Origin of the sequence: Serratia sp. JSRIV001 (genome assembly GCF_019968745.1) — a bacterium.
Classification (GTDB): domain Bacteria; phylum Pseudomonadota; class Gammaproteobacteria; order Enterobacterales; family Enterobacteriaceae; genus Chania; species Chania fonticola_B.
This window is the reverse complement of record NZ_CP074147.1, coordinates 2,588,288-3,049,660: the sequence shown is the minus strand read 5'-3', so window position 1 is coordinate 3,049,660 and position 461,373 is coordinate 2,588,288. Positions and strand designations below refer to the sequence as shown.

The 461,373-nt window shown below is 53.0% G+C and carries 407 protein-coding genes, 2 tRNA genes, 9 pseudogenes and 1 riboswitch (2 of these 419 only partly in view); of the genes and pseudogenes, 223 read left to right on the top strand and 195 right to left on the bottom strand.

Translation table 11 applies throughout. The features are described from left to right. Nucleotides 1-688, top strand: partial view of a LysR family transcriptional regulator gene (locus KGP17_RS13910; protein WP_021806567.1) — the 3' portion only. It extends 242 nt beyond the left edge of the window; only the last 688 of its 930 coding nucleotides appear in the window; the start codon falls outside the window, past its left edge; it ends in the stop codon at nt 686-688. A gap of 79 nt (nt 689-767) precedes the next feature. On the opposite strand, the gene KGP17_RS13905 is transcribed toward KGP17_RS13910, so the two are convergent. Further along, nucleotides 768-1,028, bottom strand: a complete 261-nt coding sequence (locus KGP17_RS13905) for a YdgH/BhsA/McbA-like domain containing protein (protein ID WP_059200936.1) — start codon at nt 1,026-1,028, stop codon at nt 768-770. Nucleotides 1,029-1,355: 327 nt separating this feature from the next. Between KGP17_RS13905 and pyrF the strand changes: the two genes are divergently transcribed. Together pyrF and yciH are read left to right on the top strand one after the other, a co-directional pair. Continuing rightward, entirely contained in the window at nt 1,356-2,084 is a 729-nt protein-coding gene (pyrF, locus tag KGP17_RS13900) for an orotidine-5'-phosphate decarboxylase (RefSeq protein ID WP_021182086.1), read from the top strand. Between the two features lie 10 nt (nt 2,085-2,094). Beyond that, nucleotides 2,095-2,421, top strand: a complete 327-nt coding sequence (yciH, locus tag KGP17_RS13895; RefSeq protein ID WP_021806564.1) for a stress response translation initiation inhibitor YciH — start codon at nt 2,095-2,097, stop codon at nt 2,419-2,421. A gap of 151 nt (nt 2,422-2,572) precedes the next feature. Here yciH and osmB read toward each other — a convergent pair whose 3' ends face one another. Further along, nucleotides 2,573-2,791: an osmotically-inducible lipoprotein OsmB gene (osmB, locus tag KGP17_RS13890; protein ID WP_037375983.1), complete on the bottom strand. Its 219-nt coding sequence runs from the start codon at nt 2,789-2,791 to the stop codon at nt 2,573-2,575. Nucleotides 2,792-3,167: 376 nt separating this feature from the next. Here osmB and araD (KGP17_RS13885) point away from each other — a divergent pair, with 376 nt between their 5' ends. After that, the gene (gene araD / locus KGP17_RS13885) at nt 3,168-3,863 is read left to right on the top strand and encodes an L-ribulose-5-phosphate 4-epimerase (protein ID WP_059200935.1); all 696 of its coding nucleotides are present in this window, start codon (nt 3,168-3,170) and stop codon (nt 3,861-3,863) included. A gap of 32 nt (nt 3,864-3,895) precedes the next feature. Here the strand turns inward: araD (KGP17_RS13885) and KGP17_RS13880 are convergent, their stop codons facing one another. Genes KGP17_RS13880 through KGP17_RS13870 form a run of 3 tightly spaced genes read right to left on the bottom strand, consistent with a single transcriptional unit; the run spans nt 3,896 to nt 8,030 of the window. Beyond that, a complete protein-coding gene (locus tag KGP17_RS13880) occupies nt 3,896-4,642 on the bottom strand; it encodes a DNA-binding transcriptional regulator YciT (RefSeq protein ID WP_037376111.1) in 747 nt (248 codons plus the stop codon). A gap of 48 nt (nt 4,643-4,690) precedes the next feature. After that, nucleotides 4,691-7,123, bottom strand: coding sequence for a formate C-acetyltransferase/glycerol dehydratase family glycyl radical enzyme (locus KGP17_RS13875; protein ID WP_223497774.1), 2,433 nt, complete (start codon nt 7,121-7,123; stop codon nt 4,691-4,693). A 4-nt stretch (nt 7,124-7,127) separates the two neighbouring features. Then, nucleotides 7,128-8,030: a glycyl-radical enzyme activating protein gene (locus KGP17_RS13870; RefSeq protein ID WP_059200933.1), complete on the bottom strand. Its 903-nt coding sequence runs from the start codon at nt 8,028-8,030 to the stop codon at nt 7,128-7,130. A 147-nt stretch (nt 8,031-8,177) separates the two neighbouring features. Here KGP17_RS13870 and fsa point away from each other — a divergent pair, with 147 nt between their 5' ends. After that, nucleotides 8,178-8,843, top strand: coding sequence for a fructose-6-phosphate aldolase (gene fsa, locus KGP17_RS13865; RefSeq protein WP_021806558.1), 666 nt, complete (start codon nt 8,178-8,180; stop codon nt 8,841-8,843). An 89-nt stretch (nt 8,844-8,932) separates the two neighbouring features. Here the strand turns inward: fsa and KGP17_RS13860 are convergent, their stop codons facing one another. From KGP17_RS13860 to KGP17_RS13850, 3 genes are all read right to left on the bottom strand, one after another. Then, nucleotides 8,933-10,999: a carbon starvation CstA family protein gene (locus KGP17_RS13860; protein ID WP_021806557.1), complete on the bottom strand. Its 2,067-nt coding sequence runs from the start codon at nt 10,997-10,999 to the stop codon at nt 8,933-8,935. Between the two features lie 241 nt (nt 11,000-11,240). Beyond that, nucleotides 11,241-13,175, bottom strand: coding sequence for an exoribonuclease II (locus tag KGP17_RS13855; RefSeq protein ID WP_071683698.1), 1,935 nt, complete (start codon nt 13,173-13,175; stop codon nt 11,241-11,243). A gap of 159 nt (nt 13,176-13,334) precedes the next feature. Then, a complete protein-coding gene (locus tag KGP17_RS13850; protein ID WP_223497773.1) occupies nt 13,335-15,641 on the bottom strand; it encodes an FdhF/YdeP family oxidoreductase in 2,307 nt (768 codons plus the stop codon). Between the two features lie 204 nt (nt 15,642-15,845). Here KGP17_RS13850 and KGP17_RS13845 point away from each other — a divergent pair, with 204 nt between their 5' ends. Then, the gene (locus tag KGP17_RS13845) at nt 15,846-16,742 is read left to right on the top strand and encodes a LysR family transcriptional regulator (protein WP_021806554.1); all 897 of its coding nucleotides are present in this window, start codon (nt 15,846-15,848) and stop codon (nt 16,740-16,742) included. Here KGP17_RS13845 and KGP17_RS13840 read toward each other — a convergent pair. The 7 genes from KGP17_RS13840 to KGP17_RS13810 form a co-directional block, all read right to left on the bottom strand. After that, complete coding sequence (locus KGP17_RS13840; RefSeq protein ID WP_223497772.1) at nt 16,731-17,909, bottom strand: peroxidase; 1,179 nt, start codon at nt 17,907-17,909, stop codon at nt 16,731-16,733. The genes KGP17_RS13845 and KGP17_RS13840 overlap by 12 nt on opposite strands. A 533-nt stretch (nt 17,910-18,442) precedes the next feature. Continuing rightward, the gene (gene sapF / locus KGP17_RS13835; RefSeq protein ID WP_021806552.1) at nt 18,443-19,255 is read right to left on the bottom strand and encodes a putrescine export ABC transporter ATP-binding protein SapF; all 813 of its coding nucleotides are present in this window, start codon (nt 19,253-19,255) and stop codon (nt 18,443-18,445) included. A gap of 1 nt (nt 19,256) precedes the next feature. Then, nucleotides 19,257-20,249: a putrescine export ABC transporter ATP-binding protein SapD gene (gene sapD / locus KGP17_RS13830; protein WP_021806551.1), complete on the bottom strand. Its 993-nt coding sequence runs from the start codon at nt 20,247-20,249 to the stop codon at nt 19,257-19,259. Continuing rightward, the gene (gene sapC, locus KGP17_RS13825; RefSeq protein ID WP_021182070.1) at nt 20,249-21,139 is read right to left on the bottom strand and encodes a putrescine export ABC transporter permease SapC; all 891 of its coding nucleotides are present in this window, start codon (nt 21,137-21,139) and stop codon (nt 20,249-20,251) included. Before sapC ends, sapD begins: the two co-directional genes overlap by 1 nt. Further along, complete coding sequence (gene sapB, locus KGP17_RS13820; protein ID WP_209522871.1) at nt 21,126-22,091, bottom strand: putrescine export ABC transporter permease SapB; 966 nt, start codon at nt 22,089-22,091, stop codon at nt 21,126-21,128. The genes sapC and sapB overlap by 14 nt, the downstream gene beginning before the upstream one ends. Beyond that, on the bottom strand, nt 22,088-23,740 hold the full coding sequence (sapA, locus tag KGP17_RS13815) for an ABC transporter substrate-binding protein SapA (protein WP_223497771.1): 1,653 nt from the start codon (nt 23,738-23,740) through the stop codon (nt 22,088-22,090). Before sapA ends, sapB begins: the two co-directional genes overlap by 4 nt. Before the next feature lie 350 nt (nt 23,741-24,090). Beyond that, nucleotides 24,091-24,867 (bottom strand): NAD(P)H-dependent oxidoreductase, encoded by a 777-nt coding sequence (locus KGP17_RS13810; RefSeq protein ID WP_223499647.1) that lies wholly within the window; start codon nt 24,865-24,867, stop codon nt 24,091-24,093. 88 nt (nt 24,868-24,955) lie between these two features. On the opposite strand from KGP17_RS13810, the gene KGP17_RS13805 reads away from it, so the two are divergent. Continuing rightward, the gene (locus KGP17_RS13805) at nt 24,956-25,849 is read left to right on the top strand and encodes a LysR family transcriptional regulator (RefSeq protein WP_021806547.1); all 894 of its coding nucleotides are present in this window, start codon (nt 24,956-24,958) and stop codon (nt 25,847-25,849) included. Here KGP17_RS13805 and pspF read toward each other — a convergent pair. Then, a complete protein-coding gene (gene pspF / locus KGP17_RS13800; RefSeq protein WP_179247535.1) occupies nt 25,846-26,853 on the bottom strand; it encodes a phage shock protein operon transcriptional activator in 1,008 nt (335 codons plus the stop codon). The genes KGP17_RS13805 and pspF overlap by 4 nt on opposite strands. Nucleotides 26,854-27,037: 184 nt before the next feature. Between pspF and pspA the strand changes: the two genes are divergently transcribed. The 8 genes from pspA to KGP17_RS13760 all read left to right on the top strand — a co-directional run bounded on the left by pspA (nt 27,038) and on the right by KGP17_RS13760 (nt 34,093). After that, nucleotides 27,038-27,703 (top strand): phage shock protein PspA, encoded by a 666-nt coding sequence (pspA, locus tag KGP17_RS13795; RefSeq protein WP_223497770.1) that lies wholly within the window; start codon nt 27,038-27,040, stop codon nt 27,701-27,703. A gap of 57 nt (nt 27,704-27,760) precedes the next feature. After that, on the top strand, nt 27,761-27,988 hold the full coding sequence (gene pspB / locus KGP17_RS13790) for an envelope stress response membrane protein PspB (protein WP_021182064.1): 228 nt from the start codon (nt 27,761-27,763) through the stop codon (nt 27,986-27,988). A gap of 128 nt (nt 27,989-28,116) precedes the next feature. Continuing rightward, nucleotides 28,117-28,425, top strand: coding sequence for an envelope stress response membrane protein PspC (pspC, locus tag KGP17_RS13785; RefSeq protein ID WP_046808503.1), 309 nt, complete (start codon nt 28,117-28,119; stop codon nt 28,423-28,425). Nucleotides 28,426-28,513: 88 nt separating this feature from the next. Beyond that, nucleotides 28,514-28,780 carry a phage shock protein PspD gene (gene pspD, locus KGP17_RS13780; protein ID WP_021182062.1) on the top strand — a complete coding sequence of 89 codons (267 nt, stop codon included), beginning with the start codon at nt 28,514-28,516 and terminating at the stop codon, nt 28,778-28,780. Further along, on the top strand, nt 28,761-30,158 hold the full coding sequence (locus KGP17_RS13775; RefSeq protein WP_021806545.1) for a YcjX family protein: 1,398 nt from the start codon (nt 28,761-28,763) through the stop codon (nt 30,156-30,158). Before pspD ends, KGP17_RS13775 begins: the two co-directional genes overlap by 20 nt. Then, complete coding sequence (locus KGP17_RS13770; RefSeq protein WP_021806544.1) at nt 30,155-31,213, top strand: YcjF family protein; 1,059 nt, start codon at nt 30,155-30,157, stop codon at nt 31,211-31,213. The genes KGP17_RS13775 and KGP17_RS13770 overlap by 4 nt, the downstream gene beginning before the upstream one ends. Before the next feature lie 283 nt (nt 31,214-31,496). Next, nucleotides 31,497-32,684, top strand: coding sequence for a M20 aminoacylase family protein (locus KGP17_RS13765; RefSeq protein WP_223497769.1), 1,188 nt, complete (start codon nt 31,497-31,499; stop codon nt 32,682-32,684). Nucleotides 32,685-32,809: 125 nt separating this feature from the next. Next, the gene (locus KGP17_RS13760) at nt 32,810-34,093 is read left to right on the top strand and encodes an MFS transporter (RefSeq protein WP_223497768.1); all 1,284 of its coding nucleotides are present in this window, start codon (nt 32,810-32,812) and stop codon (nt 34,091-34,093) included. A gap of 122 nt (nt 34,094-34,215) precedes the next feature. Here the strand turns inward: KGP17_RS13760 and KGP17_RS13755 are convergent, their stop codons facing one another. Continuing rightward, nucleotides 34,216-34,581, bottom strand: a complete 366-nt coding sequence (locus KGP17_RS13755; RefSeq protein WP_059200923.1) for a hypothetical protein — start codon at nt 34,579-34,581, stop codon at nt 34,216-34,218. 355 nt (nt 34,582-34,936) lie between these two features. Between KGP17_RS13755 and tyrR the strand changes: the two genes are divergently transcribed. Continuing rightward, nucleotides 34,937-36,508, top strand: coding sequence for a transcriptional regulator TyrR (gene tyrR, locus KGP17_RS13750; protein WP_039996264.1), 1,572 nt, complete (start codon nt 34,937-34,939; stop codon nt 36,506-36,508). A 64-nt stretch (nt 36,509-36,572) separates the two neighbouring features. On the opposite strand, the gene tpx is transcribed toward tyrR, so the two are convergent. After that, on the bottom strand, nt 36,573-37,076 hold the full coding sequence (gene tpx / locus KGP17_RS13745) for a thiol peroxidase (RefSeq protein WP_021806539.1): 504 nt from the start codon (nt 37,074-37,076) through the stop codon (nt 36,573-36,575). Nucleotides 37,077-37,243: 167 nt separating this feature from the next. Between tpx and ycjG the strand changes: the two genes are divergently transcribed. After that, on the top strand, nt 37,244-38,215 hold the full coding sequence (gene ycjG / locus KGP17_RS13740) for an L-Ala-D/L-Glu epimerase (RefSeq protein ID WP_223497767.1): 972 nt from the start codon (nt 37,244-37,246) through the stop codon (nt 38,213-38,215). On the opposite strand, the gene mpaA is transcribed toward ycjG, so the two are convergent. Then, nucleotides 38,212-38,919, bottom strand: a complete 708-nt coding sequence (gene mpaA / locus KGP17_RS13735) for a murein tripeptide amidase MpaA (protein ID WP_059200921.1) — start codon at nt 38,917-38,919, stop codon at nt 38,212-38,214. The two genes, ycjG and mpaA, sit on opposite strands and share 4 nt — an antisense overlap. A 147-nt stretch (nt 38,920-39,066) precedes the next feature. Here mpaA and KGP17_RS13730 point away from each other — a divergent pair, with 147 nt between their 5' ends. From KGP17_RS13730 to zntB, 3 genes are all read left to right on the top strand, one after another. Beyond that, entirely contained in the window at nt 39,067-39,417 is a 351-nt protein-coding gene (locus KGP17_RS13730) for a hypothetical protein (protein ID WP_021182239.1), read from the top strand. A 160-nt stretch (nt 39,418-39,577) separates the two neighbouring features. Continuing rightward, nucleotides 39,578-41,212, top strand: a complete 1,635-nt coding sequence (locus KGP17_RS13725; RefSeq protein WP_223497766.1) for an ABC transporter substrate-binding protein — start codon at nt 39,578-39,580, stop codon at nt 41,210-41,212. Between the two features lie 141 nt (nt 41,213-41,353). Continuing rightward, entirely contained in the window at nt 41,354-42,337 is a 984-nt protein-coding gene (gene zntB / locus KGP17_RS13720) for a zinc transporter ZntB (RefSeq protein WP_115158881.1), read from the top strand. Between the two features lie 328 nt (nt 42,338-42,665). On the opposite strand, the gene KGP17_RS13715 is transcribed toward zntB, so the two are convergent. After that, nucleotides 42,666-43,064: a VOC family protein gene (locus tag KGP17_RS13715; protein ID WP_223497765.1), complete on the bottom strand. Its 399-nt coding sequence runs from the start codon at nt 43,062-43,064 to the stop codon at nt 42,666-42,668. 140 nt (nt 43,065-43,204) lie between these two features. Continuing rightward, complete coding sequence (gene ttcA / locus KGP17_RS13710; RefSeq protein WP_223497764.1) at nt 43,205-44,146, bottom strand: tRNA 2-thiocytidine(32) synthetase TtcA; 942 nt, start codon at nt 44,144-44,146, stop codon at nt 43,205-43,207. A gap of 148 nt (nt 44,147-44,294) precedes the next feature. Here ttcA and KGP17_RS13705 point away from each other — a divergent pair, with 148 nt between their 5' ends. After that, a complete protein-coding gene (locus KGP17_RS13705; RefSeq protein WP_223497763.1) occupies nt 44,295-44,870 on the top strand; it encodes a hypothetical protein in 576 nt (191 codons plus the stop codon). Nucleotides 44,871-44,971: 101 nt separating this feature from the next. On the opposite strand, the gene nifJ is transcribed toward KGP17_RS13705, so the two are convergent. Continuing rightward, nucleotides 44,972-48,505 (bottom strand): pyruvate:ferredoxin (flavodoxin) oxidoreductase, encoded by a 3,534-nt coding sequence (gene nifJ / locus KGP17_RS13700; protein WP_223497762.1) that lies wholly within the window; start codon nt 48,503-48,505, stop codon nt 44,972-44,974. Nucleotides 48,506-48,756: 251 nt separating this feature from the next. Between nifJ and KGP17_RS13695 the strand changes: the two genes are divergently transcribed. Continuing rightward, entirely contained in the window at nt 48,757-49,089 is a 333-nt protein-coding gene (locus KGP17_RS13695; RefSeq protein WP_059200914.1) for an SMR family transporter, read from the top strand. Nucleotides 49,090-49,335: 246 nt separating this feature from the next. After that, nucleotides 49,336-49,593: a DUF333 domain-containing protein gene (locus KGP17_RS13690; protein ID WP_071683445.1), complete on the top strand. Its 258-nt coding sequence runs from the start codon at nt 49,336-49,338 to the stop codon at nt 49,591-49,593. 108 nt (nt 49,594-49,701) lie between these two features. Here the strand turns inward: KGP17_RS13690 and hslJ are convergent, their stop codons facing one another. Together hslJ and KGP17_RS13680 are read right to left on the bottom strand one after the other, a co-directional pair. Then, nucleotides 49,702-50,133: a heat shock protein HslJ gene (gene hslJ / locus KGP17_RS13685; protein ID WP_024486551.1), complete on the bottom strand. Its 432-nt coding sequence runs from the start codon at nt 50,131-50,133 to the stop codon at nt 49,702-49,704. Nucleotides 50,134-50,194: 61 nt separating this feature from the next. After that, on the bottom strand, nt 50,195-51,187 hold the full coding sequence (locus KGP17_RS13680) for a 2-hydroxyacid dehydrogenase (protein WP_024486550.1): 993 nt from the start codon (nt 51,185-51,187) through the stop codon (nt 50,195-50,197). Nucleotides 51,188-51,454: 267 nt separating this feature from the next. On the opposite strand from KGP17_RS13680, the gene KGP17_RS13675 reads away from it, so the two are divergent. From KGP17_RS13675 to KGP17_RS13665, 3 genes are read left to right on the top strand one after another with little or no spacing between them, the layout of a single operon-like run. Then, a complete protein-coding gene (locus KGP17_RS13675; protein ID WP_223497761.1) occupies nt 51,455-54,067 on the top strand; it encodes a YdbH family protein in 2,613 nt (870 codons plus the stop codon). Then, a complete protein-coding gene (locus KGP17_RS13670) occupies nt 54,064-54,261 on the top strand; it encodes a YnbE family lipoprotein (RefSeq protein ID WP_021177849.1) in 198 nt (65 codons plus the stop codon). Before KGP17_RS13675 ends, KGP17_RS13670 begins: the two co-directional genes overlap by 4 nt. Before the next feature lie 8 nt (nt 54,262-54,269). After that, nucleotides 54,270-54,593 (top strand): YdbL family protein, encoded by a 324-nt coding sequence (locus KGP17_RS13665; protein ID WP_223497760.1) that lies wholly within the window; start codon nt 54,270-54,272, stop codon nt 54,591-54,593. A 117-nt stretch (nt 54,594-54,710) separates the two neighbouring features. Here the strand turns inward: KGP17_RS13665 and KGP17_RS13660 are convergent, their stop codons facing one another. Beyond that, entirely contained in the window at nt 54,711-55,316 is a 606-nt protein-coding gene (locus KGP17_RS13660; protein ID WP_037375971.1) for an FMN-dependent NADH-azoreductase, read from the bottom strand. Nucleotides 55,317-55,629: 313 nt separating this feature from the next. Here KGP17_RS13660 and hrpA point away from each other — a divergent pair, with 313 nt between their 5' ends. Continuing rightward, entirely contained in the window at nt 55,630-59,517 is a 3,888-nt protein-coding gene (hrpA, locus tag KGP17_RS13655) for an ATP-dependent RNA helicase HrpA (RefSeq protein WP_223497759.1), read from the top strand. Here hrpA and KGP17_RS13650 read toward each other — a convergent pair. Beyond that, complete coding sequence (locus KGP17_RS13650; RefSeq protein WP_223497758.1) at nt 59,502-60,638, bottom strand: MFS transporter; 1,137 nt, start codon at nt 60,636-60,638, stop codon at nt 59,502-59,504. The genes hrpA and KGP17_RS13650 overlap by 16 nt on opposite strands. 94 nt (nt 60,639-60,732) lie before the next feature. On the opposite strand from KGP17_RS13650, the gene KGP17_RS13645 reads away from it, so the two are divergent. The 7 genes from KGP17_RS13645 to KGP17_RS13615 all read left to right on the top strand — a co-directional run bounded on the left by KGP17_RS13645 (nt 60,733) and on the right by KGP17_RS13615 (nt 67,164). Then, a complete protein-coding gene (locus KGP17_RS13645; protein ID WP_223497757.1) occupies nt 60,733-61,521 on the top strand; it encodes a helix-turn-helix transcriptional regulator in 789 nt (262 codons plus the stop codon). A gap of 286 nt (nt 61,522-61,807) precedes the next feature. Beyond that, complete coding sequence (locus KGP17_RS13640; protein WP_115158893.1) at nt 61,808-62,254, top strand: PTS sugar transporter subunit IIA; 447 nt, start codon at nt 61,808-61,810, stop codon at nt 62,252-62,254. Nucleotides 62,255-62,279: 25 nt separating this feature from the next. Beyond that, nucleotides 62,280-63,674 carry a PTS mannitol transporter subunit IICB gene (locus KGP17_RS13635; RefSeq protein WP_223497756.1) on the top strand — a complete coding sequence of 465 codons (1,395 nt, stop codon included), beginning with the start codon at nt 62,280-62,282 and terminating at the stop codon, nt 63,672-63,674. Next, on the top strand, nt 63,671-64,939 hold the full coding sequence (locus KGP17_RS13630) for a zinc-binding dehydrogenase (RefSeq protein WP_166732632.1): 1,269 nt from the start codon (nt 63,671-63,673) through the stop codon (nt 64,937-64,939). Before KGP17_RS13635 ends, KGP17_RS13630 begins: the two co-directional genes overlap by 4 nt. Before the next feature lie 6 nt (nt 64,940-64,945). Next, a complete protein-coding gene (gene glpX / locus KGP17_RS13625; RefSeq protein ID WP_209522885.1) occupies nt 64,946-65,917 on the top strand; it encodes a class II fructose-bisphosphatase in 972 nt (323 codons plus the stop codon). Next, nucleotides 65,868-66,461, top strand: coding sequence for an MltR family transcriptional regulator (locus KGP17_RS13620; protein ID WP_371822020.1), 594 nt, complete (start codon nt 65,868-65,870; stop codon nt 66,459-66,461). The genes glpX and KGP17_RS13620 overlap by 50 nt, the downstream gene beginning before the upstream one ends. Next, entirely contained in the window at nt 66,439-67,164 is a 726-nt protein-coding gene (locus KGP17_RS13615) for a nucleoside/nucleotide kinase family protein (RefSeq protein WP_223497755.1), read from the top strand. Before KGP17_RS13620 ends, KGP17_RS13615 begins: the two co-directional genes overlap by 23 nt. Here the strand turns inward: KGP17_RS13615 and KGP17_RS13610 are convergent. Together KGP17_RS13610 and asr are read right to left on the bottom strand one after the other, a co-directional pair. Beyond that, nucleotides 67,147-67,968 (bottom strand): serine protease, encoded by an 822-nt coding sequence (locus KGP17_RS13610; RefSeq protein WP_021806511.1) that lies wholly within the window; start codon nt 67,966-67,968, stop codon nt 67,147-67,149. The genes KGP17_RS13615 and KGP17_RS13610 overlap by 18 nt on opposite strands. A gap of 295 nt (nt 67,969-68,263) precedes the next feature. Beyond that, nucleotides 68,264-68,554 carry an acid resistance repetitive basic protein Asr gene (asr, locus tag KGP17_RS13605; RefSeq protein ID WP_021806510.1) on the bottom strand — a complete coding sequence of 97 codons (291 nt, stop codon included), beginning with the start codon at nt 68,552-68,554 and terminating at the stop codon, nt 68,264-68,266. An 800-nt stretch (nt 68,555-69,354) separates the two neighbouring features. Here asr and KGP17_RS13600 point away from each other — a divergent pair. From KGP17_RS13600 to KGP17_RS13570, 7 genes are all read left to right on the top strand, one after another. Next, nucleotides 69,355-69,693, top strand: coding sequence for a hypothetical protein (locus KGP17_RS13600; protein ID WP_223497754.1), 339 nt, complete (start codon nt 69,355-69,357; stop codon nt 69,691-69,693). A 303-nt stretch (nt 69,694-69,996) separates the two neighbouring features. Next, entirely contained in the window at nt 69,997-70,338 is a 342-nt protein-coding gene (locus KGP17_RS13595; RefSeq protein WP_152525724.1) for a hypothetical protein, read from the top strand. 1,010 nt (nt 70,339-71,348) lie between these two features. Beyond that, the gene (locus tag KGP17_RS13590) at nt 71,349-75,338 is read left to right on the top strand and encodes a non-ribosomal peptide synthetase (RefSeq protein WP_021806509.1); all 3,990 of its coding nucleotides are present in this window, start codon (nt 71,349-71,351) and stop codon (nt 75,336-75,338) included. Nucleotides 75,339-75,357: 19 nt separating this feature from the next. Next, nucleotides 75,358-76,887: an MchC protein gene (locus tag KGP17_RS13585; RefSeq protein ID WP_223497753.1), complete on the top strand. Its 1,530-nt coding sequence runs from the start codon at nt 75,358-75,360 to the stop codon at nt 76,885-76,887. 36 nt (nt 76,888-76,923) lie between these two features. After that, entirely contained in the window at nt 76,924-77,355 is a 432-nt protein-coding gene (locus KGP17_RS13580) for a toxin-activating lysine-acyltransferase (protein ID WP_037375965.1), read from the top strand. 133 nt (nt 77,356-77,488) lie between these two features. After that, entirely contained in the window at nt 77,489-78,763 is a 1,275-nt protein-coding gene (locus KGP17_RS13575; RefSeq protein ID WP_223497752.1) for an HlyD family secretion protein, read from the top strand. Further along, on the top strand, nt 78,756-80,852 hold the full coding sequence (locus KGP17_RS13570) for a peptidase domain-containing ABC transporter (protein ID WP_021806506.1): 2,097 nt from the start codon (nt 78,756-78,758) through the stop codon (nt 80,850-80,852). The genes KGP17_RS13575 and KGP17_RS13570 overlap by 8 nt, the downstream gene beginning before the upstream one ends. 258 nt (nt 80,853-81,110) lie before the next feature. On the opposite strand, the gene KGP17_RS13565 is transcribed toward KGP17_RS13570, so the two are convergent. The 5 genes from KGP17_RS13565 to folM all read right to left on the bottom strand — a co-directional run bounded on the left by KGP17_RS13565 (nt 81,111) and on the right by folM (nt 86,349). Beyond that, on the bottom strand, nt 81,111-81,911 hold the full coding sequence (locus tag KGP17_RS13565; RefSeq protein ID WP_223497751.1) for an MBL fold metallo-hydrolase: 801 nt from the start codon (nt 81,909-81,911) through the stop codon (nt 81,111-81,113). A gap of 71 nt (nt 81,912-81,982) precedes the next feature. After that, the gene (locus KGP17_RS13560; protein WP_094981297.1) at nt 81,983-83,479 is read right to left on the bottom strand and encodes a carboxypeptidase M32; all 1,497 of its coding nucleotides are present in this window, start codon (nt 83,477-83,479) and stop codon (nt 81,983-81,985) included. Nucleotides 83,480-83,525: 46 nt separating this feature from the next. After that, entirely contained in the window at nt 83,526-84,830 is a 1,305-nt protein-coding gene (gene rstB / locus KGP17_RS13555) for a two-component system sensor histidine kinase RstB (RefSeq protein WP_021806503.1), read from the bottom strand. Then, nucleotides 84,827-85,555 carry a two-component system response regulator RstA gene (gene rstA / locus KGP17_RS13550; RefSeq protein ID WP_115158901.1) on the bottom strand — a complete coding sequence of 243 codons (729 nt, stop codon included), beginning with the start codon at nt 85,553-85,555 and terminating at the stop codon, nt 84,827-84,829. The genes rstB and rstA overlap by 4 nt, the downstream gene beginning before the upstream one ends. 71 nt (nt 85,556-85,626) lie before the next feature. Continuing rightward, nucleotides 85,627-86,349, bottom strand: coding sequence for a dihydromonapterin reductase (gene folM / locus KGP17_RS13545; RefSeq protein WP_059200903.1), 723 nt, complete (start codon nt 86,347-86,349; stop codon nt 85,627-85,629). Nucleotides 86,350-86,469: 120 nt separating this feature from the next. Between folM and KGP17_RS13540 the strand changes: the two genes are divergently transcribed. Continuing rightward, nucleotides 86,470-86,886, top strand: a complete 417-nt coding sequence (locus tag KGP17_RS13540) for a hypothetical protein (RefSeq protein WP_059200902.1) — start codon at nt 86,470-86,472, stop codon at nt 86,884-86,886. Between the two features lie 31 nt (nt 86,887-86,917). Here the strand turns inward: KGP17_RS13540 and KGP17_RS13535 are convergent, their stop codons facing one another. Together KGP17_RS13535 and ydgH are read right to left on the bottom strand one after the other, a co-directional pair. Further along, nucleotides 86,918-88,309 carry an amino acid permease gene (locus KGP17_RS13535; protein WP_021806499.1) on the bottom strand — a complete coding sequence of 464 codons (1,392 nt, stop codon included), beginning with the start codon at nt 88,307-88,309 and terminating at the stop codon, nt 86,918-86,920. A 229-nt stretch (nt 88,310-88,538) separates the two neighbouring features. Next, nucleotides 88,539-89,489 carry a DUF1471 family protein YdgH gene (gene ydgH, locus KGP17_RS13530; RefSeq protein ID WP_021177865.1) on the bottom strand — a complete coding sequence of 317 codons (951 nt, stop codon included), beginning with the start codon at nt 89,487-89,489 and terminating at the stop codon, nt 88,539-88,541. A gap of 538 nt (nt 89,490-90,027) precedes the next feature. Between ydgH and pntA the strand changes: the two genes are divergently transcribed. From pntA to KGP17_RS13515, 3 genes are all read left to right on the top strand, one after another. Continuing rightward, the gene (gene pntA, locus KGP17_RS13525) at nt 90,028-91,554 is read left to right on the top strand and encodes a Re/Si-specific NAD(P)(+) transhydrogenase subunit alpha (protein ID WP_071683463.1); all 1,527 of its coding nucleotides are present in this window, start codon (nt 90,028-90,030) and stop codon (nt 91,552-91,554) included. Nucleotides 91,555-91,566: 12 nt separating this feature from the next. Then, nucleotides 91,567-92,958 (top strand): Re/Si-specific NAD(P)(+) transhydrogenase subunit beta, encoded by a 1,392-nt coding sequence (gene pntB / locus KGP17_RS13520; RefSeq protein ID WP_021177867.1) that lies wholly within the window; start codon nt 91,567-91,569, stop codon nt 92,956-92,958. Between the two features lie 309 nt (nt 92,959-93,267). Beyond that, on the top strand, nt 93,268-94,227 hold the full coding sequence (locus KGP17_RS13515; protein ID WP_059199085.1) for an IS110 family transposase: 960 nt from the start codon (nt 93,268-93,270) through the stop codon (nt 94,225-94,227). A gap of 360 nt (nt 94,228-94,587) precedes the next feature. On the opposite strand, the gene araD (KGP17_RS13510) is transcribed toward KGP17_RS13515, so the two are convergent. The 12 genes from araD (KGP17_RS13510) to KGP17_RS13455 all read right to left on the bottom strand — a co-directional run bounded on the left by araD (KGP17_RS13510) (nt 94,588) and on the right by KGP17_RS13455 (nt 107,061). Beyond that, nucleotides 94,588-95,289, bottom strand: coding sequence for an L-ribulose-5-phosphate 4-epimerase (gene araD / locus KGP17_RS13510; RefSeq protein ID WP_223497750.1), 702 nt, complete (start codon nt 95,287-95,289; stop codon nt 94,588-94,590). Next, nucleotides 95,283-96,143, bottom strand: a complete 861-nt coding sequence (locus tag KGP17_RS13505; protein WP_021806496.1) for an L-ribulose-5-phosphate 3-epimerase — start codon at nt 96,141-96,143, stop codon at nt 95,283-95,285. Before KGP17_RS13505 ends, araD (KGP17_RS13510) begins: the two co-directional genes overlap by 7 nt. Nucleotide 96,144: 1 nt before the next feature. Continuing rightward, nucleotides 96,145-96,801, bottom strand: coding sequence for a 3-keto-L-gulonate-6-phosphate decarboxylase UlaD (ulaD, locus tag KGP17_RS13500; protein WP_223497749.1), 657 nt, complete (start codon nt 96,799-96,801; stop codon nt 96,145-96,147). Then, nucleotides 96,798-98,291 (bottom strand): FGGY-family carbohydrate kinase, encoded by a 1,494-nt coding sequence (locus tag KGP17_RS13495; RefSeq protein ID WP_223497748.1) that lies wholly within the window; start codon nt 98,289-98,291, stop codon nt 96,798-96,800. The genes ulaD and KGP17_RS13495 overlap by 4 nt, the downstream gene beginning before the upstream one ends. Further along, nucleotides 98,288-99,586, bottom strand: coding sequence for an MFS transporter (locus KGP17_RS13490; protein WP_021806493.1), 1,299 nt, complete (start codon nt 99,584-99,586; stop codon nt 98,288-98,290). The genes KGP17_RS13495 and KGP17_RS13490 overlap by 4 nt, the downstream gene beginning before the upstream one ends. Nucleotides 99,587-99,668: 82 nt before the next feature. Then, the gene (locus KGP17_RS13485; RefSeq protein WP_223497747.1) at nt 99,669-100,661 is read right to left on the bottom strand and encodes a DUF4862 family protein; all 993 of its coding nucleotides are present in this window, start codon (nt 100,659-100,661) and stop codon (nt 99,669-99,671) included. A gap of 61 nt (nt 100,662-100,722) precedes the next feature. Further along, nucleotides 100,723-101,202: a YhcH/YjgK/YiaL family protein gene (locus KGP17_RS13480; protein ID WP_223497746.1), complete on the bottom strand. Its 480-nt coding sequence runs from the start codon at nt 101,200-101,202 to the stop codon at nt 100,723-100,725. 10 nt (nt 101,203-101,212) lie between these two features. After that, on the bottom strand, nt 101,213-102,211 hold the full coding sequence (gene yiaK, locus KGP17_RS13475; RefSeq protein ID WP_223497745.1) for a 3-dehydro-L-gulonate 2-dehydrogenase: 999 nt from the start codon (nt 102,209-102,211) through the stop codon (nt 101,213-101,215). A gap of 256 nt (nt 102,212-102,467) precedes the next feature. Next, complete coding sequence (locus tag KGP17_RS13470) at nt 102,468-103,316, bottom strand: SMP-30/gluconolactonase/LRE family protein (RefSeq protein ID WP_059200895.1); 849 nt, start codon at nt 103,314-103,316, stop codon at nt 102,468-102,470. 13 nt (nt 103,317-103,329) lie between these two features. After that, on the bottom strand, nt 103,330-104,430 hold the full coding sequence (locus KGP17_RS13465) for a substrate-binding domain-containing protein (protein WP_021806488.1): 1,101 nt from the start codon (nt 104,428-104,430) through the stop codon (nt 103,330-103,332). 14 nt (nt 104,431-104,444) lie between these two features. Continuing rightward, nucleotides 104,445-105,530 carry an ABC transporter permease gene (locus tag KGP17_RS13460; RefSeq protein WP_059200894.1) on the bottom strand — a complete coding sequence of 362 codons (1,086 nt, stop codon included), beginning with the start codon at nt 105,528-105,530 and terminating at the stop codon, nt 104,445-104,447. Continuing rightward, nucleotides 105,520-107,061, bottom strand: a complete 1,542-nt coding sequence (locus KGP17_RS13455; RefSeq protein ID WP_223499599.1) for a sugar ABC transporter ATP-binding protein — start codon at nt 107,059-107,061, stop codon at nt 105,520-105,522. Before KGP17_RS13455 ends, KGP17_RS13460 begins: the two co-directional genes overlap by 11 nt. Before the next feature lie 373 nt (nt 107,062-107,434). Between KGP17_RS13455 and KGP17_RS13450 the strand changes: the two genes are divergently transcribed. Both KGP17_RS13450 and fabV read left to right on the top strand, forming a co-directional pair. Further along, a complete protein-coding gene (locus KGP17_RS13450; RefSeq protein ID WP_021806485.1) occupies nt 107,435-108,253 on the top strand; it encodes an IclR family transcriptional regulator in 819 nt (272 codons plus the stop codon). Nucleotides 108,254-108,408: 155 nt separating this feature from the next. Next, nucleotides 108,409-109,602, top strand: a complete 1,194-nt coding sequence (gene fabV / locus KGP17_RS13445) for an enoyl-ACP reductase FabV (protein ID WP_021177880.1) — start codon at nt 108,409-108,411, stop codon at nt 109,600-109,602. A gap of 64 nt (nt 109,603-109,666) precedes the next feature. Here the strand turns inward: fabV and uspE are convergent, their stop codons facing one another. The 5 genes from uspE to dalD all read right to left on the bottom strand — a co-directional run bounded on the left by uspE (nt 109,667) and on the right by dalD (nt 116,138). Next, nucleotides 109,667-110,629 carry a universal stress protein UspE gene (uspE, locus tag KGP17_RS13440; RefSeq protein ID WP_021806484.1) on the bottom strand — a complete coding sequence of 321 codons (963 nt, stop codon included), beginning with the start codon at nt 110,627-110,629 and terminating at the stop codon, nt 109,667-109,669. 126 nt (nt 110,630-110,755) lie between these two features. Continuing rightward, nucleotides 110,756-111,520, bottom strand: a complete 765-nt coding sequence (locus KGP17_RS13435) for an FNR family transcription factor (protein WP_021177882.1) — start codon at nt 111,518-111,520, stop codon at nt 110,756-110,758. 409 nt (nt 111,521-111,929) lie between these two features. After that, nucleotides 111,930-113,219: an MFS transporter gene (locus KGP17_RS13430; RefSeq protein WP_186629223.1), complete on the bottom strand. Its 1,290-nt coding sequence runs from the start codon at nt 113,217-113,219 to the stop codon at nt 111,930-111,932. 57 nt (nt 113,220-113,276) lie between these two features. Further along, nucleotides 113,277-114,740 (bottom strand): xylulokinase, encoded by a 1,464-nt coding sequence (xylB, locus tag KGP17_RS13425; RefSeq protein WP_223499597.1) that lies wholly within the window; start codon nt 114,738-114,740, stop codon nt 113,277-113,279. 12 nt (nt 114,741-114,752) lie between these two features. Further along, nucleotides 114,753-116,138: a D-arabinitol 4-dehydrogenase gene (gene dalD, locus KGP17_RS13420; RefSeq protein WP_179247511.1), complete on the bottom strand. Its 1,386-nt coding sequence runs from the start codon at nt 116,136-116,138 to the stop codon at nt 114,753-114,755. A gap of 188 nt (nt 116,139-116,326) precedes the next feature. Between dalD and KGP17_RS13415 the strand changes: the two genes are divergently transcribed. Further along, nucleotides 116,327-117,274: a sugar-binding transcriptional regulator gene (locus KGP17_RS13415; RefSeq protein WP_021177886.1), complete on the top strand. Its 948-nt coding sequence runs from the start codon at nt 116,327-116,329 to the stop codon at nt 117,272-117,274. Here KGP17_RS13415 and ogt read toward each other — a convergent pair. From ogt to KGP17_RS13355, 12 genes are all read right to left on the bottom strand, one after another. Further along, a complete protein-coding gene (gene ogt, locus KGP17_RS13410; protein WP_223499596.1) occupies nt 117,271-117,795 on the bottom strand; it encodes a methylated-DNA--[protein]-cysteine S-methyltransferase in 525 nt (174 codons plus the stop codon). The genes KGP17_RS13415 and ogt overlap by 4 nt on opposite strands. A 212-nt stretch (nt 117,796-118,007) precedes the next feature. After that, entirely contained in the window at nt 118,008-118,319 is a 312-nt protein-coding gene (locus KGP17_RS13405) for a hypothetical protein (RefSeq protein WP_059200888.1), read from the bottom strand. 341 nt (nt 118,320-118,660) lie between these two features. After that, a complete protein-coding gene (locus KGP17_RS13400) occupies nt 118,661-119,515 on the bottom strand; it encodes a tagatose bisphosphate family class II aldolase (RefSeq protein WP_021177889.1) in 855 nt (284 codons plus the stop codon). Nucleotides 119,516-119,524: 9 nt separating this feature from the next. Then, entirely contained in the window at nt 119,525-120,688 is a 1,164-nt protein-coding gene (locus KGP17_RS13395; protein ID WP_021806479.1) for an SIS domain-containing protein, read from the bottom strand. 58 nt (nt 120,689-120,746) lie between these two features. After that, nucleotides 120,747-121,517 (bottom strand): transcriptional repressor AgaR, encoded by a 771-nt coding sequence (gene agaR / locus KGP17_RS13390; protein WP_094981283.1) that lies wholly within the window; start codon nt 121,515-121,517, stop codon nt 120,747-120,749. A 333-nt stretch (nt 121,518-121,850) separates the two neighbouring features. Beyond that, nucleotides 121,851-122,759, bottom strand: coding sequence for an ROK family protein (locus KGP17_RS13385; protein ID WP_021806476.1), 909 nt, complete (start codon nt 122,757-122,759; stop codon nt 121,851-121,853). A gap of 19 nt (nt 122,760-122,778) precedes the next feature. Then, on the bottom strand, nt 122,779-124,050 hold the full coding sequence (locus tag KGP17_RS13380) for a Gfo/Idh/MocA family protein (protein WP_021806475.1): 1,272 nt from the start codon (nt 124,048-124,050) through the stop codon (nt 122,779-122,781). Nucleotides 124,051-124,067: 17 nt separating this feature from the next. Beyond that, nucleotides 124,068-125,204, bottom strand: a complete 1,137-nt coding sequence (locus KGP17_RS13375; RefSeq protein WP_021806474.1) for an ABC transporter ATP-binding protein — start codon at nt 125,202-125,204, stop codon at nt 124,068-124,070. Between the two features lie 24 nt (nt 125,205-125,228). Beyond that, the gene (locus KGP17_RS13370; protein ID WP_021806473.1) at nt 125,229-126,047 is read right to left on the bottom strand and encodes a carbohydrate ABC transporter permease; all 819 of its coding nucleotides are present in this window, start codon (nt 126,045-126,047) and stop codon (nt 125,229-125,231) included. 10 nt (nt 126,048-126,057) lie between these two features. Beyond that, the gene (locus tag KGP17_RS13365) at nt 126,058-126,999 is read right to left on the bottom strand and encodes a carbohydrate ABC transporter permease (RefSeq protein WP_218519313.1); all 942 of its coding nucleotides are present in this window, start codon (nt 126,997-126,999) and stop codon (nt 126,058-126,060) included. A gap of 78 nt (nt 127,000-127,077) precedes the next feature. Next, a complete protein-coding gene (locus KGP17_RS13360) occupies nt 127,078-128,331 on the bottom strand; it encodes a sugar ABC transporter substrate-binding protein (protein WP_021806472.1) in 1,254 nt (417 codons plus the stop codon). A 52-nt stretch (nt 128,332-128,383) separates the two neighbouring features. Then, complete coding sequence (locus tag KGP17_RS13355) at nt 128,384-128,641, bottom strand: hypothetical protein (RefSeq protein ID WP_141234328.1); 258 nt, start codon at nt 128,639-128,641, stop codon at nt 128,384-128,386. 152 nt (nt 128,642-128,793) lie between these two features. Between KGP17_RS13355 and KGP17_RS13350 the strand changes: the two genes are divergently transcribed. The 4 genes from KGP17_RS13350 to KGP17_RS13335 all read left to right on the top strand — a co-directional run bounded on the left by KGP17_RS13350 (nt 128,794) and on the right by KGP17_RS13335 (nt 134,014). After that, the gene (locus tag KGP17_RS13350; RefSeq protein ID WP_223499594.1) at nt 128,794-130,455 is read left to right on the top strand and encodes a DUF4091 domain-containing protein; all 1,662 of its coding nucleotides are present in this window, start codon (nt 128,794-128,796) and stop codon (nt 130,453-130,455) included. Nucleotides 130,456-130,581: 126 nt separating this feature from the next. Further along, nucleotides 130,582-132,282, top strand: a complete 1,701-nt coding sequence (locus KGP17_RS13345) for a lysophospholipid acyltransferase family protein (protein WP_209527201.1) — start codon at nt 130,582-130,584, stop codon at nt 132,280-132,282. Nucleotides 132,283-132,448: 166 nt separating this feature from the next. Then, on the top strand, nt 132,449-133,231 hold the full coding sequence (locus tag KGP17_RS13340) for an N-formylglutamate amidohydrolase (protein ID WP_223499592.1): 783 nt from the start codon (nt 132,449-132,451) through the stop codon (nt 133,229-133,231). Nucleotides 133,232-133,303: 72 nt separating this feature from the next. Further along, a complete protein-coding gene (locus tag KGP17_RS13335; protein ID WP_223499590.1) occupies nt 133,304-134,014 on the top strand; it encodes a flagellar brake protein in 711 nt (236 codons plus the stop codon). A gap of 37 nt (nt 134,015-134,051) precedes the next feature. On the opposite strand, the gene KGP17_RS13330 is transcribed toward KGP17_RS13335, so the two are convergent. After that, a complete protein-coding gene (locus tag KGP17_RS13330; protein WP_223499588.1) occupies nt 134,052-134,891 on the bottom strand; it encodes a PfkB family carbohydrate kinase in 840 nt (279 codons plus the stop codon). Nucleotides 134,892-135,264: 373 nt separating this feature from the next. Here KGP17_RS13330 and KGP17_RS13325 point away from each other — a divergent pair, with 373 nt between their 5' ends. From KGP17_RS13325 to KGP17_RS13305, 5 genes are all read left to right on the top strand, one after another. Then, nucleotides 135,265-137,133 (top strand): beta-glucoside-specific PTS transporter subunit IIABC, encoded by a 1,869-nt coding sequence (locus KGP17_RS13325; RefSeq protein ID WP_094981275.1) that lies wholly within the window; start codon nt 135,265-135,267, stop codon nt 137,131-137,133. Further along, nucleotides 137,130-138,545: a glycoside hydrolase family 1 protein gene (locus tag KGP17_RS13320; RefSeq protein ID WP_021806465.1), complete on the top strand. Its 1,416-nt coding sequence runs from the start codon at nt 137,130-137,132 to the stop codon at nt 138,543-138,545. Before KGP17_RS13325 ends, KGP17_RS13320 begins: the two co-directional genes overlap by 4 nt. 12 nt (nt 138,546-138,557) lie before the next feature. Then, entirely contained in the window at nt 138,558-139,397 is an 840-nt protein-coding gene (gene licT / locus KGP17_RS13315) for a BglG family transcription antiterminator LicT (protein ID WP_037376086.1), read from the top strand. 113 nt (nt 139,398-139,510) lie between these two features. After that, complete coding sequence (locus KGP17_RS13310) at nt 139,511-140,080, top strand: chromate transporter (protein WP_037375950.1); 570 nt, start codon at nt 139,511-139,513, stop codon at nt 140,078-140,080. Continuing rightward, the gene (locus KGP17_RS13305; RefSeq protein WP_021806463.1) at nt 140,077-140,598 is read left to right on the top strand and encodes a chromate transporter; all 522 of its coding nucleotides are present in this window, start codon (nt 140,077-140,079) and stop codon (nt 140,596-140,598) included. The genes KGP17_RS13310 and KGP17_RS13305 overlap by 4 nt, the downstream gene beginning before the upstream one ends. Nucleotides 140,599-140,681: 83 nt before the next feature. Here KGP17_RS13305 and KGP17_RS13300 read toward each other — a convergent pair. Next, nucleotides 140,682-141,090 (bottom strand): annotated as a pseudogene (locus tag KGP17_RS13300) (cupin domain-containing protein). A 219-nt stretch (nt 141,091-141,309) separates the two neighbouring features. Here KGP17_RS13300 and KGP17_RS13295 point away from each other — a divergent pair. Beyond that, nucleotides 141,310-141,906 (top strand): histidine phosphatase family protein, encoded by a 597-nt coding sequence (locus tag KGP17_RS13295; RefSeq protein WP_037375948.1) that lies wholly within the window; start codon nt 141,310-141,312, stop codon nt 141,904-141,906. Nucleotides 141,907-142,107: 201 nt separating this feature from the next. On the opposite strand, the gene fdhF is transcribed toward KGP17_RS13295, so the two are convergent. Together fdhF and KGP17_RS13285 are read right to left on the bottom strand one after the other, a co-directional pair. Continuing rightward, nucleotides 142,108-144,279: a formate dehydrogenase subunit alpha gene (fdhF, locus tag KGP17_RS13290; RefSeq protein WP_179247503.1), complete on the bottom strand. Its 2,172-nt coding sequence runs from the start codon at nt 144,277-144,279 to the stop codon at nt 142,108-142,110. 1,002 nt (nt 144,280-145,281) lie between these two features. Beyond that, complete coding sequence (locus tag KGP17_RS13285; protein WP_021177908.1) at nt 145,282-146,187, bottom strand: DMT family transporter; 906 nt, start codon at nt 146,185-146,187, stop codon at nt 145,282-145,284. A 178-nt stretch (nt 146,188-146,365) separates the two neighbouring features. Here KGP17_RS13285 and KGP17_RS13280 point away from each other — a divergent pair, with 178 nt between their 5' ends. The 3 genes from KGP17_RS13280 to KGP17_RS13270 are packed head-to-tail and all read left to right on the top strand — an operon-like array spanning nt 146,366 to nt 148,224. Next, a complete protein-coding gene (locus tag KGP17_RS13280; protein WP_094981269.1) occupies nt 146,366-147,235 on the top strand; it encodes a helix-turn-helix domain-containing protein in 870 nt (289 codons plus the stop codon). A gap of 18 nt (nt 147,236-147,253) precedes the next feature. Further along, nucleotides 147,254-147,691: a glyoxalase/bleomycin resistance/dioxygenase family protein gene (locus KGP17_RS13275; protein WP_021806455.1), complete on the top strand. Its 438-nt coding sequence runs from the start codon at nt 147,254-147,256 to the stop codon at nt 147,689-147,691. Between the two features lie 44 nt (nt 147,692-147,735). Further along, nucleotides 147,736-148,224 (top strand): hypothetical protein, encoded by a 489-nt coding sequence (locus tag KGP17_RS13270; protein ID WP_071683492.1) that lies wholly within the window; start codon nt 147,736-147,738, stop codon nt 148,222-148,224. Between the two features lie 86 nt (nt 148,225-148,310). Here KGP17_RS13270 and KGP17_RS13265 read toward each other — a convergent pair whose 3' ends face one another. Then, on the bottom strand, nt 148,311-148,592 hold the full coding sequence (locus tag KGP17_RS13265) for a YjcB family protein (RefSeq protein ID WP_059200858.1): 282 nt from the start codon (nt 148,590-148,592) through the stop codon (nt 148,311-148,313). Nucleotides 148,593-148,885: 293 nt separating this feature from the next. On the opposite strand from KGP17_RS13265, the gene mrdA reads away from it, so the two are divergent. From mrdA to KGP17_RS13250, 3 genes are all read left to right on the top strand, one after another. After that, the gene (gene mrdA, locus KGP17_RS13260; protein ID WP_223499586.1) at nt 148,886-150,811 is read left to right on the top strand and encodes a penicillin-binding protein 2; all 1,926 of its coding nucleotides are present in this window, start codon (nt 148,886-148,888) and stop codon (nt 150,809-150,811) included. 624 nt (nt 150,812-151,435) lie between these two features. Then, on the top strand, nt 151,436-152,665 hold the full coding sequence (locus KGP17_RS13255) for an MFS transporter (protein WP_223499585.1): 1,230 nt from the start codon (nt 151,436-151,438) through the stop codon (nt 152,663-152,665). Nucleotides 152,666-152,915: 250 nt separating this feature from the next. Then, nucleotides 152,916-153,620 (top strand): hypothetical protein, encoded by a 705-nt coding sequence (locus KGP17_RS13250; protein ID WP_223499583.1) that lies wholly within the window; start codon nt 152,916-152,918, stop codon nt 153,618-153,620. A 94-nt stretch (nt 153,621-153,714) separates the two neighbouring features. Here the strand turns inward: KGP17_RS13250 and KGP17_RS13245 are convergent. After that, nucleotides 153,715-153,995 (bottom strand): annotated as a pseudogene (locus KGP17_RS13245) (Presumed portal vertex protein); the annotation flags it as partial. A gap of 171 nt (nt 153,996-154,166) precedes the next feature. Here KGP17_RS13245 and KGP17_RS13240 point away from each other — a divergent pair. Beyond that, nucleotides 154,167-155,885 carry a penicillin-binding transpeptidase domain-containing protein gene (locus KGP17_RS13240; protein WP_021177914.1) on the top strand — a complete coding sequence of 573 codons (1,719 nt, stop codon included), beginning with the start codon at nt 154,167-154,169 and terminating at the stop codon, nt 155,883-155,885. 7 nt (nt 155,886-155,892) lie between these two features. Here the strand turns inward: KGP17_RS13240 and KGP17_RS13235 are convergent, their stop codons facing one another. Then, nucleotides 155,893-157,011 carry an OmpA family protein gene (locus tag KGP17_RS13235; protein WP_223499581.1) on the bottom strand — a complete coding sequence of 373 codons (1,119 nt, stop codon included), beginning with the start codon at nt 157,009-157,011 and terminating at the stop codon, nt 155,893-155,895. An 890-nt stretch (nt 157,012-157,901) separates the two neighbouring features. Between KGP17_RS13235 and acpS the strand changes: the two genes are divergently transcribed. The 18 genes from acpS to KGP17_RS13145 all read left to right on the top strand — a co-directional run bounded on the left by acpS (nt 157,902) and on the right by KGP17_RS13145 (nt 174,822). Further along, nucleotides 157,902-158,258: a holo-ACP synthase gene (gene acpS / locus KGP17_RS13230; RefSeq protein WP_245398325.1), complete on the top strand. Its 357-nt coding sequence runs from the start codon at nt 157,902-157,904 to the stop codon at nt 158,256-158,258. A gap of 21 nt (nt 158,259-158,279) precedes the next feature. Next, nucleotides 158,280-159,035: an SDR family NAD(P)-dependent oxidoreductase gene (locus tag KGP17_RS13225; RefSeq protein WP_021806449.1), complete on the top strand. Its 756-nt coding sequence runs from the start codon at nt 158,280-158,282 to the stop codon at nt 159,033-159,035. A gap of 16 nt (nt 159,036-159,051) precedes the next feature. After that, nucleotides 159,052-159,639 (top strand): 3-hydroxyacyl-ACP dehydratase FabZ family protein, encoded by a 588-nt coding sequence (locus KGP17_RS13220; protein ID WP_021806448.1) that lies wholly within the window; start codon nt 159,052-159,054, stop codon nt 159,637-159,639. 21 nt (nt 159,640-159,660) lie between these two features. Continuing rightward, nucleotides 159,661-159,984: an acyl carrier protein gene (locus KGP17_RS13215; protein WP_021806447.1), complete on the top strand. Its 324-nt coding sequence runs from the start codon at nt 159,661-159,663 to the stop codon at nt 159,982-159,984. Then, a complete protein-coding gene (locus tag KGP17_RS13210; protein ID WP_094981265.1) occupies nt 159,981-161,177 on the top strand; it encodes an aminomethyltransferase family protein in 1,197 nt (398 codons plus the stop codon). The genes KGP17_RS13215 and KGP17_RS13210 overlap by 4 nt, the downstream gene beginning before the upstream one ends. A gap of 92 nt (nt 161,178-161,269) precedes the next feature. Further along, complete coding sequence (locus KGP17_RS13205; RefSeq protein ID WP_209522938.1) at nt 161,270-163,828, top strand: beta-ketoacyl-[acyl-carrier-protein] synthase family protein; 2,559 nt, start codon at nt 161,270-161,272, stop codon at nt 163,826-163,828. Then, nucleotides 163,825-165,060 (top strand): beta-ketoacyl synthase N-terminal-like domain-containing protein, encoded by a 1,236-nt coding sequence (locus KGP17_RS13200; RefSeq protein ID WP_223499579.1) that lies wholly within the window; start codon nt 163,825-163,827, stop codon nt 165,058-165,060. Before KGP17_RS13205 ends, KGP17_RS13200 begins: the two co-directional genes overlap by 4 nt. After that, nucleotides 165,047-166,126, top strand: coding sequence for an ATP-binding protein (locus KGP17_RS13195; protein ID WP_223499577.1), 1,080 nt, complete (start codon nt 165,047-165,049; stop codon nt 166,124-166,126). The genes KGP17_RS13200 and KGP17_RS13195 overlap by 14 nt, the downstream gene beginning before the upstream one ends. Then, a complete protein-coding gene (locus tag KGP17_RS13190; RefSeq protein ID WP_223499575.1) occupies nt 166,123-166,836 on the top strand; it encodes an ABC transporter ATP-binding protein in 714 nt (237 codons plus the stop codon). The genes KGP17_RS13195 and KGP17_RS13190 overlap by 4 nt, the downstream gene beginning before the upstream one ends. Then, a complete protein-coding gene (locus KGP17_RS13185; protein ID WP_223499573.1) occupies nt 166,817-167,479 on the top strand; it encodes a hypothetical protein in 663 nt (220 codons plus the stop codon). Before KGP17_RS13190 ends, KGP17_RS13185 begins: the two co-directional genes overlap by 20 nt. Next, a complete protein-coding gene (locus KGP17_RS13180) occupies nt 167,476-168,801 on the top strand; it encodes an FtsX-like permease family protein (RefSeq protein WP_223499571.1) in 1,326 nt (441 codons plus the stop codon). Before KGP17_RS13185 ends, KGP17_RS13180 begins: the two co-directional genes overlap by 4 nt. Before the next feature lie 21 nt (nt 168,802-168,822). Continuing rightward, nucleotides 168,823-169,575, top strand: a complete 753-nt coding sequence (locus tag KGP17_RS13175) for an SDR family oxidoreductase (RefSeq protein ID WP_115158940.1) — start codon at nt 168,823-168,825, stop codon at nt 169,573-169,575. A 23-nt stretch (nt 169,576-169,598) separates the two neighbouring features. Further along, a complete protein-coding gene (locus KGP17_RS13170) occupies nt 169,599-170,417 on the top strand; it encodes an outer membrane lipoprotein-sorting protein (protein ID WP_021806438.1) in 819 nt (272 codons plus the stop codon). A 20-nt stretch (nt 170,418-170,437) separates the two neighbouring features. Next, nucleotides 170,438-171,823, top strand: coding sequence for a hypothetical protein (locus tag KGP17_RS13165; RefSeq protein WP_223499569.1), 1,386 nt, complete (start codon nt 170,438-170,440; stop codon nt 171,821-171,823). Next, nucleotides 171,798-172,781, top strand: a complete 984-nt coding sequence (locus KGP17_RS13160; protein WP_223499567.1) for an ACP S-malonyltransferase — start codon at nt 171,798-171,800, stop codon at nt 172,779-172,781. The genes KGP17_RS13165 and KGP17_RS13160 overlap by 26 nt, the downstream gene beginning before the upstream one ends. 7 nt (nt 172,782-172,788) lie before the next feature. Then, the gene (locus tag KGP17_RS13155) at nt 172,789-173,835 is read left to right on the top strand and encodes a hypothetical protein (protein WP_223499565.1); all 1,047 of its coding nucleotides are present in this window, start codon (nt 172,789-172,791) and stop codon (nt 173,833-173,835) included. A 235-nt stretch (nt 173,836-174,070) separates the two neighbouring features. Continuing rightward, complete coding sequence (locus KGP17_RS13150; protein ID WP_181817521.1) at nt 174,071-174,517, top strand: STM2901 family protein; 447 nt, start codon at nt 174,071-174,073, stop codon at nt 174,515-174,517. Continuing rightward, nucleotides 174,517-174,822: a DUF1493 family protein gene (locus KGP17_RS13145; protein WP_223499563.1), complete on the top strand. Its 306-nt coding sequence runs from the start codon at nt 174,517-174,519 to the stop codon at nt 174,820-174,822. Before KGP17_RS13150 ends, KGP17_RS13145 begins: the two co-directional genes overlap by 1 nt. A gap of 73 nt (nt 174,823-174,895) precedes the next feature. On the opposite strand, the gene KGP17_RS13140 is transcribed toward KGP17_RS13145, so the two are convergent. Genes KGP17_RS13140 through KGP17_RS13130 form a run of 3 tightly spaced genes read right to left on the bottom strand, consistent with a single transcriptional unit; the run spans nt 174,896 to nt 175,952 of the window. After that, entirely contained in the window at nt 174,896-175,375 is a 480-nt protein-coding gene (locus tag KGP17_RS13140) for an Hcp family type VI secretion system effector (RefSeq protein ID WP_223499561.1), read from the bottom strand. A 32-nt stretch (nt 175,376-175,407) separates the two neighbouring features. Continuing rightward, on the bottom strand, nt 175,408-175,665 hold the full coding sequence (locus tag KGP17_RS13135) for a hypothetical protein (RefSeq protein WP_021806431.1): 258 nt from the start codon (nt 175,663-175,665) through the stop codon (nt 175,408-175,410). Between the two features lie 41 nt (nt 175,666-175,706). Beyond that, the gene (locus KGP17_RS13130) at nt 175,707-175,952 is read right to left on the bottom strand and encodes a hypothetical protein (RefSeq protein ID WP_223499560.1); all 246 of its coding nucleotides are present in this window, start codon (nt 175,950-175,952) and stop codon (nt 175,707-175,709) included. 403 nt (nt 175,953-176,355) lie between these two features. Here KGP17_RS13130 and KGP17_RS13125 point away from each other — a divergent pair, with 403 nt between their 5' ends. Continuing rightward, nucleotides 176,356-176,961 carry a nitroreductase family protein gene (locus tag KGP17_RS13125; protein ID WP_223499557.1) on the top strand — a complete coding sequence of 202 codons (606 nt, stop codon included), beginning with the start codon at nt 176,356-176,358 and terminating at the stop codon, nt 176,959-176,961. A gap of 40 nt (nt 176,962-177,001) precedes the next feature. Here the strand turns inward: KGP17_RS13125 and KGP17_RS13120 are convergent, their stop codons facing one another. The 3 genes from KGP17_RS13120 to KGP17_RS13110 are packed head-to-tail and all read right to left on the bottom strand — an operon-like array spanning nt 177,002 to nt 183,344. After that, nucleotides 177,002-179,224 (bottom strand): virulence factor SrfC family protein, encoded by a 2,223-nt coding sequence (locus KGP17_RS13120; protein ID WP_223499556.1) that lies wholly within the window; start codon nt 179,222-179,224, stop codon nt 177,002-177,004. After that, entirely contained in the window at nt 179,221-182,151 is a 2,931-nt protein-coding gene (locus KGP17_RS13115; protein ID WP_223499554.1) for a virulence factor SrfB, read from the bottom strand. The genes KGP17_RS13120 and KGP17_RS13115 overlap by 4 nt, the downstream gene beginning before the upstream one ends. Next, nucleotides 182,151-183,344: an SrfA family protein gene (locus tag KGP17_RS13110; RefSeq protein ID WP_223499552.1), complete on the bottom strand. Its 1,194-nt coding sequence runs from the start codon at nt 183,342-183,344 to the stop codon at nt 182,151-182,153. Before KGP17_RS13110 ends, KGP17_RS13115 begins: the two co-directional genes overlap by 1 nt. Before the next feature lie 192 nt (nt 183,345-183,536). Here KGP17_RS13110 and KGP17_RS13105 point away from each other — a divergent pair, with 192 nt between their 5' ends. Together KGP17_RS13105 and KGP17_RS13100 are read left to right on the top strand one after the other, a co-directional pair. Further along, entirely contained in the window at nt 183,537-184,508 is a 972-nt protein-coding gene (locus KGP17_RS13105; RefSeq protein WP_059200840.1) for a sensor domain-containing diguanylate cyclase, read from the top strand. A 103-nt stretch (nt 184,509-184,611) separates the two neighbouring features. Then, nucleotides 184,612-185,115 (top strand): N-acetyltransferase, encoded by a 504-nt coding sequence (locus tag KGP17_RS13100; protein ID WP_094981250.1) that lies wholly within the window; start codon nt 184,612-184,614, stop codon nt 185,113-185,115. Between the two features lie 123 nt (nt 185,116-185,238). On the opposite strand, the gene KGP17_RS13095 is transcribed toward KGP17_RS13100, so the two are convergent. Continuing rightward, nucleotides 185,239-186,255 (bottom strand): LacI family DNA-binding transcriptional regulator, encoded by a 1,017-nt coding sequence (locus tag KGP17_RS13095; RefSeq protein ID WP_059200838.1) that lies wholly within the window; start codon nt 186,253-186,255, stop codon nt 185,239-185,241. A gap of 416 nt (nt 186,256-186,671) precedes the next feature. Here KGP17_RS13095 and KGP17_RS13090 point away from each other — a divergent pair, with 416 nt between their 5' ends. Beyond that, nucleotides 186,672-187,418: an SDR family oxidoreductase gene (locus tag KGP17_RS13090; protein WP_166734978.1), complete on the top strand. Its 747-nt coding sequence runs from the start codon at nt 186,672-186,674 to the stop codon at nt 187,416-187,418. 12 nt (nt 187,419-187,430) lie between these two features. Continuing rightward, nucleotides 187,431-189,047 carry an FGGY-family carbohydrate kinase gene (locus KGP17_RS13085; RefSeq protein ID WP_223499646.1) on the top strand — a complete coding sequence of 539 codons (1,617 nt, stop codon included), beginning with the start codon at nt 187,431-187,433 and terminating at the stop codon, nt 189,045-189,047. A gap of 35 nt (nt 189,048-189,082) precedes the next feature. On the opposite strand, the gene KGP17_RS13080 is transcribed toward KGP17_RS13085, so the two are convergent. Beyond that, nucleotides 189,083-189,958 (bottom strand): LysR family transcriptional regulator, encoded by an 876-nt coding sequence (locus KGP17_RS13080; RefSeq protein WP_223499550.1) that lies wholly within the window; start codon nt 189,956-189,958, stop codon nt 189,083-189,085. A 132-nt stretch (nt 189,959-190,090) separates the two neighbouring features. On the opposite strand from KGP17_RS13080, the gene KGP17_RS13075 reads away from it, so the two are divergent. Continuing rightward, a complete protein-coding gene (locus KGP17_RS13075; protein ID WP_209522946.1) occupies nt 190,091-190,978 on the top strand; it encodes a class A beta-lactamase FONA-12 in 888 nt (295 codons plus the stop codon). A gap of 89 nt (nt 190,979-191,067) precedes the next feature. Here the strand turns inward: KGP17_RS13075 and arcA are convergent, their stop codons facing one another. Both arcA and KGP17_RS13065 read right to left on the bottom strand, forming a co-directional pair. Continuing rightward, a complete protein-coding gene (gene arcA / locus KGP17_RS13070; RefSeq protein WP_021177942.1) occupies nt 191,068-192,342 on the bottom strand; it encodes an arginine deiminase in 1,275 nt (424 codons plus the stop codon). Between the two features lie 15 nt (nt 192,343-192,357). Continuing rightward, nucleotides 192,358-193,887, bottom strand: coding sequence for an amino acid permease (locus tag KGP17_RS13065; RefSeq protein WP_059200835.1), 1,530 nt, complete (start codon nt 193,885-193,887; stop codon nt 192,358-192,360). A gap of 566 nt (nt 193,888-194,453) precedes the next feature. Between KGP17_RS13065 and KGP17_RS13060 the strand changes: the two genes are divergently transcribed. Continuing rightward, a complete protein-coding gene (locus tag KGP17_RS13060) occupies nt 194,454-195,422 on the top strand; it encodes an acyltransferase family protein (protein WP_223499548.1) in 969 nt (322 codons plus the stop codon). Here KGP17_RS13060 and KGP17_RS13055 read toward each other — a convergent pair. The 4 genes from KGP17_RS13055 to KGP17_RS13040 all read right to left on the bottom strand — a co-directional run bounded on the left by KGP17_RS13055 (nt 195,384) and on the right by KGP17_RS13040 (nt 201,934). Further along, nucleotides 195,384-196,889 carry a Na+/H+ antiporter NhaC family protein gene (locus KGP17_RS13055; RefSeq protein WP_059200833.1) on the bottom strand — a complete coding sequence of 502 codons (1,506 nt, stop codon included), beginning with the start codon at nt 196,887-196,889 and terminating at the stop codon, nt 195,384-195,386. The two genes, KGP17_RS13060 and KGP17_RS13055, sit on opposite strands and share 39 nt — an antisense overlap. A gap of 111 nt (nt 196,890-197,000) precedes the next feature. Continuing rightward, nucleotides 197,001-197,975 carry an AraC family transcriptional regulator gene (locus tag KGP17_RS13050; protein ID WP_218519343.1) on the bottom strand — a complete coding sequence of 325 codons (975 nt, stop codon included), beginning with the start codon at nt 197,973-197,975 and terminating at the stop codon, nt 197,001-197,003. Between the two features lie 227 nt (nt 197,976-198,202). Beyond that, the gene (locus KGP17_RS13045; protein WP_223499545.1) at nt 198,203-200,557 is read right to left on the bottom strand and encodes a beta-glucosidase; all 2,355 of its coding nucleotides are present in this window, start codon (nt 200,555-200,557) and stop codon (nt 198,203-198,205) included. 15 nt (nt 200,558-200,572) lie between these two features. Continuing rightward, nucleotides 200,573-201,934, bottom strand: a complete 1,362-nt coding sequence (locus tag KGP17_RS13040) for an MFS transporter (RefSeq protein WP_223499543.1) — start codon at nt 201,932-201,934, stop codon at nt 200,573-200,575. Nucleotides 201,935-202,215: 281 nt separating this feature from the next. Between KGP17_RS13040 and KGP17_RS13035 the strand changes: the two genes are divergently transcribed. From KGP17_RS13035 to KGP17_RS12990, 10 genes and pseudogenes are all read left to right on the top strand, one after another. After that, nucleotides 202,216-203,634: an MFS transporter gene (locus KGP17_RS13035; protein ID WP_223499541.1), complete on the top strand. Its 1,419-nt coding sequence runs from the start codon at nt 202,216-202,218 to the stop codon at nt 203,632-203,634. Between the two features lie 100 nt (nt 203,635-203,734). Continuing rightward, entirely contained in the window at nt 203,735-204,313 is a 579-nt protein-coding gene (locus KGP17_RS13030; RefSeq protein WP_115158981.1) for a flavin reductase family protein, read from the top strand. 222 nt (nt 204,314-204,535) lie between these two features. Then, the gene (locus KGP17_RS13025) at nt 204,536-208,411 is read left to right on the top strand and encodes a DUF4132 domain-containing protein (RefSeq protein ID WP_223499539.1); all 3,876 of its coding nucleotides are present in this window, start codon (nt 204,536-204,538) and stop codon (nt 208,409-208,411) included. Nucleotides 208,412-208,470: 59 nt separating this feature from the next. After that, entirely contained in the window at nt 208,471-209,571 is a 1,101-nt protein-coding gene (locus KGP17_RS13020) for an AAA family ATPase (RefSeq protein ID WP_021806411.1), read from the top strand. Nucleotides 209,572-209,583: 12 nt separating this feature from the next. Continuing rightward, entirely contained in the window at nt 209,584-211,968 is a 2,385-nt protein-coding gene (locus KGP17_RS13015; RefSeq protein WP_223499537.1) for a DUF5682 family protein, read from the top strand. Next, nucleotides 211,968-213,092, top strand: coding sequence for a VWA domain-containing protein (locus tag KGP17_RS13010; protein WP_223499535.1), 1,125 nt, complete (start codon nt 211,968-211,970; stop codon nt 213,090-213,092). Before KGP17_RS13015 ends, KGP17_RS13010 begins: the two co-directional genes overlap by 1 nt. After that, entirely contained in the window at nt 213,089-215,143 is a 2,055-nt protein-coding gene (locus KGP17_RS13005; RefSeq protein WP_223499533.1) for an SWIM zinc finger family protein, read from the top strand. The genes KGP17_RS13010 and KGP17_RS13005 overlap by 4 nt, the downstream gene beginning before the upstream one ends. Nucleotides 215,144-215,176: 33 nt before the next feature. Then, nucleotides 215,177-215,273, top strand: a riboswitch (yybP-ykoY riboswitch). Nucleotides 215,274-215,423: 150 nt separating this feature from the next. Beyond that, nucleotides 215,424-216,440 (top strand): sodium:calcium antiporter, encoded by a 1,017-nt coding sequence (locus tag KGP17_RS13000; protein ID WP_021806407.1) that lies wholly within the window; start codon nt 215,424-215,426, stop codon nt 216,438-216,440. 129 nt (nt 216,441-216,569) lie between these two features. After that, nucleotides 216,570-219,125, top strand: coding sequence for a heavy metal translocating P-type ATPase (locus KGP17_RS12995; protein ID WP_223499531.1), 2,556 nt, complete (start codon nt 216,570-216,572; stop codon nt 219,123-219,125). A gap of 236 nt (nt 219,126-219,361) precedes the next feature. Next, nucleotides 219,362-219,484, top strand: a pseudogene (locus KGP17_RS12990) (MerR family DNA-binding transcriptional regulator); the annotation flags it as partial. 59 nt (nt 219,485-219,543) lie between these two features. Here the strand turns inward: KGP17_RS12990 and KGP17_RS12985 are convergent. Together KGP17_RS12985 and KGP17_RS12980 are read right to left on the bottom strand one after the other, a co-directional pair. Then, nucleotides 219,544-220,080, bottom strand: a complete 537-nt coding sequence (locus KGP17_RS12985; RefSeq protein WP_021806405.1) for a dihydrofolate reductase family protein — start codon at nt 220,078-220,080, stop codon at nt 219,544-219,546. 128 nt (nt 220,081-220,208) lie between these two features. After that, complete coding sequence (locus tag KGP17_RS12980) at nt 220,209-221,387, bottom strand: hypothetical protein (RefSeq protein ID WP_223499529.1); 1,179 nt, start codon at nt 221,385-221,387, stop codon at nt 220,209-220,211. Nucleotides 221,388-221,587: 200 nt separating this feature from the next. Here KGP17_RS12980 and KGP17_RS12975 point away from each other — a divergent pair, with 200 nt between their 5' ends. The 3 genes from KGP17_RS12975 (at nt 221,588) to KGP17_RS12965 (ending at nt 223,342) form a co-directional block, all read left to right on the top strand. Next, a complete protein-coding gene (locus KGP17_RS12975) occupies nt 221,588-221,773 on the top strand; it encodes a hypothetical protein (RefSeq protein WP_094981706.1) in 186 nt (61 codons plus the stop codon). After that, entirely contained in the window at nt 221,774-222,286 is a 513-nt protein-coding gene (locus tag KGP17_RS12970) for a hypothetical protein (RefSeq protein WP_037375908.1), read from the top strand. Nucleotides 222,287-222,382: 96 nt separating this feature from the next. Beyond that, nucleotides 222,383-223,342: a hypothetical protein gene (locus KGP17_RS12965; RefSeq protein ID WP_223499527.1), complete on the top strand. Its 960-nt coding sequence runs from the start codon at nt 222,383-222,385 to the stop codon at nt 223,340-223,342. A 208-nt stretch (nt 223,343-223,550) separates the two neighbouring features. Here KGP17_RS12965 and KGP17_RS12960 read toward each other — a convergent pair whose 3' ends face one another. Further along, nucleotides 223,551-224,105, bottom strand: coding sequence for a GNAT family N-acetyltransferase (locus KGP17_RS12960; protein WP_059200821.1), 555 nt, complete (start codon nt 224,103-224,105; stop codon nt 223,551-223,553). Nucleotides 224,106-224,165: 60 nt separating this feature from the next. Further along, complete coding sequence (locus tag KGP17_RS12955; protein ID WP_223499525.1) at nt 224,166-224,570, bottom strand: NUDIX domain-containing protein; 405 nt, start codon at nt 224,568-224,570, stop codon at nt 224,166-224,168. Between the two features lie 147 nt (nt 224,571-224,717). On the opposite strand from KGP17_RS12955, the gene KGP17_RS12950 reads away from it, so the two are divergent. Beyond that, nucleotides 224,718-225,101, top strand: a complete 384-nt coding sequence (locus tag KGP17_RS12950; RefSeq protein WP_223499523.1) for a VOC family protein — start codon at nt 224,718-224,720, stop codon at nt 225,099-225,101. Between the two features lie 121 nt (nt 225,102-225,222). On the opposite strand, the gene KGP17_RS12945 is transcribed toward KGP17_RS12950, so the two are convergent. After that, nucleotides 225,223-226,431, bottom strand: a complete 1,209-nt coding sequence (locus KGP17_RS12945; protein WP_223499522.1) for an MFS transporter — start codon at nt 226,429-226,431, stop codon at nt 225,223-225,225. A 103-nt stretch (nt 226,432-226,534) separates the two neighbouring features. Here KGP17_RS12945 and KGP17_RS12940 point away from each other — a divergent pair, with 103 nt between their 5' ends. Continuing rightward, the gene (locus tag KGP17_RS12940) at nt 226,535-227,452 is read left to right on the top strand and encodes a LysR family transcriptional regulator (RefSeq protein WP_223499520.1); all 918 of its coding nucleotides are present in this window, start codon (nt 226,535-226,537) and stop codon (nt 227,450-227,452) included. 189 nt (nt 227,453-227,641) lie between these two features. On the opposite strand, the gene KGP17_RS12935 is transcribed toward KGP17_RS12940, so the two are convergent. Further along, nucleotides 227,642-228,340, bottom strand: a complete 699-nt coding sequence (locus tag KGP17_RS12935; protein ID WP_209554323.1) for an RluA family pseudouridine synthase — start codon at nt 228,338-228,340, stop codon at nt 227,642-227,644. Nucleotides 228,341-228,435: 95 nt separating this feature from the next. On the opposite strand from KGP17_RS12935, the gene KGP17_RS12930 reads away from it, so the two are divergent. After that, entirely contained in the window at nt 228,436-229,053 is a 618-nt protein-coding gene (locus KGP17_RS12930; protein WP_218519359.1) for a histidine phosphatase family protein, read from the top strand. A gap of 76 nt (nt 229,054-229,129) precedes the next feature. On the opposite strand, the gene KGP17_RS12925 is transcribed toward KGP17_RS12930, so the two are convergent. Next, nucleotides 229,130-230,026, bottom strand: a complete 897-nt coding sequence (locus tag KGP17_RS12925) for a PhzF family phenazine biosynthesis protein (RefSeq protein ID WP_179247457.1) — start codon at nt 230,024-230,026, stop codon at nt 229,130-229,132. 142 nt (nt 230,027-230,168) lie between these two features. Between KGP17_RS12925 and KGP17_RS12920 the strand changes: the two genes are divergently transcribed. The 3 genes from KGP17_RS12920 (at nt 230,169) to KGP17_RS12910 (ending at nt 233,136) form a co-directional block, all read left to right on the top strand. After that, the gene (locus KGP17_RS12920; RefSeq protein ID WP_223499519.1) at nt 230,169-230,924 is read left to right on the top strand and encodes an alpha/beta fold hydrolase; all 756 of its coding nucleotides are present in this window, start codon (nt 230,169-230,171) and stop codon (nt 230,922-230,924) included. A 141-nt stretch (nt 230,925-231,065) separates the two neighbouring features. Continuing rightward, nucleotides 231,066-232,214 (top strand): SFDC family class C beta-lactamase, encoded by a 1,149-nt coding sequence (blaSFDC, locus tag KGP17_RS12915; protein ID WP_223499518.1) that lies wholly within the window; start codon nt 231,066-231,068, stop codon nt 232,212-232,214. A gap of 448 nt (nt 232,215-232,662) precedes the next feature. Continuing rightward, nucleotides 232,663-233,136, top strand: a complete 474-nt coding sequence (locus KGP17_RS12910; RefSeq protein ID WP_223499517.1) for a DUF2846 domain-containing protein — start codon at nt 232,663-232,665, stop codon at nt 233,134-233,136. Nucleotides 233,137-233,267: 131 nt separating this feature from the next. On the opposite strand, the gene KGP17_RS12905 is transcribed toward KGP17_RS12910, so the two are convergent. Then, complete coding sequence (locus KGP17_RS12905; RefSeq protein ID WP_371822197.1) at nt 233,268-234,590, bottom strand: glycoside hydrolase family 10 protein; 1,323 nt, start codon at nt 234,588-234,590, stop codon at nt 233,268-233,270. Nucleotides 234,591-234,826: 236 nt separating this feature from the next. Between KGP17_RS12905 and KGP17_RS27980 the strand changes: the two genes are divergently transcribed. Together KGP17_RS27980 and KGP17_RS12895 are read left to right on the top strand one after the other, a co-directional pair. Beyond that, nucleotides 234,827-234,916, top strand: coding sequence for a hypothetical protein (locus KGP17_RS27980; RefSeq protein WP_235784783.1), 90 nt, complete (start codon nt 234,827-234,829; stop codon nt 234,914-234,916). A 10-nt stretch (nt 234,917-234,926) separates the two neighbouring features. Then, nucleotides 234,927-235,277, top strand: coding sequence for a hypothetical protein (locus tag KGP17_RS12895; protein ID WP_039995080.1), 351 nt, complete (start codon nt 234,927-234,929; stop codon nt 235,275-235,277). Between the two features lie 98 nt (nt 235,278-235,375). On the opposite strand, the gene KGP17_RS12890 is transcribed toward KGP17_RS12895, so the two are convergent. From KGP17_RS12890 to KGP17_RS12875, 4 genes are read right to left on the bottom strand one after another with little or no spacing between them, the layout of a single operon-like run. After that, nucleotides 235,376-236,725, bottom strand: a complete 1,350-nt coding sequence (locus KGP17_RS12890) for an FAD/NAD(P)-binding oxidoreductase (RefSeq protein WP_223499516.1) — start codon at nt 236,723-236,725, stop codon at nt 235,376-235,378. After that, a complete protein-coding gene (locus KGP17_RS12885) occupies nt 236,722-236,970 on the bottom strand; it encodes a (2Fe-2S)-binding protein (protein ID WP_059200811.1) in 249 nt (82 codons plus the stop codon). Before KGP17_RS12885 ends, KGP17_RS12890 begins: the two co-directional genes overlap by 4 nt. Beyond that, nucleotides 236,967-238,082, bottom strand: coding sequence for an FAD-binding oxidoreductase (locus KGP17_RS12880; protein ID WP_223499515.1), 1,116 nt, complete (start codon nt 238,080-238,082; stop codon nt 236,967-236,969). The genes KGP17_RS12885 and KGP17_RS12880 overlap by 4 nt, the downstream gene beginning before the upstream one ends. Next, the gene (locus KGP17_RS12875) at nt 238,082-239,032 is read right to left on the bottom strand and encodes a 4-hydroxyproline epimerase (protein ID WP_223499514.1); all 951 of its coding nucleotides are present in this window, start codon (nt 239,030-239,032) and stop codon (nt 238,082-238,084) included. Before KGP17_RS12875 ends, KGP17_RS12880 begins: the two co-directional genes overlap by 1 nt. Nucleotides 239,033-239,373: 341 nt before the next feature. Here KGP17_RS12875 and KGP17_RS12870 point away from each other — a divergent pair, with 341 nt between their 5' ends. From KGP17_RS12870 to KGP17_RS12845, 6 genes and pseudogenes are all read left to right on the top strand, one after another. Further along, nucleotides 239,374-240,219: an AraC family transcriptional regulator gene (locus KGP17_RS12870; protein WP_059200808.1), complete on the top strand. Its 846-nt coding sequence runs from the start codon at nt 239,374-239,376 to the stop codon at nt 240,217-240,219. 196 nt (nt 240,220-240,415) lie between these two features. Beyond that, nucleotides 240,416-241,336 (top strand): dihydrodipicolinate synthase family protein, encoded by a 921-nt coding sequence (locus KGP17_RS12865; RefSeq protein WP_024487071.1) that lies wholly within the window; start codon nt 240,416-240,418, stop codon nt 241,334-241,336. 60 nt (nt 241,337-241,396) lie between these two features. Then, a complete protein-coding gene (locus KGP17_RS12860; protein ID WP_223499513.1) occupies nt 241,397-243,016 on the top strand; it encodes an aldehyde dehydrogenase (NADP(+)) in 1,620 nt (539 codons plus the stop codon). A 16-nt stretch (nt 243,017-243,032) separates the two neighbouring features. Next, complete coding sequence (locus KGP17_RS12855; RefSeq protein ID WP_223499512.1) at nt 243,033-244,598, top strand: APC family permease; 1,566 nt, start codon at nt 243,033-243,035, stop codon at nt 244,596-244,598. 20 nt (nt 244,599-244,618) lie between these two features. Beyond that, entirely contained in the window at nt 244,619-245,632 is a 1,014-nt protein-coding gene (locus tag KGP17_RS12850; RefSeq protein ID WP_223499511.1) for an Ldh family oxidoreductase, read from the top strand. A 193-nt stretch (nt 245,633-245,825) separates the two neighbouring features. Next, nucleotides 245,826-246,804: pseudogene (locus tag KGP17_RS12845) on the top strand (MFS transporter). A 20-nt stretch (nt 246,805-246,824) separates the two neighbouring features. On the opposite strand, the gene KGP17_RS12840 reads toward KGP17_RS12845, so the two are convergent. Then, on the bottom strand, nt 246,825-247,733 hold the full coding sequence (locus KGP17_RS12840; protein ID WP_021806380.1) for a LysR family transcriptional regulator: 909 nt from the start codon (nt 247,731-247,733) through the stop codon (nt 246,825-246,827). A 119-nt stretch (nt 247,734-247,852) separates the two neighbouring features. On the opposite strand from KGP17_RS12840, the gene KGP17_RS12835 reads away from it, so the two are divergent. Beyond that, nucleotides 247,853-249,046: an MFS transporter gene (locus tag KGP17_RS12835; protein WP_179247448.1), complete on the top strand. Its 1,194-nt coding sequence runs from the start codon at nt 247,853-247,855 to the stop codon at nt 249,044-249,046. Nucleotides 249,047-249,098: 52 nt separating this feature from the next. Here KGP17_RS12835 and metC read toward each other — a convergent pair whose 3' ends face one another. Next, entirely contained in the window at nt 249,099-250,280 is a 1,182-nt protein-coding gene (metC, locus tag KGP17_RS12830; protein ID WP_021806378.1) for a cystathionine beta-lyase, read from the bottom strand. 15 nt (nt 250,281-250,295) lie between these two features. Continuing rightward, nucleotides 250,296-251,582 carry an amino acid permease gene (locus KGP17_RS12825; RefSeq protein WP_037375894.1) on the bottom strand — a complete coding sequence of 429 codons (1,287 nt, stop codon included), beginning with the start codon at nt 251,580-251,582 and terminating at the stop codon, nt 250,296-250,298. A gap of 363 nt (nt 251,583-251,945) precedes the next feature. Here KGP17_RS12825 and KGP17_RS12820 point away from each other — a divergent pair, with 363 nt between their 5' ends. Together KGP17_RS12820 and KGP17_RS12815 are read left to right on the top strand one after the other, a co-directional pair. Continuing rightward, nucleotides 251,946-252,905, top strand: a complete 960-nt coding sequence (locus KGP17_RS12820; RefSeq protein ID WP_037376048.1) for a LysR family transcriptional regulator — start codon at nt 251,946-251,948, stop codon at nt 252,903-252,905. A 125-nt stretch (nt 252,906-253,030) separates the two neighbouring features. Continuing rightward, nucleotides 253,031-253,810: an ATP-grasp domain-containing protein gene (locus KGP17_RS12815; protein WP_223499509.1), complete on the top strand. Its 780-nt coding sequence runs from the start codon at nt 253,031-253,033 to the stop codon at nt 253,808-253,810. A 49-nt stretch (nt 253,811-253,859) separates the two neighbouring features. Here KGP17_RS12815 and lysC read toward each other — a convergent pair whose 3' ends face one another. After that, nucleotides 253,860-255,221: a lysine-sensitive aspartokinase 3 gene (gene lysC, locus KGP17_RS12810; protein WP_094981726.1), complete on the bottom strand. Its 1,362-nt coding sequence runs from the start codon at nt 255,219-255,221 to the stop codon at nt 253,860-253,862. Between the two features lie 602 nt (nt 255,222-255,823). Here lysC and KGP17_RS12805 point away from each other — a divergent pair. The 6 genes from KGP17_RS12805 (at nt 255,824) to KGP17_RS12780 (ending at nt 261,643) form a co-directional block, all read left to right on the top strand. Further along, on the top strand, nt 255,824-257,209 hold the full coding sequence (locus KGP17_RS12805) for a diaminobutyrate--2-oxoglutarate transaminase (protein WP_021806373.1): 1,386 nt from the start codon (nt 255,824-255,826) through the stop codon (nt 257,207-257,209). Nucleotides 257,210-257,224: 15 nt separating this feature from the next. Next, complete coding sequence (locus tag KGP17_RS12800; RefSeq protein ID WP_223499507.1) at nt 257,225-258,688, top strand: aspartate aminotransferase family protein; 1,464 nt, start codon at nt 257,225-257,227, stop codon at nt 258,686-258,688. A gap of 137 nt (nt 258,689-258,825) precedes the next feature. Next, nucleotides 258,826-259,215, top strand: coding sequence for a DUF4440 domain-containing protein (locus tag KGP17_RS12795; RefSeq protein ID WP_223499505.1), 390 nt, complete (start codon nt 258,826-258,828; stop codon nt 259,213-259,215). A 559-nt stretch (nt 259,216-259,774) separates the two neighbouring features. Further along, on the top strand, nt 259,775-260,383 hold the full coding sequence (locus tag KGP17_RS12790) for a hypothetical protein (RefSeq protein WP_223499503.1): 609 nt from the start codon (nt 259,775-259,777) through the stop codon (nt 260,381-260,383). Between the two features lie 157 nt (nt 260,384-260,540). Next, on the top strand, nt 260,541-261,344 hold the full coding sequence (locus KGP17_RS12785; RefSeq protein WP_223499501.1) for a hypothetical protein: 804 nt from the start codon (nt 260,541-260,543) through the stop codon (nt 261,342-261,344). Further along, on the top strand, nt 261,338-261,643 hold the full coding sequence (locus tag KGP17_RS12780) for a hypothetical protein (protein ID WP_037375891.1): 306 nt from the start codon (nt 261,338-261,340) through the stop codon (nt 261,641-261,643). The genes KGP17_RS12785 and KGP17_RS12780 overlap by 7 nt, the downstream gene beginning before the upstream one ends. A gap of 382 nt (nt 261,644-262,025) precedes the next feature. Here the strand turns inward: KGP17_RS12780 and KGP17_RS12775 are convergent, their stop codons facing one another. Further along, nucleotides 262,026-262,289: a hypothetical protein gene (locus KGP17_RS12775; RefSeq protein WP_037375889.1), complete on the bottom strand. Its 264-nt coding sequence runs from the start codon at nt 262,287-262,289 to the stop codon at nt 262,026-262,028. A gap of 61 nt (nt 262,290-262,350) precedes the next feature. On the opposite strand from KGP17_RS12775, the pseudogene KGP17_RS27975 reads away from it, so the two are divergent. Beyond that, nucleotides 262,351-262,449, top strand: a pseudogene (locus tag KGP17_RS27975) (hypothetical protein); the annotation flags it as partial. A gap of 307 nt (nt 262,450-262,756) precedes the next feature. Here KGP17_RS27975 and KGP17_RS12770 read toward each other — a convergent pair. The 3 genes from KGP17_RS12770 to KGP17_RS12760 all read right to left on the bottom strand — a co-directional run bounded on the left by KGP17_RS12770 (nt 262,757) and on the right by KGP17_RS12760 (nt 266,479). Next, nucleotides 262,757-263,794 carry an NADPH:quinone reductase gene (locus KGP17_RS12770; protein WP_223499499.1) on the bottom strand — a complete coding sequence of 346 codons (1,038 nt, stop codon included), beginning with the start codon at nt 263,792-263,794 and terminating at the stop codon, nt 262,757-262,759. 37 nt (nt 263,795-263,831) lie between these two features. Further along, nucleotides 263,832-265,610: a glycosyl hydrolase family 28 protein gene (locus KGP17_RS12765; RefSeq protein WP_223499497.1), complete on the bottom strand. Its 1,779-nt coding sequence runs from the start codon at nt 265,608-265,610 to the stop codon at nt 263,832-263,834. A 446-nt stretch (nt 265,611-266,056) separates the two neighbouring features. Further along, complete coding sequence (locus tag KGP17_RS12760) at nt 266,057-266,479, bottom strand: DoxX family protein (protein ID WP_179251557.1); 423 nt, start codon at nt 266,477-266,479, stop codon at nt 266,057-266,059. 828 nt (nt 266,480-267,307) lie between these two features. Here KGP17_RS12760 and KGP17_RS12755 point away from each other — a divergent pair. The 7 genes from KGP17_RS12755 to KGP17_RS12725 all read left to right on the top strand — a co-directional run bounded on the left by KGP17_RS12755 (nt 267,308) and on the right by KGP17_RS12725 (nt 277,185). Beyond that, a complete protein-coding gene (locus KGP17_RS12755; protein ID WP_021806366.1) occupies nt 267,308-267,766 on the top strand; it encodes a sugar dehydrogenase complex small subunit in 459 nt (152 codons plus the stop codon). After that, nucleotides 267,763-269,598 carry a GMC family oxidoreductase gene (locus KGP17_RS12750; RefSeq protein WP_223499495.1) on the top strand — a complete coding sequence of 612 codons (1,836 nt, stop codon included), beginning with the start codon at nt 267,763-267,765 and terminating at the stop codon, nt 269,596-269,598. Before KGP17_RS12755 ends, KGP17_RS12750 begins: the two co-directional genes overlap by 4 nt. After that, nucleotides 269,585-271,369: a GMC family oxidoreductase gene (locus KGP17_RS12745; protein WP_223499493.1), complete on the top strand. Its 1,785-nt coding sequence runs from the start codon at nt 269,585-269,587 to the stop codon at nt 271,367-271,369. The genes KGP17_RS12750 and KGP17_RS12745 overlap by 14 nt, the downstream gene beginning before the upstream one ends. Nucleotide 271,370: 1 nt before the next feature. Then, a complete protein-coding gene (locus KGP17_RS12740) occupies nt 271,371-273,011 on the top strand; it encodes a ferritin-like protein (RefSeq protein ID WP_223499492.1) in 1,641 nt (546 codons plus the stop codon). Nucleotides 273,012-273,022: 11 nt separating this feature from the next. After that, the gene (locus KGP17_RS12735) at nt 273,023-273,901 is read left to right on the top strand and encodes a hypothetical protein (protein ID WP_059200788.1); all 879 of its coding nucleotides are present in this window, start codon (nt 273,023-273,025) and stop codon (nt 273,899-273,901) included. A 66-nt stretch (nt 273,902-273,967) separates the two neighbouring features. Then, nucleotides 273,968-275,542 (top strand): GMC oxidoreductase, encoded by a 1,575-nt coding sequence (locus KGP17_RS12730; RefSeq protein WP_223499491.1) that lies wholly within the window; start codon nt 273,968-273,970, stop codon nt 275,540-275,542. Then, the gene (locus KGP17_RS12725; RefSeq protein ID WP_021806360.1) at nt 275,539-277,185 is read left to right on the top strand and encodes a UbiD family decarboxylase; all 1,647 of its coding nucleotides are present in this window, start codon (nt 275,539-275,541) and stop codon (nt 277,183-277,185) included. The genes KGP17_RS12730 and KGP17_RS12725 overlap by 4 nt, the downstream gene beginning before the upstream one ends. A 43-nt stretch (nt 277,186-277,228) precedes the next feature. Here the strand turns inward: KGP17_RS12725 and kch are convergent, their stop codons facing one another. The 3 genes and pseudogenes from kch to KGP17_RS12710 all read right to left on the bottom strand — a co-directional run bounded on the left by kch (nt 277,229) and on the right by KGP17_RS12710 (nt 281,513). Beyond that, nucleotides 277,229-278,413, bottom strand: coding sequence for a voltage-gated potassium channel protein (kch, locus tag KGP17_RS12720; protein WP_223499490.1), 1,185 nt, complete (start codon nt 278,411-278,413; stop codon nt 277,229-277,231). Between the two features lie 76 nt (nt 278,414-278,489). Beyond that, a pseudogene (locus KGP17_RS12715) lies at nt 278,490-279,087 on the bottom strand (class I SAM-dependent methyltransferase). Then, nucleotides 279,087-281,513: a DUF3772 domain-containing protein gene (locus KGP17_RS12710; RefSeq protein WP_223499489.1), complete on the bottom strand. Its 2,427-nt coding sequence runs from the start codon at nt 281,511-281,513 to the stop codon at nt 279,087-279,089. Before KGP17_RS12710 ends, KGP17_RS12715 begins: the two are co-directional and overlap by 1 nt. 348 nt (nt 281,514-281,861) lie before the next feature. On the opposite strand from KGP17_RS12710, the gene KGP17_RS12705 reads away from it, so the two are divergent. The 3 genes from KGP17_RS12705 (at nt 281,862) to KGP17_RS12695 (ending at nt 284,777) form a co-directional block, all read left to right on the top strand. Then, nucleotides 281,862-282,422: a DUF2975 domain-containing protein gene (locus KGP17_RS12705; protein WP_021804453.1), complete on the top strand. Its 561-nt coding sequence runs from the start codon at nt 281,862-281,864 to the stop codon at nt 282,420-282,422. Between the two features lie 12 nt (nt 282,423-282,434). Next, nucleotides 282,435-282,665, top strand: a complete 231-nt coding sequence (locus KGP17_RS12700) for a helix-turn-helix transcriptional regulator (RefSeq protein WP_021804454.1) — start codon at nt 282,435-282,437, stop codon at nt 282,663-282,665. A 384-nt stretch (nt 282,666-283,049) separates the two neighbouring features. Further along, nucleotides 283,050-284,777 carry an ABC-F family ATP-binding cassette domain-containing protein gene (locus KGP17_RS12695; RefSeq protein ID WP_223499488.1) on the top strand — a complete coding sequence of 576 codons (1,728 nt, stop codon included), beginning with the start codon at nt 283,050-283,052 and terminating at the stop codon, nt 284,775-284,777. Between the two features lie 959 nt (nt 284,778-285,736). Here the strand turns inward: KGP17_RS12695 and KGP17_RS12690 are convergent. Both KGP17_RS12690 and KGP17_RS12685 read right to left on the bottom strand, forming a co-directional pair. Next, a complete protein-coding gene (locus KGP17_RS12690; protein WP_218519379.1) occupies nt 285,737-287,215 on the bottom strand; it encodes an alpha/beta hydrolase in 1,479 nt (492 codons plus the stop codon). Nucleotides 287,216-287,476: 261 nt separating this feature from the next. Beyond that, nucleotides 287,477-288,022 carry an Ail/Lom family outer membrane beta-barrel protein gene (locus KGP17_RS12685; protein WP_115158493.1) on the bottom strand — a complete coding sequence of 182 codons (546 nt, stop codon included), beginning with the start codon at nt 288,020-288,022 and terminating at the stop codon, nt 287,477-287,479. 465 nt (nt 288,023-288,487) lie between these two features. Between KGP17_RS12685 and fusA the strand changes: the two genes are divergently transcribed. After that, nucleotides 288,488-290,593, top strand: coding sequence for an elongation factor G (gene fusA / locus KGP17_RS12680; RefSeq protein WP_223499487.1), 2,106 nt, complete (start codon nt 288,488-288,490; stop codon nt 290,591-290,593). A 70-nt stretch (nt 290,594-290,663) separates the two neighbouring features. Here the strand turns inward: fusA and KGP17_RS12675 are convergent, their stop codons facing one another. The 5 genes from KGP17_RS12675 to KGP17_RS12655 all read right to left on the bottom strand — a co-directional run bounded on the left by KGP17_RS12675 (nt 290,664) and on the right by KGP17_RS12655 (nt 295,554). Next, nucleotides 290,664-291,629, bottom strand: a complete 966-nt coding sequence (locus tag KGP17_RS12675; protein WP_223499486.1) for a DMT family transporter — start codon at nt 291,627-291,629, stop codon at nt 290,664-290,666. 107 nt (nt 291,630-291,736) lie between these two features. Next, complete coding sequence (locus KGP17_RS12670; protein WP_223499483.1) at nt 291,737-292,561, bottom strand: AraC family transcriptional regulator; 825 nt, start codon at nt 292,559-292,561, stop codon at nt 291,737-291,739. 118 nt (nt 292,562-292,679) lie between these two features. After that, nucleotides 292,680-293,597 (bottom strand): alpha/beta hydrolase, encoded by a 918-nt coding sequence (locus KGP17_RS12665; protein WP_223499481.1) that lies wholly within the window; start codon nt 293,595-293,597, stop codon nt 292,680-292,682. Then, on the bottom strand, nt 293,584-294,483 hold the full coding sequence (locus KGP17_RS12660; RefSeq protein ID WP_115158488.1) for an alpha/beta fold hydrolase: 900 nt from the start codon (nt 294,481-294,483) through the stop codon (nt 293,584-293,586). Before KGP17_RS12660 ends, KGP17_RS12665 begins: the two co-directional genes overlap by 14 nt. Nucleotides 294,484-294,498: 15 nt before the next feature. Continuing rightward, a complete protein-coding gene (locus tag KGP17_RS12655; RefSeq protein ID WP_223499479.1) occupies nt 294,499-295,554 on the bottom strand; it encodes a sugar phosphate isomerase/epimerase in 1,056 nt (351 codons plus the stop codon). A gap of 138 nt (nt 295,555-295,692) precedes the next feature. On the opposite strand from KGP17_RS12655, the gene KGP17_RS12650 reads away from it, so the two are divergent. The 4 genes from KGP17_RS12650 to nudI all read left to right on the top strand — a co-directional run bounded on the left by KGP17_RS12650 (nt 295,693) and on the right by nudI (nt 297,815). After that, a complete protein-coding gene (locus tag KGP17_RS12650; protein ID WP_059200769.1) occupies nt 295,693-296,289 on the top strand; it encodes a TetR/AcrR family transcriptional regulator in 597 nt (198 codons plus the stop codon). An 88-nt stretch (nt 296,290-296,377) separates the two neighbouring features. Then, entirely contained in the window at nt 296,378-296,725 is a 348-nt protein-coding gene (locus KGP17_RS12645) for a helix-turn-helix transcriptional regulator (protein WP_021178010.1), read from the top strand. A gap of 4 nt (nt 296,726-296,729) precedes the next feature. Continuing rightward, a complete protein-coding gene (locus KGP17_RS12640) occupies nt 296,730-297,263 on the top strand; it encodes an SRPBCC family protein (RefSeq protein WP_021178011.1) in 534 nt (177 codons plus the stop codon). Between the two features lie 123 nt (nt 297,264-297,386). Continuing rightward, nucleotides 297,387-297,815 carry a nucleoside triphosphatase NudI gene (gene nudI, locus KGP17_RS12635; RefSeq protein WP_024486752.1) on the top strand — a complete coding sequence of 143 codons (429 nt, stop codon included), beginning with the start codon at nt 297,387-297,389 and terminating at the stop codon, nt 297,813-297,815. A 118-nt stretch (nt 297,816-297,933) separates the two neighbouring features. On the opposite strand, the gene KGP17_RS12630 is transcribed toward nudI, so the two are convergent. From KGP17_RS12630 to KGP17_RS12600, 7 genes and pseudogenes are all read right to left on the bottom strand, one after another. Further along, nucleotides 297,934-299,382: a hypothetical protein gene (locus tag KGP17_RS12630; protein WP_223499477.1), complete on the bottom strand. Its 1,449-nt coding sequence runs from the start codon at nt 299,380-299,382 to the stop codon at nt 297,934-297,936. After that, nucleotides 299,379-300,638 carry a NupC/NupG family nucleoside CNT transporter gene (locus tag KGP17_RS12625; protein ID WP_179251543.1) on the bottom strand — a complete coding sequence of 420 codons (1,260 nt, stop codon included), beginning with the start codon at nt 300,636-300,638 and terminating at the stop codon, nt 299,379-299,381. The genes KGP17_RS12630 and KGP17_RS12625 overlap by 4 nt, the downstream gene beginning before the upstream one ends. Before the next feature lie 115 nt (nt 300,639-300,753). Continuing rightward, nucleotides 300,754-301,692 (bottom strand): pseudouridine-5'-phosphate glycosidase, encoded by a 939-nt coding sequence (locus tag KGP17_RS12620; RefSeq protein WP_021804467.1) that lies wholly within the window; start codon nt 301,690-301,692, stop codon nt 300,754-300,756. Then, nucleotides 301,677-302,780, bottom strand: a complete 1,104-nt coding sequence (locus tag KGP17_RS12615) for a PfkB family carbohydrate kinase (protein WP_115158483.1) — start codon at nt 302,778-302,780, stop codon at nt 301,677-301,679. Before KGP17_RS12615 ends, KGP17_RS12620 begins: the two co-directional genes overlap by 16 nt. 410 nt (nt 302,781-303,190) lie before the next feature. Then, nucleotides 303,191-305,353 (bottom strand): peptidyl-dipeptidase Dcp, encoded by a 2,163-nt coding sequence (gene dcp / locus KGP17_RS12610; RefSeq protein ID WP_223499475.1) that lies wholly within the window; start codon nt 305,351-305,353, stop codon nt 303,191-303,193. Nucleotides 305,354-305,555: 202 nt separating this feature from the next. Then, nucleotides 305,556-306,683 carry a porin OmpC gene (ompC, locus tag KGP17_RS12605; RefSeq protein WP_059200764.1) on the bottom strand — a complete coding sequence of 376 codons (1,128 nt, stop codon included), beginning with the start codon at nt 306,681-306,683 and terminating at the stop codon, nt 305,556-305,558. Nucleotides 306,684-307,098: 415 nt separating this feature from the next. Further along, nucleotides 307,099-307,245, bottom strand: a pseudogene (locus KGP17_RS12600) (GNAT family N-acetyltransferase); the annotation flags it as partial. Between the two features lie 153 nt (nt 307,246-307,398). Between KGP17_RS12600 and KGP17_RS12595 the strand changes: the two are divergent. From KGP17_RS12595 to ydfG, 5 genes are all read left to right on the top strand, one after another. Next, nucleotides 307,399-308,040 (top strand): HAD-IA family hydrolase, encoded by a 642-nt coding sequence (locus KGP17_RS12595; protein WP_059200763.1) that lies wholly within the window; start codon nt 307,399-307,401, stop codon nt 308,038-308,040. 187 nt (nt 308,041-308,227) lie between these two features. Next, nucleotides 308,228-309,670, top strand: coding sequence for an MFS transporter (locus KGP17_RS12590; protein WP_223499474.1), 1,443 nt, complete (start codon nt 308,228-308,230; stop codon nt 309,668-309,670). Nucleotides 309,671-309,673: 3 nt separating this feature from the next. Further along, entirely contained in the window at nt 309,674-310,732 is a 1,059-nt protein-coding gene (locus KGP17_RS12585) for an aldo/keto reductase (RefSeq protein WP_115158478.1), read from the top strand. A 98-nt stretch (nt 310,733-310,830) separates the two neighbouring features. Further along, entirely contained in the window at nt 310,831-311,355 is a 525-nt protein-coding gene (locus tag KGP17_RS12580) for a GNAT family N-acetyltransferase (protein ID WP_059200760.1), read from the top strand. A 65-nt stretch (nt 311,356-311,420) separates the two neighbouring features. After that, the gene (gene ydfG / locus KGP17_RS12575; RefSeq protein WP_021178016.1) at nt 311,421-312,167 is read left to right on the top strand and encodes a bifunctional NADP-dependent 3-hydroxy acid dehydrogenase/3-hydroxypropionate dehydrogenase YdfG; all 747 of its coding nucleotides are present in this window, start codon (nt 311,421-311,423) and stop codon (nt 312,165-312,167) included. A 43-nt stretch (nt 312,168-312,210) separates the two neighbouring features. Here the strand turns inward: ydfG and KGP17_RS12570 are convergent, their stop codons facing one another. Beyond that, nucleotides 312,211-312,537 (bottom strand): YnfA family protein, encoded by a 327-nt coding sequence (locus KGP17_RS12570; protein WP_021804473.1) that lies wholly within the window; start codon nt 312,535-312,537, stop codon nt 312,211-312,213. Nucleotides 312,538-312,670: 133 nt separating this feature from the next. On the opposite strand from KGP17_RS12570, the gene KGP17_RS12565 reads away from it, so the two are divergent. Further along, nucleotides 312,671-313,030, top strand: coding sequence for a DUF1283 family protein (locus KGP17_RS12565; protein WP_021804474.1), 360 nt, complete (start codon nt 312,671-312,673; stop codon nt 313,028-313,030). Nucleotides 313,031-313,107: 77 nt separating this feature from the next. Next, entirely contained in the window at nt 313,108-313,407 is a 300-nt protein-coding gene (locus KGP17_RS12560; RefSeq protein WP_021804475.1) for a DUF1161 domain-containing protein, read from the top strand. A gap of 42 nt (nt 313,408-313,449) precedes the next feature. Here KGP17_RS12560 and KGP17_RS12555 read toward each other — a convergent pair whose 3' ends face one another. Beyond that, nucleotides 313,450-314,943, bottom strand: a complete 1,494-nt coding sequence (locus KGP17_RS12555; RefSeq protein ID WP_223499472.1) for an MDR family MFS transporter — start codon at nt 314,941-314,943, stop codon at nt 313,450-313,452. A 370-nt stretch (nt 314,944-315,313) separates the two neighbouring features. On the opposite strand from KGP17_RS12555, the gene KGP17_RS12550 reads away from it, so the two are divergent. Both KGP17_RS12550 and clcB read left to right on the top strand, forming a co-directional pair. After that, entirely contained in the window at nt 315,314-316,684 is a 1,371-nt protein-coding gene (locus tag KGP17_RS12550) for a cytochrome c peroxidase (RefSeq protein WP_371822196.1), read from the top strand. 106 nt (nt 316,685-316,790) lie between these two features. Next, a complete protein-coding gene (gene clcB, locus KGP17_RS12545; protein WP_094981755.1) occupies nt 316,791-318,071 on the top strand; it encodes a voltage-gated ClC-type chloride channel ClcB in 1,281 nt (426 codons plus the stop codon). Here the strand turns inward: clcB and bioD are convergent. The 4 genes from bioD to KGP17_RS12525 form a co-directional block, all read right to left on the bottom strand. Then, nucleotides 318,059-318,739 carry a dethiobiotin synthase gene (bioD, locus tag KGP17_RS12540; RefSeq protein WP_021804479.1) on the bottom strand — a complete coding sequence of 227 codons (681 nt, stop codon included), beginning with the start codon at nt 318,737-318,739 and terminating at the stop codon, nt 318,059-318,061. The two genes, clcB and bioD, sit on opposite strands and share 13 nt — an antisense overlap. 246 nt (nt 318,740-318,985) lie before the next feature. Next, entirely contained in the window at nt 318,986-319,432 is a 447-nt protein-coding gene (locus KGP17_RS12535; protein WP_223499471.1) for a cyclophilin-like fold protein, read from the bottom strand. Nucleotides 319,433-319,483: 51 nt separating this feature from the next. Next, nucleotides 319,484-320,512 (bottom strand): alpha/beta hydrolase, encoded by a 1,029-nt coding sequence (locus KGP17_RS12530; protein ID WP_223499470.1) that lies wholly within the window; start codon nt 320,510-320,512, stop codon nt 319,484-319,486. 11 nt (nt 320,513-320,523) lie between these two features. After that, on the bottom strand, nt 320,524-321,720 hold the full coding sequence (locus tag KGP17_RS12525) for an MFS transporter (RefSeq protein ID WP_223499468.1): 1,197 nt from the start codon (nt 321,718-321,720) through the stop codon (nt 320,524-320,526). A 227-nt stretch (nt 321,721-321,947) separates the two neighbouring features. On the opposite strand from KGP17_RS12525, the gene KGP17_RS12520 reads away from it, so the two are divergent. Further along, nucleotides 321,948-322,871, top strand: a complete 924-nt coding sequence (locus KGP17_RS12520) for a LysR family transcriptional regulator (RefSeq protein ID WP_021804483.1) — start codon at nt 321,948-321,950, stop codon at nt 322,869-322,871. 42 nt (nt 322,872-322,913) lie between these two features. Here KGP17_RS12520 and KGP17_RS12515 read toward each other — a convergent pair whose 3' ends face one another. Together KGP17_RS12515 and KGP17_RS12510 are read right to left on the bottom strand one after the other, a co-directional pair. After that, the gene (locus KGP17_RS12515) at nt 322,914-324,131 is read right to left on the bottom strand and encodes an ROK family transcriptional regulator (protein WP_021804484.1); all 1,218 of its coding nucleotides are present in this window, start codon (nt 324,129-324,131) and stop codon (nt 322,914-322,916) included. 143 nt (nt 324,132-324,274) lie between these two features. Then, on the bottom strand, nt 324,275-325,177 hold the full coding sequence (locus tag KGP17_RS12510) for a LysR family transcriptional regulator (RefSeq protein ID WP_021804485.1): 903 nt from the start codon (nt 325,175-325,177) through the stop codon (nt 324,275-324,277). A gap of 144 nt (nt 325,178-325,321) precedes the next feature. On the opposite strand from KGP17_RS12510, the gene KGP17_RS12505 reads away from it, so the two are divergent. Both KGP17_RS12505 and tus read left to right on the top strand, forming a co-directional pair. After that, complete coding sequence (locus tag KGP17_RS12505; protein WP_179247611.1) at nt 325,322-326,578, top strand: MFS transporter; 1,257 nt, start codon at nt 325,322-325,324, stop codon at nt 326,576-326,578. A 149-nt stretch (nt 326,579-326,727) separates the two neighbouring features. Next, a complete protein-coding gene (tus, locus tag KGP17_RS12500) occupies nt 326,728-327,663 on the top strand; it encodes a DNA replication terminus site-binding protein (RefSeq protein ID WP_209528099.1) in 936 nt (311 codons plus the stop codon). A gap of 88 nt (nt 327,664-327,751) precedes the next feature. Here the strand turns inward: tus and KGP17_RS12495 are convergent, their stop codons facing one another. The 3 genes from KGP17_RS12495 to KGP17_RS12485 form a co-directional block, all read right to left on the bottom strand. Beyond that, nucleotides 327,752-328,123 (bottom strand): VOC family protein, encoded by a 372-nt coding sequence (locus KGP17_RS12495; RefSeq protein ID WP_059200751.1) that lies wholly within the window; start codon nt 328,121-328,123, stop codon nt 327,752-327,754. An 82-nt stretch (nt 328,124-328,205) separates the two neighbouring features. Beyond that, entirely contained in the window at nt 328,206-328,892 is a 687-nt protein-coding gene (locus KGP17_RS12490) for a YafY family protein (protein WP_021178034.1), read from the bottom strand. Between the two features lie 3 nt (nt 328,893-328,895). Continuing rightward, a complete protein-coding gene (locus KGP17_RS12485; protein WP_059200749.1) occupies nt 328,896-329,783 on the bottom strand; it encodes a LysR family transcriptional regulator in 888 nt (295 codons plus the stop codon). 106 nt (nt 329,784-329,889) lie between these two features. On the opposite strand from KGP17_RS12485, the gene KGP17_RS12480 reads away from it, so the two are divergent. Beyond that, the gene (locus KGP17_RS12480) at nt 329,890-330,546 is read left to right on the top strand and encodes a peroxiredoxin-like family protein (RefSeq protein ID WP_223499466.1); all 657 of its coding nucleotides are present in this window, start codon (nt 329,890-329,892) and stop codon (nt 330,544-330,546) included. Between the two features lie 41 nt (nt 330,547-330,587). Here KGP17_RS12480 and fumC read toward each other — a convergent pair whose 3' ends face one another. Further along, nucleotides 330,588-331,985 (bottom strand): class II fumarate hydratase, encoded by a 1,398-nt coding sequence (gene fumC / locus KGP17_RS12475; RefSeq protein ID WP_209527353.1) that lies wholly within the window; start codon nt 331,983-331,985, stop codon nt 330,588-330,590. A gap of 204 nt (nt 331,986-332,189) precedes the next feature. On the opposite strand from fumC, the gene manA reads away from it, so the two are divergent. From manA to KGP17_RS12460, 3 genes are all read left to right on the top strand, one after another. After that, nucleotides 332,190-333,368, top strand: coding sequence for a mannose-6-phosphate isomerase (gene manA / locus KGP17_RS12470; protein WP_223499465.1), 1,179 nt, complete (start codon nt 332,190-332,192; stop codon nt 333,366-333,368). A 136-nt stretch (nt 333,369-333,504) separates the two neighbouring features. Then, a complete protein-coding gene (locus tag KGP17_RS12465) occupies nt 333,505-335,064 on the top strand; it encodes a YdgA family protein (protein ID WP_223499463.1) in 1,560 nt (519 codons plus the stop codon). 183 nt (nt 335,065-335,247) lie between these two features. Then, nucleotides 335,248-336,714 (top strand): YdgA family protein, encoded by a 1,467-nt coding sequence (locus tag KGP17_RS12460; RefSeq protein WP_223499461.1) that lies wholly within the window; start codon nt 335,248-335,250, stop codon nt 336,712-336,714. 55 nt (nt 336,715-336,769) lie between these two features. Here the strand turns inward: KGP17_RS12460 and KGP17_RS12455 are convergent, their stop codons facing one another. Continuing rightward, nucleotides 336,770-337,909: a serine hydrolase domain-containing protein gene (locus KGP17_RS12455; RefSeq protein ID WP_371822142.1), complete on the bottom strand. Its 1,140-nt coding sequence runs from the start codon at nt 337,907-337,909 to the stop codon at nt 336,770-336,772. Nucleotides 337,910-338,009: 100 nt separating this feature from the next. Between KGP17_RS12455 and KGP17_RS12450 the strand changes: the two genes are divergently transcribed. After that, on the top strand, nt 338,010-338,927 hold the full coding sequence (locus KGP17_RS12450) for a LysR family transcriptional regulator (RefSeq protein WP_223499459.1): 918 nt from the start codon (nt 338,010-338,012) through the stop codon (nt 338,925-338,927). A gap of 70 nt (nt 338,928-338,997) precedes the next feature. Here the strand turns inward: KGP17_RS12450 and KGP17_RS12445 are convergent, their stop codons facing one another. Continuing rightward, nucleotides 338,998-340,011: a S9 family peptidase gene (locus KGP17_RS12445; RefSeq protein ID WP_223499457.1), complete on the bottom strand. Its 1,014-nt coding sequence runs from the start codon at nt 340,009-340,011 to the stop codon at nt 338,998-339,000. Between the two features lie 145 nt (nt 340,012-340,156). After that, entirely contained in the window at nt 340,157-341,188 is a 1,032-nt protein-coding gene (locus KGP17_RS12440) for a Mal regulon transcriptional regulator MalI (protein WP_037374777.1), read from the bottom strand. Between the two features lie 224 nt (nt 341,189-341,412). Between KGP17_RS12440 and malX the strand changes: the two genes are divergently transcribed. From malX to KGP17_RS12410, 6 genes are all read left to right on the top strand, one after another. Continuing rightward, nucleotides 341,413-342,996: a maltose/glucose-specific PTS transporter subunit IIBC gene (gene malX / locus KGP17_RS12435; protein WP_021178042.1), complete on the top strand. Its 1,584-nt coding sequence runs from the start codon at nt 341,413-341,415 to the stop codon at nt 342,994-342,996. 47 nt (nt 342,997-343,043) lie between these two features. Beyond that, complete coding sequence (locus tag KGP17_RS12430) at nt 343,044-344,225, top strand: MalY/PatB family protein (RefSeq protein WP_115158463.1); 1,182 nt, start codon at nt 343,044-343,046, stop codon at nt 344,223-344,225. Nucleotides 344,226-344,470: 245 nt separating this feature from the next. Beyond that, a complete protein-coding gene (locus KGP17_RS12425) occupies nt 344,471-345,250 on the top strand; it encodes an MBL fold metallo-hydrolase (RefSeq protein WP_223499455.1) in 780 nt (259 codons plus the stop codon). Between the two features lie 115 nt (nt 345,251-345,365). After that, complete coding sequence (locus KGP17_RS12420; RefSeq protein ID WP_021804508.1) at nt 345,366-346,340, top strand: GlxA family transcriptional regulator; 975 nt, start codon at nt 345,366-345,368, stop codon at nt 346,338-346,340. Nucleotides 346,341-346,529: 189 nt separating this feature from the next. Further along, nucleotides 346,530-347,528 (top strand): adenosine deaminase, encoded by a 999-nt coding sequence (gene add / locus KGP17_RS12415; RefSeq protein WP_021804509.1) that lies wholly within the window; start codon nt 346,530-346,532, stop codon nt 347,526-347,528. 230 nt (nt 347,529-347,758) lie between these two features. Further along, entirely contained in the window at nt 347,759-348,661 is a 903-nt protein-coding gene (locus KGP17_RS12410; RefSeq protein ID WP_179251518.1) for a LysR family transcriptional regulator, read from the top strand. Nucleotides 348,662-348,675: 14 nt separating this feature from the next. Here KGP17_RS12410 and KGP17_RS12405 read toward each other — a convergent pair whose 3' ends face one another. The 9 genes from KGP17_RS12405 to KGP17_RS12365 all read right to left on the bottom strand — a co-directional run bounded on the left by KGP17_RS12405 (nt 348,676) and on the right by KGP17_RS12365 (nt 358,768). Next, a complete protein-coding gene (locus tag KGP17_RS12405) occupies nt 348,676-349,809 on the bottom strand; it encodes an MFS transporter (RefSeq protein ID WP_245398324.1) in 1,134 nt (377 codons plus the stop codon). Nucleotides 349,810-349,909: 100 nt separating this feature from the next. After that, nucleotides 349,910-351,043 (bottom strand): thioester reductase domain-containing protein, encoded by a 1,134-nt coding sequence (locus tag KGP17_RS12400; RefSeq protein ID WP_223499453.1) that lies wholly within the window; start codon nt 351,041-351,043, stop codon nt 349,910-349,912. 234 nt (nt 351,044-351,277) lie between these two features. After that, nucleotides 351,278-351,583: an NIPSNAP family protein gene (locus tag KGP17_RS12395; protein ID WP_223499452.1), complete on the bottom strand. Its 306-nt coding sequence runs from the start codon at nt 351,581-351,583 to the stop codon at nt 351,278-351,280. A gap of 12 nt (nt 351,584-351,595) precedes the next feature. After that, on the bottom strand, nt 351,596-352,591 hold the full coding sequence (locus KGP17_RS12390; protein ID WP_223499451.1) for a bile acid:sodium symporter family protein: 996 nt from the start codon (nt 352,589-352,591) through the stop codon (nt 351,596-351,598). 74 nt (nt 352,592-352,665) lie between these two features. Next, the gene (locus KGP17_RS12385) at nt 352,666-353,706 is read right to left on the bottom strand and encodes an oxidoreductase (protein WP_209523590.1); all 1,041 of its coding nucleotides are present in this window, start codon (nt 353,704-353,706) and stop codon (nt 352,666-352,668) included. A gap of 247 nt (nt 353,707-353,953) precedes the next feature. Further along, complete coding sequence (araC, locus tag KGP17_RS12380; RefSeq protein WP_059200735.1) at nt 353,954-354,871, bottom strand: arabinose operon transcriptional regulator AraC; 918 nt, start codon at nt 354,869-354,871, stop codon at nt 353,954-353,956. Between the two features lie 329 nt (nt 354,872-355,200). After that, entirely contained in the window at nt 355,201-356,184 is a 984-nt protein-coding gene (araH, locus tag KGP17_RS12375; protein ID WP_021178049.1) for an L-arabinose ABC transporter permease AraH, read from the bottom strand. A 17-nt stretch (nt 356,185-356,201) separates the two neighbouring features. Then, nucleotides 356,202-357,725 (bottom strand): L-arabinose ABC transporter ATP-binding protein AraG, encoded by a 1,524-nt coding sequence (gene araG, locus KGP17_RS12370; protein ID WP_223499450.1) that lies wholly within the window; start codon nt 357,723-357,725, stop codon nt 356,202-356,204. 59 nt (nt 357,726-357,784) lie between these two features. Then, nucleotides 357,785-358,768, bottom strand: coding sequence for an arabinose ABC transporter substrate-binding protein (locus tag KGP17_RS12365; protein WP_037374918.1), 984 nt, complete (start codon nt 358,766-358,768; stop codon nt 357,785-357,787). Between the two features lie 359 nt (nt 358,769-359,127). On the opposite strand from KGP17_RS12365, the gene KGP17_RS12360 reads away from it, so the two are divergent. From KGP17_RS12360 to rsxC, 7 genes are all read left to right on the top strand, one after another. Next, nucleotides 359,128-360,807 carry a ribulokinase gene (locus KGP17_RS12360; protein WP_059200733.1) on the top strand — a complete coding sequence of 560 codons (1,680 nt, stop codon included), beginning with the start codon at nt 359,128-359,130 and terminating at the stop codon, nt 360,805-360,807. Nucleotides 360,808-360,861: 54 nt separating this feature from the next. Further along, the gene (araA, locus tag KGP17_RS12355) at nt 360,862-362,367 is read left to right on the top strand and encodes an L-arabinose isomerase (RefSeq protein WP_223499449.1); all 1,506 of its coding nucleotides are present in this window, start codon (nt 360,862-360,864) and stop codon (nt 362,365-362,367) included. A 101-nt stretch (nt 362,368-362,468) separates the two neighbouring features. After that, nucleotides 362,469-363,881, top strand: a complete 1,413-nt coding sequence (locus KGP17_RS12350) for a glycoside hydrolase family 1 protein (RefSeq protein WP_223499448.1) — start codon at nt 362,469-362,471, stop codon at nt 363,879-363,881. Nucleotides 363,882-364,070: 189 nt separating this feature from the next. Beyond that, complete coding sequence (locus tag KGP17_RS12345; RefSeq protein WP_024487067.1) at nt 364,071-364,511, top strand: DUF2569 domain-containing protein; 441 nt, start codon at nt 364,071-364,073, stop codon at nt 364,509-364,511. Nucleotides 364,512-364,655: 144 nt separating this feature from the next. After that, entirely contained in the window at nt 364,656-365,237 is a 582-nt protein-coding gene (gene rsxA / locus KGP17_RS12340) for an electron transport complex subunit RsxA (RefSeq protein ID WP_021178056.1), read from the top strand. Next, nucleotides 365,237-365,812, top strand: coding sequence for an electron transport complex subunit RsxB (gene rsxB / locus KGP17_RS12335; RefSeq protein ID WP_021804523.1), 576 nt, complete (start codon nt 365,237-365,239; stop codon nt 365,810-365,812). Before rsxA ends, rsxB begins: the two co-directional genes overlap by 1 nt. Next, entirely contained in the window at nt 365,805-367,904 is a 2,100-nt protein-coding gene (gene rsxC, locus KGP17_RS12330) for an electron transport complex subunit RsxC (RefSeq protein ID WP_223499447.1), read from the top strand. The genes rsxB and rsxC overlap by 8 nt, the downstream gene beginning before the upstream one ends. A gap of 34 nt (nt 367,905-367,938) precedes the next feature. Here the strand turns inward: rsxC and KGP17_RS12325 are convergent, their stop codons facing one another. Then, nucleotides 367,939-368,832 (bottom strand): helix-turn-helix domain-containing protein, encoded by an 894-nt coding sequence (locus KGP17_RS12325; RefSeq protein ID WP_021804525.1) that lies wholly within the window; start codon nt 368,830-368,832, stop codon nt 367,939-367,941. Nucleotides 368,833-369,127: 295 nt separating this feature from the next. Here KGP17_RS12325 and rsxD point away from each other — a divergent pair, with 295 nt between their 5' ends. The 6 genes from rsxD to KGP17_RS12295 all read left to right on the top strand — a co-directional run bounded on the left by rsxD (nt 369,128) and on the right by KGP17_RS12295 (nt 374,737). Next, complete coding sequence (gene rsxD / locus KGP17_RS12320) at nt 369,128-370,213, top strand: electron transport complex subunit RsxD (RefSeq protein ID WP_094981778.1); 1,086 nt, start codon at nt 369,128-369,130, stop codon at nt 370,211-370,213. A gap of 9 nt (nt 370,214-370,222) precedes the next feature. After that, nucleotides 370,223-370,852 (top strand): electron transport complex subunit RsxG, encoded by a 630-nt coding sequence (rsxG, locus tag KGP17_RS12315; RefSeq protein WP_021804527.1) that lies wholly within the window; start codon nt 370,223-370,225, stop codon nt 370,850-370,852. Beyond that, nucleotides 370,849-371,550, top strand: a complete 702-nt coding sequence (locus KGP17_RS12310) for an electron transport complex subunit E (RefSeq protein WP_059200728.1) — start codon at nt 370,849-370,851, stop codon at nt 371,548-371,550. The genes rsxG and KGP17_RS12310 overlap by 4 nt, the downstream gene beginning before the upstream one ends. Continuing rightward, nucleotides 371,547-372,188 (top strand): endonuclease III, encoded by a 642-nt coding sequence (nth, locus tag KGP17_RS12305; RefSeq protein WP_021804529.1) that lies wholly within the window; start codon nt 371,547-371,549, stop codon nt 372,186-372,188. The genes KGP17_RS12310 and nth overlap by 4 nt, the downstream gene beginning before the upstream one ends. Before the next feature lie 594 nt (nt 372,189-372,782). Then, a complete protein-coding gene (dtpA, locus tag KGP17_RS12300; protein ID WP_021178064.1) occupies nt 372,783-374,291 on the top strand; it encodes a dipeptide/tripeptide permease DtpA in 1,509 nt (502 codons plus the stop codon). 293 nt (nt 374,292-374,584) lie between these two features. Further along, nucleotides 374,585-374,737, top strand: coding sequence for a Hok/Gef family protein (locus KGP17_RS12295; protein ID WP_059200725.1), 153 nt, complete (start codon nt 374,585-374,587; stop codon nt 374,735-374,737). 93 nt (nt 374,738-374,830) lie between these two features. Here KGP17_RS12295 and KGP17_RS12290 read toward each other — a convergent pair whose 3' ends face one another. Next, nucleotides 374,831-375,394 carry a helix-turn-helix domain-containing protein gene (locus tag KGP17_RS12290; RefSeq protein WP_059200724.1) on the bottom strand — a complete coding sequence of 188 codons (564 nt, stop codon included), beginning with the start codon at nt 375,392-375,394 and terminating at the stop codon, nt 374,831-374,833. Nucleotides 375,395-375,505: 111 nt separating this feature from the next. Here KGP17_RS12290 and KGP17_RS12285 point away from each other — a divergent pair, with 111 nt between their 5' ends. After that, nucleotides 375,506-376,690: a benzoate/H(+) symporter BenE family transporter gene (locus KGP17_RS12285; RefSeq protein ID WP_223499445.1), complete on the top strand. Its 1,185-nt coding sequence runs from the start codon at nt 375,506-375,508 to the stop codon at nt 376,688-376,690. Between the two features lie 6 nt (nt 376,691-376,696). Here KGP17_RS12285 and KGP17_RS12280 read toward each other — a convergent pair whose 3' ends face one another. Beyond that, nucleotides 376,697-377,551 (bottom strand): aminoglycoside phosphotransferase family protein, encoded by an 855-nt coding sequence (locus KGP17_RS12280; RefSeq protein WP_037374919.1) that lies wholly within the window; start codon nt 377,549-377,551, stop codon nt 376,697-376,699. Between the two features lie 123 nt (nt 377,552-377,674). Between KGP17_RS12280 and KGP17_RS12275 the strand changes: the two genes are divergently transcribed. Beyond that, nucleotides 377,675-378,052, top strand: a complete 378-nt coding sequence (locus KGP17_RS12275) for a RidA family protein (protein WP_071683715.1) — start codon at nt 377,675-377,677, stop codon at nt 378,050-378,052. Between the two features lie 11 nt (nt 378,053-378,063). Here KGP17_RS12275 and KGP17_RS12270 read toward each other — a convergent pair whose 3' ends face one another. Then, a complete protein-coding gene (locus KGP17_RS12270; RefSeq protein WP_021804535.1) occupies nt 378,064-378,444 on the bottom strand; it encodes a nuclear transport factor 2 family protein in 381 nt (126 codons plus the stop codon). 31 nt (nt 378,445-378,475) lie between these two features. Then, the gene (locus KGP17_RS12265; protein ID WP_071683635.1) at nt 378,476-378,787 is read right to left on the bottom strand and encodes a hypothetical protein; all 312 of its coding nucleotides are present in this window, start codon (nt 378,785-378,787) and stop codon (nt 378,476-378,478) included. 187 nt (nt 378,788-378,974) lie between these two features. On the opposite strand from KGP17_RS12265, the gene KGP17_RS12260 reads away from it, so the two are divergent. The 5 genes from KGP17_RS12260 (at nt 378,975) to gstA (ending at nt 382,222) form a co-directional block, all read left to right on the top strand. Next, the gene (locus KGP17_RS12260) at nt 378,975-379,244 is read left to right on the top strand and encodes a hypothetical protein (protein ID WP_115158447.1); all 270 of its coding nucleotides are present in this window, start codon (nt 378,975-378,977) and stop codon (nt 379,242-379,244) included. Nucleotides 379,245-379,282: 38 nt separating this feature from the next. Further along, a complete protein-coding gene (locus KGP17_RS12255; RefSeq protein ID WP_115158446.1) occupies nt 379,283-379,948 on the top strand; it encodes an HD domain-containing protein in 666 nt (221 codons plus the stop codon). A gap of 71 nt (nt 379,949-380,019) precedes the next feature. Continuing rightward, on the top strand, nt 380,020-380,283 hold the full coding sequence (locus KGP17_RS12250; RefSeq protein ID WP_021178074.1) for a DUF3811 domain-containing protein: 264 nt from the start codon (nt 380,020-380,022) through the stop codon (nt 380,281-380,283). Between the two features lie 357 nt (nt 380,284-380,640). Continuing rightward, nucleotides 380,641-381,522 (top strand): 4-hydroxy-tetrahydrodipicolinate synthase, encoded by an 882-nt coding sequence (gene dapA, locus KGP17_RS12245; protein ID WP_021804539.1) that lies wholly within the window; start codon nt 380,641-380,643, stop codon nt 381,520-381,522. A gap of 97 nt (nt 381,523-381,619) precedes the next feature. Further along, nucleotides 381,620-382,222 carry a glutathione transferase GstA gene (gene gstA / locus KGP17_RS12240; protein WP_021178076.1) on the top strand — a complete coding sequence of 201 codons (603 nt, stop codon included), beginning with the start codon at nt 381,620-381,622 and terminating at the stop codon, nt 382,220-382,222. Nucleotides 382,223-382,276: 54 nt separating this feature from the next. On the opposite strand, the gene tyrS is transcribed toward gstA, so the two are convergent. From tyrS to anmK, 4 genes are all read right to left on the bottom strand, one after another. Continuing rightward, nucleotides 382,277-383,551 (bottom strand): tyrosine--tRNA ligase, encoded by a 1,275-nt coding sequence (gene tyrS, locus KGP17_RS12235; protein ID WP_024529915.1) that lies wholly within the window; start codon nt 383,549-383,551, stop codon nt 382,277-382,279. Nucleotides 383,552-383,692: 141 nt separating this feature from the next. After that, nucleotides 383,693-384,346 (bottom strand): pyridoxamine 5'-phosphate oxidase, encoded by a 654-nt coding sequence (gene pdxH, locus KGP17_RS12230; RefSeq protein ID WP_021804541.1) that lies wholly within the window; start codon nt 384,344-384,346, stop codon nt 383,693-383,695. Nucleotides 384,347-384,434: 88 nt separating this feature from the next. Beyond that, nucleotides 384,435-384,737: an MliC family protein gene (locus tag KGP17_RS12225; RefSeq protein ID WP_223499443.1), complete on the bottom strand. Its 303-nt coding sequence runs from the start codon at nt 384,735-384,737 to the stop codon at nt 384,435-384,437. A gap of 44 nt (nt 384,738-384,781) precedes the next feature. Continuing rightward, nucleotides 384,782-385,903: an anhydro-N-acetylmuramic acid kinase gene (gene anmK / locus KGP17_RS12220; protein WP_021804542.1), complete on the bottom strand. Its 1,122-nt coding sequence runs from the start codon at nt 385,901-385,903 to the stop codon at nt 384,782-384,784. 368 nt (nt 385,904-386,271) lie between these two features. Here anmK and KGP17_RS12215 point away from each other — a divergent pair, with 368 nt between their 5' ends. Beyond that, on the top strand, nt 386,272-386,736 hold the full coding sequence (locus KGP17_RS12215; RefSeq protein WP_021178081.1) for a glycine zipper 2TM domain-containing protein: 465 nt from the start codon (nt 386,272-386,274) through the stop codon (nt 386,734-386,736). 88 nt (nt 386,737-386,824) lie between these two features. On the opposite strand, the gene slyA is transcribed toward KGP17_RS12215, so the two are convergent. Continuing rightward, nucleotides 386,825-387,259, bottom strand: a complete 435-nt coding sequence (slyA, locus tag KGP17_RS12210) for a transcriptional regulator SlyA (RefSeq protein ID WP_021178082.1) — start codon at nt 387,257-387,259, stop codon at nt 386,825-386,827. Between the two features lie 179 nt (nt 387,260-387,438). On the opposite strand from slyA, the gene KGP17_RS12205 reads away from it, so the two are divergent. Genes KGP17_RS12205 through KGP17_RS12195 form a run of 3 tightly spaced genes read left to right on the top strand, consistent with a single transcriptional unit; the run spans nt 387,439 to nt 390,573 of the window. Then, nucleotides 387,439-387,675 carry a DUF1656 domain-containing protein gene (locus KGP17_RS12205; protein WP_024486868.1) on the top strand — a complete coding sequence of 79 codons (237 nt, stop codon included), beginning with the start codon at nt 387,439-387,441 and terminating at the stop codon, nt 387,673-387,675. 3 nt (nt 387,676-387,678) lie between these two features. Then, entirely contained in the window at nt 387,679-388,542 is an 864-nt protein-coding gene (locus KGP17_RS12200) for an HlyD family secretion protein (RefSeq protein WP_059200720.1), read from the top strand. A gap of 3 nt (nt 388,543-388,545) precedes the next feature. Next, complete coding sequence (locus tag KGP17_RS12195; RefSeq protein WP_223499442.1) at nt 388,546-390,573, top strand: FUSC family protein; 2,028 nt, start codon at nt 388,546-388,548, stop codon at nt 390,571-390,573. Nucleotides 390,574-390,587: 14 nt separating this feature from the next. On the opposite strand, the gene sodC is transcribed toward KGP17_RS12195, so the two are convergent. From sodC to KGP17_RS12175, 4 genes are all read right to left on the bottom strand, one after another. Beyond that, the gene (gene sodC, locus KGP17_RS12190) at nt 390,588-391,112 is read right to left on the bottom strand and encodes a superoxide dismutase family protein (protein ID WP_021804545.1); all 525 of its coding nucleotides are present in this window, start codon (nt 391,110-391,112) and stop codon (nt 390,588-390,590) included. Nucleotides 391,113-391,402: 290 nt separating this feature from the next. Beyond that, a complete protein-coding gene (locus KGP17_RS12185; RefSeq protein WP_021804546.1) occupies nt 391,403-392,299 on the bottom strand; it encodes an aldo/keto reductase family oxidoreductase in 897 nt (298 codons plus the stop codon). A gap of 108 nt (nt 392,300-392,407) precedes the next feature. Beyond that, entirely contained in the window at nt 392,408-392,647 is a 240-nt protein-coding gene (locus KGP17_RS12180; RefSeq protein ID WP_021804547.1) for a DUF1289 domain-containing protein, read from the bottom strand. Nucleotides 392,648-392,668: 21 nt separating this feature from the next. Then, on the bottom strand, nt 392,669-393,598 hold the full coding sequence (locus tag KGP17_RS12175; RefSeq protein WP_037374794.1) for a LysR substrate-binding domain-containing protein: 930 nt from the start codon (nt 393,596-393,598) through the stop codon (nt 392,669-392,671). A gap of 138 nt (nt 393,599-393,736) precedes the next feature. Here KGP17_RS12175 and KGP17_RS12170 point away from each other — a divergent pair, with 138 nt between their 5' ends. From KGP17_RS12170 to rnt, 6 genes are all read left to right on the top strand, one after another. Further along, a complete protein-coding gene (locus KGP17_RS12170) occupies nt 393,737-394,378 on the top strand; it encodes an NAD(P)-dependent oxidoreductase (protein WP_021178089.1) in 642 nt (213 codons plus the stop codon). 122 nt (nt 394,379-394,500) lie between these two features. After that, nucleotides 394,501-396,132 carry a phosphoethanolamine transferase EptA gene (eptA, locus tag KGP17_RS12165; RefSeq protein WP_021804549.1) on the top strand — a complete coding sequence of 544 codons (1,632 nt, stop codon included), beginning with the start codon at nt 394,501-394,503 and terminating at the stop codon, nt 396,130-396,132. A 160-nt stretch (nt 396,133-396,292) separates the two neighbouring features. Beyond that, on the top strand, nt 396,293-396,898 hold the full coding sequence (locus tag KGP17_RS12160; RefSeq protein WP_021804550.1) for a TetR/AcrR family transcriptional regulator: 606 nt from the start codon (nt 396,293-396,295) through the stop codon (nt 396,896-396,898). Nucleotides 396,899-396,980: 82 nt separating this feature from the next. Then, on the top strand, nt 396,981-398,078 hold the full coding sequence (locus tag KGP17_RS12155; RefSeq protein ID WP_021178092.1) for an alkene reductase: 1,098 nt from the start codon (nt 396,981-396,983) through the stop codon (nt 398,076-398,078). Between the two features lie 310 nt (nt 398,079-398,388). Beyond that, complete coding sequence (gene gloA, locus KGP17_RS12150) at nt 398,389-398,796, top strand: lactoylglutathione lyase (protein ID WP_021178093.1); 408 nt, start codon at nt 398,389-398,391, stop codon at nt 398,794-398,796. Between the two features lie 69 nt (nt 398,797-398,865). After that, nucleotides 398,866-399,546 (top strand): ribonuclease T, encoded by a 681-nt coding sequence (gene rnt / locus KGP17_RS12145; protein WP_021178094.1) that lies wholly within the window; start codon nt 398,866-398,868, stop codon nt 399,544-399,546. Nucleotides 399,547-399,630: 84 nt separating this feature from the next. Here rnt and KGP17_RS12140 read toward each other — a convergent pair whose 3' ends face one another. Further along, on the bottom strand, nt 399,631-399,978 hold the full coding sequence (locus KGP17_RS12140; protein WP_172413932.1) for a Grx4 family monothiol glutaredoxin: 348 nt from the start codon (nt 399,976-399,978) through the stop codon (nt 399,631-399,633). A gap of 410 nt (nt 399,979-400,388) precedes the next feature. Between KGP17_RS12140 and KGP17_RS12135 the strand changes: the two genes are divergently transcribed. Continuing rightward, entirely contained in the window at nt 400,389-401,204 is an 816-nt protein-coding gene (locus tag KGP17_RS12135; RefSeq protein WP_021804551.1) for a C40 family peptidase, read from the top strand. A 214-nt stretch (nt 401,205-401,418) separates the two neighbouring features. Next, on the top strand, nt 401,419-401,997 hold the full coding sequence (gene sodB, locus KGP17_RS12130) for a superoxide dismutase [Fe] (protein WP_021178097.1): 579 nt from the start codon (nt 401,419-401,421) through the stop codon (nt 401,995-401,997). 64 nt (nt 401,998-402,061) lie between these two features. Here sodB and KGP17_RS12125 read toward each other — a convergent pair whose 3' ends face one another. Next, on the bottom strand, nt 402,062-402,151 hold the full coding sequence (locus tag KGP17_RS12125; protein WP_158006235.1) for a YnhF family membrane protein: 90 nt from the start codon (nt 402,149-402,151) through the stop codon (nt 402,062-402,064). A 324-nt stretch (nt 402,152-402,475) separates the two neighbouring features. Between KGP17_RS12125 and purR the strand changes: the two genes are divergently transcribed. Continuing rightward, nucleotides 402,476-403,501 (top strand): HTH-type transcriptional repressor PurR, encoded by a 1,026-nt coding sequence (purR, locus tag KGP17_RS12120; protein WP_021804552.1) that lies wholly within the window; start codon nt 402,476-402,478, stop codon nt 403,499-403,501. A 73-nt stretch (nt 403,502-403,574) separates the two neighbouring features. Beyond that, nucleotides 403,575-404,935, top strand: a protein-coding gene (locus tag KGP17_RS12115; RefSeq protein WP_371822183.1) for an IS3 family transposase whose coding sequence is annotated in 2 segments (ribosomal slippage) — nt 403,575-404,090 and nt 404,093-404,935 — 1,359 coding nt in all. Because the reading frame shifts where the segments join, the coding sequence is not laid out codon by codon here. Nucleotides 404,936-404,981: 46 nt separating this feature from the next. On the opposite strand, the gene punR is transcribed toward KGP17_RS12115, so the two are convergent. Then, nucleotides 404,982-405,902, bottom strand: coding sequence for a DNA-binding transcriptional activator PunR (gene punR, locus KGP17_RS12110; protein WP_059200716.1), 921 nt, complete (start codon nt 405,900-405,902; stop codon nt 404,982-404,984). Between the two features lie 125 nt (nt 405,903-406,027). Between punR and punC the strand changes: the two genes are divergently transcribed. Next, nucleotides 406,028-407,233: a purine nucleoside transporter PunC gene (gene punC, locus KGP17_RS12105; protein WP_071683651.1), complete on the top strand. Its 1,206-nt coding sequence runs from the start codon at nt 406,028-406,030 to the stop codon at nt 407,231-407,233. Between the two features lie 340 nt (nt 407,234-407,573). Beyond that, nucleotides 407,574-408,725 carry a cyclopropane fatty acyl phospholipid synthase gene (gene cfa / locus KGP17_RS12100; protein ID WP_071683652.1) on the top strand — a complete coding sequence of 384 codons (1,152 nt, stop codon included), beginning with the start codon at nt 407,574-407,576 and terminating at the stop codon, nt 408,723-408,725. A 40-nt stretch (nt 408,726-408,765) separates the two neighbouring features. Here the strand turns inward: cfa and KGP17_RS12095 are convergent, their stop codons facing one another. Next, nucleotides 408,766-409,059 (bottom strand): I78 family peptidase inhibitor, encoded by a 294-nt coding sequence (locus tag KGP17_RS12095; protein WP_037374799.1) that lies wholly within the window; start codon nt 409,057-409,059, stop codon nt 408,766-408,768. 36 nt (nt 409,060-409,095) lie between these two features. Further along, nucleotides 409,096-409,746: a riboflavin synthase gene (locus tag KGP17_RS12090; protein ID WP_037374801.1), complete on the bottom strand. Its 651-nt coding sequence runs from the start codon at nt 409,744-409,746 to the stop codon at nt 409,096-409,098. Between the two features lie 333 nt (nt 409,747-410,079). On the opposite strand from KGP17_RS12090, the gene KGP17_RS12085 reads away from it, so the two are divergent. The 6 genes from KGP17_RS12085 (at nt 410,080) to KGP17_RS12060 (ending at nt 414,637) form a co-directional block, all read left to right on the top strand. Then, on the top strand, nt 410,080-411,456 hold the full coding sequence (locus KGP17_RS12085; RefSeq protein WP_021804558.1) for an MATE family efflux transporter: 1,377 nt from the start codon (nt 410,080-410,082) through the stop codon (nt 411,454-411,456). A gap of 192 nt (nt 411,457-411,648) precedes the next feature. Next, a tRNA-Val gene (locus KGP17_RS12080) sits at nt 411,649-411,725 on the top strand. Nucleotides 411,726-411,746: 21 nt separating this feature from the next. Continuing rightward, nucleotides 411,747-411,823, top strand: a tRNA-Val gene (locus tag KGP17_RS12075). Between the two features lie 122 nt (nt 411,824-411,945). After that, complete coding sequence (locus KGP17_RS12070; RefSeq protein ID WP_021804559.1) at nt 411,946-412,251, top strand: pectin degradation protein (sugar phosphate isomerase family); 306 nt, start codon at nt 411,946-411,948, stop codon at nt 412,249-412,251. Between the two features lie 429 nt (nt 412,252-412,680). Continuing rightward, entirely contained in the window at nt 412,681-414,093 is a 1,413-nt protein-coding gene (gene pykF / locus KGP17_RS12065; RefSeq protein ID WP_021178107.1) for a pyruvate kinase PykF, read from the top strand. A gap of 307 nt (nt 414,094-414,400) precedes the next feature. Then, entirely contained in the window at nt 414,401-414,637 is a 237-nt protein-coding gene (locus tag KGP17_RS12060; RefSeq protein WP_005165631.1) for a major outer membrane lipoprotein, read from the top strand. A gap of 148 nt (nt 414,638-414,785) precedes the next feature. On the opposite strand, the gene KGP17_RS12055 is transcribed toward KGP17_RS12060, so the two are convergent. The 7 genes from KGP17_RS12055 to sufA all read right to left on the bottom strand — a co-directional run bounded on the left by KGP17_RS12055 (nt 414,786) and on the right by sufA (nt 421,674). Next, entirely contained in the window at nt 414,786-415,805 is a 1,020-nt protein-coding gene (locus KGP17_RS12055; RefSeq protein WP_021804561.1) for a L,D-transpeptidase family protein, read from the bottom strand. Between the two features lie 281 nt (nt 415,806-416,086). Further along, nucleotides 416,087-416,503, bottom strand: coding sequence for a cysteine desulfuration protein SufE (gene sufE / locus KGP17_RS12050; RefSeq protein WP_021804562.1), 417 nt, complete (start codon nt 416,501-416,503; stop codon nt 416,087-416,089). Between the two features lie 17 nt (nt 416,504-416,520). After that, nucleotides 416,521-417,741 carry a cysteine desulfurase SufS gene (sufS, locus tag KGP17_RS12045; protein ID WP_223499440.1) on the bottom strand — a complete coding sequence of 407 codons (1,221 nt, stop codon included), beginning with the start codon at nt 417,739-417,741 and terminating at the stop codon, nt 416,521-416,523. Further along, nucleotides 417,738-419,024, bottom strand: a complete 1,287-nt coding sequence (gene sufD / locus KGP17_RS12040; RefSeq protein WP_223499439.1) for a Fe-S cluster assembly protein SufD — start codon at nt 419,022-419,024, stop codon at nt 417,738-417,740. Before sufD ends, sufS begins: the two co-directional genes overlap by 4 nt. After that, nucleotides 418,999-419,745, bottom strand: a complete 747-nt coding sequence (gene sufC / locus KGP17_RS12035) for a Fe-S cluster assembly ATPase SufC (protein WP_021804565.1) — start codon at nt 419,743-419,745, stop codon at nt 418,999-419,001. Before sufC ends, sufD begins: the two co-directional genes overlap by 26 nt. Before the next feature lie 43 nt (nt 419,746-419,788). Further along, nucleotides 419,789-421,288, bottom strand: coding sequence for a Fe-S cluster assembly protein SufB (gene sufB, locus KGP17_RS12030; RefSeq protein WP_115158432.1), 1,500 nt, complete (start codon nt 421,286-421,288; stop codon nt 419,789-419,791). A gap of 14 nt (nt 421,289-421,302) precedes the next feature. Next, complete coding sequence (sufA, locus tag KGP17_RS12025) at nt 421,303-421,674, bottom strand: Fe-S cluster assembly scaffold SufA (RefSeq protein WP_021178114.1); 372 nt, start codon at nt 421,672-421,674, stop codon at nt 421,303-421,305. 474 nt (nt 421,675-422,148) lie between these two features. Between sufA and KGP17_RS12020 the strand changes: the two genes are divergently transcribed. Then, nucleotides 422,149-422,553, top strand: coding sequence for a hypothetical protein (locus KGP17_RS12020; RefSeq protein WP_024486172.1), 405 nt, complete (start codon nt 422,149-422,151; stop codon nt 422,551-422,553). A 36-nt stretch (nt 422,554-422,589) separates the two neighbouring features. On the opposite strand, the gene menI is transcribed toward KGP17_RS12020, so the two are convergent. Next, nucleotides 422,590-423,006, bottom strand: coding sequence for a 1,4-dihydroxy-2-naphthoyl-CoA hydrolase (menI, locus tag KGP17_RS12015; RefSeq protein WP_021178115.1), 417 nt, complete (start codon nt 423,004-423,006; stop codon nt 422,590-422,592). Continuing rightward, the gene (locus KGP17_RS12010) at nt 423,003-426,059 is read right to left on the bottom strand and encodes an FAD-binding and (Fe-S)-binding domain-containing protein (RefSeq protein ID WP_021804567.1); all 3,057 of its coding nucleotides are present in this window, start codon (nt 426,057-426,059) and stop codon (nt 423,003-423,005) included. The genes menI and KGP17_RS12010 overlap by 4 nt, the downstream gene beginning before the upstream one ends. 184 nt (nt 426,060-426,243) lie before the next feature. Here KGP17_RS12010 and KGP17_RS12005 point away from each other — a divergent pair, with 184 nt between their 5' ends. Next, a complete protein-coding gene (locus KGP17_RS12005) occupies nt 426,244-426,390 on the top strand; it encodes a hypothetical protein (protein WP_155621742.1) in 147 nt (48 codons plus the stop codon). Nucleotides 426,391-426,435: 45 nt separating this feature from the next. Then, nucleotides 426,436-427,536, top strand: coding sequence for an AI-2E family transporter YdiK (ydiK, locus tag KGP17_RS12000; protein WP_021804569.1), 1,101 nt, complete (start codon nt 426,436-426,438; stop codon nt 427,534-427,536). A gap of 418 nt (nt 427,537-427,954) precedes the next feature. Here the strand turns inward: ydiK and ppsA are convergent, their stop codons facing one another. Further along, entirely contained in the window at nt 427,955-430,333 is a 2,379-nt protein-coding gene (ppsA, locus tag KGP17_RS11995; protein WP_021804570.1) for a phosphoenolpyruvate synthase, read from the bottom strand. A gap of 472 nt (nt 430,334-430,805) precedes the next feature. On the opposite strand from ppsA, the gene KGP17_RS11990 reads away from it, so the two are divergent. Next, nucleotides 430,806-431,627 (top strand): pyruvate, water dikinase regulatory protein, encoded by an 822-nt coding sequence (locus tag KGP17_RS11990; protein ID WP_021804571.1) that lies wholly within the window; start codon nt 430,806-430,808, stop codon nt 431,625-431,627. A gap of 170 nt (nt 431,628-431,797) precedes the next feature. Then, nucleotides 431,798-432,844, top strand: a complete 1,047-nt coding sequence (locus tag KGP17_RS11985) for a 3-deoxy-7-phosphoheptulonate synthase (protein WP_021178121.1) — start codon at nt 431,798-431,800, stop codon at nt 432,842-432,844. Between the two features lie 98 nt (nt 432,845-432,942). Here KGP17_RS11985 and KGP17_RS11980 read toward each other — a convergent pair whose 3' ends face one another. The 4 genes from KGP17_RS11980 to KGP17_RS11965 all read right to left on the bottom strand — a co-directional run bounded on the left by KGP17_RS11980 (nt 432,943) and on the right by KGP17_RS11965 (nt 435,357). After that, nucleotides 432,943-433,500, bottom strand: a complete 558-nt coding sequence (locus KGP17_RS11980; protein ID WP_223499437.1) for a C39 family peptidase — start codon at nt 433,498-433,500, stop codon at nt 432,943-432,945. A 62-nt stretch (nt 433,501-433,562) separates the two neighbouring features. Next, nucleotides 433,563-433,874 carry a hypothetical protein gene (locus KGP17_RS11975; protein WP_166734850.1) on the bottom strand — a complete coding sequence of 104 codons (312 nt, stop codon included), beginning with the start codon at nt 433,872-433,874 and terminating at the stop codon, nt 433,563-433,565. 1 nt (nt 433,875) lies between these two features. Next, nucleotides 433,876-434,346, bottom strand: a complete 471-nt coding sequence (locus tag KGP17_RS11970; RefSeq protein ID WP_223499435.1) for a hypothetical protein — start codon at nt 434,344-434,346, stop codon at nt 433,876-433,878. Between the two features lie 90 nt (nt 434,347-434,436). Continuing rightward, nucleotides 434,437-435,357, bottom strand: a complete 921-nt coding sequence (locus tag KGP17_RS11965) for a hypothetical protein (protein ID WP_208295956.1) — start codon at nt 435,355-435,357, stop codon at nt 434,437-434,439. A gap of 319 nt (nt 435,358-435,676) precedes the next feature. Here KGP17_RS11965 and KGP17_RS11960 point away from each other — a divergent pair, with 319 nt between their 5' ends. The 7 genes from KGP17_RS11960 (at nt 435,677) to KGP17_RS11930 (ending at nt 442,391) form a co-directional block, all read left to right on the top strand. After that, a complete protein-coding gene (locus tag KGP17_RS11960; protein ID WP_021804573.1) occupies nt 435,677-436,162 on the top strand; it encodes a glutathione peroxidase in 486 nt (161 codons plus the stop codon). A gap of 155 nt (nt 436,163-436,317) precedes the next feature. After that, nucleotides 436,318-436,512, top strand: coding sequence for a hemin uptake protein HemP (gene hemP / locus KGP17_RS11955; protein ID WP_223499434.1), 195 nt, complete (start codon nt 436,318-436,320; stop codon nt 436,510-436,512). A gap of 95 nt (nt 436,513-436,607) precedes the next feature. Further along, on the top strand, nt 436,608-438,680 hold the full coding sequence (locus KGP17_RS11950; RefSeq protein ID WP_223499432.1) for a TonB-dependent hemoglobin/transferrin/lactoferrin family receptor: 2,073 nt from the start codon (nt 436,608-436,610) through the stop codon (nt 438,678-438,680). Between the two features lie 67 nt (nt 438,681-438,747). Beyond that, nucleotides 438,748-439,782, top strand: coding sequence for a hemin-degrading factor (locus tag KGP17_RS11945; RefSeq protein WP_223499430.1), 1,035 nt, complete (start codon nt 438,748-438,750; stop codon nt 439,780-439,782). Further along, complete coding sequence (locus KGP17_RS11940; protein ID WP_094981798.1) at nt 439,779-440,609, top strand: hemin ABC transporter substrate-binding protein; 831 nt, start codon at nt 439,779-439,781, stop codon at nt 440,607-440,609. Before KGP17_RS11945 ends, KGP17_RS11940 begins: the two co-directional genes overlap by 4 nt. Continuing rightward, on the top strand, nt 440,609-441,613 hold the full coding sequence (locus KGP17_RS11935) for an iron ABC transporter permease (protein WP_179247398.1): 1,005 nt from the start codon (nt 440,609-440,611) through the stop codon (nt 441,611-441,613). Before KGP17_RS11940 ends, KGP17_RS11935 begins: the two co-directional genes overlap by 1 nt. Then, on the top strand, nt 441,606-442,391 hold the full coding sequence (locus tag KGP17_RS11930) for a heme ABC transporter ATP-binding protein (protein ID WP_223499428.1): 786 nt from the start codon (nt 441,606-441,608) through the stop codon (nt 442,389-442,391). Before KGP17_RS11935 ends, KGP17_RS11930 begins: the two co-directional genes overlap by 8 nt. 27 nt (nt 442,392-442,418) lie before the next feature. Here the strand turns inward: KGP17_RS11930 and KGP17_RS11925 are convergent, their stop codons facing one another. From KGP17_RS11925 to KGP17_RS11910, 4 genes and pseudogenes are all read right to left on the bottom strand, one after another. Further along, complete coding sequence (locus KGP17_RS11925; protein WP_223499426.1) at nt 442,419-443,861, bottom strand: protein adenylyltransferase SelO; 1,443 nt, start codon at nt 443,859-443,861, stop codon at nt 442,419-442,421. Between the two features lie 284 nt (nt 443,862-444,145). Next, the gene (locus tag KGP17_RS11920) at nt 444,146-444,883 is read right to left on the bottom strand and encodes an EAL domain-containing protein (RefSeq protein ID WP_021804581.1); all 738 of its coding nucleotides are present in this window, start codon (nt 444,881-444,883) and stop codon (nt 444,146-444,148) included. 301 nt (nt 444,884-445,184) lie between these two features. Then, nucleotides 445,185-446,075, bottom strand: a pseudogene (locus tag KGP17_RS11915) (lipoate--protein ligase); the annotation flags it as partial. Nucleotides 446,076-446,139: 64 nt separating this feature from the next. After that, complete coding sequence (locus KGP17_RS11910; protein WP_223499424.1) at nt 446,140-446,361, bottom strand: DUF2188 domain-containing protein; 222 nt, start codon at nt 446,359-446,361, stop codon at nt 446,140-446,142. Nucleotides 446,362-446,977: 616 nt separating this feature from the next. Between KGP17_RS11910 and KGP17_RS11905 the strand changes: the two genes are divergently transcribed. The 3 genes from KGP17_RS11905 to KGP17_RS11895 are packed head-to-tail and all read left to right on the top strand — an operon-like array spanning nt 446,978 to nt 448,645. Continuing rightward, the gene (locus KGP17_RS11905) at nt 446,978-448,021 is read left to right on the top strand and encodes a hypothetical protein (RefSeq protein ID WP_223499422.1); all 1,044 of its coding nucleotides are present in this window, start codon (nt 446,978-446,980) and stop codon (nt 448,019-448,021) included. Between the two features lie 12 nt (nt 448,022-448,033). Next, entirely contained in the window at nt 448,034-448,270 is a 237-nt protein-coding gene (locus tag KGP17_RS11900) for a hypothetical protein (RefSeq protein ID WP_223499420.1), read from the top strand. An 18-nt stretch (nt 448,271-448,288) separates the two neighbouring features. Beyond that, nucleotides 448,289-448,645: a hypothetical protein gene (locus KGP17_RS11895; protein WP_223499418.1), complete on the top strand. Its 357-nt coding sequence runs from the start codon at nt 448,289-448,291 to the stop codon at nt 448,643-448,645. Nucleotides 448,646-448,777: 132 nt separating this feature from the next. On the opposite strand, the gene KGP17_RS11890 is transcribed toward KGP17_RS11895, so the two are convergent. Beyond that, complete coding sequence (locus KGP17_RS11890; protein ID WP_223499416.1) at nt 448,778-449,404, bottom strand: recombinase family protein; 627 nt, start codon at nt 449,402-449,404, stop codon at nt 448,778-448,780. A 215-nt stretch (nt 449,405-449,619) separates the two neighbouring features. On the opposite strand from KGP17_RS11890, the gene KGP17_RS11885 reads away from it, so the two are divergent. Then, nucleotides 449,620-450,426, top strand: a complete 807-nt coding sequence (locus tag KGP17_RS11885; RefSeq protein ID WP_223499414.1) for a chaperonin — start codon at nt 449,620-449,622, stop codon at nt 450,424-450,426. 153 nt (nt 450,427-450,579) lie between these two features. On the opposite strand, the gene KGP17_RS11880 is transcribed toward KGP17_RS11885, so the two are convergent. From KGP17_RS11880 to arnA, 11 genes and pseudogenes are all read right to left on the bottom strand, one after another. Next, complete coding sequence (locus KGP17_RS11880) at nt 450,580-451,362, bottom strand: nucleotidyltransferase (protein ID WP_223499412.1); 783 nt, start codon at nt 451,360-451,362, stop codon at nt 450,580-450,582. After that, nucleotides 451,359-451,868 (bottom strand): SLATT domain-containing protein, encoded by a 510-nt coding sequence (locus KGP17_RS11875; RefSeq protein ID WP_223499410.1) that lies wholly within the window; start codon nt 451,866-451,868, stop codon nt 451,359-451,361. The genes KGP17_RS11880 and KGP17_RS11875 overlap by 4 nt, the downstream gene beginning before the upstream one ends. Nucleotides 451,869-452,096: 228 nt before the next feature. Next, entirely contained in the window at nt 452,097-452,966 is an 870-nt protein-coding gene (locus tag KGP17_RS11870; RefSeq protein WP_223499408.1) for a hypothetical protein, read from the bottom strand. 1,567 nt (nt 452,967-454,533) lie between these two features. Then, nucleotides 454,534-456,240 (bottom strand): recombinase family protein, encoded by a 1,707-nt coding sequence (locus tag KGP17_RS11865; protein WP_223499406.1) that lies wholly within the window; start codon nt 456,238-456,240, stop codon nt 454,534-454,536. Nucleotides 456,241-456,285: 45 nt separating this feature from the next. Then, nucleotides 456,286-456,420 (bottom strand): annotated as a pseudogene (gene lplA / locus KGP17_RS11860) (lipoate--protein ligase LplA); the annotation flags it as partial. A 57-nt stretch (nt 456,421-456,477) separates the two neighbouring features. After that, entirely contained in the window at nt 456,478-456,936 is a 459-nt protein-coding gene (locus KGP17_RS11855) for an NlpC/P60 family protein (RefSeq protein ID WP_021178133.1), read from the bottom strand. A gap of 168 nt (nt 456,937-457,104) precedes the next feature. After that, complete coding sequence (gene arnF, locus KGP17_RS11850) at nt 457,105-457,494, bottom strand: 4-amino-4-deoxy-L-arabinose-phosphoundecaprenol flippase subunit ArnF (RefSeq protein WP_021804584.1); 390 nt, start codon at nt 457,492-457,494, stop codon at nt 457,105-457,107. Beyond that, the gene (arnE, locus tag KGP17_RS11845) at nt 457,491-457,835 is read right to left on the bottom strand and encodes a 4-amino-4-deoxy-L-arabinose-phosphoundecaprenol flippase subunit ArnE (protein WP_021178136.1); all 345 of its coding nucleotides are present in this window, start codon (nt 457,833-457,835) and stop codon (nt 457,491-457,493) included. Before arnE ends, arnF begins: the two co-directional genes overlap by 4 nt. Further along, nucleotides 457,832-459,496 carry a lipid IV(A) 4-amino-4-deoxy-L-arabinosyltransferase gene (arnT, locus tag KGP17_RS11840; protein WP_021804585.1) on the bottom strand — a complete coding sequence of 555 codons (1,665 nt, stop codon included), beginning with the start codon at nt 459,494-459,496 and terminating at the stop codon, nt 457,832-457,834. Before arnT ends, arnE begins: the two co-directional genes overlap by 4 nt. Continuing rightward, nucleotides 459,493-460,404, bottom strand: a complete 912-nt coding sequence (gene arnD / locus KGP17_RS11835; RefSeq protein ID WP_021804586.1) for a 4-deoxy-4-formamido-L-arabinose-phosphoundecaprenol deformylase — start codon at nt 460,402-460,404, stop codon at nt 459,493-459,495. The genes arnT and arnD overlap by 4 nt, the downstream gene beginning before the upstream one ends. Continuing rightward, nucleotides 460,401-461,373, bottom strand: partial view of a bifunctional UDP-4-amino-4-deoxy-L-arabinose formyltransferase/UDP-glucuronic acid oxidase ArnA gene (gene arnA, locus KGP17_RS11830; protein ID WP_059202021.1) — the 3' portion only. The gene runs 1,010 nt beyond the window's last position; only the last 973 of its 1,983 coding nucleotides appear in the window; the start codon falls outside the window, past its right edge — the gene reads right to left on this strand; it ends in the stop codon at nt 460,401-460,403. The genes arnD and arnA overlap by 4 nt, the downstream gene beginning before the upstream one ends.

Sequence of the window (461,373 nt, the reverse complement as noted above, 5' to 3'; positions counted from 1 at the left end):
GCTGCGCCCATCCGCCACAGAATTGAACCTCGCCACGCTGGAACGCACCTTTAACGTTCGTGCCAATGAGGGGTTTGTGGAGGCATTTGGAGCTTCACTGATTGCGGCAGCCGCCAAGGCTGCGCCTTTGGTGCGCCTGCGTTTTTCGCCCAAGCCAGAGAAAACCTCAAAGCCTCTGCGTGAAGGTCTGGTTGATCTTGAGATTGGTGTTTTGGGGACCATGGGGCCGGAAATACGCGTGCAGGCGCTGTTTAGGGATCGCTTCGTTGGTGTGGTAAGAGCGGGGCATCCGCTGGCGCGGGAACCAGAGGTGAAGGCCAGCCAGTATGCCGCGTTGGGCCATGTTGTCGCTTCCCGGCGTGAGCGTACCTACGGGCCGGTAGACGAAGCATTGGCTGAACTAGGTTTGCGGCGCAACATTGCCGCCGTGGTACCGAGTTTCCCGGCAGCCTTGGCCGTCGCTCAGGAGTCCGATCTGGTGGCGTTGGTGCCTGCCTCATTCCTTATCAATCAACCAGTGACCAATATTGATGGGGGCGTAGCGACACTCTGGGCTTTTGAACTGCCGGTTACGACCAGACTGATTACGATATCGCAGCTGTGGCACCCACGTGCCGAGGCGGATCCGGCTCATCGTTGGTTGCGGCAATTGGTACTGAATGTCTGTCGCAAGTTGGTACCAGAATAAAAACAGGTGGGCTGTGGTGTCGAAGGGGATGGGCGCCTTATGCAGCGCCCGTTCAGATAATCTAGAGGGTGACTCGAACTTATTTATAGATGATCGCGTTGCCATGCAGCATGTTGTTACCACCGGCGGCGACAATGCGATAGCTGCTAGCGCCTTGGGCTTTGGCTTTAGCCGCCAGCTTGGCTTCCAGGCTGCTCAGCGTGGTAACACCACCGGCAGATACTACGCCAACTTCAGTCAGGCTCTGTGCCTGTTGCTGGCTGACTGGCTCAGCGGCAACGCTGGCAAATGAGGTTAGGACCAGAACGGTAGCTGCTGCAAAATATTTGATGCCTTTCATGAGTATCTCCAATTTGGTTTTGAGGGTGAAAGTGTTTCCGCTTTCGATGTGTTGAATGATATAGCATTTATAAACGGATGAAATCGGATAGGCTTGAGCATGTTAATCAAATTATTTGATTAAGAATTTACGCTTCTTTACCGCGTTTTACTCACCCTGGGTTAAGGGCGCAAGGCGTTATTGACAGTCGATGACCAACGCTGTGTTAACATTACGTAACGGCAACGGGTTGCGTGACTGGGATTTCCGCTGTCTGGCATGTAGAATGCGGCGGTCAGTTTTGCTGGCGGCTCACTCATCACGTCCATTTCACACAAGGTAGAAGCTATGAAGTCTGAAAATAACTCAAATAACAATGACTTAAAATCATCGCCCATCATCGTGGCATTGGATTACGCCGACCGTTCCGCCGCATTGGCCTTTGCCGACCGTATCGATCCGCAAGATTGCCGGCTAAAAGTGGGTAAAGAGATGTTCACCCTGTTCGGGCCTGAGATCGTGCGCGATCTGCATCAGCGCGGATTTGAGGTGTTCCTCGATTTGAAATTCCACGATATTCCTAACACCACGGCGCATGCCGTAGCCGCTGCGGCGGAGTTGGGCGTATGGATGGTGAACGTACATGCCAGCGGTGGTGCTCGCATGATGAACGCAGCCAAAGAGGCGCTGCTGCCTTATGGCGCGGATGCACCGCTATTGATTGCCGTCACCGTGCTCACCAGCATGGAGGCGGAAGATCTGCGCGCCATTGGTATCGAACTCAGCCCGGCAGAGCAGGCGGAAAGACTGGCTCGCCTGACGCGCGACTGTGGCCTGGACGGTGTGGTCTGTTCTGCGCAGGAAGCTTCACGCCTGAAAGCTGCTTGTGGCGACCAGTTCCAACTGGTTACTCCTGGTATTCGCCCTGAAGGCAGTGCCGCAGGCGATCAACGCCGCGTGATGACACCGGTGCAGGCTCTGGCCGCCGGAGTTGATTATATGGTGATCGGCCGTCCGATTACGCAATCCGCCGATCCCGCGGCAGCGCTCAGCGCTATTCGAGCCTCACTGGTTTAAGGAACCCAGCATGAATGATGATAACAGCCGCCTGGTGTACTCTACCGACAGCGGGCGTATCAAGCAGGAAGAAGCCAAGCCAGAGCGTGTCAAAGGCGATGGCATCGTGCGTATTCAACGCCAGACCAGCGGCAGAAAAGGCAAGGGGGTTTGCCTGATCACCGGTGTCGATCTGGATGATGCGGCACTGGATAAACTGGCTGCCGAACTGAAAAAGAAATGCGGTTGTGGTGGCTCGGTGAAGGATGGTGTGATCGAAATCCAGGGCGACAAACGTGACCTGCTAAAGCAATTACTGGAAGCCAAGGGCATGAAGGTTAAGCTGGCTGGCGGTTGAGCAGCTAAATGAAATATGCCGCAGTGTGTCACTGCGGCTGCATTCATCGAAATGATAAACGTAAAAATAGACCTGAAAGTTTTTTTCAATTAGACGTCAAAGCGTGAACGCTTTTGTCAGCCTATCGGCAGAGGTATCAGCAAGCCGTGGCTTATTTACTCACCTGGTGACCGATGATGCCACCAACAGCGGCACCGCCGACGGTCCCCAACGCGCTGCCGTTAGTCAGCACCGCACCGCCTACCGCACCTGCACCTGCACCAATCGCCGTGTTGCGGTCACGTTTAGACATATTCGAACAGGCACTCAGCGACAGAGCCAGGGTGATCACCACTGCGGCAGTGGCCAAACGTTGATTAATGATCATAATGAATTCTCCTTAGCATCGGCTATATGGAACTACTTTACTGGCATAGCACAGCTTTAGTATAGGCAGTAATCAGCAAACTGGCCTGAGACTGTCTTCCAGACGACCTTGAAATAAAAAATGGCATTTATTGCACAAAACAGGGCAAATAAAAAATCAGGGCGGTTTTTTCGCCTTGTTTCAGTATAAATCTCTGACGAGGGATAAATAGGGAAATAGTCTTAATTTAGCCTAGGTCGGCAGGCGATTATTCCGAATCAGCCGCCACACATCTTGGTGTATCCAGCAGAAATCTACGTGGTCTTTAGCGATCTATCCCATACCGCCCAGTGGCATGCCTGCTGACAATAGTCGCAGACCAAGCCACAAGGACAAGATCATGCTCAACGAACTAAAACAACAGGTGCTGGAAGCCAACCTTCAACTTCCGCGCCATCATCTGGTGACCTTTACCTGGGGCAATGTCAGCGCCGTAGACCGCCAGCAGGGGCTGATGGTGATCAAACCTTCCGGCGTTGAGTATGATGCCATGACCCGTGAGGATATGGTGGTGGTGGAACTGGAGAGCGGCAAGGTGGTGGAGGGGAGTAAAAAGCCTTCTTCCGATACGGATACCCACCGGGTGCTGTACCTGAACTTTGCTGCAGCGGGTGGGATCGTTCATACCCACTCGCGCCATGCCACCATTTGGGCACAGGCCGGATTAGCCATCCCCGCGTGGGGAACGACACATGCGGACTACTTCTATGGTGATATTCCCTGTACTAGGCTAATGCGCGACGAAGAGATCAACGGCCGTTATGAGTGGGAGACCGGGCAGGTGATCGTCGAAACCTTCAAAGAGCGTGGGTTGGATGCCGCTCAGATACCGGCAGTACTGGTACATTCCCACGGTCCATTTGCCTGGGGCAAAGATGCTGACGGCGCGGTGCATAATGCCGTGGTGTTGGAAGAGTTGGCCTATATGGGGATCTTCTCGCGTCAGTTAGCACCGGGGCTGGGCAATATGCAGCAGAGCCTGTTGGACAAGCACTATCTGCGCAAGCACGGAGCACATGCCTATTATGGGCAGTAATCTCACCACGGGGCCGAACGGCCCCGCAGCCGTTATTCGTTAACCAGATCCAACTTGATACCCTGGCGTTTAAGCAACTGCTGGTAGTCGTTGGCGATACGCGAGTCGGTGATCACCCGCCCAATCTGGCTCATGGGTTCCAATGGATTAGGTTGGATCTGGCCGAATTTTGACGAGTCGGTCAGCACTATGTTCTCTACGCCTTTGGCTAATACCGCATTGACCACGTCGGCACGCATCATATCGCGGCCGGTGAAGCCAGTTTCCGCGTGATAGCCATCCACCCCGATAAACGCCTTGCTGAAGTGCACCTGCTGGATACACATGCGGGTTAACGGGCCGACCACGGTTTCACTTTTCTTCTGGAACATGCCGCCGAGTACGATCACATCGCAGTCGGTCTCTTTCAGCAGATGGGCGATGTAATGGCTGACGGTGATCAGCGTGACGCGCTTGCGCTCGGCCAGATAGCGGGCCAGTAAGGCGTTGGCACTACCGCTCTCAATAAAGATGGTTTCGCCATCGTTGACCAGCGATGCAGCATATTGTGCCAGCTTCTGCTTAAGCGTGAAGTTGGACATCATGCGGGCATCAACGTCGTCGCTTTCCAGCGCAACGGCAGAACCGTGAACGCGTTTCAGATAGCTGCGTTTTTCTAACAGATTGAGATCCTGACGGATCGTCACCTCAGAAACGCCAGAGGCGCGCGCCAGTTCGCCAACGCTGATGCGCCTGCGGTCATTCACCAACTGCAAAATGGTTTGTTGTCTTGAATTCATAGCGGCCTGATAGGCGGCCACCAAAGGGTGACCGCAACGATTCACTGATTAAAGAGTATGTTCGGTACGCGCGATAATGTCATCCTGCGCATCTGGGGATAATGCGGTAAAGAAGGCAGAATATCCAGCTACGCGTACCACTAAATCGCGATATTGGTCAGGATGTTGCTTCGCGGCCAACAGCGTTTCCCGTGACACGATATTATACTGCACGTGCCAGCCATGGTAAGCCTCGAAGAAAGTGCGCAGCATCAGCATCAGTTTTTCGCGATCACGCGGGTTCTCCAGCGTGGACGGGTTCAGCTTCTGGTTCAGCAACACGCCACCCAGAATCGACTCGGTGGGCAGTTTGCTCAGCGAGTTGAACACTGCCGTTGGGCCTAGATGGTCGGTGCCGGAGGCCGGGCTAGCCCCTTCCGCCAATGGCGTATGCGCTTTACGGCCGTCTGGCGTAGCCATGGTGGCAGCACCAAACGGGACGTTGGCCGAAATGGAGGAGGTGCCCGCATAGTAGGTACCACCGATCGGGCCACGGCCAAAGCGGGTGTTGTGATACTGCTTCAGTTCGTCGATATAGGTCTGGTAGGCACGTACCAGCAGTTGATCGACATCATCCACATCGTTGCCGTATTTTGGCGCCGCGTTGATCAAGCGTTGGCGCAGTTGCTCGCCGTCCAGCCCAGCAAAGTCGTTAGCAAGAGCCTGAGCCAGCTGTTGCTGACCAATAATCCCCTGATCGAACACCAGCTTGCGTACCGCTTCCAGGCTGTTACCCAGGTTGGCGATCCCAACCTGCAGGCCGGACACCCAGTCATATTTCGCACCGCCTTGTTTGACGCTCTTTCCGCGCTCGATGCAATCATCCACCAGAGCCGAGCACACAATGTCGTGGGCATTTTCTTCCAGCACGGTATCGACTACACACTCAATCTCAATCGATTTGCGGGTGTAATAGCGGATCTGCGTATCCCAGGCATCCAGCACTTGGTCAAACTGGCTAAAGTTATCCTGAGACAGCCCCAGCTCCTGCGGCAGGAAAATCTTGCCGGAGGTGGCGTCGCGCCCTTGCTCCAGAGCTGCCAACATCACGCGGGCAAAGTTGATAAAGCTCATCCCGGTACAGCGGTAGCCCCATTTGCCGCCAACGGCGGTCTCGATGCAACCGATCGCGGCGTAATCATAGGCGTCCTGTGGTTCGACGCCCAGCTTGATAAACTCGGGGATCACGATCTCATCGTTGTTAAACGCCGGCATGCCGAAGCCGCAGCGGATCACCTGCACGCAGGCGTCGAGGAAATCATTACTGATCCCGGCGTGATAGCGTACGCTGAGGTTAGGCTGCGTTGAACGCAGACGGCCACAGGATTCCAGAATGGTGTAAGAGAGCGGGTTGACCGCGTCACAAGGCTGGTCATTGACCAGTTTCTGGCCGCCGATGGTGACGTTCTGATACAGCGGGCTACCGGCGGAGGCTTTGGAGTGCGAGCCGGAACGGATCTTGTTCACTTCCAGCAGTTTCAACCAGCAGCTGTGCAGCATCTCGATGGCTTTTTCGCGCGGCAGGCTTTGCTCCAACTCCACGTCACGGCGATACCAAGGATACAGATATTGGTCGAGACGGCCAAAGGATACCGAGTGACCGTTGGATTCGATCTGCAGGAACAGCTGAATGAAGTAACACAGTTGCAGCGCCTGCCAGAAGGTCTGTGGCGGTTGATGGGCGATCAGTTCGCAGTTGGCTGCCATGGTCAACAGCTCTTCACGCCGCCAGATGCGTTGCTCTGCCTGGGCCATTTCACGGGCCAACTGGGCAAAGCGCAGGATGTGCTCGCTGAGAGCGTCCAGCGAGATGTCGATGGCCTTGAGGAACTGTTCCTTATGCAGGTCGTCCCAGTCCGTCAGGTGCAGGCGCTCACGGCGCTCAGCCACTTTCTCACGCAGGCCATCCAGACCTTTTTCCAGTAACAGCGGGAAGTTGACCGCCAGGTGCGCATCGCCAGACGTCATGTTGCCTTCCGCCTTGATGATACCGGTAGCCAGCAGGGCTTTTTGCTCATCGGTGAACATGCCGTAGCAGCGATCCTGCACGGTCTGGCCACGCCACCATGGGCACAGGGTGTGCAATACCTTTTTATCCTGTTCGCTGACGGAGAAGCCAGCGCCGGGGCGATCGGCCAACTCGTCAATTTCGCTTTCGATCCAACTGACGGTGTATTCCGGGAAGATAGGCGCGGCACGTAGCTGACTAGCCTGGTTACCGATAATCAGCTCATCATTCTTGATCCAGATGCTCCGTTTGGCCAGATGGTTGGCCAACGCCATGGCACGCCTTACCGGCAGCGGCTTATCCTGATGCTGCTGGTACGTTTCGGTATAGTGCTGTGCGCGTTCGGTACAGACCGGTGGCTTGACGATATGGATCAGCGCGTTCTTGTGCGCTAGCGTGCGTTCGGTCAGGGTAGTCAGATCCAGCGTTGTCATGGTGTTATCCTCGCAAAATGGCGGTCAGACCTTTGGCGCTGGCGTAATCTTCGGCATAGGCCAGCAGTTCGGGGTCGTCAAGTGGGGTACGGGAAGCGTAATAAGGCGCGCCGAGCAGATGGTATTTATTCATCCCCAGCGTGTGGTACGGTAAAAAATGGATCTCTTTGACGCCGATTTCATCGGCGGCAAAGTCGGTAATGGCGCGGATTGAGTCGCGATCGGCGTTAAATTCGGGGATTAACGGCACCCTCACGGTGATCTGAGTGCCAGCGGCGGCCAAACGGAGGAAGTTATCCATCACCCGTTTGGCGGAGCCTTCGGTCCATTGCTTGAAGCGAACTTGGTCGACGTGTTTCAGATCGGCCAGCATCAGGTCTAGCCAGGGCAGAGATGGCTCGATATAGGACCAAGGCGTATGCAGGCAAGATTCTACGGCGGTATGGATACCAGCCTCGCGCCCGCGTTTGAGCAGTTCAGCCGCAACCTCTGGCTGCATAAACGGCTCGCCGCCGGACAGCGTCAGGCCACCGCCGGTGCGCAGATAGTAAGGTTTATCGCGCATCACTTCGGCCATCACCGCATCAAGGTCGAGCGCCGTGCCGCAGACGCTCAGCGCGCCAGTTGGGCAACAGCCGTTTAATGCGTCATAATCGGCGGCAGTCAGTAACGAACGTTGCAGGGTTAGGGTGTTGTCATCAACGCGGGTGATAGCGTGCGGGCAACTCTCACTGCACAGGGTACAGGCCGCCAGACACAGGCGCTCATCAAACAGCAGCTCCTGCTGGCGGGAACGGCTTTCCGGGTTCTGGCACCACCGGCAGCCAAGTGAGCAGCCCTTAAGGAACACCACGCTGCGGATGCCTGGGCCGTCATGTGTTGAGTAGCGCTGTAGATTGAAAAGCATTCGTCACCTGTGAAGTCTAAAATCTTCTTACGTAAATTAAATGGGTTTCGAATGAAAGTTGATTTGATTTTAATCAAATGATGGCGGCTTTTTTCGCTTATTATGTTCAGAGTTTGAATCTGCCCACAAAAGAATCAGGAGAAGGTTATGGAACTGTATCTCGATACTGCCGACGTCAGCGCAGTGAAACGTTTGGCGCGCGTCTTGCCGCTGCACGGCGTGACCACCAACCCAAGCATCGTTGCCAAAGAAGGCAAGCCGATCTGGGAGGTTCTGCCTGCCTTGCGTGATGCGTTAGGCGGTACCGGCAAGCTGTTTGCCCAGGTGATGGCTAACGACGCAGAACGTATGGTTGCCGAAGCCGTTCTGCTGAGTCAACGCGTGCCGGGCCTGGTAGTGAAAATTCCAACTACCGCAGAAGGGCTGGCAGCAATCAAGAAGCTGAAATCCATGTCGATCCCCACCTTGGGTACCGCCGTTTACGGCGCTGGTCAGGGGCTGCTGGCTGCGTTGGCCGGAGCAGAGTATGTGGCACCTTACGTTAACCGTCTGGACGCACAGGGTGGCGACGGCGTTGAAATGGTGCACGAGTTGCAACAGCTGTTATCGCTGCATGCTCCGCACGCCAAGGTGCTGGCGGCCAGCTTTAAAACGCCACGTCAGGCGTTGGAGTGTCTGTTAGCAGGCTGTCAGTCGATCACTCTGCCGGTGGATGTGGCAGAACAGTTTATTTCCACTCCGGCGGTTCAGGCGGCGGTAGAGAAGTTTGAACAGGATTGGCAGGGGGCTTTCGGCACGACGCTGATAAGCTAAAGTGCATTGACAAGGGCGGCACCTGGCCGCCCTTGTAGGCATTCGATGAGACTGTTTCAACTGGCTCATCCCGTAGCCTGGCCGTTCAGTTAGACACGCCCGGTTTCCTCACGCAGTACAATAGTGCTTTCACGTACCGTAGGCGTTTTGGAACCCAACGCGCGGCGCACCACGAAGAAGGCCGAAACCAGCATCGTCACCGCAACCAGCATAAAGAAGGCGCACAACGCGGCGTTAATCTGATTGGCAAACACGATGGTCTGCATATCCGCAATGGATTTGGCCGGGGCGATAACCGTGTTCGATTCAATCCCGGCAGAGAATTTCTTCGCCTGCGCCAGGAAGCCGATGCTTGGTTTTTCATGGAAAATCTTTTGCCAGCCCGCCGTCATTGAGGTGATAAACAGCCAGATGGTCGGCAAAATGGTCACCCAGGCGTAACGCTGTTTCTTCATCTTGAACAGCACTACGGTGCCCAGGATCAGCGCCATTGAAGCCAGCATCTGGTTACCAATGCCGAACAGCGGCCACAGCGTATTGATCCCACCTAACGGATCCACGACGCCCTGATAAACAAAGAAGCCCCAACCGGCCACGGCCACGGTGGTACCGGCCAGGTTGCCGAACCAGGAGCGGTTGTTCGCCAAGCGCGGAATAGCCACGCCAACCAGATCCTGCACCATAAAGCGACAGGCGCGGGTGCCCGCATCCACCGCAGTGAGGATAAACAGGGCTTCAAACAGGATGGCAAAGTGATACCAGAAGGCCATCATCGCCCGGCTGTTAAACACCTCGCTGATGATATGAGCCATGCCAACGGCAAAGGTTGGCGCGCCACCGGCTCTGGACAGCACCGACTTCTCGCCCACATCATGGGCAATCTGCGTCAGCGTTTCCGGGGTGACCATAAAGCCCCAGCTGTTAATTGCCTGTGAAGCACTTTCCACCGTGGTGCCGATCAGCGCCGCCGGTGAGTTCATGGCGAAGTAGACGCCTGGGTCGATCACCGAAGCGCAAATCAGCGCCATGATGGCCACGAAGGACTCCATCAGCATGCCGCCGTAGCCGATAAAGCGGATATGGCTCTCACGCTCAACCAGCTTCGGTGTGGTGCCACTGGAGACGAGGGCGTGGAACCCGGAGATTGCGCCACAGGCAATGGTAATAAACAGGAACGGGAACAGTGAACCGGCAAACACCGGGCCGCTGCCATCGATAAAGCGTGACACCGCCGGCATTCTCATTTCCGGCATCGCGAACACAATGCCCACCGCCAGCCCCACGATCACACCGATTTTCAGGAAGGTAGAAAGATAGTCACGCGGAGCCAGCAACAACCACACCGGCAGCACCGAAGCGACAAAACCATAAATCACCAGTACCCAGGTCAGGGTGGTGCCGTGCAGGGTAAAGAACGGCCCCCAGTATGGATGCATGGCGATGTTGCCACCGTAGATGATCGCCATCATCATCAGCACAAAGCCGATCAGCGAAACCTCGGCAATCTTGCCTGGGCGGATAAAGCGCATGTAAACGCCCATAAACAGCGCAATCGGGATGGTGGCAGCAATGGTGAACAGACCCCAAGGGCTGTCTGCCAGCGCCTTAACGACCACCAACGCCAGCGCCGAGAGGATGATGATCATTACCCCAAGTGCACCCAGCATGGTTACCACACCGGCAAAGGCACCTAACTCCTGCTTGGCCATTTCCCCCAGCGAGCGTCCGTCGCGGCGGGTGGAGATAAACAGGATCAGGAAATCTTGCACCGCCCCAGCCAACATCACCCCAACCAATATCCAGATGGTACCAGGCAGGAAGCCCATCTGCGCTGCCAGGATCGGCCCAACCAGCGGGCCAGCACCCGCAATCGCAGCAAAGTGGTGACCAAACAGCACCCATTTGTTGGTCGGTACATAGTCCAGGCCATCGTTATGGCGTTCCGCCGGCGTTAACCGACGGTCATCGAGTTCAAAGACGTTCTTGGCAATAAACCGGCTATAAAAGCGGTAGGCAATGCTGTAGCAGGCGACGGAAGCCACCACCAGCCAGACAGCGTTGACGTGTTCCCCACGGCTCAAGGCAAGCATGCCGAAAGCGAAGGCACCGACCAGCGCCACCGCGAGCCAGATTATGGCTGACTTGACGTTTTTCATGTTCCGCAACTCCTTGTTGTGCAGAGGTAGAAAGGTGATTTTTTTTAGTTTGTGAGTCCGTCAAAACGTTAACGACTCATTAAACGTAGGAGGTTTAAACGCGGACGGTGGCTGGTCGGATCAGAAATGTGAACTCAGTTGGAGTTTGCTGAAAGAAGCGTGCCATACGGGGACAGAATAGGTTGTTGCAGGCATAAAAAAGGCGATACCGAAGTATCGCCTTGATCGAACACGGATAACGTTAGGCCACCGGTCTGGCAATTACGCTGCGGGTTTCCATACGCACTTCGGCAATGTTCACCTGCAGACTATCGCTCTGGCGATAAACCACTTCGCCCTTCACCTGCACGGTGCCGGTCTCTTGGCTACACACCATCTCGTCGCGAACCGCGTGGATAAACGGGGCAGGGATAAAGGCCATCGCGCCGTTGTCCAACAGGCGTACGCGCAGGCCACCACGGGTTACGTCGATGATCTCGGCGTTGAAACGTTCATCGGTTCCGGCCTTATCCTTGAGGAAACGGGCATACAACCAGTCACCAACGTCGCGCTCTGCCATGCGGTTCAAACGGCGACGCTCGGCCAGTTGCACGGTGACGTCATCCTGCGGTTTTTCCGCTGCCTGCTCGCTAATAATGGCTTTCAGCAGACGATGGTTGACCATATCGCCATACTTACGGATCGGAGAGGTCCAGGTGGCGTACGCCTCCAGCCCCAGACCGAAGTGCGGGCCAGGCGTGGTGCTGATCTCGGCAAAGGTCTGGAAGCGGCGGATGCGGCTGTCCAGGAACTGGGTTGGCTGCGAGTCGAGGTGACGGCGCAGTTCGCAGAATCCTTCCAGGGTCAGCAGCTTCTCGGCATCGGCTTCAACGCCGTTGGCCTGCAATACGGCGACCGCTTGCTCAACCAGGGCCGGATCAAAGCCGTTATGCACGTTATAGATGCCAAAGCCCAGACGATCGCGCAGCACCAGGGCGGCACAGACGTTGGCGGCGATCATGCACTCTTCAACAATACGGTTGGCGGTGCGGCGCTGTTCGGTCACGATGTCCAGCACTTCGCCTTTCTCGCCTAGGACAAAGCGATAGTCCGGGCGATCCTTGAATACCAGCGCATGCTGATGGCGCCAGGCGCTGCGTGCATCGCAAACCTGTTTAAGCAAGGTGATCTGCTGTGCGATGCTCTCGCTCGGTGGTTGCCAGCCTGCGACGCCATCCAGCCAGTCAGAAACCTCGTCATAAACCAGTTTGGCTTTGGACTCGATTTCGGCGGCAAAGAAATGGATATCGTTGCCCAGCGCACCGTCTGCGGCGATAGTCACGCGGCAAGCCAGCACCGAGCGGCGCTCATTCGGGCGCAGCGAGCACAGGTTGTCGGACAGATCGCGCGGCAACATCGGAATATTGAAGCCCGGCAGATAGTTGGTGAACGCGCGCTTGCGGGCGATTTCATCCAGATTGCTGCCTTGCTCGACGTAGGCGGTAGGATCGGCAATGGCGATGGTCAACAGCAGCGAGCCGTCACCGTTGTCTTGCACGTGCAGCGCATCGTCCATATCTTCGGTGCTGGCGCTATCGATGGTGACGAAGTCCAGCGCGGTCAGGTCCTCACGGATCAGAGCGGTCTCTTGTTCGGAGATCGCGACCATGTCTGGCGCTTCTTTTTCAAGATTATGACGAGCCAGCGTGACCCACCACGGCGCGAAGTGATCTTCACCGTCGGTGATGAACTGAGTCAGATCGGCATTGAAAGTGCGATCGCCGTTCAGTGGATGACGGCGCATTTCTGCGACGGCCCAGTCACCGGCCTGGAAGTTATGGGTGACTTCACGCGCCGGACGGCATGGGATCGCGTCTTTCAGCAACGGATGATCGGGGATAATCGACAGGCGATCGTCTTTTTTCTGCACCCGGCCAACAAAGCGCGACAGGAAAGGCTCAACCAGGGTTTCCGGTTCAGCGATTTCGCGCTCTTTTTCGGTATGCAGGGTGGCGACGATACGATCCCCATGCATGACTTTTTTCATGTACGGCGGCGGAATGAAGTAACTTTTCTGCCCGTCGACTTCTAAAAAGCCAAAACCTTTCTCAGTCCCTTTTACTACGCCTTCAACACGCGGGGTTTGAGAGTGAAGTTGCTGTTTAAGCTGCGCCAGCAGCGGGTTATCTTGAAACATATCGTCCAGTGAATGGGTTGTGAGTGGCAAGATTTGCGGCTGACAGTTTTACGCGAATCACTCCTTGCGGGCAAGCCAAACGTCACGCTTTTCCGACGAAGGCTCGCGATTATTAACGCAATACTGCTCCAGGGACGCGACATGCCACGTCCGTTCAAACTAAACGATACGCAACGTAGGGGCTTGAGCGCAGCGGCGGATGGCGACGGGAACCGATTTGGAGGTCGGCGTGCCGGTGCCATCACCAAAACTGGCCAGCGGCACCAGCGGGTTGGTTTCGGGATAGTAGGCTGCCAGATTACCGCGTGGGATATCGTAGCTAACCAGCTTGAAGCCGCTGACCTTTCTGGTTACGCCATCGTTCCACAAGGTTTCGATTTCCACCAATTCCCCATCCTGCAGACCAAGATCGGCTAAATCTTTGGGATGAATAAACAGCACTTCGCGCTGGCCGTAAACACCGCGATAGCGATCGTCCAGTCCATAGATGGTGGTGTTGTACTGATCGTGTGAACGCAGGGTTTGCAGTACGAACGGCGCTTTTTCTGCCCCGATTTGCGGGAACAGCGTATCGGGTAGTGGAGCGGCACTGAACTCAGCTTTGCCGCTCTGAGTTGCAAAGCGCAATTCGGCAGCGGCGTTGCCCAGATAGAACCCTCCTGGTTGCTCACAGCGCTGGTTAAAATCGTCAAAGCCGGGAATGGTGGCCTGAATATGCTGGCGGATCAGTGAATAATCGTCGGCCAGCTCCAGCCAGTCCAGCTGTTGGTTGCCAAGTACCGCGTCGGCAATGCCGCAAACAATCGCGGTTTCAGAACGCTGGGTGTCTGCCAGCGGTTTGCCGATGCCTTCGGAGGCGTGCACCATGCTGAAGGAGTCTTCCACCGTAATGTATTGCGGGCCGCTGGCCTGCATATCCAACTCGGTACGCCCCAGCGTCGGCAGGATCAGCGCATCTTTACCGGTGATCAGATGGCTGCGGTTCAGCTTGGTGCTGATATGCACCGTCAAATCACAACGGCGCAGGGCTTGGGCGGTACGCTCGGTATCCGGTGCCGCTGCTGCAAGGTTACCTCCAAGCGCAATCAGCACCTTGACCTCACCACGCAGCATCGCTTCAATGGCCTCGACCGTATTGTGACCGATCTCGCGGCGGGGGCTAAAGCCAAAATGCTGCTCCAAACTATCCAACAGCGCCTTGGGGGCTTTCTCATCGATGCCCATGGTGCGGTTGCCTTGCACGTTGCTGTGGCCGCGTACCGGACATAGGCCCGCACCTGGCTTGCCCAACTGGCCGAACAGCAATTGCAGGTTGGTGATCTCGCGCACCGTCGGTACGGAGTGCTTATGCTGCGTCACGCCCATCGCCCAGGTGCAGATAACACGCTCTGCGCCTTGGTAAATCGCCGCCGCATGACGTAGCTGGGTTTCGCTCAACCCGGATTGCGTGGTGATCTGTTGCCATGAGGTGGCATCCACCTGAGCCAGATAATCTTCGATGCCCACGCAATGCCGATCGATAAACGGCTGGTCGAACAGCCCTGGTTTATTGGCGGCAATCCGCTGGCGATGGGTTTCCAACAGTGCTTTCACCATGCCGCGCACTGCCGCCATATCGCCACCCAGGTTGGGCTGGAAGTAGGCCGAACTGATGGGGGAGGATATGGGCGTCAGCATCTGGATCGGGTTTTGCGGGTCGGCAAACCTTTCCAGCCCGCGTTCGCGCAGGGTATTGAAACTGACGATGCGTGCCCCCCGGCTGGCTGCGTGTTTCAGGCTGTGCAGCATGCGGGGATGGTTGGTGCCGGGGTTTTGGCCAAAGACAAAAATCGCGTCGGCTTGCTCGAAGTCATCCATACGGATGGTGCCTTTGCCGACGCCAATGCTCTGCTTGAGGCCTACGCCACTGGCTTCGTGGCACATATTGGAACAGTCTGGGAAGTTGCTGGTGCCCAGCATCCGGCCAAACAGCTGATAAAGGTAGGAGGCTTCATTGCTGGCGCGGCCTGAGGTGTACAGCTCAATCTGGTTGGGATTATCCATTGCCTGGATATGGCTGGCGATAAGTTTGAAGGCATCCGGCCAGGTGATGGGCTGATAGCGATCGGTCTTGGCGTCGTAGCGCATTGGGTGCGTCAACCGGCCTTGATACTCCAGGAAGTAGTCGCTTTGCTCGCGCAGGGTGCTGACGCTGTGGGTTGCAAAGAATGCTGGTTCTACCGCATTGCGTGTCGCTTCCCAACTGACCGCCTTGGCCCCGTTCTCGCAGAAGCTGAAGGTGCTGTGGTTGTCATCGCCCCAGGCACAGCCGGGGCAGTCAAAACCGCGCGCTTTGTTAACGCGCATCAGGTTGCGCAGATTTTTCAGCGCCTGTTTGCTGTCGAACACATAGCGGGTGGTGGCTTCCAATGAGCCCCAGCCGCCCGCCGCGCCGCGATAAGGCTTGATTGACGGTTTAAATTTCATGATTTTCTTCGCAGGTGATTAATGTAGCTAAAAGGTAAATGCCTTTTTAAGCATTTTGAGTATTTATGTGGCAAGTCTAGGGGCGTGAGGGCTTGGTGTCTAATCGAATAGAGCAATGATGGGATAGACGACACTTATCGCAACTGCCAGCAAGGCCATAGCAAATGATATACTTCGTGCAGAAACCATTTTCCGAGCCAATACATGGATATTAAGCAACTGATCTACCTGTGTAATCTTGAGCGGGAACGCCACTTCGGCCGCGCCGCAGAGGCCAGCTTTGTCAGCCAGCCGACCTTATCCATGCGGCTGAAAAATCTGGAAAAAGAGCTGGGTGTCTCGTTGATCAACCGTGGCAACAACTTTGAGGGCTTCACCGCCGAAGGTGAGCGGGTCTTGGCTTGGGCGCGGGAAATTGTTTCCGTTTATCAGGGGCTGAAGCTGGAAGTAGAGTCGCTGAAACACGGGTTGAACGGCACGTTGCGCATCGGCACCGTGCCGCAGTGCAGCATTTCGTTAGCGCAAATGTTGAAGGCGGTCAGCGAGCGTTACCCGCAGTTGGACTATCGCGTAGCGGTATTGAGCGCCGATCAACTGCTGGAAGCGCTGACCGCGCATACGGTGGATATCGGCATCGGTTTCTTTGAGCTACCAACGCTCAAGGAACTGCATTTCCAGTCCCAATCTTTGGCCGACAGCGGCATTGACCTGGTGTTTCATCCGCAGCATTTCCCCGAGCTGGTGGGGGAAAGTCCACTAACGCTGGCAACCGTGGCCGAGCTGCCATTATGTCTGGCTGAACCGACGCGTTACTTCCGTCGTTACCTGGATCAGCAGTTTCGTGATGAGGGCTTAACGTTGCATACCCGGATGGAAACCACCTCGATCTTCCAACTGCTACAGGGGATTTTTGTCGGTTTGGGATGCGGGTTATTCCCCAGCGGAAATTTGCAGATGGAAATGGTGCCGCAGCTGCAACGGCGCAGCGTTGCCATTGCGCCGATGTCACGTCATGCCGCCTTGGTGATCGCCGAGCCAGCAAGGGCCACGCCGCTGGCACAGCACTTTTTTGATGCGGCTCAGGCGTGGTTATTGCGCTAGCTCGACTTCTACTGCATCGCCAAGACTGTAACGCAGCCGGTTTTCCCAGGCGTACAGCGCGCCGGTTAAAATTACGTCCAATGCCTGCGACCGATCCAATCCGCTGTTAAGCAACGGCTGCACGTTTTGTGCCGTGAATTTCTCAGGTGTTCGCGTCAGATCGGCTGTCACGCCGATCACGGCAGCGGTCACCGGATCGTCGGCCACCTCAAGCGCGTTATCAATCCCAGCCACTAATGCCAGTGCCAACTCCCGATCGGCAATGTTATGGGCTAGCGTGCCGGCACAGTAATGGCTGCCATTAATGCGTGATGTCACCAGAGCAACCAAAGCCTTCAGGCGTGCAGATAGTCCGTTAACTGGGTGATTAATACTGTTAAATACCGCATTGCGCTCATTTAGGGCAGGCGCGTCGTGAGCCAACAGCAGGTAATAAGACTCGCTGCGGGCGTCCGGGTGGCTTTGGTCCAGAATGTCGAGCTGCCGAGCCTGGGCCTGCTCGACAACGATCTCCGGCAGGCGAGCTTGCCATGACCGTTCCGTACAGGAAAATCCTGCCGGAGCGGCATCTTCGATTTGGGGAAAACCGGGTAACACCACGGCGGGTCTGCCTGCAAGTGCTGCAATACCGGCGACCACCCGTGCTTGATAGCTAATGAAACCGATGATTTGCGAAAAGGTCACAGTATCTTGCGTGCTCAGGCCAACTTCGCCGAGCTGTTGTATAGCCTTGGAGCAAATCAGGGTCGGCTGGCTGGCGAGTTGGCGGGCGTATTGGGTGATTTGTGCCAGGCGGACATTGCTTTCCCGCGTAGCATCCGGGCTGTCCAGAGGGGCGAGGCGAGCGGCGTAATGGCTACAAAGCGATTGTACGCCGGTGACCTGCGCCACCGTCAGGGCCGTCGACAGACGATCGTAAGGTGACAATGTCACTTCTCGCGAAGCGATAACTTGCTCGGGGAACAGCACTGAATAGCAGGCCGAAGACGCAGTAAAAACGTCAATGCGATGGCTGAGGGCGGCGTTCAATCCCTCGTCGGTAAACGTACCCAGGCCTAACAAAAAACGCTCCCGCAAGCTTGCGGCGGCAGGCTCGAGTGGCGAACTGTCGCCTGAACTACGCTGGGTTTCGTGGTACCACTGGAAAGGGGTTAGGCGATGGTCCATCGGATAAAATCCTTCTTCAATACAACAAGCCACCGCTGCGGTTGGCAACGGTGGCAGGGTAAAAAACCACGGAGCAGGCGTCAGTCATGGCTGCATAGACCATGACCATAAATAGCGAAGCCGGCGGCGAAGATGAGCATCAGTTGTGAGAGGCGTTGGTGGCGAGCATTGTTCATCAGCGCGATATCCTGTTGTTTGCATGGCTCAACGTAGCGGATATCCTCACCGATTCGTTTGGCGAGATAAAATAATGTTAAGTGCTAATTAATAACGTAAAGGAATAAAATAGTTAGCGGTCGGATCGATGAGTAGCAAGATGGCATCCCCAAGGCTCCAACTACCGCAGCATACAACATGGCTGGTAATTGAACGTTTACTGAGATGATGTAACCTTGCTCAAGATTTGCACCATGGCACGGCATAACTACGCCGTGCCATGGTTGTAATGGCGCTAGATTAGCGCCAGTTATGGGTAATTATCACGGATTTTGGCAACTAATTGCGGCACAGTAAGATATCGAGTGTTAGCGGAATTAAAACCTGCCGCCGTCACGTCGCCAGGCATCGGCAGTGAGCGCTTCGCCAAAGTGGCTGGCAATCAGCCGCTTGGTGAGGTCGTGCAGCGGTGCGGCCAGCACTTCGGCGGTGCTGCCACGCTCCACGATTTCCCCTTCATGCATCACCATCACCTGGTCGCTGATATGCTTCATCATCCCCAGATGCTGCGTCACATAAATATAGGCGATACCGTGCTTTTCCTGGAGCTCCAGCATCAGGTTGATGATCTGCGAACGCATCGACATATCCAGCGAAGCCAGCGCCTCGTCGGCAACAATCACCTTGGGTTGCAGGATCAACGCCCGCGCCAGCGCCACGCGCTGTTTCTGCCCGGAGGCGAGCATGTGCGGATAATAATAAGCATGGTCCGGCAGCATCCCCACCTGGCGCAGGGTCTGGTTGATCCGCACCTCGCGTTCTGCGGCTTCCAGATCGGTATTCAAACGTAGCGGAGCATCAAGCAACTGACCGATGCGCTGGCGTGGGTTGAGCGAGGTGCTCGGATCCTGGAAAATCATACGAATGCGCTGGCTGCGGTAGCGATAATCGCCATAGGTCAACGCATGGTCGTCGATCAGCACTTCACCCGAAGAGGGTTCCACCATGCCGGAAAGCATCTTCGCCAGAGTTGACTTACCCGAGCCGTTCTCACCGATGATCGCCAGCGTCTGGCCTTCACGCAGGGTAAAACTGACTGACTTGACCGCTTCCACATGCTGGCGGCGGAACAGCCCGGTACGATAGCGGTAGGTTTTGGTCAGGTTGCGCACTTCCAACAGCGTTTCCATGTTATTGCTCCTCCATGTTCAGCGGGAAGTGGCAGGCGAACAGATGATTCTTCACCGGGCGCAGGCGTGGGGTTTCAATACATTGCTTTTGCGCATACGGACAGCGTGGCCCCAGGCGACAGCCGATCGGCAGATGCTCCAATGAGGGGATCGCTCCCGGCAGCGTATTCAGACGGCTCTTATGCGGCAGTGAACGACCAAAGTCCGGCATGGCGCGGATCAGCGCCTGGGTATAAGGATGATGAGGGGCGGCAAGCAGATCTTCACACTGCGCACTCTCCACCGTCTGGCCGCAGTACAGCACGTTGACCCTGTCAGCCCATTTGCTCATCATCTGCAAATCATGGCTGATCAGCAGGATGGTGGTGTTATTGTTTTGGTTCAGGCGCGCCAGCAGGCGGAAGATCTGCGCCTGCGTGGTGGGTTCCATGGCGTTGGTTGGCTCATCGGCAATCAGTAATCTTGGCTGATTGGCCAACGCAATGGCGATCATCACCTTCTGGCATTCCCCTTCTGTGAGTTCGTAAGGGAAGCTGCCCATGATATCGAGGTGATCCTTGATACCGACGCGGTGCAACAGCTCAATCGCCCGCCGCTTGCGCCAGTTAAAGCGCTGCCACCAACGGCCCTTGTAAGTCCAGCCGGGAATGGCCTGGGCCAACTGGCGGCCAATACTTTCGGAAGGATCAAGACAGGATTGCGGCTCCTGGAAGATCATCGAAACGTTGTGGCCCACCAGTTTGCGCCGTTCGCGCGGGCTGAGCTGCAACAGGTCGATGTCGTCAAAGCGGAAGCGGTCGGCGGTAACACGCCAGTTATCTTTGGTCACGCCGCAGATGGCTTTGGCAATCAGGCTTTTTCCTGAGCCGGATTCGCCTACCAGGCCGCGCACTTCACCTTCGGTCAGCGTCATGCTGACGCGATCGACGGCCTTCACCGGCCCTTCGGCGGTCATAAATTCAATCGTCAGATTGCGGATATCGAGTAACGGCATTATTCCACTCCCGCATTGATCGCGCGGCGTATTCCGTCGCCCAACAGGTTAACCAGCAATACGCTGATCAGAATAGCCGCACCGGGCAGCATCACGGTCCAAGGTGCCACATAGACCAACTCCAACGAGTCGCCTAACATGGCTCCCCATTCCGGGGAAGGCAACTGCGCCCCCAGATCGAGGAAGCCCAACGCCGCGATATCGAGAATGGCCATCGACAACGCGCGGGTGAATTCAGTGATCAGTACGGCGGCAATGTTCGGCACCACGGCGTACCACAGGATCTGCATCGTCGAAGCGCCATCCAGACGGGCTGCGACCACGTACTCTTTTTCCAGCTCATCGTGCACTGCGCTGTAGATGGTACGCACCATCCGTGGCAACAGTGCGAGCCAAACGGCAAGCATGGCGTGCTCCAGCTTCGGCCCGAGGAAGGCCACCACGATAATCGCCAGCAGCAGTGAAGGGATGGAGAGCAGGGTATCGAGAATATGGTTGAGCATCGCAGACAGCAGGCCACGGGTGACCCCCGCAAACACGCCCAGGATCACACCACAGACGGCGGCGGCAATGGTCACAATCAGTGCCGAACCATAGGTAGCGGCGGCGCCGGTCAGCAAGCGGCTGAGGATATCGCGGCCCAGATCGTCGGTGCCCAGGAAGAACGACACGTTACCGTAGCGTGACCAGGACGGCGGTAGCAACTGATATCCCAGGAACTGCTGATCGAGGGCATAAGGTGCCAGCAGGCTGCCGAACAGGGAGAGAAACAGCAGGCCTAGCACCCCATAAAAACCAATCATCGCCAAAGTGTCGCCGTAGAAAATCCGCCAGGTATAGAGCAGCGGGCTAGGCATTTTCTTTTCGCGGTATACGTTATCGAAGGGCATACCATTCCTTATGTTTCAGCGGGTTGGTCGCCGCGCCCAGAATGTCGGCCAGCACGTTAATGGTGATCACCAGCGTGCCGATCACCATCACGCCTGCGGAGATGGCCGCGTAGTCCTGTTGGCGGATGGCGTTAATCAGCCAGCGCCCCAGCCCTGGCCAACTGAACACCACCTCGGTGATCATGGCCAGCGTGAGCATGGTCGAAAATTGCAGACCGAGTTTTGGGATGATCGGCGGTAACGCGTTGTGCAATACGTGACGGCGGATAATGGTAAAGCGTGACAGGCCACGGGTTGCGGCAGCCTTGATGTAGTTCTGGCTGAGGACATCGTCGGTGCTGATGCGCATCAAGCGGATCACCTCGGTGATTGGGGCCACCGCCAGAGCGGCAATCGGCAGCACCATATGGCGCAGTGCACTGGCAATCATCTCATTGCGATAAGGCGAGTCAGATAGCCAGGCGTCAACCAGCGCCAGACCGGTGACCTGCTTGACCTGATACAGCAGATCGAAACGACCCGACACTGGCAGCCAGCCAAGATGCAGTGAAAAATAGAGCATCAGCAGCAGTGCCAGCCAGAACACCGGAATGGAAAAGCCCAGCAGGGCAAAGGTACTGATGGCGGTATCCTGCCACTTGCCGCGCATCACACCGGCAATAATACCCAGCGGAATGCCGATAAACAGGGCTAGCGTAAAGGCTAAAATGCACAGTTCCATGGTGGCCGGGAACACTTCGCGCAGCTGTTCGCTGATCGCCTGGCCATTGATGCTGGAAACGCCAAAGTCCCAGTGCAACAGGCTGAAGAAATAGAACTGGTAGGCATCCAGCAAGGCGGCACCGTTTAACGGCGCGCGCGGGGTAAAGTAGCTCAGGCTGAAGCTGACCAGCGTCAGGAAGAACAGCGTGATCAGCAGCAACAGGATGCGGCGTAAGGTAAAGATAATCACTTTTTCGCGGCCTCCGCCGGTTCACGGTATACCCCGGCAAATGATGAGTTGCCGAACGGGCTCAACACCAGTCCTTTAATATCATAACGGTAGGCCTGCAAACGCAAAGAGGAGGCCAGCGGCAATACCGGCAACTGCTGTTCGAGGATCTTCTGCGCCTGCTGATAATGCTCGATACGCTGTGATAACTGCTGTGACAACAAGGCGTCCTGCAACTGTTCATCAAAAGCGGGATCACACCAGTGAGCATAGTTGGTTTGCGAACGGATTGCCGCACAGCTCAGCAGCGGACGGAAGAAGCTGTCCGGATCGTTACTGTCGGTTGACCAGCCGGTGAGCGTCAGATCGTGGTTCATTTCCATCAGCCGGGCTTCCTGGAAGCGGCCTTCTACCGGTACGATGGTGACATTAATGCCGACCTGAGCCAAATCCGCCTGTAGCAGTTCCGCCGTTTTCAACGGGCTGGGGTTATAGGATTGCGATGCGGTAGGCACCCAGAGCTTCAGATCCAATGGCCCCACACCGGCTTCACGCAGCATTTCTCGTGCCTTGGCCGGATCGTATTCGGTGACGTGGGCATCATTATCATAGGCCCAGGAGGCGCGTGGCAGGATCGAGGCGGCGGTCTCTGCCGTGCCGTAATAGATCGATTGCATCAGGCGCTGGTTATTAATGGCCAACGCAATGGCCTGGCGCACCTTCAGGTCATCCAGCGGTGGCTTGCGGGTGTTGAAGGCCAGATAGGCGATATTCATCCCAGGGCGCAGCGTCAGGCGTAAACGCGGATCGTCGCGCAGGATCGAAAGCTGGCTGGCGGCGGGGTAGGCCAGCACATCGCACTCGCCGGTCAGCAATTTAGACAGGCGGCCCGTACCCCCGGCCCCCATGTCGATCACCACCTGCGGCATGCGCGGTTTCCCTTTCCAGTAAACGTCATTACGTGCCAGACGAATATATTGCCCGGAACGGTATTCGTTCAACAAGAATGGGCCGGTGCCGACCGGTTCACGATCGATCATTTCCTGGGTGCCATCCAGCGTCAGGTTGTCGGCATATTCTGCCGATAGCACCGGTGCATAATGGGTCGCCAGATGCCACAGGAAGGACGCATCCGGCGCCTGCAAGCGGAACTCGACGGTGTATGGGTCCAGCTTTTTCACGCTTTGCACGGAGTCGGCAAACTGCAAACTGTCGAAGTATGGGTATTCACCGCCGTTAACATTGTGGAACGGATGCTTCTGATCAAACACCCGCTGAAAACTGAATACCACATCGTCGGCGTTCATTTTGCGCGTGGGCTTGAACCAGGCGGTGGTCTGGAAAGGCACATCCCGGCGCAGGTGGAAGCGGTAGGTAGCGCCGTTGTCCAGCACTTCCCAACTTTCCGCCAGCTCTGGGATCAGGCGGTAAGTGTAAGGGTCGACGTCCAGCAGCCGATCGTAAAGCTGGTCGGCCAGAGTATCGACCGTCAGACCACTGCTGGCCATCTGCGGATTGAAAGTGTTCAGAATGCCGCTGACGCAATAGACAAAGCCGCTCTGGCGGATGTCTGCTGGCGGTGGTGCTGCGCTGGGCACAGCCGGTGTCGCGGCCAGGGCAGACGTTGCCAGGCAGCCGAGCGACATTATCCAAAGAGGTAAACCACGCATAGACGCTTCATGGGTTATTAAGCAATAACGTTAGTGTATCGCACTCTGACCAACAGCCCAATTCCTTGAGCAAAATGGCTGAAATTTCGGCGGTTTGGTTAAGCTTGCCGCTGTTTTCTGGCGTGTCGGCCTCCGTCCGAAATCCGTGCTGGTGGATAATCACCCAAGCTTAGCGTGGTAATGAGAAAAATTCTCAACAAAGTGCTTTACAGATGATACTGAGAACTATTATCATCATTTGGCAGTTCACGGAAGGCCACACCTTGTGGCCCTTTGTGGAAGGCACGACATTGCTCACATTGCTTCCAGTGTTTACTTAGCCAGCTCGGGTGCTGGCTTTTTTTTTGCCTCTATTTCAGGTGAACGGCAAAACCGGCGCGGCCAGGGGCAATGTCTTCTCGCAGCGTTAACTGTGGGATCGCATAATCGCCAAAGTTTTGCTTACGGAATGGCAAAGGCTCGGTGCTTGCCAGCGTATCCAGTCGTTCCCCCAGCGCCGCACAAAGCTCAGGAAATTTCGCCTCGTCGAAGCGATCGGTACGGTACGCCACAAACGGTGGCAGCACGTCAAAGCCGGGGTAATACAGAATGCCATGGTGAATCGGGAACAGAATATCCGCTATCGGGCCGTTGATACCGCGTGGGCTGTAATGAGACTCCCAACCGCCCGCAGTGACCAGCAGCATAGCCCGTTTCCCTGCCAGCGTACCTTCGCCATAACGATCTCCCCAATGCGTATCGGAATGCTCGCCAACGCCATACGCGAAGACATAGGCATACACGCGTTCTACCCAACCCTTGAGGATGGCTGGCATGGAGAACCACCACAGCGGAAACTGGAGGATCACTGTATCCGCCCAGAGTAACTTCTCCTGTTCCAACGCAATATCTGCGCTTTGCGTTCCTTGCTCCAGAGCGATCCGGGAATCCATCGCCGGATTAAACCGGGCAGCGCTATCCCGATCCGTACGGTCTTCACCATCCAAAGAAGCTTTCCATTTCATGGCGTACAGATCGGAAACCTGTACTTGATGCCCAGCGTCCTGCAGATGTTTGACCGCAAAGTTTTTTAGTGAGCCATTAAGCGATTGAGCTTCTGGGTGAGCGTAGACCAGCAGAATATTCATCATTAAGTTCCATTGCTGTAAAGAGAGCAACAGAGTAGGTTAGCGCCAGGTATAGTTAAAATTGATTTAGATGATGACAGGTATTTGCATGAGTAATTTCGGCAGACTGGATCTCAATCTATTGGTGACGTTGGATGTGTTGCTGATGGAATTGAATGTTACGCGCGCGGCGGAGCGGTTGTCGCTGTCGCAACCTTCGGTAAGTGCTCATCTGGCCAAACTGAGAGCGTTTTTCGACGATCCGCTGCTGCTGCCTGGCCCAAGAGGAATGCGGCCAACGGCCAGGGCGGAGGCTTTACGTGAACCTTTGCGGGAGGCGTTGGAAGTGCTCGAACACACCGTTTCACCCATCAGCCCTTTTGAGGCGGCCAGCGCGAATATCACCTGGCGCGTTGCCGCATCCGACTATGGCGAATCTACGGTGCTGTTACCTGCATTGGCACGGCTTCGTCAGGCTGCTCCCAACAGCCGATTGGCGGTGTTGGAACTGGCACCGACCAGGATTGCCCGGCAGGCGGAGATGGGGGAGATCGATCTGGCCTTTCACACTCCGGACAGTGCGCCGGCGGGGATGCGTCAACGCGTGTTATTCAAGGAGAAGTATGTGTTGGTGGGCCGCTTCGGTCATCCTGCGTTGATGGCTCGCCCCACGCTGGCGCAATTTAGCCAACTGGAGCACGTGGTGGTTTCGCCAAACGGCGGGGGATTTAGCGGCATCACCGATCACACGCTGGATCAGGTTGGGCTTTCACGGCGGGTGGTGCTTTCCGTCCCGCATTTTCTGTTTGTGAAATCGGTGATCGCCAAGACGGATCTGGTGGCGATGTTGCCCGAACGCCTGGTACGAGACAGCCCTGAGGTACAGATTGCCGAGCCACCAGTGGAGATCCCAGGCTATGAGCTGGCAATGCTATGGGATGAGCGTTCGCATCGCGATCCCGCCCATCAATGGTTACGCGAATTGATCGCCCAGTCGGTTTAACTTCCCTCAGGGTCGCTACCTTGCAGCAGCGCATGCTTTTTCAACATGCCGCGGAGCTGATGATAGGTCAGCCCCAGTAAATCGGCGGCTTTGCGCTGATTGAAACGGCCCTGTTTCAATGCCATTTCCAGCAGGGTTTTCTCTTGTTGATGCTGCCAGCTTTTAAAATCCAGCGGCAATGCAGGTAACTCACTGGTCGGCGCGGTTGCCTCATCATCAAGCGGCGCTGAACGCTTGGCAAAGGGGTTAATGATGATCTCATCCAGTTCATCCTGGCCTGAACCATGGCGGTAAACGGAGCGCTCAACCACGTTTTTCAGCTCACGCACGTTACCCGGCCAGGAGTAGCCGAGCAGCGTCGCCCGCGCATGTTCACTAAAGCCGGGGAACAACGGCAGTGACAGCTCGCGGCACATCTGAATGGCGAAATGCTCGGCCAACAGCATGATGTCTTGCTGGCGTTGGCGCAGCGGCGGCAGTTGCACCACGTCGAACGCCAGGCGGTCCAGCAGATCGGCACGGAATTTACCGGCGGCGGCCAGCGCGGGCAAATCGTCATTGGTGGCGCACACTAGCCGAACATCCACCCGCAGCGGTTGGCTGCCACCCACGCGTTCCAGATGGCCGTATTCAATCACCCGCAACAGCTTTTCTTGCACCAGCATTGGCGCGGTTGCCAATTCATCCAGAAACAGGGTGCCGCCATCGGCACGTTCAAAGCGGCCAAGATGGCGTTTTTGTGCGCCGGTAAACGCGCCAGCCTCATGGCCAAACAGCTCCGAATCCAGCAGGTTTTCATTCAGCGCCGCACAGTTGAGGGAGATAAACGGTCCTTGCCAACGGTTGGACAGATAGTGCAATCGGTGGGCGATCAGCTCCTTACCGGTGCCGCGCTCACCGATCACCAGCACCGGTTTGTTGAGCTTGGCCAACTGTGAAACTTGCTCCAGCACCTCCACAAAGGCGTTGGCCTCGCCCAACAGGTTCTCTAACGGTTCGCTCATGATGAAATTCGCCAATGTTTGGTGAAAACACTCACTCTACAGCAAGCGTGGCGAGAGTCAAAAACAAATAATCTTTGTATTTCAATGAAATAAAAGTTGGCACGCTTCTTGATTAACTCTTAGGGCAAGTTGTATAACTTAACTCGGCGCTTCAGACGCCTTCAGAACCAAGAGGAAGTAAATTATGGGTATCTTTTCTCGTTTTGCCGACATCGTGAACGCCAACATCAATACTCTGCTCGATAAAGCAGAAGACCCGCAAAAGCTGGTGCGTTTGATGATCCAGGAAATGGAAGACACGCTGGTTGAAGTGCGCTCCACCTCAGCGCGTGCCCTGGCGGAGAAAAAACAGCTGCTGCGCCGCATTGAGCAGGGTGAAAACCAGATCAATGACTGGCAGGACAAAGCCGAACTGGCGCTGCGTAAAGATAAAGAAGATCTGGCCCGTGCGGCGTTGATCGAAAAACAGAAAGTGGCCGATCTGCTTGCTACACTGAGCCAGGAAGTGGCTACCGTAGAAGAGACGCTGGCCCGCCTGAAGAGTGAAATTGGCGAGCTGGAAAACAAGCTGACCGAAACCCGCGCACGCCAGCAGGCATTAACGCTGCGCCATCAGGCGGCTTCTTCTTCACGGGATGTGCGTCGCCAACTGGACAGCGGTAAACTGGATGAGGCGATGGCGCGTTTTGAACAGTTTGAGCGCCGTATCGACCATATGGAAGCCGAAGCGGAAAGCGTCAGCATTGGCAAAAAGAAAAGCCTGCATCAGGAGTTTGCCGAACTGCAGGCGGATGATGCCATCAGTGAGCAACTGGCGGCAATGAAAGCCAAGATGAACCGCCCGGAATAATGCTTAAGCGGCCACCCAGCGTGGCCGCCACACTACGGCCAATAAGAAGGAATTGAGATGAGTGCTCTATTACTTGCCATCCCGTTGACAATCTTTGTGTTGTTTGTCGCACCGATTTGGCTTTGGTTGCATTACAGCAACCGGCAACAGAGCGGCGTTCAACTGAGTCATCAGGAGATGCAACGTCTGACGCAGCTGGCGGAGCAGGCCTCACGCATGCGCGATCGTATTCAGGCGTTGGAAGACATTCTTGATGCGGAACACCCGAATTGGAGGCAGTCGTAATGCGTAGAGACCAGGACAGAGGAAAGTTTGGCGATCGTCACGATCGTTCTTACTACAACGACGACAGCGGTTCATACAAGGGCAACACGTTAGGCAGTAAAAAACTGTACCGTGTGCCTGAAGAAGGCATGCTGAAGGGCGTTTGCGCTGGCCTTGCCCACTATTTTGACGTGCCCGTGCGTTTGATCCGGGTGATTGCCGTGCTGTCGCTGTTCTTCGGGCTGTTCTTCATTACGGTAGTCGCCTATATCGCCTTGGTCTTCGTGCTTGAGGAGGCTCCAGCCAGCCGTTATCAGGATGAACATCAGGCCACACCGCGCCAGTTGCTCGATAAGCTGGAATACGAATTGAGCAGCGGGGAGCAGCAGTTGCGCAAGGTCGAGCGCTACGTCACGTCTGACACCTTTGGCGTGCAGAGCCGTTTTCGCCAACTGTAACCTCTCTTAACGATGCACGGGCCTGCGTATGCCGCAGGTCAGGCATTGCACCGACTTTTTCCCCAACATTTGCCAGAGGGCCGCAACCATGAGCAAAACCTATGCGATTAATGCCCCAAAAACTGCTTCACCAAAATGGGGAGTAGGTGCATTGTTGAAGACCTTGTCGAAAGTCATCATCATAGCGCTAATGAGTTATGGCCCGGCGGGGGCAACCGCGTGGTTGCTGAAAACCGTCAGCCGCAAACCGCTGCGTTACGTGTTGGCCCTGTTGCTGGAACCGCTGGTTCGCAAAGGGCTGAACAAGGCGTTCGGGCGCTATGCCAAGGAGAACAATGAAACGACTGCAAAATGAGTTAACTTCGCTGGTCAATCGCGGGATGGATCGTCATCTGCGGCTGGCAGTCACCGGCTTGAGCCGCAGCGGTAAGACGGCGTTTATCACCGGATTGGTCAATCAATTACTCCATGTTCACAGCGGCGCACGTATGCCGCTGTTTTCCCCTGTGCGGGAAGAAAGGCTGTTGGGGGTGAAACGCATTCCTCAACGCGACCTCGGTATCCAACGTTTCACCTACGACGAAGGCCTGGCGCAGCTGTATGGCAATCCGCCAAGTTGGCCAACGCCAACCCGTGGCGTCAGCGAAATCCGCTTGGCGCTGCGCTATCGCTCCAATGATTCACTACTGCGCCATTTTAAAGAAACCTCCACGCTGTATCTGGAGATCGTCGACTATCCGGGCGAATGGCTGCTGGATTTGCCGATGCTGGAACAGGACTACCTGGCCTGGTCACGTCAGATGGCTGGGTTGTTGCAGGGCGACCGCGCGCGCTGGGCCGAGCCTTGGCTGGCCTTGTGCAAAGATCTCGATCCGTTGGCCCCGGCGGATGAAAACAAGCTGGCGGCAATCGCCCAGGCTTATACCGACTACCTGCTGCGCTGTAAGGCCGAAGGATTGCACTTTATTCAGCCTGGGCGCTTTGTGCTGCCTGGCGATATGGCCGGAGCGCCTGCGCTGCAGTTCTTCCCGTGGCCGAACGTCGATGCGGCAGGGGAATCGCGCCTGGCACAGGCGGACAAACATACCAATGCGGGCATGTTGCGCGCCCGCTTTAACTATTACTGTCAGTCGATCGTCAAGGCGTTTTATAAAGAGCACTTTGTGCGTTTCGATCGCCAGATCGTGCTGGTGGATTGCCTGCAACCGCTCAACAGCGGGCCGCAGGCGTTTAATGATATGCGTTTGGCGCTGACTCAGTTGATGCAAAGTTTCCACTACGGCAAGCGTACGCTGTTCCGCCGCCTGTTTTCGCCGACCATCGACAAACTGATGTTTGCGGCCACCAAGGCGGATCATATCACCGCCGATCAGCACGCCAATCTGGTTTCGCTGTTACAGCAACTGGTGCAGGAGGCCTGGCAGAATGCCGCGTTTGAAGGCATCAGCATGGACTGCGTCGGCCTGGCTTCGGTACAGGCGACTGAAAGCGGCATTGTCGATCATCATGGGCAGCCGATCCCGGCATTGAAAGGCCACCGCCTGGACGATGGTGCACCGCTGACGGTCTTCCCCGGCGAAGTGCCTGCGCGCCTGCCTGGCCCGGCGTTCTGGCAGCAACAAGGGTTCCATTTTGACCAGTTCCGCCCACGTATGATGAGCGTTGACAGCCCGCTGCCGCATATCCGTCTGGACGCGGTGATGGAGTTTTTATTGGGAGATAAATTACGATGAGCGAGCCGTTAAAACCGCGTATCGATTTTGCCGAGCCGTTGCAGCCGCCACAGGAACCGGTGTTGCGCGCAGGCTTGGAATTTGACGAACAGCAAGCCGAGAAATTCTATCCGGCAGCGCCAGAGATGGAGCTGGAAGAGGAGGAAGGGCGCGCGGAAGGCATTGTTAACGCCGCGTTGAAACCCAAGCGCAGCCTGTGGCGCAAAATGGTTAACGCCGGGTTGATGCTGTTTGGCGTCAGCGTGGTGGCTCAAGGTGTCCAGTGGGTGCATACCTCCTGGGTGCAGCAGGATTGGATTGCGCTGGGTGGTGGGATCGCCGGTGGGTTGATCGTCTTCGCCGGTATCGGTTCGGTGGTCGGGGAATGGCGCAGGCTATACCGCCTACGCCAACGGGCAGAAGAGCGTGACGAAGCTCGGGAATTGCTGCATAGCCACGGCCTGGGGAGAGGGCGAGAGTTTTGTGAAAAGCTGGCGCGTCAGGCCGGGTTGGATCAAGGGCACCCCGCTTTGCAACGCTGGCAGGCTTCATTGCATGAAACCCAGAACGACCGCGAAGTGGTTGCGCTGTATGCCAAGCTGGTGCAGCCGGTGTTAGATAATCAGGCGCGGCGCGAAATCAGCCGTTCGGCGGCAGAGTCGACGCTGATGATCGCCGTCAGCCCTTTGGCCTTGGTGGACATGGCCTTTATCGCCTGGCGCAATATCCGCCTGATTAACCGCATTGCGGCCCTGTATGGCATCGAACTGGGCTATTTCAGCCGTATTCGTCTGTTCCGTCTGGTGTTGCTGAATATCGCCTTTGCTGGCGCCTCCGAGCTGGTTCGGGAAGTGGGCATGGACTGGATGTCGCAGGATATTGCGGCGCGGTTGTCTGCGCGGGCAGCGCAGGGGATTGGGGCAGGTCTGTTGACGGCGCGATTGGGCATCAAGGCGATGGAACTCTGCCGCCCGTTACCCTGGTTAGAAGGCGATAAGCCAAAACTGGGTGATTTCCGTGGTCAATTGATTAACCAACTGAAAGACACCATGAAAAAAGGTCAAAGCAAAGTCTGACTCCACCAGGCTGCGTCAATCAGACGCAGCCTGGTGGCCGCACCGTCCAAAACTCCCTTCTTTTTGTACACCGCTGCAATACCCATTAATTGTTAATGATAAGTTAATCAAGTGTTTGTTTTGCGGTCTTGGTCACGAAAAATCCCACGGACCGCGGCAAAGAAGACGGTATATTTGACTAACAATTAATCTGAATATCTGACTACGCCAGCGGGTAATCCCGCCGTATTCACTTGCTGCTTCAGCACCAAGACATCAATCCCAAGGACAGGAGGTAATGAACATGCCGCACCGTGACCCAAATTTAGAGACCTTCCAACCCTATGCCGATGAAAGCCAAACCCTCCGTCGACATATTCATCAATACCCTGAACTGGGATTTGAGGAACGACAAACCGCCGATCTGGTGGCGGGAAAGCTTGAGGCGTGGGGGTATCAGGTGACACGTGGGCTCGGTATCACCGGCCTGGTTGGGACGCTGAAAAGAGGTAACAGCCCCCGCACGTTAGGTATTCGGGCAGATATGGATGCCTTGCCGATCCTGGAAAATACGCAACTCCCTTACAGCAGCCAGCACGAAGGCATCATGCATGCCTGTGGGCATGACGGCCACACCGCGATGTTGCTTGGTGCGGCACATTATCTGGCCGATCACGCCTGTTTCGATGGCACCTTGCATCTCATTTTTCAACCTGCAGAAGAGGGGTTGGCAGGTGCCCAGAAGATGATCGACGATGGCCTGTTTAAATGCTTCCCCTGTGACGCCGTTTTTGCCATGCACAACATGCCGGGCTTCCCGCAGGGGCAGTTTGTCTTTGGTGAGGGGGCGTTTATGGCTTCCAGTGATACGGTCACCATCACCATTCACGGCAAAGGGGGCCATGGAGCGATGCCGAAAGGCACCGTTGATGCCGTGGTCGTCGGAGCTAGCATTGTGATGGCATTGCAGACGATCGTCGCGCGTAATTTGGGGGCGCAAGAGCCGGGCGTGATCACCGTAGGTTCATTCCAGTCAGGCATGGCCAGTAATGTCATCGCCGACTCTGCGGTATTAAAACTCAGTGTACGCGCGTTGGATCCGCAAGTCAGGGAGCTGTTGGAAGAGCGCATCAAGACGTTAGTGGCGGCCCAGGCGGCCTCATATGGTGCCAGGATCGATATTGACTATGATCACACCTATCCCGTGTTGGTCAACCAACCGGAGATGACCCGTTTTGCCAAGCAGGTGGCGCAAAATTTAATGGGTGAAAGCCATCCGCAGCAGGTAATTGATATTCCAGAACCGTTGATGGGCAGCGAAGACTTTGCCTTTATGCTGAACCAGTGCCCTGGCAGTTATTTACTATTAGGTAACGGCAAGGGTGAAAACAGCTGCATGGTACATAACCCCGGCTATGATTTTAATGATGAAATTATACTCAGAGGGATCGCCTATTGGTCTGCGTTGACGCAGGAATTCCTGAAGGAATAAACCTCGGCCTTTAATAACTTGCTAATGCTGCTGAATTTGTCGGGGTCGAACATGTTTGATCCTGGCATAACATCGATTATCTGGACGGACGCCGCATGTGGCGTTCCTACATAAAAGGACAGGCCATGGATAGCGTCAAGGAAAGAAAGTCCCCGGCTAGGGCCATTGTGGCTACCACGTTAGGCAATGGCTTAGAGTTTTTTGATTTGGTGCTTTACGCATTTTTTGCGACCTACATTGCAAAAGCTTATTTCCCCGCGACAGATCCTTTGGTGAGCATGACGATGACCTTCCTGATCTTTGGGATGGGTTATCTTGCCAGGCCGCTGGGGGCGCTGGTCATCGGCCATTATGCCGATAAAAAAGGGCGCAAGCCCGCCATGACGCTGACGTTCCTGCTGATGGGGCTCAGTACCCTGACGATTGGTATCACCCCGTCATATGAAAGCATCGGGACTGCGGCCCCGATCATTATTACCCTGGCCAGGCTGATGCAAGGCTTCTCCGCAGGCGGTGAGTTGGGCGCATCAACCACCCTGCTGGTGGAGTATGCTAAACCCCATAATCGCGGGTTTTACGGGGGATGGCAGGTCGCGAGCCAAGGTGCGGGCAACGTATTTGCCGCCATGACGTTGGTGATCCTGGTCAATTGTATGCCAGAGGCGAGTGTGGAAGCCTGGGGTTGGCGTATTCCGTTTCTGTTTGGCATCGTGATTGTTCCGGTGGGGCTGTATATTCGCTTTAAGCTGGAAGAAACCGCCACTCACACCTTACCAACGGCCAGCGAAAGCGTCAGCAAAATCCCCCTGCTGGAAGTGATAACTACCTACTATAAAGAAACCTTGGCGGGAATTTTGCTGACGATGGAGGGAACCATTCCGCATATGATCATCATGTTTTATATTCCCAACTACGCCATCAGCATATTAAAGCTGGATACCAGCTATAGCATGTTGATTGGTGCCGTCGCCGGTTTGATTACGTTGATTGGTGGCCCGCTGGCCGGGATGTGGTCAGATAAGGTCGGCAGAGTTCGGTTGATTGCGTGGGCGAGAATAGCGATTGTTGTACTGATTTATCCTGCCTTTTATTTACTCAGCACTCACCCCAGTGTTGAAATGCTGTTTGCAGTGATGATTGTGCTGAGCATTATCAATATTATCGGTGCTTCGCCTTCCATCACCATTTTGCCGGAAATATTCCCAAGACGGGTAAGAACCACCGGGTTATCGTTGGTGTATAGCGTTGCCGTGGGGATCTTTGGTGGTTTCTCACTATCGGCGGCTTCCTATCTAATCAAGCTAACCGGCAATACTACGGCTCCGGCGTTTTACGTGATTGCTGGCTGTGTTTTATCGCTGTTTGCCTTCCTGTACATCAAGGAAACCAGCCAGACGCCGCTCAATTAATGACCTCCCCCTGCAACCCTCTCAATGAGCGAGAGGGGTTGCTCTTTTGGGTAAGCAAGGTTACTTGGACACCCACGATCATGCGGCTGAACAGGTCTTCTATCAGGACGCTTAAAGCATCATTACCATTTATAGCCCATGTTCACGCTGTAATCAGGATCCTGATTGGTGGAGTAGGGATCGGACTGGCGCAGGCGATCGGTTTTTTTCACCGGGCCATTAAGCCTAGAATACGATTTGTCGCGTGGGCGGCTGCAGCTGGGATGGTCGCATTCAAGATTGGCACTGAAGCCGGTTTCATCTTTTGATTCTGACCAAACCATTGGTGCCTTGGCAGTTTTTTCTGCGGGCCCTGGTGTCGCCTTGGGGGCGGGGGCGTCTTTAATGCTGGGTTCCGGCGCCTTGTAGGATAGGTCCAGCGCCTGGGTTGGGGCGCTCAACAACAGCGTGGTGCAGCAGAATGCTGCCAGTGTATGCTTTCTAAGCATGGTCAATTTCCCGTTAATAGTTACTCTGCGCAACTATAAAATAGTCAGACGAGAATTACTATCATTTGTAACCAGTGAGGTCGCTTTTTTTAGTTTGTAACCACAGATTGACGAAAGAACATCCGCCTGTAATCGCGTGATAATCCGCTGCCAAAATAATGCAGAATATAATAACTCTCTAGAAATAAGCTAAAATTACGCCGATGGTGTTATTGGCTGGCGTTTAAAACCGCTAATAGCAGTGATAAACTGGAGCTCTGTCAACTTTTGCTGACAGATCGCTTCTTCCTTCCGGGGGGAGAGGTTATCATCATCACCAGACATCCCCGCACCTGCAGAGATAAGGCCAATACTGATGCGTTTGGAAGTATTTTGCGAAGACCGTCTCGGTCTCACTCGAGAATTACTCGATCTTTTGGTATCGCGCAGTATCGACCTGCGCGGCATCGAAATAGATCCTATCGGCCGTATTTACCTCAATTTTTCCCAGCTGGATTTTGATACCTTCCGCGCGCTGATGGCGGAGATCCGGCGCATCAGCGGTGTGACCGATGTGCGCACCGTTAACTTTATGCCTTCTGAACGTGAACACCGTGCGTTACGTGCGTTGCTGGAGTCGATGCCGGAACCGGTGTTTTCCATCGATATGAAAGGCAAGGTGGAGCTGACTAACCCGGCGGCCCAGACGCTGTTCAACTTCAGCGAAGACAAGATCCGCAATCAAACGGCGAGCCAGCTGATTGGCGGCTACAACTTCAGCCGCTGGCTGGAGAGTGAAGATACTAAGCCGCATTCCGAGCGGGTGGTGATCCGCAGCCAGGATTTCCTGATGGATATCACCCCGATCTATCTGGAAGATGAGCAACAGCAAAATTCCCCTGTGGGCGCCGTGGTCATGCTCAAATCCACCGCCCGCATGGGCCGCCAACTGCAGAACCTGTCGGTCAATGATGATACCGAGTTTGACCATATTGTCGCCGTCAGCCCGAAGATGCGCCACGTGCTGGAGCAGGCGCGCAAGTTGGCCATGCTGGATGCCCCATTGCTGATTGTGGGCGATACCGGCACGGGGAAAGATATTTTGGCGCGGGCCTGCCACCTGCGCAGCCCACGTGGTAAACAGCCGTTCCTGGCGCTGAACTGTGCCGCCTTGCCTGATGATGTGGTGGAGAGCGAACTGTTTGGCCATGCGCCGGGCGCTTATCCGAATGCGTTGGAAGGTAAGAAGGGGTTCTTTGAGCAGGCCAACGGTGGCTCAGTGCTGCTCGATGAGATTGGCGAGATGTCGCCACGGATGCAAACCAAACTGTTGCGTTTCCTCAACGACGGTACTTTCCGTCGAGTAGGGGAAGAGCATGAGGTGCATGTGGATGTCCGGGTGATCTGTGCCACGCAGAAAAACCTGACCGAACTGGTGCAGCGCGGTGAATTCCGTGAAGATCTCTATTACCGCTTGAACGTGCTGACCATCACCATCCCACCGCTGCGCGAACGCCCGCAGGATATCATGCCGCTCACCGAGCTGTTTGTGGCGCGTTTTGCCGATGAACAAGGGGTCGCCAGGCCGAAACTGGCCAACGATCTCAGTAGCTTCCTCTGCAAGTACGGCTGGCCGGGCAACGTGCGACAGCTGAAGAACGCTATCTATCGTGCCTTGACCCAAACGGACGGCTACGAGCTGCGCCCGCAAGACATCGTTCTGCCGGATTTTGAGGTGGAGATAGCGCTAGGGGATGAAGTGATGGAAGGCTCGCTGGATGATATCAGCAAGCGTTTTGAACGCTCGGTGCTGACTCGTCTGTATCGCACTTATCCCAGCACCCGCAAACTGGCCAAGCGCTTGGGCGTCTCGCATACGGCAATTGCCAATAAGCTGCGGGAGTACGGGCTGAGCAATCGCAAACTGACCGACGACAGCGAAGAATAGCGCTACTTTATTTCAGGTATAAAAAAGCCCGGTTTATAAGCCGGGCTTTTTGGTATTTACAGGCTTATTTCAGCGCGGCAAGCGCGGCATCATAATCTGGCTCGGTGGTAATTTCGTTTACCAGCTCGCTATACAGCACGTTGTCCTGGCCATCCAGCACCACCACGGCGCGTGCGGTCAGACCGGCCAACGGGCCTTCGGCAATCTCTACACCATACGCCTGCTTGAAATCACCGCCGCGCAGGGTAGACAGAGTAACCACGTTGTTCAGGCCTTCTGCACCGCAGAAGCGTGACTGGGCGAACGGCAGGTCGGAAGAGATACACAGGACCATGGTGTTATCCAGGCCACTCGCCAACTGGTTGAATTTACGCACCGACGCGGCACAGACGCCGGTATCAATGCTTGGGAAGATGTTCAGGACTTTGCGTTTACCCACGAAGCTGCTCAGGGCAACGTCTGACAGGTCTTTGGCAACCAGGGTAAAGCTTTTTGCCTGCTCGCCCTGCTGTGGCAGTTTGCCTGCTACAGTGACAGGGTTGCCTTGAAAATGTACGGTCTGAGTCATTGCTCGGTTCCTTTCAACGATGTTTATACAAAGATGTGAAGCCGATTAACACCGAGTTCACAATCTCGAAGCAGTTTAAGGCAACAATCGCACCTTGGATAGATAAAGTTTATCAACTGCAGGTATAGTGGACTGACTTTATGTGGTTTTTTCGCTCGGGAGCCGTTATGAGAAGCATGCGTTTTTACCCTGAAGCCTGGCCATTGCATACCGCCTTTGTGATCGCACGCGGTAGCCGGACCGAAGCCAAAGTCGTGGTGGTAGAGATTGAACAGCAGGGGATGTGCGGTGTCGGTGAATGCACCCCTTATCCGCGCTATGGCGAGAGCGAAACCTCGGTGATGGAGCAGTTGGCCGAAGTGTCCACGGCCATCGCACAAGGGGTAACCCGGCAGGAGTTGCAGCGCCTGATGCCCGCAGGGGCGGCTCGTAACGCGGTCGATTCGGCATTATGGGATTTGGAATGTCGCCTTGCGGGCAAAGATCTGTGGCAATTGAGCGGAGTTACCGCGCCGGAACGAGCAGTGATGGCGCAAACGCTCAGCATTGGCTCGCCGGAAGCGATGGCGTTTGCCGCTAAAGAGCTGGAACAACAGGGCGCGACGCTGCTGAAAATCAAGCTCGACGATCACCTGATCAGCGAAAGGCTGGTGGCGATCCGCACGGCGGTGCCGCAGATGACGTTGATCGTCGATGCCAATGAATCCTGGCAGGCGGAAGGTTTGGCATCGCGTTGCCAACTGCTGGCGGATTTAGGCGTGGCGATGCTGGAGCAACCCTTACCGGCCAGCGACGACAGCGCCCTGGAAAACTTCATCCATCCATTACCGATTTGCGCCGACGAGAGCTGCCATACCAGCGGCGATCTGCCTCGGTTGGTGGGGCGTTATCAGATGGTCAATATCAAGCTGGATAAAACCGGTGGGCTGACCGAAGGATTACAGCTTGCCGCACAGGCGCGCGCTCAGGGCTTCGAGATCATGCTTGGCTGTATGCTCTGCACCTCAAGAGCCATTACGGCGGCGTTGCCGTTGGTGCCTGGTGCCCGTTTTGTGGATCTCGATGGCCCAACCTGGCTGGCAAAAGACGTAGTGCCCGGTTTGGCCTTTGAGTGCGGTGCTATTGAGCTTTCACGCTAGTCAGCATAGGTCAGCAACTCGACCATGGCGGCAAGGTAGTTTTCACTAGCGGCGTCGGCTGAGATCGGCGGGAACTCGGCGGTGATGCAGGGCAAGGACAAGTCTGCGCACCAACTGCCGAATGAACCCGGGGTTTCATAGCCAACGCTGGTCACCAGCGGCAGGGCAAACTTATGCGCCAGCCAAACGCCCAGCGCGGAGCTTTCCGGATCTTCTATACAGGCCAATGGCTCATGGAAGGACACCACCCAGCGTGGCTTCAGGCGATGGATCAGATGGCATAATCCCTGGGTTTCCGGTTCGGAACCTGGCCTGCCGCCGGTGGAGAGTCGCACGTCACGAGCCTCCGCCGCGCTGTTCCAACGGTAGACCGTATCGCCTGAGCGCCAGTTGGCCGACGGGAAATTACGGTTCAGATCGACGCCGTTGGCATTGGAGCGCAGCCCAAGCTGGCAACCATCCGGATTGACCGCCAGGATCACATGATGGCGCAGTTGGGCGGGGGCGATACTGCGCAATGCGCAGGATAACGTCACCACAGCGGCAGTCTCGTCCCCGTGGGTGCCTGCAATCACCAACCCGGTATCCGGGCCGCTTCTGGCCGCCGGGAAATACAGCAGTGGGGCGCCTAACATCGATTTACCGTAAGTTTCACCTGCAACTGCCAGCTGGCCACGCTCACTGCGCGGTCTGTGTTGGGTCATGGGGTTTCCCTTTAAGCCAAAGTCAGAAAGAAATGCGATGTTATTGAGTGTATTACGCTTTCGCTTATCTTTCCCAGTCTGTTAAGCGAATAAAGTGATGTCTATTGTTATACTATCGGCAAGTGCTAACGATAAAGAGGATTTAACATGCCAGTTGCCAGAATAGTCGCGCGTTACAGCGAAAACGAAAAAGACACCATCACCCTACTGTGCGGCGTGGATGCAGAAAACCAGATCCGCCAGGGTGAATGGTTTGGCGTAGTGAAAAATGACGATGGGCGTGGTGACGAGTCCAACTATCCGTTCACCTTGCACGTGGATCATCAGAAAGGGGAGTTTTTCCTCGATTATGGTTTTGACGACGCCGAATCACGCCAGTTGCAAAAAACCGATATCCATCTCAACCCGTTGGTAGAGAAAGGCTATTTCACCATCTTCGATGAAGAAGAAGGGGAAGAGTTCAGCTATAAGATCGCCAGTATTCATCTTTACGACTGATCCTGCCTAAGCAATCAGCCCGCATTGCCGATAATGGCTGCGGGCTTTTTTTTGGATCAAACATCCACTTTTTACATTCTTGTTACGCCAGGCTATAGGTGGCGGGCATCTTTGTGCTATATGATAAAAAATTCATGGGGTTAACTGGGGCATATCTAACATGACGAGAAGAAAAATTCTGGCGAGTTTTCGTTTAACGCTTTGCGCGGTCACCATCAGCGCGGGTATTAGTGGCGCTATGGCAGCTCAGGTTTCCCCAGGTACCGCTCTGGCGGAGAAACAGGAGATTGTGCGGCACATCAAAGATGAGCCGGCGTCGCTCGATCCGATTAAAGCCGTGGGCCTGCCAGAAGCGCAGGTGGCACGCGATCTGTTTGAAGGGCTGGTGAATCAGGACGCGCATGGCAAAGTGATCCCCGGTGTCGCCACCCGCTGGCAGACCTCGGATAACCAGACCTATATCTTCACGCTGCGCAAAGATGCCCGCTGGTCCAACGGTGACCCTGTCACGGCGAAAGACTTCGTTTATAGCTGGCAACGGCTGGTCGATCCGAAAAGCCTGTCGCCGTTTGCCTGGTTTGCTCAGCTAGCCGGGATCCAGAATGCCGAAGAGATTATCGCCGGTAAGCTGCCCATCGATAAGCTTGGCGTGGTGGCAGTGGATGACCATACGCTAAAAGTGCAGTTGAACAAGCCTGTGCCCTATTTTGTCAGCCTGACGGCGAACTTCAGCCTGTTCCCAGTCCCCAAAGCCGTGGTTGAGCAATACGGCAACGATTGGACCAAAGTGGGTAATCTGGTAGGTAACGGTGCATTCAAACTGCAAGAGCGAGTGGTTAACGAGAAACTGGTACTGGTGCCGAACAACCATTATTGGGATCATAAACACACGGTGTTGACCAAGGTGACCTTTGTACCGATCAACCAGGAATCTAACGCCACCAAGCGTTATCAGGCTGGTGATATCGATATTACCGAATCCTTCCCGAAAAACATGTACCAGAAGCTGTTGAAGGATATCCCAGACCAGGTTTACACGCCGGATCAACTTGGCACTTATTACTACGCGTTCAATACCCAACGTGCGCCAACCAATGACGTACGGGTGCGCAAAGCCTTGTCTTACGCTATCGATCGCAAGATCATTGCCGAAAAAGTGCTGGGCACCGGCGAGAAACCGGCCTACCACTTCACCCCTGATGTCACTGCGGGCTTTAAGCCGGAAACCAGCCTGCTGCAGCAACAGTCCCAGGAAGAGTTGAACGAGCAAGCCAAGGCGCTGATGCAGGCGGCAGGTTATGGCCCGAACCATCCCCTGAAATTGACCCTGCTGTATAACACCTCAGAGAGCCACCAAAAGATTGCCATTGCCGTGGCGTCAATGTGGAAGCAAACCTTGGGTGTTGACGTTAAACTGCAAAATCAGGAGTGGAAAACCTATATCGACAGCCGTAACACCGGCAATTTCGACGTGGTTCGCGCCTCCTGGGTGGGGGATTACAACGAGGCCTCGACCTTCCTGTCACTGCTGACCTCTTCACACAGCGGGAATATCGCCAAATTTAACAGCCCGCAATACGACCGTCTGTTGGCCGATGCCAGTCGCGAGACTAATCCAACGGCGTTAACCGCGGATTATAACAAGGCCGAGCAGATGATTGCGGCCGAGGCCCCGATCGCCCCGATCTATCAATATACCAACGGGCGTCTGATCAAGCCTTGGGTGAAAGGTTACCCAATCACTAACCCAGAAGATGTCGCCTACAGTCAGGAAATGTATATTCTGAAACATTGATGTTCAGAGTCCTGACGCCTGCCCAAGCCCTCGCCAACGCGGGGGCTTTTTACTTTAAGATCCCGTTATGGCGTTGCCACTTTGATCCCTAAGGCAATAACGCTAGACTCTGTATCAACGGCAAAATAATGAGGGTTTTGAATGGATGTCATTGAGGGGCGCGAACTGCAGGTGCCCGACGCGGTCTATGCCTATCAACTCGACGGCAAAGGTGGCACCACGCCAATTGAGGATGACGATAAGATCACCAGCGAGGAGCCGTGCTGGCTGCATCTGGACTATGCCCATCCGGCCAGCGCCGAGTGGCTTGCCAACACGCCGCTGCTGCCGGATCTGGTAAGACAAGCGCTGGCGGGGGAAAGCACCCGGCCACGCGTCACCCGGTTGGGCGACGGGACGCTGATCACGCTGCGTGGCATCAATTTCAATACGGACTCACGGCCCGACCAATTGGTGACGTTTCGCGTCTATATCAACGATAAAATGATTATTTCCACCCGCCATCGCAAGGTCTACTCGATCGATGAGGTGGTTAATGAATTGCACAATGGCCAGGGGCCGATTAATAGCGGTAACTGGCTGGTAGAAATCGCTGATGCGCTCACCGACCACACCAGTGAATTCATCGAAGATCTGCATGACAAGATCATCGATCTGGAAGATGCACTATTAGAGCAGCAAATCCCTGAGCGTGGGCAATTGGCGCTGATCCGCAAACAGTTGATTGTGCTACGCCGCTACATGGCCCCGCAGCGCGATGTTTTCTCGCGTTTAGCGAGTGACCGCCTGCCGTGGATGAATGACGATGAGCGTCGCCGCATGCAGGACATTGCCGATCGCCTGGGGCGCGGATTAGATGATCTGGATGGCAGTATCGCCCGTACGGCGATCCTGTCTGATGAGATCACTACCGTGATGGCCGATGCCATGAACCGCCGTACTTACACCATGTCGCTGATGGCGATGGTCTTCCTGCCAACCACTTTCCTGACTGGGCTGTTCGGAGTCAACCTGGGGGGGATCCCAGGCAGCGGTAGCCCGCTGGCGTTTGCCTCTTTCTGCTTTATGTTAGTGGCATTGGTCGGGGGCGTTGCCTGGTGGCTGAGGCGTAGCCGCTGGTTGTAACGACAAATAGTGGCGAAAACGCGAGTAAAGTTGAGCAGTATCAACATTTGCTTACGCGAACTGCGGCATTCTTACTCCCGCAGGTGAATGCAACGTCAAGCGATGGGCGTTGCGCTCCATAATTGTTTTATTTACTTATTTTTAGAATTATTGCATAGCACATTTAATTCAATACGATGCCGGTTTAATCACCGGCATTTTTTTATGCTTTTTTCCCTTTGGCGAATCCCAAACAACCGGCTCACTCCGTAGGGGCGCTGCATGCTGCGCCCAGTTAGCGACATGCCGTCCAAGATCGCCCAATTAACAACACGCCGCCTCGATTAGGCTAAGCCGCGCTTTCGTCCCAGAAGCTGGCTTCTATCTTGTGGCCATCGAGATCGCGGACGAAACAGCCGTAATAGGCGGCACCGTAATGTGGCCGTGACCCCGGTGCACCGTCTTCTTGTGCCCCAGCGGCGACCGCCTGCTGATAAAACTCATCAACCTGCTGCTTGCTGGTGGCGAAGAAGCCAATATGCACGCCGTTCGCGGTGCCTGCGGGTTTGCCATCTATCGGCAGTTGCAACCAAAATTCAGGATAGTCACGGCCATAGCCGATAGCGCCAGGGTGTTCCAGCACGCGTCGGCAGCCTAACGCCCCGAGAACCCGGTCGTAAAACTGTGCAGCGGCATCGAAATTGTTGGTTCCCAGCGAGACGTGGGAAAGGCAGGGGGTGATATTCATCGTTGGTCTCCTTTGACTGTATAAATAAACAGTATAAGGTAAAAACCGCACTGTCAGGCACTTTATGCGTGAATTGTGAACAGGATCTAACATTAAGCGGAGAAAAAACCTCCGCCTGCGGGCACAGGCGGAGAGAGGGACTATTTGATTTCCAGCACGTTCAGGCGTTCAAACGTGGGCGAGCCGTTGTCATCCGAGTCTTCCGGCTGCCAACCCACCGGCTGCAGCGGAATATCTTCACGGTCAAACGCCAAATCGCCACCATCGACGACTTCGCTGCCGTGGTGAATACCTTTGAAGTCAAACAGTTCGGTATCGCACAGATGCGAGGGCACCACGTTCTGCATGGCGCTGAACATGGTTTCGATGCGGCCTGGGTAGCGTTTGTCCCAATCGCGCAGCATATCGCCAATCACCTGGCGTTGCAGGTTTGGCTGTGAACCACACAGGTTGCACGGGATAATCGGGAATTCTTTCGCTACCGAGAAACGCTCGATGTCTTTCTCGCGGCAATAGGCCAGCGGGCGGATCACCACGTGTTTACCATCGTCGCTCATCAACTTGGGTGGCATACCTTTCAGCTTGCCGCCGTAGAACATGTTGAGGAACAGCGTTTGCAGGATATCGTCACGGTGGTGGCCAAGGGCAATCTTGGTGGCACCCAGCTCGGTGGCGGTACGGTAAAGGATACCGCGGCGCAGGCGTGAACACAGGGAGCAGGTGGTTTTGCCTTCCGGGATCTTATCCTTCACGATGCTGTAGGTGTTTTCTTCAACGATCTTATATTCCACCCCCAGGCTTTCCAGATAGGCTGGCAGGATGTGCTCGGGGAAGCCGGGCTGTTTCTGATCGAGATTCACCGCGACCAATGAGAAATTCACCGGAGCGCTTTTTTGCAGATTACGCAGGATTTCCAGCATGGTATAGCTGTCTTTCCCGCCGGACAGGCAAACCATGATGCGATCGCCTTCCTCAATCATGTTGTAGGCGGCGATGGCTTCACCCACGTTGCGGCGCAGGCGTTTTTGCAGTTTGTTCAGGTTGTACTGAGCTTTTTGGCTAATTGTTTGATTTTCTGACATTTAAATCGTGCTCGTTCTCATTTGGGTGCGCTACGGCGGTATGACACTTTTAGCGGGCAAGTTTAGCATTCTCTGGGAGGATTTGGTCATTATTCGTTTGAGCTGTGGTAATGTCAGGTCAAGGTTCATGGCCATTCAGGGATAGACTGTGGTTGGCAACACAACAGATTTAAAGGATCTCCTCGCAAAGACGAGACCTGATTTTACCATTCAAAACTTACGTGACTTCACTGACTGGGCTGAACAGAGGGTGTTGGCTGGTGATCCTTCTAGCAATTTGCTGATATTGGCTTCGCTAGGGCTGGACAAGGAGTTAGTCAGGGAAGAGGTACAAACTTATTTTGCAGCATACCTCAAAGATATCGGTAAGACCTATCCAGATAGTTTGGAGGCCACTGTCTACTATTTTCGACGATGCTTTAAGATTTTGGCCTGGTCTGAGAATGAAAACGTCGTTTGGGGCACGTTAATCGACACGTTCGATCGCTGGTATGATTTTGATAGCCCAATGTTAAGTCGAGTTGTTAACTATTGGAATGGAGTCCGAAGCGATTTCGTTGATTGCTTTGATGAGGAGTATGGTTATTTACATGTTATGTTCCCAAGACACTTCGACATTCCACGTCAAAAACAGTTTGATTACATAAGGGAAACCGCAAAGCGCTTTTTCTGGCTCTTGGAGTGCGAATATACTTGCTCACTGATATTAAAAAACAGCTCGTAAGTGTTCAGGTGGCCACGCTCGTTTGTATGGGCGTAGCATGCAGCGCTTCTTCATGGCGAACCAGAGCAAAAAAAGGGCGCGAAACCGCGCCCTCAACATACCTACTCCGAACCTGCCTTCTCCGACTTCCCAGCCAGCAGGCTTAGGAAATCATATTTCTCCTTCAGCTCTTTTTCTGCTGCCTCATACAGCGCGGCGGCAACCTCAGGCTGCTGCGTGTTGAGGCGGCGGAAACGCTGTTCCTTGTTCAATGTCGTCGTCAGCTCACTGTTCGGTGGCCGGGAGTCCAGCGCCAACGCGGCTTTGCCTTCCGCAGTACGACGTGGATCGAAGCGATACAGCGGCCAGAAACCGGTCGCGGTTAGCTGCCGCATCTGGTCGTGGCTCAGAGCCAGATCGTAACCGTGTTCCTCACAAGGGCTGTAGGCGATGATCAGGGAAGGGCCAGGATAGGCTTCCGCTTCCTGAATCGCTTTCACCGTCTGGTTAAGTTGCGCCCCCAACGAGATCTGCGCAACATACACATGGCCGTACATCATCATGCTGACGCCAAGATCCTTACGAGCCTTGCGCTTGCCGTGTTCACCAAACTTGGTCACGGCCCCCAGCGGAGTGGCCTTGGATTGTTGGCCGCCGGTATTGGAGTAGCACTGCGTATCCAGCACTAACACGTTGACGTTTTCCGTCAGGCTCAGCACATGATCCAGACCGCCGAAGCCGATATCGTAGGCCCAGCCGTCACCGCCGATCAGCCAGATAGACTTATCTACCAGATAGTCGGCATCGGTAGCTAGCTGACGGGCGTCGTTACCTGCCACGTTAGCCAACAGGCTACGTAATTCGGCGATCTGCTGGCGGCGCGGGCCGGTGGCGATCTCGTCTGCCTGCAATGAGGCCACCAACTGGGCAGGTAATTGCGGAGCCAAGGTATCGAGCAGGCGCAATACGCGGCGGCGGTGCTGATCCACCGTCAGGCGGAAGCCCAGACCAAATTCGGCATTATCCTCAAACAGCGAGTTTGCCCAGGCTGGGCCACGGCCATCGGCGTTGGTGGTGTAAGGCGTGGTGGGCAGGTTACCGCCATAGATAGAAGAACAGCCGGTGGCGTTGGCAATCAGCAACCGGTCGCCATATAGCTGGGTCAGCAGCTTGATATACGGCGTTTCGCCACAGCCGGAACAGGCACCCGAATATTCAAACAGCGGAGAGATCAGCTGTGAGGTGCGGATATCGATGCGTTCCAACTGCGAGGCGTCGATCTCTGGCAGTTGCAGGAAGAAGTCATAATGAGCCTTTTCCTCTGCCAGATGATCGAGGCGGGATGCCATATTGATCGCCTTGATTTCCGGGTTCTGGCGATCTTTCGCCGGGCAAACCTCTACGCACAGGTTACAGCCGGTGCAATCTTCAGGGGCGACCTGCAATACGTATTTCTGGCCGCGCATATCACGGGATTTTACATCCAGCGATTGTAGCGTGGCAGGGGCATACTCCATGGCTTCTGGTGGAACCACTTTGGCGCGAATGGCAGAATGCGGGCAGGCGGCGACGCAGTGGTTACACTGGGTACACAGGTCCGGCTGCCAGATCGGCACTTCTTCGGCGATATTGCGTTTTTCCCACTGCGTGGTGCCCACAGGCCAGGTGCCGTCCGGTGGGAATGCAGAAACCGGCAGGGTATCGCCCAGCCCGGCTAGCATCACGGCGGTAACGGTTTTGACAAAATACGGTGCGGCGTCGGAAACCACCGGTGGGCGTATCGGGCTGTTGCTGTCGAGTGGGCGCAGCGGGATTTCCGTCAGCTCACTCAGCGTGGCGCCCAAGGCCTGCCAGTTACGTTCGACCACCTCTTGGCCCTTGTTGCTGTAGCTGCGGGCAATCGCTCCCTGTAGCTCCTGCAACGCCACTTCACCCGGTAGGATCTTTGTCAGATGGAAGAAGGCCATCTGCATCACGGTATTGATGCGGGCACCCAAATGACATTCGCGCGCCAGCTTGGCCGCGTTGATGATGTAAAGCTTTGCCTGGCGCTGATGCAGGATCGCCTGGACCTCCTGCGGCAGGCGCGACCAGACTTCATCCGCGCTATAAGGGGTATTAAGCAGGAAAATACCGCCAGGTTTTAGCCGCTCCACCATTTGATACTTGTCGATAAACTGCCATTGGTGGCAACCGACAAAGTCGGCGCGGTCGATAAGATACGCCGAATTGATCGGCTTATCGCTAACCCGCAGGTGAGACACGGTCAGGCCGCCGGCCTTTTTCGAGTCGTAGACAAAGTAGCCTTGGGCAAACATCGGCGTGCTGTTGCCGATAATTTTGATATTGTTCTTGGTGGCAGAAACCGAGCCATCGCTGCCCAAACCATAGAACAGCGCCTCCAGCGAGGCCCGCTGAGGGAGCGTTTCTTCGTGGAGCGGTAGTGACAGACCGGTAATATCGTCGAAAATACCCACGGTAAAACGGGGGCGGGGCTTATCCAGCATCAACTCGCGGAAAATGGCCAACGCGCAGTCTGGGCCAAACTCCTTGGAAGATAGCCCATAGCGCCCGCCAATCACCATCGGCATGCTGGCACGTTCACCACGGCTAAAGGCTTCTGCCAGCGCGGTCATCACATCCAGGTATAAAGGCTCGGCCAGAGCACCCGGCTCTTTGGTGCGGTCAAGTACCGCAATTTTTTGTGCGCTTTCCGGCAGTACGGCGAGCAGATGTTTGGCGGAGAAAGGACGGTAAAGCCGGACTTTAAGGACGCCCACTTTTTCACCGCGCGTCAGCAGATGGTCGATCGCTTCTTCACAGGTACCGATGGCGGACCCCATCAGGATCACCACGCGTTCGGCCTGCGGGTGGCCGTAATACTCAAACGGCTGATAGCTGCGGCCGGTGATGGCCGCAAACTTGTCCATCGCCTGCTGCACATGCTGGTAAGTATTGTCGTACCACGGATTGGTCGCTTCCCGCGATTGGAAGTAGGTATCCGGGTTGGCTGACGTGCCGCGTATGACGGGATGATCCGGTGAGAGAGCCCGGCTGCGGTGGGCGTCGATGGCGTCCTGCGGCATCATCTGCTGTAGCGTTTCGTCGCTCAGCGGGGCGATCTTGTTGATTTCGTGCGAGGTGCGGAAACCATCGAAGAAATGGATGAACGGCAGGCGACTGTTTAGCGTGGCCGTCTGGGCGATCAACGCGAAATCCTGCGCTTCTTGCACGTTGCTGGCGCACAGCATGGCGCAACCGGTCTGGCGTACGGCCATCACGTCGGAGTGATCGCCAAAGATGGATAATGCATGAGTGGCGACGGTGCGAGCGGCAACGTGCAGGACAAATGGCGTTAGCTCCCCGGCCAGCTTATACAGCGAAGGGATCATCAACAGCAATCCCTGGGACGAGGTGAAGGAGGTGGAAAGTGCGCCGGTTTGCAACGCACCGTGCACGGTAGCAATGGCTCCGCCTTCGGACTGCATTTCCACCACGTTGGGGACGTCGCCCCAAATGTTTTTCCTGCCGTCACTGGACCAGGCAGCGGTTTGTTCCGCCATGGTCGAACTCGGGGTAATTGGGTAAATGGCAATCACTTCACTGGTGCGATAAGCCACGGAAGCGACAGCGTTATTACCATCTGTAGTAATCATCTGCAGTACCTTTCTGTGCTCACAAAGCTGCAAAAGTCAGCTTCTTATAATCATCAGTAAAGTCTAACAGAGGGGGTTATTTGTGCTTTATCGCATTTGTGTGGCGCACAAAATCTGGATGTAAGGTGATATTTCGTTAAAAAATAATTACTATTTGCAGCGTAATGGTAAAGCGTTGCCGCGATGTAACGCTAATTTAATCTCCGCGTCCTAATATTGATGTGACGCGAAACAGAAAGAAGAAGTTGAAAATGACCGCATTTATCTATTTAGCCATGGCGATTATCGCCGAAGTGATTGCCACCACCTTGCTGAAAGCCTCTGAAGGGTTTACCCGCTTGTGGCCATCGGTGTTTGTCGTGTTGGGTTACGCGGTAGCATTTTGGGGGCTTTCGATGGTGGTAAAAACCATGCCGCTAGGGATTGTCTATGCCCTCTGGTCGGGATTGGGGATCGTGCTGGTGTCGATTGCCGCGGTGTTTATTTACCAGCAAAAGCTGGATTTGCCTGCGGTGGTTGGTATGGGGCTGATTATTGCCGGGGTGTTGGTGATTAATCTGCTGTCCAAGTCGGCAGGGCACTGATCGGGAGTGAAATGCTTTCAGGTCAAAAAAAAGCCAAATTAATGGCTAATCATATTTCTATTATTAAGCTAACAAGCTAGATTACTAAAGTTGTCTTTCCGGTTGCCGCTTGATGATGAGCAGGCGGCAACTTGAAGCTCAACGGGTGGACATCAAAGATAACCAAACGGGCCCATCGTTCCAGTGGCTCGGGTTATCAGCAATGGCAAAATTACACAGCATCGTTTCGGTTCAGGGGTACGAATAATGATCACAGCAAAATGGCTGCTTGCCGGCGCCATACTCTCTTTGGCTGCCTGCAGCAGCAATAACAACCAAGAACCACAGCAGATCGCCACCAGTGCCAATATTGGTGCGATACCTACCAGCGAAAGCTGTGCCAGCGTGGGCGGGGTAACCACCATTGCCCATTCGCTCAACGGCGATACGCTCAGAATGTGTCAGATGCCGAACGGCAAACAGTGCGAAGAGTCGGCGCTGGGCCGTGGAGCCTGTTCCCGGTAAGTCCATTTTATCCCGGACGTAGCGTGCGACAGATTGGCAACCGTTGTTACCTTCATCACCGTGCCAGCTCCCTCTCCCTTTGGGAGAGGGTTGGGGTGAGGGGGAAAATTAATTGACCCAGTCTTTCAGGGTATACACCAGTTGGTGATCGCTGCCGCTCAGGGTCAGCTGTTGGCCGTTGAGAGAGACTTTTGCACCGTTAGCCAGCAGTGTGCCGATGGTTTGATCCCATTGGTTACGTTGCGGATCCGCGCACATCATGCGGGTCGTAGCGAGGTTTTTCACCGTCAGCACGCCGTTTTCTAACTGGCCCTGGCCGAAGAAACGGTTGCACATAGATCCGGAAATATTCATTTTCTCGCCGAACTCAATGCTCGGGCCGCTGCCTTGTTTCGCCTCAACCGCTACACCATCCACGCTTTGCAACACAAAGTTATGATGCAGCAGATCGCTTTCTACTACGGTTTGTTGTTTGGTTTGCGCGGAACCACAGCCAGCCAATAGCGCACAGGCCATTGCTAAAGGGATCAGTTTTTTCATTATTGTGAACCTGTTCAGGTTTGGTCTGAAGGATCAGGGGCGCTAAGCGCGCCCCAAAGTATTAGGCATTAAGCTGATTAGGGCAGGCTTCACCCCGCGCAAGCTGTTCAATATTTTTCAACGTGGTTTGCGAGATACTGGTCAACGCCTCTTCCGTCAGGAACGCCTGGTGCCCGGTAAACAGCACGTTATGGCAGGCGGACAGGCGGCGGAAAACGTCGTCCTGGATCACGTCGTTGGATTTGTCTTCAAAGAACAGGTCGCGTTCGTTCTCGTATACGTCCATCCCCAGCGCACCAATCTTCTGCTGTTTGAGGGCATCGATAGCGGCGGAAGAGTCGATCAAGGCACCGCGGCTGGTGTTAATCACCATCACGCCGTCCTTCATCATGGAGAACGCGTCCGCATTCAGCAGGTGATGGTTTTCCGGCGTCAACGGGCAGTGCAGGGTGATCACGTCCGCCTGGGCATACAGCGTTTTAAGATCGACATATTCGGCACCCAGTTCTAACGCCTGCGCGCTTGGGTAGGGATCGTAGGCCAAGAGCTTCATGCCAAAGCCTTTCAGAATACGCATGGTGGCTACGCCGATCTTACCGGTGCCAATCACGCCTGCGGTGCGGTTATGCATATTGAAGCCGATCAGCCCTTCCAGCGAGAAGTTGGCATCGCGGGTGCGCTGATAAGCACGATGAATGCGGCGGTTCAGGCACATCATCATGCCCACGGCGTGTTCGGCTACGGCTTCAGGTGAATAAGCTGGAACGCGCACCACCTTGATACCCAGCTCTTTCGCCGCATCCAGATCGACGTTATTGAACCCGGCGCAACGCAGGGCGAGGATCTCGACCCCAAGCGCGGCCAGTTCTTCCAGCACTTCCCGGCTACCGTCGTCATTGACGAAGATGCATACGGCCTTACAGCCGATAGCCGTTTTGGCGGTTTTCTTGCTTAGCAGAAAGTCGAAAAACTCCAGCTCATAACCAAACTGCTGATTTACCAATTCAAGATACTTACGGTCATACTGTTTGGTGCTGTAAATCGCCATTTTCATCGTGGTTTCTCCCGCGTGATTATGTGATCAAATTAACATATTTTGCCAAATACGACAATGGTTTAGCGACCTGTGACGGCGCAGGTCTTTTAGGGTTTTATGCTGATAATCAGTGTATTAGCCATTTTCTATATTCACTGGGTAAATATCAAAATTGCGAAACCTGCTCTATAAATGATGAGATGGGTTCACCTTCACCTGCCAGGGGATCCGTGTCATCATTGCACTTGGCTAATCGATGTTTATCAGGAACTAAACCTGCGCTTAATGACCAAGAGATTAAAAGTATTTGTAGCGATCGTAACGGGCATCATCCTGTTGATCATCGCGCTGTGGCAAACCCTGCCTCGTTGGTTGCCGCGTGCGATAGCGCCTTGGTTACCGCAGGGTAGCCAGCTGGTTTTGCAAGGGCCCTTGCGTTGGCAGCAGGGGGCTTTGCATCTTGATGGGCTGAAGTTCAGCGCCCAAGGCTGCGCCATCGCCAATGTCAGTGAACTGCAACTCGCCTACCAAATGGGAAGTTGGCATTTAAAGGGTGAACGAGCGGACGTGGATACCGCCTGCCTGTCAAAATTGCCCGCCTCCGAGGGGGACAGCACGCCATTGGCGCTAGACCGATTGCAAGCGATGCTGCCGCCGTTTGACCTGAATATCAATCTTCTCACGCTCACCCCATGGCAAGCCTACGCCGGTAAATTGCAACTGTCGTCTGCGGCCACTGGCCAACGGTTGCATTATCAAGGTAAGAACGTCACCGCCGAGGCGCAGTTGGATGAACATCAGCAACTGACGTTAAGCAAGCTTAGCATCACGCCACCCAACAGCACGGTTCCTGTTCAACTGACAGGCAAAGTCACCGTACCGCTGGATATGGACAGTTTGCCGATCCAAGGGGCGTTGCAAGGTGAGATACAAACCGCCTATCTGGAAAAACCCTTGCTGCTGGATTTGCACTGGCAACAGCAGCAGGGCGTATTGACCCTGACGGAAAAGGGCAGCGACCAACCGTTGGCGACGCTCCCTTGGGCACTAACGCCAAAACAGATCAGCATCGAAAAAGGCGAATGGCGCTGGCCTTATCTGGAGCAACCGCTCAGCGGTGGTTTGAATGTGGCGTTGCATGACTGGAGCCAGGGGTTTGACGAAACCCAAATTACCGCACGTTTGAACGTGATCACCGCCGGGCACAACGGCAAGGGCAACGCGGTGCTGACGTTGGGGCCGGGTAGCCTGAGTCTGACCAACAGCGATCTGGGATTCCAGCTGACCGGGCAGGCAAACCTGGCCAATCTCTCGCTTACGGCGTCAATCCCCGGCATTATCAGCGGCTCGGTCCTTAACCCAACGCTGGTGCTACAGCCGGGGTCTTTACTGCGCGCCTGGGGCCGCCCGGCACCGGACATAAAACTGGAAGAGGCTCGGCTGCCGCTGGCTGGAGTAAAAGTCACCGCTCTTGGGATCAGTGGCCGTTTGCAGGCGATTATCAGCGCCAGCGAAAGTTACTGGGGCCGTTTCAAGCTGCATTTGGACGGTCAGGCACAAGATTTCTGGCCAGATCATGGTCAGTGGCAATGGCGCGCTTGGGGTAACGGCAAGTTACCCCCGCTACAGGCCGCCTGGGATGTTGCAGGCAGTGGGCGTTGGCAGGACACCAGCATCATCCTGGATCGACTTTCCACCGGTTTTGATCGGTTGAAGTACGGCATGGTCACGGTCGCGACGCCGCGCATGACGCTCAGCCAGCCGATCCAGTGGCAGCGGGATAGCAAAGCACCGAGCCTTACCGGCGGTGTGCAACTGGTGGCTGACAAAACCAGTTTTGGTGCAGGCCGTTATTTGCCGCCTTCGGTACTGGATTTGCAGTTGCAAGGTACGGGGCCAGACAGTTTCCAATGGCAAGGCGCGTTGCAGGCCGAGCAGATTGGTCCAATCAAGTTGCGGGGCCGCTGGGATGGTGAACGCCTGCGGGGTGAAGGCTGGTGGCCAAAACAGTCGTTAACGGTATTCCAACCGCTGATTTCACCCGATCTGAACATCAAACTGCGGGCAGGCGAGTTCTATGCACAGTCGGCATTTTCTGCTGCGCGAGTACAGGGGTTTGAAGCCGGTGGCCACTGGGTGGTGCGCAATGGCGGCATGTGGCTGCAAGATGGCGAATTGAGCGGGCTGGACTTTGTCTTGCCCTATCGGTTTAAGAACCACCTGTGGCAGCTTGGGGCCAAACGGCCGATCATGCTGCGCATCAAATCCATCAAGACGCTGTTTGAGATGCAGAATATTACCGCCGATCTGCAAGGTACCTATCCCTACAGCGAAGCGTATCCGTTGACGTTGAGCAACATCGGTGTGGATATGCTGAACGGTCATATCAGCCTTTCGGCATTACGGATGCCGCAGCATGATGCGGCGGTGCTCAAACTGGAAGAAATCGACCTCAGCGCACTGTTTACCGCGCTCAAACCGAAGCAGTTCGCCATGTCTGGCCGCATCAACGGCGAGTTGCCGCTCTACCTGAACCACCCCAAATGGCTGGTGCAAAATGGCTGGATCGCCAATGCGGGGGTCATGACGCTGCGGCTGGATAAAGATATGGCCGATGCCATTGGCAGCAATAACCTGGCCACCGGTGCCGCCATCGACTGGCTACGCTACATGGAAATCAACCGCTCAAAGGCGCGGGTCGATCTCGATAACCTGGGCGAATTGACGCTAAAGGCGCATATCGATGGCGTAAATCCGCAGAAAAATGCCAAGCGTGAGGTTATCCTTAACTATAGCCATCAGGAAAACGTGTTTCAGCTGTGGCGCAGCCTGCGCTTCGGCGACAATTTACAAGAGTGGCTGGAGCAGACGCTCTCTAAACCCGAGGAACAACAATGAAGAACGCGACAGGGCCATTGCTGGCAGCCGTGTTGGGCGCATCCTTGCTGAGCGGTTGCGTACCGCGCATTGAGGTGGCGACGCCTAAAGATCCCATCACCATCAATATGAACGTCAAAATTGAACATGAGATCCGTATCAAAGTGGATAAGGACGTTGAGAACCTGCTGAAAGACCAAAGCGGTCTGTTCTAGGAGCCAGCATGAAAAAACGTTATCTGTGGTTGATTGCCGCCGGTTGGTTATTCAGTGGGATGGCTCAGGCGTTGACGCTGGATGAAGCCAAGCAGCAAGGGCGGGTTGGTGAAACGCTCAGTGGTTATATCGCTCCGGTGAAGCAGGACGCGGAGACTCAGGCGTTGGTGAAAAAAATCAATGCCGGGCGTGCCGAGAAATACCAACAGGTGGCCGCCAGCAATTATATTGCCATCGATGAAGTTGCGCGGATGGCCGGGCAGAAGCTGGTGACACGAGCGCCAGCAGGGGAATATGTCCGTGGCATTAACGGCCAGTGGTTGCAGAAATAAAAAAGCGCGCCCTAGGGCGCGCAACGGAATTTAAACGACTTATTGTTCTGAGGGTAAAACGGATTTTGCAGGTGTGTGACTTACCAGAGCGCAATCTCTGCGCCCGGGCATCGCTATTTAAGCAGCGATCACTTCGGCCAGTAACGCTTTGGCATCGGCCTGGGCTTTGGTCGCAACGTCTGGACCGTAGGCAATCCCTTCGGCAAAGACGAACTCAACCTCGGTAATACCGATAAAGCCCAGGAACAGACGCAGGTAAGGTTCTACCAGGTCGGTTGGGGTGCCTTTATGGATGCCGCCACGGCTGGTCAGAATGATGGCACGTTTGTTTTTTACCAAGCCTTCCGGGCCGTTCTCGGTGTAACGGAAGGTCACGCCGGCACGGGCAATCAGGTCAAAATAATTCTTCAACTGAGTTGGGATGTTGAAGTTGTACATCGGAGCGGCGATAACGATAGTATCGTTGGCTTGCAGCTCGGCAATCAGTTCGTCTGACAGGGCCAGAGCTTCTTTCTGGCGTGGAGTCAGCGGGGCATCTGAAGGACGCATTGCGCCAACCAGTTCGCCATCCAGCACCGGGATCGGCTGTGCAGCCAGGTCACGCACGGTGATGGTATCGTTGCTGTGAGCATTGGCCCACTGCTCAACGAAGAAATCAGCCAATTGGTTAGACTGAGAATAAGTTGCCAGGATGCTGGATTTTAGAACCAATACGTTGCTCATCGATAATTCCTTTCGTGTTGACTGTGACATCAGGGCTGGTCGCCCGTTGCATGAGGTACACTCTATTCATATTGTTCCAACAGGGATAGCGGAATATTTCGAGATCTACGTTCGATTTTATTGAACAAGAAAACCCAGGTTAAATGGATGGATTATGGGGAGAAATGCCATTGTGGTATCCTGCTGCGCTAAGTCAAAAAATCGATAAACCTAATTTAATAAACGCAGTTATTGGCACCGACACGTCAGCTATAACATCAAACCTAGTCCCTGACGTTAAGCAGTAGTTGCGAAGAAACAAGGAACACCGAACGTGAAATCTACGCTCGCGGCATTGTCATCCCAACTGGGAGACTTGATGCTCCGTGATCAGCAGCGCCTGCAACGCCGGTTGCAAGGTGCGCGCAAAGTCAAAAGCCCCGAAGCTCAACAGGCGGTTGCCGCAGAAATAGCGGGTGATATCGAGCAAGCCATGCTGAAGGTGCGCTCCCGCGCGGCCTCGTGCCCGAAAATCACTTACCCGGAAAGCCTGCCTGTCAGCCAGAAGAAGCAGGACATTCTTGCCGCCATCCGCGATCATCAAGTGGTGATCGTGGCGGGTGAAACCGGCTCAGGGAAGACTACACAGCTACCGAAAATCTGCCTGGAGTTAGGGCGCGGCGTCAAAGGCCTGATTGGCCACACGCAACCGCGCCGCCTGGCTGCACGCACCGTTGCCAACCGCATTGCCGATGAGCTGGAAACCCCGCTGGGTGGCAGCGTCGGTTACAAGGTGCGCTTCAACGATCAGGTGGGTGAAAATACCCTGGTCAAACTGATGACCGACGGGATCTTGCTGGCCGAAATCCAGCAGGATCGCCTGCTGATGCAGTACGATACCCTGATCATCGATGAGGCGCACGAGCGCAGCCTGAACATCGATTTCATCTTGGGTTACCTCCGGGAGCTGTTGCCAAAACGCCCGGATTTGAAGGTGATCATTACCTCGGCCACCATCGATCCGCAGCGCTTTTCTCGCCACTTCAACAATGCGCCGATCATTGAGGTTTCTGGCCGTACCTATCCGGTCGAGGTGCGTTATCGGCCGGTGGTGGACGACGCCGATGATACCGAACGCGATCAGCTTCAGGCTATCTTCGACGCAGTGGACGAATTGGGGCGTGAAGGGCCAGGCGATATCCTGATCTTTATGAGCGGTGAACGTGAAATCCGTGATACCGCCGATGCGCTGACCAAGCTCAACCTGCCGCATACCGAGGTGCTGCCGCTGTATGCCCGCTTGTCCAACAGTGAACAGAACCGGGTGTTCCAGTCGCACCACGGCCGCCGCATCGTGCTGGCGACCAACGTGGCAGAAACCTCGCTGACCGTGCCGGGTATTAAATACGTTATCGACCCAGGTACGGCGCGTATCAGCCGCTACAGCTTCCGTACCAAAGTGCAGCGTTTGCCGATCGAGCCGGTGTCGCAAGCTTCTGCTAACCAGCGTAAGGGCCGCTGTGGGCGTGTTTCGGACGGTATCTGTATCCGCCTGTTCTCGGAACAGGATTTCCTGTCGCGCCCGGCGTTTACCGATCCGGAAATTCTGCGAACTAACCTGGCCTCGGTCATATTGCAGATGACCTCGCTGGGGTTGGGCGATATTGCCGCCTTCCCGTTTGTCGAAGCGCCGGATAATCGCAATATCCAGGACGGCGTGCGTCTGTTAGAAGAGTTGGGGGCCATCAAAACCGCGGAAAACGGCCACTATCAGCTGACACCGCAGGGCCGTCAGTTGGCGCAGTTGCCGATCGACCCACGTTTGGCGCGAATGGTGTTGGAAGCCCAGAAGAGTGGTAGCGTGCGCGAGATGATGATCATCACCTCGGCGTTGTCGATCCAGGATCCGCGCGAGCGGCCGATGGATAAGCAACAGGCCTCCGATGAAAAACACCGCCGCTTCGCCGACAAAGACTCCGATTTTATGGCGTTCGTCAACCTGTGGGATTATCTCAAGGAACAGCAGAAGGAAAACTCTTCCAGCCAGTTCCGCCGCCTGTGCCGCAACGATTTCCTTAACTATCTGCGGGTGCGTGAATGGCAGGATATCTACACCCAATTGCGCCAGGTGGTGAAAGAGTTAGGCTTGCCGGTCAACAGCGTGCCTTCGGACTACCGCAGCGTGCATACCGCGCTGCTGAGCGGCCTGCTTTCGCACATTGGCCAGAAGGATGCGGATAAGCAAGAGTTTACCGGTGCGCGCAACGCCCGTTTCTCCATCTTCCCGGGCTCCGGGCTGTTCAAGAAGCCGCCTAAGTGGACGATGGTGGCAGAACTGGTGGAAACCAGCCGCCTGTGGGGCCGTATTGCCGCGCGTATCGAGCCAGAATGGATTGAGCCGATGGCTCAGCACCTGGTCAAGCATCATTACAGCGAACCGCACTGGTCCAAATCCCAGGGCGCGGTGATGGCCAGTGAAAAGGTCACGCTGTTTGGTCTGCCGATCGTCGCAGCTCGCCCGGTAAATTACAGCACCATCGATCCGCTGCTGTGCCGTGAACTGTTTATCCGCCATGCGCTGGTGGAAGGTGACTGGCAAACGCGGCACCCGTTCTTCGCCGCCAACCTGAAGCTGCGTGCCGAAGTGGAAGAGCTGGAACACAAATCGCGCCGCCGCGACATTCTGGTGGATGACGAAACGCTGTTCAGTTTCTACGATCAGCGCATTCCGAGCGATGTGGTGTCCGGGCGTCATTTTGACCAGTGGTGGAAAACCGCCGGGAAGCAGAACCCTGAGCTGCTCAACTTTGAAAAAGAGATGTTGATCAAGGATGGAGCCAATAAGGTCAGCGCGCTGGATTATCCGAACTACTGGTATCAGGGCAACCTCAAGTTGCGCCTGACCTACCAGTTTGAGCCGGGTACTGACGCCGATGGCGTAACCGTGCACATCCCGTTGCCGATCCTCAATCAGGTGGAAGAGGCCGGTTTTGAGTGGCAAATCCCCGGTATCCGCCGTGAACTGGTGATCGCACTGATCAAATCCTTACCCAAGCCGGTACGGCGCAATTTTGTGCCAGCGCCGAACTACGCTGAAGCTTTCCTTGGCCGGGCAACGCCATTGGAGATGCCGCTGCTGGATTCGTTGGAACGCGAGCTACGCCGTATGACTGGTGTGACAGTGTCACGTGAGGATTGGCAGTGGGATCAGGTGCCCGATCATCTGAAAATGACCTTCCGCGTGGTGGGTGAGAAACACAAAACCCTGCGCGAAGGCAAAGATCTGGCCGCGCTAAGGGTCCAGCTCAAAGACAAGGTACAAGAGACGCTGTCGGCCGTGGCTGATGATGGCCTGGAGCAGAGCAATCTGCATATCTGGAGCTTTGGCAAACTGCCTGAGTTTTATGAGCAGAAGCGTGGTGGTTACTCGGTCAAGGCCTATCCGGCGCTGGTGGACGAAAAAGATAGCGTAGCCATCCGTCTGTTTGATAGCGAACAGGAGCAGCAGCAGGCCATGTGGCAAGGTACGCGCCGTTTGTTGCTGTTGAACATCCCGTCGCCGATCAAATATCTGCATGAGAAGTTGCCGAACAAGGCCAAGCTTGGGCTGTATTTCAACCCGTATGGCAAAGTGCTGGATCTGATCGACGACTGTATCTCCTGCGGCATCGACAAGCTGATTGCCGAACACGGTGGGCCGGTGTGGGCGGAAGAGAACTTTGCCCGGCTGCAAGAGTTGGTGCGGGCCGAGCTGAACGAAACCGTGGTGGGCGTGGCCAAACAGGTGGAACAGATCCTGACGACGGTCTTCAACATCAACAAGCGCCTGAAAGGGCGCGTTGATATCTCGTTGGCGTTGGCACTGTCCGATATCAAGGCCCAGCTTAATGGCCTGGTTTACCGTGGCTTTGTCACCAATAACGGTTGGAACCGCCTGCCGGACACCTTGCGTTATCTGCAAGCGATTGAGCGCCGCCTGGAGAAGCTGGCGATCGATCCGCACCGCGATCGCGCTCAGATGATCCGGGTGGAGCAGGTCCAACAGGCGTGGCAGCAGTGGCTGAACAAGCTGCCGCCAAAACGCCAGCAGGATGAAGAGGTGAAGGCGGTACGCTGGATGATTGAGGAGCTGCGCGTTAGCCTATTCGCTCAGCAGTTGGGGACGCCTTACCCGATTTCTGAGAAGCGTATCTTGCAGACCATCGATCAGCTCTCTGCGTAACCTTTAAGCCTTGCTGAACAGGCGAGGCTTAACAGGCTACATCCCAGCAGCGTTAACGGCAGGTGCTGATCGCTGGCGGCCAGTGCCAGGCCGCCAGCGATCAGCAGATAATAGAGTAATCCCAATACCGCTCCGGCAGCACCCAGCCGGTTGCGGTAATGCTTCAGCGCCTGGCTGAGAATATTGGGAATGGCCAAGCCAAAGGCAACGGTCACCGCCATGCAGGGCAGCAGGATCATCAGACTTGCCTGCCAATACCATGCAGCAACAGCGGCCAATAGGGCTAACAGACTGGCCATTTGGATCTGCCGGTAAGCGCATAATCCTTTTTGCAGAAGATAGCGGTTTGCCGCTGCGCCGCACAGGCTGCCAAAGGCCAAAACAATCCCCGAATAACCAAACTGCTCGCTGGTCAGCCCCAAGGTCTCAAAAATAAACGGGGCCAGGCTGAAGTAGCTGAACGCCATGATGTTAAAACTGGCAACCAGTAACGCCGAACACCAGATTTGCCTATCGCACAGCATCTCCTGCAAACAGGGGAGTAAAGCGATACCGGCGGTTTGCTGACGGGTTTCTGGCAACGCTCGCCAGCACCAGATCAGCAACAACAGCGCCAATCCTGCTTGCGCGGAGAAAATGGCCATGCGACCGCCCCAAAACACCAGCATTCCGCCGCTAAACATCCCCAACACCGGGCTTATCGACAATGCCATACCAATTATCGCAAACATCTTGCCTAACGCCTGCCCCTGATAGACATCGCGCAGCATGGTTTGCGTCACCACAGAACCAACGGCGGCACCAAAGGCGATAATGGCGCGCGAGACGATGAGCAACGTGAAAGAACTGCTCAGCAACGCCAGCAAGGCTCCTGCCGTATACAGCAGCAAACCGGCGAGCATGGCGGCTCTACGGCCATATTTGTCGCTGATCGTACCCCAAAACGCCACGCCGAAAGCGAAGGCGAAAAAATAGATAGATAGCGTGTGGCTGGCCTGCGTGGCATCGATATGGTAATCAAAGCGGATAGCGGTTAACGCCGGGCTATAGAGCGTTTCCAGGATTTGTGGTGCCATGATCATCACGATGATCAGTGGCAGAGGCAGATTTTTGACGGACATAGCATTCTCCCAAATAAGTGACGGCAGTATAGGGAGATGGCGATTGTTCGATTACAATCATCAGGACAAAAAACAATGAAAATGGGACTGCGGCATGGCGCTGATCCTGCAACATCAGGTTTTTGATCCGGATAGTTACTTCGCTCCGGTGGTGGGAATTAGTGCCGAACTGGCGGAACATGATTCTGGCGAACATCAGCATCAACGGGCCCAGATCCTCTATGCTCCACGTGGTTGTATGACGGTGACGTTAGCCGAACGCTGGCTGATCCTGCCGCCAACGCGCATTATCTGGATACCGAGCGGCGTGCGGCATCGCGTGCAACTGCGCGGGCAGGTGGCTTACCGTTCGCTCTATTTTGCGGATGCCGCGATGCTCGCAATGCCACATGGTGCGGTGTTAGCCGCCAATCCGTTACTGGCCGCGGTGATAGAACGCATCGCACATTGGCCGTTTGACTACGCGCAGCAGCATCCCCAGGCGGAAGATCTGTTGCGAGTCTTGCGCAATGAACTGAGGGTGGCGGAGCAGGAAAATACCAGCTTGATACTGCCGAGCGAACCGCGCATAGCGGCCTGGATTGATAGCTTAAACGGCGTCGATCAGCTCCCTGGGCTGATGGTATTAGCCAAGGCGATCAATCTCCATCCTAAAACGTTAACGCGAATCTTCCAGCGGGAAACCGGGCTGAGCTATCAGCAGTGGTGCCAGCAATGGCGTTTGATGCACGCCATTGAGTTACTGGCGCAATTGCCTTCCGTAAGCGCGGTTGCGCAGCGGTTGGCCTTCTCAAGCGACAGCGCATTTATCGCCTTTTTCCGCCAGTATACCGGCACCACGCCAAAGCGGTTTATGGCGGGTGGGATACGAAGTATTGAGTAATTCCTGCTATTTTTCTTGATTGGCAATACTGCAACGGTGATTAATGTCACAATATTTATATTTTTATAAAATTAGTTAAATGCAATAGTGGTCACATTTTAACTATTGACAAATATATAATTTGAAAATTTCAATCAATTTTTTGTGAACCAGATCTTCAATTGCAATGTATTTCACATTAAAAGTGATTTCAATCACGAAATGGCATCGGATTGCGTTTCCCATTATTACTCCATAAGCTGCAAAGCAATTCCCAATCCTCTTGGAATAACGATAGGAAAAACACATGAATGGATTGATAGATTACTTCCCGGAAAATGCATTTACCGTTCACCAGCAAGATTGCGACTGGCAGCAGGCTATTGATTTATCGATGTGCTGTCTGCTGGAAAATAATATCGTTGAGCCACGTTATGTGGCGGCAATAAAGCACAGTACGCAAAATAATGGCGCCTATTATATTCTTACACCGGAAGTGGCTATGCCCCATGCACGTCCGGAAGAAGGGGCTTTGGGCACGGCATTAACCCTAACGGTATTGCCGCAGGGGGTTTATTTCAATGATGACAATCCGCAGGTGAAAGTGTTAATCGGCCTGGCGGCAAAAGATGCCGACAGCCATATCAATGCCATCCAGTTATTGAGTGAAATTTTCTGTGATGACCAGGCAATTGAACAGCTTACTCAGGCAACCAAGGTATCAGAAATAAAAGAAATCATTCTGCGCTTCTGATTTTATACACTCAAGGATCATTATAATGGCCAATAAAACAATGCGAGCCAGAGTGCAAGCTTTTGGCGGGTTCCTGACGGCTATGGTAATCCCTAATATCGGCGCATTTATTGCGTGGGGATTTATCACGGCACTGTTTATTCCCACCGGCTGGGTGCCTAACGCCCACTTTGGGCAACTGGTCGGTCCGATGATCACCTATTTGCTACCGCTGATGATCGGCTCCACCGGTGGCTACCTGATCGCGGAAAAACGTGGCGCGGTGATGGGGGGGATTGGCACCATCGGCGTGATTGTGGGGGCAGATATTCCTATGTTCATCGGCGCGATGGTGATGGGGCCGCTGGGCGGGGTGATCATCAAATATATCGACACCAAGCTGGATAAGCGTATCCCCGCTGGCTTTGAGATGGTGGTCAATAACTTCTCACTGGGGATTGTCGGCATGTTCTTGTGCCTGTTTGCCTACGAGGTGATTGGCCCAGCGGTACAGCAGGCTAACCATTTGGTACGTGCTGGCATTGAATCTCTGGTAGCCACTGGATACCTGCCGCTGTTGTCGATTATCAACGAACCGGCGAAGGTGTTATTCCTGAATAACGCCATCGACCAGGGGGTGTATTACCCGCTGGGTATGCAGGATACGGCGGTGAACGGCCGCTCGGTGTTCTTTATGGTGGCCTCTAACCCTGGGCCAGGGCTTGGTATCCTGCTGGCGTTTTCGCTATTTGGCCAGGGTATGAGCAAAAAGTCGGCACCGGGCGCGATGATTATCCATTTCCTCGGGGGTATTCACGAACTCTACTTCCCGTATGTGCTGATGAAGCCGCTGATGATCATTGCCATGATTGCTGGCGGGATGGCGGGGATCTACGTGTTTGATCTGATGGGTGCTGGTTTGGTTGCCGGGCCAAGCCCGGGTTCAATCTTTGCCTATCTGGCTCTGACGCCGCGTGGTGGCTTTGCTGGTACCTTGGCAGGCGTCGCCGCCGGGACGCTGGTTTCGTTCCTGATTGCCGCACTGATCCTGAAAACCGAGAAAAAGCAGGCGACCGAAGATAGTTTTGATGACTCACAGCGGCAGGTGAAAGCCTTGAAAGCTGCGGGCAAAGGGCAAACACAACCGATCCGTCACATCGCATTTGTTTGTGATGCAGGCATGGGTTCCAGCGCGATGGGGGCAACCACCTTCCGTAAACGTTTGGAGAAAGCCGGGGTGCCGATCAGCGTGAAGCACTACGCCATTGAAAATATACCGCCGGAAGCCGACCTGATCGTGACGCACTCTAGCCTGGAAGGGCGAGCCGAACGGGTGAGCGATAAACCCAAAGTATTGATCAGCAATTATCTCGGTGACAGCAATCTCGATCGTTTGTTGGAACAACTGGTTGCCACACACTCAGAAAAGGAAGCCGTATGAAAACCCAAGCCGCCGCTATTTATGGCCAAAACGACGTTCGCCTGCGTGAGTTTGAATTACCGCCTCTAGGTGATGATGAACTGTTGGTTAAGGTCATTTCCGACAGTGTGTGCCTGTCTACCTGGAAGGCCGCCAAATTGGGGGCTAACCACAAGCGGGTACCTGATGACGTTGCCGAACACCCTGCGATCACTGGCCATGAATGTGCCGGGATCATTGAGCAGGTGGGCAAAAACCTACAGCAACGCTACCGGGCTGGGCAACGTTTTGTGCTGCAACCGGCGATGGGATTGCCGAGTGGTTATTCGGCGGGTTATAGCTACGAGTTTTTCGGCGGCAATGCCACCTATATGATTATTCCACAGCAGGCTGTGGAGCTAGGTTGTGTATTACCGTATGAAGGCAGTTATTTTGCGGCGGCCTCTTTGGCAGAGCCGATGTGCTGCATCATAGGTGCCTACCATGCCAATTACCATACGACGCAATATGTCTATGAGCATCGCATGGGGATCAAACCCGGCGGCAACGTGGCGTTATTGGCCAGTGCCGGGCCGATGGGCATTGGTGCGATCGATTATGCCATCAACGGTAACATCCGCCCTGCGCGGGTAGTGGTCGTGGATATCGACGAGGCGCGTTTGGCGCGGGCCAGATTGCTATTGCCGGAAAGCGTAGCGCGTGAAAAAGGCGTTGAACTGGTGTATTTCAACAGCAGCAAGGTTACCGACCCGGTGGCTGCCTTACGTGACCTGACGCAGGGCCACGGCTTTGACGATGTCTTCGTTTATGCTGCGGTGGCCGATGTGCTGGTGCTAGGGGATGATCTGCTGGCTGAAGACGGTTGCCTGAATTTCTTTGCGGGCCCAACCGACAGTGAATTCAAAGTGCCGTTTAACTTTTACAACGTGCATTATGCATCCACACATGTCGTGGGCACTTCGGGGGGCTCGACGGGAGATATGTTGGAGGCGCTGCAACTGACCGCTGAAGGCCGCATTAATCCTTCGGTGATGATCACCCATATAGGTGGGCTGGATGCCGTGCCGGAAACCATCATCAATCTACCTTCGATCCCCGGCGGGAAAAAGCTGATCTATAACTTTGCCACCATGCCGTTAACCGCAATTGCCGACTTCCCAGAACTCGGGAAAACAGACCCATTCTATGCCCGCTTGGCGGAACTGGTGGCTGAAAGCCACGGCGTTTGGAACGAACAGGCCGAGCGTTTCCTGCTGCAACATTTTGGCGTGGAAACAGGGGTATAACTGCCGATGAAATCGCTGGCTTATGACATTGTACGCACCACTCAACAGGCTGCATTGGCTGCCTGGCCGCTGCTGGGCTGTGGTGATAAAAATCAAATTGATGGGGTGGCCGTCGCGGCCATGCGTCAGCAACTGAGTGGTATGGCCATGCAGGGGCAGATTGTGATCGGTGAAGGCGAAATCGATCAGGCCCCCATGCTGTATATCGGTGAGCGGTTGGGGAGCGGGAATGGCCCGGCCGTGGACATTGCTGTTGATCCTATCGAAGGCACGCGGATGGTGGCCATGGGCCAATATAATGCGCTGGCCGTGATCGCCTTTGCCCCACACAATGCCTTGTTGCATGCCCCAGACATGTATATGCGCAAGATGGTGGTGGGGCCAGGAGCTAAAGGGGCCATCGATTTGCGGTTGCCTCTGGAGCAAAATCTGCGGCAAGTAGCGCAGGCATTGGGTAAGCCATTGCATCAACTGCGCATGATCACGCTGGATAAACCGCGCCATGAACTGATCCGCCAACAGGCGCAGGCGCTGGGGGTGAAGATTTTTGCCATTCCTGACGGTGACGTGGCCGCCAGCCTGATGACCTGCCTACCAGGTGGTGAAGCCGACATCATGTATACCTTGGGTGGCGCGCCGGAAGGGGTCATATCGGCCTGTGCGGTGCGTCTGCTGGGCGGAGATATGCAAGCCGAGCTGATCGATTTCTGCCAGGCGAAAGGCGATACGCCAGAGCACAGATTATTGGCGCAGGAAGAACGGCGGCGCTGCAGCAATATGGGAATTGAGATTAACACCATTTTGCCGCTCAATGCCCTGATCGCCAGTGATGAGGTGATTTTTTCGGCAACCGGGATAACCAAAGGTGACATTATCGGCGGAATAAAACAAAAAGAGGGGTACTTGAGCACAGAAACCCTTATGATTAATGGTACCGACGGGTCGTGTAATAGAATTCATACGTTACACTTGCATTGATGGTATCGCAGGACGAATGAAAACGCTGACAGAAGATGAAATAATTGAACAACTGGACGAGCAGGAACAATTGCTCAATTGGTTACAGAAGGCAAATGAGATTTTATTTTCTGCTGTCAAAACCTATTTGCCACAGGTGTTTGTCAATAACGATCCCGACATACTCGAATATGCGGTAAAGCCATTGCTGGCAAAATCCGGCCCTTTGGACAATATGGATGTCTCCCTGCGCTTATTGTATGCACTGGGGAAAATCAAAAAAACCGTTTATGCCGATATCATCTGTCTTTCACAATTTAGCCAGCATGTGCAGGCGGAAAATAGCTCGCTGAGCTTTCATGATGAAATGACCTTTGATTTTATTGCCAACCTGAATGCCATTACGGAAAACGAACAGCTTTTCAGTGCGATAAGAAAGATGAAGTTTTCCAGCTTTGAGGTTTTTAATAACGAGCGCTACGGCAACATGATTAAAACCGGATTAACGCTGGCGGTGACTTCGCTGTTAAAGGAACTGACCAATGAAAATAGCGCTAACAGTTAATGGGCTGACGATCGATGCCTTTTTTAACGATGAGGAGGTCGAACAGGTGCACTTACCTTTACTGCGCCTGTTGGCCCAAAAGCAGCAGCAAAAGGGGGCGCGCCTGGTGGTTTTCCTGGCGGCACCTCCTGGCAGCGGTAAATCGACGCTGACGGCCTTCTGGCAGCATTTATCGTCACAGCATGATGAATTACTGGCCTTGCAAACTCTGCCGATGGACGGCTTTCACCGTCCTAACTCCTGGCTTGATGCGCAAGGGTTGCGCAGCAAGAAGGGAATGCCAGAAACCTTTGATCGTCAGCAGCTTGAGTTGGCGTTGGCTTCACTCGATCAACCACGTGTATTGTGGCCTACTTACGATCGCGTGTTGCACGATCCGGTACCCAACGCTATCGAGGTGACTGCACCGGTAACGATCGTAGAAGGTAACTGGTTGTTGCTTGATGAGCCAGGTTGGCGCGATCTGGCCCGTCACAGCGACTTAACGCTATTTATTCAGGCACCAGCACAGCAACTGCGGGCACGGCTGATCGAGCGTAAAATGCGTGGTGGTTCATCACTGGAGCAGGCCGGCACCTTTTATCAGCAAACCGATGGGCCAAACGCTGATAGGGTATTGCAGCACAGTTTGCCCGCCACCATTACCCTCCGGTGGGATAACGGTGGCCTGCGCTGTTCGGAGGAGTTACTTACCGGCGGCTAAGAGATCCAAAGCATCGCGAATGCCGGTAACTGACAGTGCGCGGTTATCGGCCCGGTAGCGGTCTTGTGCTGCGGGTGCAGAACTCTGGATAGCGATAAGTCGCCAGCCTTCTGCGGTCTTCAATATCAATGGGGAGCCGCTGTCACCGGGTAAGGTGTCGCACTGGTGTGATAACACGCCTTGTTGTGCCCAACCGGTGACTTTACAATTTTGATGGCTGTACAGATCGTCCAGATGATCTTCTGGATAACCGGCCTGGGTGACCAGGCGCTTTGCCAACTTTAAGGTTTGCGTTAACGCTTTTCCGTCACCTTGCCATAATGGCAACGGTTTAATCGCCAGCGGTTTGTTATCTTTTAGCCTGATCAACGCAAAATCATACGCTGCCGCCGCTGGTGGCACGATCCAGCCGTCGCCATCCGCCTTCAGCTTTTTACCTAATGACTTATCGACCAGCGTTTCGATATTTTCCGTCTGGTATTGCCAGCCTTTGCTACCGGAAATAAAGCGCAGCGCCACGGCCTTATCAAGATTGCCAGGAGGGGCCAGTACGCAGTGGCCTGCGGTTAGCGCCAGATGGGGAGAGATCAGCGTAGCGGTACACAGGTTACCACTGGCGGTTTCTACCTGGCCAATAGCCTGCCACGGCCAACCGCTGGTTTCGGTGACTTTAATACGGTTATCTTTGCCAAAAAACAGACGGGTTTGATCGGCCGCAGACGCCTCGGAAGGGCTATCAGCATGCGCAGAATGGGATAAAGCCAAAGGAAATGAGCACAACAACAGTAAAACAGAGATGCGCATAGGTTTCTTGCCTGACAAATTCGGATCATCCATAGACACACTGAATGCTAACTATAGACTGATTTAGCCGCGGTGTAGATGGTCGGTGATTGATTTTCCGATAATTTCCTGAGAAAAATCGGAGATTACAGATAAAAAAAGCTGGCGATGAGCCCGCAAACGATCAGGGTGCCAAGGATGATTTCGAACCGATAGCGACGCAGCATAGACAACCCCCGATGAAAAAACACCCGGCGAACCGGGTGTTGACAACTCTTATCAAAACAGGTGAGGGGTGCCTCACGCCGGTTGACTATCAGGCTGCCGGAGTTGCTGCTTTGTTGCTGGATTTTTTGTGATGTTTTTTAGCTGCTTGAGCTTTCTGGGCCGGGGCTTTTTTACCGTTGGCATTGTGATGCTTCTTGGCTGCCTGAGCTTTTTGCTCGGTCGTTTTCTTGGCGTGATGTTTTTTCACGTGGGTGGTTTTCGCTGGTGCGGCTTGGGTAGTGGCGGCTGGTGCAGCAGCAGGAGCGGCGGCCTCAGCGGCGAAAGCGATAGATGACAAGCCCATTGCAGCGGCAACAACCAGAGCTAATACTTTTTTCATCGGTAGATCCTCAACTATCTGTTGGTTTGTAACCCCACTGCGGGGCCGTTGAAACAATCTTATGCAAACAGAAGAATACTTTCCGTGAGTGATTGGTTTCGGCGTGTAACCTAATGTACGAGCGATTAGGGGAGGTTATCGCTAGTATATGTGATCGGTCAGGGAGGAGGGGCTAAGCTAGGTGTAAAGTCGAAGTGCGATCGTAGTAGTCATAGCCGTAATTGCTTCTTATAACTTAGCCATTAGTGGGGATGATGTTGAACGCTGATACGCTGTGAATTCGTGCGTCGATGTGCTTAACGGTCGTAGCTACATCATCCTTTCGATAGCAACTGCTGTTATGCGCTTTGGAATAACAGTATAAGTAAGTTGAGCTTAGTGAGTATGGAGCAGTATTAAAGGGAGATAGGTATTCCGAAATGAAAAAGATAATTCCGATTTATGTTGCAGTTTCAGGTTCCCATCCGTTTTTTCCAGGCGAGACATATCGCGTGCCCGCTCATGCTGAGTAGATTAAAACGAGAGTAATTTAAGGTTTAATTTAATAAAAATCAGTAAGTTGAGTGGCATGAAAATATTGTAAAAAAATAATTTACATAATCCCATCAATGTTTTACTGTATAAGAAATGATCAGTAGGTGAGGGCGTCCAGTTTTTGGCCTTGGTCTATTTAATACAAAGCCAGAGGGCTTAATTTTGTGGTGAAAGCTGGTATGTTAATAAGGTGCTGATGGAAAATGCTGAGGCCTGACCTGCAATCGGCGACTGAAAATTGGACACTCTTTATATGAGGAATAATTATGAAGAGGCTACAATTAATAGCCATTAAGAGGACTGCAATGGGGACGGCCTTTTTTTGTACTGGCCCATATGACTATGATCACGGATTCGATCGTCTGATGTCATGCAAGACACTCGAAGATTTGAGAAGTGTTGTGTTTGGTGACATCTTACTGCATACGTTTTTGGAGCAGAGGAAGGTCGATGAAGTCAAACAGTTTGTTCTCAAGGAAGCGATCCAACTAGTTTCAGCCATAGAGCATGTTTCATGGGATGTCGCTGAAACTTTGTTGCTCCAGGTATTAACTGACGTAACGCGTCAAGTCTTGGGAAATGAGCAGGCTCGAGATATTGTGTGATAAATTTTAGGTCCAGTATGGCTAATGTGGTTTCTTTTAATATAAACAAAAAACCTTGATGTAAATTTAACTTTTTTGTTTTATGCGAAAAGGGAGATTTTATGAAGATAAAAAATTTCACTCACCGCTTCATTAATAACTGGATGCGAATCTCAACATATGTATTCCTTATTTTCTCAGGAGGGAACTTTCTAGGTAATAATCTTAATTCAAATAATATTATTAATCTTTTAACTGTACTATTTGGTTGTTTTTTTGTGGGCTTTGTATTCGTTTTTTTTCAAAAAATGGAGGAAGTAGAAGATGAGAGAAATTAGAGATATAGAGTTGTTCGCAGTTTGCGGGGCTGATGGAAAAGATGTAGCCCAATTAGTTGGAGGTGCTGCCGGTACATGGTTATCAGGTGGGAACCCTTACGCGGGTTTGGCCGGAGCATACGCTGGCGGCGAAATATACAATGGCATGCAAAATGGCTATCAAACTGCACCTGGAGTTACTGAAGGACTTGGATCCTTCAATCCTAGCTATAATCCTAACCTTTTAGTTGTTGGTGGCTCCCTTGGGGGCATGGGTGGGGGGGTTGGTGGAAGCTCTGGTGGTGGCTTCGGTGGAGGGGCTACATCAAGTGCCAATAGTGGTAGTTAACCTTCCGGTTGCAGTAAAGATCAGTCTGTAGACGCAATAATAGCCATCCGTTATGGATGGCTATATCTTTGATTACAAAGCTATAGTTAATTCCGGAGGAATTATATACGTTTAAATTATGTGCTTCATCAACCAGCACCGAATCGCTGTAATATTGCTGCTCACTCATACTCTCTCGATAAATACCATTCGGTATTATTAGTATCTGATGGAATTAGTTTCATATGGTAATTAATTGGTTCAATATCAAAAAAAAGCACATTAAATTTTACATATCAATATGTAATTGTCGTGTCATTCAATTTAATATAGTTAATGCGCTCAATATTAATATATGCAAATATTTTCGTGTAGTTACTTTTACAGCAATGCCGGTTAATTAAAGGTATTGTATATTTCTTTTTTTTCAATGTGTTATATTTTAATTATTAATGAGATTCATTAACGTTTGACTTGTTGTGGTTGCTGTGGCAGTTTTTAGAGTAAAGATTCAATAAGAATCGCACTATAGTGGGTACGCAATAGGAGTTACTATGAATTAAGTATATGTAAAAACCGGGGGTGTCCGCTTTTCTTTTTTGATTACATAGTCTTCTGGCAAGCGTAACTACCACTGAATCTTTGTATCTATCTCAATGGTTTTTCAGCATGTTTTTAAATGAATTACCTTGTTCAGGTCAGATTTATGGCTAATTAAGGGAGAGGGCAATAACTGCTTCCACAAAGGGTTCATGATTCCTCTTTAACACTTTTGCTTGCTCTTTTGAGGGGCGATAGATACACCTTGTAGCGATAGAGCGTACTTGAATTTAGCTTCTGCTAGGCTTTTATCTATTGCTTTGCACTTGGGGAACATGCTATCCCCAGCATGTCTTAGTAGTGTCTCCATGTAATGAAAATGCTAATAATGTTTCGCTAAACAGCTATGCCGTCCCGACCAATCTGAGAAAGTATGAAAGTTCTATGTAAAGTTGATAGTCTCCTCAATTAACGATAGGTGTATATATAAAATGGATTTTATTTCTGCCGAAAACAGTCCCCTGACTGATGCACAACAGGGAATATGGTATGCATCTCAAGCCAGTCATTGCTCAACGCTCTATGCGACAGGGCAGGCCCTGCACCTGCGCGGCGAGATTGATCAAACTAAATTGCGACAGGCTATCGAACAGGCCTTGCTGGAATTTGAGGTACTCAACCATAGCTTCATTGATGTGGATGGTAAGCCATCTTTCGGCCCACGAACTTCCAACGTGTGCGTAATATTTCGCGATCTCAGTCTTCAAGATGAACCTGAGGCTATTGCGCAGCATTCAATACAACAAATAATCCGTCAAGAGTCGGGTCCCGATTGCTTGCATCACCATAAACATCACCTGTTTCTACTGGGTAAACACGAGGCAATATGGTTTTCCCGCATACACCATATAGCCTTCGATGCTTACACTTATACTTTACTGCATCGTCGAGCAGGTGAGCATTATCATGCACTGTTACAAGGAACAACTGCTGCACCGAACCACTATGCTGAACTTACTACATTGTGTATGGACGATTTAGCATATAGGGAGAGCGCGCAATTTGAAGATGATCATCAATACTGGACGTACCACTGTGCGCAAATGCCAACACCGACCTTCCTGGGAGCACCAACGCAAGATATGGCGGCAGGTACTCTGGAGTCCGAAGTTGCCATTGATGCCAAACTGTCTTTGGCCCTGAATACTTTTTATCAACAGAGCAGAATAGCACTGTCCGATGTGTTGCTCGGCGTGTTTGCCAGCTATTTTTCATCGTGCCTTGCTGGCGCTCAGAGACTGCTTTTCGGACTGCCTTGCATGGGACGATTGGATGCTTTTGGCGCGAAGGCTGCGATAACACGTAGCAATATCCTGCCGCTACTTCTGGAATTGCCTCAGAACGCCAGCTTTTTGGATGTTTGCAAGGTGGTAGCAAAAAACAGACGTAATTTACTAAAACATCAGCGCTATCGTGGCGAATGGATTGGCAGGGTCATTGGCAGAGTTGGCGATACGTTACCTCTTTATGGAATTGAACTGAATATATTGCCCTGTTCCGACACGCTCGATTTTGCAGACTTGCAGACGACCGTCAAACATATCGCCACTGGTCCGGTACGGGATCTCAATATCCATTTGGAGCTAGGGGGGGATCTGCGACCTTGTCGCCTTCGTTTGATCGCCAACGCTGCGCGATATAGTCAGGCGGAGTTGCAACTGCACGCACAGCGACTTTTGCACTGGATCGCGCGAGTAGTTGAGACTCCCACGATACCAATACAGGAACTACCACTGGCGATGCCAACTGAATTGGCGTCGATCGCACAGTGGAACGACACCACTCATACGTTGCCCAGACACAATATTCTTGCCTTGTTCGACGAGCAGGTTAAAGCCGCACCACAGCAGTTTGCCGTGATCGACGAATCCTGCAAATTAACATACTCCGAACTGGAATTGCGCTCGCGGCGGTTCGCGCACGTTATCAGCCACCAACTGCAAGGCGCGCATGGCAAGGTAATCGGTGTCGCTCTGGAACGCAGCGTAACATTGGAAGTGGTTCTATTGGCGATCCTTCGCGCCGGTGCCGTTATTTTACCGTTGTCTCTGGAGCTTCCCTCACTTCGGTTACAAAAGATGCTTGAACAAGCGGGCGCTTCTTTAACTATATCCCATCTTTCTAACCGAAATAGGCTGCCAGTCGAGCATCCTGTGCTGGATATTGAATCACTGAGTTGCCTCGCGGAACATCAAGGGGAGATTGCATTACCGATATGTACAAAGCAATGTGACACCAAGTTGGCTTATATTCTGTTCACCTCTGGTTCCAGTGGTGAACCAAAAGGGGTAATGGTCGGTCATCTGGCGTTGGCCAATCGCCTTCAGTGGATGCAGGCCGAGTATCGCTTACAGCCGATGGACCGCGTGTTACAGAAAACGCCTGCAACCTTCGATGTATCGGTTTGGGAATTCTTCTGGCCCCTAATCAGTGGCGCAACATTGGTTATGGCGCGACCGGGTGGGCATACCGATCCGGCTTATCTGCTGGACTGTATCAACCGACATGAAATTACTACTTTGCATTTTGTCCCCTCGATGCTGGCGCTCTTTCTTGATGCTGTGGAGCGTTGCCCAGGGCCATTGCCGCTACGTAGGGTATTCGCGAGTGGTGAAGTTTTGTCTCCGGAGTTGGTAAAGCGCTATCGCGGTTTACTAACAGTACCGTTGCATAATCTTTACGGCCCAACTGAAGCCGCCATTGATGTTACTTACCACGCTCTAGATCTGGGTGGAGAAGAGCGTAGCGTGCCGATTGGCCGCCCAATCTGGAATACATGTATCCACGTGCTGAATAAATACGGTAGCGCTACGCCGATCTGCATCGAAGGTGAATTGCACATTGAGGGGATTTGCCTCGCAGACGGTTATGCTGGCCAACCCACCCTGACCTCTGAACGTTTTATCACCATGGCTGATGGCAAGCGCCTCTACCGAACTGGCGATCTTGCTCGCTGGCGTCTGGATGGCGAGATTGATTATCTTGGGCGTATGGATCATCAGATAAAAATACATGGGCAGCGAATCGAGCTGGAGGAAATTGCTGCGGTGCTCGGCAAACATCCGCAAGTTCATCAGGCCTGCGCCAACATGTATGAAGGTTGTATTATCGCCTATATTGTGGCTAATGGTTCTGAACCGGACGAAAACGGATTACTGGCTCTTTGCCGAGAATACCTTCCCGTATATATGCTACCGCAGCGCTGGTTGTTTCTCGCTGAACTCCCCCTAAATCGTAACGGTAAGCTGGATCGGAAAGCATTGCCGGCACCGCCAATTTTCCATCAAGAGGAAGGCAGTGTGCCATCAAGTCTGATCGAGCAGCGGCTCTGTGAATTTTTTGCTGATGCCTTACAGTTACCTGCAGTGGCTCCCGAAGCGAACTTCTTCGAGCTTGGAGGCAACTCATTGAGCGCCGTCGATGCTGCGGCAAGAATAAAAGCCAGCCTAGGTTGGCAGATAACTATAGCCAATATTTTTGCTCATCCCACCGCGCGCTCACTAGCAAGGGATGGGCAGCGCAACGAGTTGAATATGCTCGATACGACTCTGTTGCTGAGACCTGTCCCCTATGCTTTTCGAACTAGGTTACCGACTTTGTTCTGTATCCACCCGGCTGGCGGCATCGCCTGGTGTTATAGCGGTCTGGCGCGTTTTCTGAAGACACCTTGCGAAATCGTCGGCTTGCAAGCGCAAGGCTTGACTCCGAGCAGCGACATCACTCAATCGGCGGATGATATAGCCAACGAATACGCCAACCGAATACGCGCCCATCAGCCTGAGGGACCTTATTGGCTGATCGGTTGGTCGGTTGGCGGCATGATAGCCCACAGTGTGGCCGTTCGACTTGAACAGCAGAACCAGAAAGTTGAGTTGTTGGCGATGATGGACGCTTATCCAAGCGACTTGTGGCGGCGCTTCGCTTTTGAAGAGTTAAATGCTAGAGAAGAAGAAAGTATGGCCTTGGCAGCTTTGCTCTTCATCGCGGGTATTGCGTTACCCTTTGACCGGGAGTTGCCTTCGTTGATTGTGCCGAAAGGTGAGGTGCTGGAACGTTCACAAACGATCGGATTACTGCGAAAAAACGGCAATGCTCTGGCTAGTCTTGACGATAACACACTCGATCGGCTTATCGACGTCATCATCAACAGTCGTCGTCTGATTGGCGGTTCTAGGCATGATAATTATCGCGGAGATGTGCTGTTTTTCACTGCCGCCGCACCACGAGAAGAGGATTGGTTGGATCTGGAGGCATGGCGACCTTATGTACAAGGACAGATACATAACATCAACATTAATTGCGACCATCCTGGTATGGCCAGAGCCGAAGCACTGCGTGAAATCGCCGCGCATCTGGATGCAGTATTTGCGCGATTCGCGCAAAGTTCGTCGGTAAGTCAGCACGATTCAAACCGAAAATAATAGTGGAGCATATAGTCAAATGAGCTATTACCCTACACTTGCGGATCTTACAGAAAACCTGGTGTCGTTCACAGCCCATCAGGTCCCGTCTTCTTTAATCTGGATCACTGCGAATCTTGACGATGGTGAAGTGTTGCGTAGCGCTTGCAGTTATCTGATCGATCCCGTCAGCTCAGCCACCACCAAGGTATTCCAGGCGGAACGCTATGGCGGGAGCGGCATTCAGCGCAATGGTGGGGGGGCTCGATGTGGTTTTGAAGGCCGCTACCAAGTCAAGGGGATCGGTGCTAACCCTTTGGTTGGACAAGGTTCGGACTGGCATCACTCGAATGGCGCTCTCAGCGCCAGCCAGGCAATTTATGAAGCGTTATGGGGCGAAGTGCTGGCACAAGCATCACCTTATGGTGCAGTTCGCACACAGGCCATATTACTCACTGACAAGTACATCGATATTGAATTTGAGCGCTCTAGAGGGCGCGCCCGTCGTGCGCTACTGGTACGTGAACCAGTAGTTCGCCCAGCACATTTCGAACGAGCACCTTATTTCCGACCACAGGCCCAATATGCAGCGCAACTGATACATGATGCTCAACGTGTCAGATCTGTACTTCGCCTGTTACCGGCCTGTTTGCCGATACTAAAGGCAGGTTTCAGTAAGGAGGCCGTACAAGATCCACAACATCACTGCCTCGAAGGATTATGTGAATTAGCTCGGCGCGAAGCGCGTCAAATGGCGTTTTGTCGTACGCGATTCCTGATGTTGACCACATCACCGTCCAACATCGCAATGGATGGCAGGCTATTGGACTTCAACGGGCTCACCTGTTTATTCCCCAGTGATCATCGCGATGATTTCGAATACCGGCTTAAGCTTACTCAGTTGATGAAAGAGCCAGGGATCCTACAACAGGGTTTGTCGGATCTTAGCCTGTATCTCGGCAAATACATGTTTGATTCTGCTTTCGCATTGTTTGCGCAGCAGCAGTTGGAGGATTGTTTCAGGCAAGAATTTAAGGATGCATGCTGCCGCGGTTATCTATCACTATTAGGGATCCCCATTAATCTTTTATCTTTACAAGCCATGCCTAAAACGCTGGAGTTATTGGTCAATAGTTTCATGGCTTTGCTCGGCAGCCGTCACGAACTATTGTACTGCCCGGTCAACGACGAGAAAAGTGAGTCGCCGTTAGAACGGATGGTGGTGACGTTGATCCGTCTCAGCCAGGGTCAATCTGTCGCTGACTCCGATGATCTGGAGCATGACGGTCGCTTTAGGGAAACACTACGAGCCTTAACCGAAGCCAATCATTGGTTGGTTGAAACCTGCCATGCGTTAGGGCTCAATGCATCAGCTATTCTTAAAGATATGGAGTGGCAAGCGCGGCAAAGACTACAACCCAGAAGATGTTTGGGAAAAGTGCGGATGCTCAAGGAGATTGCTGACCTGCTTGAAGATCATAGAGATGACGAGCAACTTCTGCGACAGGCGTTATCCGCAAAGGCAGAGAGGATGCTGGTGTTCGCCAAAGCAGTGTTCGGGAACTGTTAAACCAACCTGTTACGAATCAAAAAGAGACGAAAATGCATGACATTATACATAAGAGAAACCTCCGATGGTCGAGAAGAGTGGTCTGCCTATGAGCAAATTGGTTTTGCCATAAGCTGTATGCTTCAAAACCGTAATTACTGTCTCTATCCAGTTTTGAGTATTCAACTCTGGACAGAGTTCGCCATCCAGCATAAGCAGATCAAATTCCTCTTCGATACACGCGGCCAACCGCTGGCATATGTCACCTGGGCATATTTGGCGTTAGATACTGAAGCACGAATGCTTCATGAAACAAAGTTTCACCTGCACCCTTCCGAATGGAATGAAGGTGACAATATCTGGATCCTTGATTTCTGCTGCAAACCCGGTTTTGGGCGTAAGGCTATTGAGCGTTTCATCCAAGTCAGACCGTGGGGACAAGGGAGGGTACGCTGGTTGAATCGCAGGAAAAAAATCATGACCCTATAGCCCGATACTCGGTGCTTTGGGCGTATCCGCCAAAAGTGGTAATAGCACAGATCTGAACAATTATCGGTGGCTAAAGAGTTAGACAGTGGGTTGTGCGGAGTGGTGGAAGAGTAGCAGATGAAGGGAGTTAATTTTGTTTCGTAAGGATGCTGTAGAAAATAGGAAAAAGAAGTGGCGAGGGCGTGCAATTTTACTCCCGGGCATTCCTCTGTGGCTAAATATACTGAGTTGCACTTTTTTTATCGTGACTTTTTTTGCATTCGTTATTGTAGGCAGTTATACCCGCCGCGTGAACGTCAGTGGGGAGATTTCCACTTGGCCACGGGTGGTTAATATTTATTCTGGGGTGCAGGGGGTTGTGGTTAAACAGTTTGTCCTCGAAGGACAAATAATTAAAAAAGGCGACCCAATTTATCAACTCGACGTCAGTAAAAGCACGCTTAGCGGGGTCGTCAGTGAGAATCAACGTAGGGGTATTGAAAATCAATTGGTTCGCGTGGATAACATCATCTCGCGACTGGTAGATAACAAAAAAACCACATTGAACACCTTAGAGAAACAACGCTCGCACTTCAGCGATGCCTTCAAACGCTCATCGGATATAATAAAACGTGCAGAGGAAGGAGTGAAAATAATGAAAGAAAACATGGATAAATATCGTAGCTATCAGTCAAAAGGACTTATCAATAAAGATCAGTTGACCAATCAGGTAGCATTGTATTACCAACAGCAAAATAATTTACTTAACCTGAGCGGACAAAATGAACAAAATGCCTTGCAGATAACCAGTCTGGAAAGTCAAATTCAAACTCAGGCAGCCGAGTTCGATAACCGTATTTATCAAATGGAGTTGCAAAGGTACGAGTTACAAAAAGAGTTGGTGAATACGGATGTAAGTGGGGAAATTATCGTCCGTGCACTGTCTGACGGAAGGATTGACTCTATGAGTGTCACCATAGGGCAAATGGTGAGTGCTGGCGATAGCCTGCTACAGGTTATCCCCAAAAATATAAAAAATCATTATCTGATTATCTGGGTACCAAATGACGCAGTCCCTTATATTGCTGTAGGTGATAAGGTCAACGTGCGCTATGAGGCTTTTCCTGCCGAAAAGTTTGGTCAATTTTCAGCTGTGGTGACGACCTTATCCAAAACGCCGGCCTCACCGCAGGAAATGATGACTTACCAAGGGGCACCTAAAAATCTGCAAGGCGCATCTATTCCTTATTATAAGGTGATCGTGAAACCAGAGAAACAAGCCATCGTTTATGATGGAAAATCGTTTTCTTTGGAAAATGGTATGAAAGCGCAGAGCACATTATTTCTAGAAAAAAGAAAAATTTATCAATGGATGCTTTCGCCGCTCTACGATATGAAGTACAGCGCCATAGGACCGGTAAATGAATAACGACAGATTTAAATCCCTCGTCAACCAACTCGACATGCGCTTGCGTCAGCGCGTTCCCTTCGTTCACCAGACCGAATCCTCGGAGTGCGGGCTGGCCTGTCTGGCGATGGTCTGCGGGCACTTCGGCAAGAATATTGATCTGATATCACTACGTCAGCAATTCAACCTGTCTTCTCGGGGTACCACATTAGCTGGTATCAAACAGATCGCCACGCAGTTGGGAATGGTTTCACGTGCACTATCGCTGGATTTAGCGCAAATTAGTGTTCTGAAAACCCCTTGTATTCTCCATTGGGACTTCAATCACTTTGTCGTGTTGGTCAAAGTGAAACGTAACCGTTTTGTACTACATGATCCCGCTTGTGGCCGCAGAGTGGTTGGTGTTTCGGAAATATCTCAATTTTTTACTGGGGTAGTACTTGAACTTTGGCCAGGAAGCGAATTTACCGCAACAACGATGAAAAATCGCGTGAGCCTGAGAACGTTGATTGGCAGCATCTATGGGATAAAACGCGCGCTAACCAAAATTTTTTGCATGTCGATCGTTATCGAAACCATCAGTCTGGTGATGCCAATAGGGACTCAACTGGTGATGGATCATGCGATCCCGGCAGGTGATCTCGGACTATTAATTCTCATTTGCGTTGGATTGATGTTTTTTATCCTGCTGCGTGCGACTGTAGGCATGATTCGCGCTTGGTCATCGCTGGTGATGGGAACGCTCATCAATGTGCAATGGCAATCAGGTCTATTTAACCACCTGCTGAAACTGCCGCTCGGTTATTTTGAGCGGCGCAAACTGGGAGATATCCAGTCTCGTTTCAGTTCCTTAGATACGCTACGCGCGACTTTTACCACAAGTATCGTCGGAGCGATCATGGACAGCATCATGGTTGTCGGTGTACTGGTGATGATGGTGATATATGGGGGATATTTGAGCGGCATCGTACTGGTGTTCACTGCAGTGTATGTAATCATCCGTCTGCTCACCTACGGATATTACCGGCAGTTATCGGAGGAAACGTTGATCCGGGGGGCCAGAGCCAGCTCATATTTTATGGAGACGCTGTACGGAATAGCTACGATCAAAATGCAGGGCATGGACGAGCGGCGGAGTATGCACTGGCTTAACCTGAAAATTGACGCCATCAATTCGAGTATCAAGTTAACCAAAATGGACCTGTTATTTGGAGGTATCAATACCTTTGTTACGGCTTGCGATCAGGTGGTAGTTTTATGGTTGGGTACCAGCCTAGTGATCGACAATCAAATGACTTTGGGCATGTTCGTGGCGTTTGGGGCATTTCGAGCACAATTCTCCGATCGGGTCGCCTCACTGACGAATTTTCTACTGCAGTTAAGAATGATGAGCCTGCACAATGAGCGTATTGCTGACATCGCACTAAACGAACGTGAACACCAAAAACCTGATCGCCACATTGTCGCGGCCATGCGTCCGGTGGCTCTGGAAACGCATGATCTCAATTATTGCTACGACAGCCAATCTGCGCCAGTATTCAGCGATCTGACCATCGCCATTGCTCCTGGGGAAAGCGTGGCCATCGTCGGCGCTTCTGGAGCTGGGAAAACGACACTGATGAAAGTATTGTGCGGGTTGTTTGAGCCCAGTTCAGGTCGGGTCATGGTTGATGGCACCGATATTGGCCAATTAGGTATAAACAATTACCACAAGATAATCGCTTGCGTGATGCAGGACGATAGATTGTTCTCTGGTTCAATACGGGAAAATATATGCGGATTTGCCGAAGAGATGGACGAAGCTTGGATGGTGGAGTGCACCAAGGCTAGCTATATCCACGATGTGATAATGAAAATGCCCATGGGTTACGAAACGTTGATAGGTGAGCTCGGTGAGGGGCTTTCCGGCGGGCAGAAACAACGTATATTCATTGCGCGTGCACTATACCGGAAACCGGGGATTTTATTCATGGATGAAGCAACGAGTTCTCTCGATAGCGAAAGCGAACGTTTCGTAAATGTGGCAATAAAGAGGTTGAATATCACCAGAGTGATAATCGCACATAGGGAAACAACGTTACGAACCGTGGACCGAATGATTTATCTATAAGAAAATGTGGATTGAGCCAATTGAAATTGCGCTAAAATTCTATCGCATGACGGCCGTCCTTTCCGTCAATACTGTATAGCGTAATTATGCTTGGTATCATTAGTTACAACATACATAAGTAGTCGTAAAAACCACGAGCCTGCAACACCTGCGCTCGAGGATAGGGTGTGCACTATGTGGCATCATTAAGCCTAACAGGTAAGAATAAGGCGGGACGCTATTACGGCAGGCGTGTCGGGGCGCAATGCCCCGGAAGATTTACAACAACGAAATCCTATCCCCCGTCGCCGGGCTAATCGTATTAGGCAACCACAGCTGCCCCCAAGAGCCAGTGCAATGGCAGCCCATCACTTTCTCAGGTTTGATTTGTTTGAGAAAACGCTGTACCTGCAATAATCGCAGAGGCGAGGCATATCTCAGGTGAAAGCCGCCAATCAGCGCGTGGATCTTATCGATACCGGTGATCTTCTGGCAGTGCCGTACAATATTGATTATTCCCCGGTGGCCGCAGCCAGTGATGATTATCAGGCCTCGATCGGATTTATAAATCAGCACACCTTCATCGGCGATGTAATCAGGGGATTGTTGCGCATTTTCAATAATGCCGTAGGCTTTGGGGGTAGGCACCTCGATTTCACCGGACCAAAGGAACCGCTCACTGATTTGCACTGGGGCTCTGGTCAGCTCCATGGCATGGCGCGAGTAATCCACTTCCGGCGATAACCGTTTGATTTTCTTTATCCGGCCCAGAAGATTAACGGCGGCATAGCGCACGTCTTGCACGCCGGGGTGGCAAATGATTCTGCTGTTATCGGGCAACCAGGGGACACCACCGCTGTGATCGTAATGGCCATGAGAGAGCACGGTAGCGGTCAGGTCGTTGAGGCTAATCCCCATTTGAGCCGCATTTTTTAAAAAACTGCCGTCCGGCCCGGTATCAAAAAGTACGCTGTCCGATTCATCCTGCACTAACAGGCTCAACCCGGCTTTGGCGATTAACGCTTTATCCGCTCCGGCAGCCAGGCGATTTTCAAGTAACACACTGATGGTTAAGGTCATGTGGACTCTATTTTGCAAATCCGTACGTTAAGTTATAACAGCAACACCTTAACGTACGGAGGAGGCGGAGATTACAGGTAACGGCTTTCCAGATGCCGGCGGAAATAGCTTGGGTCTAACGTCTTACCCGTGGCGTTGGTGATCAATGTATCGGTAGGATAACGGCTGGCATGACGCCAGATATTTTGCTGTAACCAATGGAATAGCTCGGTTAAATTACCGGCAGCAATATCTTCGCTCAGCTTGGGCATTGCGCTACGTGCACTGTCGAACAGTTGGGCCGCATACATGGCACCCAAGGTGTAAGTTGGGAAGTAACCAAAGGCACCGTCCGTCCAGTGGATGTCCTGCATACAGCCGTTGCGATAATCGCCCACGGTATCCAGGCCAAGGTAGCTGTGCATCTTCTCATTCCACAGCGCTGGAATGTCCTCTACCTCGATCTCCCCCTCAATCAATGCACGCTCGATTTCATAGCGTAATATCACATGGGCAGGGTAGCTGACCTCGTCGGCATCGACGCGGATTAGACCCGGCTTCACCCGCTGATTAAGGCGAATAAAGTTGCTCTCTTCCAGGGCCGCTTGTTCACCAAACTGATTGACGATCAGCGGCCGCAGGACTTTCAGGAAGTCACTACCGCGAGCCAGCTGCATTTCAAAGAACAGGCTCTGTGATTCGTGGATCGCTGTCGACCGAGCTTGCGCTACTGGCTGGCCCAGCCACTCACGGGGCAGGTTTTGTTCATAACGGGCGTGGCCGGTTTCATGCACGATGCCAAGCAGCGCGGTAAGGAACTCTTTCTCGTTGTAGCGTGTGGTGATACGCACGTCCTCCGGCACGCCGCCGCAGAACGGATGAGCACTAACGTCAACGCGGCCGCCGTCGAAGTCAAAGCCGAGCAGTTTCATCACGCTCAGGCTCAGCTTACGCTGGGTGTCGACATCGAACGGACCTTGCGGGATCAGGCAAGTCTCCTGTTGCTGTTTGGCGACCACCTTTTGCAATAGGTCGGGCAACCAGGTTTTCAGATCGCCAAAGATACGGTCCAGATCGCTGCTGCGCATGCCAGGCTCATACAGATTGAGCAACGCATCATAACGGCTGACGCCCGCTGCCTGTGCTCGGATCTGCGCCTCTTCACGGCTTAGCTTGACCACCTGGCGTAGGTTATCGCTAAAACCTTCCCAGTCGTTGGCCGGGCGTTGTGCTCGCCAGGCATGTTCGCAGCGCGCACCGGCAAGGGATTTGGCTTCGACCAGCGCTTCTGGCACCAGCACGGCATTGTCATACTGGCGGCGCATTTCGAGCAGGTTGGCACGGTCAAATTCATCTAGCGCTTCTTGTTGCGCGCGGTCGAGCAGTTCACCCGTTTTCTGTGCCGTCAGGATTTGATGCTTCAACACGCTCAATTCCGCCAGAGCTTCGGAACGCGCCTTGTTGCCCCCCGGCGGCATCATGGTTTGCATATCCCAGCCGCTGATGGCCGAGAGATGGTCAAAACGCGAAAGGCGGGTGAATAGGGCGCGAAGTTGGCCGTAGGCCGTAGTGGATGATGCAGATGTCATTTGTTCAACTCCATAGTGGATCCGTTGAGCCAACGGGGCCGGATCGTCATGCCGGCTCTGTTTTGGTATCTAAAGGGGGTTTAATCGGCCAGCAGAAGCGGAAACTGGCGCCGCCCAAAGAGCTGGCCTCCACAAAGACCTGGCCTTGATAAGCCACGGCGATGGAATGCACGATCGCCAACCCAAGCCCGCAGCCGCCGGTAGCGCGATCGCGGCTGGGATCGAGGCGGACGAAGGGCTCGAATACCCGTTCGCGCTCTTCTGGCGGAATGCCAGGGCCATCGTCTTCCACCTGCAAGCATGCGGCATCACCGTCAAACCACAGGCCGACGCGTAAACGCCGTTCGCTATAGCGCAGGCCATTGTTGACCAGGTTGTCCAACACGCGCTCCATCAGCCGCAGATCGACACCGCCAAAGTCACCGACATGCGGGATGTTCAGCTCAATGTCGCGCTCTGGGTGGATCAACTGGATATCGGCCACCTTATCCTGTAGCCAGCCGGGTAAATCGATAGGTTCAATATTCAAGGCTACCTGAGGCCGATCCAGACGCGCATAGGTCAATAGCTCGTCGATCAGGGATTCTAGCTGGCCAATATCCCGATTCAACGCCTGCTGCTCGCCGTCGGTCAGGTTATCGCTCATGGCCAACCGATAGCGCAGGCGTACCAGCGGAGTCCGTAGCTCATGGGCAATACCGTCAATCAGCTGTTTTTTACTGACGATCAGCGTGTTGACGTTATCGGCCATCTGATTAAAGGCAACGCCAAGCCGGTAAAGGCTCGAGGTGGGTACAAAGTGTGTACGTTCATCGAGATGCCCGGCTCCCAGACGTTGGGCGGCATTTTCCAGTTTCAGCAAGTCCTGCCAATGCGGGCGCATCCACAGGAACACCGGCAGAGCCAGCGACAAGCCGATAAAAATCAGCAGCACCAAATCCAGAATGCGCATCTGGTGCAGATAAAACAGATAAGGGATGGGGCCAACGACCAGCACGTAGTGGCTACGGGGAATGCGCTGCATAAAGGTGTAGCGATCGTCCAGCGCAATAATCTCTCCCATGTGCAGACGCTTGGTGAGATCTTCATTCAGGTTCTGCTTACCGAGCGGCTCGATATGCAGTTTGAACGACAGGTTTAAATCCAGGGTGGCGATGGTTTTGTTCCAGTCTTTTAGCGGGATCTCCCGCAGTTCGCTGCGCATCAGATACAGCGAACTCTTCATCAGGTCGTCCATCGATTGGCGCCCGGCGCGTTCGGCGGTGACCTTGTAAACCAGGCCAACCAGCATCGCCATTACCAGAAAGCAGACGAACAGCAGTAAAAAGAACTGCACGAACAGTTTTCTCATTGTTGCACCGATGCCCAGGCGTTGGGGGCAAACAGATAGCCCTTGTTGCGCACGGTCTTGATGCGAAACGGCTCCAGGGCATTGTCATACAGTTTGCGGCGCAGGCGTGAAATGGCCACATCGATGCTGCGATCCATACCGTCGTAGCTGACACCGCGCAGGTTTTGCAGCAACGCTTCACGGTCCATGATTTGCCCTGCATGGGTGGCCAACTCCCACAGCAGATCGAAATCTGAGGTAGAAAGAGTGACGATCTCTTCCCCCAGCGTCACCTCGCGGTTGACCGGATCGATGCACAGTAAACCAAAATGCACGGCATTATGTTGGGTGATGTTCTGGGTTTGCTCTTCTTTTGGCTGGTTGCCACCGTGTTGGCGCAGGTGTAAACGCAGGCGTGCCAGCAGCACCGCAGGCGGCGTGGTTTTCAGGATGTAGTCATGCGCACCCATTTCCAATGACAGGATGTGATTCATATCGCTGTCCAGCGAGGTGAGCAACACGATCGGGCCGGGATAAACCGGGCGCAGATCGCGGCACAGCGTCATGCCGTCCTTGCCGGGCAGCATGATATCCAACAGCACCAGGTCTGGTTGTTCCCGCTCAATACAGGCCTGTGCCGTGTCGCCACGGGGTTCGATGATGACGTCGATGTCATGTTTGCCCAGATAGGCGGCAATCAGTTTGCCAACCTCAGGATCGTCTTCTACAAAAACAATTTTAGTCATAATAGGGTAGTTTTATAGGAAAAACGGCATCCAGCATAGCGCGCTGCTCGGTGTTGCGCCATGCCCATTATTCAGCGCAGCGGTCGTCCGCCATCCACACCGTGAGTGCGCCCGGTAACGTAGCGGCTGCCCATCAGATAATCCACCAGATTGACCACTTCGCTTTCCCCTGGGGCGATCTGCATCAGGGATTTGGTCAGTGCCTGCTGACGATAGGTTTCATCATCACCGGTGTTGAACATGATCAGCGCCGGGGCGATCGCATTCACTTTGACTTCGGGGGCCAGCTTGCGGGCAAAGGAACGGGTCATATTATCCAGCGCGGCCTTACTGGCGGCATAGGCAATGTGCTTGTCGCTGCCTTTCTCCACCACATAATCCGTCAGGTGGATGATATCGGCACCGGCTTGCCCTTGGCCAAGCAGGCAGGGTTCCAGCAGTTGGTTTAGCAGGTAGGGCGTGTAAACGTGGATCTGGAGCATCGAAGCCATCACCTGTTCCGGCGGAGTATCGGCCGATTCTGCCAACCAGGCACTGGCGTTATGGATCACGGCACGCAGCTTTGGGGCGACCTGTTTCACCTGATCGGCAAAACGATAGATCCCTTCGTGGGCAGAGAAATCGCCCTGCAGGCAGATCGCACCAAGGTCTTGGAGTTCGGCTAACGCCGGGTATTCACTGCGATAGGCAATAATGACCGGAACGCCCCGTTGTAAGAACGACTTGGCCAGAGCCAGCCCAATTCTGCGGGCACCGCCGGTGATCAGCACAGGGGCCGAGTTGTGAGAGACCATCGAGTAAAGCTCCTGAGCAAACTGGCAAATATTAAGGTAATTATGCCATTATACGTCAGAAAGCGGATAACGCTTGCCATCGATAACATTTCAGCACTGGCCACCAGAAGGGTAACGAAGATGAACAACGATCATCTTGCATTCGTCGCGCGCAGTGAGAGAGTCTGTTTTGACTACACCCATTTTTTATCTGCTTCCTGCAAGAAGCAGTGGCGCTTTATAGATGCAATCTATGGTGTGATGCCCATTTTTGGCATGGTCGTGAAATCGCGCGTGGCAGACTCACGCTCGCGTCAGGATCAGTTGAAAGAGTTGGCGTTACAGGTGGTTTCGACGCAGGTCAGCGATGAGGTCAATATTATTCGCCTGATCGATCTGGCTCGGCAGCAGCGTTTGGTGGTGTTTGATATTCAACTGCCGTATCCGCTGGCGGCGGAGCAGTTGGACGCCATTGAGAAAAAGTGCGGCGAATCAGTGCTAGTGACGCAGGTGGGTGAGAGGATCACCATTAACGCCCAACCGGTGCCTGGCAATTAACCGGGTGAGGTCACCCGGTTAATTGAGTCGATCAATGCAACATAAACCATCCGGCCGGGAGGGTTGCAGCCAACAGCAGCATAACGGTGCCTTTCTCTAGTCGGTTGAGCAATTTCACCTCCTGATGTCCACTGCGGGCATACATAAACACCAGCAAGCCAGGTGCATACAGCAGCACCGACATCAACAGGTGCATCAGACCTGAAGCATAGAGTAGCCACAGCCCATACAGGCAGGCACCGCTGGCGGCGAAAATCAGCCGCTTATCCTGCCGCTGACGGGCCACCTTGAACAGGAAGGCTCCCACCAGGAAATACGGCACCAGGATCATCTCGGAAGCGATGGTCAGCAGCGAATTGTAGTTGCTGCCGGTTAGCCAGATAATTACCAGCGCAATTTGCACCGCACCATTGGTCAACCACAAAGAGGCTGACGGGGCGTGGTTCTGGTTTTGCTTGCGGAAAATTTTGGGGAATGCGCCGTGTTGAGCGGCCAGCAGAGGCACTTCGGCCGCCATGATGGTCCAGCTCAGGTAGGCCCCGCAAACCGAAACGATCAGGCCAGTGGCGATGATCACATCACCCCAAGGGCCGATCAGGTCAACCATCAGCACCGCCATTGACGGGTTGCGCATTTCAGCCAGCTCACTGCGTGGCACCACGCCGAGCGACAGCAGGGTGATCACCAGATACACGGCTAAAGCGGAAATCACGGCCAGCATGGTGGCGCGGCCAACGTCCTTTTTCTGCCTGGCGCGGGCGGAAACCACTACGGCTCCTTCAACACCGATAAACACCCATAAGGTGATGAGCATGGTGTCTTTAACCTGCTGCCAAACTGGCGTACCAAGAGCAACGCCGTGGAAATCCAGCGTGAAGGTATCCATGCGGAACGCGATAGCGGCCAGCACGGCAAACAGGCCGAGCGGCAGCAACTTGGCGAGGGTGGCTACCAGATTGATACTGGCCGCCGTTTGCACGCCGCGCAATACCAAGGCGTGGACGATCCACAGCAACAAGGATTCGGCGATCAACGCCTGCCAGGTGTTGCCATCGCCCAGGATCACCGTGCCGCTGCGGTCTGTAAACAGGCTTAGTGCAGCAAACACGATCACCAGATAAGAAACGTTGGCGATCACCGCACACAGCCAGTAACCCCACGCAGAGCAGAAGCCCACCAGTTCGCCAAAGCCTTCTTTGGCGTAGGTGAAGATGCCACCATCCAGGTCGGGGCGCAGGCGGGTCAGTAACAGCATGGCAAACGCCAGGAACAGAATGCCGACGCCGGTGATGGCCCAACCAATCAGCAAGGCCGCCGGGCTGGCAACCTCGGCCATATTCTGCGGCAGGCTAAAGACGCCTGCGCCCAGCATTGAGCTGAGCACCAAGGCGGTTAACGCGGTAAGACCAAGTTTTCTTTCCAATGATGGATCCCGAGACAGAATAAACAACTATGCGTTCCGTGCAGGCCAGCCATAACGTCATGGCAATTACCGCAAGGGCAGGTAATAGAGCTAAAAATTGGCGCAAATTCTAAGGGGAGATGCTTGCAGATGCAATGATTGGTTATGCGCAATGGATAAAAACTTATTCAGCAGCGGCATAAAAAAAGGCTGCACGGTGGCAGCCCTTCGATCAAGGTGACAGCTGGGATTATTTGAACAGATCGGCGCTGACGGTCAGGTTGCCGCCGCTCTTGTTCTGCCACTGGCGCGTCACATGGTAGTACTTGGCGCCTTTCTCTGCGGCACGTTTCGCCACTTCGGTAGAGACGTCGGTCATGCTGTTGAAGTGGCCGGTAAAGGTCACGGAATCAAACGGCACCATCTGCGCGGCGGTGACGTTATTCACTTCCTGAATTTTTGTGCCGTTCGGCAAGGTTACAGTGTAACGCTGGCCGGTAGAGGTCTGAGTTTCGAAGAAGCGGCCAACGTCGCGGGCTGGTGAGCCGGAAGAGGCGACGCCTGGGATCTCGACCTTGGCGGCTTCTGCACCACCAGCAGCCAACATGGCTTTACCGGCTTCAGAATCGGCAGGTACGGCATCCGGGCTCTGCACCACACGCTTCGGCGCATCGGCTTTATAGATGTAAGCGGTGATGAACTGGTTGCCGCCCTGGTTGGCATCCACCTGACGCACGATAAAGAACGAGGCAGCGCCTTTCTTCTGTGCGGCTTTGGAGATGGCGTCGTTGATGTCTGGCTGGCTGCGGTAGAAGCCGCTGACGGTGACGGTATCGTAAGGCTCAAGCAGGAAGGCTTCGTCTTTCGGCAGTTCTTTCACGCCGTTAATCACGCGGTATTTGGTCTCTTTGCTGACTTCTGGGGCATCTTTATGATAGACGTCTGCGGTGACGCGCCAGTTGCCGCCATTGTTGCTGTTGTTGATGTCCTGGATATAGAAGGCGTCGGCCCCCATTTTATCTGCACGGCGGGATACGGCATCGGCAGCTTCATTGATGGCAATAAAACGGCCGGTAATGGTGATGCGATCAAACGGCTTGATGGCCGCTGCTTTCTCAGGAGTTAACTCTTGCGCGGCATGCACAGACAGCGCAGTAAGTGATAACAAGGCTGATGCGATGATCGTGGTCTTCAGCTTCATAAAAAATCCTTTCGCCAAGCGCAGTAACGTTGATAACGTGCTGAACAGTTTAGGTGTAATTCAGCCGCAGATTATGCCATGTAACCTTAGCAGGTGTCTCAGCATTTTATGTGATGCGATGCGACAAAGCCGAGCCACACTAGATGAGCCACGTTGGGCCAACAGGTTATAAGTTTCAATAATAAAGCGTTTAATCTCATTAATGTTAATTATTCACAATTTTATAACTTTTATGCTCGCTGTCCGCGGCTGACAGGAAATGGCTTAGGGCGGGTTCTGCACAATAGTGCGTTGAAAAGGGCCTTCCGGACAGTTTTTGCATCCAGATTTGAGATTTGTCATAGCCTTAGCTGCATTTTTATGTAAAAACTGACGGGTAAACGTAAGCAATTATGGATCATCGATCACATTTTCAGTAGGTTATAGGTGGCACCTTAATTTGCTGACAGGCAAGGCTGATAAAAAACTTGCCAGCCGGTGCTATCGCTATGGGTAACACGATAATAAACATCATCAGAACAGGTGAGAAGGGAACATTATGCGTATTGGTGTACCAAGAGAACGGTTGGCCAATGAAGCCCGAGTTGCAGCAACGCCGAAAACGGTAGAACAACTGCTGAAACTGGGCTTTACCGTCGCGATCGAAAGCGCGGCGGGAAAACTGGCAAGCTTTGAAGATGCAGCTTATCAAGCCGCAGGGGCGACAATTACCGATACAGCCGATGTGTGGCAATCGGATCTGATCCTGAAGGTTAACGCACCTCTTGAGGAAGAAATTGCGTTAATGCGTGAGGGCAGTACGTTAGTCAGCTTTATCTGGCCAGCACAAAACCCAGAATTGATGGCGAAGCTGGCGGCCCGCAACGTGACCGCTATGGCCATGGATTCCGTGCCACGTATTTCACGTGCACAGTCCATGGATGCTCTGAGCTCAATGGCCAATATCGCCGGTTATCGCGCTATCGTTGAGGCGGCGCACGAATTCGGGCGTTTCTTCACCGGCCAGATCACCGCCGCCGGTAAAGTTCCCCCGGCCAAAGTGATGATCATTGGTGCTGGGGTTGCTGGCTTGGCCGCTATCGGTGCGGCTGGTAGCCTGGGGGCGATCGTTCGCGCCTTCGACACCCGCCCGGAAGTGAAAGAGCAAGTGCAGAGTATGGGCGCAGAATTCCTCGAGCTGGACTTTGAGGAAGAAGCAGGCAGCGGCGATGGCTATGCCAAAGTGATGTCTGAAGCCTTTATCAAAGCGGAAATGGCGCTGTTTGCCGCTCAGGCAGAGGAAGTAGACATTATCGTGACCACGGCGCTGATCCCTGGCCGCCCGGCACCAAAGCTTATTACCAAAGAGATGGTGGCTTCCATGAAGCCGGGCAGCGTGATTGTCGATCTGGCCGCGCAAACCGGTGGCAACTGTGAGCTGACCGTGGCCGATCAGGTGACCGTTACCGAAAACGGCGTGAAGATTATCGGTTATACCGATCTGCCAAGCCGCTTGCCGACGCAGTCCTCACAGCTATACGGCACCAACCTGGTGAACCTGCTGAAGCTGTTGTCGAAAGAGAAAAACGGCGAAATCAATATCGATTTCGAAGACACCGTGATCCGCGGCGTGACCGTAGTTCGCGATGGCGAAGTTACCTGGCCAGCACCGCCGATCCAGGTCTCCGCCCAGCCTAAGCAGGCTGCCGCCGCGCCAATCGAGAAAGTTGAAAAGAAACCAACCTCACCAATAGTGAAATACGGTCTGATCGCACTGGCGATCATCCTGTTCGGTTGGTTTGCCAATTCGGCACCGAAAGAGTTCCTGTCTCACTTTACCGTGTTTGCGCTGGCCTGCGTGGTAGGTTACTACGTGGTCTGGAACGTCAGCCATGCATTGCATACCCCGTTGATGTCGGTCACCAACGCGATCTCAGGGATTATCGTGGTCGGTGCGTTGTTGCAGATTGGTCATGGCGGCTGGGTGAGTTTCCTCTCCTTTGTCGCGGTACTGATCGCCAGCATCAACATTTTTGGTGGATTCACCGTCACTCAGCGCATGCTGAAGATGTTCCGCAAAAACTAAGGGGTAGCAAAAATGTCTGGTGGATTAGTTACAGCTGCATACATTGTTGCCGCTATTCTGTTTATTTTCAGCCTGGCCGGTCTTTCGCGCCATGAAACGTCCAAGCAGGGTAACCTGTTCGGCGTGGCCGGGATGGCGATCGCGTTGATCGCCACCATCCTCGGGCCGGATTCCGGTAACGTGGGCTGGATCATTATCGCGATGATCATCGGTGGTTCCATTGGCGTATATCTGGCCAAGAAGGTCGAAATGACCGAAATGCCAGAGCTGGTGGCGGTGCTGCACAGCTTCGTGGGTCTGGCTGCGGTGCTGGTCGGCTTCAACAGCTACCTGGATCACGGTACGGTGGCCATGGAACCGGTGATGGAAAATATCCATCTTACCGAAGTGTTCCTCGGCATCTTCATCGGTGCGGTGACCTTTACCGGTTCTATCGTGGCCTTTGGCAAACTGCGCGGCATCATCTCTTCCAAGCCGCTGATGCTGCCTAATCGTCACAAGCTGAACCTGGCTGCTCTGGTGGTTTCCTTCCTGCTGATGGTGCTGTTCGTGCGTACCAACAGCGTTGGTTGGGAAGTGTTCGCACTGCTGATCATGACCGTGATTGCTCTTGGCTTCGGCTGGCATCTGGTTGCGTCAATCGGTGGGGCAGACATGCCGGTGGTAGTGTCGATGCTGAACTCCTACTCCGGTTGGGCAGCAGCGGCGGCAGGCTTTATGCTGAGCAACGATCTGCTGATCGTGACCGGTGCGCTGGTCGGTTCTTCCGGTGCGATCCTGTCGTACATCATGTGTAAAGCGATGAACCGCTCGTTTATCAGCGTGATTGCCGGTGGTTTTGGTACCGATGGCTCCTCAACCGGCGACGCAGAAGAAATGGGCGAATACCGCGAAACCACGGCGGAAGAAGTGGCCGAACAGCTGCGTAACTCCACCTCGGTGATCATCACCCCAGGCTACGGCATGGCGGTGGCGCAGGCGCAGTATCCGGTTGCGGAAATCACCGAGAAGCTGCGCGCGCGTGGCATCAAGGTGCGCTTTGGTATTCATCCGGTGGCGGGTCGTTTACCGGGCCACATGAACGTGCTGCTGGCGGAAGCCCGTGTGCCGTACGATGTGGTGCTGGAAATGGACGAGATCAACGATGACTTCCCGGACACTGATACCGTCCTGGTCATTGGTGCCAACGACACGGTGAACCCGGCGGCGTTGGAAGATCCGCGCAGCCCAATTGCTGGTATGCCGGTGCTGGAAGTGTGGAAAGCGCAAAACGTTATCGCGTTCAAACGCTCGATGAATACCGGCTATGCCGGTGTGCAGAACCCGCTGTTCTTTAAAGAGAACACCCAGATGCTGTTTGGCGATGCCAAGGCCAGCGTGGAAGCGATCCTGCGCGCGCTGTAATATCACTGTAGGAAAAACACAATGCCAGCCACTTCTCAGTGGCTGGCATTTTTTTATCGAACTGACCCCTCACCCTAACCCTTATGTCTTGATCTTCTCCGCCTTAGCGGAGAAGATCCCCGACTGATCATCGGGAGATAGCCGGTGAGCTCCCCCTAACCCTAGTGCCTATGAGCCCGTGGGAGAGATTGTGCCCCGGCTGTCTATTTCCCTGTCGCCTTGTAGACCGAACGGTATCCTGTGCCTATGAGCACCTACATATAAGGATGGTCCGGCGATAAATTTCAGACATGGTTATGGAGTGCCATAATGCGTAGAACCCCTGTCGGCGTTGATATCGCTAAACACAAATTTGATGTCGCCGTACTGCTGGACAATCAGAAGTATAAAACCAAAAAGTTTGCCAATACCCCTTCTGGATGCCGCGAGTTCGCAGCCTGGTTGAGCCGCTTTGGCGACTGTCATGTCTGTATGGAAGCCACCGGGAGCTACAGCACGGAACTGGCCACTTATCTGGCAGACAACAACTACCACGTCAGTCTGATGAACCCGGCGTGTATCCATTCCTTCGGCAATACAGAACTGGCCCGGAACAAAACGGACAAAAGCGATGCAGCGATGATAGCCCGCTACTGCGCACTGCATCAGCCTGCCCCGTGGTTCCCAGCCCCGTTGAGCGAGCGCCAGTTGACCGCGTTGGTCAGGCATCTTAAGAACCTGGAAGAGATGCGTCAGATGGAAGAAAATCGCCTGGAGGTGGCCGAAGCAGTCATCGTCCCTTCACTCAATGAGCACATCGCCACGTTGGATGAACTGATACGAGAAACGAAAAAGAAAATCAGTCAGCACATCGATGATAACCCTGACCTGAAACGGGACAGCGAGTTGCTAAAAAGTATCCCTGGAGTGGGAGAGATGCTGAGCTCCAGCCTGCTGGCCTTCGCAGGAAACCTGCGTCGGTTCACCAGCAGCAAGGCCCTGGTAGCGTACGCAGGACTGAATCCACAGCGATGTGAGTCGGGGATGTTTAAAGGGAAAAGCCGGTTATCGAAAGTGGGGCACGGTGAGCTGCGAAGTGCGTTATACATGCCCGCGGTAGTGGCAGGCCAATACAATGTTGTGGTTAAAGACTTAACAGAAAGGCTGAAGTTGCGTGGGAAGTCGGGCAAAGAAAGAGTGTGTGCGGCGATGCGAAAGTTGCTGCAACTGGCCTATGGTGTGGTGAAATCAGGAAAGACATTTAATGCGGAAATACCGCTTGCCGGATAGCCGACAAGACGGTATCTCTCCCACAGGGAGAGGGGACCGATCGAGTTGGGCTGAAAGTGTAGTAACTCACTTTGAATGAGGACCGATCGAGTGTGTTTGAAATGGTAGTAACCCACTTTGAATGAGGACCGATCGAGTGTGTTTGAAATTGTAGTAACTCACTTAGAATGAGGACCGATCGAGTTGGGCTGAAAGTGTAGTAACTCACTTTGAATGAGGACCGTTCGAGAGTGTTTGAAATGGTAGTCATTCACTTTGAAGGAGGAGCGATCGAGTTTGCTGAGATGACCTCTTTACTTCCAAAAGCGCAGGGGCTAACAGCTCCCTCTCCCTGTGGGAGAGGGTTGGGGTGAGGGGATGCTATTGGCCGTAATAGGCGTTCTTGCCATGCTTGCGCAGGTAATGCTTATCCAACAGCACCTGCTGCATGTTGCCAATCCCCGGCGTCAACTGCCGCGAAAGAATCCCCATATAAGCAATTTCTTCCAGTACGACCGCGTTGTGCACTGCGTCATGCGCATCCTTGCCCCAGGCAAACGGCCCATGGGCATTGACCAGCACCGCCGGAATGGCGCTTGGGCTGATGCCGCGCTGGCGGAAGGTTTCAATAATCACCTTGCCGGTATCCAGTTCATAATCGTGCTCGATCTCGTCTGCGGTCATCAACCGGGTGCAAGGGATCGCGCCGTAGAAATAGTCGGCATGAGTGGTCCCCCAGGCAGGGATATCCAACCCGGCCTGTGCCCAGATAGTGGCATGGCGTGAATGGGTATGCACGATGCCGCCGATGTCAGCAAACTCGCGGTACAGCGCCAAATGGGTAGCGGTATCTGAAGAAGGCTTCTTGTTACCCTCAACTCGTTGTCCATCGGCCAGATTGACTACCACCATATCCTCCACCTGCATATGCGCATATTCCACGCCGGAAGGCTTGATCACCACCAATCCGCGTTCACGATCAACGGCGCTGACGTTACCCCAGGTAAAGGTCACCAGCTTGTGGCGCGGGAGGTCGAGGTTGGCCTCCAAAACCTGCTGTTTGAGCTGTGGCAGAGTTAGCATGTCATTCCTCCTTGCTGCATTTGTTGTTCAATCCAACGGCGGGCTTGCACGATCTCGGCAACCGGTTCGTCGGCCTTTTCGGTCCACATCTCAATCAGGAAAGCGCCGCGATAGTTGAGCTGCTTCAACGTGCGGAACAGGGCGACAAAATCCACACAGCCTTCACCGAATGGCACATCGCGGAACTGACCCGGTGACGTCTCAGTGACCGGGAAGGTGTCTTTGAGGTGAATGGCAGCGATGCGGTCAATGCCGAGCTGCAATTCTTGCGCGACGTCGTTACCCCAGGCGCTAAGGTTGCCAACGTCTGGATATACCGTGAACCAAGGGGAAGCCAGTAGGGAGTCCCAGCTTTTCCACTTGCTGATGGAACTCATGAATTCGGTATCCATAATTTCGACCGCCAGCATCACCTGTGCGGCAGCGGCACGTCCCACCGCCCATTGCATACCCTCGGTAAAGCGGGCGAGAGTTCCTTCGTCCTGCTGCTCGTAATAAACGTCATAACCCGCCAACTGAATGGTGCGAATGCCAACGTCTTTGGCCAGTTGGATAGCCTGTTCCATGATCAGATAAGCCTGTTGCCGCGTGGCTTCGTCATGGCTGCCAAACGGGAAACGGCGATGGCCGGAAAGGCACATCGAGGGGATGCTGATGCCGGTTTCCAACATGGCGCTGACCAGCGAAAGACGCTGCTCTTTGCTCCAGCTCAGACGTGCCAGCCGTTCATCACTTTCATCGATCGACATCTCGACAAAATCAAAGCCGCAGGCCTTGGCCAATGCCAGCCGCTCTGGCCAGCTCAGGTGTTTCGGCAGCGCTTTTTCGTAAATTCCCAACGGATGCTGGCGCATATCAAGATCTCCAAATGTCATCAATGGCGGTATGAAACTGACGTGCGGCCACCACCGGATCGGCAGCCTCGGCCAGCGCACGCCCGGCAATAAACGCCGTCACGGCGATGTCTTTAAACAGCGGCAAATCGGCCGGGACGATCCCGCCGGTAACCGAAAGCTCAATCCCCAGATCGGACAGCGCCTTCATGGTGTCCAGATCTTGTTGACCCCAGGTTTGCCCGCTGGCCTGAGCATCGCGGCCACGATGGTAAATCGCCTGTTTGATACCCAGATCGCGCCAGGCTTTGGCATCTTCCAGCGTCCAGCGGCCAAACAGTTCGATCTGGATTTCGCCCCGGTAGCGTTCGGCCACCTCCAGCGCGCTAGCCATGGTGGCTAGGGGAGCTGCACATATCACGGTCATCCAGTTGGCGCCCTGCGAAAAAGCCTGTTCGGCCAGGGTCGCTCCGGCATCGGCCACCTTCAGATCGGCGACCAGCGTATGTTGCGGGCAACGTTCACGCAGGGCGCTCACGGCCCGGATCCCTGAGCTGATGCATAAAATGGTGCCTGCCTCGATGATGTCGACGTACGGATGCAGACGGTCGACCGTTTGCAGAGCGGCATCCAGCCGGGTGTGATCGAGCGCCAGTTGCAGGCGCGGTTTGATGGTCATAAAGCCTCCTTAAAGTCGCCGTGTTGCAGCGTTTGTAGCGTGGCAACCAGCGCCTGATAACGTTGGTATTTGCGGTGGTAAACATCCTGAGCAGCGGGATCTGGCAGAACGGTTTCGATGCGTGGAGCCAATGCCCGCTGCGCGGCGGCAAAGTCGCTAAAAGCACCGGTTCCCACCATGGCGGCCATCGCCGCGCCCAGACAGCCGGTTTCTTCCACCTGCGGCAACTCGACCGGTAAGCCGCTGACGTCGGCAAACATTTGCATCCAGGGGGCCGATTTAGCTGGCCCCCCGGTGACGCGCAGTGCCTTGGTCTGGGGGAAACGTTGCCGCATACGGTTCAGGTGGGTCATATGGCAGAACACCACGCCCTCGAAAATCGCCTGGACCAGATGTTCGCGCTGATGGAAGGCCTGGATGCCGTAGAAGCTGGCACTCAATCCCAGCCCGGCGTTGGAACCATAAAGGAAGGGGGCAAACAGCAACTGGCTGCCAGCCTTGGGCAGGTCTGCCACCCAGCGGTTGAGTTGCGCGTAGTCGTGCAAGCCCCATTGCTGGCAAAACCACTCCAGATTGGCAGCGGAGGTAGGGCTGGCTTCGTGAACGATGTATTTGCCTTGCTCAGCGTGGCGGCCATAAACGAACGGATAGCCGGAGTCGGAAGCGATCGTTGCGGTTATCCCACTGGTGACCGACCAGGTGCCCATCACCGCGTTGAGTCGGGTTTCATCCTGCAGCCCGGCACAGAGTGCGGTGGATACCACGTCAAACAAACCGCCCACCACCGGGGTGCCGATTGGCAAGCCGGTGAGCGCCGCGGCTTCAGCACTAACGCGCCCGGCGACCTCGGCAGAACCGACAATTGGCGGTAGGGCTGTCACGATCTCGTCGATGCCAAGCAACTGTGCCAGTACCGGGTCATAACAGCCGCGCTCCATCTGATACAGGTTGGATTCGGAGATATTGGTTTCTTCACAGGCCAGTTCGCCCGTCAGGCAGTAGCGCAGGTAGTCATGCGCCATCAGCACGCTGCCGATCTGGGCGTAGCGCTCGGGTTGATGCTGCTTGATCCAGCGCAGCAACGAAACCGGATGGCCGGTCCATAGCGTCTGACGAGTTTGCTCGTACAGGGTTTGCGGCATGCACGCTTTTTGCCAGGCCATCACCTGTGCCAGTGCCCGCTGATCGGAAGACAGAATGGCGTTGCCTAGCGGTTTCCCCTGCTTATCCAACAGGAACACGCCTTTGCCCTGGGCCGAAATCCCCAGCCCCTGAACGGCTGCCGCGGCGACACCGTTATGTTCCAACACCTCGCGGATCACGCTGGCGGCGGTTTGCCATAGTGCGGGCATATCCCGTTCCGCCCAGCCAGGCTGTGGGGCGACGATCGCCAAATTACGGCGAGCAATGCCCAGTTCTTTACCTTCGGCATCATACAATCCGGCCTTGATAAAGGTGCCGCCGCAATCGAGCCCGAGCCAGTATTTCATTGCTCGCTCCCGGCGACCTGGTCGCATTTGTTGGGTAACATCAGCGCCAGCATTGCGGCGATCGCCAGTGAGGCTGCCAGGCTATAGACGCCAACGTCCTTGTTGAACAGAGTAATCAGCACGCCAACCATATAAGGGCCGCAGAAACCGCCGAGGTTGCCCAAGGCATTGATCACACCGCGTGCGCCACCGGCCACTTCAGCGTTGAATAATTTGGGGGGAATAGTCCAGAACACGCCTGCGGCCGCCTGAATAAACACGCCGCAACCGACTAACGCGGCATAAGACCACCAGATGTGATCTTTCATCAGTACGGAAAGCGCCATGCAAATAGCAAAGCAGGCCAGCGGCAGGGCAACGAACACTTTGCGTTTACCGGTGCGATCGGACAAGGTGGAAACGATCAGCATGCCGAAAATGGCGCCAATGTAGGGCAGCACGGCAAGCCAGCCCACCTGTTCCATATTGCCGTTGGTCAGGCCCTTCAGAATGGTGGGCAGCCACAGGGTGTAGCCGTAGATCCCGGTTTGGTAGAAGAAGTTAACCAGGATCAGTTGCCACATGATCCGGTCGCCCAGCACGCGCCGCAGCGAAGCATTGCGCACCGTTTTGCCTTTGATCAGCAACTGTTCGTCATGCAGGGTTTTGATCAGGTAGTCTTTTTCAGCCTGTGAGATCCACTTGGCTTCCTGTGGGCGGTTGCTGATGGTGAAACACCATAACGCCATCACCACCAGTGATAGACCACCTTCTACCAGGAACAGCATGCGCCAGTCCCAGGCGGTGATGATCCAGCCGGAGAGCGGGGCGGTGAGGATACCGGCGATCGGCACGAACATGATCACGATGGCATTGGCGCGGCCACGTTCCTTGTCCGGGAACCAGTTGCTGATCATGGTCAGCACTACCGGTAGCATACCGCCTTCTGAAACACCCAGAGCAAAGCGCAGGAACAGCAGTTGGTATTGATTGGTCACCAAACCGGTCAGCACCGAGATCACCGCCCAGGCCAGCAGCGACCAGCCAATAAACTTTTTGCCGTTACCGTTAACCGCCAGCTTGCCGCCGGGCACTTGCAGAAACAGATAACCGATGAAGAAGATGCCGCCTGCCAAGCCGGCCATGGAGGCGGTGATCCCCAATTCGGCGTCCATGCCGCCAGGCATGGCGAAGGCGATATTAACGCGGTCCATATAAGAAATAATGCAGGTGATCAGAATAGGCGGCACAATTCTCAGCCAGCGTAATTTGGGTATGGCCTGACTTTGGCTAACAGCAACAGAAGCAGTATTCATGTTATTGATACCTTCGCATATGTAGGGGGCTCGGAATAAATCCGTATTATTGTTTACCGTTTTATGGGTATTATGTGATGTTCTATCTTATTGGTGTCGTAATTAGGCCGCTGCTTAATGCCAAGGCGTTGATACCATCCTTGATAATAGCGATCCGTTGTTCAATACTTTCTTGTGCCGAGGTGGACAGTAATTTGATACCGGCATAGTTTAATTCTGCCAACGGAGCCTGATTAAATAATTGCCGAGCACTGTCCAGCGTCATTAAGGATTCATGGCAAACATAATGGCTCCCATCGAATGGGGCAAAGGGCGCATGCGTATCCTCCCATTCGCCATAAGCACCGTGGCTGGCGGTGCCGGAGAACATCAGGGCGCTCAATAACCCTGCCTGTTGACACTGTTTCACCTGTTGTAAAGGCAGGAGGTCATTATGCCCCTCAATAGCAGAGCGGCCCCAGTTGATGGCCAGGGTTAGCGTATCGCCAAAGTGGCGGTTAATCGCCTGTGCCGCGATGAGCTCATCTTCCAGCGTCAGGAAACCCTTGCGTGGCTTGGGCCCGGTCAGTGCATCGCAGTGCTCAATCACCAAATCGCATTCCCAGTGCCAACCGGCAATGTCTTCCAATGAGGCAATGAAGGCCTGCCGCGCCGCGGCACTGTCTTTTTCCTGCCGGTTGGGGGCCGATTGAAGCTCCAGGGCTACCACCTGTTGGCGACCGGCGCGATCGTTGGTGCGCTTAACTTTGTCATGTATTGAACGGATATAATCCACCGCTGCCCGGCGCTCCTCCTCATTACGGGCGGCGAGGCCAAAATCCCGCCCGCTGCCGCGTCGTTGCATGGTCCCCATTACTGCTGTAAGCACCAGTTGCCAGTGGCTGGGGATCTGCTTAAGCAAGAAATCGTCACCATAAGGATGCAGTTCGTCCAGGCAAGGCTGCTCCAGCCCACGGATCAGCGGCAGTTCAGCCAGCCGATCCCAGAATTGAACTTCCTTCTCACGTTCGAGCTGATGAAATGAAGGGGCGCAAGGATAAGCACCAATAATAAAGCCCGGCGTTGTGTTTTCCATATTTTTCACCTGATATTATCGCAATCAATGAAACGGCTAAATTCACGTTATGAGACAGTCTTTATTTCCTCGTGCTGGAAAGTAATGTTATCGGTATTTTCACTACCACCTTTCTGATATCGCAGGACGTTTGATTAATACAGGCAGGGCGATGGACATCCTGCGGATAAAATACCGCAAAATTACCGGGCTGCATGGTTAACCAGGATTCGTCTTCTACGTCCTGATAGAAAATAATGTCACGCTGCGCTAATAATTCCTGATGAATAACGTTATTTCCTCTGTCTGCTGCAACGCCTATTAATTCAGTGCCGCTTACCAGGAACTGCACGTCGATATTTTTACGGTGTACTTCAGGGCGCAACTCATCTTTATGTTGCGTGTGAAGATCCAGCACCTGCACTACATAACCGGTTTGCGGATCCTCATAACGCCCGGCAGACAGAATGGTAAAGTCGGTGTTCTGCAAATAGGCCACGGCTTTGGCAATCGCCGGGGGGTAGTGTTCTGCTGCCGTATGGGCAATATGGCCGAAGATCATAAACAGCTCCTTAAAGTGCCTGAATGCGGGCCCAGACGCGATCGTCTACCGGGATGCCTTCGCGTTGATTTTCGGCGCGGACGTGCGGGAAGCGGTGGCCTGGCAAGCGAATGGCGACTTCTGGGTTATCACGCTCGGCGCTGGTAACGTAATCCATTATGCGCTGCAGCTTTTCATCACGGGTTTTGCCGTCGATCAGGCGGTCGATCTCAATGGCGATAAACACCTGCGAAATGCCGTATTCATCACGGTTATCTTCGGTAACATCTGCGACTGATGAACCGCCAGAGAGCAGGGTAGCGATCATATCCAGCACTATCGACAGCGCAGACCCCTTCCAATAGCCCATTGGCAAGATACGCCGATTTTCCTCAATGGTGGCCGGATCGCGCGTCAGGTTGCCGTCGTTATCGAATCCGCCGTCTACCGCCAGTTTTTTGCCCGCCAGGCGATTCATTTCCAGCGCGCCGTAGGAGAACATCGACATCGACATATCTACCATGGTGATCGGGTTACTTGGCACGGCGACGATCAACGGGTTAGTGCCGATACGGCACTCTTTAGCCCCCCAAGGCGGCATGACGGCGATCGAGTTAGTCCAGCAAATGCCGATATAGCCTTGTTCTGCAGCTTGCCAGCCGTAACCTCCGCCACGCATCCAGTGGTTGGCATTACGCAACGCCACCAGGCCAATCCCGTGTTGATCCGCCAACTGCATGGCACGATCCATCATCTTGCGGGCGGTGAGGTTGCCAATGCCTTGATGGGCATCCCACTGTTCGATGGCGCCTAACGACAGTAGCTTGCTCGGTTCGGCGTCAGGCACGATATCACCTGCGTCCAACTGCTGAATGAAGCGTGGGAAGCGGTTGACCCCGTGGGAATAGACGCCGCTTTCGGTGGTATCGGCAAACAGAGTGGCACACTCATCTGCCGTGGTTTCCGCCACTCCCCGTGCCAGCAACACGCGTTTGAATTGCTGTTTTAACTCGGTATAGCTCACTCTCATACTGCTTCTCCCTTATGGTGAACTGGGTGTTTTGTGTTCTTTTAATTTCAATATGCGAAATTGCATTTCAAATAAATGCTATACCCCTGTCGGGATGAAGTCAAAGCCAGAGTGAAGTAAATTTTTATTGAAAAACAGTCAGTTAAATTAACCTGGTGATTATGTGATCGGCAACACAGTTTGAGGGTACTGACGTGCTACAGACGTGACAAAGCAGGGAGAGGCGAACTCCCCCTGCGTGATGACCAGCCCATGATTACCCGTGGGTATTCAGGACAATGCGGTACAGCGATGTGGTGGCGGTAATGTAGAGCTCATTGCCTTCCGGCCCGCCGAAGGTACAGTTGGAAACGCACTCCGGCACCGGGATTTTGCCAATTTGTTCCCCTTGAGGATTAAAGATAATCACGCCATCGGCACAGCTGCAAAACAGATTACCGGCGCTATCCAGGCAGAAGCCGTCCGGGATCCCCGGTGCGACCTGGGCAAAATGCCTGCCAGCCTTCAACTCCCGTCCTTCCACCTGATACACCCGCAGTTCGCGACGTCCAAGAGTAGGGAAGTCAATAATCGACATATCCGCCACGTACAGCAGGCTTTCATCCGGAGAGAAGGCCAGGCCGTTGGGCCGCTGCAGATCGCTGGCGGCAATGTTCAGCGAGCCATCACGGGGATCGAAGCAATACAGATAGCAGCCGATCACCTGGCTTTCCGACTTGTAGCCCTCTTCATCGCCGATGATGCCGTACGGCGGATCGGTAAACCATAATGTGCCGTCGGAGCGCACCACGATGTCATTTGGTGAGTTGAAGCGTTTGCCGTCCACCCGGTCGACCAGCAGTTGTACACTGCCGTCGTGCTCGGTGCGGCTGATACCCCGTCGCCCATGTTCACAGCTGATGACACGCCCCTCGGCATCACGGGCGTTACCGTTGGCATAGTTGGATGCCGCTCGCCATACGCTGAGCTCGCCATTACGGGCCCAGCGGAACATGCGGTTGCCTTTTACATCGCTGAATACCACCGCATCCTGCTGTGGTAGCCATACCGGGCCTTCGGCCCAAACGGCGGGGGAACACAAACGTTCCAGTCGTTGTTCGATCATCTCAGCCTCCTGATTACTTCACGCCCCAAATCGTTTTGTAATGCCCCTGATAGTCATTTTGTGGGTCATACATGTTATTTGGGCCACCGTCATTGGCGATATTCTCGCGGGTGACCAGATGGGCCGGAGTCACGTAACCGGAAGGTGCCTGCTTGGCGAAGGCACGGTTAAACTCATCCAGCAACTGCCAGCCGTGCAGTTTCAGCGGCTCGGGCACGGTGGCCGACTGGCTGTCACCGGAACGAATGCGTTGATAGGCAGAAATGGAGCCGTCACCGGCCGAGATATTAAACGGCGCATTGCTGCCGCCTTTACCGGCAGTTTTCAGCGCCGGAGCCATAAAATCGAAATACAGATCGTTGATCGCCAGCGCGTACTGGAACTTGTCACCGTATTTCTGCAACAGGCTGAAGGTCATGGCTGGCATGCGGCTGGCGGTGTCTGCCAGCGGGGTGTCGATAAACTCCACCAGCTTACAGCCGCTGCATTTGGCCACTTCTTCTTTCATCACGTTGGCCTTGTCCAGAGCGATTTGGTACAGCGAATCGGTAAAGATCAACACGCTGGCCTGCCCACCGGATTTCACGACCGCGTACTGTGCGGCGATGCGTGCTACCTCATTAGAGTCGGAAGTGACGTTATAGAACACATCGTATTTGGCGATGGGGCCAGGCTCTGGCACTGCATGCCAGGCCGTCAGAACGATCCCCTGAGCCACCGCCTTTTTCAGCGGGATTTTAGCCACGTTAGGGTTCCAGCCGCCGATCACGATCCCGTCTGGCTTTTGGGCAATGGCCTGATTCAGCGACGACAGTTGGTCTTTCACCGAACCACCGCCGTCCAGCGTTTCCAACTGCCAGCCCGCCACCTTGGCTGCTTCGCTCAGCCCTTGTTGCACTCCTTGCACGCCGCCGTTTTTCATGTCAGAGGCAATAAAGATGATTTTCTTGTTCGCCTGCAACTGCGGCCCGCTGGTAGGGCCATCCCATTGGGTACTGCTGGCCGTGGCTTTGGCTACCGCCGCCGTGGCCTGATCGAGATAGGCATCTGCCCAGGCCGGTGAGGTGGCCAACAGCAGAGTGGTGATCCCGGGCAAAATCCAACAATGTTTCATGGCTGTGCTCCTGATTAAGGATTGATCGCTTTTTGGTTGTTGTTGTCGGCAGATGCCGCCTGACTGCGTTGTACTGCTTTCTGATTGAGTAACCGACGGCGTTGGGCATAACCGGCCAATGTGATGGACAGCAGCAGCGTTGCGCCGTTGAATAACGGTTCGACCCAGAACTCTCCACCAAACTGTTGGATCCCCGCGATGCCGATCGCCAGAATGGCAATGCCGACCACGGTGCCCCAGACGTTCACTCGGCCTGGACGAATGGTGGTACTGCCGAGAAATGCCCCCACCAGGGCGGGTAACAGGTAATCCATCCCGACGCTGGCCTGGCCTACGCCCTGTTCGGCAGCGATCAGCACGCCGCTAAAACCGGTGAGCACGCTCGAGGCGATAAAGGCGCCAATGGTAAAGCGATTGACCGAAATACCGTTGAGCCGCGCCGCAGCCGGATTGCCGCCTACCGCATACATGCACCGGCCCAGCGGGGTATGTTCGGTGATCAGCCACAGGATGACGGCGACGATCAGCACATAGAAGGCCACAATCGGGATCCCGGCGATTTCGGTGTGATGCAGGGCGATAAAGGCGTCGGGCAGGTCGCCGACAATCTGCCGCCCGCCGGAGTGCCATAGCGCCAGCGCATACAGCACGGTGCCTGAACCCAGGGTGGCCACGAAGCTGTCGATATCCGCCAGCGCTACCAGGATGCCGTTAAGCAGGCCGTACAGCGCGGAAATGACCAACACGGTCAGCACCGCCATCTGCCAGGAGAAGCCATATTCCACCTGTAAGGTGATCGCCAGAATGTGCCACAGTACGATACCGAAACCGACGTTCAGGTCGATCTTGCCGACGATCATCGGAATGGTGGCCGCCAGCGCCAGCAGGGCGATCTTGGCCTTGCTGGAGAGGATCGCCTGTACCGTCAGCATCGAGGCGAACGACGGCGTGGTGAGCGAGAAGACGATCACTAACGCAATACACAGCAGCAGCAGGCCATAACGGGTAATGATTTGCATCAGCCATGGACCAACGCCGTCCTGTCCCAGGCTGACGCGCTGTTCCAGCGCCGTTGATTTGACGGACGTTTTATTCGACATGGTATTCCTCCACAACGGCTTCCCCAGCGCTGGCAGAGGCCAGCTCCAATAAATTGGCGAACGAGACTTGTTGGTTCTTCAATTCGCCCACCACTTTCCCCCGGTTAAACACCAGGGCGCGGTTACAGATATGCGCGATCTCTTCAAAATCGTTGGAGATCACCAATACCGCCACGCCGGCTGCCAGGGATTTATTTAACAGATGATAGATTTCGGCGCGGGCGCCCACGTCAACCCCAGCGGTAGGGTCTTCCAGGATCAGCAACGGTGCCGCAAGATGCATCCAGCGGGCCATCACCACTTTTTGCTGATTGCCGCCGGACAGGGCGCTGATATCGATATTGACGTCCTTTGGCCGCACGTCGAACAGTTGTACCTTCCACCAACTGGCACCGATTTCGGCTCGGCGGCTATAGCGCGAGAACAGCTTATGGCCGCTGGCGCAGGGGTTGATAAACAGATTTTCCCGTACGCTCATCGACATCACCAGGCTTTCGCCGGTGCGATCGCCAGCGACAAGCGACACTCCACAGGCCATAGCCTGCTGCGGCGTTGTGGCTGAGTAAGGTTTATCGCGGAACTGGATTTCTCCGCTGTCCCGTTGGCGCAGGCCAAACAGCAGGCGGCCAATCTCCTCCTGGCCAGCGCCGCGTAGCCCGGCAAGAGCGAGCATTTCCCCCGGCTGCAATTCAAAGCTGACCGGGCCGATATCCCCGACGGTGATGTTATGCAGTTGCAATACCGGCGGCTGGTGCTGCGGCAGCGGTTCACGCTGATCTTCCGCCATCGCTTCACCCACGATCATCTGCACCAGATCGCGCAGGGAATAATCGGCGGTATTGCCCCCGGCAACGTAGCGCCCGTCACGCATCACGCAAACCCGATCGGCAATTTCAATCACCTCATCCAGGCGATGGGTGACGTAAATCATGCCGACCTTTTTGTCACGCAGCCGGTTGATCACCGCAAACAGGTGGCGTACGTCGTTGGCGGGTAGGGAAGCGGTAGGTTCATCCAGCACCAGCAGTTCGGCATTCACCGCCACCGCCCTGGCAATGGCCAGCAATGACTTTTCCGTGCGGGAAAGCTCAAATACACGTGCGTCTGGGTCCAGGGCAATCCCCACATCCTGCAAGGCTTCCAGCGCACGGCGGCGAATGGCTCGCCAGTCGATCAGCCCGAAACGGCGGGGAAACCCCATCACCAGCGCCATGTTCTCCGCTACCGTCATCCATTCAATCAGGCCCAGATCCTGATGGATAAAGGCAATCGGCTGGCGGCTATCACTTTTAATCGCCGCCGCCGAGGCAATGCTGTTACCTTGAAAGTGGATATCGCCGCCATCGCGGGGATACACTCCAGCCAGGACTTTGATCAACGTGGATTTACCCGCGCCGTTTTCCCCTAGCAGCGCCAGCACTTCGCCGGGCATCACCTGTAGGCTGACGTCGTTAACCGCGATGTTGCCGCCAAAACGCTTGACGATATGGCTGAGCGTAAGAATGGGTTGATCCGCATTGCCTTGAGTCATGTGATGCACCCCTGTGTCGGTTCGCGCCATCAGCGCGATGCCAATAAGTGAACTTCTGCTGTTTAAATCAACTTTAAATTTCAACATGCGAAATCAGATTTCAAAAATAATATGCCTAACGTCGAGCTAAAGCAAAGCCGGGACGGTTTTAATTCTCCTTAATAAACAATGGATTATTTTTAATTTTGTCAATTTGTGACGCACAACTCACTTATAAGGTTGCCGGAATGTTGCGGGTTTTAACCTCACTACTGAAAATGATACGGCGTTCCAACTTCACCTGATGCGGCCCTTGGAGTAACATTCTCCCCCAGTAGGTCCGCTTCTTACGCCGTGGCAACGGCTGGCGGCTCAACAATGGAGAGACTTCGCTATGAGCCTGAAAGCTGTTGACGAAAAAGATGACAAAAAAGACAAACCCCTGGGCAGCCAAAGCCTGTTTCGTGGTTTGCAGCTGATTGAAATATTGAGCAATTTCCCTAATGGTTGCCCGCTGGCGCACCTGTCCGAGCTGGCCGAGATGAACAAAAGCACCGTGCACCGCCTGTTACAAGGGCTGCATACCAGTGGCTATGTCACGCAGGCGCCTTCCCCAGGCAGTTACCGCCTGACCACCAAATTTATTTCTATTGGTCAAAAGGCGCTTTCCTCATTGAACATCATCCACGTGGCTGCACCGCATTTGGAGCAGTTGAACCTGGAAGTGGGGGAAACGGTCAATTTCTCCAGCCGGGAAGACGATCATGTGATCCTGATCTACAAGTTGGAACCGACCACTGGCATGATGCGTACCCGTGCCTATATCGGCCAGCATATGCCGCTGTACTGTTCGGCGATGGGTAAAATTTTTATGGCCTATGGCAAGAGCGACTATCCGGATCACTATTGGCAAACCCATCAGCAGGAGATCCAGGTACTGACGCGTAATACCATTACCGAATTGCCGAAGATGTATGAGGAGTTGGCGGATATCCGCAAGCAGGGTGTGGCGATGGATCGCGAAGAAAACGAGCTGGGCGTGTCCTGTATTGCTGCCCCGGTGTTCGATATTCAGCAACGGGTGCCTTATTCCGTTTCGGTTTCGCTGCCTACGGCCAAGCTGCAACAGGTTGGCGTAGAGTCGTTGATGAAACCGCTGCTGGAGACCACGCGGCGCATCTCTCAGGAATTGGGGTTTGTGACGCAGGAGTGATTTTGCTAAACAAGGCAGATCCCTGACGGAATTTGTGCTTAATTTAACAAGATTTGCGCAACATTTGTGCAATCTAACACATCAGATCACAAAAAAGGGACACAATGAGTTATCTTATGTCCCGATTTCATCCCTTTAACGGATCCTAGACCCATATGATTATCAAACCTAAGGTTCGCGGCTTTATCTGCACCACCACTCATCCGGTCGGTTGTGAAGCCAATGTTCGTCGTCAGATTGCCTACACCAAGGCACAGGGCAAGATTGCCAATGGCCCTAAACGTGTGCTGGTGATCGGTGCATCTACCGGTTATGGTCTGGCTTCCCGTATTGCCACCGCTTTTGGCAGCGACGCCGCCACCATTGGCGTATTCTTCGAGAAAGCGGGCAGCGAAAGCAAAACCGCCACCGCTGGCTGGTACAACTCGGCCGCTTTCGATAAAGCCGCTAAAGAAGCTGGCCTGTACGCGAAAAGCGTTAATGGCGATGCCTTCTCCAACGAATGCCGTGCCAAGGTGATTGAGCTGATCAAAGCTGACCTGGGCCAGATCGATTTGGTGGTTTACTCGCTGGCTTCACCAGTGCGTAAAATGCCAGATACCGGCGAAGTAGTGCGTTCCGCACTGAAGCCAATCGGTGAGGTTTATACCACCACCGCTATCGACACCAACAAAGACCAAATCATCACCGCTACGGTTGAACCGGCGAGCGAAGAAGAGATCCAGAACACCATCACCGTGATGGGCGGTCAGGATTGGGAACTGTGGATGTCGGCGTTGGAAGAAGCGGGCGTGCTGGCCGAAGGTGCCAAGTCCGTTGCTTACTCGTATATCGGTACCGACCTGACTTGGCCAATCTACTGGCACGGTACGCTGGGCCGCGCCAAAGAGGATTTGGATCGCGCAGCTACCGCTATTCGTGGCGATCTGGCTGCCAAGGGCGGCACCGCTCACGTTGCCGTGCTGAAGTCCGTGGTCACTCAAGCTTCTTCGGCCATTCCGGTAATGCCGCTGTATATCTCCATGGCCTTCAAGATCATGAAAGAGAAGGGCATTCACGAAGGCTGCATGGAACAGGTTTCCCGTTTGATGCACACCCGTCTGTACGGCGAAGAGATGCCGCTGGACGATCATGCCCGTATCCGTATGGATGACTGGGAACTGCGTGATGATGTGCAGCAGGCCTGCCGCGATCTGTGGCCGTCAATCACTTCGGAAAACCTGAGTGAACTGACCGATTACACCGGCTACAAGCAGGAGTTCCTGCGCCTGTTCGGCTTTGGTCTGGAAGAAGTGGATTATGACGCGGACGTTAATCCTGACGTGCGTTTCGATGTGGTAGAGCTTTAATTTCCTACCCCAGAATGTCAAACAGGGCCCAATTGGGCCCTGTTTGTTTTATAACGCACCGAAATCAATCCTCATCGTCGTGCTCGTCGTCTTCATCCATCACGATCGGGCAGTCGAAGTCATCCGGCTTGAGCACCAGCAGGTCACATTTCAGATGGTCGATCACCTGTTCCGCGGTATTGCCGATAAACGCGGCAGAAATACCGGTGCGGCCCAAGCTACCTAACACCACCACGCCCGCTTGCAAATGCTCGGCCAAATCTGGGATCACTTCCTCCGGCAGGCCTTTCTCCACGTGGGTGAATTCTTCGTTGATGTGGAATTTTTGCCTTAACGCCTTCATGGCGATCAGGTGCTGCCCGCGGATTGCATCGTTATAGATGCTGGGATCAAAATCGGGCAGTTCGATGGCGATATTGATCGGGGTAACCGGGTAGGCACCCACCAGGTGTACTTCGGTTTGATCGACGTTTTGCGCCAGTTCGAGCGTTTCTTGCACCAGCCGGATATTGAGTGGGTCATGATAAGGCTCTTCGCTGGAGAGGTTGACCGCCACCAGCGCTTTACCCCCTTCAGGCCAGGGTTGGTCTTTCACCATCCACACCGGGCAAGGGCATTTGCGCAGCAGATGCCAGTCCGTCGGGGTGAAAATCACGGATTCAAGCCTGTCGTGCTGATGGGCCATTTTCAACAGCAAATCGTGCTTGCCGCTCAGCACTTCCTGAATGATCGCCTCATAGGGACGATTGTGCCACACCACTTTGATTTCAATGGGGACACCGTCTTCAAGATAGAAGCGGCATTGCTCTTTAATCCACGCCGCCCGTTGGCTAATCACCCCTTGCCGCATCGCCGTTCTTTCGTCAGGGGAAAGCAGGGTGGTCATTTCGTAAGAGAAATCATAGATAGGAAGGAAGGCCTTAATCCGCCCGCCGTTCCGCTTGATCAGGTAAACTGCCCGGCGCAGCGCCGGTTGATCGTCCTGATTGGGGTCAATAGCCACCAGTAGATTCTGATACTTCGCCATAGGGCCTCCTTACAGCTGTAGATCAACAGTCTGTTCACATACAGAGTAACCCAACATTGAAAAACAGAACAGCGGCAGAGGGGGGCTGGGCCAACAATTTCAGCGAATTATTGGCCCAGTAGGGGATCAGGCGCTTACGGAGACGTTGATGCGTGCGGCACCCGCCAGTTGTGACAGGGCGTCTGCGTTTTCGATGGTGATGTATTTGCCTTTCACGCTGAGGATTTCGCTTTTCTGGAAACGCCCCAACAGGCGGCTGATGGTTTCCACCGTCAGGCCCAGATAGTTGCCGATATCGCCACGGGTCATGGTCAAACGGAACTCACGCGGTGAGAAGCCACGTTCGGCAAAGCGGTGCGACAGGTTATAGACGAAAGCGGCCAGGCGCTCTTCGGCGTTCTTCTTTGACAGCAGTAGGATCATATCCTGGTCGCCTTTGATCTCACCGCTCATCAAACGCATGATTTGCTGGCGCAGATTAGGCATTTTGCCCGAGAGATCGTCCAGCGTTTCAAACGGGATTTCACAGACCATGGAGGTTTCCAGCGCCTGAGCGAAGCTTGGGTGCTTCAGGCCACCGATGGCGTCAAAGCCCACCAGATCGCCCGCCAGGTGGAAGCCGGTAATTTGTTCGTCACCCTGTTCGGTGATGGTGTAGCTTTTGATGGTCCCGGAGCGGATGGCGTACAGTGATTTCAGTTCGTCACCGGCTTTAAACAGCGTTTGGCCTTTCTGGATCGGCTTTTTCCTCTCGATGATGTTGTCGAGTTGGTCCAGCTCATGCGTATTCAGCGTAAAAGGAATACACAATTGGCTGATGCTACAGTCTTGGCAATGGATCGCACAACCACCAGACTGGATACGACGAATCACGCGTTTTTCCGGGATCATAGATTAAGCTCACGCAATAATTGATATGAGTCAATTTTAACATCTTTTGCGGCAGGTGATAAGTACAGCAAGAACAACAATAGCGACATTTTGTGTGATTTTTAAACAGGGCTATTGCTCATCATTCCGTAGCATACTGATGTTTAGTGATTTATTGACTTCGGAAAAGGCTGGCTGATATTGACTAAAACCATATGAAAAACGAATAAATCTCGCATTATCATCGGCTTTCTGCGATTAGTCTTATCAATTGTAGGGGTATAGATGGGCGGATAGCTTTCATTCGTGATGGTCACGTAGGATAACGAATAAATATTTCTACACAAATCTGTGCGGTGAATGAGCCCGCTAGTTATGACGGTACTGTGCAGGAGCGAACGGGCGCAGCATGCTGCGCCCAGCTTTAAAATCAGGCGCTATTTTTAGCCAAAGCATCATTAGCCGGAACATAGCGCGGGACGTTGTTATGTCCTGGCTGGTCGACTTTGACGATCAGCGTCAACACCGCCGCCACCAGATACAAACCGGTATACACCCACACTACGCCTTCGATATCAAAGAAGGGCAGCACAATAGAGGCGATGGCCGGGGCCGCGAAGTTGCTCAGGCCGGCGGAAAGGTTATAGATCGAGATAGCTGCACCTTTGTGGTTGGGTTCCAGTACCGGGAACACTGCGGTCATAGGGACGAAGGCCGCAACGGTGATCCCAAGCATGACTGCGGGCACCAGCGCGATCCAGAAGTTATGGCCAAAATGCACCGGCAGGTAGTAAAACGCCAGGCTGGAGATGGCGCAACCGATGCAGCCAAACCAGCGCACCTGGCGCAGCCAACCGATTTTCTCCCCCAGAATGCCCCACATAATGTTGGTGAAGATGGTGACAAAGAAGAACACCGCCCAAATTTGTAGCCACTCGGACATGCTAAAGCCCAGCCGGCCTACGTACAGCATCGGCATAATCACCGCAAAGCCAAACAGCGACAGCGTGTTGATGATGCGGATCAGGCACGAGAGGAAGATATTGCGGTTGGTGAACAGGATCGTCACCGCGCGGGAAAGCTCTTTGAGTTTCTCCTGCGGTGACAGATCGGCCTTGGGGCTGGCTTCACCCACGTTGCGCAGCAGGAACATCGCCATCAAGCCACCGGCAGCCACCCAGACAATGGCAAACCACAGGGTGCCGGTTTCGCCCATCAACGGAATGGTAAAGCTGGGCAGATAGCTGCCGACACAGCCGATGCCGATCGAGTACATTGCCCAGAACCAGCCCATCGCGGAAGAGAGCTGCTGTTTAGGGACGTTCTGTACCACCAACATCACAAACGAATAGATAAACAGTGGATAGGCCAGGCCACGAATGCCGTAAAACAGCAACATCAGCGGGTAGTTACGCATCCCCAGGCCAAACAGCATAAACAGCACGTGCATCACCAGCCACAGGATAAAGCCGATGCGCATGGCTTTTTGTGGTGTGATGATTTCGGCCACCACGCCGGAGCTCCAGGCCGCCAGCGCCGCTGCAAGGCCATACACGGTAAACACCAGCGCCGACTGTGCCGGTGTGAACCCCATATCGGTGATGTGTTTAGACAGAAAGGCCATCTCAAAGCCGTCGCCGCTCATGAAAATGGCGATGGCGATGTAGCCCCAGAACAGGTTCATCGGCAGGCCGAACCAGTGTTTATGTGTTTGTGGCATAGCAAACTCCAAGATAGGTGTAAGGGTACAGTCTTATTATTTTTTACCGCGCCGGGATCATGCCCGGCGCAGGGCCAATTGTTGTTGATAGAGCTGACGGTAGGTGGCCAGACGTTCCGCGAGCAGAGGTTGGCGTTCTCCGTCCGGGAGGAAGCGTCGATCGATGGCGGGTTTGTGGCAAACCTGCTCCACCGTTCCACCTGCTGCCAGCCATCCCAACCGCGCCGCGCCCAAAGCGCCGCCGGCTTCACCGCCAAGATGGGTGACCACCGGCAGATCGAGCACGTCGGCCATCAGTTGCGCCCAATGTTCGCTGCGAGCGCCACCGCCAATCAGTGAACATTGTTCCAGCCGGGTTCCGGCTTGCGAAAGAACGTCCAGGCCGTCCGCCATACCGAATGCCACGCCTTCCAGCACCGCATAGCCCATTGATGCACGCTGATGGCTGTGTGTCAGACCGTGGAACGCGCCGGTCGCCAGCGGATCGTTGTGCGGCGTCCGTTCACCGGACAGGTAGGGCAAAAATACCGGGGCCAGGCGCTGTTCCGCCAGGTTCATCTGGGCAATTTCGGCCAACAGCGTGGGTTCATTGCTGCCCACCAGTTGGCAGAACCAGCGCAGGGCACTGGCGGCGGTAAGCATCACGCTCATCTGATGCCAGCGCTCAGGCAAGGCATGGCAAAACGCATGGACGGCGGATTGTGGATTGGGGCGGAAGCGATCGTTCACGGCGAACAGCACGCCGGAGGTCCCCAGCGAGATAAACGCATCGCCTGGATTAACCGCGCCAATGCCCACCGCGCTGGCTGCGTTATCTCCACCGCCACCGGCGATGATAATATTGTCAGCAAGGCCCCAGGAGCGCGCAATATCGCCTTTCAACTGGCCGGAGATTTCGCTGCCTTCTACCAGACGCGGCATCTGATCGCGGTTGAGGCCACAGGCAGCGAGCAAGGGATCTGACCAGTCCCGCTTGCCCACGTCGAGCCACAGCGTGCCGGCCGTGTCCGACATATCGGAAACCTTGTCGCCACTCATCATCCAGCGCAGGAAGTCCTTGGGCAGCAGCACGGTGGATATTTGCGAGAAGATTTCCGGTTCATGCCTGGCAACCCATAACAGCTTGGGCGCGGTGAATCCCGGCATCGCCAGGTTACCGGCAATGTCATGCAACTCCGGTGCGTTCTGCGTCAACTGCTTGCATTGTTCGGCGCTGCGAGTGTCATTCCATAAAATCGCCGGGCGCAAAACCTGATTATCACGGTTGAGCAGCACCGCTCCGTGCATCTGACCGGAAAGCCCCAGCGAGCGGATCTGCGGCCACTGTTGCGGAATTTTGGCGCGCAAACGGCTCACTACCGCCTGCGTTGCTCGCCACCAATCGGCCGGGTCCTGCTCTGCCCAGTGGGGATGCGGACGTTGTACTTCCAGCGGCTCACCGGCGCTGGCGATCAGGGTGCCGTTGTCATCAATCACCACGGCTTTGATTTCTGAGGTGCCTAAATCCAGTCCTAGATACATGGTTCGCTCCCTTTATTGCGCCAGCCAGTGATTAACCCGATCGATGGATTGGCGCAGCAGTTGGCTAAAGGCACGGCTGTGGGCCAAGGTGCTGAACAATTTCTCATCTGAGGCAAATACCGCCACCGGATCGGCCGCTGCGAACATCTGGTGGACAGCGGCGGCGTCCAGAATACCGTCCTGATATTCATAAGGCAGTTGGCCTTGGTGCCAGCGCTGCATAAAGACAAAGAACAGGGCAGGCAGCATGGCCGTGGCTTTCGGCTCCTGGCCGCGCTGATAACACTCTTGCAGCGTTGGGGTAATGAAACCGGGGATTTTGGAAAAACCGTCGGCGGCAACGCGCTGGTTGGTATCGCGAATATAGGGGTTGCTAAAGCGTTCCAGAACCACGTCACGGTAGGCGGCCAAGTCGAGCGGGCTCGGCGTCAGGGAAGGGATCACGTCCTGGGTCACATAATCATAAGCCAACTGGTGGATGGCTGGGGTGCCGGTGCTTTCATGAATAAAGCTTTGGCCAATCAGCGTACCGGCCCAGGCAATGCAGCTATGGCTGGCGTTGAGGATGCGGATCTTGGCTTCTTCATAGGGCAGCACGGATTCAACCATTTCGACGCCGACGTTCTCCAACGCTGGCCGCCCGTTGATGAAATCATCTTCGATCACCCATTGGATAAAGGCTTCCCCCATTACAGGCGCACGATCCTGGAAGCCGGTGGCTTCGGCAACGCGCTCGGCAACCTCCGGCGCTGGCCGTGGTGTGATGCGGTCAACCATGGTGTTGGGGCAGCGGGTGTGGCTATCGATCCAGGCGATCAGCTCTGGTTCTTTACGCAGTTGCAGGAACTGCATCAGGCCGTGACGGAAGCGTTCACCGTTATGGCGCAGGTTATCGCAGTTCAATAACGTGACAGGGTCACCATTAAGCTGCTTTCTGCGTGCCAAGAGCTGTGCCATGGTGCCGTAAATAGTGCGGCAGGCGCCCAGCAGATCGGCCTGAATATCGGCGTTAGCGCGATCCAGATTAAACTGGTTATCCAGATAATAGCCACCTTCGGTAACGGTGAAGGAAATGACTCGGGTTTCTGGTTTGGCCCCTTGCGCTGTCAACGCAGCCAGTTCGTTATCCCAGGGAATGACCTTGCTGATGGAGGTAATGGTTTCGTACTGGCGAACGCCCTGTGGGGTGACGGTTTCCAGCACGTATTGGCCTTGTTGCTCAGCCAGCGTATCCAGTAACGGCGTGGCGTCATCGCGAATGTTGGCAAGCGCAATCGACCAGCGGCTATCGCCCGCTGCAATCAGGCGATGTAGATACCAGGCCTGATGAGCACGATGGAAAGATCCGGCGCCAATATGCAGCCAAATGGCCTGGGAAGAGTTCACTGGTTTGCTCATAACGTTCTCCACTAAAGGTTATTTTAGGGCATCCGCCCTTGCATTGGGCATTTGCTCCATTGATAGCGATAGATTAAATAAACTTTTGCCCTTTAAATGGGCTTTAGCTCACAAATGTGCAAATCGGCCTCTGCGGGCAGGTGGAATGCCGGTAAAATGACGCCATCAGGGGTAGCGGGTGAAACAACATGGTCAAACACGATAAGAAGCTGGATCAGGCGGCGCGCGCCGCCTGGATGTATTACGTGGCCGGACAGACTCAGAATGAAATTGCCGAGGCGTTGGGCGTATCGCGCCAGGTTGCACAGCGGCTGGTGGCATTGGCGATCGACAGCGGTCTGATCAGCGTCAACATTTCCCACCCGGTAGGGCGCTGCATGGAATTATCGGCCCGTCTTAGCGCACGCTATGGCTTAACGCTGTGCCAGGTGGTGCCTAGTCAGGGAATGGAGAGTGCCGGAATAAACCGCGCAGTGGCGGTAGCCGGGGCTGAAGTGATGGCGCAGTTTTTGCGTAGTGAACAGCCATTGAACATTGGGGTGGGTTCAGGCCGCAGCCTGAAGGCGGCGATCGATGAGCTGCCGGAATTGGAGCGGCCACAGCATAGCTGCGTTTCGCTGATCGGGGCGATCGCGGCTGATGGCTCCTGTACCCGCTATGACGTACCGCTGTGGATGGCAGAGAAAACCCAGGGCCGCTACTTTATCCTGCCCGCACCGCTGTTTGCCGATAGCGAACAGGATCGCGCCCTGTGGTGCAACCACCGCATTTACCGCACGGTGAACGACAAGGCCAGCCAGGCCGATGTGACCTTTATTGGCATTGGCACCATCGAATACCACTGCCCACTGCACAAGGATGGGTTTATCACCGCAGAAGATGTCGATCGTCTTTGTGAGTCTAACGCAGTGGCAGAAATGCTCGGCCATTTTATCGATCCGCAGGGCCAGCGGGTGGCTAGCGAACTCGATCGGCGGCTAACCAGCGTTAATCTGCACCAACGGCCGGAAAAACCGGTGATTGCTCTGGCAGGTGGTGCGGAAAAACATCAGGCCATTCGTGCGGCCTTACTAGGCCGCTGGATCAACGGCCTGGTGACGGATGAGGAAAGCGCGTTGGCGCTGCTGGCCGATTAAATCAGATCCTGGGGCAGGAAACCTTCATGTTTCAGCAGCCATTGTTTGCGCTGGACCCCTCCGGCGTAACCGGTCAGCGCTCTCTGAGAGCCGATCACTCGGTGGCAGGGCACTACGATACTGATTGGGTTAGTGCCGTTAGCCATGCCAACTGCGCGTGATGCGGTTGGCCTGCCAATGCGCTTGGCCAATTCCCCGTAGGTGATGATCTCCCCACAGGGAATTTGCCGGAGTTGCTGCCAAACGGTGCGTTGGAACTCGGTGCCCGCAGTCATCACCGGCACAGTGTCGATGACTGCCAACTCGCCAGCAAAATAGCGCTGCATCACTTCCGTCAGGCCGCCGGGGTTGGCTTGCTCCTGTATCACGAAGGGAGAGGCTCGATAATGGCTGTTGAGCAGCTTCATCAGGCGTGCCTCGTGATCGGTCCAGTCCAGCGCGCGCATCCGTCCTTGCTCATCGCCGATCAACACCAGTTCACCGACCGGCGTCGGCATACGATCAATAAAAAAGGTCAGCATGTTGTTCACTCCTTGCGTTTGATAGGGCGATTATTACATGAAAGAGCCGGATGTGATGGCGGATTTCGGACATGCTGATGGGGCGGGGGCTATAGGGAAAAACAGGGTACACCCAAGTAGGTATACCCCGAGAGGTGAAACGCCAAAATGTTAGTAAAACCACAAAGTCATTTTCGATGACTAATTGTATGACATAATTCCGTCGATTAGGATTAATTGTAAATTAACGTAATTCGTTGTAGAGAAGGGTCATTAAACACCGATTCACGAATGGGTTTGCCCATTAATTCCGAACCCATATTATCCAATGGCATTTGGATAAATTCATTGGTGTTGAAGGCGGTTTCACGATAGCAACTGGATATGTATTGACCATCATTGCGCGAAATCTCGCAGGTTGGGGCGCTGATTTTGCCGGAAAACTGGATGCTCCCTGAGATGGCGTTGTGGCTAACCTCTTGTTTTGAATGAGCTGAAAGGGGTAATGCTGCCAGCATGGCCAAAGCCGTAATAATAGATTTCATAAGCTATTCCTATTAGCATAAAGTAAAACCATCCATTAACAAAAAAGTCGATTATTGTCTAAAAAACAAACTTCCATTGTCTGGTGATTTAATTTCCAACGTGACTATAATGTATTGAGTAAATAATAATAACAGCAATCGTTCGTTAATTGAATTTAATAGTAGGGATGGCCAGGCAGTAAAACCATGATTTAGATCATAGTGGGGGGAATTTAGGGGCGATGTGAGTATTATTACTTTTGATGCTGCTTATAATAACGGGTGTGACTTTAAATAGCGATATTAATGTTAAGGCCGCATATTTATCGTTATTCTGCGGCCCTTAATCTAACGCTTTGGAGTTACAGCATCCCTGCGCTGCCACAGATACGGATCTTTTCTGCTACCACTTCTTTCATCGCCAATTTACCCGGAACGATGTATTTGCGCGGATCGTTGGCTTCGGGATGTTGCGAGAAATAGCTCTTCACCGCATCGGCAAAGGCGATTTTAAGTTCGGTAGCCACGTTCACCTTACACACCCCCAGCGAGATGGCTCGCTTGACCATCGCTTCCGGGATACCGGAGGCACCGTGCAGCACCAACGGGATCTCCAGCTGTTCGCGGATCAGCGCCAGACGGTCAAAATCCAGCTTGGGCTCCCCGTGGTACAGCCCATGAGCCGAACCGATGGCGACGGCTAGGGAGTCGATCCCGGTAGCCGCGACAAACTCGCGGGCGGCTTTTGGGTCGGTATAAAAACCGTCTGCGGCATCGACAATCAGATCGTCTTCCTGGCCACCCAGGCGGCCTAGTTCCGCCTCTACGCTAGCCCCATAGCGATGGCATAACGCGACGGCCTGCGCAACCAGCGCGATGTTCTGCTCAAAAGGCAGGTGCGAGCCATCGATCATCACCGAGCGGATCCCGGCTCTGACCTTGGTGGCGATATCTTCGAGTTCTTCGTGATGGTCTAGATGCAGCGCCAGCGGCAGGTCATGGCGCTGGGCTGCCGAGCGGCAAATTCCCACCAGATAGTCGGTACCCGCATAGCTAAAGGTGCCCGGGGTCCCGGCCATGATCACCGGGGATTGCAGTTCAGCGGCGGTTTCTGCCACTACCTGCACCGTTTCAAGATTGTGTACGTTGAACGCTGGCACGGCATAGCCCAGCCTTTGCGCTTTCAACAGCATTTCACGGTTGGATATCAGGTACATAACGGCTCCTCACAGCTCGGTAGCAGAGTAGGGATAAATGGTCACGCCTTTTACCACGCGGTTGACTTCCCCGGTTGGGCAGGGGTTATCCGGCGTCAGGCCGCGCGCCAGCGAGGTTTCAAACGCCAGCATTTGGGCAAACAGCAGATAGGGGAACAACAGCCAGATATCGTCGTCGGCATGATGCAAATCGGACTGGCCCGTTTTCTCCGTTGGCGAATTACCAAGACCAACCATTTGCCTGGCCAAACCGTCACGCTGGAGTTCGTCCCACAGATCCTGCTCATAACGCTCGGTATAGCGGTTGCTGGAGAGCATCAGCAGTACCAACGTCTGTGGATCGACCATAAATTTAGGGCCGTGACGCAGGCCCAGCGGCGAGTCATAGCGGGTGACGATCTGCCCGGCGGTCAGTTCCAACATTTTCAGCGAGGCTTCCTCCGCCAGGCCGGTGAAACAGCTACTGCCGAGCACGATGTAACGGCTAAAGCCGCTGCTGGCCAGGGTTTTTACTTGGGATTGCAGCGATTCACGCAGTTCTCTACAGCGCTCGATCATCTGTGCCAGTGGTTGCTTGGCGGCGTCCAGGGAATAAGGGCCTAACAGCAGCGCGGTGCTCAGCATCATGCAGCTGAAGCTGGAGGTCATGGCAAAGCTCTGGTCGTTTGAACCCTGTGGCATCACCAGGGCACAGACGTTTTTACGGCCGTGGGCATAGTTGGCCAACTGGCTATCCGGGTTGCACACCAGCATCAGGTGATAGCACTGGGGGAGCAGTTGATCTGCCAGCGCTACCGAGGCGACGCTTTCCGGGCTATTGCCGGAACGGGCGAAAGAGACCAGCAGCGTCGGGCGTGATGGGTCGAGAAACTGCTGCGGATTGGCGACGATATCGGTGGTGCCATAGGCCGCAACATCCCGGCCGGTTTTTTCCCTCAGCCATGGGGCCAAGGCCCGGCCGGCAAAGGCTGAACTGCCAGCACCGCACAGCACAATCTGCAGGCGCGGGTTTTGCAGCAGAGGCGTCAGGAAAGCGGAGCATTGCTCCTGTTGGGCGACCAACTGCTGGTGCAAGGCCGCCCAAAGGTCCGGTTGCTGCCAAATCTCACGGGCGGTATGCAGCGCATGATGTTGCTCCAGCCAGTCCGCATCGTAAGAAAAATAACCTGTCATGATGGTAACTCCTTAAAAAAAATCGGTTTATACCTGATAAATGCCTGTTGATGCCTATTTAGTGGTCGGCGATAATCACCTGGATCCCCAGGTTTTGCAGCGCATGCAGGTAATTGGCTGGAATGCGGCTGTCGGTCACCAATCGGTGGATCTGGCCGATCTCGCGGATCATGCAGAAGCTGCTGCGGCCAAACTTACTGGCGTCAACCACCGCAATCACTTCGCGGGCCACTTCGCACATGGCGCGGTTAAGCTGGGCCTCACCAGGATCTGGCGTGGTGATACCGCCCACCAAATCAAAGCCGTCAACGCCGAGGAAAAATTTATCAAAGCGATATTGGCGGATGTGCTGCTCGGCAGCGGGGCCATACAGCGACCAGGACTTGCGCCGCACGCTGCCGCCGACCACCATCAAATCCACCTGTTCGTTGCTGGCCAATTCGAAGGCGATATTCAAGGCGTTGGTCATCACCACCAGGTCTTTCTTGCCGGCCAACTGGGTGGCCATCTGGCTAGTGGTGGAACCCGAGTCGAGAATGATCGCGTCACCGTCGTTCACCAACGCGCTCGCGGCACAGGCAATGGCGAATTTCACATCGCGGTTGATGCGCCCCTTGTCCTGGAGCGGGCGATCGAAGGCGAACTGTTTATTGAGCATCGCGCCGCCGTAGGCCCGTACCGCACAGCCACTTTTTTCCAGATGGCGCAGATCGCTGCGAATGGTGACGGTAGAGACGGCAAATTGGCTGCTCAACTGTTCCACGCGCACCGTGCCCTCACGGCATAGCTGGTCGATAATTAATTCTCGCCGTTTAACGGTATTGATCATGAATAGCTGACTCCTGATTTACCCGTAGCAAACCCCGGCCGTGGCATAGGGGCCACAGCAACCGTTACAGGCGTATTTTCAGTCTTTCGTTGCAAATTACAGCAAACGAAACCGCGCAACGCAATCGAAAAATTTAAATATAATCTTATATTTCAACAAGTTATTGTTGCCATATCTTTCGGTTGGTCATCAACCGAAAGCCGCATGGAAATAAACTGAAAACCGGTAATGCCTTATTTATTCGGCTAATATCCCTTTTGCCGCGCCAATTAATTCCGCCGTGGATGAAAGCTACCCACGATGAATAATGCGGGTGAGCTTTCCTTAAATTTTTTATTGCCAGCTTTGGCGCAACAGTGCCGCACCGCGTACGCCGCTGCTGTCGCCATACACCGGGGGATAAACCATCGCCGGTTCTGTCCCTGGCAGTAGCCAGCGGCACATGGCGGCGGGCAACTGTGCATAGAGTTCACTTACGTTAGAAAGCCCGCCCCCTAACACGAAAGCGTCCACATCCAGCAACAGTTGCAGGCTGGCCAACGCGCTGGCCAGGATATCGATGTAGATCCCCATCAGGTGTTGCGCTAACGGATCGCCCTGACGGTAACTGGCGATCAGGGCCGGGACGTTGGCGGCGCTATGGCCAAAGTGTTGGCTCAGGGCCAGCAGACCGCTGCCGGAGACATAACGCTCAAAGCAGCCGGTCAGGCCGCAGTTGCAGACAAACAGCGGCAGATCGTAACGCTGAGCCAACTGGGCCGAGATGGGTGTATGCCCCCATTCCCCAGCCAGCCCATTGCGGCCCTTGTGGAGCCGTTTGTTCATCACCAGCCCACCGCCAGCGCCGGTACCGATGATGGCACCAAACACCACTTCCAACCGTTCGGTCTGGGGCGTGCTGGCCTCCGAAAGTGCAAAACAGCGGCAATCGTTTTCAATCTCTACCGGTCGCGACAGCTCTTGAGTGAGATCGTCCGCCAGGCAGTGGCCCGTCAGGCAGGGCACGTTTACCGCCAACTGCTTGCGGCTGCGTGGGTCGGTGATCCCCGGCAAGCCAATGCCGATGCTGCCTTGGGTGTGCAGGCTGCGATCGGCCTGGCTGACCAGTTGCGCGATACAGGCGAGAAACTCGCGATAGTCGCCGGTGGGTGTACTGACACGCTGGCACAGCACCTGATTCAACTGGGCATCATAGGCGGCCATTTCGATTTTTGTGCCGCCAATATCAAAACCGTAACGCATAGCATGAGTAGCCACGGCTTTACTCCTCACCCAAGGTGATGACGGCGTTTTCCCGGCGGGCGCGTTCGGCGGCAAAGACCATCAGGTGGCTCTGCAACGTTTCCTGCGGGCCAGACAGCACCTGCGAAGGATCGTTGGCGCGCACGGCAGCGATAAAGTGCTGCATCAGATAATAATCGCCGCCGCCGTGGCCAGACATGGTGTGCAGGTCTTCGGCCTCGTCCACGTCATACAGCGTTTCGCGGTCGTCAAGGAAGGAGGTGATGCGGATGTAGCGGCCATCGCCCTCCAGGCATCCCTGGCTGCCAAAAATGCGCGTTTTGCGATCTTCCATTTTGGTAAAGGCGGTCATGGTAAAGGCGGCGGTGCGGCCACCGCTAAACTGCATATTCACCACCTGATGATCCACCACGTTGTTATCACAGCGGTAGACACAGCGACCATAAGGGCCGTTGCGCAGCGCGGCGACCAGATGTTCCTGATCGACTTCTGGCGTCAGCACCCGCAGGAAGCCCGGCGTTGCCTTGTGGTTTTCGCCAAGGTAGATGCGTTTGGCGGAATAGGGGCATTCGGCCTCAACGCCGCAGTCCAGGCAGTTATCCGCTGCGCCCTGAGGCTGGTTTTCCTGGCGGAAGTGGCGTAATCCACCGAATGAGCTGACCTGCTCGCAAGGCGTATCCATCACGTAACGGATCCAGTCAATATCGTGACAGGATTTTTGCAGCAGCATAAAGGCTGCCTGCTGGTCGTTGCGCCAGTTGCCACGCACGAAAGAGTGGGCCTGATGCCAATAGCCCACCGGCTCCAGATGTTGCAGGCTAACGATGTCGCCAATGACCTTATCGCGCAGCAGTTGCTTGAGTTTCTGGGTATAGCGGGTATAGCGCAGCACGTGCCCGACGGAGAATATGATCCCCTGGCGCTCCACTTCTTCAACGATGGTGCGGCACTCACTGGCATCAGGTGACAGCGGTTTCTCCAGCAGCATGTGATAACCCTGTTTGGCGAAGGCCAGGGCCGGTGCCAGATGCAGGGTATCTTGGGTGCAAATCATCACCGCATCGGCCAGTTTGCCTGCCGCCACGGCCTGCTGCCAGTCGGTAAAGACGTTTTCGGGCGAGATGCCGTGCTGAGCCACAAACTGCTGGCGATAGGTATCGCGCGGTTCAGCGACCGCCACCACCTGCATCAGTTCTGGGTGAGCCAATGCATAGCGAGAGTAAATCTCCCCACGAGCACCGGCACCAATCACCAACACGCGTACCGGACGGCCAGTAAAGTCATTAGACATTGCAAAGTACTCCCAAATTATCCCAGTGACTGGGTAGCGTTATTATTCAGGTTGTCACCGCTGGCCTGATCGAACAGGTGGGCGCGGGCCAAATCAAACGTCAAATGGATCTGTTCGCCGATGCTCGGTTCCCAGTCTGGCTGAGACGCAATCCGCAGCACGAAGCGTAATCCGGCCAGTTCACAGTGCAGCAACTCTTCGTTGCCCATGCGTTCAATGGTGGCGATACGGGCCGGGAAACAGTTTTGGGTACCAGCAGCACACAGGCGCAGCGCTTCAGGGCGAATACCCAGGCAAACTCGCTGGTGCGGATAGTCTTCCAACTGTTTTTCCAGCGCGGGCGGCAGGGTCAGCAGATAGCGATCGTCGATACGCAGCTGTGTTCCCTGAGCATTACGCAGCAAGTCCAGATCGTGCAGGTTCATCGACGGGCTGCCGATAAACTCGGCGACAAAGCGGTTGGCGGGGTGGTGGTACAGGTTGATCGGTTTGTCTACCTGCATGATGGTGCCCCGATTCATCACGCAGATGCGGTCGCCCATGGTCATTGCCTCAACCTGATCGTGCGTCACATACACCATGGTGGCGGCAGCACCTTCCTGTTTCAGTCGGTTATGCAGTTCGATGAGCTGCACGCGCATGGAAACGCGCAGCTTGGCATCCAGGTTGGAGAGCGGCTCGTCGAACAGAAACACCTTGGGTTTACGCACGATGGCACGCCCAACTGCCACGCGCTGGCACTGGCCACCGGAGAGCTGGCCGGGTTTGCGATGCAGCAGATTGGTGATTTCCAGCTTCTCGGCAGCATCCTGTACCCGCCGGTCGATTTCAGCCTTGCTCTCTTTACCAATCAGACCAAAGGCCATGTTCTTGTAGACGGTCATATGCGGGTAGAGCGCATAGTTCTGAAACACCATGGCGATGCCGCGATCTTTGGGCATGGTGTCGTTAACGCAGCGGTCGTGGATCATGATTTGGCCTTCGCTGACGCTTTCCAGCCCGGCGATCATGCGCAGCAGGGTGGATTTGGCACAGCCGGACGGGCCGACAAACACCATAAACTCACCGTCCTTGATATCCAGATCCACGCCATGCAACGCCCGGAAACCGTTGGGATAGACCTTTTTCACACTGTTTAATTGAATACCGGCCATGTCTGTTTACCTTATTGTTCGCGGTTAGCCTTTAACGCCAGCGCTGGCGATGCCCTGGATGAAATAACGTTGGAAAAGAATGAACAGCATCAGCATCGGGATCACCGCCATCAAGGCACCGGCCATCAGCAGCGGGTATTCCACTCCGGCACGGCTGGACAGCGAAGCCAACCCCACCGGCAGCGTCAATTTTTCGGTGGTGGTGTTGACGATCAATGGCCACATCAGGTTATTCCAGCTCCACAAGCCGTTAATGATGATGCAGGCGATGATGCCGGGGCGGATCAGCGGCAGCATGATGCGCCAGAAGATGGCGAAGTAGCTGTAGCCGTCGATCAGCGCCGCTTCCTCCATCTCCTTAGGGACTGCCAGGAAGAACTGCCGCAGCAGGAAGGTGGCGTAAATGCTGAAGATCCCCGGCAGCACCAGGCCGGTAATGCTGTTGACCAGCCCCATCTTCTGCACTACCAGGAACTGCGGGATCAGAAATGCCTGGCCCGGCACCATCAGGATCGAGATGCACACCAGAAACACCGCGTCACGGCCACGAAAGTGCAGGCGAGAGAAGCCATACGCGGCCATGGTGGCGATCACCATTTGCAGCGTCACGGTGGAGAAGGTGGCCAGCAGTGAGTTGATATAAAAATCCGCGAAAGGGATCTCGCGCATGATCTTGCCGTAGGCCTGCAAGCTGGGGTTTTCCGGCAGCAGGGTCAGCGGGATCTGGATGCTTTCGGCCTGGGTTTTCAGCGAAGTCACCAGCATCCAGATAAAGGGCACCACCGAGGCCAGCGCCGCCAGCGTCATAAACAGATAGACCAGGGCTCGTTTGCTTATCGTCATCAATGGCTCCTCAGCTCACTCTCAGGCGTTTGCCGATCGCCATCTGCACCAGTGTGATCACCAGCGTCACGGCGAACAGCACCACGGTAATGGCAGAGGCATAACCTTTCTCTTGCAGATAGAAAGCGTATTTGTAGAACAGATTGGTGATGGTCATCACGTCACCTTCCACCAGGGCGCGGTCGAACATCAGGAACACCACGTCGAAGATTTGCAGGATCTCGATAAAGCTCATTACCGATACAAAGAACAGCGTCGGCACCATCATCGGCAGCGTGATAAAGAAGAAACGGCGCAGGGTGCTGATACCGTCGATATCGGCGGCTTCATACAGCTGACGGGGGATGCTTTGCAAACCGGCCAGCAGGATGATGATTTTCAGCGCCAGCGACGACCAGATAATGATGATGGACACGCTGATGCGTACCACGTCCGGATCGGAGAGCCAGGCGACCGGCGTAATATGCAACAGGTTTAGCCCCTGGTTAATCAGGCCAAAATCCTTGTTGAACAACCACTGCCACACCATTGCCACTGCGGCAGGCATGGTCACCGCCGGTAGAAACAGCAGGGTGCGCAACAACGCTTTGCCACGAATGTTCTGGTTAAGCCCAATCGCCAGCAGCAACGACAGCAGCAGGATCACCGGCACGCACACCACCACATAAAACAGGGTGTTGAAGGCGGCGGTATAGAAGTCATCGTCCTCAAACAGGTTGATGTAGTTGTCAAAGCTGATGGTCGTCCAGCTCATAAACTGGTTGAGGTCGGTAAAGCTGTAAAAAATGTTCTGTAAAAACGGGATGAAGTAAAATACCGTCAGGCCGATCACCAGCGGCAGGATCATCACCCAGCCCCAGAAGCGTTCGGCTCGCTCCAGACGGCTTAATGCGGCACGAGGTCTGCTCTTTGCCTGTTTTATGTTGGCCGTAGCCGTTTCTGCCAGCGACATGTCGCCATTCCTCACCTTTGACTGCTCAGTGTTTCCGCTGCGACCTACCCTCGGGTAGGTAGGTCGCAGCGGGGGGAATTACTGCTCCATGATGCGTTCGATCTTCTTGATCGATTTATCCATTTCCGTACGGGCATCCGCGCCCATAAAGATTTTCTTCAGGCTGCCGATCCACATGTTTTGCCACTTCGGCGTGTTGGTGCCTGCGGTTGGATAGGCCTCGGTCACTTCCAGCGTTTGGATGTACGGGCTGACGTCAACCTTTTTGACTTCCTCCACCCAGGCTTTAGCCGCGACCTTGTTGGCCGGGATCACCACTTTCGCCAAAGTGGCCTGCGAGGCTTCGCTGCTCATAAACTCGATGTACTTCCAGGCTTCTGGCTTGTGGTTACTCTTGGCGGACATGGCATAGGCCAGGCTGTGAGCCACGCCAGACTGGCGCTCGATCTTCGGCATCATCACCACGCCGATATGGTCGTTGATCAGCGGATTGTTGGCGAACGGTGCGGCCAGCCAGGAACCGGCATACACCATGGCGGCGCGGTTGGACTGGAAAATGTTCTCGGTCTTCACTTCGCTCATCTGCTGGGCGGTCGGCATCAGGCCGTCTTTCATCATCCCTTGTAGCTGCTGGTAGACCCAGATGGCGTTGTCGTTGGCGATATCGGTCGGTTGGCCATCTTTTGGCACGATATGATTGCCTTTCTGGAACAGCAGGTTCATATAGCTGTCCTGGCCGTCGATGCTGAGATCCATCACCAGCGGGAAGGCGCTGCCCTTCAGGCCGGTTTGCAATTCGGCGGCCTTCTTCTTCATGTCATCCCAGGTCCAGTCGCTGGTGGGATAGCTGACGCCAGCCTGATCGAACAGTTTTTTGTTGTACCACACGGCGATGGAGTCGACGTCGCGCGGGATGGCCATCTGCTGGCCGTCGTATTGATAAGCCTTAACGGAGCTGGCAACGATATTATCCAGATTGACCGTGCCGTCTTTTAAATAATCGCCCAGCGGTTGCATAATGCCGTTTTTGGCATATTGCACAAAATAGGGCATGTTAATCCAGAATATATCCGGTGCGACACCGCCGGCGGCGGCGGAGTCTAATTTAACAAAGTATTGTGCGGCGGGCGTTAATTCTATTTCCACTTTGACATTCGGGTTGGCCTGCTCAAATCGCTTGGCAATTTCCTGTTCGGCAGGTAATTGGTTTCGATCCCAAACCGCATAACGCAATGTTATCTGGTCGGCGGCATATAACATGGTCGGCAACAATAAAGCGGCTGCAACAGCGGAATGCAACAGAAAACGTCCGGCGTTTTTTCTAGGTGACATTGCTTTACCCTCGGTGTTGGCGAATACATTTTTTGGTGAACGTGATTTCTTTCTATCCCTTAACTTTCAATGTGTCAATGCAGCCCTTTTGCCCAAAAATGGGGCGCGTATCTTTCACTGTTGTTAACAACGAAAGGTCAAAGCCACCAACCGAAAGGCTTTTTTGTTGATGAATTGTTAATGTCGAACGGCGAAAATCCGTTGTCGGGCGGCAGTTATGGCTTGCTGGGGTCATAGGATTAACTGATAACCCTTGCACCATAATGGGGATTAAAAACGTTTTTATTGTGCAGGCCGCGGCATCTTTCATTTTTGTGATGCAAATAAACAAAAAAATTAATTTTTTGCCGGGCGAGAGGGCATTCGCTAGCTTTTTTCGTTGGCCTATATTGCCTGTGGTGAAAAAACGCGCTAGCCTGAAATTAATTCAATCCCACCGTAAAATAATACAGGGCAGCTATTATGCGTCTCACGCTACTATTTACCCATTGCCTGGAGAAGGTATTTCATCGTCAAGCCGCACCGCAGGTAGAACAGCAAAACCAATTCAGCTGCCTGAATAATGAAACCCTCTCATGGCAAGGCGTGTATTGTCTGTACCGCGAGGATAATGAAACCCGCCGGGAATTACGTTATCAACTTGAGGGGCAATTGGCCGATGATATCAGCGTGCGCCATGTGCAGTCGGTGCCCAGCCATTTTCCCTGTTATGCCGAGGCCGATGAGAACTATCTGACGACCGAGCCTGGCCTATTTCCCGACCCGCTGATGCCCATCCAGGATCGGCGTTTTTTTGCCGCCTGCCGTTATTACGCTAGCCTGTGGCTGACCTTTACGCCGCCAGTACAGGGTATTGCCGGTGGCGACTATCCGCTAACGCTGCGGCTGTTTGATCAAGAGACGGGGGAAGAGCTGGCCGCAGCCAGTATGACGCTGCATGTGGTGCCTGCCGCGTTGCCAAAGCAGAGGCTGCTGCATACCGAATGGCTACATACCGACTGTTTGGCGGACTATTACCAGATTGCAGTGTTCAGCCCGCAATACTGGCAGGCGGTGCGTAACTTGGTCCGCAACGCGGTGGCAAATGGCGTGAATATGCTGCTAACGCCGATCTTTACGCCGCCGCTGGATACCGCCATCGGTGGCGAACGCACCACCGTGCAGTTGGTTGGGGTGAAACGCACCGTTGCAGGTTACCAATTTGATTTTGAACGATTGGCGCAGTGGGTAGCGATGGCGCAGGAGGAGGGGATCGAACACTTCGAAATTGCCCACCTGTTTACCCAATGGGGCGCAGCGCATGCGCCAAAAATTATGGTTGAGGTCGCGGGGGAAATGCAGCCGCTGTTTGGTTGGCATACCGATGCCCACGGCAGCGAATATCAGCAGTTTCTGCAGGCATTGATGCCAGCGTTAACCGGCTGGTTCCGGGCACGGGCTCTGCAACGGCAGGTGTGGTTCCACATCTCGGATGAACCTAAACTGGAAAATATCGCCGCCTACCAACGTGCCAGCGATTCGCTGCAGCCGTTGCTAGAGGGGTTCCGTACCTTCGATGCACTCTCCGACTTTGACTTCTATCAGCGTGGGTTGGTAGAAACTCCGGTAGTCGCCACCGATCATATCGAGCCATTCCTCGAGCATCAAATCCCGCAGCTGTGGGCCTATTACTGCTGCGTGCAAAGAACCGAGGTAGCCAACCGCTTCTTTGCCCAGCCTTCGGCCCGCAACCGCATTCTGGGTATCCAGCTTTACCTCTATAACATCAGCGGTTTCCTCCACTGGGGCTACAACTTCTATAACAGCAGCCATTCCCGGGAGAAACTGAATCCCTATGCGGTTACCGACAGCGGCAACGCCTTCCCCTCTGGCGATCCTTTTGTGGTTTACCCTGGGCCGAATTTCATGCCGATAGAGTCGCTGCGTTTGCGGGTATTCCATCAGGGGTTGCAGGATCTGCGGGCCTTGCAGTTGTTGGAGAGCCTGACCGATCGCGTCACGGTGGAGCAGTTGATCGATCAAGAGCTGGGGATGCGCATCACCTTCAAACGTTACCCTCATCAAGCCTCTGTGCTACTGCGGCTGCGGGAACAGGTCAACGCCCGTATAGAGGCCGCTCTGTAAACCAGAGAATAGAGGGGCGAGCATTCTCGCCCCTGACGCCTTATTTCATCTTTCCGTCATCAAACGGTCATGTTCAGGTCATGACGCTGGCTTAAGTTTGCAGCGACTAGGCCAGGAGATGACCCGATGTTTACTTTGGATAGCCTGCTGCAAGATGTCTTCCCACAGCATTCTCCCCCTGCCTGGCAGCGTAGCCTGCTAAGAACCTTACTGCGTGAAAAAGAATTCAGTCAGTTTGCCGCCGACTATCCTCACCTGAAAGGGTTGGATCTGATCGAGCAGGTGGTGGACTACTTTAATTTGAGCTGCGAACTGGTGGATGGGGATCTGGAAAACATCCCCAGCCAAGGCCCGGTGGTGTTGGTTGCCAACCATCCCATTGGTTCGCTGGATGGCTTGGTGCTGTTGCGGACGGTGGCGGCGGTACGGCCAGACGTCAAGGTAGTGGCCAACCAGTTGCTGAGCTGTATCGAACCTTTACGTCATCTGTTTGTACCGGTTGATAACCTGGGCAACCGTACCAACCGCCAGCAAATCTCAGCCATGCAGGCCCAATTGGATAATCAGGGCGTGCTGATCTTGTTTCCAGCGGGGGAAGTGTCCCGTATGAGTCCCAAAGGAATACGCGATGGTCACTGGCATACCGGATTTCTGCGGCTGGCCGCCAAGGCGCGGGCGCCGATCGTACCGATCCATATCAGCGCCAGAAACAGCGGCCTGTTCTATTTGACCTCGCTGATTTATCGCCCGTTATCCACCTTGTTATTGGTGCGAGAGATGTTCAAACAGCAGGGCGGACGGATCAAAATCCGCATCGGCGGGCGCATTCCGTTTGCCCATTGGCATGATGGCCATACTCAAGCACGCGATCACGCCGAGCGTTTCCGTCGCCATGTCTATCGGTTGGGTCAAGGAAAGCCAGGGCTGTTTACCAGCGAATCGGCCATCGCCTTGGCGGAAGATCGCCTCGAGTTGAAAAAAGCGTTGGCGGCCTGCGAGCGACTGGGTGTTACGCCGGATGGCAAAACCATTTTCCTTTATCGCCGTCAGGGGGAGGCCAGAGCACCGATCCTGCGGGAGCTTGGCCGCCTGCGTGAGATCGCTTTCCGTGCCGTGGGGGAAGGCTCGGGGCGGCGGCGCGATTTGGACAGCTATGACGACGACTATTATCACCTGGTGCTATGGGATGAGGAGGAACTGGAGATTGTCGGTGCCTACCGCTTTATCCCCACGGCACCGCAGTTGGCCAGCAAAGGACTGGAAGGCATCTACAGCAACAGCCTGTTCCATTACGATCGCGATATGACACCGATCCTTGAACAGGGGATTGAGTTGGGCCGCAGCTTTATTCAACCCGCCTATTGGGGGAAGCGCGGTCTGGATTACCTGTGGCTCGGTATTGGTGCCTATCTCGCCAAATATCCACAGTATCGCTATCTGTTCGGCCCGGTATCCATTTCAGGAGGCATGCCGGTTGCCGCCCGCGATTTGTTGATTGCCTTCTATCGCCTCTATTTCGCTCCAGACCATGCCATGGCCCAGTCACGGCAGCCTTATCCGGCCTCTTTACCGCAGGTATTGGCCCAGTTTGCCGGTGATGATTATCAGCAAGACTTGCTGCTGCTGAAAAGCCTGTTGAGCAACCTCGGCTGTTCGATCCCGACTTTATACAAGCAATACACCGAGCTGTGTGAGCCCGGTGGCGTGCAGTTTATCGACTTCGGTACCGATCCGGCGTTTAACCACTGTATCGATGGTTTAGTGTTGGTCGATCTGACGCGGCTGAAGCCTGCCCGCTATCAGCGCTATATTGCCGCTCATCTTTAGATCGGCTAACAACGTGAGGGAGGGCGCGCCCATTCATAAAATCAATGGGTCATGACACCGGCTCCGCTTTGACCGAAAGTGCGGCCGCGCCAAATTCTCCCATGGGATATTGGTAGCCGGTGAGAGGATCGCCTAGAATTAGCGCTTTCTCGCGCCGGAGTGCCCTATGTATCACCCCTATACCCCAACCTTGTTGTCTGCCGATGAGCCTGCGGCCGTGAGCGTTGAGCTGCCACAGGCGACTTCTCCTTTCTTACTGCTGTGCGATCACGCGGGGCAGGCCATCCCAAAACGTTTGGGCGATCTTGGTCTGGCCAGCGGCGATATCGATCGGCATATCGGCTGGGATATCGGTGCGCTGGCGGTTTCCCGTCTGCTGGCTCAGCAGTTGGATGCGACACTGATCCATCAGCACTACTCACGTTTGGTGATCGACTGTAACCGTATGCCGGGGATTGCCAGTTCGATCCCACCGTTATCGGAAGTTACGCCAATTCCTGGCAACCAAGGGATCAACGCGGCCGAAGCGGGCGCCCGCGAACAGGAAATTTTTCAGCCTTACCACCAGGCCATCAATCACACGCTGGCCGCTCGCCGCGCCAATAACCAACCCAGCGCGGTGATCGCTATGCACAGCTTTACGCCGGTGTTTAAAGGCGATGCGCGGCCGTGGCAGGTTGGGCTGCTGTTTAACCGCCATCCACAATTTGCCCTGCTGTTGGCGGAGTTGCTGCGTGAAGAAGGGGATTTACAGGTTGGTATCAACGAGCCTTATGCGATGACTGATGCGACCGACTACACGCTGCCGGTACATGCGGAACGCCATGAATTACCCTATGTTGGCATCGAGATCCGCCAAGATCTCATCGGGGATAGTGCAGGCCAGGCAGCATGGGCGGCTCGTTTTGGCCGACTATTGCCATTATTATGGCAACGCTGGGAAATTTGACTTTAGTATTGATGGCGGTGATGATTGCGTAAGGAAAGCGTTAGCGTCGATGGACAATGCTGGGAGTGACGGGTGGAACATATTGATAACGGACGGTTTATCAAGCAGGAGCGTTTTGAAGTTCTGGCAATCTTGCGCGACATCTATAAGCAAAGAACGCCGCTGCGTGTCGTTAATCAACAACACGAATTCATTGGCCAATTATTAAGCGTTGGCGCTGATAACATCGTCTTTGATTGCGATGCTCCAGAGCAGCTCTCCGGTGGGAAATTCAGCATTGTGATTGAAAACCACGATGCAAAAATCGAATTCTCCGTTGACCAGGCGCAACTGACCGAGCATAACGCCATGCCGGTTTACGAGGCGTGCCTGCCGAAACAACTGGTTTATATCCAGCGCCGCCGCCAGTTACGTATCACCACGCCTTATTGGCGTGAATTCTTCTGTAACGGTGAACACAGCGATGGCACCCCTTACCAACTGCGTATCCACGATCTTTCGCCGGGTGGCGTTGGTTTGCGTATTGATGGCGCGGTACCCGACTATATGCAGCCGGGGCTGGTGTTCAATAAGGCTGAGTTGGATTTGGGAGATTACGGCAAGTTCAAGGTGAATATGGAACTGATTGCCGTGAATCAAGATCACGATATTGATGAAGACCAAACGCAGCATTTCATGCGCCTGTCCTGCCGTTTTCTCAAGATGGGAATGCTGACCGAACGCAAAATTCAAAGCGCGGTGTTTGCTTTTGAATTGGATTTCAACAAGAAGAAAAAGCGTTGAGTGGCCATGGCGCAGGGGCTACCTGCGCCGTCTGCCGTTATTTCAACGCCCGCAGGTGGCCGATCTCCTGCCAACCGTGACGCGCCGCATCTTCCAATACCGCACACACCTCATGGATCGCCGTCGGCACTGCCTTGCTGAAAGGTTCCCCCTGCAGCAAATGAGCAATTAACAGCGCGGTGAACATGTCACCCGTGCCCTTTACCGGCGAATCGATTTTGGCATGGGTGAAGCTTTGCGCCTCGTCTGCTGTGACCAGCAACAGGCCAACTTCTTGATCGCCGTTTGCCACGCCAGGTGCACTGGTAACCAGCACCCACTGCGTATTACCTTTGAGTAGCGCCCGCGCAGCCTGTTCGGTTTGCTCACGCGTCCTCAGCGCCATGCCGCACAGCTGCTCCAGTTCGAATCCGTTTGGCGTCAGGCCATGGGCCAGATTGAGGTATGGCGAGCGATAGCTTTCAACCAGACGTTTATCGACGTAAACCCCTTCGCCATAGTCTCCCATCACCGGATCGATATAGATCTTGATACCTGGATTGAGGGCAATCACCCGTGGCAGCCAGTCGGCCAGAATATGGCACTGCGCCACGTCACCCAGGTAACCGATAATGATGGCCCGCGCGCGGCACACGACTTGACGGGCGATCAGATCTTCCAGAAAACCGCTGAACCATTCGCTGGAGATCGCTCCCCCGTGCGGCGCGCCGTAATAGGGCGGGCAACCAAACAACACGCTCGGTACCTGCAACACCTCCAGGTTCTTCTTCAACAACGTGCGGTAGGCAATGCCATTCCCCACGCTACCGTAGACCACCTGCGACTGAATGGTGATCACATCAATGGGTGGTGGCCGCAGTTTAGAGCCTTGTTGCATGTAGACTTCCTTGGTTCATTGTTATTCAAGCGCAACGGTCGGCAGAGGTAACTCGCCGAGGTAGGGAAGTTTAACCTATTGAAGGGCATGGCTACAGTATGTAGCGGGAGAGTTTGATGATTTTTCGTTGGATCGCTTGCGAGTTTTCCTGCGGCTAATCGTGATGCGAATCACAAAGCTTGCCGTTGCCGGTTGCCTGGCGATCGCGTCCGCGGTATTACTTGCGCCGTAGCCTAATAAGCTACTCAATCATTTTTATGATGGCGTGTTACTGCGCAAGCAGGCAAGACCAAAATAGAAATGCACTTCTTCTGCCGAAGGGGAGCATTTTCATTTTGGTCTTTTTTTTTGCTTTTTTTGCCGGGGAAAACCTATGGATTATAACAAGTTGGGCTTGGACATATTGGCACTGGTTGGGGGGAAGGGTAACGTCAGTAAGCTGACGCATTGCGCCACCCGCCTGCGGATGGAGTTTAACGACGACAGTCGGGTAGATGCGAAGGCGATTGAAGCTTTGCCCGGCGTGATCAGCGTAGTCGAGCGCGGTGGCCAGTTCCAGATTGTGGTGGGCAACAACGTGCAGCAGACTTTCCGCGCGTTGCAAAAAGCGATTGGCCAACCGTTGGGCAAACCTGACGGACAGCCGAAAAACAAGGCCAAGGGCGGTGTCTTTACGCAGATTATCAGCGTGATTTCGACCACCTTTACGCCGGTGATCCCGGCTATTACCGGCGCGGGGATGATCAAGGCGCTGCTGGCGATCCTCAAGTTAACTGGGGCGATCAGCGCGGCCAGCCCAACTTACCATCTGCTGGATACCATCGCCGATGCCGCCTTCTTTTTCCTGCCGGTGCTGCTGGCCTACGGCGCCTCAATCAAGTTTGAGTGTAATCCTATTCTGGCCATGACCATCGCGGGAGCCTTGCTGCACCCAAATCTTGCCCAGATGCTGGCCGCCGGGTCGCCAATCGATTTTATTGGTATCCCGGTGCGTTTGGCCGATTATGCCGGTTCGGTGCTGCCGATCATCTTCACGGTGTGGCTGATGTCCTATATTGAGCGCTTTGCCGAAAAAGTCTCGCCGACCATGATTAAATTCTTCACCAAACCGATGATCATCCTGCTGGTGACCACGCCGCTAGCCTTGGTGGCGGTGGGGCCGTTCGGTATTTTCCTCAACGATCTGGTAGCCAGCGGCGCGGCGATCATCGATGGCAAGGCCAGTTGGCTGATCCCGATGTTAATGGGCGGGCTGCAACCGTTCCTGGTGATCACCGGCACGGCGTGGGCAATGACGCCTATTGCTACCGGCCAGTTGAGTAAAAACGGCTTTGAGATGATTAATGGCCCCGGTATGTTGGCTTCCAACATCGCCCAGGGCGCGGCAACCCTGTGCGTAGCGTTCCGCACCAAGAATAAAAATCTGCGTCAGTTGGCCTCATCCGCCGGTTTCACCGCGCTGTTGGGGATCACCGAGCCTTCACTGTACGGCGTCACGCTGAAACTGCGTAAACCGCTGATCGCGGCCATGATTGGCGGTGGCTGTGCCGGTGTCTACGCGGGTGTCAGCGGTTTGGTGCGCTATGCCTTTGTTTCGCCGGGCTTGGCGGCATTGCCGGCCTTTATCGGCGAAAACCCGATGAATATCGTGCACGCCCTCATCACCTGCGTCATCGCTATCGTCGTGACCTTTGCCTTGACCTGGATCCTGGGCTTTGAAGATCCGGTTGATGAAGAAGAGTCAACGGTGACAGACAGCGCACCGTCTGTTGATGACGCGTTGCTACACAGCCCGTTGGCAGGCCAACTGGTGGCATTGGAACAGGTGAATGACGACGTATTCTCACAAGGGTTACTTGGCAAGGGTGTGGCGATTGTGCCTGAACAAGGTGTGTTGCGCGCGCCCGTGGACGGGGAAATCGTGACCTTCCTGCCTTCGAAGCATGCCGTAGGCATTAAGGCCGATAACGGCATGGAAGTGCTGATGCATATCGGCATCGATACCGTCAATCTCAACGGTGAGCATTTCAGCTCTCAACTGCAGGTGGGCGATCGGGTGAAAACCGGTGATGAGCTGGTACGCTTTGATATTGCTGCGATTACCGCGCTGGGTTACGACATCATCACCCCGGTGCTGGTGGTCAACAGTGAGCAGTATCCGCACCTGAGCTGTCGGCAGCCTGGCCCGGTGAACTTTGGTGAGCAAATTGTCGCGCTGAATATTCAGGAGCAAAAAGTATGATTTACCAACAGCTGAACGATTTTCCACCAGGCTTCCTGTGGGGGGCCTCAACCTCGGCTTATCAGGTTGAGGGGGCATGGGACGAGGACGGCAAAAGTCCTTCCATTGTTGATATGCTCGATCATCCCGCCGAGACGGCGGATTTTAAGGTGGCCAGCGACCATTACCACCGTTTTCGTGAGGACGTTAAGCTGTTCGCCGAATTAGGGCTGAAGGCGTACCGTTTCTCCGTAGCCTGGACGCGCATTTTGCCCAACGGCACGGGTGAGGTGAATCAGCCTGGCCTGGCGTTTTATCGTGACCTGATCGATGAACTGCTCAAGCACGGCATTGAACCGGTGGTCACACTCTACCATTTCGATCTGCCCTATGTGCTGGAACAACAGGGCGGTTGGAGCAATCGGCAGACCATCGATGCCTTTGTCGAGTATGCGGACGTGCTGTTCACTGCCTTTGGCGATAAGGTCAAATATTGGCTGACCATCAACGAGCAGAACACCATGATCCTGCACCCAGGAGCCATCGGTGTGCCGAAGGGCGGCGAGTTGCCTTCCAAGGTAGTGCTTTATCAACAGAGCCACCATATGCTGGTGGCGCAGGCGCGGGTCATGGCTTTGTGCCATCAGCGTTGCCCCAAGGGGAAAATCGGCCCGGCGATCAATACCACTTCCATGTATCAGGAAACCTGCCACCCGTTGGATGCCATCGCCGCCCACAACTGGGAAACGCTGCGCTGCTGGAGCTTTCTGGATGTCGCGGTACATGGCCGATACAATGCGTTGGCCTGGCGATATTTGCAGGATCGTGGCCTTGCCCCTGTGATTGAAGACGGAGATGCGGAGCTACTGCTGCAAGGGCGGCCGGATTATGTGGCGATTAACTACTATTCCACTGCCACTATCGCAGCCAGCCGTGGTGATGCCTCGGATATTACGGCTCGCGCGGGGGATCAGCAAATCATGCTGGGTGAACCGGGCGTATATCGGGCAGCGGAAAACCCGTATGTCGACAAAACGCCCTATGGTTGGGTGATCGACCCCGTGGGCTTGCGGCTGACGCTGCGCAAGGTTTATGAACGTTATCATCTGCCGATTTTAATTACTGAAAATGGCATCGGCGCGCCGGACCAGCTATTGTCTGGGGATATCATCAATGATGATTACCGCATCGATTTTATGCGTGCGCATATCGAACAGATGCAATTGGCGATTAACGATGGTGTCGATCTGCTGGGTTACTGCCCGTGGGCGGCGATCGATCTGGTCAGCACGCATCAGGGCTACGCCAAGCGCTACGGTTTTATCTATGTCAACCGTGGTGAACAGGATCTGCGCGATCTGCGGCGTATCAAGAAGCACAGTTTCGCCTGGTATCAGCGCCTGATTGCCTCGAACGGCCAACAACGTGGATAACACAGTTTAATGATGAAAGTCATCAAGGTGCTCAATAACAGCCTGGTGCTGTCCACCGACAGCGATAACCGCGAAGTTATCGTGATGGGCAAGGGCATCGGGTTTAACAGCAAAGTGGGAGATGTGCTGGCTGCGGCCAGCATAGAAAAAGTCTATGTGGTGCAGAATGGTCAAACCGGCCACGACCATCTGCGCCTGATAGAAGCCACGCCGGAGCAGCATATTGAACTGGTGCAGATGATCCTCAGGCTGGCCAACAGCCAGCTTGGCGGCCGGGTCAACGAACAGATCTTTTTCACCCTGGTGGACCATCTCAGTTTTGCGATTGAGCGCTGCCGTAAAGGCATCGTCATACAGAACCGGCTGTTGCATGAGGTAAAACGCTTTTATCCGCAGGAGTTTGCCGTAGCATTACAGGCGCTGGCGCAGATCAACGAGCGCTTGGATATCCTGTTGCCGGAGGCAGAGGCGGGGAATATTGCCTTTCATCTGGTCAATGGCCAGACCGACGTACAGAGCATGGAGCACACGCTGCTGGCGGTGAAGATGCTGAAGGATATCTTCAACATCATCAAATACCATTTCCGCATCGATATCGCCACAGATTCGCTCAATTACTCGCGTTTCCTGCTGCATATGCAGTTTTTCATTCAACGCATGATCGATAACAAACAGGTGAAGTCGAAAGACGATTTCCTGTTCTCGCAGGCGACGAAAGAGTACCCAGATGCCTATCGTTGTGCACTGGTGATCCGTGACTATGTGAAAAATCTGCTGGAAATGGAGATGTCCAACGACGAGCTGCTGTACTTGGTCATCCACCTGACGCGGATTGTCGATCGGGACGATTAAGCTTGTTCTACGGCGCCTACACCGTAGCGATAATGGCTCTGAAATGCATTAGACATCATGGCTTGGCCGCGTGCATTATGCCAGATAACAACTGAGATAATGTGGGAAACGCCATGTCAGATCCTAATGTGCTACAGGGCCAGGAGATCGCCGAGCCGCCGAGCAATACTCAACTGTTTACCGGCTTTCTGATGCTGGGCCTGATCGGCTTTGGCGGGGTGCTGCCGCTGGCGCGCAGTATGTTGGTGGAACAACGCCGCTGGTTAACCGCTGAACAGTTCACCGAACTGCTGGGACTGTGCCAGTTCCTGCCGGGTGGCAACGTCATAAACTTGTCGGTGGCGGTGGGGATGGAGTTTCGCGGATTGCGTGGTGCGCTATCGGCCTTGCTCGGGCTGATCTGCGCCCCAACGGCAATTGTGGTTGGTCTAGGCGTGATTTATGCCCGCTACCAAGACGATGCTCATGTGCAGCACGTGTTTGCCGGTTTAGCCGCAGCTGCGGCGGGCTTACTGCTCTCTACCGCATTGAAAATGCTGCTGCCACTGTGGGGAAAATGGTTGCCGTTAGCGATTGTCGCCATTGCTTTGGTGGCGATTGCCTGGCTACGTTTGCCATTGCTGCCCACCATGCTGGTGCTGGCACCGCTAAGTATTCTGCTGGCGTGGAGGAAACCTTCATGATGGCGGTGTTAATCTCGCTGGCGATCATTTTTACCGAGCTTTCGCTGATGGCGTTTGGCGGCGGCTTTAGCATCCTGCCGGAAATGCAGCGCCAGGTGGTGGAGGTGCATCAATGGATGAGCGCACAGGAATTTAGCGCGCTGTTCGCCATGGCACAGGCGGCACCGGGGCCGAATATGATGATCGTGCCGCTGATTGGTTGGCACGTCGCGGGCTGGGCCGGGCTGCTGGTTTCCTCCGTAGCCAAGTTTGGGCCGTCGTCCATTGTCACCATCCTGGTGATGGGCGCATGGCGGCGTTTTAAAGATAAACCCTGGCGGCGTATCGTGCAGGTTGGGCTGGTGCCGGTCACTGTCGGATTGGTTGCCGCGAGCGGCGTGCTGATTGCCCAGGCTTCAGCGACCAACTGGCGATTGGCGATATTAATTGTGTTAGCGACGCTGCTGAGTATGAATAAACGTATTCATCCATTATGGATCCTGGCGGGCGGTGCGGTTCTGGGATTAGTGATTGGGTGACGCCTTAACTTTCTAAAAGGGGCCGCATGCTGCGTTCTTGCTCATTAATCTCAAGCCACCCGTTTTGGCAGGTGGCTTTTTTATCATGGCAGTTGACGGTAATCCTCGTCGGATACCGGTTCCAACCACTCATTGGAGGAACCCTCGGCCGGGACCGCCACGGCAATATGCGCAAACCAGCTATCCTGGGCTGCACCGTGCCAGTGTTTGGCGCCTGCCGGGATATTGACCACGTCCCCGGTGGTAAGTTGGCGAGCCGGTTCATTCCACTCCTGATACCAGCCGCGCCCCCCCGGTCACCAGTAGGATCTGGCCGCCCTGATGGTGGATATGCCAGTTATTCCGACAGCCTGGTTCAAACACCACATTGCCAATGGCTACCCCTTCAGCGGTCAACATGTTCAGGTAGCTGGTGCCGGTGAAATATTGCGCATAGGCGTCATTTTTTGGCCCTTTGGGGAAAATACCGTTACCGTCAAATTTCTCGCTCATTTCGTCTCCGCCGTCAAATTACGCCTGCTTTCAGGAAGCAACCAGGTGGCCGATGTGCTTATGGCCAACAGGAGGAAGTGTATTACAGGGCCAATTCAATGATAAGGTAGCCAAATATGCATACACCTATGCAAATAATTCATTAGTCACGACAATGGCCTGCAAGCACGTGGCCTTACCTGGCGGCGTTCTTAAGGGCAAATATGGGTGGAAAGAACCATGAAGCAAGCGTTTAAAAACGGCATATTGGCGTTACTGTTATCCAGCGTGGCAGGGGCCGCCTGGAGTGAGCAAACCCTGGTTTTCGTTCGCCACGGTGAGAAGCCAGACAACAACAGTGGTCAGTTGACCTGCAAAGGTTTTAACCGCGCCTTGGCACTGCCGGAGGTCTTGATTTCCCGCTTCGGTAAGCCTGAGGCCATTTATGCCGCTGGCCCCAAGAAAAATAAGCTGGGCAGCTCCATGCGGGCATTGACCACCATCACCCCAACGGCCATTCGGCTCTCACTGCCGGTGAATATCCAGTATCACGCCGATGACATTGCTGATTTGCAGGCGGCTCTGCTGGACGATCGTTTCCGCAATGCCGTGGTGTATGTCTCTTGGGAACATCACAATCTGGTGCAGGTGGTAAAAAATATCATCACCGCCGAGGGAGGTAACCCACAACAGGTTACCAAATGGTCGGGGAATGATTTTGACGGTATCTATGTGCTGACTATTAACCATGACGCGTCCGCCAACAAGATCCGCTTCGAGCGTCAAACCGAAGGGCTTAACAACGTCGCGGATACTTGTCCAACCGGAATGAAGTGACAATATCAGCGCAGAAATTCAGTCACCGGAGTCACTAAGGGCGCGGTACTAAAATCGCTTTCTGGTGCGTGAAATATGGATTGGTCGACCTGATAAGCCATTAATTTGCATGAGTCAACAAGGTCAATGACGGCCAAGTAAATAATGAGGTGGGGTTGTACACCACACCTCAATGATTTCCGCGTTAATCCGATAATTAACCTAAGCTTCTAACGGCAATAACAAGTCATCCACGGCGCTGCGCAGGCGGGCCTTCATGGTGCAGTAACTTTGCTGAGCATAGTTTTCTGCCCATTGCTGATCGGCAATGGCTTCCAGCTTCACCGCACAGTATTTGGTTTCCGGCGTTTTCGAGATCGGATCCAGGTTATCCTGGGTCAGTTCATTACAGGCGCCAATCCACCACTGGTAGGTCATATAAACCGCGCCCAAATTAATCCTCTCGCTATAGTTGGCTCGGGAAATCACCTTGCCGCGGCGGGAGGCCACCCAAACCAGTTGCTGGTCGGCAATGCCCAGCTCAGCGGCGTCTTGCGGATGGATCTGCACAAAACCAGGCTCATCCGCCAGCGTTTGTAGTGCCTTACAGTTGCCGGTCATTGAGCGGCATGAGTAGTGGCCGACCTCGCGCACGGTACACAACACGAGAGGGTAGTTTTCATCAGGGATTTCTGCGGGAGCGCGCCAGGCTGTAGCAAACAATTGACCTTTGCCGGAAGGGGTCGTGAATTGGTTCCCCTGATACAGGTAAGGTGTCCCCTGGCTGTCCAAGGTGGTACAAGGCCACTGCACATGGCCGAGCTCACCCATTTTTTCGTAAGTGGCTCCGTAAAACAGTGGGCACAGCTCGCGCATCTCGTCCCAGATCTGTTGGTTATCTTCGTAGTGCATTGGGTAACCCATTTCACTCGCCAACAGGCTGATAATTTCCCAGTCACGTTTGACGTTATACTGCGGCTCGAGAGCTTTCTCAAAACGTTGGAAACCACGGTCGGCACAGGAGAACACTCCGCCATGCTCCCCCCATGAGGTGGCAGGTAAGATCACATCGGCCTGTTCGGCCGTTTTGGTCATAAAGATATCCTGCACCACAATAAAGTCCAGCGCGTCGAACCCACGACGGACCAGGCTCAGATCGGCCTCGGTCTGTAATGGGTCTTCCCCCATGATGTAGTAGGCTTTGACTTTACCTTCAAGGGCCAGGTGCGGTATTTCGGTGATACGGTAGCCTACTTCGGCGTCCATCTGTGCAGCGTCAATCCCCCAGGCCGCGGCAAATTTGGCTCGTACTGCGGCGTCGGTCACGGCCTGATAACCAGGGAATTCGTTTGGCAGAACCCCCATATCGCAGGCTCCCTGAACGTTATTTTGTCCACGAACCGGCCCAACCCCCACGTTGGCGCGCCCCAAATTACCCGTGAGCAGTGCCAGGCTGGCAATGCCTTTCACCACGTCGACAGCCTGACCAAACTGTGTTACGCCCATGCCCCACATAATGGTGGCGGAAGGGGCACTGGCGTAGATACGCATTGCCTGGCGGATCTGCTGGGCAGTGACCCCTGTTAGGTGCTCCACCGCTTCTGGAGAATAGTCTGCCACTTGCTGGCGATAGGCGTCGAAACCTTCGGTATAGTTGGCAACGTAATCGCGGTCATACAGGTTTTCTTCAATCAAAACGTGAGCGAAGGCATTCACCAGCGCCATATTACAGCCGTTGTTGATTGGTAAATGCAGATCGGCAATACGCGCCGTTTCGATGCGGCGTGGGTCGCATACGATAATCTGTGCACCTTTCTCTTTGGCCTTCAACACTCGGCGAGCCACGATAGGGTGCGAGTCTGCACAGTTGTAGCCGATGATCAGCAGGCACTTGGAGTTTTCGATATCGCCGATAGAGTTACTCATCGCGCCGTTACCCAGAGTCGCTTGCAAACCTGCAACGGAGGGGCCATGGCAAACGCGGGCACAACAGTCGACATTATTATTACCGATCACCGCCCGGGCGAATTTCTGCATGACATAGTTGGTTTCATTACCCGTCCCGCGCGATGAACCGGTATGCATGATGGCACGCGCACCATATTGCTGCTTGATCTCTTTCAGACGCTGTGCCGTGTAGCGAATAGCCTCCTCCCAACTGACAGCCTCAAATTTGCCACCTTTCACACGGCGGATCAGCGGCTGATTAAGGCGCGGAGTCAGCAGTTTGGTATCATTGAGGAAGTCCCAGCCGTAGTAGCCTTTCAGGCAAAGTTCCCCCTGATTGGTTACCCCGTCTGCCGCTTCGGCACGCAGGATTTTGCCATTTTCTACTACCAGTTTCAGTTTGCAGCCTGCGCCACAGTAAGGGCAGACAGTGGTGATTTTTTTCATGGTGAACTCCCGGATTACCCCTGTAACTTTTGAGCGCAGCTAAAAAGCTTTCGGGGATGGCAAGGTTTATGCTCCGCCTATGGCAATACATAAAACATGCCAACCAGGAAATATTTTTTATAACAGTAGGTTGCAAGGTGGTTGATGATGTTTCGACAGTTTTTCGACATAAATGACGATGTGGTGCCGGACTTTCGTCACTCCTTTTATCGTAAAATCGGCTCAGGCATAGGCGGGGGAGGAATCCAACACAATTACGGTTCTTCCGTATTACTTTAGACCATGGCTATCGATTTATTTCCCGCTGCTTACTTTGATTGTTGTTAATAAAATCACCATATCGTTTTAACGGTTTTCATTATAGGAATGATTAATAGGCATATACTGTCGAATAAAAACTACTTGACCTTGATAAATAATTTAGAATGATAGTCATTATCAGTTTCTGGAAGGTTATTCTGTGATGACCTCATTTGAGAAATGAGTAGGTGTTAGCACCTTCAGACATTTTTACAATGCCTGAACAATCTCTCTTATTCTATAATATTCATTGAAATCAATAGTGTGATTTTAAAAATAGGTTCATTACTTACATTTTAGGGGGGTAATGAAAAACATTCTATTTGTCTTTTTTTGTGTTTTTCTTGGGGTTGCCATAGGTTCTATTGCGAGAAGCTTTAACGCATCTCCGTTATTTCAGTCCTTGGCTATTTCTACTGGCATAGCAATCGTGATGTTTATTTATTATCAAGCAACAGGAGTTTTTAAATGAAAGTCTTAAGCTTTGATGAAGTTAATTTGGTTTCAGGTGCAGGAAGCTAATAAGCCATTAATATGTATGAGTAAACAAGGTCAATACGAATCCTACTGCAATGGGCTGTAATCTTTCGTGATAGTGGGGCAATCATTGAGGTGGTTTACCTCACACCTCAATGATTTTTGTGTTAATTCATGGATTATCTTAAGTGGGCAACGGTATCCCTACACTTATATTTAATACGGTCACTGAACTCCACGTTTCCATCGATATAGATTGAACCTCCCCGGCTTGGAAAACATCACCAGGTTGCCCAGCAGGATCAGACACAGGCCGATCACCGCATTCAGATGCCACTGGTAACCCTCATACAGAGTGGAGATCGTCAGCGCCACCAACGGGAACAGCAAGGTGCTATAGGCGGCGGCCCCTGAGCCGATGCGGCCTAACAGGGTGAAATAGGCGGCAAAGGCGATCACCGTGCCAAAAATCGCCAGATAGAACAGCGAACCCAGATAGCGAGTGGTGAATTCGAGCTGCAATGAAGCGCCCTGTGCCAGTGCGATGGCAAACATCAGTAGTGCGCCGTAGCTCATGGCGTAAGTGTTGGTGGAAAGGATATCCAGTCCACGGCGTTGATGGCGTGTGCTGAGCATGTTCCCCAGCGAAAAACCGTAGGTGCCCAGGGCGCTCAAGCCGATACCTTTAAGCAATTCTGGCGCCATCTGGGTCGCCATCAGATCTTGCCAAAACAGCGCCACGATGCCGATCATGCCTAACAGCGCCGCAGGAAGCAGGTTGGGGCTGGGGCGTTGGCGGAAGAAAATCATGCTGTTAACCGCGTTGAACAACACCGCCATCGAGAAAATCACCGATTCCAGCCCGCTGCTGATATAGGCTGCGGCCAGGTAGAAACAGTAAAAGTTAAAGCCAAACACACAGCAGCCCTGCAACATGCAGAACAGGTGGTCCCGCAGGCTAATGGCCCGCAGACGGCGTAGCGCCAGCATGGCCAGCCACATCACGGCGGCAGCCAGCAGGAAGCGGTAACCGATCGAAACGGGGATCGCCACCGTGCCTTGTTGCAGGGTAATCGCAATCCAGGTGGTGCCCCAAATCAGCACCACGGCAAGATACAACAGCGTATTCATAAATTCTCCTGTGAATGATGACGGGAGTATTCATCTTTTTGCGCCGTAACGCTTTCAGCCTTTTGCGGCCAATTGCATATTCTTGCGCTTTTTTTGTTAAAAGCGCCCGGTGACAACTGGTATCCCGCGCCAGCACTCTTTAAACTGAAACGGCTTGGATCACAGGAATAGGGCAGCTATGGCATACCTGGCATTTGAAACACTGCACCAACATAAAGCCCGGTTGCACAATAGCGTGCAACTGGGATCTGGCGTGCAACTTGCGGCCTGGTCCAACTGCAACGACCGTATCACCCAGGAAAGTGCCGATCACCACACCCTCAGCCTGTACGTGGCGGATGGTTATGAGTGCTATCAGAAGGTACCAGGGGGGTGGCAGAACGGCGGCGGCCCGGATCGTTTTTGCATCATGCCGCGTCATTACGAATCCACCTGGGATGTCCGCAGCAATCTCTCTTTTGTGCATCTGTACTGTACCGACCAGCATTTGCGCCATTTGGTGGAGCAGACCTGGGATCGCAGCCCGGCGTCCATCAACGTAGAGCCGCTGTCGTTTGCGGAAGATCCGCAAATCACGCTGCTGTATCGCCAGTTTTTACTTAATCACAATTGGCAAGATAGCGCCAACCAACTGGCACTGAGCAGCGCCTCTACGCTGTTGATGTCGCATATGCTTCAGCGCTACACCCAGTTGCAATGGCGGCTGCCCAGCGTGCGTGGTGGGCTGGCACCGGCCGTGCTGAAGCGGGTGCAGGAGTTTATCTATCACCATCTCGATCAACCCTTGGTGCTGGCAGACTTGGCCGCTCAGGCGGAATTGAGCGAGTTTCATTTTGCCCGCATGTTTAAACACAGCACCGGGCAGGCGCCGCATCAATATGTGATGCAGGTGCGTTTGCAGCAGGCGGAGAAATTACTGCGCAACACGCTGATACCGCTAACCCAGATTGCGCTGGACTGCGGCTTTAGCTCGGCCAGCCATTTCAGCCACCGTTTCAAGGCATTCTATGGCTATACGCCGATACGGCTGCGGCAGCAAAGCCGTTAATCCCTGAGGAGAAAGGATATGGAACAACCATTTTGTGGTGTTGAGGTACTTTTTGTCGCGGGTTTTGGCCCGATCACCCAAAACACCAGCCAGAGTGCCGCGTTTTATCAGCAAGCGCTGGGGTTGCCGCTAAAGCCAATGGAAGGGAATGAGGACTATCTGCTGACCGAGCACGATGCCTTGGCGGGCGTGAAGCACTTTGCGCTGTGGCCACTGGCGCAGGCGGCCCAATCTTGCTTTGGCCAGGATCAATGGCCACAAGATTTGCCGGTGCCACAGGCGTGGATGGAGTTTGACGTGGCAGATATGGCGAAGGCTACCCAAACGCTGCTGGATCAGGGCTATCAACTGCTGGTAGCCAACCGTCTGGAGCCGTGGGGCCAGAGCGTCACCCGTCTGCTAAGCCCGGAAGGCTTGCTGGTCGGCGTAACCTTAACTCCCTGGATGCGCGGTTAAGCAAGTCGGCATTGTTTTGGTCTGTGCGCTAAGGAGAGCGACCATTGAAATTCTGTCACTACATCAGCACTCTATTATCGGTCATGCTTTCCTTCTCCGCACTTGCCGAAGAGTCGCCTATCCGGGGGCATGGGCGAATTGTTCCGTTCAAATATGGGCCAGCCATAACCCCGGACAACCAGGCAACGTTATTGCCTATATACCCGCGAGTGTATCGGGATTTGTTTCACTGTAAGCCGGTTTTTAGATTGACGGGGAAAGTTGATGAGATGGTATGGGTCAACACTGCTGACTTAACACCTCTCGAAATCAAAGAGGGGAACGCCGAAGCCCTGTTTTACAGTGAGACCGATCTGCTGTTAAAAACCACAGGTTACCAGCAAGGGGACTGCCTGGAAGTTGTGATGGAAGTGGACGATGGCGGTGATATTTACGAAGGACAAAAAATTTTGACGGTTTACGCAATGGTAAATGCGCACGGAATTGTCCACTTCAGGCAACCGTTCAAAGAGTACACCCTCAATATAAGATAAGGTTGATGCGTGCTCGCCTTGGTTGACCCATAGCCCGCTTACGACAAGGGGCGCGATAGCTGCGCCCGTCTAGACTGGAAAAACGGTTATGGCAGAGGGAAGGCGGTTGGGTTCTGGCTCATGACATCGATGAAGACGTCCTTAAATGACGCCCAGAATTGCATAATGCCTGCCAGGTTGAAGGACATGCCCATCAGCCCCATCACAAACCAGCAGCTAGTGAACAACCCGAGGCTGCTGAACACAAACGCCATGCCGTTACGGCTGGCCTTGCGGCACAACACATTCAGTTGGCTGGCCAGAAACATCATCACTGCGCTCAGTAATTCCCAGCGCATCATAATAAAGCCAGTGGCTATGGTACTCATCGGAGGTGATCCTTTGCTACAAATGCCGCAGCTGGCTCCAGGTATCAGACCTTGGGGCAGAATGCGCATTGGATAGACGGTGGTTTAGGTTGTTGGTGTGATCTGCGTCACATTGTAGCATTGGAATAATTGGCGTCTCAATAGTCGTTATGGCCTGTCTGACAAATCCTGGCAACATTCCAATATGTTGAAACATTTATGCCAACTCATTAGCAACCTTTTAATGTAGCCCCCGGATTATTAACGCTATGCTTGCTGGCTTTTCGCCCAGTCAAACAGGTAAGACTCTGCGCATGGCCCAATTGCAAGATCCATTCCGTGACCATCCCGCCGAAGAAACGTTGTTCATTCGCCGTGCCTGCGTGGCGATGGTGCTGGTCGTCGCCTGTTTTGGCTTGCTGGTTTTGAACCTGTATCAGTTGCAGATCAAACAGCATGCGTTTTACCAAACGCGCTCCAATCAAAACGACATCAAGATGCTGCCCATTGCCCCCCATCGTGGCCTGATCTTCGATCGCAACGGCATCCCGTTGGTGCGCAATATACAGCTGTATCAGATTGAAGTGACCCCCAGCAAGATTGCCGATATGGCAACGCTGTTGCAAAACCTGACGCCCATTTTAGATTTGACGCCCGATGATATCGCCGCCTTCCGTGACGATATGCATCACAATAGCCGCTATAAGCCAGTTACGCTTAAGACCGGGCTTAGCGAAACCGAGGTGGCTCGTTTTGCGGTAAACCAGTATCGCTTTGACGGAGTGACCATCGAGACCTACCAGCAGCGGCAATATCCTTACGGGGCACAGTTGGCTCATGTGGTGGGGTATGTCTCCCGCATTAACGATAACGACGTTAAAAAGCTGGAGCAGCAGGGCCTGGCGCAAAACTATGCGGCCGACCACAATATTGGCAAGCAGGGACTGGAAGCCTATTACGAGAAAGAGCTACACGGCACCACTGGTTATCAGGAAGTGGAAGTGGATAACCACGGGCGTATCGTTCGCCTGCTGAAGGAACAACCGCCTCAGGCGGGCAAAGATATCTATCTGACGCTGGATCTGCACCTGCAACAGTACATTGAAGGCTTGCTCAAAGGGCAACGGGCGGCGGTGGTGGTTGCCGATCCGCGTGACGGAGGTATTCTGGCGATGGTCTCCAGCCCTAGCTACGATCCCAACCCGTTCGTCAAAGGTATTGGCTATCAGGCTTATAAGTCGCTACTCAGTAACCCGGATTTACCGCTGATTAACCGCGTGACGCAGGGGTTATACCCGCCTGCATCAACGGTAAAACCATATATGGCGGTATCGGCACTGTTTGCCGGTGTCATTACCCCAACCACCACTTTCTTTGGCGCACCCACCTGGACCTTGCCGGGAACGCAGCGCCGCTATCGCGACTGGTTGAAAACCGGGCACGGCCTGCTGAACGTCACCAAGGCGATCGAGGAGTCGGCCGACACCTTCTTCTATCAGGTCGCCTATGAGATGGGGATCGACCGGATCCACCAGTGGCTCAGCCAGTTTGGCTATGGCCAACCGACGGGAATCGATCTGAACGAGGAATATCGCGGCGTGCTGCCGAGCAGGGAATGGAAGCAACGGGTACACAAGAAAGGCTGGTACCAAGGTGATACCGTCTCGGTGGGTATTGGCCAGGGGTATTGGATCGCTACGCCGATCCAGATGGTGAAAGCGCTGACCACGCTGATCAACAGCGGCAGGGTGAAAACGCCGCATCTGTTGTATTCGATGAAACGGGGCCGGGAAGTCGAACGCTACCGGCCACCAGAGCAGGCCGTGCAGATTGGCGAGGCCAAATCGCCGTATTGGGGAATTGTGCGCAACGGTATGTATGGCATGGCGAACCTGCCTAACGGCACCGGGTATAAGCTGTTCCATACCGCGCCCTACCAGATAGCGGCCAAATCGGGGACCTCACAGGTTTTCAGCCTGAAAGAAAACCAGACTTACAATGCCAAAATGATCCCGGTACGCCTGCGTGACCATATTTTCTACACCCTGTTTGCGCCGTATAAAAACCCGCGGGTGGCGATGGCACTCATTCTGGAAAACGGGGGTGGGGATGGTGTCGTTGCAGGGCCAACGGCCAGGGCAATCCTGGACCACATTTTCGACCCGGCCAATGCGCCAGCGCCGAGGGATAGCGACGGTAGCCAGACGTTGCTGGGCGACAGTGACGATGTGCAACATTAAAAGCGATTTTCTCACTACAATAATAAAATCAATAATTTATTTATAACTGGTTGTTAAGGTGGCAAGGGGGGAGGGAATACGGGCTTTGCCTATCTGCATGAAAAGCGACACATGAAGCGGGCAGGCGAGGCGGGGATAGCATTGCGCCCAACGACTACAAATGAGGTTATGTCCATACGTCTAGTATCGAGCATAAGAAACAACTGTTAGTAGTAATTTGTATACAACAAACCTAAAAACGTATAGCCCATTTTGGGGAAAACGCCATTTACATTGACCTGTTTATATAAGATTAATCACTAAAATTAGCGTAAACATTCCTAATGATTAGTTCGCCTTAAAAAAATATCAATAAATATCAGTGTGATAAAAACCACTATCAGACTAAAGTTTTCAAAATCACTAAAAGTAAAAATTAAAATCCATTTATTGTTATCTTTTTGGTTTATTATTCTTTAGTTATTCTTATTTTACTTTTTTTTAGAGGTAAATTTCATTTTCTATTGAGTGTTTAAAAAACTATTGAATTGTTTCGCTAATCATATAATCTCAAATCACAATAATTTTTAACATTTTCTTATCATTAACTAAACATTCACTTCTACATGTAGAACGTCAAAACTAATGAGCCAAACTAATATAAATGTATCTGAAAGCAAGAAAGAAACGGGGCTAATACACCACATAACACTTGTGATAGGTTTAGTGTGTGTAGGTATTGGACAAACTCTACTTTATACGATCCTTGGTCCTGCAAGTAGAGAAATTGGTCTAACAGAGTTTAATGTAGGTTTGATTGTAACGATTGCAGCTTTAGTCATAACTTTGTGCTCTGGTGTGTGGGGGAAGTTGATAGGAGCGTTTGGTAGCAGGAATTCATATTTAGCAGGAATGATTTTTTATACCATTGGAACATTACTTTTAGCGTTCGTGCTGAAATTTAGTTTAAATCATTATCTTAGTGTTGCTGGGGCATTTATTTTCCTGCTAATAATAAGATGCATTACAGGTGCTCTAACTGCGGGGATTCATCCCTCGGCTATGACCTATATTGCAGAAAACACAAATCGGACCAATCGAGGTGCTGGAATGGCACTAATTGCTTCAGCATATGGCATTGGCTCTGTAGTTGGTCCACTATTAGGATCATCATTAGGTACATTTTCATTACTACTGCCAATTTATGTTGCTGCTGCAATTTCTTGTATTGGGACTGTTTTAGGCTTCATTGTCCTTGCGCCAAGTGAGTCTACACCATCGATGATGAAAGAGAACAATACAAGCATTAAATTAACAGATGCAAGAGTACTACCAATTTTCATTGGTGTAGCATGTATATACATTGCATTTTCCGCATTCCAACAAACAATATCATTTTACATACAAGATATATTCTCTTTAGACCCAAAAGAAACTGTCGCTAAAACAGGGGTTACAGTATCCATAATGGCTATTGTTATGGTTGTTGTTCAATTAGGATACATTCAGGTATTTAAACCATCTGTGAAGTCTCTTTTATTGCCAGGGTGTGTTTCATGCGTTTTGGGTTTTAGCGGCATAATGTTTTCTAACAGCTCTATTGTTATAGTTAACATATCTGCCGGAATGCTAGGTATGGGATTTGGAATGATGATTCCATCAATACAGTCAGCAGCATCGTTGGCGGTAAATCATGACGAGCAAAGTGGCGTTGCTGGTTTCCTTTTCGGTGCATCCGCTTTTGGCTATGTTTTAGGTCCATCAGTAGGCACATTAATTTATAGTTTCTCTCATGATTTTCTGTTTGTTTTCGCTATTGTCTCAATTGTTTTGTCAACGTATTTTACTGCGAAAGTTGTTTACCAAAAAAAGTAAATAAAAGTATCAAGTAAATTCAATGCCTTATGTACATCAGGTGTTGTCAGTAGGTGCATTAATGCACTAGTTAATATCAATACTCATCATAAAGGACAGATCAAATGCAAACAAATCGTATTGTGGGTAAAGCAGCAGAAACCAAGCCAGTTCGTATGGTTTCCGAAGCTCGTTTTAATATGGCGTTTGCATAATCTATAAAGCTATCACAAGGCTCTTAAACATCGAGGGCCTTTAATAAGGACTAATTATGTCAAAAAAAAGTGAATTTCTAACTAATGGTGTTACAAAATTGGCTTTTTCATTTGATGCCCTAGAGCCTATAAGAAAACTATATTTAGACATCATGCGAGACTCTTTGGAAGCTAAAGTGGATATTGGCATAAAAGCGCATGAGGATTATAGCGAAGAGTTTAATTCAGTTAGCATGAGATGGTATTTCGCCAAGTCGCCAGAGGCAATTAAAATTTTCCGTGATGTCCTTGATGGTTGTGAGCTAGCACTAAGTCGTGATATCATTGGAAATGATCGCGGCAATATGCGAGTGGTACAGGCTAATATTATTGAAACGGTTGGTAGTTATCCTACAGGAAGATGGCATTCTGATTTTTACCATGAAAAGTTAGGTGTTAATGAGAGCGGGACTCTTTTAACGCCTCTTTTCCCATTCCAACCATACTTTGGCGGTTTAGAAACAACATCAGCCCACCGTGATGACTATGATAATTATGATGAGCTTTCAATAGTACATCAATATAAAGAAGGTGAGGCTATTCTTTTTGATGGAACAGCAACAATACATAGAACTCAATCATATAAAGCATATCCAAACGATAAAAGGATTCTTGTATGTTGGCAATTTGGATGTACATATGAAGAGTTACAACCTATTTTAACAACGATAGGTGAAAATAATGGGGATCCTATGTTCTTTCATGAGCATGAATATGTTTAATTGTCAATTAAGCCCCCGCGAATGCGGGGCTTAGCTATCCCCATGGTTAAGAAATTTTTTCCTCTAATGTTATTTATTCATTTGGCAACTCATCATCCGGTTCAATCAGATGAAACATGCTGCCTGCTGCGAATTGGTGCGCCTCCTTCCTGTCCTGCACAGACCAATAGGTAAATAGGTATCGGGTTCCACTCCCCGGCGGGTGTATTTAGCTGGTGAGCACTGTAGGCATATCGGTTCACCAAGTTGATTTTTACGTAGTTCTAGGAACGCATTGCCGAACACCAAGTAGTTCAGCGCATAGCGGCTGAACTCCTGTTGGTTGAACAGGGGGGGCAGAATAAAGGTAGATGCCAGAATATTGCGCTTCACAAACTATCGCCATTCAGTCAATGATGTTCACTAAGTGACTGTTTTAAATAGCTGTAAAATTAAAGTAACAAAAAAGCGTTTGTTTTTACTTTCTTACAAACTGCAACCTTCTGGCAACCTGACTCAGGTTAGACTTAGCGGATAAATAATCAGTTTAAAAACGTAGGCTTAACAGTGGCTCCTCCAACCAAGAAAAACGGTAAAAACTACTCGACGGCGCGTTTTGGCTGGATTTGTGCGGGCATTTTGGTCTGCTTTTTTCTCTTGATGTTCCGGGTCGGCTATTTACAGCTGTTGGAACACCAACAGTTGGCCGATCAGGCTGATCAGCGTTCCATTCGTACCCAGGTGGTGCCCACCAACCGAGCGATGATCACCGACCGTAACGATGCGGCGCTGGCGGTCAGCGTCTCTTCTAAAGACATCGTGTTGGATCCCAAACATATCCTCGATACCCAAACCGATACCAGCACCGAGCGCTGGCAGAGTTTGGCTAACGTGTTGCAAATGCCGCTTGCTGATGTTCAGCACCTGATCCAGGCCAACGCCCGTAAGCGCTTTGTCTATCTGGCACGCAAGGTGGAGGATGACAATGCGGCCTATATCAGCAAACTGCACCTGACCGGCGTTAGCACCGAGCAGGACTTCAGCCGTTTCTATCCCATGGGGCAAGACGCCGCCGGGCTGATTGGCATTGTGGGGCAGGATAATCAGGGGCTGGAAGGGATTGAGCTGGGTTTCAACCCGTTGTTGCAGGGTAAAAACGGCCTGCGTGTCTATCAGAAAGACGGCAGTGGTGCGGTCATCGGCGTGATCAAAAGCGTAGATCCAGTGCCGCCACCGAACGTGACGTTAAGCATCGACAAATTTATTCAGTACGTGCTGTTTTCCCAGATCCGCGATGGGGTGATCGCCAACCAGGCCGATTCCGGCTGTGCGGTGCTGGTGAAGGTGAATACCGGTGAAATCCTCGGCATGGCCAGCTATCCCTCCTTCAACCCCAACAACTACGCCAATACGCCGGTGAAAGACATACACAATGTCTGCAGCAGCGACAGCTTTGAACCTGGCTCGACGGTTAAACCGGTAGTGGTGATGGTGGGATTGGATCACAAGCTGATCCGGCCAGATACCGTGCTGGATACTACGCCTTATACGGTGAACGGCCATCTGATCAAAGACGTAGGCCATTGGTCGAAATTGACCATTACCGGCGTGCTGCAAAAATCCAGCGATATTGCGGTTTCGCATATTGCGTTGGCTCTGCCTGCCACGGTATTGCCTGCCGTTTATCGCAGTTTTGGCCTTGGGCGGCCAACCGATTTGGGGATTGGTAACGAAAGTAGCGGCTATTTGCCCGCTCACCGCGCGCGCTGGGCTGATATTGAACGAGCGACCTTCTCCTTTGGTTACGGTTTGCGCGTCACTCCGCTGCAGATGGTGCGCGAATATGCCACCATTGGTTCATTCGGTGTTTATCGTCCGCTTTCCATCACTAAAGTCACGCCGCCGGTCATGGGGCAGCAAGTCATGCCTGCAGAGGTGGTAAAAACCGTGGTGCACATGATGGAGAGCGATGCGTTACCTGGGGGCAGCGGCCTCAGTGCCGCAGTGCCTGGCTATCGCTTGGCGATCAAGACGGGTACTGCTGAGAAGATGGGGCCAAACGGCAAGTACGATGGTGGCTATATCAACTACACCGCAGGCGTGGCACCGGCCAGCGATCCGCAGGTGGCCCTGGTGGTCATGGTCAATAACCCCAAGGCAGGCAAACACTTTGGTGGCTCGGTGGCGGGGCCGGTATTTGGCAAGATTATGGCCCAGGTGCTGGAGCATATGAATATCTTGCCGGATGCTCAGCCGTTGAAGGTGGTGGCAGTAGCCAAGGGCTGAGTGGCCATTACTTCTCAACTACCCGCAGATCGATTCTGCGGTTTTTGACACGATTGGCTTCGCTATCGTTAGGCACCAAGGGGTAAGCCGAGCCGTAACCTTCTGCGCTGATACGGCTTTCCCCAATCCCCATTTTGACCAACGCCATGCGTACCGCATCGGCACGATCTTGCGATAAACGCCGGTCCATCTGTTCATTGGCCGACTTATCGGTATAGCCCCCCAGTTGGATCTCCACATCCGGATAAGCACGCAGAATATCGACGATGTTCCTCAGCTGTTCTTGTGATGCAGGGGTTAACTCGGTGCGGTTGGTGTCAAACTGCAGGCGATCCAGCGTAAACCAACGTTTTTCGCTAGTGGGGGCATTGCTCTCAATATAGGTGATCAGCAGGTTCTCGACGCTACGCTGCGACAACAGAAGCTGCTTGCCATCGGCCAACCGGCGGTAGGTCACATCGCTCTGGCCGCTGGCCTGCATGGGTTGTAACACGCTAAAACCGCGCAGTGAGAACAGCAGCGATACCAATAGCAGCGCCAGCATTAGCCACGGCCAGATACGGCGTTTGGGGGGCGCCAGCGACCCGGTGCGGGAAACGGCCGGATCGGCTGGGATAAGCGCAGGCAACTGGTTGAGCACCGCCGTTGGTTGGGCTGCGGCAATCTGCGGCAACTGCCACTCGAGCCAGCCTTTTAACGACGGTGATTGTAGAGAACGTTGGCGAAGATATTCGCCCAACAGGCCAAATACCACCGCGGAGGCCACGGAAAACAGCCGCTCGGCGACCTGTTTTTCCAGCACATAAAAGCTCACAAACAGCTGGGTGAGGCGCTTCACTTTGTGGCCAAGCACCATCGTCAGCAATGCAGGGCTGAATTTACCTAGTGCTTCATCCAGAAAGCGCAATTCGAAGGGGGGAGTGCGCCCGACTAACTGGCGGAAACGGAGGGAGTTGTCATTGCGATGCAGGTAGTCGCGGGTCTTTTGCAGGATCAAGGCACCCATACCGTTAAGGCACAGCGCGATCTTTTCTTTAGCCGTTACCAGCTTTTGTTCCAACACCGTCAGCACCTGGGGCGAGATCGCCGCCATCTGCTGGTTAATGACATTTCCCATCTGGTACATTCGAACCTCCATTTCATCTGCGCGTATTCTGCACCGCAGAGTATGGTCAGTTCAACTTGTTAAACTACGAAACTAACATGGATAAGTCTGATATTTCTGCCTGATTAGGCTGTTTTCATAGTGTGGCCGATTCTGCTGGTGAACCAGGGCCCCATCTCTGTCGGGCAGAGTAACAGACTGGCCTGCTAAGCCGAAGAGATTATTGATTAAAAAATGAGTAGCGAAGCGGAAAGGAAGGTTGCGCCTCCAGAAGCCCTGGCTTGCCAAAGGTGATGTTCGCTTGACAGTGGTTCTTTTTGGGCTGAATTTGAATTTTAGCGGTGCATTATGGTTGTAAACGCTTCCTGTTTAATAATCATGCGTCAACTCAATGCAGGACATGATGAGAAATCCTCCGACATTTATCGATCACCAAGATAAATTAGAGAGGGTGAGCTTTTAATAATGGCCATTTTTTAAATAGGATGAAAAGTAAAATACTTTAATTCAGGTTATTTCTCGAATTAACCTGAATTAAATCTGTTGTTATTTTGAATAATCCTAATCGGTGGGATTGTTCTTGCAAAAATAAATCCCGTTTAATTAATAAAAAAATGATATATATGACCAGCTAGAATGGCGTTATGGGTTTTTATTCTGTATTTATGCTTCAAAATTAGAATAATGCTCTATTTTATTTGTTGATGATATTTTTTACTGAGGCTTTATTGATTATTTTAAACATTTCGCGATAACATTCTCTTTAAGCAATGCAGACAATTCCCTATTGCAATTTTATTGTGTTATAGGTTCTGACATCATTGCCATATTGTATCTGCGTATTATGTCACTTTCACACGAAGCTGCTTCAATGGATTTGACGATGGGAGTCAGAAAGGATGAATCTTGGTGTGGATATTATTGAGATCGCACGGGTAAACACCGCATTAATGCGAAGTGGCAATCGGCTGGCACAGCGTTTGTTAACCCCGGCAGAGCAGCAGGTACTGGGGGATTTGGCCGACAATGTCGAACGACTGGCTGGCTTCTGGGCAGCCAAAGAAGCTGCCGTGAAGGCTCTTGGTACCGGGTTCCGCCTGGGGATCCTGTTCCACAACATCGAAATCAGACACGATGAGTTGGGCTGCCCTTATTATTTCTTTAGCGGTGAATTTGCGAGATTGATGCAGGAAAAAAAATTGACTCATGCCACGCTGAGCATTTCTCACTGTCAGTCACATGCCATTGCCGCAGCGGCATTGGGTTAATTATAAAATAAGGGAATATCTATGTTTCACTATCCCGATATCGGGGGTAAAAATGTGGTTGTCACCGGCGCGAGTGGTGATATTGGCTTGGCTATTTGCGAGAAATATCTTGAGCAACAGGCTAAGGTTTTCGCTATTTACCATCATGACAATAGCGGTCTGGAAAAATTAAAAATCTCTCATCCGCAAGGTGATAATCTGCATATCCTGCAGTGCAATGTTGCCGATGTTAGTGAGGCTTCCAGACTGGCCGATGAGCTCGAGAAACAGGCTCATGAGGTACATGTGCTGATTAATAATGCCGGGATCTACAAAGACAACGTATTTTCCGCGCTGACGTATGAAGAGTTTGATCAGGTTATCAAGGTCAATCTGTACGGCACCTTCACTATGACCAAACGGCTGTTGCCATTATTGCGCCATGCCCGCAATTCAACGGTGGTGAATATATCTTCGATATCCGGTATCACCTCCAGCTTTGGCCAGAGCAATTATAGCGCTGCCAAGGCCGGCATTATTGGCCTTACCCGCACCTTGGCCAGCGAAATGGCCTCGAAGGGGATCCGCGTCAATGCCGTGGCACCGGGGATGATTGAATCCAGAATGGTGAAAAAAGTGCCGCGCCAGATCGTGCGCAACGTCATGTCCGCTATTCCGTTGAAACGTCTTGGTCGTGTCGACGAGATCGCCAACGTGGTGGCTTTCTTAAGTTCAGACGCATCCAGCTATATCGTTGGTCAGACTTTGGTGGCCGATGGCGGCCTGGTGATGCGTTAACCGACAGGAATGTTATATGGCTAATTATAACAAGAGCTTAGTCCAGCCCAATCTGCTGCTGAAAATGGGGTCCTGGCGTGCACCGATATTTATGGTTGACCGCATCGTGGACTTTTCACCGGGAGAAAGGGGCTCGATTACCGTGATCAAGCACGTCACCTTTAATGAATCCTATATTCCGGGACATTTTCCAGACAACCCGGTAATGCCTGGCGTGATGATCGCCGAGATCTTCGGCCAGTCTAGTGAATATCTGAGTTTGCTGAACGATTTCTGCCAGTTGCATGAGCGTGAAACCCAGCAACCGTTGAAGAAATTTGATGAGGTATCACGGGCGTTGCAGACGCCAGAGGGCACGGCACGAGTGATAGCTGAGCGGGCGCGCGTGTTAGGCGTGCTGGCCTCTCAGGACGTCAAGTACAAAAGCATGGTCGCGCCGGGCGACACCATTGAAGTCAACAGCCGCCTGGCGTTCGCCGATATGAACGGGTTCCACCACTACGAAGTGGAGGCGCGGGTTGGCCGGAATGTGGCGTGCGTCGGGCGGATCGTCAATTTTCGTACCGATCGCATTCTGGCTGAAGGCAAAGGTATGTACGTTTAACTAACAGGGAGTAATGCCGCTATGAGCAACATCGCGCTTATTGAAAGGATTGAACAGCGCAAGTCTGTGCTGGAGAAAATCAAAACGGGGCTAATAGAACGCCTGAACCTCTATCAGAGAGTCAATCAGATTGACGATGACACACCGCTGTTTGGTAGCGGGTTGAAGCTGGATTCGGTGGATGCCACCGAGGTCGTCGTGTTGCTGGATGAAATTTTCGGCATCCGTGTGACAGAAGGTGACGATCCTTCCTACATGCGTAGCGTCAACACCCTGACTTCGTTTGTTATCGCCAAGCAGGGGGAAACCACCAACGGATCAGCAACAGGAGCGGACAAGGAATGACCAAACTCACTGACATTCATCAGCAGAATGGGGCGGTAATGGGGGAGCGTAACGGCGTTGCTATTCCCCTGAGTTATTTTGCTGCGGAGGAGGAGCACAAGGCGGTACGTCAACACATTCTGCTGTCCGACTACTCCCATTTTGGCATCGCGGCCATCAACGGTGACAGCGCCTGGTCGTTGCTCAACCAGCTGGTTTCCGGCGATGTTTCATCGATCCGTGATGAGCAAGCCATGTACAGCCTGATCCTCGATGAAGCAGGCAATATCATTACCGACCTGTATATCGCCTGTGATGACGAACGTTTTCTGTTGCTGTCGGAGTGGGTCAGCGGTGAAACGCTGTGCGAGATGCTGCGTGCCAAGCTGGCAGGCAATGAAGACGAGTTTGAGGATATCGACTCGATCGAATCGCTGACGCCAGAGTGGGGCATGTTGCACTTCGAAGGGCCATATGCCTGGGAGCTGTTGGCCGAAGTTTATGGGATGGACGTGATTGGCCTGCCATACCAGGAACACATGCACGTTGAGGACGATCTGATCCTGCTGCGCAGCGGCAAACACGGCGAGTACTCTTACAAACTGATGGGGCCACAGGATCTGCTGGCCGATGTTTGGACCCAGATGCTGGAGGCTGGCGAAAGGTACGACATGCGTACCGGCGGGCTGAACTACCAGCGGAAAGTACGCCTGGAAAACCCTTGCTGGGAACCTGGCATGTTCAATTCATACACTGGCTGCCCGATTGCTTTGCAAATGCAGTGGGCAGTGCGTTACGACAAAGAAGCCTTCACCGGCCTGGCGAGTTTGAGCGAACGCGTAGAGCAGGGCTGCAGCCACCGCATCGTGGGGATGAGCATTGCAGGGAAACCGGACGCCATCCCGCAGCGTGGCGACAAAGTGATGTTTGACGGTAACTGCATCGGTGAAGTGATCGTCTGCGATTACTCGGCAGACCTGCAAGCCTGTGTGGGCCGTTTGTTCCTGACCGATGCCTGGGCTTGGGCAGACATTGATGGCTATCACGTAGTAACGGCTAATGGCCCGGTGGCGGTGACTACGTCGGCGGTGCCTTTCGCGCGTAACTACAGCTTCCTGATTAATCCTTCTGAACACAGTTATGTCGACAGCTCGCGCCCACGCAATCTACTGCAACAGCTTGAATGGCAAAAGCTGAGGGAAGAGAACGAGTAAGCCGAACACCCCCTAAAACATCACGTTATTTTGCGCCATGGCAGCATGGCGCACTCACATTTGATTTCTGGTTTGCTGACACGGAAGACACTATGACAGTCACGCGTAAACGAGTGGTGATCACCGGTATGGGTCACCTCTCTTCCATTGCCACTAACGCTGCCGAGTTCAAACAGGCACTGCTGAATAAAACCTGCGGGATCAAGCCCAGCAAAAAGTACCTGGAATGGTTCGAGGATGCGAACGCCTCCGAGGTATTACAGCCTCTGAGTTGGCCCGATCTCCCTGCTGATACCGTTGCCTCATTGGATAATGCTTCATTGTGGGCCTATAAGGTTGGCCATGAGGCTTTGCAGCAAGGGCAGTTACCACGCGGAGAACTACGGGATAAAACCGGGCTGATCATCGGCGTTTCCTCTGCCGGTACCGAGCCCTTTATGCCATTGATCGAACGCCAGACGGAGCGCTTCTCGTTGAAGAAGGCCATGATCTCCGGCAGTTTTTCTTCCTGTAGCGCCATTGTCTCTTCACTGCTGGGATTGAAAGGGGGCTTTGAACTGGTCGCTACCGCCTGTACGGCCAGTACCAATGCGATGGGGATAGGTTATGACCTGATCCAGAACGGCAAGAATGCCACGGTGCTGGTAGTTGGCACCGAGCCTGTCTATCTGCCGACCTTTGCCGGATTTTACGCGCTCCATGCCATGAAACGTACGCCGTCCAGCCCGTTCTCCGGTGCCCCAGGGATGTCGGTTGGCGAAGGTGCTGGCGCTTTGTTGCTGGAGGAATACGAACATGCCGTCGCTCGTGGCGCGACGATCTATGGTGAGATGGTCTCTTACGCCACCTCTTGCGATGCCTATCACGAGACAGCCCCAGACCCACGGGCCGAAGGGGCGGTACAGGTGATGCGCCATGCGATGCAGAATGCCGAGATCGGGCCGCAGGATATTGATTATATCAACGCCCACGGTACCGGCACGGACGCTAACGATCGCTGCGAAACGCTGGCCATGAAGAAGGTCTTCCCGAATATCATGGCTATTCCGGTGAGTTCAACCAAGGCTTATGTGGGACACAACATCGGCGCCGCCGGGATCATTGAGCTGACCGCCTGCTTCCTTACCTTGCCGGAAAACAAGATCCTGCCAACGCTCAACTTCACTACGCCGCGCGCAAACTGCGATCTCAACTACGTGCCCAACGAGTTCCAGGAAGCCGAAGTCAAGATGTTCATGAAGAACAACTATGCCTTTGGCGGTAACAACTGCTGTGTGATTGCCAGCGTCAAGCCAGAGCAGAGTCCGGTAACGCATTATCAACCCAAACGCGTCGCGATCACCGGCATGGGGGCGGTCAGCTCCGTGGGCCACACCTTGCAAACCATGCTGGAAAAAATGTGGGCGCAGGAGCCACTGTCACAACTTTTCTCACCGGAGCTCGATGACGATACGCGCCATGGATTTCGTGAATTACTCAATGTCATGCTGAAAAACCAGGGTGTGGCTAACTACATGAGTAACCGCTTCGGCGCACAGGATGTGGAATACGAGCTGAACAAACCGGGCGGGGTGCATCAGGTGCAAGGGTTGGATGCCCGTAAGACACTACGCCGCTTTGATCCGCGTAAAGCCAATACCATCAGTACCTTTGCGTTACTGGCTCTTACCCAAGCCATGAACGACGCCGGGCGTAAGATCAAACGGGATGGCCAGACGATTGGCATGATCCTTGGCATGTCCAAAGGGCCGCATTCGACGGTGGATCGTTACCTGCAAAGCCTGTTCCCAGACCCAACCAAAGTGCGGACCTCCGAGTTTCCAGGTGCGCTGATGAATGCCATTTCGACGTTCTGTTCTATTTCCGAAGGGATCAAGGGCTATAACACCTCGCTGGCCACAGGTATCAATGCCGGATTGGGTGCTTTGACTTACGGCTACGAGTTGGTCCGCCAGGATCTGCAAACGCAGATGATTGTAGGGGGGGCGGATGAAAATATGAACACCTTCGTCATCTGCCTGCAGGCACTGAACAGCGATCTGCTGCTGACACGCGACCCGGCTGATTTCCAGATCTACAGCAAGGACGGCACAGGCTATATCCCAGGTGAAGGTGCGGGCATGCTGCTGATTGAAGATTTACAGCATGCACAGGATCGTGGGGCCCACATTCACGCCGAGATTGTCGGCTATGGCAAATCCAGCGATGGCTGTTACTTTGCCAAGGATGATATGCCAGCCCGCATCGAGTCCATGGCGGTGGCCATTCGTCAGGCATTGCACGAAGCCAACATGGCACCGGAAGAGGTGGATCTGATCTGTGGCACCAGTGATGGTACCGCCGCCCGTGATGCCGTTGAGATTGGGGCGATCCGAAGCGCCTTCGGAGAAGCTCGCCGTAACCTGCCGTTTGTTAACTACAACGCCTGGTTTGGTCTGGTGGAGTCCTGCGTCGGTATCCTCAATATCGCGGTGGTCACGGAGATTATGAAGCGGGGTGAAATCCTGCCGATCCCTTACACCGAAAACTTCTGTGCGGAGGATATCGCCTTTGTCACCCAACCGCTGAAGAAAACCGTCCGTAACGCTCTGGTGCTGGGTGCAACGGAAGGCGGTAATCACTATGCCGTGGTGCTGAGGAGTATGGCGTGATCCAGAATGCCGTCCTGAGTGGTTGGGGCGTCACCAGTGCTTATGCGCCGGATTTTCCGGCGCTGATCAACGGGCTGAGCGAAAGCAGGTTGGCCAGCACACAGCCCTGGTTCGCCACCGAAAGCGAATGGCAGGATCTGCGTTTGAGTTGCAACCCGCACCATGTTGCTGACCCTCTGCCGGCCGGTACGATGTTGACCCGCCTGCAGCCGGTTATCAATCAGGCGCTTGCCGGAGCTGGGATGACAACGGATCAATTGCAGGGCAAGCGGGTTCGGGTTTATCTGGTAGGCCATGGTGAACGGCCAGACATTGCTGATTTTATGGGGTATCAGGATCGCAACGACCAGGAAGAACTGCGGTTATTCCCAAAAATCAAACGGCTGCATGCCAAGAGTTACGGTCAGGATCGGCTGGCGTGGCAACTGACGCAGAGCTATCAGCTCAGTTGGCCACCGGTTTCGCTTTATTGCGCCAGCAACTCTTCTTTAGCCGCGGTCCATTTGGCCCACTCGGCCATTGCTGCCAATGAGGTTGATTTGGTGCTGGTCATTGGCTGGTTTGAAACGCTGACGCAGGACATTGTCTTCCTGGGTGGCCAGGACATGCTGGGGGAAGAGGGTTCACAACCGTTTAGCAGCCATAACAGCTGCATTCTACCCACCAACGGTGTCGTGGCGCTGATCGTTGAAAGCGAGCAACACGCTCGTCAACGCAACTTTACTTCGCCTGTCAATTTGCGTAGCTCAGTGTTTTGCCAGAGCAGCGGTGCCAGGGGCAGCAGTTCCTTCACGGCGGATTTCCGCACTATTGCCCAGACGTTTGAGCGGGCACTACTGGAAGCCGGGCTCACCGCGCAAGATATTGCCTGCGTTTTCCCTCATGCCAATGGGGTGATTGCCAGCGACAAGGCAGAAGCTATGGCGTTGCAAAAAGTCTGGGGGAAAGGCGGTGTTCCGGTAGTCAGTTACAAGGGGCAGGTCGGTTACATGGAGAGCTGCTGTGGTTTGCTGGACCTGATGCTGGCGGCGGATGCGCTACAACAACGTCGTCTGCTGGCGTTGACCACGCGTTACCCGATTAACGACAGTCTGCAAATTCATGTTCATGCCGATAGCCCACCGTTGGCACTGAAACGGCAGCACATCCTCAAGTCTGGCATCGGGCTCGATGGTTCGGCCATCGCCATGGTGATCTCCGCGAACAGAGAGGATGCTGATGAACACGGTTAAACAAGTGATACCGGCGGCGGCCATCAATCTGGTGGGGTTTTCCCTGCTGGAACCCTGCACGCCGATGCACCGGTTTTTTCCCAGCTGGTACAACGTATGGGAAGCCTGGTTGCATAAACAAGCCAATGCCAAAGCGGGCAGCGACCAATGGTTGTTCCGTCGTTTCGGCATTGACGGTGAAATGCTGCCTGAAGAGGCGCTGCGTAAAGCCAATTATCGTGGCTGGCTGAACGACATGAGTGCGGCCTGCGCTCAGGCGGTGGCACAGTTGGGGAGCAAGGGGGAGTTTCGCCTGCGCAATGAGCGTAATGCGTTGATTTATTGTGATTCCTGGGGGGAAGCATCGGTATTTGAAGGGGTCAACAGCTGGCGAGACTCGTTGAGCGTCGATATTCTGCCCAAAGGTATCGTGCGGGATTACGGCATCAAGGATTTCACCTGCAAATTGCGCGGTGAGCGTAACGGCTTGCTGAGTGCGTTGCGGATGGCGCAGGACTGCCTGAACAGTAATATGGCCGATAACGTCATCATCTGTGGCCAATTCCGCAGCTTCCCGGTGTTGGTTTTCTCTGAGGCCGAACACTTTCCTTCATCCAGCAAACGGGGGCCGATCCCCGCCAACAGTCAGTTCAGCGTTGAGCGGGTCGGTTGCCTGATCCTCAAGAAGCAACCAGGCCAGGGCGTTGCTCTGCATTTGAGTGATTATCAAGCCTTGTCGGGGTCTACCCAGCGGCGCGCGCTGCAGTTGGCCGACCACTGTAAGCGTTATCTGGCTAGGGATACCCAGGCCGTGTTGGGCGTAACACCACCGGCACTGTCATTTCGCGCCGTGCAACGGCAAGCGTTTGAACAGTTGCCTGCCGATCTGGCTTGCGTCTCGCTCAGTGAACTCTACGGCGACAGCGGCTGCATCAATCCGGCGTTGGCCTGGCAGTACCTACTGCAAAGCAATATCACCGGGCACAGCTTGTTGAGTGTGCTCGACGGTGAGGGAGGAGCCTGGTTGCTGGAGAACTGGATACCACAAGCCTGTCACTTACTGTCAAATCATCGGGGAACATCATGACCACCCTACATAGTGCACAACCTCTGCCTGTGGTGTCGATGCAACAGGCAGGCAAACGCTTTGGTAAAGGGCCGGGTGCCATTGTGGCGCTGGGATCGATTACCACCGAAATCCATGACGGCGAGTTTGTCGCGTTATGTGGGCCGTCCGGCAGTGGTAAAAGCACGTTGCTCAATCTGATGGGCGGTATCGATTATCCCACCAGTGGCCATGTCTATTTGCTGGGTAACGACCTTTCCACGCTCAATGACCAACAAGCCGCTTGCCTGCGTGCTGATGCCATCGGCTTCGTATTCCAGTTCTTTAACCTGCTGCCGGTACTGAGCGTGTTCGATAACGTTTATTACCCACTGATGCTTAACGGCTTCAGCCGCCGCGTGGCGCAGGACCAGGTGATGGACATGATCGAAAAAGTGGGGTTGGCGGCGCACTACAAACGCACGCCCGGCGAGCTTTCCGGCGGGCAGCAGCAGCGCGTGGCGATCGCCCGTGCGCTAGTGAAACGTCCACGCTTGATCGTTGCCGATGAACCCACGGGCAATCTGGATACTCGTACCGGGCAGGAGATCGTCGATCTGCTGCTTACCATGAATCAGGAACTGAAAACCACGTTTGTTATTTCCACCCATTCATTGACGCTGCGCGATCGGGCCAAACGGGTGTTGGAAATCAGGGATGGGGAGTTGGAAAATGATGTTGTTATCATTTAGGCGTTACGCTGTCACTTTATTGGTGTTGGTCAGTGGGCTGTCGCAGGCCACAGGTTTGCAGGAAGCGCAGGACAACCCCAACTTACAGGCGATCCTGGAGGTAAATTCTCAAGCGCCAATGAGCACGTTGACCAGTGCGGCCAGCCGGTTGCAAGCCTTGTATCAACAGCACCCGGATCGCCACATTGCCAAAATGTTTTATGGCTACGCACAACTGTTTATGGCCACGGATTTTCTGGCCAAGAAGAATTATATGCGTGCGGCAGAAACCTCAAAACTGGGTTTTTTCTACATAGATGAAGCGGCGGAAAGCGAAGAGAACGACTGGCAGATGCGCTTTCTGCGTGTGCGGATGGATGCATTTGTTCCAGCCAGCCATGGCCGTTGCGTCGTGGCCTTGAAAGACCTGGATTATTTGCAGCAGAACCCGGCGGTGCCCGCTGATTTGAAACCGATGATCACGCTGATGTCCGCGCATGCGCTGGCCAGTTGCCAGCGTGTGGCCGATGCCAAGGCGGCCTGGGCGGCGTTGGCACAGCAGGGCGCAGAGGGGAAACGGCTGTCCGAGCACCACACGGCACCTGAATGGACGCCTGCTGAACTGAACGCCATCATCCAGCCGCTGACGGAGGTGCCATTATGATGAATATCCTGTTCTGGGTTGCCAACATGATTATCATTTACGCCTTGTTGGTGGTGATCGTGACGGCGATCCGTAAACCTACCGATATCCGTTATACCTTCCTCAACCTGTTTCGCCAGCGCCGTCGTTCCGGGGTGACGCTACTGGCGATCACCCTGGGCGGGGTGGCGGTGTTTATCTTTGGCGGGTTTGTCGATTACTCGTTCTGGGCGCTGCGTGAACAAACCATCCGTACCAACCTGGGGCATATTCAACTTTATCAGCAAGGCTACCTCAGCAGCGGGGCCAACAATTCGCTGCAGTACACCATCGATAATTACGATGAGGTGAAACAGCTCCTACAGGCCGATCCGGTGATTGCCCCGAAGATCGCCACCATTACCGGGCAACTGGCGTTTACCGGCATCATTTCCCAGTATGACAAGGGGGCTTCCACCTTCTTTACCGGTGTGGGGATCGAACCTCTAACCTCGTTGGTATTGGGCTCGCTGGATAAAATCATTTCTGGTAGCGACCTGTCGCGGGTTGAGCAGCAGGACATCACCCTGGGTTCTGGTATCGCTAATGCCTTGTCGGCGGGCTATGGCGACTGGGTCGATATGTTGGTGGTCAACCCGCAAGGTGGGCAAAACGCCATGTCTTCTCAGGTGCGCGGCGTCTTCCAATCCGGCATCAAAGAATACGACGATACGGCGATCAAGATGCCGCTGCAAACGGCCCAGCGTCTGTTGCAGACCCAGGATGTCAGTAAAATCATCATCATGCTGCAGGACACCAACCAAACAGAAGAAGTGTTAGCGCGGATCAACCAGCTCATTGACCAGCATCAGCTCAAGCTGGAAGCGCGTTCCTGGGATGAGTTGGCCATTTTCTATCATCAGGTGGTGAACCTGTTTGAAGGGATCTTCCTGTTTATCAAATCCATCGTCAGCGTCATCGTGGTGTTCATGATCGGCAACACCTTGATGATGAATGTCATTGAGCGTACGCGCGAAATCGCCACGCTGCGCGCACTGGGCCTAAACCAATCCTATATTGGCCGCCTGTTTGTGTTGGAAGGGATCATCATTGGCATTATTGGCTCGGCGCTGAGCGTCAGCTTCGGCATGCTTATCGCTGCACTGATCAATATCAACGGCATACCGATGCCGCCTTCGCCTGGTTATACCCAGGGCTATCTGGCCTTTGTGCTGTGGGATCAGGACTTCAATCTGTTCTGGTTCTCCTGTGCGTTGCCGCTGGTGACCGCATTGATAGCGTCCATTATCCCGGCACGCCGGGCATCGAAACTGGTTATAGCGCAAGCATTCCGCTTTGTTTAAACCCTCAGGGAGAGAAGAGACATGTCAAAGGGACAAACCGTACTCATTACCGGCGCAGGCCGTGGCATTGGTATGGCGATCGCCGAAAAACTGGCGCAAGAGGGCTATGACCTGATCCTCAACTACCGCAAGGATCAGGGGAAAAGTGCGGCCAACCTGCAACGCTTTGTGGCAGCAGAAACCCGCGTGAAGGTGACCTTGGCCAAAGCGGATATCGCCGAACCGCGCGATATCAGTGAAATGGTGAAAAAGCTCAGACAGCAGGGGATCGAGCATATCGATCATCTGGTGCTGAATGCCGCCGCCGCGCCGTTCAAAGCCTTTATGGACATGACGCGCAGCGACTGGAAGCTATTGCTCAATACCAACCTGATCGGCAACACCGCCTGCGTACAGGAAGTGGTACCGATGATGCCTCAGGGCGGTACGATCTGCGTGATTTCCAGTCTAGGCAGCCAGCGCGTATTGGAAAAATACCCGCTCGGCATCGCTAAATCGGCACTGGAAAATCTAGTGAGCTACCTGGAGGTGGAACTGTATGACCGCAATATCCGGGTCAACGGCATCTGCGCCGGGGTGGTGAATACCGATATGTTGCCGTACCTGGACGAACTGTGGTCAGCAATGTTCGAACGTTGGAATAACGCACCGCGCCGCTGGAAGGTGGAGCCGGAAGAGGTGGCCAACATTACTGCGTTTCTGGTCTCTGACCAGTCGAGTGCGATACGTGGCAGCACCCTGATTGCCGATCTTGGCATGATGCTGGATATATAGCCCCATCAACAAGGAGCGTTCCCATGAAATATCAATTAGCTGGATGCCTGATTTTACTGGGTCTGTCGGTTGTGGCTCAGGCGGCAGATCCGTTGGATCGTCATCAACTGAATAGCCTGACCCAGGAGGATCTGCAGGCCCGTGAGATTATCCGTCGTGCCGATAGAGTGAGGGCACCCGACAGGCCTTTCCGCTATACGCTGACATTGCTGGAACATAAGGGAGGGCGTGATGTCACGGAGAACCAGCAGGTGCTGGATATTTCCATGCGCTTCTATAAGCCTTCGGAGCAGGTAGAGAAAGGGGATGCGCGTGCGCTGGTGCGCTTTATCTCCCCGGTACGTGACAAAGGTAAAGCCTTGCTCTCCGATCTGGACAAAATGTGGTATTACGCACCAGACCTGCGGCGGCCGATCCCCATTTCCCGCCAGCAACGCCTGGTGGGGCAGATCTCTAACGGTGACGTGGTTGCCGCAGACTTTGATTACTCCTATATCTCCCGATTGGTGGGTGAAGAGGCCTGTGGCCAGACGATCTGCTACAAACTTTCGTTACAGCGCCGTTGGCCCTATGTCACTTATCCAGCGATCGGTTACTGGGTGGAAAAAGACACTGGTTTCCCTAGCCGGGCCGATTTCCTTTCCGCCGACGGTGTGCCGATCAAGCGTTCGTACTATCGCGATTATCAGCAGGTGTTGGGCCAGATGCGGCCAACTACCATCGTGGTGGAAGACGCGCTGCGCAAGGATAACTACACCACCATGCGTTACAGCGACATCCGGTTGGAATCGTTGCCGGAAAGCAACTTTCAGAAAGAGTATCTGCTGAGGTTGAACGGTTGATGGCGAGCAGGCGATCCCCGATGAGCGGGGTTCTGCTGCTGGTGGGTGCCTATAGTAGCAGCGGTTGGGCGGTTGACTGTCTTATCCAGCGCGGTTACGCGGGCATGGAGGGGATATCGTCCCATTCCTCGGACTCATTATGGCAGTTTGACGCCCCGGCATTTCGTAACAACGCTATAGCCAATCTGTACCTTTCCGGCGTGGCGCGCTGCACGTTGACCGAAACCCTCAGCGTCAAGGCGCAGGCCAGCGGTGAGTACGCTATCCAGGCACGTCAGCCGGGAGTTCTGGAGGATCAACGCCGCCAGGGGCTGGGCATACTCAACGAGGCTACTGCCAGTTGGGCGGTCAGCGACAGTGGGTACATCGATGCCGGTAAGGTACGTAAAACCAGTGGTTATCTGTTCTCGGTTGCGCCGCTCGACCTGCTGCGCAATATCAGCAGCAATATGCGTAGCGTACGAGTGTTTGGCCTGGGGGAGCGCGGGCGCAACTTCTACGATGAAGGGGCGTATGGCATCAGCAGTTCATGGTACCGCAACGAAGGGACCTTCACGTTAGCGGCCTTTCCGCGCCTCAAGCGCAACACCCAGCGTCAGGAAGCCGCTTCGGAATGGGACGCGATCCTGCGTACCAACAGTACCGACAGATACTATGCCAGTTACACCGCGACCGGGCTCAAGGCGTTCAACCCGACTTTTTCGCTACTGGCTGGCGATCGGAAAACCGTGGCGTTAGGTACTAGTGGCAACCTGACGGATATGCTGATCCTCAGCGTTGAGGGGGCGATTTCCCATGGGCAGACCTGGCGTCATCTGGACATGGCTTGCGCACGTGCCATGCGCCAACTTGCCAATGTGCAGGAGCCGTTCAAAATGCGCGCCAATGGTGTGCAAGCGGATATCGGCGTTGGCCTGCGTTACACCACTGGCGACCAAAGCGAATACGGCGCGGAATATTATGGTCAGAGCCAGGGCTACAGCCGCAGTGAGTGGCAGGACAACGTCGACACCATTCGCTTCGTTAATGGGGGTTACGGGCAGTCATTGCCACCGCTACCGCCATCGTTCATGGCGGATATCCGTAACGCCTATCAGCAGTACTCCCGCATGATGGCGGCAGAAACCGATAACGTTGGGCGGGGCGGCGACCTGCTCGGCAAACACTACCTCACCCTCTATACGCGCACCAATAAAGAGCAGGTCGGCAGTATCGACTGGTCGGTCTCCGGCATGGTCAACCTGGTGGATGGCAGCAACGTGCTGAATCTGCACCTGAGCACGCCGCTCAAAAACAACATTGAGGCTTACACCGGCGTTGCCGCCAGCTTCGGCAGTAAAGAGAGTGAGTTTGGCACCTTCGGAGAAAAAGGAAATATCTATGCAGGTATGCGAATCAATTGGTAATACACCGGCCGCAACTCACGTCGCGGACGGTTGGATGATGATTTTCCCAGGACAAGGATCCCCGGCGATCGGCATGGGCAGCGATGTCTGTGATGTTTCACCGGGCACCAGGGCGGTGTGGGATTGTGCCAGCGATGTTTCCGGGCTGGATGTACGCAAACTGTGCCAGAAAGGGCCGATGACACGCCTGACCAAAACCCTTTATCAGCAGTTGGCCGTCACCACCGTTAACGCCGCCATGCTGACGTTGTTACGCGAACGGACTCCCGTGTTGGAAAGCGGTTATGCCGGGCATAGCGCAGGTGAATATACCGCGCTGTATGCCGCCGGGGTGATGGATCTGGAAACGCTGTTCCGCGCGATCACGCTGCGCGCGACCATCATGCAAAACCTGGCCGAACAGCGCAAAGGGGCGATGTATGTGGTCAAACCCTACAGCCATGATGCGTTGCGCGAGCAGATCGACAATCTTGGGTTGGGAACCGAACTCAACGTGTGCTGTGACAACGGGCACCGACAGCAAGTGGTAGGAGGGGAACTGACCGCAGTTAAAATCCTGGTTAATCATCTGGCGCGCCACGGGGTAAATACCATCAAGTTGGGCGTCAATGGCGCCTGGCACACACCGTTGATGCATGATGGGGTGGCACAGATGCGCCAGGCATTGGCCGACCTGCCATTCTCTGCGCCGGTTTGCCCGCTGATCATGAACAGCAGTGGCAAAGCGGAATACGACGTGGCGCAGATCAAGGAAAATTTGGCGTTGCACCTTATCCATACCGTGCGCTGGCGTGAAAGTATGGATCGGTGGGCCCTGATGGGATATCGCCGCTACCTGGAGATCAGCAACAAGAAAATCCTCAGCCACCTGTTGGCGGAGCACTACGGGGCTGACGAGGATTACCATATCCAACACTATTACCATATCGTTGGCAGCAGCGTTAAGCATGCGGGGTAAGGGCGATATGATGCCAACATTGACTACTTTCAGCCAAAGATACATGCGAGGAGCCGTGATCCCCGTGGTATTGGTCTCCGCTATTCTGACCTCGTCATTGATCCGCAACGTCATTGACATTACTCTGCCGGAGATGATTGCCGGATTGGGGGCGATCTGTCTGTCGATTGTCTGGAGCATGATGCGCGATGGTCAAGGTTACTGGGCGTATAGCGTATTGACCTTGAGGGTGTTTAAAAACCCGCAAGCGGTCGCGGGCCAGTATAAAGAGCGTAAAACAGCAGGGATGGCGAAATTGCTGTACCAGCCTGGCTGGGCTTCTTTGGTCATACTGTGCCTGGCGGCGGCACTGAGCGGACTGATATGGCTGTGCGGCCCAGACTGGCATTATCCCTTGATTGTGCTGCTTGGTGTCTTGGTGCTGCCAGCCTTGATGGTGGTTCAGTTAGGCAAATCAGCGCCGTTCAATATCCTGCTGGCCTTGAAGTCCTACAGTGAGCCCGAAAGCTATCGCCCTCGGCAGCGGCGTTTGTCAAGATTGGTGGCCGAAGATTTGCTATTGAATCTGCTAACTAATTTCGCCCTGGTCTTGCCGATTGCCCGTAAGCCCGCATTTAGCCTGGTTCCCGGCTATGCCGATCCTGCTTTTATCGTCGCGTTTATGATCCTGGTGGGGGCGGTGACGCTGTTTATGCTGGCGTTTGCCAGCCGGACACGACGTTATGTGCTGTTTGGGGAGTTACTCAATGGCACGCTGGACGCCCACTCTGTGCCTGCTGCTCCCTGGGCGTTCACCGGCAAGCTGACGCGTTGGCAACGTGGTCTGCTCTGGCTGCTGGCTTCGCAGCTGTGGGCTATTGCGATCTGCCTGGTGTTTGCGGCATTGCAGAACACTGCGCAATTTATCCCGCTATACCTTTGTGCATTGTTGCCGTTGCTGGTCGTTTACTGTGCGGAACGCTATCAGACTTTGTATAACAACTACAATGACGCGCTGGAAATGCACAAACGCCATCAGGTGTATGCCAATAACGATGCCAAAACGATGAAGTAATTCATGGGGGGCTTCTGGCGCCCCCCATGTGACTAGGGAAGTCTGCGGTTATTGGATATTGAAGAAGCCAACGCGCAACAGCACTTCAGCGACCACAATCAACCCGCTGCCTAAGGTAAGCAACCGCTTGTTGATGCGTTGGGAACGCCAGCAGAATGCCAGTGCGCACCAGTTTTAAACTCATTGTTGAAAGTGGTATGATGATAACCATTACTTGATGTGGAGAATGAGTAGAATGGATACTACCGAAGAACTCAATGGCACGTATTACTATCACGGAATAGACAATGTCACCGCTCAAGAATTGTTTTGGATAATTTTTGTAGAAGAGTTTGCCAAGCATGAAGGGCTTACCATAGAAAGCGCGGCGATGATCATCATTGGCTGGCCTCTGATACCAAAACAAAAAGGGTTAGGGAAATCAACCTGGGGGACAAGCATAGCCTCTATAGCCTCTCGAAGGATCTTTAAAGATATGCGTTTTGCTGGACAAGTAGAAACGCCTGTCGGTTTTATGAAAACCCGTATGACCAGCAAGATCGGGACAGCCGTAGGGCGATATGCCCCCTATGTGGGTTACGCACAGGCGATGATCGTTTTTAGCATCATAGCTAAAGAAACACGGAATAAATACAATCTGATTGCACGACCTGAACACCGTATTGAATGGACGCCTTTCTAATGGTCGATGAAAACGAAATCCTAACATACCTCACTGAAAAATATAGTCTGCATAAAAAGCCCGTCCTTAAAGAATGGACTTTTCAAGAGCACTTTAATTTTGTTCAGGAAGAGTTAGAGGAAATGCTCGTTGACCTGTTCACACGTTACAAGATATCGCATGATAACTTTGATTTGGATGAATACTTTGAACCGGAATGGCCTGTATGGTTGTGGTGGAAGAAGCTACAACGAAGAGTATACAAACCACTCACGGTCAATATGTTCATAGAATCCGCAAAAGCGGGAAAATGGCTGTATCAATAAGAGATTCACTGCCCCCTGTCTTATCATACAGCCTATACGATTATGTTATAGACACGGTTTATGCCGTTAACGCTTAAAAGACCCTATCATCCCAAATGCTATAACCAGACGTACCGGCCATCCGGTGATTCCAGGAAATGGATTTATATTTAAGGACGATCTTCTCATGCGGCATCATATCATTATCATTTATGGAATGCGGATAGACACATGTAATATCGACAATGCTGGCTTCCGTCAGTTTAATTTCGTAGTAAAGCTCTAACTGTCCTGTCGTATTTATTCTGTAAAAATAAAATATCGCTTCTATAAGCTCATTGTCAGAAATTGCCATCGCTAACAGGGGCGAGGACTTATCAATAGGTTTAATAAAGTGAATAGGATGATGCTGTACGTTCTGCTCACGCGTGATACTATGATCTAACTCTAATACTTGTGCTTGGTCTTCATGACCTGTCTGGGTTCTGTTACCAATAGAGTCGAATGATGAACATCCGGCGGAAATCAAACCTTGTTTTTTTCCTTTAAGACTCACATAAATCAGGCTAGACATAGTATTTCCTTATATAAGTAGAGATCACTTTATTACAACCCTGTCGGAACTTTAATTTCCAACGTAAATTTGTGGTGAACGCCATTACCATCAGAGAACTTCATCTCAGCGTAATGGCCCTCTGTTTCAGCAAACAGTGTAAATATTGATTCCATCATGACTAATAATGCTTCCTCTGGAGCCATGACGCTATCATTAACGATACGCCTGAGTTGTTGATCTAACTGACTCACAAACTCATCTTTTAACTCGTTATTCACTTTATCTAAAAAGCTCTCAGCAATTTCCATATCACTGACTCCATTAGTAATAAAACCAGTAAAATTCGATATCAATGAAAACGTGAGGATATTTTTTCAAGCGTAAGCTTGAGTGTACGCCCATCTGAGACTTTCATTTCAGCGGAGTCGGTTTTCATTATGCCAAACAACGAAATACATCGTTTCATCATTAGCGCCATTTTTTCTTCAGGCGCTAATGGGCTTTCACTCAAACTATGGCTAATTTGTTCTGACAATTCAGCCATGGCCGGGGATTGATGACCGAAAAAAGTCCGTGTTTCTTTCTCTTTGTCCATCTGAGTCACTCCCTTTATTAGGGCGGAAGCCCAAGCTTGAAAAAGTGTAAACTAAGTATGCTTTTTTAACAATATTGCCAAGATTAGCACAGTGGGACCCACCCTTGTCATCAGTAATACAGATTAACTATAAACAACTGGGGTTGTCTATAAAAATGCATGCGTAGCAGTTTCTGTTATTCAAAATAAAAATATCAGTCCATTGTTTCATTATAAAAACGTATGTTATTGACGCTTTTATCTATGCCTGATGGGGGGAGGTTAAAAATGTGAAAAAAGACGTTGCTATTTTACTTGACGGCGGCAGGGGATGCCCTGAGCTAAACGGAGCACAAATCCCGGTGGACAGAGGCTGCGAAAAAGCGACAATAAGCGGGTTAACTTAATCAAAGGACATGAAGTAATGCATACACTTGACGCTATTGAGCTACGCCGCGCGACCAAACAGTTCGATACCCAGCATGTAATGACGCTGGATGAGAAGAAGGCGCTGCTCAATATTGCCCTGCAAAACACCCCTAGTGCTTTCAACCTGCAGCATTGGCGCCCGTTGTTGATCGAAGATCGTGCCCAGCGTGAGCATATCCGCGAGGTGGCCTGGGGCCAGGCGCAGGTGACCGATGCCTCGATGCTGGTTGTGCTGTGTGGCGATCTGTCCAGTTGGGAATCCCAGGTGAAAAACATCTGGCGTGAAGCGGCAGAACCGGTGCAACAGTTTATGTTGCCTGCTGTCGACCAATATTACCGTGGTAAGGCTCAGGTACAGCGTGATGAAGTGATGCGCAGCAGCGGCCTGTTTGCTCAGACGTTGATGCTGGCAGCCAAGGCTCAGGGTTATGACTCTTGCCCAATGGACGGCTTTGATTTTGACGCCGTGGGCAAAATCATCAATAAGCCAGAGCACTACCAGATTGCGCTGATGGTGGCGATTGGCAAGGGCATCGGCCAACCTTATCCGCGCATTGGTAAGTTGCCGGTTGATGAGATTGTGCAGATCGACCGTTTTTAATTGAATTGCCTCTCTCCCCGAAGGGAGAGAGGTTGCTGAACTAACCCATCCCCTGAAGAATTTTTCCCAAGCGTTCACGCTGTTGTTCACTCAGCGCTTGCCCACCGCTGTGGCCCGCATTCTCAGTGATTAATTGATATAACCCCACCAGCCAATCGTAAATATACAGCGCCGTGTTGTTGATCGGTTCCGCTGGTAATGCGGTCATGCGTAGCTCGGCGCTCTGGCTGGGTTTGGTAAATATCTTATGGCCACGGTTAATGCGGCTTTCTGGCCGTTGCGCCTGCGGACGCAGTTGGAAGCCAAGCCAGGCGACAAAATCTCCCAGTATCGTCAAGGTACAGGCGATTTGCCGCTCGACGTGATTTTCCCTGCTGTGGCCCACGAGTCCCGGTTCGGCCAGGGCATTCCCTAAGCGTTGCCAGATACCCAGCCGGAAACAGGCGGTGATCAACTCATCGGCCAGCGTGGTCAAGGTGGCTGTTTCAACCGCCAGCAGGTCGATTAACGCACGATGATCGGCCAGATTACGCAGTTGGGTGATCCATAGCTGTTGCACCTGTAAAACCACGTTAGCACCAGACTCTAGCGAAGATACCGCTGTAGGTTGCTCGTCAAACAGATCTAGCTCGATCGCCAAAGGATCGTCGTTATGTGGGCGATCTTGCTGCTGCTGGCAAAAGAGAGGCAGTAGGGCGTTGCGGTCTGGCAACAGGTGCTCCAGCAGTTCGCCATGCAGCGTGGTGCGGCCCTGCAACGCTTTTACCGTAGCCTTGGCGAGGGGCGCTTTATCCTCGGTTGCCACGTTGAACCAGCGGCCAAGCAGGTTATGCCGTAACTCTTGCTCATGACGATCGAAATGTTGTTGCAGGCGGTTATGGCGGGCTGCGACATTCACCGACGTGAGCAGGTAGTCGGTCATACGCCGGACTTCATCTTCATTCATCGCCAGTAGCGTTCCCCAAACCTCGCCGGGTTGGCCAACGTACCGTTGGACGGCGTGGTCAAAATGGGCCGACGAACGCCGATCGCACGGGGTAAATGCCCAGATCAAATCGGGATGGCCACGGCTATCGGCTTCCTGATGTTGTTGTACCCAATGATCCAGCGCCTGGCCGACCATTGTGGCTTCTTCACGGCAGGCCGCAGCATGGCAGACGATCAAGGCTTGCATGGCCTGTTGGTCGCTATAACGTTGCAGCAGCGTGAGGCTCTTGGCCTGCTGCAGACTCTCGTCGTCTGCCCTATAGGCAGGTAGATCCAGATAATCGGTTGACGCAAAGCCGCTATGGGCCGGGTGGCTCTGTAAAGGGATCAGCAACTCTGCGGTCAATAACCTCAGGTCTGCCAAGGGCATCGTCATCATGCCGTTATCGAGTTTGAGCTGGACCTTGTCATCGGTCTCTTCCAGGTTTGCTGGCGTCAGGATACCGTAACTGGGCTGCTGATTTTCATCCGTCAGCAGGCTGAGCGGAGCCCGTACGCTTGCTGCGCCCTCCAGTTGATCCAAGCGGTAAGCCAGACGGCGATAACATGCGGTGAATGCCGGTTCTTGCCCCCATAGCGGAGCAAACAGCTGCGCCCGGTCGTCAACGGACAGATAGGGAGCGATAGCCAAGGCGTTTGGCCAGTATTCGCTGTCCCAACGATGTTGTAACTGTGGGTCGTCGCTGCGCAAGCTATCCCAGAGGGTAACGATATCATCGGCACCGATACCTGGCACTGCCTGAGGTTGGCAACGTTTTGTCAAAGAGGCGATGAGCTCTTCGACCTCTGTTTTTTCTATTGTCTGTTGCGTATGGCTGCTACGCGCCAACATCCACACTAACTCTACCGACGTCAGCAGCTGAAGCTGCACCGGATAATCAGGATCTTGTTGAGGTACGGCGTGGCTAAAGCGGATCGCTATCCCTACGGCGGTGTGCCCCGGACGGATATGCGTCAGGTAATCCAGCGTTTTACCGGCGAAGGTAGTCGCCAGGCAGTCTGGCTCGGCCGTAGCTAGCGAGGCGATAAGATGATGTTTTGCCGCTTGCGAACGGCCATAAAAGCCCAGTGCTCCGCGTTGAGTAGCAGCAACCGCCAGCCGTTGAAGCCGGATGCGGCAACGGCGTAGATTAAGCATCAAGGTAGGCGCTTCCAGTGCGAAACGGGGCGTCTGCAGGCGGGTATTATCCGCCCAGGCCAGCGCCTGAGCGATACCTTGATTTAATAACGGCCAGCGCTGGCTAAGCGGGGAGATTGGGGAAATGGCTGACTTCATGCAAAAACGCTCCCGCTGTCGATCCAATAGTGGGTAGCCCCGGTGGCACTGTCGATCAGCGTATTCAATTTGAGTTGCAGATGTTCGGTGGGCACCGGGCTACCGTCTTCCAGTTCGGCGCTAGTGATGCTCCAGCGAGCGGCAGAGTCCGGCTGCGGGGCAATTTTAACCCGTAACAGGTTATCGCCAGCCAGGTTACGCGCCAGCTGCGGATCGATAATCGTCAGGGTAAACAGCGGGGCGGCGGGCCAGTGTTCGTTATCTAACTGGCGGAATCCCAGGCACAACGCACCGTTGAGGGCAAAGCTGACGTTGCTGTCCAAACCGCCATCAGGGGTATCCAGATCGAGGTCGGCATAGAAAACCTGATTGGCAGGCAGGCGGTTGTCCGCGTCCAGGCGCCCCAGATAACGCACCGTTGAATAAGGGCGGAAATCGGCTGCCTTGAAATAAACGCCCGGTAAGCGCAACTCTAACGCTAACAGACACAGCATGGCACCGACCGCCGCAGTGGATTTGGGATTGTCGATCCGTCCTTGCTGGCTGAAAGGATACCAGCCGCTGGTGTGATAACCATCCAGCGAAACGATGCGGTTGATCGGCACCGGCTGTAGCTGCCGGAACAGGGCCTGAATGCCGGGGAAACGGGAAGGGCGGCCAGTGAGCAGCAGCACATCGCAGTTGTGCAGGGCGATCACCTCGGTCAACAACCGCAGATTGCGGGTAAGCGCCATGCGCGGTGCCAGGAATTCACCATGCAAGTGGCTCAGCCGTAGAATGAGCGGCGTCTGCAAAACATCGAAAAGTTCCGCTTCTGCCGGTAAACCGCGTTGTACCGCAGCATTGATATATTTCAATACGTTATCGGTAGGCCTTTGCGTTAACAGTTCGCCCAGCACGGCGTCGATCTCGCTGCGAGTCTGCACCGGGGTGAAGCTTTCATAGCGTTCCAGGATCGCTTGAGCGAGCGGGATGAAAAGTTGCAGTGTCACTTGTTGCTGTAGCACTGGGCTCTCGTCCTGGCCAAACAGTTCGGCCATCAGGGCTGCCGGTTCCGCCACGCCGATGCGTTTGAACTCGGCCTGTAGGGCGGGCAGCAGATACAGGCGGATCACTTCCAGCAGAATGTCATCGCCCGCCACCTTGAACCCTTCGCGGAATAACAGATGCGGGGTCACCTTGACGTTATTGCCAGCCGTCTCTTCCAGACGGTACTGGGTGATCGCCAAATCGGTGGTGCCGCCGCCGATATCCACCGAAGCAATACGCAGCGTTTTCCCCGGTTCAGCGGAGTCCGGACGTGCCATGGCGCTAAAGAACGCCTCAGCCTGACCCGCGAAATTGACCTGGATTTCGTTATACAGATAGACCATCTGGCCGCAGGTGGCCTCATCCCACTCCATCTGCACGGCGGGGACCGGCACCGAACTGGCTATGCCGTTCAAGTCTTCATCTGCCGAATGCCAACTCATGCCTTGCCACACTAGCGCGATCGCCTCATGCATCCGCTGACGGAAGATTTCACGTTCCGGTACCGGCATGGCGGAAGGCAGGGTCAGTATGATATTACGCAAACGGCGAGGTGCTGCGCCGTCACGCAAAGAGAGCCGCTGGGCCACGCTGTTGATCTGCATCAGCGCCTGGGCCAACAGTTCGCTCAACATCAAGGCCATCAGCGAACTGCGGCTGTAGTTTGGGGTGAAAACCGGCAGGCGTTCTTCCGGTGGCAGGCTGGATAACGGCTGGCCTTGGTCATTGATCAACTGAGCCAATGGCGTCGCGATAGCAGGCGGCTCCTGCAGGCAGTGCTCTGCCGTACGGTTGAAGCGCCAGCCAGGGCCGTAACTCTCCTCATCCCACAGATAGCGCCGTGGGCTGGACAGGCCGGTTGATGCCGTATCGCCTTGCCGCTGCTGAGCCAAGCGGCAGGCTTCATGGCCGACTCGGGTAAGAGATGGCCAGAGAAACGCATCGTCGCGGCCACTTTCAAACGAGTAATTCGCCTTGCCAAAGTTGGCGGGAGCGAACTCCGTGCGGCTGGAAAACAGGCCTTGGTGTAGATAATGCGGTTCGCTGAGATCGCGCAGTTGCAGTTCATAGCTGTGTTTCAAGCCGTTGCGTTCCGCCGGGTGATCTTCTACCAGGATGCCGCAGGTATGAGAGTTGCCGACATCGAGGATCAAATCCACATTCACGGCGGGTTGCTGCACATCGCTGCCTAGGGTGATATTAGGTACGCTTAGCTGGCTGGCCAGCAGCTCCAGCAGGTTCAGGTAGTGCGCCTGATATTCAAATTCACGCAGCGAAGCGTTGATGTTGCGTTCCGGGCGTTGCTCCAGGGCGATGGCCTGTTGGATAAATACCTCGCGTAGCCAGCCGTCAACCCAGGTGGCATCCAGGAAATCACCCAGATCCTGGCTATGGTGTGCTAGCGCAAAGCTCAGCCCGGTAGCGATGTCCTGCTGATTGGGAGCCAACTGTTGGTTTTCATGCCCTGCAGGATAGGTTTGCGTGTCAAATGCCAACGTGATGCGCAGCGTATGGCCTTGCCGGTCCGGCTGCTCTAACCGTCTCATTTGCATACGCGCCCAGTTGTCCGGCCCGCTGAGAAAACTGTTTGGCGGGTTGAAGCGCAAGAACGGCAGCGGTAACCAAACGCGATCTAGCAGCCGCAATGATTGTTCCAGAGGAAAGCTGAATTCCGGACGTACCATTTCGGCCGGTTCGCCGGGGGCTACCGGCAGGAAATAGCGATCCTTGGCCTGATGATAGTTCAGCCGCAGCAGTGGGCCGTTGGCAGTCTGACGGACAAATTTGCCCGGTCGCTCGGCGTCCAACACCGGCGTAAGGGAGAAGTCCAGAAATTGGATCCCGCTGTTGGGTATCAGCGTAACGCGCTGCGGATATGCGATGGGGGTCGCCAACATTATTTACTCTCGCGCTTGATCGTCATAGGGAATACCGTTTCGTTGTTGCCATAACGCCCGCTGCATTCTGCGGCGGCGCCAGCTTCACCTTGCTTACACACCAGTTCCGGCATTTGATAACGGGAACCGTCGCTGCAACGGGCCTTGGTACGGCTGTTGATCACCAGATTGCCGGACTGCATCAGGCCGGCGTTGACCTCGACCCGGCAGGTGACTTTGTCACCCTGTACGATCCTGGCGGTGCCCTTGCCACGGCTAAACTGATATAGCAGGCTCGGCGGTTTGCCGGTAAGCGGATCCTTGATCGCCAAGGTGACGCGCCATTTGCCGTTGAGGAAAGCGGTAGAACCGACCTTTACCGCTTCGGCGGGTAACGTCAGCGCCAGTTTATCGACCACTACCGGCGTGAGGACCGGCGGAGGAAGCACCTCCGCATAGCCTAATGGCAACTGTAGAGCAGCCGCAGTAACAACCGGCTTGGGTTGTACCTTGGCTGGCTCAACCGTTTTTATGGCTGGCTGAGGGGTTGGTTTAGGGAGCAACAACCAAATCGCGGCGGCCAGAATGAAAACAGCAGGCAGTAGCAGCAGCCACCAGGCATGGTGAGGCTTGTCATCCGCCGTGGTTGGCAGAGGTGCGGGCGGCTGCGGTTCATCAATGGGCTCAGCAATGGGTTCAATAATTGGCGGGGCGATGGGGGGCGCAGGGCGATCTTTCGGGCGCAGGCAATCCAAAGGCGCGTTGCTGATCTTGCCATCGGCTTTCACGCAGCCCCAGAAGGTGATCACCGGTTTGCCATCCACCAGGAAAACGGCGTTCTGATCCGGGAACTGCATGGCCTTGCTGAGCAGCGTCGCAAACATTTGCAAGTTGGCTTTACCGCTGTGGCGAGCGCGTAGACTGATGGCTTCTGCGGTGGTCTGGAAATGTTCCAGCAGCGGCAAGGCAGCCGCTCGGGCGTCGTCATCAGCCGCCAGCCAAGAGATCGCCCGCCCAGCAATGGGCGCATACCAGTCAATGCGATCGCCTTGCGCGTTGGGGATCGGGATCGCCAGGCAATCCGCTACGGCTGACTGTTGCTGAAGGCGCAACGCCTCACGCAACTGCGACGCCAACGCATAAACAGGTTGTCCATTTTCGCCCAATGTAAGAACGTCATCTAGATTGCCACTGCGTAAAAAGGGTTTTGCCACACCGGATGCCTTGCTTTTAAGCCTAAACGGCTAGTTTAGGTGGCGATAGCCTAATCAAACGTCTGAAAACAGGGGCAAAGTGGCATCTGTTTTGTGCATCGGATTGCCAGCGGTGGCGAACGATATTATCCTGCAACTAGCTGTCTTGCTTTCCCGAGAAAGACCTTGAGTTTAATTGGAGTGGATGTAGCGATGAAAACGCCAGAGATACCTGCGAATGAAGTACAGCGATTGAAGGCTCTGCGTTCCCTGCATCTGTTGGACACTCTGCCAGAAGAGCGCTTCGATCGGGTGACACGCATGGCCCGCCGGCTGTTCGGTGTCCCCATTGCCTTGGTGAGTCTGGTCGACGAAAACCGCCAATGGTTCAAGTCCAACTGTGGGCTGGGAGCGGCTACGGAAACGCCAAGAGATATTTCGTTGTGTGGTCACGCCATTCTGGGTAACGATATTTTGTTCATTCCCGATACGCTGCAGGACGATCGCTTTGCGGATAATCCTCTGGTCAAAGACTCGCCACACATCCGTTTCTACGCCGGTTGTCCACTGAGCTACTCCGGCGATCTGAAGATGGGGACCCTGTGCCTGATCGACGATAAACCCCGGCAGTTTGATGCCGAAGATGCGGTGGCGCTGCGCGATCTGGCCTCGATGGTCGAAGATGAGCTACGTGCCTTTCAGGCATCAACTTCTGACGAACTGACGCAAATATCCAATCGCCGTGGCTTTATCTCCCTGGCAGGTCATATGCTGCAACATTGTCAGATGAAAGGGGTTAAGGCCAGCCTGATATTTATCGACCTCGATAAATTCAAATTGATTAACGACACTTTCGGCCATGGGGAAGGTGACCGGGCGTTAATCTATTTTTCCGAGCTGATGAAACGGGTGTTTGGCTATTTTGACGTGATAGCCCGTTTGGGCGGTGACGAGTTTGTCGCGCTGATGGGCAGCCGTAGCAAAAGCGAAGCCGAACAGGGGATTTTAGCCCTGCAACGCTACGTGGATGAACATAATGCCTCGCAGATCACCCCTTACCAACTGGCGTTCTCCTATGGCATCGTCGAGTTTGATCCCGCCACGCCCCATAGCTTGGAAACCTTGCTGGCAGAAGGGGACTCCACCATGTACCGGATCAAGAAATCCAAGTGTATGCGGAGTTAATCGGCAAGTTATTCGCCGCACCAGACTTATGTTGAATCGATGGCTAATTCGGTAGGGTAGTACTCAGCATGCGTTACGTTACTATTAAGTGTGAGACAGTAGATTGAAAACAAAACAGTCAAAAATTCCCAAATCAATTTATAGGCCCATGCATTGCGACGAGTTTGACCTCTGGGCGGACCTCTCTTTAAATGACTATATTGAAGACCTGATGACAAATCATCGGTACAGCCGTAAAAAAGCCCAGGAAGAAGCGTCGAAATCATTTAAAACAGCCTTGCCGGCGGGTATCAACACTCAAAATAACCATTTTAGAACTTATGAACATGACGCTCAGGCTGTGGGATATCTGTGGTTCAGCTTGGAGGACAACTCAGTTTTTTTATCAGATATAATGCTTATCCCAGAGTTTCAGGGTAAGGGGATGGGCAGGGATTTTATCCGTGCGTTTCTGAATGAGCTGACTGGCCAGGGCGTGTATGAGGTAGAACTAAGAGTGTCCCCGGATAATCAAAGGGCTTTAAAGTTATATAAAGAGGTTGGTTTTCGGATAACGGGTTTTGATATGAGTCTTTTGCTGGAACCCGAGTTATCAGAAATCCGTTAATCATAATGTTTGGGGACAATGGTTTACTTCTGATTGCCTGCTTACATCGCCTGTTATATTCAGAAAAAAAGATTATTAATCCCGACTCCCTTACCGTGCATTTTGCTGTGGACTGCAGTTACCTCAAATCATCTCTGGGAAGATCGGCGGTATTTCAATCAGTTGCTTTTCTTGGGAGTTGGCATCGATCAGCGCAAACGCCGCCTGCAACATCTTGTTGACGTCCTGCTTCACCATCACGATGTCATGGCCTAACAGCAGTACGAAAGGGTCCCAGTCAAAGCAGCCCATCACTGGCTGCTTATCACCGCGATAGCCAGACGCCACCAACCAGCGCATCACGCCTTCGAGCGAGATCGTCGAGTTGACGAATAGCCCGGTTTGCAGATCGCCGCCTTGAGCCATAAAGGTCTTCATCGCCAGTTCGGCCTTGTCTGGGGAATAGCCGCAGGCCAACAGGTTCTCTTCGATGACCTCAACGCCTAACTGCCGGTGGGCATCTCTGAAGCCGCGCAGGCGTTCCGTGGTGTTATGGTCAACCCCGCGCCCGCCAACAAAGATCAGTGGCTTGAGGTAGCCCAGCCGTTTTTCACAGTTGGCCAGAATTCGTAACGTCAGCTCTTTAGCCCCGGCATAGTTATCGGTGATCACCGAAGGGGCGAGGGTGCCTGGCAGATCGAGATTCAGCGTTGAAATACCGGAAGCAGCGCAGATCTCGGTGATATTGTCGGGGGCGGTGGCACCGGTGGAGATGATCCAGTCAACCTGGTAGGAAAGCATGGTGCGCGCCGCTTCGATTTCCAGTTCAGGATCGCGGCTGGTGCAGGTAATCACCGGGAACAGGCCGCGTTCACGGGCCATCGATTCGAATAGCTCGACGATCGAACCGAAATAACGGTTGTCATACTTGGGGACGATCATGCCGATCATGGTTGATTTACGGCGGCGCAGCAGGCTGGCCTGCTGATTGACGGTATAGCCTTGTTCTTCGGCCAGGCGCAGGATTTTATCTGCCAGTTGGGCGCCAATGCGGCGCTTTTTCCAACTGCCATTGAGCACGGCGCTGACCGCACTTGAGGAGGCTCCGGCCAGTTCGGCCAGATCGTAAATCGTCGTTTTTTTTGCTTTGAACCCAGTCACAAATTTCGCTCCCCAATTTTCTATATCTTGACAGTAAAAATAAAAAGTAGCAATGATGCTCAATCGATTGAGCGCTGTAAGCAAAGGGTGTGACAGGGTGCGTAAACGTCCCCTCACCCCAACCCTCTCCCACCAGGGAGAGGGGGCTGGCACGGCGTTAAGGTCAGGTGCGGAAGTGCGTTTCCAACCCTTGCAAAGATAAAGCCGGGTAAGGAAAAGGTACGTTATAGCTCTTGCGAGTTCGGTGCTGAAGTTAGGCTCGATAGCTAATCCGTGGCACGCTCGGTTCCCTCTCCCTTTGGGAGAGGGTTAGGGTGAGGGGCAATATTGACAGCCAAATTTCTTAACTCGATGAACTCACACGCGGTGACTTCGTCGTGAAAATTTGATCTCTTGTTTAATAAAGGAACCCAACCATGACAGATTTCACCCAATTGAATTTCTCCCTCAAAGGTAAGGTCGCGGCGATCACCGGCGCGGCCTCGGGTATCGGCCTGGAGTGTGCGCGTATTTTCCTGCAGGCCGGGGCTAAAGTGGTGCTGATCGACCGTGACCAGGAAAAGCTGCAACGCCTGACCGATGAACTTGGCGAAAACGCGTATCCACTGGTCATCGATTTGCTCAACCCGCAGCAGGTTTCCGGCATGCTGTCCGGTATTTTAGCAGCGGCAGGGCGCCTCGATATTTTTCACGCTAATGCCGGTGCCTATATTGGCGGCCCGGTGGCAGAAGGGGATCCGGACGTTTGGGATCGCGTGCTGAATCTCAATATTAATGCCGCGTTCCGTTCGGTACAGGCGGTGCTGCCGTATCTAATCGAGCAAAAGTCTGGCGATATTCTGTTTACCAGCTCGATCGCCGGGGTCGTCCCGGTGATCTGGGAGCCGATTTATACCGCCTCAAAATTTGCCGTTCAGGCGTTTGTGCATTCCACGCGCCGCCAGGTGGCCCAATATGGCGTGCGGGTTGGCGCCGTGTTGCCAGGGCCGGTGGTTACCGCGCTGCTGGACGATTGGCCAAAAGCCAAGATGGATGAGGCTCTGGCCAACGGCAGCCTGATGCAGCCAAGGGAAGTGGCCGAAGCGGTGTTGTTTATGGTAACGCGCTCGAAGCAAGTCACCGTGCGTGATCTGGTGATCCTGCCAAATAGCGTCGATCTCTGATAGGTGAAAATGATGAACAATCAACAGCAGGTCGTTATTGGTGTCGATGTGGGTTCAGGCAGCGCACGGGCAGGGGTTTTTGATCTCTCGGGTACCATGTTGGCGCATGCCAGCCAAGAGATCACCCTGTTCCGCGGTCCGGAAAATTATGTTGAACAATCCAGCCGTGAGATATGGCAAGCGGTGTGTGCCAGCATCAAGCAGGCGGTTGCCGCATCCGGTATTGCCCCAGACAATGTGGCAGGCATCGGCTTTGATGCCACCTGTTCCCTGGTGGTCCTCGATGCAGACGGCAACCCCCTGGCAGTAGGGCCATCTGAAGATCCCGACCGCAACATTATTGTGTGGATGGACCATCGGGCCACGGAGCAGGCCGAGCGGATCAACGCCACCGGGCATCCGGTACTTAACTACGTTGGCGGGAAAATCTCCCCAGAAATGGAGACACCCAAGCTGCTTTGGCTGAAGGAGAACCGTCGTACGGTCTACGATAGCGCCTGGCAGTTCTTCGATCTGGCCGATTTCCTGACCTGGCGTGCCACTGGGGACTTGGCTCGCTCCGTCTGTACGGTGACCTGCAAATGGACCTATCTGGCCCATGAGAAACGTTGGGATCCGGACTATTTCCGTACCATCGGCCTTGAAGAGTTAGCAGACGAAGCGTTCCTCCGCATTGGGGATCGCATCCAAGAGCCCGGTACGCCTTGTGGCGAAGGCTTGACGACAGATGCCGCCAAAGAAATGGGATTAGTAGCGGGGACGCCCGTCGCCGTGGGCCTGATTGATGCCCATGCTGGCGGGATTGGTACCGTCGGTGTCGGCGGTGGCGTCACCAATAACCTGGCTTACGTGTTTGGCACGTCGTCCTGCACGATGACCACCACGCAAAACCCGGCCTTTGTTCCAGGCGTTTGGGGGCCATATTACTCTGCAATGGTGCCGGGATATTGGTTGAATGAAGGTGGGCAGAGCGCGGCGGGGGCGGCGATCAAGCAGTTGGTTTCGTTCCACCCCGCGGCACCAGAGGCAACGGAGCAGGCTAAGGCATTGGGTATTTCACTGCCAACCTTGCTGGCCGATTTGGCGCTGGCCAAAATGGTTTCTGCGTCGGAAGCGGCAAAACTCGCCAATGGCCTGCATGTGGTTCCCGAGTTCCTTGGCAACCGCGCCCCCTTTGCCGATCCCCATTCCCGTGCCGTGGTTGCCGGGTTGGGTATGGAAAGCAATCTCGATAATCTGGTGGCCCTGTATGTTGCTGGCATTTGCGGGATTGGCTATGGACTCAGGCAAATCCTCGATGCCCAGTCTCAGATGGGCGTCACCGTTGAGCAGATCGTGATCAGCGGCGGGGCTGGCCGTCATCCGTTGGTGCGGCAGTTGCTGGCGGATAGCTGTGGTTGCGCCGTGCTGACGACCAAGGCGGAAGAACCGGTATTGCTGGGGTCGGCTATCCTGGGTGCTGTGGCGGGGAAGGTTGCCGCCTCGGTGGAGCAGGCGATGGCGCAGTTTTCCGAGTTGGATAGCCAATATCAACCGAATGCGGATTTCCACCCGTTGCACGCTAACCGCTATGAGGCCTATAAGCTGTTGCAAAGCGCGGCCAAACGGATCCGTGAGGAGCTGCAATAAGTCTGCAAACTCGAGGGGCGCACCATGCTGCGCCCCTACGTATTATCTTCTGCCGCTTCCTTCAGTAACCATTCGCTAAATATTTCCATTGCCGGGGTCATTGCCTTCGATTTTAAATGGGTTAACCAATAACTGCCCATGTTGATTTCGGTAGCAAAAGGGCGCACCAACTGTGCGGTGGCGAGCTCCCGGGCAAACATTTTCGCTGGGGCTAACGCCACACCACCGGAATGGATGGCGCTCTCGATCATCAGACGGGATGAATCAAAGATGGCGCCATTCACTCTCACCGCCTGCAGACCAGCGGCAGCAAACCAGTTTTCCCACTCTTCAGCACGGTAAGAACGCAGCAAATCCTCCTGCAGCAGATCGGCAGGGTTAACGATCCGCTTAGCCGTAGCGGGGGTACACAACACGGTCAACGGAGCATCAAACAGCATTTCGTTATGGGTTGATGGCCACAAACCGGTACCAAAACGGATGGCGAAATCCAGCCCTTCGGCGGCCAGATTGACGACGTTATTGTTGGTGCGCAGCCGCAGTTCGACAAAAGGATGCTCTTGCCTGAACCGCTCAAGACGCGGCAACAACCAGCCCACGGCAAAGGTGCCGACGGCGGCCACGGTGAGCACCTCCTGGAATTGTCCCCCTTCAAACTGCCGGAAGGCTTTTTCAATATGACCAAAGGCGTCGGTTAACACGGCAAACAGCGCCCGTGATTCCTCCGTCATTTCTAAACCACGGGGTAAGCGTTTAAACAGCACCATGCCCAGGCGTTCTTCAAGCAGCCGCACCTGTTGGCTAACGGCGGCCTGGGTAACATAGAGCTCCAGCGCTGCCCGTGTGAAACTCAAATGTCTGGCAGAGGCCTCAAAAGCACGTAGGGCATTCAGGGGAAGATTAGAGCGCATGGGTATTATCCAAAAGATTTTCTTTATGCTAGAGAAAATTCTTGTCGCTTGTCAATAACGGCCTAACAGAGGATATTTCCCGCCATCTGAAAAGAACTCCGCTGCGTTAATCCATTTTATGTGAGGCAAAACATGGTTAGAAATACATTACGTCAAACCACCCTGATGGTCGCTACGGTTATGCCGTTGCTGTTCGGTAGCGCACCATTATGGGCGCAACCCGCTAATGCCAAGGCCAATATTCAGCAGCAACTGTCTGAACTGGAGAAAAACTCCGGTGGCCGCCTGGGCGTGGCGCTGATCGATACCGCCGATAATTCGCAGATCCTGTATCGTGGGGATGAACGTTTTCCCATGTGCAGCACCAGCAAGGTGATGGCAGTGTCGGCGTTGTTAAAACAGAGCGAGACGGATAAAAATCTTTTGGCTAAGCGGATGGAGATCAAACAATCCGATCTGGTCAACTACAACCCGATCGCCGAAAAACACCTGGATACCGGGATGACCCTGGCCGAGTTCAGCGCCGCCACTATCCAGTACAGTGACAACACGGCGATGAACAAGATCCTTGAGCATCTTGGCGGCCCGGCAAAAGTGACAGAATTTGCGCGTACTATCGGCGATAAAACCTTCCGTCTCGATCGTACCGAACCCACTTTAAATACCGCCATCCCGGGTGATAAGCGTGACACCACCTCGCCGCAGGCGATGGCAAAAAGCCTGCAAAACCTGACCTTGGGCAAAGCGCTTGCTGAACCACAGCGTGCCCAACTGGTTGAATGGATGAAGGGGAATACTACCGGCGGAGCCAGCATTCGCGCAGGTCTGCCAACCACGTGGGTGGTCGGTGATAAAACCGGCAGCGGTGATTACGGTACCACTAACGATATCGCCGTTATTTGGCCAGCTAACCACGCACCGTTGGTGTTGGTGACCTATTTCACGCAGCCACAGCAGAATGCCGAAGCCCGCAAAGACGTGTTGGCTGCGGCTGCTAAAATTGTCACCGCAGGACTTTGAATCGGGGATATTCATCGCGTAGATGCGCAGTGATTTTTTCAGCATAAAAAAGGCCGGAAAATCCGGCCTTTTCCGATCACGCCTGGCGATTAGTAATCAATGGCATCGCGGATAATCGGGCAGGTCATACAGTGGCCGCCGCCACGGCCACGGCCCAGCTCACTACCGACAATCTCAATCACCTCAACCCCTTCTTTACGCAGTTGGGTATTGGTTTTGGTATTACGGTCGTAAGCCAGCACCACCCCAGGAGAGAGCGCCACCATGTTGTTGCCGCTGTCCCACTGTTGGCGTTCGGTGTCGTAGTCGTTGCCTTCGGTTTCCACCACCCGCAGTTTTTTCAGGTTCAGTGCTCCGGCAATGGCTTCAACAAAGGTGCCTTTATCGCGGCTCAGCTTCATGCCGGTTGGGCCAGAATCCGGGCGCAGCGAGAAGGTTTTGATCTGATTGACGATAGCCGGGTAGAGCGTCACTACATCGCGGTCGCAGAAGGTAAAGACCGTATCCAGGTGCATGGCGGCACGCAGTTTCGGCATGGCGGCAATCATCACTCGTTCAACGCCGGAATGTTTGTTGGCAAACAGCGCGGCGGCCAGCTGGGTGATCGCCTGATGCGAAGTACGCTCACTCATCCCAATCAGCACCGTTTTGTTGCCGATCGGCATCACGTCCCCACCTTCGAGCGTGGCGGTACCGTGGTGCACCGTTGGGTCCCCCCACCAGACGTTAACATTGGCTTCGCCAAAGTCTGGGTGGAACTTGTAGATCGCCGTGGTCAGAATGGTTTCTTCGTGACGGGCAGGCCAATACAGCGGGTTCAAGGTCACGCCGCCGTAGATCCAACAGGTGGTATCACGGGTATATAAAGTATTCGGCAGCGGTGGCAGCAGGTATTCGGTAATGCCTACCGCTTCGCGGATCAGTTTCAGCTCTTCGTGGTCGGCATAGCCTTCTTTGGCCAGCTCGGTAGTGGAAAGGCCACCGATCAGCACCTCCGCCAACGCCCGTGGTGCCAGGCCATCAAGGAAGCTGCGGGTTTCATTCAAGATCCCCAGTGACACTTCATTAGGCACAATCTGCTGATCCAGGATCCACTTTCTGGCTTCGGGCAGCGCCAGGGTTTCAGCCAGCAGGTTGTGCATTTCCACCACGTCCACGCCGTGTTCACGCATCTTGGTCATGAAGTCAAAATGGTCACGCTTGGCGCGCTCAACCCACAGCACGTCATCAAACAACAGCTCATCACAATTACTCGGCGTTAGCCGGTTATGCGCCTTGCCAGGGGCGCAGACCATGACTTTATGTAATTTCCCTACTTCTGAATGAACACCAAACTTGGACTGCGTCTTTTTTTTAGTCGACATAATGACTTGCCTCGATCAGATTGTGATAACGCCAGTGGCAATGCTGTAGATTGCAGCAACGGCGGCGACCATAACGATTACAAAGAGCCCCATCTCGGCCGGGGTGAACACTTTGGCGTGCTGTTCACGTTTGGCCATAATGTATAGCAGCGTGCCTGGGCCATAGATGATGGCGGAGAGCAGCAGATACTTCATACCACCGGCGTACAGCATCAGCAGTGCGTAGAAGGTGGCGATCAGCGCGAAGATCAGATCCTTTTTATGATCGCGTTTGTCGGTTTCGTAGGTTTCGCCGGTCATGGCCAGCTTCAGCCCATAGGCACCCACCAACAGGTACGGGATCAGCGTCAGGGAACTGGTCAGTTCGAGCGCCAGTTGGAAGGCGTAATCACTAAACAGCGTCAGGATTAAGAACACTTGAATGGTGATGTTGGTCAGCCAGACGGCAGAAGAGGGCACCGCATTGCTGTTTTCGGTAGCGAACACTTTCGGCATACTCTTGCTTTTCGCGGCGGAAAACAGCACTTCTGCCGCCAGCAAAGACCAGGAGAGATAAGCGCCCAGTACCGAAACAATCAGGCCCACGCTGATGAAGATTGCCCCCCAGCGCCCAACGATAGCTTCCAACACGCCCGCCATTGAAGGTTGGCGTAATGCGGCCAGATCGGGACGGAGCAGCACGCCGTAAGACAGCATAGTGATCAGCACCAACAGGCACAGCACCCCGATGAACCCCAGCACCGTGGCAATCCCCACGTGACTGCGTTCTTTGGCATAGCGGGAATAGACGCTGGCACCTTCAATCCCGAGGAAGACGAATACCGTTACCAACATGGTGCTGCGCACCTGGCTGAACAGGGATTCGGGTTCCGCGGTCGGGACGATGGCGGCGGCGGCATGACCTACATAGCCGTAGTCGTTAAGGTGAGAGAGATCGCCCACGCTTGCCAAAGAGGCTGCAGAGGCTGCGGTCTCTGGTGTTCCCCAGAAGTTGAGTGCAAACACGTCACTTTTGAAGGCAAAGATCAGCACAATGATAAAGATGAGGATCGGCAGGATTTTGGCGATGGTGGCAATGGTGTTGATCGCCGCAGCGCTTTTAACCCCGCGCAGTACCAGAATGTGGAATCCCCAAAGAATGACCGAGGCAAACAACACCGCGGGAATAGTATTGCCGTCGCCAAATATCGGGAAGAAGGCCCCCAGGGTAGATTTGATCAGCACAAAGTAAGAGACGTTACCAATACAGGTCCCGGCCCAGAAGCCAAGTGCAGAGGCAAATCCTAGATAATCACCGAATCCGGCTTTGGCGTAGATAAACACGCCGGAATCGAGTTCGGGTTTACGTTGCGCCAGCGTTTGAAACACAAAGGCCAGCATTAACATCCCGCCGCCCGCAATACACCAGGCTATAATGGCACCAAACCCTCCTGTAGCGCGTCCAAAGGTGGCCGGTAAAGAAAATATACCGGCCCCTATCATGGAGCCCACTACCAGTGCGGTGAGTGACCATAGGGACAGTTTATTCGTTGATGAGCTCGTCATGGTTTTCCTTACTGACACCAAGTCAAATAAAGTATTGCGTAATTAAAGGATAACGTTACCAACCGACTTACGATTAAATCATAGTCATAACCGGCAAATTTTCCTGTCGCAAATAACTTTTTTCTTCAACATCAGCACTGTTGATTCCGATTGCAGGTGAAATGCTGTCGCCTGACGGAATAAAAAACCAATTACGAGAATATTCTTGATTAACAATCCTTTAAAGCTAATGAAATTAATGATAATGCTTTATTTTGGCGGGTTGTAACTTGCAGATATAATTATATTTGTGATTTTTTTAAATAAAATCAATCACATGATAAAAAGTAACGGGTTGTTACTGGCTTGGGGGTTCAATGTGTTTCAAGCATAAAAATGCAGGTTGTATAAAAATAGTTAATATATCAAAACCTGTCTATCGGATTCTAGGAAAACTCCTATGATATGAGTAGTCATTCGGATCATGGTTAAAGATGCGCGTTGTGCAGTGAGTGTTAATGTACTAAGATTATTTTTATAAAAAACAGTAGGGTGTGTCACGTCAACCCGGTGATGGATGGAAAACCATGATCAACAGTGTCAGCCAGCAGGCATTAAAGAGTTTAAGTTGTTTTGCCGCCGTCACCTTCTTCTCGACCAGCCAAATGTGTGCCTTCGAGTGTTTCCTCCATGCGAATACCATGGGCATATTGTACTTTGTATCTATTATCGCCAAGCCGTTGTTTTTTATCATTATCGGTTATATGGATGAGGTGGAGAAACTCACCAGGCAAGAAATCATGGTGAAAATAAAATCCATTATCCTGATCATGATTTTCTGGAACATTGTTTCATCCTTGATCAAAACCCAATACATTCATCAGGGATATATTCTACAAAATGGCATATTACTCAACATGGGGGTCATCTATTTAATTTACCCCATCATCCTTAAGGGTATTAAACATTTGAAAATCACTGCGGCCGTGTTTGCCGGGCTGGTTGCCGTTATTGCCCTGTTGGACATTTTCAGCCCGTTGGATACCCAAGATGACCCGCTGTTTATCTCCAGTTATTCGTTTATTTGGGTCTGGGGCGGCTACTACATTATTGGCCATGTGCTGGGGGAAGCACCGGGTCGCAGGTTCACCAAAAAACCCAGCGTGCAGTGGGCCGCCAGGCTGCTGGTGATCCCCATCGGTATCTCCATGTATTTCTACGAACTTTACCTATCAACCCATACCCAGATCAGCGTCGCCGGCTGGTTTGTATTGGAGCACTTGCACCTGTTGGGCATGAGCCTGGCGCTGTTTATCCTGTTTGATAATATCGCCATCAAGAGCCGATTGCTTACCCGCGTTGTGGAGTTTATCAGCCCGGCGATGGTGGGCGTCTATATCGTTCACTACAGTGTGTTCTATTTCATTACTACGCTGTATGACTTCAATGACGCCACGCTTAAATTCACCTTACTGGTCCTGGTTTTTGTGGCCTCGGTATTGGTTTCACGGTTGTTTTTACTCAACCGCTTTACGGCTCGGATTATCTCCTTCTGACGGGGCAGCCACCGGGATATGGCGAATATTAAAGCCGGTGATGCCTAGTGCCAGAGTGATCAGCGGTGCGGCGATATTAAAGATGGCAAACGGCATGTAGGCCATGGTCGAGACACCCAGTACCGCAGCCATATAAGCGCCGCAGGAGTTCCAGGGGATCAGCGGTGAGGTGACAATCCCGGCATCCGAAACGATGCGCGACAGGTTCTCAGGCGCCAGCCCCCGCTTGGCAAATTCGGCACGGTACAGCCGGGTAGGTAGCAGCAGCGCAATATACTGATCGCCCGCGGCAATATTCAGCCCAATCGCGGTAGCAACCACCGAGGTAAACAGCTTGCCCACGGTTTTGGCCCGCAGCAGCAGCGGCGTAACCAGTTTGTTCAGCAGGCCGAAGTCATCCACCATAATACCAAACGTCACCGCGCCGATAATCAGCCAGATCGTAAACAACATGCTGTCCATACCGCCGCGTGACAGCAGGGCATCAATCTGTTCTATACCTGAGTTCTCCTGGAAGCCGGTCGCCATCGCCAGCCAGGCCGCCTTGATGGCCAACAGCGGGCTGGCAAGACCGGGTTCGACAATAAAGCGTTCGATCACCTGCGGTTGCATAAAGGACGTCATGATCCCCGCCATCAAGGCCGAGCACATGATGGCTAACGGGGCGGGCACCTTGGCTACCGATAATGCCAACAGGAAAACCAGCGGCAACAGGTTCCACGGGGTGATGTGGAATAGTTCGTTAAAACGGGTCAGTTCGTTGTTGGTGATGGTGGCATCAAAGGCACTGTGCTGATTTAGCCCTAACAGAATAAAACCGATCAGGGCAATGACCGCCGCCGGAATGGTGGTCCAAAGCTGGGCGCGAATATGTTTATACAATTCGACGCCGTTGAGTTGAGCGGCCAATACGGTACTTTCAGACAGCGGCGAGATCTTGTCACCCACGTAAGCCCCGGAAATTACGGCACCAGCAGTAATTTCTGGTGATATCCCCAGCATATTGGCCAGCCCAACCAACCCGACTCCCAAGGTGCCCGCCGTGGTCCAGGAGCTGCCAATACTTAAAGAGACGCCAACGCAGACCAAAAAGGCTATCGGGTAGAACCAGTTGGGGGTGATCATGATAATGCCGTAATACACCATGGTAGGAATGGTGCCGGACATGTTCCAGGTGCCAATCAGCGCCCCAACGGAAAACAGGATAAAAATGGCCCCCGAGATGGTGGCAATGCCTTTGCGGCCAGACTCGGAAACCTCCTCCCAGCTATGGCCATTCTTCAGGATGACCATAGCGGTGATCATGGTGCTTAGGATGATGGCCACCTGCAAAGGACCGTTGACGGCTTCAAGTCCAAACAGAGCAACGGAAGATCCGACCAGCAAAATCAACGTCACTATCGGCAGTAGAGCATCCAGATAGCTTGGGGCTTTAACAGGGCGGGGAGTTTTAGCTGATTTGCTCATGGGCACGGCTCCACAGACAGTTAAGACAGGAGAGTTCAGGCAACGGCGATACCTGCGGTAGCTACTGCGGTAAGTATAGCCATGGGCGGCATAGGGCAATGATTATTTTAATTATTGCGGGTCAGCGTTGAAGCTTTGTAAACGTGCAACGATCTGCCGATCCAGTGGCAGGCAGCGGAAATCGGTCATGATCTGCAGCTCTGCCGCCGAATTGATGGCGGTAAGGTAGCTTTTTCGGAACTCGGTTGGCGTCATGCGGCAATATTTGTTAAAGGCAAAAATCAGCTGTTTATGGCCGCTGAAACCGCAGGTGTAGCTGATGTCGGTGATCGGGATATTGGTGTCTTTCAGCAGCAGTTTGGCCTTATTAATTCTGATCATGGTCAGATATTCTTTAAAATTGTAGCCGCTGATCTTTTTGAAGATACGGGAAAAGTGGTGGTAGCTGACGCCAGCGTGCTCGGCAATGGTGGCCAGGTTGAGCTCATCGTCAAAATGCTGGTTGATAAACTCAATACCGTATTTGACCAACTGTTGGTCTTTTTTCCTGACGCCAACCTGCTGTTGATCTGCCTGGTTTGGCGCTGCGGCGGCAAGCGTGCCCAACAGATGATAAACCAGGGCAATGCGGGTAAACGAGGGGGGTGCGGTGACCAGGTTATCGAGCAGGGCGATCACGGCATTGCTAATTTGCCGCTCTGTTGCGCGGTCGCCCTGATTAAATATCAGCGGGGCCGGATGGGTTTCATCAAACAGATGGGGGGAAAACTGGATGGTCAGCAGTTGGCTGTTTGGGGCGCGAGCTTCAAGAGAATGAATTTCATCCGGGTTGATATACAACATGCTGCCCGCACTGGCTACCGAGGTGGCATGGCCTAGGGTCACGGAAAACTCGCCGGACAAGATGCAGATCAGCTCAGGGGCAGAGTGCCAATGGGGTTCGCAGTAGTAAACCTCGGCGGCGAAAACGTTGAGCTTTTCGGCGTCAAACGAGATCAGTTCATAGCCGCTGCCCTCATGGATCGCTGCTTGCGCCTGCGGATGGGATTGCGGCTTGGGTTGCCGGGTGACAGAGAAAGGAAACATCGGCTTATTTATCCCCAGAGGCTGGTGATGAAAATACGGGGGTGGGATCTTTCTCCCTCACCCTAACCCTCTCCCCAAGGAGAGGGGACAGCCCGTGCCACCGTGTGATCCCTGTGTTCAACCTTTGCATCGAACCAACACCTCATACCTATCGCTCTTAACCAAATTACATCACCGTACCAGCTCCCTCTCCCTGTGGGAGAGGGTTGGGGTGAGGGGCTGGCGGCTCAATGGCTCCCAGCAGGCTCCGCTAATACAGCCTCCAACTCCTGCTGAGTAATAGCAATAGCCAGGAACTCCGTCAGGGCGATAAACAGGCCGCAGAACAGATCCGGAGCAATCGCGATGAGCTTTTCGCGCATCAGCGCCTCCGGCATGCCGTTTTTGCTGACCAATAACTTCACCACGCGGTCAAAAGCCGGCGGGGTAGCGATCAGCTGTTGCAACGAATTATCCACCTTTAGCGGTAAATAATAGGGCTTGGCGCACAGCTTGACCACCGTGCTCAGTGCAATATCCCGCGAAGAACGCGCTACGTGAAGCTGGTACTCGCCAGGATCGACCACCCAAGCGGCCATGCCTGGATGGAAACAGGCAAAGTCCGGCCATTCGAGCGTCATAGTCACCATTTTGCTTTCACCCGCCTCAAGGTGCACTTTGGCAAAGGCTTTCAACGCCAGGACTTCACGTGCCAGATCTCCCTGCGGTGCAGTCAGGTAAAGCTGTACGATCTCTTTACCGGCCCGATCGCCACGGTTGGTCACCTCAACGCTGACGGTTAAGGGCTGCCCCTCCTCAAGTTCCGTGACCGAAGTCGCCAGCTTGGCATAGCTAAACTGGCTATAGCTCAGGCCAAAACCGAATGGGAACTGCGGCGTCAGCTTACGTCGGTCGTAGTAGCGATATCCGACATACAGCCCTTCGCTGTAGTGATGGCGCAGGTTTTCACCTGGGTAATCGAGCCAGGCCGGAGTTTCTTCCAGAGTGTTAGGCACCGTAACCGTCAGCTTGCCACAGGGGTTGGCCCGGCCAAATAGAATATCCGCCACCGCACGGCCCATGCCCTGGCCCGCAAAGAAGGTCTCCAGCAGGGCTTTGCAGTCTGATAGCCAAGGCATCACCACCGCATCGCTGTTAGCCAAAACGACCACCACATTAGGCTGCCGTTTGGCTACCGCACGGATCAGCGCTTCATGGCTAGGCAAGATATTCAGATCCCGGCGATCGCCGTTTTCGCCATCTTCGCCAATGGCAGTGCTGACGAACACCACGGCAACGTCCGCCTTGCTGGCTAGCTCAACCGCATGTGCCTGCGCTTGCGGGTCGACGTGATTATCATCGGGTGTGCCGATGGCATAATCGATCTGGAAGTCGTTACCAGCCACCTCGAAAATTTCATCCAGCGGACGATCGAGCATGTAAGGCACGGTGGTAGCACAGCCCGAGCCCTGGATCACCGGCTCCTGCGCCGGTTTACCCAATACGGCGATGGTGGTTTTCTTGCCGGCTTGCAGCGGCAGGATATTCCCTTCGTTTTTCAATAACACCATCGATTCGACAGCCAACTGTTGTGCCAAGCGATGATGTTGCGGGTAATCGGCCTTGGTGCCCGGCTTGCGGTGGCGCTGCACCTTGTCGAGCAGGGTTAACATCCGCAAGCAGGCTGTATCGAGAATCTCTGTAGGGATCTCTCCGCGTTCGATCGCTTGCAACAGCTCCTGTTTATCACGCTGGGTTTCCGGCATGGCCAAATCGTTACCCGCCAGCAAAGAAGCGGGCCGGTCTTTGATGCCGTACCAGTCGGACATCACCAGCCCATCATAACGCCACTCATTGCGCAGCACCTCGGTTAGCAGCCAGTGATGTTGCGAGGTTTGCACGCCATTGAGCCGGTTATAGGACGACATCACCGTCCAGGGGTTGGATTTGTCGATTGCCCGCTTGAATCCCGAGAGGTAAATCTCCCGCAGCGCCCGTTCTTCCACCACCGAATCCATCTCGGTGCGGCGATATTCCGAGTTGTTGGCGGCAAAGTGCTTCAGGCTGGCACCCACGCCACCGTCCTGCAGCCCGTTGATCAGGGCTGCGGCCACGTCACCGCTGACCACCGGATCTTCCGAGTAATATTCATAGCCACGGCCTGCCAAAGGCGTGCGGCGAATATTGATACCCGGGCCAAGCAAAATACCGACGCCCATCTCCTGGCACTCTTTGGCCAACGCCTCGCCCATTTGGTACACCAGGTCCACGTCCCAGCTACAGGCCAGAGTAGAACCATTCGGGAAGCAGGTAGCCGGTTTGGATTTGCTGAACAGCGCCTCAGAGCCACCTTTTTGTTCTTCCTGCTCTACCTCGCCTGCGCTTTGCCCAATCACGGCGAGAAAATCGCTAATATGCCAATTTTCCCCTTGTTCGATCTGGCTGGTGCTGTAACGGACGCCGTAGGTGCCATCCGTCATCACAATGTCGCTAATGCCATGCTGCGGGAAACTGGCTGTGCGCCACAAACCGCTACCGCTGAGCAGCGCCACTTTCTCTTCGGCAGTCATGGCGGCAATGATGGCGTGGAAATCTTTTTTCATAGGGATACCTGCTGGTTACTGCGCGCTAGCTTTGCGCAATTCAATGTCTTTGATGATATTTCGGTAGGTGTGCTCATCCAACTGGTAGAAGAAGATAAACAGCATACCCAGGGCAAACATCAGGCCGGGGAACAGCGTCATCATCATATTGATGCCGTTGAGCGCGTTGGCGCTGATATGCTCGGACGAATAGTCAAAGTAATCGAGCATCAAGCCAGCACAACCGCCGCCAATCGCCATGGCAATTTTGGTGATGAAATTAAAGAAGCCATAAATTGCCCCTTCGGTACGTACGCCGTGTTTCCATTCGGCGTACTCCACGGTATCGGCAATCATCGACCACATCGCGACAAAGCCCATCCCCAGAGTAATGCTGTACAGGCACACGCCGGTCATAATCAGGTAGGCGTTATCTCCTGCCAGGAAGTATTGGAACAGCAAGCCGACAATCCCGATCAGCAGCCCCAACTGGACCATTTTCTTTTTGCCCATCAGGCTGATGATTTTTTCTGAAATCACCGTCCCCACCACATAGGCCGCAGATTGGATGATGAAGAATTTGGCGGTAAAGCTTTCATCCCCCAGGGTGTATTTGATGAAGTAGATCGCAATGGCCATCCATACCGTATAGGCGATATAGAAAAACACCGTGAACAGGGAAAGATGGATTAACGGCAGGTTGCCGGAAACGGCGGTGATCATCTCTTTAAGCGTGGGAGCCTGTTGATCTGGCAGGCTTTTCACCCGCTCTTTGGTCATGCCAAAGCAGGCCAGGAAGAAAAAGGTGGCCAACAGGCTAAAGCAGCTGACGGCAAACACATAGCCCATCTTCTGATCGGTAAACTGTGAAATCAGCATGTCGGCAGTGGTCGAGACAATCAAGTAACCCACGATGGCCAACACAAAGCGGTAAACCGACAGCGAAGCCCGCGAGCCTTCGTGCTGAGTCAGCATATTGGTCATGGCCGAATAGGGCGTGTTGACCGCCGTGTAGGCCAGGCAATAGAGGGTGTAGGTGATCAGCGCGTAATAAAATTTATAGTCACTGTCGAAGGTGCTGAAACACAGGACCGTCAAGATCCCCAAGGGCACCGCGCCGTACAGCAGGTAAGGGCGCAGCTTGCCGTGCCGGGTTTGGGTTTTATCAATAAAGTAACCGACAAAAATATTAAAAATCGCATCCAGTACACGGGCGATCACAAAGATCAGGCTCGCCTGTACCGCGCTGATGCCGTAAATATTGGTATAAAAAAACAGTAAGAACAGGGAGACAAAGCCAAACGACAGGTTAGAGGCCAGATCGCCGAAGCCATAGCCCATCTTTTCCCGTACGCCGACCTTCACATAACTGTCTGAGACGATTTCTGTTGTTTTCATTTTACTTACTCACTCAGGTTGATTCGCCTTGAGTATACCGAGAGCGCCAAGAGTGGCTTGCCAGCGGTTGTTTATACAGTTCCTATTTTTTGCTCGCCCCCGGCTTTGTCACGGAGTTGTGAGAATGCTCACAGGTATTGCTAAATCGAACATGTTCTATCGTAGGACGCACGCTCTTACACATGGCGTTTAGTGCACTTATAAACTGCATACCCTGCGTCTTCCGCCATGTCATGGTTTGCCCTAGGCTGACTGAAAATTTATTCAGGAGCCCAACCACCATGAAAACCGACGCACCAAACGTCCTATCTCTTTCACCCTCAGCCCTGCGTGGCGGGCTAATCAGCCTGGCCTTGCCAACGCTGCTTTCCTCGCTAGGCAGCAGCATCACCAACGTCAGCCTACCCACATTAGCGCAGGTGTTCGGCGCTTCGTTTCAAGATGTGCAGTGGGTGGTGATCGCCTATCTGCTGGCGATCACCACGCTAATTGTGGGCGTCGGGCGGTTGGGGGATATCATCAGCCGTCGCAAGTTGTTACTGGCCGGACTGGGCCTGTTTATGCTCGCCTCGCTGGGTTGTGCTGTCGCTCCGACCATCTGGTGGCTGATTGCGGCCCGCGTTGCGCAAGGGTTAGGGGGAGCAGTGATGATGGCCATCACCCTGGCGCTAGTTGGTGAAACCATCAGCAAGGATAAGGTCGGACGGGCTATGGGGTTGCTTGGCACCTTGTCCGCAGTGGGGACCGCGCTTGGCCCTACGCTGGGTGGCGTTTTGATTGCCGGGTTCGGCTGGCAGTCAATTTTCCTGATCAACCTGCCGCTGGGGGGCGTTGCGCTATTTTGCGTTTATCGCTATCTCCCGCAAACCGATCCGCAGCAGGTAACAAAACAGAGGAGCTTTGATTTCGTTGGAATGGCCTTGCTCGGTTTGACGCTGGCGCTATTTTCGCTGGCCATGACGTTAGGGCACGACCATTTCGGCTCGCTCAATAGCCTGCTGCTGGGAACCGCCGTTGCGGCCAGCACGTTCGTCTGGGTTGAGAGAAAAGTGGCAAGCCCGCTGGTCCAACTGGCCCTGCTGCGTCAGCCAATCCTGAGCAGCGGCCTGCTAACTAATATGCTGGTGAGTGCGGTGATCATGACGTCCTTCGTGGTAGGGCCGTTTTATCTTGCACACGGGCTAGGGTTAGCGCCACAGCAGGTTGGCTTGGTAATGTCCGCCGGGCCGCTGATCGCCGCATTGGCAGGTGTGCCATCGGGATATCTGGTCGACCGCTTCGGGGCACCGCGGATGATTAGCCTGGGATTACTTGGAGTTTGCCTGGGAGCATTAACCTTATCGATGGTGTCACCTACGCAGGGCGTTTTGGGCTATATCTCGCCGATCTGCCTGATCACCGCAGGCTATGCCTTATTCCAGGCGGCCAACAACACGGCGGTGATCAAACAGGTTGGCATCGAGCGGCGTGGGGTCGCTTCTGGTCTGTTAAATCTGGCGCGCAACCTTGGCTTTATCATCGGGGCTTCCGCCATGGGGGGCATATTCGCCTTGGCCTCGGCAACTAGCGATATACGGTTAGGGAGCGCGGTAGGTTTACAACTCACCTATCTGGTGGCCGCCATTTTAGCGGGGCTCGGGTTGTTGATGGCGCTGTGGAGTCAGTTTTATCACAGAGGGCAGCCTGTCACACAAGGGTGACGTTGTCACCGATGCGACTGCCACCGACATCTCTTTCACAATGGTTCGCGGCCGCGCTACGATGATGTATCTGGCCCAGCCTAACTTTAAGAGAGAAATGATGAACCAACCTATTGCCACCGTGGCCTTGGAAAAGGCCTATCGCCTGCTTAATCACGGCCCAACGGTGTTGGTATCCGCAGGCCACGACGGTGTTATTGACGTGATGGCCGCCGCCTGGGCCTGTGCGCTGGACTTCTCGCCGCCGAAGCTGACGGTTGTGCTGGACAAGATGACCAAAACCCGTGAGCTGATCGAGCAAAGTGGGTGCTTTGTGATCCAGATACCCACTGCGGCTCAGCTACAGCTGACCTATGAGGTCGGTAACCGCAGCCTGCATACCGAACCCGACAAACTGGCAAACTGTGGCGTCGAGTTGTTCAGTTTTGACGATCGGCCACTGCCTTTTGTGGCCGGATGCTCCGCCTGGCTGGCGTGTCGGCTGATCCCGGAGCCCCATAATCAGCAGGCCCACGATCTGTTTATTGGCGAAGTGACCGGTGCCTGGTCCGATACGCGGGTATTTAAAGATGGCCACTGGCATTTTGACTCAGCCGAACCTGCGCTGCGCAGTTTGCACTACGTTGCCGGTGGGCAGTTTTACGCCATCGGTGAATCACTGATGGCCAAGGTGAAGTGACCATTGCGTGAGGCATTAACAACGGTTAAGCGGGTGATACAGTTGCACTGTTATCTTTAAGAGGGGCCGTGGGCGCAGCATGTGTGCGCATCGCTTTGTCATCAATCTTACCGCATGGCGTTTTTCCCAAATTCCATGCGGTCCCTCTATTCATAGCCTAAATATCTGATAACTTAATCCCACGCGTTATTTTATGGAAAATTGATCCCCAGGGAGACAGCGGTGCGTCATTTCGAATTCAAAGATGATAAATCAAACAAATTTTGGCAAATCGAGCAGTCGGACAGTGATTTAAACCTGCGCTGGGGCAAGATTGGTACGCAAGGGCAAAGCCAGACCAAGAGTTTTGATAACGAAGCCAAGGCCTCGGCTGCCATGACCAAGCTGGTGAAGGAAAAAACCGGCAAAGGCTACGTTGAAATCGCCGTTGATGAAAACGCCACGATTGGCGCCACAGCGCCAAAACCGAAGGTCGAACCAGCAGAAAAACCCCGCGCTGAGTCCATAAGCGATACCCCAGCAGAAAGTGCGCCTCCGGTCTCTGCTGCCACCATACTCTCGCAATCCGTGACCTCTTCGGACATCGCTAAACCTGCGGGCGAAACACCACCGTGGTTAGCCAATGGTGAACCGATTTCCTTACCGAAGAATTTAAGCGTTCAGGCATTGGCCAACCGCGCCCATCCGGGCGAAAAGCCAGAGCTAAACGATAAGCAGAGCTGGATCAAGCTTCGCAACCACCTCTATAAAAGTGACGATTTTCAGACTGACTTTGACTCCTCGTCTGCGGAGTTGCGCCAGACTTATGTTGCAAGCTGGCAACGGTTGGCCGATCAGCAGATGGACGGCACCATTGAGTCAGATGCGGTGTTGTTTGCCCTGGCATGCAATGCCGGTAGCAACCGTTATTACGGCGATAACAAGACAGATATTACCGACTTTTTAGTGGCCAGAAAGGGATTGCCGTACGCGATTGATGTGCTGTTACTGGCGCAAGGGATCTGTGTTGAATCAAACTGGGATAGTGATGCGCAAAAGCACAGTTACTACCTCAATACAGATATCGTAGATCCGCTAAGCGGTTCGTGGATGTCCCCTTATAGCTGCGCTGAGTTGCATTTCCGTAAGTTCCTGGCTTGTGCCGATGAGGCCGAATGGCAGATTTGCGTGGATAAACTGCTCGCGGGCTTGCCGCAGCTGCATGTTAGCCGCCAGCCGTTGATTGCCTTGTTACTGCCTGAACGCCCAGATATCGCGAACCGGTTAGCCGGTGAGTTGCTCCAACAAGGGGATAGTGACGTCACGCCATGGCTACAATTGGTCGCCACCGACGAGTCTGTCCTGAAGTCTTTAGGCGTAATGAGCCGTTCTACCTATCGTCATGCTGCATTCCTTAACTGTGAATTTAGTATCGCTACGCTGATTGCAGAGCGCGGCGTTAACGCGGTACCGATCCTGGCCTACCAGCCGGAAATTACCCTTACCGGTGATGCTCTGGCCTGTATTGGTACGCCAGCAGCAATTACCGCGCTGGCACAGGTTTCCGGCCAGGGTAAAGCGTTTCTGGCGCGGTTTATCGACGCCGCGCACCGCTGGCCGTTGGCATCGATCCCGGCGCTTGCCGAGCTGTTGGCCTCTAACAATAAAGACAGCGGCATGCTGAGCGCTTGCTTAAGCAATCTGCTGCTGGCCAATCCTGAGCAAGTGGCCCAGTTGCTTCCCTGGATGAGCGGGGCCGCGCAAGCCCAGGTGCAAGATTTGATTGCCCGCGTATCTGGTCCGGTTGAATTAGCCGATGAAGCTGATTTACCCCTGGTGCTGGTCAGCCCGCCTTGGCTACAGAAAAAGAAAAAACGCGAAGCGGCAGTCCTGGTACTTGAGCCACAGGTGCTGGCACCGGTACTCGATTTAACCGATGAAGAGAAAAAACGGTGGTTAGCGCTGAATGGCTGGGAAGAAAAACGCTATCAGGCTGCCGCAAAAAATATGAACACGCTGGCCAATGAGCTGGGTTTCCAGATTTATCAATCAGGTAACAGAAAGAGCCAGAACGAAACGGCAGCCATTGCCATCAGAAACCGCGATACCCAGGGCCTGATCGATGCCTGGAAGGCTCAGCTTGAACAAACCAGTTGGTCAAACTTTAGTATGCGCTTTACCTCTCTGTTGCCCGATGAGATGGCACTGGCGTTATGGAGCAGTTTATCTACTCACCAATGTAGCGGTGAGGAGTATATGGTGGCCAAATTTGGTGAAGCGGCGCTACCTGGCCTGATCAACGCGGTGCGCTCTCGCCCAACAGAACTGACCAATGTCTGGGGTCACGTGGGCGCCAGCGAATTGGCCCCGCTGATTGCCCGTGCCTACCTCAAGCTGAAAACGCTGCGTAGCGAAGCCCAACAGTGGCTGTGTAAATATCCGCACCATAGCGCTATCGGCCTGATCCCTGCGGCATTAGGCAAAAAAGGGGAAGCCAAAGATTGTGCTACCTCGGCGTTACGGATGCTGGCCACGCAGGGGCACGAAGCGTTGATTATGCAGACCGGTGAGGCTTACGGCGATCCAGAGGTAACCGACGCACTGCGCGCTATGTTGGATGAAGATCCGCTCGATCGCTTCCCGAGTAAAATCAGCAAATCTCCTGACTTTTATCAACCCGCTGGCTGGCGTCGTCCGTTACTGAAAACGAGTAAAAAAGCCTTACCGGACAGCGCGCTGGAACACTTGGGAACCATGCTGCGCTTCCCGGTCAGTGAGGGGCTGTATGAAGGGATCAATCAGGTAAAACAGGCTTGCGATCCAGACTCACTGGCGGACTTTGCCTGGGATATGTTCTCGGCATGGTTATTTGCTGCAGCGCCGTCAAAAGAGGGCTGGGCCTTTATGTCTCTCGGCCTGTTTGGTACCGATGACACCGCACGCAAGCTCACGCCGTTTATTCGTGCCTGGCCGGGAGAGGCTCAGCACCAGCGGGCGGTTAACGGCCTGGAAGTGCTGAATCAGATTGGTTCCGACGTGGCGCTGATGCTGCTGAACGGTATCGCGCAGAAGGTCAAATTTAAAGGCTTGCAGGATCGGGCGCGGGAAAAGATTGCGGCCATTGCCGAAGCCCGCGAGTTAACCATTGAGGAATTGGAGGATCGTTTAGCGCCGGATTTAGGGCTGGATGAAAACGGCTCGCTGCGGCTGAACTTTGGCGATCGCCAGTTTACCGTCAGCTTCGATGAAACCCTGAAACCGTTCGTGCGCGATATGGATGGCACCCGCCTGAAAGACCTGCCGAAGCCGAAAAAGACCGACAATCAGGAACTGGCCAATGAAGCGGTGAACATCTTCAAGCTGCTGAAAAAAGATGCCCGCACCGTAGCCGCCCAGCAAGTGGTGCGCCTGGAAATTGCCATGTGCCAGCGTCGCCGCTGGACACCTGAGCTGTTCGAACTGTTCTTGGTGCGCCATCCGCTGGTTCGCCACTTGGTGCAACGCCTGGCTTGGGGCGTCTATCTGGTGGACGATGATTCTACACACGGCGGCAAATTGGTGGACTGTTTCCGCGTTGCCGAAGACGGCAGCCTGACCACCGCAGAGGATGATGAATACACCTTGCCGCAGGGCGATAACGTGCGCATTGGTATTCCGCACGCGTTGGAGTTGCCTGAGCACCAGGCGGCAGGTTTCGGCCAGCTGTTTGCCGACTATGAGCTGTTGCAACCGTTCGTCCAGTTAGGCCGTGATACTTACAGCCTGACCGAACAAGAGCGGGAAAGCCGTGAGCTGCTGCGCTGGAAAGGGGCCGTAGTCCCCACTGGTCGTATTCTTGGGCTGGCTAACAAAGGCTGGCGCCGTGGCGATGCCCAGGACGGCGGCGCGATCATGGACTTTATCAAACCCATCGATCGCCGGTTAGGGTTTAGCCTGTCCTTTGAACCCTGCATTATCGTGGGCATGGTCGATGAATACCCTGAACAGACGCTGGAGACGGTGGTGATCGACGACGGCCAGTATTACTGGCAGCGAACCGAAGAACGCAAACCGTTCACTATTGTGGATGACATCGTCATCAGCGAACTGATCCGCGATATGGAAGCCCTGCGCGCCTAAGCTTGCCTTGATCCCGACGCATGTCGGGATCGTACCGCCTACCAAGAGAATCCATCCCTATGTCTGAACAACAAAAAATGCAGCGGCCACCAGCGGAAGTTCAATACGCAGAACAACTTGCCCTGTTGGCTGAATTGGATAACCAACCGCGCCCGCCGGGCTGGGCACTGAGCCTGAATGCCGCCCGGCGCTTTATTCTGGGTGACGAAAAGTTGGGCATTGAGCGCAAAATTGTCGCCGACGTGGCCTCGATTGAGCGGATGCTGGTGACGCTGGCGACTGGCCGCGGCCTGATGTTGGTTGGTGAGCCGGGCACCGCCAAATCCATGCTGTCTGAACTGCTGGCGACCGCCATTTCTGGCACCTCCAGCCTGACGATCCAGGGCGGGGCATCGATTACCGAAGATCAGATCAAGTATTCATGGAACTACGCCATGCTGATTAACGAAGGGCCCTCGTTGAAAGCGCTGGTTCCGGCACCGCTTTATCAAGGCATGCGCGACGGCAAAATCGTGCGTTTTGAAGAGATCACTCGTGCGCCGTTGGAAGTGCAGGACTGCCTGCTGGGCATGTTGTCCGATCGCGTGATGACCATCCCCGAGCTGAATGATGACCATAACCTGCTGTATGCGCAGGAAGGGTTCAACATTATCGGTACCGCCAACACCCGTGACCGCGGCGTGAACGAAATGAGTGCCGCCCTGAAGCGCCGCTTTGATTTTGAGACCGTATTTCCGATCATGGACTTCCAACAGGAACTGGATTTGGTGGCTACGGCGTCCAACCGGCTGTTGGAAAAGAGCGCCATTCCTCATACCGTCCCCGTTGAGGTGCTGGAACTGCTGGTCACCACCTTCCGCGATCTGCGCGGCGGTGAGAAATCAGCGGGTAAAGGCGGCGACAGCGCCATGGATCGGTTAACCGCCGTGATGTCGACCGCCGAGGCGGTGAACGTAGCCCATGCGGTGGGAGTGCGGGCGTGGTTTCTTGAACAACGCAGCGGTGAGCCTGCCGATCTGGTGGAGTGTATCGCCGGGACGGTGGTCAAAGACAATGCGGACGATCGGGCAAAACTCAGGCGCTATTTTGAGCAAAAGGTGGCGAAAAAGCCCGGCAACCACTGGCGAGCCTATTACCAAGCCAGACACCGTTTGCCTTAAAGGCGCTGCGTAATGAATAAATCACCGGAAATCATCGGTATTCGCCACCATAGCCCGGCCTGTGCCCGGCTGGTAGCGGCGAGAATTAACACGCTAAAACCGCGCTACGTGCTGATAGAAGGGCCGATGGACTTCAACTCCCGGCTTGATGAGCTGTTTTTGCCCCATAAGCTGCCGCTGGCTATCTATAGCTATGGCGTGCCGCAACAGCCTGGGCAGGGCGTGCGCAGAGGTTCCTGGTCACCGTTTGCCGAGCATTCTCCAGAGTGGCAGGCTCTGCAACAAGCGCGGGCGATCAAGGCGGAAATACGCTTTATGGATCTGCCGGCCTGGCATGCTGCGTTTGCCGATATTGCTAACCGCTACGCCGATTTAGCCGATGCTGAACAGCAGCAACGGGCAGAGGATTTTGAACAGGCACTGAGCCAAGAGCTGGGCATTCAGGGGAGCGATGCGCTTTGGGATCGGTTATTTGAAGATCAGTGCGATGTGAGGGAGCTGGAACAACGTCTAAGCCACTATTTCGAACGGCTGCGCGGAGAGGTTCCCGGCTCGCAGGGCAACCAGGATCGTGAAGCAATGATGGCCCGTTGGATCCGCTGGGCCATGGATCAACGGGACGGGGCCGTGTTAGTGGTGTGTGGCGGCTATCACGCACCTGCCTTGATGAAGCTGTGGCAAAACCTCCCCAGTGAAGAACATGAGCCTGAACTGCCCGCTATAAGCCAATGTTTTGACGATTGGCAAGGCGATACTCAATACACCACCGGCTCTTATTTGGTGCCCTACAGCTATAAGCGGCTGGATGCTTTCACCGGCTATGCCTCGGGCATGCCGTCACCGGCGTTTCAGCAGTGGGTGTGGGAATTTGGCTTGGAGCAGGCAGGACTATACGCTTTCCAGCGCATACTAGAGCGGTTGCGCAAGCTTAACCTTCCGGCGTCGACCGCTGATATGGGTGCAGTTTATCTACGGGTTCAGGCACTTGCGCGGCTGCGCGGCCACCAGTTGCCGTTACGCAATGATTGGCTGGATGCCATGGCCGGTTCGCTGGTGAAAGAGGCGATGGATGTCCCGCTGCCGTGGACCTATCGCGGTCCTTTACGGCCAGGAACCGAACCCATCCTGGTACAAATGATGGCGGTATTGGCCGGAGAGTCTCACGGCAAGCTGGCAAACAATACGCCACGCCCACCGTTGTTGATTTCGCTGGAGCTCGAACTTGAACGGTTGGCGATTACGATCCCCTCAGAGGTCAAGCTCGACCTGCTTAAACCTGAAGATCGCCAGCGCAGCAGAGCCCTACATCAGTTATTGCTATTGGCGATCCCGGGCATCCACTGCCTGAAGGGCGTTGGGCAAGCCATGTCGGGTGAAATGAGCGAACACTGGCAGCTTCGAGCACCGCTTGAGCAGGTTGCTGCGCTGATTGAGGCGGCCTCCTACGGCGCTACGCTGTCCGATGCGGCACTGGCCAAGCTGGAAGAAGCCTTGCTGGAGTTGCACGGTAGCCAGGGGATAGTGGTGGCGCTGGTTAAATTACTGAATCAGGCGGCGTTGGCCGGGCTGGCGGATTTCAGCAGCCGAGTAGTAGAACAGCTTACTGCGGCGGTGAGCCAGGAAGGGAGTTTTGAGGACCTGGGCTTGGCGCTGGAAGCTGCCCACACGCTGTATCGCCACGGTGAAAGCGTGGGTATGCAAGGATCAGCGATCTTGTTGACGGTGATCCAGATAACCTTCGACCGCGCGCTGTGGCTATGTGAAAGCTATGGCGGCGTGAACCCCGCCGACAGCCATCGGCACATTGCGGCATTTCAGGCGATCCGTTTGGTGACGCGGGATCTGCTCGCACTGCCTGATACCGACCGCAATACGTTATTTCCCACGCTGGAAGCCGATCGCGCGCTCACCGTTTGGCAAAGAAAAGCCGCGTCTACCGATGCCGATCCACTAAGCCGTGGTGCGGCTTTGGGCGCATTACTCAGCCTGAATGACACCCATCCTGATACCATATCACCGATCGCACAGCCGCTAGCGCTGCTGGCCACCCTGGCAGCCAATAAAATGGGCGATGCGCTCAGCGGATTAATTGCGTTGGCGCGCCACCACTTGACCCAGGATTTAACCTTTGTTCACGGCCTGAACCAGCTGGTTACCGCACTGGATGACGAAGACTTCCTGCTGGCCTTGCCCGCGATGCGCGGTGCATTTGCCTGGCTGCCACCAAGGGAGCGCGGTGAGTTTGCCCGCCAGATACTGGAGCTACATCAGGCGAGTCATCTACCGGTTTCGTCGTTAAATCGCGAAATTACTGCCGCAACGCCTCAGGAGATTGCCGCTATGCAGCAGGCAGAAAAGCGGGCGCTGGAAATCCTTGGCCAATGGGGGCTGGTGTAATGGCAAATCAATTGACTCCAGAGTTACAGCGCTGGCGCTTGCTGTTAGGTGAAGCCGCCGAGGCCTCGCTGGGTGAACTAGACGATCACTATCGCTCAGTTGATAGCGCTCTGGAATGGCTGTATGGCCGGGATCCGGAACGTTTGGCCCGTGGTGAACGCGGAGCCAGCCTGGGTAAATCCAACCTGACCACGCCTGAGTGGATTAATGAGATCCACCAGTTGTTCCCCAAAGAGGTGATCGAACGGCTGGAAGTGGACGCGGTTGAGCGCTACGGCATTGACGATGTGGTCACCAATCTTGACGTGTTGGAACGTATTGAACCCTCGGAAGCGTTACTGAAAGCGGTGTTACATACCAAACACTTGATGAACCCGCAGGTGTTGGCCGCCGCACGCCGGTTGGTGGCGGAAGTGGTACGGCGGATCATGGAACGCCTGGCGCGTGACGTACGTCAGTCATTTTCCGGCAGCCGCGACCGGCGCCGCCCCTCGCAGGCCAAAGTGGCGCGTAACTTTGATTTTAAACGCACCGTTGCCGAAAACCTGCACCGCTGGAGCCCGCAGCACGGCAAGCTGTTTATCGAAACCCCGGCGTTTATGAGCCGGGTTAAACGCCATAGTGAACGTTGGGACATCATCCTGCTGGTAGACCAGAGTGGTTCCATGGTGGATTCGGTGATCCATGCCGCCGTGATGGCGGCCTGCCTGTGGAATTTACCGGGCATGCAAACGCGGTTGGTCGCTTTTGATACTGCCGTGGTGGACTTGACCGCAGACGTCAGCGATCCGGTTGAACTGCTGATGAAGGTGCAACTCGGTGGCGGCACCAATATCGCCAAGGCGGTGGGTTATGCCCAGTCCTGCATCACCAATCCCCAACGCACGATCGTGGTATTGCTGAGCGATTTCTTTGAGGGCAGCAGCGAAAGTGAGCTGGTCCGGCGGGTGCGTACCTGCATTCAGACCGGAGCCAAAGTACTGGGGCTGGCGGCGTTGGATCATCAGGCCAATCCACAATACGATCGTGATATGGCTAACCGGCTGGTCGCGGTCGGCGCACAAATTGGCGCCATGACGCCCGGCGAACTGGCGGCCTGGCTGGCAGAAAAGGTACAAGGATGACTCAACGTTCCGATTTACTCGAACTCACGCCGGAAGCCCTGATGGCGTTAAGCAACGCGGGCTTCGTCAAGCGCGCACAGAAAGAGGTCGCAGAAGGAAAACTGCCTGAACTGACAGAGCGTGATGACGGCTGTATTGAGGCCAGGTTCGGCGACGGCAATCAAGTCACTTTTCCGCCAGGTAAAACCTTGCGGGATGCGACCTGTAGCTGCCCGGCCAGCAGCATGTGCCGCCATCGGGTCACGCTGGTCCTGGCCTATCAGGCGTTACATGCTAGCGGGTTGTCCCCAGAAGCTGACGATGTTCAGCCGCAAGAACCTGTACCAGCTTGGTCACCGGCCAGATTTAGCGAACAGCTTAGTGATGTCCCGCTCTCGGTCATTAGCCGGGCGAAAAAGTTGATCCAAGGCAGCGTCGTAGTGCAGTTGAGCAAAGGTAGCGGGGCGCAAGCCACTCCGTCAGCGCGTTTACCGATGTGTGACGTGCGATTTTTCTCCCGCAGCAGCTTGGCACATGCGCGCTGTGACTGTATTCAGGAGACGATTTGCGAGCATATTGTGATGGCGGTCTGGGGGTTTGAGCAGGCCGAACTCTGCCAGCCGGATTTTGAGCAGTTAACGCTGCAAATCCGCTTGCCTGACGGTGAACAGGCGCAGGCAAACGCCTTATTTGACCAGCCAGAGGCAGTGCTATTACAAACGTCGTTGGATAAATTGCTGCTCAAACTGTGGTCGGACGGCAGTAGCCAGCCAGAGAGGGCCATCAAACCGCTGATGGCGGAAGTGAGTCGCCATGCCCAGCAGCTTCAGTGGCGCTGGGTAAGCGAAAGCCTGGCGGATATTCAGCAAGGGATGGCCGATCAGCATAATCGTTCAAGCCGCTATCATCCGGTTGAATTCTTGCAGCGCATCAGCGGGCTTTCCGCCCGGCTAGTCGCGGCCAGGTGCATGGACCAACAGGCGCAGCAGCAGAGCTTACCACGCCTTCCAGCGGCTGAAATTCTTGGTCTGGGCGTCAAAGGTGAGATCCAACTGGAACATCTGAAACTGGTGTCACTCGGTGCACGTTATTGGGCCGACGAGCAGCAGGAAGGGGTGGATCTGATCTACACCGACCCGGACTCCCAAGCGCTGATGGTGATCGAACGCCAGTGGCTTAAAAATAGCGATCCACAAGGCGTGGCGACGCCGATAGGCAGCCGCAGGATTGCTGGTCACCCGGTAAAAAAACTGGCGGCTTGCCAGGTGATCACCAATGCCGCCAAGCGCCGGGCAAACGGGGCGTTGGACATTGCCAGCGGTAAGCAATATACCAGCGTGTTGCCGCTCTCTGCCCGTGCGTGGGAGCTGTTGGGGGAACCGCTCAGGCAGCCTGATGCCGCAGCGCTGAAACGTCATCTCCAGCAGGCATTGCCAGATTTTGTACGCCCCAGGCAGCCGATCGAACAGCTGCATATCTTACCGATTAGTGAGGTGCTCGACTGGTGCTGGGACCCGGCATTACAGTGCTTGCAGATTGATATCTTAAGCGGAGAGGATCGTGATGATAATTTTGTGACGGTGTCACTAAATTACGATAGTGCCACCCCTCAGGCTACAGAGCTATTGGCCAGGGCAATGCTCACGCCAGCAACTCCGCCACGGTTGATTTCGGGCAGGGTGAAGATCGAGTCAGGAAAGTTGTTTATCGAGCCGTTGGCCGTAGCCAGTGACACCCAGATATTCTCGCTGTGCGCCGATGAGGCTGAGCCTTTTCCAATGGATCGCCAGGCCGATCTGCAACAGCGTTCGGGTATACAGCAAGCGTTGGCAGACACCGAAACGTTACTGGCACAGTGGTTACAGCAGGGGATCCGGCATCTTGGGGGGCGTGGGATTGAGCGGGTGGAAATCCTGGCCGAGGCGCTAAATGGCTATGGCCTGATGCAGCTGTCTGCAGGGTTAAACGAGTTATCCGAGCGTATTCGCTCTAATAACCACACAGAATTAGTCCACCGGTTGATGACGATTTATCAAACGCTGCGCCTGGTGAAAGACCGGCAGAGTAATTGACTTTGACAGCGCCATGACAGTTCGACTAAGCTTGCCCCACTCATTTGGGGAGTAGCCTTCCTTCATCATGAAGGAGGATGTGTCAACATACTCAGCAAGTTGCTGTGGCACATCCGTCGATCAGATTGGCGAGACCATAGGGGTAATATTTCTTTTGGATTGGACGAGGAATATTACGCCATGGTTTACAACGTCCAGTCGGTATTTCCATCATGACCCTTTTTTCTGTTTTATTCTCAAATTACCTCAGCAAAAAACCGGGCAAATTGAGGGCTAAAGGATGACACTGTCATTTTTCCAGCTCGCGATATCCTTAATCATCATCTTGATTGCCTCTGAAATTTTCACCAATGCCCTGGAACACCTTGGCGAAAGGTTGAAGATCTCTGAAGGGGTAACCGGTTCGCTTTTTGCCGCTATTGGCACCGCCTTGCCTGAAACCATGGTACCCATTTTGGCTCTGGTTGCCGGCACGTCGGCGGCTAATGTTAACGAAGAGATTGGCGTGGGGGCGATATTGGGCGCGCCGCTGATGCTGTCTACGCTGTCTGTCTTTTTGATGGCTCTGGCTGTGGTAAGACGGCGGGGTATTAACGGGGCAATCACCCCAGAGCCCACCGGGTTTATACGAGATACGCATTTCTTCCTGCTGGCTTTTGTGTTAGCCGCAATCGCCTTGTTCATTCCTGTAGAGATGAAAGTCGCCAGGATGGGCGTCAGCGTGTTGTTGGTCTTGCTTTATGTCACCTACATGGTAAAAACCTTACACGCGTCGAAAAAATTAGTGGCTGAAGGCAATGGAACCGCAGCAGATAACGTCATGTTCTTATCCCGAGTGGGATTGCCCACCACGCTATTCACCATCATCCTGCAAACTTTAATTGGTTTGGGCGTATTGGTGGCGGGGGCTTTAGGTTTTATAGACGGTGTGGCCGCAGTATCGGAAAAGCTTGGCATCTCTGTGTTGTTACTGTCATTGATTATCATTCCTATAGCTACCGAATTGCCAGAGAAGGTGAACAGCATTCTATGGATTCGCAAAGGGAAGGATACTCTGGCATTAGGCAATATTACCGGCGCAATGGTTTTCCAAGGCACCATATTACCCGCCATCGGGATATTATTGACGCCATGGCAACCCCGGCATGAAGTGCTGATCGGGGTGTTTATTACGCTTTCATCGGCATTTTGGCTGTGGATCAACGCCAGAAACAAAAATCTGAAAGTGTGGATGCTATTTATTAATGGGGCTTTCTATTTTGCTTATATTATCGCCTCAATCTCATTTAGCGGCTAAATAATCAGATGTAGGTCAAAGCGATAACCCTGCTCACTCCCCCACGGAACTGATTGCTAACAGACCTTGACCTTCCCCTGGTGGGAAGGTTTAAGCTTTTTGTTACCGAAACTTCCCAGGAGTAGAACCATGGCTTCCGTTTTCGTCCCATCAGGTTCCAATCAAGCAACTCGTCTGAGCCTGCCGGTCGAAGGAATGACCTGTGCATCGTGCGTTGGCCGTGTCGAACGCGCATTAAAAGCCGTTCCTGGCGTGCAAACAGCTACGGTCAATCTTGCCACCGAGCGGGCAGATGTCACCTTTAGCGGCGTGGCCGATCTACAAGCGACCGTTAGTGCTATCGAGAGTGCCGGTTACGCCGTCCGTGAAGAGACTACCGAACTGGCGATAGAAGAGATGACCTGCGCATCCTGCGTCGGAAGAGTTGAGAAGGCGCTGACACAACTTCCAGGCGTCCTCTCTGCCAGCGTCAACCTGGCGACCGAGCGTGCGCGGGTACGGCACCTCGCCGGGGTTATCTCCACCGCTGACCTTGAAGCGGCGGTTGTGCAGGCGGGTTACAAGGCCCGTCGTTTGTCTGCCGAAACGCCGAATGTAAACGATCAGGATACCGAACGCCGCGAGAATGAAGCGCGCGGCTTACGCCGCTCTTTGCTGATTGCGGGCATTCTCACTTTGCCGGTCTTTATCCTTGAGATGGGCTCGCACCTTATTCCCCCGATGCACCATTGGGTGCAAGGCGTTTTAGGTGAACAGACGAGCTGGTATATACAGTTTGTACTCGCCACCCTGGTGCTGTTCGGCCCGGGCCTGCGCTTTTTCCGCAAGGGTATCCCGGCGTTGTTGCGTGGTGCTCCCGATATGAACTCGCTGGTGTCGGTGGGTACGGCAGCGGCGTACGGCTATTCGGTGGTGGCGACTTTCATTCCCGAGGTGCTGCCTAAGGGAACCGCTAACGTTTACTTCGAAGCCGCCACGGTCATCGTGACCTTGATCCTGCTTGGGCGCACGTTGGAGGCTCGCGCCAAGGGGCGAACGTCTCAGGCCATCAAACGGCTGGTCGGGCTTCAGGCAAAGACCGCGCGCGTTGAACGTAACGGCGATACCGTTGAGATCCCGCTCGATCAGGTGACCACCGGTGACGTGGTGTTCGTTCGTCCAGGGGAGAAGATCCCTGTCGATGGCGAGGTCGTCGAGGGGGCATCTTATGTGGATGAGAGCATGATCACCGGCGAGCCGTTACCCGTATCGAAGGGCGTAGGCGCTGCCGTTGTCGGTGGCACCATCAACAAGACCGGCGCTTTCAGCTTCCGCGTCACCAAGGTTGGGGCCAATACCGTGCTGGCGCAGATCATCCGCCTGGTTGAGGAAGCGCAGGGCTCCAAGCTACCGATCCAGGCGCTGGTCGATAAGGTGACCATGTGGTTTGTACCGGCAGTGATGGCTGCCGCCGCGCTGACGTTCCTGGTCTGGCTGGTCTTCGGCCCGGATCCGGCGCTGACCTTTGCGTTGGTGAATGCGGTGGCGGTGCTGATTATCGCTTGCCCATGCGCCATGGGGCTGGCTACGCCGACGTCAATTATGGTCGGTACCGGGCGCGCCGCTGAACTTGGCGTGTTGTTCCGCAAGGGGGAAGCCTTGCAGGCGCTGCGTGATGTGAGCGTTATTGCTCTCGACAAGACTGGCACCTTGACCAAAGGACGCCCAGAACTCACCGATCTCGTTCCCGCCAAGGGTTTTGAGTACAGCGAAGTGCTGGCTCTGGTGGCGGCGGTCGAAACCCGCTCTGAGCACCCGATCGCCGAAGCGATTGTGCTGGCCGCCAAACAGCAAGGCATCACGCTGGCCCCCGTTGAAGGCTTCGACGCCGTGCCGGGCTTTGGCGTAACGGCCAAGGTTGATGGCAGGGTGGTCTCCGTCGGTGCGGATCGGTTCATGACGCAGCTTGGCCTTGATGTGGCGAGCTTCAAGTCTGCCGCCCAGCGCCTGGGTGAACAGGGTAAGAGCCCGCTCTATGCCGCTATCGACGGTCGCCTGGCGGCGATTATTGCGGTTGCCGATCCGATCAAGGAAACCACGCCAGAGGCTATTAAGGCGCTGCACGCGTTGGGCCTCAAAGTGGCGATGATCACCGGCGACAATGCGGCAACGGCGGCGGCGATCGCCAAACAGCTCGGTATTGATGAAGTTGCGGCAGAGGTATTGCCCGACGGCAAGGTTGCTGCGCTGAAAAAGTTCCGGGCCAACGGGGCGCGAGTGGCCTTTGTGGGGGACGGTATCAACGACGCCCCGGCGTTGGCGGAAGCGGACGTAGGGCTAGCCATCGGCACCGGTACCGATGTAGCTATCGAGGCGGCCGACGTAGTGTTGATGTCTGGCGACCTGCGCGGGGTGCCGAACGCTATCGCACTCAGCCAGGCGACGATCCGCAACATCAAACAAAACCTGTTCTGGGCCTTTGCCTATAACGCGGTGCTGATCCCGGTGGCGGCAGGTGCGCTTTATCCATGGAACGGCACTTTGCTTTCGCCGATCTTCGCGGCGGCGGCGATGGCGCTCTCCAGCGTCTTTGTTCTCGGCAACGCGCTGCGGCTTAAGCGCTTCCAGGCTCCGATGACGGTTGAGGCTTCTAGCGGGACGGCGGAAAGCGGGGCGGAGATTATCCCCGTTACCGCAAGTAAATGACCGATGTCGGGCCATGGTGATGCCCCTCCCCCTAACCCTCTCCCACAGGGAGAGGGGACCGACCGTGCTAAAAATGGATTCAAGTGTTTACCTTAGCTCCGGAGCTTCGAGGCTGTGTAAGTTGATCTCCATACCTGACCGCAGCTACGTATCAGCTCCCTCTCCTTGGGGAGAGGGCTGGGGTGAGGGAGACCAGTGACAATAACGCTAACTGTAGCCCCATGAAGGAGTGAACGATGAATATCGGTCGAGCAGCCAAGTCCTCCGGCGTTTCAGCCAAAATGATCCGCTACTACGAACAGACCGGTTTGCTCCCCTAGGCCATAGGGTCGGATGCGGGCTACCGCCATTACAGCTCTTAGGACGTACATAGCCTGCGTTTTATCCGCCGATCACATTCCACGGCGTCTAATCGGCACTACTTTCTTATAGTTAACACGCTTTCTAACGCACCACTTTGTAAAAACCTGTTGGTCACTGGTGTCACAACCACGTTACGGTTGACTGGTAGGATCTTGATCCCTTCACCCAGAAATACGGGAATGGTTGTGATGTGTAATTGGTCCAATTCACCAGCATCGGCGAAAAATGCAGCGGACTTACCCCCTCCAACGACCCAAACATCCTTACCTTTTGCCGCCAGTTTTGCATGCCTGGCAATATCATTAGCATTGCCACAAACTTTACTTATGCCTGTGCCTTGCGGTATTGCCAGATCCTGACTTGTCAAAATGAACGCTGGAACATCTTGATAAGGCCAGTCGCCATGGGCATTTTCCATTATCCAGCTGTAGGTTTTGCCTCCCATAATCACTGCGCCAATACTCTGGTAGAAATCATCATAAGGTGTAGCATCATCACCTAAAATAAAATTAGTCAGCCAGTCAAGCTCATGATCCTGGGTGGCAATGTAGCCATCCATAGATGCTGCAACATAATAGATTAACTTCGACATTCGATATCCTTGGTTTGCTAAGCGGGCGCAGCATGCAGCGCCCCTACGTTTTTAGCCTGTTGGGTGTTGTCAGCAGTCTTGCGACTTGCGCTTCTTCGGCGAACTTCACCACTTTATCATCAGGCGTATTAGCATGCAGGCAAGACTGGATTCTGGGCTACCTCTTGCCTCAACGGCTCAAATTGGCACTGGCTGAATAAGCGGAGGATCGCTACTGGAGTCAAAGGGTTGAGTGCCAGCGAACGGTTAAACTGAAACAGACTGCTGGCAGTGTCGTACAAATTGGTATCAGAAGCCGGAAATTCAGCATAGCCAAAGGTGCGGAACGGCGGAGTTTTATCGCGTACTTGAGGACACCTAACCGCGAGTTGTTCCACCCAACGAGAAAATATTGGCCAATCTATCATGTCATCTTCCGTCAGTGCTGCCATACCGGCAAAGCACTCCTCGGTAAACACGTAGGGATGCTGCGCCAGCTTTTGCCATACGAGTCGGGCGCCTGTGCTTGGATTTGGATTAAGGAAAAACTGCCGGTTATGAGCCAGCCTGCTCAGGACAAACAGATCCATCGATTGGCTAAGCTGGGTCAATATATGGCTGGAAATGGCGCGTTCCGCCAGCTCACCTCTAACCCAGACATTGGCGTCGTCCAGTAACTCCATCATCAACGCTTCATCTTCATGATAGCGAGAAACCAGCCGGCACCTAACCAAATGAGAAGGATCTTTGGTCAGTGACTGCAACAGGGCTTGAGAGGGATCAACCAGCCGGAAAATCATATTTTCACGTACGGTTTCATCCGGATGATGGATAGCAATATTTGCCCAGCACGCTGGCCATGCCGGGTTGGCAGCCAACTTATCAAGAATGGGACCAACGGGGTCCAGAAAATAGTCTGAGTAAACTTTGTCCGCAGCACGTTCATGGTCTGATCTTGAGGCCATTGGTCGGCCGGCAAGCCCCTCAACCAGTGTTGGATAGTGTGAACCCAACGCCTCCCACGCCAATGCTTCGCTGGCATACTGCCACGGCTGCCAACGCCAGACCAACTCTGGCCATACCATGCAAGGCACGATAAACGGCTGTTTGCTTTGCTGCGCCACCTGAATTTTCACATCCAGCGACAAGGCGGGCAGCACATCTAGCAGAACCTGAGTGGCGGTATCTTGCGCATTAGCGACGGCTTTTAAAAAACGATCTGGGAATGCCGCCCAACCGTGTTCAATCAGCAAGGCCGCAAAATCTGGCGCATTGAGGAGCTTACTGACGGTATTACTGCGGGCTTGGCCTAAGTCTGAGATGTCCATGGATCGCTGCTTTTGATTATTCCTTCAGTGGGGAAATACTATCCGATCGGGGATGTGGTGAATAGATGGGGGGGGATGCATTCTCCGAGCGAGTTCTCTACCGGGTGCTGGGAGGCGAATTTCACCACTTTGTTCATCCTTGTCCGCCATAAAGAATGTACTACTGTTAATAGATGTATCCGTGATGGAAGAAGCTTGGTATGGCAAAACCTTCGTTCCCCCGTTTGATTGCCGTGTGCCTGCTGGTCATTGCAGCCCCTTTGTCTGCTGTAGCGCTACTTGCGCTAACCGTTACTGAGAGAAAAACGTACAGAGTCACTGCACCGTATCTTTCAGGAGAAGAGGGCTCTCAAACAACACCGCTCATATTTAAAGAGGTCATTTAAATGCTTAATAAGTCAGTGGCTATGGTATGTTTGTTAACAGTGGTGCCCGCATGTGTCGCAGGTGAAATAAATTTATACTCTATTAACACCGGCTCCTTTGTGTATCATACGATAAACAATGAGGGGCAATACACGGAGAACTTTGATAACAAATTTTTCTCCGTAGAACGAAAGTTTTCTGAGGATTCAAAATATAGTATTTTGGTTGGCACAATGAAAAACAGTTTCAATGACCGCTGTATCGCACTGGGTCTGCGAAGAGACTGGATGTCTAATGACTCTGGATGGGTTTTTAAGGGTGTTTACGGATATGTTGGTGAGTTCTTTTTTGATGCTTTCAGTCAATGTGGTAATGACGGCTCATATAAAAAGTTCAAGGATACTACCGGCGTGGGGTTCTCTCCCTATATCTATCATGCGGTTCAATACAACTTTACCAGCTACTTTGGGGTGGAAAGTGGTATTATTCTTCCCTCAATCTTTGTCGTTAGCGCACAATGGAGTTTCAGGTAGTTTTCAGCGACAGGCTTTGCATGTATGCACACTCGTGCTCTGTGCCAAGGGCCAGGCATCACACGGCAAACCAAACCATTAAAAAGGGATAACCTCTTGACCATACGCATTAGGCTCACTGTCGCACTAACATTGCTTACTGCGACACTGCCTGTATTAGCTAAAATGCCAGAAAACTTTGTCTATACCAGCTCAGGCGATCTTGAAGCGGCGTCAGTCATTATGGAGCGTAGCGACATTGGCGGTGCGCAGATCGTTTACAATTGGCGCTCACTCGAACCTGAGAAGAACAAGTACAACTTTTCGCAGATTGAGCAGGATCTTGCTCGTCTTAAAGGGGCCAAGAAAAAACTTTTCATCCAGATCCAGGATCGGTTTTTCGAACAGAATGCCCGATACGTTCCTGATTATCTGATGAATGATGCCAGGTACGGTGGTGGGATATCGCCACAATTTGACAATCCTGGCGAAGGAAAGCCGATTGGCTCGGGTTGGGTGGCGCAGCAGTGGGATCCCGCTGTGCGCCAACGTTATCAGGCTCTGTTGGCAGCGCTTGCAGAGCGTTTCGATGGCCGAGTCTATGGTGTGAACTTACCCGAAACAGCCATTGATCTTGATGAGAAAAAGCTACCCAAGGGATTTACCTGCGATAACTATTTCGCAGGCGAAATGGAAAATCTCACCTTTGCGCGCAAGGTGTTCACCAAGTCACATGTGGTGCAATATGTTAATTTCTGGCCGTGCGAATGGAATAACGACCACAATTACATGGGGCGGCTGTTTGAGTTCGCAAGTGCCAATAACATTGGGCTTGGCGGCCCAGATATTGTTCCCAACCGCAAGGCGCAAATGAAGAACTCCTATCCATTCTTCAACAAATACAAAAATAAGCTGGTACTCGTTGCCATGGCGGTGCAAGAGCCGACCTTGACCTATAGGAACCCCAATACGGGCAAGCCATTTAGCAAGGATGAGTTTGTGCAATTCGCAGAAGACTATCTCGGTGCAGATATCATTTTCTGGAGCACGACTTCTCCTTGGTTGGCGAAGAAATAGGAAGCAGTCGCCTAAGAAAAGAAAGCCTCACGGAGTAATCATGGGGGCAGGTCACGGCCCGTTATATTTTCCCCGGGCGGCTGAGCAGTTATTAATAAGCACCAGATGATCGAGTCGTTAAACGGTTAGGTCGATAGCTTTCAGGAAGTTTCCTCATATAAAAGGGCCTACTCCTAGATATCAGCGAATCCGCCGTAACCCCTCGGCATCAGTTTTGTGGCCATTCTTGCTTCAGCAATGCATAAATCAGTTCATCGCCCCATTGACCATCAAAGCGATCGTTCTGTCGTAAATGTGCTTCTTTGCGCATACCCAAGCGTTCGACCACGCCGATAGAGCCGCGATTGGCTGCATCAAGTCGGGCAAAAATGCGGTGGAAACCCACTTCAGTGAAGCCGCGTTCCAGCACCGAACGTACCGCTTCTGCCGCATAGCCTTTACCGGCATAAACCGGATTGAAGATATAACCGATTTCTCCTTGCAGTGCCGCGCTGCTGGCCAGTTTCAGTAACACTTCACCAATGAGTTCGCCGCTATCTTTCAATGTGACGGCACAATAAAAAGTGTCACCGTCTTCACTGAAACGTGAGGCTACGGCCTTTGCCAATCGCTTTTCCATTTGCGCCTGCTCCGGCGGTGGAGCATACAAGTAGCGGTAGACTTCAGGCAGGCGATGGTAAGCCGCATAGGCGTGGAGATCGTCAGGGGTAAAGCGGCGTAGCCGCAGGCGCTCGGTGGAGAATGGCAGGGTAATCGAATGCAAGAAATTATCCTTTTCTAATGTGTTGTTATGGTGAAGGGGATCGATACTACCAATGACCCGTTAACGTTCCAGCATAGAAAGAATATGATTTTTGGTAAGCGGGGCCAGTTGCACCTGCTGGTTGCTAGAAGGTTCAAACCATATCACTTCTTCGATTTCTGCAGCGGGTAGAAAGTGGGTCTCTTCGGTGATGATTCTGAACATGTCAGCAATCAGCATGTGCCCAGGCTCATTTGCTGCGAGATCCGTAAAGCGCCCAAGTGGGATCATCTCATCAGGATTGAAGGAGGCATTCAGTTCCTCTTCCAGTTCACGTGCAAGTGCCACCTCTGGCCGCTCGCCGGATTCAATTTTTCCACCCGGTTGCATAAACCACTCCGTGTTGCGTTTTCTGACCAGAAGGATCCGGCCAGCCCGATCGGTGATGACGGCCGCAGCTATATGAATTTGCTTACTCTCTGACATTCTGAATCCCGTTGTTTGGTAGAAAAGCACCCCGCGTGAAGGCATCAAATGTACCAGAGTGGGGAGGGTGATTCCTAGCCTATCAGGCAAAGCAGATCCTCTAACCTGTGCTACGCTCTGGTCTACAACATCTTGAAGTGGAACTACATGATGACTAAACCTGCTGCCAGCTTTCAGTCCAGTTCTTTTGTGATTGCAGTTCGCGATCTCAAAACAAGCTCTGCGTATTTTAGCGATGTCCTGGGATTTGACTTGGCATGGCCGGAGGGGATGGGGTGGCAACTCGCCACCAGGGGATGCGTGCGTATCATGTTAGGTCATTCGCCGGATGCTATGTCACCCGCGGAAACCGGCGATCACAACTATTTTGCTTATCTGTATGTCGATGATGCCCAGACACTTTATGACGAATTTGTCAGCAAGGGGGCAATCATATTGGCTCCCCCCGTTGATAAACCGCATGGCATGCGTGAATTTACCGTAGAGACTCCCGAGGGGCACAGAATGATGGTTGGTCAGGATCTCGATTAGCGTGTGCTTACCCGCTGTGAATCCTAGGAAGAAACAGGGCGTTTTATACTTAATCTGACACTTTCTGCTTTGGGTTGTATAAGATATGACCGTCTGCTCAGTGCCAATAGCGGACGTTATGCTAATCATTGATGAGATGATTCGGTTGGAGCGTACGCTTAGCCAGTTTCTTTTGCAGAATGATAACCATGATTGGGAACCCTGATGCGGAAATTGCACATACCCCGAGCAACGTGTTCATATTTTGTGGTGCTATGGCGTGCCCAGGTAATAGAAAAGCTGACAGAAAAAATGCGACCGTTGTGTTCATGTACATTATTGATGACTGCAATGAAGAGAATCCCGCTCGTTGCCTGTCATCAGGAAACTGAATGGTCAGCGCCGAGGAGGAAACCAGACGACTGTATGATGCACCGAGAAATACAGTAATAAATAGCCCCGCATGCGGATAGCCCAGGATGGGTATTAGCAAACTCACTATAAAGACGATGGTTGACCCTGTAGCCAGAACCAAAGCAGAGAAACGGGAAGTTAACGCGCCTGTCATTTTTGTTGACAGGTATCCTGCAATGCCCCCGGCGAAAAACAGCCATGGCAGCAGGTCTTGAGAGGCGCCCAGCAGGTGAGTCATTAATGGTACCAGAACAGGAATGATCAGCATCGGGCTAAATTGTACCAGCGCATTACTGGAAGCGAACAGCAAAGTATTAACGTCGAGAGGCAGTGCGTAGGGTGTGTCGAAAGAGAGTGGATCCTGAGGGATGATGGAAACAATCAGTGGCAATGCCAACAAACACAGTGTACTGATAAACCACAAAGCGACATGCCAGCCGTAATGAGCACACAAAAATAGTATCGCGGGCATTCCGACAATGCTTACCATCGAAAATGATGCAATGACCGTCGCCAACATTTTTCCGCGCAAGTTAGCCGGTGCGAGATTTATCAATATACTGATACCCACCCCCATTGTTGTGCCTCCTACCAGTCCTGCGCAGAATCGTAATGCAAGCAGAAGACTAAAACTGGAGGTGAATGTCGTCAAAAATGTCAGTATCCCCAGAAGTGCCATATTGACGAAGAGAAAACGTTTCTTATTGATACGACCAATCCAGTAAAAGGCGATAATTCCCGAGAGGACTGCCCCGGATGTGTACATGCCGGATACGTAGCCTGAGAATGATACGGGAACGACGAAGTCTGCTGCCATAAAAGCAAAAATAGGGTTGAACATCATATATTCCAGTGCATTCGTGAACTGGATAAAAGCCATGACAACCGCTATCCGGATGAGGGCTTTATGATTAAACGTTGTTGTGAACAGTGACATAGCAAGCGACCTGTGGATGAAAGATATCTGAGTTTAACTGCTATCAATGCGGTTCATTAGATGGTAAAAATGACACTTATTGTTATCATTTATGGGATAGTTGATGCGGCCAGCTCTTGATTTTAATACCCTGAAAGTTTTCATTGCGGTGGTTGAAAGAGACAGTTTTGTTGGGGCATCGAAAATCCTTGAAATGCCGACATCAAACGTGAGTCGTTGTATTTCTCAGTTAGAAGACAGACTGAATCTTCAGCTTATTGAGCGCAACACCCGACATATGAAACTCACCCAGGCGGGACACTTGCTCTATACCCGGGCAAAGCCATTACTGGAAGCGCTTGAGCAGACTGAAACAGAATTAACGTTGCGGCAAATGCAGCTCAAGGGGCCACTACGTATCTGTATTCCCAATGAAATAGGTCCTGCACTGCTGGGTTCTGTGGTTGCCGATTTTGCCTGCCAGCACCCGGATCTGGAAATAAGCTGTGTCACAAATTTGTCTGGTTTTGAATCCCTGCGAGACGATCTGGATTTAGCCATCATTGTGAGCCGTGGCCAACTGGATGACAGTGATTACATAGCCCGTCATCTGGTGACAATCCCTTGCACTATCGTTGCAGCCCCCTCCATCATTCAGCGTTATGGCATCCCTTCTCGTATACAGCAATTTGAAGAATTACCCTGCATTACCACGGTAAATGCACTTAAAGGTGCTCCTTGGCAGTTTATGAATAAAAAGGGGGGATTCGAGACGATTAAGGTTAAAGGCCATTACAGGGTAAACAGCGGAGAGATGGCAGGACGCGCGGCGGTAGCGGGTGTTGGTTTCGCCATTCTTTCGAGACAGGCCTGCCAACCCTACATCGACGATGGACGGCTGATCGAGATTAAGTTTGAACAACCGCCAGCCCCACTTCAATTGTTTGCACTTTATACTGACAGGCGTTATTTGCCAGCTAAAACGCGAGCGCTCATTGATTACATACAGCAGAATTTGAGCCATACATCCTTAGCAACCTAAGGCTACATTAAACAGCCACAGAGAGTCCTGGTGTTACAATAGTCTCTAAATGCACAATGTCCGCTTTTCGCTCATAGCCGACACGGTTCCGCCCAGTGGACAGGACAATGCCAGCATTGGACTTTGCAAGCACTACGCCGAGTTAATCAACGGGTGCAGGTCACGACACCACGATAGATACCTTCACTTTCAAAACGGGCAGGCATTACTGGCTTTGATCAACGCTTCGCTAATAGGATGAACAAAATGCAGCTCACTGGCATGCAGCATCAGCCGCGGCGTCCGTTCGGTGCCAGGTATTAGGAGACCGCCATACAGATCGCAGCCCAAAATAGGGTGTCCCAACTGCTGGCAGTGAATACGCAATTGATGGGTGCGCCCGGTCTCCGGGGTTAGCTCTACACGCGTCAAAGGCAGTAACGTCCCGTCTTCCAACTCGTGATTTAAGCGTTCAACGACACGATAGCGGGAGCGGGCGGGCTTGCCGTGGATTGAGCAAATCGACATCAGTGGGAACAGCGCCGGGTCTTTGGCAATCGCAGCATCTATCACCCCGTTGTTGTCGTTCAGGTGTCCGCAGAGCAGTGCGCTGTAAACTTTGGTCACGGTGCGCTGGCTGAATTGCTGGCAGAGGGCTGCGTTGATAGTCTTATTGCGTGCAACCACCATCAGCCCGGAAGTACCGAAATCAAGGCGGTGAATCAGGGTGCAGCCGGGGAATATCTGTACCAACCGATGATGCACCGAATCGAGATTTTGCGGATTCTTCCCCGAGAGGCTGAGCAGCCCGGCGGGCTTATTGATGAGCACAAGGTGATCGTCCTGATAGAGGATCTCTATCTCGTCATGGCACGGTGGGGCAATAAAAGTATCGAAAATCGTAGACATCATGCTGCCGGATAGAGAGTGGATGTGGATAATAACGAATTTTCAGCAGGCTGGCGAATCTGGCCTTTAGCCTGATTGAGCAACGGTAATTTTTGATGAAAGTGATACTTGTACGACATGCGCAAACGGAATGGAATCAGCGCGGCATTATCCAGGGGCATATGGACAGTCCGGTGACTAAACGAGGTGTGCTTGAGACATCAGCTTTACTGGCAGCGTTAACAGACGCCGCTTACCCTACAGACTGTGTCTACGCATCTCCTCTTGGTCGTGCCTGGCATATGGGTCAGGAACTAGCGGACCGTTTTCTCTGCCCGTTGGTTGCGGACCCCGCGCTGAAAGAGCAGGCATTCGGTCATTATGAAGGGATGACACGGGAACAAATACAATATGACCATCCCAATGAAGCAGAGTTGCTATTTGGGCGAGATGCGCAGTTTTGTCCCCCTGGCGGTGAGTCGCTGACGCAGGCCGCTCAGCGAGTTATCAATTTTATGCGCCACCAGCAAGCGGTAGCTCCACACCAGACAATATGCATTGTATCTCATGGCCAAGTCAGCCAGGGCGTTCTGGCCTTGCTCAAAGAGGGAAGAATCGACAATTTCTCCAGTTATGCTCAACCGAACGCGAGTTACTCTGTTTTAGACTTGGTTGGGGATAAATGCGTCTCTCTGCGATGGGGGATCGCGACACATTTACTTAAGCTGTTGTGATTATTCATGAGCAATCATTAAAACCGGGAAAGGGCACCCGGTCACGATGTCGATACTCCGTAAATTATCGCCACAGCTAAATGTGCAACTGACCATTAATCAGCGTGCAGCTCTGCCCACCAATCCAAGGCTCACCGTCAATAAAGCGAACGCTAACCCGGCCATCGCGATGTAGTTGGGTGCCTTGTCGAACCTGATACCCCTGCGCCGTTGAACCACCGTCGGGGAAATTATTCTCCTTCAACAAACGGGCCAGGCATGCATTGGCACTGCCAGTCACTGGGTCCTCTACCAACTTACCCCCTTCAACCAGAAACGCTCGCATTTCATAGTCTGCTGGCTCACCCGATGAATAGGCACCATAAATCACCACACCATCAACCTCATGATCGGTTTGCAGCTTCTTAATCGTGGCATGATCCGGCGTCATCGTCAGGCAGGATTGAGCGCTTGGCAGACGTACCATAAGCCAGCGAATACCCATGTCGGCAATTACCGGCACCGTATCGGCTTCGATAACCGCAGGTTGAAAAGCGGCCATTAGCATTTCCCTTTCTGCTGCAGTCAGCGTTCGAAGCGTTACCGCCGGCGCAGCAAACGCCAGCGTTCCTTCAGGTAAGATATTGACCGCAACCAGACCAACCCCGCATTCTTGCATCACCACCCCCGGCTGTTTGGTCACCAGCCCAGCCTCCAATAATGCATGGGCCGTACCCAAAGTCGGATGCCCGGCAAAGGGTAGCTCTTTTTCGGGGGTAAAAATGCGCACCTGATAATCGGCTAGCGAATTAGTCGGTTTGAAAACAAACGTCGTTTCCGAAAGGTTGGTCCAACGAGCTAACGAAAGCATTTGCATTTCATTCAACCCCTCCGCCTCCAGGATCACCGCCAAGGGATTCCCCTGCAATGGCGAAGTGGTAAATACATCCACCTGTTTGTAGGCGCGAGGTTTCACATCATCTTTTCTGAGCATTTGACGTCATCCGCTAGGTATAAGGCTTGATGATAGCGCTATTAAATGACGCACATCAATTGCTAATACCTTAAAATGGTTGGGTTTTGTGATACGTTGGCACTCATTGAGGCAGCCCCGGAAATTAACAGAGGAATACTACATGCAGAGTTTATTTTCGTTAACCGCTGGCGCCTGTGTGCGTTGGCACGATTTGCCAGGCCAGGGTATCCCGATTGTGTTTGTTCATGGGCTTGGGTGCGCGTCTTCCTATGAGTATCCACGCATTGTGGCAGATCCGGCATTTGCGGGACGACGCGCGATTCTGATTGACCTTCCTGGATATGGCTTTAGCGATAAACCTCGTGATTTTGATTACAGCATTGCTCATCAGGCAGACGTTGTGATCGAAGTGATTACTGCATTGAATCTGTCACATTGCCATCTCTATGGTCACAGCATGGGGGGCAGTATCGCGATTGAAGTAGCAGAACGATTGGGTAAACGGATAGGTAAACTGGTGGTTTCGGAACCTAACTTTTATGCCGGTGGCGGCGTATACAGTCGCCTACTGGTGGAGAGACCGGAAGCTGAATTTATCTCGCATGTGTACGACGAAATGCTGGCAGACCACACATCCCCCTGGAAAGGTTCGGCCCAAAATGCGGCCCCCTGGGCAATGTGGCGGGGAGCCAAAAGCCTGATTGATGGAGCTTCACCGCCATGGATGGAGACTTTCCTCAATCTGTCCTGTTCACGCTCACTGATTTTTGGCGAACAATCCTTACCGGACCGTGACTTTGAGTATGTCAGCCATCAGGGTATATCTGTAGCAACAGTGCCACAAGCAGGGCACTCTATGTCCTGGGAGAATCCGTCGGCATTTGCCGTGGTGTTACACAAGGCATTTAACGATTGATTTAACACCATCGGTTATCATCCAAGCCAATAGAAAAACTTTTAACAGATGCTAAATTTTACCGTTTGCCGCCGATCATCAAGTTCTACAAACTAAGCGCGTCTGATAGAACCTTTAGCCCTCAATGATGGAAAAATAGCAATGTTGAAGAAATCCCTATCCTGTGTGCTGTTACTCGCCACCTCAGGTTCATTGTTTGCAGCACCGCAAACGGAAAAACAGATAGCCGACATTGTTAATCGCACCGTTGCGCCATTGATGCAAGAGCAGGGCATTCCCGGCATGGCCGTGGCGGTGATTTATCAGGGGCAGCCTTACTACTTCACCTGGGGATTGGCAGACGTTGCGGGCAAAAAGCCAGTCACGCAGCAGACCTTATTCGAGCTGGGTTCGGTCAGTAAAACGTTCACAGGAGTGCTGGGCGGTGATGCCATTGCTCGCGGTGAAATCAACCTAAGCGATCCGGCGAGCAAGTACTGGCCAGCACTGTCTGGCAAGCAATGGCAGGGGATCACCTTGCTGCACCTGGCAACCTATACCGCCGGTGGCTTACCGCTGCAGATACCGGAAAATGTTACCGATGAAGCATCGCTGCAGAATTATTATCAAACCTGGCAACCGCGGTGGGCTCCGGGCACCAAGCGCCTATACTCGAACGCCAGTATTGGCCTGTTTGGCGCACTGATGGTCAAACCGTCAGGCATGAGTTTTGAACAGGCGATGACCCAACGCGTGTTCCAACCGTTGAAGCTATCGCAAACCTGGATAAACGTGCCGCAGCAGGAAGATAAGCACTATGCCTGGGGCTATCGCGATGGGAAAGCGGTTCGCGTTTCTCCGGGCATGTTTGATGCCGAAGCCTACGGCGTGAAATCGTCGATACAGGATATGGCAAGCTGGGTTCAGGCTAACATGGCGCCTGCCAAAGTGAAGGATGCCTCGCTGCAGAAGGGGATTACGCTTGCCCAGTCGCGCTACTGGCATGCCGGTGATATGTATCAAGGTCTGGGTTGGGAAATGCTGAACTGGCCGGTTAAAGAGAAAACCGTGGTCGAGGGTAGCGATAATAAAAACGCACTGGCAGCGCTGAGCGTCACAAAAATCACTCCGCCAGCGCCACTATCAAGCGCCTCTTGGGTACATAAAACCGGCTCAACCGGTGGATTTGGCAGCTATGTAGCCTTCATTCCTCAACAGGATCTCGGCATCGTGATGCTGGCTAACAAAAATTATCCTAATCCTGTGCGGGTTGAGGCGGCTTATCGCATTCTTGAGGCGTTGCGGAAGTAATTGAATTAGAAGGGCGCAGCATGTGCAGCGGCCCTACATTTTTAGCCCAGCAGTCTCAGGGGGCATATTGTCCCCTGATCTAACCCAAGTCCAAGTTATTTTCCATCACAAAAACCAGATCAATCGCCTTAATCAAACTGGCAGCCTAGCTAGCTCTGTTCTATACGAAGGGTGATTATGGTTACTTAAAAAGCATTCGCTCACGTAAACCTTGAGCTTTATCATAAGTTTACTGCATACCTGATTGATTATCTTGACCTATCATTAATTTGTGGCAACATTCAGACACACCTTATCTAGGACAAACTTCAGCAAAAATTGGTTTTGATCTTGATTAATCACTAAGGGTAATCAATGACCGTAACTATTCTTATTGAAAGTTTATGCCAGTTGGGGATAGGTTGAATATCATAAAGTATATTATTATTTTTCAAAGGGATGTATTTTCATGAATATAAAAAGTTTATTTTTATCAGCATCTATTTTGGGTGCCTTACTTCTAAGTGGTTGTGCTAGTGTCCCACTTGCAACAGAGCAAGAGTCCGTACAAGCTAAAAGCTTCACAACTCCGGATGAAAATAAAGCTGGTTTGTATATTTATAGGGATAGTTTTGTTGGCAAAGCGCTAAAAAAAGATATCTATGTTGATGGTAAATGCATCGGTGAAACAGCAGATAAAACGTTTTTCTACACACAGGTAACTGGTGGGGAAAAGCACAAGATTTCAACGGAGTCAGAGTTTTCTCCAAATGACCTGTCCATCTTCACTGAGTCTGGAAAGAATTACTTCGTAAGGCAATATATAAAGATGGGTGCTTTTGTTGGTGGTGCTGGCCTCAGTCAGTCGACAGAAGAGGAAGGGAAAAGAGTGATCTCAAAGCCAGGAGTTAAGCTTGCCAAAGAAGGACGTTGCGACAACTGATACGACTCGGTAAAAGTAGCAAGGTGCCGTTGCCTTTAAAAGGTGGCACCTTAATCTCTCTGCTTGGGTATGCAAGTAGGGTGAATGTGGGTGATCTAACTCACAATCAATGACAAAACCCACCAAGTTCCTCAACTACCCCAGCGACTTTTCAGGTAATTGACTGCCTGCTGGGTCTGTGGCTGATTGAGATAGTTCTCTCTGAACAGGATCGTGCCTTTAATTTGCGATACGGACTCGTTCAAATCCAGCTGCTTTTGTAACTCCTGCACGCCACCGTTGACCATCCAATCTGGCTCGTTTTTTGACGGGATCCCAACTTTATACAGTGCAACGCCGATATAAAGACGCGTATTGGTGGAGGCCACCACATTCGCCCACCATTTGGCGAGCACATCATAACGGGCCGCGTCACGCGCGAAGGGCCAATACAGCTGTGGGGCAATGTAATCCAGTAAACCAAGCTGTACCCAACTGCGGGTGTCGGCATAAGATTCATCATAGGCTGCAGCCCCTCGCGTATTGGAACCTGCCGCATCGTGTGAGTGGTTACGCCATACGCCAGAAGGGCTGACACCAAATTCAACGTCGGGCTTCAACTTCTTGATAGTCCGAGAAACTTGCCCAACCAATTGCTTAGTATTGTCTCGCCGCCAGTCCGCTTTGGATCCAAAATGTTGCCCATACTTTTTGAAGGTCTGGCTGTCGTTGAGCACGGATCCAGGGGACTCCGCATAGAAATAATCATCAAATTGCACGCCGTCAATATCATAGTTGGCAACCACCTCCGCCACGATGCTGGTGATCCAGTCCCGCACCTCCGGGATACCTGGATCGAGCACAAATCGGTCGCCTGCGATGCGGATCCAGTCGGGGTGTAGCACATAGACGCTGGCTGGCTGCTGCGACAATGTGCGGTTCAGTTTATCAATGGTTACTGGCTTGGTGTTGACGGATACCCGGTAGGGGTTAAACCAGGCATGGACTTTCATGCCACGCTTGTGTGCCTCATCCAGCATAAACTGCAGCGGATCATAGCCTGGGTTTTCGCCAATATTCCCCGTCAGCACATCTGACCATGGCAAAATTTTTGATGCCCAGAGCGCAGTGCCATCAGGTTTAACCTGAAAAAAAACGGTGTTGATACCCAGCGTCTGCAGTTTATCCAGCTTGCCTTTCAATGCTTCTTGCTGTTGGCGAATGCGGATTGCAGGGCTGTCGACATTGACGGATGTCACTGGCGGCCAGTCTAAGCGGGAAACGGTTGCCAGCCAGATGCCGCGCACGGGTTCCTGGCTTTGCTGTGATTTACCCGGTAGTGGCTGTTTTGCCACCGAAGGCAACGGAGTGACTAAGGATTTCGCAGGTTCGGAGGTGCAACTGGCCAGTGAAAGCACACCGGCAAGAAGTACGATTAGCTGTTTAACTTTGGTAAAGCTATGAGAACAGGCGATGATTCGCTCCGGCTTCTATTGATTACTCATTGGGATAGCCCCAACACAATCTTATCATTCTCTTATTATTCGAATTTTAGTCAATACCGGCAGGGCAGATTGATCGAATACCGGCCTATTGTCGTGGCCTGCTGCATCGTTTCCTCTCGAGGAGTTGGATTCGAGTATGGCCGTTAATCTGCCGTTTAAATCCGTTACACTATGATGTCTTCTATCCCAAGGATTTTACCGTTGTAGTGACTAACTTGTCCGATAAAGATCTCGAACTCAGTAAGTTATGTTTACAAGCGTCCTCTGCTAACAAATTACTCCTTCAATTTAACTAAAGAATCTTTTATGAACAAACGCCTATTTGCTGTTTTTCCCGCCATTATTCTTTCAGGCTGTGCTGCCACATGGGAACCGTTAGGTACGCCAACAATGACCCTGCAAGAGGCGAATAACCTTTGCGAAACTGAGTCATTAGCTCAGTACCCGGTTAAAAATGAGGTCGCTACCAGAAGCGTTGAAAAGCAGGTTTCATTGAAATGCAATAAAGATGACGATGGCTGTAACAGTAGTGGTTATAAATATGAAAATAAATTAGGCGTTGAAAGCTACCCCTTGGACGTGAATATAAATAGCCGGAAAGCCGCATTTACTGCCTGCATGGCAAAAAAAGGTTGGAAAAACACCAGCTGGCTATAAATAACAGGCCGCGTTTCTGAAGTCTGCATTTTTGATGCAAAGAGCTGTGCTCCAGGCTGATACAACGCCCGGAGCTCGCCCTTTGGGAGTGCCACAATTTATTTAGTAAACTCCTCTTCTGTATCAACTCTATCGCAGATCACCTTTACACCAGAAAACGACACTGTACCAGCTCCCTCTCCCTGTGGGAGAGGGTTGGGGTGAGGGGCCAGTAAAGCCAGTGTCTCAAGCCGTGCCGGGGTCAAAGGCACTCTTGGTTGCGGTAGGGGCCAGTCAAACAGATGTCGGGCCGCCGTGGCGCAAATTTTCCCCTGGCAAGCACCCATACCGCAGCGGCTATGCAGCTTGGTCGCTGCCCAGCCCGTTTTGGCATCAATATCCCCCAGCGTTACATCCTCACAGCGGCACAGAAAGGTGTCGGCAGCACCGAGGGTTTTCAGCGTTGGATTTAGTACAAACGTCTGGCTGACTGCAGCGGCAAAACGCCGCCATACGCTACGTTTTGCCAACAATGCCTGAGCACGTACGCTATTACCGCTGGCGGCATACCCGGCAATCGCACCTTCCGCCAAAGCCAGTTCACTTCCCCCCACACCGGTACATTCACCCGCAGCATACAGGTTGGCCACGCTGGTTTGCTGCAATGCATCAACGGCAATGGCCGCATTCTTTATTCTGCACCCCAATAGCATGGCTAATTCGATATTCGCCACCAGCCCGAATCCACAGGCAAGTCGATCGCAGGCGATCGTACGAACCTGCTCCCCTTGTTGGACGCGAACTGCGGTCAGCCGCTGCTCGCCTAGCGCTTCCACTACGTAGCTATTGGGACGATAGCGGCGGTGAATCAAGCGGAATGACTGCCGTACTTTCACTGGCCAATGCCACAACCCGCTGGCGAATCTCGCCAGGCGTTTCATCGGGGCTTGTTCGGCCAGCAGTATGACCTTACCACCCGCTTTGGTGACGCTATCGGCAACCGCGAGTAGCAACGGTCCGCTGCCAGCAATGACGATCCGTTCGCCTTGCAGCGATAAGCCATTTTTGAGCTGCGCCTGTAAGCCGCCAGCCCCTGTTACGCCCGGTAGCGTCCAGCCAGGGAAGGGCAATAACAGCTCGCGCGCACCGCAGCATAAGATTAAGCGCTGATAGTCGATCGTCCCGCAACCCTGGGCATTTTCATACAGGAGTTGCTGTGGTCCGCTTTGCGCCACGACTTTTGTCGCACTGAGCAGGGTGACGTTATCCAACGCCTCAACGGCTTGCCGATAGCGTAGGGCGATCGCGGGTAAGGTGACCGCTGGCCCATCACGCCAGATTTGCCCACCAGGCCGAGGGTTATCATCAAGCATGACTATGCGTTGCCGGCTTTCGCCTACGGCCAGCGCTGCTGCCAATCCGGCAGGGCCAGCACCAATAATCAACACTTCGCATTGCAGGTTGTTCATTTCTCTCCGTTCCTTTCGATACTCATCTCGGGTTGGCACAAGGTTTGGCAGGCCAACTGCTGTACGCCATTGATGATCACTCGGCATTCCTGGCACACGCCCATGCCACAAAAGGGCGCGCGTGGCTGCTGGCTGACGGAGATCCGGCAATGATCTTGTCCACTTAAGCTGAGTGCGGCGGCCACGGTGATACCTTCCTGTACCTGATAAGGTTGCCCGGCAATGGTTAAGGCGATCAGTTTCATTGGTGGGCCTCGTTTGAAGTGAACATTCGCGCGGCTCGATAAGGGGAGTCATCTATTGCTGTGCGCTGCTGTTGGATTTGTGCGACGATCAAGGCGGCGCTGCCCATTGCCGTGGTGACGCCCAGCCCTTCATGGCCCAGAGCCAACCACAGCCATGGATAAGCCGGGTGGGGTCCTAACAGGGGTAAACCATCCGCCGATGCTGCCCGAACCCCCGCCCAGCAACGGATGAGGCTCATGGTTGCCAATGCGGGCAGGAACTCTGCGGCACGCTTGAGCATGGTAGCGAGCAACGGCATGTCGATTGCCGGATCGAGCGAATCAAACTGGCGTGAGGAACCGATCAGCAACTGACCGGTTGGCCGAGCCTGCACGTTAAAGGCCACCGAGGTCCCATCAGAAGCATGCGCACTAGCCCCATAACCCAACTCAACCAATTGGTGCCTAACCCGTTGCGGGTATCGATCGGTGATCGCCAGTTGGCCTTTTTTAGCTCTGAGTAAAGGGGCTGGCAACAGCTTGTCGGCATGTAATCCACAGGCTAACGTTATCACCGGTGCGCTCAGTCGCTCCCCGTTGGCCAGTATCACCGCCTGTTGTTCCAACGCGACCACTTCACCGTAAACCCGCCGTACTGCATCCCCCGCATCTTCAAGCAACCAGCGCGCAGCATTAGGGGCATAAATAATGCCATCCCCCGGCACGCGCAATCCTCCGGCCAAGCCGCTACGCAACATAGGTTCAAGCTGTGCGACTTGTTGTGAGTCCATGAGTTCACTGTTGACCCCAAGTGCTGCCATCCGCTGCTGCTTCACTTCGGCAATCGCCATTTCTTGCGGTTTTTCCGCCAACCACAGCGTACCGTAGCCGCGCCAGGCACAGTTATCCGGCATACGGTCCAGCACGCTGCGCCACAAATGTAGGGAGTAGGCACTCAGCGCCAGCTCTGCGGGGTTATCATCCATGCAAACCAAATGGCCCATGCCCGCAGCGGTGGCGCCAGGGCGGCGATCGTCAATCAGTAACACTCGTAACCCTTGTTGTGCTAACTGCCACGCGCAGGCAGCACCGATAATGCCTGCGCCAATGACAATCACATCGGCGGTTGCCATTAACGTATCCCCCAGGCGAAAGCGTCACGCTCATCCAGCAACAGTTGGCTATCGGCGCAGATAAAAGCCTCCCCGCGAATAAACGGCGTCACGCGGTTGCCTTCACCAGGCTGGTAATATCCGCTGAATTCACTGCCGATCACGCTGGCCTGCCGCCATACTTCACCTGGCTGTAATTTACCGTCTGCCGCCAGGCAGGCGAGTTTGGCGCTGGTCCCGGTGCCGCACGGCGAGCGATCGTAGGCCTTGCCTGGGCACAACACGAAATTGCGGCTATCGGCACGTTGATCGGCGGCAAAAAGCTCAATATGATCGATGATCCCTCCGTCTTCACCGTAGATCCCCGCGTTTTCGAGCGTCTGCCGTACCGCCCAGCTAAAGGCCGTTAGCGCTTCCAGATTGTGGGTGTCGATCGCCAAATGATGATCGCTGATGAGAAAGAACCAGTTGCCCCCCCAGGCGATATCGCCGTTTACCTTGCCATAGCCGTCAACGGTCACGGCTACCTGCTGGCGGTAACGATAGGCGGGGACATTCTCAATGGTTACGCTGCCATCGGCGTGTAGCGTGGCGTTCACCGTCCCAACAGGGGTTTCGATCAGATGTTCGCCAGCGCTAATGCGCCCCAGGTAAGCCAGGGAAGTGATTAATCCAATCGTGCCGTGGCCGCACATGCCCAGATATCCGGCATTATTGAAAAATATCACCCCGGCCGCGGCTTGCGGTGAGCAGGGCGAGCACAGTAACGCTCCCACCAAGACATCGTTGCCCCGGGGTTCCAGAATGATGGCGCTGCGCCAGTCATCATAGCGTTGCGCGAAAAGCGCCTTTCGTTCGGCCATGCTGCCACTGCCCAGGTCGGGAAAACCGTCGATAATCAGCCGGGTGGGTTCACCGCCGGTATGGGAATCGATCGCTCGTAAGGTGATGAAGGGGGATGCAGGTATCATCGGAGCCTCTCAAGGTTAATTAATTGTTACTAACCACCTAAGACTGACCGAAAGCTACCCTTGCGGCTTGACCTGTTTCGGCAAAGGCCATGCCGAAATCAGCACAGTGCTAAATTGCCTGAGCGCCCCCATCATTCAGGGGATAATAAAAAGTATTTATTTATCAGAATATTAATTATTTTTCAGCGCCAGGATTTGATTAGATTGCCTGAAATCTGCCAAAAGTTTGCGGTGATCCGCATATTGGAAACAACGCGCTTGATAAGTTACATAAAAGTTAATACTGATCCAGGTGAGTTAAAAACAGCCAATTACGGCCACTTGCTGAAAAGGGTATTGCTATGCGATTAACCTCTAGCTTTCAGGCTCCTCCGCTCACTCCCTGCATTGCTGAGCAGCAACCACAAGAGTGCTTTGCTGTCGAACACCTCACCCAGTTCTGTGATGGGTTGGTGCAACAGCGTCCCCATTCGTTACATAGCGTATTGAACTCGCTGGCATTGATTGCGCCGCTGCTTAATGCCATTCCCAATGTGGTGTTTTTTATCAAGGATGCCCAGGCCCGCTATCTGCTGGCTAATCTCACCTTGGCCAAACGCTGTGGTTTTAAAACGGTGACGCCGCTATTGGGTAAAACCTCGGCAGACGTTTTCCCAACCCAGTTGGGTTCAGGTTATACCGAGCAAGATCTGCGGGTGTTACACCAAGGGGTGCAGATCCAGGATCAGCTTGAAATGCACCTATACAGCGGCCGTGAAACGGGCTGGTGCCTGACGCAAAAGCTGGCACTGTATGACCAGCAGGGCAAGATTATCGGCATGGCCGGGATCTCACATGATTTGCAGGAAGCAAAGGCTAACCACCCGGCCTATCAGCGATTGGCGGCGCTGGATGTTTATATCCGTCAGCATTACGGCAGGCCGATCGCGATGGAAGAGTTGAGGGCGCTGACCGGCCTTTCCGTGGCGCAAATCGAGCGCTACTGTAAACGTATTTTCCACCTGACACCTCGCCAGATGATCCACAAAGTCCGGTTAGAGAAAGCCACAGAACTGCTGGCCGGCGATATGCCAATTACCGAGATCGCTTTGCAATGCGGTTATACCGATCACAGCGCTTTCAGCCGCCAGTTCAAGGCCATGACCGGTGCTAGCCCCCGCGATTTTCGGGCCACATTAGTTCCCTAATTAGCTGAAATTATGAATTTTATGATGCAACTGCGTCACAGGCTTCGCTGCGCGCAATTCCCCCTCATTATGCCAATTTCGTCCTCGCATTCGGTGAAAACCGTCAAGCCGCTGCCGAGAATACCGGTCAATCTGTTATTGGATTTCACCATAAATTAACCGGCAATTAACATTTCAAGCAAAAGGGACCCATACGATGAGCAATAAAGCGATTAACTGGAGTGGGGTATTTCCGGCAGTCAGTACGCAATTTCGCAGCGATTTTTCTCTGGATCTTGATGCTACCCATGCGGTGATCAAAAACCTGGTCAAAGACGGTGTCTCTGGCCTGGTCGTCTGCGGCACCGTGGGTGAAAACACCTCGCTGACGATGCAGGAGAAACTGGCGGTGATCGAGGTGGCGAAAGACGCCGCACAAGGCAAAATACCGGTGATCGCCGGGATTGCCGAATTCACCACCGCCTTTGCACAGAATATGGCGCGCGAAGCGGAAAAAGCCGGTATCGACGGCGTGATGGTGATGCCTGCGCTGGTTTATTCATCCAAACCGCACGAAACTGCAGCACACTTCCGCAGCGTGGCCACCGCCACCGATCTGCCGATCATGGTCTACAACAACCCGCCGATTTATAAAAACGATGTCACACCTGACATTCTCACCACGTTAGTCGACTGCGACAACATCGTCTGTTTCAAAGACTCTTCTGGCGATACCCGCCGCTTTATCGATTTACGCAATGCGGTTGGCGATCGTTTCGTGTTGTTCGCCGGGTTGGACGACGTGGTCCTGGAAAGCCTCGCCGTAGGAGCAGAAGGGTGGATATCCGGCATGTCCAACGCATTCCCACGCGAAGGGGAAACCTTGTTCCGGCTGGCGAAGCAAAAGCGTTTCGAAGAAGCACTGGCCCTGTATAGCTGGTTTATGCCGTTGCTGCATCTGGATGCCCGTCCAGACCTGGTGCAGTGCATCAAGCTATGTGAAGAACTGGTCGGCCGTGGCAGCGCGGTGACCCGCCCACCGCGTTTGGCACTGCAGGGAGAAACGCTGCAAGAGGTGACGACGATTATCAAAACCGCTCTGGCCAACCGTCCGACGCTGCCAGATGTCGGCCTGTGATCTCTCATGGAGGCCCGGCATTTAGCCGGGCAATAACAGGTAATCGAACAGGGGAAACCAATGCCAACTCACAACACATACGCCCTTAGCGGCAAACAGTTTATTGGCGGGCAGCGGATAGCTAGCGGTAACGCCGAACTCATCAGCCTGCGAGCCGATAATAATCAGCCAACAGGTTATCGCTTCCATCAGGCCAGCATTGCAGAGGTTGATGCCGCAGCGCAGGCCGCTGCCCGAGCCTTTAGCGCCTATAGCCAAACCAGCGCCGAGCAGCGAGCGGATTTTTTCGCCGCCATAGCCGATGAATTGGACGCGTTAGGGGAGGAGTTTTTTGCCTTTGCCACACAAGAGACCGCGCTGCCTATCCCTCGTCTGATTGGTGAGCGCGCTAGAACCAGCGGGCAGATGCGACTGTTTGCCGAACTGCTACGCAGCGGCCGCGTGCACGGGGCGAGAATTGATTGCGCATTACCAGAGCGTACACCGCTGCCAAGGCCTGATTTACGCCAGTATCGCGTCGCCATCGGTCCTGTGGCGGTGTTTGGTGCCAGTAATTTCCCGCTGGCGTTCTCGACCGCCGGGGGTGATACCGCTGCCGCGCTGGCCGCCGGTTGCCCGGTGGTGTTCAAGGCACATAGTGGCCATATGATCACGGCGGAATTGACCGCGCAGGCTATTGAACGTGCGGTGCAAAAACAGCAGATGCCTGCCGGTGTCTTCAATATGGTGTTCGGCAGCAGCATCGGTGCCGATTTGGTGCAACATCCTGCGATCCAGGCGGTAGGGTTCACCGGCTCGTTGCAAGGTGGCCGGGCATTATTTGATTTGGCGATGCAACGTCCACACCCCATCCCGGTGTTTGCCGAAATGTCGAGCATCAACCCGGTGGTGGTCTTGCCACAGGCATTGGCTCAGCGTGGTGAAAAAATTGCGCAAGAGTTGGTTGCCTCTTTCACGCTCGGTTGCGGTCAATTCTGCACCAAGCCGGGGCTGATTATCGGCCAGCGCAGCCCGGCCTTCAGCCAGCTGATCGCCGATTTACAAACTCAGGTTAATGCCAGCCCGCCACAAACCATGCTGAATGCCGGTACGCGGGATCATTATCTGAGTGGCTTGCAGAGATGGGATCAACATCCTCAGCTACGGCATCTGGCCGGAAGCAGGGCAGAACACCCCCATCTGGCGGTAGCCCATCTCTATCAGGCAGACAGTGGCTTGTTACTTAACGCCGATCCGCTGTTGCAGGAGGAGGTCTTTGGCCCCGTGGCGATCGTGGTTGAAGTCGCGGACCGGGCGCAACTGCTTGCCGCACTGGAAAACCTGCAAGGGCAACTCACCGTCACGCTACTGGCTGAACAGGAAGATCTTGGTGAGGCGAGTGAATTGGCGCAATTACTGATCCACAAAGCGGGGCGTGTCCTGTTTAACGGTTATCCGACCGGCGTGGAAGTCTGCGAAGCCATGGTGCACGGCGGCCCGTATCCGGCGACCAGCGATCCCCGTGGCACATCGGTTGGTACGCTGGCTATCGAGCGGTTTTTGCGCCCGGTCTGCCTGCAAAACTACCCGGCAGCGTTATTGCCCCCCGCGCTGCAAGACAGCAATCCTCTGAACCTGTTGCGCCTGGTCAACGGTGAATACACCCGCGCAGCCCTCCATTCACCTGCGGCAATGAAATAATTCGAAAGGTAATGCTATGACCATACAGGGAAAATTTAAAAAGCAGCTGACGTTAACCGATCTGACGTTTATCGGTCTGGGCGCGATTTTTGGTTCCGGCTGGCTGTTCGCCGCCAGCCATGTTGCTGCCATCGCGGGCCCTGCGGGGATCTATTCGTGGCTGATCGGTGGGCTCGCTGTACTGCTGCTGGGCATTGTTTATTGCGAGCTGGGTGCCGCGCTTCCGCGTGCCGGTGGCATCATTCGTTACCCGGTGTTTTCCCACGGGGAGCTGATGGGTTATCTGTTGGGGTTCATCACACTGATTGCTTTCTCCAGCCTGATCTCTATTGAAGTCGTCGCCGCCCGACAATATGCAGCAGCCTGGTTCCCAGCGCTCAGCCAGCCAGGCTCGGGCGATCCCACGTTGATCGGTTGGCTGACGCAATTTATCTTGCTGTGTCTGTTCTTTACGCTGAATTACTACAGCGTGAAGACGTTTGCCAAATCCAACAACCTGATCAGCATACTCAAGTTCATCGTGCCGGTGCTGGTGATCGTGGTACTGTTCACCTTCTTCAAGCCTGAAAACCTGCACAGCCAAGGCTTTGCGTCCTTTGGTTCCGCCGGGGTGGAAGCGGCGATTTCCGCCGGTGGGATCATCTTCGCCTATCTGGGGCTGACGCCAATTATTTCGGTGGCCAGCGAAGTCCAAAAGCCGCAGCGTACCATCCCGATCGCGCTGATCCTGTCGGTGGTGCTTTCCACCATTATCTATGTGCTGCTGCAACTGGCTTTCCTCGGCAGTATTCCAAGCGAAATGCTGAGCGGTGGCTGGCAGGATATCAGCAAGCACTTTTCGCTGCCGTACCGCGATATTGCCGTTACGCTGGGGATGGGGTGGTTGGCTTTTCTGGTGGTGAGTGACGCGATCGTTTCACCGAGCGGCACGGGCAATATCTATATGAATGCCACGCCGCGAGTTGTGTATGGTTGGGCGCGGGCAGGGACTTTCTTCAAAATTTTTACCCGCGTCGATGGTGAGTCGGGGATCCCGCGTCCTGCACTTTGGCTGACTTTCGGGCTGGCTATCTTCTGGACGTTGCCGTTCCCTTCCTGGGAAAAGCTGATCGGAGTGGTCTCCGCCGCACTGGTACTTAGCTATGCCATTGCCCCGGTTACCGCCGCCGGGCTACGCCGCAATGCACCGAATTTGCCGCGGCCGTTCTTTGTCTGGGGATTTAGCGTGTTAGGACCGGTGTCATTCATCATTTCGGCATTGATCGTTTACTGGTCAGGCTGGAACACCGTCTCCTGGCTGCTTGGCCTGCAAATTCTGATGTTCTTTGTCTATATTCTGTTTAAAAACAAAGTGCCGACTCACGCCGTCAGCCTGAAGCAGCAGATTTGGTCCTCGCTGTGGCTGATCGCTTTCTACGCCTTGATCATCGTGGCTTCCTATCTCGGCAGTTTTGGCGGCATCAATGCTATTGGCCACCCATGGGACACCCTGCTGGTAGCGGCCATCGCGCTGCTGATTTATTACTGGGGAGCTTACACCTGTTTACCTCAGGCAAATTTTGTCGGGGACGAGGAAGAGTAATGCTAAAGGAGGAAACAACAATGACCAACTCCGTCAATCTTACGTTGTCAGAGGCCTATCAACTGGCGTATCGAGCCTTGCACAGTAATGGTTTCAGCACCAAGCATGCCGATGCGGTGGCAAAGAACGTCACCGCCGGTGAACGCGATGGCTGCCATTCCCATGGTTTGTATCGTGTACTGGGCTGTGTCCGGTCGCTGCATGCCGGCAAAGTGATGGCTGATGCCGAACCGACGTTCACCGACAGCGCTCCGGCGATTTTACGCGTAGACGCGCAGGGTGCGTTCTCGTTGGTGGCCTATCAAGCGGCGCTGCCTGCCTTTATCACCAAAGTTCGTCACTGTGGTATTGCCGCATTGGCGATCAATCATTGCGTCCACTTCTCTGCGCTGTGGGCGGAGATCGAGCCGCTTACCGAACAGGGATTAGTAGCGTTGGCTTGCACCCCAAGCCATGCTTGGGTAACGCCCGCCGGGGGGAGCCAGCCCTTGTTTGGTACCAACCCGATCGCCTTTGGTTGGCCACGCCAGGGACAAGCCCCGTTTGTGTTTGATATGGCGACCAGCGCAGCTGCACGCGGTGAGATTGAGCTGCATCGCCTAGCGAATAAACCGCTGCCAGAAGGTTGGGGAATCGATAGTCACGGCAAACCGTCCACTGATGCCGCCAGCGTACTGCAAGGCGCAATGTTGACGTTTGGTGGCCATAAGGGCTCAGCATTGGCAGCGATGGTGGAGCTGATTGCCGGGCCGTTGATTGGTGATATGACCAGTAAAGAATCGTTAGCTTACGACCAATCAACAGGCTCTTCACCTTATGGCGGAGAGCTGATCATTGCCATGGATCCTGAGCGTTTTCTGGGGGCGGAGAAGGAAGAGCATTTCGCCAGAGCGGAAGGGCTTTTTAATGATATGGCAGAGCAAGGATCCCGTATTCCTGGGGAGCGGCGTTTTAAGGCGCGTCAGCACAGTGAGCAGTTCGGTGTGACATTACCGCTGACGTTATATAAAGAGATTGTGGCGATGTGTCAGTAACCCCTGGCAGGCTCATCGCTTACCGATGGGCCGATGTGCTCCCATTCCTCTCTTGCCGCTGTAGTGTAGATATACGCACAACAATATGTTAACAATATTGAAACAATCAATTCAGCGGTAAATGGTGGGGACGGTTAACGAGCAAGCGGCGTTACCGGATATTTGGTTGACACATTTCTTCAAGGAGCAGGGCATGAGACAACAACGCTGGTGGGGAGTCATCGCGACATTGCTCCTCATCGTGATCGCCTATGCTGACCGGGTAAATATCTCCGTCATGCTGGTTAACCCCGAGTTTCTCAATCACTTTGGCCTGGTAGACAATCGCGCCTATCAAGGCACATTGATGACCGCCTTTCTGCTAGGTTATGGCCTTTCAGCCATGTTGTTGACGCCGTTTCTGGAAACGCTATTCGGTTATCGTAAAGGCTTGACCCTCAGTGTGGTTCTCTGGGCGCTCTTTACCGCGGCTTCTCCGTTGGTCGGATCGTTCATCATTTTACTGGTCGTGCGGGCCTTCCTCGGTGTCAGTGAAGGGCCACTTTTCTCGCTGAAAACCATGTACATCAGTGACCATTTCGCCGCCAATGAGCGGGGAAAGCCCAATGCGGTCTCTGCATTAGGCGTGTCTTTAGGTTTGGTGATTGGTTTTCCGCTGGTGACTTTCCTGATGAGTCATCTCGGTTGGGCCCTTTCTTTTCACGTTCTGGCGTTAATCAATCTCCTGGTCGGCTTGCTTTTGGTGAGTGTGTTTATTCATCCTAGAACAACCGGAGTGGTGCAGCGCAGCAGTGAATCCATGATGCAACGTGTCTGCCATACCTTCATTCTGGCTTGGAAAACGCCCATGCTCGGCTGGATCATGCTGGTTGAGATAGCTACGCTCAGTTATCTTTGGGGTTCCAGTTCCTGGCTGCCCGCTTACCTGACCAATGAGCGTGGCTTTTCCATCAAGCAAATGAAGCGTTGGTTCTGCCTATGGGCTGATCAACGGCGTGGGGAATGTCTTTTCGGCATTTATTCCCTTGCTGATGGGGCTGGTGATGATGTCGTTTGGCACCGTCTCTTCAGGCTTTTCCGTGCTGGTGGCCTCGCAGATTGTGACTATGTTCGCTGGTGGAATGCTGTTTGTTCGCATGCAAGGAAACCGGCAATTCACCACGGCGTGGTGAACGTAAAGGGCTTGGCATTGCTAGTCGATCCGCAATTCGGCAGCAAGCAGCTCCAGCATGGCATCCACTTTTGGCTGCAGTTGCCGCCCAATAGGCCACACCAGATTGAGCGGCAGACCGTCAGTCGTCAGTTCCGGTAGGATTTGCACCAATTCACCACGTGCAATTTCATCGCAGACCAGCCATGTTGCCAACTGTGCGATACCGCACCCAGCCTTAACGGCGGCAACCTGAGCTTCGCCATTTCCGACGATAATGCGGCCCTCCATTGTGCGCCGCTCAATCATTCCAGCATCATGCGCGATCAACCACGGGCCCGTGGTTCCATCGGCCTTACCATAGAGCACGGCATCATGGCGAGACAGTTCGGCGGGCGATGTCGGTGTCCCGTTGCGGGCCAGGTAATCGGGAGAGGCGCAGAAAATGAGGCGTTCACAGCCCAGGTAGCGATGGCCAACTGAGGTAGGCCAATGATCCGGGCCACCGATACGCACCGCCACGTCAATGGCTTCTTCAAGCAAATCAACGAAGCGATCGGTCAAAGAGACATGCGGGCGTAAGTGCGGGTGCTGCTGTGAGAACTGGAGCAGCAGCGGCCAGACTCGAAGGCGGCCAAATGTCGCCGGAGCATCTAGCCGCAGACGACCCATCGGTTCGCTGTGCTGTGCGGCGAGCACGGCTTCAGCTTCTTCCAAATCGGCCAGCACTCGTACGCAAGTGCGGTAGAACGCTGCCCCTGCATCCGTCAGAGCCAAACGGCGGGTGGTGCGTTCGAAAAGCCGGGTCCCGAGCCGATCTTCAAGGCGCGCCACACTTTTGCTGACGGCAGAGCTGGTCAAGTGCAATTGCTCTGCCGCTGCCGTGAAACTGCCTGCATCGGCCGTCGCCACGAAGGTTTCGATGCCCTTAAGCCGCTCCGATGGGATCATGCTGCCCTCACTTACTAAGGAATTAAATTCAATAATGTCGGTAAAATATATCAATAATGAGAATATATTTCTTAAATATACTAAGGGCAACAGCAAATCCCCATGCAGGAGCCTTTTTGATGTCTTCGATTACCGTACCGGGCACCGCCATTTCGGCGAGCCGTAGCCGTCTTTCCATCGTCATTCTTGCGGTGGCGGCTTTCGTCATCGTCACGACCGAATACCTGATCGTCGGACTATTGCCAGCATTGGCACGCGACTTGGATATTTCAATTTCCGCTGCTGGCCAATTCGTTACCTTGTTCGCTTTCACGGTGATGCTGTTCGGCCCTGTGCTGACTGCGCTGTTGTCACACATTGAACGTAAGCGCCTGTTCATTGCGATTCTGATGATCTTTAGCCTCTCAAACGCTCTGGCCGCAATCGCTCCGAACGTTTGGGTGCTTGCGATTGCCAGGTTCATTCCCGCGCTGGTGCTGCCCGTGTTCTGGGGGACGGCCAGCGAGACGGCCGGACAGATTGCCGGGCCGCATCGTGCCGGTCGCGCAGTATCGCAGGTGTATCTGGGGATCTCAGCCGCCTTACTGTTTGGTATTCCACTGGGAACGCTAGCGTCGGACCTTATCGGCTGGCGCGGCACCTTCTGGATACTGGCCGGGCTGTCGCTGGTTATGACATTGGCCCTGGCGATCTTCATGCCGACCCTGGCACGCCCCGAACGGCTTAGGCTGGCAGAACAGACTCGCATCCTCAAAGACCCGTATTTTGTCGGTAATGTTGTGTTATCGGTCGTTGTGTTCACCGCAATGTTTACGGCTTACACTTATCTAGCCGACATGCTGGAGCGCATCGCCGGTGTGGCTCCGGCGCAAGTCGGTTGGTGGCTCATGGGCTTCGGTGCTATCGGCCTGGTCGGTAACTGGCTGGGCGGGCGCTTTGTAGACCGCAGCCCACTGGGCGCTACCGCCATATTCTCGTTATTGCTGGGCATAGGCATGATGGCCAGCGTACCAGCGGCAGACTCGCTCATTCTGTTATGGTTGGCACTTGCGCTTTGGGGTATTGCCTATACTGCACTGTTTCCAATCTGTCAGGTTCGGGTGATGAAGTCCGCTTCACACGCTCAGGCGCTAGCCGGAACGTTGAACGTCTCTGCTGCCAATGCCGGTACGGGCCTTGGCGCCATTATCGGTGGCCTGGTGATCCCTCAATGGGGATTGGAAAACATCGGTTTCGTTGCCACAGGCATCGCGATAACGGCCATTTTGCTGGCGGCTTGGCTTGTACGCTTTCGGCGGCAAAGCGCGAAATAACTAGGAAAGGGAAGGTGACCGACTATGCGGTCACCTTGGCAAAAATCACGTCTCAACTAAATTGCTTCAATCTTTCAAAGCCTTGCTCCAGATCGGCTTTCAGTTCATCCATATCCTCCAGCCCAATCTGCAAGCGCAGCGCCCGGCCGCCGGGTTGCCACTGCGTCACGGTGCGGTATTCGGCACAGTTAAACGGGATCACCAGGCTTTCAAAACCTCCCCACGAGTAACCCATGGCAAAAATCGACATGTTATCCAACATGTTATCAACACCAGCCTTGGTATATTCCGGCTGCAAAATGATAGAGAACAGGCCCGAAGAACCTGTAAAGTCGCGTTTCCAGAATTCATGCCCTGGGCAATCAGGGAAGGCCGGGTGGAGCACTTTCAATACCTCCGGGCGGGATTTTAGCCAATGAGCCATCTCCAGCCCGCGCTTTTCTGCCTCCTTCAAGCGTAAGTACATGGTCCTCAAACCCCGTAGGGCGAGAAAACAGTCTTCTGCGCCCGGCAACATCGCCATCAGATCATAGGCTTCGCGTAATTTAGGCCACCAGGCATCATTGGCTGAAACAACGCCCATCAGTAAATCGGAATGCCCGCCCAAATACTTGGTACCCGCCTCTACGGAAATATCACAACCATGTTCATGGGCGCGGAAAAATACCGGCGTTGCCCAGGTATTATCAATAATGGTGGCGATCCCTTGCTGTTTTGCCAGCGCCGCCATGGTTGGAATATCCTGGATTTCAAAGCTTTGAGAGCCAGGAGATTCTAAAAACAGGGTGGTAGTGTTAGGGCGGAACAAGGTGCCGATGTCTGCGCCAATCAATGGATCATAGTAGGTGGTTTCGATCCCCATTTTGCCCAACATCCCAGCACAAAACAGGCGAGTAGGTTTGTACACGCTGTCAGGCATTAACAGGTGATCGCCTGCTTTCAACGTAGTGAGCAATGCCAGCGCAATTGCGCCCAGCCCGGAGGGGGAGAGCACTGTCCCTGCCGCTCCAGCCAGTTCGCTCCACGCATTTTCTAGATTAGCGATCGTGGGTGTGCCCATCGTCCCGTAGTTAAACTCGGCTCGGTTATGCTCAATATCGCTGACGGTAGGAAAAATAACCGTTGAACCCCGATAAACCGCTGCGTTGACAAATCCGGCCTGTTTGGCGGGATCTCGGCCGATCTGTGTAATCCGGGTGCCGATGCTGAAATCCGAGCTTGGTGATTTACTCATTGCTAACCTCATCGTTTATTCGAAAAATTTAAAGAAGGGGGACAGGCAAAGCAAAATACCGAAGAAAGTGATAAACCAAACGGCGGGCCCCTTAAACTTATGAAGTGCTTCGACTTTATACACCAGATAGCAAGGGATCAAGCATGATACCAACCCGAACAAAGGGCTCCCCAGTTGCATAAAGAACAGGATAGAGAAGCGGGTTGAAATCCACGCCCATAACCCCAGCACAACGCCAACGCTGATGGCAATGTGAAGCACTTTTTGATTGATTTTTTCTTCCGGAATAAAACGGCAGATAATATTAGTCACAATCCCTTTGATCGCCTCCTGGAACCCTAAATAAATCCCGAGAAACGCCGTTAAGATGGCAAAAATATTCAGCAGGGCGCTCATTACTCTCACAACAGATCCGGGAATAACCTGGGCTGCAATAGCTAACGCAGAGATATTTTGCTCAAAAGCGGAAACGGCCTGCTCATGGCTGATAGCAAAAGTGAACGAGAAGGCAAAGAACAATACCGCAACCGCCAGGATAATATAAGCAACACGGTTGGCGCGGATAGCTCGATAGGTGGCAATACGTTTATCCGATTCAACTTTACGATAAGCAATGTTCATCGGGCTAAGTATCTGAACAAACAGAATGGAGAAAAGGGTAAAGGGTAACGTCAAAAACACGTCGCGCATAAATGGCAGCAGTTCAGGGAAGGCAGTAATATTATTCAAGTTCCAATGTGGAACCATCACGACCCCTAATACAACGATAATCCCAAATTTAACGCACACCATCGGGCCGGAGACCTTGAACAACAACCGTTCCCCTTGAGCGGCAATGCTGACCAAGGCAACCAGCACCACCAACCCATACCAGATGGAGTCTGACAGCAAGCCTTCCGTCAGCCCAAAGGTCTGAATATAGGAGGCGCTGTCAAAAGTAACGGCCAGGGAATAAGAAAACATGCCGTGTAGTAACATCAGGAAATAGGCAATACCTAGCCAAAATCCCCAGTTTTTCCCGAGGTATTGCGTAATGACGTTAGTATAGTCTTGGCAATCTTCACTTTCTGATAATGTTTTAAGGTAAAGACTTTGCAACAAATAAATCGCCGGATAAGAAATGATAACCGAAGTGATAAATACCCAAATGCCTTTAATGCCCACTTGAACCGGCATGAAAACAATGCCGGAACCGATGGCCATACCTATGCAGAGAATAACCCAGCCGAAGTCATATCGGGTAAACGGAATGCTTTTATACGCGTCTTTAGACTTGATATCTGTATTTATTATGCTATTCATCATTGTCTTCCTGTCGCAAGATGATCACAGCCGTGTTCTCACGAAATGAGAAGTTATGTAAAACATCGCGTTTGTCAGAGGTAATCTTATCTGACATAGAAACATAGTACGTACTGGTAAGTAAAACTTAAAGCAGCTAGCGGTGTTATTAAATGAAAATACTTGTGCGTGAAACGCAAAAGTTGATGGCTGTCCTATTTTATGTGCTTTTTATGAAAACTGACTGAAAGGGTTGGTAGCGTCGCTATCTAGTGAGTATAGTCAATTATAATGTATAGGAATTTTACTGACTTAGCGTTTTTTTGCTAGCCTGATATCAGATCCATGCGGCCGTATAAATTCACAAAGGGGTACCGGCAGATGATGTCGTCAACCAGGGGTTCCGTTTCATTCAAGGCAAAAATCGACAACTACGCCATCTTCCGGCAGTTGGAAATCTTTATCAAGGTCGTTGAATGTAACAGTTTTTCTGCCGCAGCGCTGAAGTTGAACCTGACGCCGTCTTCGGTGAGCCGCAGCATTTCCCAACTGGAAGAGTATCTTGGCATCGTTTTGCTGAAAAGGACCACGCGTAACCTGATTTTGACCGAGCCAGGCAAATATCTGCTGTTCCGGGCGCAGCACCTGCTGGCGGATCTGGATGACTCCTTGGTTAATACCTCCAGTTTCCGCAGCCACCCACAGGGCCAGCTCAAAATTACCTGTTCAATTGCCTTCGGCGTTACCCATCTGATGCGTTTGTACAGTGACTATAGAGAAATCAACCCCGACGTCAGATTGTCTGTCGATTTAAATGACCAAAGCGTCAACCTTAACGAAGAGAATATCGATATTGCGCTGCGTATTACCGCACACCCGCCGAGTAATTTTGCTTTGCGCAAAATCTGTAAGATCAACTGGGTTTATTGCGCCAGCCGGCGCTACTTTGAACGCCGTGGCCTGCCGAAAACCCTGGCAGACCTGGAGGATCACGACTGCCTGATCAATCCAAACGTTTCTGATAACTGGCACTTTATTGGCGGCGATGGGCATTCGTTAAAAATCAATAACATCGTCGAGGTGAACAGTACCTTGGGGCTGCTACAGGCTGCGCTCCATCATCAGGGGATCGTCAATCTGCCGACCTACATGCTGGGTGACCATATCGCTGATGGCGAGTTGATCCCCATTTTGCTGGATCACGAAGCTAAAGAGCATGAGTACCATCTTTTCGCACTGTACCATCCAGGGCATTATCAAGATCCCAAGGTGAGAAGCTTTATTGATTTTATTGTGGAAAAAATCTCATCGACGCCTGTCTGGGACGATTGGATGGCAGGGTAGCTGTGTTTGTCATCCAGAATGTGAAGTTGATGGCAGAGTAGGCATTAAGGTTCCGACAACAGATTGACTGGCAGTGGATAAGCCATTACGGTGCCGTAAAATAAATGGAAATAGGGTGAATTTAAATGCAGCTGATTTATCCCAGTGATTACTTTAACCCTGCCAAGGCCGATGAAACCTTTGAGCAGGAGTTTAACTGTGCCAGACAGAATGGATTAACCTGTGTGCTGCTGTCCTCTGAACACGCCTCGATGGGAAAGTACAAGTTCTCTCACAGCTTTGAGCCAGATGTCCCCGTGATATGGCGTGGATGGATGCTGAGCCCGGAAGAGTATCAACAACTGCATAGAGCCGTTTCGCTGAGTGGCGGGCAAATGCTTGAATCATTTGATGATTATATTCGGTGTCATTACATCACCGGCTGGTACGAAATTTGCCAAAAGTATACGCCGGAAACCGTATTGGTCAGTGCAGATGCTGATTTCGATATGCTGACCGATCGGCTTAAGTGGCCGTGTTACTTCGTTAAGGATTATGTTAAATCACTGACAACTTCCAGAGGCTCTGTTGCCGCAAATGCCGATGAGATCCGCGAAGTGTTGAAATCCATTGAGCACTTCCGAGGGAAGATTGAAGGGGGAGTCAGCCTTAGACGTTTTGAAAATTTTGTCCCCGAGAGTGAGCGCAGATATTTTTCATTGAATGGCAAGGTTTTCTCTGCTGACGGAATTATTCCAGAGGTGGTTATTGAAATCGCGCAGCTCGTCGATGCTCCATTTTTCTCCATCGATATGATTGAAAATGATGCAGGTCAGCTCCGGCTTATAGAGATCGGGGATGGGCAGGTATCCGACATCAAGGAATGGCCGGTTGAGCGCTTTGTACGGATATTTATGGCGTCATAGGAGCCCAAATAGGCAGGCGTTTCAGGGGCGTGTAAACGCCCCATTTAACTTACTCAAATAACCTACGGTGTAGCGCTACAACCGCGCTGTCAGCGACTTCGCTTGGTAGCATGAAGCAAAGATTATCATTTGATGCGCCATGGAAAATCATGCGCACGGCATACTCATCCAGATCCACAAATGTATCCCGGCATACGCCCGCGCCACGATGGAGTTGATTGCCAATCAGCGTGACTAAGGCCAGCCCGGTTTCAATCTCAACTCGGCAATGAGAAGAGAGTGCTGTAAGCAACGCGGTGGTAAGGGTGTTATCTTCTCCCGAAGTGGATCCCGTGGAATTCAGGGCTAGCGCTATACAGCTCTCGGAGGTGGTAACCAGGTCCACATCAACCCGATGTTCTGCCAGAATCGCGAACATTTCGGCAAAGAATCTGTATGCAGGTTGCGTATGCAGGTCGTGCAATCTCAACAACGTCTGTTTACGGCGAATGGCAATAGCACGATAAAGTGGCGGATTCTCTGTCTCACGGCGAACCAGCGTTCCACCGGCAGCGGTATTTTTGCTGGAACCTACAAAGACCGGGATATTTTTCCGCATCGCGGGTAACAGGGTCGCCGGGTGGAGCACTTTCGCACCAAAAGCAGCCATGTCGCTGGCTTCGGAAAAGGAGATATGGTCAATACGCCGGGCCTGCGCCACAATGCGCGGATCGGTGGTGTAGATCCCGGCCACATCAGTCCAGATATCGACACGTGCGGCCTGCAATGCTTCCCCAAGCAGGGAGGCGGTGTAGTCGCTACCGCCCCGGCCCAGCGTGGTGGTATGCCCGGCATCATCACTGCCGATAAAACCCTGGGTGATAACAATCGCCTGCTCAATACGCGGCCGGAGATGGGCTTCTGCCTGATCCTCGACCAGGTTGATATTGGGTTCGGCGCAACCGTAGAGGTTGTTGGTTCGAATGACTTTACGGGCATCAAACCATTCCGCTTGCGCTTCACGTTCACGAAGCACTTCAGCAAATAACAGGCTCGACATCAACTCGCCATGGCTGACCAGTTCATCACTCAGCGCCGTGGAAGGCATTGTCAATGCCGTCTCGGCAAGGCGGGCAATATTTTCAAGGAGCTGATCGATTTCTTTGCTGATGACCAGCGGCGCTTTCAGGCGGGAAATAATGTTGTACTGGATAGTGCGAAGGGTATCAATTTTATCCATACGATCACGACTTTCCAGCCCTTCAGAAAGTTCGACCAATAGATTTGTGACCCCTGCGGAGGCAGACAAAACGACCAGGCGGACGTGGTCATCAGCAAGAACAATGCCGGCACTGCGATTCATCGCGTCAAAGTCAGCAACGCTGGTACCGCCAAACTTGGCAACGACGAATTGTGGATAAATGCGTGTCATAACAATCTCATATCAGGGCGCCATAAAAAATGGCAAGAAAATTTTCATTCTCGGCATAAGGGAAGCACGCTTCGCCTTACGAAATGTCCGCCCGCGAACATTTCTGATGACAACCCAGGAAAGCCTCCTGTTGTCGATAACGTGTATTGCCTCTTACGCGTTACCGGTGTGATGCGCATTAATTCTTTATTTACGGAGAGTAAAATAAGCGCGCCATAGTAAGTGATTTATCTTAATGGATCGACATTTTTATTTTATTTCGCAATAAATCAGTAAAAAAGAATGCCTTACAGGCCAACACCTAACATTCTTAACGGTAAAATCGTGTAACAAAAGAATAAAACCATAGCAAAACGATGGTTTTCATGACGTTGTATCTAATCCGGGCATTCGTAACGCTTTGTGCGATATTGGTAACAAAAATTAATGTACGGCGAAAGATAAGTTATTGTTATTATTTGACTTTAAAGGGTTAATTGCATGTTGAAACAAAAGATTGAGTACACCATTAAAATGCTATATATTGGCCGCGTTTTTACAGGCAATCCCCTTAACCTTTTATTCAACCCGGCGTTAATAATACCCGAGGTTGTGGGAGTGATATGATGACGGATAAAGTCCGTATTGATACTTTAAGTGCTAGTTCATTACCACAAAGCAATGATACCTTTTTAGCGAGACAGGCCGAGTTTGAGTCTAACGTCAGAAGCTATCCACGAAAACTGCCATTGGCAATTGCCAAAGCGCAGGGCGTTTGGATTACTGATGTTGAAAATAATCAATATCTTGATTGTCTTGCAGGCGCCGGGACTTTGGCGCTGGGTCATAATCATCCTGACGTGCTTCAAAGCATTCAAAGTGTCATCAGCAGCGGCTTACCGTTACATACGCTGGACCTTACCACACCTCTGAAAGACGAATTTTCCTCCTATTTACTCTCTTTATTACCGGGCCAGGGCAAAGAGTATTGCCTGCAATTCACCGGTCCGTCTGGCGCTGATGCGGTTGAAGCCGCGCTCAAACTGGCTAAAAAAGTAACCGGCCGTTCAAGCATCATCAGTTTCTCCGGCGGCTACCACGGTATGACGCACGGTGCGCTCGCCGTAACAGGCAACCTGTCACCAAAAGAAGCCGTCAGCAACATGATGCCGGAAGTGCAGTTTATGCCTTATCCGAATCAGTATCGCTGTCCGCTGGGTATCGGTGGCGAAGCAGGCGTTAAAGCGCTGACGTACTACTTCGATAACTTGATCAACGATGTGGAAAGCGGCGTACGCAAACCAGCGGCGGTGATCCTCGAAGCGGTGCAGGGCGAGGGTGGTGTGAACCCGGCTCCAGCCGAGTGGCTGCAGCGCATCCGTAAAGTCACGCAAGACAATGGCATTCTGCTGATCATCGACGAAGTCCAGGCTGGTTTCGCACGCACCGGTAAGCTGTTCGCGTTTGAACACGCAGGTATCGAGCCAGACATCATCGTTATGTCTAAAGCTGTCGGTGGCGGTCTGCCGTTGGCCGTACTGGGCATCAAAAAACAGTTTGACGCATGGGCGCCAGGCCACCATACCGGAACATTCCGCGGTAACCAGTTGGCAATGGCCACCGGTCTGACCACGCTTAAGCACCTTAAAGACAACGCCATTGCGGATAAAGTTGCCGCCCAGGGCGAGTGGCTGAAAGGTAAACTGGCCGAACTGCAAAAACGTTACCCGGCTATCGGCCATGTACGCGGCCTGGGCCTGATGATCGGCATTGAAATCGTGAAGCCTAACGAAGCACAGGATCACATGGGATGCTATCCGGCGGATGGCGAGCTTTCGGCATTGCTGCAGAAAAAATGCTTCGAATCCGGTCTGATTCTGGAGCGAGGCGGCCGTCATGGTTGCGTACTGCGCCTGTTGCCATCACTGCTGATCACCGACGCTGAGCTGGAAATTTTCCTCGATAAATTTGAAAACGCCTTGCTGGCCACTGGCATGGAGCCGGTTTAATCGGAGTTAACGATCGTGTCTGATAACAACCCAATTCTCTCCGGTTCGGCGCAAAGTATCGCCGACTATCAGGATGCCATTGAGCAAAGCAGCAAAGCCGTTATCGAATGGTTAAAGCAGCCAGAAATGTATCAGGGGAAAACCGTCGACCAGCTGCGCGAGCGCATTCAGTTGAACTTTACCTCTCAGGGCCTGGGTAACCAGGCCGCCATTGAGCGTGCAGTTGAGTATTTCCTCAAGGACAGCCTCTCTGTACATCACGCACAATGTGTGGCGCATTTGCACTGCCCGAGCCTGGTGATTAGCCAGGCAGCAGAGGTGCTGATCAATGCCACTAATCAGAGCATGGACTCCTGGGATCAAAGCCCGTCAGCCACCATCATTGAGATCAAACTCATCGAGTGGCTGCGTGAGCAGATAGGATACAGCGCCGGTGATGCCGGCGTGTTCACCAGTGGCGGTACCCAGAGTAACCTTATGGGGCTGATGCTGGCGCGTGATGCTTTCTTCGCGCGTCAGGGGCACTCCGTTCAGCAGCAGGGTTTAACGGGCGATCTGAGCAAAATCAAAGTGTTCTGCTCCGAAAGCGCACACTTCTCCGTGCAAAAAAACATGGCGTTGATGGGGCTGGGCTACCAGTCAGTCACTCAGGTGAAAACCGATGCGTTCTCGCGTATGGATATCGCTGACCTGAAAACCAAACTGGCGCAGGCGAAAACCAACGGTGAGCAGGTGCTGGCGATTGTGGCCACCGCCGGTACGACCGATGCGGGTGCGATTGATCCGTTAGAGGAAATCACCGCGCTGGCCGCGCAGGAAAATATCTGGGTTCACGTTGATGCCGCATGGGGCGGAGCGCTGCTGCTTTCTGAGAAGTATCGCCACTACCTGAACGGCTTGGAATCCGCAGATTCCGTGACACTGGATTTCCACAAGCAGTTCTTCCAGACCATCAGCTGTGGTGCATTCCTGCTGAAAGACGCACGCCATTACGAGCTGATGCGTTATCAGGCGGCATACCTGAACTCTGATTTTGACGAAGAACAGGGCGTACCGAACCTGGTGTCAAAATCATTGCAAACCACACGTCGTTTTGATGCCCTGAAACTGTGGATGGGCCTTGAAGCGTTGGGTAAAAAGCAGTACGCCGAAATCATTGATAATGGCGTTACGTTGTCACAGAAAGTGGCTGAGTATGTCTCTGCACAACCGCATCTGGAACTGGTTATGCAGCCACAGTTGGCAAGCGTACTGTTCCGTTTCTGCCCGAAAAGCGACGATCGTGCGTTTATCGCGCTGTTAAACCAGCGTGTCGGCGATGTTCTGTTGGCATCAGGTAGCGCCAACGTAGGGGTAACAGAAGCAGATGGGGTAACCTGTCTGAAGCTAACGCTGCTGAACCCAACGGTTTGTCTGGAAGACGTAAAAATCCTGCTGGCCAGCGTGAAAGAGACGGCTGAAAAGTTGCTTAACGCGTAATCCTTTAGTAGCCGAAACTGCGTCGAGTTGCTAGTCAATTCGGCGCAGCCGAAAGGCTTCCTCTGATGAAATCTGCTGGGTAATGACAGCCATTAGTTCTCAGATTTCACGTAGCGCGATCAAAAAAGGAGGGCGTTTTGCACGATATTGCACAGCTTTTGCCAGTAATCCACTCACTAGAGGTTAAACTCCATCAGTCGGCAACGCGTAACGATGCTAATCTCGTCGGAGAATTGCTGCATGACGATTTTGAAGAGATCGGCTGTTCCGGGCTGCACTATGACAGGCAGCAAACCATTGCGGCGCTAAAGTTGGAAAGCGGCCAGCCACAGATTTTTGCCGAAGAGTTCAAACTGGTGAAGATTGCCGATGGTGCCGTATTGTTGAGGTATAAAAGTTTTCAACGTGATGTGGATGGCAGCATAGTTCGCCGTGCCGAGCGTTCTTCGATCTGGTTGCAATCGTCACAAGAGCGCGGAGGCCATTGGCAGATGCGTTTTCATCAAGGAACACAGATCGAGGATTGAAGCCAACTGTGTATCAACTCGAATAATCGCCACCCATGAACCAACTTCTAGAAAACCAAGCAGACAAAGCGTGAAGGTGAGGTGAGATAAACATAGCGGGATAACCCGGTGCGTAATTGCCAATTCAATTTAACATAATATACATTATGCGCACCTTGGTAACGGTACGTGAAATCTGAGGTTCTGCGGCCATGGTTTGTCCTGATGCAACAACGCTTCTAAAGCAGTCAGTTTTCAGGAGCGGCTCCTATCCCCGACACGCATCCATTCCCCCAGAACGGCAGCTACACAATGCTGACACAGACTGGTGACCATCAGCAAAAACCGATCCATAACCAGCCTTGCGGTCGATGGACAAAAACTCATTAATCTCAATGTCGTTCTCTTCAGAGCGATGACCACAACGGTCACATGATTTTGCAAATACGTGCTGAGTCTGTTGCGGCTTTAAATATTGCATTCTCCCTCCTAACAGATTTCAGGTACAGCTGTGCCGATTGACGCAGCTGAGAAAATGGTTTTCATCGCAGGCGTCTTTTCTACATAACGATGAGCAAGGATGAGCACAGAAACATATAATATTGCATCAATAATTATCTACTCATTCTCGGCAATAATTGCGCTAATCATGTTAGGTGTTGCTATATCACAACTTGGTAATTTAACTGAACAAATCAAAGAGACAGTAAAAGCAAATAAAATCAGTGGGCTAGGAACTTTTCTTGAGGTCGAGAGTCAACTGAATAGTAGCCGTATTGAACTGGCAAAAGCATCGATCAATATTATAGAGTTACAAAAAACAGGTTCTCAGGATGAAATATCATCAGCTTCACTATACTTTAATCAATGCGTTGAGATGTATTTGAACAGCATAGATAGATTGTGCTTTTGTATTATCAAAGAATACTTTGATAATGATGAGATGAAGTTACATGTAATTAAAACGGCCTTAATCATTTCCCTTAGTCTACTTCTAAGCGGCTGTGATGATAAAGAAGAAATCACTTATCGCATTCCTATTCCTGAGTATGTCAGCAACGCAAATACTGCGCTGCAAAACAGATATATTAGTCAGTTTGATGATAAATATAAATGTAGACCTGCGGACGTTGATGGTCTTTGGTTGGTGGCCTGCTCCAGGGAAAAGATAATGAAGGCCATGAATTGATTCAGGGTATCTACAGAATGATTCATAATAAAAATAGTCTTAAGGAATGGAAGAATATAAAAACCTAAAGGATGCTTGTTCGGGCAAGTGCTAAGCGCTAAAATCAGCATTTGGTAAGTAGACGGGTAAACACCGGCATCTAAAAAGGACGTTTGACATGATAAAATTTCCGACCAAAAAGCGCGTGGATTTATACGTTAAAGAAGTAAGCCCTGAGCAGTTACATCAGGATTTGGCTGATGCTCAAGAGTTTATGTTTGATGCCTGGGAAATAGATGATCTTGACGCCGTGCTAAAGCTCATCAGAAAGGCGATCAGGAAGTCCCCGCTTTGTGCTGATGCATATTCATTCTATAGTGAGATATCTAAAGAACAACCTACAGCCAAAATTGGCTATCTCGAAACGGCTTTGTACGCGGCCACCATAGCACTTGGCGAAGATTTCCAGGAATTCGCAGGGCGTTTCTGGGGAGCTGGAGAAACCCGGCCATATATGCGAGCCAAAGCCGCTTTAGCTGATGCAATGTGGGAGGCTGGTAATTTTTACCCGGCCATGACACATTGCCGCGAAATGCTTCACCTTAACCCTAATGATAATCAGGGCATCCGTCATCTCTTAGCGAGTTATTACATCGAGCTTGAAATGGTGGACGAGCTGGCCGTGTTACTTGACGATTACTCAGGAGATATACGGCCTTACCTACAGTACTCACGTGCCCTGCTCGCCTACAGAAATTCATCGCCGGATGCAGATGATATTGCAAAAGTTGCAATTAGCGCCAATAAGCACATTCCAGGATTACTAGCAAAGCGTCGTATGCAACCCAAGTCTACTACGGGATATATAACATTGGGTGCATTAGACGAAGCGATTGATTATATAAATAATAATCTTAAGCCCTGGGTAAGAACTCCGGGGGCAATTCAGTGGTTAAGTAAATTAGCCATGAATGAATGTTAGAACTCATTAAAATGATTATCAAATTATCCATTGTGATAAAAGATCATAACTTTAAAAAGGAAGAATGCAATATGAATGAAAATGTTAGTTTTGAAATTTGGTTGTCGGCAATGGTCGAGTATTACTCAGATCTATGGAGCACAATATTATTTTGGAGTGGGATAATATTAAGCGTAATTTTAGAGGTATCTGGACAATCTACTGACATCGGAGGCTCTTTAATAAAGGTAAGTCTAGGAATTCTGGCAATAAGGCTGATTAACCATAAAATGGTTAGTGGAAAATGGTCAGGATGGTAAAAATAGGTTGTCCTGGTGGCTGCAAGTTGGTGGCATCGGCATAGTGGTGTGCCAGAGACGAAGGTTATCGATTGGCTTAAGCGATCCCATCGGCCCCGAACGGTCAGTTACACAGTGATGCTGATTGGCAGTTCGGGAGATCATTTCTCAACCTCATCGTCAAAGCCCCGTATCTGATAACGTCGCTGCTGCTCGTTCGAGTTAGTACTCGTCACGCATCAAGCCGTAATACCACGACTAAAACAGAGAGCCAGTTCAGCAGAACGTGCCTGTCACGATTGTCCCACCCAGGAATAAGGTGAACACATTTAGCCTTTTTGATCTCAACTTTGATTTTCCACACCCTGAATGTCTTCATGGTAACCTGCCGAATTCTGCGGATTCAGTCAACCATATACCATCCTTCGTAGTATGTCCCCTTGGTGCCGGACTCTTTTAGTTCGCAAGCAAAGGTTTTTCCGTTAGACAGGTTGCCTGTAACGATTTCAGGCTTGTCTCTGATAATGGTGAGAGTGGAACTTGTACTCCTCTCAATCGACGCCAAGCACTCTGCCAAAGTTCTAAACTCCGCTCTCATTACATCATCAGCAATACACCCTGTAGCGATAAGTGCCGGGGTAAATGCCAGTAAGGGTAATAGTTTCATACTCACTTCTCTCCATGTCGTGTAAGCGGCTACATCTGCCCAACAAAAGGGCCAAAAATTGAGCATAAACGATAGCATAACACGTAATCATAGTTGCTGTTCGATGTGGCAATTGCTGAATAAAGTACGCCACTTTATGAATACGGACTCCTGGAACTGATCCACCTGACACATCGGAAAATCAGGATAGTACCAAAATTGGATTTGCATCTAGAACTACACGGAAAGTGACTTTTGTATCTTGCAGGGCTAGGTGACACTTTAAAGCTGCGTTGACAAAGTCTGTAGAGGCTCAATGCTAATGTCTAATTCTGGCTCAATCCAAAGATCATGCGAATTTCTGACCAGTTTGAAGTTGTCATCTAAAGTTTATTCGCCTTCAAGTGGCAATGATGAAGGTAATTTAGGTAAAACGTTAACCTGCTCGATCAGTCTCCTGGATTTCCCCTCAAACTAATTGCTCTCCACTATTCCAAACTGATCAGTATCTTGCCAATAGTACCCCCCAATTCCAGAGTCTCATGAGCGGTGGCGATATCTGCCAAAGGAAGTGTAAGTGCGACCTCAGGTGTGTATGCCCCCATTTTCATACAGGCGGTTATGTCCCTAATAGCTTCATTTCGTGCCTCTTCTGGCATCGTATAGACAAATACGAATCGAAAGACAAAACCTTCAAACATCGTTTTCAGAAAAGGAATTTGGAGTTGAGTCGATGGTTCATCGGTGGCGTAGGCACTGATGACACCTGATTTTCTCAAGCAAGCTACATCTGTATTGAAATTATTGGCTAAATCTACATCGACAATTCGATCAGCGCCTATCCCATCAGTTACTTGTTTAACCCGCTCAGCTATGTCTTCAGTACGTCTGTTAAGTATAATATCAGCGCCAAGCTTACTCACTACGGCCTCTTGCTCTGGACGACTCACCGTAGTTATAACTCGCGCGCCAGCCCACTTGCTCAGAAGGATAGCGGCTGATCCCACTGCCCCGGCACCTCCCTGAATCAGTATCCATTTCCCACGAATATCTCCATCAGCAAACAAGCAACGATGTGCGGTCATTGCTGGAATACCGAGACAAGCACCGATTTCGAAAGAGACATTGCCAGGTAATGCAACGGCATTCAGTGAAGGAATTACTACATATTGCGCTGCGGTGCCAAATGCACGGTCAGATTGAGCCTCGTAAACCCACACTCTCTGTCCTATGCGGTCTGTCGAGATCCCAATACCGACCATATCTATCACACCGGAACCATCCTGGTGAGGAATGATCTGCGGAAACTTTTGTACTGCCCCTGCAAAACCAGCATCCGGAACCAGACTAAACTCTCTACGGCAAACTGTCAAAAATTGACCAACATGAAGAAGCAAAGGGACACCATCATGTTTAACGTCAATATCACGAAATTGACGCCAATGCGTATCATCGGGCTGCCTAACACAGGGGCTTACAGGTGGTTCTATCGGGCTTTTCACTGAGCGATACCAACGGATAACCAAGGCAGGGAATCCCTGCCTTAAAACCTCCTGAAATTCATTACGGTGCTACAGGCTTACCATCGACGGTCACATTTCTGATCGCATTGAAATGCCAAGGTGTATCCCCTCGTAATTGGCTAAAAGTCACGTGGTCAAACTGACTGTCTTCTAAATCGCTGATGGCAGTTGGGGGCACATTATTGAAATGCACATTGTTGAAGCGAATCTGCCGGTGCCAGGCATTCTTGTCGCTATTCCCTTTGATTTCGATTGCTGGCTTATCCCCCAACGTTCCCTGTACCGTGACGTTCTGCACCAGGAAATTATAAAATTGAGCCGGTTTTTTCGCCGCAGGGTAATCAATCTTGGCGTTAGGATCCGAATAATTCAACGTCAGGATCACCGGCTGGCGGAGAATATCCTTCATGGCATTATTGCGGAATGTGATGTTACGAGCACCACCGCCGATATCCGTGGTGCTCTTGGCGCGTAAACCTACATCGGTAAGGTAGATGACATTATTTTCGGCCAGAATATCCTCAATCCAGGCCCCTGTGTGGCTGCCCGTCACCACAGCGCCGTGCCCCCGGCGCAGATAGTTGTTGAATAACCAAGCCCCTTTCATTGAAGGTTGCTCACGCGCTTTTTCCCCGGTTCCTGCCGCGAAGTTAATACAGTCATCACCCGTATCAAAGAAGTTATTCATGACTATCACATTCTGGCTGTTACCAAACTCAATGCCATCACCATTGTTGGCATCAAAGGTTTGATGGATCAGGTTATTGGCCGTCACATTGTGATTCTCCAACAGCATAATGCCGTGGAAAGCCGGATTGCGTGCGGTGAAATCGGCCAGATACACATTCTCCACGCCACGCAATGTCACCAGGCTAGATCGGCGCTGCCCATAAGCGACTTGTAGCGGCACGCCTTCGGCCACCGCTTTGGCGACCTGATGCTTAGCCAAGATGCCATCTTTATGGACTTCACTGTTTCTACTGGAAATATACTGTGGCAGACGGTTTCCCACCTCATCGACAATCTCAGCGGTTTTCTGGCGTAACCAGCCATTGCCGTCAATCACTCCTGGCCCAACAATGCGTATATTGCGGAAAGTTCCCGGCTCTACGTGTTCTGAATCGATGGCATTAAGCAGAGAGGCTGGCCGCATTTCAGTAGAATAGCTATACAACCGGTAAGCTGGCGGGTAATCAGCCGGGTCATCAGAACCCAGCAAGGTAGAACCCGCTTGCAGGTTAAGCGTCATATCACTTTTCAACCACAGCGCCCCGGTTTTATAAACTCCCGCAGGGACATCAAGCCGGCAGCCAGGTTGGCAAGCATCAATCGCCCGTTGAATCGCTTTAGTATTTAACGTGGTGCTATCCCCTTTAGCGCCAAAATCCGTGATGTTGACCACGGTCGGTAACGGGGTAGTTTTTACCGTAACGCTTTGGCTCGCGTCTGATAGCGTACCATCGGCATAGAGCGCTTTAACGGTAAATGAATACTGACTCTCGGGCTTTAAATCCGTTACTTTGAAATTCTGGATCACAATCCGCTGCGAAAAATTATCTTTGTCATTCGCATAAAAATGATTGATGTAAGGCTTGGCAGGTGAAAACCGATCGTTGTTTTCACTGGCTTTACCAAGCAGTTTCCCTGCTGAATAAACCAGATAGTCAGCGATATCTCCGGTATCTTCTGGCGCTTTCCACACCAACATCAGGCTACTGTCGTCAGCAGACAGGGCTGGAACATGCAATTGCTGCGGTGCTTGTTTATTTAGTGGAGCGGCAGATACCTGCGGAGTGGTTGCAATCAAACTGGTTGCCATACACAGAAACATAGTCTTAATCGTTATAGAGGAAGGAGAGAGCTGTATTCTCATGGGGATCCCTTATCACTGGAAGAACAGTCAAGGTTGCTGTACCCAAAGAATCGCAAGTTGCAGGCAAACAACAGCTGAACGGCAAACCGCCCCGCCGGCTCAGTTTAGATAGCGTCTATAGCGACTAGAGCAAGGCGAACGAAAACCCGCAGATTGAAAGGCTAATAGGTATACAGCGCATTGAATATTAACTCTTTTACTGTTAAATCCAAATAAAAGAAACGCCATTTTATTAAAATAGACATTATGGTTTATTGATTTGTGACAGGTGTCAAAAATGGATCACATAGCGCGAGTCCCCTCACCCCAAAAACCTATGTAGAGAAATATTGAAGTGGCATTCAGCACTGGAATGCCACGGAGTGAGCCCTAGCGATAAGGGATAGCCTACCTCAGCGCCAGTTCGGATCCTTCATTACCGAATAGCGACCGCTGCCAAGGAAAGCGATAGCCAGCCCGGCAAAGAAATACACCGCCATATCTTCTGCTCCCCAGGCCCCTACCTTGGTCAGCATCAGCGCCTTGCCGGGATCGATCAGCAGGTAAGCCGCCAGCATGGTAAATGAAAACACCAACGCCGCCGGGCGGGTAAAAATCCCCAAAATAATCAACAGTGGAGCTACTAGCTCACCGACGAAAACGCCGTAACCGATAAATCCTGGCAACCCATGTTGAATCAGCAATCCCTGGATATAATCGATGCCGCCGATCAGTTTATGCCACCCATGGAATATCATCATAATGCTGAACGCCAAGCGCAGTATCAGTTTGCCCAGATCCGGACGATCCATGACACGATTAAACCAATTCACCATGTTGCACCTATTGAGAGTTAATGATAATCGCAATCAATCTAATCCTAAGTTGCATTTTTACAACGAAATTCGTAGTAAACCTTGATCTAACACATTAAATAAACTTTCATAAAAACCGACGCCACCTGCATGCCCGCCTCCTTAGATCGCGGCGTTATAGTAAGCTTGAGAAGAATTATCTTTCTATCTATAGGGATGAAATGTTAATAATTGGCATTTTATGCTGACATTGGTTTTTTGGCAGCTAAACATATCGCCATCGTGGGGATTATATATCATTAAATACTTTATTAATGCTTAAGCTTGCGGAATATGGCCTCTCATACCATATTTATTACACTCTGAAGAATGTGGTGGATTAAGAGAAATAAAAAACTTAACCACGTACTTTAACCCGTAACATTCGGAACGAGCTTTTATTTTAATGAGATACCACGCGCCTGCGCAATGCTGGCCCGCTCTGTGTATTTCATTTTATTTAGCATAGCAATTCACCGCTAATATCATTAGCCCGGGAAGTAAACTTTGTGAGCCTCACGTAACTGTTCGCCACCAGCGGCGATCTTGCTTGCGCTCAGCACACACTATTCATTTAAATTCAAAAGGTTAACATGCATCAAATTACCGTTATTGTTTTTACAATAGCGTTATTTTTAGTGCATCTAAAAAACAAAAATCATGAACATCCACGTTACTGGAGGCTCAGGGATTAATACGCCCTATTAATCCATAGCAATAAACAAAATGACTAATGCAACCTGTTTTATTGATTTTTCCCGGTGGCAGTATTAAGGCCGCCATAATAAAAACCCATACAGGCAGCACCTTATGAGCGATGAACAACTTGCATCCGATGCGGCACTACAGCAATTTATCGATCTTTCCCGTTTATTAACCGGTTTCGACCGCTTTGAGTTACTCGGTACGGGTCAGGCAGCCTTTTATTTTGACTGGGTACAAACGCACGCGGCAGAACGTTTTGCCACGTTGTTGGCAACGTACGGCGATCTCCCGGCAGATGCTGCACAGCACTCTTCCTTTGTAGAAACCCAACTGCTGGGTTCTGAAAAGTTGTCAACGTTGGTGAGTAGCATTATCAAACTGTGGTACCTAGGCCAGTGGTATTCGCCAGACAACCCGAATGATACCCAGATCCCCAGTGCTAACAGCTATCAACAGGGCTTGGTGTGGGATGCGATCCATGCCCATCCACAGGGTGCCAAACAACAAGGCTTTGGTGCCTGGTCTGAACCGCCAGTCACCACCTCCACAGTGGTGAAACTATGAATATCATCACTCCTGAACAAGCAGAGACAACCGAGTACGACGTGGTGATCGTAGGGGGTGGGATCTCCGGCGCCATCGTTGCCAAAACCCTGACGCAAGCGGGAAAACGCTGCCTGATTGTCGAAGCCGGTACCGGATTGGGGACGGACTATCAAGGCTATCTGGACTACCTCAACACCTTTTATACCGCCACCATCAAAATCCCCAATGCGCCCTACCCAAGCAATCCTAATGCCCCGGAACCGCTGGAAACCGAAGTCAGCAAGACGCCAAGCGATAAAGGTTACTTTGTCCAGCGGGGACCGCTGCCATTCAGTTCGACCTACACCCGTTATCTCGGTGGCACCACCCTGCACTGGCTCGGCACCTCGCTGCGCATGCTACCAGAGGATTTTCGCCTGAAGTCGCTGTATGGCGTGGGTATCGATTGGCCGATCGATTATCAAGAGCTGGAGCCGTGGTACCGTAAGGCGGAGCTGGAGCTTGGGGTTTCCGCCAATGTAGAAGAACAGTCTTACCTGGGCGTCACCTTCCCACCTGGCTATGTTTATCCAATGCACGGCCTGCCCGCGAGCTGGAGCGACAAGCAACTGGCCAGCCGTATCGATGGCATGCAGGTGGAAGATGACGGTAAGTCTTACACCCTGAAAGTGCGCGGAACGCCCGCCTCACGCAATAGCGTTCCCAATAGTGATTACGATCAGGGCCGGGGCTATACCCCAAAAGGTGCCGTGGGTAACGACAAAGTGGGCCACCGTTGCATGGGTAACTCCAGTTGCGTGCCTATCTGCCCTATTCAGGCCAAATATAACGCACTGAAAACGCTGAACACCGCCAACCACCAAAAGCTAGATATCGTGTTGCAGAGCGTGGCGTTCCAATTGGATATCGACCCGCACAGCAAGGCGATCAACGGCGTTCAGTTCAAACACTATCGATATCCTGGCGATGACTCCTACAGCCTGCATACGGTGAAGGGCAAACGCTATGTGCTCGCCGCCCACGCTGTCGCCAACGCGGTGCTATTACTGGCCTCCGGTGCCTGTAAAGGCAACGATCTGGTTGGCCGCCATCTGATGGATCACCCAGAGCTGTTGACATGGGGGCTTACCAAGAAAACGCCATTGTGGCCGCTACGTGGCCCATTAGCGACCTCCGGCATCGAGGATCTGCGCGGTGGCAGCTTCCGTAAACACCACGCACCGTATCGGTTCGAAATGGGCAACGACGGTTGGCTGTGGCCAGCTCAGGCGCCGTCGAAAGATGTGATCACTCTGGTAGACGACGAGCAACTGCACGGTAAAGAGTTACGTCAAAGGCTCAAAGACCAGGTTTCACGTCAATTCCGCTTCGGCATCCTGGTGGAACAGCTGCCGGAGTACGATAACCGCGTCACCATCGATCCGAATTATCTAGACATAATGGGTAACTACCGCCCGGTCATTCACTACGATTTATCGCCCTATACCCGAGCCGGTTTCGCCAGCGCCTACGATATGTCGATGAAAATCTTCGATCAGGCCGATATCAAAAACTACTCGTCCTATTCAAAAGAGGATGCTGGAGCCTTCGTCTGCCCTGACGGCAGAACCCTCACCTTTAACGGTGCCGGGCACTTTGCCGGAACCCACTGCATGGGCGGTTCACCAGAAAGCTCAGTGGTGAATAAGGACCAGCGCACCTGGGAGCACCCCAACCTCTATCTGGTGGGCTGCGGCAACATGATCAACATGGGTACCTCAAACCCGACGTTAACCATGTCGGCGCTCACCTGTTGGGCTGCACACAACATCCTGCAGGATCTGAACGGGGGGCATCATGCGGCAGATTGATTGGCAGCAAGCCACCGCCCAACCCTATGATGCGGTGATCGTAGGTTCAGGATTTGCCGGTTGTATCATGGCCAAGCAGTTGACCCGAGCTGGCCGCCGGGTGCTGATCGTCGAAGCCGGGACGGGCAACGACAGCTTTGGCCAGCACCTGGATCATGTGCAAACCTTTATGCAGGCCGTGGCAAAAACGCCTAACGCACCCTATCCCGATTCCCCTAACGCACCACAGCCGGAAGTGACTGACGTTGAACCCATCACGCCCGGTAAGCCTTCGCACAAAGGGTATTTCGTGCAGATGGGGCCCTATCCCTTTGAAAGTAACTATACCCGCCGGCTGGGTGGCACTTCGCTGCACTGGTTTGGCAGCTGTCCACGGATGCTGCCGGAGGATTTTGCCATGGCCACGCTGTTTGGTCGTGGCGTGGACTGGCCGCTGAGCTATGAAGAGTTACTGCCGTATTATCAACGCGCTGAACTCGAAATTGGCGTTTCCGCCGATGTGCAGGATCAGCAATACCACGGCATCCATTTTGCGCAGGGCTATCAGTACCCGATGCAAAAGATCCCCCAGAGCTATCTGGATCGCTGGATGATCGCCGGATTGGCCCAGGCCGAATTACCCGGTACGGCAGACAAAGCCCAGATCCGCTCTATTCCGCAAGGCAGAAACAGCGTGCCCAATGCAGGTTATACCCCGCGTGGTGCGGTGGGAAATCCGGCCGTGGGTCGCCGCTGCATGGGCAACTCCAGCTGTATTCCGATCTGCCCGATCCAGGCTCGTTACAACGCGTTAAAAACCCTGGTGGAAACGGATGCTGATTTGCTGATCCAGGCGGTTGCCTCTCGTCTGCATATCGCGCCAGAGACGGGGAAAATCAGCGCGTTGGACTGCAAGGTGTGGAAGAACGACAGCAGCCATGACTTTGAGCCGATCACCTTACACAGCGAGCTGTTTATTCTGGCCGCCAACGCCATCGAAAATGCCGTGTTATTACAGGCATCACAGGCCTGTCAGTCCAGCGGAGAGCTGGGGCGTAACCTGATGGATCATCCCGCCATCTTGTCTTGGGGGTTAGCGCCGGAAGCGATAGGCGCATTTCGTGGGCCGGGTTTGACGTCAACGCTGGTGAACTACCGGGGTGGCGAATTCCGCCGCGATCGCGCCGCCTTTGTGCTGGAGATCGGCAACTGGGGCTGGAGCTGGCCACGCAACGAACCGGTGGACAGCACGCTGGATATGGTGGATGACGAGCGATTGTATGGCAAGGAGTTACGCCAACAGCTTGGGCAGGTACTGCCCCGGCAAATCCGCCTGGACATGATGACCGAACAGCTGCCGGATGCCGCCAATCGCGTCACCATCGACGATCGCTGGCGTGATCCGCTCGGTAATTACCGGCCAGTGATCCACTACAACGTGGACGACTATAGCCAAGGCGGCATGGCGTTTGGCCGCGAAGTGGCCAGCAGCCTGTTCAGCCAACTGGGCATCAAGGATTTTACCCACTACCAGTCGGACAACCCCGGTTATTTCACCTGGCAAGGTAACGGTTACATCTGGGCGGGCGTTGGCCATATTGCAGGCACCCACCGGATGGGAACGCGGCCAGAGAATTCGGTAGTCAACCGGCACCAGCAAAGCTGGGATCACCCCAACCTTTACGTTATTGGCTGCGGCAGCATGCCAACGCTGGGCACCTCAAATCCCACGCTCACCATGACGGCCCTGACCTTCGCCACTGCCGACCATATACTCGGACGGAAACATTGATATGAACATGACCGCAAAAGCCAAGACCTTCCAGCTTGCTGAAACCTCGTTTGCCCAACTCGGCTATGTGCAGTTTGCCGACGAAAAAAGCCTGGCGCAGGATCTGACCGAACTGCGCAATCTGCTGCAAAACGCCATGCAGTTGGAGCATGCGACCATTCCCCCCTATCTGACGATGCTCTATACCCTGGATGACGACGTTGATTGGCGCATCATCGAAACCCTGCGTTCGGTGGTGGTGGAGGAAATGCTGCACTTCACCCTGACGGCCAACCTGCTCAACGCCATCGGCGGGACACCCGCAGTCGATTCGCCCGATTTCCTGCCCAGCTATCCAACGCGGCTGCCTTACGATATTGATGATATTGAAGTGAATCTGTACGGCTTCTCCAAAAACGGCATCTTCCAGGGCATGGTGATCGAGCATCCGAAAGATGTCCGCCCGCGCGCCATCGCCAATGAAGTCCCCAGCGATATGACCATCGGTGAGTTTTATCTTTACATCGAATCGCGGCTGCGGGCAGCGGTGGAAACCCATGGAGAACGGGCGATTTTCTGCGGCGATCCGCAGCGCCAGATCCCGCCGGATGTTTTCTACTACGGCGGCGGGGGCAACGTACTGAAAGTGAGCGATCTGAAATCCGCGGTAGCCGCCATGAAACTGATCACCGATCAGGGCGAAGGTACAGAAAACGATATCTGGGTCGTGGATGAAGATGAGTTGGCCCACTATTTCCGTTTTAGCCAGATCTACAATGAACGGCTGTATCAAAAAGGCGATACCGTGGCCAGTGGCCCTACCGGCGACCCCTTCCCGGTGCCGTGGAACAAAAGCGTGCTGATCGACAGCAATGCCAAGGTCAGTGATTATCCACCCGGTGAAGTTCGTGACGCCATCATCCGGTTTAACCAGCGTTATTGTCAGTTACTCGGCGATCTGCAAACTGCATTTACTGGTGCCCCAGACAAGTTGATGGCCGCCGTGGTGGCGATGTGTGCGCTGCGGGATGATTTCCGCGCCATAACCGCCAACCCGTTCCCCGGCAAGGAGTTATTTCACTGCGCTCCCACGTTTGAGTACACCGTGGCTAACCACCAGCCGCTGGGTAAACAGGTGTTGATGGCTGCTCCGGCCACCGCAGCCGTAACCTTAACCGACAGTGCAGATGCCAGTGCAGATGCCACTGCCAGCAATGAGGCCACTCTGGATCAACTGCAGCAAGCCTATTCCACCGGTAACCTGCAGTTGGCTCTCTCCTGCATGAGTGACGAGGTGATCTGGGATATCTCCGGCCCCAGCGAATGCCCCTATCTGGGCGTGTTTTACGGCCACGAGGGGTTTACCCGTTTTTGGACGCTGCTTGGTGCAACGGTGAATTTTGGCAGCGCGGGCGTCGAGAAATCCTTCTTCAGCGGCGATCAGGCCATGTCCTACGGAGGCGAACAAGGCACGACCAAATGCGGCCGCGTACCCTATCGCTACGACTGGGCGATCCGTTATCAATTCAATGAACAGCATCAAATCACCCTGATGCGTCAGTACTTCAACCCACTGAACATTCTTTCGGCGCTGAAGGCCGCGCCTTATCCGGTACCGGCGGCTTGCCCACACTCGGCCAAACCTCAATCCCAACAACAGTAGGAACCACGCACATGTCTAATCAGCAAAATGATTTACCCAGCATCCCGTCGCCGTTCACCATGCCGTTCTACTACGCCTCACTGACCAACGTTGGCGTGTATTATCTGGTGCCATTGAGCCGTGTGGAACCTTATTTGCAGGGAACCGGGCTTAGCCCGGCGCGGTTTGGCGACAAGGCGATGGTGAGCTTTAACTTCCAATTGTATGCCGGACAGTTTGCCTCTGGCCTCAATACCCCGCCGGAGCAATGGGGCAGCAGCGGTGCGGCGATCACCCAGGAGCTTGAGCTCAACATTGTCGCCTATCCTGAGCACCGTAAAGACCAATTGGCCCCGATTGGCTATCAGGAGTTTATCCAGGACGGCGATCAAACCAAGCTGTACGGCAATCATCGCGTCTGGGTGCCTTGCGATGCCCCCATCGCCATCGCCGCCGGTGAGCAGCTGTTTGGCGAGCCTAAATTCCAGACCACTTTCAAGGTCAATTTGGCCTCGCAAAATCCGGTGCGGACCAACTCTGCGGTCTATCAACCCGAGTGGGTAGAAACCTGGGGCTTCCGGGTGGACGACCCCAAGGATGCCAACACCGCAATCTTCACCTGCATCGTCAACACCTTGGGCATCAAGTCGATCCCGGGCAACATCTCGCCGATTACCGAATATGGCGTTCACGACAACAAACTGATCGGTTGCCGCTGGAACATCCTGCAGGCGATGGATACCTATTTCCTCAACGGCGGCCACGGTGAGGCAGTAAAGCTGGTGCTGGGTACCAGCAGCCACCCCATGCGTAAAGATCTGGAGCAGTTGATCGGTGGTTGCGCTCCCGTGGCGGTACAAACCCTCAACTCAGCCCCGGCGGCCATTCAAAGCCGAGCCTATTACCCATAGCCGTTTGCCCCGCCGCCGGTTCGGGGCGGGGATGATTTTTCGCATGTCACGTTCCGGGAGCCAACTATGAGTGAAGTCGACAATATCTACTTTTCCCGCTTTGCCCAGATCAAGGGGCAGTCTTTTGACTATATCGTGATTGGTGGCGGTGCCTATGGCACCAGCTTTACCCACCGGGTGCTGCAACATAATCCCCAGGCCCGCATTCTGGTGCTGGAGAAAGGCGATTACCTGATCCCCGACCATATTCAGAACATTCCACCGGCCTACATCAAACTCAACACCAGCGTGGGTATCCGGCCATGGACCTACCATGGCTCTGCCGATATGAAACTCAGCCTCAACTTTATGCCGCAGATCCCTTATGTCGGCGGCCGCGCGCTGTTTTGGAACGCCTGGACACCGCAACCCGATAGCAGCGAAATGCCGGACTGGCCACCGCAGGCGATCGAGCGTCTGGATAATCAGTGGTATCCCACCGGCGAATTTATGGGGAGGCGCTACTCCCTGGACATCCCCGGCAATCGCAACCAGTCACTGAATCGCTTTATGGGTGTACGCCTGTTCTCGCAGTTGGCCAATATCAGCGGGGCTAAGCCGCAGCCAAGCCCGAGCGCTTTGGACTCGGCCATGGCAACTGGCCAGGGAGTGGCACCAGAGGATTGGGCCAAGTTCTCGCCCATTTCGGTACTGGTGAATGATGTGCAGGCTTACGCCTCACTCAAGGTAGTGGTCAATGCCGAAGTGGAAAAACTGATTGCAGAAAGTGACGTTGTCACCGAAATCATCACTAAAGAAGGGTCACTAAGCGTCGGCAACGCCAAAGTGATTTTGGCCTGCAACACGCTGGAAGCCGGGTTTATCCTCACCAAGTCTTTCCCTGACGATAAACTGGTGGGGAAAAACCTGTGTGGTCATATCCGTTCCTGGCTGGCCGCCCGTATCCCCGCCAGCAGCCTGCCGGCATTGACCAACCAGTTGCAAACCGTGGCCTATTACCTGCCCGGCATCGATAAAACCACCAACCGCCTGATGCACACCCACATCAGCGTGGTCCATAACCCGCAACCCGCAGAAAGCTACGACGTGCTGTATCGCATTCTGCCAGATGCTTCTTCACCAGAAGCCGTTGCCACCTATCAGGATCCTGACTACGTGGTGATCATGCTGCATTCGATGGGGGAATTCCTCGGGGAACGCTCGGCAAACTCGTGGAATTACGTCACGACCAACCCGCAGGGCGAGGCCGAGGTGTATATCCAGATGAAGGAAACCGACCGTCAGTTCTGGGATGCGATGGATAAAACCACCTATGACGTGATGTACGCTCTTGCCGGAGATGCCCCTCTGGAGTACCAGCACAATAACCCGGACGGCAGCTTCACCTGGGAACCTTCACCGCCAGACAATATTCGCAATCAGGGGTTGGTGCATGAAGCTGGCACCTTATGGATGGGGGATGATCCGGCCACCTCGGTCACCGCCCTCAACGGTCAGATGCACCGTTACCCGAACGTATATGGGCTGGGCAGCATGTTGTTCCCCCGCCCTGGCTCATGGAACCCAACGCTGACCGGCGTAGCCCAGTCTTTCGCCCTGGCCGATGAACTCAGTGGCCCACATCAGGATCAAAATCAATGAAGCGACGTAAACTGAAAATTGATGTGCAGAAAGTCCCCAAATCCTACCGCGCCTATCTGGAACTGTTGGCCAGCAAGGGCGAAGTGGTAGCGATCCCCGACGAGGTGGATTGGTATCTGGAGATCGGTGCCATTCTGCGCCACGCCTGCGAAACGGAAAGCCCGATGCCGCTGTTTAGCAAGGTGAAGGGCGCACCCGGTTTTCGGGCAGCAGAAATGGGCCCGACGGTCAGCCGCGTGCCGGGTAAACGCTGGCAGCGTCTGGCGCTGATGCTCGGTTTGCCGGACGATGCCCAGTTGCTGGAGATCCAGGATGCCTTTCTGGATGCCATCGGTCAGGAGCCACATCCGCCAGTGATGGTCGATCCGGCTACTGCCCCGTGCAAGCAAAACAAATGGGTGGGCGATCAGGTGGATATGACCAAAATCCCGGCCCCTATCCTGCACGACGGCGACGGTGGCCGCTATTTCCAGACAGCCGGAGCCATCATGGTGCGTACTCCACCGGGTGAACCTGTCCCGGAGGACGCATACACGGTAGATAAGGACGCCTGGACCAATTGGTCCTTCAGCCGGGCGATGATCGCCGGTTCACGGCCGCAGAATAACCCAACGCCAAAACCGCCTCACGCCAGTTCGGTCGGCGTAGCACACGGCAATGGCCCGCATTATTCGAAGAACAATATTGTCGGCCTGTGGCTGCCTTTCCAGCATAACGGCATGATTTACAACATGTGGACGGCCCAGGGGAAAGACTGCCCGTTTGTGATTGCCCTTGGGGTACCCCCGGCAGTCACCATGCTGCTTTCTGCGGCTCCGCCGGCTTGGCATGATGAATACAACTATGCGTCTGCGTTCCTTGGCCACGGCATCGAAATGGTGAAAGCGGAAACCTGCGATGTGCTGGTGCCAGCCGAATGTGAAATCATCATCGAAGGCTATGTCAGCGCGGATAAATCCGTGGCTGAAGGCCCGTTTGGCGAGTTCCCCGGCTACCTTTCCAACCAGTCCAGCCTGAAACCACTGGCGAAAATCACCTGTGTCACCTTCCGCGATGAGGCTATCTTGCCGATCTGCATTCCGGGTGTTCCGATCGACTCTACGCTGATGCTCGGCTGCTTCTGTTTATCCGCCACCGCCAGAGTGTATTTTGAAAAGTCCGGTCTGCCGATCATCGACTGTTTCAGCCCGCTGGAGGCCTCTTCCCACTGGCTGGTGATCCGGGTACGTGACGACTGGCATAAAATTACCGGCATGACGGTCAAAGCCTTTATCGACAAGATTGCCGAAGTATTCTGGACCAACCATATCGGCAAAACCACCGCCAAGCTGATTATCGTGGGCGAAGATATTCCCCCTGATGACAGCAACAAAGTGACCTGGGCATTGGCCACACGCAATAACCCGGTGCAAGGCGTGTTTCACTATCCGCAGTATGACTCCGACGGTACCGGGTTACAGATTTACCTGGATGTGGCCACCAAACTACGCGGGCGTGGCGGCTTGGTGGCCTACAGTTGCCTGCAGATCCAGCAGCAGGTTAACCAGCCGTTGGAGCAGGTATTGAGCTTTGCCACCAATTATCCGCTGCCGCTGCAGGAGAAAATCAAAAGCAAATGGTCTGAATGGGGATTTGATCGCTAAAAAACCGTCCCCGCACCGTTTCGGCGGTGCGGGAACAACCCGATTACCTGCCCTTGTTATCACTCTCACCGTTGCTGAAAAACGCATCAATATTGAGATCGTGATTAACCACCTCACCATTAAGCGATCGCACCAGCAACTCACTACCTAACAGTTGCAGTGAGAGTACGGCATCGGGTTTGACGCGTTTGATCTTGTTCATATTCTGGCTTTCGTTGACCAACGTGATGGTTTTGGTGTCTGCCCCACCCACCTCTTTGGCTGCCAATATGATGAAAGCGTTAACCGCATCGCTCTCGGTCAAGGCAACAATGTATTTCGCCTTTTCTGCCCCGGCTAATGCCAGCGTCGCAACGGCGGAAGGATCGCCTTCAACCACATCCGCATGGTCAGGGTAATGTTGCTTATTGCCTGGCTCGCAAACAATGGTCACGTTACCGCCGCTTTCAATCAATCCCTGATAGACATTTTGTGCCAATGAAGAGGTACCAACAATAATATAGTGATTTTTGCGAACCATGTGAGAGAACCGCCCTTTGATAATACGTTGAAGATTTTGGCTGATTAGCACGCCAGCAACCGAGGCCAGAGAAGCGGCAAAAACCGTAATGCCAAAGATAATCACCGTGAGAGTGAACATTCGCGCAGCAGTGGTATGCGGAATGATATCGCCAAAGCCGACCGTAGACATGCAGACCACGGCAAAATAAAACGCCGTAGGCAGGTCGGTGACCGCGGGGGTGAACTGATCGCCAATGTACAGCGTTCCTAACATGCTGTAGACAATCAATGAGGCTATGCTGGTGACGGCAAAAAAACTGGTACTCGCCAGCTTACGTTGGTCGAAACGGCGCCAGTAGATGATCATTCCCAATAGGGTAACCAGTGAATACCCTGCCAACACTGTGATTTGCTTATAGATAGCGATATCAACGATGACGATGCAGCTGAGCAGCAGTAACGAGAAAAACCAGGCAATACGCGTCCTTAACAGCAACATACCCGCCATAAAGAACAGCACGGTGCCAATCATAAAGCGGGGAATATCCATCGCATCAAGAAAGCCCAGCGCCTGTTGCCAGGAACTGAAATTTTCCACAAAATCTTGAGAATGTTGCAGCCCATGCCACAGGATCGGGCTGAGTACCAAGTACCCATTATGCGCAACCATCAACGCCAGGATAAACGTTGGGGGTACGTATTTTTCTATTACTCTCACGATTTTCATAACTTTCATCATTTCGACACCATGACTTGGCCGATGGCCTATTTATAGTGGACTGTAGCTGAATGTGATGCAGGGATCATTCGCCAAGTTGCGCCAGCCAGACGGTTCGCCCACCACAGTCGGGATCTTCGGCCACCATACTGACCACCTGGAATCCCTGCTCTTGCAATAGCTGCCGATATCCCTCGGGTGCCAGGCTGGAATGCGCCTTCAAATGTCCCTATCGCTTCACCATCGCTGGTACCGCTGGTGAACATCAATGCGGCCTGGCTATTGGCATGTTGCCGGAAAATGTTAAACATCTGGCGCTGATCTTCACGCGTCAGATGGAAAAAACTGTCCCAGGCAATTAGCCCATCAAATTTGTCTGCTAGCGCCAGGGTTCTCATATCGTCCACAGCCCAGCGCTGTTCCGGGAAGCGTTGGAGGCAACGGTCGATCATCGGCTGCGAACTGTCCACCCCCGTCACCTGAAAGCCCTGGCGGATAAAATAGTCGGCGATCGGCATGCCGTTGCCGCAGCCAATATCCAGGATCCGTCCGTTGTTGGGTAACAGGCTCAGGAAGCGCTCCAGCCAGGGTTGCTCAAACAGCGTGGTGGACCGCTTCTGCTCAAACGCCCCGGCATGCCGTTGATAGATGCCGATGATGTTATCGGCCATTGAGTTACTCATCAGGATGAATGTTCTTCTTCATCAACCAGACTTTTTGCCCGTTGCTTCATAAACACCACCTCTTTCGGGCTGGACAGGTTGACGTTATGAGCACGCAGGAGCTTCAAAATATTGAACAGCAGATCGCTCTTGGTAGAGCCGACCATGCGTGGGCTGGCAACGTAACCGGTCACGCTGAGGATAATCCCGTCTGGGCCGAGCTGGCTGAAACGAACGTACGGGGCAGGCGTTTCCAGAATGGATTCGTGTTCATGGTAGGCACTCAACAACACGTTGCGTACCTGCTCGGGATCGATATCGGTGGGGAAAGTCAGCGCGACGGTGACCACCCCTTGAGCATTCCCCATGGTGGCGTTACGCACGTTCTGCGAGATTAGCTGAGAGTTAGGCACTATCATGGTCGAGCGATCGCTCAATTGGATCTCGGTGGCGCGTACATTGATGCGCCTTACATCCCCTTCAACCCCGCCGATACCGATCATATCCCCGACCTTAACCGGGCGCTCAGTTAACAGGATCAGGCCAGAGATAAAGTTCTTCACGATTTCCTGCAGGCCAAAACCGATACCTACCGATAGCGCACTCACGATCCAGGCCAGGTTATTCCACTGGATACCCAACGTCGCCAGCGTGATCAGGATCAGCAGCACATAGCCGACGTTGCTGAACAAGGTAACCAGCGAGGCGCGGATACCGATATCACTGATGGTTTTTGGCAGCAGCTCATGGCTTAACCAACGTTGCGTGACCCGCAGCACATAGATACCGATCGCCAGGCAAACCACTGCATTGAGCAGGTTGCTTGGCACGATATTCAGCCGCTTCAGGCCTTCGCCGCTCAGGATGGCAACAATCTTTTGCAACAAGGAGTTGGGCGTGGTGGTGCCAAAAGAGCCATTGATCAGGGCAACAATCATCAACAATATCAAAGAACATTTGGACAACGCCGTGAAGATGACGGTCAGTTGCTCAAGATGACGATCTTTAAAATGGAGCGATTTTTTCAGTGCCCGCCCGCTGGCAGTTTGGGGGGAAAAGATGGCCGTACAGAAATCGGTAGCAAAGATCACCAGGAAATAGAACGCCATTAGTACCAGTGCCCCCCAAATCAACTGATAGGTCAGGAAGCGAGCGAAAGCCACATAGCCAATCAACAGTGATAACAGGATCACGGTTGCCGATACCACAATAACGATATGGACTATCCCGGCAATCACCGAGCGTTTTTCCAGATGCATCCCCTGCTGCTCTAGCTTATAGCGGATACGGCGTGCCCGAAGCGGTATTGCGAACAAGATTAATGCCATCAATGCGGTAGCCAGACCATTACCTAGCACCGTGCTGCCAAGACTGGCACCAATCACGTTATTAACCAGTTCCACGGTGCCAAAAGCCATGGCCAATCCGGCCAATAACGGCGACAGGAAACGCATGCCGCTCGCAATGGCGTCATCCATCTGCGCCAGACGCCATGATGGGCGGCTCAGCGAAAGATACGCCCTGCCTAATCCCGCGATAAGCGCGCAGAAAATCCCCAACTGCATAAAACCATCAGCGAAATCCTGAACCTGAGACGTTAGCGGCTGAACACGAGCAAACGCAGAAATCAGCAGATTTAGCGCCAGCGTGGTGGCAAACAGCGTGATCAGCACGGTCATTAATGCCATAAAACTGCGGCGCAAGCGGCCGTCGGGTAAATAGCGGATACACACCCAGGCAAAAAACTGCTCCACGAAATAACGCCCGAGAGACCAGCAAGCCGCAGCCAGGATCAGTAAAGCTATCGTCCCGTAGCGCCATTCGTCTTGCCAACTGGCTTCCAGGGTTTGCTCCAGTTGCTGCTTAAAGTCATTAAGACGAGCTAAATCCTCAACCTGTGAAGAAGACTCTGGTAACCAGAATTGCGAACTAAGAATACTGCCGGTATTCAACGCCAACTGGGATTTGAAGGCCACGCGGCGCAGATCGGTAATTTGTTGCCCTAAGTCGAGCGCCCCCGTTCTGATGGCTTGCGAGCGTTTTACGGCATCGTCCAACTGTTTTTTGGCATTATTGAGCGTATTGCGTTGTTGCACCACACTGGCGGTTTCGGTCATTACTCCAGGTTCAGGCTGCGGGCCAAGCACGTCTAACTGTGCCTGTAACTTCACCTGCATGGGTTGCAGGTCGGTGGTCAGCTTTTCTGCGTCCGTGGCCAAGACCTGCGTGGCGTCAAACAGCTTGTTCAACTGACCATCAGAGCCCGCCTTTGAGACCTGCTGTTTAATCGTATCCAGCTGTTTTTGATAACTTTTCAGTGAGGCCGCTATTTCCTGCGGGCTGAGTTCAACCGCAGCCGCATTCTGCTGCGCTGCATTGGCTAACGGGGCCAGCGGTAAGCCGAACAACAAAAAGGTGAACAGGAAAATCTGTAATGACTTGATCATAACGGTGAATGCTCAGCATGGGGTTGGCGATAAACGCAACAGGCGAAATGATGAATATCACTGCGCCTGATCAACAATAAGCGATGAGTATAATAACAAGCTATTCAGTGAAAAAGCGCATTAATCCTAGAAGGTTAGTAGAAATTTTAGCTAACGCCTCACTTGCCCTTATTTACCCCCCTATAGCGCCCTCTCCATAACCGTTTACAGCTCAAAAAGAAACCGCCAGACGGTCGTTTTATGAACATAAAAATCATTACATGATCGCATTTCGATAATTTATTATTGTTTTACGATAATTAATGAATTAAAGTCACTGCGATTTCCATTCAACGACTTGAGGTTTTTATGACATTAGATCGCCTTACCCGCTTCAGCCAACGTATGGCCACCATCACATTGTGCTTGTTACTCGCCATGTTGCTGTTTAATGCTTCCTATTGGTTATTCCCAAGCCTCGCTGCTAATGATGGCTACGGATTTCATGTTTCCATCTCAAACGATTTAATCAGCGCCTTGGGTGTTGATTTATACCTCTTCCCCTGGTGGCAAATTGCCGGTGGCATTATCTTTTCGAGCGTGCCGCTGCTGGCACTGGCACTCGGGTTGTATCATTTACGCAAGCTGTTCCAAACCTATGCTCAACGTGCCTATTTTTCAGGCACAGCGGCGCACCATTTGGGGAAAATGGGTCAATATGTCGCCCTTTGGACGATTTTGGAGTTATTGTGCCAGCCCGTTCTCAGCTATTGGATAACCATGCATGAGCCTGTTGGCCAACGGATGGTGACATTAGGGATCGATACAGGGAATATTGTTGCCCTGTTTCTCGCGGCCTGTATTGCCGTCATTGCACAAATCCTGAAACAGGCCAGCAAGTTGCATTATGAAAATCAACAGTTCGTATGAGGTTAACCCATTATGTCGATCATCGTCCGGCTAGACGTGTTGTTAGCCACACGCAAAGTCAAATCCAAAGACCTGGCCGCCGCAGCCGGCATCACCGAACAAAACCTCTCGCTGTTAAAGCAAGGCAAGGTGAAAGGGATACGTTTTGCTACGCTGGATGCTATCTGCCGCTATCTTGATTGCCAGCCTGGGGACGTGCTGGAACATATTCAGGACCCAGAAATCTACGCAGAAGATGAGTGATCGGCCCAAAACGTAACCCAACCCATTGTTTCACCAAGCGGGCGCAGCATGCAGCGCCCTACCTACTGAGCCGGTGGAGATCTGTTAGTCGTCTCAAACTAACAGGTAGGCCAGTAGCAGAAACCACCAATCCCCTTTATAATCCATTCACCTATCAACCTATAATAATGAAAAGGAGGTCCCCAATGCTGTCTTGTGAATTGTTTATACTTTCACATCACCTTGGTGATCGTCGCTGCTCAAGCATTACCGGTATCGTGCTCCGATAACCTAAGCTTGAGCGAAGTTTACTCACATCAAAGTTCTTCCCTCCGGCTTACCGGGTTATCGTCGGCAATTTTTTGACGATAGGCATCTGCATGCCTGTAACCTTGAGTAAGCACCATGACGACTTTACTTTCTGCACAATCTGTTGGTATTGATACCGCTTTCGGCCCGCTGCTGGCTGAGGTTTCCTTTAGCCTGAAAAAGGGCGACCGCATCGGTTTAATTGGCCATAACGGCTGTGGCAAAAGCACCCTGCTTAAAATTCTCAGTGGCGATCTGCCTGCCAGCGCGGGTACTGTCACCCCATCACACCATTGCCTGATGGCTCGGGTTGAACAACACCTGCCCGAAGCCTTGTATCACTGCACTCTGTTGGAGGCAGTGCTCACAGGCCTGGCTGATGGGCAACACCAGCCTGAACGTTGGCAAGGAGAAGTGTTACTCGCTGAACTGGGATTCGACCGAGCAGCATGGGATCTGACGGCCGGCACCCTGAGCGGTGGCCAGCATACCCGCTTGTTATTAGCCCGGGCGCTGATCCGCCAACCTGATTTGCTGCTACTGGATGAACCCAGCAACCATCTGGATCTGCCGACGCTGCTGTGGCTGGAGCAATTCCTCAATGGCTGGAACGGTAGCTTCGTGCTGGTTTCCCACGACGGCCGGTTACTGGACAGCGTAACCAACTGTACTTGGATCCTGCGTGACAAAACGCTGCAGTATTTCCGTTTGCCTTGTTCGCAGGCGCGCATCGCCCTCCAAGAACAGGACTTGGCTGATGAGCACCGCCATCAGGCTGAACAAAAGGAAATTGATCGCGTAGAGAAAAGTGCCAAACGCCTGGCTGTCTGGGGCCAGGTGTATGACAACGAAGATCTCTCGCGTAAAGCCAAGCAGATGGAAAAACAGGTGGTTCGATTAAAAGACCAGCAAACCACCTTGAGCACAGGCAACCAGTGGCGGCTCCGGCTCAGTGGTGAAGCACTGCCTGCCGATCGACTGCTGGCGTTGGAGCAATTAGCCATTCGCCCTGCTCCCACCGCGCCGGTGCTGTTCAGTCTGGATCATCTCCAGGTAAAAAGTGGCGACCGCATCGCGTTAGTAGGCCGTAATGGCTGTGGTAAGTCTTCATTGCTGCACTTCCTTTGGCAGCAATACCAGCAAGCAAGCTGCCAAGGGTCGATATTTCACCCTCGCGTGCGTATAGGTTATTACGACCAGAGTCTGCAACAGCTTAACGATGAGGACTCGTTAAGCGATGCTCTGTGCCACTTCGCGTCCCTGACCGAAGATCAACGGAAGATGGCGCTGATCGGTGCCGGTTTCCCTTACCTGCGCCATCAACAGAAAGTGTCTACGCTGAGCGGTGGCGAGCGTTCGCGGTTACTGTTTGTTGCGCTTACTCTGGCCAACTACTCACTGTTGCTGCTCGACGAACCGACCAACCATCTGGATATGGAAGGTAAAGAAGAGCTGGCCGCAACGTTGCAACAGTTTGCGGGAGCCGTGCTGCTGGTCACCCACGATCGGACGCTGATGGAGCAAAGCTGTAATCGCTACTGGCTGATAGACGATCGCCAACTGAGAGAATGGCACGATCTTTCATCCATCTATACCACCCTGGGTGGTGTCGGTAATGCTGAGCTGGTGATATCCCCTGAACACGAGCTGGTCGCTGAACCTGCGATATCGACCAATGAAGATCACCTGCTGGCGACTCTGGTTACTCTGGAACACAAACTTGAGGAGGATTTAACGCGTAAACCCAAACATCAAAAGCCGCAGTTGCAGCAGCAATGGCGGCGCGAGATCGCGGAGATTAATGGCAAACTTGGGTTGATTTAACCCAACTATGCGCGCGACTAGCGTATGAACCAAATTGAGTTCGGTCATCTGCTGGTCGCGCCATCCATGAGTCTTTTATCCAGACTCATGGAGTGTTAACAAATCACGATGGGGTTGATCATCAACGACATCTTGATGGAAAAATTCAGATAAATCGTAAGGCCTCCCCTCCACCTGCTTTTAACTAGGAATAAACTCAGAAAGCTCGCTGTTATCCAAGAGTAATCCCACTTAAATATATTAAGATTATTCTTGATTTTGTTGTTGTACATTATTTATTGCAATTAAGCAGGTTGGAAAAATATTTTTTATCGACAAACCCATGTAAATTATTAATCGATTTCAGTATGTAGCCCTCTAGGATCGCGATGTTCGATCACAATGCGAACGCCAACCGATTGATTTTAAATCAATTTTTATTTTATTTATTATGTCATCCTGAGCATGTATTTATTCATAACCTAAGCGTATCTAATTAAAAAAACAGATCGATAAAATATCGTATATAACAGCAAAGTTTAATTCACGTATTTAAAACTTTATGTTACGCTCTATCCTATAACAGTACCAACCTAATAATAGATATCCAGATACCCTTCACCTAGGAAGCCACACTTCATGGAGAACTGTACATTGACCAGTGTCAGAGAGTTTATATATAGAAAGCATGACGGCGATATTAAGACATTCGCACAACTGCACAGAACCAGTGTCTACAAAGTTAATGAGTGGATCCGCCGGGATGCGCACATTATTAACGGAAAAATCTGTATCCCTACCAGACATTCCGCTTGATCCTGCACTTCATTACGGGGCAGAATATTCTTAGTGCAAATCGCAGTCCTGCCCCTGCTGACATAACTTAGTATCCCCCGCCCAGAATCTAGGTTTAGAACGCTACTGAGTCGTGTTTCTGTCAGCCTCGTGGAGGCACATATCATTACCCAAAGAACCCACGCTCAACGGCAGGTTTTATCCCGTCGTGGCTTTTTGGGACTCAACAGATAATCTATTACTGCATCATCCACACAGCTGTCTACGCCCGTCAACGCCAGCGTATGGCCATCCCCTTCGCGGGTAATCAGCGGGCTTTTAAAACTCGAAGCCATTTCACGGGCATTACGATATGGCGTAACCGGGTCATAGCGCTGGGTAACGAACAACAACGGCGGGAGAGCGGTAGAAAGTACTGGAGCATGGGGTTGTTCCAGATGGCCAGGATATGGCCAGAAATCACAGGTCTCGAGTGGATACTCATGCAGCGGTAAGTAATTGGGAAACGAGGCTGCTGTATTGATTTGTTGGCGCTGCCGGCGTAATAGTTGCTGGTCGGCATCAGGCTTCGCCATATCTGCACAGGTGATCACCATTCGCGCATCATCAGCGTCTGGGGTATAGCTTTCGTCGATAAGATCGGTCACTGCATCATCGGCTTTGCCCTCATCAATTTTACGCAAGGCGGTGGCCAGTTCTGGCCAACGTTCCCGCCAGGGCAACAGGTTACGCGTCAGTGTGATCACGTCATCGGCAGAGATTTCATAACCCGACGAAGTAACGAAAGGAGCATCGTGCAATTTGCGCAGCATCCTGTGGTACCGCTGGATCGCCCAGTTAGGTTCGCTGGTTAAAGGACATGAGCCATTTTTCTCACAGTCGTCGGCAAAACGCAGGAAGCTTTGCTGATAACCCCGCTCCTGATTGATGCGTTGGTTAAAGTCATCTTCTTTCAGGTTCACTACGCCATCGAGCACCAACGCGCGGGTTTTCTTGGGGAAGCGCTCGGCATACAACTCCGCGACCTTGGTACCGTAAGAATACGCCACGGCGGTCAACGCGGGTTCACCCAACGCCCGGCGAACGGTATCAAGATCGTTAACAGCTTCGTGGGTGCCCATATGTTGCACCACGTCGGCTCCAGTCTGCTTGATGCAGGCCGCCACCCTATCCCGTGCCTGTTGCTCTGCACCAGGAATATCGTTTTCATCGGGTGACGGTGTTTCCTCACTGGCTGTTGGTTGGCAAGAAATTTTGGGTGTCGATTTCCCCACGCCGCGCGGATCATAGCCAATGATGTCGTAAGATTTTTGCAACCGCCAGGCGGGACCCTGCTCGGCAATTTTTGGATTGAGCCCTGGCGAGCCAGGTCCATCCGCGATGATCACCACACTGCCTTTTCTTGGGCCTACCGCAGGTAACCTCGTGAGAGCCAGCCGAACGGTTTGTGCTGCATTCTGGTCACTCAGTGGCGCGTCGACATAGCCACATTGTAACCCGGCCGGAGGCGGGCCATCGCTGAACCAGTGCTGAAAGGCGATGCTGTTGCAGGGTTGCCATTGAATGGTACCTGGTGCAGTGCCGGTTGGTTTGACCAAAGGCTTGGCATAGGCTGGCAGTTGGAGCACCACGGCCAGCAAAAACAGAACACGAAACGCAGACATGACGAGTCCTTTCAGCAAACGGTTATTCTGGATTTTAACGTCGATACATTAAACCGCCTGCCAACAGATCATGGAAGGGGTATCGAGGGAACCGTATACCAAGCGGCAAGAAAGGGTCATTGAAAAAGAACGCATTTGAAGGAGGATAAAACCGGAACCGACGCGGGTAGCGGCGGCTCCGAGGTTTCGAGAAGGCCAGACCATTTTTACCGACAGTAATGGCGTAGCACTGCCCCCTCAAAACCCTTTAGGGCATTTCTATCAGAAACGATAGCCAGCACCAACGGTCCAGGTACCGACTTTAAAATCACCCAGTTTTGAATACTCGTAATGAGCATCAAGAGCAATATTAGGGGTGACGTTAAACTGTAAGCCAGCACCGTAAGCAACGCTGGTCTTGCTTTCGTCGGTGTTAGAAGAGTAACCCCGCATAGAGATATTGGATGTCGCCTTGCCGTGGCCAAAACCGATTAAGCCGTAGGCGCTGATATAGTCATTAAAGCGATAAGCTGGGCCTGCAGTCAGTGAGTAATATTTTAAATCACCATCGCCCACTTTGTTACTGCCATAATAGAAATCATACGACTGCGTGGTGTAGGTGAATGAAGTGATAAAACCTAAATTGTTATCAATTTCATAGCGATACTTGAGGTTAAAACCCTTTGGGTTCTCATTCAGGTTGTTGCCATCAACCTTCACGTGACTCTGAGCGTAACCTAAAGAAATGGTGCTTTCACCTGCAGCCTGAACGCCGAAAGACAACGCCATTGCGCCAGCCAGAAGTACTGATAAATATGTTTTTTGCATGTTAATCTCTTAATCCATGAGTCAATAAAATTCGCTCTGCAATAAAATAATGTGCTATTTGAGCGAATTCGGAATTTAACCATGAAGTTTGTGGGATGTCTCGATCTACTTCACATAAATATCAATTCCTCTACAGAAAAATTGATAGCAACAAGCAAGTCAGATTGTTTTTTAGGCATCCTGAACGTTATTTATATGGCTTGCTGGAAATTTCTTGTGTGACCGTTCAGTTTGCCCCCTTTCACACCCTGGCAAGTGCCATCCGCAGAACAACCTTGTGACCTGTAGTATTTGATTTTTAAACGACCTATCACAGTCATAGGTTAATAAAGTCAATACCATCAGCTACGATTACTCTGAGGCCGTAGAACATGGTTGATCATGGCCTGGCTGATAACCCATTGAGGGTTATCATTTTACGTAAACAGTTAAAGCCGTACGCCACAAGGCTAAGAAAGGTTGATTATGGCACGCACTACCCCCATCGAACGCTACCGCAATATCGGCATCTCGGCGCACATTGATGCCGGCAAAACCACGACGACCGAGCGGATTCTGTTTTACACCGGGGTCAGTCACAAGCTGGGCGAAGTCCACGACGGCGCCGCTACCATGGACTGGATGGCGCAGGAACAGGAGCGCGGGATCACCATTACTTCCGCCGCCACTACCTGCTTCTGGAACGGCATGGAGCATAATTATCCTCAGCACCGGATCAATATCATCGATACCCCCGGGCACGTCGATTTCACCATTGAGGTGGAACGTTCGATGCGCGTGCTGGACGGTGCCGTGATGGTGTATGACTCGGTCGGCGGCGTGCAACCGCAATCTGAAACCGTGTGGCGTCAGGCTAATAAGTACAAGGTGCCACGGTTGGCCTTCGTCAACAAAATGGACCGCACGGGCGCGGACTTTTTCCGCGTGCGCAATATGATGATCGAGCGCCTGAAGGCCAATCCGGTGCCGGTCGTGATCCCCATCGGTGCAGAAGACCATTTTGCTGGCGTCGTGGATTTGATCCGCATGCAGGCCATCTTTTGGGATGAAGCGACTCAGGGTATGACCTACCGCTTCGAGGCGATCCCAGCAGAGATGCTCGAGCAGGCCCAAGAGTGGCGCGACAAGATGATTGAAGCTGCGGCGGAAGGCTCCGAAGCGCTGATGGACAAATACCTCAATCAGGTCGAATTAACCAATGAGGAAATCGTTCAGGGGTTGCGCGCCCGCACCGTTGCCGGTGAGATCCAGCCAATGCTGTGCGGTTCGGCATTCCGCAACAAGGGGATCCAGCGCATGCTGGACGCGGTGATCGAACTTATGCCCTCTCCGCTGGATGTACCGCCGATGGAAGGCCATGACGAACGCGATAACATTATCACCCGTAAGGCCGATGATAATGAAAAATTCTCGGCGCTGGCATTCAAGCTGATGACCGACCCGTTCGTTGGCCAGTTGACCTTCGTGCGCGTCTATTCCGGCATCGTGGCCAAAGGCGATAGCGTCTATAACCCGGTAAAAGGCAAAAAAGAGCGTATTGGCCGTATCGTGCAAATGCACGCCAACGATCGTAAAGAAGTTGATGAGTTGCACGCTGGGGATATTGCCGCCTGTGTGGGCCTGAAGGATGTGACCACCGGCGATACGCTATGCGACCCCAATGCCATTATCACGTTGGAACGCATGGTGTTTCCAGAGCCGGTTATCGCGCAGGCCATCGAGCCAAAAACCAAGGCCGACCAGGAGAAAATGGGGATTGCACTGCAACGCCTGACTTCGGAAGATCCTTCGCTTCGCGTACGCACCGATGAAGACTCCGGCCAGACCATTATCTATGGCATGGGTGAATTGCACCTTGAGATCATAGTCGACCGGATGCGGCGCGAGTTTGGCGTTGAAACCAACACCGGCAAACCGCAGGTCTCTTACCGCGAAGCCATCCGCCAGAAAGTGACCGACGTAGAAGGCAAATTTGTGCGTCAGTCCGGCGGTAAAGGCCAATATGGCCACGTGGTGTTGACGGTGGAACCCAATGAGCCCGGTAAAGGCTTTGAGTTCTTTGATGAGATCAAAGGCGGCGTGATCCCCGGTGAATATATTCCGGCGGTAAAAAAAGGCCTTCTGGAGGCGCTGAATAATGGCGTGCTGGCGGGTTATCAGATGGTCGATGTCAAAGTACATCTGACCTTTGGTTCCTACCACGATGTGGACTCCTCCGAGCAGGCATTCCGTATGGCGGCTATCTTTGGGTTTAAGGAGGCCTGTCGCCTGGCCAGCCCGGTGATCCTCGAGCCGATCATGGCGGTAGAAGTGGAAACGCCGGAGGATTACGCGGGTAACGTGATGGGCGATCTGTCATCACGACGCGGAATGGTGCAAGGGATGGAGGATATCCCTGGTGGCGGAGGCAAAGAGATCCATGCCAAGGTGCCGCTGTCTGAGATGTTCGGTTATTCCACCACCCTGCGCTCCATGTCGCAAGGCCGCGCCACCTACACCATGGAGTTCAGCCACTACGCAGAAGCTCCACGCAATGTGGCCGAAGAGATTATCCACCACAGCAAACGTTAAATGATAACGGCTACGGGGAAACCCGTAGCCTCATATTTCGACGAGCGCAGCATGCGGCGCCCCTAAGCCTTTAACGTGTCTCCTCTAACGCAACCACCATCGGTTCGAGTTTGATGCGCATGGCGTAAATCACCCCAACCGTCAGGCAGGCAATACCGCATAGCGTCAGCAGTGGTGGCCAGCTATGGCGCAGCATAAAGGTATAGGCCAATCCTGCCAGGATCTCGAACACGATCAGCGGCCCAAGCAGCACCGTCGGTAAACGCTGGCTCGCTTCGTTCCAACACAACGTACCTAACCAAGAACACAAGACGCCAATAGCAATCATCAACGGGATAAACACCTGTGGCCGGGGGCCAAACGGCAGCGCGAACTGCGGCTGTGTCAGCGCCAATTGTCCGCAAACCAGCAAATAGCCCACCAACGCCAAAGGTAAGGTCACAATCCCCTGCGCCGTGGCCCAGGTCGTGGGCCGTTTATCTGGGTTATCACGTAACCAACGCGCGTTACGCAGAGGGAACCAGGTCCAACACGCCACCGCTAACAGTGCTAATCCCAAGCCGCTAGTATAACGCCAGACATCAATAGGCTCGCTATTCCCCTGCAGTTCCGCAACGTTGACCAGCACCAGCCCGAGGGCAATCACCAGCAAGGCCGGAGTCAATCTTCGCCAGGAGAGACGGCCGTCGTGATGGCCATAAAACAGATTGGCAGCGACCGATATCACCACCGGTAGCGTGCCGATAATCATGGTCGATACCGGCGCGCCGGTACGTTGGATCGCACTGGCCAGGCATAGGTAATACAGTAGATTGCCGATTGCGGTCAGTTTTAACGCCTCTAGCCAATCTTTAGCCAGCAACTGACGCAGACGGCGACGATCCAGCCAGGCCAGCGGTAACACAACCAATCCAAAGGCTAAATAGCGTCCGGTGGACTGCAACGCGGCTGGATAGTCCGGCACCAATACCGGGCCAATAAAGATCAGGCCCCACATCAACCCGGCAATAAGAGCAAACATCACACCGACAAACATAGTGACACCATCATCAATAGCAGTTCTCAAGTGGTGTCAGGATAAAGGGACGTGGAGGCAGAATATTGTACCAGGTTGCTGTTTTACGCCCGTTTTCGCGGCAGAAGTTAACGCATCACCTGCTTTTGGTAGCGCGCAGGCGTGACACCGTAACGATTAACCAGCGCTTTGGTAAGATGTGCCTGATCGCTTAACCCCACAGCTACGGCCACCTGGGCCGCCGGCATTCCCCGCCCGAGCATCTGCTTGGCCTTTTCGAGCCGGATCGCCATCAGCATCTGATGTGGGGTGACATGGAATTGCGCTTTGAATTTACGTTGGAAATGATACGGGCTGAGCGAGACCAGCGCCGCCAGATCGCTCAACGTAATAGGTAAAGCAAAGTTATCCCGCAGATACTCCTTAACTATCACCATACGGTGAGCGGCTTCATTCTGCTGCGGCTGAACAATACGAGCATGAGGGCGCAAAATATCAACGACGGACAGCAGTAAACTATCGAGCGCCAACGTGTCCCGGGTTTGCCATAACGCCGCCAGCGTTTGCGAAAGCCGCTTGGCCGCCACTGCATCATGGTGGATCACGTCGTTGAACCAACAGCCCTTCTCACCGGAAATCCGCTCCAGCGCCGCAGGCTCCAGATAGATCATCCGATAGTTCCAACCGCCTGCCGTTTCCGCTTCACCGGTATGCAGCTCGTCCGGATTCATCAGCACCAAGGCACCCGGAGCGGCTAAATGCTGTGCCCCACGGTAGCGAAAGCGCTCCGCTCCGGCTTCCACCGTGCCGATGCCAAACGCATCATGGGCGTGTGGCTCAAACGCATAGCGATCGATATGGGCCTGATAAAGCTCCACGCCCGGCAACTGCGGCAAATGCCGGAACTGGGCGCGATCTTTCTCAAACGGAAACTGTTCTGGCACACCTTGCACTTCCCTGGCTCCTGTTACGTTTTAAGGTTGGCATACGCCGGGCTGATAATGACTCGGCAACACTAGGTTTATCATTTTAATACCACGTTGTCCCGCCTTCCCTGGCGGTCAGCAAGAACTAAGGCAATTTCTCCAGCACAGTAAATAAAACCTGGGCAGCCGGAGTTAAGCCGGTCATATGCATACAAGCGTGCACCATCCCAGGTAAACGCTGGCAATTCACCTTAACGCCGGCTTGTTGCAATCGCTGTGCATAGCGCTCACCTTCATCCCGCAGCGGATCGTATTCACACACCAGGATCGTCGCTGGTGGTAAGCCCGCCAGCGTTGACGCATACCAAGGAGAAGCGTAAGGCTCGCGAGCGTCGGTATCCTGCCCTAGGTAATTGGCCCAGCACCACCCCATGATCTCCCGCGTCAGGTAGAAACCTTCACCATATGCGGCAAAGCTGGGCATGGCCATCTCGCTATCCAATGCAGGGTAAAGCAGGTATTGGTGTTCTACGGCTGGCCCTGAACGATCCCTGGTCATCAGAGCTGCCGCAGCCGCCAGGTTGCCCCCCGCACTATCCCCGCCAAGCGCAATTTGCAGAGGGTCAATGCCGATTTGCGCTGCTTGTTCCGAGGCCCAACATAGCACCTGATAAACGTCATACAACGGCGTCGGGAAAGGAAATTCCGGTGCCAGGCGATAGTCGACAGACAGGATCACTCGCCCAGTGGCATTGGCCAACGCGCGGCAAGGTCCATCGTAAACGTCAAGCGAGCCCAGACACCATCCGCCACCGTGAGCGAACACCATCGCCGGAAGCGGCCTATCCTCTGGCGCATTTAGGGGAATATAACCTCGCACGCTAATAGTTTGCCCGCCGCCAACCGGGAGGTGGAACGCCATTATTTTTTTGACGGGCTGGGGTGCCCCCTGCAAGCGCTGTAACCCAACTGCCGTTTGCGCACGTAGCTCTTCCAGTGAGGATGGTGCGGGCGCATCGGCCTGTTGCTGCAAAAATAGCGCGATCTGCTTATCCAGCGGCATGGACTTTACCCTTCTGTAAAAAAGGCAGGATCAGGGCGATAAATTCCTCGTGGCACTCCTCGGTAATGAAATGCCCACAGCCAGGCACCACTTCCCCTTGGAGTTGACGAGCCTTGCCCTCCAAGGTAAGGAAGGGGGCATCGCGTGTTGCATGTTCTGCGCCAATCGTCATCACCGGCATCGTTAGAGGCGTTTTAGCCCGCTGTTGGTTTTGTCGAATGGTCTCAGGAATGGCCCGATAATAATCAAAACCGGCCCGCAAGCTACCAGGCACCGAGTAAGCCGCGATGTAGGTATCTGCAGCGACTCGATCGCGCCGGTAAGACCAGCGGTTGAAAATGTACCCCAGATACTCAGCCTCTCGGCCAGTAGTCAGGGCTTCGGGCAGGTCGGTTAACTGGTTAAACATAAAATGCCACAGGAAGATGTTGTCCTCGGCAGGAACAAAGATCGGCGGTGCTTCTGCCAAACCGGGGATCACCGCCTCGGTCAGCACCAGCCTGCTAACCGCCTGAGGGTAATCGCTGGCCAACGCATAACCCAACCACATGCCAATATCATGGCCGATCACCGCATAGCGCTGATGCCCCAGCTGCATCATGACCTGATGGAGTTTTTCGGCAACGCTGCCGGTGTCATAGGCTCCAAGAGGTTTGTCCGAGTCTCCTATACCAGGAGGATCTACAGCAATAGCCTGAAAGCCCGCATTAGCTAACGCCTGCATAACGTAACGCCAGGTGTACCAGGTTTGTGGCCAGCCAGGGATCAGCAGCACCGGTTGCCCACTTCCGGCGATGGCGCAGTGAATACGCTGGCCGTTGATTTTAATATAGACGTGTTCGGCCTCGAGCCCATTGGATAATGGCCCGTGAGTCAGCATAGTCATAAGGTGCTCCAGAGGTTAGCGAATGCCCAGCAAGGCGTTGATTTGTTGTTGGTTGACCGGCGCACCGGCAAAATCATCGAACACTTTATTCGTGACCGGAATAATATGATTGCGGATAAACGCGGCGCCTTCTTCGGCCCCGGTTTGTGGATGCTTCAGGCAGCATTCCCATTCGAGCGTGGCCCAGCCGGCATAATCGTACTGCGTCAGTTTGGAGAAGATGCCTTTAAAGTCCACCTGCCCATCCCCTAATGAACGGAATCGCCCCGCACGATCCGCCCAGGACTGATAGCCACCATAAATCCCCTGCCGACCACTTGGATTGAATTCTGCGTCCTTAACGTGAAACATACGGATGTGATCTTTATAGATATCGATAAATTCCAGATAGTTGAGCTGTTGCAGCACGAAATGGCTGGGATCGAACAGCATTTGGCAGCGTGGATGAGCCGCAACGCGCTGATGGAACATTTCAAAGGTAATGCCATCATGCAGATCTTCGCTGGGGTGGATCTCATAACACAGGTTGATGCCCTGCTCATCACAGGCGTCGAGCACGGGTAACCACCGTTTGGCCAGCTCATCGAAGGCCGTTTCAATCAGCCCTGCTGGCCGTTGCGGAAATGGAAACAGGTAGGGCCAAGCCAATGAACCGGAGAAGGTGCCCATTTCAGTCAGGCCTAAGCGGGCCGATGCTTTTGCCGCCAACAACAGGTTTTCTTTGGCCCAAAGCGTTCGCCCTTGCGGATCGCCACGCAGCCCCTCCGGTACAAAGCTATCGCATAGCGCATCATAAGCTGGATGCACTGCCATCAGTTGGCCAAAAATATGCGTGGTCAATTCGCTGATCACCAAGCCGTGCTGCGCCAGCATGCCGGTGATGTCATCGCAATAGCTTTGACTTTCCGCCGCTGTTTTCACATCAAACAAACGGCTATCCCACGCGGGGATCTGCAAAGCTTTAAAGCCGGTCTCTTTTGCCCAGGCGGCAATCGCTGGCAGGCTGTTGAACGGGGGAGCAGCATCACTAAATTGGGCTAGGTGCAGGCTGGGGCCTTTTATCGTTTTCATCGTCTTTCCTATTGTTTGTCGATTGACAAACAATAGACTTAAATCCAATCATCGGCAAGAGGATTTTGAAATTCGTTGGCGTTATCCGCCATTTAAGCGATCCTGTAGTCCGCAGATAAATCACCGGAGAAGATGACGATGGCAGGCAGACCCAGAGAGTTCGATCGTGAACAGGCCCTATTACAAGCACGGAACCTGTTTTGGCGGCAGGGATTTGAAGGCACCTCGATGTCCGACCTGGTGGCCGAACTGGGCATTGCTTCGGCACGGATCTACAAGGCCTTTGGTTCGAAAGAGCTACTGTTTCGTGAAGCGATAGCACACTACGAAGCCCACGAAGGCGGCTTTGCCGAGCGCGCTTTCGAAGAAAAGGCCAGCGTGCGTGAAGCCATCAAACAGATGCTGCTCGACGCCGTTGCCCTCTACAGCCACGGTGAATTTCCCCAAGGATGCATGGTGGTTTCATCTGCGGTCAGCGTCAGTGAAGATAATCAGGGCGTCATGCGCTGGTTGATGGAGCATCGCCAACAACGCACCCAAGGCATTATCGACAGATTACAGGCTGCGATTCAGGCTGGTGAACTGCCCGCCAACACCGATGCAGAAAGCCTTGGCGATTATTTTGCGGCGTTCCTGCATGGCTTGTCCGTTCAGGCTCGGGATGGTGTGAGCCGTGCCCGGCTGGAAAAAGCGGTGAAAGTCGCCCTTACTATGCTCGATCGTCCCCCGGCGTAAAGTCATACCCACACTTTTAATGTGACAAGATTAAAAAATATTCAACGAACCAGTTGAGTATTGACGCTGACGTTCTATATTTAACCATATGGTTAAATTATCTTCCTCACCGCTGGACGCCATTTTCCACGCACTGGCCGACCCGACAAGGCGCGCCATTCTGCGCACATTGGCCGAAGGCGAACACAGCATCGGTGAACTGGCTGCGCCGTTCGAGATGTCGTTTGCCGGAGCTTCCAAGCATATCAAAGCGCTGGAGCTTGCCGGGCTGGTGCAACGCACCGTGCAGGGAAGAAACCATATCTGCCGGCTCGCTCCCGAGCCAATGGTGCAGGCCATGCAGTGGCTGCAAACCTACGAACATTTCTGGAATGAGCGGCTGGACGCGCTAGAACAAGCGCTGCTGCAGGCCGACTCGCATCCTCCGACGGAGTGAACCCATGAACGACTACGGTATGATTATTGAAACCGGTACGCTGCGGATCCAGCGGCTGCTGCCCGGCCCGCTCAAACGCGTCTGGGCCTACCTGATCGAATCCGATAAACGTGCCAGCTGGCTGGCCGCAGGTGAGATGCCCATGCAGGTCGGGGCCAAGATCGAGCTGCTGTTCTGCAATGCCGATTTGGCCGGTGTGGATGAAAAACCGCCGGCAAAATACAAATCCTGTGCTGGTAAAATTGCCCAGATGGGTCATATCACCTGCATTCTGCCACCACGCCTGGTGAGCTTTACCTGGGCAGAAACAGGGGAAGCCCGCCCTTCTGAAGTCACTATTGAACTGACCGAGCAAGAGGATAAGGTGCTGTTGACCCTTACCCATCGCCGCCTGGCCAACCGCGAGACCCTGCTCAGCGTCGCCAGCGGCTGGCATACCCATCTGGATCTGCTGGCCGATCGCCTGCTGGAGCGGACACCAAGCCCGTTCTGGGCCTCAATGAGCCGGTTGGAAGACGAGTACCGGGCCAAACTGTAAGCCAGCGGGATGAGGATCGCGGTTCTCATCCCCGTTAACGCTCATGAGAATTAACAACTCCCACCTGCTGACTGGCGTATAATGCGTTGCACCACTATGATGCCCTTGAAACATGGAGTTACGATGCGTCAACGTATTATTGTTTGCCCGTTAATTGAAAACGATAACGCCTATCTGCTATGCAAAATGGCGGCCCATAAAGGGGTTTTCCCCGGCCAGTGGGCACTATCCGGCGGTGGTACCGAGCCAGGAGAAACCATCGAGCAGGCGTTGCGTCGTGAAGTCAGTGAAGAATTGGGTAGCGATCTGGTGCTGGACCGCATTCAACCCTGGACGTTTCGTGACGACGTGCGGGTGAAAACCTATGAAGACGGCAGCAAAGAGCAGATCTATATGATTTACCTGATTTTTGACTGCCACGCGGCCAACCGCACCATCACGCTTAATGATGAGTTTGAAGAATATGCCTGGGTGCGGAAGGAAGAGCTGGCCAGTTACGATCTGAACGAAGCGACCCGATTCACGCTGCGCCAGCGTGGGCTGCTGGAGTAGTGATGCCCCTCACCCTAACCCTCTCCCAAAGGGAGAGGGAACCGATCGAGTGCGTTGATTGTCTTGAGTAATACCTAAAACGTTAATTGTCTTGTGGTCTAGCAATATCGAATACCGATTAAGGTTTTTTACGCCACAGGCCTTTCTGTTTTTTATTCCCTACTTTCCGAAGCAGCACAACCTCATCAAAAAAGCCGGGCAGCTCCCTCGCCCAAGGGAACCGATCGAGTTCGTTGATTGTCTTGCGTAAAACCTTGCCGTTCTTGTTTTTATTCCCTACTTCCCGAAGCAGCACAACCTCATCAAAAAAGTCGGACAGCTCCCTCGCCCAAGGGAACCGATCGAGTTCGTTGATTGTCTTGCGTAAAACCTTGCCGTTCTTGTTTTTATTCCCTACTTTCCGAAGCAGCACAACCTCATCAAAAAAGCCGGGCAGCTCCCTCGCCCAAGGGAACCGATCGAGTTCGTTGATTGTCTTGCGTAAAACCTTGCCGTTCTTGTTTTTATTCCCTACTTCCCGAAGCAGCACAACCTCATCAAAAAAGTCGGACAGCTCCCTCGCCCAAGGGAACCGATCGAGTTCGTTGATTGTGTTGAGTAAAACCTTGCCGTTCTTGTTTTTATTCCCTACTTTCCAAAGCAGCACAACCTCATCAAAAAAGTCGGACAGCTCCCTCGCCCAAGGGAACCGATCGAGTTCGTTGATTGTGTTGAGTAAAACCTTGCCGTTCTTGTTTTTATTCCCTACTTTCCAAAGCAGCACAACCTCATCAAAAAAGTCGGACAGCTCCCTCGCCCAAGGGAACCGATCGAGTTCGTTGATTGTGTTGAGTAAAACCTTGCCGTTCTTGTTTTTATTCCCTACTTCCCGAAGCAGCACAACCTCATCAAAAAAGTCGGACAGCTCCCTCGCCCAAGGGAACCGATCGAGTTCGTTGATTGTCTTGCGTAAAACCTTGCCGTTCTTGTTTTTATTCCCTACTTTCCGAAGCAGCACAACCTCATCAAAAAAGCCGGGCAGCTCCCTCGCCCAAGGGAACCGATCGAGTTCGTTGATTGTCTTGCGTAAAACCTTGCCGTTCTTGTTTTTATTCCCTACTTCCCGAAGCAGCACAACCTCATCAAAAAAGTCGGACAGCTCCCTCGCCCAAGGGAACCGATCGAGTTCGTTGATTGTGTTGAGTAAAACCTTGCCGTTCTTGTTTTTATTCCCTACTTTCCAAAGCAGCACAACCTCATCAAAAAAGTCGGACAGCTCCCTCGCCCAAGGGAACCGATCGAGTTCGTTGATTGTGTTGAGTAAAACCTTGCCGTTCTTGTTTTTATTCCCTACTTTCCAAAGCAGCACAACCTCATCAAAAAAGTCGGACAGCTCCCTCGCCCAAGGGAACCGATCGAGTTCGTTGATTGTGTTGAGTAAAACCTTGCCGTTCTTGTTTTTATTCCCTACTTTCCGAAGCAGCACAACCTCATCAAAAAAGCCGGGCGGCTCCCTCGCCCTACGGGAGAGGGTTGGGGTGAGGGGCAATCGGGGACGGATTAGCCTGCAATTGCCCCAGTTCTTCAAATCCCCCCTAACCCGATAAACAGCCCGGCAATGGTAGCGCTCATCAGGTTGGACAGCGTCGCCGCCAACAGGGCCCGGAACCCTAACTGGGCAATTTCCGAGGCCCTTTCCGGTACCACCGCACTGAATGCCCCCACTACCACGGCAATCGAACCAAAATTGGCAAAACCGCACAGTGCAAACGAAATCACCGCGATGGTTTTCGGATCGAGCAGCATTGCGCTTTCTTTCAGGTAAGGAGAGAAGCTGAGATAGGCGACAAACTCGTTAATCGCCAGCTTCTGGCCAATCAGCCCCCCAGCCAGATCGGCATGTTCCCAGCTCACGCCCATGATGTAGGCTAACGGAGCAAACAGATAGCCCAGCAGACTTTGCAGGCTGACGCTTTCAACGCCAAACAGGCCGCCCACGCCGCCGATGATGCCGTTGATCAACGCGATCAGCGCAACGAAGGCCATCACGACCGTGGCAACACCCACCGCAATCTTCAGCCCCAACATCGCGCCGTTGGCTGCTGCTTCGATAATGCTGGCTGGCCGTTTATCACTGAATGACATTTCGCTGAACTCAACACGGGAAGGCTCCGTCGCCGGGCTGAGCAAACGGGCAAACAGGATCCCCCCCGGGATAGCCATCAGGGAAGCTGCCAACAGATACTCAATGGGGACGCCCAAACCGGCATAACCGACCAGCATTGAACCGGCAATCGAGGCCATACCGCTACAGATCACCGTGAACAGTTCATTGCGGTTCATGTTTTTAACAAACGGCTTCAATACCGCAGGCAGCTCATTTTGCCCCAGAAAAATGGTGGTAACGGCGGCAAAGGACTCCACCTTGCTGATATTCATAAGGCGCTGAAAGACATAGCCAAGAATATTGATCACCCATCTCATTACTCCAAGGTAATATAAAATAGAAATCAGTGAGGTGATAAAGATGATGGCGGGTAGTACGTGAAAAGCGAACACAAAACCTGCCCCATCGAAAAGCTCATTCATTTTCGGCCCTACCAGGCCGCCAAAAATAAATGCGCTCCCCGCATCGCTGTACGAAATCACGCGATTGACGCCGCTGGCAATGGTGTTAATTAACCATTTACCTGCAGGGACATACAACATAATAGCGCCAAGCAATACCTGAAGTAACAATGCCGCACCGACCGTACGCAAGCTTATTTTTCTTTTATTGACTGAAAACACAAAGCCAATGAATAACAGGATCGACATACCTGCCAGACTGCGCAACAACTCCATAAGGCCCCCTTCTATTTTGTTTACTTCCTTCTTTACTCGGCAAACGGCAATAGCCTGCCGCCTGCCGAGGCAGAAGTGATTTATCAAGGACAAACGTAGAGTGCTAATTTAAGCGTTAAGCGCAATTTAGCTGATAATGACCCGCGATCTTGGCCGCCAGCTCAGCATTATTAAACACCAGCTGAATATTGGCCTGCAGGCTGTCGCCGCCGGTCAATTCAGCGACTCTGGCCAGCAGGAATGGTGTACTCTCCTTGCCGGACACCCCCTGTTCCACCGATTCCTGAACAGCCTGCTCAATGGCCTGGTTGATCTTTTCTTCAGGCATGGCGTACTGCTCTGGGATTGGGTTGGCAATCACCATTCCGCCCTGCAAGCCAGCCGCCCACTTGGCGGCCATTGCCCGGGCGATTTCCTGCGGCGTATCCAGGCGTACGCTAACGGAGTAAGGGCTGGTACGACTGAAAAATGCGGGCAGGCTATCGGTGCCGTATCCCACCAAAGGCACGCCGTGGGTTTCCAGATATTCGGTGGTTAAACCGAGATCCAGGATCGATTTGGCACCGGCGCAAATCACCGCCACGTTGGTTTGTGCCAATTCCTGTAAATCGGCAGAAATATCAAACGTCTGCTGCGCGCCACGGTGCACACCGCCAATCCCGCCGGTGGCAAATACGCTGATCCCGGCCAGTTCGGCAATGATCATGGTAGAAGCCACGGTGGTTGCGCCGTTTTTGCCGCTGGCAATCACAAACGGCAAGTCGCGGCGGCTCACTTTGGCGACCCGGTGCCCTTCGCGGCCCAGCGTTTCTATCTCATCATGGGATAGCCCCGCCTTCATGCGCCCATTGATCACCGCAATGGTCGCTGGCACCGCCCCGTTGGCACGGATCTTTTCCTCTACCTGCAAGGCAGTTTCAACGTTTTGCGGGTAAGGCATGCCGTGGGAAATGATCGTCGATTCCAACGCCACCACCGGCCGATTTTCGGCCAGAGCAAGCGCCACTTCAGGAGCGATATCCAGATATTGATGGGTGATTAGGCTATTTTGCATGATTGTAATTCCAAAAGTTTTTGAACGCTGCCTTGCGACAGGTTCGGGTTATTGGTGAACTCAGAGGCCAGGGTCATTGCCGAACAGCCCTGGGCAAAACGGATACTGTGATCGAGTGGGAAATCCTCCAGCCAGCAACTCACCAGCCCCGCCATCATGGCATCCCCGGCTCCGGTGACGTTGACAACCTGAGTCGGCAGCGGTGCCGACCAACCGTGCTGGCCATCTACTTCGCTGAAATAAACGCCGTGGCTCCCCATACTCAGCGCCAAACGCTGAACTCCTTGCTGGTGGAACCATTGGGCCACCGCCGGTGCGTCGCTAGTCTGGGCTATTTTCATCCCGCTGAGGATTTCCGCCTCAATCCGATTCGGCTTCAACGTATGGATATGCGATAGCCAGTTTTTGATTTTTGGCGCTTTAAAAGCGGAAACCGTATCGACAAATACCGGCACATTACCGGCATTGGTAAATAACCAGGCCAGCGCGTCTTCCGTCAGGTTGCAGTCCAGCACCAATACGCCACAGTGCTGAATTAACTCTTTGGAATGGGATAACAGCGCCGGGGTCAATTTTTCCAGGATGCGCATATCGTTGATAGCGACCAGCATTTCACCACTGCCATCCAGCAACGAAACGTAGGTCGAGGTATTCTCACCATGCAGTCGGTGGCAATTATCCACGTTGACGCCCGCCAGTTTTGCCTGTTCCAATAGCGTCGTGCCGTAGAAATCGTCACCAACCACGGAAACCAGGTGGCATTCGGCCCCTAATAACGCAATGTTCTGTGATATATTTCGCCCAACCCCGCCTGGGGTACATTTTATTTTCCCTGGATTGGAGTCTTCATAAACCAACTGCGTATTGGCATAACCACAAACGTCCATGTTTACCGAGCCAACGGTGACCACATAACGATGTTCGGAGAGAATATAGCCTTTACCTTTAATATAACCTTTATTCATCAAATTCATGATGTGGCCTGCCACACCAGAACGGCTAATACCCAGAATATCGGCGATTTCGTGTTGTTGAATCAACGGGTCCCGCCGAAGGAGTTGCAGTATCTGTTTTTCCCGGTTGGTCATAATTAACACTTGTTTGTTTTTGAACAGGTGTTTGTTTTAAATCGGAACCCGACAACAGTAAAGCGGCAACTATCGGAGTTGAGATTATGATCGTAACTTGTCGCCGCACCGTTTTCAGCGATTAATCTGTGACGTTAATCATATTAACCCAGGCGTTAAACACCTTTCCTTATGGTTTTTATACCAGGGGGGAATTTTATGCTGAAGATAAACTCATTAAAACAATAGGATGGATTTCGCGGTTATTTAAACCAACACGTGTTGGTAACCCTGCTAATTACAAGGATTAATCTCACTACGGTTAATTTCGATTACACAGAAAAACGATCGGCCTCACACAATTCTCTTTCATGGCATCGATTATAGCCATCCGAGAGCAGTCACCTGCCCTCGGAGAGCGTTAAACGTAGTTACTTATCCTTCAGCCCGCGGTTGATCAGCATCGGTTCAATACTCGGCTCCTGCCCACGCCATTTAACGTACAGCTTTTCCAAATCCTGGCTGTTGCCCTGTGACAACACCTGCTCACGGAAACGCTGGCCATTCTCTGCCGTTAATCCGCCGTTATCGCTGAACCATTGGAAGGCGTCATCTGCCAACATCTCCGTCCACAGATAGGCGTAATAACCGGCCGCATAGCCGTTGCCCCAGATATGCTGGAAATAGCTGGAGCGATAGCGTGGTGGCACATAGCTGAGGTCGATCTTGTCCTGGCGCAGCGATGCGGCCTCGAACTTGTCCACGTCCTGCTGCGGCTGATCGGCGCCGAGCATATGCCAATGCATATCCAGCAGCGCGGCGGCCAACAGTTCGGTCATGGCGTAACCCTTGTTGAACTTGTCGGCCTTGTTGATTTTATCGGCCAACGCCTGCGGCATCGCTTCACCCGTTTGGTAGTGCTTGGCAAAGTGGGCAAATACCTGCGGATCGCTGGCCCAGTGCTCGTTAAACTGCGACGGGAACTCGACAAAATCGCGGGCAGTGTTGGTACCGGACAAGCTTGGATATTGCTGATCGGCAAACATGCCGTGCAGCGCATGGCCAAACTCGTGGAACATGGTTATCACGTCATCATAGGACAGCAACGCTGGTTGGCCCGCTGCGGGTTTGGTGAAGTTGGAGACGTTGTAAATCACCGGCTTGGTGCCGTTGAGTTTGGACTGCTCAACGAAGTTGCTCATCCAGGCGCCGCCGCCCTTGTTGTCTCGCTTAAAGAAATCGGTGTAGAACAGCGCCAGAGACTGGCCGTCTTTATCAAATACCTCGTATACCCGCACGTCAGGATGATAAACCGGGATATCTTTACGTTCTTTAAAGCTGATGCCGTACAGCAAATTGGCGGCATAGAATACGCCGTTATGCAGCACGTTGTTCATCTCAAAGTAAGGCTTGATCTGTGATTCATCCAGATCGTACTTCTCTTTACGCACCTGCTCGGCATAGAACTGCCAATCCCAGGCGGCCAGCTGAAAACCGCCGTTTTGCCGATCGATCACTGCCTGAATGTCTTTGGCCTCACGCTCTGCCCGGGCCGTAGCGGCAGGCACGATATTACGCATAAACGCCAACGCCGCATCCGGGGTTTTCGCCATCTGATTTTGCAACTTCCAGGCGGCATAGTTCGGGAAGCCCAGCAGTTTGGCCTGCTCGGCACGCACTTTAGCTAACCGCGCCAGGGTTTGACGGGTATCGTTGGCGTCATTTTTTTCTGCGCGGTTGATCGAAGCTTTGAACAACTTTTGGCGAGTATCGCGATCTTGCAGGTTTTGCAAATCAGGCTGTTGCGTGGTGTTCTGCAATACCAACAGCCATTGCTTATCCAGCTTGCGTTCACTGGCCGCCTGCGCTGCTGCCGCCAACTCGCCCTCTGAAAGCCCGGCCAGCAGGTTTTTATCACCTATCGCCAACGCGCCGTTTTTGCTGGCAGCCAGTAATTTATTGGTGAACTGGGTACTCAGCGTCGCCGCTTCCTGATTCAACGCTTTCAGTTGGGTTTTATCCGCGTCAGAAAGATTGGCCCCGGCCAGCACATAGTTCTTGTAGGTAACCTCTACCAGCCGCAAGGACTCGGGGTCCAAGTTGAGGCTATCACGCCGATCGTAAATCGCCTTGATGCGCGCAAACAGTTTGCTGTTGAGCATGATGGCATCGTCTAACGCCGCCAGCTTCGGTGAGGTTTCTTCATCCAGCTTTTGCAGTGTGTCGCTGGTGTTGGCGGAGGTCATCGCACCGAACACGTTCATGGTGCGCGTCAGCAGTGCGCCACTTTTTTCCAGCGCCACGAAGGTATTGTCAAACGTAGGCTCCGCCGGGTTATTGGCGATCTTTTCGATTTCTGCCAGTTTCTGCTGGATACCGGCGGCAATGGCCGGCGCATAATCGCTTTCGCTGATGACATCAAAACGAGGGGCCTGGAATGACAACTGACTGGCGGCAAAGAACGGGTTTTCTCCCTGCTTATCCTGTTTAACTTCTCCGGCCACTTTCGCCTCCTTTGTCTGGGTATGGTTTTCTGCCAGCGCTGGCATGCTTAACGCAACGCCGATCGCCAGTACCAGGGTTGATAAACGCATCAAATTGAAACTCCTCCATGTCTTAATCTAGGGACGCTGCGTCCACTTGGATAGAAGCTGCAAATTCAGCAACATAGCCTAGCTTAGGCTCAGATGGTCGTTTGAGCAAAAATAACTGGAAATGGCTAAACAGGCTAGCAGGGGAAAGAATAAAGAAAAAACGCGGCCACAAGGCCGCGTTAGCTGACTTATTTCGCTGTCATCAGAACTGATAAACCAGGCCGACAGCAACCACGTCGTCGGTATTGATACCGGCCGATTTGGTGAAGTCGTTTTCATCCAACAGGTTGATTTTATAATCCACATAGGTGGACATGTTTTTGTTGAGGTAATAGGTCGTACCCAAGTCAACAAACTTGACCAGGTTTTCACTGCCGTAGGTATTGCCGTTGGCCGCTTGCCCCAGATTCTTGCCGTTGGTTTGGTTATAACCTACAAATGGGCGCAGGCCAAAATCAAACAGATAGTGTGCATAAGCCTCAAAACTTTGCGCTTTATTGGCGTAGCCATAAGCCTCACTGTTTGAGCTACCGAAGCGCGCTGCATTATAGGACTGGGTAAACATGACGGCTACATAGGTACTGCTGTCGTCATATTTCAGGCCGCCAGAATAACCTTCCGCATGGTCACCACGCCCCATGATGCCGCTATATGCGCCACCGCCATTTTGCTCGCTGGTACGTTTGGAATTAAAGAAGGCACCCGCGGCACTAATGCCATAGCCAATATCATAATTCACCGACATACCATAGCCATCACCATTCTGACCCAGAACGTCGCGACCATTATTAGTTTCTTCCGCACTGCCGTTTTTACCCTGGTATTGCACAGCAAAATGCAGGCCATCAACCAGGCCAAAGAAGTCGTTGTTACGATAGGTTGCCAGACCGTTTGAGCGTTGGAACATGAACTGGTCGGCACCATAGGTGGAACCGTCAAATTCCGGCTGCATGTCGGTATAAGCCGCCACGTCATACAAGACACCATTGTTACGGCCATAGTCGAATGAGCCATAATCAACAGCCTTCAGCCCTGCAAAACCATAACGGGTGAAGGCATTGTTTTCGCTTTCCGGGGTATTTACGTTGACCTGGTATTCCCACGTGCCATAGCCGGTGAGCTGATCGTTAATCTGCGTTTCACCACGCAGCCCCATACGCATGTAGGACTGGTCGCCATCAACGCTATTGTTATCAGAGAAATAGTGCAGGCCATCGACTAAACCGTACAAATCCAGTTTATTACCGTCTTTGTTGTAGATTTCAGCGGCGCCTGCGCTGCCAACCATCAGCAAAGCAGGCACCATCAGAGAGAGTACTCGAAGTTTCATCGTGATTATCCTCTATTATTATGTCGTGCTATAGCCACTGCTGTTACGAGCATGATGAGCTCGTGGGTCTATTACCGTTTTGATGGCGGTAATGATATTAATTTATACCGCCATGCCTTGAATGCAAGGTCGACTGGTTGTTTTTTGACTGTGCATGAGTGTTTAAGACCGGGCTAAACTGGCGTAATGGATAAAGGAGAGTTATGTCAGGATAAAAAACATAATTGATGCAACAGGTTGGAATTTTGACAATTCATTACCGATGCACCAATTAATAAAACGAATAGCTCACGTTGACTTTATATAAGCTTATGCTACTCACTCCATGAGTGTAATAAAACGATTTCAAAACATTGCCAATCATTTCTTTAATAAAGAAATAAAATGAAATACGTGAGTTCCGTCCCTGCTTCAACTACAAAACAAGCGTCATAAATCTGCTGTTTGGATCAGGCTGATACTCTGCGAACGGTTCGCAATCCACAAAACCATGCTTGCGGTAAAGCTGATGACAGGCGGCAAATCCCGGTTGTGTCCCCGTTTCCAGGCTAAGACGCGAAATGCCCCGCGCGCGCGCGATTCGGTAAGGCACAACCTGGGCCGCATTTTTTCACTTTCCGGCGGTGGTTCAGGCTATCACTTGATTTCCGTCAACAAGACCTTAGCGCCACTCTGTTGTTATTGGGAAACCGAGGCTTTAAATCATAAGGGATTTATGAACGCTATCGCTTGCAAGGCAGTACTGTTTGACCTGGACGGCACCCTGGTGGACTCAGGAGCCTGTATTGAGACATTGTGGGCTGAATGGGCAACCCGGCATCATCTGGATGTGGACTATGTCCTGGCCAATATTCACGGGCGCACCATCGAGGAAACGCTGCGGCTCGTCTCCCCTTACTTTGACAACCCACAGTGCGTTGATGAAGTCAAAACGCTCGCCATCGAGGCTCTCAGCCAGGTGCGTGCCATTACCGGTGCCGTTGAGCTGGTGCGCCAGTTGCCGCCGCAATGCTGGGCAATTGTTACCTCCGGCGCCAAGAAAGTGTCGATGCAAAGCATCATCAGCGCAGGCATCCCACACCCGCACATGATGATCACTTCGGAAGATATCGTGTACGGCAAACCCCATCCAGAACCCTATCTGATGGCGGCAGCCGGATTTGGCCTGCCGGTGCAGAAATGCGTGATTTTTGAAGATGCGATTTCTGGCGTGAACTCCGCCATTGCCGCAGGAGGGCAAGTGATCGTCATCGGTGACGGCGTGCCGATTTCCTCCCCGCAAATCAAGGCTACCGTGGCTGACCTGAGTAGTTTTAAAGCCGAGTTTATCGACGGTATCATCCATTTATCCTGGTAATTACCGCACGCTGGCGGATACACGATGCATCTAGATGGGCACACTTGCTGTGCCCGCTAATAATCACCTTATTAACTTCTTTTTAACCTCCCCGTGATGCGTTATGCTCAAAAATCCGACGTGGTGATTTTTGAAACGGGATTTCTGTTATGTCAGCCTATTTACCGTACTCCAGCCGGAGCCGTCCATGAGTTGGTTCTCGCGCGCTAGCGCGCTTCCCCTGCTGGTTGCCGGGGCATTCTTTATGGAAAACCTGGACGGTACGGTGATCGTTACCGCGATGCCGCAAATGGCGGCGGCCTTTGGCGTACAGCCGGTAGATATGAACATCGGGGTTTCGGCCTATATTCTTACCCTGACGGTATTTATCCCCGCCAGCGGCTGGATCGCCAACCGCTTTGGTGCCCGCAATATTTTCACCGCCGCCATCGTTATTTTTACCCTGGCCTCGGTGCTATGCGCCCTCAGTACGAACTTGCCGCAGTTTACCGCGGCTCGTATCCTGCAAGGCTTTGGCGGTGCGCTGATGGTGCCGGTTGGCCGCCTGGTGGTGCTGCGCAATACCGCCAAACCCGATCTGATCAACGCCATTGCCACTATCACCTGGCCGGGGTTAGCCGCCCCGGTCCTGGGGCCACCGGTAGGCGGCTTCATCACCACCTACGCTTCCTGGCACTGGATTTTTATCCTCAACGTGCCGCTTGGCCTGTTGGCCCTGTTCTTCGCCTGGCGTTTGATCCCTCATGAACCCGCGCAGAAAGGCGTTCCCTTTGATGGACTAGGTTTTGCACTCACCGGAGTCGCCTGCTTTGGGCTGATGTTTGGGTTGGATCTGATCAACAGTCCGCAACTTTCCTGGTTGGTGCCTCTGTTATGTCTGGCTGCCAGCCTGGCGCTGGGAAGCCTGGCGATACGCCACGCCAAACGCCACGCCAATCCCTTGATGGATCTCTGGGCGATGCGGATAAAAAGTTACGCTGTCACCATTAAGGGCGGCACTCTGTTTCGCATCGCCATCGGTGCCGTGCCGTTCCTGCTGCCCTTACTGTTCCAAATCGGCTTTGGGTTGAATGCCTTCGATGCGGGGTTGCTGGTACTGGCGGTGTTTGCCGGTAACCTGGTGATGAAGCCGTTCACCTCACCCATCCTCTACCGGTTCCGCTTTCGTACCACGCTGGTAGTCAACGGCTTGCTCAATGCCGCCACCATTTTTGCCTGCGCGTTGCTAACCCCGCAGACCCCCACCTGGCTGATCCTGACGCTGCTGTTTGTCAGTGGTTTGACGCGTTCAATGCAGTTCACCGCGCTGAATACGCTGGCGTTTTCCGAAGTGCCGCAACCGCGCATGAGCGGTGCCAACACGCTGTTCAATATGGCCCAGCAGATGGGCAGCGGATTGGGTATCGCCATCGGCGCGTTGGCGCTGCGGCTGGCGGAGATGCTGATGCCGCAGCAACAGGGCGCAGTGCCGCTGGCCGACTTCCAACTGGCCTTTATCGTGATTGGCGTGATCGCCCTGGTGGCGGTGCTGGATAGTTTTACGCTGGGCGCAGAGGCGGGCAATGAAATCCGCCAGAGGAAAAGCGCCCCTACGTCTGAAAAATCTATGGCAACCAAAGTAAGGAGTTAAACGATGCAATACCGTCAACTTGGCCGGTCCGGCCTGAAAGTTTCGGCTCTAAGTTTAGGCACCATGACCTTTGGAGGACAAGGCAAGTTCGCCAAAACCGGCGCGACAGACGTTAACGAGGCGCGTAATCAAATCGCCATGTGTATTGATGCGGGGATCAACCTGTTCGATACCGCCGACGTCTATTCAGCAGGCCAATCGGAGGAGATCCTCGGCCAGGCATTGGGCAGTAAACGCCACGAAGTGCTGGTCGCCAGCAAGGCCCGTTTCCCCATGGGCAGCGGCCCGAACGATGCCGGGCTGTCACGCCACCACCTGATCCGCGCCTGCGAAGCCAGCCTGAGACGCCTGAATACCGACTATCTCGATCTCTATCAGCTACACGAGTGGGACGGCATCACCCCGGTAGAGGAAACGCTGCGGGCGCTGGAGGATCTGGTGAGCAGCGGCAAGGTGCGCTACACCGGCTTGTCCAACTTCTCCGGTTGGCACCTGATGAAACACCTAGGCAGTGCCGAACGGTTGGGATTGGTGCGCCCGGTCAGCCAACAGATCCACTACAGCCTGCAGGCGCGCGAAGCGGAATATGAACTGCTGCCTGTTGCTCAGGATCAGGGGCTTGGTGTGCTGGTCTGGAGCCCTCTGGCCGGTGGCCTGCTCTCGGGCAAATACCGCCGTAATCAACCCACACCGGAAGGCACGCGCCATCTGGCCAACTGGGGTGAGCCGCCGGTGCGTGATCAAGATGCGCTGTTTGATATTGTCGAAGTGCTGGTGGATATCGCCCACTCCCGTGGTATCTCTGCGGCACAAATCGCGCTGGCCTGGCTGTTGGCCCGCCCAACGATAACCTCGGTGGTCATCGGTGCCCGTAATGCGGAACAGCTCAAAGATAACCTGCACGCCGCCAACCTGATCCTCAACGAAGAAGAGCTGCAGCGCTTGGAAGAAGTGAGCCGCCCGCCGCTGATTTATCCTTACTGGCACCAAGCCTCAACCGCGCCGGATCGTCTCTCTGCGGCCGACCTTTTGCTCCTTGCCCCTCACCTGGTAAAAAAATAAGTCGCATCTGCCGCTAATCAACGTAATATCGATGATCCGCCCCGTTTTAACGGGAGCGGATTTTTGCCGTTTTAGGCCTGAAAAGCGAGGTAATAATAATGATGCACAGTGACCTTACTCAGTGCCGTGTGAACACCGATCGGTTGTTGATTGCCCCCTTTACCGCAGCAGACGCCGACGATGTTTACCAGGCGATCACCCCTACGCTAACGCGTTTTTTAACCTTTGAACCAGAAGAGTCTCCCGAGGCGTTTGCCAACGTCTGGGAAGGCTGGCTGCCGTTGATCCGCGAAGGTGAAGAAGTCATCTTTGTGGCCCGGTTACGTGACAGCAAGCAGTTCGTTGGCATGGGCGGCGTGCATAATCTGCACCAGCAAAAACCAGAACTCGGGATCTGGGTGAAAGAGAGCCTGCACGGTAACGGCTACGGCCGCGAAATCGTCCATGCCATGGCGAAATGGGCCAGCGAACGCTACCACCCGCCGTATTTCATTTATCCGGTCGCCGAGCAGAACACGCCAAGCCGCCGCATTGCCGAATCGCTGGGTGGCACCGTGCAAGGCCGCCGCGAAAATATCAAATACGACTGTGTGGTTTACCACGTACCGGCCATCACCGGTTAAAATTGCAGGGTTAACGCAACCGCGTTAGAGTGGATGCAGGCTAAAAACAGTTAAGGAACAGCAGCATGATTATTTTTGTCACGGGCGCTACCTCCGGTTTTGGTGAAGCTATTGCCCGCAAGTTTATCGGTGAAGGCCATCAGGTGATTGCCACTGGCCGTCGTGTGGAGCGCCTGGAGGCGCTGCAGGCAGAATTAGGTGAGGCACTGCATATCGTGCGTTTGGATGTCCGCAACCGTGCGGCGATCCAGCAAGCCATCGAAGAGTTACCCGCAGCGCTGCGCAACGTCGACGTGCTGGTGAATAACGCCGGTCTGGCGTTAGGCCTGGAACCTGCACACAAAGCCAATGCGGACGATTGGGAAACCATGATCGATACCAACACCAAAGGGTTGGTCAACATGACCCGTGCGCTGCTGCCCGCCATGGTGGAACGCAACGTTGGCCACGTGATCAACATCGGCTCCACCGCCGCCAACTGGCCTTATGCCGGTGGTAACGTTTACGGCGCTACCAAGGCCTTCGTTAAACAGTTCAGCCTGGGTCTGCGCGCCGATCTGCACGGCACCCATATCCGCGTTACCGATATTGAGCCAGGCATGGTTGGCGGCACCGAGTTCTCCAACGTGCGTTTCAAAGGGGATGATGGCAAGGTAGATAAAACCTATCAAGGGGTAGATGCCCTGACGCCGGATGATGTTGCCGAAGCGGTATTCTGGGTAGCAACGCTGCCTGCCCGCGTCAATATCAATACCTTGGAAATGATGCCGGTCAGCCAGTCCTTTGCCGGGCTGAGCATTCATCGCGGTTAATGGTTTTTCTCTGTGGCAGGGCAACCAGCCCTGCCATCTCAACTCACGCAGTTCGCCAGCCAGCAACGATAATCAGCATCCCTAGCAGAGCCACCCCAGCCCCCAGCCAATCCATAGTCGACAACTTCACGCCATCTACCACCCGTAGCCAAAGCAGCGCCGTTGCCACATAAACGCCACCATAGGCGGCATAGACTCGCCCACTGGCCGCAGGATGGAGTGTCAACAACCAGACAAACAGCATCAGGCTAAGGGCCGCAGGCAGCAAGAGCCAGGCGCTGGCGTTTTTCTTTAGCCACAGATACGGCAAGAAACAGCCAATGATTTCGGCCAATGCCGTGGCAAAAAACAGTAAAGTGGTTTTTAGCATTACCGCTATTCTCTCAGTAAATTAAACGAACAAGGCGATGCGCTGGTGCAATATAACAGCACGGTGATATATTTAACCCATGCCATAGCCAGTGTTGCTGGTGGATGCAACACTCATTTATAAGGATGAAACGATGAAATTACTCTCCCTTCCGCGCCTGATGTTACCGGCTGCCATGTTATTGCTGGCCGGTGCCTGGCAAGCTCCTGCCTTGGCAGCCACTTGCACCCAAGGCAGCACCTGCGTCACGGTTGATGGCAGCGGCGGCGCAGCCATGAGCAATGAACAGGCTCGCCAAAGCAAAGAGCAATGGAATGAAACCAAATCGCTGCGCAGCAAGGTGAACACCCGTGTCGAGAAAGAGTTTGACAAGGTTGACCGTGCTATTGATGACGAAGATCGTTGTGATAACAGCTACAACGTCAATGCCTATTGGGAACCGTCAACCCGTAAGTGTCTGGATCGCACCACTGGCCGTCCAGTCACGCAGTAATAGCGAGTAAGGGTAAACTATTCAACCTGATGCTGCTATCCTGACTAAGAACATTCGTCTCAAATAAGGATCCAATGATGAAAAAAGCGCTTGTAGTAGGTGTACTGCTGTTAGCCACCGCGCCGCTGGCCGCTTTTGCCTCATGTGAGAGCATAAAGGCGGATATTGCCCAGAAGATTGTCAATAACGGCGTACCGGAATCCGGCTTCAAGCTGGAGATCGTGCCTAACGATCAGGCGAACCTTGCCGGTGGACAGGTGGTCGGCCATTGTGGCCAAGACACGCAGAAAATCGTCTATACCCGCCTGATTAACGGCGACGACAGCGGCGACGCGGCGCAAACTGGCACCAGCCAGGATACCCAAGCCCCGCAGTAACCGCCTTCAGGGCGCGGTTTGTTACTGCGCCCCTCCTCTTTATTAAGCCTGTTTAACCTCTTCACCTTCGCCCTGCGGCCGATGACGCGCCGGGATCAGCATAGCCGCGCCCAAGGCAAACAGCGATATCAACGCCGAGACCAGGAATACCCAATGCATTGAGGCGGCAACATGCCCAATGAGATCCGCCAGCGCCTCTGGCCGCATGGTGTTGCGAACCTCTGGCTCCATTAACTGCTGCACCGGATCAACCGTTTGTGGCAGACGCAAATGCAGGTTGATATTCAACGTGGCCCCCAGAATGGCGGTGCCGATGGCCGATCCGACCATCCTGGTGAATACCGTGCAGGCAGTTGCGATACCGCGAATACTATAATGTGCCGCATTCTGTACTGAAACCAGGAAGGTGGTATTGCACAACCCCATACCGACCCCGATGATAAACGCCGCAACCCGCCCCCACAGTAACCCACCCGAAGGCTGTAACAGCAGCAGGATAAAGCCACTGGCCGCCAACAGCAGCGCACCAAGCAGAGCTGTAGTGCGATAAGAAGTCAGCAGCATCAAACGCCCGCTCAGCATACTGGCCAGCGGCCAGCCAATCGACATCAAGGCCAACGTGGTTCCGGCTTCCAGCGGGGTTCCGCCCTTCACGCCCTGGATAAAGGTTGGCAAGAAGGCGCTGATGCCCATCATGGCAGCACCGATCACCACGCCGCCAATATTGCCAGCCACAATCACGCGGTTTTGCCACAGGGCCAATGGGAACAACGGTTCAGGAGCACGGCGCTCCTGACGAATTAACCGGTTGAGCGCCACTAACGCCAACGCCAGCAACGGTATGACCCACCATCCCAGCATTTCCGCCTGCAAGAGTGAAAGCAGCAATGCAGCGACAAAGATCGTCAGCCAGGCCGTTCCCGCCAGATCCAGCGCATGTTTGCGCCCCTGTTTGAGGTCTGGCAGGTAGCGCCCCAGGAAATACATCGCCAGCAGGCCAATGGGCAGGTTGACCCAAAATACCAAAGCCCAAGTCGTGTGTTGCACGATAAATGCACCCAGTAACGGGCCAAGAATAGCCGAAACACCCCAGACGCTAGAAAGATACCCCATCACTTTTGGCCGTTCGGTGGCGCTGTAAATATCACCGATCACGGTGGTGGCGATCGGCATGATCGCCCCGGCGCCCAGTCCTTGCAGCAGGCGGAAGGCAATCAGCCAATACATATTCGATGAGAAACCGCACAGGACCGACCCCAACAGGAACAGCGTGGCGCCAAAGAAAAAGATCGGTTTCCGACCGTATAAATCTGCCAGACGCCCGTAGATCGGGATGGTAATGGCCTGTGCCAGCAAATAGACCGAAAACACCCAGCCCAACAACGAAAAACCACCCAGATCGCCAATAATCGTCGGCATCGCGGTGGCAACAATGGTCGCTTCGATGGCAGACATGAACATCGCCAGCATGCAGGCAAGCAGGATCAACGGCCGATGAGCTACTTGGGCAGTGCTCGAAGAAGTGTTAGTGGTCATCAGTTTACCCTGTGTCCCTATGTCTTTTATTTTACCCGCAGTATAACAGCCGGGGGGACGCTGTAGTTTGTCAGGGGATGTTGTGAATAAAAATCCCGCAACGAAGCAGCAATTGAACGTATTGTTACAGTGTCACGCAAAAAATAAGCACCCCATTGAATAATAAGGTATTTCTTAGGAGCGGCCTGTAAGCCAAGCCACACCTGCTCTATCGTTAAAACCTATCTGAACGATAGTGCATACCAATGATAGTGATTGATTTTAATCAAGTTGCTAACCGCCCCGGGCCGTGACAATCTGATTTTACCCTCACCATTACCTCTTAATATGTAGGGCTATTTGGAAATCAACTCATTGGAGCGAGAACATGATTAAAAAAATTATTCTGGGCTGTGCCGTTACCGCCGTCGTCGGCTATTTGGGGACCGTCGGTTATGTCTATCATTACGATCAACAGCGTAACCCCGCCGTTGCTGGCAATCAAATCGATACCCTGCTAACCCGCAATGGCTGCGACTATTGTCACTCCAACTCGGCTCAGCTTCCCTTCTATGCCGAGTTACCGATCGCCAAACAAATTATGGCGCAGGATATCCTTAGTGGAAATCAGCATTTCAACCTCGATGCTACCCGCTCCGCTCTGCAACAAAAAACTGCGGTGCCTGAAGTCGATCTGGCTAAGCTGGAAGCCGTACTGCAAAACCAGGAGATGCCACCGTCAATGTATAAGATGGTCCACTGGGGCGGAAACGTCAGCGACGGCGATCGTAATGAACTACTGAGCTGGGTCCGTCAACAGCGCGAACAGTTCTACACTTTGCCAGAGACGCCAGCCGAACTGCGCGGTGCCGCTTTACAGCCGGTGCCAGCCTCGCTACCTACCGATCCGCAGAAAGTGGCGCTGGGCTTTCGACTGTTCCACGACCCGCGCCTGTCGAAAGATAACAGCATCTCATGTGCCCACTGCCATAAGCTGGGCGAAGGTGGCGTGGATGGGCGCGTCTCATCGTTGGGGGTTGGCGATCAGGTCGGGCCAATCAACGCCCCGACGGTGTTTAATGCGGCCTTCAATATGGCGCAGTTCTGGGATGGCCGAGCGGCAGATTTACAGGCTCAGGCCGGTGGCCCACCGATGAACCCGATCGAGATGGCCTCCGAGTCCTGGGATGAAATCATCGCTAAACTGGATCAGGACGTCTTGCTGAAGGCCGACTTCCAGCGCGTCTATGCTAACGGCTTCACCGGCGATAACATTACCGACGCCATTGCCGAGTTCGAAAAGACGCTGATCACGCCAGATAGCCCGTTTGACCGTTACCTGAAAGGCGATAATGACGCCCTGACGGCGCAGCAAAAACACGGCTATCAACTGTTCCAGCAAAACAAATGTGGCACCTGCCATACCGGGGTCAACCTTGGGGGCCAATCCTATGAGGTCATGGGGCTGAAAGCGGATTACTTTGCCGCTCGCGGCAATCCCACCGAGGCCGATCTTGGGCGTTACAATGTCACTAAAAATGATAACGATCGCCACCGTTTCAAAACCCCAACGTTACGAAACATCGCTCAAACCGCCCCTTACTTCCACGACGGCAGCGTGACTTCGCTGCACCAGGCGGTCAAGGATATGCTGACCTATCAGGTCGGCGTTACCCTACCAGACAGCGATATCAACGATCTGGTCGCGCTGCTGGAAGGCATGAGCGGTAAATATCAGCCTGCCACGCCTCCGGGCGGTTGATACTGTAGCCACAACGCCAGGTTTCTGATAAAGATTCTCTGGTTTTCAGGTGGGTAGACAAGCACAATGCCCACCTGAACCTCTTATTCTTCATCACTGCCGACACATGAATCAATTGGTCCCTCTGCACCACTATCGCGCCCTGCTGCGCCATCTGTTTATTGCCATCCTGCTCGGCATTTGTGCTGCGCTGGCCGTGTGGTTATTTCACCGCGCCATGTACGGGCTTGAATGGTTGTTGCTGGATCACGAGGAAGGCAGTTTGGTGGCCGCTGCCGCTGCACTGCCCGGATGGCGCAGAGCGTTGACGCCAGCATTGGGTGGATTAGCCGCTGGCTTTTTGTTGTGGATCTACCAGCGTTACCAACATCAAAAACCCATCGCGCCAACGGATTATATGGAAGCGATTGAAGCCGGTGACGGACGGCTAGCCGTTAACGCCAGCCTGATAAAATGCCTGGCCTCACTGTTGGTGGTTTCCAGCGGTAGCACCATTGGCCGCGAGGGGGCGATGATCCTGCTGGGGGCGTTGGTGGGGTCGGTATTTGCCCAGCGCTTTACCCCGGCGAAAGAATGGAAATTGTGGGTGGCTTGCGCTGCCGCAGCCGGGATGGCTAGCGCCTATCATGCCCCGTTGGCGGGTAGCCTGTTTATCGCGGAAATCCTGTTTGGCTCGCTGATGCTGGCCTCGCTTGGCCCGGTAGTGATCGCCGCCGTGAGCGCGCTACTGATGACCAATTTGCTGAACGGTGGCCAGGCTCCGCTCTATATCGTGGAGCCGCTTGCTGCTCCCTGGCCGGTGCAGTATCTGTTAATGGCCTTGGTGGGCATACTGGCAGGAGTTTGTGGCCCGTTGTTTCTGTGGGCGATGGCGGCCAGCGGGCGGGCATTTCGCTCGCTCAATCTCATACCGCCATTACAGCTGGCGCTTGGCGGGCTGATCGTCGGGTTGCTTTCCTTGTTGTATCCCGAAGTCTGGGGAAATGGCTATAGCGTGGTGCAATCTTTGCTCTCGGCACCACCGGGGATGCTGCTGGTCAGTGCGATCCTGATTTGCAAACTGTTAGCCCTGTTGGCCAGTAGTGGATCAGGTGCACCTGGTGGCGTGTTCACGCCGACATTATTCGTGGGGGCCGCATTGGGCTCGGTAGTGGGCCAGATGTTTGGCCTATGGCCAGAGTTGGGTACTGCTGTGCCCATTCTGCTGGCACTGACCGGTATGGCGACATTGCTGGCTGCCACCACTCATGCGCCCATTATGGCGGCATTAATGGTGTTTGAGATGACCGGGGAATATACCCTGCTGCCAGGCATTCTGTTGGCTTGCGTTATCGCCACTACCATTGCTCGCGGGCTACGCCCACAGTCGGTTTATCACAACGCGTAACGGTCAACCAGCTGCGAAACGTCCAGATATTGTGCCAGCTCACGTTGTTCTGCGCGCGGCAGATACGGGATCTCACCCAGCAATGGAGCCGGAATACGCTGCTGCATCGCATCGATAGTTTCTGCATAGTGAGCTAAACCAGGGTTGATACGATTAGCCACCCAGCCCAGCAATGGTAAGCCATCGTTAATAATTGCCTGTGCAGTTAATAGCGCATGACTGACACAGCCCAGTTTGATCCCGACCACCAGGATAACCGGCAGTTGTTCCTGTACCACCCACTCGGCATAAGGACGGAGATCGTTCATCAATACCCGCCAGCCGCCGCTGCCCTCCACCACTACCGTATCGGCCTTGGCGGCGAGATGGTGCAAACCACGGCTCATCAGTCCGTAATCAATATCCTGAGTTGCATGGGCATGAAACACCTCATCCAGACAGGTGATCGGATTGATTTCATCATAGGACAGCGGCAGTGAGGAAGAGGCCTGTAAAACTAAAGCGTCTCTATTGCGGATGCCTTCACCGGTTTCATGGCAGCGCGCCGCAATGGGCTTATAACCCGCCACTGAGCGACCTTGCGCGGCGAAAGCCTGCAATAAACCGCGGGAAACCACTGTCTTACCTACGTCGGTATCCGTGCCTGTAACAAATAAACGCTTTAACATGAATAGATTGCCTTGAAATGCCTCGTTAACCTAAAAAACCGCCGTAAATCACGACGAGAGTCGTCCTACGGGAAAAGTCTAGGGGATGCAACTCAACGGGGGCTTGAGGTAGCTCAATCTTTTGGCGGTAAATAATAAGAAACTCTGATAAGGGGTATCAAGGTCAAAGGAACGAAAACGTACCCAGGTTTTTGTGGCGCCGAGTGCCTCGTATCGGCATGATCCAGGGAGCTAACTACCGTGGTTTTAATGGTCGTTGAACCTAACCCCTATTTTCTTTTTGTCCACACTGGTGGGGAGTTTTTCTGGGTGAATAACTTTCCCGATGGGGGTATAGCGGTAGGATGATTCAAATGACTCATAGAACAACACCAACGTTTGCGTACCGTACAACATGAGATCGCCTGCCTGAATAGTCCCAGGCCGTACAGGGCTTGAAGGCAACTTATGGGGAAGTTCGGCAAATATCTCATTACCATTCAACTCTTCCATACCAAGTTGCAATGGTAAAGAATTAACAAATGCTTTAGCCGCTGGATTGTCGTGAAGTTTGACCTCAAATTGTTGGTCATCAATATTCATTTTAACCATCATCGGGCTCTCCTTAAGGGGCGGGTTAATGATCATCTCGGCATGGCCTGCCAAAGTACAAGCCAGCAGCAGACCCGGTATTAAAGTGTTCTGATATTTCATACGATAAACCCAAAAAAATTAGCCACACCCGTCAGGATGCGGCTTTTGACATTATTTGAGGTTAGCCTTAAAGAACGACGTCAGCTTAGCAAATGGGATCATGTCGCTACGGTCATAAAGATCGACATGGCCTGCCCCCGGCACGATGTACAACTCTTTCGGCTGTCCGGCACGTTTGTAAGCATCTTCACTAAATTCTTTCGAATGCGCCCGATCGCCGGTGATGAACAGCATCGCGCGTGGCGAGATCGTTTCAATATCGTTGAACGGATAGAAGTTCATGAACTTCCCAATGCTGCTCAACATCGGTTTGGTTGTCAGCTCTTCTTTCTCACCCTGTGGTGTATAACTTCCTCGCGGTGTGCGATAGAAATCGAAGAATTCTCGTTGAATTGCTGGCGTTGAATCATCAAGCTGGTTAACGGTACCTGGGATATAAGCAATGTCTCCGCCATTAAACTCAACAGCTCGTTGTTCTATTGCAGATTTAATGAATGCTTTACGCTGTTCAGGCGTAACGGAATGATGAAGACCATGGCGGAAAGCCGCCCCCATGTCATACATACTCACCGTGGCCACGGCCTTCATTCTCGGGTCAATTTTGGCAGCACTGATAACGAAGCTCCCGCTACCGCAAATACCCAGCACGCCAATTTTCTCCGGATTAACGTAAGGTTGAGTATTCAGATAATCGACCGCGGCACTGAAATCATCCGCATAAATTTCCGGAGAAATAAGATGGCCGGGTTTTCCTTCACTTTCTCCCCAGAAGGAAAGATCAATTGCCAACGTCACAAACCCTTGCTCGGCCAGTTTCTGGGCATACAGATTTGAGCTTTGTTCTTTTACCGCCCCCATCGGATGGCCAATGACAATCGCCGGGTTTTGTGAATTCTGAACCATCCCTTTCGGTATAAACAGATTGCCGACCACACTCATCTGATACTGGTTTTTGAAGGTCACCTTTTGCTGGGTGACTTTATCGCTTTGGTAAAAATTATCGGCTCCGTTAGACATATCGGCGCCAACTGCCGCAAATGAACTGATTAACAGCCCTAACAGCATGGTAAATTTTCTCATCAGAGAATTCCTCATTGGGTTTGGTGGATATCTTTACGTGACGTCAATAACGCCAGGGCGGCCGCTATCACTAACAAAATGCCGCTGATGGTGAAGGTGCTTTGATAACCGCTGTGGTCAAATGCTAACCCGCCGATTGTGGAGCCTAATGCGATGGACAGTTGCACTATGGCAACCATCAGGCCACCGCCAGCCTCCGCATCTTCCGGCAGTGTTCTAGCGATCCACGTCCACCAACCGGTGGGTGCAGCAGTGGCGATTAAGCCCCATAAACCAAGCAGTGTTGCAACAATCCAAACACTCTGACCAAAAGCGATCAGTGCTCCGGCAATAGCGGCCATTAGCAAAGGGATGGCAATGAGTGTGGGGTAAAAACCTGATGCCAAAAATGCGCTAATCACCAGGGTTCCGATAAAGCCAGCAACTCCTATTGCCAGTAAAATAAGCGACAACGTAGTGATATCTACCTGCGTTACCCTCTCAAGAAACGGACGTAGATAAGTAAACAAAGCAAATTGGCCCATAAAGAATAATCCGCAGGCCGCAAGCCCCATCGCCACAAGCGGGTTAGCCAAAAGACGAAAAACAGTACCGTTACGCTTATCGCTTTTATCAGCCTTCATTGCAGGCAGGCTGAACCACTGCCAGATAAAAACAATCACTCCAACCGGAACAAGGCAAAAGAATGCGCCTCGCCAACCGATAATCGAGCCCAGATAACTGCCAAGTGGTGCGGCTATAACGGTTGCCAAGGCGTTACCCCCGTTAAAGATGGCCAGCGCACTTGGAACCTGGTGTTGCGGAACCAGGCGAAGAGCAGTAGCGGCTGATAAGGACCAGAACCCACCAATAGCAATACCAATCAGGGCACGGCCAACCATGTAAATCAGGTAACTGGGTGCTAACGCGAGAATGGCTCCGGAGAACGCCATCAACGCAGTCATGCTCAACAGTAATGTCTTGCGATTGAGACCTCCGGCCAGTGTAGAAATGGAGAGACTCGTCAGTACCGCAAATACGCCGGAAATAGCGATCCCCTGCCCAACCAGCCCCTCACTGATCCCTAGCTCTCCCGATATGGGCGTCAGCAGGCTGACAGGCATAAACTCCGAAGCAATGAGCGCAAAGACACACAACGTCATGGCAAATACTCCGCTCCAGTATGCGCGTTCTTTATGAGGTGATAGATCGTTCGACAAGATGGGCATAAATTGCTGACTCCGAATAACCCCCGGCAGTTTTCAGGTAAACCGCGGCCGAACGCTATTCGCAGGAATAACGTCAGGAAAGTAAAAATGGAAAGAGCAACAGCGTTTATCCGCCATCGCTTAATAATCTCTTGCTGGAAATTTTACACTCAGGGTGCATCATTACTAGCTAATGAATACTTAATAGGTTTATAACTGTAGCTTATTAATGAGACGGGCCATACCTGATGAAACGCAACCTGAACGACCTGCTCTATTTTGTCACGGTCGCACGTGAAAGCAGCTTTACCCGTGCCGCAGCACAGCTGGGTGTAACGCAGCCTGCACTCAGCCAGGCGATTTCTGCACTTGAAGATCGTATGCAAATTCGCCTGCTGACGCGTACCACCCGTAGCGTATCGCCGACTTCCGCCGGAGAGCGGTTGCTACTGGCTATTGGTAATCGCATCGATGAGATTGAAGCCGAACTGGATATGCTGACCGAGCTGCGCGATAAGCCTGCAGGTACGGTCCGTATCACCTGCGGGCCAAATGTTTTACACAGTACCCTGCTGCCAAAGCTGACCCCGCTGTTGCATGAGTACCCGGATATTAATATCGAGTTCGACGCAAACCATGGTTTTCGCGATATCGTGGCAGATCGGTTTGATGCGGGCGTTCGACTGGGTGACACCATTGATAAAGACATGATAGCGGTACCCATCGGGCCCAAATTACGTATGGCCGCAGTGGCATCTCCGGGCTATTTTTCACGTTATCCTATCCCCAACACCCCCCATGAGTTGACGCAGCACAGGTGCATAAATCAACGTATGGTCAGGTCTGGGGGGTTGTATATCTGGGATTTCGATCAGGATGAGGGGGATCTTAATGTTCGCGTCAGCGGACAGCTCATTTTCAATACCTCTGAACATATTGTTGCTGCGGCGCTTGCAGGACACGGGATTGCTTTTTTGCCAGAAGAAGAGTTTGGATCACATATTAAAGAAGGTAATCTGGTGCGTGTGCTGGAGCAATGGTGCAAGCCCTTCCCCGGCTACTACCTGTATTATCCCAGTCGCAAACAGCCTTCTCCAGCATTCTCGTTGGTCCTTGAAGCACTTAGGATCGGTCGAAAGCGTAGCCCTGCCAACGAGACAGTGGAAGCGTAGTTTTTGGGTTCAATTCCCGGGTAGTTAATGCCACAGGCTAAATCAACCTTGTAGCAACTTCACCAACAAAGAACCGTTATACATGGCTTCTTTCACCAGTGCGGCTCCCGGCATGGTGCCTTGGTTGAAGAACTGGGTGGATTCAACTTGAACATGCTCGCTGTACGCAGGCAAGGATTGCTGACGAATGCAGGAAGCAATCGCCGGATGCAGAATTTCAGCGGCCCGGTTCAACGGTGAACCTACCAGGATTTTTTCCGGATTGAACAGGTTGACCATGATCGCCACAATGCGCCCGACGCTGTGCCCGACGCCAAGAATAATATCTTTGGCTAACTGATCGCCAGCCATTGCCGCATCGCATAGCGATTCCACGGTCAATGGTGCGCCATGCAGCATGGAAGACATCGAGCCTCCCAAACGTTGCTGGGCAATTTCCAGCATGTTTTCAATACTGGCGACCGTTTCCAGGCAACCATGGTTGCCGCAATAGCAGCGTTTACCGTACGGATCGACCTGTGTGTGACCTATCTCCACCACGCTGCTGCTACCCGCATGCAGTACGCGTCCGTTAGTGATCACCCCTGCACCAACGTTATGATCGATGACGACCTGAATGACGTTGTGGCTGCCACGGGATGCGCCATACAGCGCCTCTGCCATCGTCCAGGCGCAGATATCATGCTGAACATAAACCGGCAGGCCCGTCAGTGCCTCTAGCGCTGGCCCCAACGCCATTTCGTTGACGTCATAAAACGGCATGCGGTGAACAATACCCGCGGCGGTATCAATCATGCCGGGCAGTGTGATGGCGATGGCGGTTAAACGTTCCAGTTTGCTTTGGTGGCGGATAAAGAACTGATCGACTTCACTAACGATACGCTGTAATAACGGTTCGGGATGTTCGGCTTTTAACGGCAGCAGTTCTTCAACCACCATCTTGCTACTGAGATCGCGCAGCGCCAGGGTAATGGTGCCACGGCTGATACGTGCAGAGAGGTAATGCCAGGCTTCGGTGTCAAGCACCAGGCCAACGGCCGGTCGGCCACGGCTGCCCACTTCCTGATATTCGGTTTCTTTAACCAGATGCGCTTCGAGCAGCTCACGCACTATCTTGGTGATACTGGCAGGTGCCAGCTGTGCCCGCTTGGATAATTCGATGCGCGAAATCGGCCCCAGCCGATCTATCAGCCGGTAAACTGCCCCTGCATTGGTTTGCTTGATCTGATCAATATGCCCAGGCTGCCCATCCGCAATCACACACCCGCTCCTGCTATTTTTCGCGCTTCTAAATAAAGATTAGGGGCTATGGTGGGGCTTTTGGAATACAGCGTCAACTATTTGATTCGTTATGTGATTAACAGCACAAATTCACCGAGCTTTCCGCCAAAAACGCCTCTTATTTACCCAGCTTTGGGTTCGAGCATCAGCGCCATTAACGCCTTGGCCGCTGCCGTTAACGGCCTGCTGCGATGATGCACCAACCAGACCTCAGTCATCGCCTCCGGCTCGGCTAAGGGGAGATAGGTCACCCCATCGATCTTCACTCTGCCAAATGACATCGGCAAAATGGAAATCCCCAACCCGGCCGCGACCAGACCGATAATAGTCATCGCTTCCCCCACTTCTTGCGTGATGTAAGGGGCGATCCCGGCATTGGCCAGTAAAGCCAGAATTTCGTCATACAGCGCGGTGCCCACTTCGCGGGAAAAGAACACGAAGGGTTCCTGGGCCAAATCGCTGAAACGCAGCGTGCCTGATGCCTTTAGGGTTAACGGGTGGCCATTCGGCACTACGGCAAGCAAGGGCTCGCGTAATAACAACTGATGCTGCAGCGCATCCGGCAAGCGGGTATTGCGCATCACGCCCAGATCAAGGTCACCGTTGAGCAGCGGTTCAAGCTGTTGCTTGGTGTTCACCTCACGCATTTTGATATGCACATCCGGTGATAACTGGCGAAAGGCTCGCAAGCTACGGGAAACCACGCTGATAAACGGAGCCGAAGAGGTAAAACCAATCGTCAGTTCGCCCAGTTCACCACGCTCCAGGCGCGCCGCCTTCTCTGCTGCCCGGTTGACCTGGGCAAGCACCTGATAGGCTTCTTTCAAGAACATCTCACCCGCCTGGGTCAGGCTGACGTTACGGTTATTGCGTGCCAGCAAACGCGCGCCCACCATATCCTCCAGTGCCTGGATCTGTTGGCTAAGGGGCGGCTGGGAAATCCGTAGCCGCTCCGCCGCCCGGCCAAAATGCAGTTCTTCAGCGACGGCCACAAAGTAACGCAAATGTCTGAGCTCGATATTCATACTTTAAACATCTTAATTAGGATGATTAATATATTAGACAAAAAACTGGCCGCTCCCTATGATTTTGTGACTCAAGACGTATTTTTTATCTCCCTAACCCGGTAAGGAACCGCTGTGACAACCGCTTCGCGTTCTGCGGCCAGTATGCCAAAAACGCTGCCTGCGCCTGACAGTGCCCCAACAACCAAACGCACCACGCTGAATAAACTCCCCTACATCGAACGCGGTACACCGCAATTTATGCGTGTGACCTTGGCGCTGTTCTCTGCCGGGCTGGCTACCTTTGCGCTGCTGTACTGTGTGCAACCGATCTTGCCGGTACTTTCGCAAGATTTTGGCATCTCCCCAGCGGAGAGCAGCCTTTCCCTCTCCTTCTCCACTGGGATGTTGGCCATCGGCCTGATGTTTACCGGCCCACTGTCAGATGCGATCGGCCGCAAGTCGGTGATGGTGGTGGCCCTGCTGTTGGCGGCAATCTGTACGCTGATTTGTGCCTTCATGACCAGTTGGCACGGCATCTTGGTGATGCGGGCGCTGATTGGGCTTTCGCTGAGCGGGGTTGCGGCAGTCGGTATGACCTATCTGAGCGAAGAGATCCATCCGAGCTTCGTGGCCTTTTCTATGGGCCTTTATATCAGCGGCAATTCGATCGGTGGGATGAGTGGGCGCCTGGTGACCGGGGTGCTCACCGATTTCTTCTCCTGGCGGATCTCGCTGGCGGTGATTGGGGTGTTCGCCCTGGCGGCGGCTTGCATGTTCTGGCGCATTCTGCCCGCATCCAAGCACTTCCGCGCTAGTTCATTGCGGCCAAGAACGTTGCTGATTAACTTTAAGCTGCATTGGCACGATAAGGGGCTGCCGCTGCTGTTTGCCGAAGGGTTCCTGCTGATGGGTAGCTTTGTGACAATGTTCAACTACATTGGCTACCGCCTGCTGAGCGATCCTTATCATCTTAGCCAGGCAATTGTGGGCCTGTTGTCGGTGGTGTATCTCACCGGTTCTTACAGTTCACCCAAAGCGGGTGCCCTGACCTCCAAATTTGGCCGCGGCCCGGTGCTGCTGGCGTCCATTATCATTATGCTGATCGGGATACTGATCACCGCCCTGGCCCCTGTCACTGTGATCTTTATTGGCATGATGCTGTTCACTGCCGGTTTCTTTGCCGCCCACTCGGTTGCCAGCAGTTGGATTGGCCGCCGCGCACGCCGGGCCAAAGGCCAGGCTTCCTCGCTCTATCTGTTTTGTTATTACGTGGGTTCCAGCGTTGCCGGTACGCTGGGCGGCGTGTTCTGGCATAACTTTGGCTGGGGCGGCGTAGTCGCCTTTATCAGCTTGATGCTGTTGCTGGCCCTGCTGGTTGGCCACTACCTGAAGAAATTGCCGGAAGCCGCGCGTATCTAACCTCCAGACCCTTTCCGCTCAGGGAAGGGTCCACCTTAGCTCCCTGTTCAGCCAAGTTCACTCATTGCTAATGACGATGATGCGGCTGAAGTTGCCACCCTGGTTACACTGCCTTACAATGCATGTTGTAACTAAAATGCGAGGTAATGATGGATAAGTACAGCCTGATCGGCAGAATGAATGCGCGTTTTAGCGAACTGGAACAGGCATTGGCGCAACTCCACCAGCAGATCCAACCGTTGCGATTGCTGGCAGCGCGGGTGTTCAGCCTGCCAGAAATCGAGAAAGGCAAGGAACATACCGCCATCGAACAGATCAGCGTGGAGCAACATGTGGGCCAGGCTGCCCGTGACCTCGCACTGGAACACTACCAACGGCTGTTTATCCACCACAACCGCCAACATATCAGCAGCAAGGCGGCGGTAAGATTGCCCGGTGTCATTTGCCTTGAGACCGAAAGAGCCGAGTATCTGGCACTACAACAGCAGATCGCCCGGATCAACCGCCTGAAGGCGGAGTTAGAACAGATCATTACCGTCGAGTCTGGCCTGGCACCTGAGCAACGTTTTGAGTTTGTGCACACCCACCTGCACGGTTTGATCACCCTTAGCGCCTATCGCTCCATTACCCTACTCACCAACCCGGACTCGGTGCGTTTTGGCTGGGCCAACAAGCACATCATCAAGAAGGTGAAGCGCGACGATATCCTGGCGCAATTAGAGAAAAGCCAGAAAGCCGGGCGCGCCGTTCCGCCCTACAACCGCGAACAGTGGGCCGAGTTGGTGGGCCGCGAAATTGACGACGTCAGCCGCCTGCCGCAGAACGCCACGCTGAAAATCAAACGGCCGGTAAAGGTGCAGCCAATCGCGCGCGTATGGTATCAACCGCAGCAAAAACAGGTACAGCACCCCTGCCCGCTGCCGCTGATTGCCCTGTGCCAACCAGAGATGGGCGCACAGGTGCCGAAGATCGGTGAACTGCTCAATTACGACGTGACGGCGGTAAAACACAAATATAAGCCGGAGGCTAAGCCTCTGCGCCTGCTAGTGAAACGCCTGCATCTCTATACCGATGTTGAGGGATAATTAACGGGCGTAAAATCAGTTTATCGCGGTATTTGGTTGAACGGGCACAGCATGTGTGCCCCGTATGGCGAATCTAGCAGTGGAAGAATTACTCGTCGTTAAGCTGGTAAACACGCAGCCGATGGCCATCAAGATCGGCCGCAACAAAGGTGTAGCCGAAGTCCAGCTCGACCGGAGATTGCACGATAGTTAATCCTTTATCCCGCCACTGTTGATAGAGCGCATCGACCTGTTGCGGTTGTTCACACATAAAGCAGATTTCTGTACCGCCACCGGTCGCCGCTGGCGCAGGTTCAACGGTATGTTTTGACCACATGCCCAGCTTGAATCCGTTATTCAAGATAAACAAGGCAAAGGTGGGAGACTGCTCGACAGGTTCGGTTCCCAACAGCTGGCGATAAAATTCGGCGCTTTTTTCTGGATTATCGACATAAATCATGGTCATGCTTGGTGTAGTCATCACGTTATCCTCTGAGTGGGAACCGGCTGGCTCCTGATAACGTCACTCTAGTGCCCCCTACTGTCAGTTTATGGCAGCAGGATCATTGTGCAATGCCCTCGCTTTCCCGCCACTGCTTCATCAGTGCCCGGCGGCCGCGCGGGTAACGCAGTTCTAGCGGCGTCAAGCGGCCAATACGATCAAGGCGGAAATGGCGTATCGAGCCACGCAATTCACACCAGGCCATCAGGATCTGTACCTGTTCAAAGTAGCCCATGGCAAATGGCCACAAGATACGCTCGCTGCCATTACCGGCATAATCCCGATACTCCACCTTGATTTTACGCTCCAAACGGATGGCTTCACGGATCGTCACCAACGTTTCATCGGCCACATAGGCAGTAGGCACCGGGCCGATTAGCAGCGTATTGGCATCCAGCTCTTCACGCAGTTCCGCAGGCAACACGGCGGCAATTTTTGCCAACGCATTGGTCGCCGCCCCGGCAAGCTGGCTGTCCCCCCGGCGTTCTACCCAGCGCATACCCAGAACCAGCGCTTCGATCTCAGTTTGCGAGAACATCAGCGGCGGCAGCATAAATCCCGGCCGTAATACATAACCGATCCCGACTTCGCCAACAATATCTGCCCCCTGCTGCTGCAAGGTGGCGATATCGCGGTATAAAGTGCGCATGCTGATCCCCAGCTCTTCGGCCAGGGAATGCCCAGCGACCGGGTAACGATGGCGGCGCAGGATCTGCATCAGATCGAGCAGGCGTTGAGTGCGGGACATGGGTTACTCTCGTTGCAGCAGTTGTTGAATAAAGTCGGCAAAGGCACGGGCCTTGGCCGAGATGAAGTGCCCACTGGGAAACACCGCCCACAGCGCCAACGGTGGTAACTGCCATTGCGGCAAGACGGCAACCACCTTGCCCTCACGTAATTCACTACGAAACAGCCCTTCACAGGCTACCGTCGCACCAAAGCCAGCCACCACCATTTCACGTAAGCATTCGGTAGCACTCACGCGTACCCGGCCCTGCAATCGGACCTGTTGCTGCTGTTGTTCATGGGTGAACAGCCACTCCTCAGCGCCACCCGCACGGTGATGGATCACCATATCATGCTGTAGCAACTCCCGTGGCATTTGGGGCATCCCTGCTCTGGCAAAATACGCCGGTGCCCCGATGACTCGTTGCGTTGCTGAGCCCAATTTGCGGGCGGTAAAGCCGGAGTCAGCTAAATCACCAATACGCAAAGCGATATCGATCCCCTCGGCGATCAGCCCCAACTCGCCTTCATCAAGCAGCAGATCCATTGCCAATTCCGGGTTTTCGTGTAGAAACCGGCTCAAGTCCGGCAGTTCAATCATACGGGAAAACACCGCAGACGAAGCGACCCGCAGCCGACCAGTCAACACCTCGGCCACGCCTGACACGGCCGATTCGGTTTCCGCAACCTCCTGCAAGATGTGCTTGGCCCGCAGATAGAGCTGTTGTCCCGCTTCCGTCGGCCGTAAACCGTGAGTAGAGCGAAGGAGCAAGCGCGTATTCAGCTGTTGTTCCAACCGGACAATCGCCTTGGATACCGCCGGTTGACCCACGTTAAGCCGCCGGGCCGCAACGGAAAACGATCCTGCCTCAAACACGCTGATATAGGTGGCGTAGTCGCCTAGCTTATCCATCCTGCCATTCCCCACTGGAATAACCATTAGTGATCACCGCACTCTACCCCCATACAACGACAATAGGCAAACTGGTTGCTGTCCATTCGCTATTTTAAGGAACAACATGAAACTTCAGGATCAGCTCGACGCGTTCAAAGCCGCTTTTGAAGCAGGCCAACTGCCCTTCAAGCTTGCGCCCTCGGACCATGAACTCTTACGTCAGGGTATCGACGAGCTTATCAGTACAGAAATGGCCAACAACGCCTTGTCGGTTGGAGATCGCGCCCCTGAGTTTACTTTGCCGGATACCCAGGGTAACCCAGTCTCTTCCCGGCAATTGCTGGCTCAAGGGCCGCTGGTCGTCAGTTTCTATCGGGGAGGATGGTGCCCATACTGCAATATGGATCTCCAGGCACTGCAAGCAGTTCTGCCTGAGTTGCGTGACGGTGCCAACCTGGTGGCCATCTCGCCACAGTTGCCGGTTAACGGCCAGCAAATGCAGCAAGCGCATGGCTTAACGTTTCCTTTGCTGACGGATAGCGGCAATAGCCTGGCAGCACAGTTTGGTTTACGTTTCGCGTTGGCGAATGATCTTGTCGAGCTTTACACCAACAGCTTGGGTATCGACCTGACCAAGCTTAACGACGAAAGTGGATGGACATTGCCGATGCCTGCCCGCTTCGTTATCGCGCCTGGCGGTGACATCATGTATGCAGAAGTTAACCCGGATTATACCCAGCGTGCGGATCCACGGGCGTTGGTTTCATTGCTGAAGGGGTGAGCCGCGCTGCCAGGCGCTATCACCGCGCCTGGCCTTTGGCCTTATTTCCTCATGCTGCCGACCATCTCCTCTGGCCGTACCCACTCGTCAAACTGCTGTTCGGTCAAATAGCCCAACTTCAGCGCTGAGGCTTTCAGGGTTAATCCTTCCTTGTGGGCCTGTTTGGCGATTTCTGCCGCCTTGTCATAACCAATATGGGTATTCAAGGCGGTAACCAACATCAGCGACTCGTTAAGCAACTGGCCGATGCGTTCGCGGTTCGGTTCAATCCCCACCGCACAGTGCTCATTGAAGCCGCTCATGCCGTCTGCCAGCAAACGAACAGATTGCAGATAGTTGTGAATAACCAGCGGGCGGAATACGTTCAGCTCAAAGTTACCGGACGCGCCGCCAATGTTCACCGCCACGTCGTTGCCCATCACCTGCGCACAGAGCATGGTCATCGCTTCACACTGCGTGGGGTTGACCTTCCCCGGCATGATCGAGCTGCCCGGTTCATTTTCAGGAATGGCGATCTCACCGATGCCACAACGTGGGCCAGAGGCCAGCCAGCGCACATCGTTGGCGATCTTCATCAACGAGGCGGCCAAGCCCTTCAAGGCACCGTGGCCATGCACCAGCGCATCGCAGGTTGCCAAGGCTTCGAACTTGTTCGGCGCGGTGACAAAAGGCTGCCCGGTCAGTTCTGCCAAAGCCTTCGCCACCCGCACAGCGTATTCGGGATGAGTGTTCAGCCCGGTCCCCACAGCCGTACCGCCCAAGGCCAACTCACTAAGATGCGGGATGCTGGCTTCGATATGTTTGAGGTTATATTCCAACATCGCCGCCCAGCCGGAGATTTCCTGACCCAGCGTCAACGGCGTAGCATCTTGTAGATGGGTGCGGCCGATTTTGACGATATCGTGGAAAGCTTCTGCCTTGGCATGCAGCGTGCGGTGCAGCGCCTTCAACTCAGGGATCAGATGCTCGCGCACCGCGATCACTGCCGCTACATGCATTGCAGTAGGGAAAACGTCGTTGGAGCTCTGGCTTTTATTGACGTCGTCGTTGGGATGGACCCGCCGCGCATCACCGCGTTCGCCCCCCAGTAACTCGCTGGCACGGTTGGCCAGCACTTCGTTCATATTCATGTTGGTCTGGGTGCCGGAACCGGTTTGCCAGATCGACAATGGGAATTCATTGGGGTGCTTGTCCGCCAGCACTTCATCGGCAGCCTGGATAATCGCCTTGCCCCGCTCTGCTGGCAGTAACCCCAGATCCATATTGACGCTGGCTGCCGCACGCTTGGTCATCGCCAGCGCATGGATCAGCGCCGGGGGCATTTTTTCTGACGAGATACGGAAATGTTCCAACGAACGCTGAGTCTGCGCGCCCCACAGTTGGTCGGCGGGTACTTCGATGGGGCCCATTGAGTCTTTTTCAATCCGAACGCCTGCCATCACGGTCTCCTTAGCACAATTCCTAAAATGAAGGGGAAATGCCAACGAGTGATAGCCCGTTGGCGAGCCTCCTCAGTATAGCCAGATAATAACTATTCGCATTAACGTCCTGCGTAAACAGCATTTTTAGCCATCTTGGCTTGCATGCGCCTGCGCCACATTGTTTACTTAGCGCAATTTTCTTGAGAAAGCAGGGATACGATCATGCAAAAAATGACTAATGCCATCCAAAACTACGCCTGGGGCAGCGTTGATGCGTTAACCAAGCTATATGGCATTGCCAACCCGACAGGCAAGCCAATGGCCGAACTGTGGATGGGTGCCCACCCTAAAAGCAGCTCACAGGTCACCGATCAGGCAGAAAACCTGCGTTCTTTGCGTGAAGTGATTGATACCGACCAGCCTAAACAGCTGGGTGCCGAAGTGGCACAACGCTTTGGTGAACTGCCGTTCCTGTTTAAGGTGCTGTGTGCCGACCAGCCGCTCTCCATTCAGGTCCATCCAAGCAAGAGTGCCGCAGAGGTAGGTTTTGCCAAAGAAAATGCCGCCGGTATTCCGTTTGACGCCGCAGAACGCAACTATAAAGACCCGAATCACAAGCCGGAACTGGTGTTTGCCCTGACACCGTTCCTGGCGATGAATGGCTTCCGCGAACTGGACGATATCGTTGCGCTGTTACAACCCCTTTCCGGCGCACATCACGATATCGCCGCCTTCCTGCAGCAGCCAGATACCGCCCACCTGGCGACCCTGTTTGCCAGCCTGCTGGGAATGAGCGGTGAGCAAAAAACGCTGGCGCTTGGCGTGCTGAAAGCCGCCTTGAACAACCAGCAGGGTGAGCCTTGGGACACCATCCGCTTTATCGCTCGTTTCTATGCCGACGACAGCGGCCTGTTCTCTCCGCTGCTGTTGAACGTGGTCAAACTGGCACCGGGTGAAGCCATGTTCCTGTATGCCGAGACCCCACATGCCTATCTGAACGGCGTCGCGCTGGAAGTGATGGCAAACTCGGATAACGTGCTGCGCGCGGGTCTGACGCCCAAATTCATCGATATTCCTGAACTGTTGGCCAACCTGCAGTTCCGCCCACAACCGGCATCTGGCCTGCTGACTCAGCCAGAGCAACGTGGCAAAGAACTGTTCTTCCCGATCCCCGTTGAGGACTTTGCCTTCTCGTTACACGATCTCGATGCCACACCGCAGCCACTGGCGCAAAACAGCGCGGCGATCGTGTTCTGCGTAGAAGGTGAAGCAACGCTGGAGAAACAGGGCCAACAGGTCATCTTGCAGCCAGGTGAATCCTGCTTTATTGCCGCCTTTGAATCCCCGGTTAACGTCACCGGGAGTGGCCGTATCGCCCGCGTTTATAATCAGTTGCCCTAATTGACGGTAAAATATAGGTAAATAAGTTGCTAAGATGATTAGTTTACCTACACAATAAAAACGCCTACGGGCGTTTTTTCGCAGGCCCAATTGGTCGCCCTGCCCTCTACCGGCTTTACAAAGGAATAACAGAACTATGAAAAAATCGTTAGTCGCTGTCAGCGTCATTGTGGTGCTCGGCGCAGCATGGACTGGAGCCTCTTGGTACACCGGCAAGCTTATCGAGCAACGGATGGGGGAAATGGTAGACACCGCCAATAGCCAGTTGAAGACCATCCTGCCTAAGGCCGGGGTCAAGATGAGCTATGAAAACTACCAACGCGGGATTTTCAGCAGCCAAGCCCGTTTTGTGCTGCGTGCCGATGGTAGCATCACCACCGACGATGCCCTGCTGAAGTCCGGCGAAGAAGTGGCCTTTATTGAAACCGTCGATCACGGCCCATTCCCGCTGGCCCAGTTGAAAAAATTCAACCTGATCCCAAGCATGGCCTCGGTACATACCAAGCTGGAAAACACGCCAAAAGTCAAAACCCTGTTTGAAATCACCAAAGGCAAGTCGCTGTTCAGCGCCGATTCACGCATTGCCTACAGCGGTGATGTCGCCAGTTCCATCGATGTGATCCCGGTGGAATACCAGAAAGACAAGTCCTCACTGAAATTCAGCGGTGCCAAAATTGACGCGGATATCGGCAAGAACATGCAAACCGCACTCCTGGACGCCAGCAGTGACAGCCTGGTGATCAGTGGCCCGAATCAGTCTGGCCAGAACGAGCAGATGACCATGCAAGGGCTGACGCTCAAAAGCAACACGCATCTGGGCCAATTCGGTCTGAGCCTGGGTGAGCAAGCGCTGGGCATGAAGCAACTGACCGTGGCTGTCGACGGTAAAGACGCCATGACGATGGAAGGCTTCAACCTGGCCAGCCAGTTCGGCGAGAAAGGCAACAGCCTCGCAGGCCAGTTGGATTACACCATGGCGGCGTTGAAAATTCAGGGCACCGATTTTGGCGCAGGTAAACTGCTGCTGAAAATCGATAACCTGGACGCTAAAGGGCTGAAAGAGTTTGCCGATCGTTACAACCAGCAGGCAATGGCCTTGCTGCAACAGGCCGAAACGCTGTCGCCAGAAGCCTACCAGCAGCAAACGGCTGAGATGCTGGTGCAAAACCTGCCGCTGTTGCTGAAAGGCAACCCAACCGTCAGCATCGCACCGCTGAGCTGGAAAAATGCCAAGGGTGAAAGTGCCTTTACCCTTAACCTCGATCTGCTGGATCCCGCACAGGCTGGTGCTGCGGCCGAATCACCGGACCAACAGCTTGCCCGTTCGGTCAAGAAAATCGACGCCCAGTTGACTATTCCGGTCGCTATGGCGCAGGAAACCATGGCTCAAGCGGCACAGCTGCAAGGTGCCAGTGCACAACAAGCACAGCAGCAGGCCGAGCAGCAGGTGAAAAGCCTGGCGGCAATGGGCGAGATGTTCAAGATCACCACGCTGAAAGATAACGTGATTGGCAGCAGCTTCAAATATGCCGATAACCAGATTGAGCTGAACGGCACCAAAATGTCGCTGCCGGAGTTCGTGGGTATGTTCGGGATGCTGGGCGGCGCTTCCGCACCAGAAGAAGACAGTGCGCCAGAACCCGATCAGCAGGATGCCGCTCCGGCACCTGAGCAGCCGATGATTCAGGGTCAGTAACACCACAGGGGCTTGGCGATACCAAGCCCCTATTCTCCTCCCCGCTGCAATAACTCCGCTTTTTCTTAAACCTCGCCGTTCTAGCGCAAATCGATTGCCAAGACAGTCATTCTGCCATCACAATCCTTGCCAATATTGGCCGTATTGCCGGACCTCTCAAGCTGTAGAAAGGGATCATCGAGTATGAAAAAATCATTAGTCGCCGTCAGCATTATTGCCGTCCTTGGCACAGCTTGGAGTGGAGCTTCCTGGTATACCGGCAAACTGATTGAGCAGCGGATGGAAACGTTGGTCGCCAATACCAACCAACAGTTGAAAGAGTACCTGCCCGATGCGGGGGTAAGACTTAGCGTTGAAAATTACCGACGTGGCATCTTTACCAGCCAGGTGCGTTACGTGCTACATAATGAAGATCCCTCCATGCAGATCAACGGGGATAAAGTGGCATCGTTGGTCAAGATCGACCACGGCCCCTTCCCACTGAGCCAGGTGACACGATTGAATTTGCTGCCGGCAATGGCCTCGCTGCACGCCGAACTGGAAAATACGGCGGCCCTCAAAACGCTGTTTGATCTCACCAAAGGCAAATCACCCATCACCTCCGATACGCGTATTACTTTCAACGGGGATATTTCATCGGTTGTCGATGTACTCCCGCTGAATCACGAGCAAAGCGAATACCTGCTGACATTCAGCGGGGCTAAACTGACGGCTGACATCAGCCACGACCTGAAAAATGTCAGGTTGGATTTCAATACTGATAACCTGGAAATCGCGGACAAACACCAAGGAAAAATCGTATTACATGGGGTGACATGTCAAAGTGATACCAAGAAAAACCCCTTGAATTTCAATCTAGGCACCCAGTTTTTACGCGTAAAGCAGCTACAGGTCGTTGGAGATGCCCAAGATGTCCTGGTGGAGGGGTTTACTATGGCCAGCCAGACCGATGATAAAGATGATTACCTGAATGGCCAATTCGATTACGGCGTAAGTGCGCTGAAAATCCACGGCAACGACCTGGGTTCGGGCCAACTGAAGTTAAAAGTTAACAATGTAGACGCCAAGGCAGTGAAAGCCTTTATCGATTTCTACAATCAACAAAGTCTCAATCTGCTACAGCAATATGAAGCCACTCAGCAGCAATTGGCCAAGTTGGTTGAACACAATATGCCACGGTTACTGAAGGGCTACCCAACCCTCAGCATTGCGCCAATGAGTTGGAAAAACAGCCAGGGCGAAGCCACCTTCACCTTTAATCTAGATCTGCAAGAGCTACTCCCGCCGGGCACGGTGGCAGCCCCACTGGATCAGCAACTGACACAGGCGATCAAAAGGCTGGAGGCCCATCTGACAATCCCTGAGTCAATGGCAACAGAATCAGCAGCTCAGCTAGCGCAGTTACAGGGCACCTCTACGCAACAAGCGCAAGCGATGGCACCGCAGCAAGTGCAAGGTCTGGTCGCCATGGCGCAAAAATTTAACCTTGTGACACAGCAAGACGGAGTGATTGGCGGCAACTTCCACTATGCGGATAATCAGGTCGAGCTCAATGGCAACAAAATGTCGCTACAGGCGTTTATTGGCGGCTTTACCGGGAGCGCTCCGGTAATCGAGGCAGCACCAGAACAACCGGCTCAATGCCATTAATCCATGCCAAGGTCGTAGGGGCGCCGCATGCGGGGCCCGCTTGGGTTACATTGCTCTAGCCATAGACCGCATCGCGGATCTGCATGGGATATAAACCACTCATTCCCTCAATCGCGGTGTTGGTCAACGCTACCACGCTCAACTGCGCGACCGGATCGTAAAACCAGCTGTGCCCATATACGCCGCCCCACTGCATAGTGCCATTATTCTGCGGCGTGGCTGCCAATGCGGCATCCACCAGCACCGCGCCACCAAAACCAAAGCCCCAACCCGGCCCCTGAATTTCTGCCTGCGCTGCTACATGGGGTTGACGCATCAAGGCAACGGTTTCTGGCTGTAAAACTCCATTGCTACCATTACGCAGCGTCTCCACCAGGCGCAGCACATCGTCAGCGTCGCCAACCATTCCCGCGCCAGCCGAAGGATAAGCATGGCGGTCAAGCGCTCGCGAAGGCGCAAACTCCACGTCAAAACCAAACTCCTCAGGAAGCCTCAGTAGAAAGCCGTCATATATCGCTGCCGGTTGCGGTTCAGCATTGTAATAGGCAGGAGCCAGCTTATCCGCGCTCAACGTATAAAAACCGGTATTCCCCAGCCCTAGCGGTTGGCCAACCCAGCGCTCGAACAGCTGCGGCAAAGGCATATTCGCTACCTGCTCCAACACCGCACCCAATACGTCAATTGCCAGTGAGTAGCTGAATTCGCTCCCGGGTTCAGCCTGCAACGGAGCCTGCGCCAACCGCCGCAGATTTTGCTCCAGCGTTAACGAGGACCTCTCCATGCCGTCGTGGATCCCTAACCGCTGGTAGATCCCACCCGCTGGTTGCTTGAAGCGGTAATCCAGCCCGGCAGTATGGGTTAACAGGTGACGAATGGTGATCGCTGGCCGCCGTCCATCGGGCAACGCCGGGGTAAACCACGGTAGCCAACGGCTAACGGCATCATCCAGACTCAGTAGTTGCTGTTCTACCATGCGCAGCGCCGCCAGCGTGATGTAAGGTTTTGAGACCGAAGATAGCCGGAATTGGCTGTTTCGCTGCATGGGTTGCCGCTGTTCGCGATCGGCATAGCCGCTGGCACCGGCGTAAATCACCGCCCCATGCTGAGCCACCAGCACCACGCTACCCACGATCCGCCCTTCGGCGATCGCCTGCTGATTGACTGCCTCTATCCGTTGTGTCAATGCCTGAGCCATAACTGTGATCCTCTTTAGGTAATCAGGCCAGTCTACGGTGTTGATCATTAAATAAAACAGGCTAAAATTTAATGAATCATTAAGCTGGGATTATCAATAGATGAGCTCACTGCTGCAATTTCTGCCGTTTTTCGACGCCGTTGCCAAATTGGGCAGCTTTACCCAGGCGGCCAATCATCTGGGCGTCACACCGCCTGCGGTGTCACAAAATATCCGCGCGCTAGAGGCCCAGCTGGGAGTACGCCTGTTCAATCGCACCAGCCGTTCAGTCAGGTTAAGCGATGAAGGGCTGGCATTTTATGAAAGAATCGCCCCCGCTATGGGCCAGATTGAGATCGCGGCAGAGAATGTCAGCAGCCAACGTGGTGAGCCAAGCGGCTTATTACGAATTACCTTGCCGCAGTTGGCCGCGTCGATGCTGGTCATGCCCTATCTGCCGGAGTTCCATGCGCGCTATCCTGAACTTAAGCTGGAGCTGTTTACCGACGATCGTTTTGCCGATCTGGTGCTGGATAATTTTGATGCGGGCATCCGCATGCAGCGGATGTTGCAAAAAGATATGGTGGCCGTCCCTATCGACCACGGCCAACAACATGTGGTCGTGGCTTCTCCAGGTTATTTGGCACAACACGGCCAGCCCAAAACGCCACAGGAGTTGCAGCAGCATGACTGCATGCGCTACCGCTTTCCCGGCAGTGGCAAACTGGAACCCTGGTATTTCAGCAACGGCACTGAGCATTTGACGCTGGAGGTCAACGGGCGGCCGATCTTCAATGAAAACCAGCTGCTTAAAGACGCGGCGATAGCGGGATTAGGGCTCACCCAACGCTTTCGGGCCGCCGTACACAAAGAGTTGCAGAGCGGGCAACTGCGAGAGGTTCTGCGGGATTTTAGCCACGTCGCGCCCGGCTTCTTTATCTACTTTCCGGCAGGCCGGCATATGCCGCTCAAGCTGCGCGTCTTTATCGATTTTATGCGGGAAAAACGCGAGCAGCAGATCAGGCCGATCCGCGCTTGAGCTACTGGGTCATTGAAGACCTGGGAGGGATCTTTCACTTTTTGCTTTCAGCGTGGCATCAGAATGCGGTTCACTCATGACATTGCTGATTAAGTATCCAGGCAGAAATAGCACTTAGGGAACCTGGCGAGTAAGCCTGTTGTCCGGCCAGCAGAAATCCGCCCTGCTTCCACCAAGGCCACTGAGAGGATAGCTGGTAGTCAAACCATTCGCTCCGTAAAAGCCCGTGGGTAGCATCAGCGACCCGTCTGATACAGCGAGGTGTTTTGGCCGGTAGCGCTTCGCTCCAGACAGCGATCGTTTCGTGCGGATCGACATTCCGATCGTCCGCCCCCATCAGGATCATTACCGGCGTTTGCATCGCTGAAATATCTTTCCTTGCATCGGCCTGTGAGTTTCGACGCTCAAAGTCCTGCCGGGTACAACGAGAAATACAGGGAGATGCGGCTGCCTCCTGCGTAAACTGCCTGTCAAAAGCGGCGGCTTCACGTTCTTTCGCCTTCACGATATTTTCAGCTGACAGGCCCTCAGATTGCAGACGTTGCCCGGTATAATAAATCCCCTGAGCTCGCCAATTTATCGCCGCCCCCACCAGAATGACAAAGTCGGTTTTTACCTGTTGGCTGGCCTTTGGCACAACCCAACCCGCCTGAGAAAAGCCAAGAAAACCTATATCGCTGTGGTTAAACTCCGATTCCTGTTTCAGTTTTCTCAGAGCAGATGCTGCTTCTTCTGCACGATCTGACAGGGTTTGTGCCAGCCAGTTACCACTGCTGGCCCCAACGCCGGGTTTATCCCATGAATAAACCGCTACTCCTTGGGCAACCAGGAAATTCACCAACGGAATATAGCCGCCTTCAGACCAGCGGTCTTGAGCGCCATCGCCATGAACCAGCAGGACAAGCGGTGGCGATATCTTCCCAGAAGGGAGGATTAATGTGCCTTCCAGAATGTCCTGATGATGCTCAAAGCTGATAGTTCGTTGGTGACCATCATCGGAAAGTTCAAATTCAGATAACCGAATCAGTGAAAAAACGACCAGGAAGCTCACCATGCAGAAACCAAATATCCCATATTTGTTCATAGCCGCTCCCAAATTAAATCTCATACCGCGTCGGTTATATCAAAAATTTCGCTTTAATTTAATCGGCATCAGAGCAAGCCTATTTAGAAACACCTGAGAATTTACAAGACTGGGACAACGGCAAGATTGGAGATATAGCGGCGGATCAGGCCGATCCGCGCTTGATCAGCTCTGGGGACAGGATCACATTCTGCGGGGCCAATGAATCATCGCCAATACGTTGCAACAGCCGCAGGGCAGCACTGCGTCCAACCTCACGAGCCGAGCTGGAGATAAAGGTCAGCGGGGGTTCGGTCAGTTCGGCCTCCGGCACATCGCCAAAACCGATCAGCGCCACCTGTTGACCATAGAAACTGTCCATCCCTTCCGAACCAATACTACGGCCACTGCGCACGATACCAAAATAGGCACCCAACGCCACCGAGGCCTTATGGCACACCAACGCACTGATATTGGGATACTGACGCAACAGGTTTTCGGCAGCTTCAGCCGCTGCCCGTTGATGACAATCGCATTCGACGATCCACTCTGAGCGGAATGGCAGGCCGTATTGCACCAAGGTGGCACAGAATCCCCCCAGGCGTTCGGCGCGGGTGAGTGAATCGCTTTGTCCACCAAGGTAGGCGATCTGGCTATGACCTCGTTTGATCAGAAATTCGGTGGCCATTTTCGCGGCCTGCATATTATCTGGCCGCACCACGTCTACACCTTCCAGCCCATTGGAACGCGCGGCACACACCAGCGGCACCCCCTGAGCTTCGGCTTTCTCTTTCAGCCCTTTCGCGGTTCGTACCCCACCCGCCAGTACCATACCGTCGACGCCGTGCTCCAGAAGCATATCAAAACAGCGCATCAGCCCTTTGCCTTCGCGCCCGCTTTGGGTCAGAAACAGCACTTTGCCATTGGCTTCCAGAACCTCACTCACCCCGGCGGTCATCTCGGCATAAAACGGCTCACAGATATCACGCAGGATCAGCCCTACCACCCCCGATTCGCCACCCCGCAGCGTCGCGGCCTGACGGTTGCGAACATAGCCAAGCTGCTCGATCGCCTGATTCACACGGCTCATGGTGGTGGGAGAAATACGCCCTTTACCGCTCAGCACCAGGGAAACGGTGGTCACGGATACGCCTGCCAACTGTGCGACGTCAGTGATAGTGATCTTTTTGATGGTTATAACCTCTGCAATGCCCTATCAGGGCGAGTTTCACCCTGATAACAAATGGTATACCGAATCTCTCAATGCAGTAAAACGATTTACCCACATAAGTATTGTCACCGCAAAGGACCGTTCATAATTGTGATTAGGGACGCATTTTTACTAGGTAAAACGTTTTATCTTATTTTTACCTAATCAGGTACACACAACATTGCATGCTTTTTCGCCAGGAGTCGTCGGTTATGCCAGCGTCTAAAAAACAAAAAATTACGCTTTGGGAGTTTTTCCAAAGCCTGGGCAAGACATTTATGCTGCCCGTCGCACTGCTTTCATTCTGCGGCATCATGCTGGGGATCGGTAGCTCACTAAGCAGCCGTGACGTGATCACGTTGCTGCCTTTCATTGGTCATCCGGCTTTCCAACTGCTGTTCACCTGGATGAGCAAGATCGGCTCCTTTGCCTTCAGCTTCCTGCCGGTGATGTTCGCCATTGCCATTCCTTTGGGCATGGCGCGTGAGAACAAAGGCGTGGCCGCCTTCTCTGGTTTTGTCGGCTTTGCCGTGCTGAACCTGGCGACCAACTTCTACCTGACCACGTCAGGCGTGCTGCCTACCGTCGATCCGCTGGTGCTGAAAGCCAATAACATCCAGAACATTCTGGGCATTCAGTCTATCGATACCGGTATCCTAGGTGCGGTGATCGTCGGGATCATCGTTTATCTGCTGCACGAGCGTTTCAACACCATCCGCCTGCCGGATGCGCTGGCGTTCTTCGGGGGTACTCGCTTCGTCCCAATCGTCACCACTGTGGTACTGGGCCTGTGCGGCCTGATTATCCCGCTGATCTGGCCTTGGTTCGCTGCAGGTATTAACGGGTTGGGCCGTATGATTAACGGCGCTGGCATGTTTGGGCCGATGATTTTCGGCTCCGGCGAGCGTCTGCTGCTGCCCTTCGGGCTGCACCATATTCTGGTAGCGCTGATCCGCTTTACCGAAGCGGGCGGTACGCTGGACGTTTGTGGCCGTGAAGTCAGCGGTGCCTTGACCATCTTCCAGGCACAGCTCTCTTGTCCAACCACCCACGGCTTTGCCGAAAGCGCTACCCGCTTCCTGTCCCAGGGTAAAATGCCTGCCTTCCTCGGTGGCCTGCCGGGTGCGGCGTTAGCCATGTACCACTGTGCCAAACCGGAGAACCGTCACAAGATCAAAGGGCTGCTGATTTCCGGTGTAGTGGCTTGTGTGGTCGGTGGTACCACCGAGCCGATCGAGTTCCTGTTCCTGTTTGTGGCTCCGTTCCTGTATCTGATCCACGCTATTCTGACCGGTCTGGGCTTCACCGTGATGGCCTTGCTGGGCGTCACTATCGGTAACACCGACGGCAACATTATCGACTTCGTGGTGTTCGGTATCCTGCACGGCACCGCAACCAAGTGGTATCTGGTGCCGTTGGTGGCCGCCATCTGGTTTGTTGCCTACTATGCGATCTTCCGCTTCGCTATCCAGCGCTGGAACATTAAAACGCCGGGCCGTGAGGCGGAAACCACCGCTACACAGAGCGCCCCTGTCGGTGCCGTGGGTAAATCCGGCTATAACGTGCCTGCTATCCTGGCGGCGTTGGGCGGTAAAGAGAATATCGTTTCGCTGGATAACTGCATTACCCGCCTGCGTATGTCAGTTAACGATATGAGCAAGGTGGATGATGCGGTGCTGAAAGCCAACCGGGCTATCGGCGTGGTGCACCTTAATGACCATAACCTGCAAGTGGTGATTGGCCCGCAGGTGCAATCGGTGAAAGATGAGTTAGAATCACTGATGGCCAACGCATAACCTTCCCCCCCGGGCGCAGCCTGCTGCGCCCTTGTTCGGAGTTTCACATGTTTGATTTTTCTACCCCGGTAGATCGTCACGGTACCTGGTGCACCCAGTGGGACTACATCGCCGACCGTTTTGGCACCGCAGATCTGCTGCCTTTCACCATCTCCGATATGGATTTCGCCACCGCCCCCTGCATTCTTGAAGCTCTGCAACAGCGTCTGCAACACGGCGTGTTGGGCTACAGCCGCTGGCAGCATGAAGACTTTCTTGGCGCGGTGCGGCATTGGTATCAACAACGCTTCAATGCCCCCATAGATACGACCAAGGCGGTCTATGGCCCCTCGGTGATTTACATGGTGGCGCAGCTGGTGCGTATCTGGTCGGCTCCGGGGGAATATGTGGTCACCCATACACCAGCCTATGATGCGTTCTATAAGGTGATCCTGGGTAATCAGCGTCAGGTGTTACCTTGCCCGCTGCACAAAGTGGATAACGATTGGCAATGCGATATGGCCCATCTGGAAGCCCTGCTGGCCCGTCCACAAACCAAGATCCTGCTGCTGTGCAGCCCACAGAACCCCACTGGTAAGGTGTGGACACAGCATGAACTGGAGCAGATGGCAGAGCTGTGCGAACGCCATGACGTGAAGGTGATCAGCGATGAGATCCATATGGATATGGTTTGGGGAGAACATCGTCACACTCCATGGAGCCAGGTGGCCACCACCCCGTGGGCGTTGCTGACTTCCGGCTCTAAAACCTTCAACATTCCGGCGCTCACCGGGGCCTATGGCATTATCAGCGATGATAGTGCGCGGGATAGCTACGTTCAGGCACTAAAAAGCCGCGATGGATTATCCTCCCCTGCGGTGCTGGCAGTTGCAGCCCATATTGCCGCCTACCGCCACGGCGAGCCTTGGCTAGACGCCCTGCGCGACTATCTGCAAGATAACCTGACCTACGTGGCCGAACGGCTCAAGCAGGCGTTACCGCAGCTAAACTGGCAGCCACCGCAGGCCACCTATCTGGCGTGGATTGATATACGCCCGTTAGGCATTGACGACCGCGAATTGCAGCAGGTGCTGATCGAACGAGAGAAAGTCGCCATCATGCCAGGCTTTACCTATGGCGAAGAGGGCCGTGGTTTCCTGCGCCTGAACGTCGGCTGCCCGCGCAGCAAGGTTGAGGCCGGGATGGATAAGCTGATCGCCGCGTTGCAATTTGTCCTGGACACAAAATAGGTCATATCGCCAGGGGCATAGTGCCCCTGGTTTTTCATTGAGCGTCAACTCCCCTCAGCATTGTCATGCTACCCGTTAAAACCCGAACCATTGCGATTGACCTGATTTCATCGACTAATGACCCGAGAGCATGTCACGGCTTATCCCTGCCCCATTTTATAGTAAGCCCACTCGCATCCATCCTGTCGGACAACCGCAAACACGATGGATTAGCCTCAATATCTGATGAATGACTGGAGCAATCGATGAAATTAACGCAAATCCGCAATGCTACGCTCGTGCTGGAATATTCCGGTAAAAAATTTCTTATCGACCCGATGCTGGCAGAAAAGGAAGCCTGGGATGGCTTTGCCGGGAATGCTCGCCCGCACCTGCGTAATCCCATGGTTGCTTTGCCTGTGGCCGTAGAGCATTTACTGGCTGTTGATGCCGTTATCCTGACCCACACCCACACCGATCACTGGGATGAGGCGGCACAGCAGGCTGTACCCAAAGACATGCTTATCTACACGCAGGATGAGAACGACGCGGCGCTGATCCGTTCCCAGGGCTTTCGCAACATTCGCGTGCTGCAAGATGAAAATCATTTCGTTGACGGTCTGACTATTTATAAAACGGACGGCCAGCACGGCAGTAACGAATTGTACGCAGATGCCCAATGGGGTGATTTACTGGGTGATGCATGCGGGCTGGTCTTCACTCATCATGATGAAAAAACACTTTATATCGCGGGTGATACCGTCTGGGTTAAACCTTATGTAAGAAGCCTGCAACGCTTCAAGCCGGAGATTGTGGTGCTAAACACCGGCTATGCTGTCAACGACCTTTACGGCCCGATTATCATGGGCAAAGAGGACACGCTGCGCACGCTACAGATGTTGCCGACTGCCACCATCGTGGCGTCTCATATGGAATCGATTAACCATTGCCTTCTTACGCGCGCGGAGTTAAAAGAGTTCACCCTTGAACACAGCATTGATGATCGAGTGCTTATTCCTGTAGACGGTGAAACAATGGCGTTCTGATCAATCACGCCGTCTGATTGAGGGAAGGATGCCATTACGAATCCTTTGGTCAGTCAAAATCAGCATGTTAGCCGTCGGTGATCCGGCGGTTGTCATTTACGGTAAGGTTAACGTTATGTCTACACTGACGGTCGCCGTGATCGCCACGGCCGGATTTAGCCCGTTTCACTTTTCAGTGCCCTGTATTATTTTCGGACAGTCGATGCCGCAGCCGGATTTATTCAGCGTCGAAATCTGTGCTGAACAACCGGGCATCGTTCTGTCTGATATTGGCCTGTCCATCAATGTGGAGCATGGCCTTGAGCGGCTTGATGTCGCAGACATTGTTATCGTGCCCTACTGGCATCATCCTGAAGAAAGACCCTCGCAGGCGCTGCTGGATAAGCTCATAAGCGCATGGCAGCGCGGCGCAGAAGTGGTGGGCCTTTGTCTCGGCGCTTACGTGCTGGCCTATTCCGGTTTGCTTGATCGGCACCGCGCCGCAACGCACTGGGAGTACGAACAGGACTTTATTGAAAGATTTCCCGCCGTGCATCTGGACAGCAACTCGCTGTATACCAGTGATGAACGTCTTATTACCTCTGCCGGCACCGCCGCCGGCATTGACTGCTGCCTGAATATTATCCGTGACCATTACGGAACTGCGGTTGCCAACCGGGTGGCACGAAGAATGGTTGTTCCTCCCTACCGGGAAGGCGGTCAGGCTCAGTTTATTGAACGCCCCATACCGGTATCGACGCGTGACAGCAAAATGAACGAGTTGATGGACTACCTGCGTCGCAATCTGGACAAGCCGCACGATCTCGACTCACTGGCCGGGTTTGTCAGCATGAGCCGGCGAACGTTGACCCGTCATTTTTTCAAGGCAACCGGAACCACGCTGGGAGAATGGCTTAACGCAGAGCGTCTGCAAAGAAGCCAGGAATTGCTGGAAACCACGGACGACAGCATTGAAAGTGTGTCGGACATGGCGGGGTTTCAGTCGCCGATTTCTTTCCGCCAGAGTTTTAAGGCGAGATTCAGCGTCAGCCCAAGCGAATGGCGCCGGGCATTTCGTGGCCCTGCGCCTGTGGATCTGGAAAAGACCTGAGCGCAAGCCATAAAGAACCGTGGCTAAATATAAAACGCATGGGGGAGTCCATCGTCGCTTTATCCTGAACGGCGATCTTGCGATTTAATGTGACAATTATCACTTTTTTATGCAACTCAATAGCTATTTTCATTCGTTTGTTTTTATACTGTTCTGCACTTCACCTATTCAAAAATAATGAGTGCCGCCATGATTGACTCCCGCTTGCCCCTTACTGATATTCACCGTCATCTGGACGGTAACATCCGCGCGCAAACCATTCTTGAACTCGGCCGCCAGTTCAACCTAGCCCTGCCAGCCAACGAGCTGGCTGCCCTGCTTCCCCATGTGCAAATCACCCATACCGAACCCGACCTGATGAGCTTTTTGCAAAAGCTTGACTGGGGAGTCGCGGTGCTGGGCGATCTGGATGCCTGCCGTCGCGTGGCTTATGAAAACGTGGAAGATGCGGCAAATGCCGGGTTGCACTACGCCGAGCTGCGTTTCTCCCCCTACTACATGGCGATGAAGCACCAGTTACCGGTGGCTGGCGTGGTGGAAGCGGTGATTGACGGCATTCGCTCTGGTTGCCGCGACCGCGATATTGACGTACGCCTGATTGGCATCATGAGCCGTACCTTCGGCGAAGCGGCCTGCCTGCAAGAGCTAGACGCCCTACTGACCCATCGCGACGGCATCACCGCGTTGGATCTAGCTGGCGATGAGCTAGGCTTCCCTGGCAGCCTGTTCCTTAGCCATTTCAACCGTGCACGTGACGCTGGCCTGCGCATTACCGTTCATGCCGGTGAAGCCGCTGGTCCAGAAAGCATCTGGCAGGCGATCCGTGAGTTGGGTGCAGAGCGCATTGGGCACGGGGTTAAAGCGGTGGAGGATCCAGCACTGATGGATTATCTGGCGCAGCATGGGATCGGCATTGAGTCGTGCCTGACTTCAAATATTCAAACCAGCACCGTAGCTTCGTTGGCACAACATCCGCTGGCCACCTTCCTGCGCCATGGCGTGGTAGCTTCCCTCAATACCGACGATCCAGCTGTGCAAGGCATTGAGATTGAACACGAATACCGCGTAGCGGCGCCGCAGGCCGGATTAACGCCGCAAGAAATCCGCACCGCCCAGGAAAACGGCCTGAAGATGGCCTTCCTCAGCGAGCAGGAAAAACAGGCGCTACGCGCGAAAGTGCTTGGCTGATCCCTTGCTGCAGGCTCAGCGGCACTGGCCGTTGGGTCTGCTCTCAGGATCTTGTCTTGGCCGTTCTGGATATTTCCATCTCAAAACGCAAAACTCAGTAATCATGAGTTTTCGCTCCATAAGTATCAGACTATAGCCCCAGAATAAAATGTGCTATGGTTGATTTTTGAACTCGTCATTTATCCTCAACAGTATAGACGTCAGAAACTAAAGTTATAAATGGTGCGCATATGGATTTGTACAGATATACGGAAAACTTATCGCTATTTATTGATATTGCCAGAAATGGTTCATTTTCTTCTGTTGCACGCAGGCACGGGGTGAACCCATCCTCGATCATGCGCAAAATAAACAGGCTTGAAGATGTAATGGGGATAAAGTTATTTATCCGTTCGCCCCGTGGTCTAATGCTTACCGATGCCGGAGAGGCCTTATATCTTCGATCAATAAAAATTCTTGATGCTCTCAGTGATATGTATAGTGAAATTGGCTCAATGAATACAGGGCTGAAAGGAATTTTACGTGTTAGCTGTTTGCCTACCTTCGCCAAACTTCATATATTCCCATGGCTAGCTGAGTTCAAGAAAAATTTCCCTGATATTGATCTTGCGCTGGATTTAACTGAACGGTTGACCAATCCATCGATCGAACGGCTTGATGCCGTCATCAGAATTGGCCCCCTAAAAGACAGCGCTCTGTATGCCACGCATATTGCAGACCAGTATTGGATAGCATGTGCAAGCCCGTTTTATCTGCAAAACCATGGTCATCCAAGCGGGCTTGATGAACTTGAAGGGCATCATCTGCTAGATAAATTTCAGGATCCCTATTCGATATGTTGGCGGAGAGTGATCTATCAGGATCCCGAGAGGAAGCATCATATCTATCTACGCTGCAATGATTTTGATGCACTGCGCAATTCGGCTGTCCATGGATTAGGTATTGCATTCCTTCCTAACTGGGTGGTCGGTACTGATATCAACGCAGGACGACTCGTGAAAGTCTTTGATGATCCTCAGCGGCAGACTCAGGAAATCCACCTCTTACGTGCCGAACCAAAAATTTCCCCTAGGTTGACAGTGTTTCTTCAGGCACTACATAAACACCTGGCCAACGAATTGGGGAAACCTTAGAAATAATCCTCATGTTATGAAGAAGGGGGAGACGGTCGACGGAACAAAGACAACATACCTGTGAAGTTTAAGAACATGACGATCAGGGAAGTGATAACGCCAAGCAACGCAATGCCAAACCATCCAAATCGCAGGCTTAGCTCTGCGCCTATACTTGTGCCAAAGGCTCCGCCGAGAAAATAGCAAAACATAAAAACAGTATTGAGCCGACTGCGGGCAGCTTCTGACAATGCCAGAGCGCGTAACTGATTGCCAACCAGGCCTGCACGTCCCCCAACATCTAGAAAAATGACGCTGATGATGAGTGCGGTCAAATAGTGTCCTGACATTGCCAACAGTAAAAAACCGACTATAGCGCAGAGGCTGCCTAAAAAAACAATCGTCTGTGGCGTGTATCTGTCCGCCAAATTACCGATGATCGGTGTCATCAGGATCCCTGCGATTCCAGCAAAACCGAAAGCTCCAACAATATCACTACCGAAATGATAAGGAGGACGAGACAGAAGCAAAGCCAAAGCCCCCCATAGTGCACTGAAAGAGCCAAACAGTAAGGCTCCAGACAGACAGGCTTTGCGTAACTCGCTCTCTTGCCGGAAATAGGTTAAGAGCGATACGATTAACTGCCGGTAAGGCATCGGATTTTTTGATGGGCAGTTATGAGGCAGAAAGCGATAGATTATCGCGATCATTATCGCATTGATGGCCGCTGCTATGATGTACATAGCACGCCATCCCCAGTGCTCGCCAATAACGCCTGAAAGGATACGAGCAAACAGCACTCCAGCCATCAGTCCACTCATCACTATTCCGACAGCCCGCCCCCGCTGTTCTGGGGGCGCCAACAAAGTCGCCATTGGAATAATTATTTGTGCACCTACTGCGGTCATACCAATGGCGATATGACTTATCAGTAGTTGTGCAATATCTTGAGCCATAGCAGCGAACAGTGAGGCAGCGGCATTAATCCCCAGTAAAATACCCAGCAGTCTCCGCCGCACAACGCGATCGCCCAAGGGGACAAAAAAGACCAATCCTGCAGCGTAAGATAACTGAACAACCATCGCAATTGAGCCTACCGTCTTGGCATCTGCGCTGAATTCCCTGGAAAATAACGCCAGTAACGGTTGGTTATAATAAATATTCGCCACAGACAGAGCACACAAACAGGCTAACGAAAAGTAAACCCTTGTATCTATCATAGTAAATTCACCATTATCATTAACTGCTTCAGTAGAATTAAAATGAGCCCTACCTCCCTGGGGGAACAGGCAAGAATTTTTGTTCCTGTAAGTAACCGAGATAACGATCAAGAAGTTCATACTTCAGTGAAGGCAACACATATCTGGCTGATTCGGTGGCCTCCTTGACTTCTTTGTAGCGGAACCTTTCAATTTCCCGGCCAAATCGTAATATTTTGTCGTGTGCGCCTTCAGAACCATAAAGAGGTAGGAACTTGTACAATGCATTTTCATCATTATCCGCTAGCAGCTTACTCTGCCATTCATAAAAAGGTATGATTTTAATATTGTACCCTCTGGCATTCAGCCAGTTTACAATACCATTCCAATGAATTAGCCCATTGTAATTAAAAAGATTTAACACTTCTCCACCTTGACATCTATATTTTAGCTGGCTCATTAAGGCTGCCGTATAGTCGATTGGGGTAAAATTAATTGTTCGTGCAAGTTCAGGTGCATATCCTAATTGAATACAACTTTTTACAAACAACATAAATTGATTATTAGCAAATAGCGCAGCACCAGTTTTGCTGTGGCCGGAGATGTAACCAAGGCGGAATAGGTTGGCTTTGCCCCCTTCATTCTGGAAGCAAGAAAGTAACTTTTCAGCTTCCCACTTTGACAGTAAATACCCCATATCTGAATGCCAAGGTGTGCGATCAGGAAGTTCCTCAACATAAAAACCCTGTGTGTCTTTTTTAGCTGCAGAACCCAATGTTGATACAAAGTTGACTATCTTTGTTTTTCCTGTCCGCGCCATCGAAATAATATCAGCGAGGCTATCAACATTGGCACTCTTGAGGGCTTCATAAGATCTTATGTGATTGACACGAGCAGCAATATGATAGATAACATCAACTTCTTTGCAGAGTTCTTTATAATGCACTTTGTTGATACCAAGAGATGGTTGCGTGATATCTCCTTCTATCATATGGATGTTTTTGGTATAGACCAGTACATCCAAGCTATCAATTGAGAACTTATGGTATGCATCAATCAGTCTCTGCCTTTCATTATTCGGCTGAATATTTCGACATAATATATATATCTTACCAACGGAAACATCGGCAAGTAAATCATGAAGCAAGTAGGCCCCGACAAATCCAGTTGCCCCTGTGATTAATATATTGGTTTTATTTTTCATTTTATCACCCAAATAGTAAATAACCCGTTTTTATTTTATTTACTGGTGACAATAGTGGAATACCATTAAATCAGATAATGGCTTTGCAGATACCGCAAAGCTCATGCAGAGAAAATAAGAGATTTATCCAAAGTCTGAAATCCGTTTGCCAGTTGGGGACGGTACCGATCCCGATATCCACCAGTGCCAAATCCCCGACCGGACAATTCCGTTAAGCCCACAACCCACGGCATGTCAGGGCTGATACGGCAGTACCACCCGGTGACTCTCCTCAATCAAGGCCACAATCTCCGTACGTGGCCCCTCCAACCAAGCTTGGCTGCGGTAGAAATCCTGCAATACCTGTTCCATTTCCGCCATGCCGTCAAACTGCCGCAGCAGGTAATAGGCATCGGGATCGTGTAGCGAGACACCGTACTCCAGCACAGTGATCCCTGCGGCCTTATGCAGCGGCACGCTGTCATGCTGCATGATGTGGTGAAAACGCTCGCCGCTACCCGCTTGTAAACGGTATTGCAAAATCTCGACTACCTTGCTCATGCTACGTCCTTGTTATTTAGTTATGGCTACTTCACGCTGCTGGGCTGTTTTACGCGCATAGCGCTGTGCCAGCACCGCACATACCATCAACTGTACCTGATGGAAAATCATCAACGGTAATACCATCGCCCCAACGGCGGCAGCAGGAAATAGCACGTTGGCCATCGGAATGCCGTTGGCCAGGCTCTTTTTCGAACCACAAAACACGATAGTGATCTCATCAGCGGTATCAAAGCCCAGCCAACGTGCGGCATAGGTGTTGATAACCAGTACCACCGCCAACAGCACCAGCGACATCACCAGGATCGTCAGCAGCGACCAGCCGTCAATGGTGTGCCAAATCCCCTCAACCACCGCCGCGCTGAACGCGGTATAGACCACCAGCAGGATCGAGGAACGGTCGGTGAGGTTAATCAGTTTGCGATGGCGATCGATCCATTTGCCAATCAGCGGACGCGCCAGATGGCCAATAACAAACGGCACCATCAGTTGCAGAATAATCGAGCCAATGGCATGCAGTACGTCAGTATTGCCTCCTTGCGTATGCATCAATGCCCCCACCAGCAGCGGAGACAGGAATACCCCAAGAATGCTGGATGCCGAAGCGCTGCAGATCGCCGCCGCCACGTTCCCTCCTGCTGCGGAGGTGAAGGCGATTGCCGATTGAACCGTGGCAGGCAAAGCACACAGATAGAGGAAACCCAGATAAACGGTGGGCGTCATCAAGCCCGGCACCAGCAGGTTCATCGACAACCCTAACAAGGGGAAGAGCGCAAAGGTACTGAGAAACACCACCAGGTGCAGCTTCCAGTGGCTCATGCCGGCAACGATCGCCTCACGGGAGAGTTTCGCCCCGTGCATGAAGAACAACAAGGCTATCGCGGCGGTAGTTAAATGTTCGAAGAAAGTCTGCCAAATCCCTTCACAGGGTAGCAATGAGGCCAACAGCACCACCATCAGCAGTACCAGTAAAAACTTGTCGATACGTAGACGTTGTAACCAGGACATCCTGCAAAATTCCTTGCTATTTAATACGTAAAAAGGGTTCAGAAGCGCTCTGAACCCTACTGTTGTTATTGATATTAGCTGACCGGTAGCGCTTTGTGCTGTTTGGCCGACTCAATGCCCAGCTCGATCATTTCCATAACCTGTATCGCCTCGCTGGCCGGAACTGGGTTGGTACCGGCACCGGAAATTGCGTCACGAATGGCGGCGTAATAGGCCGGATAATTGCCCGGAATGGTCAATAGCGGCTGTTCGGCCAACATGCCATCACGTGACAACGTCACTACTCCGTCGCGCATGTCGTAACCCCAGTCGGCCTGCGGCAAACGCTCACCGGCTTTCAGGCGGTCTTCCTGCGGATCCAGACCATATTTGATAAAGCTGCCCTGCGTGCCGTGCACAATGTAACGAGCAGTTTCTGCCGCGGCCAGCACCGTGCCATGCAGCACCACACGCCGATGGCCGTAATTGAGCACCGCATGGAAGTAATCTACCGATTGTGAACCCGGGCGTAGCTCGCCGAGATCGACAAAAAGCGTTTGTGGCTTGCCAAACAGCTGCAACGCCTGGTCGATCAGATGCGGCCCCAGATCGTACCAAATACCGCTGCCAGCCCCACCTTGCTCACGCCAGCGCTGGCGGACTTCCGGGCGGAAACGATCGAAATGGGATTCAAAATAGACCACTTCTCCTAACGCGCCGTCTTTTAGCAAGGCTTTTAAGGTCAGGAAATCGCTGTCCCAGCGGCGGTTATGAAACACTGAAAGCAGTTGTCCACTCTGAGCAGCCTGCTGTTGTAGCTGCTGCGCCTGTGACAGTGTCACGGTAAACGGTTTATCCACCACCACATTTTTGCCCGCCGCCATCGCCTGTTGCGCCAGCGGGAAATGGGTATCGTTCGGGGTTGGAATGACAATCAGGTCAATCGAGGGATCGTTAAACAGCGCCTGCGGGTCGCTGACCACCGTCATCATCGGCCAGTCAGCGTGGACTTTACCGGCGTCGCTGCTGGAAACGGCAGCCAACTCCATGCCAGGGGTTCCTGCGATCAGCGGAGCATGAAAGGTCTTGCTGGCGTAACCATAGCCCACCAGGCCAACGCGGATTGTTTCAGACATCTTGTTTCCTCATACAGGGCGATATACGCATCAATTCCAGGCAGATGAAATGCTACGTCCGTGTAAGTTGGGGCAAGAAAGCTACCCCTGAGTGTTGCCGCTAGAAAAATGAAGTAGGGATTGATGCGATTTGACACCATCATGCGGGCTGGAACAAGAGCTAAATGCAAATCGATAATAAACGGGCAATACAACAAAGCGGGCGCTGCACGTGGCGCCCCCAACAACGATCGTATCCGTTGGCCGATTAACGGGATGCGGCAATCAGTGGCCGATCCCGGGAATGGTTCACCGGGTAGTTGATCTCCAGGCTACGGCGGCGAAAATCGCTGGGGCTGACGCCAACTCGCTTACGAAACACCCGGGAAAAATAGAGTTGATCGTCATAGCCAACCACCCGGCCAATGGTGGCAATCGATTCCTGGGTAGTTTGCAGCAGCAATTTGGCGCGGATCACTCGCTGATCTTCACGCCAGCGCAAGATATTTATCCCGACCTGGTCACGGAACAGATGTGCCAGCCGCGATGGCGAAAGACAAACGTGGCGGGCCACCTCATCGATACGCAGCTCCCCTGCCAGATTGCCGGTAATGAACTGGCAAGCCTCAATCACCCGTGGGTCCATAATCTTCTGTGGGCTGAGGGGATCCTCCTCCATCGCGCGCAGCAACAGCCGTTCCAGCAGGTTCATGCCAATTTCTTCGGCAAAACGGCGGCCGGAGCGTTGGGTCTGCTCAATGTTGGCAAACAGACGGTCAAATTCGGTCAGCAACGGGTTGTTGGGCAACGTCAGACGCCCCACCTGATGCGCCTTGCTGTGCCATTCCAGCCAGTCGGCCCAATAGGCCCGCGGGCGGAAATACACCCAACGGTGATACCAGCAGTCACTATCCGGTGATCGGCCATAGTTATGCGCCGCCTTGGGCGGAAACAGCAGGAGATCGCCGGGGTTACAGTAAAACGTTTCCTCACCGTCAAACACCTTGCCCTGGCCTTTAATGGTCAGATTGAGGATGTAGCCCTTCATGCCGCCGGGGCGGTCGATAAAGAAATCCAGCGGCCCGTCCGCCATAATCGGCGTCAGCCCGGCAACCAGGTAGGCGTTAAAGGTGTAACCCGGCAACAGCGGGTTCGGTTGGGGTTCCTGAACCATGCGATGATACATCTGGCCTCCGAATGTGTCGTTTCTTTATCCCAAAACTTGGCAAGATGAGTGGTCTGCTTCCCTCACCCTAACCCTCTCCCACAGGGAGAGGGAACCGATCGAGTTCGTTGATTTTTCTGTGTAATACCTGCCTTTCCTCTTACTACCTACTTACCGAAGCTGCACGGGCCAACCACGCGCTCCGTGCAGCTCCCTCTCCTTTGGGGAGAGGGTTGGGGTGAGGGGAAAATAGAGATTGCTGAATAAACGACAAAACACTATCCACCTATAGCAAGTTTATCCATTCGGCAAAATGCTGCTCATAGCAATCGCAAAATTGTGATGGGTCTTCACGCCCTGCTCTTCGCTTGTTGCTTGTAGCGGTCAAAAATCACCGCGGCCAGTAGGATCACGCCGCGCACCACATACTGCGAGAACGGCGAGATGTTCAGCAGGTTCATGGCGTTCTCCACCGTACCCAGGATCAGGATCCCGGCGATAACGTAGGAAATTTTGCCGATGCCGCCTTTGAGCGAAACGCCCCCCAGCACGCAGGCGGAGATCACGATCAGCTCATAACCGATGGAGGTCATCGGCTGGCCGCTGGTCATACGCGAAGCCAGAATAATGCCCGCAGCGGCAGATACCAGTCCGGAAAGCACAAAGATGATGATCTTGGTACGCACTACCGGCACCCCGGCCAGACGAGCCGCCTCCTCGTTGCCACCGATAGCCAGGGTATTACGGCCAAAGGTGGTTTTATTGAGCAGGAAACCAAACAGGATAAGACAGCCGATAGTGATCCAAATCGGTGCAGGCAGCCCCCACCAGTTGGCATAGCCGAGCGCAAAGAACCGCTCATCTTCGATCCCCACCGCTTTCCCATCGGAAATGATATAGGCCAAGCCGCGGAAGATTTGCATGGTGGCCAACGTGGTGATCAGCGCGTTAATCTTCAGCCGGGCGATCACAAAACCATTGATCAGCCCAGAGAGCACACCTAACAGCAAACCGGCAGCCACGCCGATCCACAGGCTCTCGGTCATGTTGATCACCACCGCCGCGGTGACACCCGCACAGGCGATAACCGACGCCACCGACAGGTCAAAATCACCTGAGGCCAGACAAAACAGCATGCCACACGCCACCATCCCGGACATGGAGATCGCTAGCCCCAGGCCTTTCATATTGATAAAACTGCCAAAATTCGGCACGAACGCAACGCAGGCGACAAACAGCACGGCGAATACCACCAGCATGCCATAGCTGTCCCAGATACGCGCCAACCCAAGGCCACCGCGGTTTTTCACAGAATTGGTTGTCATGCTCGACATCTCTTGCTCCTTCACAATCAGGCTATCGCCGCAGCAATATCGGGGGTACGTAACATCGCCAGGCTGAGGGCTTTTTCCTCAGTGGCCTCGCTATGGGTCAACTCGCCAGAGATCGCCCCTTCACGCATCACGATGATGCGATCCGCCAGCCCCAGCACTTCGGGCAAATCGCTGGAGGCGAACAGCACCGCAATGCCCTGCTGCGCCAGCTGATAAATCACGTGGTAGATTTCGTGTTTTGCGCCAACGTCGATACCGCGTGTCGGCTCATCCAGCAGGATCACCTTCATCTCTTCCGACAGCCAGCGGCCCAGGATCGCCTTCTGTTGATTGCCACCGGAGAGGTTCATGATCAGCTGTTCGGCAGTGGGGGTTTTGATATTCAGCGCGCGGATGTGGTGATCGGCATTGCTGGTTTCCCAGGCGTTATCAATCAGGCAGCCCGCCTTGATGCTTTTGCGGCGTGCGCTGATGTTGATATTGTCGCGCACCGAGTGCACCGGAATGATGCCGTCGGCCTTACGATCTTCCGGGCACAGCATTACGCCTGCACGGATAGCATCGATCGGTGAACGGACATCAAGCCGCTTGCCATCGAGCATCAATTGGCCCGCAGTGAACCGCGTAGCGCCAAAAATCCCTTTCATCAATTCGCTGCGCCCTGCACCCACCAGACCAAACAGGCCAACAATTTCGCCAGCGCGTACGTTGAGGCTGATAGGCGTTTTCACCCCGACGGCCTGCAGATCGGTAAGCTGCAACCGCACTTCTCCCAACTCGCGTGGCTGGTAGCCATAAACATCGCCAAGATCGCGACCCACCATCGCCTGCACCAGCACTTCATTGTTGACCTGCTGCATATCGTCGAAGGTACGTACATAGCGGCCATCCTTAAACACGGTGATGGCGTCACTCAGCGCAAAGATTTCCTCCATCCGGTGTGAGACATACAGGATCACTCGCCCTTCAGCCCGCAGCTCGCGGATCACCCGGAACAGTTGCTCAATTTCACGTGCCGACAACGAACTGGTCGGCTCATCAAACGCAATCACTTTGGCGTTACGCGCCAGAGCCTTGGCAATCTCCACCATCTGCCATTGACCAATCGACAGGTACTTCAACGGAGTATCCGGATCGATGTCCAAACCGAGGTGTTCCAGCTGTAAGCGGGACTCATAACGCAGCAGTTTACGATCCACCAGGCCATGTTTGGTCGGCAACTGGCCAAGGTAAATGTTCTCTGCCACGGTCATTTCCGGTACCAGATGCAGTTCCTGGTAGATAATCGCCACGCCGGCGTTCAGCGCGTCGGTGGTATTGGCAAACTGTACGGCTTGCCCCTGGAGGTGGATCTCCCCTTTGCTTGGGGCGTAATTGCCGCTGAGGATTTTCAGCAGCGTCGATTTCCCGGCGCCGTTTTCCCCCATCAGGGCGTGGATCTGCCCGGCCTGACAGTTGAAACTGATATCATCCAGCGCTTTGACGCCAGGGAAGCTTTTACCGATGCCTTTAAAAGCCAGATAGGGCGTGACGGCAGTCATAGTGCTTTCCTCAATGAGTGCGATAAATGGCCGCCCGCTTGGTACAGGCGGCACGCTCCTTACATCAGGCCTTTTTTCTGCAGTTCCACCTGGAAGTTGTCGCGGGTGATCAGCACCACGTCGGTCACTTCGGTGAATTTCTCTGGTTCCACGCCTTTCTCTACCCAGTCATGCAGCATCTGAATGCTCTTGTAGCCATGAATATCCGGGCTTGGCAGCAGTGAACCGTAGAAGCCGGTTGCCTGTTTCTTGGAAAGCTCGCTTACCGCGTCAACGCCGTTGATACCAATGCCGATCACGTTAGGCGCTTTAAAGCCCTGACCTTCGGTGGCACGCACGCCGCCCAGTACGGTGTTGTCGTTCATCCCGACGATCAGCCAGTTTTTCACTTCAGGATGCTGCACCAGCATCGAGTTGGCGGCATCAAACGCCCCTGGGATATCGTTGGATTTGGTCGGTACCTTGTAGATTTGCTGTTCTGGGAAACCCGCGGTTTTCAATGCATCCATCGAGCCACCGGTACGGCGGCGTGCCGTGTCCAGTTCATCGGAGGTGATCGCCATTACGCCGGTCTCTGCCACTTTCCAGCCACGCTTGTTCATCTCTTTCCACAGCTCGGCACCTTGGCGCTCACCTATCTTAGTGGCCGCCATCATCACTAGCGGCACACTCTCCATCGGCTTGCCTTTGGCATTAACAAACTGGTCGTCAACCGCGATCACTTTCAGGTCGTAGCTGCGTGCCTTGGCGACAATCGCCGAGCCGAGTTTTGGGTCTGGGGTGCAGATAACAAATCCCTTGGCCCCGCTGGCCGCCAGGCTGTCGATGGCATTGAGGGTTTTCTCGCCGTCCGGCACGGCAATCTTGATCACTTCAAACCCCAGGTCTTTACCCGCCTTGTCGGCAAATTTCCATTCAGTCTGGAACCAGGGCTCTTCTGGCTGTTTAACCAAAAAACCCAGTTTCATGGTCTCTGCGATAGCTGAATGTGACATAACCGCCGTCAGACCGATCACTGCCAACGCCTTAGTGAATTTATGCATGGTACTCTCCGCTGTTTTGCTTTCATCGGCAGAAAAATCGGGCCGCCGTGAAAACGTTATCATTATGAGATCCTGTCACGGCAATGGCCTTGCATCTCGCTTCTTGCCGTCGACTCAGGTAAGACGCAAACAGTTTTAGCCGGTATTTGTTAGTTAAATGTAGAGCGCTATCACATCCCGAGATAACAGCAGATATGTGCATACATTTAGCAAATTTAACCAAGTGATAACTTTTGACCCCCATCACAAAATCACTGTAGCAAGCAGAAAAGTGCATACTTCCAGCCAATGCTTCCTCACCTGCCTCCCCGTCCCGCTCCTATCGTTAATCTCAACCTAACAAGTAAGGAGTCCGCATCATGACGGCAGGTGCTATTGCCCTGGGATTAGACTTCGGCAGCGATTCAGTGCGGGTACTGGCTGTCGACTGTCAAAACGGTAACGAACTGGATACCGAGGTGGTCTACTACCCTCGCTGGCAGCGTGGTGATTTCTGTAATGCCGCGCAGAACCAGTTCCGCCACCATCCACTCGACTATATCGAAGCCATGGAGCAAGCCATCGTCGCCGTAGTGCAGCGCATGAGCCAGGAACAGCGGCAGAGCGTGGTCGGGATTGGGGTTGATTCCACCGGCTCCACTCCCGCCCCGATTGATGAATATGGCGACGTGTTGGCGTTGCGGCCAGAGTTTGCCAGCAATCCCAACGCCATGTTTGTGTTGTGGAAAGACCACACCGCCATCGAGGAGGCGGAGGAAATTAACCAGCTTTGTCGCCGTGGTGATTTCCCCGATTATTCGCGCTATATCGGCGGCGTTTATTCCTCTGAGTGGTTCTGGGCCAAAATCTTGCACGTTTCACGCCAGGACGAGGCGGTACGCCACGCAGCCGCCTCTTGGGTTGAGCTATGCGACTGGGTACCGGCACTGCTTTCTGGCACTACTGCACCGGATCGGTTAAAGCGCGGACGTTGCAGCGTTGGGCATAAAACGCTGTGGCATCCGGATTGGGACGGTTTGCCACCGAAAGCCTTCTTTGCGGCCTTGGATCCGATGCTGGTGGAAGATTTGCCCTATCCACTGTTCAACGGATCCTACACTGCCGATTTGCCGGTAGGGACGCTGAGCAAAGAGTGGGCCACACGGCTTGGGCTATCAGAAAGCGTGGTGCTGTCCGGTGGCGCCTTTGACTGTCATATGGGGGCAGTGGGAGCCGGAGCGCAGCCTTATACGCTGGTGAAGGTGATTGGCACATCGACCTGCGACATTCTGATCGCCGATCGTGAGCGCGTGGGCGATCGCGCCATCAGCGGCATCTGCGGCCAGGTGGACGGCAGCGTGGTGCCGCAAACCATCGGGATGGAGGCCGGACAATCCGCTTTTGGCGATATGTACGCCTGGTTCAGCCGCCTGCTGAGCTGGCCACTGCGTGAAGCCGCCAAGACGCAACCGCAACTCCAGACACAGCTGCAACAAATCGAGCATGACATGCTGGCCGCCCTGACCGCCGCCTGGGCCAAAAACCCGTCTCTTGACCATCTGCCAGTGGTATTGGACTGGTTCAATGGCCGCCGCACCCCCTACGCCAACCAGCGCCTGAAAGGAGTGATCACCGATCTCAATCTCGGCACCGATGCGCCCACGCTGTTTGGTGGCTTTATCGCCGCAACGGCATTTGGCGCCCGCGCCATCATGGAGTGCTTCGAACAGCAGGACATTCCCGTCGATAACGTGCTGGCTTTGGGCGGTATTGCCCGCAAGTCACCGGTGATTATGCAGGTTTGCGCCGATGTGATGGATCGTCCGCTACAGATTGTCGCCTCCGACCAGTGCTGCGCGTTGGGTGCAGCCATCTTCGCCGCCGTAGCCGCCGGGCATTTCAGCGACGTTCCGCAAGCTCAGCAGCATATGGCTTGCAGTATTGAACGTACTTTGCAGCCCGATCCCGCAAACGTCGCGCGTTACCAACAACTTTATGAACGCTATCAACAGTGGTGCCAGGCCGCAGAGCCGCGCTTTGCCGCAATCACCAAAAATTAATACGCCGTGGCAGATCCCTCGGCTCAATAAAACCTCTAGTTCCAGGAGTTTTTGATGAACATCTTTAAGCAACGTGAAGTGTGGTTCGTGATCGGCAGCCAGCATCTTTATGGCCCCAAAACCCTGCAACAGGTGATGGAAAATGCCGAGCAGGTCGTGAACAGCCTGAACCGCGACGCAGGTTTACCGGTGAAGATGGTGCTGAAACCGCTGGTCACCACGCCGGACGAAATCACCACCGTCTGCCGTGATGCCAACTATCACCAGGACTGCATCGGCATCATCACCTGGCTGCACACTTTCTCACCGGCCAAAATGTGGATTGCCGGCCTGTCTATCCTCGATAAACCGCTGCTCCAATTCCATACCCAATTTAATGCTGAGGTTCCGTGGGACAGCATGGATATGGACTTTATGAACCTGAACCAGACCGCCCACGGAGGCCGCGAGTTCGGGTTTATCGGTGCCCGTATGCGCCAGCAGCACAGCGTGATTGCAGGCCACTGGCAAGACAAAAATGCCCAGGAGCGAATCGCTCAATGGATGCGTGTTGCCTGCGCCAAACAGGAAAGCCAACAGCTGAAAGTGGCGCGTTTTGGTGACAACATGCGCCAGGTCGCCGTGACCGATGGCGATAAAGTGGCCGCGCAGATCCAGTTTGGTTATTCCGTGGATGCTTATGGCATCGGCGATTTGGTTAGCGTGATCGATGAAGTGAGCAAGGGCGATATCGATGCTCTGATCGAAGAGTACGAAGCCAGCTATGAGCTGAGCGACGTAGCAAAAGTTAACGGGGCCAAACGGCAGAACCTGATTGATGCAGCCGCCATCGAACTGGGCATGAAACGTTTCCTCGAACAGGGCAAGTTCCACGCCTTCACTACCAACTTTGAAACGCTGCACGGCATGAAGCAGTTGCCAGGTTTAGCGGTACAGCGCCTGATGCAGCAAGGTTACGGCTTTGCCGGTGAGGGCGACTGGAAAACCGCGGCCCTGCTGCGCATTATGAAAGTGATGGGCAGCGGCTTAAATGGCGGCACCTCGTTTATGGAGGATTACACCTACAACTTCCAGCCGGGCAACGATTTGGTGGTGGGGTCCCATATGCTGGAAGTCTGCCCTTCCATTGCCAAAGAACAGAAGCCACTGCTGGATATTCAATATCTTGGCATCGGTGGCAAGGCCGACCCGGCCCGCCTGATCTTCTCTACCCCGGCAGGCCCGGCGGTGAATGCCAGCCTGATCGATATGGGCGATCGTTTCCGCCTGCTGGTCAATCAGGTTGATACTATTGAGCAACCTAAACCATTACCTAAGCTGCCGGTGGCCCGGGCGATCTGGCGCGCTCAGCCTTCCCTGGCTACGGCCGCAGAAGCCTGGATCCTGGCAGGTGGTGCGCACCACACGGTGTTCTCACAGTCACTAAACGCCGACTACCTGCGCCTGTATGCCGAGATGCACAGCATCGAATTCCTGCTGATCGACAACGACACCACCCTACCAGCGTTCAAGAACGAAATCCGCTGGAATGAAACCTACTACCAAATCAACCGTCGCTAAACGCTCCCGCAAAAACTGCAACCGGTTTCAGAAACCGGTTGCAAACTCATTTCAACTCGACCTAAACTAGACTCAATATTTAACGTATAGAGAGAATAGTTATGTCTGCTTTCCCGAAAGCGTTCCTCTGGGGCGCGGCTAGCGCGGCGTATCAGGTTGAAGGCGCACACGATGCCGACGGCAAAGGCCCATCCATCTGGGATACCTTCTCCCACCTGCCGGGTACCACTTACCAAGGCACTAACGGCGACGTTGCCGTCGATCACTATCACCGCTTCCGTGAGGACGTGGCGCTGATGGCCGAAATGGGGATGCAGAGCTACCGGTTCTCAATCTCCTGGCCGCGCCTGCTGCCACAGGGCCGGGGCACCATCAATGAGGCCGGGGTCAAATTCTACAGCGATCTGATTGATGCCCTGTTGGAACACAACATTGAACCGATGATCACCCTGTACCACTGGGATCTGCCGCAGGCATTGCAAGATGAAGGCGGTTGGGAAGCACGCAGCACTGCGGAGGCTTTTGAAGAGTATGCCCGCCTGTGTTACCAACGTTACGGCGATCGCGTCAAACTGTGGTCTACCTTCAATGAAACCGTGTGCTTTATCGGCTTCGGTTACATCACCGGCGGCCACCCACCGGGCGTACAGAACCCGGCACGTGCGATCCAGGCCTGTCACCACGTCTTTGTAGCCCACGCTAAAGCGGTAGCCGCATTCCGTACCAGCGGCATTGCCGGCCAAATCGGCTTCGTCAACGTGTTGCAAACCCATACCCCGCTCAGCCAATCAGCGGAAGATCTGGCGGCCTATCAGTTGGCCGAAGGGATCTTTACCCACTGGCTGTACGATCCTGTGCTGAAAGGGGAATATCCGGCTGAACTGCTAGAACAGACTCAGGCGCTGTGGGGCGTGCCGCAATTCGCCCGTGGTGATGAACAACTGCTGCGCGACAATATCTGTGACTTTATTGGCCTGAACTATTACAAACGTGAAACCATCGCGGCCAATAATCAAGAGTCACATCTGACCATCAACACCACCGGTGAGAAAGGCAGCGGCCACCAGCAGGGTAACGAATTCGGCTTTAAGGGGCTGTTCAAGTTCGTCCGCAACCCGAACGGCGTGTATACCGATTGGGACTGGGAAATTTATCCGCAGGGCCTCACCGAAGGCATCATGAATATCAAGGCGCGTTACGGCGATATCCCTATCTACATCACCGAGAACGGTCTGGGAGCCAAAGATCCGATTATCGACGGTGAAGTGGTGGATGACGATCGCATCGACTATCTGCGCCAGCACATTGGTGCCATTGAAGACGCTATCAAACAGGGGGCTGACGTACGCGGTTATTATCCATGGTCGTTTATCGATCTACTGAGCTGGCTCAACGGTTTCCAGAAACAGTACGGCTTTATCTACGTTGACCACAACAAGGATCTGGCACGCCAGCGTAAGAAAAGCTTCTTCTGGTACCAGAAGCTGATCGCCAGCAACGGTGCGGAACGTTAACAGCCGTTAAGTGGGCGCAGCATGCAGCGCCCCTACAATGAGAACCGGCTGAGGTTTGTAAACCATGTCATGCCAGTCAGTGCAATCTGACTGGCATTTTGCCGTTGGTACCGCCTTCTCCTCGCGCATTGGCTCATATTTGAGTAAGCTATGCCGCTTACTTTGTTGGAATACCACTCAGGATCTCGTATGACCCAAGCTGAATACTCGCGCATTGGCGGTTGGTTGCTAGCCCCGATGGCCTATCTGATCGTTACCCTGCTCAGCGCCAGCCTGATGTTGGCCCTGTACGGTATGGCCATTTTTATGCCGGAATCACGCGAGTATCTGAGCACCAATGCTCACGCCTTCTCCACGCAGTGGTATCTATCGGTGATCACTACGCTGGTGATGTGGTGCTTTACGCTGTACCTGCTGTGGCTGTTCTGCCAGCGTTCACAACGTTTTCCAAAGCTGTTCCTGGTCTGGTTGCTGATCACCGTGCTATTGGCAATCAAGGCGTTCGCCTTTGCCCCCGTGCCCGATGAGCTTGCCGTGCGTAGCCTGCTATGGCCGTTGGTGATGGCCGCCCTGCTGGTGCCCTATTTTAAGCGTTCCCAGCGCGTGAAAGGCACCTTCACCGAGAAGTAACCACGGCAAGGCACAATTTGATCGCCCTGCTGTGTAAATTTTCAACAAAACAGGCAAAAAAGCGCAATACCCTTGCGATTAGTATGTTGTCGTTACGCCGCCGATTACCGATAATAGGCGGCTTTTATTTTTTTAGGCATTGCAATGACCGAATACCTGCTCTTGTTTGTTGGCACCGTACTGGTGAACAACTTTGTCCTGGTGAAATTCCTGGGCCTGTGCCCCTTTATGGGCGTTTCCAAGAAACTGGAAAGTGCCATCGGCATGGGCATGGCGACCACATTCGTGATGACGCTGGCCTCGGTCTGTGCCTGGCTAATCAACAGCTTTATCCTGATCCCGTTGGATCTGGTTTATCTGCGCACGCTGTCCTTTATTCTGGTGATCGCCGTCGTGGTGCAATTCACCGAAATGGTGGTGCGTAAAACCAGCCCGGCTCTATATCGCCTGCTGGGGATTTTCCTGCCGCTGATCACCACCAACTGCGCTGTATTAGGCGTGGCGTTGCTCAACGTCAACCTGGGCTACAACTTCCTGCAGTCTGCGGTTTATGGCTTTAGTGCCGCCGCAGGCTTCTCATTGGTGATGGTGCTGTTTGCCGCCATCCGTGAACGCCTGGCGGTCGCTGATGTGCCCGCGCCGTTTCGCGGTTCCTCTATCGCCTTGATCACCGCTGGCCTGATGTCTCTGGCCTTTATGGGCTTTACCGGGCTGGTGAGATTCTAATGACTGCGTTGTGGATTGCGGTGGCGGCATTAAGCGCCTTGGGATTGCTGTTTGGCCTGGTGCTGGGTTTTGCCGCACGCCGCTTTGAAGTGGAAGAAGATCCGGTTGCCGAACAGATCGACGAAATTCTGCCGCAGAGCCAATGTGGCCAATGCGGTTATCCCGGCTGCCGCCCCTATGCCGAAGCGGTTGCCAATGGCGAGATGATCAACAAATGTGCCCCGGGTGGCGAGCAGGTGATGCTCAAATTGGCCGAATTACTCAACGTCGAGCCACAGCCGCTGGACGGCGGTGCCGCCGTGGCCGAGCCGGTGCGTAAGGTCGCCTTTATTGACGAAGCCAACTGCATCGGCTGCACCAAGTGCATTCAGGCTTGCCCGGTTGACGCCATCGTGGGTGCCACCCGCGCCATGCACACTGTCATTACCGATCTCTGTACCGGCTGTGATCTGTGTGTTGCGCCCTGCCCAACCGATTGTATTGAAATGAAACCGGTCGCCACCACGACCGCCAGCTGGAAATGGGATATGCAAACCATTCCGGTGCAAGTGATCCCCGTGGAGCAACATGTTTAATCTGTTCGCCGCTTTGAAAAAAGATCGGATTTGGGATTTTGACGGTGGCATTCATCCACCCGAAATGAAGACCCAGTCCAGCGGTGTGCCACTGCGCGTGGCTCCCCTGCCCGACATTTTTATCGTCCCCTTGCAACAGCATCTGGGACCAGAAGGTGAGCTGTGCGTCAAAGCCGGTGACCACGTACTGAAAGGCCAACCACTGACCTTTGGCCGTGGCCGCACCTTGCCGGTACATGCACCAACCTCGGGCACCATCCGCGCCATTGAACCTCACGTTACCGCCCATCCTTCAGGGCTGGCGGAACTGTGCGTGATTATCGATCCAGACGGTGAAGATCGTTGGTGCGAACTGACGCCGGTCGCCGATTACCGCCAACTGGATGCGGCAGAGCTGATCCAACGTATTCATCAGGCCGGGATTGCCGGACTGGGGGGGGCGGGTTTCCCAACGGCCAGCAAGCTGCAAGGTGGCCGTGAAGAAGTGGAAACCCTGATCCTCAACGCTGCCGAATGCGAGCCCTATATCACCGCCGACGACCGGCTGATGCAGGAACAGGCCGCTCAAATTATCGAAGGCACCCAGATCCTGCGCCACCTGTTACAACCCAAAGTGACGTTGATCGGCATCGAAGATAACAAGCCGGAAGCCATCGCCGCTCTGAAAGTCGCTTTGCGCGGGCAGGATGGCATCGCCCTGCGGGTGATCCCCACCAAATACCCTTCCGGTGGTGCCAAGCAGTTAACCAAAATTCTGACGGGCAAAGAAGTGCCTCACGGCAAGCGTTCATCCACCATCGGCGTGCTGATGCAGAACGTGGGCACCGCCTTTGCCATCAAGCGGGCGATTGTCGATGGCGAGCCGTTGATTGAACGTGTCGTCACCTTAACCGGTGAGGCCATGAGCCGACCAGGCAACGTCTGGGCGCGCCTCGGCACGCCGGTGCAACACCTGCTGGCCTTTGGCGGCTATCAACCTCAATCCCAACAGATGGTGGTAATGGGCGGCCCGCTGATGGGCTTTACGTTGCCAACGTTAGACGTGCCGATCGTCAAAATCAGCAACTGCTTACTGGCCCCAACGGTTGACGAAATGGCCGTACAAGAACCAGAGCAGTCCTGTATCCGCTGTGGCCTGTGCGTCGATGCCTGCCCTGCCGGGCTGTTGCCGCAGCAGCTTTACTGGTTCAGCCGTGGCGAAGAGCACGAGAAGGCGCGTAAGCACAACCTGTTCGACTGTATCGAATGTGGTGCCTGTGCCTACGTCTGCCCCAGCAATATTCCGCTGGTGCAATATTATCGCCAAGAGAAGGCTGAGATTAACGCGTTGGATCAGGAAGCGGCACGTACCGCCGAAGCCAAGGCACGTTATGAAGCCAAGCTGGCCCGTTTAGAGCGTGAGAAGCTGGCGCGCGAAGAGCGTCATAAAAAGGCCGCGGTGAAACTGACCGACAGCGATCAAGATGCCGTCCAGGCGGCTTTGGCTCGCGTGCGCAGCAAAAACAGTGAGGCTGCTGGCATTGCTATCAGTGGCCAGGAGCCGGATAACAGCGCTGCCATAGCTGCCCGCGAAGCGCGTAAGGCACAGGCCAGAGAGCGCAAGCTCGAACGAGCAAGCGAAATGCCTGCGGCGACAGCGGTGCAAGAGGAAGACCCGCGTAAAGCGGCCGTGGCTGCGGCGTTGGCTCGAGTCAAAGCCAAGAAAGCGGCGCAGGCACAAGACGCAGAGAGCGTGGCGGAAACTGTAGCTTCAGAGGATCCTCGTAAGGCTGCAGTAGCGGCAGCATTAGCCCGCGTGAAGGCGAAAAAGGCGGCGCAGCAAGCCGAGCTTTCACCACCGCAAGTAGACGAGGAACCTATCCCTACGGCTGAGCCGGAGGATCCACGCAAGGCTGCCGTTGCTGCCGCGCTAGCCCGAGTCAAAGCCAAAAAAGCGGCGCAGCAAGCAGAGCGTTCTCAACCACTAGTTGACGAGGAACCTATCCCAACGGCTGAACAGGAAGATCCGCGCAAGGCTGCCGTGGCCGCAGCGCTGGCTCGAGTCAAAGCTAAAAAGGCCGCACAACAGCTAGCTACGGTAGATAAAGAGTAAGCGGTATGGGGTCTTGCCGAACGTAAGGCCCCACTTAATCGATAGAAATCAGGTAGGTGTAATTGACATCGATCTGCCGCAGTTTGGCATCCTGATTCCACGCCTTAGCTTCGATTATCTCCATCTCAACACTTCCGCGTACTTCATTGCGCAGCCCTGGCATCACGTGCGAGATCAGGTAAGAGATAAATTTCACGCACTCTTTGGCCGTCCCCTGATGGGTAATCGCGATGTACTCGCGCGCTGGCAAGCGAATATCTTCAATCTTGTGGCCAGAAAGGATGTCCTTCTTGAATTCCGGCTCCACCGCCATGGTATGCGTGACTGAACACTCGCCTTCGCCACGCTCATTGGCAGAATGGATGCTGTAAACCTTGTGGCACTCCATATTCAGCCCTTTGAAGAAGTCATTAAAGATTTCCCCCTTCATGGCGATACAGGAAGAAATAGCCATCTCTTGGGCAGTATCAAATTCCATCTCACGCGTGAAACCGACCAGGTGCGTATCAGGTAACGTCAGCCGTTGTATCTCCGGATAAAAACCTGCCTCATACACGGCTTCGAAGTCGAAGCGCGGCATCAGGCTCTTCACGTCCCATTTTTCCATGGTACGGTAGCGGTTTGGCGTAATGCCAAAACGTTGCTTAAACATCCGGGTAAAGGTCTGCTGTGAATCAAAGCCCAACTCATCGGAGATATCGATAATCGTACGGTTGCTGATACGCAGCGCGACCGCTGCACGAGTAAGAATGCGTGAGCGAATATAGGTGGCGAGCTGGATACCGGTGATTCGCTTGAACTTGCGCTGCAGGTGCCACTTGGAGTAGCCGGAGATACGCGCAACTTCATCCAGATTTGGCCGAGTCTCCAGATGAATTTCGACCCATTCAATCAGTTCTTCAATAAATAAAATATCTTCATTAGTCATTATTAATTGTTCGCTACTTCAAAAATGCTCAGGATAGTAACCTACGTTAATTATATGAAAGTTGTTATTCCGTGCGCCAAGCAGTCCAAAAATAGCAGCTCGATCATCAGTATGACAACCCATACTGCACGTTTTACACCCAGCCTGGCTTTTTCTCACCGCAAAAGCTGAATATCCTTATGATTAGCACGTATTACCCGGCATATGATTGAGGTAGAATGCAGCGCTGTAATTTCCCCCGGTGCCCGCACCGTGAATGCACTGATTAACATGGCAAAGAAATGGTAGTTATTCTATGAAGTTCAGGCCGGTACAACAGGCAGCCCCCAAGGGCTTACACATCGCCAGCTCTCCGTTTACCCATAACCAGCAAAGCACCAGCCGCATCATGCTTTGGGTGATGCTGGCCTGCATTCCCGGCATGGCAGCACAGCTATGGTTCTTTGGCTATGGCAACCTTGTTCAGACCGCGCTGGCCATGGTGACCGCCCTCGGGTCCGAGGCCGCCATTCTTGCGCTACGTAAACAGCCAGTCAAGGCTCGGCTGGCAGATAATTCCGCCCTGCTCACTGCGCTGTTGCTGGGCATTAGCCTGCCACCTCTAGCTCCCTGGTGGATGATCGTTATCGGCACCTTTTTCGCCATTGTGATCGCCAAACAGCTATACGGCGGACTTGGGCAAAACCCTTTCAATCCGGCCATGGTGGGTTACGTGGTGCTGTTAATCTCCTTCCCGGTACAGATGACCAGTTGGTTACCGCCGGAAGAGCTGCGCGCAACCGCCCTGACCCTGCCAGATACCCTGCTAGCTATTTTCAGCGGCCACACTGCCCAGGGGGCCACTCTGCACGAATTGCAGATGGGCGTCGATGGCATCAGCCAGGCCACGCCATTAGACGGTTTTAAAACCGGCCTACGCAGCGGCCACTCGGTCGAGCAAGTGCTCCAGCAACCGCTGTTCGGTGGCACCCTGGCCGGTATCGGCTGGCAGTGGATTAACCTGGGCTTCCTGCTCGGCGGCCTGTTTATGCTGGGCCGTAAGCTGATCCACTGGCAAATCCCGTTCAGCATGTTGGCCGTCATTGCCTTGTGCTCAGGATTGGCCTGGACGTTGGATCCTGCCCATCAGGCTTCCCCGTTGATCCATCTGTTTTCCGGGGCCACTATGCTCGGGGCTTTCTTTATTGCCACCGACCCGGTCAGTGCCTCTACTACGCCCAAAGGTCGGCTGATATACGGCGGCCTGGTTGGCTTGCTGGTCTGGCTGATCCGCGTGTATGGCGGTTATCCCGACGGGGTAGCCTTTGCCGTACTGCTGGCCAACATTACCGTACCGTTGATCGATCACTACACGCAGCCACGCGTGTATGGCCACCGTTGAGGAGTCATTATGCTTAATTCCATGAGAAAGCATGGCACCACACTGGCCGTGTTTGCCGCGGTCACCACCGGCCTGACCGCCGTGGTGTACCAGTTAACCAAAACCACCATTGCACATCAGGCGGCGTTGCAACAAAAAGCGTTGCTGGACCAGGTCGTCCCGCCGGAACATTATGACAATGATATGCAGAGCGAATGCCTGCTAGTCAGCGATCCGGCTTTAGGCAATGGCGCGCCGCACCATCTGTATCTGGCCCGCAAAAATGGTCAACTGGTGGCAGCCGCGTTGGAAACGACCGCGCCAGACGGTTATTCTGGGGCGATCCAACTGCTGGTCGGGGCCGATTTTAACGGCACGGTATTGGGAACCCGCGTGATAGAACATCACGAAACGCCTGGGCTGGGCGACAAAATCGAATTACGTATCACCGACTGGATCACCTTCTTCAGCGGTAAAAAGATCGACGGCCCGGATGATAAACGTTGGGCAGTGAAGAAAGACGGCGGCATGTTTGATCAGTTCACTGGGGCCACCATCACCCCGCGAGCGGTGGTCAACGCCGTGCGTCGTACAGCGTTGTTTATGGAGACGCTGCCGCCTAAACTGGATACTTTGCCTGCCTGCGGAGCCAGCGAATGAGTGAAGCCAAAGAGTTAATCGTACAGGGGTTGTGGAAAAACAACTCTGCGTTAGTGCAATTATTGGGGCTGTGTCCGCTGCTGGCGGTAACGTCAACTGCCACCAACGCCTTGGGGCTTGGACTGGCTACCACGCTGGTGCTGACCATTACCAACGGTTCCATCTCCGCCCTGCGCCGTTGGATCCCGAGCGAGGTCCGCATTCCGATTTATGTGATGATCATTGCCGCCGCAGTGAGTATCGTGCAGATGCTGATCAACGCCTACGCTTTCGGCCTGTATCAGTCGTTAGGGATTTTTATCCCACTGATCGTCACCAACTGCATCGTGGTGGGCCGGGCTGAAGCAGTAGCGGCGCGAAAACCGGTAGGACTGGCATTGATCGACGGTATGGCTATCGGCCTTGGTGCCACCAGTGCCATGTTTGTGCTGGGCTCGCTACGCGAGCTGATTGGTAACGGTACGCTATTTGATGGCGCTGACCTGCTGCTAGGCAGTTGGGCCAAGGTGTTGCGCATTGAGATTGTCCATTTCGACACCCCTTTCCTGCTGGCCATGCTGCCACCAGGTGCCTTTATCGGTCTGGGCTTGATGCTGGCAACCAAATATCTGATTGATGAAAAAATGAAGGCGCGTAAAGCCAAGGCCTTGGCAGTTGAAGCTAACATGGAACAGGGACACGCAGAGAAAGCGCTATGAATAAAGAGAAACGCCTGGAGATCCTGACCCGCTTGCGGGATAACGACCCGCATCCGACCACCGAGCTGGTGTATACCACACCTTTTGAGCTGTTGATTTCCGTGCTGCTCTCCGCTCAGGCAACCGACGTCAGCGTTAACAAGGCCACGGCCAAGCTCTACCCGGTTGCCAACACGCCAGCGGCCTTGCTGGCGTTAGGGGTAGACGGCGTCAAAGAATACATCAAAACCATCGGCCTGTTTAACAGCAAAGCCGAGAACGTGATCAAAACCTGCCGTATCCTGCTGGAAAAGCATGACGGTGAAGTGCCGGAAGATCGCGCAGCACTCGAAGCCCTGCCCGGCGTGGGGCGCAAAACGGCCAATGTAGTGTTGAACACGGCCTTCGGTTGGCCGACCATTGCCGTTGATACCCATATCTTCCGCGTCTGTAACCGCACCCACTTCGCCCCAGGGAAAAACGTGGAGCAGGTAGAGGAAAAGCTGCTGAAAGTGGTTCCCGCCGAGTTTAAAGTCGACTGCCATCACTGGTTTATCCTGCATGGCCGCTATACCTGTATCGCCCGTAAACCGCGCTGCGGTTCATGCATTATCGAAGACCTGTGCGAGTTTAAAGAGAAGGTCTATCCGCTTGATTGAGAGTACCGGGCACGGCGATCCGTGTCCGCGACTCTTCCCTCCGGTTTTTTATCAAAAATGTGACATCGGGCAGCATTAACCTTGGTGGAATCCGGGATTACCCTACAAACTCGCTGTTTCAGATATTTTCAACCGTAAAATTAGTCAAAAATTGTGGTTAACCTCACGTCTTGACGATCACATCTCATTTACAAACCTCACTACCGATCTGTCCATTTTCAGAAATTTTGCATAACCCAATTTATGCACAACAAACCAAGGCCTAATCAATCATGAGCATTGGTATGGACTGGATATGGCTTAAATAGCAGAAGATATAACTAAATTAATTCAGGATAGCTTTTAATCAAAACAAAAACTCGGCAAATTTAAAAATGGCAAACGTTAATACTGCATAACATTTGCAACATAGTTGCATAGCGTTGTCTATGTTATATGTAACAGAACATGTCAAAAAGCTTGCCACGTTGACAAAGATAGTGAACATTAACCGCCGGCATTCATCCTATAACAATGCAGAAGTGTGCAGCCCTGCATCACATTCTGCTATTTCCCGTCCTGACAATACGGGTAGTGAAAAAACCAGAGGTACCAGTGTCAACTGCAAACAACAATTCTTCGGACAACATTAGCCTTAACGCGTTTAAGCAACCTAAGGCCTTCTACCTGATCTTCTCGATTGAACTCTGGGAACGTTTCGGCTACTACGGTCTGCAAGGCATCATGGCAGTCTATCTGGTCAAGATGCTTGGCCTGAGTGAAGCCGACTCGATTACGCTGTTCTCCTCATTCAGTGCGCTGGTGTACGGTTTCGTGGCCATTGGTGGCTGGCTGGGGGATAAAGTTCTCGGCTCCAAGCGTGTGATCGTCTTGGGGGCCATCGTGCTGGCCGCCGGTTACGCCATGGTGGCCTATTCTGGTCATGATATCTTCTGGGTTTATCTGGGGATGGCCACCATCGCCGTGGGTAGCGGTCTGTTTAAAGCCAACCCTTCTTCCCTGCTGTCTACCTGCTATGAGAAAGACGATCCGCGTTTGGACGGTGCATTTACCATGTACTATATGTCCGTCAACATCGGTTCATTCTTCTCCATGCTGGCAACCCCGTGGCTTGCGGCCAAATATGGCTGGAGCGTCGCCTTCTCACTGAGCGTGGTGGGGATGTTGATCACCCTGGTCAACTTTATGATGTGCCACGGCTGGGTTAAGCAATACGGTTCAAAACCTGACTTTAAGCCCCTGCAGGTCAAAAAACTGCTGATGGTGATCGTTGGTGTGGTAGCACTGATCGCGGTTTCCAGCTGGTTGCTGCACAACCAGATTATCGCGCGCTGGGCACTGGCTATCATCTCTGTGGGTATCGTCATCGTGTTCGCCAAGGAAACCTTCGCCTTGCACGGCGCAGCACGTCGTAAAATGATCGTGGCCTTCCTGCTGATGCTCGAAGCGGTGGTGTTCTTCGTGTTGTACAGCCAGATGCCAACCTCACTGAACTTCTTTGCTATCCACAACGTTGAGCACAATATTCTGGGGATCGCGTTTGAACCGGAGCAGTATCAGGCACTGAACCCGTTCTGGATCATGATGGCCAGCCCTATTCTCGCTGCGCTGTATAACAAGATGGGCGATCGTCTGCCGATGCCGCACAAGTTTGCCTTCGGCATGATCCTGTGCTCCGGGGCGTTCCTGGTGCTGCCGTGGGGCGCAAGCTTCGCCAACGACCAGGGCATCGTGTCCGTTAACTGGCTAATCTTGAGCTATGCGCTGCAGAGTATCGGTGAGCTGATGATCTCTGGTCTGGGCCTGGCTATGGTGGCTCAGTTGGTGCCACAGCGCCTGATGGGCTTTATCATGGGCTCCTGGTTCCTGACCACCGCCGCCGCCGCGCTGATCGCCGGTAAGGTCGCGGGTCTGACCGCCGTCCCAAGCGACATTAACGATGCGCATGCTTCTTTGGCTATCTATAGCCACGTGTTTATGCAGATTGGTATCGCCACGGCGGTGATCGCCGTGCTGATGATGCTGACCGCACCGAAGCTGTACCGCATGACGCTGGATACCGCAGAAGATACGGCAGCCAAAGCGAAAGCTGCAGCTCTCTAATCTCTGCTGTAACCTGACCTCAAAAACGCCGGAGCCTAGCTTCGGCGTTTTTTTATGGTGCACAGAAAAATTGCGAAACGCTTCGCTATCTGAACAATCGAGTGCATTCAACAGCATGGGTATTAAGTAGACTGCAGGTGGGTGCTCTGGATCTTTCCGTCTGGAGCATTTGGTAAAGGATGGAAAGAGAAAAGCCCCGGACCGATTTACATCAATCCGAGGCCGATCTCACTCCTAAGCAAGGTGAGGTTAGCCTCTTAAAATCCCAAAATCAAGGGACAAGGAGGTTAAGAATGCCGCAAAAACTGCTGGTTTTATGCCTGATCGTTATCTGTGTGACGCTGATCGCATTCACCTGGATAACACGTGATTCGCTGTGTGAGTTACGTGTCAGGCAAGGAACAACGGAAATTGCCGCCATTCTGTCTTGCCTGAAACAGCGGTAAGGCGATTCCACGGATGGGGTGCGCCCCGTCCGTAACTTGCTGGGAGACGTTCCGTGAGCACCCTTTTTTGCACGTCAAAATTCACGGCTACGATTAAATCCGTGGGTAATGGATCAAGTCGTGAATGCGTACCGGCTCTACGCTGGCATTATGATACGCATGTGGGCAATCCGCCTGGAAACGCATGGCTTCGCCGCTGGCAAGGCTGTACCACTCGCCATTAATCGCCAGTTCCAGTTGGCCACTAATGACAATGACATGTTCAATCACGCCCGGCTCATGAGCCGAGGATTCACTGAGCGCGCCAGGAGCCAAGTCGATCACAAACATATCAAAACCCAGTTGGCGGTCGAATGGGAACAGCGGCACCACACGCATGTCGGCATTGTCTTGATTGAAGATTGGCAACTCGCCATAACGATGCAGCATAGCCGCCGGTTGCAGCGGCGCCGTTTCCAGAAAGGCAGAGAAAGCCACGTTAAACCCGGTAGCAATTTTCCATAAGGTCGCCACCGTTGGGCTGGACTCACCCCGTTCGATCTGCCCCAGCATAGCCTTGCTGACGCCCGTATTTTCGGCAGCCTGATTAAGGCTCCAACCGCGTTGCGTACGTAATGACTTCAGCGTTTGCGCCAAATGGCTGGCAAGATCCTGCATAGCGGTTCTCCTGATAAACCTGCGGCGATTATAGCCCCTTGTGCGCTATAACGCACGATGCTATGCTCCGTCAATTCGTACGTTATAACGCACACTGACTCGGGAGCGGTTATGCGTCCTGCACTCTCATTACGTGATATCTCCTTTTCTGCCATCGTTGCCGGTTTTGTCGCCGTGCTGGTCGGCTATACCAGTTCTGCAGCGATTATCTTCCAGGCCGCTGCTGCCGCAGGGGCCAGCCCGATACAAATTGGCGGCTGGCTGAGCATGCTTGGTCTAGGTATGGGTATCACTTCATTGGGGCTCTCGCTCTATTACCGTACGCCAATCCTCACCGCCTGGTCGACGCCTGGTGCCGCGTTGCTGGTCACCAGCTTGCCTGGAACCCCGCTCAATGAGGCCATCGGGGTATTTATTTTTGCCAGCGGGCTGATCCTGCTGTGTGGTGTCACCGGCCTGTTTGCCAGGTTGATGAATCATATCCCGCAGGCCATATCGGCAGCGATGCTGGCCGGCATATTGCTCCGCTTCGGGTTAGATGCCTTTGCTTCCTTGCAGATCAATTTTTCACTCAGCGCCGGCATGTGCCTGGTGTATCTGTTCACCCGCCGCTATCTGCCGCGTTACGGGATCGTTCTGACGTTGCTGGCCGGGCTGATCATCGCGGCGTTACAGGGTAACATTCATTTCACCCAACAAACGCTGTCCTTCGCCAAGCCGGAATTTATCGCTCCGCACTTCACGCTGTCGACGTTGCTGGGCATAGGTATTCCTTTCTTTGTCGTGACGATGGCCTCGCAGAACGCGCCAGGCATCGCCACTCTCAAGGCCGGCGGATATGACGTTCCCACTTCCCCCTTAATTAGTTGGACTGCCCTGACGGCTCTGGTGCTGGCCCCCTTTGGCGGCTTCACGGTGTGTATTGCCGCCATCACCGCCGCCATCTGCATGGGGCCGGACGTACATCCCGATCCCAAGCGCCGTTATATGGCTGCCGTGGCCGCCGGCGGCTTTTATCTGTTAGCTGGGGTGTTCGGCGGTACCATTGGCATGCTGTTCAGCGCGCTGCCGGTAACCTTGATCCATACCATCGCCGGGCTGGCGTTATTAGGCACCATTGCCGGTAGTTTGCAACGCGCGCTCCAGGATGATAAACAGCGGGACGCTGCGGTGATCACTTTTCTGATCACCGCTTCCGGGCTGACGTTGTTAAACGTGGGGGCTGCCTACTGGGGACTGATTGGCGGTGTACTGGCTTACGCTATTTTCTCATTACCACGGCGCAAAATGCCTTGAATCCCGCTATTGGCTCTCAACGATTGGCAGGATAAATCCGCTATCACCCTGCGGCAGCGCGATACCCAAGGCACGCGCTGCCAGTTCTGCCACACGAAAATCGATATCCGCTGGCTCACCATCTTCCAAAAACCAGGCCGCGGAAAGCCCCGCCCAGGCCAGGATCCACTGCAGCAGACGGTAACGTTCCAAACCAGCCAAGGAGCAAACCTGGTCAACGCGACGATGGAAGATATCGGGATCGGTGGCGACACCGTAATTGGGGTTGCAGAAGATATTGGCGTAATCAAATCCACGCTCGCCATACAGACGCTTGGGATCGATCACTAGCCAGCCGCGTTCGGCAAAATCCAGCACGTTGTCATGGTGAATATCCCCATGCAACACCCCTTGATCCCTTGGGCTGGTCAACAGTTCTGCCGCAGCGGTAGCACTCAGACGCAACATACCTCCATGAGCCTGCGCTGCGGGCCATAAGGCGTTAAACCACTGATGCAAGGGGATCAGTTCGGGATAAGGCTCATCTCGCGGCGCATGCAATTGGGCAATAACCTGGCACAGAATAGCGGTTGCCCGTTGGTCTTCACCGTTGCGTACCAGTTGTGCCAATGACAAAGGCCCCATAGCCCTTTCCAGCAAAATGCCGTCATCATGCCAGGCCAGCACCCGCGCAGCACCTTCTCCACGCCACCAGCACATCAGCAGGCCGCCAAATTTTTCTTCCTGTTCGCGGGCAATTTTCAGCATTGCGGGCATCATTTGATAGCGTACCGGCATCAACAGGCTGCTGTGAGTTTCAAACGCTGGCCCGTCTGGCTCAAGTTGCCAACGTTGCAGATAAGGAATAAATGCCTGGTTGATCACCCTTATGCACCCTTATTGCGTGAACGACTGCCTGGGATGATAGTATTATCAGGCAGCATCCTGCAAAACTTTCGGCTGCACGCGCTGATGAGTGCGTGCTCTTGGTCATCTCGTGGGGTCATCATGTCATTAAAACGTACCAACTATGCAAAATTACCTAAGCCGGGTGGGCCCTATGTGCACGCGGTACGCCACGCCGATACGCTGTACGTCTCTGGCCTGACCGCCTTTGCCACCGAAGCCCAGGGGCAAGCGGTACAAGACCAGGCTCGCGCCATACTGGAACAACTTGCGGCCGTGGCTGCCAGCGAGGGCACCAATCTTAAATCACTGATCAAGATCACCGTTTTTCTGACCGAAATAGCCGACCTGGCCACCATCCGTGACGTCCTGTTCGACTATCTGGACGGGGCGCTCCCTGCCAGTTCTCTGGTTGCCGTCAGCGCCCTGTTTTCGCCCGATTTGAACGTCGAGATCGAAGCCATTTTGGCACTGTAAATCAGGGGGCGCTATAACGCGCCCTCATCCAGTTCACAAGGCCCAATTTTGAACCAGGCCTTCGCAATCTTCCCTTGCTCAATCTCATAGATGGCAATAACGTCCATCTTCCCGCGTCCCTGCGGAAAATTGCGCGTGACCACCTCTTGGTCTATCACCAAATTCTCCACAACCATACGTTTGATACGCTCACCGTAAAGGCTAGGCTCTTGGAAGCGGGCAAGATGACGCTCACGAATTTCACCTTTACCACGGGCAAGCAGCGTATCCGGATGCTGATAATACAGCGCATCGTCGGCCCAGCAGGCCATAAAGGCGTCGATATCACGGGCATTGTAGGCATCAAGCTGCTGTTGCACGATCTCTTCTGGGCGTACTGTTTTGCTGTTCATCGTAATCCCCTGCATAACGTTGAATCCGAGGTTAAAGCTCGACGATTTCATCCACCTGATGGTGAAACACGTAAGGATCGGAGATCAGCGCGAAGGCTTCATCATCCGGATAAGTGACCGCAACTTGATAGGCTTCACCGGCAAAGCATTTGATGGCCTCCAGCGAGGTCCAATAAGTTGCCAGAAAGAAATGCGCATAGTCTCCCTGCACCTCTTGCCTGACAAAAGCCCCACGGTTGCCCGCAATCTCTTTAGCATGCTTGACGCCAGTGACATGCAAATGATCGGCAAATCCTTGCCGATGTTGTAGCGGCACGCAGCCGTGCCAGGTTCTGACAATCATCGCCACCCACTGAATATAAAACCGGAAATAGTGAATAAATAACCTATCATGTTTTTAGCCGATTTCAATCCGTCAACGCATGATTTTTAAACCGATGCAGAAAGTGACATGACAGCCCTTATCCGCTATGACGCTGTCGGGAATAATCTGCTAATTTAGCAACTGGACTGATTGATGATGAGTGACTATGCAGCAAAAGCCGGTTTTGCACGAAGCCAGACAGTTGAAACGCCTTAACGCCGCAACGCGGCGGCAGTCGCACATGTATAAGTGGATTGCCCTGGTGGCGGCGCTGGATGCATTGTTGGTGTTTTATTATGACCGGGATATGCGTAATGTTTCATTTTCAACCCTGGTGGCCCTGGTTTGCGGCTATCTGTGGATCCGCGATCGCAATAAAGCACGCGGCTATCGGCGTGAGTACGACGACAAATACGGCAACTCTCGCCACGAGTAATCCCTCCTCACTTCCAGCCTATTGATAAGGATCGATTTGTGCATTCTCCAACTGTCTCCCCAGAGCTGCTACAACCCTTCACTCCGTTTCAGGCATTAGCCCAAGAGCTACTACCTCTGACGCTAGAGGGCGATGATGGCTCGCATGATGTGGCCCACCTGCACCGCGTTTGGAAAAATAGCCGCCAAATCAGTCAGGATGAAGGAGGAGACCAGCAAATTCTGTGTGCCGCCGTGTTACTGCATGACTGCGTTGCGGTAGAGAAAAACTCTCCTCAGCGCCATCTGGCCTCACGCATGGCAGCAGAAAAAGCCAGCATCGCGCTGGCAAGCCTTGGTTGGTCTGTTGACTCTATCAACAAGACTGCGCACGCGATCGAAGCCCACAGCTTTTCTGCCGCTATTCCCCCACAAACGCTGGAGGCCAAAATCCTGCAGGATGCCGACAGACTGGATGCGATTGGCATGATCGGCGTTGCCCGTTGTTTCTACATCGGTGGCCGCATGCGTAGCGCCCTATACGATGCCGCCGACCCGCTGGCGCAACAGCGCCAGTATGATGACAAGCGATTCACTCTGGATCACTTCGAAACCAAGCTGTTCAAACTACAGGAAGGGTTTCAGACTGAGGCAGGCCGAAGGATGGCGGCATTACGCACGCAACGCATGCGCCGCTTTCTCAGCGAACTGCTGGAAGAAGTTTGATAACTACAGAGCAATATCTTTGCCATAAATGCTGTACACTGAAAGTCAACTTCACAACACAGGTTGCCAAAATGAAGAGACTAACGCTGAAAGAGATGACAGAAAGCGAACAACGTGAAGTAAAGACCGATCTGGACAGAGCAAGCAAAAACCTCGAGCGCCAGTTAACCAACTCCGAACATAATAAAATTAAAGACGAAGCCATCGATCGCATTATGGCCGCACGTGAAAAGATTGCCAAAGCGACCCGCGCAGAACGCAAAGCCAACCGGGCGCAGCCAACAGGTGCCACCTTCAGTTGGACTGCCTCCATCAGCACGCGCCCACATCGTTGATCACAGACCCCGTTTCGGCGGGGTCTCTGTTTGATAAGCCAGATTCATCTACGCCCTGCCATTATTAATATCCCTATTATCATCTGGTTATCCATTGACAGTTAACCGTGACCTGTCCACTATCGGGGGACATTCACAGGTTATGAGATCGCCATGTCCCCTTTCATCCAACAGGCCACACCGCAGCAAACCGCGTTGACCGTGGGTGAAGCTTTGGCGTTTACTTCGAAGAAACAGCCGCTCATTTGACCGGGGCGCGCTGTCCCGTCAGATGAGCTGACTGGATGGTGTGCAACGCGATACCCCTCTCTGGTTTTTTCATCTGACTCCTAGTCGGTCACGCAGCAGGAGTTTTACATGGCTTCATTTTCCGGTATTTGGGTAGCACTGGTTACCCCATTCAATCATGACGACGTTGATTTCCCGGCAGTCAAAAGGCTGGCTCAGCATCTGATCGCCAAAGGCGTCGCTGGCGTGGTGGTCTGCGGTTCGACCGGCGAAGCCGCGGCCCTGAGCAAAGAAGAACAGTTGGCGGTGCTGGATGCCGTTCTCGAAGTGGTGCCAGCCCGCCAGGTGATCATGGGCCTTTCCGGTAATAACATGGCTAGCACCTTGCAGATGCAGCAGGCCATCAACCAGCGCGATATCGCCGGTGTGCTGATCCCCGCGCCATACTATATTCGCCCTTCGCAGGCGGGCCTGGTGGAGTATTTTACCCGCCTTGCCGATGCCTCTCGCGTGCCGGTGATTTTGTATAATGTGCCTTATCGCACCGGAGCAACCTTTGAGCTGGCAACGCTGCGGCAACTCGCCCGTCACCCACAAATCAAGGCGATCAAAGATTGTGGCGGCTGCCCTGAGGCCACCATGGCGCTGATCCACGACGGCGAGATCGACGTGCTGACCGGCGAAGACCATCTGATCCTGACCACGCTATGTCTGGGGGGCAGTGGCGCAATTTCCGCTGCGGCACACCTGCACCCGGAACGCTTTGTTGCTCTGGTGGAACAAGTCGCGCAAGGGGATCTGGCCGCCGCACGCAGCAATTTCTATACCCTGCTGCCGATGATCCAGCAGATGTTCAGCTACCCGAACCCAGGCCCGGTTAAAGCGGCACTGTCGCAGCAGGGGCTGATAAAAAACGAGCTTCGTTCCCCAATGCAAACCGCACCACAGGCGTTGCAGCAGCAGATCGCCGATTTACTGGCGCAGTTGCAACCTCTCGCCCTGGCGGAGTAATAAAATATTGTTCGTAAAACCGCTGTAATTTTTCCGGCCTAGGACTAGGATGGGAAGTTAAACCTGCCTGTCCTTCATCACCATCAAGGAGTTTTCGATGAAATTGTTCTATAAAGCTGGCGCCTGTTCCCTGTCCCCCCACATCGTATTACGTGAGGCCGGGTTGGATTTCACCGCAGAGAAAGTCGATTTAGCTCACAAGAAAACCGAAAGTGGTGCCGACTATCTGGCGATCAACCCGAAGGGGCAAGTCCCGGCGTTGGTACTTGACGATGGCAGCCTGCTGACCGAGGGCGTGGCGATTGTGCAATACCTGGCGGATCGCGTACCGGATCGTAACCTGATCCCGGCCGCTGGCACGCTTTCTCGCTATCATGCGATCGAATGGCTGAACTACGTGGCCACCGAGTTGCACAAAGGCTTCAGCCCGCTGTTTAACCCGAAGACACCGGACGAATACAAAGCGATTGCCCGCGATAAGCTGGCTAGCCAGTTCAGCTACCTGGATTCAGTGCTGGAGAAGCAGCATTACCTGTTGGGCCAGCGTTTCAGCGTGGCGGACGCGTATCTGTTCACCGTGTTGCGTTGGGCGAAGGCGTTACAGTTTGATCTCACGAAGCACGCACACCTGACGGCTTATTTCGATCGCGTAGCGGCTCGCCCAGCGGTGGCAGCCACGTTGAGTGCCGAGGGTCTATAAAGACTGAGTAAAAGAAAGGGGCCACATTGGGCCCCTTGTCAGTATCAAAACAGATTATTTCCAGTCAACCAGGCAGTAATGCTTTTTGCCGCGACGTAGCAGCGTGTAACGGCCAAACAGGCGATCGCTGTCGGTAAACAGATATTCAGGGTTGGACTGCTTCTCACCGTTGATGGTCACCGCGTTGGAACCGATCATGGTGCGAGCCTGCCCGCGAGAAGGAACCAGCTCTGCATTCACCAATGCCTGTTGCAGATCCGCATCGTTCTCCAGCTTGATGGTTGGCATGCCATCCTGAGCCAACTGCGCAAAGTCCGCCTCGGTCATTTCGTGCAGAGCACCAGAGAACAGGCTCTGGGTGATACGTTTCGCCGCGGCTAACCCCTCAGCGCCATGCACCATACCGGTCACTTCTTCTGCCAGCACATACTGGGCGCGCGGTGCTTTGCCGCTGTTCTTGTCTTCTTCTTCCAGCGCATTAATCTCTTCAATGCTCAGGAAGGTGAAGAACTTCAGGAAGCGATAAACGTCCGCATCCGCGGTGTTGATCCAGAACTGGTAGAATTTGTACGGGCTGGTTTTTTCCGGAGCCAGCCATACTGCGCCGCCTTCGGTTTTGCCAAACTTGGTACCGTCTGACTTGGTGATCAATGGCACCGTCAGGCCGAACACCTGTTTCTGGTGCATGCGGCGAGTCAGGTCGATACCCGAGGTGATGTTGCCCCACTGGTCGGAACCACCGATCTGCAGCTCCACCTGATGGCGGTTATACAGCTCGGAGAAATCGAACCCCTGCAGCAGGTTGTAGGAAAACTCGGTGAAGGAGATCCCGGAGTCATCACGGTTCAGGCGCTGCTTGACCGCTTCCTTGTTGATCATCTGGTTTACTGAGAAGTGTTTACCGATGTCACGCAGGAAGGTCAGCACGTTCATGCCGCCAAACCAATCGTAGTTGTTGGCCGCAATGGCGCTGTTGCTGCCACAGTCGAAATCGAGGAACGGAGAAACCTGCTTGCGGATTTTCTCGACCCATTCGTTGACCGTTTCCGTGGTGTTGAGTTTGCGTTCGGCGGCTTTAAAGCTTGGGTCGCCGATCATACCGGTCGCGCCACCTACCAACGCTACCGGCGTATGGCCGGCCAGTTGGAAACGCTTCAGGCACAGCAGAGGCACCAGATGGCCCAAATGCAAGCTGTCAGCGGTCGGATCGAAGCCGCAATACAGTGCAATTGGCCCTTGCGCCAGTCGCTCTGCTAACGCTTCCTCGTCCGTCACTTGAGCCACCAGGCCCCGCTCTTGCAGTTGTTGAATCAGGTTGATGCTAGCCATCAATTTCTCCATGTATAAACGAATGCACCTTTGCCGGTACACGGCCTTCGCCCATTGGCGAAAATCACAAAATTCGGGGTAGCGCATAGAATAAAGCGCCAGCGGCATCAGTGCCAGCGCTTAAGGGGGATTTTCCGTCTATCAGGGTGCCAGTCGGTCAATTTTCCAGTCATTTCCCTCGCGTTGATACAGGAAACGGTCATGCAAGCGGTGCGCGCCCCCTTGCCAGAATTCAACGGAGTCGAATCTGACGCGGAAACCGCCCCAGAAACTGGGCAATGGCACTTCTCCTTGCTGGAACTTTTGCTTCAGTTCGAGGAACTTGCTTTCGAGGATGCCACGGGCAGAAATGCGCGTTGACTGTTGCGATACCCAAGCGCCTATCTGGCTGTCTTTGGGCCGACTGTTGAAATACTTCATCACTTCCAGCGTCGATAGCCGCTCGGCCTTGCCGAGGAAGATCACCTGGCGATCCAGCATATGCCACGGGAACAGCAGGCTGATATGCGGGTTTTGCGCCAGCTGCTGCGCTTTGCGGCTGCCCAGGTTGGTATAAAACACCAGCCCCTGGTCATCGAAGTGCTTGAGCAACACGATACGTTGGAAAGGCTGTCCCTGCTCGTCCACGGTAGCGACGCACATGGCGGTAGGATCCGCCAGACGCGCCTCACAGGCCTGTTTGAGCCAGCGTTCGAACAAATCCAGGGGGTTGGCGGTCAGATCGTTACGGCGCAGCCCGCCACGGGTATATTCACGGCGCAGATCCGCCACATCAAACTCATTATTATCAGTCATCTGGATTAGCAACCAAGCGGTAAATTCGTTGTCATATTCTGCGCCTGTAGCAGCAGGATCTCAATCATTCTGCTGCTACAAGGTAGGTTTATTGAGCCAGCACGCAGTCGCTCATGATCACTTTATCATTGCGCTCGACAAAGGCGTTTGGCCCTTTCGACCAGAAGGTGTATTTACCGTCGCTGTATTTGGCACCGGACGCCGCCACCACCTGTTTCAGCTTCAGCTGTTCGCCGTCCATCAGGAAGCTGACCGTGCTCTCTTCACCATTGAGCTCCACGGTGAGCGGTGTCGTTCCGCATTGATAATGCAGCGTTTCGCTCTTATGTGGAACCACGTAGCTGCAACCCGCCAACGCGAGAACCCCGGCAACCATCACTATTTTTTTCATCAGGTGCTCCTTAAGATATTAACCCTTTCTTTATCCTAACAGAGCTAGCGGTGGCCCAACGGCAAAACCGGATAAATCCCACCCAGCAGCGTTTCACAACTGGCACCGGTAACCGAAGGCAGATTTCCCGGCAGACCGGAAATGGTCCGGAATGCCAGCCAGGCGAAGGCCAACGCCTCCATGTCATCCCCACTGACGCCAAAGTGATCGGTGGTAGCCACCTCGGTCCCCGGCAGTAAAGCGGACATTCGCGACATCAGCAGTGGATTACGGGCACCACCACCGCAGACCAGCAGCCGCTCACAGCCCCCAGCCAGCATCACCTGCTCGCTAATGGTGGTGGCGGTCAGCTCCACTAGCGTGCTCATCACATCCACCGGTGCTAACCCCGGCAACGTCGCCAGCTGTTTTTCCAGCCAGCTGATATTGAAATATTCACGACCGGTACTTTTCGGTGCCGGTAAGGCGAAATAAGGATCGGCCAACATCTGCTGCAATAGCGGTAAGCAAACGCGCCCTTCCATCGCCCAAAGGCCATCTTTATCAAAAGGTTTCGAGCGGTGGCGCCATACCCACGCATCCAGCAGCATATTCCCCGGCCCGGTATCAAAACCGCGCACCGGTGCGCCGGGCAGTAGCAGTGACAAATTAGCGATGCCGCCAATATTCAGCACCATGCGGCGCTCGGTTGGGTGAGCTAACAAAGCCTGATGAAACGCCGGAACCAAGGGCGCCCCTTGGCCACCATAGGCCATATCACGGCGGCGAAAATCCCCCACGGTAGTAATATTAGTCAATGCCGCCACCCGGTTATTGTCCCCTAGCTGCATCGAAAAGCGTGTCTCACCCTCCGGTTCATGCCACACCGTTTGGCCATGACAGCCAATGGCGGTGATTTCATGGGCCGGAATACCGGTCTGTTTTAACAACCCCAGCACCGCTTCACCGAACAGCGTGCCCAACTGGGCATCCAACCGTCCTACGGCAGAAAGCGTCGTCTGCTGCCCTTGACACATCCCCAGAATATCTTTTTTCAGTTGGATCGGCATTGGGTGGCTATAGCTTGCCTGTTGCGCCACCATACGTTCATCGATCGCGGCAAGCACCACGTCGATCCCATCCAGACTGGTGCCGGACATAACACCAATATAGCGGCCTGACTTCATCAGCACTATCCTTTACCCTTTCCAGGTTGCAACCGTTTTCACCCTTTAAATAGACCAGAATTGTGCGATTAACGCCATGAATTATGATGTCTTTTTTACAGGCTGTGAGCGAAGTTGTTTATTTTATGTCGAGCGTTGGTTACATAATAAGCAACTCAAGGGAGGATAAAGCGTCGGTTATTTGTTTTCAGTTCTGTCACAAAGTTAAACCACCGTTTATTATTGGTTGAACAGAGAAAAGCTAAGCTGTATACAGAAGGCAACACATGGGTGATATCAAACCGATTCAACCATCATTGCTGTAATATTTATAGAACTTGGTTTGGGTCTATCTCCCAGATCTGGATTACCAACTGCAGGAGCTTTATATGATCAAGCGTCTTCTTGTTGTCGCTCTCGCCTCCGTCACACTGGCGGGCTGTGCAAACCAAACCGCGTCCGGTGATGTCTATTCCGCCTCTCAGGCCAAACAGGTACAAACCGTGACCTTTGGGACCTTGGTATCCGTACGCCCGGTGCAAATTCAGGGCGGTGAAGGCTCAAGCATGCTTGGCACTATCGGCGGCGCAGTCCTGGGTGGATTCCTGGGTAATACTATTGGTGGCGGTACTGGCCGTAGCCTGGCAACCGCAGCGGGTGCCGTAGCCGGTGGTGTGGTAGGCGATAGCGTCGGTAGCGCTGCTAGCCGTAGCAACGCCTGGGAGCTGGAAATCAAAACCGATAACAAAGAAAATATCGTGGTGGTACAGAAAGCCGGGTCAACTAAATTCAGCCCAGGTCAGCGCGTTCGTATGGCGCAAAATGGCAGTACCGTTACCGTTTCTCCACTGTAACGTCCTTGCCTGAATGCAAAACCGGAGGCCCCTGGGCCTCCGGTTTCTGTTTGTTGCTGTGACTAAGCATAATAAAAAGGCGCTGGATTTATTGTTTTTCTTGCAGTTCGATGATGTTCTGTTCCAGCTTGCTAATCAGACCAACTAAAAGTCTCACTTCTTCTGCCGAGATACCGCTGAGTATTTCGCCTCTGGTCGACGTGATCACACTATCCACTTCACGAATAATCGGCTCTGCCGCCTCGGTCAATTTGATGCGCTTGGCACGTCGATCGTTAGCGCAGGTGTGACGGGTGATCAACCCTTTTTCTTCCAGCTGATCCAAGGTACGTACCAAGGAAGGCTGCTCAATACCGATCGCTTTTGCCAACTGGATTTGCGACTGTTCAGGCGGTAATCGATTGATATTGTGCAATGTCACCCAATGCGTTTGTGTAAGCTCCAACGGCTTTAGCCGATGATCGATCAGCGCACGCCAAACACGAACTAATCGTGCTAAATCTGAACCTAACGTTGATTCCACTTCCCCCTCCTTATAGTTAGCATGCTAACATTACTCCCAAAAGTGTAGCCCATTTTGGTTAATTAACATTAAAAACACAAATGTATATAATCCAAATCGCAAAAATAGACACATTTCTCTCGGTAATTGGTTATCCTCTATGCAAACATCCTTCATATTCACTCATCGGGATTGCTAACGTGAATACGACCTGGCTCCACACTGCGTCACCACTGCCCGATCTGGTGCTGGGTGCATCGCTTTATTTCCCTCCTCTCTTTAAAGCTTTCTTACTCGGATTAGTCTTCTGGCTGCTGGTGCATCATTTGCTACGCGACTGGATGTACTCCGGTGATATCTGGCACCCTATGCTGATGGATCTGTCCATTTTCGTCATTACCGTCAGCGGTTCCCTGTGGCTCCTAGCGAGTTGGTAGCTCATGAAGCATAAGACATTAAAGTATTTTTCGACGGTTATTGTTTGCGCCATCGCGCTTTGTGCCGGCTGGTGGTTATGGAATTACTACATGCAATCCCCTTGGACACGCGACGGTAAAGTGCGGGCTGAGCTCGTCAACATTACCCCGGAAGTCTCTGGCAGATTGGAGAAGATACTGGTTCATGATAACCAGTTCGTTACTGCGGGCAGCCTGATTTTCAGCATTGACCCAGTGCCTTACCAAATTGCGTTGGACAATGCCGAGGCGGCGCTGGCCAAAGCGCAGGCCGATATGGCCAAGGCCGATCACGAAGCGTCCCGTCGCCGTAGCCTGCCCCGTAACGTCATCTCCTCTGAAGATCTGGATGAGTCAAACCTGGCTGCCGCCTCCATGAAAGCCTCGTATAAGGCGGCTCAGGCCAATCTGGAACAGGCCAAATGGAACCTCAGTAAGACGCGGATCTATGCCCCAACCGACGGTTACATTACCAACTTACAGGCCCGAGTCGGCAACTACGCCACCGCAGGAACGCCGTTGGTGGCGCTGGTAGACACCCATTCGTTCTATGTGCTCGGTTATTTCGAAGAGACCAAGCTCAGGCATATCAGGGAGGGCCGCAAAGCGGATATCGTGTTGTATAACGGCAATATTCGGCTGCAAGGGGTGGTCGAAAGCATTGGCCGGGCCATTTACGACCAAAGCGCTGACAGCAGCAGTGATTTGTTGATGGATGTGAAACCCAATGTACCTTGGGTGCGCCTGGCACAACGGGTGCCGGTACGTATCAAGCTGATCGATATTCCGGCCGACCTGACTCTGGTAGCCGGTACCACCTGCACCATTTCAATTCATCAGCAGGACTAATGTGTGAACCTGCCCTTTCTTGAATGGAAGCGTTCGCCCTGGGGTAAAGCCACCGCAGGGCAGTGGCGCTATGCGTTACGCAACACCCTGGCAATGTGCCTGGCGCTATGGGTCGCCTTCGTTTTACAGCTGGATGAACCCTATTGGGCGCTGACCTCCGCCGCCGTCGTCAGTTTCCCGACGGTTGGCGGCGTGATCAGCAAGAGCATTGGCCGCATTTTTGGCAGCTTGCTTGGTGCCATGGCGTCACTGCTGATTGCCGGTTGTCTGAACGATCCCTGGTTGTTCACCCTGTCGATTGCCAGTTGGTTGGGGCTGTGTACCTACATTTCCAACCACTACCAGAACAATGTCTCCTACGCCTTTGCTCTGGCTGGCTATACCGCCGCTATCATCGTGTTTGGCACGGTTAATATTACCGACACCCAGCAAATTTTTGATATCACCCAGGCACGCGTCTGTGAGGTGATCACCGGTATCCTGTGCGGCGGCCTGATGATGATGATCCTGCCAAGCACCTCGGATGGCGCAACGCTGCTGGTATCACTACGCCGCATGCACTTACGCCTGCTGGAACACGCCGCCATGCTGTGGCAACCGGAAATCAGCCTGCGGATGCGTACCTCCCACGAGGGCGTTATCGGCCAGATCCTCACCATGAACCTGCTGCGTATTCAGGCCTTCTGGAGCCATTACCGTCTGCGTCGGCAAAACAATATCCTCAACTACATGCTGCACCAGCAATTGCGCATCACCAGCGTCATCTCCAGCCTGCGCCGCATGTTGTTAAACTGGCCAGACCGTCCGGAGAATCTGGCGGCGGTGTTAGAGCAACTGTTGAATGAATTACGCGATCCCACCACGGATAAATATCGGCTGGCGCATATTCTGGTCACCATCGCCCCTCAGGATCCGGCAGATTATCGCCATCGGGCCTTCTTCCTGCGCCTACGCCACTTTTGCTGGCTCTATCTGCGCTGTACCCGTTGGTTGCAACGGCTGGAAAGCGCTACCCAGGTCAGCGATATCGAACCACCGCGGGTTACCTCATTAGCGCGCCATACCGACAGCGTTGAGGCTGCTTACAATGGGCTACGCACCTTCTTGTGTATCCTGATCGGTTGCGCTTATTGGATCACAACCCAGTGGGACGCCGGTAGCTCTGCGCTGACGCTGATCGCCATCAGTTGCGTGCTCTATTCCTCTACGCCTTCGCCGATCAAATCCATCACCACCTTACTGAAGGCCATTTCCCTGCTGTTTGCCTTCTGCTTTGTGATGAAGTTTGGCCTGATGATCCAGATCGACGACTTCTGGGTGTTTTGCGCCTTCCTGTTCCCGACCCTGGTCACGATGCAGATGATGAAACTGCAAAATCCCCCCTATGCCCCACTCTGGGGTCAGTTGATCGTGTTTATGGGATCGTTTCTCGCCGTGACCAACCCGCCGAGCTACGATTATCAGGGCTATATCAATGACAGTCTCGCCAAGATTGCCGGTGTGCTGTTGGCCGGATTGGCGTTCCAAATCCTGCGGCCCAGTTCTGACAAACGTAAAAGCCGACGGATTATTCGCGCATTACGCCGTGATTTTATCGATCAGTTGAGTAAGAAACCGCAGCAAAGCGAAAGCCAGTTTGAGTCGCGTATCTATCACCGCATCAGTCAACTGAATCAAAGCCTGGATCAGGAAGCTCGCACCTGGCTATTACGTTGGGGAGTAGTGCTGCTGAACTGCAGCCACGTGGTCTGGCAACTGCGTGATTGGCAAACCCGATCAGATCCGCTGGCCGCCGTACGTGACGTCTGTATTCATTGTTTGAAGGGAGTCATGACTGAGAAAGGGGTGCAGCATGCGTCGTTGGACGCCACCTTGCAGGAGTTGCAGCGTATGAGTAACGCACTTGCCCAACATCCAGAACAGGCAGCACGTGATTTGGCGGGCTTGATTTGGCGGCTGTACTGCTCACTGCAGCAGTTACAGCAGGCGATCATTCCACCGGAAGCGGTAACAGCGCCCACGCCAGGCTGACGCGGGCAGCTGATTTATTTGATTACGCCACAGGCGAAGCGATCGCCACCACCACCCAGCGGTTTGGGTTGATCGGAGTGGTTATCCCCCCCGGCGTGTACCATCAGCGCCTTGCCTTCGATTTCGCTGATTTTCTTCAAGCGCGGAGCCAGCACCTGAGTGTCAGCCATACCGTCCGCCGTGACATAGATTGCTGGCAAATCGCCTAAATGCCCGTTGGCATCATAAGGCCCGAGATGCTTGCCGGTTTTCTCAGGATCAAAGTGGCCACCCGCAGCCAGTGCGGCTACCGCCTTACCCTCTTTCATACCCGGCTCACAGCTGCCTTTCTCATGAACGTGAAAACCGTGCACACCGGCAGGCAAGGCTTTCAGTTGCGGGGTGAACAACAGGCCATAAGGCGTTTCGCTAATTGTGATTTTACCAATGTCCTGACCAATTCCCTGGCCGGTCACCAGATTCATTTCGACATCAACCGTTGCCGCCTGCGCAACGCCACAGGCCATCAAACCCAATGCCGCACACCAATAACGTTTCATCACTCAATCTCCATGCGATAGTTATAGTCCTTAGGGAGTATATACCGATTAAACCTTGCTACAGGGGAAACCGTCGTTAATCAGCGCTGCCACTGAGCCGGTTATAATATTTTGTGACCTTGCTCCCGTATTCCTTGGTTTTCTGCCCCCCTGCGTCGGCAAGTGTCATTAACATAAAGATACTGGCATTCTTAATGTTTTGGGCTGCAAGCTTACTGATAATATTTAGCCAAGGGGTGCAAGTGAAGTAGCGGCAAAGGCTGGCACGATGCCAGCCTTACCCGCTCAACTTAAGGTACGTCGTAACCCAGTGCCGCTTTACGAATGCGGAACCACTGCTGGCGGCTCAAGGTTAGCTCTTGCGCCTTCAGGGCCGAACGTACGCGTTCGATCTTGCCGGAGCCGATGATTGGCAGCGGTGCCGAAGGCAGACGCATCACCCAGGCATACACCACCTGCTCAATGGTTTCGGCACCAATCTCTTGCGCCACCGTTTGCAGTTCATCGCGTAACGGCTGGAACTCAGCATCGCTGAACAACCGCCCGCCACCCAGACAAGACCAGGCCATCGGTTTGATACGCAACTGCTGGCATTGATCCAAGGTGCCGTCGAGGATCGCAGGCTGATAGATCGGGGAAATTTCGACCTGGTTAGTCACCAGCGAGAACGGCAGACGCGACTGCAATAAGGAAAACTGTGCTGGCGTAAAGTTCGAAACGCCGAAATGGCGCACCTTGCCGCTTTTATGCAGCGCCACAAAGGCTTCTGCTACCTCATCGGCTTCCATCAACGGATCGGGGCGATGGATCAACAATAAATCCAGGTAGTCCGTATGCAGGTGCGATAATGACTGCTCTGCGCTATGCACGATATGCTCGCGATCGGTGATGTAATGCCCGATAGGGTTACCCGGCTTGGCGGTGGTCGCGATGCCGCACTTCGACACCAGCTCCATCCCCTGGCGCACCGAGGGCTGTAGCTTGATAGCCTCGCCAAAGGCCTGCTCGCAGGCATAGCCACCATAAATATCCGCGTGGTCCGCCGTGGTCACCCCCAGCTCAACGTGTTGCTTGATAAACGTCAGCAACTGCTGCGGAGACATGCCCCACTCCATCAAACGCCAGTAGCCGCAAATCATGCGTGAGAACTCTGGCCCAAGGGGTGCCAGCTTAGTACGATTCAGCATTGTTAAACCTCATGACAATAGTTAACGCCAGCATACACAAGCGTCCAAGACGTAGGAAACGCAAAAGTGGCCTTTACGTGCGGCAGATCGAGAAAATCAGCATTAAAGTTAAAACAGTGAGGGCTGCTCTGGCGGGATCTCTTCCGGCTGCTTGCCGGTACGCAGTGAGCGCAGGTAACGCTGGCGACACAGGCGCAGAACGTCCTTTTTCTGGACATCGTTCATTTGCATCCAGCCAAAGCGCTCCTCGCGGCTGCGCAGGCAACCACGACAATAGCCGCGCTCATCGGCCTGGCAAATGCCACGACACGGGCTTGGGATGTCAAAGAACTCGAGTTGCTGCGCCACACGTCCTCCTGCGTTGTCATGCTAATTGAAGACGTCATCGGGGCCATTGGCAAGTGGCTTTTCCCCATGACGGCGAAAATATTCTCGCAAATAGTGCAACGCCTGGCGCGTTTTCTCCGGTAGAACCCGCTCCAGAGTTAACGCATGCAGCCGATATGGCGCTGGCCTCCACTGCGGTAACAGGGCGATTAATTCCCCCCTGCGCAGTTCATCACCAATTTCATACAGCGGTTGACCGGAAATCCCCAGACCATTGCGGGTAAAGGCCCGGATCACGTTCATACTACCGCTGACAACCTGCCCCGCCGCCAGGCGTAGTTTGAATGTTTCGCCCGCATGGTGATGTAAATCGAGATGCAGCCCGTGACCGCTACCAGTGATCCAGCGGTGTTGCACAAGCTCCTGGGGCGTTTCCGGCACGCCATGCTGGCTAAGATAACGCGGCGCGGCGCAGAGCACCATGGGCCAGGCGGTCAGCGGGTGAGCAATCAGGTTGGTATCTGCCAGTTGCAGATTTACGCGCAGCGAGATATCTACCCGCTGCTCGATCATATCCACCACCTGGTCATCTGCCAGAATGCGCAGCGTCAGCTTTGGGTGCGCCAGCAGCAAGGGAGCCAGAGCCTCAGCCAAGGGGCCGCTACCGATCCCGACGGTGGTGGCAATACGTAGTTCGCCCACCAGCGTATCCCGCAGTTCCGCCAGCCGCTGCTCCGCGCGCTGTGCTTCCTGCAACATGGCTTCGCAACCGGGATAAAAGGCTTCCCCCGCATCGGTCAGTGCCAAGCGGCGAGTCGAGCGGTGCAATAACGGCATCCCGAGCGACTTTTCTAACGACCTCATATGCTGGCTGACCGCAGAAGGCGTCATCTCTAGCCGACGGGCCGCCGCAACAAAAGATCCCTCGGCTACCACGGTGGCAAATACCGCCATTCGATTCAGTTTATCCATGATTATGAAGTTTTACTTAATCAAGAAAGCATAAATATGGCACTAATCAGCCGCATTGTTAAGGCTTATAGTATTTCTACTGCGCCGCCACTGAGTGGTACGGCAACCCGCTAAAAAATATTTCACAGGAGAGACCTCATGAAAGTCGCCATTATTGGAGCAACCGGTTTTGTTGGCCGCCGCGTAGTGGATGAAGCTTTGGCCCGCGGCCTGCAAGTGACCGCCATCGCCCGTCAGAAAAAAGATCTGCCGGATAATGCCAATCTCACCGTCGCCCTGGGTGACGTGGCCGACGGCCCGTGGCTGGCACAACAGTTAGCTGGCCATGATGTCGTGATCAGCGCCTATAACCCAGGTTGGGCAGAAACGGACCTGTATGAGAAAACCGCTAAAGGTGCCCAACAAATCCTGGCGGCGGTAAAACAATCCGCGGTTAAACGCCTGCTGTACGTTGGCGGTGCCGGTAGCCTGGAAGTCGCTCCGGGAGTTGAGCTGGTTGATACTCCGCAGTTCCCGGAAAATATTCGTCCAGGGGCCCAGGCGGTACGAGATTTACGTAATGCGTTGAAAAAAGAAACCCAGTTGGATTGGACCTACCTTTCTCCTGCCGCGTTGCTGGAACCCGGCAAGCGTACCGGTCAGTTCCGTTTGGGCACGACACAATTGTTGATGAAGGGTGACGCGCCGGCCAGTATTTCGGTAGAAGACCTCGCGGTTGCCATTATCGACGAAGTGGAAAAACCGCAGTTCATCAAGGCACAGTTTACCGCTGCCTATTAATCGTCCGCCAGCGGCTGTAATCGTTGCAGCCGCTGTCCTGCCACTCACTACGTCTAAGGTTATCTTAAGTTTCATCTGATAAATTTCGGCGCATTACCTCATGGCAGGATCCAGATTTGGCAATGCGCTTACGTCCATCATTACAATGCAACAGCTTGGGTTTTATCCTGGCTTGCGCCCTATTCTTCACGGTTTTCCAGAACCTGCTATTTATTCACCAGGCCTGGTCATATATCACCTTTGATAGCGTACATAGCGTCATTTTTGCGGCGACTATGCCAGTGGTTATTTTCTGTGCCCTGAATATTATCTTCAGCGTATTAACCATTCCGTTCCTGCGTAAACCCCTGGTTATTCTGTTACTGCTCGGCAGCGCGGCGGCCAACTATTTTATGTTCAGCTACGGCGTGGTGATTGATGGCAATATGATGCAGAACGCCTTCGAGACCAACCCTCAGGAAGCGACGGCATTGCTCACCCCTCGTATGGGGCTATGGCTGCTGTTGCTGGGCATTTTGCCTGCCGTTTTCGTGTGCTTTGTCCGCATCAATAAAACCCGCCCTTGGTGGTACATGATTGGCCTGCGCGCGGCCAATGTGATGCTTTCCGTGGTGGTGATCCTGTTGGTTGCAGCGTTATTCTATAAAGATTACGCCTCGCTGATCCGCAACAATAAAAGCGTGGTGAAAATGCTCACCCCAAGCAATTTTGTGTCTGGCACCATCAAGTACGCTCAACACCGCTATTTCCACCAAAATCTGCCGCTGGTCAAGATTGGTGAAGATGCTCATTTAGGCCCAGTCATTAGCAGCCAGACCAAGAAAACCCTGGTGATACTGGTGGTCGGTGAAACCGCGCGGGCAGAGAATTTTTCGCTAGGTGGTTACTCACGGGAGACCAATCCCCGCTTGAAGCAGGACCATGTGGTTTATTTCAAGAATGCCAGCTCCTGCGGTACCGAAACGGCTATTTCCGTGCCCTGCATGTTCTCCAACATGCCACGCGGCGACTACGACGCCACCTTGGCCGCACACCAGGAAGGCATGCTGGACGTGATGGCTCATGCCGGAGTGAACCTGCTGTGGCGCGAAAATGACGGCGGTTGTAAGGGGGCCTGCGATCGCATCCCACATATCGACATGACCAAGCTGAAGCTTTCGCAGTATTGCGACGGCGATGTCTGCATGGATAACGTGCTGCTGCATAAACTGGACGATTATATCAACGGCCTGAAAGGGGACGGTGTGATCGTACTGCATCAGATGGGAAGCCACGGCCCGGCCTACTACCGCCGCAGTACGCCCGAATTACGCCAGTTCTCACCCACCTGTGACAGCAACCAGATCCAGGACTGTACCCACGAGCAACTGGTGAATACCTACGACAATTCGCTACTGTACACCGACGCCATGCTGGACAGCACCATCAAGCTATTGCAGCAATACAGCGGCAAATTCAATACGGCGATGGTCTATCTTTCCGATCACGGTGAATCGCTCGGGGAGAATGGCATGTATCTGCACGGTACGCCTTATATGTTCGCGCCTTCTCAGCAGACCCACGTGCCTTTCCTGATGTGGATGTCGGCCGATTATGAACGCAATTTCGGCATTAACCGCCAATGCCTGCAATCCTTGGCGGATAACGACAAGGTTTCACAGGATAATCTGTTCCACACCCTGTTGGGCATGTTGAATGTGCAGACACAGCAATATCAGCCCAACCTGGATATTCTGCAGCGCTGCCGCAGCTAGACTGACGCAGCATGCTGCACACCGGCATGAGGTCTTGTGCAGCAACTCGATAGAATGTAAGTTAGTCGACGTTTTTACCGTCAGAGCCGGGGATTTTTTCCCGGTTTTTTTTATCTGCGACTTGACCTAGACCAATCGGTCTATTATTCTCATTTTCATTATGACAAAACAGACGAATTGCAACGGGGATACCCGAGAACATCTGCTCGCTACCGGCGAAACGCTCAGCCTGCGCCTTGGTTTTACCGGCATGGGCCTCAGTGAGCTGCTCGCTACCGCTGGCGTGCCCAAAGGGTCGTTCTATCACTATTTTCGCTCGAAGGAAGCCTTCGGCGAAGCGATGTTGCAACGCTATTTTGCCCATTATGACGCTCAAATGCAGGCGCTTTTTGCCGACTCTCGCAGCGACGCGCGTAATCAGTTATTAAGTTATTATGCCCAGGCCATCAGCTTCCACTGCCGCAGTGAGTGCCATAACGCTTGCCTGGCAGTGAAACTCTCCGCAGAGGTCAGCGATCTTTCTGAACCTATGCGCCATGCGTTGGAAGCTGGCACCAGCCGCGTGATTGGTCATCTGCAAGACGCGATCGAACGTGGTATCCGTGAAGGTTCACTGGCTATCACTATGAGCCCGGCGGCCACGGCGGAAACGCTGTATTCGCTGTGGTTGGGCGCATCGTTGCGGGCTAAAATCCGCCACTCTGTCGCCCCACTGACCTGTGCGCTGGAAAGTATCGAATTGCTGTTGCGCCCAGCGCAGCCATAAACTCCCTTTTTTTACCCGAAAGACATTGTAGCGATATTGTTTATCATCACTAGTCGACTGGTCTAATACTATAGGATGCACTATGAAGATTGAAAAATTGTTCTCTCCGCTCAAAGTTGGCCACACCACCTTACCCAATCGAGTGTTCATGGCCCCGCTGACTCGTCTGCGCAGCATCGAGCCAGGTGACATCCCTACGCCGTTGATGGCGGAATATTATGCTCAGCGTGCCAGCGCTGGCCTGCTGATCACCGAGGCCACCCAGATTTCTTTCCAGGCGAAAGGTTATGCCGGAGCTCCCGGTCTGCATACCCCAGAACAAATCGCCGCGTGGAAAAAAATCACCCAGGCGGTACATGACAAACAGGGTCATATCGCTGTGCAACTTTGGCACGTAGGCCGCATCTCCCACTCAAGCTTGCAGCCGGGCCAGCAGGCTCCCGTCGCACCTTCAGCGATCAATGCCGAAACCCGCACCACGGTGCGTGATGAAACCGGTGCCTGGGTCCGTGTGCCAACCTCTACCCCACGTGCTTTGGAAACCAACGAAATCCCGGGGATCGTCAACGATTTCCGCCAGGCTGCGGCCAACTCGCGTGAAGCCGGTTTTGACTATATTGAATTGCATGCCGCGCACGGTTACCTGCTGCACCAGTTTATGTCTCCGGCGTCCAACCAACGTACTGACCAATACGGTGGCAGCATTGAAAACCGTACCCGTCTGACGCTGGAAGTGGTCGATGCGAGCATTGCTGAAATCGGAGCCGATCGCGTTGGTATCCGTATCTCACCGTTGGGCCCGTTCAATGGCCTGGACAACGGCGAAGATCAGGAAGAAGCGGCGCTGTATCTGATCGAAGAGCTGAACAAGCGCGGTATCGCCTACCTGCATATTTCCGAGCCGGATTGGGCCGGTGGCAAGCCTTACTCAACCGCGTTCCGCGATGCAGTAAGAGCGCACTTCCAAGGCGTGATTATTGGCGCGGGTGCCTATACGGCGGAGAAAGCGGAAGAGCTGATCGCCCAAGGCTTTATTGATGCCGTCGCCTTTGGCCGCAGCTATATTGCCAACCCAGATCTGGTGGAACGCTTTAAACAGCAGGCTCCACTCAACGAGCAGCGTGCCGATTTCTTCTACGGCGGCGGTGCCGAGGGTTATACCGATTATCCGACACTGTAACGCTCAACTAAACAGGGGCGCTAAATACCGCAATACACTAAGCCTCTGACAGGTGGGGTCATACAGGTTAGCCGACCGTTGAGCGCATCGACGCGCGATACGAGCCTCCATGGAAGGATCCACGGCGTGTCGGCATTCTGTATGGCTCCCGCCTGCTGCACTATTATCCGCAGCTATTTTTGTTTGTGACAACGTAACCTACCCTATCACCAACCGCACGCGTTGAATTGCCTTATGCGACAAGGCTATACTGTCTGACGCTGTTCAAGTCACCTGCCGTCAGCCGCGGCATATCCAATCAGAGGAAATTATGCGCTTACTCCATACCATGCTCCGTGTCGGCGATCTGCAACGCTCCATCGACTTCTATACCAAGGTATTAGGCATGCGCTTACTGCGTACCAGCGAAAACACCGAGTACAAATACTCGCTGGCCTTCGTGGGTTATAGCGATGAAAGCGAAGGCTCGGTTATCGAACTGACCTATAACTGGGGCGTCGACAGCTACGACATGGGTTCCGCCTTTGGTCATCTGGCTCTGGGCGTCGATGATGTAGCCGCCACCTGCGACAACATCCGACAGGCCGGTGGCAAAGTCACACGCGAAGCCGGTCCAGTCAAGGGCGGTACCACCGTGATTGCCTTCGTCGAAGATCCAGACGGCTACAAGATCGAACTGATCGAGAACAAGCATGCAGGTCATGGCCTCGGTAACTGAGGTTTCTCCAGGGCGCGCCATGCGCCCTGCTTTCTATCTCCGCTGCACCAAGACAAGAAATTTGTCATAATGCGCGCTGAATTCGCTAAAGATAAGAAACTGATGGCCGAAAAAAGTGATCTTAACGCCCTGAGTGGCCGTTTCCGTGGGTTTTATCCCGTTGTTATTGATGTGGAAACCGCCGGGTTTCATGCTCAGACCGATGCGCTGCTAGAGATTGCCGCCGTCACGCTGAAAATGGATGAAAATGGTTGGTTACAGCAAGATGAAACGCTGCATTTTCACGTAGAACCGTTTGAAGGGGCGAACCTGCAACCGGAAGCGCTGGCCTTCAACGGTATCGATCCACATAACCCACTGCGTGGTGCAGTGAGTGAATATGATGCGCTGCATGCGATTTTCAAAGCCGTGCGTAAAGGCATTAAGGATCAGGGCTGTAACCGGGCGATCATCGTGGCGCATAATGCCAACTTTGATCACAGTTTCCTGATGGCCGCCGCCGAGCGCGCCAGCCTGAAACGCAACCCGTTCCACCCGTTTGCCACCTTTGATACCGCTGCGCTTAGTGGGCTGGTATTAGGGCAGACGGTGCTGGCCAAAGCCTGTATCGCCGCCGGTATGCCGTTTGATAGCAGCCAGGCACACTCAGCCCTGTATGATACCCAGCAAACCGCCCAACTGTTCTGTGAACTGGTCAACCGCTGGAAACGTCTCGGTGGCTGGCCGATTGCCAACGTTGAATCGCAATAGCTTGCTGGCAAACTGACAGACATAAAAAATCGGGCGGCACTGTTAAAGGTGCCGCCCGATTTTATTGGGTAAAACCCTGCGCCATTAAGGCTGCTGGTCTTCCTGATCTTTATACTTTTCGGCCGTTTCTTTGATCAACGGCTGCAGTTCACCACGCTGGTACATCTCGATGATGATATCGCAGCCGCCAACCAGTTCACCATCGACCCACAGCTGCGGGAAGGTTGGCCAGTTGGCGTACTTTGGCAGCTCAGCGCGGATGTCCGGGTTTTGCAGAATATCAACATAGGCAAAACGTTCACCACAGGCTGAAAGCGCCTGCACGGCCTGAGCAGAGAAACCGCAGCTTGGCAATTTCGGTGAGCCTTTCATATACAGCAGGATCGGGTTGGCAGAAATTTGCTGCTGAATTTTTTCAATCGTCGTCATTATTGCTTCCTCAAGCCACATCATGGCTACAACATGCATCACACTGGCTATTGTAGCGGCAGGACCGGTGCCAAGAAAACGCCATCTTTTGCAGGGACATTCTCTGATTGCCTTAGCAAAAGCGGCGGACACACCGAACCGGTTAAAACATGGCCCCAGAATAACATTTTTAATCGGGACGTTTCACTATTATCTTTGCCCTGCGCAATGCCGGCGAGCAATAAGCCAACCACATGATCTCTGTCGCTTTTTTAGGCGCCAGGCGTTTGATTTTGCAACAATAAAAATGCCATTAACGTTTTCTCACAATATGGATTAGTATTTATGAGATCCACGCTGTTTTATAGGGTGAATTTCGGGAATACTGTGACTCATTCGATTTCTGTTTCGGAGCCAAGGTTGGTAACGTCGATATGCGGTTAATTATTACACTTTTTGTGCTGCTATTTACGCAGCTCTTCTTCAATTTGGCGCACGCTGCGCCACAGGCACGTGTTTCTGCCGAGCAGCGCAAGAGTCACGTTAATGAAGCCCGGCCAGACGACCGCAAGAAAAAGAAAGCGGAGAAAGCCAATAAAAAAGTGAAGGCAGCCACCCCTCCGAAAACGCTAAAAACCAAACCAGCAACGATAAAGACCGCAAAAAAAACCACCAGCGTTAAAACTAAAAGCCAGGCAACCAAAACGGCCAAGCTAAAAGTAACTCCGCCTAAAAAAGGCTATAAAAAAGGTTATGGTCGCCATCGTGAAGAAGGCAAAGCTACGGCAAAATTGGCTGGCCGCGAAAAGCCGTTGAAACTTTCCGCCGCTCACAAAAAACGTTATCAGCACGCCAAGCAGACCGCCATGGCCAAGCTGATGGGGCAAATGGGTAAGCCCTACCGCTGGGGTGGGTCTTCACCTGGTACAGGCTTCGACTGCAGCGGGCTGATTTATTACGCGTACAAAGACGTGGTGAAAATTAAAATGCCGCGTACCGCCAACGAAATGTACCACCTGCGTGATGCAGCGCCGATCAAGCGTAATGAGCTTGAGAAAGGCGATCTGGTGTTCTTCCGCATCAACAACCGTGGCACCGCCGATCACGTTGGCGTCTATCTTGGTAACGGTAAGTTCATCCAGTCACCGCGTACCGGTGAAGAAATTCGCATCAGTCAGTTAGATAACGACTATTGGCAAAACCATTACATTGGTGCCCGCCGCGTAGTGACCCCTACCACCATCCGTTAACCTTTCACGGCTGAGCCAACTGCTTGGCCGTGCTCTCTATCACCCGCTGCAACTTTAAACAATCAGTCACTTGGCACACTTTGGATGTTCTTTTCGCTCGGAAAGTTGTTAAGATTAATAACCATAACAAAAGTGGTGCAATTGCGTTTTTCCGCCCTCGGCCCCTTAGGCCTGCAGCGTCGGAGAGGCGTATTGTCTATAAAAGGAGAAAGCAATGTCGTTTGAATTACCTGCATTACCATATGAGAAAAACGCTCTCGAACCGCACATTTCCGCAGAAACGCTGGAATACCACTATGGCAAGCACCATAACACCTACGTGGTTAACCTGAACAATCTGGTGAAAGGTAGCGAGTTCGAAGGCAAATCCCTGGTCGAGATCGTCAAGACCTCCACCGGCGGCGTGTTCAACAACGCCGCTCAGGTCTGGAACCACACCTTCTATTGGCACTGCTTATCACCGCAAGGTGGTGGCGAGCCAACGGGCGCAGTGGCAGAGGCCATCAATAAGTCATTCGGCTCCTTCGCCGCCTTTAAAGAGCAGTTCACCGATGCCGCCGTGAAAAACTTCGGCGCGGGCTGGACCTGGCTGGTGAAAAAAGCGGATGGTAGTCTGGCGATCGTCAGCACCTCAAATGCGGCAACCCCGCTGACCGGCGCAGACGTTCCGCTATTGACCGTTGACGTGTGGGAGCATGCTTACTATATCGACTACCGCAATGCGCGGCCAAAGTACCTGGAAAACTTCTGGGCGTTGGTTAACTGGGCGTTCGTGGCAGAAAACCTGGCTTAACGGCGGGTAACTAGCTAATAATAAGGCGCGGCATCAAGCTGCGCCTTTGTTTTTCTGCTGCGGATCAGTTCAATGCGGCAATAAAACTGAAAGCAATAATCATTGCCAAAGCACCCACGGTGGTGAGTAATGACATCTTCAAATTGGTATCCATATACAACTCCCTCTCAGATTGGCTTTTCCAGAGCATAAGCCACACAGTTTATACGTCAAATCATTTTCCCACAGTTCGTGATTAAAATCTTGTTATGATTTCCCCGCTGATAATTACCGATTAGCTCTTCCACTTTTCTTCAATATGCGACAAAATCCGCAGTTCACAACTGCGTACCGATAAACTGCCCCTCCCTGTTCAAGCGATTTACGACTTCAGCACTAAAAACTCAGTTTTCGCTTATCTGGGGAAGGATCTACGCAGGCAAACGATTAACATCATACTTACATGCTGTAACATGTGGGTTTAGGAGTCATTTTTTACATGGCAACGATTAAAGATGTGGCCAAACGCGCTGGCGTTTCTACCACTACCGTTTCGCACGTTATCAATAAAACGCGTTTCGTCGCCGAAGATACCAAAACGGCCGTTTGGGCCGCCATCAAAGAGCTTCACTATTCACCTAGCGCCGTGGCCCGCAGCCTCAAGGTCAACCACACCAAATCGATCGGTTTGCTCGCCACCTCGAGCGAGGCCCCCTATTTTGCCGAAGTGATCGAAGCGGTGGAAAACAGCTGCTACAGCAAAGGCTATACCCTGATCTTGTGTAACTCGCACAATAATCTGGATAAACAGCAAGCCTATTTGGCAATGCTGGCGCAAAAACGCGTCGATGGCTTGCTGGTGATGTGCTCAGAATATCCAGATCAGCTACTGGGCATGCTGGAAGATTACCGTAATATTCCCATGGTGGTGATGGATTGGGGTACCGCGCGCGGAGACTTCACCGATACCATTATCGACAATGCCTTCGAGGGCGGCTACCTGGCAGGCCGCTACCTGATCGAACGTGGCCACCGTGACATCGGTGCCATTCCTGGTCAACTGGCGCGTAATACCGGTGGAGGTCGCCACCAGGGCTTTCTGAAAGCCATGAAGGAAGCCAACATCGAAGTGCGCGAAGAATGGATCGTGCAGGGGGATTTCGAGCCTGAATCTGGCTACAAAGCCATGCATCAGATCCTGTCGCAAAAGCATCGTCCAACCGCCGTTTTCTGTGGCGGCGATATTATGGCCATGGGGGCGATCTGCGCCGCCGATGAGCTGGGGTTGCGTGTACCGCAGGATATCTCGGTGATTGGCTACGACAACGTGCGTAATGCCCGCTACTTCACCCCGGCGCTAACCACCATTCACCAGCCGAAAGAGCGCCTGGGCGAGATGGCCTTTACCATGCTGTTGGATCGCATTATCAGCAAGCGTGAAGAATCGCAGGTGATTGAAGTGCATCCAAAACTCATCGAGCGCCGCTCAGTCGCCGATGGTCCTTTTGTCGATTACCGCCGTTAACTCCTGTTGGGGCGCTGCAATATGAACTGAACCCCAAATGTTGGACAAACATCTGACATTTGGAGGTACAGTTCTGATGAAGTATTCACTTCAGTTCAAACTTGACGTTGTCCGGTACTATCTTGCCGGACTCGGCGGTCAAAAACAGACCGCTAAGAAGTTTTCTATTGCCCATGTCCAACTACGCAGATGGATTGCCGCTTATCAGCATCATGGGGAACAGGGGCTGCGGTTAGGACGCAAGCAACATTACACACCTGACTTCAGGCTCTCTGTTGTCGAATTCGCGCTTTTAAATCCGCTCTCTTTAGCGACAGTCGCCGCTAAATTCAATATTCCTTCTTACCTTACTGTGGAACGCTGGATTAAACTCTATCGGGAGAATGGGGCTGAAGCCCTCAACCTGAATAAGCGTAGTCGCCAAATGCGTCAGCATCCCAAAACCCCCCATGCCGATAAATCGCCTGATGAGTTGACCCCCGAAGAGATGCGGGAGGAAATCGAGTTTTTACGTGCGCAGAATGATTACATAAAAAAGTTGAGAGCCTTGATGCAACAGAAGGAAGCCCAGACTCGTCGAAAAGGGCAAAAATAATCAGAGCATTGAGGTCAGAACACCGTTTGGAGGTTTTGCTGTGGGCCGGAAAACTGCCGCGCAGTACGTATTACTATTGTTGTAAAAGCCATCAAGCACCGGATAAGTATGGTGAAACCAAGCAGCAAATAATGGCTGTTTTTAACGAGCATAAAGGCCGTTACGGCTATCGCCGGGTGACCAGTGTTCTTCGAAAGATGGGGGCTGTGCTAAATCATAAAACCGTGCAAAAACTGATGGTTGAGCTGCAATTGAAATCGCCCGTTCGCCGTAAAAAATACCGTTCGTACAAGGGACATGTCGGTAAAGTGGCCCCGAATACCTTGCAGCGCGATTTTACCGCTCTGGAGCCTAACCAAAAGTGGGTGACCGATATCACGGAGTTCCGGGTGGCGGATAAAAAGCTGTATTTATCGCCGGTACTCGACTTGTTTAACGGTGAAATCATTGCCTATGAGATGTCCCGTAAACCTGTGTTCAGTCTGGTAAAAACGATGCTGGATAAGGCGCTCAGTACGCTAAAAACGGAAGAAAAGCCGTTGCTGCACAGTGACCAAGGTTGGCACTATCAGATGGCGGCTTATCAGCATCAGTTGCAGGAAAATGGGATAGAACAGAGCATGTCTCGCAAGGGTAACTGCCTGGATAATGCGGTAATGGAAAACTTCTTTGGCCATCTGAAAGCTGAACTGTATTATTTACAACGCTTTGAGAGTGTGGAACAGCTGTCTGAAGAGATAGACATGTACATAGATTACTACAATAACCATCGTATCAAACAGAAGCTCAAAGGCCTGAGCCCTGTGGAGTACAGAACGCAGGCTTTGATGGTTGCTTAATTTTAAACCGTCCAACTTCTTGGGGTCAGTTCAATACTGCGCCCGATTAACCACCCGGCTCCTCTTCACTGAGCCATTCCTGATTGAGCGTTTCGCTGTCGCCCAGATAGTCCAACAGCCAGGCCATGGCCGGAGACTGGGCGTTTTGCTGCCAGGTCAAGCAGCATGCGCTAGGCGGGAAAGGCTCATGCAGTGGTAATACCACCAGTTCGCCACTTTGTACCAACGGCAATACCCGATGCGCGGGTACCATGCCCACACACAGCCCGGCACGCAAACAATCTACCGCCGAAACCCAGTCCGGCACGGTCAACCGCCGCTGGTTGTCCAGCGACCAGGTCACCCGCTTGGGTAAATTGCGCGAAGTATCTTCCAACAGCAACGAGGGATAAGGTCGTAGCTGATCGTCTCGCAGCTTTCCTTGCAAGGCGGCCAGCGGATGTTTAGCATGGACTACGCAGAGCCAATTCATAAAGCCCATATCGCGAAAGGCAAAACCGCCGCCTACCGGTACCGCCCGTGTTGCACCAATGGCCATCTCAGCGCGGCCATCGACCAGCGCATCCCACACGCCGTTGAAGACTTCCGGCTGTACCATCAGTTCCACGTCGGGGAAATGGCGATAAAAATCCAGCACCAGCTGGCGGCTGCGCTGGGGTTTGACGATCAGATCGACCGCAATCCGCAGTTGCCCGCGCCAACCGTTGGCCACCTGCTGACACTGCCGTCGGGTATCGAGCATTTTTTTGATAACAACTCGCGCCTCCTTAATAAACAGCGCCCCCGCTGGCGTGAGTTCCACATCGCGGTGACGGCGTTCAAACAAAGGCACTGCCAGCCATTGCTCCAGTTGACGCACCGTATAGCTCACAGCAGAAGGAACGCGGTGCAACTCCTGTGCCGCCGCGCTGAAACTGCCGGTCCGCGCTACCGCATCTACCACATCGAGTGAATATTCTGACCACATATGTTTGCCTTCAAATTTTTTAACAGCACCTTGCAAATATTACCGTTTCACAAGCAGAGATCCAGCCGTATACACTTGCCGGCGCTTCAAAACCTGCGACAACATAATTTTAACGAGAAATAGCAATGCGAAATTTTGGATTTATGTTCTACCTGGCCGGCCTGAGTATGTTGGGCTATCTGGCTACCGATATGTACCTGCCCGCCTTTGGGGCAATGCAGCAGGATCTGCAAATCTCCGCTGGGGCGATCAGCGCCAGCCTGAGTATCTTCCTGGCGGGCTTTGCCTTCGCCCAGTTGCTGTGGGGGCCGCTGTCCGACCGTATTGGCCGTAAGCCCGTGTTATTGATTGGCCTGGCGCTGTTCGCCGTTGGCTGCCTCGGTATGCTTTGGGTCGAGAACGTGGCACAGCTGTGGTCACTGCGCTTCATTCAAGCCATTGGTGTCTGTTCCGCCGCCGTCACCTGGCAGGCGATCGTGGTCGATCGCTACCGCGATGGCAAAGCCAACCGTGTTTTCGCCTCCATTATGCCGCTGGTCGCCCTCTCTCCGGCGCTGGCCCCACTGCTGGGTGCCTGGTTGCTCAACCATATGGGATGGCGGGCCATTTTCGCCGTGCTGCTGGGGATCACCGCCCTGCTGCTGATCCCCACCTTGCTGCTGAAAGACCGTAGCAGACTGGTACCTTCCGCCGATAAAAAGCCGAGCCTTGGCTTTATGCAGATCTTGAAATCCCCGGTGTTCAGCGGCAACGTGATGGTTTTTGCTGCCTGTTCTGCTGGCTTCTTCGCCTGGCTGACGGGTTCACCCTTTATCCTCGGCGATATGGGGTATAGCCCCAACGATATTGGTCTGAGCTATGTGCCGCAAACGCTGGCTTTCTTATTAGGGGGTTATAGCTGCCGTAGCGCCTTAAATCGCATCTCTGGCAAAACCTTGCTGCCGTGGTTGCTGTTAGCTTACGGTGTCAGCATGGTGGCGTTGTATCTGATCGCCACGCTAAGTGAGCCAACATTGACCACTCTGCTGATCCCGTTCTGCTTTATGGCGTTAGTAAACGGTGCCAGCTATCCTATTCTAGTGGCCAATGCGTTGATGCCCTTCCCCAACAACAGTGGCAAAGCCGCTGCGCTGCAAAACACGCTACAGTTGGGATTATGTTTTATCGCCAGCCTGTTGGTTTCGGCATTTATCGCCCAACCGCTGTTAGCCACGGCTACCGTAATGGTGGCTACCGTATTTTTGGCGGCCTTGGGATATCTGATCCAGCGTGGGAAAGGAACGGATGAAACGCAGGTGACACAGCAGGAGCATGCCGACTCCGTGTCATAATTATCTCTGTAAATAGTCACTTAATGAAAATTCTTGCCGAGCGCGATTTGCAGTTGAGTCTACGCCTCGGCAAGCCTATACTCAAAAACGACCTTTTAGAATAACAGTTATACTAAGTTCTTATTGCAGCAACTGCTGCGTACGTGGATGGCATCACACTTTATTTAAGGTTGCATTTACCCGCGTCCTTTGACGCAGGGAGTCTCTTAAATTTCCTCTGTTCAAGTCGAATTTCAGACACCACGGTGAATTTTTACCGTAGGTATACGTATGTCCCTGTAGAAATTGTCTACGCTAAATTCTGCAGGATCATAAGTCAGAAGAAGGTGATGGAGAAGCTATGAGTTCATCGTGTATAGAAGATCTGAGCATCCAGGACAACCATTGGTATCGTATCGCTCATGAAATGCTTAGCATGGCCGGCATTGAAATCAATGGTTCACGCCCTTTCGATATTCAGATCAATAATCCCAATTTCTTTAAACGCGTACTGCAAGACGGCTCTCTGGGGCTGGGCGAAAGCTATATGGACGGTTGGTGGGAGTGCGAACGGCTGGACATATTTTTTCAGCGGGTTGTCGCAGCCGGCCTGGAAAAGAAACTGCCCCACCACCTGAAGGATATCTTGCGTATTGCCGCCGCCCGCCTGACCAATCTGCAATCCCCAAAACGTGCCTGGATTGTTGGCAAAGAGCATTACGACCTGGGTAACGATTTGTTTACCCAGATGCTGGATCCCTATATGCAATATTCCTGCGGCTATTGGCAACAGGCCACGACGTTGGAAGAGGCACAAGAGGCCAAGCTACGGTTGATTTGCGAAAAACTGCACCTGCAGCCCGGTATGCGGGTATTGGATATCGGCTGTGGCTGGGGCGGTCTGTCTGCTTATGCGGCCAAGCACTACGGCGTTTCCATGGTGGGCGTCACCATCTCCGCCGAACAGCAGAAAATGGCGCAAGAGCGCTGTGCCGGGCTGGACGTGGAAATTCTGCTGCAGGATTACCGCGACCTCTACCAGCAGTTTGACCGCATCGTCTCGGTCGGCATGTTCGAACACGTTGGGCCGAAAAACTACCGAACCTATTTCGAGGTGGTGGAACGTAATTTAAAACCCGATGGCATTTTCCTGTTGCATACCATTGGTTCCAACGAGACCGATATGAACGTTGATCCGTGGATCAATAAATATATCTTCCCCAACGGTTGCCTGCCGTCGGTGAAACATATTGCCGAGGCCAGCGAAGGCCGTTTCGTCATGGAAGATTGGCATAATATCGGCGCAGATTACGATCGCACCCTGATGGCCTGGTATGAACGTTTCAAACAGAGCTGGCCACAGCTGGCATCGCGCTATTCCGAACGTTTTGAAAGGATGTTCAGTTATTACCTTAATGCCTGCGCAGGAGCGTTCCGCGCTCGCGATATTCAACTTTGGCAGGTGGTATTCAGCCCTAAAGGCGTCGAAGGCGGTCTGCGAGTTCCCCGCTAAAATCCTTTACCCCAACCCACAGGGTTGGGGTAAAGGGTTATTAACCGCAATAAACGCGAATGATTTTGTCTTCACTGTCACCTAGGAAGTTCAAGCGCTTTAGATTGAAATCCATGGTTACCATAGAGTTATAAGGAATAGTACGTACCTGCTGGGGAATATTGACCCCGTCCAACGCAGACAGCGGTTTACCCACATAATTCTGATACTGCGATGCACCACAGGTATCATCTTCAGCCTCGGCAGACTGTGAGTTCGCCTGTTCTGGGGAGCTTGAACAGGCGGTCAGCGCCAACAGCGCCGCTAGCATCATCGTTTTCCCGTAAAACTTCACGTTTGGCTCCTATGTGTGGTTATTGGTGCAGGGTTATCAGACTTTGGGTACAGACGGCTTGGTGACAGCTAACGCAGCCTCACGATTAGCTAGCACACGCTCGACGGTATCCACCACCGCTTGAGTTTGCGGATCGATTTCGATATTGACCTTATCGCCCAGGCGCTTTTTACCCAGCGTGGTGCGCTCAAGGGTTTCCGGGATCAAATGCACGCAGAAACGGTTATTGACCACCTCGCCTATGGTCAGGCTGATGCCATCGATGCCGATGAAACCCTTATGCAGCACATATTTCATCAAATCGATATTCGGCATACGCAGCCAGATCTGGCGATTATTTTCCGAGGTATAAATCTTGGTGACTTCCGCCGTACAGATAATATGCCCGGACATCAGGTGTCCGCCGATTTCATCGTTAAACTTGGCGGCTCTTTCCAGATTGACCACATCACCCAGTTTAAGATCGCCAAGATTGGTCAACCGCAGAGTCTCTTTGATCAAATCAAAGCTGACGCGATTGCCTGCGATCTCCGTGACGGTCAGACAGCAGCCGTTGTGGGCTACCGAGGCCCCCAACTCCAGCCCTGGTAACAGCTCATCAGGCATTTCAACAACGTGGGTACGGAAGTTGGGTTTTTCATCAATGGCAACCAGCGGGGCGGTGCCTTGTACGATACCGGTAAACATGTTGGCCTCTTCTTTATGACTATGTTCAACGCGCTGTAAGCAGTTTGCCCCAGTTATGGCAGAAAACCAAACGCACAGCGGCAAAAAAGCAGTGCTTGCCTAGTTTATATCCTGGGGTTAGCGTCCTCAGCTAACTGCGCTGTAGTTTCAAGGCGACGAATAGAGACTCTTGGATTTCAAGCTACAGCTTGAAAGACGACGAGTATAACTATTTCTTTACAACCTTTGCTTAACCCCGACTAGCAGGTACAATCTTTTCGGCATATTCCGCAGTTTTTAGTTGTTGCTGATGCAGCGACACCCCTTCCCATAAATAATTAGAAAGGTGTATACGTGCAGAAGTACTTTATTGAGGCGCGTAGTTTATTGGCCCTCGCAATTCCGGTCATCATCGCGCAAATATCCCAAACCGCAATGGGCGTGGTCGATACCATCATGGCTGGCTCTTATAGCGCCACGGATATGGCCGCCGTTGCCGTCGGGACCTCTATCTGGCTGCCGACCATTCTGTTCGGCCACGGTTTACTGCTGGCCTTGACCCCAGTTATCGCCCAGCTCAACGGCGCGGGCCGCCGCGATCGTATCGCGTATCAGGTGCGTCAGGGCTTTTGGCTGGCATCGGGGGTTTCACTCCTCATTATCGCCGTGATTTATAACAGCCAGTTGGTGATCGACATGATGCACAACATCGATCCGCTGCTGGCTGAAAAGGCCGTTGGTTTCCTGCATGCCATTATGTGGGGAGCTCCCGGCTATTTGTTCTTCCAGGTCGTCCGTGGTCAGTGTGAAGGCTTATCCAAAACCAAGCCCGGCATGGTAATAGGATTTTTGGGGCTGTTGATCAACATCCCGATCAACTACATAATGATTTTCGGCAAGTTTGGCATGCCGGAAATGGGCGGCGTCGGTTGTGGTGTCGCCACCGCCAGCGTGTATTGGATGATGTTCCTGATGATGCGCTGGTATACCAAACGTGCATCCTCGCTGCGGGATATCAAGCTGGAGGAAGGCGCACGCCGTGGCCCGGACTGGCAGGCGTTAAAACGTCTGATCGGCATTGGTCTACCGGTTGCCCTGGCCTTGTTCTTTGAGGTGACGCTGTTTGCCGTAGTGGCATTATTGGTTTCACCGCTAGGCATCGTTGCGGTTGCCGGACACCAGATTGCCCTGAACTTCAGCTCACTGATGTTTGTACTGCCGCTGTCGCTCGGCGTTGGGGCCACCATTCGCGTTGGGCACCGTCTGGGCGAAGGCTCAGTAGAGGGCGCTCGGATTGCCGCCTATGCGGCGATTGCCGTCGGCATCGCCATGGCCAGTTGCTCGGCGTTGTTCACCGCTGCCTTCCGCGAATCTATCGCCCTGCTGTATAACGATAATCCTGCGGTCGTGACCATGGCCTCCCATCTGATGCTGCTGGCGGCGATTTACCAGATATCCGACTCTATCCAGGTGATCGGTAGCGGTATTCTGCGAGGCTATAAAGATACCCGGGCGATCTTCTACATCACCTTTGTGGCCTATTGGGTTCTCGGATTGCCCAGCGGCTATCTGCTGGCGCTGACGGACTACATCGTGCCGGCGATGGGGCCGAGCGGATTCTGGTTCGGCTTTATTATCGGCCTGACCTTCGCCGCCATCATGATGGTATTTCGGATGCGCTGGTTACAACGCCAACCCCCGGCGTTGATTTTGCAGCGTTCCACACGTTAATAGCGTTCGCCGGTTTGTCACAGGCAAACCGGCGAGTTCCTCGCCAGCCATTGCAGAAAAAACCGCCTTACTGCACATAAGCTCAGCAATCGCGTGAAATACCAAATAAAATTGCGTTTTTCCCCTTGCCAGCGGCCAGGTTGCTCGTTAATATTCGTCCCCGCTGTCAGCCATGACAGAGAGGAAAAAGATGCGTCTGTAGCTCAGTTGGTTAGAGCACCACCTTGACATGGTGGGGGTCGATGGTTCGAGTCCATTCAGACGCACCAAATTCCTGAAAGTAGCACAGTGCGTCCGTAGCTCAGTTGGTTAGAGCACCACCTTGACATGGTGGGGGTCGATGGTTCGAGTCCATTCGGACGCACCACTTCTTGTTTCGCTTCCCAGTATTATCTCTCGCCTAACGGTAACCCAATTTAACAGTAATACCGGACAGAGCGTCAGCCCGTCGCGTATCATCAGCACAGTATCCTGATGGAGGTAATTTTGATGTCGGTTTTTAAATCACAGCTGCCGTTCGAACAACTCGACAATGGCCTCGCCCGCCGCCAAGGGCTAATGAGCGATGGAAGCACCGCCTGGGAAGTCAAGTTTGCCGCAGGCACCTTTGACCAACTGCAAAAACGCCCCTACCCCCAACACATCCGCGTCCTTTCTGGGATCTTCGAATTCACCGTCGGCAGTGACGTGCATACTCTGATGGCCCAGGAAACGTTGGCGATCCCTGCCACTACCGTTTTTGGCTGTTTCTGTCTGGATGACGGAGTCCTGCTGGAAATCCAGAAAAATGTTTGAAAACGCGATCGCCGTCACTTTATTTTTTTCGAAAACATAATCCGTTACAGTAATGCTAATTGCGCAACAAACCCGTTGGCAGGCGGCTTATTTGCGCCACATTTGCTGACTTTATGTACAAAACTGCCAGCGACTGCGGTTTTTTGTTTTGTTTCCAGCCGCATAGCCTTATAATGCGCAACGTCTTTCAGTTGAATGGTTTCAGCCCTTGATCTGCGAAAACGCAATTACAAAAAATTCTCATCCTCGCTTTTTGCGCAGCCTACCCGCACCTGGGCATCGGCCGAATTTTTCCACCCCATTTCGACCAAGGTCACCTATCCTTAACTATGTTTTGCATTGCCAGGCACAGCCCAAATCCCTTACCGATGGCCTAGCCACCGGTACCGTTAGTTTTATAATCCATCACAACTTGCAGAAAAAATCGTCATGAAAAAGACCAAAATTGTTTGTACTATCGGCCCGAAAACCGAGTCGGAAGAAATGCTGACCAGCCTGCTGAACGCGGGCATGAACGTAATGCGCCTTAACTTCTCCCACGGCGATTATGAAGAACACGGTAACCGCATCAAGAACATGCGTGCGGTAATTGCCAAAACCGGTAAAAACGCCGGTATCCTGCTCGATACCAAAGGCCCGGAAATCCGTACCATGAAACTGGAAGGCGGCGTTGATGCAGCCCTGGTTGCTGGCCAGACCTTCACCTTCACCACCGACCAGAGCGTTATCGGCAACAACGAGCGCGTTGCGGTGACCTACCCTGGCTTTGCTGCCGACCTGAAAATTGGCAACACCGTGCTGGTGGATGATGGCCTTATCGGTATGGAAGTGACTGCGGTTACCGAAAGCGAAGTGGTTTGTAAGGTACTGAACAGCGGCGATCTGGGCGAAAACAAAGGCGTTAACCTGCCGGGCGTATCCATTCAGCTGCCAGCGCTGGCCGAAAAAGACAAACGTGACCTGATCTTCGGTTGTGAGCAAGGCGTAGACTTCGTTGCGGCTTCCTTTATCCGTAAGCGTTCCGACGTGCTGGAAATCCGTGAGCACCTGAAAGCTCACGGCGGCGAAAACATTCAGATCATCTCCAAGATCGAAAACCAGGAAGGCCTGAACAACTTCGACGAGATCCTCGAAGCGTCTGACGGCATCATGGTAGCTCGTGGCGATCTGGGTGTTGAAATCCCGGTTGAAGAAGTGATCTTCGCGCAGAAGATGATGATCGAGAAGTGTAACCGTGCACGCAAAGTGGTTATCACCGCGACCCAGATGCTTGATTCAATGATCAAAAACCCGCGCCCTACCCGTGCAGAAGCCGGTGACGTTGCCAACGCCATCCTGGACGGTACCGATGCGGTGATGCTGTCTGGTGAAAGCGCCAAGGGTAAATACCCGCTGGAAGCCGTTACCATCATGGCAACCATCTGCGAACGTACCGATCGCGTGATGCCTAGCCGTATCGACACCCTGAACGACAACCGTAAACTGCGTATCACCGAAGCGGTGTGCCGCGGTGCGGTAGAAACTGCTGAAAAACTGGACGCGCCACTGATTGTGGTTGCCACCAGCGGCGGCAAATCAGCCAAATCCGTGCGTAAGTACTTCCCTAACGCCGTGATCCTGGCGCTGACGACCAACGAAGTCACTGCCCGTCAGCTGATCCTGAGCAAAGGTATCACCACTCAGATGGTCAAAGAAATCGCTTCTACCGACGACTTCTACCGCATTGGTAAAGAAGTTGCTTTGGCCAGCGGCCTGGCACAGAAAGGCGACGTCGTGGTGATGGTTTCTGGTGCTCTGGTACCAAGCGGCACGACCAATACTGCCTCGGTTCACGTGCTGTAATAATAAACGTGACAACCAGTCTGTGACCCAAACGCCGCTTAGCGGCGTTTTTTTTATCTGCAATAACGCACTTTCAGAAAAACGCAACCATTAAAGCGGTTTATTTCGCCAATTTCATTTGAGAGTTGTCCCATAGAATCAGGCTGTTTTCCTTCGATTTTTTAACTATTTTGCAAAAGAAGATGCAAGTTTGAGCGAACGATCAAAATAAAGGGCCCTAATACAAAAAATTTATTCTCTTTCGAAAAAAGTTTGTGTAATACTTGTAACGCTACATGGAGATTAACTCAATCTAGAGGGTGTTATAATGAATCGTACTAAACTGGTACTGGGCGCGGTAATCCTGGCTTCTACTATGCTGGCTGGTTGCTCAAGCAACGCTAAAATCGATCAACTGTCTTCTGACGTTCAGACTCTGAACGCTAAAGTTGATCAGCTGAGCAACGACGTGAACGCAATCCGTTCTGACGTTCAAGCAGCTAAAGACGACGCAGCGCGCGCTAACCAGCGTCTGGACAACCAAGCACACGCTTACAAAAAGTAAGTTTGCTTCGGTTATTGAAAACGGTGCACATTGTGCACCGTTTTTTTTTGCCTATAAATTCCCCTGCACATCACCCTATCCAATACCTTAGGCACAAAAAAAGGGCCAGGCTCAATGCCGGACCCCATGACTTTCTCACCATCAAGGTTTAGTTCACTGAGCTAATCGGTGCACCAGACTCGCCAGAGGTATCAGCACCCTCACCAGGAAGTGCTGTAGGCGGTGTAGTGACCTCGGAAGGGTCTTGCCCTACACTTACCAGCACTGGCATGCCAGAACGCCGTACGATGGCGCTGTCGAGCATTGCCTTATCGGTCTGTGGATCGGCAGCAAAGGCTTTCTGATTTTTAGAAAGCGCGATTGGCATGGTCTGCGGATCGTCACTGGCCACTCTGGACAATGGCTGATGCACTTCTACATAGCGTTTGCCGTCTGGCTCAACGGAGACTTTCAGCGGTTCATTGACGATTTGCACTCTGGTGCCCTGTGGCACCTGGTTGAACAGCGCTTCGATATCGTCCGGGCGCAGGCGGATACAGCCTGAGCTCACACGCATCCCGATACCAAAGTTGGCATTGGTGCCGTGGATCAGGTATTCACCGTGCCCCATGGCCAGACGCATGGCAAACAACCCCATCGGATTCTCTGGCCCGGCTGGTATTACCGCAGGCAAAGTCACGCCCTGTGACTGGTAGCGCTTGCGGATGTTGGCAGTGGGCGTCCAGGTTGGATTCGGGATCTTCTGGCTGACCGAGGTCACCTTCAGCGGCGTATTCATACCGGTCTGGCCAATACCGATCGGGTAGACGATCACCTTATCTTCCCCTTTCGGGTAATAGTACAAGCGCAGTTCCGCCAGATTGACCACAATGCCTTCACGTGGGGTATCCGGCAGCAGCATCTGTGTCGGGATCGTCAGCGCCGACCCCGGTTTAGGCAGATAGGGATCGGTACCCGGGTTGGCTTCCAGCATGCCCAATAGCCCAATCTTGTAGTCAGCCGCAATGGCTTCCAGCGAACGGCCATCGTTTGGCACGTTGTAAATCGTATTCTCACCAATCAGACGGCTGCCTGGCGGCGGCAATGGGTATTCGTTCGCACTGGCGGCCTGGGTGCCGGTCAGTACAGTGGCGAATAGCACGCCCATTAGAGTCAACGCACGTTTCATTCTGATCCCTATTGTTATTACGGTTCATTGCAAGGCTAGCGATCGCTAGCCAGCAGGTAAATAAGATAAATGCTCGTTCGATATTAGCAAGATCCGATTTAAAGGCAATAAATTGCAAAAAATCAACATGTTATAACGTAATCAAACGCAGGAATTGTCAATGACTCGTCAACGGGTAAGCGGCTGAAATACTTATGATTTGTAGAAAAAAGGCGGGGTTTGGCTGGATTTGTAAAGGCTCATTGACATAGCGTGCCATCAATAAGCCTTGGGATATCCGGTCAGGCGAGCTGTGCCGCTTTACCGCGAATAGCGCGGATCATCGCCTCCAAACCTTGAGAACGAGAAGGCGTCAGATGTTGGCTCAAGGCCAGTTCGCTGAAGAATGGGCGTATATCCAGATCGAGGATTTGCTGCGGCGTAAGCTCATGATAAACAATAAACACCACCGCCAGCAGCCCCTTGACGATAGCAGCATCGCTATCGCCATGAAACTCAACCTGCCCTTGCGCGTTGTTGCTCATCACGATCCAGACCTGGCTTTGACAGCCGGAAATCAGGTTGGCCGCCTGCCGCTCGCTTTCATCCAGCGGTGGCAACTGGCTACCCAGTTCGATCACATACAGGTACTTCTCCTCCCAGTTCAGGCAGCGGGAAAAATTACGCACCAATTTATCTTTGTCTGGCAAATGCGCCATGGGATTCCCTTTAATGATTAGCCTAACAAGCTGTGGATGCGCTGCAAACCGGCGACCAGCCGATCCACTTCCTCGCGGGTATTGTACAACGCCAGCGAGGCACGGCACATACTTGGTACCTGGTAGAACTCCATCAGCGGCATGGCGCAGTGGTGCCCAGTGCGGATCGCAATGCCGTATTGATCCAGGAAACTGCCCACGTCGTAGGCATGATGTTCACCCAGGTTAAAGGCAATCACGCCGGCACGCTGCGCAGGGCCATAAATCTTCAGCGTTGGCACCTGCTGCAGTCCATCCAATGCGTAGCGCATTAGAGATTGCTCGTGATCGTGGATATTTTCCAGCCCCAGAGCCTCGACATAGTCGATGGCAGCCCCCAGCCCCATCATACCCGCCGTATTAGGTGAACCGGCCTCAAACCGCCATGGCGGCGCTGCAAAGGTAGTACCTTGCGTCAGGCTGACCCGTTGGATCATCGCGCCGCCGCCTTCCCACGGTGGCATCTGTTCCAGCAACGACTGCTTGCCATACAGAATGCCGATACCGCTAGGCCCGTACAGCTTGTGGCCAGAGAACACATAGAAATCGCAGTCAAGCGCCTGGACATCGATACGCTGATGCATCACCGCCTGAGCCCCGTCCACCAGCACCTTCAGCCCAGCTGCTTTGGCCAAGGGAACGATCTCACTCAGCGGGTTGACGGTTCCCAGCACGTTCGATACCTGGGTGATCGCCAACAGCTTGGTGGAGGCATCCATCAGGCCCGGCAGTTGTGCCAAATCCAAGGTACCGTCTGGCTGCAATGGCCAGACACGCAGCGTGATGCCTCGCTCCTGCGCCAGCATTTGCCACGGCACAATGTTGGCGTGGTGCTCCATCTCGGTGATGATGATGCTGTCGCCCGCCGTCAGCAGATGGCGGCCAAAGCTGTTAGCCACCAGATTGATGCCTTCGGTGGTGCCTTTGACGAACACGATTTCTTCCGCCGAGCCCGCATTGATAAAGCGCGCCACTTGCTCACGCACGCCCTCCATCTGCTGGGTAGCTTCGGCGCTCAACGTATGAATGCCGCGGTGAACCGCGGCATAACCGTGACGGTAGAAATCCAGTTCGCGGTCAATCACGCTCTGCGGTTTCTGCGCGCTGGCAGCACTGTCCAGATAAGCCAACGGTTGCCCATTGACCTCCCGAGCCAGCAGGGGAAAATCACTACGTACCCGTTCCAGGGGATAACTCATGCCGCCTCCTGGGGTAAACGATCGGCGATACGCGCCAGCACCAACTCCCGAATGACCGGGTCGGCAATGCCCTCCGTCAGTTCAGCGGCAAAGGCAAAGATGATCATCTGCTGCGCCGCGTGCTTATCAATACCGCGCGATTGCAGATAGAACAGCTGTTCTTCATCGATCCGGCCCACGGTGGCACCGTGGCTGCATTTGACATCATCGGCGTAGATTTCCAACTGCGGTTTGGTATCTACCTCCGCCACCTTGCCCAACAACAGATTGTGGTTGTTCATCTGGCCGTCGGTTTTGATCGCGTGCTGCGCGACCTTGATCATGCCGTTAAATACCGCCTTGGCCCGATCGCTGACCACCGTTTTGTGCAGTTGGCGGCTTTCACAGTAGCCTTTGTTATGTTCCAGATAGGTACGGGTATCGCATACCTCTTTACCTACCGGCAGCACCAGGCTGTTGATGACCAGATTGCTCCCCTCACCGTTTAACTGTGCACTGGTGTGGTGGCGTGTCAGCCCCGCTCCCAACAGGAAGCTGTCGCTTTTAACCCGCGCATCGCGGCCAACCAGCAGGTCGTTATGGGCAAAGTGATAACTGGCCTGGCTCTCAAACGCCAGTTTGCAATGATGCAGCTCGGCATTATCACCCACCGTCACGGTCAGGCGCGCACCGGTGAAGTGGGCCGCAGCGCTGACGCTGGCATAGTGTTCGATGACCGAAGCTCGTGCACCACTCGCAATCTCGATATGGTGCCGGTGATGCAGCGTATTCACTTCTCCGGACTGCTCGCGACCAGTGCTGAGATGCAACAGATAGAGCGGTTTAGCCGGAGCTTTGCCTGCCGCCAGGCTAATCACACTGGTTTCCTGCGCCAGGCTTTCGGTCAAATGCAGAAAAATTTCTGGCTGGATCGGTTCTGGCAGCGTTATTGGCGCATCATAGGTCACCCTGTTCAACTGGTAGTCACCAAGATCCTCATCGCTCAATTGCGGACATAAGCGCCCATCGACAAACACCAAGCGATACGCATCAATCTTCAACGCTAACTGGTCACGCTGCTCCTCGCTAATCACGTGGTCTACAGGCTCCAGAAACTGCTGCTCCAACAAGCCTTCCAGCGGGGTATATTTCCAGTTTTCCTGCTTGCGAGTCGGCCAGCCTTGGCGCAAAACCTGCTGCCAATGGGCTAACGCATGCGCAGACTGCTCGCCGCCGCGGGCTTCGAACAGGCTGTACATCTGCTGTAGTGCCCGTGAATTACTGTTGGTCGGAAAGCCAGCCATAGCCCTGCTCCTCCAACTGTTTCACCAATGAGAAATCACCGGACTTCACGATGCGCCCCTGGGAAAGCACGTGAACGTAATCCGGCTTGATGTAATCAAGAATGCGCTGATAGTGGGTGACAATAATAAAGGCGCGCTTGCCGTCACGCAGCGAATTGACGCCGTTGGCGACGATCTTCAGGGCATCGATATCCAGCCCGGAATCCGTTTCATCCAGAATGCACAGCTCCGGCTCCAGCGCCGCCATTTGCAGGATGTCGTTGCGCTTCTTCTCACCGCCGGAAAAACCGACGTTGACCGAACGGGTCAACAAATCCGCTGGCATATTCAGCAACTCGATCTTCTGTTCGATAAAGTCGGCGAAGTCGAAGCGATCCAGCGCCTCTTGGCCACGGTAATTACGCACCGCATTCACCGAGGTCTGCAGGAAGAAATGGTTGCTGACGCCGGGGATCTCTACCGGATACTGGAACGCCAGGAATACGCCCTCACCGGCCCGATCCTCAGGAGCCAGCTCCAGCAGATCTTTGCCTTTAAACGTCACTTCCCCTGCGGTGACCTCATACTCTTCCCGGCCAGCCAGCGTGGCGGAAAGCGTGCTTTTGCCAGAGCCGTTGGGTCCCATAATGGCGTGCACTTCGCCCGGTTTGATGTCCAGGCTCAGCCCCTTGAGGATCTCATTACCTTCGGCGCTGACGTGCAAATTCTTGATACTTAACATGCTGTGTCCTCTAATCGCGCTGCTGCGCTATAAATACGGGTGCTTAACCGACGCTGTGTTCCAGGCTGATAGCCAGTAACTTCTGTGCCTCTACGGCAAACTCCAGCGGCAGCTCGGAGAACACGTCCTTGCAGAAACCATTGACGATCATCGAGATGGCGTTATCTTCGCTGATGCCCCGTTGCAGGCAGTAGAACAGTTGGTCGTCACCAATCTTCGAGGTGGTAGCCTCATGCTCAAGCTGGGCGCTGTTATTGCGCGTCTCCACATAAGGGAAGGTATGCGCCCCGCTATTGGGCCCGATCAGCATCGAGTCGCACTGAGTAAAGTTACGGGCGTTTTCCGCCCCGGGCAGGATCTTCACCAGCCCACGATAGGTATTTTGGCTGTGCCCAGCGGAGATCCCTTTGGCAATAATGGTCGACTTGGTGTTTTTACCAATGTGGATCATCTTGGTGCCGGTATCCGCCTGTTGGTAGCCGCTGGTCAGCGCCACCGAGAAAAACTCACCGATCGAGTTGTCGCCCTGCAAGATCACGCTTGGGTATTTCCAGGTGATGGCCGAGCCGGTTTCCGACTGTGTCCAGGACATCTTGGATCCTGCGCCTTCACACAGCGCCCGCTTGGTGACGAAGTTGAGAATACCGCCCTTGCTTTCGCCGCCGCCGGAGAACCAGTTTTGCACCGTGGAATACTTCACTTCGGCGTCTTTATGCAGGATCACTTCAACCACCGCCGCGTGCAGCTGATAGCTGTCGCGTACCGGCGCTGAGCAGCCTTCGATGTAGCTGACATAACTGCCTTCATCGGCAATCAGAATGGTGCGTTCAAACTGGCCGGTTTTCGCGGCGTTAATACGGAAATAGGTGGAAAGCTCCATTGGGCAGCGCACACCCTTCGGCACGTAGACGAAGGTGCCGTCAGAAGCCACTGCTGCGTTAAGTGCGGCAAAAAAGTTGTCGTTATGTGGCACCACTCGGCCCAGATATTTACGTACCAAGTCTGGATGGTCGTGAATGGCCTCACCGAACGAGCAGAAGATCACCCCACTCTCTGCCAGCTTTTCACGGTAGGTGGTCGCGACAGAAACCGAGTCGAAAATGGCGTCTACCGCCACTTCGCTACCTTCACGCACCGGTACACCCAACTGATTAAACGCCAGTTCAACCTCGCTGGTCAGGTAGCCGTTCTCCGAACTGGCACCAGGCTGCTGCTCCGCCCCAGGCTGAGAACCGCAGGAGTCATCACAGCTGCCGCAGGACGGCGCTGAATAGTAGCTGTAATCCTGATAGTTAAGCTTGTCATAGTTGGCTTTCAGCCAGTGTGGCTCTTCCATTTGCAGCCAGGCACGGTAAGCCTCCAGGCGGAATTCCAGCATCCACTCGGGTTCGTTACGCTTGGCAGAGATGGCGCGTACCACCTCTTCGTTGATACCTTTGGCCAACTCATCGGTGGCCAGTTGGGTAAAGAATCCTTCCTTATAGCGACCTTCGCTGACCCAAGCCGGTACATCTTTCGCTGTTTCTACGTTGCTTCGTGTCATGTTGATTGCATCGCTTAAACGCCAAAGCTCTCACCGCACCCGCAGGCGTTCTGAGCTTTAGGGTTATTAAATTTGAACATCTGATTCAGCCCTTCCCGAACAAAATCTACCGTGGTGCCATCGATAAACGGCATCGCTTTGAGCGGCACGAACAGCTTGGCCCCGTCACGTTCGAACAACAGATCGTCGCTGGCCGGTTCGCGGGTCAAATCCAGCACGTAGGCAAAGCCCGCACAGCCGGATTGTTTGACGCCGAGTTGCAGCCCTTTCACCTGAGCATCCTGCTGCATGAGTCTGATTATCTGCTTCACCGCGCTGTCGCTCAGCGAAATGCCTTGCCAGACGTTGTCTGCCAAAGAAAAAGTACCAACATCTTCCGTATGCATATGGCCTACCTCACATTCGTGTTTACTACAGCCGATCTGGCTTACCGCCCATGTTAGTGATAATGATTATCACTTCAACCTTTTGTTTTGCGGGGGTATTTACCAAACGCCCGGATTTACGCTCGGCAACACGATAAATCGATGGCGTATCCAAGCAAAATAGATATGGGGATAATTTTTATCCCTCTGAATTCATAGCAATTCATCATATCTCGTACGGCTTATCCCGCTGTTCCGACAAGGTTATAGCGCCGGATAAGTCGTCTGTTTTAAACATTCATAGAAAATACCTATTTCTGCATTTTGTCTGTCTGAAAAATGCCTTTCCCTGCTTTAAGTCTAGTCGCTCGCGTGTTTTTAGCCCGTGGCGGTCAAAAGACCGACTACAGAAAAAAATCTGCGGGGAGCATTGATCATCGCCACAGCTACAAATATGATAATGATTATCATTAAGCTTTAATTGGGCGTGGACCTATGGCTATCTCGATGAATGCGTGGCTGCTGAGCAAAATTGATGAATACAAGTTCAACATCCGTGATGCCACGGTGGATTTCTATATGGCGGAAGCGGCGCTACAGCGGCCTGAATGCAACATCAATCATCTGAAGCGTTACAACGGTGTCAGCCTTGGCATGGCGAATTTATGCCTGGAAAATGGCGATGACGAGAGCTACCTGCATGCGCTGAGCAAACTGCATAACCGGCTGATTGTCGAGATCAACAACCCACAGCGTTGTCAGCTGTTCCGCGTGCAGTGCTATCATTTTGCCCGGCATACGCTAACGCTGATTTGCCAGAAATATTCGATGGAAGGCGGCTGGGACAAGGCTACCGCTTTTCAGAAGGATTTTGTGAAACGGGTGCCGTTCCAGCTGTAACGTTTACCCCGCAGGCGAAAACCTGCGGGGTTGGTGTTACTCCAATACTGCCGTGGTCAGCCGTGAGGTACAGCAGAGGCGATCGCGATCGTCGAAGATCTCAATCTGCCAGACCTGATTGCGGCGGCCGGCGTGCAACGCACGACAAACCCCGCGCACCTGCCCTTTAAATACCGCGCGCAGGTGGTTGGCGTTAATCTCTAACCCCACCACCTTTTGTTCCCCTTCGGTGCACAGATACCCCGCCATTGAGCCCATCGACTCGGCCAGCACCACCGAAGCCCCACCGTGTAACAGGCCAAACGGCTGGGTAGTGCGGTGATCGACGGGCATCACCGCCTCTAAATAGTCATCTTCCAAGCGGGTAAACTGAATGCCCACATGAGCCACCATGCATCCTTCACCGCTTTGGTTGAGTTGTTCCAGCGTTGTTTCACGTTTCCACAGCTTCACGCAATCATCTCCAGAAGTGCCTGTAATGGATGCCGCACGCCATTGCCTTCAATGCGTTTTACCTGGCTGCGGCAAGAATAACCGGTCGCCAGACAGCGTTGCCTTGGCAAACGCTGTAGCGCCTGATGCCATGATAGCTCATAAATCCCCAGGGAATTTTGCAGATTCTTGGCTTCGTGACCGTAAGTGCCCGCCATGCCACAGCAACCCACGCTGACGTTTTCCAACTTGGCGCCAAAACGGGCAAAGATGGCTGCCCACTGCTGGGTACTCGCCGGTAATGCGGTAGTTTCGGTACAGTGACCAAACAGATACCAGGCTTCCCCGGTCGCAGGCTGTTCTGCTCGTTCTGCCAGCAACTGTTGCAACCACTCATGAACCAGTTGCACCTGGAAATTACCCCGCTCGGCCCCGAGAATTTCTTGATACTCGTCGCGATAACACAGCACCAACGCCGGATCGACACCCACCATCGGCATCCCCAGTTTGGCTACCCGGTTAAGAAAGTCCGCTGTCTTGCGCGCCGTTTTGGCAAAGCGTGTCAGGAACCCTTTGATATGCTGTGCCTTGCCGTTCGGTGAGAATGGCAACAGCACCGGCTTGTAGCCCAGCTTTTCCACCAGCCGTACAAAGTCTGCCACAACCTGGGCATCGTAATAGCTGGTAAACGGATCCTGCACCACCAGCACATGCTGTTCGCGCTGGCTTTCGCTCAATGCTTCCAACTGTTCAAGCGTCATGCTGAACGCGCTATGGCCCGACAGTTGTTGGCGTAACGTTGGGCTCGATAGCAGCGGTAAATCCACCATACCGATGCTGCTGCGGCTCAGTTCGCGCACCCATGGCTGCTTGAAGAAGAAGTTGAACACCTTTGGCGCTTTGGCCATCAACGGGGTATAGCTCTCAACGCCAGCGACCACGTAGTCACGCATTGGGCGCAGATAACGGGTGTGATAAAGCTGCAGGAAGCGCGAACGGAAGCCCGGCACGTCGATCTTGATCGGGCACTGGGTCGAACAGGCTTTACAGGCCAGGCAGCCAGACATCGCTTCTTTGACTTCATGGGAGAAGTCATATTCGCCCTTGCCTGCATGCCAGCTATTACGGGTTTTCTCAACCAGCGTGCGGAAGCTGAGGCGCTGCTGCGGCAACTGCTTTTCCAGTGCGACGGGGTCCACGCCCTGCTCTGCCAATAAGCGTAACCATTCGCGAACCAGGGCCGCTCGGCCTTTCGGCGAGTGGATCCGATTCGCGGTGATCTTCATCGATGGGCACATCGGGCTGTGGACATCAAAGTTAAAGCACAGTCCGTTGCCGTTACACTCCATCGCGCCACGGAACGAAGTGCGGACATCGATGGGGATGCGGCGATCCAACGTGCCACGTTTCACCGCATCGACTTTCATCATAACGGCATCTACGCCCAGCGGCGGGCAGATTTTCCCCGGATTGAGGCGATTGAGCGGGTCAAACGCGGCCTTGATGCGGCGCAGTTCTTCATAGAGCTCCTCGCCGAAGAACGCCGGGCTATACTCCGCCCGGAAGCCCTTCCCGTGTTCTCCCCACAACAGGCCGCCATACTTGGCGGTTAACGCCACCACCTGGTCAGATATTTGCTTCATCAGCACTTCTTGCTGGGGATCGCACATATCTAAGGCCGGGCGCACATGCAGCACACCAGCATCAACGTGGCCGAACATACCGTAGCTCAGGTTATGGCTATCCAACAGTTGGCGGAACTCGGTGATATAGTCGGCCAGATGCTGCGGCGGCACGCAGGTATCTTCGGCAAACGGGATGGGTTTGGCCTGCCCTTTGGCGTTACCCAGCAACCCAACCGCCTTTTTGCGCATATTGTAGATACGCTCAATGCCGGTCAAATCGCCGCAAATCTGATAGCCGATCACCCCAGCCTGTTGCTCGGAGATCAGATCGTCCAGACGCTCGCACAACGCTTCCATCTGGCCGTCGATCAGTTCCTTATCGTCACCGGCAAACTCAACGATGTTCAACCCGAGCATCTCTTTATCCGGCACGTTGGTGATCAGTTCGCTGACCGAGTGCCAGACGATATCTTCGCGGGCCAGATTCAGCACTTTAGAGTCGATGGTTTCCACCGACAGCGCCTTGGCTTCCACCATAAAGGGCGCATTGCGCAGGGCCGAATCGAAAGAGTCATATTTGACGTTTACCAGCCGCCGCACCTTCGGCAGCGGTGTGATATCCAGCCGCGCTTCGGTGATAAAGGCCAAGGTTCCTTCGGCACCGGTAAGAATGCGGGTCAGATCGAAGGTTTGCAGATCGTCGCTCAGCACGTGGCGCAGATCGTAGCCGGTTAGGAAGCGGTTAAGCTTGGGGAATTTTTCCAGGATCAGTGCGCGTTGCTCGCGACAACGGTTCAGCACGGTGTGGTAGATCCGCCCCTCTGGCGTATCTTCCTGGGCAATCGTTTCCGCCAGCGGTGTTGGCATGGCGCGAGTGTCGATCATTTCGCCCCCCAGCAACACCGCCCGCAGCCCCAGCACGTGGTCTGAGGTTTTGCCGTACACCAGCGAGCCCTGGCCAGACGCGTCGGTATTGATCATGCCACCTAGGGTGGCGCGGTTGCTGGTAGAAAGCTCCGGCGAGAAGAAATAGCCGAACGGCCGCAGATACTGGTTAAGCTGGTCTTTAATCACTCCGGCCTCTACCCGCACCCAACCTTGCTCGACGTTGATGTCCAGAATGCGGTTCATGTAGCGCGACATATCAACCACAATGCCGGTGTTAAGTGCCTGCCCATTGGTGCCGGTGCCACCACCGCGCGGGCTGAAGGTGAGCGCCTTGAAGCGCTCCTCGTCGGCCAGCCGGGCGATAAGCGCCACATCGGCGGTTGAGCGAGGAAACACCACCGCATCGGGCAACAGCTGGTAAATGCTGTTATCCGTCGCCATCGTCAACCGATCGGCATAGCTAGTGGCGGTATCGCCGTTGAATCCGCTCTGTTTTAACGCGGCCAAAAAGTCCAGCACCCGTTGAACGAGGCCGGATGCCTGAGAAATTTGTGGGATCATTCGCTTGTTTGACTCTGTCTGCTCTTCATTGCTTAACCGGGCCCGGAACTGACCCTCCCCTGTCTTTTATTATCACGATAACCGCAAGGGCCGTTACCCGCCCCTGCATCATCGCTATCTACCTCATAATGGCGGGTGTTTTGCCGCTTGTACATCCTGAATTTGGCATTATTTGGCGGGGAAAATGATAGCGCAACCGATGGCTGCGCTTTCGGCAGAAGAAAATCTGGCGGTTATTCCACTGCGCTTAATAGTGAAAGGCGGTACCGCTGATGACGTTCCACGGCAAAATGTGCTGCTGACTGTGAAAGTTGCCAAAAATGCTCCATGATAAAAGGGTACCAAGGAATTAACTCACTAGGATGAAAACGCATTCATGACACAACCGCAACGCCGCTACGATTTACCGACGATAATTTTTGGTGTGCTGTTTATCGCCATTATGATCGTCGCCAGTTTTTGGGTCATTCAACCCTTTATTCTGGGATTTGCCTGGGCATCGATGGTGGTGATCGCCACCTGGCCGGTATTGATTAAACTACAGAGCCTACTTTGGGGCCGCCGGTCGCTAGCCGTGCTGGTGATGACCATCCTGCTGCTCTTACTGTTTGTGCTGCCTATTGCCCTATTGATCAGCAGCGTGGTGGACAACAGCGCGCCAATCGTAGCCTGGGTGAACTCGCCGGGCCAGCTCCACGTTCCACAGTTGGAGTGGCTGCGTTCCATTCCAGTGATCGGGCACAAAGTCTATAACAGCTATCATCTGTTGGTGAACACCGGTGGTAACGCTCTGGTGGCCAAAATTCAACCTTACTTTGGCCAGACCGCCACCTGGTTTGTCACCCAGGCAGCACATATTGGCCGTTTCCTGATCCACTGTTCGCTAATGTTACTGTTCAGCGCCTTGCTGTACGCCCGCGGTGAGCAGGTTGGCATGGCGATCCGCCATTTTGCCGTACGCCTTGCTTCCACTAGGGGCGACGCGGCCGTGTTACTGGCCGGGCAAGCGATCCGTGCAGTCGCATTAGGCGTGGTGGTGACCGCATTGGTGCAGTCGATCCTGGGCGGTATTGGGCTGGCCGTTTCCGGCATTCCGGCGGCCACCTTGCTGACCGTAGTGATGTTCGTCTTTTGCCTCGCTCAACTGGGGCCATTGCTGGTCTTGGTCCCGGCCATTATCTGGCTTTACTGGACCGGTGATACCACCTGGGGCACCGTGCTATTGGTGTGGAGCTGTGTGGTCGGAACTCTGGATAACTTCCTGCGCCCGGCGCTAATCCGCATGGGTGCCGACCTGCCGTTGATTCTGATCCTGTCAGGCGTTATCGGTGGCCTGCTGGCCTTCGGGATGATTGGTCTGTTTATCGGCCCAGTCGTGTTGGCGGTCTCTTATCGGTTGGTTAGCGCCTGGGTGAACGAAGCTCCAGAGCCCACCGCCGATCTGGAAGAAGTCGCCAAAGATTTAGAACAGTTGTGATCCCTACATCGCCTGCTCATTCATTGGGCAGGCGATAAATCCAAATATTCCCATTCCCCACCGCATCGTTCCCGATAATTATTCTGCTGACTCACCTGGTGCAAAATAGATACCAATCAAATACCTGTTCTTGCAATGAAATCGTACAATCCAGGCTGTTTGATTGGGACGATTCTTAATGACGCGCGCCAGATAACTGCCTAGTATGAAACTCTATCTTGCTGAAAAGCATTGCTTTCCATGCATTGTTTGCCAGCCAAGTCATCTAACAGAGTTACTCCGAATCACTGAATTGCTGTGTGTAGTCTTTGCCCGTCTTTTGATGGGCTTTTTTTTGTGCAAAATAACCCGCCAATATAAAAAAACCGCCAGGTTTAACCGGCGGTTTTATGTTTTCAATAGACGTTGTTATTCAGGTTTACTTTCTTTGTGACAAATTAACCCAGGTCTGCACCACGGTATCCGGGTTAAGCGACAGGCTATCAATCCCCTGATCCATCAGCCACTCGGCAAAGTCCGCATGGTCTGACGGGCCTTGTCCACAGATGCCGACATATTTGCCATGACGCTTGGCCGCCTGGATCGCCATGGAAAGCAGCGCCTTGACCGCCTCATTGCGCTCGTCAAACAGCTCAGAGACCACTCCGGAATCGCGATCCAGCCCCAGCGTAAGCTGCGTCATATCGTTGGAACCGATAGAGAAGCCATCAAAGTGCTCAAGGAACTGATCGGCCAGCAAGGCGTTGGAAGGGATCTCACACATCATGATCACTTTCAGCCCGTTCTCGCCGCGCTTCAACCCTTGACGCCCCAGCTCTGCCACCACGGCTTCCGCCTGAGCCACGGTACGCACAAACGGCACCATTACCTCAACGTTGGTCAGCCCCATCTCATTACGTACCCGCTTCATTGCGGCACATTCCATGGCGAAGCAGTCTCGGAAGCTGTCAGCCACGTAACGACCCGCACCACGGAAACCTAACATCGGGTTTTCTTCGTGCGGCTCATATTTCTCGCCGCCGACCAGGTTGGCGTATTCGTTAGATTTAAAATCGGAAAGGCGCACGATCACGCGCTTCGGCCAGAATGCCGCACCCAACGTGGCGATCCCTTCGGTCAAACGACCGACATAGAACTCGACCGGATCGTCATAGCCCAACATCAGCGTCTTGATTTCTGCCTGCAGCTCTGGAGTTTGCTGGTCGAACTCCAACAGGGCACGCGGGTGTACGCCGATCATGCGGTTGATAATAAACTCCAACCGGGCCAGCCCTACGCCTTCATTTGGCAAGCGAGCGAAGTCGAACGCACGGTCAGGGTTTCCGACGTTCATCATAATCTTCAACGGAAGTTCCGGCAGTTCAGTGACTTCCGAGCTTTGTACGCTGAACTCCAGCATGTCGCTGTAGACAAAGCCAGTGTCGCCTTCGGCGCAGGAGACGGTGACTTTCTGCCCTTCTTTCAGCAGGTCCGTTGCGTGGCCACAACCTACAACGGCAGGGATCCCCAGTTCGCGTGCAATGATCGCTGCATGGCAGGTACGTCCACCACGGTTGGTTACGATCGCTGCCGCCTTCTTCATGATCGGTTCCCAATCCGGGTCGGTCATGTCGGTGACCAATACGTCGCCCGGCTCGATACGATCCATTTCGCTGATATTGTGGATGACCTTCACCGGGCCTGCCCCAATGCGATGGCCAATGGCTCGCCCTTCCACCAGCACGGTGCTGTTACCGTTCAGTTGGTAGCGTTCCATCACCTGCTCATTGGAGCGCACGGTTTCTGGCCGCGCCTGGACTATCAGCAGCTTGCCGGTGTGGCCGTCTTTGGCCCACTCGATATCCATCGGGCGGCCATAGTGTTTTTCGATCAACAACGCCTGATGTGCCAGTGCCTGGACTTCATCATCGGTCAAAGAGAAACGATTGCGTTGCTCTTCTGGCACATCTTCGATACGGACCTGTTTGCCGTGATCCTGTGAAGGTGCGTACACCATGCGGATTTTTTTCGAGCCAAGGTTGCGGCGCACAATGGCCGGTTTGCCCTTCAGCAGCGTCGGTTTATGGACATAAAACTCATCCGGGTTGACCGCCCCTTGCACCACCATTTCCCCCAAGCCGAACGCCGAGGTAATAAATACCACCTGATCAAAGCCGGACTCGGTATCAATGGTAAACATGACCCCAGAGGAAGCCAGGTCGGAGCGCACCATGCGCTGCACACCGGCGGAAAGCGCCACGCCACGGTGATCGTAACCCTGATGCACACGGTAAGAGATGGCCCGGTCGTTAAACAGAGAGGCGAAGACGTGTTTGATCGCCACCATCACCGCATCAATGCCCTGCACGTTGAGGAAGGTTTCCTGCTGGCCAGCAAACGAGGCGTCTGGCATATCTTCGGCCGTGGCGGAAGAACGCACGGCAAAGGAGGCTTCGCTTTCGCCCTCGGACAGTTGTTGGTACGCCAGGGTAATTTCACGTTCAAATTCCGCGTGGAAAGGCGTATCGATCACCCATTGGCGAATTTGCGCACCGGCCTTGGACAGTTGAGCAATATCGTCCACGTCAGTCTGATCCAGCAGCTGATAAATGCGCTGGTTAACCCCACTTTGCTCAAGAAAATCGTTAAATGCCTGGGCGGTGGTGGCGAAACCGTTGGGTACGGCCACGCCCAAATCGGAGAGATTGGTGATCATTTCACCGAGGGAGGCATTTTTGCCACCGACACGGTCAACGTCGTGCATGCCAAGCTGGTTGTACCAAAGCACATTACGCAAGTCTGGGCCATTGTTAGACATCGAGACAATCCTTATTGCTATCAGTAGGGTATTGACGGATTTTTGACGGGTACCGCAAAAACGGCACCCACCCACACTAGCACAATGATCCATAGACAATAGACAGGTGAATCGATCAAGCCAATGAAGAAAATAGCAATTAAGAGAATTCCAGCGAGCACAATTTTATTAGGGATCGTTCCCTAACTGGCTAAAAGCTTACAATTCAACAAATTATGTATTATTTAAACTTTTGCTTAAATACCCGTAATTTTAGTGATTGATTTGACGAAAATAGCACCAATTTGCGTCGGAGCAGGTAGTTAAAATAGCACCATTCATTTTATTAAAAATGAAATATAGTTTTATTAAATATATTCAATTGCCGCGAATGATCCCCAGCGTCACAAAATTTCTGTCCTCCTCTTTACCGTATGTGGGTATGCAGACCATGATGTTGCTATCCGTCGTTTCAGGCATTAAGGAGTTATGGGTGGAAAGAAGCGTTTTTTATATCTCGGATGGCACGGCCATTACCGCCGAAGTATTGGGGCATGCGGTGCTGTCACAGTTTCCCGTCAAGGCCACCACTTTCACTCTGCCCTTTGTGGAAACCGAAGCGCGTGCGCGGGGCGTATGCCAGCAGATCAATGATATTTACCAACAGACAGGTGTGCGCCCACTGGTGTTCTATTCGATTATCTCGCCGGAAGTGCGGCAGGTGATCACCCAAAGTGAAGGATTCTGCCAGGATATCGTGCAAGCCCTGGTTGGCCCGCTACAGGGGGAATTAGCGGTGGATCCAACGCCGGTCCCTAATCGCACCCACGGGCTGACGGAAAACAATCTGGGCAAGTATGACGCCCGGATCGCGGCCATTGAATACACCCTGGCCCATGATGACGGCATATCGCTGCGCAATCTCGATCAGGCGCAGGTGATCCTGCTCGGCGTATCCCGCTGCGGTAAAACCCCCACCAGCCTTTATCTGGCGATGCAATTTGGTATCCGCGCGGCCAACTATCCGTTTACGGCCGATGATATGGACAATTTGCAGCTACCTGCCGCGCTAAAGCCGTTTCAACATAAATTATTTGGGTTGACCATTAACCCAGAGCGGTTAACGGCGATCCGCGAAGAACGCCGCGAAAACAGCCGCTACTCTTCCCCGCGCCAATGCAGGATGGAAGTTGCCGAAGTGGAAGCACTGTTTCGCAAAAACCAGATCCGCTACCTCAATACCACCAACTATTCGGTGGAGGAAATCTCCACCAAGATCCTCGATATCCTCGGTATGAGCCGGCGAATGTTCTGATAGTAGGGGCTGGCCGGATAGTCGTCCATCCCCCCTCTTTTGTGCTTTTTTACCGGTTTTAATCAGCCGATCACAATCTCTACGGTTGAAATCAGCCGTTTTTGCGTTATTGTGATCGCCATCACTTCCCGGTATTCCTGCCGTCGCGAAGAACAGTTTTAGAGACAATCATGCACAAAACAGATGAACTGCGGACCGCGCGCATCGACAGCTTGGTCACGCCTCAGGCGTTGGCAGAAAAGTTGCCGATCTCAGCATCGGTAGCCGATAACGTGACAGCGTCACGTAAACGTATTGAAAAAATCCTCACTGGCGAAGACAAGCGCCTGTTGGTGGTGATTGGCCCCTGCTCCATTCACGATCTGGATGCGGCAATGGACTATGCCACCCGTCTTAACGTACTGCGCGAGCGCTATCAGGATCGCCTGGAAATCGTGATGCGCACCTATTTTGAAAAACCGCGCACCGTGGTGGGCTGGAAAGGCTTGATTTCCGATCCCGACCTGGACGGCAGCTATCAGGTCAACCGTGGCATTGAGATGGCGCGCAAGCTGCTATTGTCAGTGAACCAGCTTGGCCTGCCAACGGCGACCGAGTTTCTGGATATGGTGATCGGCCAGTATATTGCCGACCTGATCAGCTGGGGCGCGATTGGCGCTCGCACCACCGAAAGCCAGATCCACCGTGAAATGGCTTCGGCGCTCTCTTGCCCGGTCGGTTTCAAAAATGGCACCGACGGCAATACCCGCATCGCCATTGATGCCATCCGTGCCGCGCGCGCCGGTCATATGTTCCTGTCGCCAGACAAAACCGGCCAGATGACCATTTACCAGACCAGCGGTAATCCTTATGGCCATATCATCATGCGCGGCGGCAAGACGCCAAACTATCACGCGACCGATGTGGTAGCCGCCTGTGATAGCCTGCGCGAGTTCGATTTACCTGAACAGCTGGTGATCGACTTCAGCCACGGCAACTGCCAGAAATTGCATCGCCGCCAGTTGGAAGTGGCGGAAAACGTCTGCCAACAGATCCGCGCAGGCTCAGTGGCCGTCGCTGGCGTGATGGCTGAAAGCTTCCTGGTGGAAGGCACGCAAAAAATCGTGGCTGGCCAATCGCTAACCTACGGCCAATCCATTACCGACCCTTGCCTGAGCTGGTCGGACAGCGAGCAGTTGCTGGCTATGCTGGCCGATGCGGTGGATACCCGCTTCTGATTATTTTAGCCAGCATGCTTTTGGCATGCTGGCTCTTATTCGCGGGTAGAACCACCATCTCACAATAGCACATACGATTTCACAAACATTTGGGCAACTCACTCTATCGAGACCATCTTTTTGTAAATCAACCTTTCGTTGAAATCTATTTTAATATCATCCAGAAAAAGCAGCGCGCGACCAAAACCCCCCTCTCTACGCCAATATCGTTCAAACTGGGAGAATGGGTAGTTAATATACCCCCAGGCAGGATCGTATATTTGAATAACGCCATCAATCACCCCATGGAAAACCACAAAGTGCTCTTTTCCAAATCTATTTATGTATAGAATGGCGGGTGAGTGAAGCTGCTTTAATTGTTTTGATGTAATTTTAATGCCTATGGTATCCAACCCCATTTTTTTTGATAGCATGCTAATATCCAAGAGTGAATACTCAGGTTTTACACCGATGTTACTTATCAACTTTAGTTCTGATGTATCAATGTTGTAATATTGCCTTGAAATAAATTCAAGAGAAGCCACCCCGCAGGTGTTATCATACAACTGCCTATTCCCCCCCAGAAACTTAGTGTGCAGATAGGTTGCTTTCACACTCGTTTGACAACCACTAAAAAGCATAAAAAAACATATAACGCTCACCATCCATCTCTTCAATAGCCCTCCATAAATATCATGCGAAAATTATTACTAGTGCCCCCTTCCGATGCTACTCAAAATCATGAACCTATCCATTGAGCCAGGTAAACGATAGTGGGTAGCGAAGATAAATTCACATACATAATACCCATGCCGTTAACTTTTTTTATGCGTTTCTTTTTAGACAGCCAGTGGATAATAGCAGCCATAAAAATCATCAACAGGGAGTAAGCCGAAGTAAAAACAACATGACCACTTATTAACCCCGCCAAAACCAGCATTAATGATGAAAAAGCAATGGCACTCATTTTAACATCCATAAATATTTTTACGCCTGTAATGAAATGACAACAGGTTGCCACTATAAGCAAGCCGACATTAAATATAGACATATTATTTCTTCTTATGACAAGTATCACATGACCCTCTTCCACCGCCACCAAGACCGCCAATAGCCGCATTAGTCGCCCCCATAGCACTTACACCTAAAGCCGCACTGGCAGCTGCCCCTGACACCGTAGCGCCCATTAATCCCCCCGTAGCACCGGTTACAAAACCACCGACGGCCGCAGTGGCTGCATTCCCCCAATTTATTTGCGCTCCATTTGATAAGTCAATACCAATTGACCCAGCAGCGCCTCCTGCCGCCCCAATGGCACCAAGAACCAGAGGGCCAACCTTACCTTTGGTATTATCTAACTCCTCCATATTTAATGGCAAAAATGAACGATATCCCAATGCCTCTAACTTACGATGCTTCTCCTTATCCAAGGATTCCAGTTTGTTTTCAGCGCACACATTCACACTAAAAACAGAGTAATAGCCTAAAACGCAAATAAACAAAACCTGTTTTATCTTCATCATATTGGCAACCTTTAGACATTAAAATATGGCGTTGGAATACCATACGAAATATATCCCTAACGTTCTGACGGCATGAAGATTGATAGCTATTCACATTTTATAGTTCAAACCAATAGATATGACAGAGCCTTTGTTGTTGCCTACCCCTCCTTTAACACTAACGCTGCCAATAGTATTCTCTGCCAAGTTCACTGCCGTGCCAACTGAAAGCGAGGTTTTACTGCTCCACTCTTTCTGGCTTGAAATATCACTATATGCATTTATGACATCCTTAGAAACTCCCCAATTTAAATTAACCTCAGGGTTAATAGCAAAGACAACTTTTCCCGATAGCGTGTAGGCTTGATAGTCGTTAGTAAATCTCTCCTTCGAAATACCATCGAGATAACCGAATGACAGATTCAGAACGAGAGGGTCGTATATCCAACTGAGAGAGGAGCCAAGTACGTAACTCTGTAGCGCACCATGTTTGAAATTTCCGCCAGAATAAAAAACAGAATAATCCGAAAACCGATAAAACTGGTAGCTTACCCCAACCCCTAACCCATTAAATCCGTACTCATTTTTAGTCACGCCAGTATTATTTTCCAACAAATATCTCGTATTGACCCATTGCCCATTTGCAGTGGCTGATAAAGATAGTTGGCGCGTCACCCCATACATCCCCAAAAGATATCCTGACATTCCATTCTTTTCCCGCCGATAGGATAATGAGGTGCGATCGATAACATATTGGCCTGGGCTGATTTGATTTATATAAACACCGGAATACCCTCCTTCAGCACTTTCATTGATGATATTCACTCCCGTTCCAAATGACCACCTTTGCTTTTTCGGAAGGAAATCATCAATTTTCAAAATTGACTTAACCGGTTCCGACCCCATATTTTCCCGCGTTTCCTCTGCGTGGGAGATAAAAGTCACCAAACTAATTAACATCAACAAAATAGCATTCTTTTTCATACCCCCCTCGGTTTCAATCACATTGTCTATAAATGCGATAATAAACATTGGAAAACTCAAGAGTCAATAACTTTAGTGGAAAAAAATGGTATTTTTAATTGTTAGTTATTTTATTTAAATATTAATTTAAATTAAAAAGGTAATTATGCAACGCACTGTTTATATTAAATAACATTTGCCATCAATGTTTTTTTCTGGCTATAAAAACAGTGCTTTTTTATCACGTTAAAAGTGTTTATTGCAATAGCGCATTATTGTCTGCACAACACCGACAGCCGATTATTTAGCCCCTATGGTACGAGATAGTGTTACCTCATTCAGCTATACTGGCCAAACATCCGCCGCTAAACCGATCTGGAGCCCTTCTGTGAACCATTCACTGCTGTCCATTCCCTGTATCACCCTGCAAGGGGAACATAAAACGCTGGCCGACTTTCCGGCGCGAGCCTACCTGGTGGTCAATACCGCCAGCAAGTGTGGCTTTACCCCGCAGTATGCAGGCTTGGAAAAGCTGTGGCAGTATTATCGCTCACGCGGGTTGATGGTGCTGGGCTTCCCCTGCAATCAGTTTGGCGGACAAGAGCCGGGCAATCCGCTGGAGATTGCCAACTTCTGCACCCTTAACTATGGCGTCAGCTTTCCGCTGTTCAGCAAGATCGACGTCAACGGTGCGCAGGCACATCCCCTGTTCAGCGAGTTAAAGCGCCGTGCACCCGGCCTGTTAGGCAGCCAACGCATCAAGTGGAACTTCACCAAATTCCTGCTCACTGCTGATGGCGAGCGCATCACGCGCTTCGCCCCCATCACCAAACCCGAGCGCCTGTTCAGCCGTATCGAAACCCTGTTGAAATAGCCTTTTCATCAGCAAATCGATCTGCAGCAATCCAGTTCCGGTAAGCGTAACGACGAAAAGGTGCCATCGATAAGAAAATTTCCCTTGATGTAACCTTTCGCTAACATGATAATGATTATCAATTTGATATTAATTACCATTTACCGGCTGATTTTATGGACAATCTCAATAATCCCCCACAGTCCAACAACGCTTTGGTTACTGCTGAAGGCAGTGTACCTGCCTCTTTACCGCCCTGCTTCGACAGTGTCGAGCTGTTGGGCAGCGATGGACTAGCGGTGATCATCCATCAAGGACAGCGCTATCAACTGCGTCAGACCAAAGCGGGAAAATTGATCTTAACCAAATAACGTCTTAGTTCCTTTTAACGCCAGCCACCCCGATCTTGCGATCCAGGCAGCCAGCAAATCTATTGATATGTTTAAAACATACGGAGAGTTGCCACATGCCTGCCATTTTTGCCTCCCGGCTGCGTTTATCCGCATTAAGCCTGGCCATTGCCTGCGCTTTGCCTACGGTGGTTTTTGCCCAGACCGACACCAGTGTTTCCGCTGCCACCAAGGCACAAGAAAAAAACAAAGATGAGACCATGACCGTGGTCGCCACCGGTAATCAGCGCAGCAGTTTTGAAGCGCCGATGATGGTGACGGTGATCGACGGCAACAGCCCTCAGAGCCAAACCGCCACCACCGCCGGCGATATGCTGCGTCATGTGCCTGGGGTTACCGTAACCGGTACTGGCCGGAGCAATGGGCAAGACATTATGATGCGGGGTTACGATCGCCGTGGCGTGTTGATCCTGGTTGATGGTATTCGTCAGGGAACCGATACCGGCCATATCAATGGCACCTTCCTGGATCCTGGCTTGGTAAAACGGATTGAAGTAGTGCGTGGCCCATCGGCACTGTTGTACGGCAGTGGCGCATTAGGTGGGGTTATCTCCTATGAAACGGTGGATGCCGCCGATCTGCTGTTGCCCGGCCATAACACCGGCTACCGCGTGTTCGGCACAGCGGCTACCGGCGATCATAGCCTGGGCATGGGCGCCAGCGCTTACGGTAAAACTGACGATCTCGATGGTCTGATCTCTTTCGGCACCCGCGATATCGGTGATATTCGCCAAGGCGATGGCTTTAATGCACCGAACGACGAGACCATCAGCAACGTTCTGGCCAAAGGCACCTGGGCCATCGATGACAACCAGTCCCTGAGCGGTAATCTGCGTTATTACAACAACCGGGCGCAAGAACCTAAGAACCCGCAAACGCCTGATGTTTCCAGCAGCAATGTGTTAACTGACCGTTCTACAATTCAGCGTGACGCACAGCTCGGCTATAAGCTAAAGCCCACAGGCCAGGATTGGCTGGATGCCGATGCCAAGCTCTATTACTCCGAAGTAGAGATCAATGCGCATACCGACGGCAGCACGGATGAAGCTCGCAAACAAACTACCAAAGGTGGCAAGCTGGAAAACCGTACCCGCCTGTTTGCTGACAGCTTCGCTTCGCACCTGTTTACCTATGGTAGCGAAGCCTACCGACAGGAACAGACGCCGGGGGGGGCAACAGAGAGCTTCCCGCAGGCCAAAATCAACTTCGCTTCCGGCTGGTTGCAGGATGAGATCACTCTGCGTGACCTGCCCGTCTCTTTCCTGGCCGGGACGCGTTATGACAACTACAAAGGCTCTAGCGACGGTTATGACGACGTCAATGCCAACAAGTGGTCATCCCGTGGTGCGATGAGCGTTACCCCTACCGATTGGCTGATGATGTTCGCCTCCTATGCTCAGGCGTTCCGCGCACCAACCATGGGCGAGATGTACAACGACTCCAAGCACTTCTCGATCCCGATGGGCCCGACCACCATCACCAACTATTGGGTGCCTAACCCGAATCTGAAGCCGGAAACCAACGCCACGCAGGAATACGGCTTCGGCTTGCGCTTTGACGATCTGTTAATGGCCGATGACAGCCTGCAATTCAAGGCCAGCTACTTCGATACCAAAGCCAGAGATTATATTACTACCGGTGTCACCATGGAGTTAGGCCGTGGCCCACGCGGTATGTACTGCATCAGCTGTACCACCTTCTCAACCAACATCGATCGCGCCAAGATTTGGGGATGGGATGCCTCGCTGAACTATAAAACCCGGTGGTTCGGTTTGGATCTGGCCTACAACCGCACACGTGGTAAAGATGAAGCGACGGGTGACTGGCTCTCCAGTATCACCCCGGATACGGTCACCAGCGTGTTGGATATTCCTATTGCCGAGACCGGTTTATCCACCGGCTGGGTGGGAACCTTTGCCCAGAGTGAGCACCACGTAGCTACCGGCTACAGCAAGCAAGCCGGGTATGGCGTGAACGATTTCTACCTAAGCTATAAAGGCCGCGAAGACCTGCAGGGCGTCACCACTACCGTGGTACTGGGGAACGCCTTCGATAAAGAATATTACTCACCACAGGGCATTCCGCAGGATGGTCGTAACGCCAAACTGCTGGTCAGCTATCAGTGGTAACCCTTTGAACCACAGCGGGCAGACCGTTTTTGCCCGCTCCTCACCCACCAGCACAGGAAACAAATTAATGAGCGAGACCCTATACCAACGTTATGAGCAGGCGAAAATTGATCACCCAGGTAAATATGCCCGCGATCTGGCCGAGCTGTTGGGTATCAGCGAAGGCGAACTGACCCACGCCCGCGTCGGCCACGATGCTCGTCGCCTGCAGGCCGATGCCCGTACGCTGCTAACCGAACTGGAACAGGTTGGCGTCACCAAATCCATCACGCGTAACAGCTATGCGGTACACGAGCAGATTGGACGTTATCAGAATCAGCACCTCAATGGCCATGCCGGGCTGATCCTCAATCCGCGCGAGCTGGATCTGCGCCTGTTCCTCAACCACTGGGCCAGCGTTTTTGCCCTGAGTGAAACCAACAAGCGTGGCGTGCGCCACAGCATTCAGTTCTTTGATCATCAAGGCGACGCGCTGCATAAGGTCTACACCACAGACGAAACCGATCTCGCCGCCTGGTTCGCCCTGGTCGAGCGCCATCAAAGTGCGGAAAACCCGACACTGGAGCTGCAACCGGCCGAAATTAAAGAGAGCAACAGCGCGCCAGATGCCGCCAAAATCGATGCCGACTGGCGAGCCATGACCGACGTCCACCAGTTCTTCCAACTGCTGAGCCGCAATAATCTGACCCGCCAACAGGCCTTCCGCGCCGTGGGTAACGATCTGGCCTATCGTGTGGACAACAGCGCGCTGACGGCGCTCCTGGAAGCCGCCAAGTCTGCGCAGAACGAAATCATGATCTTCGTCGGCAACCGGGGCTGTGTGCAAATCTTTACCGGCCAGATCGAACGCCTGATGCCGCAGGACGGCTGGGTCAACATCTTCAACCGCCACTTTACCCTGCACCTGATTGAAGGGGCGATCGCCGAAAGCTGGATCACACGTAAACCAACCAAAGATGGCATGGTCACTAGCCTGGAACTGTTTGCCGCCGATGGCACCCAGATCGCCCAACTCTACGGGCAGCGTACCGAAGGCCAACCGGAGCAGCTCCAGTGGCGTGAGCAGGTTGCTGCACTTGAACCGAAGGAAGTCGCCGCATGATAGCTTCATTGCCCCGTCGCCTGGCGCTGTGCATCGCCCTGGCGTTTCCATTAGCCGCCGTGGCGGCCGAGAGGATTGTTTCGATAGGTGGTGACGTGACCGAAATTGCCTTCGCGCTGGGCGCGGGCGATGAAGTTGTGGCACGAGACAGTACCAGTTTGCACCCTGCTGCGGTGCAGAAATTGCCCGACGTAGGCTATATGCGCCAGCTGAATGCCGAAGGTATTCTGGCGCTGAAACCCACCCTGATCCTGACTACCGAGTTGGCAGAGCCAGCGTTGGTACTCAGGCAATTGGAAGACAGTGGCGTAAAGGTGGTGCGTATCCCTGGGGATACCACCGTGCAGGCGGTGCCCGAAAAAATCAGCGTGATAGCCGATGCCATCAATCGCAGTAGCCAAGGCAAGCAGTTGGCCGAACGCTATCAGCAACAGTTGGCAGCGATAGCCAATACGCCGCTACCGGTGAAAGTGCTGTTCGTGATGAGTCACGGAGGTATCACCCCCATGGCCGCGGGCCAGCAAACCGCGGCAGATGCCATTATCAGAGCCGCTGGGTTGAAAAACGCGATGCAAGGTTTCAGCCGATACCGCCCGCTCTCGCAAGAGGGCGTGATTGCCAGCGCACCAGACTTGCTGTTGGTGACTACCGATGGCGTTCGCTCCATCGGTGGCCAGGAAAACCTGTGGCTGTTGCCCGGCATGGCTCTGACACCGGCGGGGAAAAATCGCCGCGTGCTGATCGTTGATGATATGGCACTGCTCGGTTTTGGTCTGGAAACGCCGCAGGCGCTGGGCCTGTTGCGTAAAGCGGCGGAGCAAAAGTAATGCGTTGCCGAACCTCACCCCGCCTGGCGATCGTCAGCCTGCTGATCCTGCTGACGATCCTGGCGCTTGGGGCCGCTAACCTTGGGGCGTTGACACTGTCATTTCGAACCCTGTGGCAGGCTCCTTTCAGCGATGCCTCCTGGCATATCTGGCTGAATATTCGCCTGCCACGCGTGCTATTGGCCGTAGTGATCGGCTGCGCGTTGGCGGTTTCCGGGGCGGTGATGCAGGGATTGTTCCGCAACCCCTTGGCCGATCCCAGCCTGTTGGGGATCAGCAGCGGCGGCGCACTGTTCGTCGCCCTGGTGATCGTCATGCCGCTGGCCCTGCCCCCGCTCATCGCTCTGTATAGCCATATGCTGGCGGCGTTTCTTGGCAGCCTGCTGGTTTCAATACTGATTTACGGCATCAGCCGCAGCGGACACGGCAGCCTGTCGCGGCTGTTGCTGGCCGGTATCGCCATCAATGCGCTGTGCATGGCAGCGATTGGCGTGCTGTCGTACCTCAGTAGCGACCAGCAATTACGTCAGTTTTCGCTGTGGATGATGGGCAGCCTTAGCCAGTCACAGTGGCCCACCCTGGTGGTATCCGCTTCGCTGATCCTGCCTGCCGCATTGCTGACGCTGTTACAGGCTCGTCGTTTGAATCTGCTACAGCTGGGCGATGAAGAGGCACATTACCTTGGGGTCAATGTGCAACGCGCCAAGCTGCAGTTGCTATTACTCAGCGCCCTGCTGATTGGGGCCGCCGTAGCGATGAGTGGCGTGATCGGCTTTATTGGCCTGGTGGTCCCCCACCTGGTGCGCATGCGGCTTGGGGGCGATCACCGCTGGTTGTTACCAGCCTCTGCACTCGGCGGTGCCTGCCTGCTGCTGGTGAGCGATACCCTGGCACGTACGCTGGTCGCCCCGGCAGAAATGCCGGTAGGCCTGATGACCAGCCTGATCGGTGGTCCCTATTTTCTGTGGCTGGTGATGCGCCAGCGGGAGCGCTCCGATGGATGATTCATCAATGCTGATAGCACGGCAGTTGCGTTACAACCTGGGGGATCGCCGGCTGATCACCGATGTCTCCCTAAGCATCGCCAGCGGTGAGATGGTGGCGATTATTGGCCCCAACGGCGCGGGGAAGTCGACCCTGCTTCGCTTACTTACCGGTTATCTGGCCGCAGACTGTGGCGAGTGCCGCCTGCAAGGTAAACCGCTTGAGCAGTGGCAACCGCAGCAGTTGGCCAAGGTCCGGGCGGTAATGCGTCAACACAGCGAGCTGGCCTTTCCGTTTACCGTAGAAGAAGTGGTTGCCATGGGACGCTCCCCGCATAGCGGGCGCGATGCCAAACGGGCGATCCAACAGGTGATGGAGCAGACCGATTGCACCAGCCTGGCCCACCGTGATTACCGCCAGCTTTCCGGCGGGGAACAGCAGCGGGTGCAACTGGCCAGAGTATTGGTGCAGTTGTGGCAGCCACAACCCGCACCATCCTGGTTATTCCTTGACGAACCCACCTCGGCGCTCGATCTGTATCATCAACAACATACCTTACGCCTGCTCCGCTCCCTGACGCGTCAGCAGCCGTTGGCGGTCTGTTGCGTATTGCACGATCTTAATCTGGCCGCGCTGTACGCCGATCGCATTCTGCTGTTGCATCAGGGCCGCCTGGTCGCTTCCGGTACCCCGCAGCAGGTATTACAGACGGATATCCTGACGCGTTGGTATCAGGCAGATCTCGGTGTCGCCGCCCACCCGGAAACCGCACTGCCGCAGGTGTTTTTACGTCAGTAACGGTAAGCCATGGAGGGCTTGCTGCATTCAGCTCGAACAGGAAATTTCCAGATGCTTGCCCCAATCCGGTGGCAAGGCCGCCAGATCGTCATACTGGGCATCATCGGCAAAAGGTTGCAGCAACGCCTGGTGCAAACGTGCCAGCTTAGTGACATCGTCCTCCTCTGCCGCTTCGATGGCCTGCTGCGCCAGATAATTACGCAAAATCAGTTTAGGATTCGCCAGCTTCATCGCTTGCTGGCGCTCGGCATCACTCACCTGTTCAAGCTGTAAGCGCTGGCGATATTGTTGATACCAGCCGTCAAACGCCTCTCGATCGATAAATTCATCGCGCATTGGCGTTTGCGACTGTTGCTGCTCAACATCGCTCAATAGACGGAAGGTTCGAGTGTAGTCACGCCCTTCTTGTGCCATCAGACTCAATAAGCCGGTCAGCAGATCGTTATCCTGTTTTGACTGGGTGAAGAAGCCCAGTTTGGCACGCATTTGCTCGCCATAAGCCTGCATCAGCGCCGGTTCATAGGCGGCCAGCGCCTGCTGTAACTGCTCGGCACTCAGCAAACCGGACAGCGTTTGCGCCAATCGATGCAGATTCCATAGCCCCACGGCTGGCTGGTTATCGAACGCATAACGGCCCTGATGATCGGAGTGATTGCAGATATAGTCTGGCTGGTAGTCATCAAGGAACCCATAAGGCCCATAATCCATCGTCAGGCCGAGGATCGACATATTGTCGGTATTCATCACCCCGTGGGCAAACCCCACGCACTGCCAGTGAGCAATCATACGTGCGGTACGTTCCACCACATCGGTAAACCACAGCAGATAGCGATCTTGTTCATCAACCCATTGCGACCAATGGCGCGCAATAACGAAGTCCGCCAGTTGCCTGACCTGTTCCGACTGTTTGCGGTAATAGAAATGTTCGAAATGACCAAAGCGGACATGGCTTTCCGCCACTCGCAGCAGCATTGCCCCGCGCTCCGGTTGTTCACGGAACACCGGATGCTCGCTGGTGACAATTGTCAGGGCCCGCGTCGTCGGGATCCCCAAATGGTATAGCGCCTCGGAGGCCAGGAATTCACGGATCACCGAGCGCAGCACCGCCCGCCCATCGCCCATGCGGGAATACGGCGTTAACCCAGCGCCTTTCAGATGCCAGTCCATACTGCGGCCGTCCGCGAGCCGCTGTTCACCCAGCAGGATCCCCCGGCCATCTCCCAACTGCCCCGCCCAGGAACCAAACTGATGGCCGCTGTAAACCTGCGCCAAAGGCTGCATGCCGGGTAACAGGGTTTCACCTGCCCAGATTGGCGTTTTCTCTGGAGTAAACCAGCTAGCGTCCAACCCCAGTTCCTCAGCCAGCGGCTGGCTGTAATACAGCAAACGGGCCGCTTTGAGCGGCGTCGGCTGCAGTGCGGTATAAAAACCAGGCAGCTGTTGGTAATAAGCGTTTTCAAATTGCGGCATAGGCCCTCCGTAATGCTTAGTGTAGAGCCTGGAGGAGCGGATTAACACGGAGGATTTACAAGGGAATCGCCCCTGGCCGGAAAGCAGCAGGGGCGTGGTAGACTAAAAAGCGGTGGTGAGCCCTGTTAGCTTGGTTATTTAGCGCCGGCGACGTGAGTCTTTTAATGACCTACTACGCGCATGGCTAAAGTGCTTTATCAATGATAAAGCGACAATAATTATCAGTACTGGGATCACGGTAAAAATCATCCAGTCCACTATTTACCCCGGTGTGTAAGCAAAAATCAGTTATTATTATCGAACTCTTCAGCAATCCTGCGTAGAGACCGCAGATTATCCACACTGATGGCAGGCCATAAAAATCCCTGTAGCCCTAAAACACCGGTGTTGGTCAGTTTATTGAAATACTCATGTTTCTCAATGCCGCAAACAATAACTCCCTTACAAAGTTGATTGATATTCTTAAGCAGTGAATCGATAACCAGGTCATATCCCTGTTGGGTAACCAATTGCCAATAAAAACGTTTGTCGATCTTCACAACATCAAATAAACCATCGTACAACGCGGTCAACGTCGCTTTGCCCGAACCGAAGCCATCGAGCCACAGCGAAAAGTAAGCACTTAACAAGCGGATTTTCCCGTTGTCTTTCCCCGCGGAAAGGTTGGGGAAACTCTCGTTGATTTCAAAGGCAATAAACGGCAACTGCTGAACGCGTTGACGACGCTCTTCGCTGCCAAGCAGCCAATCGACAACCGTTTCTTCGATATTAATGGTCAACAGCACCTTGTTGGCAACAAACCACGAGGCCTGCTTTTCGGCCAGCATTAACTGGTCGTTGAATAACTCAATCCTTTGTTCCGGGGTTAATAACCGCAGGCCGATCTCCGTAGGCATCGCCAGGTTATCGCCCGAGCCAGTAAAACGGGTGAGAAGTTCCACCGCCAGTAATCTTCCCGTCATGGCGTAAATCGGCAGGAAGACATACTGACTAATAAAATCAACGTCAGATTGAATATTCATTTTAATGCCAGAGGCTTAATGGCGTGCAAAACATCCTATAACAATAAGTTATACCGATCAATCCCTGGGAGATAGTTCAGAAATAGTAATGCGATTAGCCAGGCATTGCCAAGTAATTGATAGTTTTAGCGATGTTTTTTTGTGCAGGCAGTCAGATGCGTTAATTTACTTTGCGGCAGCTATCGTTACAAATTAATAGCCTTATGCAAGGTGTGAATTCATTTTTGATGTTCAACGATCAGGTGATGCGGCGACCACCTGATTTTATTAATAAAATTCCTAATTTATTTGCCACACAGCACTACTTGATGGTTTCCAACAGCCAACGCCGCAACTCACTAAGCTCGTTCTCCTGCTGCGGATATTGCGCTACCAGCTGTGCACAACAGTCTGCCAACGCCTCGCTGCGATAGGCACAGCCCACCAGCTTTTCGGCCAAAGTCTGTAATGGCGCAGGGTTAAGGCTGTCGGTGAAGATCTGCGCGCGTACAATCGCGCCCTTCTCCACGTCAAAGAAGATATCCACCCCACCCCAGGTAAAGCGCTCATTCAGCAAGTGGCTAAACGCTGGCGCTTTGCCAAAATTCCATTCCCAACTGCTCTGCTTGGCAAATTGCTGGGCAAAATCAGGCAGGTCTGGGAAGACATCCGGGGAGATCACTTCCGGCTGTGCCGTTTCACCATAATGGGCGAAGAAAGCCTGAATGATGGCGTCACAAACCTGCTGATGGTCGATTTCTGGCACAAACTCGGCCAGGTTGGCGACCCTGGAACGCACGGAAGTGATGCCTTTCGCCTGCAATTTTTTCGGATCGGGATTGAGATAGTCTGCCAGGCGATTGAGATCGGCATTCAACAGCAGCGTACCGTGATGAAAACCGCGATCCTGAGTTTCGCGGTAGGCTGAGCCGGAGATCTTGCGCACTCCGTCGGCCGTTTCGACCACCAAATCGTTACGTCCGGAAGCCGAAGCATCAACACCCAGCTGTTTCAGCGCCGCCAGAATAATGCCGGTAGAGACGGTTTTATCATAACCGGGCTTACCGGCCATAAAGGTAAAGCAGGTATTGCCCAAATCGTGAAACACTGCCCCGCCGCCGCTGCTGCGCCGTGCCAGACGAATGCCATCCTGCTCCATCCGCCGGGTATTGCACTCTTTCCACGGGTTCTGCGACTGGCCGATCACCACGGTTTTAGTTAGCATTTCACACAAACAATTCGATTGTCGCATGAAGGGAGCCTCACGGCTCCTCAATTTAACCTTTAGGCGGGTATGGATCTTTTCCGTGAGAATCCTTATCACGAATCTGCCCATTAGGGCGATGGATCACCAACTCACTTTCTTGATTACGAGATATCTCTCTCCCCGCATCAATCGCCTGCTGCTGTGTTGAATGAATAGACGTGACCTTCTGATTACCTTCCCCACGAACAGCCCACTGACCATTGTGAGGTACAACATGCTGATTTTTACCCATTGGTACATCCTCATGCTAAGTAGAAATCACATAATATGGCATCGATAAAATAATTCAATACTATATGTAGTGTTTTTTCTGAAAACCGACTAAGCACTGAACCCTGCCCTCTGTAGGCTTGCACCACCATGTAACCAACACGATCCCCCTCATTACGAGCAACAGAACTAATTCAGCAATGAAACGTTATCCCACCTTCAATCTCATATTACAGAATCTAAAACCAACAACTCAGTTACGTAAAATACATTTATTTATAAATATCAATGACTTACATAAATTTCGCGGTAAGTATCACTAACAAATACTTACCCTACTTTCATTTTTTCAATCAAAATTATAGATCTGTAGGATCGATTTCTTTAATTTTACTATTTACATTGGTATTATGAAAACGGCTAAAAGTTACATAAACCAACAAATCTGCGAGGCTGTATGTCTTCAAGTTTCACAATCGGATGCCCACACTGCGGGAGTACTACTACTGTTCAGACTGGTGTTTCAAAAAACGGTACGGGCGTAGGCCAATGCCGCAATTGTCACAAAACAGTAAAAGTTACTGTTGATCACAAGGGTAACGTGATTCGCGTTAGTTAATTTAGGGAGATAGTTTTAAATGATTGGATTCGTACTAATAGCAATCTGTATCGGTTTATCTATTTTTTGTTATAAAAAGGGATGGATTAATAAACTCCAAATTATCCAAGTAGTACTATACAACTTCTTCGGATTAGTGGCTATTATATATAGCATCGCAACCATTCATGAACTAAGTGGACAGGGTATTAAAATGTGGTCTGCAACATTTCTTGTGTTATCGTCTATCGTGACAGTATTTGTAGGTATACTATCTATTGGGTGGGCTTCATTAGCATTTCAAAAAGTACAAGATAAAGTAATTTCAGTAAAAAGATTAAAGTGCCTAAATAACTATACAGTTCCAGTACTATTCATTGTGTTACTTTATATTGGAAATGCATTTAATTCTTACGCTGATAGCATGCAAGCTAAAGAATTAGGTTTTAATTCAGAGAAAGACTTTTCAGAAGCAAAGCGTAATAACATCTATAACGTTGATGACTATTCAAAATTCGCTCTTGATAAAAAAGTAAAAGAAGATACAGAGTCATTAGATAAGGCAGAGAAAAATAAAATCATTGAAGCAGAACGTTCCGCACCTCAATTTAATACGAAAGCATACAAGGAATTATATCCAAGTTATAAACACTGGGATGTATCGCAAGCACATAATATGTTCATTGATAGTGTATATGGCCGTGGAAAACTATATATGAATACTACCGGGGTTGATAGCAATGGTAATAATTTTGTTTATCTACTTGAATTTGAAGGAGATAAAAACAAAACCTTCCATGTCGCGATGAATGAAGAAGAAGCAAAAGCACATTATAAGGCTATTACTCAAGTACTAAGAACCGTTAAAAACGATAGCATAGAGCAAACTGAAGTAACTACTGTTCATGGTCAATCAAGTGACTATACATATTTCTATAGATATGACATATCAAGTAAGCAACTTTACATGGGGATATGTAACGCTTCACTTGAGTGCAGCTCGTTTGATCAGAAAAACGCTACTGAATTAGCAAATATGGTTTATTCATTTTTTAAACCTTTAGCCGACTACTATAAAAATTAAAAGGAATTAATCATGAAAAAAAGAATATTAGCTGCACTATTAACCACTGTATTATTCACAGGTCACTCTATGGCTTCAGGATTGAAGGAATACAAAGTAGAATATGTTGTAGCAGGAAGTGGTGTGGTCTATGCTGAAAATATATACGCTCATTCATCAACTGAAGCATGGAACAAATTGAAGAAAAAAGAAAAGAACAACGGCAAAGAAGCAATACAAAGATCTGTAAGGGAACTCAAACAGCGATAACGTATTGGAGATAGTAAAATGAAGAAGTTTTTAATCCTATCAGTTATGTTAGTAATCTCAACAGCTAATGCTAAAGTTATTAATGGCAAAGAAGATAAGCCATTTACCATTGACAATAATGTAGTATGTCTCAAAGAGATCGAAAAGCAAATGACACCGTTTCTAATAAAGTCAGAAATGGAGAGTGGTGTTAAATACAAGTTCATCGTCAAATCAGGTCTATCATATGAAGATTTAGCGGGATTAAGATTGCAAGTTAATCGCGTAGATAACGGACTAAATGATAGAGTTGCGGATTTAGATTATTACTGGACTCAAGAAAGAGGAAGTATGTGCGAACCCACTTATCTTGTACTTGATCGTATAGATAATTGAGTTACATAGATACTTAAAAAATCATTAGATATCAATTGGATGTTTACATTGCAATCATGTAAGCATCCATTTTATTTTTTAAGCCACTATGTTATTAAATTATATTCATGAAATTTAAAAACCACTTTGGTATCATTTTTCACTGAACTCAGTACTTAATTTTTTGGAAACTTTAGCAATTGTAGCTCTTGAACAGCCAATAAGATCCTGGATTTTATTCCAACTTTTCCCATCAGTGAGCAATTCTTCAACCTTCCGATGTAGTTCATGATCGATAGGACGGCCCTTATAGCGATTGTTTGCCTTAGCTTTCTCAACGCCCTGTTTTTGTCGCCTACGGCGATCTTCGTAATCCTTACGGGCAATCGCAGCCAACATATCAAGCATCATACTGTTCAAAGCTTCGAACATACGTTGGGTAAACTCGTCAGTACTATGCAAAAGCTGGTGGCTCGTGGGTAAGTCAAGAGAAACGAGCCTAACCCCCTTGCTTTCGATTCTCTGTCGTAGACTCTTCCAATCTTCGTTAGTCAATCTTGATACACGGTCAATCTGTTCACACAGTAGAACATCACCTCGTTCTGCTATATCAAGTAAACGGAAAAGCTCAGGACGTTGCAGGCTGGCACCAGATTCATTCTCAATGAAGAACTTCGAGATTCGGAAATTGTTCGATTGTGCAAACTCTTCAAGCTCAGATTTTGCCCTTGTCGCATCTTGCTCCTGAGTCGAAGCTCGAAGGTAAGCATACACACGCATATTGAACACTCTATAGTCTGTTTTGGATGGTTCATTATATAAAGTCTGTTTTAAGTTGTAAAGTACATTTAATGAACCAAAATGGTTGGTGATTCTACTGGTTCTTTTTAGGTATACTCAAAAAATATGCAATATTAGACAAGAGGCATTTGGAAAATGCTATGCTAAAGTCAATATTGAAAACTATAAGTCACTAATTTTTAAATGGATTATGGATGAGTAAAATTTCTGAGAGACTAAAAAACGCTCGAATTGATAAAGGATATTGTGTAATTTGCGGAGAATATGGTTTTTTAAGCAAAGATCACGTACCTCCTCGTTGTGCAACAACAATTCAGCCAATGTTCCAAAAGACCGTTTCAGAGCATTATTATGCAGAAGAAGTTAGACCTGTAAATGCCCGCTGGGGAGCGATTTTTAAAACCATCTGTAAAAATTGCAACAATGTCGTGCTTGGTTCACTGGACAATGAAATAGGCAAGCCTATAGAGAATTTTATATTACAGATAAAGCAATATTTGGAAGGCAAACATTATTATGGAAATATTATCCCTGTGCCATTCAATGCACTTCTCTTCCTAAGAGCAATGGTAGGCCATCTTCTGGCTGCAACATCTGTCGAAGTGTGCAAAAAAGGGGCCATAAGCAGTGATTACTATCTGCCTTTACGCGAATTTGTTTTAGGTAAAAATTCAGATATAGGGCTGACTCACGACTTTTACTATTGGTTTTATCCAAATAAAACTCAAATCACAGCTCAACTTACAACATTTTATAACGAGGGTCATGCTTGCTTGTGTTGCTGCATGCATTTTTTCCCTATAGCATTTCTAATTACATTTAAAGGAGAAGGAACGTATCCCGTGCATTCAAGTAAACTTGAATTAGAAGATAAAAATTTATATTTCAATATGACTCAAAGAAATTTAGATTACGTATCCTTTCCATTTGTACCATTACGAGGAAATCAAATGACATTGATCACCTCTGATTTTACGAGTGCAAGTTATCCACAAAAATAATCCTACTCCTGCTGATAATTTATTCCAAGAAACTGCTTATAAACAGCGATAAGTACTTTTGTTATAAAATTGGACTTGTTTAGCACTGCCCCATTCCTATAGTATTTCATGAGGCAGCACTTCATTAGCATGATGCTTTTTTAAGCACTTGTTTTATAGGATATCGGGTAAAACTTTCTTTATTGTTGATTCGGCTGTATATGGCATATTATCATTTTCATATTTTTTCGCCTCTACTACAGTAGCTTTCAGTTTTGTAACAGCATTTTTTTTCCACTGTGCAGAAAAATAAGAGCAAGATATTTGTTCAACAGCAGAATAAAAGTAATCTTTTATATTATAACAAAAAAAGAAATTCATTTTTACTATCTCTCTTTCTAAGCTGTAAGACTCAAAAACGTATCCAGCATTAGCATTCCAATACTTAAGAATTCTAACCAATGGTTTAATTAAGTAGTAATTATCGACGTTCTTTATTGTTAATTCTGTGTTGAATGCATTGGGGTCAGTATTAATCCATGTTTCAAAATTATTAGAAGGGGCTGGAATTTGATAACCATATAAAGCTTCATAAACAGCCGGTACTAACTCGAAAGTTATATGATTGAGGTTCAGTCTTATCGTTGGATGGCTCTGTGCAATTTCAGAACTTGCATAGTAAGTGGTTACGAATGACTTTAATTTATTTAAGTATGTTTGTGGCTGATAACCAGTATTATTGAACACAACCATATAATCCACATCAGATTTAGAGTCATATTTACGTGGTAACATAGTATAACGTGTATTAGAGCCAAAAATGAAATGTCCGTTAACTGTGCTTGTATTAAAATAATAGCCTAGCCTACTTTTTAATGTATTAATCGACGTAGTAATAGTGCTATCTCTTAAAATTGCATCTTTAGCGATAGAGTCGAGATATGTTTGAACTGTCATGATTTTTCCTTGTCAATTTCATATCGAACAAAATCATTTTTGAAGTCGGATTGAGTCTGCTTGTATGCCCACCTAGGAATTGTTGGTGAACTTTTATTCAACTGGTTTCTACGATCAGAGAAAACATTAATTTTCTCCTTAATTTCTTTATCTGTTAATTTTGTTTCAAATAGCTCTAGCTCTCTAAAAATACGTACATCATTCTTCAGGTTATTATAATCACCAGCGGCAGACTTATACTGACTTGCTCTTTTGCTGGGGTTTAATGCTGTGTTTAAAGCCGTTAAGCTTGTAAGCACAAATGATATAATAATTGTCGTAGTAGGCATGTTTTTAAGTGCCGTTAAACCAGCTACAGCCGCCAGTATAGCTATAGGTATTCCAATAATTAGATTGAGTTTTTCCCATGGAGATGATGCATTGTAATGCGATTTAGATGAATAAAGTGCATCCTCTTCAATACGGAAGCATTCTTTTTTAACCTTTTCGATTAGTTGATTGTCCATTTCACACCCAACAAAATTTTCTTATATAATACAACACATTTCGTATTAAAGTAAGAGAAATTTACCAAATGCATTTAAAAATAAAGCACTCTAACACATTGATTTTAAAAGAAATATAATGCGTAAATTTAAGGAATTACAAAACACAATGATTAACCTAATTATCAAGTTGTGCGTTTTAATTCAATTGATAACTCTATGAATAGTATCTCCTGAAAAATTAAAAGATCAGTCCAATAATTTCTCATTAATTGACATGCCAGGAGATACATTTATAGTAAACCCACCTAATGTTCCAATATCCGAAAAATCAAAACCAAGAAACGGTGAGAACTTAAACTCAGATAAGATTGAAACATACATTATTCTAGCCATTGATGATGTTGTGATACATATTTGTACATGCCCGCCAATAGTTGTAACAGCCTCATCTTTAATAATCTGCTGAAGTGCTACAATCGGCCCCCTTCCTTGATCAAAAGGTGTTAATTTGCAAATCTCGTTTTTTTTGCTAATCATTTCATAAACCTCATTTTTCTTATCTCCTAAAATAACATAAGTATCCTCTCCAACTGCTTGCTCCTCAACTAAAATCACCTCTGGTCTAGCCGGGGAATTTTTTATTAAAAATATTCTGTTGGTTTTTTCTTTAGGACAGTAGCCGAAGATAACCATTTCACAACGAGCACTTTTCGGATAGCAGAATCCCATGCTGAGCAGATAATTTTTAGCGATTCTCCCGGTAAGTAACGCTATTTCTTCAATGCTTGGTGTGCGTTTATCTATCGAAACATCAACCGTTCCAGCTTTATCGTAATAGGCTATTTCAGAAAGATTATCCAGACAAATTGTCAGAATTTCTTTAACACTGGAACCAATCAGAGTACTGCCCGCGAACCCAAACCCAACATTCAATATTTTTTTTGGATTCTGTTTCAATATTAAATCGTCTTCTCCATAGAGGTTTAGTGGTATTGCAAATAACTTTTGTAAAGAATCCGTCATTACCCCACCATTACTAGAAACCCGCGAGTCTGAAACAGCCCAAATCCCAGGAAAATATTCATCATTATTTAGCCAGCAAACAACAGAAGTCATAACCCCCCCCCTACAAACCTAATAATAAAAAGATCATATCAAAAACCCCAATGATACTGTATGCAATAGAGTGTATCTGAAGTTAAATTACACATCAATAAAAAAACAGCGACGTGGCACACTAATTATTAACATAGTCAATTGACAAAACTAATGAAAATATATTTTAGTTAATTACGAAAAGCTCTTAACCATACATACCATGAACACTTAAGCACTTTGGAAAATAGCACTAATGGGATTTCAACAGAGATCATTAAAATATGCATGAATTTATGATTGTATTTTAACAACCTAAAAACGTATTAAATTAGGAATTCTATGTATTTCGATATTACAGGCTTACAAAAAATGACGTGCTTTGATTGTCAAAAAAGCCTAAAAATAAGGAAAAAAAGCCGATACACTCTTGCCAACATTTTTTAATAGCTTTATATATGTATGATAATTTATTAACTGTCAAGTACTCACTACGTGAGTACTCTCATTAAGTAACTAAAAGTAGTTCGCTTACGCGGAAGCTCCTACTTTTAGTTACTTAACTCGAAATACTTCAAAACGTTCAACACGATTCATACTGACGAGATTTGTTGAGGAGTTATCATCCCCCCCGCAGGGGGAATGATGAAAATAAAAAAGTACCAATTAAGGTACTTGTTTTCATTCTGACGATGATAGTCGTCGGATTTAATTGTATTGCGAATTACTCAAATTTTAGACGGTTCTATATTGTCTAATTTTTGGAGTGCGAAAGCGGGTTGCTCTGTTTCTCTCATATCGCAGTCATATGCAACGGTCGGGGTCTAACCCCACATAGTACTAAATCTATACAATCAAATTTAGTACTTGTTTCTCTGAAATTTGGACGGATCTATATTGTATAAATCTATCGCAATTTTTCCATTCAGAAAAACTCCCTTAGCAAGTTGGTAAGGATGCGATCCATATATGTCTATCATGGAGCACTTTAAATGCTTAGTGTACTCTTTATAGTGCCGCATTGCCGTGATTCGTGTGACTGCATATAGCTTTTATAACCTTTTTGGATTGGTTTCACTTACGATTTTTTCTACGGGTCTCATTTGCACTTCGAACTGTTTGAACTTCTCATCTGCCATCTACATTGTCGATAGGATCAGGCTTTATTTTATTTGAGCTAATAGCTCAATCAAACAGATTTTTACTTATTATATATTATAACACATTTTTTGATTTCGTTTCATCTATTTTAAAAATAGTTAATGAACATAACAAGTGTCACGGTATATTTATCATTCCATTTTAACAGTTATTTCAATTAAAAGTACTGAAACAGTCTTATGACTATATTTATTACTTCCAGTACCAGTAAAACGTTTTTTGTAGTCTTACATGTTACATCAATCGAAAGTAAGAAGGTGTAGCTGCCTAAAAGGCTCTGTAAGCCATTATGAGGCGTTTTTTATAAAACTTGATGCGTAACCCTACTTATAAGATTAAAACCTCATAGCGGGCCTTCTGCGAGGTTAGTAATTCTTCTTCCTAAATGTGAGTAATGAAGAAATTTATATCTAATATACTGTTCTCATTACTTTGACTCTTCTGATCTTTTCCTTGCCTGTTCAAATGCACTCTCCATAAATATATTCCATGTTTCTGCCGCTTCAGCTACTAAAGATAACTCTTCCGGATCTGTAATTGTGTGGTACGTTGCTTTTCCAGTATCAAAATTCACATCCATGAAATTAGAACGAAAAATAAACTCACTCCCTTCCATGCCGACAGATCCATGACTGATTATCCTCATGGTTTTAATATTAGCAATAACGATATGCTCCACTATATCAGAGTGATATTTAAGCTTAAAACTTATTCGCGTATCATCACGAGTGAAACTTATTGTATCTAATATTTGAAGAAGCATCTTCCGGGCTGATAATCGAAGATCTACATTCTCAGGGTTCATTATAGTAGCAATATCCCAATCATCAAAAACAGGTACTGGTTCTTTAATGGAGATATTACTTATTTCTACGCGTATCTCCTCAATTCGATCTTGTGCATTTGTTAAACCATCTGCAAATACTAATGAATCCCGTTGTTTGTTTTTTCTACGATCTTCTATGGCCTTGATCCATTTGGCTTCCTCAAGTTGAAGTTCTACCAGTTCAACTTTTAATGCTTCAAGCTCATCAGATCGCGAATCACCATTGATTATCTTAGAGAAATCAACATTCTTAACATGGCTAAAAACAATTTTTTCTGCAAGATCATAGCGGAAACCTTCCGCATTACAATTAACAAAGTTAATTCTATTTCTACATCGAATATAGCGGTCGCCTTTACCATTGACTGATGTTGTTACTGGCCCCCCACATTTACCGCAACGAATAAAACCAGTGAGTATATTTCTTACTGTGCGATCTTTCTCGTTATAGCGGGGTCTACCCTTCTTCCCTGCCCCAGCAATTTTCAAAATTCGGTTAGCAAGAACAAATGTTTCTTCATCTATGATTTTTGGGAATATGTTTGGAATGTTTACATTATTACGTATTCCACGAAAGAACCCAAGAAGCCGCTCATCCTTAATTAGTTTGGTAATAGCATTTGGACGCCATAGAGAATCGTTAATTAGAATACCTTCTGAGTTTAAACGCTTTGCAATAACAGGACTACTTATCCCGCTGGCGTAATCCTTGAATATATCGCGAATTATACTTACTTCTCTTTCTTTGAGGGTGTAACCACATGACTCATCGTAATCAAGCCATCGAGGTAAACGCCGAGTCATAACATCGCCTTTTTTCACCATATTATCAAAACGCATCTCCCAACCGCTGGTAGAACGCTCAGATTTTATTTTAGACTCGTTGTTTCCACGTTGGATAATCAACTCCATGATTATCTTAGAAAAAGGATCGTCATGTTTAAGTACTACAGGCGTACTCACATCATGGATATCACAGCGACTATTAACAATTTTGGGAATAGTAACCTCATCCCAAGCAGAACGGCGTGATAGGCGGTCAAGGCTGTAGATGATTAGAGCATCCCCCTCACCTATAGCTCCAGAATCAACCAGTTCCATGAACTTACCAAGCTGGCCGTCAGTGATGTTTTTGTTTCTATATGCAGAAAGACCAACATCTGTCCAGTAAACAGGCTCACCTTCAAAAAGATGTTGCTTGTCTTTGAGGTATTGCTGAATTCTTGCTGCTTGCTCGTCTAAACCACTACCTTCAATTTGCTTTGCTTTTGATACGCGGGTGTAGATGTGGGGTCGTTTCTTGGTCATGACGAAGTCTCACATAAAGCATACTCTTATGTGTGAATTCTATCAGATAACCACGGTTTCGGCATTACGCCACAGGAAGAGGATTTTTTGCGTGGTCATTTCGCGGAAGATGCACTCTTCTACCGCCAGATTAAACCAGGGATCGTAGGAATCGGAAATCAATAAACGTAAGGAATTCATGGCAGTCACCTCATCATGCAGTGCTGCCATAATACACCAGATAGCGGGTTTGGGGCGTTAAATCCGGCGCGCCTGCCAGTACACCTTGCGCCAGTAAACGTTGTTGAGTGAGGAACGCGTCACGCCTTTGCTGGTAGAAGCATGAATAAACTCGTCGTTGGTATCGTAGATCCCCACATGCAGGCCATTCTCTCCGCTGCCGGTTTTAAAGAACACCAAATCGCCCGGCATCAGCTCGTCGCGCGAGACTTTGGTCCCCAGCCCGGTTTGCTGCGCCGTGGATCGCGGTAATTGCATATCAAAACGATCGCTGAAGGTGCGATAGACAAAGCCGGAACAGTCAACACCGCCGCGATCTAGCCCACCGTAGCGATACGGGGTGCCATACCATTGACGCAGTTGCTCGTTCAATTGCGCTACCACCACGATGGAATCGGACAAACGGCCACTCGGCGGCGGCGCATGGCTACTGCAACCGGCGAGAATTAAACTGGCTAATAGAAACCACACACGCATCGCATTTTACCTTTCACTTGAACACCGAAGCGGATCAACCGCCTGCGATATTTCACCACGCCACCCCAGGTAAGGAGAATGCTGTTTGGCATTAATTTATCGCTCAAGATAATAAAAAGGCAAGTTTTGTCCATGAGATATTCGAATCAACAGCGTTTTTTTCCGCTATTAACGATTTTTTGCCGCCCGATGGCTGTTAATCAACCAGACGCCGAACAGAATAAACAGCGTCCCCAGCGTTTTGAGCAAGGTGGCCGATTCATTAAACCAGGGTAGGATCACCGCCGCTAGGTAAACCAGCGCGTAGCTGACGCTCAATAGCGGATAAGCCCGGTTCAGTGGCAGATAATGTAGCGCGAAGAACCAGCACAGCATTGATAATGCATAGCCGAAGATGCCAACGGCCACCGCTATCAAGGCAATTCCGTACTGGCTGAGTAACGGCCAGGTAACATCGGCAAACGACAACAGCGGGATTTGCCCCATTCCCCACTTCATCAGCAACTGGGCCAACGTCACTAACAGAACGCTGCCCGCCCCCCAAAGATAACCTTTCATGATTGCAGACTCATCAGCAGGATCCCCAGCATGATCGACGCCACGCCGCACCAATGACGCACCGTAGTCGGCTCGTTAAACAACCAGCGTGCCGCCAGCGTCACCAGGACAAAATTGAGGCTCAGCATCGGATAGGCCAGGCTGAGCGGCAGGCGCTGCAACACATTTAGCCACACCAGCATGCCCAGCCCCAATAGCAGCACCGCCAGCGCCAACCAGCGCAGCGTTAAAGCCCGCCGCCGATCGCCAGCCTGTTGCCAGGTAAGGGCAGCCTGTTTCTGACACAGCTGCCCCGCACAGGTGAACAGGCTAACCAGGATCACCAACAAATACCCCATCATGGTTGCTGCTTATACCATACCAATGCCATGCGGTGCATCTCGACCACGCTGTCTGGCGGTGGCAAATCTGTCGGCACGTGCTCACCACGTGAGAGTTGCATTACCAGTGACACATCCCCCTGTTTGCGAGCCTGAGCCAACCAGCCAGCAAAATCTTCTTCGCCGATATAGTGGCCACGTGCATCGGGATACGCCAAGCCATAACTCAGCTCGCCTTTTTCACCGTACATCAGCACATCGCTGCGTTTCAGTTCCCAAGCCAGGCCAGCGGCGATACCCACACGATCGGCCAACACAAACTGGCTCTGGCTGAGCGTGGCGATATTGTCACGAATGAAGTTTTGCGGCTGCTTGGAGTCGATCACCTGCTGCGGAATAGCGTAGCCGATCAACAGACAAAGCAGCAGCGGACAGGCGGCCGCCCAGGTCCAGCGTTTTGCGTTATCACGAGCGGAAATCACGGCAAACAACAGCCAACCACCAAAGGCAATCAGGCCGAGCACGATTTTTGGCCACTCATCGGCGGTAAACAGATGCACTTTATGTAACACACCGGAGCCGATGAGCAACAACGCGATAATGCCAATCAGACCAAACAGGCCATTCAGTAGGGCATTCACCTTAAAGACGCGAGTACGTAACTGCCCCGCGCAATCCTCGGCGTAAGCCGCCATCAGCAGTGCCAACGGCGCCATGCAAGGCAGAATATAGGTCGGCAGCTTGCCTTTGGCGATGCTGAAGAAGATCAGCGGCATCACCACCCAGCTCAACAGGAAAAACAGCTCCGGGCGCTGCACACGCTCACGCCATCCCTTAAGCAGGGAACCTGGCAACAACCCCAACCACGGCAGTACCGCAGCGATCAGGATCGGGATGTAATACCAGAAAGGTGCCTTATGCTGGGCATTCTCTTCGGCAAAGCGCTGAATATGCTCCACCCAGAAGAAGTAGTTCCAATAATCCGGCTCTCGTTGGGCCACTGCCAGCGCCCACGGCAGGCTGAGCAGTACCGCCACCACGATCGCCACTGGCCCATAGCAGAACAGATCTTTGACCTTACGCTGCTGAATAACAATGGGGATAACGGCAATCACCGGCACTGCCAGCGCCAGAAAGCCTTTGGTCATAAAACCCATGCCACAGGCCAGCCCGAGCAACACATAGCCACCCAGCTTACCTTTGGCTGTGGTGGCTTTCAGCGTCAGGTAATAGCTGACCATGGCTGCCGTCAGCCACAGCGAGATCATCGGATCGAGCACGCTATAAGTACCGATACTGAAAACCAGCACCATTGACAGGAAAATCAGCACCGCCAGGTAGGCACGACGCGCATTTTTCCACATCAGCCAGGCCAGAGCAAAGACCAGCAAGGCGGTCAGGCCAGTGCTGAATATCGAGCCAAAGCGCACGGCAAAGTTGCTATCGCCGAACAACCACTGGCTAATGTTGTTAAACCAGTAACCGGCGACCGGCTTTTCAAAATAGCGCAGGCCGAGCAGATTAGGCACTATCCAATCTCCGCGTGCCAGCATTTCACGGCTGATTTCGGCGTAGCGGGTTTCATCCGGCTGCCACAGCAGCCGCCCATTCACCGGCAGCAGATACACCAGGGCAAAAAAAATGGCCAATACGATGGCCCAGGATCCTTTCAACGCTTTCATGAAACCTTTTCTCCCCCAACTTCGGTTTGATAACCCAACCAGCCTTCTCGGCCAGGAAATGGTGCGCGTATAATGCGGCCTAGCGGCAGTGATGACACGTCTTGGGGCAGCAATGCGCTCAGCGGGCAGAACTCGATGCCTTGCTGTTTTGCACGCTGTAACAGCTGTTCGAACATGGCCGACTGCGACATACCTTCCACCTCGGTATGTATGGTGTACACTGGCACCCCACGATCGTTTTCTATCGCTCGCAGAATATAATCATTGAAATCCGCCATGCTGGTTTCACGGCCAATCACCTCATCAAAGGTGGGGAGCGTAACGGGGATTTGCACCGTGCCCGGCTGGCCGTTCTCTAATAGCGGACGGAAAGGATGGGTGCCGCGGCAATCACTGTTGTACTCGAAACCAAAACCTTGCTTCACCTCCACGACGCGCTGATCGGCACGCCACCCCGCCACCGCCGAAAATCGGACCGGTTGGCCGATCGCATTGGCCAGTGCATCAACACCCAACTGAACCTGACGTGTCAACTCGGGTTTGGACCACTGCCCCACCTTGGCCTGCCACCCTTGATGATCCCAGGCATGCAACCCCACTTCGTGGCCCACTTCCAACGTGCGCTTCATCAACGGCCCCAAAGATCGGGAAATATTCCGCCCAGGCCACGCAGTTCCCGCCAGCAGGATATCCCAGCCATACAGGGAAGCGGCCTTGGAACGTAGCATTTTCAACAGGAATTGGGGACGAAGCAGGCGCCACAAGTGGCGCCCCATGTTGTCCGGCCCGACGCTGAAGAAAAAGCTGGCCTGAATATCGTATTTGGCAAACAGTTCCAGCAGGCGCGGCACCCCTTCACGGGTACCGCTAAAGGTGTCTACATCAACTCGCAGGCCGACCTTCCTCATGCACCATCACCTTCCTTTACCGTGGTACGCAGGAAGTAGTCCAGCGTCTCGGCAACGGTTTGCTGCATAGCGATCGTCGGCTGCCAGCCGAGCAGGCGGCGAGCATTCTTGATGCTTGGCGTACGGTGTTCAACGTCCTGATACCCTTTGCCGTAGTAGCTACTGCTTTCCACGTCCTTGAAACCGGCAAACGGCGGGAAATTGCCGCGCAGCGGATGCTCATTGAAGCTGGCCAGCAGCATTTCCGCCAGCTCACGAATACTGGCTTCGTTGGTTGGGTTGCCGATGTTGACGATCTGACCATCGCATTGGCCGTCGCGGTTTTCAATAATGCGGTACAGCGCTTCAATACCGTCGTTGATATCGGTAAAGCAACGTTTCTGCGCCCCACCGTCCACCAGCTTGATCGGTGAGCCTTCAACCAGGTTCAGGATCAACTGGGTGATCGCGCGCGATGAGCCGATACGCGCCGCATCCAGGTTATCCAGGCGTGGCCCCATCCAGTTAAACGGACGGAACAGCGTGAACTTCAGGCCTTCTTTGGCCCCATAAGCCCAGATCACCCGATCCAACAGCTGTTTGGAAACCGAATAGATCCAGCGCTGTTTATTGATTGGCCCGACGATCAGACGCGAGGTGTCCTCATCAAACTCTTTATCGTCGCACATGCCATAAACTTCTGAAGTGGACGGGAAGATGATGCGTTTGTTGTATTTCACACAGTCGCGAACGATTTTCAGGTTTTCTTCGAAATCCAACTCGAACACGCGCAGCGGATTACGGGTGTATTCGATCGGTGTGGCGATCGCCACCAGCGGCAGAACCACGTCGCACTTCTTGATGTGATATTCGATCCACTCGGAATGAATGCTGATATCCCCTTCCACAAAGTGGAAGCGTGGGTTATCCAGGAAACGGCTGATGGCATCAGAACCGATATCCAGGCCATAGATATCATAACGATCTTCG

What these genes read in the sequence shown, in the direction of transcription:
- KGP17_RS13905 (WP_059200936.1), bottom strand. Translation starts at nt 1,028, where the DNA reads ATGAAAGGCATCAAATATTTTGCAGCAGCTACCGTTCTGGTCCTAACC.
- pyrF (WP_021182086.1), top strand. Translation starts at nt 1,356, where the DNA reads ATGAAGTCTGAAAATAACTCAAATAACAATGACTTAAAATCATCGCCC.
- yciH (WP_021806564.1), top strand. Translation starts at nt 2,095, where the DNA reads ATGAATGATGATAACAGCCGCCTGGTGTACTCTACCGACAGCGGGCGT.
- araD (WP_059200935.1), top strand. Translation starts at nt 3,168, where the DNA reads ATGCTCAACGAACTAAAACAACAGGTGCTGGAAGCCAACCTTCAACTT.
- KGP17_RS13880 (WP_037376111.1), bottom strand. Translation starts at nt 4,642, where the DNA reads ATGAATTCAAGACAACAAACCATTTTGCAGTTGGTGAATGACCGCAGG.
- KGP17_RS13875 (WP_223497774.1), bottom strand. Translation starts at nt 7,123, where the DNA reads ATGACAACGCTGGATCTGACTACCCTGACCGAACGCACGCTAGCGCAC.
- KGP17_RS13870 (WP_059200933.1), bottom strand. Translation starts at nt 8,030, where the DNA reads ATGCTTTTCAATCTACAGCGCTACTCAACACATGACGGCCCAGGCATC.
- fsa (WP_021806558.1), top strand. Translation starts at nt 8,178, where the DNA reads ATGGAACTGTATCTCGATACTGCCGACGTCAGCGCAGTGAAACGTTTG.
- KGP17_RS13860 (WP_021806557.1), bottom strand. Translation starts at nt 10,999, where the DNA reads ATGAAAAACGTCAAGTCAGCCATAATCTGGCTCGCGGTGGCGCTGGTC.
- KGP17_RS13855 (WP_071683698.1), bottom strand. Translation starts at nt 13,175, where the DNA reads ATGTTTCAAGATAACCCGCTGCTGGCGCAGCTTAAACAGCAACTTCAC.
- KGP17_RS13850 (WP_223497773.1), bottom strand. Translation starts at nt 15,641, where the DNA reads ATGAAATTTAAACCGTCAATCAAGCCTTATCGCGGCGCGGCGGGCGGC.
- KGP17_RS13845 (WP_021806554.1), top strand. Translation starts at nt 15,846, where the DNA reads ATGGATATTAAGCAACTGATCTACCTGTGTAATCTTGAGCGGGAACGC.
- KGP17_RS13840 (WP_223497772.1), bottom strand. Translation starts at nt 17,909, where the DNA reads ATGGACCATCGCCTAACCCCTTTCCAGTGGTACCACGAAACCCAGCGT.
- sapF (WP_021806552.1), bottom strand. Translation starts at nt 19,255, where the DNA reads ATGGAAACGCTGTTGGAAGTGCGCAACCTGACCAAAACCTACCGCTAT.
- sapD (WP_021806551.1), bottom strand. Translation starts at nt 20,249, where the DNA reads ATGCCGTTACTCGATATCCGCAATCTGACGATTGAATTTATGACCGCC.
- sapC (WP_021182070.1), bottom strand. Translation starts at nt 21,139, where the DNA reads ATGCCCTTCGATAACGTATACCGCGAAAAGAAAATGCCTAGCCCGCTG.
- sapA (WP_223497771.1), bottom strand. Translation starts at nt 23,740, where the DNA reads ATGCGTGGTTTACCTCTTTGGATAATGTCGCTCGGCTGCCTGGCAACG.
- KGP17_RS13810 (WP_223499647.1), bottom strand. Translation starts at nt 24,867, where the DNA reads ATGAATATTCTGCTGGTCTACGCTCACCCAGAAGCTCAATCGCTTAAT.
- KGP17_RS13805 (WP_021806547.1), top strand. Translation starts at nt 24,956, where the DNA reads ATGAGTAATTTCGGCAGACTGGATCTCAATCTATTGGTGACGTTGGAT.
- pspF (WP_179247535.1), bottom strand. Translation starts at nt 26,853, where the DNA reads ATGAGCGAACCGTTAGAGAACCTGTTGGGCGAGGCCAACGCCTTTGTG.
- pspA (WP_223497770.1), top strand. Translation starts at nt 27,038, where the DNA reads ATGGGTATCTTTTCTCGTTTTGCCGACATCGTGAACGCCAACATCAAT.
- pspB (WP_021182064.1), top strand. Translation starts at nt 27,761, where the DNA reads ATGAGTGCTCTATTACTTGCCATCCCGTTGACAATCTTTGTGTTGTTT.
- pspC (WP_046808503.1), top strand. Translation starts at nt 28,117, where the DNA reads ATGCTGAAGGGCGTTTGCGCTGGCCTTGCCCACTATTTTGACGTGCCC.
- pspD (WP_021182062.1), top strand. Translation starts at nt 28,514, where the DNA reads ATGAGCAAAACCTATGCGATTAATGCCCCAAAAACTGCTTCACCAAAA.
- KGP17_RS13775 (WP_021806545.1), top strand. Translation starts at nt 28,761, where the DNA reads ATGAAACGACTGCAAAATGAGTTAACTTCGCTGGTCAATCGCGGGATG.
- KGP17_RS13770 (WP_021806544.1), top strand. Translation starts at nt 30,155, where the DNA reads ATGAGCGAGCCGTTAAAACCGCGTATCGATTTTGCCGAGCCGTTGCAG.
- KGP17_RS13765 (WP_223497769.1), top strand. Translation starts at nt 31,497, where the DNA reads ATGCCGCACCGTGACCCAAATTTAGAGACCTTCCAACCCTATGCCGAT.
- KGP17_RS13760 (WP_223497768.1), top strand. Translation starts at nt 32,810, where the DNA reads ATGGATAGCGTCAAGGAAAGAAAGTCCCCGGCTAGGGCCATTGTGGCT.
- KGP17_RS13755 (WP_059200923.1), bottom strand. Translation starts at nt 34,581, where the DNA reads ATGCTTAGAAAGCATACACTGGCAGCATTCTGCTGCACCACGCTGTTG.
- tyrR (WP_039996264.1), top strand. Translation starts at nt 34,937, where the DNA reads ATGCGTTTGGAAGTATTTTGCGAAGACCGTCTCGGTCTCACTCGAGAA.
- tpx (WP_021806539.1), bottom strand. Translation starts at nt 37,076, where the DNA reads ATGACTCAGACCGTACATTTTCAAGGCAACCCTGTCACTGTAGCAGGC.
- ycjG (WP_223497767.1), top strand. Translation starts at nt 37,244, where the DNA reads ATGAGAAGCATGCGTTTTTACCCTGAAGCCTGGCCATTGCATACCGCC.
- mpaA (WP_059200921.1), bottom strand. Translation starts at nt 38,919, where the DNA reads ATGACCCAACACAGACCGCGCAGTGAGCGTGGCCAGCTGGCAGTTGCA.
- KGP17_RS13730 (WP_021182239.1), top strand. Translation starts at nt 39,067, where the DNA reads ATGCCAGTTGCCAGAATAGTCGCGCGTTACAGCGAAAACGAAAAAGAC.
- KGP17_RS13725 (WP_223497766.1), top strand. Translation starts at nt 39,578, where the DNA reads ATGACGAGAAGAAAAATTCTGGCGAGTTTTCGTTTAACGCTTTGCGCG.
- zntB (WP_115158881.1), top strand. Translation starts at nt 41,354, where the DNA reads ATGGATGTCATTGAGGGGCGCGAACTGCAGGTGCCCGACGCGGTCTAT.
- KGP17_RS13715 (WP_223497765.1), bottom strand. Translation starts at nt 43,064, where the DNA reads ATGAATATCACCCCCTGCCTTTCCCACGTCTCGCTGGGAACCAACAAT.
- ttcA (WP_223497764.1), bottom strand. Translation starts at nt 44,146, where the DNA reads ATGTCAGAAAATCAAACAATTAGCCAAAAAGCTCAGTACAACCTGAAC.
- nifJ (WP_223497762.1), bottom strand. Translation starts at nt 48,505, where the DNA reads ATGATTACTACAGATGGTAATAACGCTGTCGCTTCCGTGGCTTATCGC.
- KGP17_RS13695 (WP_059200914.1), top strand. Translation starts at nt 48,757, where the DNA reads ATGACCGCATTTATCTATTTAGCCATGGCGATTATCGCCGAAGTGATT.
- KGP17_RS13690 (WP_071683445.1), top strand. Translation starts at nt 49,336, where the DNA reads ATGATCACAGCAAAATGGCTGCTTGCCGGCGCCATACTCTCTTTGGCT.
- hslJ (WP_024486551.1), bottom strand. Translation starts at nt 50,133, where the DNA reads ATGAAAAAACTGATCCCTTTAGCAATGGCCTGTGCGCTATTGGCTGGC.
- KGP17_RS13680 (WP_024486550.1), bottom strand. Translation starts at nt 51,187, where the DNA reads ATGAAAATGGCGATTTACAGCACCAAACAGTATGACCGTAAGTATCTT.
- KGP17_RS13675 (WP_223497761.1), top strand. Translation starts at nt 51,455, where the DNA reads ATGACCAAGAGATTAAAAGTATTTGTAGCGATCGTAACGGGCATCATC.
- KGP17_RS13670 (WP_021177849.1), top strand. Translation starts at nt 54,064, where the DNA reads ATGAAGAACGCGACAGGGCCATTGCTGGCAGCCGTGTTGGGCGCATCC.
- KGP17_RS13665 (WP_223497760.1), top strand. Translation starts at nt 54,270, where the DNA reads ATGAAAAAACGTTATCTGTGGTTGATTGCCGCCGGTTGGTTATTCAGT.
- KGP17_RS13660 (WP_037375971.1), bottom strand. Translation starts at nt 55,316, where the DNA reads ATGAGCAACGTATTGGTTCTAAAATCCAGCATCCTGGCAACTTATTCT.
- KGP17_RS13650 (WP_223497758.1), bottom strand. Translation starts at nt 60,638, where the DNA reads ATGTCCGTCAAAAATCTGCCTCTGCCACTGATCATCGTGATGATCATG.
- KGP17_RS13645 (WP_223497757.1), top strand. Translation starts at nt 60,733, where the DNA reads ATGGCGCTGATCCTGCAACATCAGGTTTTTGATCCGGATAGTTACTTC.
- KGP17_RS13640 (WP_115158893.1), top strand. Translation starts at nt 61,808, where the DNA reads ATGAATGGATTGATAGATTACTTCCCGGAAAATGCATTTACCGTTCAC.
- KGP17_RS13635 (WP_223497756.1), top strand. Translation starts at nt 62,280, where the DNA reads ATGGCCAATAAAACAATGCGAGCCAGAGTGCAAGCTTTTGGCGGGTTC.
- KGP17_RS13630 (WP_166732632.1), top strand. Translation starts at nt 63,671, where the DNA reads ATGAAAACCCAAGCCGCCGCTATTTATGGCCAAAACGACGTTCGCCTG.
- glpX (WP_209522885.1), top strand. Translation starts at nt 64,946, where the DNA reads ATGAAATCGCTGGCTTATGACATTGTACGCACCACTCAACAGGCTGCA.
- KGP17_RS13620 (WP_371822020.1), top strand. Translation starts at nt 65,868, where the DNA reads ATGGTACCGACGGGTCGTGTAATAGAATTCATACGTTACACTTGCATT.
- KGP17_RS13615 (WP_223497755.1), top strand. Translation starts at nt 66,439, where the DNA reads ATGAAAATAGCGCTAACAGTTAATGGGCTGACGATCGATGCCTTTTTT.
- KGP17_RS13610 (WP_021806511.1), bottom strand. Translation starts at nt 67,968, where the DNA reads ATGCGCATCTCTGTTTTACTGTTGTTGTGCTCATTTCCTTTGGCTTTA.
- asr (WP_021806510.1), bottom strand. Translation starts at nt 68,554, where the DNA reads ATGAAAAAAGTATTAGCTCTGGTTGTTGCCGCTGCAATGGGCTTGTCA.
- KGP17_RS13600 (WP_223497754.1), top strand. Translation starts at nt 69,355, where the DNA reads ATGAAGAGGCTACAATTAATAGCCATTAAGAGGACTGCAATGGGGACG.
- KGP17_RS13595 (WP_152525724.1), top strand. Translation starts at nt 69,997, where the DNA reads ATGAGAGAAATTAGAGATATAGAGTTGTTCGCAGTTTGCGGGGCTGAT.
- KGP17_RS13590 (WP_021806509.1), top strand. Translation starts at nt 71,349, where the DNA reads ATGGATTTTATTTCTGCCGAAAACAGTCCCCTGACTGATGCACAACAG.
- KGP17_RS13585 (WP_223497753.1), top strand. Translation starts at nt 75,358, where the DNA reads ATGAGCTATTACCCTACACTTGCGGATCTTACAGAAAACCTGGTGTCG.
- KGP17_RS13580 (WP_037375965.1), top strand. Translation starts at nt 76,924, where the DNA reads ATGACATTATACATAAGAGAAACCTCCGATGGTCGAGAAGAGTGGTCT.
- KGP17_RS13570 (WP_021806506.1), top strand. Translation starts at nt 78,756, where the DNA reads ATGAATAACGACAGATTTAAATCCCTCGTCAACCAACTCGACATGCGC.
- KGP17_RS13565 (WP_223497751.1), bottom strand. Translation starts at nt 81,911, where the DNA reads ATGACCTTAACCATCAGTGTGTTACTTGAAAATCGCCTGGCTGCCGGA.
- KGP17_RS13560 (WP_094981297.1), bottom strand. Translation starts at nt 83,479, where the DNA reads ATGACATCTGCATCATCCACTACGGCCTACGGCCAACTTCGCGCCCTA.
- rstB (WP_021806503.1), bottom strand. Translation starts at nt 84,830, where the DNA reads ATGAGAAAACTGTTCGTGCAGTTCTTTTTACTGCTGTTCGTCTGCTTT.
- rstA (WP_115158901.1), bottom strand. Translation starts at nt 85,555, where the DNA reads ATGACTAAAATTGTTTTTGTAGAAGACGATCCTGAGGTTGGCAAACTG.
- folM (WP_059200903.1), bottom strand. Translation starts at nt 86,349, where the DNA reads ATGGTCTCTCACAACTCGGCCCCTGTGCTGATCACCGGCGGTGCCCGC.
- KGP17_RS13540 (WP_059200902.1), top strand. Translation starts at nt 86,470, where the DNA reads ATGAACAACGATCATCTTGCATTCGTCGCGCGCAGTGAGAGAGTCTGT.
- ydgH (WP_021177865.1), bottom strand. Translation starts at nt 89,489, where the DNA reads ATGAAGCTGAAGACCACGATCATCGCATCAGCCTTGTTATCACTTACT.
- pntA (WP_071683463.1), top strand. Translation starts at nt 90,028, where the DNA reads ATGCGTATTGGTGTACCAAGAGAACGGTTGGCCAATGAAGCCCGAGTT.
- pntB (WP_021177867.1), top strand. Translation starts at nt 91,567, where the DNA reads ATGTCTGGTGGATTAGTTACAGCTGCATACATTGTTGCCGCTATTCTG.
- KGP17_RS13515 (WP_059199085.1), top strand. Translation starts at nt 93,268, where the DNA reads ATGCGTAGAACCCCTGTCGGCGTTGATATCGCTAAACACAAATTTGAT.
- araD (WP_223497750.1), bottom strand. Translation starts at nt 95,289, where the DNA reads ATGCTAACTCTGCCACAGCTCAAACAGCAGGTTTTGGAGGCCAACCTC.
- KGP17_RS13505 (WP_021806496.1), bottom strand. Translation starts at nt 96,143, where the DNA reads ATGCGCCAGCATCCGTTGGGAATTTACGAAAAAGCGCTGCCGAAACAC.
- ulaD (WP_223497749.1), bottom strand. Translation starts at nt 96,801, where the DNA reads ATGACCATCAAACCGCGCCTGCAACTGGCGCTCGATCACACCCGGCTG.
- KGP17_RS13495 (WP_223497748.1), bottom strand. Translation starts at nt 98,291, where the DNA reads ATGAAATACTGGCTCGGGCTCGATTGCGGCGGCACCTTTATCAAGGCC.
- KGP17_RS13490 (WP_021806493.1), bottom strand. Translation starts at nt 99,586, where the DNA reads ATGAATACTGCTTCTGTTGCTGTTAGCCAAAGTCAGGCCATACCCAAA.
- KGP17_RS13485 (WP_223497747.1), bottom strand. Translation starts at nt 100,661, where the DNA reads ATGGAAAACACAACGCCGGGCTTTATTATTGGTGCTTATCCTTGCGCC.
- KGP17_RS13480 (WP_223497746.1), bottom strand. Translation starts at nt 101,202, where the DNA reads ATGATCTTCGGCCATATTGCCCATACGGCAGCAGAACACTACCCCCCG.
- yiaK (WP_223497745.1), bottom strand. Translation starts at nt 102,211, where the DNA reads ATGAGAGTGAGCTATACCGAGTTAAAACAGCAATTCAAACGCGTGTTG.
- KGP17_RS13470 (WP_059200895.1), bottom strand. Translation starts at nt 103,316, where the DNA reads ATGATCGAACAACGACTGGAACGTTTGTGTTCCCCCGCCGTTTGGGCC.
- KGP17_RS13465 (WP_021806488.1), bottom strand. Translation starts at nt 104,430, where the DNA reads ATGAAACATTGTTGGATTTTGCCCGGGATCACCACTCTGCTGTTGGCC.
- KGP17_RS13460 (WP_059200894.1), bottom strand. Translation starts at nt 105,530, where the DNA reads ATGTCGAATAAAACGTCCGTCAAATCAACGGCGCTGGAACAGCGCGTC.
- KGP17_RS13455 (WP_223499599.1), bottom strand. Translation starts at nt 107,061, where the DNA reads ATGACTCAAGGCAATGCGGATCAACCCATTCTTACGCTCAGCCATATC.
- KGP17_RS13450 (WP_021806485.1), top strand. Translation starts at nt 107,435, where the DNA reads ATGAGCCTGAAAGCTGTTGACGAAAAAGATGACAAAAAAGACAAACCC.
- fabV (WP_021177880.1), top strand. Translation starts at nt 108,409, where the DNA reads ATGATTATCAAACCTAAGGTTCGCGGCTTTATCTGCACCACCACTCAT.
- uspE (WP_021806484.1), bottom strand. Translation starts at nt 110,629, where the DNA reads ATGGCGAAGTATCAGAATCTACTGGTGGCTATTGACCCCAATCAGGAC.
- KGP17_RS13435 (WP_021177882.1), bottom strand. Translation starts at nt 111,520, where the DNA reads ATGATCCCGGAAAAACGCGTGATTCGTCGTATCCAGTCTGGTGGTTGT.
- KGP17_RS13430 (WP_186629223.1), bottom strand. Translation starts at nt 113,219, where the DNA reads ATGCCACAAACACATAAACACTGGTTCGGCCTGCCGATGAACCTGTTC.
- xylB (WP_223499597.1), bottom strand. Translation starts at nt 114,740, where the DNA reads ATGTATCTAGGACTGGATTTAGGCACCTCAGAAATCAAAGCCGTGGTG.
- dalD (WP_179247511.1), bottom strand. Translation starts at nt 116,138, where the DNA reads ATGAGCAAACCAGTGAACTCTTCCCAGGCCATTTGGCTGCATATTGGC.
- KGP17_RS13415 (WP_021177886.1), top strand. Translation starts at nt 116,327, where the DNA reads ATGGTCAAACACGATAAGAAGCTGGATCAGGCGGCGCGCGCCGCCTGG.
- ogt (WP_223499596.1), bottom strand. Translation starts at nt 117,795, where the DNA reads ATGCTGACCTTTTTTATTGATCGTATGCCGACGCCGGTCGGTGAACTG.
- KGP17_RS13405 (WP_059200888.1), bottom strand. Translation starts at nt 118,319, where the DNA reads ATGAAATCTATTATTACGGCTTTGGCCATGCTGGCAGCATTACCCCTT.
- KGP17_RS13400 (WP_021177889.1), bottom strand. Translation starts at nt 119,515, where the DNA reads ATGTACCTGATATCCAACCGTGAAATGCTGTTGAAAGCGCAAAGGCTG.
- KGP17_RS13395 (WP_021806479.1), bottom strand. Translation starts at nt 120,688, where the DNA reads ATGACAGGTTATTTTTCTTACGATGCGGACTGGCTGGAGCAACATCAT.
- agaR (WP_094981283.1), bottom strand. Translation starts at nt 121,517, where the DNA reads ATGATCAATACCGTTAAACGGCGAGAATTAATTATCGACCAGCTATGC.
- KGP17_RS13385 (WP_021806476.1), bottom strand. Translation starts at nt 122,759, where the DNA reads ATGCGTTACGGTTTTGATATTGGCGGCACAAAAATCGAAATGGCCGCC.
- KGP17_RS13380 (WP_021806475.1), bottom strand. Translation starts at nt 124,050, where the DNA reads ATGTCTAATGACTTTACTGGCCGTCCGGTACGCGTGTTGGTGATTGGT.
- KGP17_RS13375 (WP_021806474.1), bottom strand. Translation starts at nt 125,204, where the DNA reads ATGGCCGGTATTCAATTAAACAGTGTGAAAAAGGTCTATCCCAACGGT.
- KGP17_RS13370 (WP_021806473.1), bottom strand. Translation starts at nt 126,047, where the DNA reads ATGACGATAAGCAAACGAGCCCTGGTCTATCTGTTTATGACGCTGGCG.
- KGP17_RS13365 (WP_218519313.1), bottom strand. Translation starts at nt 126,999, where the DNA reads ATGTCGCTGGCAGAAACGGCTACGGCCAACATAAAACAGGCAAAGAGC.
- KGP17_RS13360 (WP_021806472.1), bottom strand. Translation starts at nt 128,331, where the DNA reads ATGTCACCTAGAAAAAACGCCGGACGTTTTCTGTTGCATTCCGCTGTT.
- KGP17_RS13355 (WP_141234328.1), bottom strand. Translation starts at nt 128,641, where the DNA reads ATGAAAGATGCCGCGGCCTGCACAATAAAAACGTTTTTAATCCCCATT.
- KGP17_RS13350 (WP_223499594.1), top strand. Translation starts at nt 128,794, where the DNA reads ATGCGTCTCACGCTACTATTTACCCATTGCCTGGAGAAGGTATTTCAT.
- KGP17_RS13345 (WP_209527201.1), top strand. Translation starts at nt 130,582, where the DNA reads ATGTTTACTTTGGATAGCCTGCTGCAAGATGTCTTCCCACAGCATTCT.
- KGP17_RS13340 (WP_223499592.1), top strand. Translation starts at nt 132,449, where the DNA reads ATGTATCACCCCTATACCCCAACCTTGTTGTCTGCCGATGAGCCTGCG.
- KGP17_RS13330 (WP_223499588.1), bottom strand. Translation starts at nt 134,891, where the DNA reads ATGCAACAAGGCTCTAAACTGCGGCCACCACCCATTGATGTGATCACC.
- KGP17_RS13325 (WP_094981275.1), top strand. Translation starts at nt 135,265, where the DNA reads ATGGATTATAACAAGTTGGGCTTGGACATATTGGCACTGGTTGGGGGG.
- KGP17_RS13320 (WP_021806465.1), top strand. Translation starts at nt 137,130, where the DNA reads ATGATTTACCAACAGCTGAACGATTTTCCACCAGGCTTCCTGTGGGGG.
- licT (WP_037376086.1), top strand. Translation starts at nt 138,558, where the DNA reads ATGAAAGTCATCAAGGTGCTCAATAACAGCCTGGTGCTGTCCACCGAC.
- KGP17_RS13310 (WP_037375950.1), top strand. Translation starts at nt 139,511, where the DNA reads ATGTCAGATCCTAATGTGCTACAGGGCCAGGAGATCGCCGAGCCGCCG.
- KGP17_RS13305 (WP_021806463.1), top strand. Translation starts at nt 140,077, where the DNA reads ATGATGGCGGTGTTAATCTCGCTGGCGATCATTTTTACCGAGCTTTCG.
- KGP17_RS13295 (WP_037375948.1), top strand. Translation starts at nt 141,310, where the DNA reads ATGAAGCAAGCGTTTAAAAACGGCATATTGGCGTTACTGTTATCCAGC.
- fdhF (WP_179247503.1), bottom strand. Translation starts at nt 144,279, where the DNA reads ATGAAAAAAATCACCACTGTCTGCCCTTACTGTGGCGCAGGCTGCAAA.
- KGP17_RS13285 (WP_021177908.1), bottom strand. Translation starts at nt 146,187, where the DNA reads ATGAATACGCTGTTGTATCTTGCCGTGGTGCTGATTTGGGGCACCACC.
- KGP17_RS13280 (WP_094981269.1), top strand. Translation starts at nt 146,366, where the DNA reads ATGGCATACCTGGCATTTGAAACACTGCACCAACATAAAGCCCGGTTG.
- KGP17_RS13275 (WP_021806455.1), top strand. Translation starts at nt 147,254, where the DNA reads ATGGAACAACCATTTTGTGGTGTTGAGGTACTTTTTGTCGCGGGTTTT.
- KGP17_RS13265 (WP_059200858.1), bottom strand. Translation starts at nt 148,592, where the DNA reads ATGAGTACCATAGCCACTGGCTTTATTATGATGCGCTGGGAATTACTG.
- mrdA (WP_223499586.1), top strand. Translation starts at nt 148,886, where the DNA reads ATGGCCCAATTGCAAGATCCATTCCGTGACCATCCCGCCGAAGAAACG.
- KGP17_RS13255 (WP_223499585.1), top strand. Translation starts at nt 151,436, where the DNA reads ATGAGCCAAACTAATATAAATGTATCTGAAAGCAAGAAAGAAACGGGG.
- KGP17_RS13250 (WP_223499583.1), top strand. Translation starts at nt 152,916, where the DNA reads ATGTCAAAAAAAAGTGAATTTCTAACTAATGGTGTTACAAAATTGGCT.
- KGP17_RS13235 (WP_223499581.1), bottom strand. Translation starts at nt 157,011, where the DNA reads ATGTACCAGATGGGAAATGTCATTAACCAGCAGATGGCGGCGATCTCG.
- KGP17_RS13225 (WP_021806449.1), top strand. Translation starts at nt 158,280, where the DNA reads ATGTTTCACTATCCCGATATCGGGGGTAAAAATGTGGTTGTCACCGGC.
- KGP17_RS13220 (WP_021806448.1), top strand. Translation starts at nt 159,052, where the DNA reads ATGGCTAATTATAACAAGAGCTTAGTCCAGCCCAATCTGCTGCTGAAA.
- KGP17_RS13215 (WP_021806447.1), top strand. Translation starts at nt 159,661, where the DNA reads ATGAGCAACATCGCGCTTATTGAAAGGATTGAACAGCGCAAGTCTGTG.
- KGP17_RS13210 (WP_094981265.1), top strand. Translation starts at nt 159,981, where the DNA reads ATGACCAAACTCACTGACATTCATCAGCAGAATGGGGCGGTAATGGGG.
- KGP17_RS13205 (WP_209522938.1), top strand. Translation starts at nt 161,270, where the DNA reads ATGACAGTCACGCGTAAACGAGTGGTGATCACCGGTATGGGTCACCTC.
- KGP17_RS13195 (WP_223499577.1), top strand. Translation starts at nt 165,047, where the DNA reads ATGAACACGGTTAAACAAGTGATACCGGCGGCGGCCATCAATCTGGTG.
- KGP17_RS13190 (WP_223499575.1), top strand. Translation starts at nt 166,123, where the DNA reads ATGACCACCCTACATAGTGCACAACCTCTGCCTGTGGTGTCGATGCAA.
- KGP17_RS13185 (WP_223499573.1), top strand. Translation starts at nt 166,817, where the DNA reads ATGATGTTGTTATCATTTAGGCGTTACGCTGTCACTTTATTGGTGTTG.
- KGP17_RS13180 (WP_223499571.1), top strand. Translation starts at nt 167,476, where the DNA reads ATGATGAATATCCTGTTCTGGGTTGCCAACATGATTATCATTTACGCC.
- KGP17_RS13175 (WP_115158940.1), top strand. Translation starts at nt 168,823, where the DNA reads ATGTCAAAGGGACAAACCGTACTCATTACCGGCGCAGGCCGTGGCATT.
- KGP17_RS13170 (WP_021806438.1), top strand. Translation starts at nt 169,599, where the DNA reads ATGAAATATCAATTAGCTGGATGCCTGATTTTACTGGGTCTGTCGGTT.
- KGP17_RS13165 (WP_223499569.1), top strand. Translation starts at nt 170,438, where the DNA reads ATGAGCGGGGTTCTGCTGCTGGTGGGTGCCTATAGTAGCAGCGGTTGG.
- KGP17_RS13160 (WP_223499567.1), top strand. Translation starts at nt 171,798, where the DNA reads ATGCAGGTATGCGAATCAATTGGTAATACACCGGCCGCAACTCACGTC.
- KGP17_RS13155 (WP_223499565.1), top strand. Translation starts at nt 172,789, where the DNA reads ATGATGCCAACATTGACTACTTTCAGCCAAAGATACATGCGAGGAGCC.
- KGP17_RS13150 (WP_181817521.1), top strand. Translation starts at nt 174,071, where the DNA reads ATGGATACTACCGAAGAACTCAATGGCACGTATTACTATCACGGAATA.
- KGP17_RS13145 (WP_223499563.1), top strand. Translation starts at nt 174,517, where the DNA reads ATGGTCGATGAAAACGAAATCCTAACATACCTCACTGAAAAATATAGT.
- KGP17_RS13140 (WP_223499561.1), bottom strand. Translation starts at nt 175,375, where the DNA reads ATGTCTAGCCTGATTTATGTGAGTCTTAAAGGAAAAAAACAAGGTTTG.
- KGP17_RS13135 (WP_021806431.1), bottom strand. Translation starts at nt 175,665, where the DNA reads ATGGAAATTGCTGAGAGCTTTTTAGATAAAGTGAATAACGAGTTAAAA.
- KGP17_RS13130 (WP_223499560.1), bottom strand. Translation starts at nt 175,952, where the DNA reads ATGGACAAAGAGAAAGAAACACGGACTTTTTTCGGTCATCAATCCCCG.
- KGP17_RS13125 (WP_223499557.1), top strand. Translation starts at nt 176,356, where the DNA reads ATGCATACACTTGACGCTATTGAGCTACGCCGCGCGACCAAACAGTTC.
- KGP17_RS13120 (WP_223499556.1), bottom strand. Translation starts at nt 179,224, where the DNA reads ATGAAGTCAGCCATTTCCCCAATCTCCCCGCTTAGCCAGCGCTGGCCG.
- KGP17_RS13115 (WP_223499554.1), bottom strand. Translation starts at nt 182,151, where the DNA reads ATGTTGGCGACCCCCATCGCATATCCGCAGCGCGTTACGCTGATACCC.
- KGP17_RS13105 (WP_059200840.1), top strand. Translation starts at nt 183,537, where the DNA reads ATGAAAACGCCAGAGATACCTGCGAATGAAGTACAGCGATTGAAGGCT.
- KGP17_RS13090 (WP_166734978.1), top strand. Translation starts at nt 186,672, where the DNA reads ATGACAGATTTCACCCAATTGAATTTCTCCCTCAAAGGTAAGGTCGCG.
- KGP17_RS13085 (WP_223499646.1), top strand. Translation starts at nt 187,431, where the DNA reads ATGAACAATCAACAGCAGGTCGTTATTGGTGTCGATGTGGGTTCAGGC.
- KGP17_RS13080 (WP_223499550.1), bottom strand. Translation starts at nt 189,958, where the DNA reads ATGCGCTCTAATCTTCCCCTGAATGCCCTACGTGCTTTTGAGGCCTCT.
- KGP17_RS13075 (WP_209522946.1), top strand. Translation starts at nt 190,091, where the DNA reads ATGGTTAGAAATACATTACGTCAAACCACCCTGATGGTCGCTACGGTT.
- arcA (WP_021177942.1), bottom strand. Translation starts at nt 192,342, where the DNA reads ATGTCGACTAAAAAAAAGACGCAGTCCAAGTTTGGTGTTCATTCAGAA.
- KGP17_RS13065 (WP_059200835.1), bottom strand. Translation starts at nt 193,887, where the DNA reads ATGACGAGCTCATCAACGAATAAACTGTCCCTATGGTCACTCACCGCA.
- KGP17_RS13060 (WP_223499548.1), top strand. Translation starts at nt 194,454, where the DNA reads ATGATCAACAGTGTCAGCCAGCAGGCATTAAAGAGTTTAAGTTGTTTT.
- KGP17_RS13055 (WP_059200833.1), bottom strand. Translation starts at nt 196,889, where the DNA reads ATGAGCAAATCAGCTAAAACTCCCCGCCCTGTTAAAGCCCCAAGCTAT.
- KGP17_RS13050 (WP_218519343.1), bottom strand. Translation starts at nt 197,975, where the DNA reads ATGTTTCCTTTCTCTGTCACCCGGCAACCCAAGCCGCAATCCCATCCG.
- KGP17_RS13045 (WP_223499545.1), bottom strand. Translation starts at nt 200,557, where the DNA reads ATGAAAAAAGATTTCCACGCCATCATTGCCGCCATGACTGCCGAAGAG.
- KGP17_RS13040 (WP_223499543.1), bottom strand. Translation starts at nt 201,934, where the DNA reads ATGAAAACAACAGAAATCGTCTCAGACAGTTATGTGAAGGTCGGCGTA.
- KGP17_RS13035 (WP_223499541.1), top strand. Translation starts at nt 202,216, where the DNA reads ATGAAAACCGACGCACCAAACGTCCTATCTCTTTCACCCTCAGCCCTG.
- KGP17_RS13030 (WP_115158981.1), top strand. Translation starts at nt 203,735, where the DNA reads ATGAACCAACCTATTGCCACCGTGGCCTTGGAAAAGGCCTATCGCCTG.
- KGP17_RS13020 (WP_021806411.1), top strand. Translation starts at nt 208,471, where the DNA reads ATGTCTGAACAACAAAAAATGCAGCGGCCACCAGCGGAAGTTCAATAC.
- KGP17_RS13015 (WP_223499537.1), top strand. Translation starts at nt 209,584, where the DNA reads ATGAATAAATCACCGGAAATCATCGGTATTCGCCACCATAGCCCGGCC.
- KGP17_RS13010 (WP_223499535.1), top strand. Translation starts at nt 211,968, where the DNA reads ATGGCAAATCAATTGACTCCAGAGTTACAGCGCTGGCGCTTGCTGTTA.
- KGP17_RS13005 (WP_223499533.1), top strand. Translation starts at nt 213,089, where the DNA reads ATGACTCAACGTTCCGATTTACTCGAACTCACGCCGGAAGCCCTGATG.
- KGP17_RS13000 (WP_021806407.1), top strand. Translation starts at nt 215,424, where the DNA reads ATGACACTGTCATTTTTCCAGCTCGCGATATCCTTAATCATCATCTTG.
- KGP17_RS12995 (WP_223499531.1), top strand. Translation starts at nt 216,570, where the DNA reads ATGGCTTCCGTTTTCGTCCCATCAGGTTCCAATCAAGCAACTCGTCTG.
- KGP17_RS12985 (WP_021806405.1), bottom strand. Translation starts at nt 220,080, where the DNA reads ATGTCGAAGTTAATCTATTATGTTGCAGCATCTATGGATGGCTACATT.
- KGP17_RS12980 (WP_223499529.1), bottom strand. Translation starts at nt 221,387, where the DNA reads ATGGACATCTCAGACTTAGGCCAAGCCCGCAGTAATACCGTCAGTAAG.
- KGP17_RS12975 (WP_094981706.1), top strand. Translation starts at nt 221,588, where the DNA reads ATGGCAAAACCTTCGTTCCCCCGTTTGATTGCCGTGTGCCTGCTGGTC.
- KGP17_RS12970 (WP_037375908.1), top strand. Translation starts at nt 221,774, where the DNA reads ATGCTTAATAAGTCAGTGGCTATGGTATGTTTGTTAACAGTGGTGCCC.
- KGP17_RS12955 (WP_223499525.1), bottom strand. Translation starts at nt 224,570, where the DNA reads ATGTCAGAGAGTAAGCAAATTCATATAGCTGCGGCCGTCATCACCGAT.
- KGP17_RS12950 (WP_223499523.1), top strand. Translation starts at nt 224,718, where the DNA reads ATGATGACTAAACCTGCTGCCAGCTTTCAGTCCAGTTCTTTTGTGATT.
- KGP17_RS12945 (WP_223499522.1), bottom strand. Translation starts at nt 226,431, where the DNA reads ATGTCACTGTTCACAACAACGTTTAATCATAAAGCCCTCATCCGGATA.
- KGP17_RS12940 (WP_223499520.1), top strand. Translation starts at nt 226,535, where the DNA reads ATGCGGCCAGCTCTTGATTTTAATACCCTGAAAGTTTTCATTGCGGTG.
- KGP17_RS12935 (WP_209554323.1), bottom strand. Translation starts at nt 228,340, where the DNA reads ATGTCTACGATTTTCGATACTTTTATTGCCCCACCGTGCCATGACGAG.
- KGP17_RS12930 (WP_218519359.1), top strand. Translation starts at nt 228,436, where the DNA reads ATGAAAGTGATACTTGTACGACATGCGCAAACGGAATGGAATCAGCGC.
- KGP17_RS12925 (WP_179247457.1), bottom strand. Translation starts at nt 230,026, where the DNA reads ATGCTCAGAAAAGATGATGTGAAACCTCGCGCCTACAAACAGGTGGAT.
- KGP17_RS12920 (WP_223499519.1), top strand. Translation starts at nt 230,169, where the DNA reads ATGCAGAGTTTATTTTCGTTAACCGCTGGCGCCTGTGTGCGTTGGCAC.
- blaSFDC (WP_223499518.1), top strand. Translation starts at nt 231,066, where the DNA reads ATGTTGAAGAAATCCCTATCCTGTGTGCTGTTACTCGCCACCTCAGGT.
- KGP17_RS12910 (WP_223499517.1), top strand. Translation starts at nt 232,663, where the DNA reads ATGAATATAAAAAGTTTATTTTTATCAGCATCTATTTTGGGTGCCTTA.
- KGP17_RS12895 (WP_039995080.1), top strand. Translation starts at nt 234,927, where the DNA reads ATGAACAAACGCCTATTTGCTGTTTTTCCCGCCATTATTCTTTCAGGC.
- KGP17_RS12890 (WP_223499516.1), bottom strand. Translation starts at nt 236,725, where the DNA reads ATGAACAACCTGCAATGCGAAGTGTTGATTATTGGTGCTGGCCCTGCC.
- KGP17_RS12885 (WP_059200811.1), bottom strand. Translation starts at nt 236,970, where the DNA reads ATGAAACTGATCGCCTTAACCATTGCCGGGCAACCTTATCAGGTACAG.
- KGP17_RS12880 (WP_223499515.1), bottom strand. Translation starts at nt 238,082, where the DNA reads ATGGCAACCGCCGATGTGATTGTCATTGGCGCAGGCATTATCGGTGCT.
- KGP17_RS12875 (WP_223499514.1), bottom strand. Translation starts at nt 239,032, where the DNA reads ATGATACCTGCATCCCCCTTCATCACCTTACGAGCGATCGATTCCCAT.
- KGP17_RS12870 (WP_059200808.1), top strand. Translation starts at nt 239,374, where the DNA reads ATGCGATTAACCTCTAGCTTTCAGGCTCCTCCGCTCACTCCCTGCATT.
- KGP17_RS12865 (WP_024487071.1), top strand. Translation starts at nt 240,416, where the DNA reads ATGAGCAATAAAGCGATTAACTGGAGTGGGGTATTTCCGGCAGTCAGT.
- KGP17_RS12860 (WP_223499513.1), top strand. Translation starts at nt 241,397, where the DNA reads ATGCCAACTCACAACACATACGCCCTTAGCGGCAAACAGTTTATTGGC.
- KGP17_RS12855 (WP_223499512.1), top strand. Translation starts at nt 243,033, where the DNA reads ATGACCATACAGGGAAAATTTAAAAAGCAGCTGACGTTAACCGATCTG.
- KGP17_RS12850 (WP_223499511.1), top strand. Translation starts at nt 244,619, where the DNA reads ATGACCAACTCCGTCAATCTTACGTTGTCAGAGGCCTATCAACTGGCG.
- KGP17_RS12840 (WP_021806380.1), bottom strand. Translation starts at nt 247,733, where the DNA reads ATGATCCCATCGGAGCGGCTTAAGGGCATCGAAACCTTCGTGGCGACG.
- KGP17_RS12835 (WP_179247448.1), top strand. Translation starts at nt 247,853, where the DNA reads ATGTCTTCGATTACCGTACCGGGCACCGCCATTTCGGCGAGCCGTAGC.
- metC (WP_021806378.1), bottom strand. Translation starts at nt 250,280, where the DNA reads ATGAGTAAATCACCAAGCTCGGATTTCAGCATCGGCACCCGGATTACA.
- KGP17_RS12825 (WP_037375894.1), bottom strand. Translation starts at nt 251,582, where the DNA reads ATGAATAGCATAATAAATACAGATATCAAGTCTAAAGACGCGTATAAA.
- KGP17_RS12820 (WP_037376048.1), top strand. Translation starts at nt 251,946, where the DNA reads ATGTCGTCAACCAGGGGTTCCGTTTCATTCAAGGCAAAAATCGACAAC.
- KGP17_RS12815 (WP_223499509.1), top strand. Translation starts at nt 253,031, where the DNA reads ATGCAGCTGATTTATCCCAGTGATTACTTTAACCCTGCCAAGGCCGAT.
- lysC (WP_094981726.1), bottom strand. Translation starts at nt 255,221, where the DNA reads ATGACACGCATTTATCCACAATTCGTCGTTGCCAAGTTTGGCGGTACC.
- KGP17_RS12805 (WP_021806373.1), top strand. Translation starts at nt 255,824, where the DNA reads ATGATGACGGATAAAGTCCGTATTGATACTTTAAGTGCTAGTTCATTA.
- KGP17_RS12790 (WP_223499503.1), top strand. Translation starts at nt 259,775, where the DNA reads ATGAGCACAGAAACATATAATATTGCATCAATAATTATCTACTCATTC.
- KGP17_RS12785 (WP_223499501.1), top strand. Translation starts at nt 260,541, where the DNA reads ATGATAAAATTTCCGACCAAAAAGCGCGTGGATTTATACGTTAAAGAA.
- KGP17_RS12780 (WP_037375891.1), top strand. Translation starts at nt 261,338, where the DNA reads ATGTTAGAACTCATTAAAATGATTATCAAATTATCCATTGTGATAAAA.
- KGP17_RS12775 (WP_037375889.1), bottom strand. Translation starts at nt 262,289, where the DNA reads ATGAAACTATTACCCTTACTGGCATTTACCCCGGCACTTATCGCTACA.
- KGP17_RS12765 (WP_223499497.1), bottom strand. Translation starts at nt 265,610, where the DNA reads ATGGCAACCAGTTTGATTGCAACCACTCCGCAGGTATCTGCCGCTCCA.
- KGP17_RS12760 (WP_179251557.1), bottom strand. Translation starts at nt 266,479, where the DNA reads ATGGTGAATTGGTTTAATCGTGTCATGGATCGTCCGGATCTGGGCAAA.
- KGP17_RS12755 (WP_021806366.1), top strand. Translation starts at nt 267,308, where the DNA reads ATGAGCGATGAACAACTTGCATCCGATGCGGCACTACAGCAATTTATC.
- KGP17_RS12750 (WP_223499495.1), top strand. Translation starts at nt 267,763, where the DNA reads ATGAATATCATCACTCCTGAACAAGCAGAGACAACCGAGTACGACGTG.
- KGP17_RS12745 (WP_223499493.1), top strand. Translation starts at nt 269,585, where the DNA reads ATGCGGCAGATTGATTGGCAGCAAGCCACCGCCCAACCCTATGATGCG.
- KGP17_RS12740 (WP_223499492.1), top strand. Translation starts at nt 271,371, where the DNA reads ATGAACATGACCGCAAAAGCCAAGACCTTCCAGCTTGCTGAAACCTCG.
- KGP17_RS12735 (WP_059200788.1), top strand. Translation starts at nt 273,023, where the DNA reads ATGTCTAATCAGCAAAATGATTTACCCAGCATCCCGTCGCCGTTCACC.
- KGP17_RS12730 (WP_223499491.1), top strand. Translation starts at nt 273,968, where the DNA reads ATGAGTGAAGTCGACAATATCTACTTTTCCCGCTTTGCCCAGATCAAG.
- KGP17_RS12725 (WP_021806360.1), top strand. Translation starts at nt 275,539, where the DNA reads ATGAAGCGACGTAAACTGAAAATTGATGTGCAGAAAGTCCCCAAATCC.
- kch (WP_223499490.1), bottom strand. Translation starts at nt 278,413, where the DNA reads ATGAAAATCGTGAGAGTAATAGAAAAATACGTACCCCCAACGTTTATC.
- KGP17_RS12710 (WP_223499489.1), bottom strand. Translation starts at nt 281,513, where the DNA reads ATGATCAAGTCATTACAGATTTTCCTGTTCACCTTTTTGTTGTTCGGC.
- KGP17_RS12705 (WP_021804453.1), top strand. Translation starts at nt 281,862, where the DNA reads ATGACATTAGATCGCCTTACCCGCTTCAGCCAACGTATGGCCACCATC.
- KGP17_RS12700 (WP_021804454.1), top strand. Translation starts at nt 282,435, where the DNA reads ATGTCGATCATCGTCCGGCTAGACGTGTTGTTAGCCACACGCAAAGTC.
- KGP17_RS12695 (WP_223499488.1), top strand. Translation starts at nt 283,050, where the DNA reads ATGACGACTTTACTTTCTGCACAATCTGTTGGTATTGATACCGCTTTC.
- KGP17_RS12690 (WP_218519379.1), bottom strand. Translation starts at nt 287,215, where the DNA reads ATGTCTGCGTTTCGTGTTCTGTTTTTGCTGGCCGTGGTGCTCCAACTG.
- KGP17_RS12685 (WP_115158493.1), bottom strand. Translation starts at nt 288,022, where the DNA reads ATGCAAAAAACATATTTATCAGTACTTCTGGCTGGCGCAATGGCGTTG.
- fusA (WP_223499487.1), top strand. Translation starts at nt 288,488, where the DNA reads ATGGCACGCACTACCCCCATCGAACGCTACCGCAATATCGGCATCTCG.
- KGP17_RS12675 (WP_223499486.1), bottom strand. Translation starts at nt 291,629, where the DNA reads ATGTTTGTCGGTGTGATGTTTGCTCTTATTGCCGGGTTGATGTGGGGC.
- KGP17_RS12665 (WP_223499481.1), bottom strand. Translation starts at nt 293,597, where the DNA reads ATGCCGCTGGATAAGCAGATCGCGCTATTTTTGCAGCAACAGGCCGAT.
- KGP17_RS12660 (WP_115158488.1), bottom strand. Translation starts at nt 294,483, where the DNA reads ATGACTATGCTGACTCACGGGCCATTATCCAATGGGCTCGAGGCCGAA.
- KGP17_RS12655 (WP_223499479.1), bottom strand. Translation starts at nt 295,554, where the DNA reads ATGAAAACGATAAAAGGCCCCAGCCTGCACCTAGCCCAATTTAGTGAT.
- KGP17_RS12650 (WP_059200769.1), top strand. Translation starts at nt 295,693, where the DNA reads ATGGCAGGCAGACCCAGAGAGTTCGATCGTGAACAGGCCCTATTACAA.
- KGP17_RS12645 (WP_021178010.1), top strand. Translation starts at nt 296,378, where the DNA reads ATGGTTAAATTATCTTCCTCACCGCTGGACGCCATTTTCCACGCACTG.
- KGP17_RS12640 (WP_021178011.1), top strand. Translation starts at nt 296,730, where the DNA reads ATGAACGACTACGGTATGATTATTGAAACCGGTACGCTGCGGATCCAG.
- nudI (WP_024486752.1), top strand. Translation starts at nt 297,387, where the DNA reads ATGCGTCAACGTATTATTGTTTGCCCGTTAATTGAAAACGATAACGCC.
- KGP17_RS12625 (WP_179251543.1), bottom strand. Translation starts at nt 300,638, where the DNA reads ATGGAGTTGTTGCGCAGTCTGGCAGGTATGTCGATCCTGTTATTCATT.
- KGP17_RS12620 (WP_021804467.1), bottom strand. Translation starts at nt 301,692, where the DNA reads ATGCAAAATAGCCTAATCACCCATCAATATCTGGATATCGCTCCTGAA.
- KGP17_RS12615 (WP_115158483.1), bottom strand. Translation starts at nt 302,780, where the DNA reads ATGACCAACCGGGAAAAACAGATACTGCAACTCCTTCGGCGGGACCCG.
- dcp (WP_223499475.1), bottom strand. Translation starts at nt 305,353, where the DNA reads ATGCGTTTATCAACCCTGGTACTGGCGATCGGCGTTGCGTTAAGCATG.
- ompC (WP_059200764.1), bottom strand. Translation starts at nt 306,683, where the DNA reads ATGAAACTTCGAGTACTCTCTCTGATGGTGCCTGCTTTGCTGATGGTT.
- KGP17_RS12595 (WP_059200763.1), top strand. Translation starts at nt 307,399, where the DNA reads ATGAACGCTATCGCTTGCAAGGCAGTACTGTTTGACCTGGACGGCACC.
- KGP17_RS12590 (WP_223499474.1), top strand. Translation starts at nt 308,228, where the DNA reads ATGAGTTGGTTCTCGCGCGCTAGCGCGCTTCCCCTGCTGGTTGCCGGG.
- KGP17_RS12585 (WP_115158478.1), top strand. Translation starts at nt 309,674, where the DNA reads ATGCAATACCGTCAACTTGGCCGGTCCGGCCTGAAAGTTTCGGCTCTA.
- KGP17_RS12580 (WP_059200760.1), top strand. Translation starts at nt 310,831, where the DNA reads ATGATGCACAGTGACCTTACTCAGTGCCGTGTGAACACCGATCGGTTG.
- ydfG (WP_021178016.1), top strand. Translation starts at nt 311,421, where the DNA reads ATGATTATTTTTGTCACGGGCGCTACCTCCGGTTTTGGTGAAGCTATT.
- KGP17_RS12570 (WP_021804473.1), bottom strand. Translation starts at nt 312,537, where the DNA reads ATGCTAAAAACCACTTTACTGTTTTTTGCCACGGCATTGGCCGAAATC.
- KGP17_RS12565 (WP_021804474.1), top strand. Translation starts at nt 312,671, where the DNA reads ATGAAATTACTCTCCCTTCCGCGCCTGATGTTACCGGCTGCCATGTTA.
- KGP17_RS12560 (WP_021804475.1), top strand. Translation starts at nt 313,108, where the DNA reads ATGAAAAAAGCGCTTGTAGTAGGTGTACTGCTGTTAGCCACCGCGCCG.
- KGP17_RS12555 (WP_223499472.1), bottom strand. Translation starts at nt 314,943, where the DNA reads ATGACCACTAACACTTCTTCGAGCACTGCCCAAGTAGCTCATCGGCCG.
- clcB (WP_094981755.1), top strand. Translation starts at nt 316,791, where the DNA reads ATGAATCAATTGGTCCCTCTGCACCACTATCGCGCCCTGCTGCGCCAT.
- bioD (WP_021804479.1), bottom strand. Translation starts at nt 318,739, where the DNA reads ATGTTAAAGCGTTTATTTGTTACAGGCACGGATACCGACGTAGGTAAG.
- KGP17_RS12535 (WP_223499471.1), bottom strand. Translation starts at nt 319,432, where the DNA reads ATGAAATATCAGAACACTTTAATACCGGGTCTGCTGCTGGCTTGTACT.
- KGP17_RS12530 (WP_223499470.1), bottom strand. Translation starts at nt 320,512, where the DNA reads ATGAGAAAATTTACCATGCTGTTAGGGCTGTTAATCAGTTCATTTGCG.
- KGP17_RS12525 (WP_223499468.1), bottom strand. Translation starts at nt 321,720, where the DNA reads ATGCCCATCTTGTCGAACGATCTATCACCTCATAAAGAACGCGCATAC.
- KGP17_RS12520 (WP_021804483.1), top strand. Translation starts at nt 321,948, where the DNA reads ATGAAACGCAACCTGAACGACCTGCTCTATTTTGTCACGGTCGCACGT.
- KGP17_RS12510 (WP_021804485.1), bottom strand. Translation starts at nt 325,177, where the DNA reads ATGAATATCGAGCTCAGACATTTGCGTTACTTTGTGGCCGTCGCTGAA.
- KGP17_RS12505 (WP_179247611.1), top strand. Translation starts at nt 325,322, where the DNA reads ATGCCAAAAACGCTGCCTGCGCCTGACAGTGCCCCAACAACCAAACGC.
- tus (WP_209528099.1), top strand. Translation starts at nt 326,728, where the DNA reads ATGGATAAGTACAGCCTGATCGGCAGAATGAATGCGCGTTTTAGCGAA.
- KGP17_RS12495 (WP_059200751.1), bottom strand. Translation starts at nt 328,123, where the DNA reads ATGACTACACCAAGCATGACCATGATTTATGTCGATAATCCAGAAAAA.
- KGP17_RS12490 (WP_021178034.1), bottom strand. Translation starts at nt 328,892, where the DNA reads ATGTCCCGCACTCAACGCCTGCTCGATCTGATGCAGATCCTGCGCCGC.
- KGP17_RS12485 (WP_059200749.1), bottom strand. Translation starts at nt 329,783, where the DNA reads ATGGATAAGCTAGGCGACTACGCCACCTATATCAGCGTGTTTGAGGCA.
- KGP17_RS12480 (WP_223499466.1), top strand. Translation starts at nt 329,890, where the DNA reads ATGAAACTTCAGGATCAGCTCGACGCGTTCAAAGCCGCTTTTGAAGCA.
- fumC (WP_209527353.1), bottom strand. Translation starts at nt 331,985, where the DNA reads ATGGCAGGCGTTCGGATTGAAAAAGACTCAATGGGCCCCATCGAAGTA.
- manA (WP_223499465.1), top strand. Translation starts at nt 332,190, where the DNA reads ATGCAAAAAATGACTAATGCCATCCAAAACTACGCCTGGGGCAGCGTT.
- KGP17_RS12465 (WP_223499463.1), top strand. Translation starts at nt 333,505, where the DNA reads ATGAAAAAATCGTTAGTCGCTGTCAGCGTCATTGTGGTGCTCGGCGCA.
- KGP17_RS12460 (WP_223499461.1), top strand. Translation starts at nt 335,248, where the DNA reads ATGAAAAAATCATTAGTCGCCGTCAGCATTATTGCCGTCCTTGGCACA.
- KGP17_RS12455 (WP_371822142.1), bottom strand. Translation starts at nt 337,909, where the DNA reads ATGGCTCAGGCATTGACACAACGGATAGAGGCAGTCAATCAGCAGGCG.
- KGP17_RS12450 (WP_223499459.1), top strand. Translation starts at nt 338,010, where the DNA reads ATGAGCTCACTGCTGCAATTTCTGCCGTTTTTCGACGCCGTTGCCAAA.
- KGP17_RS12445 (WP_223499457.1), bottom strand. Translation starts at nt 340,011, where the DNA reads ATGAACAAATATGGGATATTTGGTTTCTGCATGGTGAGCTTCCTGGTC.
- malX (WP_021178042.1), top strand. Translation starts at nt 341,413, where the DNA reads ATGCCAGCGTCTAAAAAACAAAAAATTACGCTTTGGGAGTTTTTCCAA.
- KGP17_RS12430 (WP_115158463.1), top strand. Translation starts at nt 343,044, where the DNA reads ATGTTTGATTTTTCTACCCCGGTAGATCGTCACGGTACCTGGTGCACC.
- KGP17_RS12425 (WP_223499455.1), top strand. Translation starts at nt 344,471, where the DNA reads ATGAAATTAACGCAAATCCGCAATGCTACGCTCGTGCTGGAATATTCC.
- KGP17_RS12420 (WP_021804508.1), top strand. Translation starts at nt 345,366, where the DNA reads ATGTCTACACTGACGGTCGCCGTGATCGCCACGGCCGGATTTAGCCCG.
- add (WP_021804509.1), top strand. Translation starts at nt 346,530, where the DNA reads ATGATTGACTCCCGCTTGCCCCTTACTGATATTCACCGTCATCTGGAC.
- KGP17_RS12410 (WP_179251518.1), top strand. Translation starts at nt 347,759, where the DNA reads ATGGATTTGTACAGATATACGGAAAACTTATCGCTATTTATTGATATT.
- KGP17_RS12400 (WP_223499453.1), bottom strand. Translation starts at nt 351,043, where the DNA reads ATGAAAAATAAAACCAATATATTAATCACAGGGGCAACTGGATTTGTC.
- KGP17_RS12395 (WP_223499452.1), bottom strand. Translation starts at nt 351,583, where the DNA reads ATGAGCAAGGTAGTCGAGATTTTGCAATACCGTTTACAAGCGGGTAGC.
- KGP17_RS12390 (WP_223499451.1), bottom strand. Translation starts at nt 352,591, where the DNA reads ATGTCCTGGTTACAACGTCTACGTATCGACAAGTTTTTACTGGTACTG.
- KGP17_RS12385 (WP_209523590.1), bottom strand. Translation starts at nt 353,706, where the DNA reads ATGTCTGAAACAATCCGCGTTGGCCTGGTGGGCTATGGTTACGCCAGC.
- araC (WP_059200735.1), bottom strand. Translation starts at nt 354,871, where the DNA reads ATGTATCATCGCATGGTTCAGGAACCCCAACCGAACCCGCTGTTGCCG.
- araH (WP_021178049.1), bottom strand. Translation starts at nt 356,184, where the DNA reads ATGTCGAGCATGACAACCAATTCTGTGAAAAACCGCGGTGGCCTTGGG.
- araG (WP_223499450.1), bottom strand. Translation starts at nt 357,725, where the DNA reads ATGACTGCCGTCACGCCCTATCTGGCTTTTAAAGGCATCGGTAAAAGC.
- KGP17_RS12365 (WP_037374918.1), bottom strand. Translation starts at nt 358,768, where the DNA reads ATGCATAAATTCACTAAGGCGTTGGCAGTGATCGGTCTGACGGCGGTT.
- KGP17_RS12360 (WP_059200733.1), top strand. Translation starts at nt 359,128, where the DNA reads ATGACGGCAGGTGCTATTGCCCTGGGATTAGACTTCGGCAGCGATTCA.
- araA (WP_223499449.1), top strand. Translation starts at nt 360,862, where the DNA reads ATGAACATCTTTAAGCAACGTGAAGTGTGGTTCGTGATCGGCAGCCAG.
- KGP17_RS12350 (WP_223499448.1), top strand. Translation starts at nt 362,469, where the DNA reads ATGTCTGCTTTCCCGAAAGCGTTCCTCTGGGGCGCGGCTAGCGCGGCG.
- KGP17_RS12345 (WP_024487067.1), top strand. Translation starts at nt 364,071, where the DNA reads ATGACCCAAGCTGAATACTCGCGCATTGGCGGTTGGTTGCTAGCCCCG.
- rsxA (WP_021178056.1), top strand. Translation starts at nt 364,656, where the DNA reads ATGACCGAATACCTGCTCTTGTTTGTTGGCACCGTACTGGTGAACAAC.
- rsxB (WP_021804523.1), top strand. Translation starts at nt 365,237, where the DNA reads ATGACTGCGTTGTGGATTGCGGTGGCGGCATTAAGCGCCTTGGGATTG.
- rsxC (WP_223499447.1), top strand. Translation starts at nt 365,805, where the DNA reads ATGTTTAATCTGTTCGCCGCTTTGAAAAAAGATCGGATTTGGGATTTT.
- KGP17_RS12325 (WP_021804525.1), bottom strand. Translation starts at nt 368,832, where the DNA reads ATGACTAATGAAGATATTTTATTTATTGAAGAACTGATTGAATGGGTC.
- rsxD (WP_094981778.1), top strand. Translation starts at nt 369,128, where the DNA reads ATGAAGTTCAGGCCGGTACAACAGGCAGCCCCCAAGGGCTTACACATC.
- rsxG (WP_021804527.1), top strand. Translation starts at nt 370,223, where the DNA reads ATGCTTAATTCCATGAGAAAGCATGGCACCACACTGGCCGTGTTTGCC.
- KGP17_RS12310 (WP_059200728.1), top strand. Translation starts at nt 370,849, where the DNA reads ATGAGTGAAGCCAAAGAGTTAATCGTACAGGGGTTGTGGAAAAACAAC.
- nth (WP_021804529.1), top strand. Translation starts at nt 371,547, where the DNA reads ATGAATAAAGAGAAACGCCTGGAGATCCTGACCCGCTTGCGGGATAAC.
- KGP17_RS12295 (WP_059200725.1), top strand. Translation starts at nt 374,585, where the DNA reads ATGCCGCAAAAACTGCTGGTTTTATGCCTGATCGTTATCTGTGTGACG.
- KGP17_RS12290 (WP_059200724.1), bottom strand. Translation starts at nt 375,394, where the DNA reads ATGCAGGATCTTGCCAGCCATTTGGCGCAAACGCTGAAGTCATTACGT.
- KGP17_RS12285 (WP_223499445.1), top strand. Translation starts at nt 375,506, where the DNA reads ATGCGTCCTGCACTCTCATTACGTGATATCTCCTTTTCTGCCATCGTT.
- KGP17_RS12270 (WP_021804535.1), bottom strand. Translation starts at nt 378,444, where the DNA reads ATGAACAGCAAAACAGTACGCCCAGAAGAGATCGTGCAACAGCAGCTT.
- KGP17_RS12265 (WP_071683635.1), bottom strand. Translation starts at nt 378,787, where the DNA reads ATGATTGTCAGAACCTGGCACGGCTGCGTGCCGCTACAACATCGGCAA.
- KGP17_RS12260 (WP_115158447.1), top strand. Translation starts at nt 378,975, where the DNA reads ATGCAGCAAAAGCCGGTTTTGCACGAAGCCAGACAGTTGAAACGCCTT.
- KGP17_RS12250 (WP_021178074.1), top strand. Translation starts at nt 380,020, where the DNA reads ATGAAGAGACTAACGCTGAAAGAGATGACAGAAAGCGAACAACGTGAA.
- dapA (WP_021804539.1), top strand. Translation starts at nt 380,641, where the DNA reads ATGGCTTCATTTTCCGGTATTTGGGTAGCACTGGTTACCCCATTCAAT.
- gstA (WP_021178076.1), top strand. Translation starts at nt 381,620, where the DNA reads ATGAAATTGTTCTATAAAGCTGGCGCCTGTTCCCTGTCCCCCCACATC.
- tyrS (WP_024529915.1), bottom strand. Translation starts at nt 383,551, where the DNA reads ATGGCTAGCATCAACCTGATTCAACAACTGCAAGAGCGGGGCCTGGTG.
- pdxH (WP_021804541.1), bottom strand. Translation starts at nt 384,346, where the DNA reads ATGACTGATAATAATGAGTTTGATGTGGCGGATCTGCGCCGTGAATAT.
- KGP17_RS12225 (WP_223499443.1), bottom strand. Translation starts at nt 384,737, where the DNA reads ATGAAAAAAATAGTGATGGTTGCCGGGGTTCTCGCGTTGGCGGGTTGC.
- anmK (WP_021804542.1), bottom strand. Translation starts at nt 385,903, where the DNA reads ATGAAGTCAGGCCGCTATATTGGTGTTATGTCCGGCACCAGTCTGGAT.
- KGP17_RS12215 (WP_021178081.1), top strand. Translation starts at nt 386,272, where the DNA reads ATGATCAAGCGTCTTCTTGTTGTCGCTCTCGCCTCCGTCACACTGGCG.
- KGP17_RS12200 (WP_059200720.1), top strand. Translation starts at nt 387,679, where the DNA reads ATGAAGCATAAGACATTAAAGTATTTTTCGACGGTTATTGTTTGCGCC.
- sodC (WP_021804545.1), bottom strand. Translation starts at nt 391,112, where the DNA reads ATGAAACGTTATTGGTGTGCGGCATTGGGTTTGATGGCCTGTGGCGTT.
- KGP17_RS12185 (WP_021804546.1), bottom strand. Translation starts at nt 392,299, where the DNA reads ATGCTGAATCGTACTAAGCTGGCACCCCTTGGGCCAGAGTTCTCACGC.
- KGP17_RS12175 (WP_037374794.1), bottom strand. Translation starts at nt 393,598, where the DNA reads ATGGATAAACTGAATCGAATGGCGGTATTTGCCACCGTGGTAGCCGAG.
- KGP17_RS12170 (WP_021178089.1), top strand. Translation starts at nt 393,737, where the DNA reads ATGAAAGTCGCCATTATTGGAGCAACCGGTTTTGTTGGCCGCCGCGTA.
- eptA (WP_021804549.1), top strand. Translation starts at nt 394,501, where the DNA reads ATGCGCTTACGTCCATCATTACAATGCAACAGCTTGGGTTTTATCCTG.
- KGP17_RS12160 (WP_021804550.1), top strand. Translation starts at nt 396,293, where the DNA reads ATGACAAAACAGACGAATTGCAACGGGGATACCCGAGAACATCTGCTC.
- KGP17_RS12155 (WP_021178092.1), top strand. Translation starts at nt 396,981, where the DNA reads ATGAAGATTGAAAAATTGTTCTCTCCGCTCAAAGTTGGCCACACCACC.
- gloA (WP_021178093.1), top strand. Translation starts at nt 398,389, where the DNA reads ATGCGCTTACTCCATACCATGCTCCGTGTCGGCGATCTGCAACGCTCC.
- rnt (WP_021178094.1), top strand. Translation starts at nt 398,866, where the DNA reads ATGCGCGCTGAATTCGCTAAAGATAAGAAACTGATGGCCGAAAAAAGT.
- KGP17_RS12135 (WP_021804551.1), top strand. Translation starts at nt 400,389, where the DNA reads ATGCGGTTAATTATTACACTTTTTGTGCTGCTATTTACGCAGCTCTTC.
- sodB (WP_021178097.1), top strand. Translation starts at nt 401,419, where the DNA reads ATGTCGTTTGAATTACCTGCATTACCATATGAGAAAAACGCTCTCGAA.
- KGP17_RS12125 (WP_158006235.1), bottom strand. Translation starts at nt 402,151, where the DNA reads ATGGATACCAATTTGAAGATGTCATTACTCACCACCGTGGGTGCTTTG.
- purR (WP_021804552.1), top strand. Translation starts at nt 402,476, where the DNA reads ATGGCAACGATTAAAGATGTGGCCAAACGCGCTGGCGTTTCTACCACT.
- punR (WP_059200716.1), bottom strand. Translation starts at nt 405,902, where the DNA reads ATGTGGTCAGAATATTCACTCGATGTGGTAGATGCGGTAGCGCGGACC.
- punC (WP_071683651.1), top strand. Translation starts at nt 406,028, where the DNA reads ATGCGAAATTTTGGATTTATGTTCTACCTGGCCGGCCTGAGTATGTTG.
- cfa (WP_071683652.1), top strand. Translation starts at nt 407,574, where the DNA reads ATGAGTTCATCGTGTATAGAAGATCTGAGCATCCAGGACAACCATTGG.
- KGP17_RS12090 (WP_037374801.1), bottom strand. Translation starts at nt 409,746, where the DNA reads ATGTTTACCGGTATCGTACAAGGCACCGCCCCGCTGGTTGCCATTGAT.
- KGP17_RS12070 (WP_021804559.1), top strand. Translation starts at nt 411,946, where the DNA reads ATGTCGGTTTTTAAATCACAGCTGCCGTTCGAACAACTCGACAATGGC.
- pykF (WP_021178107.1), top strand. Translation starts at nt 412,681, where the DNA reads ATGAAAAAGACCAAAATTGTTTGTACTATCGGCCCGAAAACCGAGTCG.
- KGP17_RS12060 (WP_005165631.1), top strand. Translation starts at nt 414,401, where the DNA reads ATGAATCGTACTAAACTGGTACTGGGCGCGGTAATCCTGGCTTCTACT.
- KGP17_RS12055 (WP_021804561.1), bottom strand. Translation starts at nt 415,805, where the DNA reads ATGAAACGTGCGTTGACTCTAATGGGCGTGCTATTCGCCACTGTACTG.
- sufE (WP_021804562.1), bottom strand. Translation starts at nt 416,503, where the DNA reads ATGGCGCATTTGCCAGACAAAGATAAATTGGTGCGTAATTTTTCCCGC.
- sufS (WP_223499440.1), bottom strand. Translation starts at nt 417,741, where the DNA reads ATGAGTTATCCCCTGGAACGGGTACGTAGTGATTTTCCCCTGCTGGCT.
- sufD (WP_223499439.1), bottom strand. Translation starts at nt 419,024, where the DNA reads ATGGCTGGCTTTCCGACCAACAGTAATTCACGGGCACTACAGCAGATG.
- sufC (WP_021804565.1), bottom strand. Translation starts at nt 419,745, where the DNA reads ATGTTAAGTATCAAGAATTTGCACGTCAGCGCCGAAGGTAATGAGATC.
- sufB (WP_115158432.1), bottom strand. Translation starts at nt 421,288, where the DNA reads ATGACACGAAGCAACGTAGAAACAGCGAAAGATGTACCGGCTTGGGTC.
- sufA (WP_021178114.1), bottom strand. Translation starts at nt 421,674, where the DNA reads ATGCATACGGAAGATGTTGGTACTTTTTCTTTGGCAGACAACGTCTGG.
- KGP17_RS12020 (WP_024486172.1), top strand. Translation starts at nt 422,149, where the DNA reads ATGGCTATCTCGATGAATGCGTGGCTGCTGAGCAAAATTGATGAATAC.
- KGP17_RS12010 (WP_021804567.1), bottom strand. Translation starts at nt 426,059, where the DNA reads ATGATCCCACAAATTTCTCAGGCATCCGGCCTCGTTCAACGGGTGCTG.
- KGP17_RS12005 (WP_155621742.1), top strand. Translation starts at nt 426,244, where the DNA reads ATGATAGCGCAACCGATGGCTGCGCTTTCGGCAGAAGAAAATCTGGCG.
- ydiK (WP_021804569.1), top strand. Translation starts at nt 426,436, where the DNA reads ATGACACAACCGCAACGCCGCTACGATTTACCGACGATAATTTTTGGT.
- ppsA (WP_021804570.1), bottom strand. Translation starts at nt 430,333, where the DNA reads ATGTCTAACAATGGCCCAGACTTGCGTAATGTGCTTTGGTACAACCAG.
- KGP17_RS11985 (WP_021178121.1), top strand. Translation starts at nt 431,798, where the DNA reads ATGCACAAAACAGATGAACTGCGGACCGCGCGCATCGACAGCTTGGTC.
- KGP17_RS11975 (WP_166734850.1), bottom strand. Translation starts at nt 433,874, where the DNA reads ATGTCTATATTTAATGTCGGCTTGCTTATAGTGGCAACCTGTTGTCAT.
- KGP17_RS11970 (WP_223499435.1), bottom strand. Translation starts at nt 434,346, where the DNA reads ATGATGAAGATAAAACAGGTTTTGTTTATTTGCGTTTTAGGCTATTAC.
- KGP17_RS11965 (WP_208295956.1), bottom strand. Translation starts at nt 435,357, where the DNA reads ATGTTTATTATCGCATTTATAGACAATGTGATTGAAACCGAGGGGGGT.
- hemP (WP_223499434.1), top strand. Translation starts at nt 436,318, where the DNA reads ATGGACAATCTCAATAATCCCCCACAGTCCAACAACGCTTTGGTTACT.
- KGP17_RS11950 (WP_223499432.1), top strand. Translation starts at nt 436,608, where the DNA reads ATGCCTGCCATTTTTGCCTCCCGGCTGCGTTTATCCGCATTAAGCCTG.
- KGP17_RS11945 (WP_223499430.1), top strand. Translation starts at nt 438,748, where the DNA reads ATGAGCGAGACCCTATACCAACGTTATGAGCAGGCGAAAATTGATCAC.
- KGP17_RS11940 (WP_094981798.1), top strand. Translation starts at nt 439,779, where the DNA reads ATGATAGCTTCATTGCCCCGTCGCCTGGCGCTGTGCATCGCCCTGGCG.
- KGP17_RS11935 (WP_179247398.1), top strand. Translation starts at nt 440,609, where the DNA reads ATGCGTTGCCGAACCTCACCCCGCCTGGCGATCGTCAGCCTGCTGATC.
- KGP17_RS11930 (WP_223499428.1), top strand. Translation starts at nt 441,606, where the DNA reads ATGGATGATTCATCAATGCTGATAGCACGGCAGTTGCGTTACAACCTG.
- KGP17_RS11925 (WP_223499426.1), bottom strand. Translation starts at nt 443,861, where the DNA reads ATGCCGCAATTTGAAAACGCTTATTACCAACAGCTGCCTGGTTTTTAT.
- KGP17_RS11920 (WP_021804581.1), bottom strand. Translation starts at nt 444,883, where the DNA reads ATGAATATTCAATCTGACGTTGATTTTATTAGTCAGTATGTCTTCCTG.
- KGP17_RS11910 (WP_223499424.1), bottom strand. Translation starts at nt 446,361, where the DNA reads ATGGGTAAAAATCAGCATGTTGTACCTCACAATGGTCAGTGGGCTGTT.
- KGP17_RS11905 (WP_223499422.1), top strand. Translation starts at nt 446,978, where the DNA reads ATGATTGGATTCGTACTAATAGCAATCTGTATCGGTTTATCTATTTTT.
- KGP17_RS11900 (WP_223499420.1), top strand. Translation starts at nt 448,034, where the DNA reads ATGAAAAAAAGAATATTAGCTGCACTATTAACCACTGTATTATTCACA.
- KGP17_RS11895 (WP_223499418.1), top strand. Translation starts at nt 448,289, where the DNA reads ATGAAGAAGTTTTTAATCCTATCAGTTATGTTAGTAATCTCAACAGCT.
- KGP17_RS11890 (WP_223499416.1), bottom strand. Translation starts at nt 449,404, where the DNA reads ATGCGTGTGTATGCTTACCTTCGAGCTTCGACTCAGGAGCAAGATGCG.
- KGP17_RS11885 (WP_223499414.1), top strand. Translation starts at nt 449,620, where the DNA reads ATGAGTAAAATTTCTGAGAGACTAAAAAACGCTCGAATTGATAAAGGA.
- KGP17_RS11880 (WP_223499412.1), bottom strand. Translation starts at nt 451,362, where the DNA reads ATGACAGTTCAAACATATCTCGACTCTATCGCTAAAGATGCAATTTTA.
- KGP17_RS11875 (WP_223499410.1), bottom strand. Translation starts at nt 451,868, where the DNA reads ATGGACAATCAACTAATCGAAAAGGTTAAAAAAGAATGCTTCCGTATT.
- KGP17_RS11870 (WP_223499408.1), bottom strand. Translation starts at nt 452,966, where the DNA reads ATGACTTCTGTTGTTTGCTGGCTAAATAATGATGAATATTTTCCTGGG.
- KGP17_RS11865 (WP_223499406.1), bottom strand. Translation starts at nt 456,240, where the DNA reads ATGACCAAGAAACGACCCCACATCTACACCCGCGTATCAAAAGCAAAG.
- KGP17_RS11855 (WP_021178133.1), bottom strand. Translation starts at nt 456,936, where the DNA reads ATGCGTGTGTGGTTTCTATTAGCCAGTTTAATTCTCGCCGGTTGCAGT.
- arnF (WP_021804584.1), bottom strand. Translation starts at nt 457,494, where the DNA reads ATGAAAGGTTATCTTTGGGGGGCGGGCAGCGTTCTGTTAGTGACGTTG.
- arnE (WP_021178136.1), bottom strand. Translation starts at nt 457,835, where the DNA reads ATGATGGGGTATTTGTTGGTGATCCTGGTTAGCCTGTTCACCTGTGCG.
- arnT (WP_021804585.1), bottom strand. Translation starts at nt 459,496, where the DNA reads ATGAAAGCGTTGAAAGGATCCTGGGCCATCGTATTGGCCATTTTTTTT.
- arnD (WP_021804586.1), bottom strand. Translation starts at nt 460,404, where the DNA reads ATGAGGAAGGTCGGCCTGCGAGTTGATGTAGACACCTTTAGCGGTACC.